Here is a 461373-nt window from a genome sequence, read left to right on the forward strand (position 1 = left end):
CGAGGATCGCCTCGCAGGCGTTCACATCCCGCAGCAGCGACGGCCGCCCGTCTCCCGGCCCGCCGTGTACGAGACCGTTGGCCTGCCCGAGATACTCGATCTCGCGCTCCACCTCGTAGGTGATGCCCTTGGTGGTCGCGCCGAGCTTGTCCAGCAGCGGCCCGAGCGAACTCATCTTGGCGAAAACCGCGGAATAATCCCGCTCCACCACCGTCAGGCGGGGCATGGTCACACCCGGAATCGGTTCGCATTCACCGGTTTTCCAATCCCGCACGATGCCGTGCGGATTGGCCATCTCATCGGGGGTGTCGTGCAGCAGCGGGGTGGCGACCAGATCCTTGCGCACCCCGAGATGCTTGCGCGCCAGCTTGCTGAACTCCTCACCGATGGTCATGAACGCGTCCCAGTCGGTGCGGGTCTGCCACGGCGGCGCGATGGCCGGGCTGAACGAGTGCACGAACGGATGCATATCGGTGGAGGACAGATCGTGCTTCTCGTACCAGGTGGCGGCGGGCAGCACCACATCGGAGAAGATGGTGGTGCTGGTCATCCGGAAGTCCAGCGTGACAAGCAGATCCAGCTTGCCCACCGGAGCTTCGTCATGCCAGACGACGTCCTTGGGCCGGGCCTCGGGCGGCGCTTCCTCCGCGCGCAGCGAATTGTCCGCGCCCAGTAGATGTTTGAGGAAGTACTCATTGCCCTTGGCCGAGGAACCCAGCAGATTCGAACGCCAGATGGTGAGCAGGCGCGGGAAGTTGCGCGGCTCGTCCGGATCCTCGCAGGCGAACCGCAGTTCCCCCGATTTGAGCTGTCCCACAATATGATCCGCCGGTGCCACCCCGGCGGCCTCGGCCTCGTCGACCAGATCCAGCGGATTGCGGTCGAAGGTCGGGAAGGACGGCATCCAGCCCATGCGCGCGGTCTGGGCGATCAGATCGGCGGTCGAGCGGCCGGTGAATCGGCCCGCGCCATTGGTCGTGGTGAGCGCGTCCGCGCTGAACGGGTCATAGCGGTACTGATCGGTGTGCAGATACCAGTACGCGGTCTGAATCATCTGCCGCGGCGGTCGCGTCCAGTCCAGCGCGTTGGCCACCTGCGCCCACCCGGTCACCGGCCGGCACTTCTCCTGGCCGACGTAATGCGCCCAGCCGCCGCCGTTCACGCCCTGACATCCGGTCAAGGTGGTCAGGGCCAGGAATGTGCGATAGATGGTGTCCGAGTGGAACCAGTGATTGGTGCCCGCGCCGAGCAGAATCATGGACCGCCCGCGCGATTCCTCGGCATTGGCGGCGAATTCGCGCCCGATCCGGGCCGCCACGGTCGCGGGAACGCCGGTGATGGTCTCCTGCCAGGCGGGCGTGCCCGGCTGGGTGGCGTCCTCGTATCCGGTGGGCCACTCCCCCGGCAATCCCGGGCGGTACACCCCGTATTGCGCGAGCATGAGGTCCAGCACCGTGGTCACCAGGTGCCCGCCGATGGTTCGCGCGGGCACGCCGCGCACGATCTCGGCGGCCGAACCGTCACCGGTGTCGAAGCGCGGCAGCGATACCCGCACCGCGCCCTGACCGTCCATGGTCAGCAGCGGTTCGACCTCGTCGAGTTGCAGATTCCATTTGCCCGCGCCCGCCTCGCCGTAGCGGAAGCCGAGGGAACCGTTGGGCACCAACGGCTTTCCCGCACCATCGAGCAATACCGTCTTGAACGCGGCATTGTCTTCGTCCGCGTATTCGGGCAGATCGGCGGCGGTGAGGAATTTGCCCGGCCGGAATCCGTCCTCGGTCTTGTCCAATCGCACCAGGAACGGCAGATCGGTATAGCGGCGCACGTACTGCTGGAAATACGGCACCTGACGGTCCACGAAGAACTCGCGCAGGATCACATGCCCCATGGCGAAACCGAGCGCGCCATCGGTGCCCGGATGCGGAGCCACCCACTCATCGGCGAACTTCACATTGTCGGCGTAATCCGGCGCGATCGAGATGACCTTCTGACCGCGATAGCGCGCCTCGGCCATCCAGTGCGCGTCCGGGGTGCGGGTCACCGGGACATTGGAACCCCACATGATGAGATAGCCCGCGTCCCACCAGTCCCCGGATTCGGGGACATCGGTCTGATCGCCGAAAACCTGCGGCGAGGCCACCGGCAGATCGGCGTAGAAATCGTAGAAGGACAGCATCGCGCCGCCGATGAGCGACATGAAGCGCGCGCCCGCGGCGAACGAGGCCATGGACATGGCCGGAATCGGCGAGAACCCGGCGATGCGGTCCGGACCGTAGGCCTTGATGGTGTGCACGTGCGCGGCGGCGATGAGTTCGACCGCCTCGTCCCAGGTGGTCCGCACCAGGCCACCGCGTCCGCGCACACTCTTGTAGCGCCGCGACAGCTCCGGATCCGAGATGATCGATTCCCAGGCCAGCACCGGATCTCCGGTGCGGCGCTTGGCTTCTCGATACAGCTCCAGCAGAACGCCGCGAATGTAGGGGTAGCGCACCCGCGTCGGCGAGTAGGTGTACCAGGAGAAGGCCGCGCCGCGCGGGCACCCGCGCGGTTCGTACTCGGGGCGGTCCGGACCGGTGGAGGGGTAATCGGTCGCCTGGGTCTCCCAGGTGATGATGCCGTCCTTGACGAACACCTTCCACGAACACGATCCGGTGCAGTTCACCCCGTGCGTCGAGCGCACCACCTTGTCATGGGACCAGCGGTCGCGATAGAAGTCGTCCGCCTCCCGTCCGCCGCGCAGATATTCGCTGCGCAAATCCGGGGACATCTCGGTGCGGGTGAAAAAGCGCCGGGAGCGGATGAGCGCCTCGGTCAATTCGCCGTCGAGGGTGTTTCCGCTGCTACGCGCCATCTATCCCGCCTCTCACCAGGACCGGCGGCGGGCTCCGTCGCGCGGTCGGATCCACGAGTTCACGAATAGCGGAAACCGTACCGGCAAACTTCAGGCAATTGGGGAATTTCGGCGGTGTCGGGACGTCAGGCGGTAACGCCGACCTCGCCCTGCTCAACCCGTGCGGCCGTCCAGATCTCGGTGGCCCCGAGCAGCGCGGTGCACAGACCGACCGCGATGGACAGCGAGACGACCGATTCGAACGGTCCGACCGCGACGACCATGCCCACGCCGGCGGTGACGAGTCCGATGATCTCCTGCCAGCCCGACCCCACGAACTCGTCGGACCAGGCCGCGGTGATCGCCAGCACCACCCCGCGAACCATCCAGCCCATGCCGATCCACAAGGCCAGCAACAGGACCCACTGACCGCTGTTGATGCACCACAGCGCCAGCAACAGCCCGGTCACACCGCCGAGGAATTGCAGCGCCTTCAACGGGGTGGCGATATTTGCACCGAATGCCGCGATCAACTGAAAGGCGGCCGTGGCCAGCAATACCAGCCCGCAGAGTATGCCCTCGACCGTCACCGACTTGTTCGGCCAGACCGCCAGCGTGATTCCGACGCCGACCGAACACATGCCGGTGACCAGCAGTGCCTGCCAAGCCCAGTCGGCAAACACCGCGGTACGCCCCTCGATCCGATTGGTGGGCATAGCCGAATTGTATGACCGATTAGTCCAAGTCGCTGGAGGACAGGCGGATTCGGCATGTCCGCACTCGGTGCGGCGCGGGCATCAGCGCAGCTTACGGAAGAAATCGCGCAGATCGGCGGTGAGCAGGTCGGGCGTTTCCATCGCGGCGAAGTGACCACCGCGATCGAACTCGGACCAGTGCACGACGGTGTGCTGCGACTCGGCCACGCCGCGCACGGTCTTGTTGCCGGGGAAGACCGCCACACCGGTCGGGACGCCGGAGTTCGGGACCTCGGCTCCCCACTGACCGGATTCCTTGTACAGCAGCATCGAGGAGCCGATGGTGTTGGTGAACCAGAGGGCCGCGATATTGGTCAGCAGCACATCGCGGTCGATCGCCGCATCGGGTGCAGATTTCGCGGGATCGCAGTAGGTGTTCACCACGTCCAGGATCCAGGCCAGCAGACCCGCGGGCGAATCGGCGATCGCCGGGGCCAGCGTCTGCGGGCGAGTGGAGTGCATGCCCGCGTACCCGGAGGTTTCCTGACTGCTCCAATCCTGCATGGCGGCCAGCTTCTCCTGATCGGCCGCACTGTAGGCGGAGCCGTCATCGCCCCACGCGGGGATGGTGATCGGATCGTTGAGATGGATGCCCGCCACGTGCTCGGTATCGATGCGTCCCAGGTGCGGTGCGACGAACGAACCCGCGTCACCGCCCTGCGCGCCGTAGCGGGTATAGCCCAGTGCGGCCATGAGTTTCGCGATCAACTCGGCACTGCGCTCGGTGGCGGCCTGACCGGGCTGCCGGGTGGGACCGGAGAACGCGAAGCCGGGCAGCGTCGGAATGACCAGGTGGAAGGCGTCTTCCGCACTGCCGCCGTGCGCGAGCGGATCGGTGAGCGGGCCGATCACCTCGGTGAAATCCTCGAACGGCCAGCCGTGCACCAGCACCAGCGGCAGCGCGTTCTCGAACCGCGAGCGAATGTGCAGGAAGTGCACATGTTGCCCGTCGATCTCGGTGATGAACTGCGGGAAGCGATTCCGGGCCGCCTCGTGGGTACGCCAGTCGTATTCGGTGCGCCAGTATTCGGCGAGCTCACGAACGTAGGCGGTGGGAATGCCGTAGGTCCAGCCGACTCCGGGCAGCTCATCCGGCCAGCGGGTGGCGGTCAGGCGGGCATTGAGATCGTCGATGTCGGCGGCCGGAATATCGATGCGGAAGGGCTCGAAAGTGGTCATGACTCAACGATAGAAATCGGTTAGGTCAGGTTCGGTCCTAAGCGCGTGCGAATCTGTAGGCATGCTCGAAACCTCGGCACGGCTGCTGCGCCTGCTGTCCCTGCTGCAAACCCACCGTGACTGGTCGGGCACGGAGCTCGCCGAACGGCTCGGCGTCAGCTCGCGCACCGTGCGCCGCGATGTCGATCGGCTGCGCGAGCTGGGGTATCCGGTCGATGCCATGCAGGGCACGGCCGGTTATCGGCTCGCCGCGGGCAGTCAGCTGCCACCGCTGCTGCTCGACGATGAGGAGGCCCTGGCCGTCGCGGTGGGACTGCGCACCACCACCGGCGGCACGGTCACCGGTATCGAGGAGGCGTCGCTGCGGGCGCTGAGCAAGCTCGAACAGGTGCTGCCGTCCCGGTTACGGCATCGTTTGCAGGGACTGCAACGTTCGGTGGTGCGGGTGGAACCCGGTGCGCCGCGGGTGGATCCGGAGACGCTCATCGCGCTGTCCGACGCCTGCCATCGCCATGAACGGCTGCGCTTCGATTACACCAATCACGCGGGCGGACAATCGATCAAGGAGGTCGAGCCGCACGCGGTGGTGAACTTCAACCGGCACTGGTATCTGGTGGCGTGGGATATCGCCAGCCGGAACTGGCGCACCTATCGGGTCGATCGGCTGCACCCGCGCATACCGACCGGGCCCCGCTTCGCACCCCGGGATCCGCCGGACGGTGATGTGGTCACCTTCCTGTCGCACCGATTGTCTTCGGGCAGTTGGCCGCATCGCGCCACCGTCACCCTGCATCGCTCGGCCGCGGAGCTCACGGATCGAATCTGGAGTGGCATGGGCGTTTTGGAGGCGGTGGACGAGTCGAGCTGTCTGCTGCACATCGGCGCGGATACGCCGTGGGCGCTGTCCTGGATGATCACCTCGATCGATACCGATTTCACCGTCACCGAGCCGCCGGAATTGGTCGAGCAGATCGAGATCTTGGCCCGGCGCTGCGCGAATGCGGTGGCCTCCGAGCCGAACCCGCATGCGTCACAGTGACGTTCGCGAAATAGGTACCGGCGCGTCGGGGTGCGAAGTCGCTTCCGCACTGCCGCCGGTTCGCGCGGCGCTCTAGGCTGTAATGACCGTCGCAGGCGGTCGCATCGGAGCGGCCCCGCGTGAAGGGGGAACATTGTGACCGCCACCTATCCACCGGGTCCCCGGTTGCCGAGGATCGTCCAGACGACGCTCTATGGGAAGTGGCGCGGTGCGCTATTGCGGTCGGCGGCACGCACATACGGGGATACCTTCACGCTGAAGCTGGTTCCGCCGTACTCCGAGCAGGTGGTGGTGTTCTCCCGGCCCGAACATATTCGGGAGATCTTCGCGGCCGATCCGGCGGATCTGCATGCGGGCGAGGGCAATCGGCTGCTGGTGCACATCATGGGCGAGCATTCGCTGCTGCTCACCGATGAGGCCGAGCATGCCCGCTCCCGGCGGCTGCTGATGCCCGCCTTCGCGGGATCCTCACTGCGCGGGTATCGCACCCTGGTGGAATCGATCGCCAAAACGCATATCGATCGGTGGTCGAACGGGACGACCGTGCCGACCCTGGACAGCATGAACGAGCTCACCCTCGATGTCATCATGCAGGTCGTCTTCGGCATGACCGATGAGCAGCGCCGGGGCGCGCTCGCACCGCGACTGCGCCGCATCGTGGATATCAACCCGATCATCTTCTTCGGCTGGAAATACCCGTGGCTGGACCGGCGCGGGCCGTGGAAGCGCTTCCGCGAGAATCAGAATGCGATCAACGAGCTGCTGTACAGCGAGATCGCCCAGCGCCGCGCACATCCCGATCTGGCACAGCGCGCCGATGTGCTGTCCCGGCTGCTCGCGGTCGGGTCCGGGGAAAACCCTTCGGATACACCGCTTTCCGATGCCGAACTGCGCGATCAGCTGATTACCCTGCTACTGGCCGGGCATGAGACCACCGCGTCGGCGCTGTCCTGGGCCTGTCATGAGCTCGCGATGCGTCCCGAGGTGCAGGAGGCCGCCCGGCGGGCCGCGCACGACGGCGATGACAAGTATCTGGAAGCCGTGCTCAAGGAAGCCATGCGCCTGCGCACCATTATCGCGGGCACCGGCCGCCGGCTCACCCGCGATATGACCATCGGCGGGCAGGACCTGCCCGAGGGCACGGTGGTATCCACCTCGATTCTGCTGGCGCACAGCCGCACCGAGAACTTCCCGGACGCCGCCGTCTTCCGGCCCGATCGGTTCCTGGACGGTTCGGTCGTCCCCAATACCTGGCTGCCGTTCGGCGGCGGGGTGCGGCGCTGTATCGGCGCGGGCTTCTCCCTCATGGAGGGCACGGCCGTACTGCGCGAGATCCTCACCCGCTACCGGCTATCGCTGCCTGACGGCGTCACCGGCGAGCGGTCCCGGATTCGGAATATCACCCACGTTCCGGCACACGGTGCACCGGTGCGGGTCACCCTGCTCTGAGCTGGCGCGGGAATTCCGAATCCGCCCTGGTGAATTCGGAGCAGTCGGGACATTCGGCGATGACCGGGTGACTGCATTCGGTCAGGTGCGTGAGAAAGCGTTCGGTGGCCTGAAGTAGCGCGACCTGCCGCTGGATATCGGCGCGCTTGCTGTTGATCAGGTCCAGTCTGTCATCACACGCACCCACACCGAGTTGCCGGATCTGGCTCAGCGACAGCCCGGTGCGCTGGAGCAGGCGGATGAGCCGGGCCACGTCCAGGGTATTGGGGTCATAGCTGCGGTGCCCGGAGGGACTGCGCGGTGGATACAGCAGACCCACCGACTCCCAGTGCCGCAGCACATGCGCCTCGATCCCGAGTGCGGCCGCGGCATCACCGATCCGCATGTCCTGCGCGGTAGTCACAATTCGCCTCTTTACTTCATGTCGACGTGAAGTTTTAGCCTGTCGGCACTCCCGGCGACCGACCAGGTTTCCGGGCACCGAACAGAGAGTGCAACCCATGTCGGATCCCGTGCCTTCCCCCAGTTTCGCCCAATGCTGCGCCGCGGCAACCGGTCTGCTGCGCGGTATGGTGCGCCCGCGCCCGGTCGACGAGCGTTTCCTGCGCTCGATCACCGATGCGGGTCTGCCCACCCCGAGCCGCACGGTCAAGGTCACCGCACTGGCCCAGGCGCCGCGCCCGGTGCCAACGGCCATGGTGGTGGAGGGTTTGTTCCGGCCGCGCCGGATCGCCAACTCGCTGACCACGTTCGTGGTTCAGCATCCGGACGCGACCTTCCTGGTCGATCCCAGCGTCTGTCTGGACGCCGAACACCGGGCCATCGCACAGCTGCCCGCGGCGCTGCGCGGTGTGGTGCGCCCGCCCGCCGAGACCTTGGCGACGGTGACCGCACTGGGTTTGGAACCCGAGCTGCCCGCACCGGATTTCGCATTGCCGACGCACGCGCATTGGGATCACGTGTGTGGTCTGCTGGATCTGCCCGGGCTGCCGGTCCAGCTGCATCGTCCCGAATACGAGTGGATCGGTGCGGGGCCGGTGGCTCCGGTGGGTGGTGTTCGCGATTCGCTGCTGGACCGTCCGGTCATCCAATTCGAGCTGGACGGTCCGCCGGTGCTCACCTTCACCCGCAGCCATGACTTCTTCGGTGACGGCAGCATCGTGCTGGTCGATCTACCCGGCCACACCCCCGGCAGCATCGGAATACTCGCCTTCACCGAGCGCGGCTGGATCCTGCTGGCGGGCGACGCGGCCTGGCATGAACTGCAAGTTCGGCACATCCGCCAAAAGTCGTCGTTCCCAGGCAATTTCGTCGATACAGACCGCGATCTGGCCTTCAAGACGCTGCATCGGCTACACCTGGCCCGCAAGTTCGCCACCGTGATCCCGACCCACGACCACGACGCCACCCGGACCCTGGCCACCGCGTCGGATTCGGCTACTGCGGGGCGGTGACCGGATGAATCTGTAGGTGACAGGTGTCGATCTGCGCGGCGACGGTCACCGTATCGGTGGTATTCGGTGCGGTGACCCGCAGATCGGTATAGGAGGCGCACCCCTTGCCGTCATTGTCGAATGCGACGCCCTCGACGACCGCCTGCGCACCGTGACCGGCATCGAGGAGCACGGTCGGCTCGCTGTCATCGCCGGCGGGGAGCCCGCCCATATATCCGCGCGGCGTGCGTTCGGCGTGCAGGAGCGGCCCGCCCGCACCGGTATCGACCCCGGGATATCCGGTCAGCGTGCACGCCCGACCATCCCGGGCCACCGAAAAGTTCAGGCGCACACCGCGATGCCCCATACCGGGTGACATGACGGTCGCGTCCACCACGACCTGTCCATTGCCGCACGGCGCGGGCGCGGCGGACGTCGTCGGAGCGGAGGTCGTCAGGGCGGAGGTCGGCGGCACCGATATCGCGGAGCCGGTACTCGGCGGAGTCGACACCCGCGCGGCGACGCCGGTATCACTCGGCGGCGGGGCGGACGACGTCCCCGAATCGGTCGAGTTGCTCGCGCATCCGGCCAGTCCGAGCACCGTGCAACAGACGGCCACGCTCGCGTATCGTGCTGTCCTCGTAGCCATTCCACTCCCCTGTCGTGTAGCGGTCGATAGTCATATTGTCGCGTGCCGTGCACCCGCTGTTGCGGGCGCGAATCGGACACCGCCAGTACGGTGAGGAAATGGAGATCACCGTGCGTCAGGCCCAGCGTTCGGATATTCCCGCTCTTGCCCGGGTACTCGGGATCGCGTTCGCCGATGATCCGATCTTCTCCTGGTTGATCCCCGATGCGGCGTCCCGGACCCGGCGCGCCGCCATTATGTTCGCCGCCCTGGCCCGATACGACCGCATCGACCACGGCGGTGTCGAGGTCGCGATCGACGATGCCGGAACCATGATCGGCGCCGCCATCTGGGAGCCGCCGGGCTACTCCGAGGGCCGCAACAGCCTGCGCGCCCTCCCCGGTTTCCTGCGGGCCTTCCGAACACGGCTCGGCGTCGCGGGGCGCATGGCCGAGAAGATGGCCGCGGTGCATCCGCACGATCCGCCGCACTGGTACCTCGCCGCCATCGGCACGCTGCCCACCGGGCGCGGTATGGGATATGGCAAGGCACTACTCGCATCGCGATTGGATCGCTGTGATGCCGAGGGACTTCCGGCGTATCTGGAATCGAGCAAGGCGTCGAACGTTCCCTACTACGAGCGCTTCGGCTTCGACGCGACCGGTGAGATCGATGCCACCGAGGGCGGTCCGCTGCTGTGGCCGATGTGGCGCGAGCCCCGGACCTGACACACCGTCCGCTCAACCGTTCGGCGATGAAACCGGGCGTTACGATCTGCGACATCGGCCGATCCGGCCACCACGAAGGAGTTGGTCATGAGTCTCATCGGCGGAGTGCTCGGCTGGTTGTTGACGGCATTCATCGTGCTGATGCTCGCGCGCATGGTGCTGGATTGGATCGCGGTCGCGGGCAGCCCGCCCGATTGGGCATACAAGGCACGCGCCTTCACCCATAAGTGGACCGAACCGGTGATCGCTCCCGTACGCAAGGTGCTGCCGCCGCTGCGCGCGGGCGGTCTGGCGATCGATCTCGCGTTCACGATCGTATTCATTCTCGCGCTGGTGCTGCGTTCGGTGGCGTTCAGCCTGTAGGTGCGCCCGGAAACGGTGCGCTTCCGGGCGCACCGTTTCAGCGAGCCGCCCGCCCGGCGCGCAACAGCGCCGCCGCGAAACACCCCAGTGCCGCCGTATTCACCAGTGCGCGAGCGATATTCCAGGACACCCACGGGCCCTCGAACTTCGCCCGCATCGCGGCCGGATCGGCGATGGTCGCGGGATCACCCGCCGCGGCCAGCTGATCATTGAGCGGCACATTCGCCCCCGCGGTGATCGCGAACATCACGACGTAGCAGGCGAAAGCGGCCAGCGTCCAATACCGCACGGCCGGATCGCCGGTGCGCCAATTGGTCACCACCGCGGCGAATCCCACCGCGAGCCCGCCCATGAACAGCGTCATGAACAGCGGATTCAGAATCGCCGCGTTGATGTTCTGCATGACCTCGATGAACGCCGCGTCGCCGCTGCGCTTCAGGCCCGGCATCACCGCGTAGGAGAACGCCGCGAACAGGCCCGCCATCAGACCGGTGACGATCGCGGACGTGACCAGGCTGATCGTGCGAATGGATCTCATCGCGGCGACTCGTCCCACACCCCGGTGGCCGAGGCGGCGCGGGCGAAATCACCGAAATCACGTGCGCCCCAACCGAGTGCCTGCCGCACGCCGTCGTCGATGCGGGCATTGCGGCCGTCCAGCACCGTGGTGAACAGGTAGAGCAGGAACTCGACCAGTTCCCCGGGCAGGCCGTCGGCGATCAGCGCGGCGCGGTACTCCTCCGGCGTGACTTCCAGGTATTCGATGGGACGTCCGGTCACGGCGGAGATCTCGGCCACCGCTTCGGCGAAGGTGAGCAGGCGCGGTCCCGTCACCTCGTAGATCTTCCCGCCGTGCCCGTCCTCGGTGAGCGCGGCGACCGCCACGTCGGCGATATCCTCGATATCGATGAACGGTTCGGGGACCGCGCCGACCGGCAGGATCAGCTGCCCGTCCCGAATCGCCTGTGCGAATTGACCTTCGGTGAAGTTCTGCGCGAAGAAGCTGGAGCGCACCACCGTCAATTCCGGACCGGTCTCGGCGAGCAGTTTCTCGGCCAGCTGCGCCTCCTCCTCACCTCGGCCGGAGAGCAGCACCAGCCGACGCACGCCGGCCGCGGCCGCCATCTCACCGAACGCCCGCACCGCCTGCGGGGCGCCGGGCACCGCGAGGTCGGGTTGGAAGCTCACGTACGCGGCTCCCACATCCAGCAGCGCGGGCGCCCAGCTCGCGGGATTCTCCCAGTCGAAAGTCGGTGTCGCGGTGCGCGATCCGATGCGGATCGGCACGCCGAGCGATTCCAGTCGCTGGGCCACCCGGCTGCCGGTCTTCCCGGTGCCGCCGAGCACCAGCACGGTCGACTTGTCATTCACGGCAATCCCTCTTCTCATTCGGTCAGCTGCCACTGTCGAGAATCGGCGCGATGATCGACGGGAACAACGACCCATCCGGGAACGGTTGTATTGCTCCACTCAACGATCGAATTGGAGGGTCCGTGGAACGGTATGAGATCGAGGCGTTCCTCGCGGTAGCCGAGGAATTGCACTTCGGGCGGGCGGCCGAGCGCCTGCGGGTCTCCACCGGCCGTATCAGTCAGACCGTCAAGGGCCTCGAACGCCGTTTCGGCGCAGTGCTTTTCGAACGCACCAGCCGTCGGGTGGCGCTCACTCCGATCGGCCGCACGCTCTACGACGACCTCAAACCCGGGTTGCGTCAGGTACAGCAGGCGCTGGACCGGGCGACCAACTCCGGCCGCGGCACCGACGGCATCATCGATGTCGGCTTCGTCGGCGCCGCCGCCGGACAGCTGATTCTGGAGACCACCAAGGTCTTTCGCGCCGAACACCCCGGGGCCGAGGTGCGCTTCCGCGAGGTTCAGATCACCGACGGACTGGAGAGCTGGCGCAGCGAGACCTACGACATGGTGCTGATCAGCAGACCCATCGACGAACCCGATCTGGTGACCGGACCCACCCTGATCAGCGAACAACGCATGCTCGCACTGCCGCGCACGCATCGCCTGGCCACCGGGACCGAACTCTCGCTGGAGGATCTGGCCGAGGTGACGCTGCTGCGCATGCCCGGCACCGTGCCCGACTCCGTTCTGGACGATCGCACCCCCGCTCGCACGCCCGGCGGGCGGCCGATCGCGCACGGGCCCGTGGTGCACACCTTCCAGGAAGTGCTGGCGCGAATCGGCGCGGGCGAAGGCGGATTCGTCGTCGGGGCGCAGGTGACCCGGTTCTATCTCCGGCCGGACGTCGTCTATCTGCCGCTGCGGGACGCACCACCCATCGAATGGGGCTTCGTCTGGCGCGCCTCGCGGGAAACCGCACGCGTACGCGCTTTCAACGATGCCGCCCTGCGGGTGAGCAAGGATCGCGAACGCTGACTGTTCGCTGCCGTGCCGGGAGAGCGGTCCGGCCCGGCGAACTCGCCGGGCCGGGTGCCGAAATGCTTTATGCCCGAATGCAATAGCCCGTCAGGGCTTGCGGGCCAGCCCGCAGACGACCATGTCTTCCCAATCGCTCAGCTGGTGCTCGCCCTTACCGGGTTCCGGACGCCACTGGGCGCACGGGACGATGCCCGGTTCGAGAATGTCGAGATCGCCGTAGAAGGCTCGGATCTCGTCATCTTTGCGCCAGCGGCCACGGCCGAAGGCCTCCAGGATCTTGCGTTCGGTGGCCTGGGCTTCGCGGGTACCACCGGTGCGGAAGTGCGAGATGTAGACCTGGCTGTGCGGTGGCACCTGATCGATCCAGAACTTCACGACACCCGACGGATCTTCCTCGTCCTCCAGGAAGCTCAGCGTCGCCGCGAAGATCACACCGACCGGCTGGCCGAAATCGATCAATCGCTCGACCGCAGGATGTTCGCGAATCCAGGCGGCCTTGCTCACATCACCCTCGACCACATCGATGCCCTCGTCGACGGCGAGCAGTGCGCGGCCATGGGCGACCACGAACGGATCGTTGTCCACGTAGACGACACGGGCATCGGGCTGCAGCCGACGCGCGACCTCATGGACATTCTCGGTCGAGGGCAAACCGCAACCCATATCGATGAATTGGCGAATGCCGTCGGTGGCCATGCTGTGTACAGCGCGGAGGACGGCCTCGCGGTTCGTGATCGCGAGTTGTTCGGAACCGGCGAGATCACTCATGAAGTAGTCGCCGACGCTCTTGTCCACGCCGTAGTTGTCTCGTCCACCGAGTACGTAGCTGTACACACGCGCCACACTCGGCCGGGATTGCCGTGCTCGCATGGCGTTGATATTCAAGTGACACCCCTTTACCTTCCGTGCCCCGGCGGTCTCCGACACACGGTAGTCCTGACGGCCAGAACCGTTGATTGAAGATCATTCCAGATAGGGTCCGCGCCCGAGCGCTCTTTTCCTCCCTGACGATACCGCCGCGACGCCCCTGAAATCACCGGCATTGCTGCACGTTCCGATGTCATTTCACTTGTCGCGAACGGCAGTGCGTGCATCGATCCGTGACGAACCGGTCGGTCAGTCGCCAACCGTGCTGTTCTCGGCCACTGGACGGCGAGTCGCGATCATTGCGTCCAATTGCTGTTCTGCGCGTTCGGCGCGGGCCAAGATCTGTTGGCGCGCATCATCGAGCGCGGCGATGCGCGCGGCCGACTCCTGGCGGGCACGGTCCAGTGTCGTCGCGGCCTCGGTGCGCAGATTCGATATATCGTCGGCGGCGCGCTGCCGGGTCGCGGCGGCCTCGGCACGGACGCGCTCCAGCTCCGCCCGCACCCGGGTCAGCTCATCGCGGGTTTCCGCGACAACCTGATTGCGTTCGGCCGCAGCCTGTTCCGCGCGTTCGATGGCGCGGTCGGCATCGGCGGCGCGCTGTACGGCCAGATCCCGTTCGGCGGCCGCCGCGGTGATCTTCTGTCCGCTGTCCCGCCGCACCTGCTCCACCTCGGCCGCGGACTTGGATCGGGCCAGCTCGATTTCCTCGCTCGCCTGCTGGCGCGCCCGCTCCACATCCTCGGCGGCCTCGCGGCGAACCGTACGGACCTCCTGCTCGGCTTCGGTGCGTGCGGCGAATACGTCATCGGCCGCCTGCTTGGTGATTCGCTCCACCTCGCGCAGCGCGTCATCGCGGGAACTCATCGCCTCGGCGATGCGGGCCTCGGCCTGCTCGGCGGACACCGCGGCATCCTCGGCCGCCGATTCCGCTGCCGCCCTGGACTCTTCGGCGTCCCGCCGTGCCTGCTCGGCGGCCGCGGCGGCCATCTCGGCTTCGGCGATCCGGCGTGCCGCATCCGCCTGCACGGCCTGGACCTGCGCTTCGGCTATGGAAGGGTCTGCCAGCGTGGACAATTCAGCGACCGCGCCGGACAGCGTATTGCCCAGTTGATCGGCCAACGCGCGGAACTGAATCAACAACTCGTCGGCCCGCATTCGAGCCACCGTCACCGGGCCCTGTTGTGTCACAGTGACGTTCGCGGCCGGTGCCTCGGCCTCCTCCTGTAACCGTCGCTGCCGTTCCCGCCAGGCCCGCCAGCGCGTGTGGTCCGGGTGCCCACAGTATTCCGATGGCCGCCCCGGCCCCCCGCCCTTGGTGATCGGCCGACTGCATCCCGGGTAGTTACACACGCTCGACATGGCAAAAGCGTAGCGTTGGTTCCGTCATTTCCAACGCAACAACACGAAACGAATCCTTTTGCGCCCCAATCAGAACCCAGCCGGCCTGACCACCGATAAGTGAACGTTATCGGGTGCCAGGCTCCGCGATTCCGTCAATCGACCTGCGAATTTAATTCGTTTAGTTTGGTCGCCGCAAACGCAACGTAACCCCAACAGAACCCATGAAAAACTGGGCACCCTTCGAACATTCGAATGCATCAGGCGGGCGAGACGAGCAGATCCACGCGATAGTCGGCGGAGGGGATCTGCCGGTTGGTGTGGCGGCCGGGCCGGACGGATTGGAGTTGGATGCGATAGCCGTTGGTGGTGGCGCTACTGGCTTGGGGGTTGGGGTGTAGGGAGTAGCTGGTTTCGGCGGAGTCGATCCTCGCCGTCACAGTGACGGTGATATCGCCGGCCCAGGCGCAGGTGACATCTTCGGGGCAGCGGCTGTCACCGGAGACATTGGTGAGGGTGACCGCGAGGCGACCGGTGTCGAGCTGGGCGGTGTCACCGATGGCCAGGGTGAAGGGGGTGCCGGACGTGGCGGTCACGGTGGTCGGCGGGGCGGTGCTCGGGTCGTCCGCACCGCAGCCCGCGACGGCGAACAGGGCGGTCGCCGCCAGTCCCCAGCGGGCAAAACGCAAGGCTCTCATGGCAATCCATCTTGGCAGCGCGTCAGGCCAGGCACCACGAGGTTATGAAGACGATGAACGCGGTGGCGACCAGGACCACGGCCAGGGCCTTGGCCAGCCAGGGCCGCCAGGTGTGCAGGGCTTCCACCGCGATATAGAGCCAGCCGACGACGATGATCGGGATGACGGCGGGGATGACCACCGCCACCAGGGGCCCGATAATCCAGCCCGCGATGCGGAATCTGCCCCAGGTGATGCCGAGTATCAAGGGAATGACGATGGCCCCGGAGAGGCCGCCGATCAGTTTGTGCAGCGGGCCGTCACCCATCCAGGGGAGGCCGACGCCGGGGATATCGAACAGGTCCAGGGTGCCGAGGATGCCGAGCAACAGGATCAGGATCAAGGTGCCCCACAGGGCGAAGAAGTAATGCCACCGCTGGAGCCGGGTCCAGTTGACCTGGCGGCCTTCGTGCATGGTGGCGAGGGTGACGGCGGACCACACCAGCCACCGGCGGATCAGGCCGGTGCCGGTCTTGGCCATGGCGTCGCGGAAGATGCGGTCGGCCTCGTCGCGGTGGATTTCCCGTTCGGCGATATAGCTGGCGGGTTCGTCCTTGGCCAGGACGAGACCGTCGTGCAGGATCGCGGCGGGCAGGTGCGCACCGGTTTTGGGCACCAACCAGGTCAGGAAGGGCGGGACCGACGTCAGATCGGTGGTCCAGTGCTCGAGGTCGGCGGGAACCTGGATGATGCCCACGCCGCCGGGGGCGTCATCGACGTAGCCGATGCGACGCAGGAGGCGGAATTCCTCACGGCCACTGGCACTGTCGTAGAGCCGCGCCAGTTCGATGGTGAGGTCGGGGGTGGGCGCTTCGGGAGCGGGAGGGGCGGAAGGTCCCGGCGGCGGCGGTGGCGGCGGGGCGGGTTCGGAGTTGATCACCACGGCATCGGGGGAAATCGCGTCGGCGGCGACTTCGGCCGGGGCTTTGCCCGCGTCGTAGAAGGATCCGCCGTTCTGCTCAACGCTGAGCTTCATACCCTCAGGATGACAGGAACATGCAGTACAGACGGTGTACAGCGGGGTGACGATTTGGCATATCAACCAAAAGACTTCGTACATATGCACATTGACTGTTAGTGACCGATCGGTTGCAATCATGGGGTGAGCTACGACACGATCATCAAGAGCGGCCGCTGGTTCGACGGCACCGGCGCGCCCTCCGCCATCCGCCATCTCGGACTTCGCGGTGATCGCGTCGTCGCGGTCTCGGCGCAACCGCTCGACGAATCCGGCTGCGACAACGTCATCGACGCCACCGGCAAATGGGTGACGCCCGGCATGGTCGACATCCACACGCACTACGACGTCGAAGTACTGAAGGCCCCGGCGCTCACCGAATCGGTGCGGCACGGGATCACGACCATCCTGCTGGGGTCGTGTTCGCTGTCCACCGTGCACGTCCAGCCCACCGATGCCGGTGACCTGTTCGGCCGGGTCGAGGCGATCCCGCGCCAGCACGTGATCGAGGCCGTCACCGGGCAGCGGTGGAGCTCGGCGCGCGAGTATGTCGAAGCGTTGGAAGCACTCCCCCTCGGGCCGAATATCGCGGCGATGCTGGGACATTCCGATGTGCGCACCGCCCTGCTGGGACTGGACCGGGCCACCCGCAAAGAGGTGCGACCCACCGCCGCGGAGCAATCGGCCATGGAACAGGCCCTGCACGAGGCCCTCGACGCGGGCTTCGTCGGGATGTCGGCGCAGCAATTGCTGTTCGACAAGCTCGACGGCGATGTCTGCCGCTCCCGCACCCTGCCCTCGACCTACGCCCGAGCCAAGGAACGACGTCGGCTCAATGCGATTCTGCGGCAACGTGATCGAATCCTGCAGGCGGGCCCGGACATCACCTCGCCGCGCAGTATCGCGGCCATGACCTTCAGCAGTGCGGGCCTGTTCCGCCGCAAGCTCAAGACCACCCTGCTCTCGGCGGCGGACCTCAAGGCCAACCCTTTCCTGGTGTACGTCATGGGACCGCTGGCGCGGCTGGTCAATGCCCTCGGCGGCGATTTCCGCTGGCAGCACCTGCCGGTTCCGTTCGAGGTGTACGCCGACGGCATCGATCTGGTCATCTTCGAGGAATTCGGATCCGGCGCCGCCGCACTGCATCTCGCCGATCAGGTGCAGCGCAATGCGCTGCTCCAGGACGAGACCTACCGTCGACGGTTCCGCAAAGAGTACGACGCGAAATTCGGCATGCGCGTCTGGCATCGCGATTTCTTCGACGCCGAAATCGTCGACTGCCCGGACGACACCGTCATCGGCAAGACCTTCGGTCAGGTCGGGATCAGCCGCGGCGGACTGCATCCGGTCGACGCGTTCCTGGATCTGGTGGTCGAACACGGCACCAAACTGCGCTGGCGCACCACCATCTCCAATCACCGACCCGAATTCCTGGACAAACTCAGCGCGAATCCCGGTGTGCAGCTCGGCTTCTCCGATGCGGGCGCGCATCTGCGCAATATGGCCTTCTACAATTTCGGCCTGCGCTTCCTGCGCCGGGTGCATCGCGCCGAACAGGCCGGACGTCCGTTCCTGACGCTGGAGCACGCGGTGCATCGCATGACCGGTGAACTCGCCGACTGGTACGGCATCGACGCCGGACGCCTGCGCGAGGGCGATCGCGCGGATCTGGTCATCATCGATCCGGCGCACCTGGATGAGTCCCTCGACACATACGCCGAACAGGTTGTGCCCGAGTATGACAACCTTTCTCGCATGGTGAATCGCAATGACGCCGCGGTATCGGCCGTCTTCATCGGCGGCGAATTCGTCTTCGGCGACGGTGTGTCCGCACCCGTGCTCGGCACCCGGCGCACCGGCCGCTTCCTGCGGGCGGGAGGCCGATGACGGCGGTCACCGGTCGCCGTACCCAGGCCGAACGCAGTGCCGCCACCCGGGCGGCACTGGTCGAGGCCACCATCGAGACGATCGCCGAAATCGGCTACCACGGTGCCTCGCTCGGTGAGATCAGCCGTCGCGCGGGCATTTCCAAGGGCGCGATCTTCCGGCATTTCGATTCCCGCACCGAACTCGTGGTGGCGGCCGCCGATGAGGTGAGCCACCGGCATATCCGCGCGGTGCAGGATCTGCGGCGTAGCGAGGCCGGTGATCAGCCGATCGATCTGGCCGACATGATGCTTCGGGTGCGCGGCCAGATTCGCGATAAGACCAATACGGTCTGGTTCGAACTGCTGGTCGCCGCCCGCACGGAAGCGGAGTTGCGCGAACGCCTCGAACCCGTCGCCCGCGCACTGCTCGACGCGGTGGAGGAACTGGCGGTGGCCGCCCTCACCCCGATGGTCTCCCCCGAGACCGCGAAACTGCTGGCGACCTCGCTGATCCACATGTTCGACGGCGAGGCGATCTTCCGATCCACCTATCCGCGTCCGGAATTGGAGGATTCGCGAATCGAGCGCCTGGTCGAGGTCTTCCCGCGGGTGCGCACCGATTCCGAACCGGGGTGAGCGGAACCCATACCCTGGATGCCATGCCGGACCAGCATCTGAGCCTCGACTACACGGGCTATCCGAGCATTGTCATCCCGCTCGACTCCGCGACCGGGCTGATGCCGCATTCCCATCCGCAGCATCAGCTCACTTGGGTGCCGGACGGCGTGCTCACCATGGAAACCCGGGATGCGCGCTGGGTGGTGCAGCGGGCGCGGGCGCTCTGGATTCCCGGCGGCACACCGCATTCGGTGATGCCGAGTTCCTCGTGCGAGATGCTGTCACTGTATTTCGAAGCCGAGGAGTGCCCGCTGGAGTGGGCGCAGCCGACGGTGGTCGACGCGACCGGATTGATCGGCCCGCTGCTGCGGTACCTGACGGATCTGCCGAACGAGCAGACCGATCGGCGGGCGCGCGGCAATGCGGTGCTGTGGGATCTGATGATCCCGATGGCGGTGACGATGATGCCGGTCGTACTGCCGACCGATCCGGGTGCGCGGCGGGTCGCCCTCGCGCTCAAGGAGAATCCGGCCGATACTCGCGGACTTGATGCCTGGGCCCGGGAGCTCGCGGTGTCCACCCGTACGCTCTCGCGACGCTTCCGGGCCGAGACCGGCACCAGTTTCGAACGCTGGCGGGCGCTCGAGCGATTGAACTCGGCGCTGCCGTTACTGGCTGCGGGACAGCCGATTTCGCGGGTGGCACGGACCGTCGGATACACCACCGCGAGCTCATTCATCACCGCGTTCCGCCGCGAGATCGGCACCACCCCGGCCGTATTCTTCGGCGGGAGCGGCACCGATCTCGGTCAGGTTAGCGGCGGGTAGCGCGCAGCTTTCCCGCGGCGAAGGCCGCCGCGGCCACGAGGGTCGCCGCCAGGCCGAACACCGTACCCAGCGTGAACAGCGCGTTCAATCCTTCGATCGATGCCGTATGCGCGGTCTCGGTCAATAGCGGTGTGACCGAGGCGAATTCCGGCGGTACCGCGCCCGCCAGGTCGGTGCCCGCCCCGGCGGCGACGCCGTCGAGGAATTGGGTGCGCAATTCCGGCGTCACAGTGACATTGTGCGCGGCAAGGAGATCCAGGCCCCGTCCCGCTTCCGCACGCGCGCTATGGCTGAAAATCGCGCCGAGTCCCGCCACGCCCACCGCCATCCCGACCTGCCGCAGCGTGCCGAAGGTCGCGCTGGCCATACCCGCGTTCGCATCCGAGGCGAAGGTCAGCGCGGCCGCCTGATTCACCGTGGTGATCGCGCCGAGCCCGATGCCGCCGATGATCATGCCCGGCACGAAATGCGTCCAGGCGTCGGTGCTTTCGACATTGCCGAGCAGCCACATGCCGAGTACGACCAGCCCCATGGTGAGCGGTAGCGATACCGCGGTCGGCACCCGTTTGGCCAGCACCGCGCCCAGTGGTGCGGCGACCAGCGCGGCAATGCTCACCGGCACCAGCCGCACACCCATCTGAAGCGGCGTGAATCCCATGGTGTTGATCAGGAAGATGGCCAGATAGTTGGAGGCCGCCATGAGCGTGGCCATATGCGCGACGGCGATGATCGCGATTCCGGCGAATCCCGGCTTGCGCAGCATCGACACGTCGAAAAGCGCATGGGGAGTGCGGAATTGCCATGCCATGAACAGCGTCAGCAGCAGCACCGAGGCGATACCGAGCGATACGATCGTTCCCGAGGTCCAGCCCAGTGCGTTACCGCGGGTCAGGCCGAGCACGCCGGCCAGCAGTCCACCCGAGAGCAGCACCGATCCGAGCCAATCTGTTCGGCGATCGAGATGCCTTGCGGTCTCGGGCATCCGCAGCAACGCCAGCACGAAGATCAGCACGCCGATTGGCACATTGATGGTGAAGATGGACCGCCACCCGAATGCGGTGACCAATGCGCCGCCGAGCACCGGACCGGCCACGGTCGCCCCCGCCATCACCGCGCCGTAGACGCCGATCGCCTTGGCCCGGGCATGCGCCTGCGGATACGCGACCGCGAGCAACGGCAGCGCCGTCGCGAAAAGCATTGCCGCGCCTACGCCTTGAACGGCACGCAGCACGTTGAGTTGCAGAATGGAGCCCGCGAGCACCAGCGCCAGCGAGGACACGGTGAAAACCGCCATGCCACCGAGAAATACGCGTTTGCGCCCGAACCTGTCTCCGGCCGAGCCGAGCGTGAGCAGCAGTCCGGCCAGGGGCAGCGCATAGGCGTCGATCACCCATTGCAACCCGTCGATGGAGGCGTCGAAATCGCCGCGAATATCCGCCAGCGCGGCGGACACCACGGTGGCGTCGAGCATCAGCATGAAGATGGCGGTGCACACCATGAACAGCACCAGCCCCGGACGGGTGGCAGGGCCGACCGTTCGTCTCGATGGCTCGAGCCCCGCACCGGCGGTCGTCGTAGTCATTTGCAAACCTCTGATCTGATCGGGCGCGCGGCGAATTCCGCTGCCGCGTCCCTGACGATTCGGTGGACGCACCCCGCCGGCCAGGGTGCGCCACCAACGCTAATCAGGCGCCGACCTGTCGGAAAGACAGAATCGAGACAGGCAATTGCGCGTATCGGACACGACGTGTGACCCGTGTCCGGGGAACCGCCTACGCCGCACCGACCTCGGGCGGGATAGATTGCCCTGGAGCTTGCGGTAAACCAGCAGTCACCCATCGACCCTTCAGGGACGGAGTCCGGACGTGTCCGACGCAGCACCGATCAGCTGGGACCACCTCAAATCGCGGCAGCCCACCGACGCCGACCGCGCCGCGCTGCAAACCGAACTCGTGGCGCGCGCCCGCACCGTGCGCGAGAACGGCTGGGCCGACCACCGCACCGAATGGTCGCCGAGCGAAATCGCCGGTGTCGCCTACCTACTCCAGGATGCCGAGGTCCTCGAGGAACTCGGTGAGCAGGAAGGTTCGGTGCTGACGGTGTTCGCGGGAAATCTGTACGGGTTCAACGGAGCTCGCAAGGATATCGAGGCTGGATTGGTCGGCACGCAGGCCTGGTTCGACGCCGCCCGTACCGCACTGGGTTCCTGAACCGCTCCCCTGCTGGGCGCGGCGCAGGATCCACTGCGCCATTGCGGCATTCGCCCGCAGCACCCGGAGCGGGGGCGGTGTTCAGGGGTGGTGCGGCACCGCTTCCGAGATCCGGGCGACCAACTGCCAGGGCCGGGAGGTGTCCGCGGTGGCCTTACCGCTGGTGAGGATTGCACCCGACAGCCCGCGAGCCGGGTCGGACCAGCCGTACTGGGTGGTCAAACCGCTTCGGCCGAAATGGGATTCGGTGTGGCGGCCGAATTTGGAGCGGCGTGCGCCCAGTTCGTATCCGGCCACCGATACTCGGCCCGCCGCACCCGGAATCCAGCGTGCGGGCTGGACGGCCTGATTCACGGTTTCGGGGCGCATGATCCGAACCCCGTCCAATTCGCCGCCGCGCGTAAGGATTTCGTAGAACCGGGAGAGCTCGTACGCGGTGGTGACCAGGTTGCCCGAGGGGAGTTCGGCGGTGAGGAAGGCTCGAGTATCGGCCTCGGGATTGGGGCCGGACAGGCCGCCGCCGAGGGCCCTGCCCGCCAGGTGCCGCCAGATGCGGGACGGGCCGGGGCCGACCTTGACGCTCGGGACGACCTCGTCCACATCGGCGGGGTCGACGCCGAAGTTGTTCCAGCGGAAGCCCAATGGGTCCAGCACCTGCTCGCGCAGATGGTCGCGCATAGGTTTGCCGGTGGCGCGGCGCACCAGCAGGCGCTGGATCAGGCCGCTGGTGAGGGCGTGGTAGACGCGGAATCGGCCGGGTCGCCAGCTGGGCACCAGATCGGCGAGACCCTGCACCGCCAGGTCCTCGTCCAGCACCATTGCGGTGCCGGAGTGCGGTGCGGTGATGAACGGGACGCCCGCCGAGTGCGAGAGCACGTCGGCGATGGTGATGCGCTCCTTGCCGTGCGCCGCGAACTCCGGAATGTATTGGCTGACCGGATCATTCAGCGCGAATGCCTGCTGCTCGATCAGCATGAACATGAGGGCGGCGGACACGCCCTTGGCGGTGGAGAACCCGCAGAACGGCATATCGGGGGTGATCAGTCGTTTGGGTGTCTCGGCGGTGTCGGCGGGTCCGTTGCCCCAGCCGTGGCCGATGGCCCGGTTCAACAGGATTCCGCCGTCGCGGCGCAGGCAGACCTGGATGGCGGGGGTGGTGCCCATGCGATACCAGTCCCGCACCGACTCCCAGATCGCCTCGACCGCGCGCGGGTCCACCCCGAGCGCGGCGGCATCGTCCTCCGGTCCGGTGGTGGTCACCGTTTCGAGTTCGGGGTCGATCGGCACCATCGCTATCGCACCTGTGCTCATTCGACCAGAATAGTGAGCACACTTCGGTAGTTGCTGAGACGCGTCTGGCCGGAGTGTGGCAGTGCTAGTCGGAACTGCTGCTCGAACTGCTGGAACCCGAATCGCTCGAACTGGAACCGGAATCGCTCGAACTGCTACTGCCACTGTCGTAGCTGGAACCGCCGCTGTCGTGGCTCGAGCCATGACCGCTGTGATCGTGGGACCAGCTGTGGCCGTGATGGCTCTGGTCCCCATGGTGGTGACCGTGCTGCTGGTGCCCGTAATTGTCCGAGCCTCCCCAGTCCGGACCACCGGGCTGCCACTGCTGATTGTTCGAACTGTCATCGAAGAACGCATGGGTCCAGTGCTGATCGGCGTTATGCCCCGGCCGCTGACCCGGCATCGGCAACCGCCGCCGCGAGCTGCGGGTGACGAGCACGATGACGATCACCACGGGCACGACGGTCACGCACAGCACCGTCGGGATCAGCACGAGCAGAATCTCCATGCCCGGATTATCGACGCTCGCGCCCGTTTTCGTATCCCGAGCGCGCTGCGGCTCAGAACGACCAGATCAGCGGCACGATACCGAGCGCGACCACGAGGTACAGCGCCAGCACCGGCAGCCCGAACCGCCAGTAGTCGCCGAAGCGATAACCGCCCGGACCCATGATCATCAAATTGGCGGGGGTCGCGATCGGCGTCAGCACCGCCGCGGCGGCCGCGATCGCCACGCACATGAGCACCGGGCGCAGGGAGATTCCGGCATCGGCGGCGGCGGACACCGCCACCGGAACGATGACCAGCGCGGTAGCGGTATTGCTGATGAATTGCCCGAGCAGTGCGGTGATCACGAACAATCCGAGCAGCAGCAGCGTGCCATTGCCGCCCGCCGCGGACACGACCGTATGCGCGACCTGATCGGCCGCACCGGACTCCTGCATGGCGATCGAGAGCGGGAACATACCGCCGATGAGAACGACCGTGGTCCAGGAGATGCTGCGGTACGCGCCACCGGGATCGAGCACCCGGAACACCACCATGGCGCACGCCGCGAGCAGCACCGCGACCGCCGCCGGAACCAGGCCGGTCGCCATCAGCACCACCATCACCGCGACGACGCCCAAGGCCCGCCAGGCGCGCGGACCCGGTGGCACCAGTTGGCTGCGCAGCGCCTCGGGCGAGTCGGCGGTGAGCACATCGGCGCGGCGACCGGCCTTGCGCGCCAGCGCATCCCACGAACCGTGCAGCAGCAGGGTGTCACCCGCCGCCATTCGAATACTGCCCGATTCACTCCCCCGCCCGTCCCGGCGCACGCCCAGTACGACGACATCGCCCACATCGGAGGACATGCCCGGAAACACTCGCTGACCCACCAGCCGCGAGCGCGGGCTCACCACTACTTCGAGCAGGCCGGTATCGGCATTGAGCAGCAGCGGGATCAGCTGATCATCGTCCGGTGCGGCGCGACGCTCCAGATGTTGTTGCCGGGCAAAGCTATTCACCGCATCCGGCGCGCCGCGTACCACGAGCAGGTCACCGCGCTCGACCGGTTCCTGGCCGCGCGACTGTTCATCGGCGGTCAGCACGGTCACCGGGAACACCCCGGACGGCTTGTGCTCGACCAGGGAATCGGCGGGCAGACCGACCAGCGGCGAATCCCCGCGGACCCGCAAAAGCGCTGCGCCGCCGGTGAGTTGGTAGTCGTACACCAGGGTCCGCGCGTGCTCGCTCAAATCGGCGGGCAGGGTTTCGGGACTGCGCTCGGGTAGCAGTCGTTCGAGCAGCAGCGCCAGTGCGATGGTTCCCGCGATGAGGGGAATACCGGCGACCGCGAAGTCGAAGAACCCGAACTTCGGCACGCCCGCGTGTTCGGCGGCCTCGTTCACGAGCACATTCACCGGTGTTCCGGTCAGCACCAGCAGGGTTCCGGCGTGCGCGGCATAGGCCAGCGGAATCAGGAATTTGGACGGTTGCGCACCGAGTTTGATGGCCAGCGATACCGTCACCGGCAGCAGCGCGGCCACCGCGCCGTTCTGGGTCAGCAGGGCGGCCAGCGCGGCGGAGACCAGCATGGCCAGCACGAGCGCGCGGCGCCGCCGGCCGCCGGAGAGCGCGACGATCCGCCGCCCCGCCCAGCCGGTGAGGCCGCTGGCCTCGAGCGCGCCGCTGACCACGAACATGGCGGCGATGAACAGCACCACCGGATCCCCGAATCCGGCGAACACCTGATCGGAATCGATGAGCCCGAGCGCGTAGACCAGCAGCGCCGAACCCAGGGCCACGATCTCCACCGGGAGCCGGTTCCACAGGAACAGGGCGATCACCACGCCCAGCACGATGAGGCACTGTGTCGCCTGGCTCACGGCGTCATCCCTTCCGTCGGCAGGGAATCTCTCTCGGTGTCAGGCGATTTCGCCGATATTGCCGATGACGCGGCGCAGGTTGATGCGGCCGTCCTCGAGCTGGTAGGTCACGCAGGCGATCGCGCATTCACCGGCGGCGACCCGCTCGGAGATGATGATCGAGCGCTGCATCAGTACCCGTGCGGTTTCCACCACGTGCCGGGCTTCGAGATCGTCGACCTCTTCGAGTCCCTCGCGACGGCCGATGAGGATGGAGGGTGTCACGCGTTCGACGACGCTGCGAATGAATCCGCCTGGTACATCGCCGTTGTCGAGTGCGTCGATGGTGGCGCGCACCGCACCGCAGCTGTCATGTCCGAGCACCACGATGAGCGGGACGTTCAGTACCTGCACGCCGTATTCGATGGATCCGAGCACCGAGGAGTCGATGACGTGCCCGGCGGTGCGCACCACGAACATATCGCCGAGGCCCTGATCGAAAATGATCTCGGCCGCCACCCGGGAGTCGCCACAGCCGAACAGGATCGCGTGCGGTTGCTGTCCGGCGACGAGTTTGGCGCGGGCGCTGGCGCCCTGACTGGGATGCTGCAGCGTGCCTTTCACAAAGCGCTCATTGCCCTCGCGCAGCGACTTCCAGGCACCGATCGGATTGGAATGCGGCATGCGCCCCAATCTTCCACAGTCGCCCCGGGCCGATGGCCGCAATTCAGTTACGGTCTAGCAAATCAGCGCATCGCGGGTGCGGTCGCGCGGCTCGTCGAGACCGGGGTGCGTCGGGTTCGGCGCACGTCACCTCCGAAACGATCGAACTGGGCGCTACACTCTTGGCGCTATGGAACATATGTTCGAGTCGAATGCGGATGCGCGCGCGGGAGTTCGTCCCGACCGGGCCGCGATTCTGCATGCCGACCTGGACTCCTTCTACGCATCGGTGGAACAGCGCGATGATCCGCGCCTGCGCGGGAAGCCGGTGCTCGTGGGATCGGGGGTGGTGCTGGCGGCGAGCTATGAGGCCAAGGCATTCGGGGTTCGGACACCGATGAATTCACGGCAGGCGCTGCGCCTGTGCCCGCACGCGATCGTGGTGCCGCCGCGCATGTCGGCGTACGCGCAGGCGAGCAAGCGGGTGTTCGAGATCTTCCGGGACACCACGCCCGAAGTGGAGGGCATCTCGATCGACGAGGCGTTCCTGGATGTGAGCGGGCTGTGGCGGATCGCCGGGACGCCGGTGGAGATCGCGCGAGGTTTGCGCGAGCGGGTGCGGCAGGAGGTGGGGCTGCCGATCTCGGTGGGGGTGGCGCGCACCAAGTTCCTGGCCAAGGTGGCCAGTGCGGTATCCAAACCCGATGGGCTGCTGGAGGTTCCGCCGGATGGGGAGCTGGAATTCCTGCATCCGCTGCCGGTGGAGCGGCTCTGGGGTGTGGGTGAGGTGACCGCGCGGGAATTGCGCGAGCGCGGCATCACCAGGGTCGGGCAATTGGCCGAGATGGGCGAGGGACCGCTGGCGGGTGTGCTCGGATCGGCGGCGGGACGGCATCTGCACGCGCTGTCGTGGGCGCGCGATCCGCGGCGGGTCGAGACCGGTCGCAGGCGGCGGTCGATCGGCGCGCAGCGCGCGTTGGGCCGCCGTACCCGCACCGATGACGAGATCGAGGCGTACCTGATCGGGCTGGCCGATCGGCTCGGGCACCGGCTGCGCAAGGCTCGCCGGGTATGCCGAACCGTGGTGTTGCGCTTGCGATTCGATGATTTCGGCCGCGCCACCCGCTCGCACACGCTGGCCGAGGCCACCGATAGCGGCGAGGTCATCCTGCATGCCGCACGCACCCTGCTGACCGCGGCGCTGCCCATGATCCATGAGCGCGGGCTCACCCTGGTCGGCCTGGCGCTGACCAATCTCGACGATGCCGACACCATGCAGTTGTCGCTGCCGCTGGAGCATCGCGCGGAATCGACCCTGGATTCGACCCTGGACGAGCTTCGGAATCGGTTCGGCGCGGGCACCGTCACGCGTGCCGCGCTGCTGGGTCGCGGTGAGGGGCTTTCGGTTCCGATTCTGCCGGATTGAGCAACCGATGGTTGCGCGTTCGGTGATCGAGGGCTAGTGTCATACGCAACCAAACGTTGCACATGGAGGCCGGTATGACGAGTCTGGAATTCGGGAGCATTGAACGGGAGATCCACGTCGATGCCCCGCCCGAGGTGGTGTTCGAAGTGGTCAGCAGCCCGGAGCATATTTCGGAGTGGTGGACCGACGACGCCTCCTACGAGGTGAAGCAGGGCGCGGTCGGCGAATTCGTCTGGGGCGATCGAATCGATGTGCTGGCAATGACGGTGGTCACCGTGGAACCGCCGCGGCTGTTCGCTTTCCGGTGGTGCTATCCGGACAACGAGGTCGACGACGCGGTCAATTCGATGCTGGTGACCTTCGAACTGACGCCCTCCGGGTCCGGCACCACGATCCGCATGGTCGAAACCGGGTTCCGCGAAATGGGCTGGGAGGTGGCCAAGTTGGAGGCGCAGTACAACGATCACGTCGCCGGTTGGGACACCTTCATCCCGCGCCTGGGCGAATACATCGGGAAGTTGGTGTCCGCGCTATGACCACCGTGGTCGACGACGACCTGTGGTCGGCCATCGGCGATCCGACTCGCCGACGCATGCTCGACCTATTACTGGCCGACGGGGACGGTACGGCCACCAGCCTGAGCGAGCGACTACCCGTCACCCGCCAGGCCATCGCCAAACATCTCGGCGTGCTCGACCGCGTCGGCCTGGTGCACGGCACCCCCGCCGGGCGCGAGCGCCGATACCGCGTGGATGAGGCCCAATTGGCTCGTGCCGTAGCGCAATTGGCGCAGGTGGGATCCGAATGGGATGCCCGATTGCGCCGGATCAAACGGCTCGCCGAAGCGATTCAGCGCGCCAAGGAAAAGCACGACGCACAGCAGTGAACAAGCACAGAAGGAAGATCGAAAATGGTAGATATCCTGCACCAGGTCGGCATCAAATCGCCCAAGGCCGAGGTCTATTCGGCGCTGACCAGCGTCGAGGGCCTATCGGGCTGGTGGGCGAGCAATACCTCCGGCAAGGGCAATGACGTCGGCGGCGTGCTCCAATTCCGTTTCGGCCCGGGTGGAATCGATATGAAGGTCGTCGACCTCGTCGCCGACAAGCGGGTGCTCTGGGAGGTCGTGGACGGTCCCGAGGAGTGGATCGGCACCCATGTCGAGTTCGAGCTCGACCAGGCCGACGAATACGCCAATGTGCTGTTCCGGCATCTGGGTTGGAAGGAGCCCGTACCCTTCATGCACCACTGCAGCACCAAATGGGCGGTATTCCTGGTCAGCCTGAAGCAGCTGATCGAAACGGGTACGGGCGCACCGGATCCGCGCGATATCAAGATCGACAGCTGGAACTGATTCGACCGCTCCCCCGCGGCTAATTCCCGGTGGTCAGCGATCGTTCGATACCCGGCCAGGCCTGATGCAGCGCGTCCTGCCAGTACGGCCACGAATGCTGACCGCCGGGGACGTAGGTGTAGGTGGCGGGGATATCCAGTTGGGTTGTGCGCTTTTCCAATTCGTGCGTACAGGTGTCGACGACCGATTCCAGCGCTCCGCCGCCCGCCGCCGTGTGCTGCCGCCCGGTAGGGTCCGCCGCCCCGCCGTCACCGGCGGAGATGTGCAGATCGACCCCGCGCAGCTTCTCCAGGTTCTCCAGGGTGGCGGGATCATTCGCGACCCAGCCCGGCGCACCGTCCACACCCCACATATTCCACGGATTGCCGCCGCCGGAGAGCACCACCGCTTGGACATACCGCCGTCCCGGATCGGTACTGGTTTCGGCGCATCCGCTGAACGAGCCGACACTGCGGTACAGCCCGGGCGCGGATTCGGCCAGTGCGAGCGCGGCGGTGCCCGACATCGACACTCCCACAATGGCGTTGCGGCCGGAACCGTTCAGTTCGGCATCGAGCAGCGGCGGCAGTTCCCGCGTCAGGAAGGTGGTCCATTTATTGCGGCCCAGGTTCGGATCGTCGGCGACCCAATCGGTGTAGTAGGTATACTTACCGTCCAGGACCGTCACGGTGTTGACGTTCTTATCCGACATGAAGTCGATCAGATCGGTATTGGTCTCCCAGGAGGACTCGACGCCACCGGCACCGAGACCGTCCTCCGCGCCATTGAGCAGATAGAGCGTCGGCTGCGGTCGACTCGTATCCCCGGCCCGCATGACACGCAGCCCGATCACGCGATTCATGGCGGCCGAGTACACGTAGACGGTTTCGCGCCGCTCATCGGTGCGCACCACGTGATCGATATGGGAGCCGTCCCCCGCGGCGGTCGGTGCGGCGGCCCCCGCGGGTGCCGCCACCGGTGCCGCCGCGGCGGCGCATACCGAGACCACTACGACCCATTTACCGATCTTGCGACGCTGCACACTCATCCGATCACCTGACGTCCACTGCCGAATCACTGGGCCAACGCCCAAGATCGCTCCCGCGTTCCCCACGCGAAAAATTGCCCCGCATAACCTGATTCACAGCGTTTTCCCAGCTAGAGGCCAGGCTCCTCACCGGGTCGGCGGCGAGACTCCCGCGGTGACCGTCACCACCGCCGAGTCCGCGCCACCCGTATCGACGCCGCCCGCCGAGACCGCAACGGCCCTGCTGCCACCCGTCCGGAGATGGGAGCGCGCGGGATTGGCCGCACTGCTGCTGGGCACCGCCGTGGCCTACCTCTGGAACATCACCGTCAATGGGATGGGCAATGGGTTCTATGCCGCCGCGGTGTGGTCCGGCTCGGACGATTGGAAGGCACTGCTGTTCGGGTCGCTGGACCCGGGCAATTTCATCACCGTCGACAAGCCGCCGGTCTCGCAATGGGTGATGGCGCTCTCGGGCCAGCTGTTCGGGTTCAGCAGTGCCAGCATGCTCGCCCCGCAGGCGCTCATGGCGGTGGCGGCGGTCGCGCTCATGTACGGCGCGGTCACCCGGGTGACGCTGAATCGCGGGGCCGGATTGCTGGCGGGCGCGGTGCTGGCGGTGACGCCGGTGGTGGCCCTGATGTTCCGGTTCAACAACCCCGACGCCGTCATGGTGCTGCTCATGACCGCTGCCGCGTACTGCACCATTCGGGCGCTCCCGAAGGCGAGCCTGCGCTGGCTGCTCTTGGCCGGAGTCGCACTGGGATTCGCGTTCCTGGCCAAGATGCTCGAGGGCTTGATGGTGCTGCCCGCGCTCGGGCTGGCCTATCTCGTGGTCGCACCGACCTCACTCCGCAATCGGTTCCTGCACCTGTTCGCGGCGGCGGGCGCGCTGCTGGTCTCGTCGGGTTGGTACGTGGTGCTGACCATCCTGTGGCCGGAATCCTCGCGGCCGTATCTGGCCGGTTCCAAGGACAACACGTTCATGGATCTCGTCCTTGGCTACAACGGATTCGCGCGCTACCTGGGCCACAACCATATGGGCGGACGTAATCCGTTCGAGCTGCCCGAGGGCTATCAGATCCCGCACAGCGTCCAACAGCATTTCGGCCCGGGCGGATTCGGGTCCGGGCGCAGCCGCATGTTCACCGGCGAGATCGGCTTCGAGATTTCCTGGCTGCTGCCCGCGGCGCTGCTGGCGTTCGTGCTAGTTCTCATCGCGCGCCGCAAGGAACCGCGCACGGACTTGATCCGCGGCGCCGCACTGGTTTTCGGGTTGTGGCTGATCATCGACGGTGTCGCGTTCTCGGGCATGCAGGGCGGTATGCACGCCTACTACACCCTCGCCGTGGCGCCCGCGATCGCCGGTGTGTTCGCGCTCGGCGTGCACGAGTTGTGGCAGCGGCGCACGAGTGCCTTCGGCCGAATCGGCGGGGCCGCACTGGTGCTGAGCATGGGGGTGTGGGCGTTCGTGCTGTTGCAGCGCAATCACCCCTGGCAGCCGTGGCTGCGCTGGACGATTCTCGCGGTCACCGTGCTGGTGGTGCTGGGATTGATCCTGGCCTCGCTGCCGCCCGCCGCGAAACGCGGCCCCGCTCGCGATCGCGCCACCGCGCTGCTGCTAATCGCGGGTGTGCTTGCCGGCCTGGCCGGTTCGGTCGCCTATACCGCCGCGACGCTGCCGCAGTCGCACACCGGCGGCGGACCCAGTGTGGGCCCACCTGCCCCGCCCCGAGATCTGGGTGCGCTCAGCGCTTTCCGCAGTCAGATGAGCATGATGATGGGAACCGGTGACGTCGATCCGCAATTGGCCGCGATGCTGAAGGCCACCGATACGACATGGTCCGCGGCCATTGACCGGTCCGGTCCGGCGGCGGCGCTCGAATTGGCCACTCGCACCTCGGTGATGGCGATCGGCGGCTTCACCTCGGAGGATCCGGTGCCCACGCTGCCGCGGTTCCAGCAGTATGTGCGCGATCGGCAGATCGGCTACTACATCGTTCCCGAGGTGAAGCTGCCCGACGCCTGGCGCACCGACAAGAAGCCCGGCGATAAGACCGCCGATGCCACACCGCCTGCCGCGCAACCGAACTCGGCGCAGCCGAACTCCGAACCCGGCGTATGGCGGCCCGCCGGGAACAAGCAGATCCTGGACTGGGTGATGGCGCACTACACCGAACAGCACATCGGCAACCTCGCGGTCTTCGACCTCACCGCACCGGCACACTGACGGACGTGTAGCTACTGCCCGGTCTGTGAGGCCGCGGCGGTCGGATCGAGGTCGGCGAGCGAGAGCGGATGGCGCGGTGCGGAATTCGCGATGATCTCGGATCGCACCCGCAACGCGCCGTCGACGTGCAGGAGTTCCCCGGGCGCGAGCGCACGCCAGCCCGGGTCGGGGTCCATGCGTTCGGTCGCGATCACCACGGCCGGGTGATCGGTGAGTTGTGCACTGGCCGCGTGGATTCCGGTGCGCCCGCCGTGCTCGAGATGGCGCGTGCCGTCCGGTCCGCCGGGATCGCGCTCCAGCACGAACAGTTCGTGCGTATCGGGGTAGCGCAGCGCCCACAGGTCGGTGGCCGTGGTCAGAATGAGGTTGAGCGCGTACACCGGCAGATTGTCCGCGATCCACCGCGCCGCATCGGCGATGCCAGCGCTCACATCTCCCCCGTGCCGATCCGTGCGCTGGGTGATGAGCGCGAAGAACCGTTCGGAATCGGTGTCACCGTGCACCAGCGCCCGGTAGTCACCCAGTTCCGCCTCCAATTCGGGCAGTCCCTGCACGACGCCGTTGTGCGCGAACAGGCGATCGTGCTGTTCGAACGGGTGCGTATTGTCCGGCCGCAAACCACCGGTGGAGGCGAACCGCACGTGCGCGACGAAAGTCGCCGACTCCCGTTCCCGCGCTTCCCTGGTGAAGTCCGCGTCCCGGTAGGCCGCGATCGGCTGCTTCTCCACCAGCGGCTTCCCCTCGGCGGTGAAGGTCCCCAGCCCGACCCCGTCCGGCTCCCGCCGACTCTGCTGTTCCAAACTGTCCGGCGCGTTCACCAACCAGAATGTGGCTTTGACCCGCTGCGGCGCGGCCGATAATCCGAACAGCCTGCACATGGCGTCCTCCTCGAAAGTCGACGGCCCTCCGAAATATTCTGCACCGCCGCTCGGATACCCGGGCACACGCGGGCGGCGGCGCGCGTCCGAATCCGCCGCTACCGTGGCGGTGTGAATATCACCGCAGGGGAAAGTGTGATCGATCGCCGCGCGTTGAGCGGCTGGAGCCGGACGGCTTCCACAGTGGCGCAGGTACTTTCGACCGACGATATCGATCGGGTGGCACGCGCGGTCCGGGAGGCGGGGCCGCGCGGGGTGATCGCCCGGGGGCTGGGGCGCAGCTATGGGGATCCGGCGCAGAACGGGGGCGGCCTGGTCGTCGATATGACGACGTTCGCCCGGATTCACACCGTCGACCCCGACAGCGGTGTGGTGGATGTGGATGCCGGGGTGAGCCTGGACGCGCTCATGCGCACGGTGCTGCCGCACGGGTTGTGGGTGCCGGTGCTGCCGGGCACGCGGCAGGTCACGGTCGGCGGGGCGATCGCCTCCGATATCCATGGCAAGAACCATCATTCGCACGGCAGCTTCGGCAATCATGTGCTGTCGATCGATTTGCTGACCGCCGACGGATCGGTCCGCACCCTCGAACCCGAAGGGCCGGAGTCGGAGCTGTTCTGGGCGACCGTCGGCGGTATGGGGTTGACCGGCATCGTGGTGCGGGCGCGCGTGCGGTGCAAGCACACCGAGACCGCGTATTTCCTCGTCGACAATGACCGCACCACGTCCCTCGACGAGACCATGGAATTGCTGACCGGCGGATCCGATGACGGGTACGACTATTCGATGTCGGTGCCGGACACCATCAATACCGGGGCCAAGCTGGGGCGGGCCGCGTTCAGCCGGGGATCGCTGGCCAAACTCGATGAGCTGCCGGTGAAGCTGCGCTCGAATCCATTGAAATTCGATGCGCCGCAGCTGTTCACCGTGCCCGATATCTTCCCGAACGGGATGGTGAACAGGGTGACCGCGCGGGTCTTGGCCGAGGTCGCGTATCGCGCGTTTCCGAAGCGGGCGCGCGGGCGGATTCAGAATTTGACGCAGTTCTATCACCCGCTGGATCTGCTCGGGGAATGGAATCGCGCCTATGGGCGGCGCGGGTTCCTGCAATACCAGCTGTCGATGCCATTCGGTGCGGAGGATCAGCTCGCCGATGCGGTGCGTGCCATCGCGCACTCCGGGCATCCGTCATTCCTGAATGTATTCAAGCGGATGGGACCGGGCAATCGTGCGCCACTGTCGTGGCCGCATCCGGGTTTCATGTTGAGCCTGGACTTTCCGATCGCGCCCGGACTGGATCGCCTGTGCGCGGAATTGGATGAACGGGTGCTGGCGGCGGGCGGGCGGCTGTACTTCGCGAAGGATTCGCGCACCACGCCGGAAATGGTGCGCGCCATGTATCCGAGGCTCGCGGAATGGCAGCGGGTGCGCGATGCGGCCGATCCGGAGCGGGTGTTCGTCTCCGATCTGGCTCGGCGCGTCCAGCTTGTCGGCGGCGAACCGGCGGGTGTGCGCGGTTAGTCTCGCCGCAGGCACGGCGGAATAGCGAGTCCGAGGGCAGAGCAGGTCGAGTGGATCGGCCGCAAACGCAGGGGAGAATTCATGCTGGAAGTCGCGCATCTGGTGCGCCGATTCGGCGAGAACACCGCCGTCGATGATGTGTCGTTCACCGTACAACCGGGTGCGCTGACCGGATTCGTCGGCGGAAACGGCGCGGGCAAGACAACCACCATGCGAATGATCATGGGCGTCTTGGCCACTCACGGTGGTGAGGTGCGCTGGCACGGGCATCCGGTGACGGCGGCGGATCGACGATCGTTCGGGTATATGCCCGAGGAGCGTGGACTGTATCCGAAACAGCCGGTGCTGGATCAGCTCGTGTATTTGGCGCGGCTGCGCGGTCTGACCGCGGTCGCCGCGAAACAGCAGGCGCAGGAATTGCTGGAACGGTTTCAGCTCGGTGATCGCGGTAAGGACAAACTCGAATCGCTGTCGCTGGGCAATCAGCAGCGAGTGCAGATCGCGGCCGCGGTGATCACCCATCCGACCGCGTTGATTCTCGACGAACCGTTCTCCGGTCTGGATCCGATCGCGATCGATTCCATGGCCGAACTGCTGGGTGAGTATGCCGCGCAGGGTGTTCCGGTGCTGTTCTCCTCGCATCAGCTGGATTTGGTGGAGCGCCTGTGCGATCACCTGGTGATTCTCGCCAAGGGCCATGTGGTGGCGCAGGGTGCGGCCGCCGAACTGCGGAATTCGGGTCCGGCGCGCTATCGGCTCGGATTCACCGGGGATACCGAGTGGCTCGGCACGCTGTCCGGGGTGCGGGTCGTGGAGAACAATGGCGCGGGCGTGCTGCTCGAATTGACCGGCGTGACCACCGATGAATTGCTCACCGCCGCACTGGCCAATGGGTCGGTGCGGGAATTGGCCGAGGTGCGGCCCTCGGTGTCGGAGATCTATCGAGAGGTGACCGCATGAGCCGCGAAAGCACTTCCACCGCAGCCGATTCCGCGCCGTCGGGAGTGTGGCGTATCGTCGCCGCCCGCGAGATCGCGGTCAAACTGCGGGACCGGAATTTCCTGGTATCCACCATTCTCACCGTCGTGGTGATCGTGGCGTCGCTGGCCATCAGCGCATTCGCGGGCAGCCGCGCCAGCACCGTCGACGTCGCCATCGTGGGTGCGGACGCCGCGCCGATCGTCACCACGGCGAACGCGCTGGCCGACGCCGCGAACAAGAAGATCACCTTCACCGCGCATCAGGTCGCCGACGCGGCCGTCGTCGATGCGCAGGTGCGGGATGAGACCGTCACCGTGGGCCTGCTCGCGGACGCGAACGGCTGGCGGTTGCTCGGCAAATCGGCGAAGAACGATGACGCCGCAACCTATTTGACCGCCGCCGTGCAGCAGGTCACGTTGCAGCGCAATGCGGTCGCGGCGGGTACCTCCATCGAGCAGCTGTCCAAGGGCAGCGCGGTCAGCTATGACGTGATCGACAAGGCGGCGGTCGATCCGGCCCTGGCCAAGGTGGTGACCATCGTCTTCGCCTTCCTGTTCTACCTCTCGTCCATCCTGTTCGGTATGGCCATCGCGCAGAGCGTGGTCGAGGAGAAGCAGAACCGCATCGTGGAGATCCTCGCCAGCGCTATCCCGCTGCGGCAGTTGCTGATCGGCAAGGTAGCGGGCAATACCGTGATGGCATTCGGGCAGTTGGTGCTGTTCGGCGGTGCGGGGTTGATCGGCTTGGCGGCTATCGGCAAGGGTGATCAGGTCACCCAGATCGCCGGTGCGGCAGGCTGGTTCATCGTCTTCTTCGTCGTCAGTTTCCTGGCCCTGGCCAGTCTGTGGGCCGTGGCGGGCGCGCTGTCGACGCGCAATGAGGATCTGCAATCCACGTCGACGCCGTTGTCGATGTGCATCATGCTGGTGTTGTTCGCGGGCATCTTCCTCACGGGCACCGGCCGGGTAATCGCCTCGTATGTCCCGATAGTCAGCGTTATCGCCATGCCCGGCCGCCTCGCCGACGGCACCGCGGCCTGGTGGGAACCCTTCATCGCGCTGGGCATCACCGCGGTGGCGACCTACGGCATCGTGCTGGCCGCCGAGAAGCTGTACCGCCGCTCGCTCATGCAGACCCAGGGTCGTCTCACCATCCGGCAGGCCTTGAAGGTGGAGGACTGAGCGCGGGTTCGGCTAGGTGGTCGGACGGCTGACGTCGTAATTGCCGGACTGATCGGTGATTTGGACGGAGACGTGCTTGGGTTCGCCGCCCACCTTGAGGGTGCAGGTGTAGACGGCGTTGACGCGCACGGGCATGGAATTGGGACAGCGGACGGTGCTGATGTCGTCGATGCCGTAGTCGCTTTGCAGGACCGAGACGATTTCCGAGGCAACTTCGGTGTGGTCGAGGGCGCTCGCCGACGCGGTGGTCGTCGGCACCGTCGTCACCGGGGCGGGTGGCGGCGGTGCGACCGGTACGACGGGGACCACCGGGGCGATGGCCGCCGGAGTCGGGGGCTTCGAGGTGGTTTTGGTGGCCGCTGCGGCATCTTTGCTCGGGCCTATCGTGCTCACGACCACCACCAGCATGAGACCGGATACGGCTATCGCGCAGACAGCCAGGGTGATCAGGAGGACATTCGATCTTGGACGCGGCTCGGTCATGACCGCGATCTTTCCCCGAAGTGCCGTGCTCCGGAAGTGATTCGGTGGTTCGTCCCGATTTCGGCAGGCGGAATGGCGGTCCGGGTGTTCCCCGTCGGCGAGTATCGGGTGCCCTAGACTCGGCGGCGTGACCAGTGCCGAACCCGCCGCCGCCATCGGTGGACGGCAGGCGCGCTGGCAACCGCACAATGATGAGCGGCGTGAGCGAATCATCGCCGCCGCCATCGAATTGCTCGATGAGAACGCGCCCGGGGCCGAGGCGTCGATGCAGCAGATCGCCGAGCGGGCCGGGCTCGCCAAATCGGTGGTGTATCGCCAATTCTCCGGGCGTGACGAATTGGATCGGCACGTGCGCACCGCGATCTGCGGCGAGTTCGCGGGCACCGTGGACGCGGCGCTCGATGTCGGGGCCGGATCGATTCGCGAGATTCTGCTGCGCGCGATCGGAGCGGTGGTCGACTGGATCGGCGAACATCCGCGCCGCGATGAGTTCGTCCGCCGGGGACCGGGTGTCGGAGATCCGGACACTATGTCGGCGATGGTGGGCCTGCAGGCCGAGATCGCGAGTCGCACGCGGCAATTGGTGTCCGGGCTGGCCGGGGTGATCGGTGTCGCCGATGAACCGGCCATCGACACCATGACCTTCGCCATCGTGACCATGACCGAGTCGACGGTGAGCCGTTGGACGCGTGATCCCGAACCCGCCCTGTCGCGCGCCAAACTCGTTGCGGCCGTAGCCGGTTACGCCTGGAGCGTGCTCGATGGGGTGGCCCGTGAGCACGGCCTCACCCTCGACCCGGAGCGCCCGCTGCTGACCGTATTGAACGAATTGGCGGCGAACACCCCGGAGTGAGTCAGGCGACCCGGCGTTCGGGTTCGCTGCGGTAGCGCGAGGCAGGGCCGTCGATCTTCATCAGCGTCCACAACTGGCGCGCCACCGGATTCATCAGTCCGAGATCCCGTGCCAGCGCACGCATATCACCGAAGTATCCGGACAGGATCTGTCGTGCGTGCGGACCCTGCCAGAATGCCTCGCGCATCACCTCGTCCGGGATGTCGAACCGGCGCGCGAACGATTTGGACGGAGCCATGATCTCGCTCGCGAGCCAGCGCATGGCCAGCGGGAACGCCACCGAGCACACCGCGCGTCCGGCGGTGCTCATCCGGGACAGGTGCGCGGCCAGGAATTCGCCTGCGAAGGAGATATGCCGGGCTTCCTCGGCGATGTGAATCTCCATGGTGCGCAACACCGCCGGGGGCACATTGCCGCCGTGCCGGATGAGCGCCTTCTGATAGTGGTCGATCGGCTCCTCGCCGCCGAGCACCCCGATCAGCAGAATCACGTGCGCGTAGCCGCCGGCCACCCCGATGAACGGGGACAGCATCCGGAACAGCGGCCGCATACCGGGCACATCCACCCCGATGCGATTCACCAGTTCCTGGAACATCTGGATGTGGTTGCACTCCTCGGTCATCTCGTGCAGGCAGTAGCGGAACTCCGGCGACCCATTGGGCAGCTTCATGATGTACTGCATCATCCCGCGAATCAGCACGCTCTCGAAGGCCGCGCCCACCTTGATGACGTTCGCGATCCGCCAGCGCCCGATCTCGATCTGCCGCTCCAACGGCAGCTCGCGATACCACTGCGTGGCACCCAGCGGATCGTATTCGGGGGCCAGCACCCAGCGCGGATCATTCGGATCCAACTGGAAATCCGGTGCGTCCCAATCGATATCGAGATAGGGGTCGAACTTGCGGTGCACCGAGCCCTCGGACAGGGTGGCCAGCGCCGCGCGGTAGTCGGCGTCGAAGAAGTCGGTGCGAACCGAATCTGACAGCGTCATCGATGTCTCCTCGTGCAGGCGGGCGATATGTGACCGCCCGCACTCTTCCGAGGATATATGGGACTCGCGGTCCCACACAATACTTCGCCCGATCAATTCACCGATCACGAAACGTGCGGCGCAGGTCGGCGACCCATTCGTCGGGGATTTCCCAGGGGATGAAGTGGCCGCCGTAGTCGTGGGCGGTGAGGTTGATGTGGTTGTACCAAGGGGCGCGGTCGGTGGTGAGGAAGTGGGGGACGCGGTCGGCGGTGGTGATGCCGGGGGGATTTTCGTGGGCTACGAAGGTGATTCCGGTGGGGGCTTCGATGACCGGTTCGCGATCGTGCGAGGGGGTCCAAGGGTAGCGGTTGTGGTTGGCGTAGAGGCGCATCGAGGAGCCGATGGAGTTGGTGACCCAGTAGATGGTGGCGTGGGTGAGCAATTCGTCTTTGGTGAAGACGGTTTCGATATCGCCGTGGTTATCGCTCCAGGAGGTCCAGCGCTCCAGAATCCAGGACAGCATGCCCGCGGGTGAGTCGGACAGGCCGTGGGCCAGGGTGCTCGGGGCGAGCATGTGGGCGGCGAGGTGGACGGCGAAACGGTGGTCCAGCTCCACGATTCGGGCGTGCACATCGGGCGGGAGGCCCTCGGGAATCGGGTGGCCGCCGCTGAGGTCCCAGGCGCGATCGCCATTGAACATATCGAGTTTCTGACCGGAGCCGATATGGATGCCGTACAGCTCATCGGCGTATTTGTGGCCGAGTTGACCGGTGACCAGTGCGCCGACATCGCAGCCGGCGGCGGCGTACTTCTCATGGCCGAGGACCTCGGTCATGAGGGTGTGCCAGATATCGGCGACCTTCCAGAAGTTCAGGTCGGGGCGGTCCGGGACGGGGGTGGAGAAACCGAACCCCGGGAAGGACGGCACGATCACATCGAACGCCTCGGCCGGATCGCCGCCGTGCGCGCCGGGATCGGCGAGCGGGTCGATGACCTTGGACCAGTGCCAGAACGTCCACGGCCAGCCGTGCGTGAGGATCAGCGGTTTCGGATTCGGGCCGACGCCGGGCTTGCGCATGAAATGCACCGGGACGCCGTCGATTTCGACTCGATAGTGTTCGTAGGCGTTGATCTCGGCTTCGGCGGCGCGCCAATCGAATCCGGTCTGCCAGTACTCGACCAGTTCCTGGAGGTAGGCGCGCGGGACGCCGTAGGAGCCGTCCGCATTGCCCGCGTCATCGGACCAGCGGGTCAGCGCCAGTCGCGCGCGCAAATCCTCGAGGGTTTCCTCCGGGACGTGAATCGGTGGCTGCCGCAACGGAAATGAACGATCCGGGCGGGTGGTTTCGATACTCACACTGGCCTCCTGCATCGGCACGAATACGCGCGCCCGACCTTACTGTCGTGCGTTCCGGCGCGGACGCGGACCGGTGCCGTAGGGTCCATTCATGGCCGGAGGGCGGGAAGCGCAGACCGAACAGCACGGTGGAGTGATCGCGGTGCCCGATGCGGTGCGCACCGAATTGCGGCGCGGGGTGCGCAGCGTGCTGGTGGATACCGCTGCGCTGCACCTGGTTCGGGAACGGTTCGACGATGAGCAGGCGGGCTCGCTGCGGCGCTATCTCGAGGCGTCGCAGTCGGCGAATACGCTGCGCGCGTACCGGACGGACTGGATCGCCTGGGCGGCCTGGTGCGTGGCGGAATCGCGGCAGGCGCTGCCCGCCGATGCCCTGGATGTGGCGGTGTATCTCGCGGCCGCGGCCGATGCGCGGCGGCCGAACGGTGAATGGGCCTTCAGCGCAGCCACACTCGAACGCAAATCCGCGGCGCTGGCCGCGGTGCACGCCGCGAACGGGCTACCGTCACCCACGCGCGCGGATGTCGTGCGCCTGACATTGCGCGGTATCCGGCGCACCCGGCGCACCCAGCCCAAACGCAAACGACCGGTCCTGCTGCACACCCTCGATCAGTTGCTCGCCGAGCTCCCGGATCCGGGCTGGCCGACCGAGCCCGCCCGCCGCCGCGACACCCTGCTATTGCTGGTGGGATTCGCGGGAGCGTTGCGCCGCAGTGAGATCGCCGGGCTGACCATCACCGACGTTCGCGTCGACACCGATCACGCCAGCGGCGAACCACTGCTGATCGTTCAGCTGCCCAGCACCAAGACCGACCCCACCGGCATCGCCGGGCAGCGAGTGGTGCTGCCGCGCGGGCAGCGGCCGCACACCTGCCCGGTCTGCGCCTTCGCCGACTGGATTCGCCTGCGCGAGACGCACTTCGCCGATCCCGCCGCGCTGCCCGGATGGCTCGCCGAGCATCACGCCGATTCACGCATCCATCGCTGCCACGGATTCACCGGCACCACGCTCACCGAACCGGATGTGCCGCTCTTCCCGGCGATCTCGCGGCACGGCGGTATCGGCGACTCCCCCATGTCCGGTCGCGCGGTGGCCGAACTGGTCAAGCGCTACGCCGCACGCGCGGGCCTGGACCCGGATCTGTTCTCCGGGCACTCCCTGCGCGCGGGTTTCGCGACCCAGGCCGCGCTGGGCGGAGCGAGCGACCGCGAGATCATGCGACAGGGCCGCTGGTCCAATCCGCGCACCGTGCACGGCTACATCCGAACCGCGAATCCCTTGGAGGACAACGCGGTAACCAAGCTCGGTCTGTGACTCGGACCGCTATTTCGTCCGCACGATTCGGCTGACGCCATTGTCGAACTCGACCACTATCCGCGAGATGTCGCCGGGGTGTTCGGGATCGAACCACACCACGACTTCGGTATCGATCGCGATCGGCTGGATCGGAACCTGGTAGGCGGTCGGGGTGAGCCAGCGCTCGGTGCCGTTGTCATCGGTGAATCGGACGGTCAAGTTGGCGATCTTCGGGTTGGGTGTGGCCGGAAAATCCTCCAGCCCAGTGGAAGTCACCACGCCGCGGGTGCGGGTGCCCCGCTCACGTACGTCTGCCGCGATGGTGCGGCGGCGCATCCGGTGCAGCCGGGCGAACACCGCCAATGCCAGCAACAGGACGGCGCAGGCCAGCAACCCGGTACCCAGCCGATGAGCTAGTCGCGTACCGCCCGGGTCGGACAGCACGAGGCCGGACACCGCCGATACGGCGAACAGGTACTCCACCGGGCCGACGGTGCGCGCGAAACCGGCCATCGCCGTACGGGTTCGCCACGCGCTCACCACGATCAGGCCGATCATCAGCACCCACAGGGCCGGGATCATCGCGGCGAGCCAGATCGGTTCGGGTCCGATGCGCGGGGCGGAGTAGGCCAGCAGGCCACCGGCGAGCATGCCCGCGGCCAGGAAGATCGCCTGCTTCGCGAGCGATGGGCCGGTGCGCGCGCCACGCCGCTCGGCGAGAGACCGGGGCGGGACTGTGCTCATCGATCGAGATTAGCCGACCGGCCGGTTCACCGGTTTCGCCATGACAGTCCCGCCCGTGGGGGCAGTGGTCAGCGGGTGAGGATCACCAACTGCCGGGTGGCCCTGGTCATCGCGACATAGCGGTCGACCGCGCCTTCGATGCCGCGGCCGAAGCGCTCCGGATCGATGAGTACGACCAGATCGAATTCCAGGCCCTTGGCCAGTTCCGGGGTGAGCGAACGGACCCTGGCGGTGCTCTCGAACGCCGGATCGCCTATGACACAGGCGATTCCCTCCTCGTGTTCGGTGAGCCAGGCGTGCAGGATCGCGTCCAGATCCGTGGTCACGCCGTGCACGACCGGCAGACCGCTGCTGCGAATCGAGGTGGGGACGTTCGCGTCGGGCAGTGCGGCGCGAATGACCGGGGCGGCCTCGGCCATCACCTCCTCCGGGGTGCGGTAGTTGATGCTCAAGGGCGACACGGTGATTCGGTCGAGGCCGACGCGCTCCAGGCGTTCCTGCCAGGTCTCGGTGAAGCCGTGGCGAGCCTGGGCGCGATCTCCGACGATGGTGAAACTGCGAGACGGGCAGCGCTGCAACAGCATCTGCCATTCGGCATCGGTCAACTCCTGCGCCTCGTCCACCACGATGTGGGCGAAGGGGCCCGCCAGCACATCCGGATCGGTGGTGGGCAGGGCGCTGCCGTCGACCAGATTGTCCTTGAGGTCCTGCTGGCGCAGCATGGTCATCAGGCCTTCGCCGTCATCGTGGACGGCGGAGGCGATCAGATCGCCGATGACATCGTCCATGCGCGCCCGCTCCGCCGCGACGGTCGCCGTGTACTGGCGTTTGCGGCGGGCCGCGTCCGGATCGCCGAGGCGCTGGCGGGCGGCATCGAGCAGCGGCAGGTCGGAGATGGTCCAGTGTTTGGCGTCCGCGCGCTGGAGCGTGCGCACCTCCTCGGCGGTGAGCCAGGGCGCGCATTTACGCAGGTACGCGGGCACGGACCAGAGGTCGCCGACCAGATCGGCGGCCTCGATGATGGTCCAGGAGTTATTGAGGGCGGTGCGCAGTTCGCGGTTGCGCCACAATGACTCTCGCAGTGCACTCGCCGGGATGTCATCGTCGTGTTTATCTTTCAGGATCGCGCACAGCACGTCCCAGATCTGTTCGTGCGCTTCATTGTGCGGGGTGCCGGGTTCGGGGGCCTCGAACGCTTCGGCCCAATCGTCGGCGCTGAGCCGGACATCGGCCCAGTCGGTCGAGACCGTCATGCCCTTGGCGGGCGGCTGCTCGTAGAACTTGACGGCGGCGTCGATGGCACGCACCAGATCCGCGGAAGACTTCAGGCGCGCGACCTCCGGATCCGATTCCACCGCAGCGGTTTCGCCCTCGGTGACAAGGTCACGCAGCGTGCAGGACTGCACGCCTTCCTCACCCAGGTTCGGCAGGATATCAGCGACATAGGACAGGTACGGCCGGGAAGGTCCGACGAACAGCACACCACCCCGGCGATGTTGCAGGCGCGGATCGGCATACAGCAGATAGGCCGAACGATGCAGGGCGACAACGGTTTTACCGGTGCCGGGGCCGCCGTCGACCACCAGTGCGCCGCGCGAGCCCGCGCGAATGATGGCGTCCTGATCGGCCTGGATGGTGCCCAGCACATCGCGCATGCGCGCCGAGCGGTTGCTGCCGAGGCTGGCGATGAACGCGGATTGATCGTCGAGGGTGGCGTTGTTCTCCAGGCCGTCGGCGGTGAAGACCTCATCCCAGTAGTCGCTGATGCGGCCCAGGGTCCAGCGGTAGCGGCGACGCCGGGTCAGGCCCATCGGGCGGCCGTGGGTGGCGGCGAAGAACGGTTCGGCGGCGGGGGAACGCCAGTCGACCAGCAGGCGCTCACCGGTGCTGTCGGTCAGGCTGAGTCGGCCGACGTAGACGGGTTCGGGATCGCCCTCGCGGACGAAATGGCCGAGGCACAGGTCCAGACCGAAACGGCTCAGGCCGCGCAGGCGGCCGGTGAGCTGGCGAACCTCCTGATCGCGTTCGACCGCCTCCTGGCCCAATGAGACGGGGGCCTTGCGGATGGTGTCGAGACGGTTGGTCAGGTCGGTGATCGATTGTTCGAGACTCTGGGCGATGGCGGCGAAATGCCGCCGGTCATCGGCGATCAATGCCGGGTCGGCCTTGGCGGCGAGACGCTCGGGCAGGTTGAACGCATCGACGGTCAGCGGATTCGTATCGGTCGCACCCATTCACAACTCCTCATATCCGCAGGTTCTGGCTTCGAGGAGCGATTCTGCGGCATCACCCGGGTCTTGCGGCAAGCCCCCGGGTGCGATATAAGTTGAGAGTGGGAAGGAGTTGTTCTCCTTCCTATTTCTATTTCCCCGCTGATTCAGACTTGCTTTCGGCGTGCTCTTTGAGGGCTCGCAGCGTCTCCGGGATGCCGTGCAGGGCGTGATTGTCCCGAGTTTGACCCAGGGGTCCGGACCAGCGCAAGAGTCGGTTGAACGCCGACGTGTAGGACCAATCGCGGTATTCGGTGACGAGTGTGCCGCCGGGATCGGGTGCGAGCCGGTAGCCCCAGCGCGGTCCGACGATATGCACCTGGAACTCGAAGTGCGTGCGCGGTTCGGCGACGGTGATCTCGCACGGGGTTGCCCACATCACCGGGCCGATGCGGTTCAGGCCGACGAACCATGAGCCGACCCGCGGACCCGAACCGCGTAGGTAACGACCCCGACGGTTCTCCGAACTCCATCGGCCCATGCCGGTGATATCGGTGACCAGGTCCCAAAGCTGTTGTGCCGGTGCGTCGATGACGATCGACATCGCATCGGTCATGCCGTGTTCGGTGCGGGTGCGCAGCACGCCTTCCGGCGGCCGTAGAAATCGCTGAACCGTTGCTAGTGTCTCGCCGGACATAGCCACCCCTTGCTGTCTGGGACAACTTTCAGGCTAGACCCGAATCCCATACGCGCGCAATGCCACTCATCATGACGTGCCATCCAACGTCCCCGCGCCCGCCGCTATGCTCTCCGCCATGGGGAGAAATTCCGCAATATGCACTGTTTTCGCCGCCACCATGATCGTCGCGGGTTGTGACAACGTCAGTGGTCTGGACACCGACCCGCCGAAACCGGCCGCTCCGGCAACGAGCACCGCGACCGCGGCGACGACTCCCCCGTCGACTCCCGCGCCCGCGGCGACCACGGTGGCCCCGGCCGGCGCGCTGCTGCCCTGCCCCGACAAGGATTCGGGCAAACCGCTGCCGGACTGCACCCTGCAATCCACCGACTCGGCCGATCTCGGGTTCGTCGTGCGGCGCACCGGAACAGGCGAGAACGGCACCCTGACCATCGCGATCACCACCGCCAATGGCACTGTCGCGCAGACGATCACCGAGAAGGGCGTGGACGCCGCCCGCTCCCGCCCCGAACTGATCGACACCGACGCCGACGGCCGCGAAGAACTCATCCTCCCCCTCGCCACCACCCCGTCCGGCACCCGCTACGCCGTCTACCACGCCACCGGCACCGCCACCGAGTTCACCCGCAGCGGCGAATTCACCGGCACCGCAATCGATTACTCCCCCGACGGCTTCACCGTCACCTCGGCGGACCTCCCCGCGAACAAGGGCCGCACCCACACCTTCTGGACCTACGAATCCGACAAACTCGTCCCCGCTGCCACCGTAGAAGTCCACACCACCCCCAAGGAATGCGTCCTGTCCACCCCCACCACCCTCTCCCTGACCCCCTACGCCACCAATTCCGCCGCCCGCACCCACTTCTGCGCCCAACCCGCCGCCGCCAACTGATCTGCCACCATGGCTGAGTGGCCGAACTCCTGGTACTGATCAACGGGCTGCCCGGCTCCGGTAAAACCACCCTGGGCGGCCCGCTCGCCACGGCCCTGCACGCTCACTTCCTCTCCAAAGACGCGGCCAAGGAAGCTTTTTCAGCCCACATGGCCGATCATTCGATCCTGGGCGGCACCGCCATGACCGCGGTCTGGGCTCTGGCTCGCGCCATCCCCGGCACCGTCGTCATCGACTCCTGGTGGTTCAAACCCCGAGACCTGGCCTTCGCCCGCGCGGGCATCGAGCAATCCGGGGCAACCCATGCGGTTGAAGTCTGGTGCGATATCCCACCCGACCTCGCGAGAAGGCGCTACGAAAACCGCTGCCGCCCAGCGTTCTATCAGGACGCCGAACGTCTCGCCCAGGACTGGGACGTCTGGGCCGCTCGGGCGACACCGCTGGGGCTGACCCCAACTCTGTTCGTAAACACGGCAATTCCCGTGAACCACACCTTCCTCGCCGAGCGAATCCGGGCCGCAGCTGCTCGGTGACCTGAACTGGCAGGATGGTGGTGTGCCTTACGATCTCGATAAACGGCTGGTCATCGGCGTGGCGTCCAGCGCTCTGTTCGATTTGCGGGAGGCCGATGCGGTCTTTCGAGAAAAAGGCGAGGCCGCCTATCGGAGATTTCAGGAAGCGCATCTCGAGGACCCGCTGCGGACGGGTGTGGCCTTTCCTTTCCTCAAGCGACTGCTACAGCTGAACAGCCTTTCGCCGGTGGGAGATCCACTGGTCGAGGTCGTCATCATGTCGCGCAATGATCCGGACACCGGGTTGCGGGTGATGCGGTCGATCGCCCATCACGGGCTGGATATCACGCGGGCCATCTTCCGGGCAGGTAGATCGCCCTACGAGTTCATACCGGCGCTGAATATCGCACTGTATCTGTCCGCGGATGACGCCGCGGTGCGGTCGGCCGTCGATGCCGGATATCCCGCGGGGCGAGTTCTGGAGTCGGCGTCCGAGGACGACGATCGCGACGAGTTGAGAATCGCCTTCGATTTCGATGGCGTCCTTACCGACGATGCCGCCGAGCAGGTGTTTCAGCAGTCGGGTGATATCAGCGCCTTTCACGCGAGCGAATCGCAGCAAATGACCGAGACCCACCCCGAAGGGCCGTTGCTCCCGCTACTGCGGGCACTGTCCCGGATCCAGCAGGCCGAGCGAGATCGTTGCGAGACGGATTCCGAATACCGCAGAAGGCTTTTCGTATCCATCGTGACGGCGCGGAACGCTCCGTCACACGAGCGAGTTGTCAATAGCCTCAAGGCTTGGCAGGTGAATGTCGATGATGCGTTCTTCCTCGGTGGGATCGAGAAGGGTCGAATCATGAAGGTGCTCAAGCCGCACATCTTCTTCGACGATCAGACCACCCATCTCTTGGGAACGTCTCGATACGCGCCGTCGGTGCATGTTCCTTTCGGAGCCTTGAACCGGGAGATCATCAAGCAGCCGTGACGCAGTTGCCCGCCGCGTCCGCGCTTCGCCGCGATCGCGTGCGACCGCCGCGAAGCGTTGGGCCGCGGCTATTTGGCGGGGGTGAAGGGGGTGTTGATGGTGGTGAAGTATTGGGCGGCGGCGAGGATGGCTACCGGGGCGGTGATGAAGAGTTGGCCTACCAGGGTGCCCAGGAAGCCGATTACCGACAGGCCCGCGATGCAGCCGACTATGGCGCCGGGGAGGGCGCCGAACATGGCGGAGAGAGCGCCGGTGAGGGCCGCGCCGGTGGCGCCGCCGATGAGGCAGCCGATGGCGGCACCGGCGATGCCGCCCACCGCGGTGCCGATGGTGGCGCCCGCGCTGATGGTGGAGGCGAGGCGGTTCCAGGCGGCCTGTTCGCGTTCGTATTCGGTCTTCCAGGGGGCCTGGTTCTCGTACGGGAGAGCCACGGGCTGATAGGTGGCGTGGTCGAGGTCGAAGCGAGGGGTGAGGGTGGCGCGGTGGTCGGCGATTTCGGCGGTGATCGGGAAGGTGAAATCGTCTACGCGGAAGGACAATTCGGTGCCACCCAGGACCGTGCCGTCGGTAGCCTTGATCTTGAAGACGCCGTTGTCGGCGGTCATGGTGCCCGCGTCGGTGCGGATGACGGTGGCGGTTTCGGTATTGGTGGCGGTGAAGTTGACGGGGGTGGCGGGGTCGGCCTGGGCGGTCGCGGACGCGTCCAGGACCGCCAGGGTGGTGGCCAGTACCGTCACGGTGGCGGCGAGGGTTCTCATCGGTGGCTTTCTGCTGCGGAATCTGAGGACCCGATTACCGTGGCCGAGACTCGGGGTCACCCGGCGGTGAGGTAGCAACTGCTTTCGGGCGATCGTCGTTCTCTATCGCCGGGGTCGGCGGTGCCGCGGCACATCGAGACTGAGCGCATGGCTCGAGTACAGATCGACGCGGTGTCGAAAGAATTCGGTGCGCACCAAGCGGTGCGGGAGGTGACCCTCGATATCGCGGACGGCGAATTCCTGGTGCTGCTGGGCCCCAGTGGATGCGGCAAGTCCACCCTGCTGCGATTGCTCGCCGGACTCGAATCCCCCACCGCCGGAAGGATTCTGCTCGACGAACGCGATATCACCGAGATGTCACCGCAGCGCCGCGATCTGGCCATGGTGTTCCAGAGCTACGCCCTGTACCCGCATCTGACGGCGGCCGGGAATATCGGCTTTCCGCTCAAATCCCGGCGCGAAACCAAGGCGCGGATCACCCAGCGCGTCGAGGAAGTGGCGGCGGTGCTCGAACTCGGCGCACTGCTCGATCGCCGCCCGGCCGCGCTCTCGGGCGGGCAACGCCAGCGAGTCGCGCTGGCCCGGGCCATGGTTCGCGATCCCGGCGCGTTCCTGATGGATGAGCCGCTCTCGAACCTCGATGCCGCGCTGCGCAGCGCCACCCGCGCGGAATTGATCGCCCTGCATCAGCGCTTGGGCGCGACGTTCGTCTATGTCACCCACGATCAGGTCGAGGCCATGACCATGGCCTCCCGTATCGCGCTGATGAACGCCGGGCGCATCGAACAGGTCGGCACCCCCGAAGAGCTCTACGACCGCCCGCGCTCCACCTTCGTCGCCGGTTTCCTCGGTTCACCTCCGATGAATCTGTTTCCCGCCGAGGCGATCTCGCGCGACGGCGAACTACACGTGCAGGCCGAGGGCATCACCGCCCCGCTGGGCCTGGCGGCCGACACCCACGCCGGTGTCACCGCCGTCACCGCGGGCATCCGTCCCGAACGCCTGCGCATCGATCCCACCGGCCGCATCCACGGCCGCGTCCGCATGGTCGAGAACCTCGGCAGCGAGGAACTCGTGCACCTCGACATCGGCGCGCACAGCCTGTGCGCCCGGCTCCCCCGCCCCGCCGGAGTACGCCGCGGCGATCAACTCACCCTGCGCGCCGATCCGGCCGATATCCATCTCTTCCACCCCGATTCCGGGCTGCGCCTGCGCTGGCAGTCCGACACCCACGCGTCACCGGCCGCCGTGCCGGTGTCCTGACATCGCTCAGCACATATCGAGGAGAACCATCGTGAAACGCACTCTGCCCCGGCTGGGCCTGATGTGCGCCGCCGCCGTCACGCTCAGCGCGTGCGGGCTGGGCGGCAGCACCTCCGGCGAATCGACCACCGCGCAGATCCCGGAATTGCGCTCCGATCAACAGGTTTCGATCGTCTTCGAGTCCTACAACTACGGGCTCGCCGGGCCGTGGACCGACACCTTCAACACCCTCATCACCGATTTCGGCCGTAGATTCCCGAATATCAAGGTGACCGCGCAGAAGCCGCAGGGCAACAGCCCCAACCCGGCCAGCGACACCATCTCCAGCATTCAGAATCAGCTGGTCGCCGGTTCACCGCCGGATGTGGCCCAATTGGGTTTCAGCGACCTGGATTTCACCGTGCACCAATTGCAGGCCAAGCCCCTGGACGTGCTGGTCGGCAAGGATGAGGTGAAGAACAACTTCGAGGGCACCCTGCCGTTCGCCCCGCGCGCCCGCACCCTCGACGATTGGGACGGGCACACCTACGGCGTCCCGTTCGTGTTCTCCACCCCGGTGCTCTACTACAACGCGAACCTGTTCGCCCAGGCCGGACTCGACGCGAGCAAGCCGCCGACCACCTGGGCCGAGGTCGGCGACGCGGCCCGCGCCATCGCCACCCGCACCGGTCAGGGCGGTGCGTACATCGACTGCCTGACCAAGAGCGCCAAGGACTGGTGCTTCCAATCCATGGTGCGCTCCAACGGCGGTCGCGTGGTCTCCGAGGACCGGCGCACGCTCGGTTTCGCCGATGACGCCGCGGTCCAGGTCACCAAGATGGCACAGGATCTGGTGAACACCGGCGCGATGCCCAAGCTGAACCAGAAGCAGGGGTACGAGGCGTTCGCGCGCGGCGAGGTCGGCATGATCCTGGAAACCAGCGCCATCCAGGGCACCTTCGTCGCCGGCGCCAAGGACAAGTGGGATCTGCGCTCGGCGGCCATGCCGCGCTTCGGCGATAAGCCTGTCGTCCCCACCAATTCCGGTGCGGGCCTGCATATTCTGTCCTCGGATCCGGCCAAGCAGCGCGCCGCGTGGGAACTGATCAAATTCCTCACCAGCGCCTCGGCCTACACCACCATCTCGCAGAACATCGGGTACCTGCCGCTGCGTACAGGCCTGCTGGACAAGAACAACGCCCTCTACGACTGGGCGCAGAAGAATCCGCTGCTGGCCCCGAATGTCGCGCAATTGGCGGCGATGGAACCGTGGGTGTCGCTGCCGGGCAATAACTATCTGCAGATCCGCGACGGCATGATGGATGCCGTCGAATCGATTGTCTTCCAGGGCAAGGATCCGCAGTCCACGCTCGCCGCCGCCCGCACCGAGGGCGCCAAACTGCTGCCCGCCTCATGAGCGATCTCACCGTAATCCAGATCTCCGACACCCATATTCGCGCCGCGGGCGACCCGATCCACAACGGGGTGGACAGTCACGCCAATCTCGTCCGCGTGCTGGATCGGCTGCGCGCGGCGGGCGGGCGCGTCGACGCGCTCGTACTGTCCGGTGATCTCACCGATATCGGGGACGCGGCGGCCTACCGCCGCCTGCGCGAGACGCTCGAACCGGCCGCGGCCGAACTGGGCGCGCAGATCGTCTATGTCATGGGCAATCACGATGAACGCGGGGCGTTCGGCACCGAACTGCTGGGCCTGACGCTCTCCCCGGACCGACCGCACGACTATGTGCGCGAGGTGGCGGGCCTGCGCGTCATCGCCCTGGACAGCACCATCCCGGGCCGCCACGACGGCCGCCTGGAACCCTCCCAATTGCAGTGGCTGGCAGACGAACTCAGGACTCCCGCCCCGCGCGGGACCCTGCTGGCCGTGCACCATCCGCCGCTGCGCTCGGCCCTGGCCGCCGCCCGCATTCTCAAACTGCACAACACCGATGACCTCGCCGATGTGGTCGCGGGCACCGATGTGCGGATGATCGTCAGCGGCCATCACCACCTGACCAGTGCGGGTTCGCTCGCGGGGATTCCGGTGTGGATCGGACCGGCGGTGGCCTATCGCATCGACGCCATGGCCGCCGCCGGACGCCAGCAGGCCACCGACGGTTTCGGGTTCACCCGCATCGATGTCATCGGCGCCGCCTTCGTGGCCACGGCGGTCGAAGTCACCGCGGCCACACAGCTTTACGATCGCGACGAGGCGGCCGAGCTGGCCCGCCTGGCCGTCCTGACCCCGGACCATCGGTGAGCTCGTGTTCGTAATCGATACCCGCGCCGAGACCGGTCCGGTCGACCCCTGCGGCACGGCGGGGAGCCTCGAATCCAGTGCAATGGAGCATGATTCGATGCCTGCCGGGTCGCCGGACCGCGGCGAGGGCGGTGGCGTCGGCGGGCGACCGTCGACGCCACCGGTGCGGCAGCGGCTGCGGCGGCGCATCGGTCGCACGATGGTGCCGTACCTCTACCTCGCCCCGGCGCTGATTCTGCTCGTGGTGTGGACCTATCGGCCGCTGGTGCAGGCGGTGCAGCTGTCCACGTACTCGTGGAACCTGCTGCCGACCGCGCCGATGAAGCCGGTGGGCACCGCGAATTACGAACGGCTGGTGGAGCTTCCGGCCTTCTGGGATTCGGTCGGGCGTACCGGGGTGATGATTCTGGGGCTGCTGCCGTTCACGGTCGTGCTGCCGGTGCTGCTGACCTTCGCGGGCAGGCGCATCGGCAGGCGATCGCGGGCGGTGTACCAGGCCATGGTGTTCGCGCCGTTCCTGGTCGCCCCCGTTGCCGCCGCGGCGGTATGGCGGTGGCTGCTGCATCCGGGCAGCGGATTCGTGGATCGCATGCTCGGATCGGACCGCAACTGGGTATATGACTCGGCGACAGCGCATCTGGTGATCATCGGCATCACCGGATGGCAGCTGCTCGGGTTCGCGCAATTGGTGGTCTCGGCGGGTGTGGCGGCGATCAGCGGCGATTACGAGGAAGCCGCGCGGGTCGACGGCGCGAGCAGCGGGCAGATCCGGCGCTGGATCACGCTGCCGCTGCTCTCGCCCACGCTGGTCTTCCTGGTGCTGACCACGGTGCTGCTGAGCCCCACGCTCACCTTCCCGCTGATCGATTCCATGACCCAGGGCGGGCCCGCGCAATCCACCACGAATATCTACTACCTGTTGTGGGAGTACGCCTTCCACAGCTTCGACGCCGGGCTCAGCGCCGCGGCGGGTGTGCTGCTGTTCGTCGGCTTCGCCGCCGTCGCCGGGTTACTGGTGTGGCTCTCGGAAAAGGTGACCTTCCATGATGATTGACCGAATCCAGCGGGTCGGCGGGCATCTGCTGCTGGGTACGACGGCGCTGGTGTGCGCGTTCCCGATCTACTGGTTGTTCGCCACCAGCCTGCGCCGCCCGCAGGATGTGTCCTCGCTGGCCCCGCTGCCGTGGCCGCTGTCCACGGCCAGCTACGCCGATGCCGTGGACAAGGTGGATCTGCCTCGGCTGCTGTGGAATACGTTCCTGATGGCGGCGGGTTCGGCGGCCGGGCAGTTGCTGATCGCGTTGCTGGCCTCGTACGCGTTCGCCATGTACACCTTCCCGTTCCAGCGGCTGCTGTACCTGGCGTTCGTGGGCACCTGGCTGGTGCCGTTCCAGGTGTCGATGCTGCCGAACTACCTGCTGCTCAGCAGGTTGGGGCTATTGGACACGCTGGTCGGGACGGTGCTGCCGACGCTGTGCTCGGCGCTGGCGATTCTGCTGCTGCGCCAGCATATGGCCGCGTTCCCGAAGGAATTGGTGGCCGCCGCGCGGGTGGACGGCCGCTCGTCCTGGTCCATTCTGTGGACCGTGGTGGTGCCCAATCTGCGGCCCGCGCTGGCGGCGCTGGGCATTCTGCTGTTCATCAATGCCTGGAACGAGTACTTCTGGCCCGCGATCGTACTGCGTCGCTCCAACTCCGTTGTGCAGCTGGGGCTTCGGAGCTTCATGGGCACCGAGGGCGAGCAGTGGGGTCCGCTCATGGCGGTGGCCGGTGCGGCGTGTCTGCCGGTGCTGCTGCTGTACCTGGTGCTCCAGCGTCAGATCGTGGATGGATTCGTGCGCTCGGGATTGAAGTGAGTCAGGCCGGAATCTGGGCGGGCTCGGGGGCTTCCAGACAATCCAGGAACAGTGAGACCGCCGGATTGTCCTCCTCGGCCCGCCACACCGCGTACAGATCCAGCGTCGGCACCGGGTCGACCAGTTTCACCGCCACCGAGCTACTGCCGGGCGTACCCATGCCCATGGAGATCGCGCGCGGCAGTGAGGCGAATCCGATCATCGGGCGCACCGACACCATATGCGCGGTCGCGCCGGGATCATCGGCGTAATGCCCGACGGTCAGGCTGATTCGGGTCTGCGCGGCCGCGCGAAAGATCACGTCGTACATGGCCGGACATTGTTCGCGCGCGAACAGCACGCATTCCTGCCCGGCCAATTCGGCGAACGGCACCCCGGCACGCTCGGCCCAGCGATGCCCGCGACCCACCACCGCCACCAGCGGAACCCGGTGCAGCATACGGCGATACCGGAATTCGGCGGTGCTGGGATGGCCGTATACCAGCGCGACATCGAGGGTGCCGTCGGAGAGCCCGTCCAATTGCGGTCCGGTGCGCTTCTCCCACAGCGAGACCGCGATATCGGGGTGCCGTTCGGTCATACGCACCAGCGCGTCGGGCAGTACGTGACGGCTCGCGGGGACGTTGTAGCCGACGTTCACCGTTCCGGTGCGTCCCTCGGCGGTGGCGCGCGCGGCACGGGCGGCGCGCTCGACCTGGGCCACGATCTGCCTCGCCTGGATCTCGAATTCGCGCCCGGCGGCGGTGAGGCGAACCTCGTGCGAATTGCGGGCTACCAGTTGCGCTCCCACCGATTTCTCCAGTTTGCGCAATTGTGCGCTGAGACTGGGTTGGGTGATGTGCAGGCGCAGCGCGGCCCGGCCGAAATGCAATTCCTCGGCCAGCGCGATGAACGACACCAGATGTCGCAGCTCCATGACGGCGACTCCTTCCCTCTCGGGGGTCACGCTAGCCCCGGCGGATAACCGCCGATGAATCCGATCCGCACATCGGTGGCCGATCCCATTGCGGGCGGGTGAACGCTGCGGTTCGGATGCGCGTGCGGCAACCGGAACGCCTGTCGCACGGCAAACTTCGGGCCGTTCCGTGATGTAAAGCTTTCCTTGACAAGGCGATTCGCGTAAAGGCAGCATTTACATATGAACGATCCGCAGCACCGGGACCCCGCCGACGAACGCGCGGTCCTGGCGAAACTCCTGTCCACCAATGCCGCCTTCCTGGCCGAGGTCCTGCACCCCGCCGAAGGTGCGCCCACCCCTTCGGTCATGGCCGCCCTGCGCGCGGCCCGCTCCCTCGACAGCGTCGTCGACGATGTGCTGCGCTCACTGGTGCAGCAGGCCCGCGACGAGGGCCGCACCTGGGCCGAGATCGGCGAGGTCTTCGGCACCTCGCGCCAGGCCGCCTTCCAGCGCTTCGGCACCGGCGGTATGCCCATACCTCCGATTCCGCCCGCACCGCCCTTCCCGAAGATGCCGGATATGCCGCCCATGCCTGAGATGCCGAAAGTGCCGCCCATGCCGCATATTCCGGGCTGGCCGCCCACCCCGCCGACGCATCAGCACCCCGGTCCCTGACCGCCCCGCGCCCCGGGTTTCCCATGATGAGCACCGCCGACCCGGTCCCGCGCCCGGCCACCCACCGCCGACTGCTGGCCGCCGCCCGCTGCCGATTCGCCGAGGACCGCTTGGCCGACGCCGTGACCGCGGGGATCGACCAGGTGATCCTGCTCGGCCCCGCACTGGACACCTTCGCCCGCCACAACCCCTATCCCGGACTCCGCGTATTCGAGGTGAGACCCGATCTCGCCACGGGGACAACCGCTTTCGTCCCGCCGGGCGCTCTCGTTCCACCGGATCTCGAGTTCGGTTTCCCGGCAGCGGATTTCGATCGACTGGCACCGGTCTTCATAGTCGGATTGGGAACTCGGTCGCGATCGGGCGAGTTCGCGCCCTGCGATATCGCGGCACTCGACCGGACCGTCGCCGGCCTGGGCAACGTCGCGACAGGGTCCGAGGTCATTCTCGACTACCTTCCCGGCGGCTATCGGGCTGTCTCCCGGCTGCTGTGCGACACGGGGTTCGAGGTGCTGGAGGATCTCGGCGCGGCGGCGCTAGCCTGCCGCTATCTCGATCGTCCGATCGAGCCGGGGCATTCGGGCGAACCTCGTGTGATTCGGGCACGGGTCCGCAATAATTCTGGACGCCCGCTCAGTTCGCTTGTCATCGCCTGAGGAGATCCATGCGCCAGCACACCCGCCGCCATGCGCTCGCCACCCTGGCAGCCGTCGCGACCGCACTGGTGGCGGCACCGGCGCGGGCGAACCCGGCGGGCGTTCCGGACATGGGTGACGGGTTCTACTGGGGTGTGGCCTCGGCCGGATTCCAGTGCGAAGGGCATGCGCCGGACAGCAATTGGCTGCGGTACGCCACCACGCACGCCGACTACGACCGGTACGGGGACAGCGTCGATTTCTATACGCGCTATGCCTCCGATATCGCGCTGGCCCGGGGCCTCGGGGTGAACGTGTACCGGATCAGCGTCGAATGGGCGCGGGTACAACCGCACCCCGGGGTGTGGGACGAGGCCGGATTCGCGTTCTACGACAGGGTGATCGCCGCGATTCGCGCGGCCGGGATGCGGCCGATGCTCACCCTCGATCACTGGGTGTATCCGGGCTGGGCGGCCGATCGCGGCGGCTGGGCCAATCCGGGCATGGTCGATGACTGGCTGACCAATATGCGCAAGGTGGTGGATCGGTACGCGAGCGCGGATCCGCTGTGGGTCACCATCAACGAGCCTGCCGCCTACATGATGAACGAGGTCCGCAATGGCGGACTGCCGGCCACCGACATCCCCGTCATGCAGGATCGACTCGCCCTGGCGCACAACAGCATCTACGACCACATCCACGCCGTGCGGCCGGGTGCGATGGTCACCAGCAATGTCGCCTACATTCCGGCGGTCGATCCGGCGGTGAACGGGGCGATGCTCGACAAGATCGGGGCCAAGCTCGATTTCGTCGGGATCGACTACTACTACGGCATGTCGCCGGAGGTGGCGGCGCAGTTCACCGCGTACGCGCAGTCGGCGCTGTGGAGCCTGCCGTTGCAGGCCGACGGCATTTACTACACGCTGCGCCACTTCGCGCGACTGTTCCCGGGCAAACCGCTCTACATCATCGAGAACGGCATGCCCACCGAGAACGGGTTGCCGCGATCGGACGGGTACACGCGCGCGGATGACCTGCGCGACACCATGTATTGGATACAGCGCGCCAAGGCCGACGGCATGAACATCATGGGCTACAACTACTGGAGCCTGACCGACAACTACGAATGGGGTTCCTACACACCCCGTTTCGGGCTCTACACCGTCGACGTGCTGACCGATCCCACCCTCACCCGACGTCCCACCGATGCGGTGGACGCCTACCGGCTGATCACCCGCGACGGCGGTGTCGGATCCAGCTATCGGCCGACGCGCGCGCCCGCGGCGTGCTCGCTGGTCGACGCGCTCGACAGCTGTACGGACCCGGTGACGCTGCCGCGCTGACCGGTATCCGGGTGCCGCCTCGCAGTAACACGAGTCACATCCGCATCATGCGACACGCAAGCCGTGAGCGAATTTTCAGCTATCCGCCGGTTAGGCTCCGAATCGGGACATTCCGACCAGGTGTCCCGGAGGAGGAGCTCCGATGCGCACACGGCTGCACCGTCTCGTCCTGGCGGGGGTCGCTACCGCCTCGACACTGTTGCCGGTGGCCGCGGTGGGATCCGCGACACCGCCCGCACCGACGGCCGCCGCGCACGGATCGCTCGGGGAGAACTTCATGTGGGGCGTGGCCGCATCCGGCTTCCAGTCCGAAGGCCATGCGCCGGACAGCAATTGGGAACGGTACATCCAGAACAACCCCGATTGGGACCGGTACCGCAACTCCATCGACTTCCGCTCCCGATACCCCAATGACATCGCCCTCGCGGCCGGTCTGGGTGTGAAGGTCTTCCGCATCGGCATCGAATGGGCGCGCCTGCAACCCACCCCGGACACCTGGGACGAGAACGGCTTCGCCTTCTACGACTCGGTCATCGACACCATTCTCGAGAACGGCATGCAACCCATGCTGACCCTGGATCACTGGGTGTACCCGGGGTGGGCGCTCGATCGCGGCGGCTGGAACAACCCGGGCATGGTGCAGGACTGGCTCACCAATATGCGCAAGGTGGTGGACCGGTACGCCTCCCGAAATCCGGTGTGGGTCACCGTCAATGAGCCCGTCGCGTACATCATGCACGAGGTGCGGCAGAACGACACCGTCGCCGATCACATGCTCGACGAGGTCGCCCAGGCGCATAACGAGATCTACGACTACATCCACCAGGTGCAGCGCGGGGCGCTGGTGACCAGCAATGTCGGCTATGTCGCGGGCGCGGAGAACAAGGTCAACGGCCCGCTCATGGAGCGCATCGGCGCCAAACTCGATTTCATCGGCGTCGACTACTACTTCGGCTACGAGCCGCCGTCCAACTCGGTGTCCCAGCCCGACGGTTCGGCCGCCGCACCCAAGGGCATGTGGGAACTACCGGTGCGGCCCGAGGGCATCTACTATGCGCTGCAACACTATTCGGAGAAGTTCCCCGGCAAGCCGCTGTGGGTGGTGGAGAACGGGATGCCCACCGAGGACGGTAAACCGCGCGCGGACGGGTACACCCGCTCCGATCACCTGCGCGACACCGTGTACTGGTTGCAGCGCGCCAAGGCCGACGGCATGAACGTGGTGGGCTACAACTATTGGAGCCTGACCGACAATTACGAATGGAGTTCGTACACACCGCGTTTCGGGCTCTTCACGGTGGACGCGAAATCCGATCCGAATCTGAAGCGCACACCCACCGACGCGGTGGACTCCTACCGCCGCATCGTCGCCTCGAACGGGGTGCCCTCCACCTACGTTCCGGTGCGGCTGCCCTCGGACTGCGGCCTGGTCGATCCCCCGGCCAGTTGCGATGATCCGGTCACGGTCCCGTAGGTCAGTCCTCGAGTTCGCGCACCGCGCGCTCGATCTCGGCCGCCAGGGTCGCCCCGCCCACCTCGCGTGCGGCGGCCCGATAGCGGTCCTGGAAGCGAATCAGGTCCGGGCGCACCCCTTCTCCGCCGTAGCTGGTGCCGACCGCGTCCCGGAACGCGCGCACCATCTCATCGGCCAGATCGGCGATGCGGGTGCGGATCAGCGTGCGCAGGGTGCCCGAGAGCGAGATATCGGTGCCTACGTCGTAGAGGACCAGCGCGCCGGTGAGCATGGCGGGCTCGGGAATTCGCCAGCGCTGCCCGTGCGGCTGCACATAGCCCGCGCTCACCAGCTCCTCGAGAATTTCCGGGCGGCGATCGCCGAGCACCTCGCTGAGTTGATCGTCATCGATGACCGATCCCGGCTCGGTATCGGGATTGCGGGGGTCGAACAGCTCGCGCCAGTCCCCGTCGGCGGGCACCTCGGCGTCGAGGACCTCGCGGATCGCATCGAGTCGGAGCCCGCGCGCCTGCATGGCCGCAATCGCCTGCAACCGTTCCAGATGATCATCGCCGTAGACCGCTTCCTTGCCCGCCCGGCCGGGTTTGGGCAGCACGCCGAGCGAGTGGTAGTAGCGGATGGTGCGTGCGGGCACCCCGCTGAGTTCGGCGAGCTGGGAGCGGCTGTATCGATCCACGCGATCAGCATAGAGTCCGCAACCCGCCTACGTTGACAGTGGAAACTGTCCGCGTTAGCGTAACCGCCGCCACACTGTCGACGACGACAAGGGAGTTTGCGATGAACCGACGCGAGACCGATTTCGATGTACTCATCGTCGGATCCGGATTCGGCGGCAGCGTCACCGCGCTGCGCCTGACCGAAAAGGGTTATCGCGTCGGGGTATTGGAAGCCGGTCAGCGTTATGCCGATGACGAGCTCCCCGATACCAGCTGGGATCTGCGCAAATTCCTGTGGGCGCCCAAGCTCGGCTGCTACGGCATCCAGCGCATTCATCCGCTGCGCGATGTGCTGATTCTCGCGGGCGCGGGCGTCGGCGGTGGGTCGCTGAACTACGCGAACACCCTGTATGTGCCGCCGACACCGTTCTTCGAGGACGCGCAGTGGCGCGATATCACCGACTGGCGCGCGGAACTGCTGCCGTACTACGAGCAGGCCAAGAAGATGCTCGGGGTGGTGCAGAACCCGCATATGACTCCGGCCGATGAGGTGTTCAAACAGGTCGCCGAGGATATGGGTGTGGGTCACACCTTCGTGCAGACCCCCGTCGGCGTGTTCTTCGGCGAAGCGGGCAAGAAGGTCGCCGATCCGTACTTCGGCGGTGCCGGGCCCGAGCGCACCGGCTGCATCGAATGCGGTGAGTGCATGACCGGGTGCCGCCACAACGCCAAGAACACCCTGGTGAAGAACTACCTATATCTCGCGGAAAAGGCCGGGGCACAGGTGGTTCCGATGACCACGGTGTCCGCGTTGCGCCCGCTGCCCGATGGCACCTGGGATGTGGACACCGTGCGCACCGGCAGCTGGTTCCGCAAACAACCCAAGACCTATACCGCCGCGCACGTGGTGCTGGCCGCCGGTACCCGGGGCACGCAGAAGCTGCTGTTCGCCATGCGCGACAAGGGCACCCTGCCGAACCTGTCCGATCGCCTGGGTGTGCTGACCCGCACCAATTCCGAGTCCATCGTCGGCGCGGCGACGCGCAAGGTGAATCCGGATCGCGATTTCACCCGCGGCGTTGCCATCACCTCCTCGATCCATCCCACGCCCGACACCCATATCGAACCGGTGCGCTACGGCAAGGGCTCCAATTCGATGGGTCTGCTGCAAACCCTCATGGTCGACGGCGGCGGGCGCATGCCGCGCTGGCTGCGGTTCCTGTGGACGGTGATTCTGCATCCGCTGACCCTGTTGCAGTTCATGTCGGTGAAGGACTGGAGTGAGCGCACCGTCATCTCCCTGGTGATGCAGAACCTCGACAACTCGATCACCACGTTCACCAAGCGTGGACTGTTCGGGCGCACGCTGAGCTCCAAACAGGGCCACGGCGAACCGAATCCGACCTGGATCCCGGCGGGCAACGAGGTCACCCGCGCGGTCGCGGACAAGATCGGCGGCGTCGCGGGCGGCTCCTGGGGTGAGGTGTTCAATATCCCGCTGACCGCGCACTTCCTGGGTGGCGCGGTGATCGGCGCGGATGCGAGCAGCGGTGTCATCGACCCGTACCACCGGGTGTACGGCTATCCGACACTGAGCGTGGTGGACGGTGCGGCGGTCTCGGCGAACCTGGGCGTGAACCCGTCGCTGACCATCACCGCGCAGGCCGAGCGCGCGGCCGCCATGTGGCCGAACAAGGGTGAGGTCGACACCCGGCCCGAGCCCGGCACCGGATATCAGCGCATCGCGCCGGTGACCCCGAAGCAGCCGGTGGTCCCGGCCTCGGCTCCGGCCGCGCTGGTGCTGCCGATCGTGGAGATCCGCTCCGGTTCCTCCGAATCGGCCTGATTTTCGCCCGCTTTTCGCGACGCCCCGATCCCATCTCGGTATCGGGGCTTCTATCTGCGGAGATGCTCCCTGTATTCTCGAAGTGTGGGTTACGAGTGGCTGCTCTCGGCAGCGATGAACCTCAGCGGCGGTCTCACCACCGATGAGGTGCTCCGGGCACTAGCCGACGCGAAACACCGCTGGGTGCAATCGGTCTTCACCAAAACCGGCGCGCCCGGCCTGTCCGTGTGGACTCGTACCGCCACCGGGAAGCCCATCCTGGTGGTGTTGCGCCCACTCGGCGGTTTCGATCACCAGATCGTCTTCGCCGCACCGATGACACCGCACCAGGTGACCGCTTTCGAGGAATGGGAGGCGAACCAATGAGCAAGCGCAACAATGAGTTCCGCGACCTGGCCGAAGCAGAGGATCTCGCCGCGGCCGCCGCTGCGGGCGAGTTGATCTACGGCGCGAGCGTGGACGCCGACGACGTACTCCCCCCGCCCGCCAAAGTCCCCGACAGCGCCGAGGACACCCTCGTGGTCACCACGGTCCGCCTCACCGTCCGTCAGCGCCGCCGCGCCGAGGAAATCGCCCGCAAACGCGGCACCGACCTCACCGCCCTCATCCGCGCCTGGGTCGACGAAGGCATAGCCGAGGACAGCGACGACTACAACGTCTCCGCCGCCGAGGTCAAACGCCTCCTCGCAGGCCTGCGCCGCATCGCCTGACAGCGCGGCCCCGCATCGACAGACAGCGCTGCCCCCGGATCGTCCGATAGTGCGGTGCCCGGATCGCCCGCGCACCGATCGCGATCTCACGCGGTGCGAAACGCGCTCGGCGCGGTTCCGGTCTCACGCTGGAACATGACCGAGAACGCGGCCGGAGTGTCATAGCCCAGCGCCATGGCCACCGAAGTGACCGTGGCCCCGCCCATCAGCGCGTGCATGGCATGCGCGACGCACACCCGCTGCCGCCACTGCTGAAAGGTCAGCCCGGTCTCGGCACGGAACCGCCGATTGAATGTCCTGGTGCTGACCCGCATTCGCCCCGCCCAGTCATCGGGCGCGGATCGAATGGTCGGGGCGTGCTGAAACCCGTCACACAATTCCCGCAGCTCAGCCGATACCGGCAGCGGAATCTCGAACGGCACCGGCGTCAGCGTCCGCAACTCATACAGAATCAGATCACTCAGCGTCCCGTCCCGACCGCGAATGGTGTACTCGGGCACCATATCCACCGCCGCGAAGATCAATTCGCGCAACATCGCCGACACCTCGACCACCTGACAGCGCGCCGGAAACCACGGCACCGCAGCGGGTTCCAGATACAGGCTGCGGGTGCTGACCCCCTCCATCAGGACCTGATGATCGATCCCGGGCGGAATCAGCACCGCACGCCCGGTCGGCACGGTCCACGCGCCGTGCGCGGTATCGACCCGCATGATGCCGGTCGCGGCGTACAGCACCTGGGCGCGCCGATGCCGATGAGCAGGCAGCAGATGCCGTGCGGGGTAGTCGGTGCCGATGGCCAGGATGGCGCGGGCGATCGAATCGACTTCGGCCACCGGCACATTCCGCACGCCCGCCACCCTAGCCGGTGTCGGATTCTCGAAAGATATTGGCGATCCTTCGAATGTGCGTCACCACGTCGCGGACATACGGTGCGAGGGTGTCGACAATCTTGATCTTGCTGCTGGCCGGGTGCGTGACCGGGGCGACCACCGTGCTGTTCGGATTCGGCGGCGGATTCGTCACCGTCCCGGTCGTTTACGCGGTATCGGCCGCCACCTCCACCGCGGCGGCCATGCACGTGGCGGTCGCGACCTCGACGGCGGTCATGATCGTGAACGCCGCGATCGCGACGCTGGCACACGCCCGCTCGGGACTGCTGCGCCGCGAATATCTCTGTCCGCTGGCCGGTTTCATCGCGGTCGGCGCGGTTCTGGGGGTGCTGGCCGCGGGCCTGGTGCCGGATCGGACGTTGCGGCTGCTGTTCGTGGCGTATCTGGTGGTCGCGATCGCCGATATCTCGCTGCGGCGCGGATTTCTCATCCGGGAGGCTCGAACCGATATCCACCCCGCGCCCTTCGGCAGGGCGGCATCGGTATTCGGCGGTATCGGAATCGGTGCGGTCGCGGCATTTCTCGGTGTGGGCGGCAGTGTTCTGACGGTTCCGCTGTTGCGGCGGCGCGGGCTGGCGATGGCCGAGGCCACCGCGCTGGCGAATCCGCTCAGTGTGCCGGTCGCGGTTGTCGGCACCGCGCTGTATTCCCTTGCCGCGCCCGGCGGATCGCGCGCCGGGTTGTTCGGGCAGGTCGATGTCGTGGCGGCGGTGACGTTGTTGGCGGGGTCACTGCCGGCCATTGCGGCTACCAAGCGGTCGCTCGTCAAGATTCCTGATCGTGCGCATGCGATCGGCTACCCGCTGTTGCTGACCGTCGTGCTGATCGCCATGAGTGCGACCGTCATCGGTTGATTCGGTCAGCGGGCGTGGATGTGGGCTATGCCCATCGGGGAGGTCGGGGGTGGGACGTCGCCCGCGGGGGCGCGGAATTCCTGGAGGGCGGGCAGCACGTCGATGTGCCGGGCCGCGTAGCAGCGGACCTGTGGGAGGGCGTAACCCACTTCGGTGCGTTCGAGCGGTTCGGCGTCGATGTAGCCGACCTGATCGAGATTCACGCCCAGGGTTTGGGCGATGCGGGTGATGGCGGCGGATTTCTTGCCCCAGCCGACCTCGATCGCGGCGAAGCGGTCGTGCAGGCCGTGTTTGCGTAGTTGCGCGACCGTCCAGGCGAGTTCGCCGCGGCTGGCGACGGCATGCATGACGCCGCGTTCGCGCAGGATGCGCAGGGCGCGCACCGCCTCGGCGCGCAGCGCGCCATCGGTGGAATCGCAGACCACACCGTCCCACAGGGAGTTGTCCACCTCCCACACAAGACATTTCACCGTCGGTGTGTTCATCGTGCCCCTACAGTCGTCCCAGCCTCAGCCACATCCGGTTCCCATGTGCAGGGCGGCCCCCACTTTCGAGAACCGCCCGGCCGTGACATCGTAGGGTCCGTCTGGGCCAATACACCAGCGCTGGCAAATCCGGGACGATGTCGCCGAGGCGCCGGTGCGGTCGGCGTGAACATCCGATGATGGGTGTTGACGTGGCCCGATGCGATCGCGAGTAAGGGAAAGGGGCGTGGCCGATGCGGCACCGCTGGAAGCTCACGGGTGGCCTGCTCGCGCTCGCGGTCTCGCTGAGTGGTTGCGGGGCGGCCGAGGAATCCTCGCCCGTGATCGTCGGATCGCTCAGCACCACCGTCCCGATCCCGGCCGCCGCACCGCCGCCGGCCGCCACCGGGCGTCCCATCGCGGACCCGACGGTGTCCCAACCCGCCGTGGACCTGTACGCCGAACAGAATCTGATCGACCGCACCGAATGGACCGATGCGGTCGACGGCCGCCGCCTGCTGGTGTATCCCACCGACGCCGGACGCAAGGACACCTTCCCGACCGCGGGCGAGCGCGCCTGGCAGGAAGTGCTGACCGACTCCCCCGATGCCGACACACCCGGTATGCGTGATCAATTCATCTGCCACTGGGAGTGGGCGCGCGTGGTCGCGCCGAATAAGCCGAGCTGGAATCTGGAGCCGTGGCGGCCCGCCGTCGGCTATCAGGCCACGGTGAACGCGATGTGCAATCCGGGCGGCCCCGAACGCTGACGCGTCCTTCGCGGCGGTAACGAGAATATTCGGCGAAACCGCTTGCCCGCGAGAACCTTCGAGCCATTGTGAAAAATTGCGTATCGTTGGTGGCGTCCAGCGCCAACTCCTCGGAGGGAGCGGCACGGTGCGGTCCTGTGCGCCTTCGTCCACCGCCGGGCCCCCCGCCCGGGAACCAGCGCTGTCCCGGCGCATGTTCCCCGCGCTGCGCGAAAGCCATGAGGTGTATCTGGATTCGGCGTCCACCACGCAGAAACCGGAGTCGGTGATCGCGGCGATCACCGACTATCACAGTGCGCGCACCGCCAATGCCGGGCGCGGCGCGTACGCGTGGTCGACCAGTCTGGCGCGCGAGATCGAAGGCGTGCGCGAGCGGATGGCCGGTTTCATCGGCGCGCACACCGACGAGGTGGTGTTCACCGGCGGATCGACCGCGGGATTACACGCGATCGCACTGTCCTGGGGGCTGGCCAACCTGGGCGAGGGCGACGAAATCCTGTACAGCCCACGCGATCACGCCTCGAACGTGTATCCGTGGGTGCAGCTGCGCCAACTCCTGGCCGGGTTCGGGCGCACCATCACACTGGTGCCGTACCGGGTGAACGCACTGGGCGAAGCCGACGTCGAGGACATCGCCGCGAAGGTGAGCCCGCGCACCCGGATGATCACCGTCGGGCATCTGCATCACGTGTTCGGCTCGCTCAGCACGCTGGAGGAACTGCGCGGGCGCATCGATCCGTCCATCGCACTGTGTTTCGACTGTAGTCAGAGCGGCGGGCATCTGCCGGTACGGGTCGAGGATCTGGACGCGGATTTCGCGGTGTTCGCCGGGCACAAGATGTTCGGTGCTCCCGGAACCGGGGTGCTCTATTGCCGCCGACGCCGCCATGGTGAGCTGAGCCCGTTCCTGCCGGGCGGCAATTCCGGTGTCACCCTGGATGATTCGGGCCTGCACGCGGGACCGATGCCACAGCGCATGGAGGGCGGCACCCCCAATATTCCGGGCATCCTGGCGCTCGGCGCGGCCCTGGACGTGCTGGACAATATCGGCTTGGACACCATCCACACCCATAACCGGGCGCTCACCCAGCGACTGCTCGCGGGCCTGCGCCCCGTCCCGGGCCTGGAATTCCTGCCTGGCCCCGCCTATGCCCCCTGCGAAACCGGTTACGGCATAGTGTCTTTCACGCTCGCCGGGATCAGCGCCAATGACCTCGGCTTCGTCCTGGGTGAACTCGGTTTCCTGGTGCGCTCGGGCGCACACTGCGTGCCCGCGAACAACGCACCGGGAGAAGAGGTTTCGGTGCGGGTGAGCACCCACATCTACAACACCCTCGACGAGATCGACCGCTTCACCCACAGTGTCGCCACGATTGCCGAGGAGGTCTCCTCATGACGACCAATGGTCACGAACCACGCTACGACCGGCGCGCGGCCTCGCGCGTACTGGCCGTGCTGGCCCGCCCGGGCCTGTGCACGGGGGTCACCGCCCCGGCGGGCGGGCGCATCGAATACACCTGCGCGCCACTGCGTCCGGAGCCCGGATCACATCTGACGCTGTCGCAGCGGCTGTATCTGGAGCGCTTCATGCGTCCGTGCCGGGCCGATCAGGTCACCAGCGCCACCCATCGCATCGCCTGGACCGATAGCGACGGCATCCCCAATACCGGGCATTTCCACTCCGGCGGGCTGGGACCGATCGTGCCGATCGCCATGCGCGAGACGGTACTGACGCTGTGGCACGCACTCGGAGCGGATACCGCTCTCGCGCACCGCATCTCGGAACTGACCGAGCGCGAGCGCGATGTGCTCGAGGGCACCACCACCGATCACGAACCCCTGGACATCTTCCGGGTGGGCATCGAGGCGTGCGGGCGCGCACTGGCCCAGCACGCACTGCTGGCCCGCTGGACCCCGTACCGCACACCGGTCGAATTCGCGCTCGGCATGCGCGATTCGGGCATCTACAGCGCGGTCGCGACCCGCTGGTTCTGGGAACTCCAGGCCTCGAGCTATCGGCGCGGCATGATCGCGGTCACCCTGAGCACCCAACCCGACGGCACGGTGCGCTATTCGGCCGAATCGGTGGCGACCCTGCGCGCGATGAAGGATATGACCATCGAGGACGCGCACCGGGTCATGCGGCGCGCCACCCACACCGAGGGTTTGAGCGTCGGCGAGGCCATCACCAAGTACCACGATGAGCTGGATCTGATCTCGCGCCAGTACGCGCTGCTGCCGCCGGGCACCCGCCCCGCCTGCCTGGCGGCGATGCCGCATCAGCTCGACGGCGCGCACTACAGCCTGCTGCCGCTGGTGGTGGACCGGTTCACCGAGGTGTTCACCGCGCTGGCCGACCGGCTGACCATCGCCGAGGTCTCCGTCGAAACCGCCTCGGACAGCGCCGAACTCGCCGCCGAGGAGCAGATCTTCTACGTCCCCGATATGACCTGCAAACACTGTGTGCGCACCATTACCGGGGTGCTGGAGTCGATGGATATCGGCGTGCACGATATCGACCTGATCTCCAAGCGGGTGAGCGCCGAATTCCGCAGCCCGCGCAATCGCCAGCGCGCCTTCGACGCGCTGCGCGACAGCGGCTACAACCCCTCCACCGCTCGTCCCGCGACCGCGGAACCCGTACCCGCCACCGAAACCGCGGTATGACCGCTGCGACTCCGCCGCGGCTGCCGGCGATGATCGATCCGCTGGTGCGCGCCTTCCTGGCTGCCCCCGGCGCGGCCGAGGCCGTGCTGGACACGTATTCCTCCCCCGCGCATCTGGTGTTCCCGCAGGTGTTCGCCGAGAATCTGGGTCGGCTGCGCACGGTGCTCGAGCGCGGGATGCCCTATCGGATCTGTTATGCGCACAAGGTGAATCACTCCCGGGCGTTCGCGCGCACCGCCGAGCACGCCGGGATCGCGATCGATGTGGCCTCCCCGGCCGAACTCGCCGGTGCGCTGGGGGTGGGCTTCGAATCGTCACGTATCGAAGTGACCGGTCCCAAGGGCGAGGGGTTCCTGCGCGATCTCATCGGCACCGGGGCGACCGTCAACGCCGACAATGTCTGGGAGCTGACCCGGATCGCCGAACTCGCGGACCCCGGTGCGCGCGTGCCGGTGCTGGTGCGACTCTCGGGTTTCGCGGGCACCCCGGTGAGCCGATTCGGTGTCCCGCTGCGGCAGGCCGAGCAGGTGTTCGAAGTGCTGACTGCCCGGCGCGACCGGATCGCCTTCCGCGGCTTCGCCTTCCACATCGACTCCGGTGAGCCGGGCGAGCGCCTGCGCGCGGTGGAGGCGTGCCTGGAACTGACCGAACGCGCCTACGCGCACGGCCTGACCCCCACGGTCATCAATATCGGCGGCGGTTTCCGGCAGGTCTTCACCGATGACGCCGACGCCTTCGACGCCTATGTGCTGGCGCTGCGCGAATCCCTGCTCGGGCGCGGTGAGCCGATGGCGTGGGGCGGCAATACCTTCGGCTTCCACCTCGACGGCGGCGCGGTGCACGGCACACCGGTGTTCCACAAATACGCCAATACCGTGCCCGCCGATCGCATGCTCGCCGATCTGCTCGATGCCGGATTGGATGCGCACGGCGGGCGCTCCTTCGCGCAGCTGGCCGCGGAGAACCTGCTCGAGGTGTGGCTCGAACCGGGCAAGGCGCTGGTCGATCATGCGGGAATCACGCTGGCGCGCGTCGAGTTCGTCAAGGAGACGGCCGACGGCAGCGTCCTGGTCAATCTCGATATCAGCCGCGACACCGTCACACCCGCCGATCAGGAGGTGATGGTGGATCCGCTGCTGCTGCCGAGGAATCCGCACGCGAATTCCGGTGCGCTGGGGGTGTTCCTGGCCGGGCGGTTATGCCTGGAACGCGATCTGGTCACCAATCACAAGGTGTGGTTCGCCCAGCGCCCGCAACCCGGCGATGTGATCGCCTTCCCCAATACCGCTGCCTACCATATGGATTTATCGGCAGCGCGTGCGTCGATGCACACCCTGCCACCCAAACTCGCCGTGGTGCATCGGCCCGGGGAATGCGCCGGTCCGGGCGGTTTCGAGGTCTGCCGCGATGAGGAATACGATCCGGATTCGGTTGCGGCGCAGCGGCCGCCGAGCCCGCAATGGCACGGGGTGCGGTAATGCGCTACGACCACATCACCGAACTCATCGGCAATACCCCGCTGCTGCGCCTGGATCCGGCCGTGCACGGACTCGACAATGTCGAGCTGTACGCGAAATTGGAGTTCTACAATCCCTTCGGCTCGGTGAAGGACCGTGTCGCCTGGGGCATGATCCGCGATGACCTCGATGCGATCATCGCGGGCGGACAGAGTCTGATCGAAGCGTCGAGCGGCAATACCGCCAAGGCACTGCGCATTCTGGGCGCGATGCACGGAATCGGGTTGCGCGCGGTCACCAATCGCATCCGGGTGAACGAAGTCCGTGATCTGCTCCAGCTTTTCGGCACCGATATCGAGGAACTCCCGGGGCTGTCCGAATGCCCGGACCCGACCGCACCCAATGACGTGTACTCGGTCATCGAATCAACGATGGCGAAAACGCCAGGGGCCTGGCATCACCCGTCGCAGTACACGAGTGAGAAGAATATCGAGGCCCACTACGAGGGCACCGGCCGCGAAATCCACGAGGACCTGTCACGTGACGAGATCACCCGGGTCGACTATCTCATCGGCGGACTGGGCACCACCGGCTCCACCCGCGGCGCGGCAACGTTTCTGCGCAAACACAATCCGGAGTTGAAGGCCATCGCGGTGGTCTCCGAGCGCAGCGATTTCATCCCCGGCATCCGCTCGGAAACCGAGATGTGGGATGTGGGACTGTTCCAGCCCGACTTCTACGATCGCATTATCGCGGTGGAGGCCGGAACGGCAGTCGATGCAACGGTCGAGCTCGCCACCCGGCATGGGGTCCTGGCGGGCCCGACCAGCGGGGCCACCTATGCGGCGGCGCTGGAACATTTGCGCGCACTGCCACTTTCGAACGATCAACCGCAGACGGCGGTGTTCATCGTCTGCGATCGCATCGAGCCGTACCTGTCCTACATTCGCAAACGCCGTCCGGAACTCTTCGGCCGCAGCAGTCGCCCGGCCGCACCCGATGCCACCGAATTGGCTGCCACACCAACCCTTTCACCCGAGGCGCTGGAAACTCTCGATCGCGAGGCACGTCCCACGATCGTCGACACCCGGGGCGCGATGGCCTACCGCATCGCCCACGTACCGGGGGCCATCAATATTCGCGATGACCAACTCGACGACATGCTCGTGCAGGGCATTCCCTTCCCGCGCTCGCGCCCGGTGGTCTTCGTCTGCCCGGTCGGTGAACTCTCGCTGCGGTTCGCGGCGCTGGCGCGGCGCGCGGGATATGAAGCCTTCAGCCTCGCAGGCGGAATCGCGGCCTGGCGGGACAGCGGCAAACCCATGGAGTCCGCACCGCGCGCCCGGACCTGACCCGCGACCGGGTCGCGGCCGCGCCCGCAAGTGCCTGGTCAATTGATCATCACGACCGGACACACCCCGCCGATGCGCGAATCGGACACCCACCCTGGCACGATAAGCCTCGTGGAGTTGGCGTTCGGGCTCGTCGTGCTGGTGGCGGTAGCGGTCGCGTTGGCGGCGCTGGCCCGCCGCATGGGAATGGGTGAGCCGTTCGTACTCACCATCGCCGGGGTGGCGGCCTCATATCTGCCCTTCGTGCCCGAGTTCGATATCGAACCCGAACTGGTGCTGCTGGGATTGCTGCCGCCGCTGCTCTATACGACCGCGATCCGGACCTCGCTGGTGGACTTCCGGCCCAAGAAGGTCTCGATCACCATGCTCTCGGTCGGACTGGTGCTGTTCACCGCGTTCGCGGTGGGCGGGGTGGTGTATTGGCTGCTGCCGGTGCCGTTCTCGGCCGCGATCGCCATCGGCGCGGTGGTGGCCCCACCCGATGCGGTGGCGGCGACCGCGGTCGCGCGCCGCGTCGGTATGCCGCGGCGGCTGGTGACCCTGCTAGAAGGCGAGTCGCTGTTCAACGACGCGACCGCGCTGGTGACCCTGCGCACGGCGATCGCGGCGATGGCGGGCGCGATCACCATCTGGGAGGCGGGCGCGGACTTCCTGGGCGCGGCGGGCGGCGGCGCGCTGTTCGGTGTGCTCGCCGCACTGGTGCTCTCATTCCTGCGCCGGCGCATCAACGATCCGGTGCTGGACACCAGCGTCTCGCTGCTCGCGCCGTGGATCGCGTACCTGCCCGCGGAATCGCTGCACGCCTCCGGGGTGATCGCGGTGGTCACCTGCGGGCTGATCCTGGGTCACGGTGCGCCGCACTGGCAGTCCGCGGCCTCGCGGATCGCCGAGCACACCAATTGGAGCACCATCCAGTTCCTGCTGGAGAGTTCGGTCTTCCTGATCATCGGTTTGCAGGTGCGCCATATCGTCGAGGCGGCGTGGAACAGCGATCTACCGCATTCCACCCTGTTGATCTCGTGTGTCGCGGTGCTCGCGACGGTGATTGTGGCGCGGCCGATCTGGATGTTCCCCGCCACCTATTTCTCGTGGTCGGTGGAGGGTCGACGGCAGGGCAAGGACAAACCGGCCTGGACCGGACCCGCGGTGCTGTCCTGGGCGGGTATGCGCGGTGTGGTCACCCTGGCCGCCGCCCTGCTGCTCCCGGCCGACACGCCGGAGCGCGCCACGCTGATTCTGCTCGCGGTCGTGGTGGTGGCCGGAACATTGCTGCTGCAAGGGCTCTCACTACCGCTGCTGGTGCGCCTGCTGCGCCTGCGCGGACCCAGCCACGCCGAGGATCTGCTGCAGGAGGCGAACCTGCTACAGCAGGCCACCGCCGCCGGGCTCGAGGCCCTGGAAGCCAATATCGGTGAGGAGACCCCGCCCGATATCGTCGACCAACTGCGGTCGCTGGCCGTGGCCCGGTCCCAATCGGCGTGGGAATTGCTGGGGCGCTCGGAATCCCAGCGCATCACACCCAGCGGCGAATACCGGCGCCTGCGCCTGGCCATGCTCGCGGCCGAACGCGAAACCGTACTGCGCGTGCGCGATGCGGGTCTGGTCGAACACGAGATCCTACAGGCGGTGATGGCCACCCTGGACCTGGAGGAATCCACCATCGAACGGGTCGCCGAGGCCGATGACGACGGCCGCGAATTGCTCATGATCGCACCGGCTTCCGGCGGTTGCGAACATCTGCGCCAGGCCCCGCACACCAAGGTCCCCGACACCCCGGACGCCTGCGCCGAATGCCTGGACGAGGGTCTGGTGTGGGTGCACCTGCGCATGTGCCTGACGTGCGGGCATGTGGCCTGCTGTGATTCCTCGCAGGGCAATCACGCCACCAAGCATTTCAACAACACCGGGCATCCGGTCATGCGCAGCGTGGAGCCGGGCGAATCGTGGCGCTGGTGCTATATCGACGAGCTGCTCGGATAGCGAACGATTCGCAGGAGATCGCGCGGATCGTTGGGCCGCAACGCAATTCAGAACGAGTAGTCCGATACGGGCGTGTCGCTGCCCCCGAATGCCGACACTTCATGTATGCGCCGGATCGTGGCGCACGCAGTAGTTCACCCTTCGCAGGGGGAGAAATCATCATGATCCGATCTCGAAAACCAGTTCTGGCCGCGGGAGCGGTCGCCGCCTCGGCCCTGGCATTGGTGCTGGCCGCACCCGATGCGTCGGCGTATGTCACCAGCGTCTCGATCTCGTCCGGCTCACTGGGCAATGGTTACGGCACCAACTGCTCGTACACCGTCACCGTGAACGGCAGTCCGAACGAGTACATCTGGCTCTACGACAGCAGCTCCTCGACGTTCAGTCCGCAGCAGGTGAGCCTGGGCAGCGGCGGCACCGCGACCTCGAGCTGGACCCCCACCTCCACGGGTACGCATTACGTGCAGGCCTGGAGCTACAACGGTTCGCAGTGGGCCACCGTGCAGGTCGGCACCGGTATCAATCTGGGTAGCGCCTGCCTGGTCAGCTGACCGGTGGCGGGCGTCCGCGCCGCGTACCGGGGCACTCCGGCGCCGGGTGCGCACACGTGCCCGGCGCCGGGCACTACCCTGGACCCGGTGCAGACAGGCCAACCACCCTCCGACGCCGAACCTCGTATCTGGGGCGGAACCACCCTCACCGAACGCCGTGAGGCCCGGCGCGCCACGCTGCTGGACGCCGCCCTGGATCTGATCGGCGACTCCGGGGCGGGCGCGGTCACCATGCGCGCGGTATGCCGCACGGCCAATCTCACCGACCGGTATTTCTACGAAAGCTTCACCAGCCGAGACGAATTGCTCGATGTGCTGTACCGGCAGATCGCGGACGAGTTCCTGGAGCCGATGACCGCGTTCGCCGTCGGCGATGATCCCGATCGCGATCGCGCGCTGTCCGAGGTGCTGGTCGACAAGGTGCTCGAGGATCCGCGCAAATCGCGGCTGTTCCTGGTGGAGCCGTATTCCTCGACCGGGCTGGGGCAGACGACCATCGCGGTCATGCCCGCGTTCACCCGGCTGATCCAGGATCATCTGTTCGCCCATATCGAGGATCCGGTGCGGCGGCGACTGGCGGCGGTGACCATGGCCAGCGGTAACGCGGGCATGTTCTCGGCATGGTTGAACGGGACATTGCGCGCCTCGCGGGATCAGATCGTGGATCACCTGGTGCAGACGATCGCCGCGTATCGCTCCATGTATCGCTGAATCGTCCCGATTCTCAAGGCATTTCCGCACGTCATGGTCATGGTACGGGCATACCACTTATGTGGTACGTTTCTACCATCAACGATGATAAGGGGAGGCCATGGCCAAGATCGGACGATTCAAGAACGATGCCGCGCGCGAGGATTTTCTGCGCGCCTACGCCGAGGCGGAAGCACTGTGGCCGCTCCCCGCGACCACCATGGATATCGCGACCTCCCTGGGCAGCACGCATATTCGCCGCTCCGGCGCGGGTGAGGGCACCCCGATCGTGCTGCTGCACAACTTCGGCGGCAACGGGCTGATGTGGCGCTCGGTGGTCGAGACCTTCGCCCGCGACCGCGTCGTCTACGCCCTCGATACCGTCGGCACCGCCGGGCGCAGCGTCCAAACCGCGCCGCTGACAAAGGAATCGGACTTCGCGACGTGGCTGTACGAGGTGCTCGAAGCCCTGGATCTGCAGCGGGTGCACCTGGTCGGTTATTCGCATGGCGCGTGGCATGCGGCTGCGATCGCCCTGCACGATTCGAGCCGAATCGCCAGCATCACCCTCATCGAACCCGGTGGGGTGTTCACCAAACCGGCGTGGAAGATCCTGTTCCAGATGATTCGATTCGGCCTGGGCGGCAAGAGCGATGAGAACCTGCGCAGGATGATGGAATGGCTCTCCCCCGGGGTCACCCTCGATCCCCTGGAATCGGCGCTGGCCAAACCCGCGATCGAATATCGCATGAAGATCGGCTGGGCGCGCGTGCTCACCGATGCCGAACTGCGCGGTCTCACTGTCCCGTCGCTGACCATCTTCGGGCAGGATTCGCTGGTCGCCAATCTCGAGGCGACGTCCGCGCGTATCGCCGAACACCTCCCGAACGGGGAACTCGCGACCTATCCGAATACCGCGCACGGCATCCTGTTCCAGATTCCGGATCGGCTATCGGCGCGCACCATGGAATTCATCGCCCGGCACGATCGCGCGCCCGCGTCGCGGTAGCTCAGACGGCGCGGCCGAACAGCTGCGCGGCCATCGCCAGGGAGCTGTCGATCGTCGCGAAACCCCGGGGAAGCATGACGGTTTCGTAGGCGGCGACGGCCTCGCGCAGCGAACGGCGACCGGCGGCGACCGAAAACAGTTCGACGGCAAGGGTTTCCGCATCGCGCAGTGCGGTGTTCGCGCCCACACCGCCGGTCGGGGGCATGGTGTGGATGGCATCGCCGAGCAGGGTCACCGGCCCCGGCTCCCAGGGCGGCACCGGTTCGCCCGCGCGCAGGGCGATCGGGAAGAACGATTCCGGGTCGGCGTGCGCGAACAGCGCGCGCAGGCCCGGATGCCAGTTCGCGGTGGCGGAATTGGTGAGTTTCCAGAGTTCGGGCGGAGCCAGGCGCTGGAGTTCGGCGTGCGGTACGCCGAGGTGTTCGGGGGTGGCGAGCAGGGTGATCATCAGGTAGTCGACGGCATCCGAGGGGAGGTTGCGGAAGCGCAGGGGTGCGAAGCCCGCGCCGCAGCCGATGCCGTCCGATACCCAGGTGAAGCCGTGTGCGAGTGCGGGCGGTAGCAGGGCTCGGGTGGTGTCGGTGAGGGTCATCCGGCCGTAGAGGCAGCGCACGCCGAGGTCCCGGACGATGGCGTGCGGCAGCAGTGTGCGCCGCACGGCCGAGCCGACGCCGTCCGCGCCGATCAGCAGATCCGCTTCGGCGACAGCGCCTTCGGCGAATCGCACGCGCACCCCGCCGGTGTCGGTGAGCTCGTAGCCGGTGAGGGTGTGCCCGAAGTGGACGATGCCGTCGAGGCCGGTCAACAGTGCGCGCCGGAAGGTGTTCCGGTCGACATTGGTGATCAGCTCCTCGGTGATTCCCGGAAACTGTTGCCGCAGTGTGCAATCGAGTTGCTCGGTGTACATCCCGAGTACGGCGTCATTGCTGCCGCTGCTGGCGCGGACCTGGTCGAACACCGCCGGCGGCAGGCAGGTGCGCAGTGCGGTGTTGCCGTCGGCGTCGATATGGATACGGAAGCCCTGATTGCGGATGCGGGGTGTGGGGTCCTGTTCGTAGACGGCCACTTCCAGGCCGCGGTGCCGCAGCGCCTGGGCCAGGGCGAGGCCGCCGATGCCCGCGCCCGCGATGAGAATTTTCGGTGTTCTCGACATGTGCGTGTCCTTGATCGGCCGGGTTCGGATCGCCCGGCGAGGTGACTCCAGCGTCCGATCCGAGCCCCGATTCTGTCAAGTGTTTGTTTGATTAATGCATATCTTCGTTTGATCCAGCCAGGTGAATGTATGATCCGAGGCGTGCCCGAGCCCAAGCCCCGCAGGTCACCCAAGCCGCAGGATCGTCAACGCGATCCCGAACGCACCCGCGCGCTGATCCTGGACGCGGCCGCCGCCGAGTTCGGCGCGCACGGATACGCCGGTGCCCGCATCGCCGCCATCTCGGCTCGCGCCGGGATGAACGTGCAGCTCATTTCGTACTATTTCGACGGCAAAGAAGGCCTCTACCAGGCGGTTTCAGAGCGGTGGCAGCAACGCCAGCAGGAATTGGTTCCGCCCGGCACTCCCCTGCCCGAGCAATTGCGCACGTACGCCCTCGAAGCCCTGCACAACCCCGAGGGTGCGCGGTTGCTGGCGTGGACCGGTCTGCAATACACCGCCCCCGCCGACGATCCCGATCATGAACCGCGCGCCCGCATGCTCACCGAGAGTGTCGAGGAGTTGCGGGTCATGCAGCAGGCGGGCCAGTTGCCCGCCGATCTGGATCCGGCGTATCTGCTGGTGATGCTGATGGGCGCGGCGATGGCCCCGACCACGCTGCCGCACATTATCGAGGGCGTATGCGGGCAGGATCCGCGCTCACCGGAGTTCCTGACCCGCTTCGCGGACCAGCTCGCGCTGCTCACCCGCCATCTCGGCGCACCGGGCACCTCGTAACACCGGGCCGCGCGGAACTCGTTGCCCAGCTGCGGAATTACGCCGGACCCGTTGCTTCAGCACTATCTTAAGATATATCTTCAGCGGGTGGATCCGAGACGTTTGGCCGACTTCGCCGGTATCGGACCCGGCAGTGGCCGGTTCTTCGGGACCGGCGAATTGCGTTTGGCGCTGCTGGCTTTGATCGCCGAACAGCCGGGTCACGGGTACGAGTTGATGTCCCGGCTGGAGAAGCGCTGCGGTGGCGCGTACCGGCCCAGTGCGGGCGCGGTGTATCCGACCCTGCAGCAACTCGACGACGAGGGTTTGGCCACGCTCGAGATCGACAGCGGCCGTAAGGTTTTCCATATCAGCCCGGCGGGGCGGACCGAGGTCGATCAGCATCGCGAGGCCATCGCCCGGATCTGGGCGCGCGCGGATGAGCGCGGCGAATGGGGTCTGTTCGGTGATCCCGATGCCGCCGAGATCATCAAACCCGTACTGCGCCTGTTCAAGGCGGCGGTATCGGTGGTGGTGCACGCGCACGGTGATCCCGCCGTGGTCGATCAGGTGCGCGCGATCCTCACCGACACCACGCGCGAACTACAGCATCTCAAGACCGACGTGAAACGTCGGCAGCATCGCCGGCGGCGCGGCCGGCACACCGAGTGACCCTTTCGAATCGAAGGTATTGCCATGGCGCACAGTGACAATCAGGCGCAAACACGCAGTGACGAACAAGCGTCGCCGATCGGCGACGATCCACGACCGCCGACTCCGCGCCGATCGCGCGACCTGGGCGATCGACTGCTGGACCGGTTCTTCGGCACCGGCCACATCCTGGAGACCGAACGCATCGCCGCCCGCATGATCCGGGTGCGGATCAGCGCACCGGCACTGCGGAACTCCCGATGCCTGCCCGGACAGCATGTGCGGGTCGCCATCGGCGATGCCGAGGGCGGGCTGCTGGCGCGGGTCGGCGATCTGCGCACGTACACGGTGTGGCAGTTCGACTCCGCGCGGGGCGAATTCGATCTGTGCGTGATGGACCACGGTGACGGGCCGGGCTCGCGCTGGGGTCGCGCCGCCGAACCGGGTGCGCAGGTGCTGTTCCGGGGTCCGGAGGGTTCGTTCATTCTCCATGACAGCGCGCCCTATCACCTGTTCGCGGGCGAGGAGACGGCCTCGGTCGCGTTCGGGGCGATGCTCGCCGCGGTCCCGGACCATATTCCGGTCTACGGCGCGGTCGAGACGGCCACGCCGCAGGATCGGCTGCCGCTGCCGCGCACCGCCGCGCTGGCCGCACCGCTGCGCGGGGAGGCCTCGGCCGCGCGCTCGCAGGTGCTGCTCGAGGCGGTGCGCGAGCTCGAATTGCCCGCCACCCCCGGTGTGGCCTATCTCGCCGGTGAGGCTCGCACCATTCAGATGATCAGCAAACATCTTGTGCACGAACGGAATTGGCCGCGTCGCGCGATTCGCACCAAACCGTTCTGGACGCCGGGCAAACGCGGCATGGACTGAGCTGCCCGTCCGGTTTGCTCGGCGCATACACGCCACTGCGATCCATGTCACAAACCTCTTGTATCCGCTGCTGTCCGCCTCGCACGCCGGGGCGGACACGGTTTGCTCGTGTTTGCTGCGCCCGCCCACGGGTAGACGCAGTGCGGGCGCATTCCGTGATCGTTCCGGGGATGTGTGCCGAATTCGCGACGAGAGAGGGCTGGTATGACGAGCCGCGATGCGCAATCCGCACAGCAGACCCGGTCGGTGGCTGCCGCGGCCATGGGCAATGCCACCGAATGGTTCGACTACGGCGTGTACGCCGCGGCCGCCACCTACATCACCGCCGCGTTCTTCCCCGGACACCTGGGATCGCTGGGCACCATGCTCGGTTTCGCGGTGTCGTTCCTGCTGCGCCCGCTCGGGGGCATGGTGTGGGGTCCGCTCGGGGACCGGATCGGACGCAAAGCGGTGCTCGCGACCACGATTCTGCTGATGGCGGGCGCGACGGGAGCGATAGGACTGCTGCCCAGCCATGCCACCGCCGGGGTGCTGGCCCCGATCCTGCTGATCACGCTGCGCGTGGTGCAGGGCTTCTCCACCGGCGGCGAATATGGCGGTGCGGCAACCTATCTCGCCGAAACCTGTAGTGATCGCAAGCGCGGGTTCCTGGGCAGTTTCCTGGAGTTCGGCACCCTCGGTGGTTTCGTGGGCGGTTCGGCGGTGGTGCTGGCGTGCCAGCTGCTGCTGGGTTCGGACGCCATGTACGAATGGGGCTGGCGCATTCCGTTCCTGCTGGCGGTGCCGCTGGGTTTGATCGGCTGGTATCTGCGTTCGCGCCTGGACGAGTCGCCGGTGTTCACCGAGATGCAGGATCAGGAACAGCCCACCGGCGGGTTGCGCGTACTGCTCACCGAGTATCGGCGTGAGCTGCTGACCCTGGCCGGTCTGGTGGTGGCGCTCAATATCGTCAATTACACGCTGCTGACCTATCAGCCCACGTATTTGCAGCACACGCTCGGCGTCGCCGAATCGACCACGACCGCGATGATGCTGATCGGCCAGTTGGTGATGATGCTGGCGTTGCCGTTCTTCGGCCGCCTGTCCGATCGGGTGGGCCGTCGCCCCATGTGGCGTTTCTCGCTACTGGCCCTGGCCGCGCTGGCGGTGCCCATGTACTGGCTGATGTCGCGTGGAATCGTCTGGGCGGTAGTGGCTTTCATCGTGCTGGGGCTGCTGTATCTGCCGCAGCTGTCCACCATCACCGCCACCTTCCCCGCGATCTTCCCCACCCATGTGCGCTACGCGGGTTTCGCGCTGGGCTACAACGTCTCGACCGCCCTGTTCGGCGGTACCGCACCGCTGGTGAACGAGGCGGTCATCGAATCCACCGGCTGGAGCTATTTCCCGGCCTTCTACATGGTCGGCGCGTGCGCTATCGGCATGGTGGCCTGGATGTTCCTGCGCGAAACCGTCGGTGCGTCCTTGCGCGGCACCGAGGTTCCCATTACCGACGAGCTCCCGGTGCTGGCGAAGTAGCTACACCAGTTCGACCTCGTCGAATCGGACGGTCAGGGAGTGGCGGCGCTCGCGCAGCACGCCACCTTCCCGTCAGAATTCTGTAAACCCCACGCCGACACAGTAATCCATGATCGCGGTCGGGGTCAGAGGCCGCCGATGCCTTTGCCGAGCACCACCGCGCCCATCACCAGCAGAACGATCGCCATGACCGCGTGATTGTTGTCCTGCAACCACTTTCGGGCGCTGTCGAGTCCGGGGCGGACGCGGTCGGCGGCGATCGCGTAGCCGAGCACCACCGCCGCCACGCTCGCCGAAGCCAGCACGGTGAACACGATCAGCGCGGTGATCTTGCCACCGGCGCTGATCGGGCTGGATCCGATCGCCACGCCCGCCGAGACGCACAGCAGCAGGTTCTTCGGATTCACCGCCGAGAGCAGTACGCCGAGTCCGGCGGCCCGGACCGCGGTGAGCCGATCGAGGGCGTTCATCCAGTCCGGCGGGGTGGTGTCGGTGCGCTCATGCCATTGGTTGGCGGCCAGTACCAGGAGGCCGAGCCCGAGCACGACCTTGATCCACGATCCGGTCGTCGAGGGCTCCCGGCCGTCGGTGATGCCCACCGAACCGGCGATCACACAGATGAGAGCGGTCGCCGCCACGACACCGAGCACCCAGCCCGCGAGAAAGCCGTTGCCCGCGCCGGAGGCGTTTCTGGACAGGATCATGAGGATGGCGGCCACGATCGGTATCGGCGATACCGCCACGCCGATACCGAGTGGCAACAGGTCTCCGATTACAGTGCCCACTCCTCAAAGCTATTTGCTGGCAATCGTATTTCGGGCAACGACACGGACAAGATGTGCCGACGAGATATCACCCGTGTCGTGTGAACCGCCGGGTGCGCGAGTGCGGGAGCATCGACGGGGAAGCAGACCGCCGATCGAAGGAGCCCGTATGGCGCTGGATTTCACCGACCGCACCGATTTCGACAATGCCGAGCGGGGTTTCATCGCCACGCTCGATCCGGTGACGATCCGATCGGCCGATGGGCGGGTGGTATTCGACCTGGCCGAGTACGGTTTCCTCGATGGCGAATGCCCCGAAACGATCAATCCGAGCCTGTTCCGGCAGAGTCAACTCTGCCGCACCAACGGCCTGTTCCAGGTGGTCGAGGGCATCTATCAGATTCGCGGTTTCGATATCTCGAATATGACTCTGGTCGAAGGTGATACCGGGGTCATCGTCATCGATCCGCTGATTTCCGCCGAATGCGCCGCAGCCGGGCTCGCGCTCTATCGAGAGCATCGTGGCAATCGACCGGTTACCGGAGTGATCTATACGCATTCGCACGGTGACCATTTCGGCGGTGTCATGGGTGTGCTGCCCGATGGCGCGGGCGATATCCCGATTCTGGCCCCGGCCGGATTCATGGCCGAGGCCGTCGCCGAGAACGTGTACGCCGGCACCGCGATGGGGCGGCGCGGCAACTACATGTACGGGGTGACCCTGCCGGTCGGACCGCAGGGGCAGGTCGGCACCGGTCTGGGTTTGCAGGCCTCGCAGGGCACCCTCGGACTGATTCCGCCGACGCTGGACATCACCCACACCGGTCAGCGCGAAACGATCGACGGTGTGCCGATCGTCTTCCAGATCACCCCGGGCACCGAGGCTCCGGCGGAGATGAACTTCCATTTCCCCAACCATCGCGCGCTGTGCGTGGCCGAGAACGCCACGCACAACCTGCACAATCTGCTCACCCTGCGCGGTGCGCTGGTGCGGGATCCGCGCATGTGGTCGCGCTATCTCGATGAGGCGATCGAACTGTTCGCCGCCGACTCCGATGTCGCGTTCGCCTCGCACCATTGGCCGACCTGGGGTGAGCAGAACCTGGTGCGGTTCCTGTCCGAACAGCGCGATCTCTACATCTACCTGCACGATCAAACCCTGCGCATGATGAACCAGGGCTTGACCGGTATCGAGATCGCCGAGGACTTCGTCCTGCCGCCGGGACTCGAAAACGCTTGGCACGCACGGGGTTACTACGGTTCGGTGAGCCATAACGTCAAGGCCGTCTACCAGCGGTACCTGGGGTGGTTCGACGGGCACCCCAGCTCGCTGTGGCAGCATCCCCCGACCGCGCTGGCCGAACGCTATGTCGCGGTGATCGGCGGTGTGGACGCGACGGTCGAACAGGGCCGCAAGTACGCCGCCGACGGTGATCTGCGCTTCGCCGCCGAACTGCTCAAACACGCTGTATTCGCGGCCCCGGACAACAAGTCCGCGCGCGAGGCGCTGGCCGAGGTGTACACCCGGCTCGGGTACGGCGCGGAGAACGCGACATGGCGCGGGTTCTATCTGACCGGTGCGAAGGAATTGCGCGAGGGCATCACCCCGCCCGCGCTGGATCTCGGTGGCGGTATGGCCGCGGCGCTGAGTGTCGAGCAGCTGTTCGACACCGTCGCGATTCGCATCAACGGCCCGCGCGCGGCCGCCGAATCGCTCGTAATCGATTGGCATTTCACGGATCTGAACAGCACACTGCGCACGGCGCTGTCCAATGGCGCGCTCATCCGCACCCCCGATCCGCGGTCGGCGGCGCAGGTGGATCTGACCGTATCGCTGACCAAACTCCAACTGCTCGGATTGCTCGCGGGCGGCGGGCTCGACGGCCTGACCGTGGACGGTGATCCGTCCGTGCTGCAACGCCTGCTGGGTTTGCTCGATGAGCAGGATCCCGCGTTCGCGATCGTCACCCCCTGATCGCCACCTCCTGATCGCGCCCGCCCCGGCCGCTGCCGACCGGGGCGGGCGCGGCGAAAATCGGCTCCGGACGGCATCTTTCGCCGTCCGGAGCCGCTGTATGCGGGGGCTGCTCGGGCCGCGATATCGGGTCCGGCCGGTGCGGGCCGGTGCGGGCGAGTCGCACAGTTGCGCTCGTCACATGAGTTGCCCGGACCCCGCGCCGGGGTGTTTACTCGCTGACGCAAGGTGCCGTCGTTAGCTGAGGCTCCTCTGCGGATATAGGCCGGCGACCCCGAACGTCGAGAGACGCCCCGGGTCAGGACAGGTCTCCCCGGATTAAGGGGTGATCCCGACCGGCTCCCACACCCGTTGTGGGTTACGCCGTGGAGTGCTGAAGGTCTTACGAGGAGTGGTTACCGTTTCCGGCCGTCCCGTGCCGGATCCACTCCCTGGTGGCGCGTTCGCGCGGTGGGTGTGGAGGTGATCGTCGTGCCCGACGGATCGGACAGAGTTCCGTTAGCCAATCGTTCACCAGGCGACACTTCATTTCTCCGCTGCGGGCTGGTTTCCTGCCTGTAGCGTGCCTTGACGAGTGCGCCGACCTCTTAGTTGGAGGGCGTCATGACCACGTGGGAAATGTTGCTGCGGCTCGGCGCGGGCGTCGGGCTCGGCGCGGTGATCGGGTTCGAGCGCCAGTACCGGGCACGTATGGCCGGACTGCGCACGAACGCGCTCGTCGCGGCCGGGGCGACACTGTTCGTGCTGTTGTCCGCACACGGGTTCAGCGGTAAGGACGCCGACCCGACTCGTGTTGCGGCACAAATTGTTTCGGGTATCGGCTTCTTGGGCGCGGGGGTGATCCTGCGCGACGGGTTCAATATCCGCGGGCTCAATACCGCCGCCACGCTGTGGTGCGCGGCCGCGGTCGGCGCACTGGCCGGTGCCGGGATGTACAGCACCGCCGCGGCGGGCACGGTCGCGGTGGTGGTGGTCAATACCGCGCTGCGCACCGCTGCGCGCGCGGTGGATCGCCCGGCCGAGGGCGTGGTGGAGGCGCTGTACGCGTTCACCGCCCGCACCGATGACGATCACGAGGCTGCTGTGCGTTCGCTGCTGGTGCAGTCGCTGGCCCGCACCGATTTCCGGCTGGTGTCGATCTCGAGCCACAATGTCGAGCCCAATCGGGTCGAGGTGCGTGCCGAGCTGACCGGGGATCGCCGCGATGATCGGCAGATGGAGTCCGCGGTGAGCCGGTTGAGCCTGGAGCCGTCGGTGACCAGCGTGGGCTGGCGCACGGTGCCCCAGACCGAGGTGGAGGCGTGAGCACCACCTACCCCAGTCGGGGTGTGCTGGATCGTCCGCGCTCGCGGTGGGCCGATATCGCGGTGTTCGCGGGCGCGGCGATCCTGATCTGGCTGGCGGTGCGGGTGTCGGCGGGCATGGATGTGCCGTTCGACGATGCCAGCGCACCGTCGAGCATTTCCACCGATCCGGCCGAGCTGCCGTACTACGCGGCGCGGTCGCTGCTGCGGATGTTCCTGGCGCTGGGTTTGTCGATCGCGTTCACCTTCGTATTCGCCACCGCGGCCGCACGTTTGCCGCGCGCGGAGAAGGTGCTGCTGCCGCTGCTCGATATCTTGCAGTCGGTGCCGATCCTGGGTTTCCTGTCGGTGACGGTGACCGGGTTCATCGCGCTGTTCCCGGGATCGTCGCTGGGGTTGGAGGCGGCCTCGATCTTCGCGATCTTCACCTCCCAGGCCTGGAATATGGCGTTCGCGTTCCACCACAGCCTGATCTCGCAGCCGCGCGAACTCGATGAGGCCGCCCGGAATCTGAGATTGTCACGCTGGCAACGGTTTTGGCGTCTGGATGTGCCCAGCGGCATGTTCCCGCTGGTGTGGAACGCGATGATGAGTTTCGGTGGCGGCTGGTTCTTCCTGACCGCGGCCGAGGCGATCAGCGTCAACAACCGCTCGTACGCGCTGCCCGGGATCGGGTCCTATGTGGCCTCGGCGACCGCCGAAAGCGATACGCCCAAAATCCTTTTGGCGATCGTGACGATGGTGATCATGGTGATCGGCCTCAATGTGCTGTTCTGGCGTCCGATCACGGTGTGGGCCGAACGTTTCCGCAATGAGGAGTCCGAGGCCGCGGACGCACCGCGCAGCCTGGTGCTCGATGTGCTGCGCCGCTCGCATATTCCGGAACTGCTGGGCCGGGTGTTCGGTCCGCTGGTGTATCCGATGGACCGGGTGATGCGGGTGTTCGGACTGGCCGAGCATCAACTGTATGTGCCCGAAAAGCGCCGCCGCGCAAACGATGTGCTGTTCACCGTCGTGGTCGCCGCCGCCCTGGCGGTGGGCTGCTACTACATGCTGCGCTATATCGACAGCACGGTCGGTTTCGGTGAGGTCGCGCACGCGGCGTACCTGGGCGCGATCACCCTGGGCCGGGTCATCGTGCTGCTGATCTTCGCGACCGCGATCTGGGTGCCGATCGGGGTGTGGATCGGGTTGAACCCCAAGGTGTCCCGGATCGCGCAGCCGATCGTGCAGGTGCTGGCGAGTTTCCCGGCGAACTTCCTGTTCCCGCTGGTGACCGCGGTACTGGTGGCCACGGGGGCGAGCCTGCAATGGGCCGGCATCCTGCTCATGGCCCTGGGCGCGCAGTGGTACATCCTGTTCAATGTGATCGCGGGCGCGGCCGCGGTCCCCAATGACCTGCGCGAGGCGTCGGCGAGTCTGCGGCTGCCGCGAAAACTGTGGTGGCGCAAGCTGATTCTGCCCGCCATCTTTCCCAGCTATGTCACCGGCGCGATCACCGCGGCGGGCGGGGCATGGAATGCCTCGATCGTGGCCGAGATCGTCCCGTACGGCGACACCACGCTGGTGGCCACAGGTTTGGGCGCATACATCGCCGAGGCCACCCGCGACGGTGACAGCCCTCGCATTCTGGTGGGCGTGCTGGTGATGAGCGCCTACGTGGTCGGGATCAACCGCCTGTTCTGGCGTCGCCTCTACGCCCTGGCCCAGCGCCGCTATTCACTCTGAACGAAAGGAACTCTCATGACGAACGCGACCACCGGAGAGGTCCTGATCGACATCGACGATGTCGGCATGTCCTTCACCGGCGCGGCCGGTGAGCGCCTCAATGTGCTCGAACACGTGAATATGCAGGTGCGCGACGGGGAGATCGTGGCGCTACTGGGCCGCTCGGGCTCGGGCAAATCGACGCTGCTGCGCACGGTGGCGGGTCTGCTGGCACCCACCAGCGGGCAGGTCCGCTATCGGGGTAAGCCGTTGACGGGCGCGAATCCCGGTGCGGCCCTGGTGTTCCAGTCATTCGCGCTGATGCCGTGGCTGACCGTGCAGGACAATGTGGAACTCGGTCTGGCCGCGCGCGGTATCGCCCCCGAACGCCGCCGCCAACTCGCTCTGGAGGCCATCGACCGGATCGGCCTCGATGGTTTCGAATCCGCCTATCCGAAAGAGCTGTCCGGAGGTATGCGCCAGCGCGTGGGTTTCGCGCGCGCCCTGGTGCTCGAGCCGGATCTGCTGCTCATGGATGAGCCGTTCTCGGCGCTGGATGTGCTGACCGCGGAGAATCTGCGCACCGAACTGGTGAACCTGTGGGCCACGGACGATTTCCCCACCCGCGCGGTGTGCATCGTCACCCACAATATCGAGGAGGCGGTGCAGCTGGCCGATCGCGTGGTGGTGCTGGGCGCCAACCCCGGTCACATCATCGCCGAGGTCACCGTGGAACTGCCGCGCCCGCGCAATCGCCGCGCGCCCGGTTTCATCGCCCTGGTCGATCAGATCTACGGTCTGCTCACCGGCCGCGATACCGAAATCGCTTCCGTCGCAACCGATAACGGCACCCCCTTCGTCACTCCCCTGCCCGACGCCTCGGTCGGCGGTATCGCGGGTCTGCTGGAATTGGTGTACGCCCAGGACGGCCGCGCGGACCTGCCGGTCATCGCCGACGACCTCAATTTCGAACTCGACGATCTGCTACCCCTGGTCGATGCCGCCGCGCTACTGGGTTTCCTGATCGCCGATTCCGGCGATGTCATCCTGACCAATGTCGGCGCGAACTTCACCACCGCCGACATCCACACCAGCAAACACGTATTCGCCACCCAGGCCCGCCGCCGCGCCCCCCTGGTCCGCACCATCTGCAGCGCCCTGATCGGCAGTTCCGACGGCACCGCCCGCGCCGACTTCTTCACCGACCTGCTGCGCCGCGGCTTCTCCGACGAGGACGCCCGCCGCCAACTCGAACTCGCCATCGACTGGGGCCGCTACGGCGAGTTGTACGACTACGACACCGATTCGGGCCGCATCACCGCCGACCCCACCGGGTTGTCCGCGACCTCCTGAGCGGTTCGCCCACCCCGAAACAGCAGTTCGCCCCCGCCGAAGAAATCGGCGGGGGCGAAGCGCTGGTGCGAAAACCTCAGTGTGCGACGACGACCGGGGTTTCGGCCAGTTCCGGGTTCTTCGGTTTGGTGCGGGGTAGGAAGAACGCCGGGATGAGGGTGACCGCGAGCAGGACCAGGGCGACCACGAAGGTGTGGGCGAAGGCGGTGGCCGCTTCGTCGAAACCGGTGGACAGCGCGCCCGGGGGCAAATTGTCGGCGATCGCCGGGTTGGAGCGCGAGCCGATGGCGGCCCCGGCCAGCGGGCGGTTGTTGAGCAGGTTCGTCAGGACCACCGAAATGGTTGCGGTGCCGATGGATCCGGCGGTCTGGTTGACGATGTTCATCAGGGTCGAGCCGCGCGCCACCTGAGCGTGGGTCAGGGTTTGGATGGCGGCGGTCATGGTCGGCATCATGGTGCAGCCCATACCCAGGCCCATCACGAACAGCGCGCCGCACAGTGCCACGTAGGAGGTGTCGGCGGTGACCTGGGTCAGGAAGGCCATGCCCAGCACCATGATCGAGATACCGGTGAGCACGATCTTGCCGGGACCGATCTTGTCGACCAGGCGGCCGGCGACCGGCATGGTGAGCATGGCGCCCAGGCCCTGCGGGGCGATGAGCAGACCGGCCATCAGGGTCGATTCACCGCGCACCTGCTGCAGATAGCTGGGCAGCAGCAGACCCGACCCGAAGAACGCCATGGCGAACAGGGTCATGGTGAGCACCGCGTAGCGCAGCGAGGGGTTCTTGAACAGGCGCAGATCGATGAGCGGATGTTCGGTGTGCAGCGCCCGATATACGAACGCCACCAACAGGATCGCGCCGATGATCGCCGGGATCAGCACCTTGGCCGAGGCGACGGTGCCCTCCCCGGGAATCGAGGAGACACCGAACAGGAACAGCGCCAAACCCGGTGAGGCCAGCAGCATTCCGATGAAGTCGAACGATTCCGAGGGTTCGGGCCGGTCCGCGGGGAACACGATGAACGCCAGCGCCAGCGCGATGATGCCGATGGGCAGGTTGATCAGGAAGATCCAGTGCCAGGAGAAGCTGTCGATGAGCCAGCCGCCCAGGATCGGGCCCATGATGGGGCCCAGCAGCATCGGCACGCCGAGCACGGCCATGACGCGGCCGATGCGCTGCGGTCCGGCCGCGTGGGTCATGATCGTCATGCCCAGTGGCATGAGCATGCCGCCGCCCAGGCCCTGGATGACGCGGAAGGCGATGAGCGACTCGATATTCCAGGCCGTGCTGCACAGGATCGAGCCGAGCACGAAGAAGATCAGTGCCGCCATGTAGAGGCGTTTGGTGCCGAATCGGTCCGCGGCCCAGCCGGTCAGCGGGATGACGGTGGCCAGCGCCAGGGTGTAGCCGGTCATGGTCCACGCCGCGATGGCGTAGGTGGTGTCGAAGGTCGTCTGGAAGGTAGGGATGGCGACGGTCACGACTGTCACGTCGAGGATCGACATGATGGCGCCGAGCACGACGACACCGGCGATCTTGAGGACGCCGGCGTCCAGTTTATCGTCGGCCGTATTCGTGGCCGGTATATCCGGAGGGGTGGTCACCGCTTAAGCCTGCCAGCTCGGGGGCCGGGGAACCAGCATTTTTTCACCTCGACGCGCAAGGGCATTTTCTCGGCACCTTTCACGAGTGCGGATGCGGCCAGCGTGAACTCGGGCCGCGCGGCGGCATCGGAAATAATACCGAGGGGTAGCAAAAATGCAGTTATCAATTTGGTCGCGAAATCCGACCGCGCGGTCCAACTATTGCCGAACAACGCAACTACCCTGGCAATTCACCGCGAATGCGAGGAGTTGCCCGAGATGTCCGACCCGGTGCTGGGACTGACCGGTACGCTGACCACGCCGATCCGGGGCGCACACCAACTCGGAGAGGTTCTGGTCGCCATCCGAGGGGGAACCGAGCTGTACATCGCGCGCGCCGACCAAGCACTCGACACCGGCACACCCGTGCTGATCATCGCGGTGCATCCGGGCCGGATCGTGGATGTGGTGCCGTGGATCCCGCTGCCCGGCGACCATCGTGGGGAAATCTGAGACATCAGAAGTCTGAGACATCAAGGGAGGCAACAGTGCTCGGATATCATGTGCCCGATCCGGATGAGGCCATGCTGGTCAGCGGCGGGGGCACCAAGGACAATGCGCCGTTCCGCGTGGTCATCGGCCACGGCGCCTGGGTGATGCCGTTCTTCCGCAAGGTCAGCTATCTGTCGCTGGCCATGTACGAGGCCGAGATCCAGGAACGCTGTGTCACCAAACAGGCCATCCAGCTCGATGTGCGCGCGGTCATCGCGTTCAAGGTCGCCAATGACACCGCCTCGATAGTCAATGCCGCACAACGGTTCCTGTCCGAACAGGAGCGTGAGATGTCGGTGCTGACCGGTCGCATCTTCTCCGGGCATCTGCGCTCGATCGTGGGCTCGATGACGGTCGAGGAGATCATTCGCGAGCGCCAGAAACTGGCCGATGAGGTTTTAGTCGCCTCCAAGGTCGAGATGAGCAATATCGGACTGTGGGTGGATTCGCTGCAGATCCAGTCCATCGATGACGGCAACCTCGGCTACATCACCGCCCTGGCCGCCCCGCACAATGCCGCCATCCAGCGCGACGCCCAGATCGCCCAGGCCAGCGCCGCCCAGCTCGCCGCGCAGGCCGAACAGGAATCCCAGCGCCGCCAGGCCGAATATCAGCGCGAGACCGCGCTGCTGCGCGCGCAGTACCAGCGCGATATCGACAAGGCCAATGCCGAAGCGGCACAGGCGGGTCCGCTCGCCCAGGCCACCGCGCTGCAGGAGGTGCTCACCGCGCAGGCCATCCAGGCCCGCAAACAGGCCGAGTTGCGCGAACAGCAGCTGCAGACCGAGGTGGTCAAACCCGCACTGGCCGAGGCCGAACGGGTGCGCATCCTGGCCGTGGCCGAGGCCGATCGCACCCGCATCCAGGCCGAGGCCGCGGCGTCCAATAACCGCATCGCGCTGGATCAGCTTCTGATCGAACAGCTTCCGGAGATCGTGAAGCAGGCCGCCGCGGGGCTGTCCAATGCCAATCTCACGGTGCTCAACGGTCCCGAGGGTGTGAGCGAGATCGTCAATGGCATGGTGGGACAGGGATTGACGGTGTTCAATTCGTTGCAAAAGGCACTTTCTTCCAACAATGATCGTGCCGCGGACTAGAGTTACCGCAGAGGGACGCGGCGTACGAGGAGCGGGTGTTTAGGTGTCCATCGGGAAATTGGTGTCGTTCGACAGCTCTCGGGGTTTCGGTTTCATCCGTCCGGAAGACGGTGGGCCGGACGTGTTCGTCCATGTCAATGACATCGGACTGGATGAAGACGAGCTGCGACAGGGGCGGGTGTTCGAATTCGATGTGACCGAGGGGGATCGCGGGCCCAAGGCCATCAATCTGGCCCTGGTCGCCGGTGCGCCGCCACCGGTGCGCACCCATAAGGTCAAGGATCGCGCGCCGGGCGGGCAGCTCAGCGCGGGCGAGCATCGCCGCCTGATCACCGAACTGCTGCTGGACGCGAGCCCGGCGCTCACGGCCGGGGAAATACTGACCATCCGGGACCGGCTCACCGCGTTCGCCGATCAGCATGGCTGGCTGGAAAACTGAGCGGTTCCGCAAAACCGACCAGTACGGCATTACGATCTTCTCTGGACGCGGACCGGTGAATTCTCACCGGTCACGTCGTCTACCTGGGTGAACCAACCCGAGGAGGTCGTGTGGAGCTGCCCGTCATGCCGCCCGTGAAACCGATGCTGGCCAAATCGGTCTCCGATCTGCCCCGCGAGCCGGGGCTGCGCTATGAACCCAAATGGGATGGGTTCCGGTGCATCGTGTTTCGCGATGGGGACGAGATCGAACTCGGATCCCGCAACGATCGCCCACTGACCCGGTACTTTCCCGAACTGGTCGAGCTGTTCGCCACGTCGCTGCCCGACAAATGCGTCATCGACGGGGAGATCGTGGTCGTCACCGAGAACGGCCTGGACTTCGACACCCTGCAGCAGCGCCTGCACCCGGCCGCCTCGCGGGTGAACAAGCTCGCGGTGGAGACACCGGCCAGTTTCGTGGGATTCGATCTGCTCGCCCTGGGCGATCAGGATCTGACCGGGGAACCGTTCGCCGAACGCCGCCGCCTGCTCGAGACGATTCTGGACAAGAACACCGGGGGCGCGTCCGACAGCGGCGTCACCCGCATTCACCTCACACCCTTGAGCGATGATCCCGACGTGGCGCAGGACTGGTTCACCCGGTTCGAGGGCGCGGGCTTCGACGGGGTGATGGTCAAGGCCGCGGATCTGCCGTATCTGCAGGACAAGCGGGTGATGTTCAAGGTCAAACATGAGCGCACCGCAGACTGTGTGATCGCCGGATTCCGCTGGCACAAAGACGGTGAAGGCGTCGGCTCGCTGCTGCTGGGCCTGTTCGACGCCGAGGGCAATCTGCATCACGTCGGGGTGGCGAGCAGTTTCACCGCCAAACGACGCAGGGAACTCGTCGAGGAGCTCGCGCCGCTGCGGGTGAACGCACTCGAGAATCATCCGTGGCGCGAATGGGCCGATGCCGCCGCCCAGGCCCGCGCGGACGGGAAAATGCCGGGCGGAGTGAGTCGTTGGACCGGCGGCAAGGATCTGTCGTGGGAGCCGTTGCGCACCGAACTGGTCGCCGAGGTCCGCTATGAGCATGTGATGGCGGGGCGGTTGCGCCACGGCGGCCGCCTGGTGCGCTTCCGCACCGACCGCACCCCCGAATCGTGCACCTACGCGCAGCTGGACGAGGTCGCGCCGGCCGAACTGTCGGCCATCTTCGATGAGGCGAAAGGGACCGCGCGGTGAGCGATTCGGTCGAACTCGAGGTCGACGGGCGCACCGTCACCCTCTCCAATCCGGACAAGATCTATTTCAACAAGCGCGGGGAAACCAAACTCGACCTGGCCAACTACTACCTGTCGGTGGCCGGGCCGATCATGAACACCATCGGCAACCGGCCGGTGCTGCTCGAACGCTATCCCGATGGGGCCTCGGGCAAATCCTGGTTCCAGAAACGCGTCCCCAAATCGGTGCCGGACTGGTTGCGGACCACCGTGGTCACCACCCCCAACGGCACCACCAGCGATGCCCTGGTCGCCGCCGATATGGCGCACATTCTGTGGGCGGTCAATCTGGGCTGCTTGGGTTTTCATGTCTGGCCCACGCACGCGGGCGCCGAACTCGAGGCCGCCACCCCGCAGGTCGAGGACGCCAACGGCGATCTGCTGCCCCCGACCGGTATCACCGACGAACTGCGTATCGATCTGGATCCCTCCCCCGGTATCGGATTCGATGATCTGCGCGAAGCCGCAAGGCGCACAAGGGATCTGTGCACCGAACTCGGTATCGATGTGCGCGTGAAGACCTCGGGCTCGCGCGGACTGCACCTGTACGCGCTGCTCGAGCCGAAGTGGGACGGCTATCAGGTGCGCGCCGCGGCGGTGGCATTGGCGCGTGAGCTCGAACGCCGCCACCCCGACACCATCACCGCGGCCTGGTGGAAAGAGGAACGCGGCTCGCGGGTCTTCGTCGACTTCAACCAGAACGCCCCGCACAAAACGGTTTTCGGCGCCTGGTGTGTGCGCCCCAAGGTCGGCGCGCAGGTCTCCACCCCCATCGACTGGGAGGTGCTGGACACGGTCACCAACGATGAGATGACCATCGCGACGGTCCCGGCGTGGGTGGCCGAACACGGCGACGCCTGGGCCGACCGCATCCCGCAATCGCTGGCTCCCCTGCTGGAGATGTCGGACAAGGATCTCGCCTCGGGATTGCTGGATGCCCCGTGGCCGCCGCAATACCCGAAAATGCCCAACGAACCACCGCGCGTGCAACCCTCGCGCGCACGTAAGGAGAACGATCCGGGCGAGGGTTGAGCACGACCCGGCATGATCGGTGCGCGCGGCCGCTCCCAGGGGTGATGATGGCAGGGTGGGAAGCGAACGGATCCAGGTGCGCTGCGTTTTGGTGTTCGGAGACGCCGATTCCGCGGTCGCCTACCTCGAAACACCCTGGCATCCGGCGCGATCGCCGATGTCGTGGGCGGCCAAGGAAATAGCGACCCAGGCCGGACTGCCAACCAACGAGCTGCCCGGCCGCGAATTCTGGGCCGACGCCGAACGACAACCCGACGGCACCACCAGACTGTCGGGGTTCCAGCTGGTCTTCGATCCGCGCCTCTAGCCGGGCGCGTGGCTCGTCCCCGTACCGCGAGGATTTGTTCCAGCTGCGGAATTGCCGATGGTCGGACCGGGTCGCTGTGATCGGGCGTCCGGAGCACCATCCGGGCTCTGGCAACGACATTTCGGCAATCGCGCACGGTGACCGGTCGATGCGTGACGACGCTGTCGGGGTCGCGTGCAAGTGGGGTGCCAGCGGGCGCAAGAGGACAGTAAGCACTGCGGCCCACGATGGGTTCGAGGTCGATTCGCGGTGAGCGATCGTTTGGCTGCCGCGCCGATCGGTCGCATCAAAGTCGCACTTACATTTCAGGAGCGCCCATGGCGAGCATTCGAGCCGAACTGTTGACCGTTGTCGTGCGCGCGCTGCGAGTGAGGCGCAAATACGATGGGGCGCAACGGATTCGGGCGACAATCGCGGCGGATCGGGCGAAGGGTCCGGCGGTGCCGTCGGCGAAGATTCGGGGGCGGGTCTCGGTGCGGGAGATGGATTTTCGCGGGCGCGGGGTCTTCGTGTTGAGTCCGCGCACGGCGGCTTCGGGGACGCCCGCGATATATCTGCACGGGGGTGGGTGGGTCGAGCCGATCGCGGATCCGCATTGGGAGTTGATCGAGGCGTTGGTGCAGCGGCTGGATCGTCCGGTCGCGGTGCCGATGTATCCGCTGGCCCCCGAATGCACCGCCGATGAGGTTTTCGCGTGGTTGCTGCCGTTCTACGCCGATATCGCCGGAGGGGACGCGCCGGTGCTGCTCGGTGATTCCGCGGGCGCGAATCTTGCGCTGTCACTGACAATTCAGGCTATTGCCGAGGGATTGACGGTGCCCTCGGCCCTGGTGCTGCTCTCACCGTGTCTGGATGCCACGCTCAGTGATCCGCGGCTGGCCGAGCTCGAACCCCGCGACCCGATTCTCCCGGTGCGCGGGGTGGCCGAGCTCGCGCGACTCTACGCCGGGGAGCGTGCGGTCTCCGATCCGCTGATCAGCCCGATGTTCGCGGATTTGACCGGGGTGCCGCCGATCGCGCTGTTCACCGGCACCCGCGATATCCTCAATGTCGACGCGCACCGATTCCGTTCCCGCGCAGCCGAATTCGGTATCGAACTGGCCTGGCACGAATATCCCGGCATGCTGCACGCGTGGCCTTTATTCCCGATCCCGGAGGCCGAGCGCGCGATCGGTGAGATGGTCGAGTTCCTCACCGGTGTACTCGTGCGCTGACCGCGTCAGCGCTCGCACGAACAGCGCGGCGCCGCACGGCATCTCACCGTGCGGCGCATCCCGGGGCGATCGTGGTCAGACGCGGGCGGTCAGTATCGGCGCCAAGGCGCGCAGGTCTCGCATGTAATCCTCACCCAGCACCTGCAGGGCCACGTGATCCGCGCCCGCGCGCAGATGTTCGGCGGCGGCATCGGCTACCTGCTCGGCGGTGCCGTGCAGCACCAGGGCGTCCACGAGGCGGTCGCTGCCGGGCGGGGTGAGGTCCGCGTCGTGGAAACCGGAGCGGCGCAGGTTATTCACGTAATTGCTCAGCGAGAGATAGAAGCTGGTGGAGTTGCGGCCGAGTTCGCGCGCCCGGTCGATGTCGGTGTCAAGCACGACCTTGTGTTCGGGCGCGATGAGGGTGTCCGGGCCCAGCAGCTTGCGCAGGGACGCGGTATGCGCGGGGGTGGACAGGTACGGCAACGCTCCGGCGGTGCGATCGCGCGCGAGTTCGGCGACCTTGGGGCCGAGCGCAGCCAGGGCGCGCCCCTCCTTGGGCACCCCCGCGGCGTCGAGTTCGTCGAGGTACTGCACAAGTGCGTCATAGGGTTTGGTGTATTCGCCGGTGTGTTCGCGATGTCCGGCTCCGATGCCGAGCAGGAATCGTCCCGGGAATCGGGCGTCGAGGCGGTGGAAGGTGTCCGCGGCCTGTGTCGCCGGGGAGGCCCACACGTTCACGATGCTGGTGCCGAGGACGATCGCGTCCGATCCGGCCAGCAACGCCTCGTATCCGTCCCAGTCCGCGGGCGGCGAACTGCCCAGCCAGACCGCACCGTACCCGAGTTCCTCCAGCTCACGCACCTGTTCGGGGGTCACCATCGAATATGGCCGCCACACACCGAACGTTCCGAGTTGATCATTCGCCATACCTGCGGGCAACAGCCCCGCGTCGGATCGCATTCCCCGCCCCGACTATTGCGGTCATGTTTCCGTTCGGAAGCATCTCTAGAGTGAGCCGAGATCGATATCAACGGTTCCACGAGTTCGGCAATCGAGAGGGTACGACATGTCCTTCAGTTCTTTGTCGCGTGTTCTGACCTGTGGTTTCGCTAGTGCCGCAGCACTTTTCGCGTTCACTCCGGCCGCGCAGGCCGATCCGCCCGAATGGGAGGTCGCCAAGAGTTGCTCGGGGGTTTTCCTGACCAGCGACGGCGCGGCCGAGGTGCAGTCCTGCGTCTACCAGTACCAGGGCGTACTCAAGGCGTACGGCAGCCTGACCGTCAAAACCGGCGGTTCGACGATCGACAATTGCACGATGGTCGTGAAGATCATCGACAAGGACGCCTACCGCACCGGCGCGAATGAGGAGGTCGCGATCAGCGACACCATGCCGTGCTTCAACGGCAGCTACCCCTCCCCGCCGCTGGCGACGAACACTGCCGCGGTGGTGGCGGGCCACCACTACGTCAGCTACGCCGAGATCACCCATAACGGCCAAGGAGTGGCGCGCATCTACAGTCCCGAACTGATCCCGTAGTCCGAGGGGGCGGCGGTTCGTCCGGGACGGCGTGAGTCCCGGACGGCCGCACGCATTTTCGACAGCGATACGATGTGCAGGGTCAGCATGATCGGGACGATGACCGTGGGGATCAGCACCAGCGGCAGCAGGCCGTTGGCGGCGGTCGTCGGGGTGACGGTGATGATGCGGGTGGGACCGGGGGCGGCCAGGAAACCCAGCGTCATCGCGGTGACCAGATCCAGCGTGCCCAGGATGTTGAACCACAGCAGCGCGCCGCGACCGACGCTGCCGCGCCGCAACATCCGCGACAGCACGATCGCCTCGAGGCCGATGCCCAGATCACCCAGTCCGGCCGGGAGCGCGAAGATCGCCGGGAGCGAGCCCAGGGCGAACGCGGTCAGGAAGACGGTGCCGCCGGTGACGCGCAGAATGTGCGGCGCGGTCAAGCGCCAGGGGGCGGCCGGATCGCTCAGGATGCGGGTGATCGCGGGAATTCCGGTGCAGCCCAGCGCGATCGCGGTACCGCCCAGGGCGGCGACGCCGATCAGCGGGTTGGCGGTGTGCGGGGTCAACCGGAACGCGCCCGCGTTCGCCAGTAGTGCGATCACTAGAGCCCATGCGGCCCAGCCGGTTCCGGCGGCGAGACCGAGGCGGAGATTGCCGGCGCGGCGCAATCCCGCGCCGAGAAGCAGCACGGTTCCGGAGACTCCGGCGAGCACGATCAGCCAGACGGCCACTGGGAAGGGGTACATGCCACCCTCGTTTCCTGCGAGATTTTTTCGAACAGAGAATCTGTTTCCGAACTATGTGTTCGATTATGCTGGGGTGGCTCCGGTGCAGGTCAACAACCAAATCCGGGGATATGTACGGTTCCGGACACCTCGCGCGAATTGTCCGGAAACAGTGAGGAGACGGTGATGGGCGATCAGGATCGGCGGGTGCGGCGCACCCGCGGCACACTGCACGAGGCATTCCTGTCGCTGGTACTCGAACAGGGCTATGAGCAGACCACCGTGCAGGACATCCTCGACCGCGCCGATATCGGCCGCTCCACCTTCTACGCGCACTACCGCGATAAGGAAGCGCTGCTGACAACGACTTTCGACGATATGCGCGCACAGCTCGAGACCGAATTCGATCGAATGCTCTCCGCGCGTCAGCCGATCGAGGTGGATCGGCCCGCCGCGTTGATCTTCGAGCACGCGCACCGCAATCAGCGCGTGTATCGGGCCATGTGCGGGCGTCCCGGCGGCGCGCTGGTACACCGGCATCTGCACCAGGTGATCGTGCAGCTGCTGCGAGATCGGCTGCCGCCGAACATCATCGGCGACGGCCCCGCCACCGAGGTCATCGCCCAGTTCTACGCCGCGGCCACCGTCGGGGTGCTGGCGTGGTGGATCGACGACGACTTCCGCGCCGATCCGGCGCGGTTGGCCGCGGATTTCCGGCTGCTGGCCACCCGGGGAACCGGTGCGCTGAGCTGATCGACAGCGCACCGGCCGAGATCAGATCTCGCCGTTGACCTTCGGGAACGACTGGGTGATCAACGTGGTGAGGGTGTCGGCCAGCAGATCGTGCACCTGCGGGCGGTCCAGGGTGCCGCGCACGATCCACTCCCGGCCCGCCGCCTTGACCAGGCCGCCGTAACAGCGCACCAGGGCACGCAATTCGGCGCTGTGCAGCGAATCGCTCAGGCCGACCATCTGTACGACGCGTTCGGCCGCGGCGTTATCGGCCTCGTCCAGAATGCGTTGTACATCCGGATCGTCGCCGATCCCTTCCAGGCCGGTGACCTTGACCCACGTGGTGCCGTGTTCGCCGATGGTGTCCAGCAACCACTCCACGCTCGCCTCCACTCGCTCCCGGATGGTCCCCTCGGGGGCGACCATGTAGTCCGGGCGCGGCAGGGTCACCATTCGGCGCACCACCGCCAGATATAGATCGCGCTTATTGCCGAAGTAGTGATTGATCAGCCCGCGCGCCACACCGGCGCGCTGGGCCAATTCCGCGGTGGAGACAGCCGCGTACGGACGCTCGCCGAACATGTCGATGGCGCAGGACAGGATCTGCGCGCGGCGCTCGTCGGGCTCGAGGCGGCGCCGCCGGGACGTGGTGTCCTCGGCGGGCGTCGGCCGCGAGTCGGTATTACCGCCGGTCGTCGACGGTGCTGGGGTACTAGAGTGAGCGGGCAATGAGGTCCTTCATCACCTCGTTGGCGCCCGCGAGGATCCGCAGAACCCGGGCGCCGGTGTACAACTGGGCAATCGGATATTCGGTCATGTAGCCATAGCCGCCGAAGAACTGCAGGCAGCGATCCACCACAGTACCGAGTTGGTCGGTCAACCAGTACTTCGACATGGCAGCGGTGGGAATGTCCAGTTCCCCGCGCAGGTGTTTGGCGATGCAATCATCGAGGAACACCCGGCCCACCTTGGCGATGGTGGCGCACTCGGCGAGCTCGAACCGGGTGTTCTGCATGGCGAACAGCGGTTTGCCGAAAGCCTCACGGCCCTTGGTGTATTCGACGGTCAACTCGACCGCCTTCTCCGTCATCGCCACCGCAAGAATCGCGGTGACCAGGCGTTCCTGGGCCAGCATCTGCATCATCTGATAGAAGCCCTGGCCCTCGGCCTGCCCCAGCAGATTCGAGGCGGGCACGCGCAGACCGTCGAAGAACAGCTCCGCGGTGTCCTGCCCCTTGCCGCCGATCTTGGACAGGATGCGACCGCGGGTGAAGCCCGGGGTGTCGTCCCCGACCTCGGCGAAGATCAGCGACACACCGGACGCGCCCTGGGTGGGATCGGTTTTCACCGCCAGGATGATGCCGTCGCACAGCCAGCCGTTGGAGATGAAGATCTTCGATCCGGTGATGACGTACTCATCACCCTCGCGCACCGCGCGGGTCTTGATGTTCTGCAGATCCGATCCGGTGCCGGGTTCGGTCATACCGATGGACAGCAGCATCTCACCGCTGGCGGCCTTGGGCAGCACGTGCCGCTTGAGCTCTTCGGAGCCGAACTGATGGATGTACGGGGCGATGATCGAGGAGTGCACCGACATGCCCAGCGCGCCGTCGCCCAGATGCGTCTGCGCCTCGATGATGGCGGCCTCGTGCGCGAATGTGCCGCCGCCACCACCGTATTCGGCCGGGATGGCCGCGCACAGCAGGCCGAGTTCACCGGCCCGGTTGTACAGGGCGCGATCGGGATGGCCCTGGTCGATGAACTTCTCCTCGTGCGGGATCACCTCCTTCTCGAAGAAGGTGCTCGCCAGTCCTCGTACCGCTTCGACCTCGTCGTCGCTCCATGCGGGGCGTGCCATCGTCGTTCCTTCGCTTGTCCTGCGCGCACTCACGCGCGCCTCGTGACCAAGGGTGCACGGCTATTGGCAAAGTGTCAACAATGCGTCAATCGGTGGCCGACCGCGCCTGATTGACCTCGGCGAACGTCGCGAAAATCGGCGTGTCCGGATCAGCCGCGATGCCCTGACGACGCAGGAAACCATCGATCAGACCCCACACCAATTCCGTCGCCTGATCGATGAACTCGGCCGTCTGCGCCGCGGACGGGCGATCCGAATCCGAAAGCCACAGATCGGTGATCGCCACCACCGCACCCACCAGCGCGCGCGAAAGATATTCCAGGCCCGAGGTTTCCAACGGCACCGCCTCGGCCACCGACCGCGCCATCTTGGTCAACTTGCCCGCGGCCTCACGACCCAGATCCAGTTGCAGCACACCCGCACCCGACTGCTGCGCCGGCGACTGACCCAGGAAACGAAAAACGTTGGGATGCTCCAGGATTCCATTCGCGTAATCGGTGAACACACGCTGTAGCGCCGCCCGCGGCGGCGCGAGCATCAGCGTCATATCCGACCCCGTGGCCGAAAACGCCCGCCGGGTCATACGATCGGCGATCTCGGTGAACAGATCACCCTTATCGGCGAACTGGCGGTACAGCCGCGGTTTGGTGATCCCGGCCTCGCGGGCGATGTCATCCATGCTGGGACGCGGACCGTCACGATCGATCACCCGCACCGCCGCATCCACGATGTCGTCACGGGTCACCTGCAGCGGGGCGGATCCGGCACTGATTCGAGCCACGCGGGCAGTGTACACGTACCAGCGGTACGAAGGCTCACGCCGCAATCCGCGCCGTTAACCGCGCTTGTTACCGGGTAGTCAAGTGATCGAAGCCACAACCCAGGTCAGCCCACCGGCATTGCATTCACCCAGAACGTACTGCCAGTATCGAATCCCGTACCGGCAGTACGATCGACCCGGAAAGACACCCGATGTCCCACGCAGCACGCCAACTCGCCGACACCCTGCGCGCACCCCTGCCCGCGGACTTCGACCGGCTCCCCGAGACCGACCTCACCGAACTCGACCGACTCCTGCGCGCCGCCCTCACGCGCCGCGGCGACAACCTCGACGCCGCCATCTCGAGCTCCCTCGACTTCGTCCCGCGCCTCATGCGCCCCGCCGTCAAGAAAGCACTGGGACTATGAGCGAACACCTCGTCGCCGTCGCCGAAACCACCAAACTCGCGCGCCTGCTCGGCATCACCGACCCCACCGAACTCGACTTCCTCGTCGACCTGCCACCCACCGCCATCCGCGAATTCCGCGAACGCGCCACCGACCTGCTCTTCGACCGCGACACCAAACGCCTCAAAGGCGTCGCCGCCGGAGCCAAACTCGTCCCCGTCACCATCAGCGCCAAAGTCGCCGAACGCGCCTTCGGACCCACCCTCTGCGCCGCCGTCGCCAGCGCCGTCGAACCCCACCGCGCCATCGACATCGCCAAATCCCTGCCCGCCCCCTTCCTCGCCGAATGCGCCGTCCAACTCGACCCGCGCCGCACCGCCGCCATCATCGCCGCCGTCCCCGCCAAACTCGTCGTCGACGTCGCCCGCGAACTCCTCACCCACGGCGACCACATCACCATGGGCCGCTTCGTCCACGTCGTCCCCGAACCCGCACTACGCGCCGCCGCACCCGTCATGAGCGACACCGACCTACTGCGCATCGGCTTCCTGCTCGAAGACAAAACCGCCATCGACAACGTCCTGCACATCGTCGCCGACCGCGTCCCCGGCGTAATCCGCGCCGCCGCAGCACAATCCATGTGGGCCGAAGGCATCGACCTGCTCGACTCCATCGCACCCCACAACCGCGCCTGGATCGGCAACATCACCGCCGGACTCGGCGACGACGTCCTGGACGCCCTCATCACCGCCGTCCACGAACTCGACGCCTGGGCCACCCTGCTGCCCATCACCAGCGCCATGAACCACGACAGCCTGCGACTATTCGCCGAACGCCCCGCCGTCCACGCCGAACACATCCTCGCCGCCATCATGGACACCGCACTCGACGGCGGCCAATGGCTGAACCTGCTCCCCCTCGCGGCCCATTTGCCCAGCGCCCAAATCGAATTCATCGCCGCCCGCGTCGCCGCCGAAACCGATACCCGCCTCGGCGAACTCGTCCGCGAAGCCGACACCGCCGGACTCTGGGACGCCCTCATCCCCATCGCCCTGGCCATGACCGACGACAACCGCCGCCGCATGGCAGCACTGCCCGTCATGTCCGAACCCGACGTCCTGCGCGCCGTCATCACCAGCACCGCCGAACACGACCTCTGGACACAGGCGCTACCCCTGGTCGACGCACTGCCCGACACCGTCACACCCATCCTCGCCACCTGCATCGGCGACCTCACCCGCGAACAACTCCTCGCCGCCGTCCTCACCGCCTCACGCGGGGACAACATCCACACCCTCGTCGACATCGCCCTCGCCCAAGACCAACAGGGCCGCGCCCGCGTCCTGGAAATCATCGACGGCATGGACGACCTCGAAGAATTCCTCGCCGCCCTCACCACCGAAACACCCCCGATCGTCTGGCACGCCCTCATCGAAGTCCGCGCCGAAATCCCCGCCGGACTCCTGACACAGCTCGCCGAACGCGCCCGCGAACTCGGCCGCGACAACGACGCCGCCGAACTCGAACCCCTCGGCGCCACAACCGAATAGCCACACCCCACCGGTGCCCCGCCGCCACCACGCGGCGGGGCACCGGCGTATCCCACTGTGCCCCGCGCCATATCCGCACGTGGCCGTGGCAAACCCACCCCGCCACCGATGCGACAATGGACGACGCCCACCCGCCCACCGCACGAAGGCAGCAGCTCCCACCGATGGCCACCAACACCGCACCAGCGCACGACACCGAGACCACGGCCATCGACGCCGCAGAACTCGCGATCTGCCTGCGGGTCCTCGAACAGGCAGCACAGCTGGACAAGGACCACCCCGACTCGGTCACCGTCCAGCACGCGGTCGGGCACATGTTCAAAAAACTCAAGCAGCGCCGGCGCATCGAAGCCCGCGACACCGTCTCCGAAGCCGATAAAGCCGTCATCGCGGCCACCGCCACCGGCTCACCCAACCGGATCGACGACGAAACCGCCGGCATCCCCATCAGCTCCAGCACCACCGGCGTCGCCACCGCGGGCACCCTGCTGCGCGCCCGCCCCTGCTACATCTGCAAGCAGAAGTACACGCGGGTCGACGCGTTCTACCACCAGCTCTGCCCCGAATGCGCCGCCCGCAGCCACGCCAAACGCGACGCCCGCACCGACCTCACCGGCAAACGCGCACTCCTCACCGGCGGCCGCGCCAAGATCGGCATGTACATCGCGCTGCGCCTGCTCCGCGACGGCGCGCACACCACGGTCACCACCCGATTCCCGAACGACGCCATCCGCCGCTTCGCCGCCCAGCCCGACAGCGCCGACTGGCTGCACCGGCTGCGCATCGTCGGCATCGACCTGCGCGATCCGGCCCAGGTGCTCGCACTCGCCGATGATGTTGCCGCACAAGGGCCCCTGGACATCCTCATCAACAACGCCGCGCAAACCGTGCGGCGCTCCCCCGGCTCGTACAGCGCGCTCATCGAGGCCGAATCCGGACCGCTGCCCGCGGGCGAGCTCCCCGACGTGGTCACCTTCGGCAAAACCATGCAGGCGCACCCGACCGCGCTCACCGCATCCCTGACCCCGAGCCTCACCGCCGCCGACATCACCGATCTCGCGCTAATCGCGGGTTCGGCTACGCCCGAACGCATTTCGCAAGGCGTGGCCATCGACGCGGGTGGTCTCGTGCCCGACCTCGCGCACACCAACAGCTGGGTGCAGACCGTCGGCGAAGTCGACGCCACCGAACTCCTCGAAGTGCAGCTGTGCAATTCGACCGCGCCGTTCATCCTCATCTCGCGCCTGCGCCCCGCGATGGCCGCTGCCGCCGCCCGCCGCAAGTACGTCGTGAACGTCTCCGCCATGGAAGGCGTCTTCGGCCGCGCGTACAAGGGCGCGGGCCACCCGCACACCAATATGGCCAAGGCCGCGCTGAACATGCTCACCCGCACCAGCGCCCGCGAAATGTTCGAAGCCGACGGCATTCTCATGACCGCCGTCGACACCGGCTGGATCACCGATGAACGCCCGCACTACACCAAGATCCGCCTCGCCGAAGAGGGCTTCCACGCTCCCCTCGACCTGGTCGACGGCGCGGCCCGCGTCTATGACCCCATCGTCCGCGGCGAAGCCGGCGACGACGTACACGGCGTTTTCCTCAAGGACTACGAGTCCTCCGCCTGGTAGCGGACACCAATTCGAAAGAGGGGCCGAACTGGTCGGCCCCTCTTTCATAGGCAGTTCTTTTTTCCTTTTGGCCTGTCGCCAACCGCCGGAAGACATGAGAATGTGAAACACATGCGTAGATGCGCATAGTGCCGTATAAATATGTTATAGATGTTGAACTCCTGACCTGCCCTAATGCAGATAGCAGATCTCTGAGCCGGCGGCGGCCCACCTTCTGGGCCTGAGAGGTCCTCCGCTACACCGCAGTTTGACGCACTAGACTCCCCCGGGAACACTTGCTTTGATGCGCATATCGACGTGTTGATATGCCGAAGACTTCCCCTCCCCCATCTCGAAACCGGCCCTATGCTGGGGACATGCTGTACCGGCTGCTGGCCGACGTCACCGCGGTCGTGCACTTTCTGTTCGTCGCCTACGTGGTGGTCGGCGGGTTAATCGCGTGGCGCTGGCCGCGCACCATCTGGCTGCATCTTGCCGCCGTGGCCTGGGGCTTCAGCACCATCCTGTTCGGATTCGACTGCCCGCTGACCAATCTGGAGAACTGGGCCAGACATAAGGCCGGCGATGCCGGACTACCCTCGACCGGCTTCATCGACCACTACATCACCGGCGTCCTCTACCCGCGCGACGCCCTCGACCTGGTGCGAATCCTGGTGGCGCTGTGCGTGATCGGCTCGTGGGCGGGCCTGGTATGGCTCTCGCGCCGCCGCGGCACCAGAACCGCTGCCGCGAGATGACATGCATCCCGTGGTCGGACGATCGGCTGATGGTGATGCGGGTGTGCGAATGGATTCCCTTACATGAACGACGCGCACATTTCGCCGATGAGGTGGCTCGGGGCGTTGGTGTTGCCGCCGGTGATGCTCGGCATGATCGAGGCGTCGGCGACCCGTAGGCCCTCGATTCCGCGGACCCGCAGCCGGGGGTCGACCACGGCACGTTCGTCGACTCCCATACGGCAGGTGCCGACCGGGTGATAGACCGAATGGATGCGGTGGGGCAGCTCGCGGCGCATCGCCGCGGGATCGGCGAAATCGGAGCCGGGGTGCAGTTCACCGAGGCAGTCGTGCTCGAAGTACCGGTGCCGCATGATTTCCCGGACCATGGCGATTCCCTCCAGCAGTACTTCGGTATCGGCGGGCTCCGACAGGTACGCGGGGTCGATGAGGGGACCTTCGAGAGGGTTTGTGGAGGCCAGTCGCACGGTGCCCCGACTGCGGGGATAGATCATGGTCGGCATGACGGTGAACGCGGGCCGGGGGTCGACCCGGTGCACGATGTCACGGTCCTGATTGGGCGCGACGTAGCTCCACGGCAGCGTGTGTAGCTGCAGATCCGGGATCGTGTCGGCTCGGGAAGTCCGCACGAATCCGACTCCTTCGAGGAAGGTGCGGCCGAACCAACCCGATCCCGGGCGCCGGATCTCGGCGGCGAGGCCGTTCACGAAGTGGCCGAGCGTGCCTCGATGCGGGGAGGTCTTCATGACGAAGGTCAGCGGCACGAACAGATGGTCATGCAGGTTGTCGCCGACCGGCAGATCGGCGATCACATCGATGCCGTGCTCACGCAGGTGCGCGGCCGGGCCGATTCCGGAGAGCATGAGCAGCTGCGCCGAACCGATCACACCGGCGGACAGCACCACCTCGGCATCGGCCCGGATGAGTCGAGTTCTCTTGCCGTCCAGCACTTCCACGCCGATCGCACGGCCCTTGTCGATCACGACGCGCGCGACGTGGGCTCCGGTCTCGATGTGCAGCCGCGGCAGCTGGGGCCGGTCGGTCAGGTAGCCGCGGGCCGCGCTGTAGCGCACGCCACCGCGGGTGCTCTGCTGGAACAGCGACAGCCCCTCCTGAGACTCGCCGTTGTAGTCGTCGATGATCGGCGTGCTCAGCGTGTCCGACGCGGCGGTGAGGAAATCTCGGGTGGCGGCACTGATTTCGGTGGCACGGGTGACCGCGATAGGACCGCGCGCACCGCGCAGCCGACTCGCTCCGCCCTCCCAGTCCTCCATGAGTTTGAAGGCGGGCAACACCTCCTCGAAGCTCCATCCCTCGCAGCCCTCGGCGGCCCAACCGTCATAGTTCGCACTGTTGCCGCGCACGAACACCATGCCGTTCACCGAGCTCGAACCGCCCAGCACCTTGCCGCGGGTCATCGGGATACGACGCCCAGCGGCCTGCCGTTGCGGCACCGAATACTGCTTCCAGCACAACCGGGCTTTGATCTGCGGCACCGTGTGCACCATGAAGGTCATTCCAGGGACTCGGACCAGCCGGGTGTCATCCTTGCGTCCGGCCTCGAGCAGGACGACGCTCGCGCCTCGTTGTGCAAGTCTGCTCGCGACGATCGCGCCGGCGCTGCCCGCGCCGACGACGACATAGTCGTAGCTGTCGACGTCACCCATTGCGCCGCACCTCTGGCCGCACGAGCAGATGCTCGCGCCCGTGGACCGCGAATTCGTCTGCCAGGCCGCGCTTGTCGGCCGCGGTCAGCGGCGTGTAACGGACCGGTGGACGGCCCGACCATCGATGGACCGGGTCGTCGGTGTCCCAGCGGTGCTGCCGCAGTAAGTGTTTCATGATCTTGTTCGATCCGGTCGTCGGCAATAGTGTCGATATCCGTAATAAGCGCGGAATTCCCTTGCCGCCGATATCGTCCTGCTTGCTCAAATAGCCTGCCAGGGCTTCGAGATCGAGGCACGCCGGGTCGCGCACCTCGATGGCGGCCATGAGCAGGTCCCCGGATCGTGGATCGGGCACCGCGTACGCGGCGGCGGCGAGAATCCCGGGGTAGCGCCGCAGCACCCGTTCGGTGACCAGGGTGGAGGCGTTCTCGATGTCGATGACGCGGTCGGGCGGCAGCCCGATATCGAGACGTTGCAGCCGGGCCGCACCGTGGGTATCGGCGACGATCAGTCGGCAGTCGGTTTGGCGGATTTCGGCGGCGACGGTGTCATCGTCTCGGGTGGGATTGATGCCCACGACCGTGGCGCCGGCGAGCGCCCCGCGGCGGTTCGATTCGGTGACCACCTCATCCCACGTCCACTCCCGTTCGCGGGTTCGCAGTCCCGGATGGCTGTCGCCGATCCGGTCCAGCAGCATCGCCGCGATGTCGGGTCTGCGTTCGGAGTCGCTCACTGCACCCTCCGGACCTGCTCTGCCGATGCGACGGTCCGGTCCATCAGCAGATCGACTGTCGCGATGATGTGCTTGCCCAACGCGCAGGTACCGGTCACCGCCACTGACACCTGTTGTCCGGAAACAGTTTTCACCTCGCCGGTGATGACGAGCGTGTCGTAGGCGTACCAGGGTGCACCCAGACGCAGCTTGATGGCGAGTATCTGCGCCCGCCGCCCGGCCCAGTCGGTGACGAAGCGCTGCACCAGGCCGGTATCGGTGATGATGTTGGCGAAGGTGTCCCGGGAGCCGCGGGCACGCGCGTAGTCGCGGTCGTGGTGGACGGGCTGGAAATCGCGGGTCGCCAGGGCCGCCGACACGATGAATGTCGGGGTCGCCTCGAGCACCAGATCCGGCAGTCGATCGCCGACCCGCGCCACGGGCGGCCTCGCGGGCACAGGCCGTGGCGGAGCACCGCCGTATCGAGCGTTCCCGGCGGTCGAAGACCTACGCGCAGAAGCGGTCTCGGCATCCGTGGCACGCGTCCGGGAATCGTCGATCCGCTGCGTCGGACGGAATTTGAGCATCCGGAAGTCCATCTCGGCGACGATCTCCTCCCCCACCGTCCAGATGCTGCGCACGGTGCAGAACCACCCTTCGCCGAGGGCGGTCTGCTTGGGCCCGTCGAACCCCGCCAGCGTGGCATGCAGCGAAACCTGGTCGCCCAGCGCCAGATAGCGGTGGTAGACGGTGTCGCAGTCGGTGGCCAGCAGCGAGGTGTATCCCGCCACGTCGAGCAGTTCGAAGAGCCGTACCGTCGGATGATCGTCGCTGCGTTCGGCGCCGAGCGCGGGCATGGTCCAGGCTTGCGCCATCGCGGGCGGGACTGTCACGGAGTCGAATCCGGCTTCCTTGGCAGCGATCTCGTCGACATAGATCGGATTCGCGTCCCCGAGGGCCTCGATCCAGGTGTTGATCATCGGCTGGTTGACGGGGTCGCGGCCGGCGCGTGGGGCGCCGGCGTCCGCGCCCATGAGACGCTCCCCCGCAGCGCGCAAATCCGATGACGACAGTGCCGGTTCACTCATGATTTTCCTCGAGCAGGAGAGAATGCGATACCGGGTAGGCGAATCCGGGCGGCGGCTGAATGGATTTCACCTCGAGGAACTCCTCGAGACCCCACCGCCCGAACTCCCGTCCGATACCCGATTGTTTGAATCCGCCGAACGGCGCGGACCGATTGCCGTTGAGCCCGTTGATGTGCACGCTGCCCGAACGAATCCGCCGGGCCACCGCTACCGCACGGGCCTGGTCCGCACCGAATACCGCGCCGCCCAAACCGTAGGATGTGTCGTTGGCCAACCGTACGGCGTCGTCGTCTCCGGAATGGGTCTGCACGACCAGCACCGGGCCGAAGATTTCCTCACGCACGATTCGCATGGATGGCGTAACCCGGCCGAACACAACAGGATTCAGGTAGTAGCCGTGTGCCGGACGAGGCGGAGCGGGCTCCCCGTGGATGACCTCCGCCCCCGCGTCCACGCCCTCGCGCAGGAACCCGGTCACCCGCTCCCAGTGCGTCGCCGAGACGAGCGGACCGAGATTCTCCCCCGGCACATAGGTCGCGGTGAGCTCACGCAGCAGCGCGGCCGCATCCGCGTATCGCGTTGCGGGAACGATGATTCGGGTCCAGGCCGCACAGGTTTGCCCGGCGTTCATCATGCAGAAGCGCAGGCTGGTGGTGACAGCGGCCGCGAAGGCGTCGTCGTCGAGGTCGTCGAGCAGCACGCTCGGCGACTTGCCGCCGAGCTCGAGGGCGACCCGCGCCAGCCGGGCCCCCGCCGTGGCGGCGATGGACCGCCCTACCTCGGTCGAGCCGGTGAACGACACCACCTCGATGTCCGGATGTTCCACCAGGGCTCGGCCGGTCACCTCGCCGCGGCCCGCGAGCACCGACAGCCACCCGGCAGGCACGCCCGCCTCGAGCGCCGCCTCCGCCAGCAGGTACGACGAAAGTGGTGTCAGCTCGGAGGGTTTGAGCACGACCGGACAACCGCACGCCAACGCGGCACCAACCTTGCCCAGCGCCTGATGCAGTGGGAAGTTCCACGGCGTGATCGCGGCGACCGGCCCCGCCGGCTCGGCGACCACCACCGAGTCGGCGACGGTCTCGGTGAACCGAAAGGTGGAGGCCGCCGCGACGATTCCGCGCAGGGTACTCACCGCGGTCCCGACCTGTCCCTGCCGCGCGAACGCGGGCGGGGCCCCCATCTCCTCGGAGATGATGTCCGCGAAGTCCTCGACACGACGCTCGATGATCTCCGCGAGGCGCGAGAGCGCACGAAGGCGATCGGGCAACGGCCACTGCGGCCCGTCGTCGAAGAGTCGCCGGGCCACCGAGACAGCGGCATCCACATCCACCGCATCGGCGCAACGCACTGCGGCACTGGGTTTTCCGTCGCGGGGATCGATCAAGGTGACGTACTCGGTACCGTGTGGCTCGGTCCACACGCCCCCGATCCATATGTGCTCGAGAGATTTCAGCATCGGCTCTCCGGGAATTCGGTATGACTGCAACCTGTCACGGCACACACGCCGTCGCATCGAATTCGGCTAGCCAAATGCCCCTACCGCCGAGCCGGATGGACGGTTAGTGTCGCGCCACGACGTGAGGCAACCTCGGTGAGGAGGGCGTGGCGCATGACAGGCCTCGTAGCGGGCGACTCGGTGCCCGTGCACATCCTTCGATTCTTCGACGCACTCACCTGTGAACGCGCGTCCGCCGCCCATATCGTGGCGGCCACCAGCCGCTGGCTGGGCCGCGCCGTCGCGGTGCGATACGCCGGGACGGTGCATGCCGCCGACGGCACCGGCAGCGCCGGACACAGCTGGCCCGAACACATTTCGGCGACGTCGTCGACCGCCGACGGTGTGGTCGTCGGATTGGGCGGAGCGGCCGATGACGAGGACTGGGCGGTGCTGCAACGGCTCGCCCTGTGCGTGACGCTGGCGCTGGACGAGGCCGCCCGGCACGGATCGCTGATGTCCGAGCAACGCACGGTCGATGTGCTGACCACCGACACCGAATCCCGGGCCGCCCGCCGCAGCGCGGCGGCCCACCTCGGACTGAGTGCCGAGCAGCCCGCGCGCGTGCTGCTCGCGCACGGACCGGCGTCCCGCATCACCAGACTCGCCGAAGCGCTGCGACGCGGCGGGGTGCGGGTGATGAGCGCGCCGCGGCATCAGCTCACCGTGATGATCACGATCGGGCCCCGGGTCGCCACGCTGTTGCAGCAGGGTGTGCCGACCGGCGTGCAACTCGGCATCAGCAGGGAGCTGCCGGTGATCGATGCGCCGACCGCAGTGGTCGAAGCCCTTGCGGCACTGCGGTTCAGCCAACCCAGTCCGCGCGATCGGGGACCGTATCTGATCGAAGAGGGCGTGGCCTTCGAGTACTGGCGATTGCGCGGATACGAGGCGCTCGCCGAGGGTATGACTCCCGAGCTCATCGACCGGATGCACGACGTGCGGGCGCTGGATCGGGTGCTGGCCGAGTCCGGGCCGGACATGCTGCGCACTCTCGACGTGGTGGTCGCCTCGACCTCGATCCGTCAGGCCGCACGCGCGCTGGACACCCACCACAACACCGTCGCGCACCGGGTCGCCGCCGCCGAGTCGGTGTTCGGGTTCTTCCTCACCGACTGCTACGGACGCGGCCGCCTCTACCTGGCGATCGTGTTGCGGCGGCTGCGAGAGTCGCACCGTCTCACCCACTGACCACCGCCTAGCCACCTGCCCGATCCATATGTCCGAATGGCCTGGCGACAACGGTCCGAATCCGTCGTGACTCTGCTGAAGTTGCCCTGTCAGCATGCAATTGCGACAGGAGGCGAGACAGCCGCATGGAACTGGATGCGCACACGACCGAATTCCTGCGACGACTCGAAGAGTCCGGGCGCACACCACTACACGAGTCCACGCCCGAACAGGCCCGCGCTCGCAATGCCGCACTCACCGCGCTGCTCGGCGAGGGGCCGCGCATGGCGACGGTACGCGACACCCACATCGATGTGCAGGGCGGTTCGATCGCGGTCCGCATCCTGCGACCGGTCACCGATCCGGCCGGAGTGATCGTCTACTACCACGGCGGCGGTTGGGTCATCGGCGATCTCGACGGCTTCGACACCCTGGCCCGGCAGGTCGCGGCACGCACCGGGTGCACGGTCGTACTGGTCGACTATCGACTCGCCCCCGAGTATCCGTATCCGATTCCGGTCGAGGACTCCTGGGCCGCGCTGCTGTGGGTGGAACGACACCGCGACGTCCTGGCCGTCGACCGGGCGCCGCTGATCGTCATGGGCGACAGCGCCGGCGGGAATCTCGCTGCGGTAATTACCCAGCGGGCCCGCGACCGCGGCGGTCCGCACATCAACCATCAGGTGCTGATCTATCCGATCACGGACGCCGATTTCGATCGAGCCAGCTACACCGCCGCCGCGAATCAGCTCATGGTCGATCGTGCCGCCATGGCGTGGTTCTTCGATCATTACACCGGCGACCGCCAGGTCCGCGTCGACCCGGCCGTGAGTCCGCTTCGAGCGCAAGACTTTTCCGGCCTTCCGTCGGCGACCGTCCTCCTCGCATCCCACGATCCGTTGCACGACGAGGGGCGCGCCTACGCCGCCGCGTTGGCCGCCGCCGGGGTCGCGGTGCGGATCAAGACCGCCGACGGTCAGATGCACGGCTTCTTCCACATGGTGGGGCTGCTGCCCGGGGCACAGCGCGGATTGGCGTTCGTAACCGAGCAGATCGCCGGTGTCGTCTCCGCGCGGAGCGCGGTCGATGCCGTCGTCATCGGCGCCGGATTCTCCGGGCTCTACATGCTCGAGCGGCTGCTGGATCTCGGTCTGCGCGTGCGGGTTGTCGAGTCGAACGATGACGTGGGCGGCACCTGGTATCGGAATCGATATCCCGGGGCCCGTTGCGACGTCGAAAGCGTCTACTACTCATACGGTTTCGACGCCGAGCTCGAACAGGAGTGGACCTGGACCGAACGGTACGCCTCCCAGCCGGAGATCCACGCCTACCTCCGCCACGTCGCCGATCGATTCGCGCTGCGCGGACACATCACCTTCGGCACGACCGTCACCGCGGCGACCTGGGATGAGCCATCCGGAGAGTGGATCGTCCACTGCGACAGCGGCGAAGTCATCCGGTGCACCCGGCTGATCTCGGCGGCGGGCTGCCTTTCCGCGGCACGGATACCGGACCTGCCGGGGCTCGACGATTTCGAGGGCGATGTCGTGCACACCGCCGCCTGGCCCGCCGAGGACTTGGCGTTGAGCGGACGCCGGGTCGGTGTGATCGGTACGGGGTCGACCGGCATCCAGATCATCCCGCAGCTGGCCGCACGCGCGGAACGGGTCACGGTCTTCCAGCGGACCCCGCACTTCTCGGCTCCGGCAGGCAATCGACCGCTCGCCGCGGACGAAATCGCCAGGGTCAAACGCGAATACCGGGCGATCCGCGCCAAGTGTCGCGTCAATCCGGCCGGTACCGAGCTCACCAAGTCCGACACCACCGCGGCGGCACTGTCACCCGCCGAACACGCGCGGCTGCTGGGTCAGAAGTGGGAGGCCGGGGGTCCCGGGATCATCGCCGTATTCGCCGATGTGCTGCTCGATCGCCGGGCCAATCATGTTGTGGCGTCGTACTTTCGGCAGCGGATCGCCGAGACCGTCACCGATACGGCCGTCGCGGCGCTGCTCACGCCCTCGGGTTATCCCATCGGCACCAAGCGGATCTGCGTGGACACCGGCTATTACGAGACCTACAACCGCGACAATGTCGAGCTGGTGAGCGTGCGCGACACCCCCATCGAACGTGTCACCGCCTCGGCGGTGGTTGTCGACGGCGTCGACTATCCCGTCGACGCATTGGTTTTCGCGACGGGCTTCGACGCCATCACCGGCCCGCTCAACCGGATCGATATCCGCGGGCGCGCTGGGTCCGCGCTGCGAGACGAGTGGGCCGGCGGACCCCGGGCCTACCTCGGCGTGGGCGTGGCGGGGTTTCCGAACTTCTTCATGATCACCGGGCCGGGCAGTCCCTCCGTGCTGGTCAATATGGTCACCGCGATCGAGCATCACGTCGAGTTCATCGCCGATATCGTGAAGTACCAGCGAGACAAGGGCTTTCGCACGATCGAACCCACCACCGGCGCACAGGACGCCTGGGTCGAGCGCGTCGACGCCGCCGCGAACCTGACGCTGTATCCGCAGGCCGCCTCCTGGTACATGGGCGCGAACATCCCCGGCAAACCCCGGACTTTCATGCCGTTCGTCGGCGGTATGGGTGTGTTTCGCGAAATCTGCGACGGTGTCGTCGCCGACGAATATCGCGGCTTCATCGCCGATTTCGAGCAGCCGGAAGAAGGCGAAACCACCGATGCCACAGCCTGATCCGACGCCGGTCCGCGCGGCCGTGCTGAGCACCGCTCCCGGCGCACTCGCCCTCGAAACCCTGCTCCTGGACGACATTCTCGAACCCGACGAGGTCCGACTCCGCGTCAGCGCGTGCGGACTGTGTCACAGCGACCTGCACATGCTCGATGGCGATCTACCGACGGCCCTGCCCACTGTTCCCGGCCACGAGATCTCCGGCATCGTCGAAGCGGTCGGTGCGAACGTCCACGATCTGGACGAGGGCTCCCCCGTGGTCGCGTGCCTGTCGATGTTCTGCGGCGAGTGCGCCTACTGCCGAGCGGGACGATCGTGGCTGTGCGACAAGCGATCCGACCTCGGCCGCGCGGGGCGACCCCGGCCCCGATCGACCCGGGTGAACGGCGAGCCGGTCGGTCAGGTCGCCGGTCTGGGTGGTCTGGCCGAGGCGATCATCGTGCACCGCAACGCGGTTGTCGAGGTTCCCGCCGCCATGCCCCTGGATCTCGCCGCGCTGCTGGGGTGCGCGGTCCTGACCGGTGTCGGTTCGGCGATACGCGGCGCCGGGGTGCGCTTCGGCGAGACGGTGGCCGTGATCGGCGTCGGGGGTGTCGGTCTCAACGTCATCCAGGGTGCGAAGCTGGCCGGTGCGCGCACGATCATCGCCGTTGACACCCACCCCGCCAAACTCGAACTCGCCGCGCGCTTCGGCGCCACCGACCTCGTGGACACCGCCACCGACCCCGTCGCCGCGGTCCTCGCGCTTACCGGCGGCGTGGACCACGCCTTCGACGTCGTCGGCCGCTCCTCGACCGCCACCCAGGCCGTGCAGATGCTGCGCCCCGGCCAGACCGCGTGGATCATCGGAATCCCGCCCGTCGGCGCACACCTCGAGGTGCCGGGCACGCACTTGGTGACCTCCGCCAAGGGAATTCGCGGCTTGCTCATGGGGAACAACCGCTTCACCGAGGACATCCCCCTCCTGGCCGAACTGTACCTACGAGGCCGCCTGGAACTCGATGCTCTGCTCTCGCAACGACTCACTCTCGACCACGTCAACGACGGATTCAGCCGAATGCGCACCGGAGCCACAGCGCGAACCGTGATCTGCCTCGACAACACCCGCACACTCCCGCCAACCGACTGAAACCCCGAACTCCGGCCGGTTCATGGTCGACCCGAGCGCACAGCGCCCTGGATCTGGTGCGTTGGACGGGCCTGGCGCTGCGCAATCGCCCGGCGGTGCGGGCATAATCGCGCCGACTGTTCACCTCGACACAGGAGAAGGTATGGGCGGCAAGGGGATCGGCGCGGGGGTTCGGGAGCGGGGCGGGCGGGCGTTGTCGATGGCGCGGATGGCGTTGGGGCTGCGGAGGTTCGGGCGGACCGGGCAGTTCGGGGATGGGCGGGAGGCGGCGGCGCGGGACTTCGTGCTGGCCAATGCCATTGCGGGGGATCCGGAGAGTGTGCTCACCACGGTCGACGAATTCGCCCGTAAGCGGGACATGCTGGTGAATGTCGGGGATGAGAAGGGGCTGCTGCTGGATGCGGCCGTGACCAAGGCCGCGCCGAAGCTGGCGCTGGAGTTGGGGACCTACTGCGGGTACAGCGCGGTGCGGATCGGGCGGCTGTTGCCCGCAGGTGGGCGGCTGGTGTCGGTGGAGTTCAGTGCGGCCAACGCCGAAGTGGCGCGGGCGATCATCGCGCACTCGGGATTGGCGGATCGGGTGAGTGTGGTCGTGGGGACCATCGGGGACGGCGGGGAGACCATGCACCGGCTCACGGGTGATCACGGATTCGATTCCGGCACGGTCGATTTGATCTTCCTCGATCACGCCAAGGAGGCGTATCTGGCGGATCTGCGGTCGATCATGGCGGCGGGGTGGATCCATCCCGGCACCATCGCGGTCGCTGACAATGTGAAAGTGCCCGGCGTTCCGGACTACCTCGCCTACATGCGCGCCGAACAAGGCAAAAGTTGGCGGACCGTCGAGCACGACACCCACGTGGAGTATCAGTCCATGTTGAAGGATCTCGTGCTCGAGTCCGAATACCTCGGCTGAGCCAGGGGATCTATTTCAGCCGCGTAGTCACCAAATCCGCCAGGGCGGACGTGTTTTCCGGGAGATCCAGGTAAAAATGCCCGCCCTGGAAGGTGTTTACCTCAAAGGAGCCTGAGGTGTGCGCGGACCACTCCCCCGCCTGCGCCACCGTGGTGGTGGGGTCCGCATCGCTGATGAGTGCGGTGATCGGGCCGCGCAACGGAGCGCTCGGCTCATACCGGTACGTCTCCACGGCCTGGTAGTCACTGCGGAGAGCGGGCAGCACCAATTCGGCCAGACTCGGTTCCTCACGCAGGATGCGCACCGAGGCCGGATCATTGGACAGCAGCTCCAGCTGACCGATGAGATCGTCGTCCGACCCCAGGTGCAGGCGGCCGGTCTCGGCCAGATCCGGTGCGGGACGCCCGGATACGAACAGCCGGGCGAGGGTGCGGCCCGCTGCCTCCCAGCGCCGGGCCGCTTCGAAGGCCACGGTCGCGCCCATGCTGTGCCCGAAGATGGCGACGGGCGTATCGGCGGGCCAGCTCGACATATCCCGTACGGCCTGTTCGGCGAGTACGCCGAGGTCAGGAATCGGCTTCTCGCCCAGCCGATCCTGGCGACCCGGATACTGCACCGCGTACACCGCGATCCCCGCGCCGAATCGCTGCGCCAGGCTCCGGTACGCGGTGACCGATCCCCCGCCGGGCGGGAAGCACACCAGGACGGCGCGCGGATCGGTATCGGCGCGCAGTACGCGCAACCAGTCGGTGCCGGTGAGATTTACCACCACGGTCGAGCTCCTTCGACGGCTAGTGTCGGACGGGTGAGTGGCTACACAGCGCTGGTCCATGAGTACGAGTCCGGGGCCGGTATCACCGGGTCGAGTATGCCCGCCGTCGATCCGGGGGCGAATCTGGCTGCGACGCTGCCGGTGTGGGCACTGGCGGGTGGGTCGGTGGCGAGCTTCGCCGCGGCGGCCGATCGGCGACGGCGGGACCACGGTCTGACGCCGTTGGACAGTGTGCTGGATCCGGCGCGCATCGCGGCGGCGTTCTCCAGTGAGCGGCTGTTCCGGCTCGACGGCGCACCGGCGGACGCCTTCGCAGAGCTGTCGGGCTTTTTCACGACCGCGGACGGCTGGGTGCGAACGCACGCCAACTATTCGCATCATCGCGTCCGGTTGCTGGCCGCGCTCGGACTGCCCGCCGACGCGGACCGGGCGGCGGCGGTGGCGCGCATCGGAGAGCTCACCGCGGCCGAAATCGAGGACCGCGCGGGCGAATCCGGCGCGATCGCGGTGCGGGTGCGCACCGAGCAGGAGTGGGCGCGGACCCCGCAGGGTAAGGCCGCGGCCGATGGACCGGTGGTGGCGATCGAGCGGCGCGCGGATCGCGGTGCCCTCGAATCATCCGCTGCCGCAACGCAGATGCTGCCGCTGCGGGGTATCCGGGTACTGGATATGACCCGTGTCATCGCCGGTCCGACGGCCACGCGCGCGCTGGCGCTGCTGGGCGCGGAGGTGCTGCGGGTGGATCCGCCGCAGCTGCCGGAGATCGGCTGGCAGTTTCTGGATACCTGTCAGGGCAAACACTCCACCCTGCTTGATTTGCGTACCGAACTTCCCGTATTCGTGGAGCTGCTGCGCACCGCGGATGTGCTCGTAACAGGTTACCGACCGGGCGCTTTGGAAAGAATCGGTGTACATCCGGCGGAAATTCGGCCAGGAATTGTGCACGGCCGGGTTTCGGCCTGGGGTGAGCGCGGTCCGTGGGGCGATCGGCGCGGTTTCGACAGTATTGTGCAGGCCGCATCCGGAATATCGCTCATCGAAGGCGCGCAGGGCAATTCGCAGGGTGCATCCCCAGTGGGCGCACTGCCGGCACAGGCGCTCGATCACGGCAGCGGGTATCTGCTGGCGGCCGGGGTGCTGGACGCGCTCACCGCCCGCGAACGCGATGGAATCGGCCGGGATGTGCGAGTTGCGCTGGCGCGCACCGCATCCTGGTTGCTCGCCGCGCCGGGCCGGACGCCCGAGCACGCACCGGCGAATATCCCGGGATCGGCCTACGCGGTCGAGCACGCGGGGGTCGTCACGGCCGCTCCGGCGCTCAGCGAATATCCCGATCATCCGTGGCCCGCTTCGCAGTACGGCACACACGCACCAAACTGGACACTCCGACCGGCCGGTATTTAGCCGTTTCGAGGCAACTCGGCCGACTGCACGCACACCCGCAAACACATCGGCGAATAGTGCGAATTCCCTTCGTACATATCGTTTTTGTGTCGTTAATAAGTGAGATGCTGGGACCGACATCGATATTGTCGGCAGTGTGCCGACGTGCGGATGGAGGACGTCATCGTGGACACACCAGGTCCCTTGCTGAGTACTGCGGCAGCAGCTCGTTACGGCAGAGTGGGCCGCCGGGAATGGGCGGGACTCGCGGTACTGGCACTGGCCTGTCTGGTGTACTCGATGGACCTGACCGTATTGCATTTGGCGGTGCCTCAGATCAGCATGGAGCTGCGACCTACCAGCTCCCAATTGCTCTGGATCATCGACGTTTACGGCTTCTTCGTGGCCGGGCTGTTGCTCACCATGGGGACCATCGGCGATCGAATCGGCCGGCGCCGACTACTCATGGCCGGGGCGGCGGCCTTCGCCGCGGTGTCGATCATCGCGGCGTTCGCCCCCTCGGCCCCGGTGCTCATCGGCTGCCGCGCGGTGCTCGGCATAGCCGGGGCGACGCTCGCGCCGTCCACGCTCTCGTTGATATTCACCATGTTTCCCGATCCCGGTCAGCGTTCGGTGGCCGTCGGGGTCTGGGTGGGGTCGTATTCGGTGGGCGGTTCCATCGGGCCGCTGGCGGGCGGGCTGATGCTGGAACACTTCTGGTGGGGGTCGGTGTTCCTGCTCGCGGTGCCGGTCATGGTGCTGCTGCTGATTCTCGCGCCCCGCGTACTGCCCGAGTTCCGGGATCCCAACGCGGGCAAGATCGATCTGCTCAGCGCGCTGATGTGCACCAGCGCGGTGCTGCTCGTGGTCTTCGGCATGAAGAAGATCGCCCAGGACGGTCCGGTGCCGATCGCGGTGGGGGCCTTGGCCGCCGGGCTCACCGTCGGCGCGATCTTCGTGCGCCGCCAGCTCACCGCCGCGGAGCCCATGCTGGATCTGCGACTGTTCCGCCTGGCCAGTTTTCGCACCGCGCTGACCATCAATATGGTCGCCATCTTCGCCGCGTTCGGGTATTTCCTGTTCGTGGGCCAGTATTTCCAGCTGGTGCTGGGCATGTCGCCGCTGCGCGCCGGAATCGCCACCATCCCGGCGGGTTTGGGGTTCATGATCGGTTCGCAGCTCGGCCCCCGGCTGAGCCGGGTGGTGCGCCCCGCCTACATGATCGGGGTGGGCATGACCATGGCGGCGGCGGGACTGTTCCTGCTGACGCGCATCACCGAACAGGGCGGGGTCGGGTTGACCATCGCCGCGTCATTGCTGGTGTCGTTCGGTTTGGCGCCGGTCTTCGGCATCACCACCGAACTGATCGTGGGCACCGCGCCGCCGGAACAGGCCGGGGCCGCTTCCGGATTGGCCGAGACGGGCGCGGAATTCGGTGGGGCGCTCGGCATCTCCATGCTCGGCAGTATGAGCATCGCCATCTATCGCGGTGAGCTCGCCAAGACGCTGCCGTACGGTCTGCGCGATGCCGATGTGCACAGTGCGCGTGACACGCTCGGCGCGGCCATGGAGGTGGCCGACGCGCTGCCCGGCAAACTCGGTGCGGCCGTGGCGGAAGCGGCGAAGCACGCCTTCCTGATCGGCATGCACCTGACCTCCGCCATCGCGGCCGGAGTGGCGTTACTGCTGGCCGTGATGGCCATGATCCGGTTGCGCCATATTCACACGAGCTGACACCCGCGCGGGTCAGCGTTCGCGCATGGCCGCGACCGCGGTCAGCAGATCGTCACCGTCGAGCAGATCCGCGCCGGGCGCGATCATCCATTGCATGGCCATGCCCTGGAACAGGACGAAGAGCACCTTCGCCACGGCATGCGCCTGCCCGTCGGTGAGGTCGGGGTGGGCCTCGTGCACCGCTTTGGCGATATCGGCGTGCGCGTGGCCGGTGGCATCGGCCATATAGGCCTGCATCTCCGGATCGCGGGCGATCTGGATACCGTTCTCCAGGCTCAGTTGCAGGTTGTCGCGGTTGCGCTGGATGACATCGACCAGCCCGTTCCAGGTCGGTCCGAGCGCGTCCCACAGCGCCCTCCCCTGTCCCGCGTCCTTGATGGCGGCATCGATCTCATCGCCGAGATCGGTGCCTACGCCCTCGGTCAGCGCCTCCATGACCAGGCGATCCTTGGAGCCGAAGTGATAGCCGATGGCCGCGAGGCTGACTCCGGCGGCGGTGGCGATATCGCGGGCGGTCACCTTGGCCATGCCCCGCTCGAGGATGGCCTTCCGCGCCCCCGTCAGTAGATCTTCTCGGTTTCCCATAACCCCACCGTACCAGCGTTTTAGACATTTGTTCTAGACATACGTCTCAGCGTCTGTTAGACATATGTCTTAGACGGACGTACTTCACCACACCGGGAGTCACAATGAGCACCAACACCAACCTCCGCATCCTCATCGCCGGCGGCGGCATCGCGGGCAATGCCGTTGCCCTGCAATTGCTTCGGGCCGGGATCGCCGTCACCGTGGTCGAGCGCGCCGGCTCCCCGCGGCCCGGAGGTCAGGCCGTGGACCTGCGCGGACCCTCCCGCGAGGTGGCCGAGCGCATGGGTCTGATGGAGGGCATCCGCAAGTACCTGCTGCACGAGAAGGGCATGCGGGTCGTCAACGCCGAGGGCGGCGACGTCTACCGCTGGTCCATGGAGATGTTCGACGGTAAGGGTCCGGTCGCCGATATCGAGATCAGCCGCGGCGATCTCAATGGCGTGCTGCTCACCGAACTCGCGGGTGTCGCAGGCGATCTCGACTACCGCTACGGCGAGTGGATCGAGACCATCGATCAGGATGCCGACGGTGTCACCGTCGGATTCCAGTCCGGTGTGAGCGAACGCTACGACCTGGTGATCGGTGCGGACGGCGTGCACTCGCGCACCCGCAAACTGGTCTTCGGCCCCGAGGAGCAGTTCACCACGTTCCTGGGCGGTTACATGTCCTTCTACACCGTCCCCACCCCCGCGCAGGCCGAACAGGACTGGATGTCCATGCACGTGGTGCCGCGCGCCTCGATCGGCATCCGGCCCGACTTCGATCCGGCCACCGCCAAGGCCATCATCACCCTGCGCACCGATCAGAACCCGGCCTTGCGCGGCGATGTCACGGCCCAGCGCAAGTTGATTCGCGACATGCTCGCCGAGGCGGGCTGGCTGGCGCCGGAGGTGCTGGCCGAGCTGGAGCAGGCCACCGATTTCTACTTCGACGAACTGGTTCGGGTGGATATGCCGACGCTGTCGGCGGGGCGGGTCACGCTGCTGGGCGATTCGGCGTTCTGCGGCTCTCCGATGACCGGGATGGGCACGGCCATGGCGATTGTCGGCGCGTATCTGCTCGCCGGTGAAATCGCCGCCACGCCAGCGGATCTCGCCGGTGCGCTGGCTCGCTACGAGGCGCAGGTGACGCCCTTCCTGGACAAGGCCAAGGAGCTGCCCGGCGGTGGTATCAAGATGATGCTGCCGACGTCCAAGTTCGGTCTCAAGGCGATGCAGCAGGTCGGCAAGCTCATGGCGACCAAGGCGTTCCGTCCGGTCATGATGAAGATGCTCGATCAGACCGAGGACTATGTGCTGCCGAGCTACTGAGCACGCGGGTCTAGGCTCGAACGGTGCGGCAGAAGATCATCATGGACAACGACACCGGCATCGATGATTCCCTGGGACTGCTCTACCTACTCTCCTCCCCCGAGGCGGAGATCATCGGAATCGCCTCCAGCGCGGGCAATGTGCCCGCGCCCCGGGTGGCGGCCAATAATCTCGCGCTGCTGGATCTGTGCCGGGCCCCCGAGCTCGAGGTGGCGCTCGGGGCGGCGGAACCGCTGGCGATTCCCCTGCGCACCACCGAGGACACGCACGGGCCGCAGGGTGTGGGGTACGCGGAGCTACCGGTGTCCGAGCGCAAGCTCTCGGATCGGACGGCGGCGCACATGTGGGTCGATCTGGTGCGGGAGCATCCGGGCGAGGTGGTCGGACTGTGCACCGGTCCGCTGACCAATCTCGCGCTGGCGCTGCGCATCGAACCCGAACTCCCCCGGTTGTTGCGACGGCTGGTGATCATGGGCGGGGCGTTCAACCATCCCGGCAACACCACACCCACCAATGAGTGGAATGTGCACGTGGATCCGGAGGCCGCCAAGGAGGTCTTCGACGCGTTCTCGGCCGCGCCCGCGGATCGGCGGCCGATCGTCTGCGCGCTGGATATCACCGAGACCATCGAGATGCGGCCCAAACATCTTGCGTTGCTTGCCGAACGGGCCGGGAGCACCCCGGTGGAGCTGGTGCGCGAGAGCGATCCGCCGGAGCGGCGGTCGGCGGCGAGCAATCCGCTGGTGCGATTCCTGACCGATGCGATCCGGTTCTACTTCGACTTCCACAAGCTGTACGACCAGGGCTATCTGGCGCATATGCACGATCCGTTCGCCGCGGCGGTCGCGCTGGACAACGCGCTCGCGGTCACCAAACCCGCGACCGTCGACGTGGAGCTGGCCGGGACCATCACCCGGGCCACCACCGTCGCGGACTGGGCGGGAATGTGGGAGCGGGAACCCAACGCGGACATCGTGATCGGGACCGATCCGGAGCAGTTCTTCGAACGACTGATCAGCCGGGTCGGGGATTACGCGCGCACCGTGTACCCGGAGGTTCCGGCGTGACCGACGAATTCGTGAGCGAATTCCGGGCCCGCCTCGGGCTGTCGTCGATCATCGATGTGCACACCCACTTCATGCCCGAACAGGTGCTGCGCAAGGTGTGGGGATATTTCGACACCGCGGGTCCATTGCTCGGACATCGCGAATGGCCGATCACCTATCGCGATGAGGAGCGGGTGCGGCTCGAGACGCTGCGCGGGTTCGGGGTGAGCGCGTTCACCTCACTCGTATATCCGCACCGCCCGGACATGGCGGCCTGGCTCAATGAGTGGTCCGCGGATTTCGCCGCGCGCACCCCGGATTGCCTGCACACCGCGACCTTCTTCCCCGAACACGGCGCGGACAGCTATGTCGAGGCGGCGCTGGAGTCCGGGGCGCGGATCTTCAAGGTGCACGTGCAGGTCGGTCATTTCCATCCCGGTGATCCGCTGCTCGATCAGGTGTGGGGCATGCTGGAGGATGCCGGGACGCCGATCGTCATCCATTGCGGATCCGGTCCCGCCGCCGGGGAATTCACCGGTCCGGAGCCGATTGCCGAACTGCTGCGGCGGTTTCCGCGACTGCGGCTGGTGATCGCGCATATGGGCGCACCCGAGTACGGCGAATTCCTGGATCTGGCACAGGCTTACGACGAGGTGCTGTTCGACACCACGATGAACTTCACCGATTTCTTCGAGGCGGCTGATCCGTTCCCGGTGCATGAGCGGCCGCGCCTGTTGGAGCTGGGTGATCGCATCCTGTTCGGCAGCGATTTCCCCAATATCCCGTATACCTACGGGCATGCGCTGCAGTCGCTCGAGCGGCTCGACCTCGGCGAAAAATGGCTGCGCGGGGTCTGTCACGACAACGCCGCCCGGGTGTTCGGGCTCGATTAGGCTCGCGAGGTATGAGCACAGCCGCCGACACCACCGCAGTGACGAATTTGATCGCCGAGTACGCGGAGTTGATCGACGCGGGAGATTTCGCGGGTGCGGGTGAGTTGTTCGCGGACGGTGTGTTCGTCAGCAGCGGAGCGTCGGTGCGGGGTAGCGCGGCGGTCGCGAAGATGTTCAGCGCGATGGTGATTCGCTACGAGGACGGCACCCCGCGCACGCACCATGCCACCGGCAATATCGCCATCGAATTCGACGATGCGACGGACACCGCGACCGCGCGCTCGTATTTCACCGTCTTCCAGGCTGTTTCGGACTTCCCGTTGCAGCCGGTGGCGGCGGGGAACTACCGCGATCGCTTCGAACGTCATGACGGGCGGTGGCGATTCGCCGAACGTCAGGTCCGCATCACGCTGACGGGCGACCTGAGCCGTCACCTGCGCATGCCGCCGCCCGCGTAATTCGGGCATTCCGGCTCGATTAAGGGACTTTGGGCCATCCCCCGGCGTGGTGCGCGACGCTATGTTGAGGGCAGGACCCCGAAGACGATGGGACGGGCCATGATCAACGTGTTTCTGGTCGACGATCACGAGATCGTGCGGCGCGGACTGATCGATCTGCTCGAGGGCGATCCCGAGCTGACCGTGGTCGGCGAGGCGGGTGATGTGGCGCAGGCGCTGGCCCGGATCCCCGCGCTACGACCCGATGTCGCGGTGCTGGATGTGCGACTACCCGATGGCAATGGCATCGAACTGTGCCGGGAGTTGCTGGACAAGCTCGATGATCTGCGCTGCCTGATCCTGACCTCGTTCACCGATGAGCAGGCCATGATGGACGCGATTCTGGCCGGGGCCAGCGGCTATGTGGTCAAGGACATCAAGGGTATGGAATTGGCCCGGGCCATAAAGGAAGTCGGGGCGGGCCGGTCGCTGCTGGACAATCGCGCGGCCGCGGCGCTGATGGAACGGTTGCGCCGCAGCACCCAACCGGACGGTCCGCTCGCGGGGCTCACCGACCAGGAACGACGGCTGCTCGATCTGCTCGGTGACGGGCTCACCAATCGGCAGATCGCCGAACGCATGTTCCTGGCGGAGAAAACCGTCAAGAACTACGTGTCCCGACTGCTCGCCAAACTCGGCATGGAGCGACGCACCCAGGCCGCGGTGCTGGCCTCGCGATTGCGATCGGGTGCGCCGCAATCGAAGTGAGGGTCAGAGCCAATCCCGTGCCGCGTTCAGGAATGCCGGGTAGTCGTCGTGGTGGATGACGTGGCCCGCGCCCGGCACGGTCTGCACGTGGAAACCTTTGGCGGTCAATTCGACTGCCTGATCGGGGGTCACGACATTGCTGGGGTCGGCGAGCAGCAGCAGGGTGCGGGCCGACGGCGGGGTCGGAGTGAATCCGGTCAGCGCCGGGATGATCTCCAGGGTCGTCTCATCCCACAACGCCAGTGATTCGAGCTTGTTCACATGCGCTTCGGGTGTGAATCGCGGTGCGGCGCTTCGGACATCGGCCAGCGTCCAGTGCTTCTGCGCACGGAATGCCTCGGCGATGGACGGATGTCCCGGACCCCAGGCGGGATCGATGTAGATGACGCGCTCCGGTTTGATCTCCTCGACGGCAGTGGCGAGCAACAGCCCGCCGAGCGAATGGCCGATCGCGAGTTCGGGCGGGTGCGGGACGCTGTCGGCGAGGGCGCGGGCCAGGGATTCGACCGAATAGCTCGCGGCACGTGCACTCTTGCCGTGACCGGGCAGGTCGGGGGCGATAACGTGGTATCCGCGCTCGGCGAGTTCGGGACCGAGCCGGAGCCACGTGGTCGAATCGGTGGTGATGCCGTGTACGAGCAGCGCGATGCGGTCGCCCGCGCCCCATTCACGCGTGTGCAGGTCGGTCATGCGGCCAGCCTAGGAGATTGTTCGATAGTTGGCCAACTATCGAATCATGCTGAGCGTAAGGGTGATTCAGCCCTCGTGCGCGGATTCCTGCGCCGCTTGACCTTCGGCGATATCGGCCGGGGTGAAACGCATGCCCAACACAACCAGCGCGGTGGCGGCCGCGATGCCCGCCGAGCAGAGGAAGGCGACGCCGTAACCCATGGCCAGGGCGTGCAATTGCGCAGTCGATGCCACGGCGGCCGGGTCGGTGGTGCCACCCTCGGCGTGCACCCGGGTGGCGACGGCCGCGCCGACCGCCACCAGACCCAGTGCGCCGCCGAGGCTCTGGGCCACCTGGGCCAGCGCGGTGAGTGGGCCGATATCGGCGGGGCGCACACCGGCGATCGAGGACAGGGTCAGCGGGATGACGGCGAAACCGAAGCCGAAGCCGATGATGATCGCCGCCAGCACGATGACCGGGAAGTACGGCGGATTCGCATCGACGATCGTCGAGGCATAGACGCAGCCGGTGAGGATGACCGCGCCCGCGATGATCACCAGCCAGCGCGGCTGCATGCGCAGCACCAGGCGGGAGGACAGCGTCGCGCCCACGGCCAGCGATACCGCGAAGGGCAGCACCGCCATTCCGCTCTGCAAGGGTGAATAGAGCAGCACGCCTTGCAGGAACATGGAGATGAACACCGACAGGCACATCATGATCGCGCCGGACAGTCCGATGGCGATGAGCGCGGCGACGCGATTCGGATTGTGGAACAGGCTGAATGGCAGCAGCGGATTGGGAGCGCGGCGTTCGACCATGACGAAGGCGGCCAACAGCGCGACCGCGACGATCGCCGGGAGGTACACCAGCGGCCGGGTCACGCCATTGCCCGCCTCGTTCAGTGCGAAGACCGCGAGGGTGACGCCGCCGGTGGCCAGGATCGCGCCGGGCACATCGAGTGCGGTGCGCGCACCGACCGATTCGCGCAGGCACACCAGCGCGCCCACGGTGACCAGCACACCGATCGGCACATTGATGAGAAAGATGAGCCGCCAGGAGATCTCGGTGAGCAGTCCGCCCGCGATGAGCCCGGCCACCGAACCGACGCCGGTGAGCGCGGCGAATACCGCGAAAGCTTGACCGCGCGCCTTGCCCGGGGCATAGGTGGTGGCGACCAGCGCCATCGACGTCGGGGCCGCGATCGCGGCCGCCATTCCCTGCAGGGCCCGCGCGGCGATCAGAACCGCTGGGTCCCAGGCGATTCCGCACAGCAGCGAGCTGAGCGTGAACATCGCGACGCCGAAGGTGAAGGTCCGTTTGCGACCGAAGGTGTCTCCCAGGCGGCCACACAGCAGCATGAGACCGCCGAGCGCCAGCACATACGCGGTGACGATCCAACTGCCGGCCGCCTCGGACAGACCGAGCGCCTGCCGAATATTGGGCAGGGCCAGCGCGACGACCGTACCGTCCAGCACAACCAGCAGTTGTAGCCCGCCGAGCACGAATATGGGTGCGCCCCATACCCGTTCCTGTCCGATGGTCGCGGGCCCGGCCGCGGAGACGATCATGGGAGCCGACCCTACCCAGCGCCGGTCGGCGGCGGCAGTGCCTGCGCGAGTTCGCCGGACAACCCGACAGGTCGTCGCACAGCCCGCCGGGGTCGTCGCACAGCCTGTGCGGTCCGCAACTCGACGGGCGGAGTGAACTCAGCTCACTCGGCGCGGATTCGGGTTTGCCACCATAGGCTGTCGCAGGCTCTGAGCAGATGTTCGCGGACCGTGCCCGCGGCGGTGGTGTGGGCATCGCGGGGGCCGGTCACCGTGGAGTCGTCGAGCAGGGCGCGCACGACGCCGTCGCGATTGTCGACGCCGAAGGGGCGCACGCCCAGGATCGCGAAGGGTACGGCGGGGATCAGGCCGATGCGTTCGAGGACGGGTGCTTTGGGTTCGGGGTCCGGATGACCGCCCACGCGCATGCCGTGCAAGAGCATCTGGAAGGCCTCATTCTCGGATTCCTGTGCGGCGACGAGTATTTCGCGCCAGCGGCCGCCTTCGAGGAGTTGCCCGGTCGAGAGCACCTCGCCGATGCCCCACGGCGAGGAGATCATGCCGTCGGTGATGGAGAGCAGTTCGCGATGCTCCGGGTGCAGTGCGCCGCTCGCCGCGCGGTCGAGTTCGTCCAGCATGGCGTCGGTGGCGCCGATTTCGAGCATGACCGGGTGCTCCGGGAACGCTTGGGAAGAGAGTTCGGCGATCTTGGCGACGATATCGGCCATCGAGGGCGGGGCGATGCGGATATCGCGACCCCAGGTATCGGAATGCGGTCCGAGTTCGGCGGAGTCGGCGAAGGCGCGCAACTGGGGCAGTTCATAGGACAGGTACGAGTACAGGTCGGGCCAGATGGTGTCCGAGCCGATGTCGAGGGGGAAGACGCCACCGGCGGGGCCGCCCTCGGTATCGCGCAGCAGCAGGTACAGGTGCGAGGCGTAGCCGTTGTCGTTATCGCCGATGGATTGACAGCATGCCGGATCGTCGGGGATGCCGAGGTCCGCGGCCAGTACGCCGGAACTGTTCTCCATGAAGATCTGCAAGGTCTCCTCGGCCGAGAACCAGCGATCGCCGGTGCCGAGGTCGTCCGTGCCGAGTAGTCCGGAACCCAGGAAGTATTCGTCCCAGCCATTGGCGACGCTCAGGAATTCGCGGTAGTGCGGATCGAGCCGGTGGCCGAGTCGTTCCTCCGCGGCGCGCAGTTCGGCTTCCGTCGCACCGGGTTTGGGCAGGGTCAATGGCTGGTAGAGGTCGTCGGCCGCGGCGAGCCGTCGTCGCTGCGTGACCAGATCGTCGATCAGTTCTCGCCATGCCTGCTGTCCCACGGGTGTCGCCATGACACTCCCTCCCGCCGACCCGAATCAGTGAGCTATTTCGTAGCTATCGTAATTGGCGATCGGGCGTGATGCTCGACGAGCGGGGATCGGGCGAAATGTCCGAGTCTGAGGGTTTGGACTGAATTTCGCCGAGGCCGCCCACCGATGAGTCCATCCGGTTGACCGATCGGTAAGGTCGGGAATCGCGCGATGTCGCCGGTCGCCCGGCTGACACTGTGCGCGACAGATGTTTTCGACGATGAAGGATGAGCAGTTGACGTTTTCGAAGAGTGGACGCATCGCGATCGGCGCACTTGCCCTGGTATCGGTGCTGGGACTGTCCGCGTGCGGCAGCGGCGACAAGCATGAGGGCAAGCACGCCGCCACCACCACGGCCGCGTCGAAGGCGACCACCGCCGCCGCTCAGACCAACTACCCGCCGGTTCCGACCGCCGATGACCTCAATGCCGCATTCCAGAAGGTCGTCGACCCGAGCACCCCCAACGAGGCCAAGCTCGAACTGATGCAGGGCGTCTCCTCGGACCCGTCCCTCCCGCAGCGCCTGAGCGACGTCTACACCCAGAACAACGTCTCAGTGAAGGTCACCAACGTGACCGACCTCGGCAACGGCACCCTCACCGCCGACGTGCAGTTGGCGCTCAATGGCGGCACCCCGCAGAACGCCGTCGTCCCGTTCATCGCCGAAGACGGCAAGTGGAAGGTCCAGAAGGAATGGATCTGCAACATGCTCTCACTCGGCAACCAGACCTCCCCCGCCTGCAGCTGAGTCGGGAGTGGTATCCGCCGGCCCGGGTGTCCGTTCGAGACGCCCGGTCGGCTGGAATTTGATAGCGGTCCGCCCGTCTGCCACCCGCGTCACCACGAGGGGAGTGAGTCCGCAGTCCGCGGCCAGTCGGGTCAGTTCGTCGACGGTGCGTTCGCGACCGGCGAAGCACATCAGCATGAAAAGGTTGATCGCGGTATTCGCGCCCTCGCCCCGAATCGGCTCCAGGACTACGACAACGCCATTCGGGTCTGCGGCTTGTGCGCATTCGGTGAGGATGGCGCGGGCGTGTGTGTCGTCCCAGTCGTGCAGGATGTCGGACAGGATGTAAGCGTCGGCCCCGGTCGGCAGCGGATCGAAGAAGTTGCCGGACATTGCGGTGGCGCGATCGGTAAGCCCAGCGGCCCTGAAGGTTTCGGTCGCCAACGCCGCAGTTGGCGCGAGGTCGAGCACCTGTCCTCGGACGCCGGGATGCGCGCGGAGAATAGCCGTGAGAAGCGTTCCGTCACCACCGCCCACGTCCACGATGTGGGTGAAGCGTCCCCAGTCGAACTGTTCGGCGATCTGCCCCGCCATCGCCTTGAATCGCCACTTCATCTGCGCATCGAAGGATTTCCGGAGCGCCGGATCGGCATCCAGATCCGCCCAGAATGAGCGGCCATATCGCCGCGGATACGCGGCGTCCCCGGTGGCGATCGTTCCCAGCAATTCGACGAACGCCAATTCGGCTCGGCCACCGGCACTGTCGATATCCAGCAGTCTTCTGAATCCCTCGGGGGCGTCCGTGCGCATCTGATCGCCGAGGCATGTGGTTCGGTATCTGCCCGACGCCCGATCGCATTCGAATACGCCGACGGTGACCAGATGGTCGAGCAGCAATTCGAGTGCGGGCGCGGAAGTCCCTGAGCGAGTAGCGAGTTCAACAGCTGTCCCACCCGCGTCGCCAGCCAGCTCGGCAAGCCCGAGCGTAGCGGCCGCCCGAATGGACATAGGCGTGGCGAGATCGGCCAATGCCAGTATCGAAGGCGATTCCCCCGGCGTATTCACCCCCGGACTCTAACCATCTGTAATGTTCGCCGCCCGCCCCACGATCAGCCCCGTAGCCACGTTGGGGAGAGTGATGGTCGCGAAAAGTTCGGCGCCACAGGGCCGCCGAAGACTGAACTGGTTCAAAATCATCCGCCACACCGCCGGCGTGATAGCCGCCCTCACCCTGATGGTCGCCGGCCTCTTGGCAATGAAGGCCACCCCCGTTCCATCCCCCACCACCAATCCCCCCGTAGTACAGCTACCCGCAATCTCGGAACCGCTGCTACCGAAGTGGCTGGAGCCCTCCCCCACCTGACCCAGCACCCATCACCCTCGCGCATTCCTCGAGCACACCGAAGTCGCTGGCCCTCAGCCCAATTCGGGGATCTACGCGATAGAGCAACGCCGAACCCCCATAATTCCCCGCCACCCACTCCACATCCCCCTGACCGATCTCATCATCAACCCAAATGAACGGTCTCCCCCGCGCCCACTCCACCAATGCCCTTGTCTTCCAATGCAACCCGAACCACGCGTCAACCCGATCATCGGCCGCCTCGGGCCACTCCACAACTCCCAGCGTCCCCAACCCCAATCGAGGCCCGATAACCTCATTGGCGTCATGCATCCAGGTCGTGGCCCACACCAGCTCACAGGGAAGCGCCGCAAGCAGCACCCCAACACTCGGATCCACCCGCGCCACAAGCGGATTCCCGAAATCGTCACTCTCCCCCACCGGCCCGTCGAACGGTATCAGCGGCCCATCGACATCCAGAAACAACAGTGGGCGGTACCGAGCCTCCGTCACATTCGAAGCGTAGCCCCTTCCGGTCCGATACCCGACGATTCAACCCGGCGGGAGGATCTGCGTGGCCAGTCACGCTCAATTGTGATGGAGTTTGAGAATGCAGGCAGAAGACATCCCCCATACTTTCGGACCCGCGCTTCAGTTCATGGTGAATGGACGTGAGGTTGCCGATGTGACCGAATTGAGCGAGCGGGACTACCTGCGGCTGTTCACAAAACGGCCCGGCATATACATCGGCTACGAGTCGGTGCGCGGTGTAGTGGGGTTTCTGAACGGGTATGACTTCGCGGTCCGGCATCGAGGTGATGCGGGCCTGCACGGCTTTCGAGAATGGCTGCTAGCCAACCACGTACACCACGCGAGCAGTCTCGCCTGGTGGGTTCTGATCGAACGTATCGCGCTACCGGACAGAGATTTCGACGCCGAGCGCACTCCCGAACAGGAAGCACGCCTGGTGGCGTCGATCTTCGAGCTACTTGATGCTTTCCTCGCCGACCGCGAAACGTCAGCCTAGGGCGAAGGGGAGCTCTACAAGCGACGACTCGTGTGCGAGGGCAAATCATCTGCTCAGAGCGCCTGCCACGTCCAGGGTCTCGGTACCAGTCCGCGTACGCACGCTATCCGGTGCGACGCTTCGGACGCAGCTGCCGAGCTCGCATCCGAACGGCTGGCTGCGAAAGCAACCCATCGGAGCTCTTGGATGTCGGCGAGTACCCGATAGCTTGCCCACCGGGTGACGTCATAGCCGCCGTACGCCGCCACGAAGCCCCGATACTCGTTGTCGGAGATCCGTTGGAAGTCGGTGTAGTCCACCGCTAGCTGAACGAGATCCCATTCGCGCCATCCCATAGATACGTTGTCGAGGTCCAGCACTATGGGATGTCCCGAGGGCGGCACCACAAGATTTCCTTGCCAGGCGTCGCCGTGTATGACGCACGGAGGCAACGGATCATCTATATCGTCGTAGCGCTGACGCAGCTGTACATACTGCGTCAGAAGCCAGGAACGGTCTGCTTCGTCGATCGCGGCGGCGGACTCGAGGCGTTCTCGCAATCCGTCGAATGGCGCATAACTCGGAAGCGGGAATTCAGTTGGAGGCGTCAGGGTGTGCAGCTTTCGAAGCATGCTGCCGAGCTCCCCGGGTGTGGACGGCCTGTGGTCCGGGATCAGGGTCCACCAGGTCACGGGTCGGTCGCCCACCACCGTGGGCTGCGATATGTCGTCCGCCGCGCGCACGGTTTCGATGCCATTTTGGTTGAGCCAGCGCGAGATACAGAGTTCCCGCTGCGCCACCTGGTAACTTCCCGATTCGCCGATTCGAGCCACAACCCCGTTAGGCAACTCGAAGATCACATGGGAGCCTTCGCGAATTCTTACTGCGCCCCGCGCGTCCACTCTTGCGAGGGCCGCGGCCCGGGCCAGCACATCAGCGGATGAAATCTGTTCTCCGGGTTGTGTCACGAGGGCACCGTGGGTTGTTCACGAGCCTCGGCGAGTACGCCGTAGAGCTCGTTCACCTCAGGTATGTCGAGGTGCTTGATGGACGCGCGAGTCAGCACCTGCAATTCATCGCGAACCCGTTGGGAATCAAGCCCTTTCGCTTGGTGTGCGGCTTGCATTCCGAGCCCCGCCGCTTCCTGCGGATCCCCAATGCGCATCGTGAGCGTCGCCAATCGGGTCAGCGAGAAGGTTCGTGATCGTGGATAGCTCTCATCCTGCCGCCGGATTGCCTGGGCGATTCGGGGTGCGGCCAGCTCCTTCTGGTTTCGCGCCAACGCAACCGGGATGAGGGCCTTGCCGGTGCTGCCCAGGTGCTCGGCTTCGTCGTAGTAGCACATCCAGGGCGCGTCCTCACCTGGCACGCTGTCGGCGAAATAGTCGTCGGCGCGCGCTACTTCATTCAGTGTCTCGTCGGTACGACCTAGTGCGGCGAAGAACTGCGCGCGTCGCGTGCTGAGCATTGCGCGCGTGGTGGCGGAAAGTCTGTCGGAACGCACCTGAGCGAGTTCGACGAGTGATAGTGCATTGTCAGCACCCCTGGTATAGGCCATCATCCGAGCCATATCGGCGAGCACACTTGCCCGCAGATCCCACGATCCGGCGGCGTCCGCGCACCAGAGGGCAAACCGCGAGTGCTGTTCCGCGGTAACGAAGTCCGCGATATCAAAGGCCGCAAACGCTGCCACGCCACCAAGGTTGCCGACAGCCTCGAACATCGCCCGACGGGATTCGGTTGCACCCTTTCCTCGCACGAGCGGTGCGAGCGCGTAAAGCTGCTGACTCGCAAAGGCATTGGCCGATCCGCCACCGCTCAGGTTCTCAGTGGCCGCGGCGCGGCGGGTGGCGTCCCGTACTCGTTCGACATCGGAAAACGCGACCCTTCCGGTTCTGCGGGGCTCAGGAACATATTGAGCGGGCACAGCATCCAAATCGAAAGGGCTGAACACGTTAGCGGTGAGCGTCTTACAGGGCACAGTCGGTGCACCGAGTGAGCCCGCATCCGTATGACGCCTGGCCTGTCGATCATCATCCGCCTGGGCGCGAAGGATAATGAGCGCTCCTGCTGCCCCCAGGGCACCGTCGATCGCGGCAACAATCTCATGCGAGGGAAGGCTGGAATTCTCCCACTCGGTCAGCGTGACGTACTGACGCGAATAGCCGATCTTGGATGCCAATACGCGTTGAGAAATGCCCGCTTCTATTCGGAGGCGTTTGATTTCGCGCGCCAGCTGGTCGGCGACCGATGGCTGACGCCGGTCAGGCTCGTTCGTCAAGTCACCCGCACCCCTGGCCATGGGTTTCATTCTGGTCTACCGCACCGGTGTGGCAAGCCCCGTTTCCGCACGACTTGCCATCTTTCTTGCCTCGCAAGCACTGCGGTTTGCTCGTCGTGAACGAGCGGCTCGCATTCGACCAGTGAGGGAGCACCGATGAACCGAGGTACCGGAGCCTTCAGATTCCCCGGCGGTGTTCTGGAACTTCGAGCCGGGGAGGCGTCTGAGGATTGCTCGGGGGTCTACCTGGAACTCTCCCAGTTCGTACAGGACGACCACCGCGAATCGACTAGAGGAACCACGGAAATGCATTACAGGCCAACGTGTTTGGGCTATCTGCGGACCGATGTGTCCGGAGCGGCGCAGGTTTGGGATCAGAGCCGGATCCGTAGGCTCGCGGAGCGGCTGGGCTATGACTTCGCCGATATGGTGATCTATGACCCGAAGTTCGGGCGGCCGCCATTCGCTCGGTTGAAGGCACAGGCGACTCGGTTGGATGCGGAGGCCGTGATCGTGCCGAGTGTCGAGCATTTCGGTGGGGAGGAGATGCCCGGGACCTTGGTGCGGGAACTCGACGTGATCACGGTGACGCCGTTCAGGCGAATTTTGCGAGAGCTTGCTCGGTGATCGGGGTGAAGAGGTTGATCAGGTTGCCGTCGGGGTCTCGGAGCAGGAGGGAGCGGTTGCCCCAGGGCATGGTGGTCGGCTCGTTGACGAAATCGGTGACCGTGGCGCGTAGGCGCGTGTAGGTGGCGTCGACATCGGGGACGTGGAATTCGATGATGGCGGTGTGGTTGTCGGCGGGGCGGGCGCTGCCGGGGGCGAAGAGGGGGACCGTGCGGGTGCTGCCGATCGCGAGGGTGGCGGAGGGGGTGGTGAGTTCGGCGAAGTCGGGGGTGCTCCAGGTCGGTTCGATGCCGGTCAGGTGTTCGTAGAAGGTGACCAGCTGGTGGATGTTGTCGGTGATCAGGCGGATCGAGACGAGGTTCATCGGGTACTCCCGTGGTCGGAATTCGCGCGGCGGGTGCGCCGTCGAAGGCCACGGTAGAAGGTATACCGGACAGATTCCGCCCGGTATCGATGAGAGAATTTCCCGATGACTCGGCCTACCGCCCGTGTGCTCGCACTGCTGGAGCTTTTGCAGACCGGCGGCACCCACACCGTCGGCGCGCTCGCCGGGCGGCTCGGGGTCGATGAGCGCACCGTCAGGCGATACGTCACCCATCTGACCGACCTGGATATCCCGATCCGATCAGTGCGCGGCCGCTACGGCGGCTATCGACTCGCTCCCGGGTATCGAATGCCACCCCTGATGCTGACCGATGACGAAGCGGTGGCCGTATTGCTCGGGCTGCTCACCAGCCGCAGCGGATCGACGGCCGCCCACGCCGTGGAGAGCGCCACCGCCAAACTCCGCAGGGTCCTGCCCGCACGCCTGACCACCCGCTTGGAAGCGCTGATCCACACCGTCGAATTCACGGCCGACGACCGTCCAGAAGTCGCGGTGGACACGACCGTGCTCCTTCGCCTCGCCGAGGCAACGCGCGAACACCGAACGCTCGCAATCACATACACCGATCGCAACGGACGACACAGCGAACGAACCGTGCACCCTTACGGGCTGGTCGCGCATGCCGACCGCTGGTACCTGGCCGGGAGGGACGGTCGCAGCGATGACATGCGCCAGTTCCGGCTCGATCGCATCGCCAACGCCACCGTGCTATCCAAAACCTTCACTCCCCCGGCCGAATTCGAGCCGAGCGCCCATCTACTCGCCGCCCTGGCGACAGCGCCGTACCGGCACGATGTATCGATTCTGATGCAAGGTGCGCCCGCTCAGATCCGCCCGCTCCTTCCCGAGACGATCGCGACCGTGCACGAAGCCGATTCGCCACGCGCAGATGCCGAACCGTGGGTCCGGGTGCGCATCCGAGCCGAGCGACTCGACTGGATTCCACCGCTCCTGGCGAGTCTGGACCGCCCATTCGTCATCGAACACCCGGCCGAACTCAACGACGCGGTGCGCGCCCTCGCCGTTCGGTTGACCGCGTCCGCCGACAGCGGACCCGAATCAGCCGACTAGCGAACCTGGTTCACGCCACGAGGTTCATCGGGAGTCCAGGTTCGCGAGAGCCCGTGCCACATAACGGTTGTCGGCATCCCGAAGGTCACTCACCGCTGACGGCCGCAGGCCCGCGCCGCGGCACGCACCCAGCAGCCGGGTGTGCACCGCCCACGTAAGCAGGGGCGGCTCGGAGAGTAAATACAGCAGCGATTCCACGTTATCCCCGAGGAGGGTTATCGCCTCGGCACGAATGCTCTCCCGAAGGTCGCTGCGAGCCAAGTCGATCAACCGGTCATCGAGTTCGCCGGGTGGAGTGTGTGCAGCGCAGGTGACCAATGCTTCTTGCCCTCGAGTACCGGCGACTTCACCAGAGGTGATCAAGTCCCATGTGAGCGTTGCGATCTCAGGCGACGATGGCATGTATCGCAGGGTGTAGATCGCAGATTGCCGAACATTTGGATCCGGGTCGTGAGCCAGTGCGAGCAGCACATCCACCGCGTCCCAATTCGACACCACCCAGCAGCACAGTGCACGCACCTGCGGGTCGGGATGACCTGATAGAAACGCGGCGAGTCCGGGACGGTCGGCCTCGGGCATGGCGTTCCAACTGGTGCCGAGCATATGCCTGCGCAGCACAGCGAGTTTCGGCTCCCACGGGCCGTCCGGATCAGAGAACAGGCCAAAGAGCTCCGCTGCCGAGGGCATGTGGGGCTTTGATCGTGGCGCACCGGATCGCGCAGGCGCGGTGTCGATTTCGGTTACGGTGCCGATCTCCGGCGAGGCGAGCAAGTCGGCGACCGGTGTGAGCCACTCGCCGATGCCTGCCCGGTCATCCTCGAAATCACTGAGCAGTCCGGCAGCGGCGGCACGCGCTTCCGTCGCTCGTTCGTCATCACCTCGGGCCAGTTCGTGCAACAGCCGCAGCGTGGCCCTGCTGGCGTAATACCGCAGCGAATCGATTGCGGCACAAGCAGCCTCGACCGAGCTGTCGTTCACCGCCACTCGATGTAGCGCCGATTCGGCAGCCACCGGCTCATCCCAGCCGAGGTGATAGGCGGCCGTCCGGCGCACCGCCGGGTCGGAGTGGTCCAGCGCGGCGATCTGGTATCGCTGCCAGCGCGGTTCTTCGAAAGTGACCCCGATTCCCACGAGTGCGTCCCGGTGCAGCGGGTGGGCGGGGTCGTTCAGGATCGGTTCGACCAGATCCGCCTCGCCGCGCGTAACCTGCCGCAGCACACAACCGCGCACCACATCGTCACCGGTATCCCACCAGTCGCGCAGGGTCTCGACGGGAAATATCTCCGAACCCTCCAGCGCCCACAGCGCTGCTTTGCGCACCTCGTCCGGCCGATCGCGGTCGCGCGCGATACCGGTCAGCGGTGTCACCGAGCGCGGGTCACTGAGCCGGGCGAGCGCATAGCCGATCCGCTCGCGCTCCGATTCTCCGACACCATGATCGGTCAGCGTCCGAATCAATTCGAACGTCGCCGACCGATCCTGTTCCTCGGTGATCCGATCCAACTCCGCCAGCACGCGCACGCACACATCCTTGCCGAGGCGCTGCCCGGCGGCCACCGAGATTCTCTCCGAGGGCTTCGATCCCGGATACCGGCGAGGTCCGGTGAAGTTATCCCTTCGAGCCGCCTGGCGCGCGCAGCAACCAGCGCCAGCGCGGAAGTTCAGCGAAGACCGTGGCACATGCCAATACGGTCACGACGACAGCGAGCCACGGATACCAGGCGAACCACACGCTGACGACCGCTGCGACGAGTTGCAGCACGACCAGGGCGATTGTCGCGATGCCCGGAACCGGGATGAGGGTTTGCTTCTTGTCGCCGGGCGTGGAGAACAGGGTTGGCAGGCCGATGAGCACGACCACGGAGAGGATGGCCAGGGCTATCGAGTGTTGGGCGAGGGCCCAGGGGGTTGCGATCCAGGCGATGAGTTCGGTGGTGAAGCGCAGGGCCGCGGGGATGCGGGCGTGGTCGGTGAGGTTTGGGGAGGTGGGTGCGGGGTCGAGCATGGCGGACAGCCTAGGCGGGGAGCCAGGTGTATTCGAGTTCGGTGAGGGTGAAGCCCTGGGGGAAGTGGGCGGGGCGGCGGTCGGTGCGTTTGCCGCCGTGGCGTTCGTAGAACGCTATGGCCGGGGTGTTGGCTTCGAGGACTTCGAGGTAGAGGGTGCGGCCGGGGTGTTCGGTGGTGACCCAGGTTTGGGCGTGGGTCAGGAGGCGGGTGCCGGTGCCCGAGCGTTTGAGGGTGGGGCGGACGTGGAGGTTGTCCAGGAGGATGCGGCCGTCGGATTGTGGTGTGAGGTAGACGAATCCGGTCAAGGTAGCCGCGTCCGTCAAGGTGGCCGCGTCCGTGGCGACGAATAGGGCCGCGCCGGGGGTGGGCGTGGTCAGGCGGTGCTGCCACAGGGCCAGGCGCTCTTCGTAGAGCGGGCCGTTGAGGTAGTCGGCGGGCATGATGTCCGCGTAGGCGGTGCGCCAGCTCTCGGTGTGGAGGGTGGCGACCGCTTCGGCGTCGGCGAGAGTGCCGGGGACGATGGTCATCGGCGCTCATTCGTGATGGTCATCGGTACTCCCTGAGGGTCATCAGTGCTCGTCGAAGGCGCGCAGGAGTTCTTCGGCGGCCAGGGCAGGGGTCAGTGAGCCCGCGCGGACCTGGGATTCCACCTGAGCGCGAACGGATTTCACGTTCGGGTTGTCCGACAGGCGGCGCAGCAGGCTGTCGTTGACCATGGTCCAGGTCCAGTCGATCTGCTGGCGCCGGCGCTTCTCGGCGAATTCGCCCGCCTCGGTGAGAACCTTGCGGTGGGTGAGGACGGTGTCCCAGAACTTGTCCAGGCCAACGCCGTTCAGGCCGCTCATGGTGATTACCGGTGGGTGCCACAGCGAATCGCGCGGGTGGATGAGGCGCATGGCCCCGGCCAGCTCGCGAGCGGCCGCCTTGGCTTCCAGCTCATGCTTGCCGTCGGCCTTGTTGACCGCGACCAGGTCGGCCAGCTCCAGCACGCCTTTCTTGATGCCCTGCAACTGATCTCCGGTACGAGCCAGGGTCAGGAAGCAGAAGACGTCGACCATATTGGCGACCGTGACCTCGGACTGACCCACGCCGACCGTCTCGACCAGGATCACGTCGTACCCCGCCGCTTCCAGCAGCACGATCGTCTCGCGAGTCGCCTTGGCGACACCGCCGAGCGTGCCCGCGGTGGGCGACGGGCGAATGAAAGCGTTGCGCTCCACCGCGAGTCGCGCCATCCGGGTCTTATCGCCCAGAATCGAACCACCGGTGCGGGTGGAGGACGGGTCCACCGCCAGCACCGCCACCCGATGCCCCTGTTCGATCAGCGACATACCCAGCGAGTCGATGAACGTCGACTTGCCCACACCCGGAACACCGGTGATCCCAACCCGATTGGACACCACCGCGTCCGTGCCGGGCGTCAGGCGCAGCAGCAGCTGCTGCGCCAGTTCACGATGATCGCTGCGGGTGGATTCGACCAGGGTGATGGCGCGCGCCAGCCCGGCTCGCTCCCCCGCCCGCACCTGCTCCGCCAGCTGATCGACATCGACGGCCCGCTTCACACCGCGAGCCGCGGCCTGGGGGCCGCCGACGCCACGGACCCCGGCGGTGGTGCCCAGCCGCGGGTGAGGGTCACCCGCGGCACGCACGGCGTCACTCATTCGGCCGCGCCGGTGCCGATCTCATGGCCCAGTGCATCGGCCAGTTTCTTGATCAGATCGATTGCGGCATCGGCGATCACGGTGCCGGGCGCGAAGATCGCGGCCGCACCGGCCTCGTACAGTTCGGCGAAGTCGCCGGGCGGGATGACGCCGCCGACCACGACCATGATGTCGGACCGGCCGACATCGGCCAGTGCCTGCCGCAGGGCGGGCACCAGCGTGAGATGGCCCGCCGCCAGCGAGGAGACGCCGACAATGTGCACGTCATTGTCGGCGGCCTGCTGGGCCACTTCTTCGGGGGTCTGGAACAGCGGGCCCACATCGACGTCCATGCCGAGGTCGGCGAACGCGGTCGCGATCACCTTCTGACCGCGGTCGTGCCCGTCCTGACCCATCTTGCAGACCAGGATGCGGGGACGACGGCCTTCGGCCTCGGCGAACTCGTCGACGAGCTCGATCGCCTTGCTGATATTGCTCACCTTGCCGGCCTCCTCGCGGTAAACACCGGAGAGCGTACGGATTTCGGCCTGATGGCGGCCGTACACCTTCTCCAGCGCGTCGGAGATCTCACCGACGGTGGCCTTGGCGCGCGCGGCCGCGATGGCCAGCGCCATCAGGTTGTTCTCCATACCGCCTTCGGAAGAGGCTGCGGCACGGGTCAATTCGGCCAGTGCCCGCTCGCATTCGGCGGTATCGCGCTCGGCGCGCAGACGCACCAGCTTCTCGTTCTGCTCGGCGCGCACACGCGAGTTCTCGACCTTGAGGACCTCGATCTCCTGGTCCTCTTCGGCCTGATACTTGTTCACGCCGATGACGGCCTGCTGGCCGGTATCGATGCGCGCCTGGGTACGGGCCGCGGCCTCTTCGATGCGCAGCTTCGGAATGCCTTCCGAAATCGCCTGCGCCATACCGCCGTGCGCCTCCACCTCGGCGATATGCGCACGTGCGCGCTCGGCGAGCTGATGGGTCAGCCACTCCACATAGTACGAGCCGCCCCACGGATCGATCGGCCGCGTGGTGTTGGACTCCTGCTGGATCAGCAGCTGGGTATTACGCGCGATTCGAGCGGAGAAGTCGGTCGGCAGCGCCAGCGCCTCGTCAAGTGCGTTGGTGTGCAGCGACTGGGTGTGCCCCTGGGTCGCGGCCATGGCCTCGACACAGGTGCGCGCCACATTGTTGAACACGTCCTGCGCGGTCAGCGACCAGCCCGAGGTCTGCGAATGGGTGCGCAGCGACAGCGATTTCGCGCTCTTGGGCTCGAACTTGGCGACCAGTTCACTCCAGAGCAGCCGTCCCGCACGGAGTTTGGCGACCTCCATGAAGAAGTTCATGCCGATGGCCCAGAAGAACGACAGTCGCGGCGCGAACTTGTCGACCTCCATGCCTGCTTCGATACCGGCCCGGATGTACTCCACACCGTCGGCGAGGGTGTACGCCAGCTCCAGATCGGCCGTGGCCCCCGCTTCCTGAATGTGGTAGCCGGAGATGGAGATCGAGTTGAACTTGGGCATCTTGGCCGAGGTGTAGGCGAAGATGTCGGAGATGATCCGCATCGACGGCTTCGGCGGATAGATGTAGGTGTTGCGGACCATGAACTCTTTCAGAATGTCGTTCTGAATGGTTCCGGCCAGCTGTTCGGGCTTGACACCTTGCTCTTCGGCGGCGACGACGTACAGCGCCAGAATCGGCAGCACCGCGCCGTTCATGGTCATCGACACCGAAACCTGGTCCAGCGGAATCTGATCGAACAGTTCGCGCATGTCCAGGATGGAGTCGATGGCCACACCGGCCATACCGACGTCACCGGTCACGCGCGGATGATCGGAGTCGTAACCGCGGTGCGTGGCCAGGTCGAACGCGACCGACAGACCCTTCTGACCCGAGGCCAGGTTGCGGCGGTAGAAGGCGTTCGAGTCAGCGGCGGTGGAGAAACCCGCGTACTGGCGAATCGTCCACGGCTGATTCACGTACATGGTCGGGTACGGACCCCGCAGGAACGGCTGAATTCCCGGCACCGTATCCAGCGGATATCCCTCGGCCACAATGGCATCGCGGTCCGCCCTGGTGAATACCGGTGGCACGTCGATGCCTTCGGGCGTCGCCCAGGTGAGCTGTTCGGGCGCATAGTGATTGGCGGACGCGGCCGCTGCCACGAACTCCTCGACCTGCGCGGCCTCGACGGGGGCGGTATCGGGCTCCCCCAGCGGAACCTCGGCGAAATTGCCGATCAGATGCTTGATATCGCTCATCTCTATGCTCCCAGCTTCTCCAGCAGGCCGGACAGCGCCGTCACCGCATCCATCCGCGCCGTCAGGAATCCGTCCGGACGCTGTGCGCCGGTCAGGTCCGCCACCGCTTTCTCGGCTCCGGCCAGCAGCACGGTGCTGACACCGGCCGCGCGCAGGGCGTCGACCGCGGCGGCGGCATCGGTGCCGTAGCGCGGGTCCGAACCACACAGCACCGCGATCGAGACACCGGATTCGGTTGCCGCCGCGCCGATTCCGTCCGCGCTCAGCACGCCCGGGTTGATCGGTTCGATTCCGCCCGAGGCCAGCACGTTCGCACTGAAGGTGACGCGCACATTGTTCTCCGACACCGGGCCCAGCGGCACCAGCAGCGCCTTGGGTCGTGCGCCATTGGCTGCCAGGTAGGCGTCGGAGCGATTGCGCAGCGCCTCGAACGCCGCGCCGTAGCGGGCGATCGGGCTGGCCGCGCGGGCCGCCTCGGACAGCGGCTCCTCGTTCAGATTCGGGAATTCGTTGACACCGGTGACGGCCGTCTTGCGGTGCGCCACATCGGAATCGCGCTTGGCACGGGTCGCCTCGATACGCTCGGCGAGCAGACCGGCCTGCAAAGCAGCGAGGTAGCCACCGGCCGCCTCGATCTCCTGCATGAACTCCCACGCCTTGGCGGCGAGTTCATCGGTGAGCGATTCGACGTACCAGGAGCCCGCACCCGGATCCTGCACGTGCCCGAGGTGCGATTCCTCGAGCAGCAGCAGCTGGGTATTGCGCGCCATGCGCTCGGTGAACGCCTGCGAGACACGGAGTTCCCCGGCGGGCAGCGCATCGTCGAAGGGCAGCACGGTGACGACATCCGCGCCACCGACGCCCGCGCCGAACGCGGCCAGGGTGGTGCGCAGCATGTTCACCCACGGATCACGCTGGGTCATCATGGCGGCGGAGGTGACCGCCTGCTGCGGGGCGTTGCCGTAGTCGGGTGCGCCCACGACCTGCGCCACGCGCGCCCAAAGACGGCGGGCCGCACGGAATTTGGCGATCGACTCGAACTGGTCGTCGGTCGCCGCGAAGCGGAAGCCGAGCTGATCCAGCGCATCGGCGATATCGGCGCCCGCATCGGTGAGCGCGCGCAGGTATTCGAGACCCGCGGCCACGGCCGCACCGAGCTCCTGCGCGGCGGAAGCACCCGCGTTGTGGAATGCGATGCCGCACACGGTGATCGCGCGAATATTCTCCGGCCGCGCCACCGCCTGCTGCGCCAGGGCGATGGCCCCGTCCAGATCGATGGCGGAGGAACCGGCGAACAGGCTGGTCAGCGGAGTCGCGCCGAGCGAGACCCGAATTCCGGTGCGGTCGGCCACGTCGTAGCCGTCGAGTACCGAGAACAGTTGCGCCGCAGCCTCGGCGGCGGCCGGACCGGCGTCCAGCGCGAGGGGGGCGAGCTCGAACAGCAGTCCGTTCAACGCGGCGGGAATCTCCGCCACCGGGACGCCGCGGTCCGCGACACCGAGCCATACCGCACTCACGCCATTTTCCAGCGCGTCCAGGATGCTCCGGTTTACAGTGGCCCCGTCGGATCCCCCGAACCGCTGGCTGACGAACCAGCCGCGGTGCACATCGCGCGTGGCGTCACCGCCGCGCACGAACGGGAAGGCGCCCGGCAGCGGCTGCTCGGGCAGCTCATCGCGACGGGTGTAGAGGGGGTTGACGGTAAGACCGTCATAGGTGGTGACCGCGAGCAGCTTCTCCGGCTCTTCCGGGAGTTCCGAGGCCTCGACCCTGCGGGCCTTGGCCAGCACTCCGGCAACACCCTTGCGCCAGGCGGCGTACCCGGGCACCGGATCGGCGTCCGGGTCTGAAGCAATCGGCATAGCTGCTGTTCCTTCTTCCACTCACTGACCAAACGACCGGTTTGTAATGCATCCGCACTGCTCAGAGGTCATTTCGGTTAACGAGCATTCCTCGTCTTTCCCCTGATGCTAGCGGGATGGCTGTGATTCCTGTCCACTGAGTCTCACTACCAGTGAGTAACCTGGCAAGTTGCCAATAACCCTTCCCGCCCGGGTCCGACCCGAATCCGAACTGTTCAGCATGGGTATCACCATCCTTGCCGAGCCAGCCACAGCCGCGCCGCGCGCGGTCGGTAAAGTCCGCATCCGACCCATGGTGCGCACGAGGAGGACGGCGGCATTCGCGAAGTAGTGAGCGGTATGGCCGGATTGCTCGGCCGACTGCGCCAGCCACGCGTGTTGGCGACGCTGATCGGTATCGCGCTGCTGTTCGGATTGGCCGCCTTCGCACCGCATCCCGCGCCCCAGCAGATTCGCGACTGGGCCGATTCGGTCGGGCCGCTGCTGCCGCTGGTGTTCTTCGTGGTGCACACGCTGGTCTGCGTGGCACCGTTCCCGCGCACCATCTTCACCTTGAGCGCGGGCATGCTGTTCGGACCGTGGGAGGGCCTGGCATTGGCGGTGTCCGCCACCACGCTCAGCGCGGTGCTGGCATTGCTGCTGGTGCGGGCGCTCGATCAGGATCGGGTGCGCGCGCGGCTGACCCATCCGGCGGTGCGGGCGGTGGACGCGCGCCTGGCACGGCGCGGGTGGCTGGCGATCGGATCATTGCGGCTCATCGCCTTCGCGCCTTTCTCGGTGGTGAACTACTGCGCGGGCCTGTCCTCGGTGCGGATGCAGCCGTATCTGGTCGCGACCGTGCTCGGAATTCTGCCCGGGACCGTCGGCACCGTGCTGCTCGGTGACGCGCTCACCAGCAAGACCTCACCGGGGCAATTGATACTCACCGCGGCCTGTTTGGCAATCGGTGTGCTCGGACTCGTCATCGACGCGCGCGTCGCGGTGCCCGAACCGGAGGTCATGCCGGAGCCGGTGTAGGACCGCCCGCGGCATCGGCCGAACCATCGGATTCCTCTGGACGCAGCGGCCAGCGATCGATATGCCGGAGCGGTCGCACCCCGCGGCGCATCGATCCGGGAGCGGCGCGCAGCGTGGCCGCCGCTCGATCCGAATAGGTCTGTGCGAAGCGCGCTTCCGGATACAGCTCGCGCGCGTGCGCCAGCCATCCGGTGGACTGGCGCAGCACCTCGGCGGTTTGGGCGTCGCCCGCCGAATCGAGCAGATGCGCTCCGAGATCCGGATCCAGCACCGCCACCGAGCCCAGGTGCTGGAGACAGCGCGCGATACCGAGACGATCGTCCAGGGCGCGCCATTCGCCCAGCGCCGACTGCCAGCAGCGCAGGGCGCGGCGCGGCGCACCGGCCGCCCAGTCGAGAATGCCGAGCACCTCGTGCACATGCGCCAGCCCGGCCGGATCCCGCCCGTCCTCCGCCAGGGTTTCGGCCAGTTCCAGGCGATCTCGGGCGGCGTCGAGGCGGCCCTGACGCAGATGCACCAGCGCCAGATTCAGCAGTGCGCAGACCTCACCGGCCGTGTCCTCGCGCGGCAGTCGCCACCACGCGGCCTCCAGCGCGGTGGCGACGCGGTCCAGTTCCGGTGCGGCGGAATCCAGTTCGGCCAGCGCCCAGCGGTGCCCGGCGCGGGCGCGCAGGTTGGTCAGCAGTGCGCGCGGGCGGATGCGGCGCGGCGGGGTGTACGCGGGGTCCGCGCGGATTCGGGCCAGCTCACCGATCGCCGGGAACCCGAACCGGGCCGCGTCGGCGGGTGGTGGCGTGCCCCCGCCGGGCGGGAGACTCCGGTGCGGTTCCGGTGTGATTCGGGTCATCGCCGTCGCGACGCCGGTGTCGTTCTCGCCCTTGCCGATTCGCGCGTACCAGGAATCGAGCGCATCGGCGATGACCGCGAGCTGCGGCACCGCCATGCGCAGCCGCGTCAGCTCGGGGGTGTCGGCGCATCGCTCCAGCAGGCGGCGCAATCGAGGCTCCTCGATCCGGAACCACTGCCGCGCCGTGGTCGACCGCTCCGGATCATCCAGTGCCGCGGCCCATCCCGTCGCGTGTTCGGCCCGGCGTCGAATGAGTTCGAAGCAGGCCGCGCGCCATTCCGGCAGCGATCGGACCGCGGCGGTATCCGGTTCGGCGGGTGCCCGGGCCACTCGGCAGCGGCCCGAGGTCAGCTGTTCGAGTACCCCGCGCCGCACCAATTCGGCCGAAATAGCTGTGGCGGTACCGGTTCGGGGTTCCGGCAGGGCGGATCCGGCGGGCAGCCGGGCGCGGGCGGTGCCGATGGCCGCCAGCACGTCCAGCAGGATGCCGATCTCGAAATCCCGTACGGGGAGATCCCGCAGCACCGCGGCCTCGCGATAGCCGTTCAGGGTGGCGTCCTCATCGGGATCGATCGGTTCCGGCCACGGCCCGCCCGGCTCGGGGAGCTCACCCGTTCGCACCCGATGTTCCGCGGCCATCGCCGTCGTGGCCCGGAAGACCAGGATCAGACCGGCAATGACCACCAGCGGCATCAGTACCCAGCCCAGAACGCCGGACAGCAGCGTCACCACGACGTTCTCTTTGAACGCGTCGGTGATGGAGATCCGGCCGAGCTCACCGATCAGACCGGTGCCGAGTACCATCATCGCGCCCAGCATGCGTTGCAACACACCAGATTTCGGCGTCGCGATGACATTGGTATCGGCGTCGCGGGAAGAGGTCATCGCACCGCTCCCCCGGTCAGCCCGGGCACCAGCCAACGTCGCCAGAACAGCAGCAGCAGTGTCACCGGCACCACCGCCGACACCAGCGCACCGGCCGCGAGCTGTGCCGCGTTCTGATCGAATTGGCGGGTATCGCCCCACAGCAGCAGCGCCCACGGGCTCGCGCCCGCACCGCTGATCAGCAGTCCGATGAAGAAGTCGTTCCAGACCTGGATGAACTCGAGCACGGCCACCGCGCCGAGCGCCGGACGGACCGCCCGCAGCACCCGGCCGGTGACGACCCGCGCGGGTGCGAGACCGTAGAGCGCGTCCGCCGCCGGGGTGTAGGCGGGCGCGAGCAGTGCGCCACGCAGGATCAGAATCGCGATGGGCAGTCCCGCCGCCGCATGGGTGAAGATCAATGGCACCCGGGTGCCCGCGAAACCCCAGGCGTTGATCACATCGTGCAGCGGTCCCAGGTACATCTGCGCGGGCAGCACCGTGAGAAACACCAGGCAGGGCACCACGATTCGCGCCCCGATGCCGGTACGCACCGCGGCCAGCCGATGCGCCACCTGCACCGAAACCAGCAGCACGATGAGCGTGACCAGCACCGCCACACTCGCGGTGATGCCGAGCGCACGCCACAGTCCCCCGTCATGCCCGATCGCACGCAACTGCGCGCGCACCGACCGCCCGGAGCTGCCGAGCGCCTCCCACGCCAAGATGCCGATCGGGAGCAACGAGACACACGTCAGCCCCAATACCGCCAGCCATTGCACGAAACCCGTTCGCTCCCGGCCGGTTTCCGGAATTCGGGTGCCCGCGGTCCAGCTCATTCGATGCCCGCGAATACCGGCCTGCGCCCACAATGCCGCCAGCCCGAGCGCCACGGCCAGCGGCAGCGCATAGGCGGCGGCCTCACCGCACCATGGCCCGCACGCCGCCGAGGTGCGCCACCAGTACACGGTCGCGCTGTCGATCTGATACTGCATGGAGCGCGGCACCGAGGCCAGGATGGCATCGAATACCCGGGCCGCCGCCACGCCCACCACCAGCATGGCGATCAGCCACACCGGTTGCACCAGCCGCAGCAGCCGAAACACCAAGTGCGGCCGGGTTTCCTGATAGAGCTCCCCGGCCCGCACCTCATCGGCGTCGATGGCCAGCAGCGCCGCCCGGAACAGGCCGGTGAGCAGGCCGAGCCAGGTCCAGGCGAAGGCCAGCACCAGCAGTACCCCGAAGGCGATGCGATAGGCGATGACACCGCCGAGTTCGCGGTCCTCGGTCAGATGATCGAAGAGCAGCCGGAACGCGATGCCCGCGGTGAACGCCGAAATGCCGAACGGCAGGATCAGCGGCCGCCACATCCAGCGGAGTCGACGGGTGAACCAGGCGATGGCCAGCGCCAGCAGCACCAGCAGCGCCGCGACGACCACCCATCCGACCGTGAACAGATACGCGCGCACACCGTCGGGAGTGAGACCGCGACCGATCAGCACGACCGCGGCGGCGGCCCCCACGACGGCCCAGCTGACCGCCACCGGCAGCACCGCCGGTAGCGACGGGAAGCGGCGCTTGATATCTCGCGCGATGGCCGCGGGGATGGCGGCGAGCACCAGCAACCCGCAGCCGAGCGTCAACCCGGGCCGCGCCCGCGCCGCGAGCCAGACGGTATAGAGCGACGGCGCCACGATGAAGACCGTGATCAGGCCGAGCGCGGGCAGCAGAATGACCGCGCCGATCCATTTGCGCGGATGCCTGCCGGGAATGAGCGGGCCGGACAGGCGGCGCGGAGCCAGCTCCAGGTCGAGGCCGTGCGAATGCAGTGCGTCCATGGTGTCAGTCGCGCCGCCGGCGTTCGAGTTCATCGATGGCGGCGACGGCATCGCGCACCGCCGTATCGATGCCCGCGGTATCGAGTGCGGTGAGGAAATCGGTCAGCACCCGCCACAGATCGAAACGACCACCGCTGGAACCGATTCGGTCACCGAGGTCGAAAGCGGTCCAGTCCCGGAAGCGAGCGGCGACCGGGGCGATCAGCGGTGAATACGCCTGCGGGGTGCGCTGATTGGCGGCGACGAAACCGCCGTAGCGGCTGATCCAGGGCAGCGCGGCGCGCGGTTGCGCGAGCAGGGATACCAGTTGCGCCGCGGTGTCTTTGGCGGAGCTGGTCACCACCATGACATCTCCGCCCGCGATCAGCGGCGCACCGCTCCTACCGACTGCCGCGGGGAATGGCGCGACACCGACGGTGCTCTCCAGTGCGGCGGCCGGGACGCAGGCCCGCACGATCGGCTCCGCGAAATCCGGCGCGACCACCATGACCGCCGAATGACGCTGGAACACATCGCGAATCGCGTCCGGGAACTGCCGGGTGAGGGTCTTGCCGATATCGCCGGGAAAGGCGTGCCGATGACCCCAGACCGCCGCCAGATCGCGCAGCGCGGAACCGATGGCGGCGGGCGGCTGCCCGCTCGCGTCCAGCCAGAGCGCCGGATTCGCCAGCCGGTCATAGACATCGGGATATTCGGCCCACAGCACGTTCTCGAAGAAATCGGTCAGCACCCAGCCGTCCGCCGCGCCGAGTGCGAGCAGGCTCATCCCCGCATCCGATACCGCATCCATATGATTCGGCCAACTGCGGAACGGCCAGGTGCCGGGATCCGGCAGGCCCAACTTCCGCAGCCGCTCCCGGTCGTACCAAATGAGTGATTTACAAGCCTGTTTGAACGGCAGCCCGTACAGCCGGTTACCGGCGGCGGGAATTCGCAGCAGCGATTGCCACCCCGGGGCGTACTCCGCAGCTCCCCCGGCGGTCCACAGCGCATCGTCGAGCGCCCGTAATCGCTTGTCCTCGGCGAGTTTGCGCACCTGTCCGGCCTGCGGGAGCATGACGATATCGGGGGCCGAACGCCCCGCGCCGAATACCGTGCCGATATCGTCCCCGAGCGGTACCACCTCGGTGGGATGCCCGAAATCCACTGCGGTAAGCACACTTTCGAAGGCATCGAGTTCGGAGCCACCCCAGGACACCGCGATCCGCACCGCATCGGAGCGCGCCCCGAATCCAGGTGCGCAGGCGGCCGTCACGGGCAGCAGTACACCTGCCCGCAGCACCGCTCTCCGAGTCGCCATACCCGCCCCGCCCGCCCCGGGCCGCGCTTCGGCCGTACCGGCGAGCATGTAAAACCATACTGCCCGAGCACGTTCCGAGCGGGGACTTACGGGAACCCGACGCGCTCTCGGTCAGCGCAGCGCGTCGAGTAGGCCTTCCTGCTGCGCTTTCTTCAGGCCGCGACGGGCCAGGAAACCATTCGCGAGCAGTAGCAGGGTCTTGTTCGGGGGCGCGGCGAAACCGGAGGCGGTGTGTGGGGCGTAGGTGCCCGTCTCGCCGTCGGCTTCGAGCCAGCCGGTGTGCTGACGTGATTCCAGGCCGATCAGTTTGGGCCGGTAGTCGTGCGCGAGCAGCCCCGCGCGGCGGCCGCCGCCGGGAGCACCGGCGGGGATGGCAAGGTGCAGGCCTTCGGGGCCGGACCCGGTGACATCGACGGGGACGATGGCCGGGAAACCGTCCGCCTGACGGTAGGACAGCAGGCGGAAGGGCAGACGATCGGCCTTGGCCGCGGCCTTGTCCACCTCGACCCGCGGCACGGTGCCGCCCGCGGGTGGCTTCTGCGAGGGCGCACTCCCGGTCGGCAGCGGTTCACCGAAAACCTCGGGCACACAGGTGGTTTCGAGATCCGGCCAGACGATGATGCGATGCACCGCGACGGTGACCACGACCCGGTCGGCGTAATAGGCGCTCAACCACCGGTCCCAGAATCGCCCCTGTTTGGGCGGGCCCACGAACGGCACGACCCGTTCGCCGATGTCCTCCATGGTGGCCCGGTCCGGCGTCACATCGAACGTCGCCGAACCCTGCACGAGCACGTACCGCTGGTTCGAGAAATCGCCCAGGCCGTGTTTGCGCGAGTGGAAGGCAAGCGCCACTTGCGGATTGCGCTTCATCCGCTCCAACTTGCGCCCGAATCCCAGCGAGGTGGTGAACCCCACCGTGCCCCGCTCCCGATCGCGCAGCCCGATCGGTGCGACCGCCGAGACCACGGCACCGCCCGCCGGAGTGAGGTAGGCCAGCGCGCAGGTCAGGTCACCGCCGAGGACCTCGTCCACCTCGTCCGGCCAGGTCACAACACTCATACACAGGAGCGTAGGCCGCCACATCCGACACCGGGCCGTGACGAGATAACGCTTGGATAATGGCTCCCGCGCACCGCGCGGCGGATCGCCCACCTTTCGCTTCGGCGTGCGCCCGGACGCACGCACTTCAAATCACGGTGATCGGGTATCTGGGCAGGACCGCGTGCGGGGGAAAGGATCGGGCCGGACGGTTATGGCCCCTCGACGGGAGGTGGCCGACCGCGACGGTATCGGAGGACGGGCGGCATGATCAGCCTCGGGGCGACCCGAACCGCCACGCGCACAGTGGAACTCGGTAGGGCGCAGACAATCGGCCTGGCCGGGCGGTTGCGCGGGATCGGGGTGCGGGTGCTGTCGCTGGCCGTGCTGCTGGTGCTGTGGTGGGCGATCAGCGCGGCGCGGATCGTCGATCAGCAGTTCCTGCCGACGCCCGGGGCGGTGTGGCGGGCATTCGTGCGCGCGAACAGCTGGCACGAGCTGGCACCGGGTGTGCCGCGCGAGGTGCGCGGGGAGCAGAACTACTTCCTCTGGGAGCATCTGCTGGCCAGTTTGCAGCGCATCGGCGCGGGCGCGGGCGCGGCCGTCATCCTGGGTCCACTGGTGGGTTTCGCGCTGGGCACCTCGCGCACGCTGGCCACCATCGTCGAGCCGTACCTGAATTTCCTGCGCGCGCTGCCGCCGCTGGGCTATATCGGCCTGCTCATCGTTTGGTTCGGCATCGGCGACACCTCGAAAATCTGGCTGCTGTTCCTGGCCGCGTTCCCGCCGCTGGTGATCGCGACAATGACCGGCGTGCACGGGGTTTCGGCCGATCGGATCAACGCGGCCCGATCCCTGGGCGCGAATCGTCGCCAGGTGATCACCCGGGTGCTGTTGCCCGCCACCCTCCCCGAGGTCATCGGCGGCATCCGCGTAGCCATCGGATTCGCCTGGACCACAGTGGTCGCCGCCGAACTCGACAACGGCATTCCCGGCATCGGCGGCCTCGCCTATCTGTCCGGTCAGCGCCTGGACACCGCGCTCACCATGGCCTGCATCATCGTTATCGGTCTCACCGCGCTCGGGTTGGACGCGGCGATCAAGCGGATCGGCGACCTCGCCGTCCCATGGAAAGGCAAAGCATGAAACGCAAACTTGTCGCATTGGCACTGGCCGGAGTCCTCGCCGCCGCCCTCTCGGGCTGCGTGGAGTCCGGACGGACCGATCAGTCACGCGCGGGCGGCGACAAGGTGGCGTGCCCGGTACCCGTCGACGAATCCTTCACCGGCACGGTGCGACTGGGGTATCAGGACATTCCCAATGGCGCGCTCGTGGTGAAGGACGCCGGGCTGTTGGAGACCTGCCTGCCGAACGCCAAGATCACCTGGAGCAAGTTCGCCTCGGGGGCGACGGTTATTCAGGCGTTCGGGTCCAATTCGCTGGATCTGGGACTGCTCGGGAGTGCGGCTGCGGCGCGGGCGATTTCGGCTCCGCTCAATATCGATATGAAGGTGGTGTGGATCCACGATGTGATCGGATCCGCGGAATCGCTGGTGGTGAAGGATCCGGCGATCACCTCGGTGGCGGGGCTGCGGGGGAAGAAGATCGCGGTGCCGTTCGCGAGCACCTCGCATTACAGTCTGCTCGGCGCACTCGCGGCGGCGGGGATCGAACGCGATGTGACGCTCGTAAACCTCACGCCCGACGCGATTCTCGGCGCATGGCGCGATAGCGGTATCGACGCCGCGTTCATCTGGGAGCCGACGCTGACCGAATTGCTGAAGAACGGGCATACCGTCACCACCGCCGCCGAGACCGCCAAGTCCGGGAAGCCGACCTTCGATCTCGAGGGTGCGCGCAGCGATTTCGTGAGCGCCAATCCGAAGTTCCTCACGGTGTGGACGGCCGCGCAGAACTGGGCGGTGCACCAGCTCGCCAATGATCCGCAGGCCGCGGCCACACACATCGCGGCGCAGCTCGGCATCTCGGTGGACGCGGTGCGCAAGCAGCTGCCGGGCTATGTCTTCCTCGATGCCGCGACGCAGGCGGGCGCGCCCTACCTGGGCAAGCAGCTCGGCTCCGATCTTCAGGGCGCGGCGCAATTCCTGTTGAGCCAGGGCGAGATTCAGGGTCTGGCCGCACCGGAGAAGTACGCCGGGGCGGTCTACGCCGATGCCGCGACGGCGGCGAGCGCCAAGTGAGTTCCGCTGTCGCACAGCGTGATCGGGTCGTGCTGAGCGAGGTGTCCAAGACCTACGACACCGCGACCGGATCGACGGTGGCGCTGTCCCCCACCGATCTGGTCATCGAACCCGGCGAGTTCGTGAGCGTGGTCGGGCCGTCCGGTTGCGGTAAGACCACTCTGCTGCAACTGCTCGGCGGGTTCCTCACCCCGACCACCGGCGCGCTGCTGGTGGGCGCGGACCCCATCGCGGGCCCGAGCCCCGAACGCGGTGTGGTGTTCCAGGCCCCGACGCTGTACCCGTGGCTGTCGGTGCGCGGGAACATCGAGTTCGGACCCAAGTGCCGGGGCGTGGACAAGCGGACCCGGCGCGCGGAGTCCGATCGCCTGCTGGACCTGGTCGGCCTGGGCGATGTGGGCGGTAAGCGGCCCTATGAGCTGTCCGGCGGTATGCAGCAGCGCGCGCAGATCGCCCGGGTGCTGATCAACGATCCGCGCATCATCCTCATGGACGAGCCGTTCGGGGCCCTGGACCAGCTCACCAGGGAGCGATTGCAGGTCGAACTGCTGCGACTGTGGCGGCAGGCGGGCAAGACCGTCGTCTTCGTGACCCACTCGGTGGAAGAGGCCGTGTTCCTGTCCACCCGTGTCCTGGTCATGAGCGCCCGCCCCGGCCGGGTCATCCTGGATCGCCGGATCGACCTGCCGGGCGATGACGCGGACGCCGTGCGCGAGCTGCGGGTCACCGCGACCCCGGAGTTCCAGGCGCTCAAATCCGAACTGGCACAGGCGATCTACGACGCCCATCGCTAGCGGTACCGACACGAAATGGCCCCGGATCGCCATTGATCCGGGGCCATCGTCATGCTTGGTGCGCCGGTCGAACCGGCAGCGCGCGGTACCTTACAGGTACGCGCCGCAGTGCGGCCACGCGCCCGCGCCCTGACCGGCGAGCACGTTCTCCGCGACGCGGATCTGCTCTTCGCGGCTGGCGTTCGCGGCATTGCCCGCGCCGCCGTAGGCGTTCCAGGTGCTCTGGGTGAACTGCAGGCCGCCGTAGAAGCCGTTACCGGTGTTGGCGCCCCAGTTGCCGCTGCTCTCGCACTGTGCGACGGCGTCCCAGTTGCCCGAGGCAGCCGAGGCGGTGCCGGTGGACATCGCGAACGGGACAGCGGCGAGAATGCCGGTGGCGGCGGTGGCGACGAGCATGCGGGTGCTGAACTTGCGAGTCATATGGGATTCCTGGCCTGCGCCCTGCCGGCCCGCGCTCTCGGCTGCGGGTCCCCGTCCCCAGGGATGTCGGTTTCGTTCGAACCGCGGGACGGGGTTGCCGGTGTTCGGCGGTTCGATTTCGGACTCGTTGATTCGAGCCGTGAACGACGGTAACGGAACAATCACAACTAATCACGGGGCGATCACGGGCGGTTGACAAATTGGCGTGCACCGCACTCGCGGAGTTTATGCAGACAGCACCGGACGAATGGTGAATTACATTGTTCGAATTCACCGCCGATAATGTGACGGAGGCCACTCGAAAATAGTGACCCGGGTCGCGTAATAGAAATAGATTTCGAGCGATGCGGACCCCTTCCCGAGACCCGATTCGACCGGCTTCTCGAGACCTGCGATCGGGGTGCGCACAACCATTGCCGCCGGTCAGAGCCATGACCATAGTTCCGGGGACCACTGTTTCGTCCCCGCAGGAGGACCTATGGCCACCGAGGAACCGCGCTCCGGCGCCCGTGCCGTCGACCGCGCGATCGGGGTGCTGAGCTGCTTCGAAGGCGATCCCGAGCTGTCGGTGAGCGAGCTGGCGCACCTGGCCGATCTACCGGTGAGCACCGTGCACCGGCTCGCCCAGGCGCTGGTGCGCGGGCGGCTGCTCGAACAGGACCCCGCGACGGACCGTTACCGCATCGGTCACGGCCTGGCATCGCTGGCGCGGCCCGCGCTCGGGCGGTTCGGCCTGGACTCGGCCGCACCCCACCTGTACGCGCTGGCGGCCGGAATCGGCATCACCGTGACCGTGAGCATGGCCGAGGACCGGGACGCGGTCACGGTGTTCCAGGCCAGGCCACCGGTGTATTTCTGCCCGAACCAGCTGCCCCGGGACCGGCGGCCGCTGCGGGCCAGCGCGGCCGGGCACGCACTGCTGGCCTTCTCCCCCTTCGACACCATCGCCGAGGAGCACGCCGCCCGGCGCGATACCCACCCGGCGCGGACCCCCGGCCTGCACACCGATCTCGACCGCGTCCGGCGCAGCGGTTTCGCCACCGAACTCATGCCGACCGACGATCCGATCCGCGCGGTCGCGGTGCCGATCGTCGGACCCGATAAACGGGTGCGCGGCGCGATCGCGGTACAGGCGCGTTCGGCGCGCCTCAATGCCGAACTGATCCGAAATATCGTGCCCGCCATGCGGATCACCGCCGGGCGTATCGCACCCCTGTTCCAAACCGTCGGCGGGGCAACGGATTCCGCCGTCGAATAAGAATCACGCTGATTTCCACATCGTGAAAAGACGATTGCCGCACCGTCCCGGCGACGACACCATCTGATCAACCGATCATTGGCGAATACGCGTTACCGCATACGCGTTCATCGAAAGAATCACTATGGCTTCCGTTTCCAGACCCGCACGAGCATTTCGACCTGCTCGAACGCTGCGCATACTCGCCGCCGCGTTCGCCATCACCAGCGCCGTGGGGGTGCTCACCGGCTGCGGTAAGTCCGAACCCGCCACCACCGCCGACGGGAAAACCGTTGTGCGCTACCAGGGTCAAACCGGACAGGTGACACCGTTCGAACTCGCCGCGGATCTGGGCTACTTCAATAAGATCAGCCTGCACTGGGAGGGCGACACCACCAGCGGCCCGGCCAATATCCAGGCCGCGGCGACCAAGCAGATCGAGTTCGGCAGCGCCTTCAACGGCGCGGTGATCAAGCTGGTCGCCGGTGGTGCACCGGTCACCGCCGTGCTGAGTTCCTATGGGGCGGACGATGAATCGTTCACCGGCTACTTCGTCAAGGACGATTCGGGCATCACCTCGGCGCGGGACCTGATCGGCAAGAAGGTCGGCGTCAACACCCTGGGCGCGCACCACGAGTTCGTCACCCGCGAGTGGCTGCATCAGCAGGGGCTCAGCGATGCCGAGATCAAGCAGGTGCAGCTGGTGGTGCTGCCGCCCGCCAATACCGAGGACGCATTGCGCAAGGGACAGATCGACGCGGCGGCCCTGGGCTCGGTATTCCGCGATAATGCCGTCGATCGCGGCGGCCTGCACCCGCTGTACACCGATAAGGATTTGTTCGGCAAATTCGATTACGGCACTTATGTTTTCCGCAACGACTACCTGAAGTCGCAGCCGGACGCGGTGGCCGACTTCGTGCAGGGCACCGCCCGCGCCACCCGCTGGTTGCAGGTGACACCGCGCGATCAGGTGGTGGCGCGCTTCGAATCCATCATCACCAAGCGCGGCCGCAATGAGAACACCGGACTGCTGAAGTACTACAAGAGCTCGGGCATCCCGGTGCCCGGTGCGGTGGTCGAGGATCGCGAGTTCCAGGTCTGGCTCGACTGGCTGGTGCGCAATGGTGAACTGCCCGCGGGCAAGTACCAGGCCAAGGATCTCTACACCAATAAGGACAACCCGTACAGCAACGGCAAGTACCCCGCCGGTGCGGGGCCCAGTGGTGAAGCGGCGGCGGCGAAATGAGCGGGGTCAAGCTCGCGCTGAGCGGGGTGCGCAAGGACTTCCCGGTGCGCGGGGAGAACGCCGCGTTCACCGCGCTCGAGGACATCACGGTCGAGGTGCGGGACGGGGAATTCCTGGTTCTGGTGGGGCCCAGCGGTTCCGGTAAGTCCACGCTGCTGGATCTGCTGGGCGGGCTGAGCAAGCCGACCACGGGGCAGATCCTTCTCGATGGCGCGCCGATCACCGGGCCGGGCCTCGATCGCGGGATCGTCTTCCAGCAGTACGCGCTGCTGCCGTGGCGCACGGCTCGCACGAATATCGAATTCGGTTTGGAGGCCAAGGGAATTCGACGGCGCGAACGGCGGCAGATCGCCGAACACTACCTCGAATTGGTCGGCCTGGCCGGATTCGGCGATCGGTATCCGCATGAGCTTTCCGGCGGGATGAAGCAGCGCGTCGCCATTGCCCGCAGCCTGGCGTTCGATCCCGAGGTGCTGCTCATGGACGAGCCGTTCGCGGCACTGGACGCGCAGACCCGGGAATCGTTGCAGGACGAGCTGCTGCGCATCTGGAAGGCCACCGGCAAGACGATCCTGTTCATCACGCACGGTATCGACGAGGCGGTCTACCTCGGGCAGCGCGTCGCGGTGCTCACCTCCCGGCCCGGGCGGGTCAAGGCGGTCGTCGATATCGAACTCGATCGTGACGGGGACGCCGATATCCGCTCCAGTGAGAGCTTTCGCGAAGTGCGGCACCACATCTGGTCGCTGCTGCGCGATGAAGTCGCCCGGGCGCAGGGCCAGGAGACCGCCGCGCTCGCCGCCACCGACAGGAGAGCCAGCCATGTCTAGCGCACTTCAGGTCACCGCAACGGCCGGTCTGAAAGAGTCCGACGTCGACCGCGATACGACCGCACCATCGGGCGCGGTCTCATCCTCGAACGGCGAGACGCTAACACCTACCGAACGCGCATCCACCCGAGCTGTTCCCGCCCCGGCGGTTTCCACAGCGCGCATCGGCAGGATCGCCGGACGGCTGGCGTGGCGAATCATCAAGCCCAGCTTGGCGATTGTGCTGTTCCTGATCATCTGGCAGCTCGCGCCGCGATTCGGGCTGGTGGATCCGGTCTTCCTGCCGCCGTTCTCGGATGTGTGGTCGGCGGGGCTGGAGCTGTTCCGGTCCGGTCAGCTCGGTGAACATGTGTCGGCGAGCCTGACGCGCTCGGGTATCGGCTTCTCGATCGCGGTGGCGTCCGCCATTCCGGTGGGCGTGGCCATTGCCTGGTATCGGCCGGTGGCGGAATTCATTTCCCCGATTCTCGAACTGTTCCGCAATACCGCCGCGCTGGCGCTGCTTCCGGTGTTCGTGCTCATTCTCGGCATCGGCGAGACCTCCAAGATCGCGCTGGTGGTGTACGCCAGCTTCTTCCCGATCCTGCTGAACACCATCAGCGGTGTGCGCAGTGTCGATCCGCTGCTCATCAAATCCGCTGTATCACTGGGTTTCTCACCCATTCCGCTGTTCGCCAAGGTGGTGCTGCCCGCGGCCGTGCCCGCCATCTTCACCGGTATCCGAATGGCCGCCTCGGCCTCCATCCTGGTGCTGATCGCGGCCGAAATGGTCGGGGCGCGCGCCGGTCTCGGCTATCTGATCACCGCGGCACAGCAGAACTTCCAGATTCCCGCCATGTACGCGGGCATCGTCACCATCTCGCTACTGGGACTGGCGTTCAACGGCCTGCTGGTCGCGCTCGAACGCCGACTGTCCCGCTGGCGCGTCCAGTCCGAACGCTGATTTCGAAGGAACACTTTCCATGTCACGCAAGACTTTTCACATCAATGCCTTCCTGATGGGCGTCGGGCACCACGAAGCCGCCTGGCGGCACCCGCGCACCCGGGAGCATCAGGTGCTGGAGGTGGGTCACTTCCAGGAGCTCGGGCGCATAGCCGAGCGCGGCAGGCTGGATTCGGTGTTCTTCGCCGACGGGCTCGCGGTCGGGCCGCGCATCAAGCGCAATACCCTCGCGGTCTTCGAACCGGTCACCCTGCTCGCGGCCATCGCGACCGCGACCGAACACGTCGGGCTCATCGCCACCGCGTCGACCACCTATAACGAACCCTTCAATCTGGCACGCAAATTCGCTTCCCTCGATCACATCAGCGGTGGCCGCGCGGGCTGGAATATCGTCACCTCCGGCAATGAGCAGGAGGCGTTCAATTTCGGCTACGACTCGATTCCCGAGCATGCGCGCCGCTATGAGCGGGCACAGGAATTCGTGGATGTGGCCGTGCAGCTGTGGGACAGCTGGGAGAGCGATGCCATCGTGCTCGATCCGCAGGAGGGCGTCTTCGCCGATCCGGACAAGGTACACACCATCGACTATCGGGGTGAGCGCTTCCAGGTGCAGGGCCCGCTGAACTCACCGCGCAGTCCGCAGGGCCGCCCGCTGCTGGTGCAGGCCGGATCCTCGGAAAGCGGAAAGGAATTCGCGGCCCGCTACGCCGAGGCCGTGTTCACCGCGCAGCGCACCCTCGAGGAAGGCCAGGAGTTCTACCGCGATCTCAAATCGCGCCTGGCCAAGTACGGCCGCTCCGCCGATGAGCTGAAGGTGCTGCCCGGCCTGGTGCCGTTCATCGCCGACACCGAAGAAGAGGCGCTGGCCCTGGAGCAGGAGTTCACCGATCTGATCTCCCCGGATTACGCACTGCGCCAGCTCTCCTCGCTGCTCGGTATCGATCTCACCGAACACGCCCTGGACGCGCCGCTGCCCCCGCTGCCGCCGGAAAGCGAGATCGAGGGTGGCAAGAGCCGCTTCACCCTGGTCAAGGAGCTGGCCGAGAAGGAACACCTGACCGTGCGCCAGCTGATCGGCAAGCTCGGCGGCGGGCGCGGACACCGCACCCTGGCGGGCACGCCCGAACAGATCGCCGATGACCTGCAGAGCTGGTTCGAGGGCGGCGCGGCCGACGGCTTCAACATCATGCCGCCGTACTTGCCCGGCGGACTCGAGGACTTCGTGGACAAGGTCGTCCCGATCCTGCAGGAACGCGGGCTCTTCCGCACCGAATACACCGCCACCACCCTGCGCGGTCACTACGGCCTGGAGCCGGTGGAGAGCCAGTTCGCGCCGACCGAAATCCAGGCCACCGCCTGAACTTTCCGTTATCCCGATTACGAAAGGCACGATCATGACCACTTTCGCCGATACCGGCACGCTGCGCATCACCCCGGTCGCCGGGCATATCGGGGCCGAGATCACCGATATCGATCTGCGTGCCGAACTCACCGATCAGCAGGTCACCGATCTCACCGCGGCGCTGCACGAATACAAGGTGCTGTTCTTCCGCGGTCAGGACATCGGGCATGCCGAGCACATCGCGTTCTCGCGGCGGTTCGGCGCGGTCACGCCCTCGCATCCGTATGACACGGACGCGCCCACCGAGTTCCCGGAGATCCTGGCCGTGGACAGCCGCCTGTACGAGAAGCGGTTCGGGCGGCGCAAGTTCAGCTACACCAATCATTGGCACACCGATGTCTCCCCGCTCATCAATCCCCCGGCGGCCTCGCTGCTGCGGGCCGAGATCGCACCCGAGCGCGGCGGCGACACCCAGTGGACCAATCTGGCGGCGGTGTACCAGGGTCTGCCCGATTCGCTGAAGTCGTTCCTGGACGGACTGCGCGCCGAACACCGGTTCGGCGGTAAGCAGCCCGCCTGGGACGCGGACAGCGATTACGCCAAGAAGGTAGCCAAGGCGCCGCTGGTCACCGAACACCCGGTGGTCCGGGTGCACCCGGTGACCGGGGAGCGGGTGCTGTTCGTGAATCCGGGCTTCACCACCCGCATCGTGGGGTTGAGCCCGCGCCAGAGCGACGCCGTGCTCGAACTGCTCTACGCGGAGCTGTCCGATAGCGCGTACACGGTCCGATTCCGTTGGGAGAAGGGCAGTCTCGCGTTCTGGGACAATCGCGCCACCGCGCACCTGGCGCCCAGCGATCTGGACCACCTCGATGTGACCCGGGTGCTGTACCGCACCACCCTGGAAGGGGACGTGCCGGTGGGCGTCGACGGTGCGCCCTCGCGCGCCATCTCCGGAGAACGCTTCGGAGCGGTTGCCGGCTGATACTGTCCGAAGCTATGCCGAGGGCCTTCGACCACACATCGTCGAGGGCCCTCGGCCTGTGCCGGGCGTGTATCGCACGGGTGCGCGGACGCTGCCGGGCCTGTGCGGTACGCATTGCCGGCGGCTGCCGTTCATGTTCCCGGCATCTGGGACACGCGCTCGCCCATCCGCGGCAACCTTGGCCCCTCGGACCTTCATACGGCGATCATCCGGCGATCACCGAATGTTCCTGTCCGGCTGCTGTACTTCGACGTATGGTCAACGTCTCTCGAAGGCGGCTGCTCGGCTCGGCGGCGACCATCGCGGCGGGCGCGGCGGCGGCATCATTACTTCCGTCTTCGCTGCACCGAGCCATGGCGGCACCGGTGCGGGCGGGCGGACTGGGCGCCATCGAACATGTCGTGCTGCTCATGCAGGAGAACCGGTCGTTCGACCACTATTACGGGTCGCTCGCCGGGGTTCGCGGCTTCGGGGATGAGACCCCGCTACGATTGCGCAACGGCGGCACCGCGTTCCGGCAACCGCGCGGATCCAGCGGTGAGGTACTGCCGTTCTCCGCGCGCGCCGCGGCCGCGCGCGCCGGGCGGCCGGACAGCGATATCCAATATCTGGACAGTCTCGATCACGAATGGAACGGCAGCACCAAGGCCTGGGGGCAGGGCTGGTGGGATCGGTGGATCGAGGCCAAGAGTCCGGCCACCATGGCCTATTACGAGCGTCATGATCTGCCGCTGCAGTACGAGCTGGCGGACACCTTCACCATCTGCGATGCCTACCACTGTTCGATGTTCGGCGGCACCAATCCCAATCGCAATTACTTCTTCACCGGCACAACGGGGTTCGAGCCCGGCGGGCGCAAGCGGGCGGTGGACAACGCGGCATACGACGCTCGGCATCGTGGCTACGACTGGACAACCTATCCCGAACGACTGGAAGCGGCCGGGGTGTCGTGGCAGGTCTATCAGGAGTGGGACAACTTCACCGATAACCCGATCGAATACTTCCTGCCGTTCAAGCGCATCGGCAGCAAGGTGCTCGACAGTGTGCGCGGGCAATATCTCACCACCGAGAAGTTCTACGAATCCCTGTCCGGGCGTTCGCTTTCCGATCAGCAGCGGCTACTGCGACAGTTGAAGGCCGGACGGGACAAGCTGACTCCCGCCGAACGCAGCCTGTTCGACCGGGGCATGTTCCGGGGTGAACCCGACAGCCTGCTGCAACGCTTCGCCGATGATATTGCCGCGGACCGGCTTCCGGCGGTGAGCTGGCTGGTGCCGCCCGCGCGCTACTCCGAACATCCCTCGGAGTCGACGCCGGTGGGCAGCGCGTCCTTCATTCACAAACTCCTCGATATCATCGGCTCCGATATCGACACCTGGTCCAAGACGGCGATCTTCCTGACCTTCGACGAGAACGACGGCTACTTCGACCACGTGCCGTCACCGGTGCCGCCGCGACCGGCCTCGGGCAATGGCGACGACTGGTACGACGGGAAGGCCATCGGGCTCGGGGTGCGGGTGCCGATGACGGTCATATCGCCCTGGACCATGGGCGGATTCGTCTCCTCCGAAGTCTTCGACCACACCTCGGTACTGCAATTCCTGGAACTGTGGACCGGGGTGCGCGAAACCAATATCAGTTCCTGGCGGCGCACCGTCTGCGGCGATATGACCTCGGTCTTCGATTTCACCGCCGCCGGGAAACGGCCGCGGCTGGGCACGCCCGGGACGGTGCCCGCCGCGACCTCCCGCTGGAAGGCGGAACCGCCCGGCGCGCAATCGATTCCGAGTCAGGAACCGGGAACGCGCAAGGCGCGGCCGCTCCCCTATCAGCCCGCGGTCTCCAGCGCGCTGGACGGGACGACGCTGTCGGTGACGCTCACCGATACCGGCCGGGCCTCCGCGCATTTCACCATCTATCCCTTCGCCGGGGTATCGGGCGACCCACGGCATTACGACATCGCGCGCACCACGACCGAGAAGTTCACCGTGACAGGGAAATACGACCTCATCGTGCAGGGGCCGAATCGGTTCTGGCACGAACTGCGCGGCAATAGCGCGGGAGCCGCGGCCGGGGTCCGGGTCGGGGCCGAACCCGGCACCCGCGGCACCCTCGCACTCGCGCTCGCCAATCATGGTGGGCGCGTTGTCGTTGTGACGGTTACCGCGCGGCGCGGTGGCGGTGATCCGCGCCGGATCGAACTGGCCCCGGGCGGCGACCAACGCCTGGAATGGCCCACCCACGACGGCTGGTACGACCTGGAGATCACCGCCGAGGGCGATACCGATTTCCGCCGCCGCGTCACCGGGCGCATCGAGGACGGCAATCCGGGTGTGAGCTCGGACTGACCGCGCGCCGACGAGAGTTCGCGTGCTGGCACGTACGACCGTGGGGGTACAACCGACTCCGGGGGATACCGGATAGCCAGGGGTGTGCGCCCTTCTCTAACGTCGAAATCGTCGTGTACGGCGCGACTTCGGTGTGTGGTGGAGAGGGGTAGCAGCGTGGGTGGCGGTATTTTCCGGCGGCGGGGCGGGTACGCGGTGCTCGCGGCCGCGGCCCTGCTCGCCACGGCGGGCTGCGATAGCGGTACGGCGGCCAGTCCGGCCGCATCGCCGTCGGCGCAGGTCACCGATGCGCTCAACGCGCTGGTTCGGTCCGGGATGCCCGGCGCGCAAGCGGTAGTGGACAGTGCCGAAGGGCAGCGGACATTCGCCGCGGGCGCGGGCGATCTGGGCACCGGAACGCCCTACGCCGAGGGCGCGCATTTCCGAATCGGCAGTGTCACCAAGACTTTCGTCGCCACCGTCGCGCTGCAATTGATCGCGAACCGCACCATCGAACTCGAAGCGCCGATCGAGCGATATCTGCCGGACGTGGTGCAGGGCAATGGGAATGACGGCAGACGGATCACCGTGCACCAGTTGCTCCAGCACACCAGCGGTCTGGCGGATTTCGCGCCCGAGGATCCCTCGCACAAGCTGCCGCAGCAGCTCGATCAGACCGGCGACGGGAAGGCGTATCGCGATCTCACCCCGCCGGATCTGGTCGCCATCGCGATGAGCATGCCGCCGCAGTTCGCACCGGGCGCGCGATTCGAATACACCAATACCAACTATGTGCTGCTGGATATGCTGATCGAGCGCATGACCGGCCGCTCGCTCGCCGAGGAAATCGACAGCCGCATTCTCGAACCGCTCGGTTTGCGCGACACCTACTTCCCCGCGGCCGGTGACACCTCGCTGCGTGAGCCGCACCCGCTCGGCTACCGCGGCGTCGACGGCAAATGGGTCGACGCCACCGATACCGAGGCGGCGTGGGCGGGCGCGGCGGGCGCGATGATCTCCACCGGATCCGATCTGAACCGCTTCTTCACCGCGCTGGTGACCGGAAAACTGCTGCCCGCACCACAACTCGCGCAGATGCAGCAGACCGTTCCCATGGGGCAATCCACGGCCATGGCCTATGGACTCGGCTTGATGCGGCTGCGACTGCCCTGCGGCAGCGAGGGCAGGGACGTGAAGCAGGTGTGGGGGCACGCGGGCGGAATCCCCAGCTTCAGCACGTTCGCGGTCGCCACGCCCCGCGGCACCGCGGCGGCGGTCAGCGTGAACACGCTACAAACCAATGAGCACTTCTCCACCACGCTGACCGCCGTCGCGTGCACGATCGCCTGAGCCGAGACGACGGTCGACTGCCTAGCGGCCCAGCGGGCGTCCCGGCGGCGGGGGCTGCTGCCAGCGCTGATCACCGGGCGGCTCCTGCCGATACTGCTGCTGTGTCGGCGGCTCCGGTTGCTGCGGTTCCGGCTGCTGCTGCGGACGCGCCTGCGGCAGTTGGGTTTCCGCGCGCGGACGGGCCTGCGGCAGGGCGGACGGATCGGCGGGGGCGCGGGCATCGGCCTCGGCCGCGCGCACCGCACGCTCGGCCGCTGGATCGGTGGCGGTATTGAACCAGTCGGCCACCTCGTCGGTGTCGTCCTCGGGGCGTTCGGCGGGCTCGGTATCGGTGGCGGGCTCGTAGCGGAAGGTGCCGTCCTTGCCCTCGGTGGCGAAATTGCGGGCGAAACCCTCCAGCGCCTTGCCGAAATCGCTGGGCACCAGCCACACCTTGTTGGCATCGCCCTTGGCGACCTGGGGCAGGGTCTGCATGTACTGGTAGGCCAGCAATTCGGGGGTCGGCTTACCGTTCTTGATGGCGGCGAAGACCTTCTCGATGGCCTTGGCCTGGCCCTGAGCTTGCAGGTAGGCGGCGGCGCGCTCGCCCTGCGCACGCAGGATGCGGGACTGCCGCTCACCCTCGGCGGACAGGATGGAGGCCTGCTTGGAGCCTTCCGCGGACAGGATCAGCGCCTGCTTCTGGCCCTCGGCGGTCTTGATCGCGGCCTCGCGCTGACCTTCGGCGGTGAGGATGATGGCGCGCTTCTCGCGGTCCGCCTTCATCTGCTTCTCCATCGACTCCTGAATCGAGGGCGGCGGATCGATCGCCTTGAGCTCCACGCGCGACACCCGCAGACCCCAGCGGCCGGTGGCCTCGTCCAGTACGCCGCGCAGCTGATGGTTGATCTGATCGCGGGAGGTCAGCGTCTCCTCCAGGGTCATGCCGCCGACCACGTTGCGCAGCGTGGTGATCGTCAATTGCTCAACGGCCGCAATGTAATTGCTGATCTCGTAGACCGCGGCCTGCGGACTGGTGACCTGGAAGTACACCACCGAATCGATCTGCACGGTCAGGTTGTCCTGGGTGATGACCGGCTGCGGCGGGAACGACACCACCCGCTCGCGCAGATCCACCTTGGCGCGCACCCGGTCCGCGAACGGCACCAGGAAGGTCAACTGACCGGATACGGTGCGCGAATAACGACCCAGTCGTTCGATCACGGCGGCCTCGGCCTGAGGCACCAGCGCCACCGACTTGAAGACGACCACCACCACCAATAGGACCAGTACTACGGCGACTATCAGTACAGCCATCTAAGGCCCCTTCCACACGACGACATGAGCGCCGTCGATCCTCATGATGTAGACGGTCGTCCCCTCGGGATAGTGCTCCTGCGGATCGAACGCGCGAGCGCTCCACACCTCACCGTCGAGTTTCACCCGGCCGCCATGCTCGTCGATCGTTTCCAGCACACGCGCCGTCTTACCCGGCAACGCGTCCACACCCGTGGGCGTGGGCGGCGGAGTCGCGTAGCGGCGCAACAGAAGTGGGCGAACCAGAAATATCAGTGCGATCGCGGCGATACCGAAGACCACCGCGTCCACCACCAGCGGTGCGCCGGTCAATCCCGCCACCCCCGCTGTGATCACCGCGGCACTGCCCAGCATGAGCAGCGTCAGATCACCCGTGAGCATCTCCGCCGCCGCGAGGAGTAACCCCGCGACCAGCCAAACGATTGCGGCCACGACACCACAGTAATCGTTCTCGCGCGGGGGTGCGCAAGATCGACCGCGCCGACCCCCGAATCGGTACCCGGGTCGAAAACGCGCGTCGGAGCGGGGAGTTTCCCGGCGCACCCGGTACCTTCGATGCGGTGAGCGGGCGTGACATCTACAGCGGCGACATCTTCTCCGGGCATGCGCGGACGCGAAAGCGCGAGATACCGAAGGTGATCGCCGAACGCGATCTCGTCGCCGAGGATGCCGCCAGCGGATTCTGCGGTGCGGTAATCGGATTCGAGCGCACGTACGACGGGGACTTCGTCAAACTCGATGACGGGCGCGGGCGGGTGCGGTTGTTCGCGCTGCGCGAGGCGGCATTCCTGATCGACGGGCAGCCCGTCACGCTGGTGCGGCCGACCGCGGCCGCGCCCAAGCAGTCCACCCGGTCGGCGTCCGGTTCCACTCGCGTCGAGGGCGCTCGCGCGCGGGTGGCCAGGGCCAGTCGGATCTGGGTGGAGGGTGTGCACGACGCGGCGCTGGTCGAACGCGTGTGGGGGCATGACCTGCGGGTCGAAGGTGTGGTGGTGGAACAGCTCGAGGGTTTGGATCATCTCGGTGCGCGGCTCGCCGAATTTCGACCCGGGCCGGGGAGCCGGGTCGGGGTGCTCGTCGATCATCTGGTGACCGGATCCAAGGAAACCGGGCTCACCCAGGGACTCGGGCCGCACGTCATGGTGACCGGGCACCCGTATATCGATGTGTGGCAGGCGGTTCGGCCGTCCGTCGTCGGGATCGACGCCTGGCCGGATGTTCCGCGTGGCGAGGATTGGAAGACCGGTATCTGCCGGCGGTTGCGCTGGGGCACCCCGCAGGAGGGGTGGCGGCGGGTGTACAACGCCGTCAATTCCTATCGCGATCTGGAGACGCCGCTCATCGGCGCGGTCGAGCGGCTCATCGACTTCGTCACCGAACCGGAATAGCGTCAGCGGCGAACCGGCTGCGCGGCAGTCGAATCCGGGTGCTCCAGCTTGATCGGCCCGCGCAGTTGGCGGGCCGCGGCCGGACCCCAGCCGAGATCGTATTCGCCGCCACCGCGATCGAACTTCTCGCGTAGTTCGTACCAGCGCAGGCCGGGATGGCGGTGGTGCACACCGTGCAGATTGAAGCTGAGGGCGAAGCGTTCCAGGGTGCGGGGCAGGCGCAGATTCAACGCCTCCAGCGGAGCGTCGAGGTCGGTGCCGTAGTGATAGGCGTTGTCCGACATCGACACGATCAACGCCCGCCCGCCCAACGCGGCCAGCAGCATCCACCCGTAGGGGCCGTAGGCGAGGAACGCGCCGGTGAACAGCACCGCTATCGCCGCCGCGTCGGTGCGGAACTGGCCGATCAGTCTCGCCTGCGCGATTCGCTCGAACAGCAACCCCGCCACCGAATCCGGGGCGTCCACCCGGCGCGCGAAGATCCGGATTCCGCGCGCGGGCAATACCGCCAACGGCACCGCCGCGAGCTCGAGCAGATACAGCCCGCCGAACAGTCGCAGGTAATACCCGGGCGCGAACCGCACCCAGCTGGACGTGGCCGGATCGTAAACCTCGGCGCGCTCGCGCGTCCGACTGAACCGATGATGCAGCAGATGCCCGGTCTTCAGCATCGCGAACGGCGACCCGTACAGCATCGCCAATCCCCGCCCGCACAGATCATTTCGCCCCCTGTCGGTGAGCAACGTGCCATGAATCGCCTCGTGAATCAGCGACCAGAACGGCGTCGTCGCCAGCACCCCCACCACCAGCGTCCACCCCCACCGCGCGTCCTGCGGCAGCAGCGCCAACGGCAACAGCAGCATCTGAAAGACCCCGAAAGCGAAAGCGCCCCCAACCAACCAGCCGTTGATCCCCCGCGCGGGCGACACCCGCGCCCGCCCAACCCGCTCACGGGTACGCACACCGGCCATTACCCCGCCTCGTTCCTTTCGAAACCACCTTCCACCTCATCGTGCCACCCCCGAAAAACATCCGCAGACCTCGAAATACGCTGTCGACCAACAGCACTCGCTCCCGTCACCGAATGGCGAACCCCCGTTCACCTGGGGGCGAGCAGGCGGCCGAAAACGGGCTAATCGACGTTGAAGTCGAGATTCACCGGGCGGTCGGGGAATTCGTCGTCGTTGAGGAGTTCGGTGGCGGTGGCGGCGATGTCGGGGCCTACGGGTTCGAGGTCCATATCGCTGAGGCGGGCTTCGCCGGAGCCTTCCAGCAGGAGGCCGAAGGCGATGTATTGGGCGGAGTCGGGGACGTCGGAGACCACGTGGTGTTGGGTCCAGCGGGTGGTACCGCGGATGCGGCGGTCCTCCATATTGTCGAAGAGCAGGATTTCGCCTTTGCGGCCGTTCACCCGAATCCACAGGGCCACGGCCGAACTCGCGGGGGCGGCGGTTTTGACGTAGGCGGACAGGCGAATGCGTTTGCCGCGGAACTGTTCGGCCTTGATCATCTGCATCAGGGTGCCGAAGCCGGTGGCGTCGCTGCGGGAGCGGACATATCCGGCGGGGCTGTGCCGACCGCGCACCGTGCGGTCGATGCCGATTTCGTATTTGCCCGGATCGCTCTCGCTCAGAACCCATCCCGTGAGCAGCTTGCCCTCAGAGGAGGCGAAACCGGGCAGCGCCTTGGCTTCCAGAAACGTCTTGGTGGTCTCGATGCGCACGCGTTGCGTCTCGGCCTCGAGCTTGCGGGTTTCGGCGGCGGTGCGCTCGCGCGTGGTCAGGTAGGTCGCCAGCGCCACGCACAATCCTCCGAAGAGGGAGGCGAGCAGGCCGAGCACTATGGAACCGTTCATCTCCCCGGCCTTCGATCGTCGAACATCGGCTCCCATTGTCCCGAAGCCGGGCCAATCGTGCCGTCGAACGGTTGATCGATTTCCTTCCTGAAGCATAGTTCCCGGCCAGTTATCCTCTAAGGATGAGTACCCCGAGCGCGACGCTGACGGTCTGGGCAGGCTCTTGGCTTGCCGGCCGCAGCGCCCCTGACGATGTGCTGGATGCACTGCGCGCCTGGGCGCCCCGCCAAACCGTTGCCGCCGGGGACCCCGTCACCGGTGGCCACACCGGATTACCGTGGGCCGCCGACGAATCCTCCGAGCCCGCGGGCGCGGGGATCATGGTGCTGCTCAAACTGATTCGCGAGGCATCGACCGGTCCGCAGGCCCAGGTGCGCCTGGTACTCCCGGTCGCCGGTGATGTCCGCGGCGTCCCGGTCGGCACCGAATTCGCCGCCGCCGCAACCGAAGCGGGCGAAGGCCTGTACGTCGGCGCCCCCGGCAGCGACGGCACCGGCCTGGTCCCGATCTGGACCGACGACGACACCCTGCAGTGGCGCGTCTACTCCACCCCCATCCCCTTCGCCATCGAGCCCGATATGCCGCTCGGCGAAGCCGAATACGCCATGCGCCAAGCGGTCCGCGACGCCGCCGACGCCCTCCAGCAACTGCACACCACCACCTTCGACTCGAACGGCCCCAGCCCCCGAGACCTCATCGAAGACGAACTCGCCGCCCTCTCCCAACACCAATACCCCGACTCCCTCCCCCTGCGCGCCCGCCGCATCCTCGACACCGCCGACCAGGTAGCCGCCATCCTCACCGTTGCCGAACGAGCCCCCGCCTCCGCCCCCACCTCAGCCACCGCCATAGCCGCCCAGGAAACCCTCCTCCGCCCCCTCTGGAACGCCATCCGCTCCGCCCGCCTAGCCGCAGTCCACGCCCGCGGCTGAACACGAACTCGGTCCCGTCGATAGTCCGGCCGCCAGGACATGCCGGTGTCCGATTTGTTCAAGACGTGGCGTGGTGGGCGGGCTTACCGTTCGGGTATGACTATTCGGATTGATGTTGTGGGGATTGTTGTCGCCGATATGGGGGCTGCTGTGGGGTTTTATCGGCGGCTCGGGGTGGAGTTTGAGGAGGGGGCGGAGAAGGAGCCGCATGTGGAGGCGGCGCTTGGGGGTGGGGTGCGGTTGGCGTTGGATACCGAGGGGACGATTCTTTCGTTTCATCCGGGGTGGAAGGGGGCGACCGGGCGGATGGGGTTGGCTTGTCGGTGCGAATCGGCTGCGGAGGTGGACGCCAAGTTCGAGGAAATGGTGGGGGCGGGGTATCGGGGGGAATTGAAGCCGTTTGATGCGTTTTGGGGGCAGCGGTATGCGACTGTGCTCGATCCCGATGGGAATGGGGTGGATTTGTATGCGGCGCTGGGTTAGTGGGTCAGTAATTCAGTGAGGGGCATTCCCGCGAAGTCACGGATTTCGCGGGAGAGGTGGGATTGGTCGGAATAGCCGGTGCGGAAAGCTGTTTCGGCGAGTGGGGTGCCCGCGCGGGCCAGGGCCAGGGCGCGTTGCATGCGCAGGATTCGGGTGAGGGTTTTGGGGCCGTAGCCGAAGGCCGCCAGGGAGAGGCGGTGCAGGCGGCGGGGGCCGATCTCGAGGTCGGCGGCGAGGGTCGCGATCGTGGATGTGCCCGACCGCAGTTCCGTCACGATACGGGGAACCATCGGATCCAGCGGGTCGGTTTCGGCGGCGCGCCATGCGGCTATCGCCTCCAAGCCTGCGACGGGTGAGGGCGCGGATTCGAAGAGTGCCGCGGCGCGGCGAGACAGCGCGGGGGTCCACAGCTCCGCGAGATCCGGTCGGCCGTCGCGGAGTTCATCGGCGGGCACACCCAGTAGTGCGGGCGCCGCACCGGGCGCGAAGCGAATACCCGCGATACGAGTGAGAGGTCCTACGGTCGGGTGGTACGCCCGGGTGTCCGGACCCGCTACCGTCAGGCGGCCGTTCATCCAGAGCAGATCCATGCAACCGTCCGGGAGAACCGGGGCAACTGCGTCCCCGGCGATATCGCGTTCCCATACGACCGCACCCGCGATCCGCGAGGGACGCTCCCGATAGCCAAGGGGCACACGATTATCCGGCTCGTCCGGCGAATCACCAGGTCGAGTCGTACGAAAACCGTTGAAACACGCCTCGTTCGGCAGTTCGTGCGTGAATGCAGTTCGCGCACAATTACACTCACTGCAATATTGCATGGTCTGCCGTCCCCGGATGGTGTTCATCAGTGCTTGCGGACAACTCGTTCCGGCTGACCGGGCTTCCACACGGTCACATCCATATGCCCGTCACCGACCTCCACCGAGGACGCGCCCGTCAGATCGGCGGCATAGAAGTGGTCGAAGTCGCGCCCGCGCAGGTCGAAGCCGGATTCGACATAGAGTGCCTCGGCCCACCGCTGATGCAGCGCGGGATCCTGCACATCACGCACCCGGCCGAACAGCTTCACATCACCGTCGGCGACATGGGTGTCGACGGTGGCGGTGTGCAGGCAGAAGCGCGGATCGCGTTCGAGATCCTTGAATTTCGTGGTGTCGGGCATGCCGACGAGCCATAGTTCGCCCTCGAAGAGCGCGGGTTCCAGCGGACTGATGCGGGGGAACCCATCCGAGCGCAGGGTGGCGAGCATGCACAACTTGCCGGTGGCGGCGTGACGACGGGTGAAGATCTCGGCGATCCGCGGCGCTGCCCCGGCGAACTCATTCCAAGACGTCATAGCGCCGACGATACTCAGCCGCACCGACAGCTCACAGCCTGCGCGGAGCCTGGATCGGTAAAGTGCGAGGGTGTCACTCCCCCGCCGTATCGCGGCCGCGACCGCGGTGTTCCTCGGCTGCACCGCTCCGCTGCCCGCGGGCGCGGTGATCGGCGGCGTAACGGCCGATACCGGCGCGTACCCGTGGCTGGTCGCGGTCGGCAGTCCGGTGTTCTTCGATCGGCCCTCCGGACAATTCTGCGGCGGCGCGCTCATCGCCCCGGATCAGGTGCTGACCGCCGCGCACTGTGTGCCATTGGCGGCATTGCTACCGGAAGCGCTGACGGTGACCTTCGACCGCGGCGACCTCAGCTCGGGTACCGGATTCACGGTGAGCGTCATAGCGGTGCGCGTGCACCCGGACTTCCGGCAGGACACCGTCGACGGGGTGGATGTCTACCACGATGACATCGCGATCCTCACGCTGAAGCATCCGCAGACCCGCCAGACCGTCCCGATCGCCGCACCGCAGGGCGCTTCGGCCACCGTCCTGGGCTGGGGCGCGACCTCGGACGGCGATACCTCGAACACCCGATTGCGCGCCGCCACCGTACCGATGGTCGGCGACGCGGACTGCGCTCGCGCCTATCCGGGCGCGTTCGATGCCCGGGAGATGGTGTGCGCCGGTTCAACCCGGGCCGACACCGGCGAATACGACAGCGGCGGGCCACTACTGGCCGACGGCAAACTGGTCGGCCTCACCTCATGGGGTCGCGGCGCGGCACAGCCCGGATATCCCGGCGTCTACACTCGCCTGCCCGCGCCGTTCTGAATCAGCATTTGATGACCGACTGGTCGAAGTCGAAAACGCCGTGCGGATCGTACTTCTGGGCGGTCCGTCGCAGCCGAGCCGCGTTCACGCCGTAGTAGGCGTCCGACCAGTTCGGCAGATCCTCATCGATGTAGTTGACGTAGGCGGTATTGCCGGTGAGATCGCCGAGCGCGTCCCGCACCTCACTCACGCCCGAGCGAGCGTCAGGGGTCGTCGCGCCGACATAGATCTGCGCGGTGGCCAAAGCGTCGCGATGCGGGAAGGCGGTATCCGCGACGCCGATTCGGCTCGCCGCCCCGGCCAGACTGTCGAGCAGGATGTCCATGCCGGTCCGGTCGGTCAGCAGTGCGGTCAGCTTGCCGGGGTCGGACAGCCGCCCGGTGAGCACCCGAGACGATGCCATGAATGATTCGCGCCCGAGTACCCCCGCGCCGTTCCAGGATGGATGGCATTGCTCGGCGGTGTAATTCGCGCAGCCGCCGAAATACATCATCGCCGACAGATAGTCCTTGGATAGCGAATACCGATTCGTGGGCTGACATCCGGTCGCTGCCACCAGTTTGTCCACGAGCGCGATCAAATCGTTCTCGGAGCCGACATAGCAGCCATTGATTCGACAGGTCGGCGGATTTCCGGCGGAAACTCCGAGGGTGGACCAGAATTCGTCGGGCGCGGAGTGCGTGAAGGATTGCCAGCCGCCCAATACGTCCGTGAACGCACCGGCCGGGAATCGCAGCTGGAATACCGATAGTCGCGGCGCCTCCACCGTCCGGAAGGTGAATTCGGTGACGACCCCGAGGTTTCCGCCGCCACCCCCGCGTAACGCCCAATACAAATCCGGTTCCGATGTCGCGGAGGCCGTGCGCAGCACCCCGTCGGGGGTGACCACCTGCGCCGAAAGCAGTGAATCACAGGTCAATCCGTACTTGCCGGTGAGCACCCCCAGTCCCCCGCCGAGCGTCAGTCCCGCGATGCCGACCGTCGGACAGGATCCGCCCGGCAGACAGCGCCCGGCTTGCGCCAGCCCCGAGTACACGTCCATCAGCCGAGCGCCCGCGCCGATCACCGCGGTGCCGTCGGCGGCGACCCGCACCGAATTCATCGGCCCCACATCGGCGATCAACCCGCCGTCGGGGGTGGAGTAGCCCGCATAGCTGTGCCCGCCACTGCGCGCCGCGATCCGCACGCTGGATTCCGCGGCGACCGCGACGCACCGCTGCACATCCGAGGCATTGGTACAGCGGGCGATGGCCGCCGGTTTCCGATCGTCGAAGCGCGGGTTGTAGGCCAGCTTCGCGGTCGCGTAGTCGGCATCGCCCGGCAATATCAGCGCACCCGCCAGCGCCTGCCGCAGGGCATTCCAATCCACCTGCCCGGCAGCCGATTCGGGCATACAACCGGATAGCGCTCCCAGATCCACAACCGAGCATGCCACACCCAGCGCGGCCGCACGCAGCACAGACCGACGATTCATCGCCATGGCGATGTCCTCCCCCGAGGCCGCGCCCGGCGGTGCGCCGAGCGCTGATTCAGAACGTCCCTATGACCGGTATATCGCGGCCGTCAAGCGTCCCGTTTCGACCTCAGGTCAGTAAATCGTCGGCAATCCGTGCCCAGTCGGCGAGAACCTGCTTGCGGCGCAAGCGATCTCGCCCCACCATCTCGTCGAGGGTGGCACCGCGCACCAGGTTGATGGTCAGCCAGAACGCCGATTCCAGTCGCGCCCTGGGGACTTCGATGCGTGCGCCGCAGGCGTCGAGCAGCTCGACGGTCAGCTCGTGCTGCACGCGAAGCATATTGCGCCGCAACTCTTTTTCATTGGCGATGCCGACATACAGCTCGACGGATGCCTTGCCGAGCTTGCCCGAGAAGGGCGCGGTCACCAATTCGACCAGGATCTGTCCCGGTGTCGCCCCCGGCGTTCGCGTCTTGCGCTGCAACGCTTCCCGCTGCCGCTGGGTCAGATGTTCAATGGTCTGGGCGAACAATTCCTGCCGGGTGTGGAAGTGATGCAGTTGCGCGCCCCGGGTCACGCCCGCCCGCGCGGTGATATCGGCGATCGAGGCGCTGGCGTACCCCACCTCGGCGAGGCTGTCGATGGCGGCGTCGAGCAGCAGCGCCCGCGTGCGCAGGCTCTTCTCCTGATGCTTGTTCGGGGGCAGGGCGGATACCACCGCGCCAGTCTAGCCAACCCCTCAAATTGCGTGCTGCCTTGCACGCAATTGGATGCTGGTCGTAATGTGCAGGCTGATGCCGGTGGCGTGCGCGCCGCCGTCCGGACCCCTCGGAGAATGGAAGCCATGCCCGTCGACCGCCTGCTCCCCACGCCCGAAGCCCGCGACCTCATCGAGCTGACCCGCGATATCGCGGACAAGGTGCTCGAGCCGATCTCCGCGCAGTACGAGAAGCAGGAGCGGTATCCGGACGAGGCGTTCCGCGCGCTCGGCCAGGCCGGATTGCTGAGCCTGCCGTACCCGGAGGAGTTCGGTGGCGGCGGTCAGCCGTACGAGGTGTATCTCCAGGTGCTCGAGGAATTGGGCGCGCGCTGGGCGGCCGTCGCGGTCGCGGTCAGCGTGCACAGCCTGTCCTGTCACCCGCTGTTCGTCTACGGCACCGATGCGCAGAAGCAGCGCTGGCTCCCGGAGATGCTGTCCGGCAACCTGATCGGCGCGTACAGCCTGTCCGAGGCACACGCGGGTTCCGATGCCGCGGCATTACGCTGCCGCGCCACCGAAACCGACGGCGGCTACCGCATCACCGGCAGCAAAGCCTGGATCACCAACGGCGGCAAGGCCGATTACTACACCCTGTTCGCCCGCACCGGCGAAGGCTCGCGCGGCATCTCCAGCTTCCTGGTCCCCGCCGACACCCCCGGCCTGACCTTCGGCAAGCCCGAGGAGAAAATGGGCCTGCGCGCCGTCCCCACCACGACCGCCGCGTACGACGACGCCTTCCTGCCCGCCGATCGCTTGATCGGCGACCCCGGCCAGGGCCTCTCGATAGCGTTCAGCGCCTTGGATTCCGGCCGCCTCGGCATCGCCACCGTAGCCACCGGCATCGCCCAGCGCGCCCTCGACGACGCCATCGCCTACGCCAAGGACCGAGAAGCCTTCGGCCGCCCCATCATCGACCACCAGGGCCTCGGCTTCGTCCTCGCCGATATGGCCGCCGCCGTAGACTCCGCCCGCGCCACCTACCTGGACGCCGCCCGCCGCCGCGACGCCGGACTCCCCTACTCCCGCCAAGCCAGCGTCGCCAAACTGATCGCCACCGACGCCGCCATGAAGGTCACCACCGACGCCGTCCAAGTCCTCGGCGGCTACGGCTACACCCAAGACTTCCCCGTAGAGCGCTATATGCGCGAAGCCAAAATCACCCAGATCTTCGAGGGCACCAACCAGATCCAACGCCTGGTCATCGCCCGCAGCCTGGCGAACGGCTGATTCGTCTGGATCGCAGTGACCGCGCACCGTTCCCGTTCGCGCCTCCAGGCCATCTGGAGGCCGCGAGCGAATCAAGGGCGGCGCGTCGCGACAGCCCCGCACCGCCCGAATCCTATTGCGGCACTTCACGCGACCAACTGGACAAGAAAAGCCAGGGGTGCAGCCCGGTCCGCTGTCTCCGCCGGTCCTCGACCGCACAGCAAAAAAGGTGCGATTGCGATTCGCGAGTTTGGCGGCGAAGGTCTCGTCGCGTACGACCAAGACGGCTTTATCCGGCACTGATTGCCGAGGGGATTCGCTTACGCGCCCGCGTTGATGAGCATCACGCCCTCTTGACTAGTTGTTGGGTGAAGAACCACGGCCGATTCAGCATCAGCTAACAGAGGCGAGGACGCGACGATCCGGCCGCGGAGTCGTCCCTGCTGCCTCAGCGGCCCGCTTGTCTCGCTCCACTCAGTCGTGTCAGGGAAAATCGGTTCGAGTCTGACTGGTGTACGCACCGCTTCGAAGCTCCGCGACCCGAGCACGGCCACGCGGTGCCGGCATCAACGACCGAGTATCTTCCATCCAATGTACGAGGTTCTGTGGGTGGCAGATGCCCTCTCTACCAGTAGCATCAGCGCCACCCCGATAAAAGTCCCGAACGCTACCAGGACGATCAACGACATGGTCTCGAAAGGCTGGGAGCTTCATTCGATCGTGCCGGGCACCAATGCGCAGACCTACTCAGGGCTATTCCTCACGTTCAAACGGGACTAGTTCTACAGCCTGCGAACGCTCTCGGCTGGTCACAGCCAGGCCGCCTGTAGCACCGCAGAACTGGGTAGAAGTCGCAGGAGACAGTTCCACCAATCAAAAGGTATTTGTCCAGGTCAGTTCGTTGAGCCGGTGCCAGTCGCCGGATATCCAGTCCCACAGAAGTTGGGTGACCGTGTCTGGATCGCGGAGTTCGGCGTACATCTGCTGATGATCGGAGGGCCCGGTACGAACGTCGAGGGTGTACTCGTTTCCGCTCAATAGCGTCTGGATGAAGACATTGTCGATACCGGGCCGGGACAGGACCAGGAACGGGTTGGAGAAGAAGTCCAGCTGCGTGACCCAGAAGAGCAGGTCGTCGCGGGTCAGCGAGGTGAATGTCATTTCGTGGTCACCGGATATGACGAGTTCCACGCCGGTACGCGGCGCCATATCGTCCGGCGCGGTGGTGTTTTCGTGATTCATCGAACGACCTATCGGCTATGGGCGGGTGAGCACGGTGGACCGAGGCAACCCGAGTTCGGCATCGAGGTAATCCAGCACATCCGCATTCGGCATGCTGCGAAATCCGCGGTGGGCAAGGGCTTCGGGTCCATCGATCGCGAATACCTCACGGAAGGTCCGCACGATTCGGCCGGACAGGTTTCCCGCGTCGGCGACCGTCGCCACGCCCTTCCACCAGTGGATCTCCCGGTGCGTCCAGCCCAGCCCGGCCATCTCGCGGTCGTGATCGGCGCTGGTGGAGCCGATCGCCGTCGCATCGAATACCGAGGCGTACAACACATCTCGGCTGCGCCAGATCTGCTGGTAGCGGCGTTGAGCGCCCGAAACTTCGAGATTCACCGCCCAGTCCTCGGGAAGTGTCTGGAGCACCCAGCCGAGGCGACGCTCGAAGTCGTCCCAGCCGGTGCAGTTCGCGGGTGCGCCGGAACGACTCGGACTGCAGGTGGTCAACTCCGGATCGCCGGGCATCGGAACAATCTCCGCCCACCCGACGACACTCGGGTACTCGACGCCGTATCCCGCACGCAGCACCGAGAACACCGATGCGATCACCGCGTCACGATCCGCGCGCACCGCCGCACCCTCGCCTACCTGCCAGCACGTCCACCAGGTGTCCTCGATATCCGGGTCCGTCTCGTACCGATGCCACATCTCCTCCGGCTGCTCGGCCACCACCGCCGCGATGCGAGCCGTATCCTCGGCCGTGGCTGGAACGGACAGGGACGCGTAGACATCGACGCCGTCGGTGCGCTCGATTTTGGCGAACCGTTTCCTATCGCCGAGCCACACCGCGCCACCGTAGTTACCGAAGTAACCGGAAACCCAACTGATCATCGCGGTCAGTCCTCATCCCGATAATCCCAGTACACCTGGACATCGGCCGTCGGCGCGAATTGTCGAACGCACTCCGCGAGCGCCTGCTCGAACTCGGGACACCACTGATAGGAACGGCTCACGCTCAAGGCGTAGTCGGACTCACACGACACCGAAAATCCGCCCTTCGCGCTGGGGCGGATCCTCCCGCTCATCGAATCGATGCGTTCGCTGTCGAGCAGTCGGCGAACCGCGGGCACAACAGCTTTCACCGCGGCCATATCCGCCAGGCCGCCGATCTCGAAGGTGAGATCGATATTCACAGACACGAGCCGAAGCTTAGATCACAAGTCCGACAAAGTTTCTCGCCTCATCTCATCTCGAACAGGGACGCGGCGCACAGCGAAACGAGGGCGACCGATAGCAGTCGCCCTCGTGCCGGAGAGGGGAATCGGAATCTCGCGGTACCGCTTTCAGGATGCGGCGGCGAAGCCGGCGCGGAGGTCGGCGAGGATGTCGTCGATGCCTTCGATGCCGACGGCCAGGCGGATCAAGCCGGGGGTTACGCCCGCTGCGAGTTGTTCTTCCGGGGTGAGTTGGGAGTGGGTGGTGGAGGCGGGGTGGATTACCAGGGAGCGGACGTCGCCGATGTTGGCTACGTGGCTGTGGAGGGTGAGGGCTTCTACGAAACGTTTGCCTGCGTCTACGCCGCCGGCGAGTTCGAAGCCGATGATGGCGCCTACGCCCTTGGGGGCCAATTGCTTTCCGCGGTCGTACCACGGGGAGGAGGGCAGGCCCGCGTAGGAGACGGTGGTGACTTCGGCTCGGGCGGTGAGGAATTCGGCTACCGCCTGGGCGTTGGCGACGTGGCGTTCCAGGCGCAGGCTGAGGGTTTCCAGGCCCTGGCTGATCAAGAAGGCGTTGAAGGGTGAGATGGAGGAGCCGAGGTCGCGCAGGAGTTGGACGCGGGCTTTGAGGGCGTAGGCGGGTGCGCCGAGGTCGGCGTAGACGACGCCGTGGTAGCTCGGGTCGGGTTCGGTGAAGCCGGGGAAACGGCCCGAGCGCCAGTCGAAGGTGCCGCCGTCGACGATGACGCCGCCGATGGCGGTGCCGTGGCCGCCCAGGTATTTGGTCGCCGAGTGCACGACGATGTCCGCGCCGTGCGCGAACGGCTGGATCAGATACGGGGTGGCGACGGTGTTGTCGACGATCAGTGGGATGCCCGAACCGTGCGCGACCTCGGAGATCCCGGTCAGGTCCAGAATGTGGTTCTGCGGGTTGGAGATGGTCTCACCGTAGAAAGCCTTGGTATTCGGGCGAATCGCCGCCCGCCACTGCTCGAGGTCATCGGGATCCTCGACGAAACTCACCTCGATGCCGAGCTTGGGCAGCGTGTACCGGAACAGATTGTAGGTACCGCCGTACAGCCGCGGACTCGACACGATGTGATCGCCCGCGCCCGCGATATTCAGAATCGCGAAGGTTTCCGCCGCCTGCCCCGAGGCCAGCAACAGCGCCGCCACACCGCCCTCGAGCGCGGCGACCCGCTGCTCCACCGCGTCCTGCGTCGGATTCATGATGCGGGTGTAAATGTTCCCCGGTTCGGCCAGCCCGAACAGCGCGGCCGCGTGCGCGGTATCGCGGAAGGCGTACGAGGTGGTCTGATAGATCGGCAGCGCCCGGGCGCCGGTCGCGCCATCGGGCGACTGCCCGATATGGATCTGCTTGGTTTCGAAACTCCAGTCGGCGGTGGGATCTTCAGGCAGCTCGGTCGTCATACCCGGTGAAGCTACGACCCCACCACCTGCGAAGACGACAGTTCCGCTCGCCGTGAATACAACACTGTGCGACCGCGCGCCCGAGCCGATGCGCACCCGATCCCGTCGCCCACCGATGAAATTCGCGCCCGCGGCCGGTCCAACCTTCGACACCGTGGACAGGAAGTGGGCGATGGAACTCTTCACCATCATGTGCGTGCGCGACCGAATCGAAGCCATCCGCTGGTACGAGATCTTCTTCGGCCGCCCGCCCGACCGGACCGTCGGCCTGGAAGCGCTCTGGCAGATCGGCGCGGACGCCTGGATCGTCGTCGACGATCGTGACATGCGCGCCCAGCGAGTCGGCGGCGCGATGGTCACCCTCGCCGTCACCGACCTCGACGACACCCTCGCCCGCTTGGCGGCGCACGATATCCCCTACGGCCCCCTCGACACGTACGGCAACGGCGTCCGCCACGTCGAAGTCCTCGATCCGGACGGCAACAGCCTCGCCCTCGCCGAACCACCGGCCGACCCGAACTATGCTCGGAAATAGCGCAACCCCGAACGGATAGTCACGCCCGCGGAAAGTCACTCGGAAGAGGAGGACCGCATGAAGGCCGTGCAGTACCGAACAGTCGGATCAGCGCCGGAGGTCGTGACCCTGCCCGATCCGGAACCGGGGCCGGGTCAGATCCTGCTGCGGATGACCGCCGCCGGGGTGTGTCACTCCGACATCGCGATCATGAGCCTGCCCGCCGAGGCCATCCAATTCCCGCTGCCGCTGACCCTCGGCCACGAGGGCGCGGGCACCGTCGCCGCGCTCGGTGCGGGCGTCAAGGGTGTCGAGATCGGTGCGGCAATGGCCGTCTACGGTCCCTGGGGTTGCGGTGCGTGCGCCAAATGCGCTGTCGGAAAAGAGAATTACTGTCTGCGAGCCCGGGAGCTGAAGATCTTCCCACCGGGCCTCGGCGCGCCCGGCGCGATCGCCGAGTACATGATCGTCGACGATATCCGGCATCTGGTGCCCCTGGGCGACCTCGATCCGGTCCGCAATGTGGCCCTGACCGATGCGGGCCTGACCCCGTATCACGCGATCAAACGTTCCCTGCCCAAACTGGTGCCCGGCAGCACCACCGTCGTGCTCGGCGCGGGCGGCCTGGGCCATGTGGCGATCCAGCTGCTGCGCGCGATGTCCGCGACCCGGGTGATCGCCCTCGACGTATCCGACGACAAGCTCGAGCTCGCCCGCCAGGTCGGCGCGCACGAAGCTCTCCTCTCGGATTCCACTGCGGTGGAACATATTCGAACGCTCACGGGCGGCCGGGGCGCGGAATTGGTGCTCGACTTCGTCGGTGCGCCCGCCACCGCCGATATCGCCGCCGGCGCCGCCGCGATCGAATCCGATATCACCCTGGTCGGATTGGGCGCGGGACGCGTCGCGGTCGGTTTCGGCGCCCTCCCCTACGAGACGACCGTGACCTCCCCGTACTGGGGCACCCGTGCCGAACTCATCGAGGTACTCGATATAGCCCACGCGGGCGATGTCGAGGTCCACGTCGAAACCTTCGCCATCGACGACGCCCCGCTGGCGTATGAGCGCCTGCACGCCGGGAAGATCAACGGCCGCGCCGTCATCCTGCCCAATGGCTGATCCGCCGCATCGGCGACGTCATTCGTTGGGTCGTTGCGCGGTCCGGGCGAATCGCCGGGTGATACTGCTGCGGTGACCAGCTCGCAGAACGACAGCGCCGATGACCAGGTACCCGCGTGGGCGCGGCGGACGGCGGGAGAATCGCGGTGGCTGGCCACCGCGGCGATGGTCGGATTCCTGGTGTTGCAGGCGGTCATGCCGGATTGGCTGCGGTTGGGGCAGTGGTGGACGGTGCCCGGCATCGGCTTCGCACTGCTGCTGATCCTGTTCGCGGCCAGTCCGTTTCGCATCGACCGCGAGGAGGTGTGGCTGCGGCGGGTCGGACTGGTGCTGATGGGTCTGCTCGCGTTCGCCATGATCTGGGCGGTCGTGAACCTGGTGCGGGGGTTGATCGACGGACAGGTCAGCAATAACGCCGCCGGACTGCTCGGATCGGGAGTGGCGGTATGGCTGTCGAATTTCCTGGTATTCGCGCTCTGGTATTGGGAATTGGATCGGGGCGGGCCCGCCGCGCGGGCGCACGCGCGCAAACCGTATCCGGATTTCCTGTTCGTACAGATGCAGAATCCGGACCTGGCGGATCCGGAATGGGAGCCGCAGTTCCTGGATTACCTGTATCTGTCGTTCACCAATGCGACCGCGTTCAGCCCCACCGATGTGATGCCGATGTCGCGATGGGCCAAACTCACCATGATGGTGCAGTCCGGGATTTCGCTGATCACCGTGAGCCTGGTGATCGCCCGCGCGGTGAACGTCCTGAAATAGCTAGCGGTTGATCCACATATCGAGCACGACCATGACCACGGCGATCACGACCAGCACCACCGCGAGCGACATGGACTGCCCGATGGTCATGCAGATACCGGCGGCCAGGAACAGGCTGAGCACCGGCGCCCAGACGAAGTAGTCGGGGGCGCCCAGCGCGCGTTTCTTGGTCGCCGTCCCACGGGAGTTACCGGCACCGACACCTCGGTCACGCTCTACGCGACCACCATTAGCCCTGTCCACCTGCGACACAATACATTTGACCGGGCCCGTGCGGGCGGTGAGGGTCTCAGCTCCGACGCAACAGGACACCGCGGACAAATGCGGCTTGACCGGAGTGCTGAATATCGTCATCGACGACGCTGATGAGCCGCACGCCCAAGGTGACCGGCGGATCCCACCGCGTATCGACAATGCGCGGCAGATCGGCGTCGACCAGCCCGGAGACATATCCGATGGTCTGCTCGTGCACGGCGTCGTAATAGCCGAGCAGCAGCTCCGCCGAGATACCGGACAACTTGGCTACATCGGCGGAATCATGGCCGTAACCCGTTGCGGTGTCATCGAAGTCGAGATCGAAGCGCTTGGCCCACCCCTGCGCGGTCCAGACCTGCTCCAGGTCCGCGACATCGGCGATATGGTCGTCCTGCACCCGGGTGAGATGCCAGATGAGCCAGGCGATGGAATTCGCACCGGCCTCCAGTTGCTCCGACAGCTGTGCATCGGTCAGACCAGCGACCGCGCCGTGCACATTCTCCTTGACCCGGCCGAACGCGTCGACCAGCAAATCAGCACTTGTCATGCCTGCATCCAAGCATCAGCCGCGCGGAGAAATTCCCCGATCGCCGCGGACGCGCCGCTACCGCTGCGGACGCGGGGGCAACTCGCAACAGCCCGGGACACAGGGCATTCCATTGCGGGTGCAGCCCAGGCTGGGCATATCACTCAGCTTGACCGGTTCGGCACCGGTGAGCCGCTCCTGCACCAGGTCGACCACCATCCGGGCGAAGCGCGAATCCGCACCGGCGGTTCCGGCGCGCGCGAAGGCCATATCCAGTTCGGCCGCACGCTGTTTCGCCTCATTGTCGAGATCCCAGATCACCTCGAGATGATCGGAGACGAACCCGATCGGGCACACCACGACCGCCCGCACCCCGCGCACCGCGAGCGCGTCCAGGTGATCGACGATATCGGGCTCCAGCCACGGCACCTGCGGCGGTCCCGACCGGGACTGCCAGACCACGTCGTACTCACCGAAACCCGTTGCGGTGGCGGCTAGTCGAGCGGCCTCGGCGATCTGGCGGCTGTACAGCCCCTGCTCCCCCGGCGGACCGGAGGCGATATCGGCCGAGACGGGAATCGAATGCGCGGTGAAGACCAGCCGGGCATCGGCACGCCGGTCGCCGGGCAGCGATTCCACCGCCGCGCGAATTCCGTCCGCCACCGATTCGATGAGCAGTGGATGATCGAAATACTGTCGCAGCTTCACCAATTCGGGCGCGTTCAGCACATCGGCGCGCGCCCGGGCGATGTCCTCGTGATATTGCAGGCAACCCGAATACCCACCCCATGCCGAGGTGGGAAACACCAGGGCGGAACGGATTCCGTCCACCCGCATACCCTCGACGGTGTCCTCCACCATCGGATGCCAATTGCGATTGCCGAAGTACACCGGCAAATCGATTCCGCGCGAAGCGAATTCGGCCTCGACCGCCTTGATGATGTCCAGATTCAAGGCGTTGATCGGCGAGACCCCGCCGAAGTGCAGATAGTGTTCGGCGACTTCGGCGAGGCGTTCGGGCGGTACGCCCCGGCCCCGAGTGACGTTCTCCAGGAACGGCATCACGTCTTCGGGGCGCTCGGGGCCGCCGAAGGACAGCAGCAGTAGTGCGTCCACTTCATCAGTAGCGGGTTCCGCGGCGTCGATGCCGGGATGCTGCACTACCACTGCCGGATCTCCTTCAGCTAGTTGTTGAAACCGTCGGCGGGGAACCAGGTGTTGTGGCTGGCTCCGCCGTCGACATAGATGATCGAACCGGTGGTGCCCGGCAGCCAATCGGACAGCAGGGTCACCACGGACTTGGCCACCACGGTCGGGTCGTCGACATCCCAGCCGATCGGGGAAGCGCCGTCCCAGTAGGTGTTCAGCATGTTCAGCTGCTTGGCGTCATCGGTGGCGGTGCCCGCGATGGCCTTGGCGGCGAGGGTCTTGATCGGACCCGCGGCGACCAGGTTGGAGCGAATCCGCTTGGCCTCGCCCACCTCTCGCGCCACATACCGGTTCACCGACTCCAGCGCGGCCTTGGCCACACCCATCCAGTTGTAGTACGGCATGGCGGTGCGCGGATCGAAGTCCATGCCCACGATGGAGCCGCCCTCGTTCATGGCGGGGAGCACGGCGCGCGCCAGCGAGGCGTAGCTCCAGGCCGAGATCTCGAACGCCTTGGCGGCATCCGGGCCGGGGCCCTCCAGGAACGGCTTGGCCTCGGGACCCATCAGGGTGCGCGGGGCGAAGGCGATGGAGTGCAGCACGCCGTCCACACCCTCGGGCGCGAGTTCGGCCAGCTTCCCGGCCAGTTCGCCCAGGTTCTCCTCATTGGTGACATCGAGGCCGATGGCGGGGGGAACCTCCTTCGGCAGGCGCTTGGCGATCCGGTCGATCAGCCGCAGCCGCTCCGGAATACCGGTGATGATCACCTTGGCGCCCTGCTCCTGCGCGACCGCGGCCGCGTGGAAAGCGATGGACGAATCGGTGATGATGCCCGTGATGAGAACGGTCTTGCCTGCAAGCAATCCACTCATGGGTTGTTTGGTTCTCCTCGTTGAAAAGTGGTTGAAAAGCTCAGTGGCCCATGCCCATACCGCCGTCGACGGGGATGATGGCCCCGGAGATGTAGGACGCGTCGTCGGAGGCGAGGAAGCTGATCGCCGCGGCGACGTCCTCGGCCTGGCCGATGCGACCGGCGGGAATGAATTCGAGTGCCTTCTCCCGCATTTCGGGAGTCATGTCCTCGCGGGTCATATCGGTATCGATGAGGCCGGGGGCGACCACGTTCGCGGTGATATTGCGCTTGCCGACCTCACGGGTGATGGCGCGCGCCATACCGACCAGACCGGCCTTGGCCGCGGCGTAGTTGACCTGGCCGGGCGCGCCGACCTGGCCGACGACCGAGCCGAGGAAGATGACCCGGCCCCAGCGGCCCTTGAGCATATTGCGGTTGGCGCGCTGGGCAACTCGCCACGCACCGGTGAGGTTGGCGTCGATGACCTTGGTGAACGAGTCCTCGCCCATCCGCATGAAAAGGGTGTTGTCCACGATGCCCGCATTGGCGACGATGACCTCGACCGGACCCTGGTGCGCCTCGACCTCGGCGAACGCGCGGTCCACCGACTCCGAATCGGTGACATCGCATTTCACGCCGAAGAGACCTTCGGGCACACCCGAACCGCGATGCGTGACGGCGACCTTGTGACCGTCGGCGAGCAGACGCTGTGCCACCGCGAGACCGATTCCGCGGTTGCCGCCGGTCACCAGTACCGACCGGGATGTGATGTTCGACATAGAGGGAAACCTATCTGTTCGTGTTCGGGACTCGGCGCGCGGTACCGATTTACGGCAGACGCTGACGATAGAGCAGTGCGGTCACCACACCGGCGGCGGTCACCAGCAGACCGAAGATCAGCCAGGGCCTGCTGGCGTCACCCATCGTCATCTCGTACCCGATTTGCTGTTCGAGAGTGTCGTAGACGGCGTTCAATTCTTCCAGGCTGGAGGCGGTGTAGAAGTCACCGCCGGACAACTTGGCGATCTCGCGCAGTGAATCGTCATCAACCGGAACCCGTACCCGCTGTGAGCCTTTGCCGTCCTGATCCGGAATCTCGACGGTGCCCCAGGTCGTACCGAACGAAATCGTCGATACCGGAACACCTTTCTCCTTCGCCAGTCGCGCGGCGGTGAAGCCGTGGCGCGGATTGTCGACGTCCTTGTCATCCGGGACGGTCTGCTTACCGTCGGACATCAGCACGATGCGGGCGGGCGGCGGGGTTTCCGCGCCACCGAGCACCGATGCGAGCGTGTCGATCGATTGCAGCGCGGTGAGAATGCCTTCACCGGTGGCGGTGCGCTCGGCCAGCTTCATATTGTCGATGGCGGCCTTGACCGCCTGCCGATTGGTGGTCGGCGACATCTGCACCGATGCGGTACCGGCGAAGGTGACCAAACCCAGATTGATGCCCGGGGTCAGACCGTCCGCGAATTCCTTGGCGGCCTTCTTGGCCACCTGAATTCGGCTCGGCGGCACATCGGTCGCCTCCATGGACAGCGATACGTCGATCACCAGGATCACCGTGGCGCGGTTGCGCGCCACCTTCTTGGCGGCGGTCGGACCGGCGGCGGCGAACGTCAGCAGGATCAGCCCGACCAGCATGAGCGCCACCGGTGCGTGCCGGAACCAGCCGGGCCGGCTCGGCGCGACCTTCTCCAGCATCTCCATATTCGAGAAGCGCAGCACATGCCGGCGTCTGCGCTGCTGCACCAGCACATAGATGAGCGCCATGAGCGCCACCACGGCCAGGAAGCCCAGCCACCAGGTGTGCGTGAAATTCGAAAGGCTCACTGTCGTGGCACCCGCCCGGCATTCGAGGCGCCGAAGGTATGGCGCCGGGTGGACACGAATCGGACCACATCGGTGATCCAATCCCGGTCGGTACGCAATTCCATCACCGGCGCACCGCAACTGCGCAATGCCAGCTCCACCTGTTCGCGGTGACGCTGGGCGGCATTCGCGTAATCGGCGCGCAGGGTGGGGGTCACACTGAATTCGCGAGTGCGCCCGGTTTCCGGATCGTGCAGCACCACATCGCCGAGATCGGGCAGCTCGATATCGCGCGGATCGAGCACCTCGACCGCGAGCAGATCGTGCCGGCCCGAAATCGCGCGCAGTGAACGCTGCCAATCGATATCGCCGAGGAAATCCGAGATGACCACGGCCAGACCGCGTTTGCGTTGCGGGCGGCGCAGCGATTCGATCGCACCCTGCAGATCGCCGCGCACACCGTCGCGGGCGTGCGGGGTGGTGGCGATCTTGCGCAGCATGGAGGTCGCGTGCACGCGACCGCTGCGGGCCGGAATGCGAATCAGCTGTTCGCCATTGGCGATGACCGCACCGATCCGATTGCCGCCGCCGCTGGTCAGATGGGTGACCGCGGCCGCGGCGGCCACCACCAGATCCCGTTTCTCGCACAGCGCGGTGCCGAAGTCGAGGCTGGCGGACAGGTCCACCACCAGCCAGGTCTCCAGCTCGCGATCCGCGATGGTCTGGCGCACATGCGCGTGCGTGGTGCGGGCGGTGACCGACCAATCCATCTGGCGCACATCGTCACCCGGCTGATACATGCGCGCATCACCGGCATCCGAGCCCGGGCCGGGGATGAGGCCGAGGTGATCACCGTGCAGCACGCCGTCCAGACGACGGCGCACGGTGAGTTCGAGGGTCTTCAACGCCGCCGCCAGACGCGGGTCTGTCAGCTCACCCTGCCGGAACGAGGGTGGGGCGTGTGAGGAACCACTGGGATTTGAGATCGTCACGGGCGCAACCGAATCCGGGCCTCGCCTCACTTGGGCTGGGGCTGGCCGGGAATCCCGGGCACCTGACCGTTAGGGGCCTGCGGAATCCCCTGCGGCGGCTGCGGAATACCCTGCGGCGGCTGCGGGATCCCGGGGGCACCCTGCGGTGCGCCCTGCGGACCCATGACCGGCGGCGCGGCGGGCATCGGCGCGGGCGCGCCACCCGGGGCGACGGCCTGCGGGGCGACCTGCGGCAGGCCAACGGTCTGCAGGACGCGCTTGATCACGTCATCGGGCGAAACCTCGTCGGCCAGTGCGTCGTACGAGAGCACCAGGCGGTGCCGCAGCACATCCGGGATCACCTCGACCACATCCTGCGGCACCACGTAATCGCGGCCGCGGATGAGCGCCACGGCGCGCGCGGCGGCGATGATGCCCAGGCTGGCACGCGGTGAGGCACCGTAGGAGATCCACCCGGCCACATCGTGCATACCGAAATCGGCGGGCTTACGGGTGGCGGCGATGACCCGGACCACGTAATCCACCAGGGCGTGGTGCACGAAGGTATTGGCGGCGACCTTCTGCAACCGGACCAGCTCGACCGGATCGAGCACCGGCTTGGCCGCGGGCGGGGTAACGCCCATCCGGTAGATGATCTCGCGCTCCTCCTCCACGGAGGGATAGTCCACGACCACCTTGAACAGGAAGCGGTCGCGCTGCGCCTCGGGCAGCGGGTACACGCCTTCGCTCTCGATGGGGTTCTGGGTCGCCATGACCAGGAACGGATCGGGCATCGGGTAGGTCTTGCCGCCGATGGACACGTGCCGCTCGGCCATGACCTCGAGCAGTGCCGACTGCACCTTCGCGGGCGCGCGGTTGATCTCGTCGGCGAGTACGAAGTTCGCGACGACCGGGCCGAGTTCGGTATCGAACTCCTCGCGGCCCTGCCGGTAGATGCGGGTACCGACGAGGTCGGTGGGCACCAGGTCCGGGGTGAACTGCACGCGGGAGAAGCTGCCGCCCACCACCTTTGCGAAGGTCTCCACGGCCAGGGTCTTGGCGATACCGGGCACGCCCTCGAGCAGCACGTGACCGCGCGCGAGCACACCTACCAGCAGCCGTTCGACCAGCCGATCCTGACCGACGATCACCCGTTTGACTTCGTAGATCGCCTTTTCCAGGGTCTGGACATCGCGCTCGAGGGTGTTCGGCGGCGGCGCGTCCTTCACCGTACTTACCCCGCTCACACCATCAGTCGAAGTCACCAACATCCCCGCTTTCGCTTTGGTCCAGTGCGTTGCCGCACCAACTATTCCAGGTATCCGGCGCGTTCGCCGCACCCGGTTGGGTCAAATGCCGATGTCGCGGCGTGGGCGGATCGGCGCATTCGTCCGATCATCGCTTACTCGCGCCGATGACCTGGCCATTCTCCCCCGAAACTGAGAATTTCCAGGGAACTTCGACGCACGGGGTATTCGCATCGCACCTCCCACACCGAACGGACAGTGCTGCGTACAGTCCGGCGCATGCGACTGAGTACACGAAATCAGCTCGATGGCACCGTCATTTCGATTACCCGCGGTGAGGCGATGGCGGTGGTGCGCATTCGACTCAATGGCGGCGACGAGATCACCTCATCGATCACCCGCGACGCCGTAGACGATCTGGGGCTCGCCGACGGCACCGCGGTGAAGGTACTGATCAAATCGACCGAGGTCACCCTCGGCATCGAATAGGGCTCACAGACCGGGCCGACCCTGGATCGGAAGATTGACGAAACTGGGGTCGGCCGGGTCCAGCCGGATGTGCTGGGGCCGGTATCCGCTGTCGCGAGCGGTCACCCCGATCGGCAGGGCGCGCGGAATGCTCGCGGCATAGATATCTATCCGCAGGCGATGGCCGGGCTGGATGATCGCGTCGGTGGCGAGCAGGCCGATGTCGAGAGCCGTTGGCACACCGGGGGTTTGCAGGTCACGGGCGGTGACGTCCAGTGGGTGGTATGCCTCTATATAGTCGCCGTTCGCACTGCGCGAGCTGCGCTGCGGATCCACCGCACGCAGTGCGGCGGTGAGTTGACCGCTGGAGATCACCGTCGAGGTGCCGTCGGGGGCGACATCGTTGACCGAGACGTCCCAGAAACCGTCGGTGGCGTCCAGGATCGTATTCAGGTGCAGATTCATCTGCCCGGACAGCGCCGTCGGGGCCGCGGCCGCCGGGGTGGTGAAGGTGAGCGCCTCGGCTTCGGCGAAACGCGAATCCCATTCGCACCCCGAACCCAGGATCAGGGTCAATCCCGCGGTGCCCTCGGAGGCCTGCCGTGAGCACAGCCCGCGCACCCCGGGCGCGACCGTGAGCTCCGCGGATGTGGCCGGGGGCGCACTGCTCAGACTGCCGTCGGCAATGGCATGCGGTGCGGTGCCGCTGGAATCGGCGGTGAGATAACGGCGTTCGTAGTTCACGCCGCCGCGCGGGAAGGTGTCCGCGGCGCTCCAGCCGCCGCCCTGCTGGAAGAGCGTGACGGGACCGTAGCCGTCGACGCCGTTGTCGATTCCCTTGAGCCACTTGTCGAACCAGGCACGTTGCAGGGCCGGAACCACCGGCGGTGCGGTGGGCTTGCCGAAATCGGCGGTGGCCGTGACGTGATAGCCGTTGCCCATGACGAGTTGCTTCTGCCCCGGCGGCAGTGGAATGGCGTCGTAGATGCGGGGTTCGCTGTAGGCGAAGATGTCGTGCCAGCCGCCGACCACGAAGGTGGGCACCGTGATCTGGGTCGGATCGGATTGCCGTTCCCGATACCACCGGCTGTAACCCGCGAGATCGACCGTGGCCGGGGGCAGACTGGACAGGTCCGAGACGGTCAGCGCGTCGAAGAGCTGCGGTAGCAGCGTCGCCGGATCGGCGAGTCGGTCCGAAAGCCATTTGGCGTCGAATCGCCCCTGTAGCAACGCCTGTAGATCGGGCAGCCATTTGGTGCCGTTGACGATGCTCAGCCACATGGGCATGAATCCGATGCCGATCGCGCCGCCGGTGCCGACGATATCGCGGAACAGATCCGAGCCCGGAATGATCGGCAGGATCGCTTTGAGCGCGGGCGGGCGATGCGCGGCCGCCTGCACCGCGGTGATGCCGAGATAGGACGCGCCGGACATGCCGATGCGCCCGTCCGAGAACGGCTGGCGTGCGGCCCAATCGATGACCTCGAGGGTGTCGGCCTGTTCGCGCGGGCCGAGTACGTCCCAGACGCCCTCGGAGAATCCGGTGCCGCGCACATCGGCGACCACCTCGACGTAACCGCTGCGCACCAGTTCGGGTGTGATGCCCATCTGGCCCGCCATCGCGCCCTTGGATTCGGCGCTCAGATCGCTCATCAATTTGGTGTACGGGGTCATGGTGACGATGGCGGGAAACGGGGTCTCGATCGCATGGCCCTGATCATCGGCGGGCCGATACACATTGGCCTTCAACACGATTCCATCGCTCATGGTAATCGGAACATCATGCTCGACGGTCATGCCGGGATAGGTGAGCTGCTGCCAATCCGCCGCCCAGCCCGGCGCGCTCACTCCCCCGGGATCATCGGCGTGCGTCGGTGGCGCGAATACCGCGACCGCCGCGACCGATAGAGCGCCGATCAGGATTCGCCAGTGTGGGAGAGCCACGTCGTACCACCAGTACTTCCAAAGTTGTTGTGCGTCACATCGATACCGCCGGTGTGACGCGGACAACCCTCGCATAGCTTTACTTCAAAGTAAAGCATTCTCACCAGGCGATACGCTGCTTCCGATGCCACCCACACAGCGCCGCCCCACCGATGACGAACTCCTCGACGCCGCCTGCGCGGTCTTCGCCGAACACGGCTATCGCGCCGCGAGCATGGATGCCATTGCGCGCCGGGCGAATTCGACCAAGCCGACGCTCTACGCGCATTTCGGCTCCAAACCCGAGCTGTTCCGGCGGCTCTTCCGGCGCGAGGCCGAGGTCATGCAGGCCACGCTGCTGCCGGTGTACGAAACCCTGCCCGGGCGTGAGCTTTCCGAGATGGTGCAGGCCGCACTCGGTGCGGGATTGCGCTACGGCGAGGAGCATCCGCACGGTGCGGCGGTGGTCGGCGCGGTCATGAACGGCGACGGGCCGGATCCCGAACTCGGGCACGGACTGCTGGACACCCTCATCGACGCCATCGCCACGGTCGTGGAGGACACCCTGCGGCGCAACAATCGCGATCCGGGGCCGCTCGGCCCGGTGCTGGCGGCGCTCATGTGGGGTTCGGCGATCGAGGCGAGCCGGGTCGCGCATCGGGTCGAGATCACCGGGCCCGAACTGGTGGACTGGATCACCACGTACACGATCGGGGGTTTGCAGGCGACGCTGGCGCGCAGTCTCGCGGGCGAAAAGGGATCCGCGCCAGGCTGATTCGGCGGTGCGATGCTTCGGAATGGGATGCGAGCGATTAACTGCCCGCTCTTTGCCCCTTCCAACATATATCCCATACGGGGGCTTGCCGCAAGACCCCGCCGATAGCGCAGAATCGCTGACCTGAGCCGAAATCTGCTGTGGAAATGGGAGTTACGAGTGACTGACACCGACGTGATCATCGTGGGCGCCGGACCGACGGGCCTGATGCTCGCTGCGGAATTGCGGCTGGCCGGAGCGCGGCCGCTGGTGCTCGAGCGCCAGCCCGCGCGCCGGGATACGCCCAAGGCCAGTGGACTCGGCGGGCAGATTCTGGAACTGCTGCGCTATCGCGGCATTCTCGATCGCTTCGAGGCGGCGGGCGGGGAGCTGCACATCGCGCCCCGGCTGCCCTGGGGCGGAGTGCATATCGATCTCGCGCAGCTCGCGGAGTCGCCGATGAGCGCGCTGCCCATCCCGCAGGCGCGGGTGGAGGATGTGCTCGCCGAACGCGCCATCGAACTCGGGGCCGAGATCCGGCGCGGGCACACCGTGGTCGCGGTCGATCAGGACGCGGAGACCGTCACCGCCGAGGTGCACGGCCCGGACGGAACCTACCGGGTGACCGGACGCTATCTGGTCGCCTGCGACGGCGGGCGCAGCCGGGTCCGCGATATGGCCGCGATCGTGTTCCCCGGCGTCACCTATCCCGAGGTCAACCGGTTCGCGACGGTGCTGCTGGACGATTCGGTGACCATCTTCGACAACGGTGATATCGATATCCCCGGACTCGGCCGCACCGCGTGGGGCTACACCCGAACCGATCGCGGCGTGTTCGCGTTCGGCCCGGCCGCGCCGGGCACCCCGATCAGCATCTTCACCACCGAGGACGATCTCACCGAATACGACGGCGATGAGCCGATGCCGCTGGCCGAGGTGCGGGACAGCGTGCGCCGGGTGCTCGGTGTGGAGCTGCCCTTCGGGAGTCCTACTCGACTGTCGCGCTTCACTTTCCAAGCTCGTCTGGCGGACAGTTATCGGGCGGGCCGGGTTCTGGTGGCGGGCGATGCCGCGCACCAGTTCCCCACGACCGGTATCGCGTTGAACGCGGGCATGCTCGATACGGTCAATCTGGCCTGGAAGTTGGCCGCCGCCATCGACGGCTGGGCGCCGGCTGGCCTGCTGGACAGCTATCACACCGAACGGCACCTCGCGGGCGAGCGGACCATGCTGCACAGCCGGGCCCAGGTGGCGCTGCGACGCGGACAGGACGCGGCCGCCGACGCCCTGCGCGCGGTACTCGAGGAGGTGTTCTCCGATGATCAGGCGCTGCGGCGCATGGGCGCGTTCATCTCCGGCGGCGATATTCGCTATCCGATGACGGTGCGGCATGCCCTGACCGGCTTGTTCGCACCCGATCTGACAGTGCACACCGATCAGGGCACGACCGGGGTCGCCGAACTCATGCGCACCGCCCGGCCCGTCCTGCTCGATCTCGCCGATCGTCCGGAACTCCGCGCGGTCGCCCGGGAATGGGCGGACCGCGTCGATATCCACTCCGGCAAAACCCATGACCGGCCCGCCGACGCCCTGCTCATCCGCCCGGACGCCTGCGTCGCCTGGGCGGCCACCATCGACGAATCCGCCGACAGCGCAGCACAATCGCTGCGCGCGGCCCTCACCGAATGGTTCGGGACGCCGTAAGGAACCGCTCCAGCCGATCGGTGAAACCCGGTGCCGCCGCGACGAAATGACCGGCACCGGGTGCGATCAGCCGTTCCGCCGACAGGGCCGCCGCGAGCGCGTCGCAGATTCGCTCCAGGCCGGCGGTATGCGCTCCCGAGGCGACGAGCGCCGGAATACCGTTGCGGCGCAGCACGTCCAGATCCAGTTGAATCTCTCCGGGTAGCCGGGCGTGCTGTGCACGCCGCACCGCCGCCCGTGCGGACTCCGGCAGACTGCCCGCGCCGATCCCCGGGGCTCCGGACAGGGTCAGGAACTCGCGCAGCGAATCAGGTTCCGCGTCCAGCCCATCGGTCAGCACGGTATCGCCGAGGTATTTCAGCCGAACCACCTCGGGATCGGTGGGCGCGAGAAAATACAGCGGCGGCTCGATCAGGGTCAGCGATCGCACGCTCGCGGGATCCCGCACGGCCGCGAGCAGTGTGCCCAGTACCCCGTAGGAATGCGCGACCACATGCGGGCGGCCCTGGAATACGGCGGCGAGATCCTGCGCGTCCACCTCGAAATCATGCCGTCCGCGCACCGGCGGACTCGGCTCGAATCCGCGCCGATACACCGAGAGCAGCGTCCAGCGCTCCGCGAGCGATTCCATTCCCGCCCAGGTGGCTCGGGGTCCCGCGCCCCCGTGCACGAGCACCACCTCCGGCCCACGCCCGACCCGGTGCACCACGAGATCATTCATCCTCCCAGTGTCGGCCTTGCGCGAGCCCGCGGCACCCGCCGGGTGGTGAACGACTCAGCGGTGCGGCGTCATTCGCGTGCGGGCGCCGGGCGTGTGGCCCAGCGCGTGGCGGTAGACATCGATGAAAGCGCTCGGGGATGACCAGCCGCAGCGGTGCGCCACGGCCGTTACCGAGGTGTCGGCGGCCAGGAGTTGGATGGCATGGTGCAGGCGCAGTCTGGTGCGCCACTGCGGATACGTGAGCGCGAATTCGGTGCGGAACAGGCGGGCCAGGGTGCGTTCGCTCGCACCTACTCGACGGCCCAGCGCGGGCAGCGACCAGGGGATCGCGAGATCGGATTCGACCAGGGCGCAGGCGGCGCGCAGCCGTTCGTCGACGGCGGCGGGGAGTTGTAATTCCTGATCCGGGCTGCGGCGGATGCGGTCGAGCAGCACCCGGCGCAGGCGGGCGAGTTCATCGGCGGGCAACTCCCCCGGATCCGAACAGGCGATGATCAGCTCGCGCAGCAGCGGCGGGACGGTGATCACCGCCGGGGTGGTGCGATCGGCCGCACCTGCGGGTGTGAAGCCGACGCAGTGGAATCGGGTGGGGCCGTGGAAGTGGTGTTCGTGCCAGCAGCCCGCCGGAATCCACACCGCGCGATCGGCGGGGGCGATCCAGCGGCCCAGTTCGGTATGCACCTCGGCCGCGCCCGAACTCGGATAGACGATCTGATGCTCGTGATGGCGATGCCGATCGATCCGCGCGCCACCGCGCAGGTGCTGCGCCGCGGTGGGCTCCGAATCGTAGTGACCGATTATCGACATACTTCGGCACATTATCGGAAGCCGGACAGCATCCGGAATTTCTACGCTGATCCTCGGATATCGAGGAAGGGGCAATCATGCCGAGTACGGAAATCGGCGTCGAGCAACGGGATTCGGTGCTGTCGGCGTGGAAACGCATGCGGCACTGGGTGATCGCGCACGCGGTGGACGACTTCTATCAGGGACTGGTGCCCGCGAGCATTCCGTTCTTCGTGCTGGAACGGGACTACAGCTACGTCGCCGCCTCCGGATTGGCGCTGGCCGCGACGCTGGGAAGTGCACTGCCGCAACCACTGCTGGGCTTGATCGCCGATCGCTGGCGACTGACCTGGATGGCCCCCACCGGACTCGCGCTCGCGGGACTCGGCGCGGGGCTCTCGGGGATCGCGCCGACCTATCCGATGGTGTGGCTGCTGCTACTGCTGTCCGGACTCGGGATCGCCGCGTTCCATCCCGCCGCCGGGCGGGACGCGCGCCGGGACGCGGGATCCAGCGCGACCGCGATGAGTCTGTTCGCGGCGGGCGGCAGCATCGGATTCTTCCTCGCCCCGGCGCTGGCGACGCCCGCGCTGGTGTCGCTCGGCGTCGGCGCGACCGCGCTGTTCATCCCGCCCGCCGCACTGATGGGGTTCGTGCTGTGGCGATATCAGCAACGGCAGCAACGCAAGCCCGTCGCGGCGACCACCATCGACGGCCGTGACCGCTGGGCCCCGTTCCTGCTGCTCACCGCCGTCGAGGTGGTCCGCTCGGTGATCTTCTTCGGCGTGAACACCTTCATCGCCCTGTACTGGATCAACCATCTGGGTTCGGGGCAGGCGCTGGGTGGCCTGGCGCTGACCGCATTCCTCATCGGCGGCGTCCTGGGCACCCTGACCGGCGGCCGCCTCGCCGACCGGGTCGGCATGCTCCGCACCATCCAATTCGGCAGCGCCGCGGCCATTCCCGCGTTCGTCCTGCTCCGGGTCACGCCCAGCCCCGAACTCGCGCTACTGCCCGCCGTACTGGTCGGGATCACCGTCAATATCCCGTTCGCGGTGCTGGTCAAACTCGGCCAGGACTATCTGCCCACCAAACCCGGCACCGCCTCGGGCGTGACGCTCGGCCTGGCCGTCAGCGCGGGTGGCCTGTTCGTCCCCATCCTGGGCGCGCTGGCCGACCGGCACGGCCCCCAAGCCGTCCTGACCGCCCTGTGCGTCATGCCCCTGCCCGCGGTCGTGCTGAGCCTGTTCCTGCCGTCGCCCACCCCGGCAACGGCTCACACCGCGAAAGCCACTGTGGCGGAGGAATATTCGGATCCGATCGGGCAGCCAGGATCCCGCCGATAATCGCGCAGGTGGTGTCGATATCACCGCCGGCACCCGCTGCCGTCCAACATGCCCGATCGAAGGCATCGCCGTGGCGGGCGACAACCCATAGGCAGAACGGGACGGTATCGAGCGCCGAGGTCTTGTGCCCGACACCCAATTCCATTGCCGCCGTATCGGTATCGCCCAGATCGCGCCCACGCAGAATGGCCTCGCGAACGGGTCCCGACGGTGTGCGGGCGGCGACCGCGGTAAGCAGGTCATCGCCTCGCACCCGCGGCTGAGCGGCCGCGAGGGCAGCCGCCACCGCCACCGCTATCGCACCGGCCACCGCATCCGGGTGGGTATGGGTGACCTCGGCGGAGGCGGCGGCCTCGGCCGCGACACGATCCGGATCGTCGGCGAAGTAGGCCCCCAGCGGTGCGACTCGCATGGCCGCGCCATTGCCCCAGGATCCACCACCGCCGCGCGCCCGCGCCGCGAGTTCCCGCCAGGGCTCACCCTTTTGGCGGATCAGTCGCAGGATGCGGCTGGTGCCCGGGCCATACCGCCGGTAGATGTCGTAGTGCTCGGCGAAAGACCGCGCCAGCGCGTCCTGATCGATCCGGCCGTGCGCGTCCAGAACGGCGAAGATCGAGCACGCCATCTCGGTGTCATCGGTCCAGAGCCACGGACCGGGCAGTAACGAGCGAGACCGCAACGCGGGGTGAGTGATCGGATCGTCGAAACACGCGCCGAAGGCGTCGCCCACGGCCAGTCCGCGCAGCGACGCCAGTGCCCGATCCCGGCGAGTGCTGTTCACCTGGACAGTGTCTCAGCACTCGCCGGATTCGCTATCGCCAGGCGGACGCGCTCGCGGGTGCCAGCGGGAGCACGACTTTCGAGGGGAAGCGGGCGGAGTGTTCGATATTCACGGTGGAGCCGAGTAGGCCGGGGATATCCAGGGGGTGGGGCATGGTGGCGGGAAAGTTACTGCTGGAGACGCGAATTCGGAGACTGTGGCCCGGGTCGAGTTGCTGCACCGTGGGGAAGATTCGGACCTGGAATTCGGTGACCTCGCCCGGAATCAACGGCTGGATCGAGGTGGAGGTGTTCTGGTGGACGACGGCGTACAGGGTGCCGTCGGCGGTGCGCCAGGAACGGTCCTCGTCGACGGCGCGGCGGGTGGCGGTGAGCGCGCCTTCGGTGAGCTGGCGGACGGTGCCGTCGGGGGTGACGTCCTCGAGCGCGATATCGAAGGCGGCGTCGGTGGCGGTCGAACTGGCGAACAGGTCCGCGGTGATCGGACCGGCCAGGGTCATGGCCTGATCGAATGGCGCTGTGGTGTAGGTCAATCCGTGCTGCGGGCCGATCTCGGTCTGCGCGCACGGGTCGTGCAGAGTGCCCAGGGACAGCAGATTGAGCACGAAGTCCAGGATGCCGCCGGTGGCTTTGCTGAACTCTCGACTGCACGGGTTGTTGATCAGCGAGTAGTCCCAGCGGTCCGGCGTTTGATCGCCCGGTGGCGGACTGGTCGAGAGTTGATTGCCGTCGAGGTAGTAGCTGGTCGGCGTGGTCTCGGCGAAGGGATAGGCGTTCGTGCTGAGTGCGTTGCCGTTGGCGTCGATCACGTTCAGCGGACGGCTGTTTCGATCGACGCCATTGTCGATGTCCTTGAGCCAGTGATCGAACCAGGCCGCGGTGTGCTCCTCGGTGCGGATGCGCCCCGTCGGCGCGAAACCGGTGGTGACATGCGGCCACGGTCCCTGCAGGATCTGATAGCGCGGATCGGGTTTCGCGTTCGCGGGCATCGGACCGTACGGGTCGCGCCCGGCGGCGGCGTTCTGCAATGCCGAATAGAGTTTGAACGTCGCGCCCTGGAAGATATCGGCATCACCGCCGACCGCGTACACCGCCACATCGTTGTGCACGATCTCGGCGATATCGTTCGACAGCAGCCGCGGCCCGATAATCGAATTGTCCGCGTTCAGCCCCGTGGTCAGCAGATTCGCCGCGATTCCCAGTACGCCCTGGCCATTGTCGCCGATCAGACCCCGCAGCCGATCGATGACAATGCCCAGGGCGCGCTGCGGTTCCACCAGCGCCGCCTCCCACAGATTCGCGTACTGCAACCACAGACCCGGCCAGATCACCACGAACAGCGAGATCAACGGCGCCCACTGCCCGTCCCCGAGCACATCCTGGAGCAGGTCGTAATCGGTGTTCATCGCGAAAATCGCCTTCAATGGCGAATTCTCACCGATCGTGGTTGCGGCGTGCATGGCCTCCACACCCGGGAACGAATAGCCGAACATGCCGACCTTGCCGCTGGCATTCGGCAGCCGCGAACTCCAATCCACCAATTCCTTGATGTCCTGGGCATTGCGATCGCTGATCGGCGACCACTGGCCATTCGACGCCCCGGTGCCGCGCACATCGGCGATCACATTGATGTAGCCGCGATTCACCAGATCGACCGGTGCGCTCACCTCCTGCGACACCGAGTTGATCACCCCGCCCAGATCGCCCGGCACCGGCAGGTTGTATTCCTCGAACACCCCGCCGATCGCGGATACCAGCAGCCCGTTGTACGCGCCGTACGGTGTCACCGAAAGTACAACGGGGAAGGGCCCTTTCGCGGGCTGTCCGGTCGCCGGATCCAGCGGATAGCGGATCGAGGCGTGCAAGTCGACGCCATCGCTCATACGCACGTTCTGCGCGATGTCGTACCCGGTCTGATAGGGACTCGGACTCGGCACGTATCCCTCGGGCAAACCGAATCCGGCGGGCGCGGGCAACGCGGGCCCGAGAATCGGAGCGCCCTGTGCGCGGCCGGACGGCAGCACCGCCAGCACCACGGCGATCACCAGGGTGATCGCCATCGGAATCCACCCGCCTCGGGCGGTGAACCGCCCGGTGCCCCCTCGTGCCGAGGAGACCGCGCGCCATTGCGTCGTCATATGCACAACGGTTCCACGCCGGGTATTTCCCTACTATTGGGAAATGCCTAGCGTTCCCGAGCCCGCGTTGTGCATCTGCAAGTCCGGCGTCTCATGATCGATATTCCGGAGGGATTCGCGCACAGCACGATCGCGCGGGAGGGGGATGCCGGGAAGGCGTGGATCGCGAGCCTGCCGGGCACGGTGGCGGAACTGATGCGGCGCTGGCGATGTGTCCTCGACGGGCCGGTACTGCACGGCATGGTCGGGGTGGTGGTCCCGGTGCGGCGGGGATCGACGGCCGCGGTGATGAAGGTGTCCTTCCCGCATCCGGGCAACGTTCACGAGCCGGACGCCTATGCCGCGTGGGACGGGCGGGGAGCGCTGCACCTGCTCGAACGCGATGACCGGCGGTTCGCGATGCTGTTGGAGCGCGCGGAGTTTCGTACCCTCGCCACGGTGCGCGATCCGGAGCGAGCCGTGGAAATCCAAGGGCGGCTCGCACATCGATTGGCGATCGAGCCGCCCTTCGCACTACCGCGACTCTCCGATCGAGTGGCCCGCTGGGAGCACGAGATGCTCTCCACCGCAGCCGAATTCGATGACCCCATACCGGGCGCGGTCCTGGACGCCGCCATCGCCACCCTGCGCGAACTCGGTCCGAGCCAGCCCAACCTGCTCGTCCACGGTGACCTGCACGACGGCAATATCCTGGCCTCGAACCGGGAGCCGTGGCTCGCCATCGACCCCAAGGGCCAGGTCGGCGATCCGGCACAGGACGCGCTCAATGTAATTCGCAGCCCCCGATTCGAGTCCCTGCTGCGCACAACGGATTTGCGGGCGGGCGTACTCCGGCTCCTGAATATCTATTGCGCGGCAGCCGAGATCGACACCGATCGAGCCCGCCGCTGGACCCAGGCCGGGGCGGTTCGCGAAGCGCTGTGGGGACGACGGCACGGTGATCCGAACTGGTTGATAGCGGCCACCGACAATTTGGCCGCGGCACTGACCGAATGACGTGGATTCGTGGAATGCGCTACTTCCGAATGACGTCGTGACCGATTTGCCCGATTAGGGTGGGGGGTGTGAACGTTGAAGTGACCCCGTTACCGGGCATCGGTGTGCGTAAGGAATTTCCACTCTCCGGCTCACGCCGCAGACTCGGTGTGATCGACCGTAAAGACGGCACCATCGACCTGCTCATCGGCAAGATCGGCAATCCCGATGCCGCCGACCAGATTCCGATGACCGGACCGGAGGCGGCCACCCTGGCGAATCTGCTCGGGGCGCCGCAATTGGTCGCGCAACTCGAGGACGAACACCGCGATCTGGAAGGACTGTCCACCCGGCAGTTCAGCGTGCGGGAGGGCTCGCCCTACGCGAACCGCGTGCTCGGGGATACCCAGATGCGCACGCGCACGACCTCCTCCATCGTCGCCGTCATGCGGGCCGGGCACGCGATCCCCTCCCCCGGCCCGGAATTCATCCTCACCTCGGGCGATGTCCTGGTCGTCGTCGGCACGCCCGAAGGGCTGGCCGCGGCCGGCCGAATTCTCACCGAGGGCTGAGACCGGTGGCCGTACCGGTGCGTTCCTGTCGGCGGCGTGAACTAGGCTTCGGGACACTGTGACAGTCGGTACCGGACGCTTTAAACTTTTCGGCGCACCCGCCCGTACTGCGGAGATGCGCCGAAAGTCCGGATCTGCTTGGGTTCCAGTGGTTTTCCAGCGGTAGCGTAGAAACTGTGCCGGTCGATGGAGTCCGGCGGTACGGGATGTGGGTGCGAAGTGTGGGATTTCGAGGTTTCTCCCCGGCAGTCGATCGGCGGATCGGTGCTGACCGAACTACAGGCGAAAGCCGAGACCGATGCGGTGGCTTTGCGCATCGGCGTCGTGCTGGAGAACAACGGCGCCGTGCTGTTGCTGGAGCGCGTTGAATACGTGGCGGGCCGCCGGCCGCTGAACCTACCCGGCACCACGGTACGCCCCGGCGAAGCGCTGGCGGCCGCCGTGGCGCGCGCGGTGCTCGAGGAGACCGGGCTCACGGTCACCGACATCACGGCGCACCTCGGCAGTTTCGACTATCTGGACAATGCCGGAAAGCCGGTCCGGCGCGAACATTTCGCGGTCGAGGTGGCCAATGTGGGTCCGATTCGGCTGACCAATTACGGCGGTTACCAATGGCTTCCGCTCGATGGCGAACTGCCGGTCACCTCATCGATCCAGCGCATCCTCGCCGCCTACGGCGAATTGCGCTGAGTCATCCGGAGCCACCCCGGCCACGATCTCGCGCAATGCGGCGATGTGGCCGAGGAAGGCCTCCCGCCCCGCGTCGGTGAGCCGGGCGCGCACCTTGCGGCGACTGCCGTCCAGGCGCCGCTCGGTCCCGACGTAGCCCGCCTCTTCCAGGGTCGCGAGCTGCTTGGACAGCGCCGAATCCGAGAGCCCGAGCCGGTCCTTGAGGAAGGCGAATTCCGCCCAATCCGCCGCCGCCAGGGTCGCCACCAGCGATAGCCGGGTGCTGGGATGAATCAGTTCGTCGAACCGCGCCTCGGTCATGCGCGCGCCCAGCGACGCAGCACGCGCAGCAGCTCCGGCCCGCCGAATCCGATGATCGCCGCGACCATCACCGCGGCCCAGATACCCGGATGCGCATCCCCGTCGGCGTCCAGCGAGAGTGCCAAACCTATTGTCACGCAGACGAATCCGATCAGCATGGCGATGACGACGAGCGGCGTGCGCCGCCCGGCCACCGCCGCCGACACCTGTACGCCGCCGGTGCGTCGCCGTCCGTCGAGCAGCCGCGAGGCCACGAACGAATGCCCCGCACCGAAGGCCAGCGTCGCGGCGATCACCAGCCACTGCGGGCCGAGATCGCCGATCACGCCCAGTACGACCCAGCCCGCGGCCATTCCCCACCAGTACGCGCGCGGCAATCCGACCTCGTCGGCCACCTGACGCCGTGCCCGCTCGGCCGCCTCGAGGGCGGCGCGAGCCTGATCCGGTGCAACGTTTTCCATGACTCCCTACTTTCCCATCAGGAAAGTAGAGTCCCACTTTCCCAATAGGAAAGTCAAGGGTCGGCGGGCACGCGTGTCGGCCGCGCCACCGGCCCTCACTCGGCGATGGGCCAATTCAGTTCCGTGCGAAGGTCATTCGGGTCCATATCCGGCGACGGCTCGGTGACGTACACCTCCCAGCGCACATCCGCGCCGGTGAGCCCCTGACTCTCGACCCAGGCCACCAACCGTCCCCAGGACGCACCGAGCCCGTCGAATCCACCCACGTGCACCAGCCGGGCGACCCGGCCGCCGGGCAGCGACCCGGCGAATACCGCGCCATCGGATTCGACCGCGCCGTCGACGGCGAATCCCACCTCGACATCGATCGGATCCCCGACCGCTCCGCGATACAGCCCGAACGCGGGACCGGCGATCCCCACCCGCTGTGCGGCGACCGTCTTCGCCAGCGCACCGAAGGAGGCGTCATAGAAATCGCGCAGACCGGCCATGGGCACGACCGCGCGCACGGCGGCCGTGACAGCGGGATCTAGGGTGACGAGTTCGGGAGCGGGTACAGCGGTCATGATTCTCCTCCGTGGTGAATGGACGTGCTCAACACTTGCGACGGAATCGAGGCGCGAAATTCATCGGTCACCGGGACCATGTTCGACATCGCGTGATCAGGCGGGCAACCCGATCAGATCGGCCATGAGGTTCATCTGATGATCGAAGTAGTCCGCGACGGCGTTGATCGTGCCACCGAGCCGCCCGAAAATCTCGAACGTGACCAGGCCGAAAAGCTGTGTCCAGCCGAGGAATACGCGATCGAGCACCTCCTCGGGCAGTCCCGAACCCTGTTCGTCGATGAGGACGCGGAGGTCACCGCGCACGGTATCGGGCAGTTGGGTCGCGAACACCGGCGGTGCCAACAGACCCTCGGCCTCCGCCGCGGCCGCGATCTCCGCGAGCAGCAGGACCACGGTGGCGGCGGGCACGATGGTGTCGCGCGGTGCGTCATAACCCGGGATGGGACTGCCGTAGAGCAGGCCGTATTCGGCGGGGTTGGCGCTCGCCCAGTCACGGACCGCCACGCATACGGCGAGCCAGCGCGCGCGATGATCGCCGGGCGGTAGGGCCGCGCACGCCGCCGTGGCCGCGGCTCCGAGCGATTCGTAGCTCTCCAGAATGAGCGCGGTCAACAGATCGTCGCGGCTGGGGAAATACCGATACAGGGCCGAGGCGACGATGCCCATATCTCGGGCGACACCGCGCAGCGAGAGCCCCGCACCGTCCGTGGCCAGCCGCTTACGGGCGGCGACCTTGATTTCCTCGATCATTTCGGTGCGCACACGCGCGCGCAGGGAAGCGGCGGACATCCCCGCAGTATAGAGAACGGTCGACGAGTTAGAGAACAGTAGATGGTTACAAGAACAGTGTTCTTGACTCGGAACACCGTGGCCGACTACCGTCGAAGCACATCGAGAACAGTGTTCTCGGAGCAGCCTCCCCAACCGGATCGAGCACCTCATGCCCCTGCACATCGTCATCGGAGCGGGTCCCGTCGGCACCGCCACCGCACTTCGACTCGCGACCGGCGGGGAACGGGTCCGCCTGCTCACCCGCCACGGTTCCGGACCCGACCACCCGGGCATCACCCGCATCGCGGCCGATGCCACCGACGCGGCGGCGCTGGCCGGCCACTGCGCGGGCGCGAGCGCGGTGTACCAGTGCGCACAACCGGCCTATCACCGCTGGCCGCAAGAGTTTCCGGCATTGCACCGCGCGGTGCTCACCGCCGCCGAAAGCTCCGATGCGGTGCTGGTCACCGTCGGAAACCTGTACGGCTACGGCGAATTCACCGGCCCGGTCGCCGAAGACCAGCCCATGCGACCGAATTCGGTGAAGGGCCGGGTGCGCGCCGATATGTGGGCCGAGCAGCTGGCCGCACACGAGGCGGGCCGCATCCGTACCGCCGAGGTACGCGGCTCCGACTACCTCGGCCCGCACGCGGTGTCGGCGGCCACCACCCTGCTGCTCCCGGCGATCCTGTCCGGCCGCCGCGCCCTGGTCCCCGCCGATCTGGACGCGCCGCACACCTGGACGGCCACCACCGATGTGGCCCGGCTGCTGATCGCGGTCGCCGCGGACGAAAACGCCTGGGGCAGAGCGTGGCACGTGCCGTCGGCTCCCCCGCTCTCGGTGCGCGCTCTCGCCGATCTGCTGGCGAAGGTCGCGGGCGCGTCACCCGCCAAGGTCATGCGCATGCCCGCGATTGCGCTCCGGGCCGCGGGCCTCTTCGTTCCGGCCGCCCGTGAGCTGCGGGAATTGCGGTATCAGTTCGATCGCCCGTTCATCATGGATTCAGGTTCCGCGACAAGGCATTTCGATCTGAACGCGACCCCGATCGAGGAGAGCCTGCGCGAGACCGTCGAGGCTTTCCGCGGCGAGGCCGCCGAGCAAGGATTGGAGCGGCGGCGATGACCACTTCGACATCTCCCGCGCGGACCGCGGTGCCGATCGTCGCGGCCGTGCTGAGCATGAACGCCGGGTTCATCGGCCTGGGCGCGGTATTCGACTATCCGAAGGTGCTGGCACGTCCGAGCGCGGAGGTCCTGGCACTGTTCCGGGCACAGGAAACCGCCGTCGTGTCCTGGTTCGCGCTCCTGGCGCTCGGCGCGGCACTGTTCATCCCCATCGCCATCCTGGTCGGCCGCCTGGACGATTCCCCGCGCATGCGCTGGGCGGTACGCATCGGCATAGCGGCGGGCGTCGTCCAGGCGATCGGTCTGCTGCGCTGGCCACTACTGGTGCCGACGCTGGCCGACCGCGCCACCCACGCGGCCGAGAACTCTTCGGCGACACGCCAATTCGAGATCGCCAACCTGGTACTCGGCTCAACGCTCGGCGAAACCTGCGGCTACGCGTTGACCGCCGCCTGGACCCTGCTCGTGGCAACAGTGCTGTCGCGCAACGGTTTTCCGCGCTGGTTCACCGTCTCGGGCATAGCCGCGGCGGTTCTCATCCTCACCGGCATCGCCGCACCCTGGCATATCCCGGGCGCACAGCAGCTCAATTTCCTCGGCTATGTGCTGTGGAGCCTCTGGATGCTGGCGCTGGTCGGATTCGCTCTGCGGGGCATCACTCCGCGTTCTCGCCCGCACCAATCGCCGCGCCGAGTCGCTGCAACCAGAATTCGATTGTCGCGGTGAGGATACTGCTGGATCGGCCGGGCGGGGTCAGCCCGGTCACGCTGCCGGCCGCCAGGCCGATACCGGCGGCGAGCACGCCGTGCACCCCGTCCTCCAGCAGCTCCCCGGCTTCGGCCGCGTGCTCGGGCAGATGATCCAGAATCAGCACCCGGCCCGAATCCACCAGGCGCTCACACGCTTCGACCGCGCGCGCCTGCTGCGCCGGATCGCGCAGCACGCTGATGCCGTATTCGGCGGCCAGAATCAGCGGCGCGTTATCGGTGATCAGCTGTTTGTCCCACCAGGTGGCGATGGCATCGAGGCGCTGTTCCAGCGAGCCGTCGGTGGCCGCGATCGTATTGGCCAGGCGCGACATTCGCGTGGTCGCCCAGCTGCGCAGCACCTCGAGGCAGAGCGCCTCCTTGCTGTCGAAATTGCTGTAGACCGCGCCGATGGTGCGACCGGCCTCGGCGGCGATCGCGGCCAGGGAGGTGGCGTGGTAACCATCGGCGTAGAACAGGCGTTCGGCGGCCTCGATCAGCTCTTCCCGCGTCTGCGCCTGGCTTTCGGCCCGGGTCAGCACCTTTCGAGCGGCCACACTTCCTCCGTTGTCAGTCCTGGGCGGGTGGGAATACCGCGCATTCCAGGTACCGACATTATCCGGATTTGTGCAATTGGCCAACGCCATGTGTCCCGCCGCGTTCACCGGTCCTTTCCGGCGCTCGCCCGCCGGGCCAGCGTGCGACCGATATCGGTGACCGGCTCATCGCCGTAGACCCACTCCCGGGCGATGCGATGCCAATTCCGGGTGGCGACCAGCTGCCCCAGAATTCCGAAGGTCAGAAAGTCGGCGCGCCGGGAGAACACATGCTCGGGCGGCAGCATCTGATGCCGCATCCCGCTGAACTCGGTCATTCTCGGATCCACCGCGGACAGCAGCGCCCCGGTGGCGAGATCGGGGGTGACGGTGAGCTCCTGATCGGCCAGATTCCATTCCGATGCGGCCCAGAGGTATTCCAGGCATTCCGCCGGATCCACCCCGGCCGCCGGATCGACGATGCCGCGCGCCACCAACAGGGCATACAGATCATCCGCGCGACGCTCGACCGCGGCCCGCGCGACGCGGCGCTCGAATTCGATATCGGCGGGGCTCATCCGGTTGTAGAGGCCGAAATCGATGAATCCGACGCGTCCGTCGGGCGCGAGCAGCACATTGCCCGGATGCGGATCACCGCAGAACTCGCCGCGTTCGAACAGCGAGCCGATGTAGAAGCGGTAGATCACCTCGCCGATGTGGTCTCGATCGGCATCGGGCAGAGATTGCATGTGCCCGAACGGTTTCGACGGCAGGAACTCGGTGACCAGAACCCGATCCGAGCAGTGCTCGAGCACGCTGTCCGGTACCACGATGTACGGATGCCCGCGATAGTGCGCGGCCACCAGTCGCTGCGTGCGCGCCTCGCGCCCGTAGTCGAGTTCGGCCTCCAGATTCCGGGTGATCTCGTCGATCAACGCGCTGCTCGAGAGCGCGGGCCACATGGACTGCCCCAGTTTCACGAACAGCGCGAGATTGCGCAGATCGGATCTGACCGCCTTCTCCACGCCCGGATACTGCACCTTGACCGCGACCTCGCGCCCGTCGCGAAGTACCGCCCGATACACCTGGCCGATGGATGCCGACGCGATCGGCTCCTCGTCGAAATCCCGGAATACCTTTGCGAGCGAACCGTATTCGCTCTCGAGCACACCGCGCATACCGGAGAACGGCACCACCGGGGCCTGATCGCGCAGCAGCGCCAACTTGGCGCGGAACCGCTCCCGATGCGATTCCGGCACCAGATCCAGGTCGATCACCGAGAGCATCTGGCCGAGTTTCATGGCCGCGCCCTTCATATTGCCCAGCACGTCGACCAGTTGTTCGGCGCTGTCCAGGGTGGAACGGCGGGACAGCACCTCGCGGGCGTGTTCCGAACGGCCGATCATGGACAGCCGGGCCGTCGCACCGCGTGCGGCCTGTCCGGCCGCCAGCATGCCGAGCTTGCGACCCCGGGCCACCCGGCCTTTCGGAACCCGCTTGACCATCGGCATCTCCTCGAATCCTGCTGTCGGTCTTTCCTGCCGCGATGCTCGGCGCATGCGGAGCGGCTGTCAATTGTGCAATGTGCCGGTATGCGGTTCGGGCGCGCACACGATCAGTCGCCGTACCGCCGCCGCACGGCGTTCGGTGGTGGCGGCCTGTTCCAGCATCCCGGTGTCCGGCAGGCCCGGTGCGGCCGCCAGCACCCGCACGGTCTCATCGGGCAGATATCCGATGACATCGAGCAGTTCCGCGGTGGCCCCGGCGGCGACGGCCAGCTCGCACAGTCGCGAAACGCCCTCGGCGTCTTGGGATTCGAAGAGCATCGCGGTCATCGGAGCGGCGAATTCGGCATCCACCCTGGCCAGCAGGGACAGTGCCGCCACCAGCACGTCCGGCTTCCCGGAGCCGCCCAGTGCCACCACGCGCGCCCGGCGCTCGGGTGACACCGTCCGCAGAATGCTGTTCAGGACTTCGGTGCGCGAGACCATCGCACCGGTGAGCACGATGGCCTCGTCATCCTGGACATGCCTCTCGAAGGCTCGGATCAAATCGTCGGTGGCATGTTCGACGAACCGTGCGGCGGTGATGTAGTCGCGACGGCGCAGCAATTCATCGGCGGCCGGAATCAGCAGTGCGAAAGGTAATTTCGGCGCGAAGAAGGGAATCACGCGCGGGTCCACATAGGGTGCGGCATCGGCCAGATAACCCGGCGGCATCCGGCTCATCAGCCCGGCGGCGCGGTGCTGATGGTCCATGCCGATCGCACCACCGCCGCGTCCGGCGACCTCGGCCGGAATCGCCTTGACCGCCACCGTGGCGGCGACCGCGTCCGGGACCAGTGGGGCCAGTTTGCTCACGCGAGCGAAAACCGCTGCCAGCGAATCGAACAGCGAGTCGGAGATGCGCGTGCGCAGCGCCTCGACCTGGTCCGCGCCCAGTCGTTCCAGACCGCTCACGGCCGCGGGCTCGACATCGAGTAGTTGCGCCAGCATCGTGATCTGGGCGCGAGTCACCAAGTCGGCCATCACTTCTCACTTTCCGAACAGAATCGAACGGGCCGGGATGCGCAGGAAGCGCGGCAGTACCTTCATGGCGTCGTCGATCGCCCGATCGAGACCGTGGCGCTGCGCGGTTCGGGCCCGTCGCAACAACTCCAGCAACTGTTCGGATTCGGCCGCGGTCAGTGCCGCCAGCACGTCATCGTCGGGTCCCCCCAGTGCGGCCCGCAGTGCGGCATGGGAATCCTGCACCGGCGCACCCCCTTTCCGCTCGATCAGCCTGGCGGCTGAAATAGCATCACTATTCACATAGCAGTATTATACCGATAGCGAGTGGCGTCAACCGGGAAGACGGTGGGATCGTGGGTGATCGAAAGGTGTTGACGCGGGCCGAAAGTCAGGCCCGAACCAGGGAGAATCTGCTCGACGCCGCCGAAGAGCTGTTCTTCACCCAGGGGTATCACGCCACCTCGATCGCGGCCATCGCCGCGGCGGCCGGGCGCACCATCGGCGCGCTGTACAGCAATTTCGACAATAAGGAAGCACTCTGCCTGGCGGTGATCCAGCGCGGGCTCACCCGGGAAGTCGGCAAGCTCATGCCCGCGCTCATCGCCGCGCCGGATGACGCGCATACCCGCATGGACGTGCTGACGCGGTGGTGGGCGCGATCGTCGGCGAACAATCCACTGCTGGCCCTGGGCGCGGAATATCTGATCAGCATCCTGCGGGACGCGCGGCAACGCGCGACCACCGCACAGGCCGTCGAACGGCTCGTCGCCGCCGGCCGCGTACTACTGGAAGACTTTCTGCCCGAAGATATTACGACCACCGGACCGGGATCGGAGGCGGCGGTCCGGGCCATCGTCGCCACCGGCGCGGGCCTGGCGATCGGCAGCGCCGCCGAGGTGATCACCGCCGAGGAATCCGCGCAATTGCTCGGCGATACCGTCGAGCTCTGGATTCGGCGATTGCGCGACACCCTTCAAGCGCGGGATTGAAGGGCGTCGCGCCCGAACGCAGTAACTCCTACTCCGCCGCCGCGCGGGCGGGTTCGGGCACCGTGCCACTGCCACCGTCGACGGAATCCGCTGCGGCGGTGCCGGATACGGACCGGAAGGTGTAATCCTGTTCCGGGTCGAAGCGCTCGCTGTGATCCCACAGCGAATCCCGGAAGCCCCGGGACGGGCGCAGAATCGGAGCCTCACCCCGGTCGTTGAAGAAGTAGCTCCGCACCTGATGCCGCTTGAACTGCCGTTCGACCAGGTACTCCTGCGCCACCTGCGTGAAGGGACTGCTCGTCATCATCTCGTGCCATCCATCGTGCGCCCGCTGGGTCACCTCGGCGACCTGCGCGCCCTGATCCCGGGCAGCGGCGATGACCCGGGCCGCATGCAGTGCGGAGCTTTCCATCATGCTCACCCACGTCACACCGTTCCACCCGTAGGGACCGTAGAGGAACCAGCGGTTCGGCAGTTTCGGAATCGTCACCCCGGCGTACGCCTGCATTCCGTTGGCGCGGTAGAACTCTCCCAAATCGAACCCGTCCCGGCCGCGGACCGCGCCGATCGGGAACGCCTCCGGATCCGAGGCGACATTGAATCCGGTGGCGAGCACGACCATGTCGTAGTCGCGATTCACGCCGTCGGTGGTGCGAATGCCGGTTTCGGTGAAGCGTTCGATGGGGGTGGTAACCAAGGTGCCGTTGTCCCGGCTGAAGGTTTGCAGGAACCCGCGGCCGAAGGTCGGCATATTGGCCATCAGACCGTGCCGGGGTACCAGGGCGCGGCGCGCATCGCGATCGGTCACCTGCACCTTCAGGTACAGCCCGTACGCCACCCGCAGCACACTCTCGAGGCCGGTGATCAGCGCCATCGCCGCCCGTTTGGGAAGGCGTTCGGCCCCGACGACGATGGCCTGGTACACATACCAATTCGCCATATAGGCCGCGGTGTGGAAGCGCGGTGAGCGCATCAGGCGCCGGCCGATGCGGCCGAAAGCGAAGTCCGGCTTGGGAAAACACCACGTCGCGGTGCGCTGATAGACATCGAGCTGTGCCACGTCCGGAACGATCGACGGCACGATCTGCATGGAGCTGGCGCCGGTGCCGATGACCGCGACGCGCTTACCGCGATAGTCGTAGGAGTGATCCCATCCGGCGGAGAGCATCACCTTGCCGGTGTAGCGATCCACATCGGGGATGCCGGAGTTCGACCGCGGTTCGAGGAAGAATCCGGTCGCGTTGAGCACGTAGCGGGCGGTCAAGGTTTCGCCGCCGGTCAAATGCAGTGTCCAGAAACCGTTTTCGTCATCCCACACCTCGCGTTCGACCGAGACGCCGAAGCGCGCGCGGTCGTACAGCCCGTGCTCGCGTGCGACGCGCTGGCAGTACTCGCGTACCTCGTCACCGGGCGCGAACACCCGTGACCAGCGGTTCGGCGCGAAGGTGAATTCGTACGAGGTGGAGGGCACATCGAGTGCGACGCCCGGATAGGTGTTCGCGATCCAGGTGCCGCTGAAATCGCTTCTGCGGTCCAGGATTACGAAGTCGTCGATACCCGCTCGCCGCAGCTGGCAGCCGGCGGCGATACCGCCCACGCCCGCCCCGATGACCGCGGCTTCGACATCGGGGACCGCTCCCGCTCTTTTTCTGGTGTTAGACGCCAATGTCCTGACTTCCTGATCGACCTTCGCCCATCGCCCGGTGGATCCCGAGGCGAGGAGCCTGCCGCACGGGCGCTCACACCGCCCGAATTTTTGAAATAGTACAACTATCCGAATAGTCAATCAATCCGTATCTCATCGCTATCCGCCATGCGCATAGCCTCGCCTGCGTGCAACACCCTTGTGATGTCATCACTATCCAGATAATCTCGATATCCAGTGACCCGGATGGCCGTCGAGAGCCTCGGGGTCCTCGGAGGAGAGATCTGCAATGTCGCAAACCTTTACCCGCCGATCGCCAGTCAGTCAGCACGCGACGGCCCCACCGGGAAACGCACGGCCACTGGACCGAATCGCACTGTCATTGACCGAACCCGCGACCATCAGAGGGTGGTACGGACTCGTCATCGCGATATGCCTCGGGATGATCGCGGTGACCCTGGTACTGCTCATCCGGGTCATGCCGGAGGGTTCGGATATCGCGGGCACCGTCGAGTTCTACGACAAATACAACGGGCTGCTGCGCGGGGTCGCGGCACTGCTGGCCGTGGTGTTCCTGGTCGGCGCGATCTGGTCCGGGGCGTTCATCGGCACGCTCTGGGCCGCGGACACCAGCCGCAATCGGGTCTACACCTGGTCCGCGATCTTCAGCGAGGTGCTGGTGCTCGGCCTGTTCTTCGCGGAGGCCGGGATCTTCGCGGGCACCGTACTGCTCTCCGGGCACGCACCCGATTCGATCGTGCACGCCCTGCATGTCGTGGTGCTCGTGTCCGCGGCGATGCTGGGACCGGTGTGGATTCCGTTCGCGCTGGCGGCACTGCTCATTTCACGCCGCACGGGACTGTTTCCGACCTGGCTGAACACGGTGTGCGTGGTGGTGATCGTGATCGACCTGTGCACTCTCACAGGCGTTTTCACCCTTTCCGGTCCACTCAATGGCGAGAACGGGCTGATCGGCGCGTTCGCGGGGGTCCTCAGTCCGGTCGTATGGGTCGGCGGCGTGGTGGCCTGGGAAGTCGTGGAGTGGGCGCGGTACCGGACCGATCTCAACAGTGGAGTTGACGCGAAATGACTACAGACAGAGAACATCCGCAGTACGAGGTCGCCGTCATCGGCGCGGGACCCGGCGGTATCGCGGCCGGGGCGAAACTGCGCATGAGCGGAATCGACGACATCGTCATCCTCGAGCGTGCCGATGATGTCGGCGGCAGCTGGCACGAGAATCAATATCCGGGTATCGCCGTGGACGTGCCGTCGACCACGTACCAGTATTCGTTCGCGCGAAATCCCAACTGGTCCAGGTTCTTCGCCCACGGGCCGGAGGTCAAGCGGTATCACGCCGAAATCGCGCGCCGGTACGGACTGTACGAGAAGACCCGCTTCAATTCCGATGTGGTGCGCGAGATTTGGGATGACGAGGGGAAGTTCTGGGCGCTGCATCTCCAGGACGGGTCGATCGTGACGGCGAGATTCCTGATCAGCGCGATCGGGGCGTTCGTCCGGCCCAAGGACGATGTCGGCATCGCGGGCGCGAGCTCGTTCCAGGGCAAGGTCCAGCGCCCGACGGACTGGGATTACGGCTACGACATGGCGGGCAAGGCCGTGGGCATTATCGGCACCGGGGCGAGCGCGGTGCAGATCGTGCCCGCCATCGCACCGGAAGTGGGGACGCTGACGGTCTTTCAGCGCACCCCGGTCTGGTCGGTGCCGAAACCGGATTTCGTGGTGCCCAAGGCGATGCAGGCCGCGCTCGCGGTGCCCGGTGTCTCCGCGACGATCAACGGTGTCGCCTTCGTCGTGGTGGATCTGTTGCTGCGCATGGTGTCCCGGTCGCCGATGCGGCTGTTCCGGCCCGTCGCGAACACATTCGACGCGTGGATGATCGCCGGGTATCGCTGGTACGTGCGGCAGGTGGTCGACGATCCCGATACCGCGGCGAAGCTGAGCCCCGGTTTCGGCGTGCTGGCCAAGCGCCCGACCATGTCCACCGGATATCTGCCCGCCTACAACCGGGATAACGTCACCCTGATCACCGACCCGATCGCCGAGATCACCCCCACCGGTGTGCTGACCGGAGACGGTGTCCTGCACCAGCTCGACGCCCTCATCCTCGCCACCGGTTACGAGGTCTTCTCCGACCCCGAAACCTATATCCCCGGCACCGTCATCGGTCGCAACGGCTTCGATCTGGCCAAGTTCTACCGCGAGGAAGGCCTCCAGGCCTACCAGAGCGTCTCGGTCCCAGGCCTCCCCAACCGCTGGACCCTGGTCGGCCCCTACTCCTGGAGCGGCACCAGCTGGCACGCCTTCGTCGAAACCACCGCCGACCACGCCATCCGCGCGATTCGCGAAACCCGTTCCCGCGGTGCGGAAGTCTGCGAGGTTCGAGAGGAAGCTGCCGCCGCCTACCACCGCGAGATCCACCGGCAAGCCGAAGGCGTCCGCTACTACCTCTGCGAACTCAACGCCCACGTCCCCACCTACTACCGGAACTCCCAGGGCGACAGCACCTATATCCGCCCGGAGAGCTTCTTCACCGCCCGCCGCCGAACCCGGCAGTTCCCCCTCGACGACTACCGTTACGAGACAGTCGATTCCGTATCGATCTGAGGCAGCGTGCCGAGAATCTGCGCGCGCATCCGAGCCGGAGTCTGCCCGTAGTGCTCGCGATAGGCTTCGCGGAATCTGCGCGTACTCGGAAAACCTTCCTCGAAAGCTATCCGGTCCATATCGATCGGTAGCGCGACCGACAGGCGCCGATGCGCACGCTCCACTCGGATCGTGCGCAAAAGCACACCGGGCGAAGGGTATCCGGAGCTTTTCAGCACCTTGTACAGCGTCCGTTCACCGATGCCCAGCATCGCGGCAATGGCTTCGGGCGTCACCCGGGGATCATGTGCGTGATCCTCGATCAGCCGTCGCGCGCGTTCGACGTCCAGCGCGCGCCGACCGGATCCGATACCCGGCGACGGATTCAACGCACCGTCGAGCAGGGTCAGCGCAGCGGTGCAGGCAACGCTGAAATCCGCTGCCGTCCAACCCTCTTCCTCGACCAGCATGCGCACCTGACTTCGCAGCGCCCGCACCAGTGGACGCGTATCGTCCAGTGCGAGCGGCCCGCCCTCGGCACGTGCCGAATCGACCGAACGCTCCGGCACGGTCAGGATCAGCGCGCTGATCGTCTCACTGTGCCTCATCCAGAGCGGCTGCCCCCAATGGAAGAAACACACCCGTCCCGGTTCGAAGATCTCCCGGGATTCCCCTTGTTCGAACGTGAATCGCCCCTGCAGCGGTATCAGCAGGCGATAGCTATTGTCGCCGTCGCACCGCACATCTCGCCGCGACCGCTGGTGATCGAGCGCACCCGAGGTGAACCGCACCACCTGGAATTGCCCGGCGTTCTGCGCGTAGGCCTGCGAATTGAACTCCCCCGCACCGAATCCCAGCCCCACCGAGCCCTGCCGCTGCCGCAGGTACTCACTCCACGATCCCGCCGGATCCGCTTCATCGGTCGAAAACCGCTCCGACAGATACTCCGTACCGTTCTCCCGCACGCGCGGGAGCATAGCGGGCAGAAAACGACCGCGAATGGGCAGGAAAACGGTAGAACCGCCGAGACGACGGAACCTAGTGTTCGAGAAGCGCTTTCGATACCGGACGACATCCGGGTGTCAGCGAGACGGCGCTCGGCCTCCAGGTAGGAGGGGAAGGCCGAGGGATGGCCGAACATGTGTGCCCGTCCGTGCCATTCGGACGGGCACACCTCTTTGGCGTGGGAAACCATAGCTCCCCGCCGGTCACCGGGAATTTGTCGGAGCTGTTCGAAAGTATCGTCGTATCCTCGGTTTGACCGGGAACGCGCGGTGACCGCGTGGCTTCGAATCGAATGGGGGTGGTGCGGTGTGACCCGCATGGGGATATCACGGATCACCGAGGCGGTGGAGCGCGGGAAGCAGGACCGCGAGACCGTGGCGTTCACCGTCGAGATGGTGCGGCGTTCGGCGAAGGTGGTGCCGGGCCTCGACCCGACGCTCGCGGGATTGCTGCGATTGCTGGCGAAGCGCCTGTCCGAACAGGGGCAGCATGAGCAAGCCCTGGCCGCCGTCGACGAGTCGGTGCGGATCGCCCGTCGCGAAAAGGCCACGTGGAGTGCGCGTTTCGATATTCAGCTGGTGTGGTCGCTGGCCGTGCGGGCCGATATCCTGGACAGCCTCGGCCGCGGGCGCGAAGCAGTGGCCGCGGGCCGAGAAGCGGTGGCATCGTGCCGATATGGGCTCTCCGACGAACCGCGCCTGTTCGGACCCGCCCTGGTGGTCGCGCTGGACACCGTGGCCAGATCTCTCGGCGATATCGGTGAACCACTCGAGGCATTGGAATTCGGCGAGGAACTCGTACAGATCCTGCGCCGCCTGACAACTCGACGACCGCAGTATGACCGCGCCCTCGGCGCCGCCCTGCACCAGAACGGCGTCTACTTCGCCGGAGCCGGACAACACGCGGACGCTCTACGCGCCACCGACGAGGCCATCCAGGTGTTCCAGCGTCTCCGGGATCAGGAACCGGGCTCGTACACAGCCCAATTGCGGGTGGCGACCGACAACCGCGACATATTCCTGAACCGCCTGGCCGGATCCGGCCACGTAATCCTGGGCCCCTACCCCCTCTGCCGGTACTGCGAACAAACCAACGGCGGCCTGATCGCAGTGCGCCACCGGCAAATTCACATCCGAGCCGCAGACCGCGAGTCCTGCGTCGACCACAAACTCACCGACATCATCACCACCCTCTGGAACCGCGGCTGCGACACCAGATCCTCCTGCCAGGACGAGAACGGCCGAGCAATGGTGACACCGGCGGCAGGCCACGCCGACCTGGCCGTGAACATCTTGGCGGACATGGGCATTCACACCGACGAAGTAGACGGACTCGTGTACTTCACCCTGCCCCCGGAGACGAAGTCCTGACATTCGACAGCCCGCCGGCTGTAGGTTCTCACCGAACTTGGCAATCGCCTCTCCTCCGACCTGCTTGTTCGACCCAATTTCTCACTGACTTGTCCGACGGGATTCTCACCGACATGTCAATTTCCTCGACGTTCTTCCCAGCTCACGCAACTCGGTGATCGCCAAGAGCACAGGGCAAGACGTCGGGTACAAACCAACCACTCCGCCCACGAACACCCATGAGCGGTACCGAAATACACTCTGGTGCCGCGTCATTCGATTTATCCAGGGTGGAGACGTGCGCACATTCCACGAAATCGGCACCGCGCCGGCGCACGGTCCGCGCACCGAGGTGAGCCATCGCGCACCCCCCGACTCGGTGATCGGACCACAGGAGCCGCATGAACCAGGCTCGCGCCTTGGGGGCGCAGGGGGCGGCCGACGGGCCGACCACGTCGCCGCACAATGCGTTGTGGCCACGGTGCTCTCGCATTTCGCGGTCTCGCCCTGCTGAGGACGTCAGGCGGTCAGCGTGACATCCGCGCGTCGGTGGGTCCGAGTGCGTCCCAGCCCACCGATCGCATTCGGTCGCCGCGATTATCAGGGTTCTTTCCGGTGAAAGACCGGTTCCCAGCCCGGTGGCATCTGTATCTTTTCCGGGTGGTTCACGGTGGTCCATTCCTCGACGATATTCAGGTCGTTGAAGCTCGCGATGGTTTCGCCACCGATGTCGTGTATCGAGTCGATGTCATCGGCCGATGGAACTCCGTCGATGATGAAATGTAGATGGAGGGTGCCTTCTTCGACTTTGAAGTAGATGGCACGAAATGATGGGGACACTTCTCCGAGGAGTGCGCGGTTTATGGCAAGAACCACACTACCGCGTTCTGGTTCGTTATTCATCGCAACCTTTCCGATATTCACGGAGCCGCAGGAACAATATGCTCACCGGTGCTGGAATAGATGATCATCCCCTTGGTCGTAGGAGAGTATTGTCCAGTTTTATCATTATAATACTGCCCGATCACCTTTTCGAAATCCACGCGTTCTTTAGAACCCGGTGTGGGTATGTCGAACCTCGGTGTGACCTGCTGCCCTGTGCCGCAGTACTTATCGAGCAGGCCTTGCGGGTCGGGATCGGTCCATATGCTCTTTCCGGGCTCATAGTTGTTGGTTCCGGGGATATGCTTGTCTTGTTTTCCCTGATGCAATCTGGGTGCGTACGGCGATACCGTGGTGTCGAAATCGCTTTGAACGCGATTCTCGCCACGACCGTCGGTCCATGTGGTGACGACAGTTTGTTTGATGCGCACGGTCGAGCCTGATCGCACTCCTTCAATTCGGGCGGGATAGAGACCGGGTCCCGATTGTATGGCGTCGACGTGTTGATATTGGCCATCAACCCAAACATCGTATCCGGTGGATCTCGATATCGAACCCGGAGGGCCAACCTCTTCGCGGTTGATTATTATCGCGCCCGTGTCCGAACCGGATTTCGAAGGCACGAAACGGACCACGCCGTCGGAGATGACGGGCGATGTCGAGGATTGTTTGGGGACCACGTCGGCGCGGGTGGATGGAAACAGAATCGTCGTGTTCGCCACCGACGGTTGTGGTGCGCCGTTCGGGGACGCCGGTGTCCGCTGGATGGGGACGGCGGGACCGCCGGCGACTGCGCCCCCGCTGCTTCTGGCGGGCGAGCGGGTCGCTCGTGAGGCGAACGCTGTCGCCCCGACCACGGTCAACGCGATCAGGCGCGGATCCACACTGCCCGAGCCCGACGGTGATGGCGGGGCAGCCGATTCGGGTGACGGTGCCGGTACAGCGGTGATGACCGCGGGTGGTGCGCCCGGCTCGGATGCTGATGGCACTGGGACGGTACCGGGACTCGGCGCCGCCGGCGGGTCGATCTCGATTCTCGGCAGCGGCGCGGGTGCGGGCGCGAGTTGTGCGGGGCGCTGATTGCCGGGCAGTACCGTTTCCTCGGCGCCGGGCACGGGGAGTGCGGTAGTGGGCAGTTGGCTACCCGGCAGGACGGGGGTCTCCGCCCCCCGGGACCGGCACGATAGGTATTCCGCACACGGCACAGCCTGTGCCGGCGCGGCGGTGAGCGCGCCGAATCCGACACCGAGCCCGGTCGCGGCAGTGGCGAGCACCAACGCGGACAACCGCGCGCGGCGGCCGGTCATCGTCGGCTCCAGCGATCCTTGGCCTGTTCTCGCAGGGTGTCGATGCCCCACCAGGTGAGCCGCCCGGCGATGGACATGTACAGGAAGAACGCCAGATACACCAGGATCGCGCCGTAGTCGTCGGCCCAGCCGGGCATCCGGTTCAACGTCGCGAACGCCGTAATTAGCAGAAGCAGTCCCAGTGCCAGAGCACCCGAGGCGACAGCTGCGGGATTCAACGGCTCCGGTGCTGATCCGGTGTGCCGGTGGGCGTTATCGGTGGTGGTATCGGTCATCGTCGATCTCCTCGAGAAGGCATAGAGCAACGGCTGACGAGCGGCCAGCGGGGCGAAGTACGCGGTCACAGCCAGATGGGGTCGCCGTACACGGTGACGGAGTTGTCCGCGGTCGGTGTCGAGATCCGGGCTGTCACATAGGAGCGCAAGGTGACCGGCCCATGCAGGCATCGATCTTCACTTCGACCTGATCGGTGGTGATCGACGCGCGAGGACCGGCGAGGGGTTTGCTGCCGAAGTCGATACTCGCGATCGACCCGGGTTTGAGGGTGGTGGAGATGTTGGGGTTGATCGAGGCCTGCCCACCGATATTGAGAGCAGGTGGGTAGGAGATCGTGAGCGAGGCGTTAGGGCCGATGGAGAAACCCATCCCCAACGTGAGGCCACTGGAGACGTCGACCTGGCACCCGATCTGATATCCGAGAGTCACCGTCCCTGCGGAGATCGGTTGTGTTCCGGTTCCGTTGACCTCAGCGACAGCCTTGAGCGCGACGAATCCTTCGCGGGTGAACATGGTGGCGGCCAGGTTCGGGTACCGGTCGAGGGTTTCGCTGGTCTTGGTGACCGAGAGCGCCCAGCCGTCGTCGGTGTCCACGACCCGGTTCTTGTCCGGCACGGTATCGGCACCGGCCGTGGCCGAGCACAGTGCCAGTGCCAGTGCCAGTACGACGGCAGTAGCCGAGGCGGTGAGCGCGGTGGTGAGTACGGTGCGCGTGGTGGCGGTGGTCATGGATTCACCCAGCTCCTTGATGGTTACGGCATCGATGCGGCAACCAGAGCTGTAAATCCTCTGTAAACGGAACCGGCATGCCTGTAGCACCTGGTTGTAAACCCTTGTCAAACCTGGGTTTACACAGTTCGGAGCCCTTAAAGAGGAGCGGAATCGCTCTCGTGATCTGCAGCACTGTGACAGCGCGACCTCTGGTAATCCGGCACCCAGGCATTCGGAAGCGCCGAACTATCGCGCACATTGAATGGCTCGGCAACTATGTAGTGAACCGGATCGATTCGGGGCCGGCACAACGGCCACGGCGGCGATCGGTTCGGTGTCCCGGTCACATCGTCGCTCTTACCGGCACTGCTGGCCGTTAACAGGGTGACGTGGCGCTTGCTCTCGCAGGGACCACGTCAGGCCGCGCCGTCAGGAGATTATGCGGACCGCGTAGGGCATGATGCCGTCTTCTCGGACGGCGGAGACGCGGACTACGTCGCCGGATTGGGGGGCTTCGATCATTTTGCCGTCGCCGATGTAGAGGGCTACGTGTTGGGAGCCGCCGGGGCCCCAGAAGAGCATGTCGCCGCGTTCGCGGTCGGAGACGGGGACGCGGGAGCCCATGGTGTATTGGTAGCCGCTGTAGTGCGGGAGGGAGACGCCTACGCCGGCGAAGGCGTAGATCATCAGGCCGGAGCAGTCGAAGCCGGTTTTGTTGTAGTCGCCGTAACGGTCGGCGGTGCCGCCGTCGCGGATGCCGAGGGTGGCGCCGTCCTCATCGCCGCCGCCCCAGGCGTATTCGACGCCGAGTTGGGCCATGGCACGGTCGACCACGGTTTCGACCAGGCTGGAGCGCGCGCCGCTGGGGCGGGTGAGGGTGTAGCGGGGTGGGGGCGGGGAGTTGCCCAGTTGGGTGTGCGGGCGGTGGCCCGACGCGGCAAGGGAGGCAAGGTCATTGGCGGAGCGGTCGGCGTTGACGCGGGCTCCGGCGGCGACCGCGGCGGCGCGGGCGGCGGCTTCGTCCCTGCGGCGCTGATCATCCCAGGCCAGGTAGGCGTCGCGCTGGCCCTGTAGGCCCGCGACCTGGGAGCGGGCCGCGTCCAGTCGCTGCTGGGCCGAATCACGCTGTCCCAGCAGGGTATTGCGTTGCGCGGCCTGCCGGTCGAATTCGGATTGCGCGGCGGCGACGGCGTTCTGGGCGTCGGTCTTCTTCGTCTCGGCGTCCGCGGCGGCGGCATCGGCGGCCTGCTGCGCCTGTTTGGCGGCGGAGGTCTTGTTCGCCTGATCGACCTGGGCGCGGCGCAGGCCCCCGACCACTTGCTGCTGGGTCTGCGAGGCGATGGTCAGCACCTGCGCGCGGGCGAGCGCGATCTCCGGGCTCGGCGCGGCCATGTAATTGATCAGCGAGGTGGAGCCGGGCCGCATGTAGACCTGGGCCACGTACTTGTCGAATTGCCGGTGCGCGTCCCCCACCTGCACCCCGGCATCGGTGAGCTCGCGCTGGCAGCCCGCGACCGCCTGGGCCGCGGTATCGGCGGCGGTGCGCGCGATCTGCAGGTCCACGAGCGCCTTGTTGACCGCTTCGCGGCGCGCGGCGACGGCATCGTCGAGCAGTTGCAGTTGCTGTTCGGCGGTGGCGACCTGATTGATCAGCGCACCCACCTCGCCGACGGTGGCGTCGACGTCCGCACCCGCCTGGGCGATCTCACTATCGCTGGGATTGGGCGGTGGCGGCGGGGTGGCATGGCCGGTGGTCACGCCGACCATCACCACGATCATCGCCGCCAGCAATTCCGTGGCGACTCGAACCGGGCGCACGTGTCGTTTCGCCGGTTTTCGCATCGCACCTCCCTGGTTCCCGATCTGGCCCCGGGGGAACACCTCACGAGTCTCATTGAGCATTCCCCTACCACTGGAAACTCGAGACTCGCCTGACACTTCTTCCCCAACAGCGTCGTTGCGAAACCGTACGACACTTCAGCCACAGGGTGAATCAGCCACGCGGGAATGACTTGGCGGCAATTCAGACGTTGCCAGCCATTAGCCGGTTTGGGCTGGGATTACCGCACGACCCGGCAGCCGACCGGCCGGAAAACCTTCCGGCCGTCAGCGACGCACCAGCGAATGAGACTGGGCCCTGGCTCGAGTCGGCCACGCGGCACGATCGAACACAGAGCCCAGATAAGAGGGAAAGGAATCAGGCGACAGGGGTGCGCGGACGCTCCGGCGCGGGCACCGGCGGCTTGCCGGCGGTAGCCCGCTTGACCTTCACCGCGTACAGCCCGCCGATCATCGCGACCAGCGCGATCACCGCGACCAGCGTGATCACGGTCCAGGACACCGTCTCGGGCTGCTCGAGCCGATCCACGAACGCCTGCGCGGCATCGGTGGTGTGGTCGGGCCCGCGATATTTGGACTTGTCCTCGGCCCATTCCAGCCGCGCCCGCGCGAAACTGTCGCTGAAGGTGCCGACCCAGTCGTCGCTGAACACCACCACGGTGCCGTGCTGACTCTGACCCACCTCGGTCGCCAGATCGCGCAGATTCGCCTCGATGCCCGGGTTGCCCTGCACCACAACGATGTTCAGATCGATGCCGTGCTCGCGCGCGTCAGCGGCGATGGCGGCGAGCGCATCCTGCTTGCGATCCTTGGGTGCGGCGACATGATTGTCGGCCAAATCGAGCAGGATCGACTTCAGGTCTGTATTGGGCGGTAGTTCCGCCTTCATAGGCGTGAAAACCGAGGCGCGCGGAACGGTCACGAACGCACAGTACTGGACTACATGTCTCATCACCGCACCGCGGCACGCCGTAAGCTGCGACTGTCCCGCTGAATGAACCTCGCACCACCGCGGCGCAGGACCCGGGTGAACAGCTCCGGGCCGCTCGGGGACCTCCCCGATGCGCTCACAGGACAAGCGTACTGTTAGGGTGAAGTACGGACGAGGCCTGCGCCTCGACGAGCCACCGGCACAGCCCCGCCGATGGCCCTCCCATTCACAGACGAGTGGAGCTGACAGTGACGAGTATTGATTCCTTCGGCGCCAAGGGCACCCTCGAGGTCGGAAGCAACTCCTACGAGATCTTCCGCCTCGCGGCCGTACCCGGCACCGAGAAGCTGCCCTACGCCCTCAAGGTTCTCGCCGAGAACCTTCTCCGCACCGAAGACGGCGCGAACATCACCGCGGACCACGTCCGCGCGCTCGCGAACTGGGACCCCAACGCCCAGCCCGACACCGAGATCCAGTTCACCCCGGCCCGCGTGATCATGCAGGACTTCACCGGTGTGCCCTGCATCGTCGACCTCGCCACCATGCGTGAGGCCGTCACCACCCTCGGCGGCGATCCGAGCAAGGTGAACCCGCTCTCCCCCGCCGATATGGTCATCGACCACTCGGTCATCCTCGACGTGTTCGGCACCGCCGACGCGCTCGAGCGCAACGTCGACCTGGAGTACCAGCGCAACGGCGAGCGCTACCAGTTCCTGCGCTGGGGTCAGGGCGCGTTCGACGACTTCAAGGTCGTCCCGCCGGGCGTCGGCATCGTGCACCAGGTGAACATCGAATACCTGGCCCCCACGGTCATGGTCCGCAACGGCCAGGCCTACCCCGACACCTGTGTCGGCACCGACTCGCACACCACCATGGTCAACGGCCTGGGCGTGCTGGGCTGGGGCGTCGGCGGTATCGAGGCCGAGGCCGCCATGCTGGGCCAGCCGGTCTCCATGCTGATCCCGCGCGTCGTCGGCTTCAAGCTGACCGGTGAGATCAAGCCGGGCGTCACCGCCACCGACGTGGTGCTCACCGTCACCGACATGCTGCGCAAGCACGGCGTGGTCGGCAAGTTCGTGGAGTTCTACGGCAAGGGCGTCGCCGAGGTTCCGCTGGCGAACCGCGCCACCCTGGGCAATATGAGCCCCGAATTCGGTTCCACCGCAGCGATCTTCCCGATCGATGAGGAGACCATCAACTACCTGCGCCTCACCGGCCGCAGCGATGAGCAGCTCGCGCTCGTCGAGGCGTACGCCAAGGAACAGGGCCTCTGGCACGACGCCGACAACGAGCCCGCGTACTCGGAGTACCTGGAGCTGGACCTGAGCACCGTGGTGCCGTCCATCGCCGGCCCGAAGCGCCCGCAGGACCGAATCCTGCTGTCGGACAGCAAGAACGCGTTCCGCAAGGACATCCGCACCTACACCAACGATCCGGTCCCGCACACCGCGCTGGACGAGGCGATCGAGGAGTCCTTCCCGGCCAGCGATCCGGTCGCCTCCGGTACCGCGTCCGATGACAACAGCGTCGAGTCCGCCGCCAATGGCAATGCGGGCCGTCCGTCCAAGCCGGTCAAGGTCTCCGATCCCGAGCGCGGTGACTTCGTGCTCGATCACGGTGCCGTCGTGGTCGCGGGCATCACCTCCTGCACCAACACCTCGAACCCGTCGGTCATGATCGGTGCGGCGCTGCTGGCCCGCAACGCGGTCGAGAAGGGCCTCGCGTCCAAGCCGTGGGTCAAGACCAATATGGCCCCGGGCTCGCAGGTCGTCTCGGATTACTACGAGAAGGCCGGCCTGTGGCCGTACCTGGAGAAGCTGGGCTTCTACGTCGGCGGTTACGGCTGCACCACCTGCATCGGTAACACCGGCCCGCTGCCCGAGCAGATCTCGGCCGCGATCAACGACAACGACCTCTCGGTCACCGCGGTGCTCTCGGGCAACCGTAACTTCGAGGGTCGTATCTCCCCCGACGTGAAGATGAACTACCTGGCCTCCCCGCCGCTGGTCATCGCGTACGCGCTCGCGGGCACCATGGACTTCGACTTCGAGGTCGACGCCCTGGGTCAGGACACCGACGGCAACGATGTCTTCCTGAAGGACATCTGGCCGTCCCCGCAGGAGATCGACGACACCATCAAGTCGGCGATCAGCCGGGACATGTTCACCAAGTCCTACGCCACCGTCTTCGACGGCGATCAGCGCTGGCAGGGTCTGAACACCCCCGAGGGCGACACCTTCGCGTGGGACGAGAAGTCGACCTACGTCCGCAAGGCGCCGTACTTCGACGGCATGTCGATGGACCCGAGCCCGGTCACCGATATCAAGGGCGCTCGCGTGCTCGCGCTGCTGGGCGATTCGGTCACCACCGACCACATCTCCCCCGCCGGTCCGATCAAGCCGGGCACCCCGGCCGCGCAGTACCTGGACTCGCACGGTGTGGAGCGCAAGGACTACAACTCGCTGGGTTCGCGTCGTGGCAACCACGAGGTGATGATTCGCGGCACCTTCGCGAACATCCGACTGCGCAACCAGCTGCTGGACGATGTCTCGGGCGGTTACACCCGTGACTTCACCCAGGACGGCGGCCCGCAGGCCTTCATCTACGACGCCTCGCAGAACTACCAGGCCGCGGGCATCCCGCTGGTCGTGCTGGGCGGCAAAGAATACGGGTCCGGCTCGTCTCGTGACTGGGCCGCCAAGGGCACCAGCCTGCTGGGCGTCAAGGCCGTCATCACCGAATCGTTCGAGCGCATCCACCGCTCCAACCTGATCGGCATGGGCGTTGTGCCGCTGCAGTTCCCGGTCGGCGAGTCCGCCGCGTCGCTGGGCCTGGACGGCACCGAAACCTTCGATATCGAGGGGATCACCAAGCTGAACGAGGGTGTGACTCCGAAGACCATGAAGGTGACCGCCACCAAGACCGACGGCACCAAGGTCGAGTTCGACGCTGTCGTGCGCATCGATACCCCCGGTGAGGCGGATTACTACCGCAACGGTGGCATCCTGCAGTTCGTGCTGCGGAACATGATCCGCGGCTAGTTCGGCTCCGCACGACTCGGCTGGGAAGGGCTGTTTCACGGCCGAGTCGTGGTGGCGGGCAACGGTTTTCCGTGATCCCGCCGCGCGGTCCGCAAGGGCCGCTTCGCTCGTCGCTAGTGCGGGATTTCCGCACCGGTCGTTCATGATCGGTGTGGAGATCCCGCACATCCCGTTTCGGAGGAGTCCATGCCCAAGGTCAGTGACGACCACCTCGCCGCCCGCCGCAGCCAGATTCTGGACGGAGCACGCAGCTGTTTCGCCGAATACGGTTACGAGGGCGCGACCGTGCGTCGCCTGGAAGAGGCGACCGGTCTGTCCCGGGGCGCGATCTTCCATCACTTCCGCGATAAGGACGCACTGTTCCTGGCGCTGGCCCAGGAGGACGCCGGTCGCATGGCCGAGGTGGCCGCGAACCAGGGTCTGATCCAGGTGATGCGCGATATGCTCGCCCGCCCCGAGGATTTCGACTGGCTCGGAACGCGTTTGGAGATCGCGCGCCGACTGCGCAACGATCCCGAATTCCGCGCAAACTGGGAGGAACGCTCGGTCGAGCTGACCGCCGCGACCGTCGCGCGCCTGGAACGCCGCAAGGCCGAGGGCGCGCTACGCGACGACGTCCCCACCACGGTCATCCTCGGCTATCTGGATCTGGTCCTGGACGGCCTGATCGCCCGCATCGCCTCCGGCCATGCCAACGACAATCTGTCCGCGGTCCTGGATCTCGTGGAAGCCTCTGTGCGCCGCAAGAATTAACGCTGTGCACCGCAAGAATTGACCTACGGCGAGACCGGCATGGCGCCGAACAGTGCGGCCGATCCCGCGATGGGTGCGCCGATGAGCCAGATCGGGGCGGTGAGGATCGCGAGCAGTCCGATGATCATGGTGTGTCCCTTCGGATTCGGTGGTTACTGACCGGCCTGGGCGGTTTGCACCCAGATCAGCGGCAGGTATTCGCTCACGCAATCGACGAGTACCTGCTGGCCGGGGTGGAATCGCAGTGTCGCGGGGCCCGTCGAGAACGGTTGCGGCACACCGGTTTCGTCCGTTCGCCCCCAGCTCGCGGACGGCACCGGATAGTTCACGATCGGCGGTGTGCCGATCCGATAGGGCGCGGTGTTGCTGTAGGCCACGCATTTCCACCATTCGCCCGGCGGTGCGCCGATGGTGAGGACGCCGCCGGGTTCCGGTGTGACGGTGGGCCGCGCGGCGGCGATGCCCGCCCCGCTCAGCAGGATGATCGCGGTTCCGGCGGTGAGGACACCGGCCCGCGCCACGGTTCTCGACAAAGGGATCGCCTCCGAGCTCGATAGATCGTTACCTCGAGCAAGGATATCTTATTGCAGTTGCACTGCAATTAATGCTTTTCTATGGATCCCAGCAACACCCTGGTGATCCGATCCAGATCCTTGCGATCCTTCGCCGACAGCACCGACAGGATGCGCGTCTCGTTCTCCACATGTTCGGTGATCACCAGATCGATCAGCTCCAGCCCCCGATCGGTCAGCGCCACCCGAACCGCGCGCCGATCCCCCGCGTCGGCGATGCGGCGCACCAGCCCCGCCTGTTCTAGGCGGTCCAGTCGGCCGGTCATTCCGGCCCGCGAGAGCATCAGCGTATCGGCGAGCACCGAGGGGTTGAGCTCATAGGGCTCCCCCGAACGGCGAAGTGCCGCAACCACATCGAACTCGCCACGCTGTAGGCCGTGCGCGGCGAAGACCTCTTCGATCTGCCGCCCGGCCACGATCGAGAGCCTGCCGAGGCGGCCGATGATGGCCATCGCCTCCAGGTTCAGATCGGGCCGTTCGCGATGCCACTGCGCGGTGATGGCATCCACCGCATCGGATTTCGTCTCACCCATGGACAACATTCTATTCGCTCCTATATAGTTCGGTAGCGAACTATAACCCATCGAATAATTCGGAGCTTGCCATGAACACCACTTCCCGCCCCGTCGCCATCCGCCAGCCGCACGAGGCCGAGACCCTGGGCACCGACAGCGTCACCATGCGACTGATGCTGGACGCCAATGAGACCGGCGGTTCGGTCAGCACGCTCGAGGTCACCATGAAGCAGGGTGCGGACGGCGCGGCCCCGCACTTCCACACCCTCTCCGATGAGCTGTTCTACGTCGCCGACGGCGAACTGCAATTGCTCGCCGGGGATCGCATCGTCACCGTCGCGGCGGGCGGCTCCATCGTGGTGCCCAAGCTCATGCCGCACGCCTTCGGCGCGACGCCGGACAGCTCGGCCCGCATCATGATCGCGCTGATGCCGGGCGTGCAGCGTTTCGAGTACTTCCGCACCCTGGATCGGATTGCCAAGGGCGAATCCGGTTTCGAGGAACTGGCGAAAGCGCAGGAGGAGTTCGACAACCATTTCGTCGATGCCCCGCAGTGGTGGGCCGAGCGCAATGCCAACCGCCGCTGAACGTTTTGCGGCCGCCCGTTGAACGCATACCGGCCGGCCCCTGCGCTCCCGCGTGATCAATTGCGTGGCAGCGCGCCAACCTGCGGCAATACACCCGCGGCGATATCGGTCGCGGGTAGCCCGGCAATCGCCGGATTGTGCCGCAGACCACTGAATTTCCGGAATGCGCGACCGAATGCCCGGGTTGTTCGGTTCATGGCATTCTCCGTACCGGTCACCGTTCGCGGCTACGAACTCGATATCAACGGCCACCTCAACCAGGCCGTGTACCTGCAGTACGCCGAGCACGCGCGCTGGGAGATGCTGCGGGCGGCGGGGACACCGGGTGAGAAGCTGGTGGCGGCGGGCATCGGACCGGTGGTGCTGGAGAACAACATCAAGTACTTCCGGGAACTGCATCTCGGTGATGAAGTGACCGTGAGCTGCGAATTCGAATGGCAGGGCGGCAAGGTTTTCACCATGCGCCAGCTGATCCGCAAGCTGGACGGCACCGTGTCCGCGGAGCTCACGGTGATTGCCGGGATTATGGATCTGAAGGCTCGCAAGCTCGTTTCCGATCCGGGTGCCGCACTGCGAGGACTCGCCGAATCGCCCGGGACACTTGGACTCTGATTCGCGCACGGGGTAGCGAAAAAGTCTCAGGCTGAGCGGTTTCCGACGCCTCGGTAGGGTTTGCCGGAGCGTTGGAAATATTTCGTTGCGAACCGATTCGGCGGCGTCGCGGGATATGATTCAGATCAAGCTCGGCCCCGCAGCAAATCCCGAGCAGATCGGAGTTAAGCATGACCGGCGCCCTCCATCACCTCGCGTCAGCGCATATCGACGCTACCGCGCCACCGCTATCTGGCTATCTCGTAGCATCCACCGAGCGGTACATCAGCGTGCGCGTCTCCGACGGCACCTGGACCTTCCGCAGGGCAGATGTCCTCGACCTCACTACAAGGGAAGTTGTGGCGGCGCAAGGAATCTGCGAGGGCAGCCCGGTGTATGTGCGGGTACGCAATGGCGCCACAGCGGATTTCACGCAGCGTCGTCGCGTCGAACTCACCGAACGGCCGCCCACGATTCCGGCCGATTACTCCCCCGCGCGCGGCGATGAGGAGCTCCAGGCGCTCACCGAGGCCTGGGCCCGCGGCCTGGAACTCACCGCTCACCCCGGCGTCGGCGGCGCCACCATGACCTGCTGCCAAACCCGATCGCTGCACGGCAGTGATGACGGCATAGCCGCCGACAGTCTCGACTGACGGAGCCCAGATGCCCGCCCGCACAACGGGTTCGGTACTCGTAGTCACCGAAGCCGACGACCTGCACGGCGATGCGCTCGCCGCCACCCTGCGGAAGCACCACGCGCTCAGTCCGATTCGACTCGATATGCGCGACTTCCCCCGGGAGAACGGAACTTTCCGGGTGAGCCGGGACGGCACCTCGCGCAGCCTCTCCCATGTGCTCGGACTCGACGCGGTGTCCGCGGTCTGGTGGCGACGCCCGCATCCGACCGCGGTGCCGGGCAGTCTGCGCAGCGAGGACGATGCCTATCGGCAGGCCGAATGCGATGGCTTCCTACAGGGCCTGCTGTGGTCCATGCCCGCGCTGTGGGTCAACGATCCCGGCGCCGATCGGACCGCGAATCGTAAACTGGTGCAACTGGAAACGGCCTACCGCGCCGGTTTCGCGGTGCCGGAGACGCTGATCACCAATGATGCCGACGAGGCGCGCTCGTTCATCGATTCGCGGCCCGGGCCGGTGGTGTTCAAGCGCACCGGCACCGGCCGCGGCGCGTTCACCGAGACCCGACTGGTCACCCCCGCGGATGTGGATCTGCTGCCCGGAATCCGCAACTCCCCCACCATTTTCCAGGACTACATCCACGCCGAATGCGATCTGCGCATCGTCTGGGTGGACGGTATCGAGTGGGTGGTGCGGATCGATTCGCAATCCGGTGTGGGACGGGTGGATTCGCGCCTGGACACCTCGGTGGCCTTCACCGCGGACCGGCTGCCCGCCTCGGTGAGCAAATCGCTGACCACGCTGATGGGCGCGCTCGGACTGGCTTTCGGCGTGCTGGACCTGCGGGTGGGCCGCGACGGCGAGTTCTGGTTCCTGGAGGTGAACCCGCAGGGCCAGTTCGCCTATCTCGAGATAAAGACCGGTCTGCCGATCTTCGAGAGCCTGGCCAATCTGCTGGTGTTCGGCGACGGAACCGTCACCGACTAGCGCGCACGCACGGCGCTGTCGCGCCCACGCCGAAGCCACCGATGTCCGCGATATCCGACGCGGCCGTACCACCTCGCCGGTGGCCGCGCGATATCGCAAGTGGTCGAACGGTTTTCACCGCCGACCCACTTCCGACCCGGTGTGATTACTTGCTGCCGGCCTTCGCCGCCGCCTTACGGCGGTTCGCACCGCCGCGGCTGCGGAGTTGCACATGCGACTCCACCAGCACATTGTGGATGAAGCCGTACGAGCGGCCGGTCTCCCGGGCCAGGGAGCGAATGCTGGCCCCCGCTTCGTACTGCTTCTTGAGCTGGGTTTGCAGGCGGTCTCGCGACTTTCCCGTCACGCGTGTGCCTTTACCCAATACGGCTTTACCCTGTGCGGGCCTGTCACTCATGACTTCCTCCGAGTCGCCGTGGGCGCCTCATTCCAGGTTAGAGACTCGGACGGCTGTGATCAATGAATCATTGTGATCGGAGTCACCTCAGGTCTCGGCGATGGGGTCGGGCAGCACCCACCGATCGGCCGCCCGGGGACGGAGATAGCCGAGGTAGTAGGCGAATCCGAGCAGTAGCGTGACCCCGGCGACGACCAGTTGCGAGGCCGAATCGCGACCCAAACTATAAGCGGCATAAACCATCACACCGATGACGAGCAGCGGCGGCAGCGGCCACAGCGGCATCCGGTAGGTGCCCGTTGCCCTTTCGCGCCGCACCCGCAGCGCCGCCAGCGCGACGAAGAAGTAGACCACGATCAGTCCGGCTCCGGTGGCGGTGATCAACCACTTCAAAGGCAGTGCGGCGGCGGCGATCGCGGCGATGGCTCCGGTCACGAGGGTGGCGGCCACGGGTGTCTGCCAGCGCGCGTGCACCCCGCCCAGCACACGATCGATGGGATCGGGCCAGCTGCGGTCGCGGGCGGAGGCGAATACCAGGCGTGAGATCTGCAGGATGATGGCGATCACCGCGTTCACGATGGCGATCGCGATGGCGACGCTCACCAGGGTGTTGATCGCCGAACCGCCGCGCGCGGTGAGGAAGTAGTTGAGCGGGGCCGCGCTGGTCAGCAATTCATCCATCGAGGGCGCGCCCAGCACGACGGCGGCCAGCGGCAGGATTTCGATCACGACCGTCGCGGCCAGGCACACCATGATCACGCGGCCGATGGTTCGTGCGGCGTCCTTGGTCTCCTCCGCGTAGTAGACCGCCGCCCCGTACCCATTGAAGGCGAACAGCGCCACCGGAATCAGCGGTGCCAGCGCGCCGGCTCCGACGTGGTCGAGCCCGGTCGTCCCGGCGGTGGTCGCCCGAACCCATTCGGAGGGACCACGTTCCACATTCGTGAAGCCCAGGAACACCAGCACGGTGATGGCCGCGACCTCGATCGCCAGGAACACCCCCGTAACCCAGGCATTGGTCTTGATATTGAGCACCGCGACGCCGGTCGTCACCACGATCACCCCGACGCCGACCCATTTGCCGCTCAGTTGTGAAAAGGCCACGCCCAGATAGTCTCCGGTGCCCAGCGCGATCACCGCGATGATCAGCACGCCGTTCACCAGCGTCAGCGCGAACAGCGCGAATCCCATGGGCCGTCCCAATAGCCGTGCCGCCCAGGTGTATTCGCCGCCGGTGATCGGATACCGCGCCGCCAGTTCGGCGTAGCACAGACCGACGAAGACCGAGACGATCGCCGCGATACCCAGGGTGAGCACCGACGCGCCGCCCACCGCGAGCAGGATCGCCGGAATGATGATGAACACGCTGGAGGCGGGCGTCACCGCGGACAGGGTGATGAGGATGTTCTCGCCCATACCCAATGCGCGCGAGAGTTGCTGACGGTAGCTGGAACCGGTGTCGTCGTCGGCATTGCGACCGGTGGGAACGGGAGTGGTCATGACCGGACCTTTCTTTGACTTACAATCAAAGAATGAGCTGGAGGCGCTGGCAATACCTGGTTTTCGACGTAACAATCACTTAACTGGCTGTCAATGAAAACTGTGGGAGGGCAGTAATGGCACGACGGAAGGATCAGGAGCGGGCGCGCCGCACCATCCTGGACGCCGCGCTGGCGACCGTGGTCGATCGGGGTGTCGGCAAGGTCAGGATCCGCGATGTCGCCGAATTCGCGGGGGTGTCCCCGGGCACGGTGCACTACTACTTCGAGGATCTGGAGAACCTGCTGCGCACGGTCCACCGCGAGGCCAGCGACCGGTTCTTCACCGCACGCCTGGAGATGGTCACCGAGATCACCGACGCGCGGCGCAAGATGGGCGCGCTCATCTGGGCCGGGCTGCCCGCCTCGGATGCCGACACACTGGTGGTCGCGCTGTATCGGCTGGAGGGGTACACCAATCTGGCGCCGCAGCACGGGGATCTGATCACCTCACTGTTCGACAAGCAGGTCGCGGTCTACCTGAACGCGCTGGAAGTCGGTGTGGCGCAGGGTCATTTCCTCATCGACGCGTCCGTGCTGGATGTGGCCGCCAATCTGGTGGCCCTGGAGGACGCGTACGGGCTGCACATCGTGAGCGGCAATCGCACCATGACCAAGGCCCGGGCCGCCCAGCTGATCTGCTCGTACGCCCGCACGGCGACCTGCTGCCCCGATATCGTCACGCCGCCGAAGGAGCTGTGAATGTCCGATACCCAAGCGTTTTCACCCGATGGACGGCCGCGGGCGCGGGCCCTGGGTATCGAGCCGCCGGGCCGGCCCGGGCCGTGGAACGCCATCACCGATGTGCCGGGCGTCGAAGTCGGCTATCGCACACTCATTTCCGGCGACGGGCCGCTGCATCGCGGTCAGGGGCCGGTGCGCACCGGGGTGACGGCGATTCTGCCGCGCGGCCGCACGGGCGTCGGCAGGCCGTGCGCGGCGGGCCGGTACGTGCTCAACGGCAATGGCGAAATGACCGGCACCGCATGGATAGACGAGGTGGGCGAGCTGACCATGCCCATCACCATCTCCAATACCCATGCGATCGGGCCGTGCCACAGCGGGGCGATCGAATGGATCAACCGCACGCATCCGGAGTGGGCGCGGCAGTGGCTGCTACCGGTGTGCGCGGAGACCTGGGACGGATATCTCAATGACATCAACGGCGGGCATGTGACGCCGGAGATCGTCATCGAGGCACTCGATGCAGCGGAATCCGGGCCGCTGCAAGAGGGTTCGGTCGGCGGCGGCACCGGAATGAACTGCTACGCGTTCAAGGGCGGCAGCGGGACCGCGTCGCGGCTGGTCGATTTCGGTGCGCAGACCTATACGGTCGGGGTCTTCCTCCAGGCGAATTTCGGTTCGCGCCATGAACTCACGATCGCGGGGCGGCGGATCGGCGATCGAATCGTGCTCGGCAACCCGCAGGAATCCACGGCGTGGGGCACCGCGCCGGACATTTCCCCGGCGGCTCCCGGCGGCGCGGGCTCGGTCATCGTGATCGTGGCAACCGACGCGCCTTTGCACGCACTGCAATGCACGGCAATGGCGCGTCGCGTGCCATTCGGCTTGGGGCGCACCGGAACCACCGGCAGTCTGTTCTCCGGCGACCTGTTCCTGGCCTTCTCCACCGCCGATGACCGGCCGTCGGAAACCGGCTTCCCCGTGGGGGATCCGAGCGCGGACGAGATGATCACGACGACTCGGCTGCCGTGGAATCGCATGGACCGCTTCTACGCGGCGGTTGTCGACGCCGTCGAGGAGGCGGTGCTGAACGCGCTCATCGTGAACGCGGATATGACGGGGCGCGACGGGCACTTCTCCCCCGCGCTCCCGCATGACCAGCTGAAAACGCTACTGGCCGAAGCACACTGATACCCGCCGTCCGGACGCCGCGTGGCGTCCGGACGGGGTCGTGCTCGGGCTTCGTTCTCGGAGTTCGGGTCTCAGGCGAGCTGGATGAGTTCCAGGTATTCCTGGGACCAGTGGTCCTCGGTGCCGTCGGGCAGCATGATGACGCGCTCCGGGTTGAGCGCCTCGGCTGCGCCCGGATCGTGGGTGACCAGCACGACCGCGCCCGCGTAGCTGCGCAGCGCGTCCAGGACCTGCTCGCGCGAGATCGGGTCGAGGTTATTGGTCGGCTCGTCGAGCAGCAGCACGTTCGCGGCCGAGGACACCAGCCCGGCCAGTGCCAGACGGGTCTTCTCACCGCCGGACAGGGTGCCCGCGGGCTGTTCCAGCTGCGGGCCGGAGAACATGAACGCGCCGAGCAGTCCGCGCAGATCCTGTTCGCCCGCGTCGGGGGCGGCGTGCCGGATGTTCTCCCACACGCTGGCATTGTCGTCGAGGGTGTCGTGCTCCTGCGCGAAGTACCCGACCTTGAGGCCGTGGCCCGGGACCAGATTGCCCGCGGTGGGCTGTTCGGCACCGGCGAGCAGGCGCAGCAGCGTGGTCTTACCGGCACCGTTGAGTCCGAGGATGACCACGCGACTGCCGCGGTCGATGGCCAGATCCACGCCCGCGAAGATTTCCAGCGAGCCGTACATCTTGGTCAGGTTTTCCGCCATGAGCGGGGTCTTACCGCAGGTCGCCGGGTTCGGGAACTTGATGCGGGCGACCCGGTCGGCCACGCGCAATTCGTCCACCTCGGAGAGCATGCGCTCGGCGCGCTTGATCATCTGGTGTGCGGCGGCGGCTTTGGTGGCCTTCGCGCCGAGCTTGGCGGCCTGCTGCTTGAGGGCGCTGGCCTTCTTCTCGGCATTGGCGCGTTCGCGGCGGCGGCGCTGTTCATCGGTGGCGCGGGCGTCGAGGTACTTCTTCCAGCCCATGTTGTAGATATCGGCCTCGCCGCGCACGGCGTCGAGGAACCAGACCTTGTTGACCACGTCGCCGAGCAGTTCGACATCGTGGGAGATGACGATGAGCCCGCCCTCGTGGTTCTGCAGGAATCCGCGCAGCCAGGTGATGGAGTCGGCGTCGAGGTGGTTGGTGGGCTCGTCCAGCAGCAGGGTGGTGTCGGATTTGCCGCCGCTGCCGTCGGAGGCCGCGAACAGGATGCGCGCCAACTCGATTCGACGACGCTGACCACCCGAGAGCGTGCGCAGCGGCTGCGCCAGCACCCGATCCGGCAACCCCAGGCTGCTACAGATGCGCGCGGCCTCGCTCTCGGCGACGTATCCGCCGAGCGCGGAGAACCGGTCCTCCAACTGCCCGTACTTGCGAACGGCCTTGTCGCGGGCGGCGTCATCGGCCACCTCGGCCATGATGGTCTGCTGCTTCTCCATATCGCGGATCAGCGTGTCCAGTCCCCGCGCCGACAGCACCCGATCGCGTCCGAGCACATCCAGATTGCCCTCGCGCGGATCCTGCGGCAGATACCCCAAATCGCCCGAACGAATCACCTTGCCCGCGTAAGGTTCTCCCTCACCGGCAAGAATGCGCAACGTGGTGGTCTTCCCGGCGCCGTTCCTGCCGACCAGCCCGATCCGGTCACCGGCCTGCACCCGCAGCGCCGGCCCGGGCGCCGTCAACAGGGTGCGGACTCCGGCCCGGACCTCCAGGTCGGTCGCGGTGATCACAGACGGTCTCCTCGTGCGATGGTGTGCTGACAGATAACTGATCGACTGTGCGCCCTCCGGACACACAAGAACCACCAATTTTAGCTGTCCGCCTCCGAACCCCACGGTCAGGGGCTCCCGGGGGCGGCCGACCGTTCGGATCACGGTGATGCCAACCGTGGCGGCGGCGGGCTGGTTCGATGAGCATCGAACGTATGGGCAGCGAGAGTGAAGTCCGGAAGAGCCTGTTCACGCTGGGGATCGAGCTCGACGGCGAGGGATATCACCCCGGGGCGTGGCGGCGGGCCGATCATGATCCCGAACAGTTACTGGCTGCGCGAACCCTGCGGGATCGGGTGGCGGCGGCGGAGAACGCGGGGTTCACCTTCGCGAGCTTCGACGATTCGATCACACCGCCCGCGCGAGGGGTCGGCGGGCGGATCGATGCGGTGACGCGTGCCGGGTTCGTGGCCGCCGGCACGAGCACGCTCGGGCTGGTGCCCGTCGTGGCGGCGACCTACGCCGAGCCGTTCCATATCTCCTCGCAGCTGGCGAGCCTGGATTACGCGTCGCGGGGACGGGCGGGATGGCTGGCGGCCGACGATCCGGGCTCGGCCCGCACCTGGGGTGCCGCGCCGCGGGTGGGCGAGGACGAAATCCGGCGTGAGCGCACCGATTCCATCGAGGTGGCGCGACGCCTCTGGGATTCGTGGGAGGACGACGCGGTCGTTCGCGACTATGCGGCGGGGCGGTTCCTGAATCGGGATCGGTTGCATCACATCGATTTCATCGGGGAGACGTTCTCGGTGAAGGGCCCGGCCATCGTGCCGCGTCCGCCGCAGGGGCAGGTGGTCGTATTCGGTTATGACACAGCGGGATCCGATATCGATGTGGCGTTGGTGAGCGGTGCGACGGTGCCGGAGACGGTGGCGACCGTGCGGCGTGCGAGAGCGGCCGGTACGCCGCGCGTGCTGGTCGATCTCGCGGTCGCCCTGGATATTCCCGGTGTGACCGCGATCGAGCGGCTCGCCGATCTCGACTCGGAGACGGTCGCGGATCACGCCGCGCGCCTGCGCTTTTCGGGTGGCTCCGCCGATCTCATCGCACTGCTGACCGAGCTCTCCGCGCACGCCGACGGCGTCCGCCTGCATCTCGCGGTGATCGATGAGGACCTGCCCGTCCTGGCCCGCTACGTGCTGCCCGCCCTGCTGCGTGCGGGCATCGCACATCGTCCCGTGCCCGGTTCGACGCTGCGCGCGAACCTGCGGCTCCCCCGCCCCGCCAACCGTTACGCGAAGGAAGTCATCCGATGAGCGAGGTCCGTTTCCCCGACGCCCGAGTGCATTTCGGAGTCTTCTTCCAGGGCGTCAACCACCACACCATCTGGTCCCATCCCAGTAGCGGTTCGCAGATCGACTTCGAGACCTTCCGTCGCGTCGCGACCACCGCCGAACGCGGACTCTTCGACGCGTTCTTCCTCGGCGAGGGACTGCGGTTGCGTGAACAGGACGGGCAACTGCTGGACACCGATATCGCGGGCCGCCCCGATGCCATCACCCAGCTCGCGGCGCTCGCGGGCATCACCGACCGCATCGGCCTGGTCGCCACCCAGAACACCACCTATAACGAGCCCGCCGACCTGGCACGGCGGCTGTCCGGACTCGATGTGATCTCCGGTGGCCGCGCCGGTTGGAACGTGGTCACCACGGACAACGCGTGGACGGGTGAAAACTTCAGGCGCGGTGGGTTTCTGGATCACGCCGATCGCTACGATCGCGCCGCGGAGTTCCTGAGCACCGCCCGAGAGATCTGGGATTCCTGGTCTGACAACGCGATTTCGTCGTCGCGCCGTGACTCTTCTTGGCTGACACCGGGTTCGGTGCGCACGGTCGAACGCGAGACCGAACATTTCAAGGTCGCCATCACCCCGACCCTGCCGCGCAGCCGACAGGGCCACCCGGTGATCTTCCAGGCCGGAGTGTCCCCACAGGGCAGGGACTTCGCGGCCGCGCACGCCGAAGTCATCTTCTCCCCCTTCGGAACCAACTTCGACCCCGCCCTCGATTTCGCCGACGATATTCGCGCACGCCTGGTCGCCGCGGGCCGCCCGGCCGATGACATCCGCATCCTGCCCGGCACCCAGATCGTGCTCGCCGAGCGGGAATCCGAGGTCGAGGAAAAGAAGCGCTGGGTCCTGGAACAGCAGATCACCGGCGCGACCGCCCTCTCCCTGGCAGGCCAGGTGTGGGGCCGCGACCTCTCGCACCTGGACCCCGATGGCCCCCTCCCCACCGAAGACGCCGAACAATCAGTCATTTCGGGCACCCGCGGCGCCCAACGCGACGGCCAGGACCGCACCGCACTGGTCGCCCAATGGCGAGCCCTCGCCGAATCCCGCAACCTCACCCTCCGCCAGGTAGCCATCGAAACCACCGCCCGCTTCGGCTTCTCCGGCACCCCCGGCCAGGTCGCCGACGAACTCACCCGCTGGGTCCGCCACGGCGCCAGCGACGGCTTCAACATCACCCCCTACCTCGTCCCCACCGGCCTGGACGACATCGTCAACCTCCTCATCCCCGAACTACAGACCCGCGGCTCCTACCCCACCACCTACGAAGGCACCACCCTCCGCGACCACCTCGCCCTCCGCCCACCCCTCACCCGCCGCTGACGAATCGGCCCCGCGAATCTTTCGCGGAGCAACAGCGGCAGCGGGTTTCGCACCGGTTGGCGGGCTACGGTCGAGGGATGGGAATCGAGCGTTCGAGCGTTGTGTCCGCACCGCTGGCCGAGGTGTTCGATTGGTATTCGCGGCCGGGGGCTTTCGGGCGGTTGTCGCCGCCGTGGCAGCCGCTGAGTTTGATCTCGGAGGCGGAGTCGCTCGCTGATGGGCGGGCGGTGCTGGGGTTGCCGGGTGGGCTGCGGTGGGTGGCGGCGCATGATCCGGGGGCCTATGACCCGCCGCATCGGTTCGTCGATCAGTTGGCGGTGGATGGGGTGGCGTCGATGCCGGCGGGAATTGCCATGCGGTGGCGGCATATTCATGAGTTCCAGGCCGTCGATGACGGGCATACCCGGGTGATCGATCGGATCGAGACGCCGATTCCGGCGGCCGCGTTGAACGCGACTTTCGATTACCGGTATCGGCAGCTCGCCGATGATCTCGCCGCGCATCGGCGGGCGGCGGGGCATGGGTTCAAGGCGTCGACGATTGCCATTACCGGGGCATCGGGTTTGGTGGGGTCGGCGCTGTCGGCGTTTCTGAGCACCGGCGGGCATACCGTGATTCGGCTGGTGCGGCATGCGCCGCGGAACTCCCTCGAACGCCGATGGGATCCGGCCGCGCCCGCTCCGGAGCTGTTCGACGGGGTCGACGCGGTGATTCATTTGGCGGGTGCGTCGATCGCGGGACGGTTCACCGAGGGACATCGGCGCGATATCGCCGACAGTCGGATCGAGCCGACCAGGAAGCTCGCGCAGGCCGCCGGGGAGGCGGGGGTGGGCACGTTCGTCAGTGCTTCGGCGATCGGGTACTACGGCTACGACCGCGGTGATGAATTACTGACCGAGGACAGTGCGCGGGGTGATGGGTTTCTCGCCGATGTGGTCGAGGCATGGGAGGACGCCACCGAGCCCGCCGCGGCGGCGGGCAGCCGGGTGGTCCGGGTGCGCACGGGCATCGTGCAGTCACCTCGGGGCGGCACGCTGCGTTTGATGCGCCCGCTGTTCGCGACCGGGCTGGGTGGGCGCATCGGCGATGGGCGGCAGTGGCTTTCGTGGATCGGGATCGATGACCTCATCGACGTGTATCACCGTGCGCTCTGGGATGACGCGCTCGCGGGTCCGGTCAACGCGGTGGCCCCGAACCCGGCGCGCAATCGCGAGTACACCGCCACGCTGGCCCACGTGCTGCACCGCCCCGCGCTGCTGCCGGTGCCGGGATTCGGTCCGGCGTTGCTGCTCGGCAAGCAGGGCGCGCAGGAGCTCGCCAATGCCAGCCAGCGGGTGACCCCGGCCCGGCTCGCCGCGGCCGAACATCGTTTCCGCGCACCCGATCTCGAGGCGACGCTGCGGCATCTGCTCGGTCGTGGCGAGGGCACCGGCGATCAGGAGAACGGGCGATAATTCTGCAACCTGTTTCAGATCGAGCGCCCCGATAGCGGGATCACTCTTCGATCCGAAGAAGTTTTCCCATACGACTTGTCACACAAGACAATTCATCTCCGCCGAGTTGTTCTTCCGCGCCGCGAACCTATGATCGGGTAGGCGAACGCCTACCCCCGCGGAGGAACAGCAAATGTGTGGAATCAGCGGAATCGTCGACTTCGCCGGTGCGGTCGATCCCCGGCCCATCGAATCGATGAACGCGATCATGCGGCATCGCGGTCCCGATCAGACCGCGGTGTGGTCGGATCGCAACGCCGCGTTCGGGTTCGCGCGCCTGTCCATTGTCGATGTGGCACACGGTCAGCAGCCGGTGCGCAGCGAGGACGGCACCGTGCTCGCGGTGTGCAACGGGGAGATCTACAACCACCGCGAACTCCGCCGGACGCTGGCGGCGCGCGGGCATCGCTTCCACAGCCGCAGCGATGCCGAGGTCATCCCGCACCTGTACGAGGAGTACGGCGAGCACTTCGTCGAGCACCTCGACGGCGATTTCGGAATCGCACTGTGGGACATGGGAAAACAGCGCGTGCTACTCACCCGGGACCGGGTCGGGGTGAAGCCGCTGTTCTATCACAGGCGTGGCGGCAGAGTCGTTTTCGCATCCGAGATCAAGGGCATCTTCGCATCCGGACTGTGCCCGATCGAGATCGATCCGCAGGGCATGGCCGATTGCCTGTTCTACGGCCACACCATCGCACCGCATACCTTCTGGCGGGAGGTGACCGACCTCCCGCCGGGCACGATCACCACCATCGATGCCACCGGAGCCCGATCACGGCGCTATTTCACGGTTTTCGAGCGCCCGGACCCCGACCGGCCGCTGTTGACCGGTCGCGCGGCGATAGACGCGTTCAACGATCGCTTCACCGCCGCGGTGGCCAAACGCATTCCGGACGAGGTGCGCGGTGGAGTCGCCTTGAGCGGCGGCCTGGATTCCTCCGCGATCGCCGCGGTGGCGGCGCGGCGCTGCGCTTCTCCGCTGCCCACCCTCAGCCTCGCGCTCCCGGGCGAGATTCACGATGAGACCTCGATGTCACGCCTGGTCGCGCAGTCTCTCGGCGTAAGCAATGACGAAGCCGCGATGACGGGCGCTCGCGCCTGCGAATTGCTGCCGAAGAGTATGTGGCACTTCGAATCCCCGTTCTGGTACGGCGGCGTCGCCACACCGTTCCTGGAGCTGACCGGGATGGCGCGCGAGCACGGCTGGACCGTCGCCATGAGCGGTGACGGCTCCGACGAGCTCCTGGCCGGATACGACTTCTACCGGCTGATGAAGGTCAGCGCGAAACTCGAATCGCTGAGACTCGGTGCGCTGCAACCGCTGCTGTGGCAGCAGGCCACCAAGTGGATCGGCGCGCCGAGCGGTATCGATCGCCATATCACCGGCGTGGCCGCACGTTTCGATGAGTACACGGACCATTTCGGACAGGTGCCGCCCTGGATCTACCTGTGGAGCGCCCTGGGTGAGGCCATCGCACCGGCGCTCACCGAACGACTCCCCCGGCCCTCGGCACTGCCCGCCCCGCCCGCGCACACCACCCTGCATCGCCAACTGCATTTCGAGTTCCACACCCGGCTGCCGCACTGGGTGCTCCCCATCTCGGATCGGCTCGGCATGGCCAATGGCATCGAGGTGCGGGTGCCGTTCCTGGATCGCGATGTCATCGATATCTGCGCCGAGATTCATCCGAATATGCTGGTGCACTTGGGCACCGAGAAATACGTGCTCAAACGCGCGGTCGCCGACATCCTGCCCAAGCCGATCGTGCGCCGCCGCAAGAAGCCGTTCATGACACCGATCAGCGCCTGGTATCTGAGCGGCCCCGGAGCCGATCTGGCCGGAGACCATCTCTCGCGTGCCGCGGTCCAGCGCTACGGACTCTTCGATCCCGTTGCCACCGAACGGATCTGGCGCACCGCGGTGGACAAGTCCGGGACCTGGGCGGGCGCAGCCGCCGAATGGGCGAGTATGGCGGTGCTGTGCACGCATCTGGTGCTGGATCAATTCACCACGACCGCAATCGAATCGGCCGCCGCGACAGCGTGGACCGGCAGCGGGGCCAAGGCATGATCCACACCGACACCCCCGTGCGGACCCGCCGCGCCGCCGAGTGGCATGAACTCGCATTGCACGCCTGCGCACAACCCGGTCTGGCCGTATTGCTCACGGCCGCACCGCTGGCTCGCCCGCTGCGCAAAGTGCCCGGTCTCGGCTGGGTCGTCACCGACCCGCGCCTGGCCCGTGAGATCCACTCCGACAGCGCGCGTTTCAGCATCGTGCACGACGGCGCTTCCGGTCACTGGTGGTCGCAGATGCTCGGCGATTTCGTGCTCGAGCATTTCGAGGGCGAGCAGCACACCGCGTTCCGCGCCCAGGTCAACGACCTGTTCACCCGGGCGCGCTCGGAGGCGATGGTGGAACGCGCGGTCGGCCCGATGCTGACGCGCCTGCGCGCCGATCTCGCCGCGGGCCGCACCGTCGATATCGCGGCCTTCTCCCGGGTGTTCACCGGGCGGATCATGACCGACCTGGTCGGCTTGCCCGTGCTGCCCGATGACGCGGCGTACGAAGAGCTGTTCCGAGCGGTCACCGCACTCGCCGATCTCGGCAAAGGGAACTGGGCGACAACCGTCGTCCCGGCCCGCAACGCACGCAAAGGTCAGGCCATAGCGGCCCGCATCGGCGCGGCGGTCGCCGCGGTCTACGACACCGCCGCACCGGATACGGTGATCGGCAGATGCCGCGCACTCGGTTTCGATATCGATGAAACCCGCGGCACCGCGGTACTTCTCGTGGTCGCGGGCACCGCCACCCTGGCCAGCACCATGGGCCGCCTGGTCGCCCTGCTGCACGACACCGGCGAACACGCCCGGCTGTGTACCGATCCCGAACGACTACCGGCGGCGATTCGCGAGGGCCTGCGGGTCACCAGTTCCATGCCGGTGGTCGGCCGCGGCGTGGTGGGCGAGGTGGAACTGTCCGGCCGCGTGCTGCGCCCGGGTGACCGCGTCAAGATCATGACCTGGACCATCGCCAACGCACCCGGCCGCTTCGATCCGAACCTGGGTCATATCAACGAAATCCGTCAGCTGTGGTTCGGCGGCGGCAAACATCTGTGCCCGGGCGCGGCCCTGAGTCTGGTTGAACTGACACACTTCCTGACGGCGCTGCTGGCCGCCGGTCGCCCCTGGTCGATCCGCAAGCGGCGCTACCGGATCAATACTTTCGTCCCGATGTACGAGCGCCTCGACATCGCGCTGGCGGCCGATGCCGCGGTGTGAGGTCAGGCCATGATCGCGGGTTGTATTCCGGGCGTGGCGATATCGCCCGGGCTGTCGAGCACGAACCGGCGGCAGCCGGAACAACGCGCCGCACCGGGTTCCGGTGTCGCGGTGTGATGCAGCACCGCCCGCGTCACCCGGATATCGAGCTCGTCCCCGGTCACGGTGGCGATGCCGTCGAGAATGAGCGCGTGACCATCGGGCGTGACCGGCGGCCAGAGCAGCGTAATCGCCGGGCTCGCAGCGATATTGCGCCGCGTGGTCGGCCCGGTGGCGGGCAGACGCACCCGGTCCGCGTCGAGAATCGTCTGCTGCGGGGTGGTGTGCGGGCCGTCGTGCGCGCCGATGGTGATCAGGAAGGCGAGCTGATATCGGCCGATGACTTCGACCAGTTCGGACGGAAGAGCCTGGGTGCTCATCGGCCCAGGCTAGTAGACAATCCGGACACGCAGGCTCGGATTCGGCCAACAATCCGCAGTTACGGCAGATCGATGGGCAATCGATACGTGCCTACGGTCGCATGGCAAGCAAATTCCCGCGTCCGAGGATCAACCGTCCAGCTTCGCCGCACCTCCTCGGCCCGGCTCACTCCTCCCGTGGAATGACCTGCCACCTGCTCGTTTCCTCATTCTCGGCGGTCATCGCCGCGTTTCTGCGCCGCGCCGCCGTGGTCAGCGCGGTACCGATGAGCAGGCAGATCACCGTGATCACCGCGGCCCCCAGACCTATCGCGTTCTCCCCGGCCAATCCGGCCAGCAGCGTCGCGCAGGCGGTCAGCACGCCCGCCCCTAGGAGCCCATAGCCGATCCGATTTCCGTTGTCCCGCAGCCCTTCCGCCGTTGCCACCGATGTCTCGCGGGAGATGTCCGGTGCGTTGTCCAGCGGCGGGAACTCCATCGCCTCTTCACTTGTCATGTCGAGTCCTCATATCAACCCGGCTGCCCGGGTGCCCTTTTCAGCAGGATGACCAGCCGGGGCCGGATCAAACGGGGCGAACGCGAGGCATCACGGTTTGATAACGCCGCAGGCGGGGTAGTCCATGGATATGACCTTGAAGCGGTAGATCGGCCGGTGACGAGCGCACCGATTCCGACCGGCGGAAGGAAAGCAATGGATTTCGACGAGATGGTGTTACCGGTGTCGGGGCTGTGCGTGGAGTGGCGGGCGGCCGATGAGCACTTCCGAATTCGCCCGTCCCACACCGATTCCGAGGGTGAGGCGGCCCCGCCGTGGCGAACGTGGCTGGGGCACAACGATATGGCGGTGGGCGCGGCGGGCCCCATCCCCGAGGAGCCCGAGGAGATGTGGTGGGCGGTGTGGGGCGAGTACACCGGAGCCGATGTCCAGGTCACCCTGGATGATCAGAGTCGGCCGCACGTGCTGGTGTTCGGCAATCTCTGGATCGCGGAATGGCGCGGTCCCGAGCAGGAGGCCACGGTGGTGACCGCCGATCGGCAGGCGGAAATCCATTTCGCGCATCCGATTTCACTCCAGGAGCGCACGCAGCGTATGCGGCACAACCGGTTACGCGGTCCGAGTCATATCGAGACCCCGGCCGGTTTTCACGAGATGTCCATTCGCCCGGACCGCCGGAACTCCCGGCTGCGTTCGCGCTGACCGGGACTCGAATCAGCGAAGTATCAGACAATTCCGGCGTGTTGGGCGCGGACGGAATGTCGGTGCGTGCGTCGCGCGGGTCCGGGGCGGCTTTGGCCTTACCCTGCCCAGGTGATGTCATCGAGCGTGTCCCGGTCGATCACTCTTGGCGATGGCACGGTGGGCTTCGCCGAATACGGCGATCCATCGGGCGTCCCGCTGCTGTACTGCCCCGGCGTCCCCGGATCACATGTGGAGGCCGAGGCTTTCGATCAGGCCGCGGCCGCGGCCGGAATCCGCGTGGTGGCGGTGGACAGACCCGGTATGGGCGGGTCCAGTCCGACCGCCGCTCAACCGGTGGTGGAATGGCCCGATACCGCTGTCCAACTCGCTGATCGCCTGGAATGGGAGCAGTTCGCGGTCATCGGCGTCTCGGGCGGCGGCCCCTACGCGCTGGCCTGCGCCTACCGCCTGCCCGACCGGGTGTCGGGCATCGCGGTGGTCTCGGCCCCCGCGCCCTTCGACAAACATCCGGACGGCGATCTGGACGCGGCGGCTCGTAAGCGCCGCCGGAGTCTGGCCATGCTGCAACGCTTTCCGTTCCTCACCGGCCCCGCGGCCGCCCAACTGGAGAAGGCCGTGCGCAAGCGCGGGGGTATCGACACCCTGATTTCGCAGATGGCTCGGGTGGATCAGGAACGGGTGGCCGCCGATCCCGAACTCGCGGCCAAGATGGCGGCCAATCTCGCCGAGGCGTTCCGGCAGGGGCCGCGCGGTTTCGCCACCGATCTGCGTTCCCTGTTCGGCAAACCCTGGGGCTTCGATCTCGCCGATATCGCGGCCCCCGTGCAGATTTGGCACGGGGACGCCGATTCGAACCTGCCCTGTTCGGAGAGCCGGCGGCTCGCGACCCTGCTCCCGCATACCGATCTGCATCTGGTCTCGGGTGCGGGCCATCTGCTCTTCATCGATTACGCGGCAGAGATCCTGGATTCGCTCTGTCTGCGCTGACTCAGGTCAGCGGCAGGGCGGTGGCGCGCAGGGTCCAGGCCGGGGCGCGGTGGTGCAACGTGGTGGCGGTGAGCGGCGGAATATCTATGCGCCAGAACGATTGTGCGGGAGCGGCCAATGCGCACAGGACGGCGGCGCGCACCAGGGCGGGATGGGTGATGGCGGTGATGTGCTCGCCGCGACCCGCGAGGGTGTCGAGCCACGCCCGGGTGCGCTCGATGAGATCGGTGATCGATTCACCGCCGTGCGCACGGTATTCGGGATCGGTGAGCCAGGGCATCAGCTGTTCGGGCGCGATGGCGTCCATGCTGCGACCGGACCAGTCACCGTGGTCCAGATCGCGCAGGGCGGGCTCCGGGGTTCCGGTCAGCCCGAGCGCGGATGCGGTTTGGCCGGTACGGATTTCGGGTGCGTGATAGGTCACGGTGCGGTCGGCGGCGGGTACCGCGCCGACCTTTCCGATCATGCGATCACCGAGGGCGTTGAGTGGTTCGTCCAGCGGAAAACTGGCGCTCTGCGTGGCATCGGTGATCGCGTGCGTGATCAGCGTGAGCCGGGTGACCGCGCTCATGCCGCCGCGGGCGTGCTGGTTTCGGTGGCGCGCTCGCCGAGCAGGCGCGGGGCCAGCCAGGCGAAGCCGACTCCGATGACCGCCCACATGATCAATTGTGCGGCAAAGGAATACAGCCGGAAGTGATACAGGTCGTCGGCCGGGAAGCCCGGATAGACGATCTTGCCGGTGGGATCGGTGAGCGGTTGCGGTGTCTCGGTGTCGAAGTCGCCGAAGGACTTGTTCGCCGACAGGTGCCCCAGTGGCGGCAGGATCAGCATGACCACGGCCATGACCACCACGAACGAGGCCCCGGCCGCGATGGTCGCGGTCCAATTGCCCAGTCGCGCGGCGAGTTTGCGACCGAGCCAGACCGCGGCCAGCAACGCCACCCCGGTGATCACGATCATCGCCACGTACAGCGCGGTGCGTTCCTTGATGGTGTCCGGATGCCCGATGGAGGGCGGGTTGGCCGGATACTTCAGGAACGGAACCGCGTACAGCGTCAGGAACATTCCGCCCGCGACGAGCAGTGCGAGATTGCGCGGGCCGATGTTCCCGGCCCGGCGCAGCGCCAGGTAGTAGACGACCGCGAACAGTGCGCCCAGCGCGAGACCGAAGACGACCATGCCGAATCCGATTCCGACATTGGCCTGTTCGGTGCGGGTGAACAATTCGGTATCGGCCATATCGGCCATGGGATGTCCGGCGGCCTTGTCCAGGGCCATCTGGGCGTCATCGCGCCCGGTCTCGTAGTCGATGGCGCGGCCGATAATGGGTTCGGCCAGGATGCGCGCGAACGCGAACGCCAGCAGTCCGCCGAGTCCGCCCAGCAGGACGCCTCGGCCGATGATTCGCTTTTCCATTGTGCTGTCTCGATTCCCGGGCTAGTGGCAGGGGAATCCGAGGAAATGACGGCCGTCGTGCACGAACTCGTGCACATGCATATCGCTGCCGAAGATCGATACCGCGCCCTGGTCGATCCCGATGAAGTAGATCGCCAGCAGGGCCAGGATGGCGGTGCCGGCCAGCCAGAGCGCGGTGGTGGGCAGGGCCAGGGATCCGGTGCCGAGACCGGAACGCGGGACGTATGAGGTTGCCACGATGACTCCTCGAGTTCGTGGGGATTGTGCGCGTCCCCGTCGGTGATTTGAACGCGATGCGAGGGTCTGACTCGCTCCCGGCGGGCGGGAGTTCACAGTGGCGCGACCGTTCCGGAGTTGCACCGGATTCCTCGAGGCATCGTTCCTCAACGATACGAAACCGCGTGCGCGCAGGTCAAACGTGGTCGCGCACGGTGAAATGGCTATCGGCAGGCTATCGATACCTGTGAATTTCCTGGTAGCGCTCAGGCGGATCCGAGTGCGTCGCCGAGGATCTTGTTCAGATCGACCGGTGTCCCCGGTTCGTAGACGGTCGCGCCTTTCTTGGTGATGACCACGATCTTGCCGTCCCGTATCCGGCAATCCATTTCCGTCAGTACCGTTTTGGCGCGTGCGTCGTAAACGGTGCGGCAGTGCGTCTTTTCGCGAATCCAGAAGCCGAGCCGGGCCAGTACGGACAGTTCGACCAGGGTCGCGGAGATGAGGTATTCCAGGGCTTGCAGATCGATCATGCCGCGTTCGCGGGTGACGCTGACCTCCTCGACCCCGGACTTCTCCAGCCACTGGCCGAGCTCTTCGGCTAAGTCGCGGTCACCCGCGCGCACTTCGACATTGAATACTTGTTCCGCTGTCATATCGGGCTCCGGGCGGTCGGCGATGATAGAGAATTATTCCGTGATCGAGGCCGGATCGGAAGCCGATTCGCCCGGCTGTCAGCCCGAATCGCTGCGTGCGCGGGCGGCCCGGCTGATCTCCGATCGCGGCTGGGCCTGGCCACCGGCGTCGCCGCTGTCCGATCGGGATTTGGCGCAGGAATGCGCACTGCTCGGAGTTCCGCTGCGGGTCGGCGAGCTGGCGAATCGCTCGCAATTCGGTTTACCGGAGGCGCTGGAACTGCTCGTGTCCGCATTTCTGGACGAAATCGAGCACGAACGCCCGGAGTTGGCGCGGACGCTGCGCGACTGCGTGGTGGTCGAGACCGGCCGCAGCGGCCGCGCGCACGGCACGAGCACCCCGTATCGGGGTGAGGGCGTGGTCGTCTTCCTTGACGGCGCGATGCTGCTCATGTTCGCCGATATGCTGCGGCACGCGATGACCCTCATCGGTGAAGCGCCGGGACGGGTCTTCGTGGACGCGCCCGGACCGGGCACGGTGCGCGCGGCAGCTCGATTGCTCTGGGCGTTCCGGCAACCAGCGCGCGGGTTCGAGCGCTCGGATCTGCCGGCGGCGGGGCACGGCAGGTACAACGGCGCACCGGCTTTCGGCAAACTGCTGTGGTTCGGCGAGCGATTTCTGATCGGGCACGAGTTGGCGCACGCGCTGTTCCGACTGGGGCGGCTGACGGCGACACCGGGGATTCGAGCGATGATCGATCGGATCTGGCCGGACCTGCCCGCGCAGGTGCGCGAGGATTGGGCCGAGGAATTGAGCGCGGATCGATTCGCCCGCACAATCGTCTGCGGTGGGGTCCCCGAACTCGTTCGCCCGGTGGCAGCCGCCGCGTGCGCGGTGGCGACGGCCTACCTGGGCGTGCTGGAGCGCTCGACGGCGATCCCGTCGACCGTCCCGCTGCCGATCGCACTCGAGGCGATCCGGGAACACGCGCACTGCTTCAGAACTCATCCCCCGGCCGAGTTGCGACTCGAACTGCTGGTCAAGAGCTCCGGGCCCGACACTCCGATGATGGAGCTGTATCTCGCTGCCATGCATACGCTGCGGGACGCGCTACACCAGGCATCGAATGGAAACTGCATAGCGCCAATCGATTTCGATGCCTGGTGTGCGAATCCGCGTGGCCCGGCCGGTTGGTTGTGCGATCCGCACGGCGACCGGGACCGCTATTGATTACTGGCTGGGCTGCGGCACGTCGACGTTGCAGTCGTCGATCTTGGGATTCACGCCCATGTAGTTGAGCGGTCCGGCGAGGATGGTGACCGCGATGGTGGAGGTGCCGGCACAGTTGGTCGGCGCGTCGTCGAAGTAGTGCCGCTGTCCGGCGGCGACGGCGCCGATGACCAGCCACACCAGCACCAGGAAGGTGCCGATTCCGGCCAGGCCGCTGCGGCCGCGGACCATCGGGCGATCGTTCGGATAGCTTCTCATTGTCCAACTCCAGGGTGAATCATGTAGTGCCGGTTCATCTTTCGAATCGGTCAATTCCTACGTGCTGCGCTAATCGCCGCAATACCCGCTCGCCGCGAACTCAATCCCCCGTATCGGCGCGGTTTTTCCACTGTTTGAGCGCGGACCGTCCGGCTATAGCCGGAGCATGACTTCACTGTGGTTGAAGAACGCCGACGCGCCCGCACGACTGCGGCTGACGCCCGGATCGCGTTTCGATACCGTCGTGATCGGCGCGGGCATCACCGGTTTGGCGACCGCGCTGCTGCTGGCGGAGAGCGGTGCGGAGGTGGCCGTGGTCGAGGCCCGCCGCATCGGCGATTCGACCAGCGGGTCCTCCACCGGAAAGGTCAGTTTGTTGCAGGGCACCCGCGCCCAGCGCATTCGCCGCCGCCACGGTGATCGCGCGCTGCTCGATTACCTCGAGGCCAATGGTGAAGCGCAGCAGTGGTTATTGCGATTCTGCGAGGAACACGCACTACCGGTGCAGCGGGAGGACGCGGTCACCTACGCGCAGACGTTCGCCGAAAAGAAGGCGGTGCGAAAGGAATTGGAGGCGCTGCGGCTCGCGGGGCTGCCGGTGACCTCCGGCGCGCTGGAGGTGCCGTTTCCGGTGCACGACGCGGTATCCCTGCCCGATCAGGCCCAGCTGGATCCGGCCGCGTTGCTGGCGGCGCTGGCCCTGGCGATCGAGGCGCACACCACCCCGATCTTCGAATCGACGCTGGTGCACGATGTGCGCGAGGGCGACGGCGATGATCTGATCGTGGAGACCGAGCACGGCGAGCTCACCGCCCGGACCGTGGTGATCGCCACCGGCACACCGATTCTCGACCGCGGCGGTTTCTTCGCCCGGCTGGTCGCGCAACGCTCCTATCTCACCGCGTTCCGCCTGTCCGAGCCGCTACCCAAGCAGATGATCATCAGCGCGGGCAGCCCGACCCGTTCGCTGCGGTACGCGCCCACACCGGATGGCGATGTGCTGCTGGTCGGCGGCCACGGTCACACCGTCGGCCGGGCTCGCTCACCTCGGCACCACGCGACGGAATTGATCGAATGGACCCGGCGCTGGTTCCCGGACGCTGAACCGCTGCACAGTTGGTCCGCGCAGGACTATCTGCCCATCGATGAACTCCCCTATGTCGGCCCGCTGCTGCCGGGCCGCGATCGCATTCTGGTCGCCACCGGATATGCCAAGTGGGGCTTGACCAATGGCGTCGCGGCGGCACTCGCGCTGACGGGCCGCATCACCGGCAAACCACCGGCCTGGGCGGGCACACTGGCGAGCTGGCGCACCTCGGAATTGCGGTCACTGCCGACCGCGGTCGCGGCCAATGCCACTGTGGCGCAACGGCTTCTCTCGGGTTGGCGGCATGCGCTGGGTTCGGGCCGGGACGCGATTCCCGCCGAGGGTCAGGGCCGGGTGGAACGGCACGGCGTCGCCCCCACCGCGATCTCGACCGTGGACGGCGTCACCACCGAGATCTCGGCGGTGTGCCCGCACCTGGGTGGCATCCTGTGCTGGAACGATGCCGCGCTGTCCTGGGACTGCCCGCTGCACGGGTCGCGATTCGCGCCCGATGGGACCCTGCTGGACGGACCCGCCACGCACCCGTTGCGCCCGCTGGCTCCGCCGCTGGACGCCGCGAACCGGTTGCCCGGCCCGCGGCTGTAACCGGCTACTTCTTCGGCACCAGAATCCCGGTCAGATCGGCGTTCCGGATCGGGGTGTCCGGATTTGCCTGCGCCTTGCACATGAGCCCGATGGCGGTGATGGCGCCGTCGATCGAGTCCGGGCTGGGCGTCGAGCTGATCTCGGTGTCCTTCTCCAGGTATTTGCGCACCGTGACGTGCTGCTTATCCGAATCCTGGGCGACGAATTCGCTGCACGGGGTGTCGCCGCCCTTGTTCACCGCTTCTTTCGCCTGGTCACAGCCGGTGATCAGCAGGCCGGTCAGCAGTAGCGCCGCGACGGGCGCGCCCGCGGCCGCAGCGCGCATCGGTCGGAATCGCATGGGTCCTCCATCGTGAGTTCGGTGGCGTTCATGCTGAAAATTCAGCGGCATTGCTACCGGGGCAATATCCGCTGGACCGGCGTGTAAACGGGGTACCGAGGTTCGCGCAGGTCCGGGTGGCGCGGGTGGGGCGTCAGCACCGTAGACCAGGCGTTCCGGCGAGTCGGGGCGGCGCGCCGACGACCGACCGGGTGTGCCAACTCGCAGACCCGCAGTGCCAGCGGCTTTCCCCGGTTCGACGTGGGCGAATATGTCGGTGAGACTCAGTGTGACCGGCGGTGATTCGTACTTCCGGTCTGCTCCGGGCATGGCGCGGCGCACCGAAGCGCGCACTGTGCAGGGAAGGCACTTCGCGTCGCCGTGGCCCACGCAGACGGCTCCGGCGATGTGGATGCCTGTCCGGCGGTGCCCACCGGGACGTCGGCTCCAAGGTGCTGGTGTCCGGAGCAAGAGACGGCCCGGAAGCCCCCTCGGCTTCCGGGCCGTTGTCCACTGCGCGGGATCGGTGCCCGGCATCGGCGCAGGTGCTCGAAACGCGATACGCGAAAGATCTTGGCGGTGGCAGACTTACGCGGTATGACCGCTGCTTCGCCGGAAATCGCCACCATCATCTGCGGAGATCGGGTGCGTACCCAGCCCGATGCCCTGGCACGGGCCGGACGGCTCGGAGCGGCGCTGGTGGCCGCCGGGATCGGGCGCGGTGACAAATGTGTGGTGATGGCACGCAATGACATCGAGTTCCTGGAGGTCTCCGTCGGTATCGCGGCGACCGGCGGGAATCCGCTACCGATCAATACCCGGTGGACCGCGGGTGAGGTCGCCCATGTGCTTACCGACGCCAAGGTCCGGTTGATCTTCGCCCATACCGAATTCGTTCCGGTGGCGGAGGCGGCGCGCGAACTGACGGGCACCGCGGCGCGCATCGTGGAAATCGCGATGCCCGCCGAACTGCTGGCCGCCGGTGGCTGGGATGCGGGGCTCGCGCGGCCGACCGGACGCCATGAACTGCTGGAGGATTGGATCGCCGGGCAGCCCGAGCCGGTCGGCCATATCGAGGGCGCGATCTCGGATTCGATGGGCGTCATCTACACTTCCGGCACCACCGGTAAGCCCAAAGGTGTTGCACGGGAGTCGATGACGCCGCATCAGCTGCTGAGTATCGCCGGTGCGACCGCAAAGCGCATGGGCCTGGCCCCGGGTGTCCCGATGCTGGTCGCCGGGCCGCTCTATCACACCTCACCCAATGCCATTGCCGTGCTTGGCCTTCGAATGGGCGCGAAGATCGTACTCATGCCGCGGTGGGACGCACGCGACTTCCTGCGGCTGGTCGATCACCATCGCATTCGGCAGGTCAAGATCGTGCCGACCATGGTGTCGCGCATTCTGAGCGTGCCCCCCGAGGAGCGCGCACACCACGATCTGTCGAGCCTGACCCATGTGATTCATTCCGCCGCACCGTGTCCGCCCGCGCTCAAGCGCGCGGCGATCGAGCTGTTCGGGGATGCGCTGTGGGAGTTCTACGGGTGCAGTGAGGCGGGCACGATCACCTGGATCGATGCGGCGCAATGGCTGGCGCATCCCGGCAGTGTCGGCCGGGCCGTGGACGGGTCCGCCGTCCTGATCGGTGATGAGCGCGGAAATCCGCTGCCCGCCAAGGAGATCGGCCGGGTGTGGGTGCGCGGCGCGGACTATTGGCCCCGCTTCGAGTACCTCAATCAGGGCGCACCGCAGTCCCCGGTGGCGGACATGCTGTGGGTCGGCGATCTCGGCTACCTCGATGAGGACGGCTATCTGTACCTGACCGGGCGCGATGCCGAGGTGGTGATCCGCGGCGGGGTGAACATCTACCCCGCCGAGATCGAGAGCGCCATCACCGCGCTGGACGGCGTCGAGGATGTGGCGGTCTTCGGCGTGCCCGATCCCGGTGATCTCGGCGAGCAGGTGGCGGCGCACATCCTGCCGCGCCCCGGTGCGGCGCTCACCGAAGACCTTGTGCGCGCAGCCCTTTCCGGGCAGCTCGCCAGGTACAAACTGCCCGCGTACATCGAGATCGTGGACTCGCTGCCCCGGGACGACAGCGGCAAGGTCTACAAGCGCCTGCTCCGGGACGGCTGGGTGTCAGCGAATGGTGCCCGCGCCGGGGATCAGCGGCAGGTCCAGGGCGGTCACCCAGCCGGGCGGTAGCGCGTTCACCGCCGGGACCGCGTTCAGCGCGCGCATGCCGGTGGACAGGCATCCGGCGACCGCCGGGGCACGACCGGAACCGTCGGTGAAGCGGAACGAGGTCTCCTGCGAAATCGACGGCGAGCCGAGGATATCCACGCGGTAGACGTCATCGCGGGTGCCCGCGGGCCATTCCGGCGCGGCGTCCAGGCCGATGCGATTGACATGCTCGAGGGTGATCACCTCGCGGCCCTGGTAGACGCCGTTGATGGTGAATCGGATCGCCGCGACGGTGCCCGCTTTGATGGTGCCCTTGGCGCACGGGCGATCCTCGGGGGTGACCCACTTCTCCCAGGTGGTGGTGATGTCGTCGAGTTCGATCCCGGCCGCCGTGGCGATCATGGGAACGGTCGGGCCCCACGCCATGATCAGCAGATCCGGATGTTCGAGCAGCGCGCTGAATTCCGGCGGATGGCCGATGCCCATCTCGAATTCGTAGTCGCCCTCGTAGTCGGTGTAGTCCAGCAGTTCCGAGGCGCGCACCGATTCGACCTCACCGCACAGGCCCATGAGCGTGAGCGGGAACAGATCATTGGCGAAGCCGGGATCGATGCCGGTGGTGAAGCAGGACGCCCGGCCCGCCGCACACGCCTCGGTGATGGGATCGCGCCAGACATCGGGCAGCTGTTTGATATTCGGGTACACCCACGGGGTCATGGCGGTGGAGCAGACGTCGATGCCCGCGCGCAGGAACGCGGTGATGACCCGGATGTTCTCATCGGCGAATTGCGCGGTGGGGCCGTAGTGCACCAGCGCGTCCGGGCGCAGCGCGATGAGCTCCTCGACCGAATTCGTCGCCAGCACACCGGTTTCGGGCTGTCCGCAGAGTTCCCCGGCGTCCTTGCCGACCTTGTCCGGGTTGCTCACGCCGACGCCGACCAGTTCGAACAGGGGATGGCGCAGGATCTCGGTGAGCACCATGGAGCCGACGACTCCGGTGCCCCACAGCACGATTCGCTTGGTCACGTTCTCTCCTGTGCTCATCGGTGGAATTCACCGCAGTCGACGGTCAGCATTTGGCCGGTCACCGCGCTGGCGAGATCGCTGGCCAGGAAGAGCGCCGCGCGGGCGACCTCCTCGGGACCGGCGAGCCGCTTGAGATCGGTGGGTTCGGCCTTCTGCCGGTAGATCTCCTCGTGCGTGGTGTTCGCCTGGCTGGCCAGCCAGTCGAAGTACGCCTTGTTGATGTCCTCGTAGACATACGAGGGCGCGACGCTGTTCACGCGGATGCCACGCGGGCCGAGTTCGGTGGCCAGTGACGAAGCCAGGTGCGCCAGTGCGCCTTTGGAGAGTTTGTAGCCGGAGAACTCGGGCTGCGAACTGTAGGACACGCACGAGTTGAGCATGATGACCGAGCCCCGGGATGCCGCGAGCGCATCGGCGAACAAGGTCGAAAGTCGCAGCGGGGCGAAGACATTGGTCTCGTTGGCGACCCGCAGTGCTTCGAGTTCGATCTCGGTGATCGGGTTCATCGGCGGAATGGCGAACGCGTTGTTGATCAGGCAGTCGACCCGGCCGAATTCGGCGAGCGCGCGGTCCACCAGGGAGCGGCGCTGGTCCTCATCGGTGATATCGGTCGGTGCGACCAGGGCGGTGCCGCCGAGGGCGCGCACTTCCTCGGCCAGCTTCTCCAGACGCTTCTCGGTGCGGCTGACCAGCACCAGATTCGCGCCCATCCGGGCCGCCTCGATGGTCAGCGAATGGCCGAGCCCGGGACCGATTCCCGAGATGACGATGACTTTGTCCTGCAGGAGCGGTACCGCCCGATAGGTATCGGCGATTTCCGGGGCAGCAGACACGATAACTCCTCGAGCCGCAGCAGTTACAGAGTGTAACGACTTTGTTGTGACAGACTGTAACGACTCCCGACCGCACTGACAAGGACGGATTTCGTGACCGAACGCCACCGCCTGGGCCCGCACCGCGATCCCGCGGTGGATGCCGCCGTCCTGGACGCGGCGCGTGCGCTGCTCGTCGAACGCGGTTATGCCGCAACGTCAATCGATGCCATCGCGGCGCGCGCGGGCGTGAGCCGCCCCTCGATCTATCGCCGCTGGCCGACGAAGGCCCACCTCATCGCCAAGGCCGTCTTTCCCGATGTGGGCTCGGACCAGGTCGCCCCCGACCTCATTTCGGAAATCCGCAAGATCATCCGAGGCACCATCCAGCTCTTCGGCTCCGCCGAAACCCGAGCAGCCATGCCCGGCCTGATGTCGGAAATGCGCCAGGACCCCGGCCTCTACGAAAACCTCGCCACCCGCCTGGACACCCCCACCCGAGCCGAGTTGGCCGACTACCTCCCCACCGACCCCGACTCCCCCCGCCCGGGCCTGGACCCCGACACCGTCCTGGACACCATCGCGGGCGCGGCACTGTTCGCCATGTGCATCCGCGACATAGCCGATCTCGACACCTTCGCCGACTCCCTGGAGGATCTGCTCCTCTACGGCATCATGGGAGCCCGCCCCACCGAATAGCGCAGCGGCAGAGGCGAACTCCCATTTCAGCGATACCTAGGGCCGGTCGAACCTACCGCCCCGCACGGCATCGTTGAACGCGTCCCATTCGGCCGGGCCGAATACCAGCACCGGCCCGCTCTCCCCCAACTTCGAATCCCGCACCCCGACCGAGCCCCCGCTCAGGTGCGCGGCTTCCACGCAGTCCTGATTCGGGCCGCTCCGGCTGCTCTTGAACCAATCCGCGTTGGGCAAATCGGCGCTCACTCGTACTCCTCTGCAATGCTCAGAACCAGTTGTCTGGTCTCCTGCTCGCTCAGCGCCGTAGCGCGAAGAGTTTTGCAAGCGGCCCGGTACTGGTCCATCTCTTCTGGCTTGTCCAGGTACAGCGCACCCGTGAAGCCCTCCACATAGACCAAGGCAGGCTCGGTCAGTCGAGTGCCCGTGTACACGGGGAACTCCATCAGTGTGAACGTACCAACGATCAGCGGCAACGGCGTTGCGATACCCATGGGCACCAACCGAATTGACGCCGTCGGGAGCTTGGACACGGTCGCGATGTGGCGCAGCTGCTCCGCCATCACCGCCGGGCCACCAACCGCCCAGCGGAGTGCCGACTCACAGATGTACATCGTTACGCTGAAATCAGCCGGATCTTCGGCCAGTCGTTGTTGCCGCTTCGCCGAAATCTCAATGCGCTGTTCAACTTCCACCGTCGGCATGCCGGGGATCGCAGCCCAGATCACCGCGCGACGATAGCTCGGCGTCTGGAGCAGCCCGGGAAGCAGATTCGGATGTAGCGTGGTGAGCTTGCACGCCGCTTCCTCCATCCCAAGGTAGAGATCGAAGTAGTTCGGTACCGCCGATCCGTAGTTATGCCACCACCCCGGACTTTTCGTCTCGGCCACCAGACCGAGTAACGCGGCGCGCGTATCCTCGTCGGCACCGTAGAGCTGGCACAGCGCCCCGACATCCAGTTCTCGAATCTTCGGACCGGGCTGTCCGGTCTCGATGCGCCAAAGGGTCTGTGCCGAAACATCGATGAGCTTGTACGCCTGAACCGCCGGAACCCCGGACTGCTCGCGCAGTTGCTTCAAGGTACGGCCGATCAGGCGGCGCGGAACCGTGGAACCGGCTGCCATCTCTTAGCCTCTCTATCGGTCTTATGCAATTTTGGAATGATTCTCTCAGCAGCTTTGGAAGGCGGAGATCTTTTCGTCGATTTTCCATCCTGGATCATTCCAAGCATGGGCGTGGCGGCGTAGACCTGTAGTCACCCCGGCGGACAGGAGATCCCAAGTCCCCGACCCGATTCCCCGCTACAGGAGGTAAAGGTCATGTACATCAGTCACGAACCGCCCGACTACCCGATCATGAATCTGGCTGTCGCACAGCGCGGCCAGCTCGCGCACCAGGCCTGCGACACCGAAACCTGTGCCGCCAAGGCGTATTTCGACAAGGTAGCCCTTCGCCTCAGCCGAGAACTCCGTACGGTCCGCAGTTCGCACGGTACCGGCGATATCCGAGGTTCCTGGAATATCTGGACGAGCCGCTCCTTCTGACTCCCGGTGCCTTTGTCGTGGCCGAACCGGTGTCCTCCGCGGACGCATGAGCCGCCTCGGGCGCAGTTGACCTCCGGGGCATCACGTACGGTCCAGACGTGGGCGATTTCTACCAGTACTACTACGCGCTCGGGGAATCCGATGACACAGCTGTCGAGCGGGTGCGAGAGACGGTGCGGCTCTTCATGAGTTGCCGCGAGATCCGGAATCCCGACCCGGTCGGATTGGTTGTCGCCGCCGGAGCACCGGTGGTCGATGCCGAGCTGGATGCCCTGATGGACTGGGGAATCGCCCATATGGAGACATCGCACGATGAGCAGGACCACCGGGACTCCCCTCGAGCATCGGGAATCATGCCGATGCTCGGCTTCGATTGGGGCCATTCGGGCTCTCACGCAAGTCTGCCGCGCTGTCTGGAATGCGAGATCGATGTCGACATCGACAGTGACCAGTGTGAGAGCTGGTTGGATCACGGCATCGAACCGTTCATCACCTGCGACGGCTGTGGCCGAACCGCACTCGCCGGAGACTTCTCCCTGCGCACCACCATGGTGTTCAGAACGAATTGTGGTGTGGTGCTAGAGAACTGGCCGAGCATCGAGCATTTCGGACCGGACGTTCACCGACAAGCCCTCGGCCTGATCGGACACCGCCCGTCCTACACGATCCGCAAATCCTGATCGGTCGCGCCGCGACACAGCCGCTCAGGGGCGGGTGGGTGTCATCGCGGTGACATGCCGTGGGTGCGAGAACAACGACCGCTACCAGTATTGGTGGCGCGTGCCGTCGGTGTCGGCGACGAAGATGATCGCGTCCGCGCCGTCCAGGTCGGCCGGGCGGAGCGGGATATGGCCGGGGACAATGGGTTCGGCCGTCTCCAAGGTCGGCGGCAGGGTGTCGCGGAGTTCGGGGGCGCGGAAGAGGGCACGGCGGGTGGTCGCCCGGGCCAGCTCGTATTGCAGGGTGCCGGGGTCCGCCTCCGGGTTTGCGTCGGTTGCCACGAAGAGGTAGCGGTCCCCCAGGGTCAGGGCGATCAGTGCGCCCGCGCTTCCCCAGCTCGGATCGTCGGCACCGAGTTGGATATGGGATTGGGTGCGTTGCAGATGGGAGTTGTGGGCGAAGAGCAGGCTCGGTCCGCGCAGGCGTTCCCGTTCGAGGATCGCGAGGAGGTTGTCGGCCATCATCTCGGCGCGGACGCTGAGTAGGTCGGCGATGCGATCGGTGGTGAGGCTTGCCATTGCGGCGTGATAGCGCAATAGGCCCAGGGCCGTGCGGGCTCGGGCTACAGCATGGTCGTACGCGGCGGGCGCGGCGGGGCGCAGCACCGGTCCGACGCGATGCAGGGCGCTGACGAGGTCGTCCGCGATGACACGCAGGGCATGTGCCCGCGCCGAGCCGCCGACGGAGGCCGCCGGGTCATACATCGCGTCGCGATTGGTCCACTCGGAGTCCTCGCCCGAGAGGGCGTCGATATCGCGGGCCGATTCGGGCCGGAGTGCGGGCGGCATGTAGTCGGCCGCGATGGTCAGGCAGTCCCGGGGGCTCGGTGCGGCGGCATACTCCACCGGAGCCTCGAAGCCGTAGAAGTGCACCCGATCCGCGGGTGCGCGGCCGGCATTGTGGACGCGGAGCCATTGCAGGAGTTCGCGATTACCCGGTACGGCACCGAATCCATGGCTGAAGCCGGTGCTCAGCACCGTGTCGAGAGCGGTGTCCGCACCATTGACGTAGTCGTCCGCCACACTCGCCGCGAAGTAGTCGCTCTCCAGAATGATTGAGCGATAACCGCGTTCGACCAGATGCTCCAGAATGTCGTTGCGCAGCAGGGGAAATGCCTTGATCCCGTGTGTCGGCTCGCCCAGGGCGAGCAAAGCCGGTGGTTCGGCTCGCCCGGCGAGTAGTTCATCGAGCGCATGGCCCAGGCTTGCCCGGTCATCGAGTTGTCGGCCGATGGCACGCAGTGCGGTGGACATGGTGCACCCCTTTCCGAAGGAACTACCTTCGAAGATATCGTTGAAGAATCCTTTGAAACTTGTCCGCACCATCCACACGTGAACTGCCCGAAAGTCTCAATCGGAGGTCAATCTGCGCCCCATCGACCTCGCCCGGGAACACGGACTGTCGGCCCAGGCGATCCGCAATTACGACGACGCCGGTGTGCTCCCGCCGACCGAACGCACCGAAACCGGCTATCGCCGCTACACCCCGCTGCACGCGCAGGCCCTGCGCACCTTCCTGGCGCTGCGCTCGAGCCACGGGCATCAGCGCGCCATGGCGATCATGCGCGCGATCAACCGCGGTGACAGCGATTCCGCCTACCGCCTGATCGACACCACGCATCTCGAGCTGCGCACGGAACGCGGCACCCGCACCGAAGTGGCGAAAACCCTTGGCGGCCTGTCGGTCACAACCCCGAACCCGATTCCAGGCCCGCCGTTGACGGTGGGTGAACTCGCGCACCGCATCGACGTGCATCCGGCCACACTGCGCACCTGGGAGGCACAGGGAATGCTGAGACCCGAGCGCGACCGCGCCACGGGTTATCGCCTATACGGACCGGAATCGGTGCGGGACGCCGAAATCGCGCGGCAACTACGCCGCGGCGACTATCCCCTCGGCCAGGTCGCGACCTTCCTGGATGCCCTGCGCGAGGCGGGCGGCGCGGACGCGCTGCGCACTTTCCTGGACTCGTGGCAGGACCGGCTGACCGCACGCAGTCGCGGCCTGCTCTGCGCCGCCGCCCAGCTCGATGCCTACCTCACCATGCTCGACCAGCCGTAGCGCCCGTCAGTGCGGATCGGCGATCAAATGCAGATACGCGGTATCCAAGGGAATATCGACCGCGTACCAGGCCGCGGGTCTCTCGTCATCGCGTGGGCACCACGCGGTGGCGATGCACAGCCGGGCCACCTCCAGCCCGCCCAGCCCGGGCAGATGCCAGGCGATGTGTGCCGGATCCTCGTATCGCACACCGTATTCGGTGAGACTGTCATCCCCGTCCGCGGGCAGCAGATCCACCCAGTCCGAGGGCATCAATCGCCCATCCGCCGCCTGCATACCGAGCAGTTCGGTATCCGGTCCGCCGATCGACACCATGAAGTGCTCGTTCTCGACGGTCACCGCCGCAAGGCATTCGCCCGAATCCCGGCCGCCGTACGCCCCGGCGGGCAGATCGCTCAATTCCGCCGACACGACGAGACCCGACACGCCGGACGGCGCCTGCACCTGCCAGATCGCGGCCCAGATCGGCACCGCCGCGCCACCGTCCCACGGCTGCACGTCGATGCTCCCGATCAACAGATCCACGGTCGCCCCACGATGCTGCCAGCGATGCAGATGCGACCCATTGGCCAAGCGCCACAGCGCATCCGGTGCGGCGGGTAGCACATCCATACCGAGCCGCACGCCGAACCTGACGGCGCCGAGAGGTGTATCGATCACGGCTGGGTGCCGGTCCGCCTGGTCCAGGTGCTCGGTGGGAAGCATGCGCCCATCATCCAGGTCGGCCATCTCGGCGAGGCAGCCGGGCACACCACGGGCGGTGATACCGGTTGATGGCATAGTCCCGGTCATGCTCACGATGGCAATGAACGATCGAGCCCGCGAACTGTTCGATATCCGCACCGGATTCGCGGCACTGGACTCGTCCGGCGGTTTGGCCGCCGGATTACGCGACTGGGCGGACCGCGGCCTGGAAATCCGCGGCGAGATACTGGCTTGGAAACCGGTACCGTTCAGCGCCGCCGACGCCCCCGCGGATTTCGGCGATCTCACCGGATGGGAGAGCGCACACACCGCTCTGCACCTCGATGACTTTGTCCCCGTGACGATTTCGGACAGCGACGGGCAGCCCCGCATCGGTCCGGACGATCAGCGCGAACTGCTCCGCCAGGGCATAGCGCTGGCCTTCGAAATCGGCCGCCTGGCCGCCGAACTGCCCGTCCCGCAATCGATCCGATGCGTCGTCTCGGCCAACGACACCAATGGAACATTCCGCTTCCACCGCATCCGGGCCGGGGAGTCCTGGCACGACGCCGACCTGGACAGTTACGAATCCGACCACGTGGTGGTCCTGGACTTCCAGGTCTGAATCGGCGGCCTCGCAACCCCGCCGATGCGATACGCGTGCCTGCCCAGAATTCGATCTTGATTCCGCTAGCGTCTGCTGGGTTGTGCGCTGTGTTCCACCAACGAGGGCGGAGACCACCCACGATGACCCTTTCCACCGGCCGAGCCGATGATCAACCTGCCGGGATGAGCGTGCCCATCGACGCCGTGCTGTTCGATCTGGATGGCACCCTGGTCGCGACCATGGAGCCGTGGGATCGGTGCTGGTTCGATTTCGCGGCCGGGCACGGGCACGCCTGGACCGATGCGGATCGGCGGCGCACGCACGGCCACGGCGACTGGGCGGACCATCTCGCCGAGGTCTGCGGTATCGATTCCGCGGCACGGGTCATCGAAGAATGCACCGGGGTGATGATCGAACAGGTGCGGGCCGGTCGTATCGAATTGCTGCCCGGTGTAAAAGAATTGGTGCGAACAGCGACGAATGCGGGTGCGATGGGCGTGGTGTCGGCGTCACCGGGCAGGTTCGTGCACGCCACCCTCGAACACTTCGGCCTGCACCGTCATTGGGATCTCACACTCACCCGTGAGGACCTGATCGAGACCAAGCCCGACCCCGCCCCGTATCTGCACGCCGCGGCACGTCTCGGCGTGTTCCCGGAACACTGTGTGGCGGTCGAGGATTCGGCGGCGGGAATCCGGTCCGCGGCCACGGCGGGCATGCGCGTTCTGGCCATTCCCAGCTGGGCGGATCATCCGCATCCCGCCGAGGCGGTCCTGGCCGAATACCTCGCCCCCGACGCGGCCCGAGCCGACCTCTGGCTGCGCACCGCCCTCGAACCGACCATCGCCGAACTCCGTGCGCTCAGCATCGCCAACAATTCATGATTTTCTGAATACAGATTTCAATGTACTGTTGGGGCGTGGATACCTCGCTGCACCGCGACGCGCTGGCCCGCTTCGGGCACGCCCTATCGGACCCGACCCGCACGCAGATCCTGATGAGCCTGCGGCACGCCCCGGGTTATCCCTCCGATCTGGCCGAAGAGATCGGCGTCTCGCGCCAGATCCTGTCGAATCACCTTGCCTGCCTGCGCGGCTGCGGGCTGGTGGTCGCGGTGCCGGAGGGCCGTCGCTCCCGGTACGAACTCGCCGACCCGAGAATCGGCCGCGCTCTGGACGATCTCACCGGGCTGGTGCTGGCCGTCGACCCCGCCTGCTGCCCCGACTCCGGCACGCAGGGCTGCTGCTGATGTCGCGGTCTCTCGATCTGCCCGCGCTCCCATCGGGTCCGTCCGCCCGGCGACGGGCAGTGCTGGCCACCCGAATCCGCTGGTTCGTCGCCGCCACCATCACCTACAACATCATCGAAGCGATCATCGCCCTCACCGAAGGCACCCGGGCCTCCTCGAGCGCATTGATCGGCTTCGGCCTCGACTCGGTCATAGAGGTCTCGTCCGCGGCCGCCATCGCCTGGCAGTTCGCCATTGCCGATCACGAACGCCGCGAAAAGACGGCTCTGCGCCTGATCGCCTTCTCGTTCTTCGCCCTGGCCGCCTACGTCACCGTCGATTCGATCCGCGCTCTCTTCGGCCTCGGCGAGGCCTCCCACTCCCCCATCGGAATCGCCCTTGCCGCAGCGAGTTTGGCCATCATGCCGATCCTGTCCTGGGCCCAGCGCCGCACCGCCCGCGAACTGGGCTCCGCCTCCGCGGTAGCCGACTCCAAACAAACCCTGCTGTGCACCTACCTCTCCGCCATCCTGCTGATCGGCCTGCTCCTGAACACCCTGCTGGGCTGGTCCTGGGCCGATCCCCTCGCCGCCCTGGTTATCGCCGCCATAGCCCTCAAAGAGGGCATCAACGCCTGGCACGGCGAAACCTGTTGCCCACCAATGGTTACCGCCAGCGCGGACGGCTCAGCCGCCGACGGCGAGTGCTCCTGCTGCTGACTTGCGATCCACCGCTCGGGTGGTGGGTGAAGCGCGCCGGGCAGGGACACGATCCCCCCTTCGGACCGAGTCCCTGCCCAGCGCGTACGCAAATGATACGAAAGAAAGTACGAAAATCAAATATGGGCCGATCCGCGTTCGGTGTGACGCTCGCGGCGAAAGAGGCGTGGTGTCAGTGGTTTTCGCTGGTGATCGCGGGGTGTGAGGATCGGTTTGGCAGATTCGGCATGCCGTATGTGGCAGTTGTTTCCTCTATGCTTTCGTCTATGTGCGTAAGTTTCGGTGTCGCTCATGGATAGGGACACCGCGCGGCAACTGGGGCGGACCGTCGTGCAGCGGCGGGAGAAGTTGAATCGCAGTCGGCGACAGGTGGCCCTGATGGGCGGTCCGACCGAGCCGACGATGTTGAAGATCGAGCGCGGCGCGGCGGGGCGCATCAGTGCCAATACGATGCACAAGCTCGATGTGGGGCTGGCCTGGGAGCCGGGGTCGGCGCAGCAGGTGATCGCGGGCGGCGCGCCTAATCCATTGCAGCGCAACGCGAGTATGGAAGTCGCGCCGTCGTACGTCATCGTCCCGGCGGAGACGATCGCGCGGCTGGTGGCGGTCGCGCGCGAGATCTCCGAATTGGCCACGCCGGGATCAACGCTGAGCGCGCCCTCGCAGCGATTGGACGCGTGCATTCAGCCGCTGTATTCGCGATACGTCACCCAATTGCTGGAAACCAATCGGCGGCACGGCGGAGCGCTGGGACCGCTGGTCGCATTACTCGGTCCCTTCCTGGAACGCCCGGCCGATCCCGCCGACCCCGACTTCGAGGATGCGCGCTATCGGCGCTGGCTCGCGGGTATCCAGCTCGAACTCGACGAGCCGACCCGCACCCGGTTCGAGGCCCGGCTGGCGGCCGTCGAATGACCGGATCCCTTTCTCTCGCAGCGCGAATCGATATGCTCTTCACCGCATTGCACAGCAGCGCCGATCCCGAACCCGCCACCGTGGCGGTCGCGGAGGCACTGCGCGAATACGACGTCGAGGTGTCCCCGGCGACACTCGCGGCACTGCGCAGCGGGATATCGGATTACGCCGCGCCGCAACTGCTCACCGCCCTCGCGACCTACTTCAGCCAGCCCGAGTGGTATCTGACCGGCCCGCCCGATGATGAGCAGGTGCGGGGTGTGCACGTACAACTCGGGCTGCTGCGCGCGCTGCGCGATTCCGGCGTGCACCGCGTCCGCCTGCGCGGTCGCCCCACCAGCGCGGACCGCGCGGCGCTGATCGAGAGCCTGCGGGCACGACGCGCTAGCGGCGAGACAGCTTGAGCCGCAACCCCTCCGGCTTCAACGTAATGGTCTCCCGCACCCGCAGCGCATAGTCCGGATCCGCGGTCAGGTCGAATTCCCGCAGCACCGTCGCCAGCACCAGCACGATCTCGTGATACGCGAACTGCCGTCCGATACAGGCCCGCATCCCGACTCCGAAGGGCCGGTACAACTCCGGATGCCGCGCCCGCACCCGTTCGGGCAGGAACCGGTCCGGGTCGAAACTCTCCGGATCCCCACCCCACAGCGGGTCGCGATGCAACTGCAACAGCACGATGAACACCCATTCGTTCCGCTCGAACGGATACCGCCCGCCGAGCAGTGTGTCCGCCTTCGCCTTACGGAAATATCCCGGGGCGGTCGGCCACAGCCGCAGCGACTCGTCCACGATGCGCCGCACATACCGCAGCTTGGCGACCTGTTCGAAGTCGAGTTCGTCCCCCGTCCACACCTCGGCGATCTCGCTCCGCGCCCGCGCGGCGATGTCCGGATGCACCGCCAGATAGTGCAGCGCGAACGCCATCACCCCCGCCGAGGTCTCGTGCCCGGCGGCCAGAAAGGTCAGTATCTGATTGCGAATGTTCTTCTCGTCCAGCGTTTCCCCGGTCTCGGGATCCGCCACGGTGAGCATTCGATCCAGCAGATCACCGTACCCGCCCGCCCCGGCGGCGCGCCGAGCCGCGATCACCTCGTCGATGGTGCCGTTCACCAGCGCCACATCGGCCAGATGCTGGGCCCGCTGCCGCCGGAACGCGGTGCGCTCCACCAGCGGATGCGAATACGCGGACCGATTGATATAGGTCAGTGCCCGCAGCATCGCCGACACCACCGGATGCGCCTCGGTGCGCGTGAACGATTCGAAGTCGAATCCGAATCCGGTGCGCCCGATCACTTCCAGCGCCACCTTGTTGGTATCACCGGGCACATCGACCCATTCCCCGGCCCGCGCGGTCCAATGCTCGACCAGCTCACCGACGCAGCGCCGCATGGTCGCGTGATACCCGCGCATGGCGGGCGCGGTGAACGACGGCGCCAGGATCGCGTGCGCCCGGGCCCAATTCGGCTCGGAGTTGTGCGCGGTGAACAACCCGTCCCCCGCCACGCTGCGCAGATCCCGGATCGGCACCCCGAGGAATTTCGACCACAGCGCGTCATCGTTGATCTCGCGCAACAACTCCGGATCCGAGACGTAGGTGATCCGCGCCCCGAGAATCTCGCGCTCGTAGATCCCGCCGTACCGCTGCGCGCCGCGCATGCCCCACTGACTGGAGTCGGTGACGTGCAGATCCCACACGTCACCCAGGACCGGTAGCCGGTACGGCGGATGCGGCAGCACCCGATCCCGGGCCCGGATCGGGCGCGGCGCGGTGGTGGTCATCGTGCTCCATTCAGTTGTGCGGCGTGATCGCGGTACGCGGCGGCCGCATCCCAGTGCGCGGCGATGCTGCGCAGCGTACGGCGTTCGTCCACGATGTCACGTCCGGGCGCGGAGGCGTGCAGGCGCACATAGCCGCCGGGCGCTGCCCCGGATCGCTTGCGGTGCAACGCCTCCGCGATCTGCACCGCCTCGGCCAGCGCCGCGGGCAGCTGCTGCGGCGGCGGTTCGGAGTAGCGGCCCAGCACCAGCAGGCAGTCGCGGATCTCCACCGTCATACGATGCAGCCGCCGTTCCGGGCTCGGCGCCGAATCCTGTTGCGCCGGACGCGGTATCTCACCCGCGCACGCCCGCACCAGGTCGGACCACAGCGGTGTCAGCACCCGCACCGCCCGCGAGGCTGAATCCACCCGCAATCGGCGCGCCAGGTCCATCATCACCTGCGCCGAGGCCGGAATCGCGCCCAGCAGTAGCAGATAGATGAAATTGCTCTGGTTGGCGGCGAAGCGGAAGTCGACGAACCACTGTCCGGTCCCGGTCGCCGCGCAGACCGCGCTCACCAGGATCGAGAACGCCTCCTCGGTGGCCCATACCCCGACGATGAGTATCAGCGCGTGCGTCACCCGGTGGCTGGGCCGCAGCTCACCGGCGCGCAGATCGCGAATACTGGTGCAGGTCACCACGATTCCGGTGGCCCCGCACCAGGCGGAGAAGATCGCGAAGTACAGCACCGTCTCCCAGCCCCGCGTCCGGTCGATGTACTGCCCCAGCGCCCGCGCGTGCGTCCCCGCGACCAGCATGACCGCGACCGAGACGTACACCGCCGTCCAGAGCGCCCGGCTGGTGCGCGCCGCACGCTCGGGCCACGAGTCGGTCCAGGACAGTGCCAGCAGCACCAGCGGCGCGAAGGTGAGCACGATGAACGCCGTACCCACCTGCCGGGTCGTCCCGACCTCGAGAATCCCGGCATCGGACAGCGCCTGCTGCACCGCGCCCTCGCGCAGCAAACCCGCGCCCGCGCCGAACCACAGTCCGTAGGTGACCAGCCGTTCCTCGGGCAGACCCGGTTCGTCCGCCCAGACCAGTCGCAGAATCACCACGAGCAGACTGAATCCGATGGTCAGCCACGCGACCGCCGCCGGAGCCGACGAGGTCACCGGGTACCCCAGAACGACCGCATCGGCCGCGAGGTCCGCCACCGGGATACCTCGGACAGCAGCAGATCCGCGAACAACTCCGCCTCATCCTCCTGATGATCGGAGAATTCAGACCGGCCGAGCACCCGCCGAATCAGTGCCGGATCCAGATCGGGCAGTAAATGCTCGATCCCATCCAATCCGGCCGAGCCGTCCGCATGGTCGAGCAGCATATGCCCGGTCTCGTGCACGATGATCTGGTCGATATGGAAATCGGTTGTGCCCGAATCGAAGGCGATCAAATCCACCGCATCGCATTCGAGCCAGAGCCCGCACGGCACCCGGCCCGATTCCGCCCCGCGCGGCACCGGTGTGGACGTCACCGGCATGAGTTGAATCGGCCGCCCGCGCCACTGTCCCAGCCGCGTGAGGAACGTTTCCCGATTCCAGGGTGAGGGCACCAGCGGTAATACCGATTCTCGCGCTGCCAGCACTCGCCGCGTCGAGGTATCCACCTCTGCACCCCTGTCTCACCTGTGTCTCAGCCACGCGCGCCCGCGTACACCGGCGGGAGCCTCACTATTCAAGACCATTCGTGCACCGCCGGCGCACACCGGAAACCGGCGCGTCGAATCGGATTCGAGTTCGTGATCAGGGGTTTCGAGGTGACACGGCCCCGGAGAAGAACAACCGCGCGGTGTCAGATTGGCACGGAATGTCGCAATCAGCGGCGCCTGAGGGTAATCAGCGCATTGCGCGAGGGGCTCAGGCCGGTGTGGTAGCGCCGCGCGGGTTCGATCGGACCCGGAATCGGATCGATGCGCCGCTTCTCGATAATGGCGCGGAACAGGATTCGCGCCTCCACGGTCGCGAATTGCGCGCCCAGGCAACGATGCGGCCCGGCGCCGAAAGTCAGCCAGGTGTGACCGTCCGGCTTCTTATCGAGAAAACGCTCGGGGCGGAAGGACAGCGGGTCCGGATAGATGTGCTCGGACTCGTGAATCAGCAGAATGGGAATGATGACAATGGTGCCCTCGGGCACCGCGACGCCATTGACCACGGTATCGCGCAACGCGATCCGCCCGGTGAACGGCGAAACCGGCCGCAGCCGCATGGTTTCCGCGACGACCGCGTCCAGATAGGCGTCCAGTCGCGCCTCGTCACCGGAGTCGACGGCGGCGTCGAGTTCGGCCATGGCCGCGGGATGCGCGGCCAGCATGGTGGCGATCCAGCCCAGGGTGATGGCGGTGGTCTCGTACGCGCCCAACAGGATTCCGCGCAGGTTGCGGGACAGCGCGACATCGTCGTGCTGATCGAGCTCGGTGCCGACGTAGCGAGCCAGCACATCGCGGCGATCCGCACCGGCGTCATTGCTCGCCCGGCGCGCGGTGATCTCCTCGATGATCACCTCGTCGACCTTGGCCTGGGCGCGCATGAGCGGCCGATACGGCGGGGTGTAGCCACCGAGCAGCGGCGTCACCAGCGTGACCGCCAGGAACCCGCGGCTCTCGATCTCGCCGAACCAGGCACTCACCGCGTCCTTGAGCCTGCCGCTGCGCTCGGGTGCGACATCACCGAACACGACACTGAGCAGCACGCCGATAGCCAGATCGTAACCAGCCTTGAGGAATTCGATCGGTTCGTCGACCGGCCACTTGGGCAGCTCGCGCTCGACGACCTCGATCATCAATTCCTCATAGGATTTGAGCGCCTTGTGCTGAAACGGCGGCGAGAACAGTTTGCGCTCGCGGCGATGATCCTCGCCCTCCAGGAAGATCAGCGTCTCCTTGCCGAACACCAGATCGTGGCTCGACAGCCGGGCCATCAACTGACCGACGGAGAAATCCTCGTGATTGGTGAATACCTCACGGACATCGGCCATGTCATGGGTGATGAACATGGTCGGGAATCCCGGCGGCGAGGCGACGAAACGCTTCCCGAATTCCAATAGCGGTGAGCTATGAGCACCGGGGCGAATCAACCCGCCCAACTGCCCGAGACGGCGGTTGCGTAGGCGGGGTAGTTGGCGCAGCGTTATCGGGGTCTGTGACACGCAGCCATCTTCACCGCTGATCCGGCGTCTGGCAATCATGAAATCCGTGCCGTACCAACGAGTGTCGCGCGTGCCCTGCCCCTACTTTTCGGGGGTCGGATTGATCTCGCGGTGGCCCCGTGCGGAGGTGTAAAGATGGCTAGGGTTAGCGCACACGGGTCGCAACACGCACCGCCGCGCCATTTTCGCGCGCTCATGCACAAAGTACGGCCGAATAATGAGATTTACCAGGTAGAGAAGGTATTTCGTGCTCAACACTTTTACTGAAACACTGTTCGCTCAGATTGCGAGCCGACCCGGCGAACTGGTCTACCGGTTCCTGGACAGTGGTGAAGTCGAAGGTGCTGTCCGCGAAATGACCTACGCGGACCTGGGCATACGCGCGCGAGCAATAGCCGCGGCCCTCCAGGATTCGAGACCCGGGCGCGCATTGCTGCTCTACCCCGCCGGACCGGAATTCGCCGAGGCGTTCTTCGGCTGCCTGGCCGCGGGCGTCGCCGCCGTACCCGCGCCACTGCCCGAATGGGACAACCGCTCGCTGCGCCGACTGCGGCGCATGGTCGCGCACGCCGAAGTCGACGTGGTGCTGGCCCCGGCCCGGGTGGTCACCGACGCGGCCGCGCTGTGCGCGGAGATTCCGGAACTCGCTGGGCTGCGCTGGCTGGCCACCGACGAGATCGCGGACGACCGCGCGAACGATTGGCGCGAACCCGATCTCGGCCCCGATTCGGTCGCGTTCATCCAGTACACCTCCGGTTCGACCAGCGCCCCGCGCGGTGTGCTGATCACCCATGAGAACCTGCTGCACAATCAGGGCGCGATCGCCGACGGCCTAGGGCACGATCCCGATTTCGCGCGCTCGTGGGACGGCGCGCTGTTCGCGAGCTGGCTGCCCATGTACCACGACATGGGCCTGATCGCGCCGCTGCTGCACACGGTCTACCTGGGCGCGAACTCGGTGCTCATGTCCCCCATGCACTTTCTGCAACGCCCCGAGCGCTGGTTGCGCGCGGTCTCGGACTATCGCGCGCACACCAGCGGCGGACCGAACTTCGCCTACGAGCTGTGCGTGCGCCGCATCGGGGCCGAACAGATCGACGGGCTCGACCTGAGCAATTGGCGGGTGGCGTTCAACGGTTCGGAACCGGTGCGCGCGAGCACCATCCGGCGCTTCGCCGATACCTTCGCCCGCGCGGGTTTCCGGGCCGGGACACAGCATCCGGTCTACGGTCTGGCCGAGGCCACGCTGATCGTGACCGGGCCGTCCATCGGCGTGCCGCCGACCTTCCACGAGGTGAAGGACGCGCTGGGCGATCGCGCCCGCGGTGCGGAACTGGTCGGGGTCGGGCGCGCGGTCGGCGGTATGTCGATCGCGATCGTCGATCCCGAGACCGGCGCCGAGCGCGCCGAGCAGACCGAGGGCGAGATCTGGGTCGCCGGAAAGAGCGTGGCGGCGGGCTATTTCCGCGATGAGCAGGCCACCGCCGAGGTCTTCGGCGCGCGACTGCCCGGCGACGAGCGCCGCTACCTGCGCACCGGTGACCTCGGTTTCGTCTCCGGCGGCGAACTTTTCGTGACCGGCCGCCGTAAAGATCTCTTGATCATCGACGGCCGCAATCACTATCCCCAGGACATCGAGTCGACCGTGGAGGCCGCGCACGGCGGTGTGCGCGCGGGCTGTGTCGCCGCCTTCTCGGTCGAACTCGGTTCCGGTGGTGAACAACCCGTCGTGGTGGCCGAGGTGCGCACCGAGGAGCCCCCCGAACTGGCCGCCATCGAGGCCGCCGTCCGCGGTGCGGTATCGACCGAACACGGACTCACCCTGGCCACGCTCATGCTGATTCGGCCGGGCACCATCTTCAAGACCAGCAGCGGCAAGATCCAGCGCCAGGCGTGCCGCGCCGCGTACAGCTCGGGTGAACTGCTCGAATTGACCGCCGGGCCACTGCGTTCGCCCGAGGATGAGCTCTTCGATTTCGAGGAACCGGCCGCGCCGGTCGTCGCGGACGCCGCCGGACCCTCCACCGAGGCGGTGCGCGCGTGGCTGGTCAAGACCATCGCCCAGCAGGCCGCGCTCGATCCCGAGCGCATCGACATCCATCAGCCGATCGTCGAATTCGGTTTGGGCTCCGCCGATCTGGTCGAGCTGGTGATCGACCTCTCGGACTTCTACGGCGAATTCCTCGATACCAATCTGTTCTTCGACAATCCCACCATCGACGGTGTGGCCCGGGCGCTCGCACCCGCCGCGGAGACGGTTCCGGACGCGGTCGAACCCGAGATCGCCGCCCCCGACACCGCCGAGGCGGACGGCGAGGAGATCGACGAAGACGCCATCGCCATTATCTCCATGTCCTGCCATTTCCCGGGGGCCGCCGATTCACCGGAAGCGCTGTGGCGCTTGCTGGACGGTAACGGGGACGCGCTCGGTGAGGTGCCCGAGGGCCGCTGGGATATCGAGGATCTCTACGATCCGGACACCACCGCCAGCGGTAAGGCGTACACCTTCCGCGGCGGTTACGTCGACGGCCTGGATCGCTTCGATGCCGCGTTCTTCGGCATCGGCCCGCGTGAGGCCGCGGTCATGGATCCGCAGCAGCGCGTGATGCTGCAATTGGCGTGGGAGGCGATCGAACGATCGGGTCGCGATCCGCGCACCCTGCACGGCAGCGCCACCGGTGTATACCTCGGCGTCTACGCGACCGGATATCTGGCCGATCCCGCGCCCGAGCAGCTCAATGGTCAAGTGGGGACCGGACTTTCGCCCAGTGTCGCCTCCGGGCGCATCTCGTACACGCTCGGATTGCACGGTCCGGCGGTCACCCTCGACACCGCCTGCTCCTCCTCGATCGTGGCCATGCACTCGGCCATGGCGGCGCTGCGCGCGGGCGAATGTGATCTCGCGCTGGCGGGTGGCACCACGCTGCTCATGTCGCCGATCGCGCATATCGAGCTGTGCAAGCTGGGGGTGCTGTCCCCCACCGGCAAATGCGCGCCGTTCTCCGCCGAGGCCGATGGCACGGTGTGGGCCGAGGGCGCGGGCCTGGTGCTGTTGAAACGCCTCGAGGACGCCCGGCGCGACGGTGATCGGGTATTGGCCGTCATCCGTGGTTCGGCGGTGAATCAGGACGGGCGCAGCCAGGGGCTCAGCGCCCCGAATGGCGCCGCGCAGGAACAGGTGCTGCGTTCCGCGCTGCGGGTGTCCGGGCTGAGCCCGCACGATATCGACTACGTCGAGGCGCACGGCACCGGCACCGCACTGGGCGATCCGATCGAGGCCCGGGCATTGGCCCGGGTATTCGGCCCGGGTCGCGATCCGCAGCGGCCCCTCGGTATCGGATCGCTCAAATCCAATGTGGGACACACCCAGGCGGCGGCCGGTGTGGCGAGTGTCATCAAACTCGTTCTCGCCCTGGAGCATGGGCGGATTCCCGCCACCTTGAACGCGAAAACGTCGTCACCGCATGTGGATTGGGAACGCAGCGGGGTGGCGGTAGCCGGTGCGGCGATGCCGTGGCAGCGCGGTGAGCGCGTCCGGCGCGCCGGGGTCAGCGCCTTCGGGCTCAGCGGCACCAACGCGCACCTCATTCTCGAAGAGGCTCCGGCCGTACCGGTTCCGGCTCCCGAGGCCGCGAGTGCCGATCGGCGCGTGGCGCTGCTGCCGATCTCCGCGCGCAGCGAGGCATCCCTGCACGGTCAGGCTCAGCGCCTGCTGGATCTGGTGAGTGCCGATCCGGCCCTGGAACCGGGTCCGGTCGCTCGCTCACTCGCGGTGCGGCGCACCAGGTTCGAACGGCGCTCGGTGGTGGTCGCCGCCGATCGCGAGCAGATGATCGACGCACTGCGCGCACTGGTCGAGGGCAGCGAGTCACCCGATGCGGTGATCGGTAACGGCCCGGTGCTCACCAATGCCAAGACCGCGTTCATCTTCCCCGGTCAGGGCACACAGTGGGTCGGGATGGCCCGCGATATGCTCATTGCCTCCGAGGAGTTCCGCACCGAATTCGAGCGCTGCGACAAGGCTTTCAGCGCACTGCTCGGCTGGTCGCCGCAGGAGCGGCTGGCCACCATGACGGTCGAGGATCTCTGGGATCATCCGCTCATCCAGCCGCTGCTGTTCATGATCATGGCCGGGCTCGCCGCCACCTGGCGGGCGGCGGGCGTGGTTCCGGACGCGGTGATCGGACACAGTCAGGGCGAGGTCGCGGCCGCCTACTGCGCGGGCGTCCTCGAATTGGGGGACGCGGCGAAGATCGTCGTCACCCGCAGCCGCCTGATCGGGGATATCGCCGAGCCGGGCGCGATGGCCGTGGTCGGCCTGCCCGAGGCCGAGGTCATCCCGCGGCTGGCGAAATTCAGCGATCGGGTGTCGATCGCGGCGGTCAATGTGCGGCGGTCCACCTTCGTCACCGGACAGCAGGCCGCGGTCGAGGAATTCCTCGCCGAACTGACCGAGGCCGGGATCTACAACAGGCTGCGTGCCGCCGGGCCGAGTTTGGGCGGGCACAGCCCGATGTACGAGCCGTTGCGTGAGCCGCTGGCCGCCGCGCTGGCCGGAATGACGGCGGAACCTCCTGTCACACAGTGGTATTCGACGGTGACGAGCGAGCCGATCACCGAGCCCGTCGAGCCCGGCTACTGGTTCCGCAATGCCCGTCAGACGGTGCGATTCGCCGACACCGTGGAACGCATGATCGCCGATGGCTTCCGCTACTTCGTCGAACTCGGCGCGCATCCGATGCTCACCGCGGCGGTGAAATCGCTCTCCGATGAGCTGTCTCGCGAGGTCATCGCCGTGGGCTCACTGCTGCGCGAGCAGGACGGGCCGACCGCCCTGGCGCGCGCCCAGGCCGAATTGCATGTCGCCGGACATGAACTCGACTGGACCGGCCTGTTGCCGGACGCCGCACGGGTGGACCTGCCCACCTATGCCTTCGACGAACGCAGCTTCTGGACCGAACGGCTCAACCGCGATTCCACCGCGCTCGGGCTCGGCGATATCGAACACCCGATCCTGGGTGCGGTTGTGCCGCAACCGGATTCCGGCGGCATCATCCTGACCGGCCGGGTATCGCGCCGCCTGCAACCGTGGGTCACCGACCACGCGGGGCCGAACGCGGTGCTCATGCCCGGCGCTGCCCTGGTCGAACTCGCCATCCGCGCCGGTGACGAGGTGGACAGCCCGGTCCTGCGCGAATTGCTGCTGCGCGCACCGCTGCTCGTCCCCGAACGCGGTGCGCTGCGACTCCAGGCGGTGGTCGGCGGACTCGATGCGCACGATTGCCGCACAATTCGGGTCTACGCCCGCGACGAACATGATCCCGACGCACAGTGGACACTGCACGCCGACGGCCTGCTGGCGGAGGAATCGGCTTTCGCACCGGCTCACTCGGATTCACCGACCCGCGCACCCGGCTACGCCGACGCGTGGGTGCCGGCCGATCCCACCGTGCCGGCGCTGCCGGGACAGGCGACACCGTCCGGTACCGCGACGTGGCCGCCGCAGGGCGCGGAACGCGTCGATACGGCGGAGTTGTACGCCGCGCTGCACGCTCGCGGCCATCATTACGGCCCGCGGTTCCAGGGCATGCGCGCCGCGTGGCGACGCGGCGACGAGATCTTCGCCGAGATCGAACTCCCCGAATCCGCGCACGCCGACGCCACCCGATTCGGCATCCACCCGGCCCTGCTCGACGCGGCCCTGCACGGCACCGCGCTCTACGCCACCGACGGCACGCACGCCCTGCTGCCGTTCGCCTGGTCCGATGTCACGCTCTGGGCTTCCGGCGCAACCGCATTGCGGGTACGGCTCACCCGCTCGGGCGCGGAGACCGTCTCGATGTCCGCCACCGACCGCACCGGCAACCCGGTCGTCTCGGTCGGCTCCCTACTACTGCGCCCGGTGGCGACCACCCGGTGGGATGCCGCCTCCCTCGCCCCCGCGTACCGCCGCCTGTTCCAGTTGAACTGGACCGCACGCACGCTCGGCACCGCGAACCGCGCACTCACGGTGTGCGAGTGGCAGTCTCCCGAAACGGCGGCCGAGCAAGCGGACGTCATCGTTGTTCCCGTGCCCGAGGGCACGTCACCCGAGCAGGTGCATGCTGTCGCACAGGGTCTGCTCGCGACGCTGCAAACCATCATCGGCGACCGCCGCTTCGAGCGGTCGACCGTGGTCGTCCGTACACGCGGTGCGGTTGCCCCGAGCGAGCCGATCGCCAACGGCGACAACGCGAGTCCGGATCCAGCGAGTGCGGTGGCGTGGGGTCTGGTGCGATCGGCGCAGTCGGAGAATCCGGGACGGATCGTGCTGATCGATTCCGCCGACGCGGAACTCGATTACGCCGCGCTGCTCGCGATCGAGGAACCGCAGCTGGCCGTGCGAGAGGGCGTGGCCTTCATACCGCGCCTGGCCCGCCTGCCGGAGCACCCGGCTCGAATTCAGGAGGGTCGAGTCGACCTCGGCGCAGGCGCGGTGCTGGTTACCGGCGCTCCGGGCGGGCTCGGGTCGGCGCTGGCACGGCATTTGGCCGAGGCCTACGGGGTGCGGGATCTGGTGCTGGTCAGTCGGCGCGGGATCGACGGGCCGGGTGGCCATCAGTTGCGCGCCGATCTCGAAAACCTCGGTGTGCGAGTTCGATTCACGCAATGCGATATCACCGATCGGGATGCGCTCGCGACCGTGCTCGACGGGCTGCCTTTGGCCGGTGTGGTGCACGCGGCGACGGTGCTCGACGACAGCACACTGGGTTCGCTCACCCCGGCGCAGCTCGAAACCGTGCTGCGGCCGAAAGTCGACGCGGCGCACCATCTGCACGAACTGACCGTCGATCGGCAACTGTCGATCTTCGTGCTGTTCTCCGCCGCGGGCGGTCTGTTCGGCACGCCCGGACAGGCCAATTACGCCGCCGCGAACGCCTATCTCGATGCGCTGGCGCTGTATCGGCGGTCCATCGGGCTGCCCGCGCAGTCGCTGGCCTGGGGCGCGTGGGAGGTCAATCAGACCGAGTACATGGCGCGCGCCGATCTGCAACGCTTCGAACGGGCCGGGGTGCGGGCGTTTGCGACCGCCGACGGTATGGCGTGCTTCGACGCGGCGCTGCGGTCCGGGGAGCCGATGCTGGTGCCGCTGCTGCTCGATACCGAGGTGCTGCGCAGGCAGCCGGGCGTCCCGCGCCTGCTGCACGGACTGGTGCGGCGCACCGCGCGCCGAGCCGTCGCCGATCGCTCGGTCGTCGATGTGGTGGCGGAATCGCAGTTCGCCGAACGACTTCGGACGGTACCGCGCACGGAGGCCGTCGCCCTGGCGATCGCCGCCATCTCCGAATGGACCGGGCAGGTGCTCGGTCACGCCGGTGCGGGGCAGGTGTCGGCGGAGGCGAATTTCCAGAGCCTGGGCCTGGATTCGCTGATGGCGATCGAATTGCGCAATAAGGTGCGCGAGCACACCGGCGTCTCGGTGCCGCTGGGCACCATTCTGGCCGAGCAGAACCTCACCGAGCTCGCCGGATTCCTGGTGGATGAGCTACTGCGACAGGCGGTTTCGAACGCCGATGCCGTGGTTGCCGATGTCCCCGATATCGAAGTGCTGCCCGTCAGCCGCGACATGATGCGCCTGCTGCGCACCGAACAGCTCGGCATTCCCAGCGCCGCGCAGACCGGCGGTGTCGCGGTCCGCATCCCCGTTCCGATCACGCGGGAGCGGCTGGAGCAGGCGATCACGCGGCTGGCGCATCGACATGCCGCGCTGCGCACCACCATTCGGCGCAGCGAGGAACACGGCCGCCAACTCGAAATCCATCGCGAGCCCGGCGCGCTCACCAGCTGGCTCGATCTCGATCACCTCGACGACGCCGTCGTGCGAGACCGCTTCCGGGAACTGATGGCTCGCCCGTTCGATCTGGAAACCGGCCCGCTCTGGCGGTTCGAACTCCTTAATAGCGAAACCGATTCCCCCGTACTGCTTTTCGGCGCGCACCACAGCATGAGCGATGTGCAGTCGATGCTGCTGGTGGCGGGTGAGATCGCCGCCGAACTCTCCGGTGAGCCGCTCGCGGACACCGTCACCAATCGCGATATGCATCAGCTGCTCACCGCGCAGCCGGGTAAGCGCGAGGGTGATGAGACCGCGGCGGCGCGCTGGCGCGAACATTTCCGCGGTGTTCGCCGCCTGGAATTGACGCTGGCACAACCGCGTCCGGATCAGCGCAGCTACGGGGCGGGAGCACTCGCCCTGGACATGCCCGCCGGACTGCACGATCGGGTCGCGGATCGCGCCCGCGATCTGGGCGTCACCCCGGCCGCGGTCTTCCTCGGCGCACTCAGCGTGCTGCTGGCGCGACGACAGCAGGCCGACCGCTTCGCACTCGCGGTGCCGGTGGATACCCGCATGCATGCCGACGCGACCGACGCCGTCGGGTATTTCGGTCTGCCCGTGCCGTTCCCGGCCGCCGTCGGAGCGACGGACACCGTCGGCACTGTCCTCGAGCGCACCGGTGAACGCCTGCGCAGCCTGCTCGCCCCGGGTGCGGGCTTCGCCGATGTGCTCGCCGCGCTCGCGGGCGAGGGCCTGCACCGCGATAACGCGCCGATGGTCGAGGTGTACTTCAACTATCTGCGCGCCAACTCCGCCGTCGCGGCGGCCGAGGTGGTTCCGGTGAGCACCGGATACTCCGACCTGGATCTGATGGTCGCGGTGCTGCCCGATACCGGACAGGTGTGGTTCACCTACAACAGCGACATCATCGACGCCGCGAGCTGCACCGAGTTCGGCACGGAGTATCTGGCCACCGTGGCGGCGGCCATCGCCGATCCGGGTGCACCCGCCCGGCCCGAACTCGCTGACGCCCGCGGCGTTTCCGGGGTTCGCGCGGCGTTCGGCGCGACCTTCGCGCTCGGCAGGCTGCCCGAACTGCTGACCGCGGCCTCGGCCGACAGCTCCGCGATCACGGTCGCCGAAGCCCCGTACCACCATGTGCTGTCGAGCCTGCGCGATCCGTCGGGCGTATTCGCGCAGTCGTCCATGGGATTGAGCATCGTGCTGCTGCGGGCGGCGGATCTGGAACGGTTCGGTGCACTGACCGATGAGCTGCTGACCGAACTCGCCACCGAATACCCGGCGGCCATCAAGGAATTGGCCGAGCGGAACCGCAAACCGGTGATCGTCGGCATCCTGCCGTCGGCGGAAACGGAGGAACGGCTGCTGACCTGGGAGCGGCTCGTCACCGCCAGCCTGCGGGATGTGCCGGGTGTCGCGGTGCTCGAACCGGGTGACTGGACTCGAAACCATCAGGTCGACAACCCCTTCGACGATCGCACCGAGATCCTGGCGCACCTGCCCTTCACCCCGGAGTTCCAGGCCGCGGTCGCACTCACCCTGGTGGCGACCGTGGGAGCGATCCTCGAGCCAGCGCCGAAGGTGATCGCCGTCGACGGTGATGACACCCTGTGGAGCGGAACCGCGGGCGAAATCGGCTCCGCCGCCGTCGGTTTCGACGTGCCGCGACTCGCGTTGGCGCGCAGGCTGGCCCAGTGGCGCGCGGCGGGGACGCTGCTGGTGCTGGTCACCAACAATGACGCCGATATCGTCGACGCCATTCTCGATCGGCCCGAAAGCCCGTTGCGACGTGAAGATTTCGCGGATATCTCCGCTGGCTGGGAAGCGAAGCCGGAGCGACTGGAACAGGTCGCGCGTACGCTCGGCTTGAGCCTGGACACCTTCTGCTACCTCGACGACAACCCGGTCGAGGTGGCGCGCATGCGCACCGAACTCCCCGAAGTGCTGTCGGTGACCTGCCCGCCCGCCGCCGAGCTGGACTCCTTCCTCACCCGGCTGTGGCCGATGACCCCGATCGCCGCGACGGCGGAAGACCGAATGCGTGCCGACTTCTACCGCCAGGACACCGAACGCGATCGTGCCCGCGCCACAGCCGAATTCGCGGACTTCCTGGAACAGCTCGAACTCGAGGTCGACGTCGAACCCTTGACCGACGCCACCCTCGAACGCGCACGGCAGCTGGTTCGCCGCACCACCCAGTTCACCCTCGCCACAGTCACCCCGGCCGATCTCGACCGCTGGCGCGCCGAAGGCGAGGTCTGGACCGCCACCGCCCGGGACCGCTTCGGCGACTACGGCCTCATCTCCCTGCTGGCCCTGCGCACCGACGGTGACGCGCTGGTCATCACCGGCTGGCAACTCAGCTGCCGAGCGCTCGGCCGCGGTGTGGAGGAACGCCTGCTCACCTGGGCTGCCGACCGAGCCGAGGCTCTGGGCCACAACACCATCCGCATATCGTTCGAACACACCGCCCGCAATGAACCCGCCCGCCGCCTCGCCGCCCGCCTGCTCGGCGTCCCCGACGACGGCCAGGGCTACGACGTCTCGGTGACCCCGGATCGCCTGCGCCACTTCCGATCCTGGGACGCACACCCGACCACCGAGGAGCTGACCAGTGACCGCACCTGACGAACGCCCCCCGGTCCGCAACGAAGCCGTCGACCGCCGCACCCGCGCCGAAACCCTCGAACGCGGCACCGGCGCAATGGATATCGCCGCCCTACTGGCCCGAACCGGAGCCAACGGACACGCGAGCAAGCCCGAAGAACCCAAGTCCGAAACCCCATCAGCGCCGATCGGACCCGCCGCGACCAACTCCGGGCCACCGGTGTGGAGCGCCGACTCTCTGGCCGATGCGATCACCGAGTTGGCGAACCGCTTCACCACCGATCCCATTGACGCGGATACCGATTTCTTCGACGCGGGCGGTACCTCCCTCGCAGCGGTCGAACTGGTCGCCGCCCTCGCACGCGAACTCGACATCCACCCGGATCTCGACACGATCTTCTTCGATGCCCGCCCACGCAGGCTGGCGCAGCGCTGGCTCACCGACCATCCCGAAGCCGCTCAACCACTGACCGATCCGGATATACCCGCCGACACCGATGATTTGGCGCTGCTGTTCGCGGATCTCACGGGGGCGGATCGGCTGCCGATCGTGGCGGAGGTGGAGCGGGTCGCGCCGCGGAGGATTCTGTTGACCGGGGCCACCGGGTTTCTCGGGAGTCATGTGCTGCTGGATTTGTTGCGGCACAGTCAGGCGCACGTGGTGTGTGTGGTGCGGGCCGATGATGATCAGGCGGCGGCGCGGCGGCTCGAGGATGCGGTGCGGCGGTATGCGCTGCCGTGGTCGCGGGAGGTGTTGCGCCGGGTGACGCCGGTGGCGGCGGATCTGCGGCTGCCTCGGCTCGGGTTGACCGATGAGCGGTGGGAGGCACTTGCCGCCGAGGTTGATTCGGTCGTCAATGTGGGTGCGGCGGTGGACTTCCTGCGCGGGTATCCGTCGTTGCGGCGGAGCAATGTGCTCGGGCCACTGACGCTTGCGGAGTTGGCCTGTACCGGGAAGCCGAAGCCCCTGCATCACATTTCGTCGATGGCGGTGTTCAACGGGTCCGAGGCCGAGACGCTCAGCGAGGACGCGGCGACCGCCAATGTCGCCAAGCTGCCGATCGGGTACGACCGGTCGAAGTGGGCCGCCGAAGCGCTGCTGCGGCGCGCGAGTGAGCACGGGTTGGTGGTGACCATCATGCGGCCGGGTGGGATCGGGAGCCATCCTGAGACCGGGGCGCACAATCCGCGCGATCTCAATGCGGGAATCACCGCCGCGCTCATGCGCTTTCGCACCGTGCCCGGCTTCCGCTACCTCAATTCGGCCCCGGTGGATTGGGTCAGCAGGGTGACCGCCGAGATCGTCGGCACACCGAGTGCGTGGGGGCACACCTATCACCTGACCGGCGCACCCACCTCACTGGAGAAGATCGTCGCCGAAACCACGCTCGGCGGCTTGGGGATTCGCGTCCAACACTGGGAGCAGTGGTGCGAAGACGTGGTGCGCGAGATCCGCGACGGCCCGGTGCCCGAACTGGAGTCACTGGCCCAGGTCCTACAGAGCCCTGCCGCCAGAAGGCAATTGGCAGCCATGGTGACCGCACCGCCCGCCACGGCCGCGCGCACCGACGCGTTCGTAGCCGCACAGGGCCTGCCCGCACCGATCGTCTCCGGCCCGGCACAGCGCGGCAAGATGCTCGCCACCATGGCCGGTATGGGACCGCGCCCGGACGACGCACCCTACCTGCGCTTCCACGAGACACTCACCGGCACAATCCAACCCACCGGCTCTACCGCGGACATCCCCTGCGATCTGCGGTTGGCCCTGTCCGTCGCGAGCAGCGCCCAGGTGTTCTCCGCCCGCACCCTCGATGTCAGCGGCGAACTGATGTGCGCGGCGCTGCATGACGAGCCGCTCGCGGTCGAGGGCACCGCGATCGTCCGCCCGCACGACGGCACCCCACTGCCGGGCGAGACCCGGCATCCGATCATGCATTACCAACTCACCCTGCGAGATTCGTCCGGCGGCACCTGGTGGCTCCAGGGGTACAAATTCGCCGCCGCCCGCCGCAGGCTGGTGCGTCAGCTAGGCACCCAGCTGATCGAGATAGGCCGCACCGGCGAACCGGCGTCGTTCAAAGGCGAGGTGGCCGTCCCCATGCACACCTACCTGCCCGATCAGATCGACGGCATCCAAATCGATCCCCGTCTGCCCGAACGCCAGCAGCGCCTGGCGAAAATGCTGTGGCTCAGCTGGTTCGGCGGTCAACTCGGCAAGAGCCTGCTCGAACCGGTGCTGCGCGTGGGCACCGATCTGCTGGACCTGCGCCGCGCCATGCGGAAGGAGCACCGCCGGTGACCGATTCACGAGCCGAACTCACTGCCGCCGAAGTGATCTCATTCCGCACCGATGACGGCATCGACCTGCGCCTGCGCCGGGTCGGCCCGGCCGACGGTCCGGCGGTGCTGCTGGTACACGGGCACGGCGTCTCCTCGGAGATGTTCGCGCTGCCCGAGATTCGCAATATCACCGATGTGCTCGCCGACGCGGGCTATCAGTCCTGGCTGCTGGATTGGCGGGGCAGCTGCCGCCTGCCCTACAACGAATCCGGCCGCCCGTACACCTTCGACGACGTCGCGCTCTACGACCTGCCCGCGGCGGTCGCTCAGGTCCGCGCGCGGATCGGGGACCGGCCGCTGTTCGTGGTCGCGCACTGCATCGGCGCGCTGGCGCTATCGCTGAGCCTCACCGGCGGCCTGCTGCCCGGCCTGGCGGGCGTGGTCGCGCAGGGCGTCTTCCTGACCCCGAAGGTCAGCACCTCCGCCCGCATGCGCGTCCTGCTGGCCAGCGAACTGCTCGGCTCGCGCGTCACCCACCTGGACTCGGACTTCCGCAAGGTCGGCCTGTGGTCCAAGCGCACGCTGCTGTACGCCGCGCTGTCCCGCAAGGGCGACTGCCCGGACCCCACCTGCCGCATGGTGCAGTACGGCTGGGGTATGGGCGCGAAACTCTTCGAACACGATCACCTCGACGCCCGCACGCACGACCGCCTCGCCGAATTGTTCGGCGCGGTACCGCTTTCGGTGCTGCCGCATCTGCGCCAAATGGAATTGGCGCACGCCGTCGTGCGCTGGAATGTCGACGACGAGCGCTATCACGCGCTCCCGGAGAACGCCCTGGACCAGGCCGGTCGCATCGACTGCCCGGTCCTGCTGCTGTCCGGCAGCCGCAACGAGGCCTGGGTCGATTCGAACCGGCTGTGCCACGAGGTGCTTTCGACCCGCAACCCCGGAATCGACGTGCGCTACACCGAGATTCCGTCCTACGGCCATCTGGACACCTTCATCGGCCGCGGCGCGGCCCTGGACGTGTTCGGCCATATCGTCGATTTCCTCGATGAGACCACCGCCCAATTCACGAACGAAAGTCGAGAGTATGCGCATCGCATTGTTGACGGCGGGAACCCGGGGCGACCATCAGCCATATCTGGCACTGGCCGATGAATTGCGTTCGCGCGGCCATCATGTCGAGATAACCGCGACCGAGAACTACGCCGACGTGGTGCGGCGCTCAGGCTTCGAACCGCATGTCATCCCGTTCAACTCGGCGGAGCTGCTGGAATCCCCCGCGGCCAAACGCGGACTGTCCTCGGGCAATCCGCTGCCGTTCCTGCAGATCATGCTCGACACCGTCAAGATCATGGCTGGCGAACGCGGCGCGCAGATGCATGAGGTGCTCAGTGACGCGGTGGAATCCGCCGATGTGATCGTCTCCTGCGCCTCGACGCTGCCGTGGGCGATGGAACGGCGGGAGAAGACCGGGCAGACCGTGGTCGGCGGCCTGCCGTACCCGCTCGAGCGCACCGCGGAGTTCCCGTCCTCGTTCACGGTCAAGAAGATGATCTCGTCCCGGCGGCTGCGGCTGGCCAGCTATTCGGCGTTCGAACTCGCCTACGGTGTGGCCTACCGCAAGATGGACCGGCGGGTGCGGCAGTTGATGGGCCTGGAAGGCAAACCGCAGAACCCCTTCCGCCGCATGCGCGCCGAGGGAATTCCACTGGTGCACATGGTGAGTCCGGTACTACTGCCGAAACCCGCGGACTGGCCCGATCGCTCGACGGTCGTCGGCGCGCCGATCCTGCCCGCGCACATGCGCGACGCCTGGGGCGAGGCGGTGGTCTCCCCCGAACTCGCCGACTGGCTCGACGAGGGCGAGCCGCCGATCTACTTCTGCCTCACCGGAATGCCCATCCTGGACCCGGCTGGCTCCTGCGATCTCATCGCCGACGTATGCCGCAGGCTGGGCGCGCGCGCCCTGATCACCGTCAAGGGCGAGGGCTATCCGCGCGGTATCGGCTACGACCGGAACCTGTTCGTACTGGCCTCCTTCGACTACGACCGGGTGCTGCCGCGCTGCCGCGCGGTGGTGCATCACGGCGGCAGCGGCAATACCCACGATGTGCTGCGCGCCGGACTGCCCGCGGTGGTGATCGGCGTGCACAGCGACCAGTTCTTCTACGGCTGGCGGATTTCCGCGCTCGGCATCGGGGCCGACTTCCCGTACCCGTCGCTCACCGCCGATCGCCTGCACGATGCCCTGGTGCGCACGCTCACGCCCGAGGCGCGCGATCGGGCCGCCGAACTCGGCCGCCGCGTCTCCGCCGAGAACGGCATCGCCGCGACCGCCGACGCGGTGGAGAAGCTCGCCGCCAACGCCCCGGCCTGAAACATGGCCGGCACCATGCATATCGCGATCTTCACCGACTTCCACCCCGCCACCCTGGGCGGGGTGCAGACGGCGATGCAAGCACTGTGCGACGGGCTGCGGGAACGGGGCCACCGGGTGACCGTGTTCTGCGCTCCCGCACCGGAACCCGTAACCGTCGACGCCGATACCGTTGTGCTGTCGTCGATTCCGGCGAAGATGGCCACCGGCCTGCCCGTGGTACTGCCCACCCGCACCAACCGGCGGCTGATCGATGCCGAGTTCACCGCGCGCGGCCCGGTCGATGTGGTGCACACCCTCACCGCCTACGGCTGCGCCATCGCCGGCATCCGCGCCGCGCGCAGGCACGGCGTACCGGTGGTGCAGACCATTCAGAGCCGCGATGACACGATGATCGAAAAGTATTCGCCGTCACCGTATTTCGCGGCCCTGACGATGCGGTTGCTGCACGGCTGGTTCGTGCCGCTGCGCCACCAGCCCGCGCACGCGGGCGATACCCGCACCACTCGCCTGGCCTGGCGGCCGATGATCGCCCAGGCACAGGCCGCCGATCGGGTGACCGTGCCGACCGAGCATTTCGCCCGCCGCCTCGCCGCACGCGGCGTCGATCGGCCGATTCACGTGGTGTCCAATGGGATCGATGACGCGTTGCTCGATCGGGTACGCGCCGAAGCTGTCGAGACCGCTGCTGCCGGAGCACCGCTGCGCGCGCTGTGGTGCGGGCGGTTCTCACCGGAGAAGCGGCCACTGGAAGCCATCGAGGTGATCCGCGCGGTCCCCGGTTGCACCTTGGACGTCTACGGCGGTGGCCCGCTCGCCGAGCGCGTACGCCTCGCGGTGGACGAGGGCAATCTGGCTGATCGCGTACACCTGCACGGCGAGGTCGATCAGGCCACCTGCCTGGCTGCCATGCGCACCCACGATCTGCTGCTGCTGACCTCCGACTGCGATACCCAGGGCATGGTGCTGCTCGAAGCGGTCGCCATGGGCCTGCCGATCGTCTACTGCGATCCCGAGCTCTCCGAGACGATTCCGGACGGCGGCGGCATCCGCACCACCGACGGCACCGTCGACGCGTTCGCGGACGCCGTGCGGGCCGTCGCCGCGGATCGCGGTCGGCTCACGCGGCTGCGCGCGGCCCTCGCACCGCACGCCGACGAGCCCAGGCAGTCCCGGCATATCACCGACATCCTGTCGGTGTATCGCGCCGCGCGGACGGAATCGGCCCTGCCAGCACCCTCGGGCGGGCCGTCCTGAACGCCAATCGCACTGGCCTACTGCGCCTTCCGGCAACGCTGACCGTATGCTGCGTCTCGGAGCGGTCGAGAGCACCGATGCGCTCGCGGATTTTGTGATAGGGGAACGTCGATGCCACCGGATTACCATCGGCCGGATGACCTGTGGAATCAGGCCACCGAGGTACTGCCGATCGTAGACGGCTACGAGCCGCCCGAACCCGCCGCGGCGGCCAGCGCGGGCAAGCGATCGCAGGCGAGCCGATACACGATCATCGGGCTGTCCGCGGTGCTGGCGGGCCTGCTGCTCATCACGGCGGGACTGTTCGCCGCCAAACACTTCCGGCCCAACACCGAGACCGCGACCGCGCAGACCACCCAGCGCACCACACCCGCACCGACCACATCGGCGGCGGGTCCGGCGAGCCCGCCCGCGGCGGGAGCGCCACTGGCATCGGTGATCGCGTGGGTGCAGGCGGGCAAGACGGTCGACGTCACGAACTATCACACCGCGACCACCACCGACGGCACCATCAACAATCTGGGTTCGGCCGTCGCGTTCGTCAGCCCGACCAAGAAGATCCAGTGCATGACCCAGAAGCAGGCCACCACGGTCGACCAGGGCGGCCTGTCCTGCATGGTGGCGCTGGACAATCCGCCGTCGCGGCCGACCTCCCGCAATTTCGGCAACTGGGTCGGCGGCTGGGTCGACTATCCGGGTGAGCGCGTGGGCATCGGGGCGGTCAAGGGCGATCCGGGCCAATTCCTGCTCGGTGACGGTCCCGCGCTGGCGTACGGCAGCCGCATCACCTTCGACGACTTCGACTGCCGGATGGATCAAACCGGACTGTTCTGCGTGAACAAATCCGCCGAATCCGCTCTCCAGTTGAGTTCGTCGGGTGCGGTGCCATTCGGGTGCCTCGGTGCGGCCACGGCGCAGAACTACGGCATCGAATACTCCTGCGGCGGTGCGGCTCCGACCACTACCACCACCAGCAAGAGCAATGGTCCCGTCGCTCTCGGCGAGACGTGCGATACGGCCGGGCAGCAGGCCAAGGCCGCCAGCGGTGCGACGCTCACCTGCGACGCGGCCGGTGACAGCGGTTTGCGATGGCTCAACGAATCCAAGCCGGTCTCCGGATCCTCGTGCTCGGCGGGCGAAGCCGGGACGTTCGGATACACCGCCAACGGCAAACTGCTCATGTGCTCCAGCGTCACCTCGGGGCGGGTCTACGCGTGGGGCGACCCCGGAACGCTGGTGAGCGGGCAGCATCAGTCCGGGGAGAGCTGCGACGGTTCACAGGAGGGGAAGGTCGCCAAATCGGCCACCGGAACCGGCCTGTTCTGCATGCCGGTCAGCGGTTCGCCGGGTAAGTGGGCTTGGCGCGCACCGTCATAGGGATGCGCGGGCCGCGAACGCGCGGCACAATCACCGGTTCCGGGGATCTGTCGGCACCCACCGCTAATCTGCGGGGATGGTCAAACCCGAATCGGCCCTGCGCCGCCTGATGCGTGACACCGGAAAGCTGCTGCAGCCGTATGGATTCGACGGCGCGGAGCCCCTCTGGACGCGCGTCGGGGATGCGGGTGTGGCCACGGTCGGGCGCACCCGAACCTTCCGGACCTTCACCGGCGGCGATCAAGTCCTCCGCTTCGGCCTGACCATGAGCGCCACCCCCGCGGCCTGGTGGGAATTCTGCAACTGGCGCAATACCCGACTAAGCCGCCCGTCGATCCCCTTCGAAGCCGCCACCGGTCCCGGCCTGATCCCCGACGGCCTGCCCGCCCATCTCACCGAGATGTGGTCCATGAACCTGCCCGCCGAGGCGCAGGGACATATCGACCCGGCCGATATCGACACCATCCGCACCGAACTCCCCCGGCGCGTCCACGCCTACGCCCGGCGCGCACTGCGCCTACTCGAACCCGACGCATACCTCAACGAGCTACTGGCCCAACCGGATCCGCAGCTCGGCGCCTGGGAAGCCATCGCGGTCCTGCTCGCCGACAACGGCTCCGGACCCGAGCTCGACAACGCGCTCGAGCAGCTCCGGCTGTGCTGCCACGACCAGGAGGCGGCAGACTACGCGGCGAATGTCATCGCCTACGTTCAGTCCCGGGTGGCGCTGGTGTGAGAAGCCCCTCGGATCGGCGATTCGATCGGCGAGACTGAATACGCTTGTCCCGGAAGGGGACGCATATGCGCGAGACGGCACCGAAGGCACTGTTGTTCGACATTCAGGGAACGGTGACGGACTTCTTCACCACCATCCTGACCGAGCTGCGCGACCTCTGTGCGGTGCGCGGGGTCGAGATCGATGGATCGCGATTCGTAAACGACTGGCGCAGGGCCTATTCCGAACGAGTCGCAGGGAGGGATCCGTCCGGCGGGTGGCAGCCGGTACACGAGGTCTACCGCACGGCTTTGGACGAGCTGCTCATCACCTACGACGCGACCCTGTTCGACGATTCCGAACGCGAACAACTCACCTCGGCCTGGCAACGCCTCATCCCCTGGCCGGACACGGTCCCGGGTTTATCGGCCCTACGTGAGCACTACACCATCGCCGCCCTGTCCAACGCCGATGTCGCCGCGGTCGTGCGAATCTCCAAGCGCGCCAACCTCCCCTGGGACGCCATCTTCACCGCCGAAATGTCAGGCGCGTTCAAACCCGCACCCCGCACCTACCTGATGGCAGCCCACTACCTCGGCCTCGACCCCGCCGACATCATGATGGTGGCCAGCCACAAATACGACATCCGAGCCGCCGCCGAACTCGGCTTCCACACCGCCTTCATCGCCCGCCCCCTCGAATTCGGCCCGGATGAACACCCGGACATCGCCTACGACGACGCCTTCGACATCAACGCCGCCAGCATCCTGGAGCTGGCCGCCATCCTCGAGCGATCAATGAGTCGATGACCAAGAAATGGAAGTTATTGCGGGCTGCGTGCGAGTCGGGCGGGAAACCGATCTGAAGATAGGAATATTCTGAATATTCTTGTATCACAATAGAATTAAGCTTTCGGGGGCTGTTTTGCGGAGTAGAATAGGGGTATGAATTCAGGGGAGAACATCGCAATCGCGGAGAGTGCATCAGCGCTTTCCGCGGCGATCGACACCCTGATCTCTCAGCCGCTTATTCCGGTGTCGGACAATGGCATTGTTGAATTGATGCAGCAGATCGAAACCGCCACCCGCAAACTCGACGCGATGAAACTCGATCTGGTCGTGCAGACCTGCTCGCGGTCGCTGCCCAAGCGCGCGGGCGCAGGTTCGGTGGCACTGTTCCTGCAACAGACACTGCGTATCTCACACGGGGACGCGTTGAACCGGTGGCACTGCGCCGAACAAGCAGCCATCTGGCCGCGCGTCGGCGACAACGCCGAGCTGTCCATCCCAGCACCGGCATTGCCCAATACCGCACTGGCGCAGGAAGAAGGCGCGATCGGGCTCGACCATGTGCGTGTCATCCGCCAGGTCATGGACCGACTCCCTAACAAGGTCACCGCAGAGGATCGCGCCTTGGCCGAAGAGCACCTGGCCCGGCACGCACGCGCGTTGAACCCGAACCAGCTGCCCAAGATCGGCGATCGGATCCTGGGTCATCTCGACCCGGATGGCACGCTGACCGATGATGCAGACCGTGCACGTATGCGCAGCATGCGGTTGAGCCCACAAGGGTTCGATCTGATGTCCACCATGACCGTGGTGTTGACCCCCGAAGCCCGGGCCGCGATGGATGCGGTGCTGGCCAAGCTCGCCAAGCCGGGTCTGTGCAACCCCGCCGATCCCGAAAGCCCGTTCGTAGTCGATGAGAACCTCGACCCCGAGGTGGTGAAGGCCGCCGCCAAGCGCGATATGCGCACCACCGTGCAACGCCAGCATGATGCACTGTTCGCGCTGCTGCACCCCGACTTCCACCCCAACCACCTCGGCGTGCACCGAGGACTGCCGGTCACCACCATCGTGACCATGAGCATCCACGATGTGGAACGCGCCGCTGGTGTGGCCACCACCGCGACGGGTGGGACTGTGCCGGTCGCGGTGGCGTTGGAAATGGCTGCGCGCAAGAGCAAGACGTTCTCGGTCATCACCGACGGTGAGGACATGCCTTTGCATATCGGTCGGGCACGCCTGGCGAACCCGGCCCAACGGATGGCGCTCATCGCCACCGAACGCGGCTGCACCCGCCCCGGCTGCACCGCACCCGCCAGCATGGCCGCTGTCCATCATGTGACCGAGTTCGTCAAAGGCGGCCTGACCGATATCGAAAACCTCACCCTGGCATGCGATCACTGCCACGCGTTGGTGAACGACACCCCGACCGGGTGGACCACCATCAAGCTCGGTAAGGGTGCGAAGTTCGCCGGGCGTACCGCATGGATCGCGCCCGCTCATATCGATCCGACTCGGACACCGCAGGTCAATCACATGCACCACCCGGACGAGTTGATGGCCACCGCCCCGGCAGCGCCACCACTGCCCGCCGCCCGTGCTCGGGCCTGTGCGCCGAACAGGATGCGCCAGCGACCCTGGGTATTGCCTCGCCCGGCTTGCCCAGCCCGGCAATAGGTTCCACCCCACCTGTATCCACCGTCAGGAGCCTTCCTGCCGGTGCTACAGGCATGTCCGCACCTCATGCGGTTCCAGCCCTCCCGCAGTCCGGACAAAGAAGCAGTGCTGGGCACGCCGCCTGCCGTACCCGACTTGCTCTCCCGCAACCCAGACCCAACCCTCATCCGCCTGACGGGGTGACTGGCTGTGGTCACCTTCCGAGCCAAAAGACCAAGCCGCCCTAGTGTTTTGGTTCTTGTTGTTGGTCTTTGTTCTTGTTCTTGTTCTTTTCTTGTCCGGGCGTCTTTGTCTTTTGTTCTTTTAGTCTTTTGGTCTTTAGTCTTTTGTCCTTCCCAGCAGCTCCCCGATAAGTGCGGTGCCAGGCGCAGCCCGGCCCCCTGCCCCGGGCAGGTAATCGACAGTGTCTGTCGTCAACCGCTCACCACACTGTTCGCACGCCACAACCGCATTGGTGACATGGTCACAATCCTGATGATGCACACGCAAAGGCGCACCATCGGACCCAGCTTCCCACCGATCCCCCCACGCCATCAAAGCAAGCAACGCCGGAACCAGATCCCGCCCCTTCTCCGTGAGCCGATACTCGAACCGATCCGGATTCCGCTCGTACAGCTGCCGTTCCAGCACTTCTGCATTCACCAGCCGCTGGAGACGCTCGCTCAGCACGTTGGTCGCAACCCCCAAATCCCTTTGGATCTCATCGAACCGGTGCAACCCCACCGCGATATCCCGCACCACCAGCAACGCCCACGGATCACCCACGATCGCGGCCGAGCGCGCGATCGAGCAGGCGATCCGACTGAAGTCCGTCCGAGCCATGACAGTCCCTTGTTATAAGCAAGTCAGCAGGTTAGCTTTAGTATATGTACCACGCTATCGTGCGAACCCTGGTCCGGAGAACATGGCGTCGAGCAGGCGCGGGCGACTACGACGCGGCAGTGGCGATGGCCGCACCCGACGTTCGATTCCGCTTCCTCGGCGATACGGCACTCGGCGCGGACCTGCGCGGCCGCGACGCCTTCCGCAACTGGTTCGACACCTTCGAACAACATCTGCCCGGCATCCGCCTCGAACTCGTCGACGTCATCGCCAACGGCTGGCCCTGGAAAACCACCGTCGCCGCGCAACTGAACGTCACCGGCACCCTCGCCGACGGAACCCCCTACCGCAACACCGCAATCCAATGGCTCACCCTGCGCTGGGGCCGCCTCACCGACGATCTCGTCCTCGAGGACACCCTCGCGCTCGACGCCGCACTCCGCCGCCAGCACGCGTTTCCGGCATGATTCCCTCGGATGGTCCCGGAACCTTCCCGGCAACAACGACGTTGACGGGGTGCGGAGCGGATCTCCGAGGAATAATCCGGTAGGGCCGGTGGCCGGCCGCCGTAGAGATCGTTAGGAGAAGTCGGTATGGGTGTCAGTCTGACCAAGGGTGGCAATGTTTCGCTTACGAAGGCGGCTCCGAACCTGACGGCCGTCGCCGTCGGTCTGGGCTGGGACCTGCGAACCACCACGGGAACCGATTTCGACCTGGACGCCAGCGCCATCGCCCTGGGCCCGGAAAAGAAGGTTGTCTCCAACGGCCACTTCGTCTTCTTCAACAACCTGAAGTCGCCGGAAGGCACCATCGAGCACACCGGCGACAACAAGACCGGTGAGGGCGAAGGCGACGACGAGGTCATCAACGTCGACCTCGCCAACACCCCGGCCACCATCGACAGCATCGTCTTCCCGGTGTCGATCTACGAAGCCGACACCCGCTCACAGAGTTTCGGCCAGGTCCGCAACGCCTACATCCGCGTCGTCGACCGCTCCAACGGCACCGAGCTCGCCCGCTACGACCTGTCCGAGGACGCCTCCACCGAGACCGCCATGGTCTTCGGCGAGCTGTACCGCAATGGCGCCGAGTGGAAGTTCCGCGCCACCGGCCAGGGCTACACCTCCGGCCTGTCCGGCATCGCGCAGGACTTCGGCGTCACCATCTGATTTCGGTAGCGGTAGGCCTGACAGCCCCGAACTGCTAGGCCGGGGCGGGCGCGGAAGCGCCCGCCCACACCGCCGCGGCCAGTCGCCGATGCGACTCGAGCCGCGCGGTGCGGTCGAAAGTGCTGGTGTGCACCAGGATTTCGTCCGCTCCGGTATACGCGATGAGCCGATCCAGCTCCGGAATCACCACCGATTCGGGACCGTGGATATGCCCGCGCAGCGAATCCTCGAAGATGCCGCGCTGGCGATCGGTCATGGGTTCGCGCTCGATACGCTCCGGTGAACTCAGCGGCGGGAACTCACCGCGCGTACGGGAGTAGGCCGCGGACCACGCCTCGGGCAGCAGCAAACGGTGCGCCTGTTCGACGGTATCCGCGATGACCACCGAGGTGGACACGATCACGTAGGGGGCACTCCCCCATTCGGTGACGCGAAACTCCTTGCGGTAGTTGTCAATTGCCTCGACCATGGCATCCTCGCCCGCCACCGCCGCGATGACCAGCGGCAACCCGAACCGCGCCGCGCGTTGCGCGCCCGATCCGGTCGCCAGCAGATACGCCGGAACCCGCAATCCTTCGGCGGGCCACGCGTGCACGCCATTTCGGCCGCGCGCCGAATACTCCAGCACCTCGGTCAATTGCGCGTCGAAGTCCTCGGCATCATCCTTGCCGTGCCCGAGCGCACGCCGCACACCATCGGTGAAACCCACGGACCGCCCGAGCCCCATATCGATTCGCCCCGGAAACAGCGACTCCAGCGTCCCGAATTGCTCGGCGACGATCAATGGCTGATGATTGGGCAGCATCACCCCGCCGGTTCCCACTCGAATTCGATCGGTCACCGCGGCGATCGCGGCGGCCAGAACCGTCGGCGCGGAACCCGCCACCCCGGGCACGCTGTGATGCTCCGATACCCAGAATCGGTGATACCCCCACTGCTCGGCGAGCCGACCGAATTCGACGGTCTCGCGCAACGCCTCGGGATGCGTTTGCCCGTCCCGCACCCGGGAGCGGTCCAGAATCGAGAAGCGGGTGGTCTGTGCGGCGCTCATAGCCATGGCAACGCCTGCGGCCCGGGTTGATTCCTCCCCGGTAATCCGGCTCACTCGTGCACATGCACAAATTCGGCGATGCATGATCGGCATGACGCCGATTGCGCGCACGGGGGCGGTGGTGTGAGCTGGATCGCATGCACCGGAGTGTCTGAGCCGGTGGTGTGGAAACAATGAAGTTTTGGAGGCTCGGGTGAACAGGGCTCGAATGCGGCGGCTGCTGGTGTTGGCGACGTCGGCTTGTTTGGTGACGGCGGGGGCGGGCGCGGCGGGCGCCGAACCGAATTTCCCGCCGACCTTCCCACCGAATCAGAATCAACTGCCGCAATTGCCCACGGAGCCACAGATTTACGATCTGTTGCCGATCCCGTCCCCGGATCAGGACCCCTGGTACAACGACCCGGAGAACATCGCCGATTACCAGCCCGGCGAGATCGTGCGCTCCCGTGAGGTGCAGACCAGGCTGCTCGGCCTGCCGGTCCCGGTGTTCACCAAACAGCTGCTGTTCCGCTCGGAGGATGTGCACGGCAATCCGATCGTCACCGCGTCCACCGTCATCGTCCCGGGCATTCCGTGGCAGGGCAGCGCGCGACCGGTGGTGTCCTTCCAGGAGGCCATCGACTCCACCGATTCGGCGTGCAATCCCTCGCACACCCTGCAGACCGGCACCATGAAGGAATCCACCCTCGTGGTGTATTGGCTGGCACAGGGATTCGCGATCAACGTCCCGGACTTCGACGGCAAGTTCAATACCTTCAACACCTATGCCGAAGGCAAGATGGTGCTGGACAGCTTGCGCGCCATGAAGAATGACACGTCCCTGGGTCTCACCGATTCCGGGATCGCGCTCTACGGATACTCCGGCGGCGGTTCGGGTTCCATTCGCGCGGCCGAATTGCGCGCCAGCTACGCACCGGATGTGCGACTGCTCGGCACCTCGATCGGCGGCACGCCGGGCAACCTGGTCGGCGAAGCGGATTACGCGACCCGCAATCAGCCGGGTCTGACCGGCACCAGCAATTTCACCATGTGGCTCGGTTTCGCCTCGCTCTCGCGGGAGTACCCGGACGTGTTCAAGCCCGAGGAATTCCTGACGCCCGAAGGGCAGGGGCTGCTCGCCGATATGCAGCATCGCTGCTACGCGACGATCGCACTGCAGGGCGTGTACCGCCCGATCAGCGACTACTTCCAGCCGGGTAAATCGCTCAATACCTCGCCCGAGGTATTGCAGGTGCTCAGCGATAACAGCCTCGGCAAGCACATTCCGGACACCCCGATTCTGTGGTGGCACGGCATGTGGGATGAGCTGATTCCGCCGTCGGTGGTCATCCCGACCGTGCAGTCCTATTGGGATCAGGGCGCGGACGTGCGGTTCTACACCGTCCCGGTGCCCGAGCACATCACCAACGCGGTCACCGGCTGGCTGCCCGCGGTCGCCTGGACCAGCGCGGTGCTGCGCGGTTTGTCACCCGGACCGAAGTTCATGGCCGCTTTCCAGCCGCTCCCGCCGGGGTTCCCGGGCAGCTGACCCAGTCGGGTCTATCTGTAACATCCCGTATCGCATACAGTGTCCGAGACACTGTATGCGCTCGGGCACAAGGAGGTGGCATGGGCGACACATTGGAGCTGCTGCGGGACCGCGCTACCGCGCTGGCGACCGCGATCAGCGGTGATTCGCAGCCGTATGACGAGCTTCCGACCACGTTCCGCGACGCGGATTTCGTCCCCGGCGCGGCACTGAACCTCGAACTGTTCTTCCGCTATCTGATCGAAGGCATCGAACCCTCGGTCGCCGACACCCAACCCCTCATCGATCGCGCGCTCACGCTCGTGCACGATGGCATGTCCCTCGACGAGGTGCTGGCGAACTATCGCATCGGCGCGGCCTTCTACTGGGCACAACTCATGCCGCTGCTCGATGCCCAGGAGTACGGCATCGTCCCGAAGGTCGGACTGCGCCTCACCGAATATCTGGGCTTGATCATGAGCCGCATCGCCGGTGCGCTGGTCGAGGACGCGCGGCAGCCGCGCTGGGATCTCCTCGAACGGCAACGGGAGATCGCCGACGCGCTGCTGACCGGACGCGAACCGGCCGGATGGGCCGTCGATCCCGAATCACCGCCCGCCCCGGCATTTCTCGTGGCCGTGATCCGGCTCGGTGAACCCGCTCCCGGTACGCTCACCCGGCTGCGCAGCCGACTCGCGCTGGTACCCGGCACCCTGCTGCATCGGGACAGTGGCGGGTGGACGGCGCTGGTGCCCATGCGCGAGGGTGACAAGGATCCCGCGCGCGGGCTCACTCATACTCTCGCACTGCGTGATTCCGATCCGCATCCGCAGTTCTGGATCGGCGTCGCACCGGCCGCATCGCACGCGGCGATTCCGGCGGCCTACGCCGAAGCGACCGCCGTGGCCGAGGTCGCGGGCAGTCTGCAATTGCCCGAGGTGGTCTGTCGGCGCGAGCATATGATGTTCGAATACGCCATCGCCACAACGGGTTCCACCCGGCACGCACTGGCGGCACTGCTCGATCCGCTCGACGATCAGCCCATGCTGGGGCAGACCCTCGATGCCTTCATCGACAATCAGTTCAATCACAACGCGGTGGCGCGCGCACTGTTCATCCACCGCAATACGGTCACCTATCGGCTCAGCCGCATCGCCGATCTCACCGGATACGATCCGCTGCATCCGACCGGGATCTCGACCCTGATGGCGGCGCGGACGGCGCGGCGGCTGGAATCGAAGTCGTTCCGGCTCTGAGACGACTATCGTTCGGCGAATTGACGGACCGGGCAAGCTATTTCAGCGAGCGCGTCACGTAGTGCGCGGGCCGGATCCTCGGGTGCGGTGACCGCGCGCCAGCCGATATAGCCATCCGGGCGAATCAAGGAAGCACCGAGCTCCGCGACCCCGTACGCGTTCTGGAACGTCTCGGGCACAACCGGTTCCACGTCCACGCCGATATGCACGAACGTGATGTCGATACCGACCTCCGTGGCCATCGCGGCAGCCGCCGACGCCCAGCGCGCATCCGCGCCGAGCAGCACCCAGCCCCGCTGGAACAGCTCGAGGATGGAGAACTCGGAACCGTTGGCGCGCACCGGGATATGCGGGGCACGCGTACCCGGCTGTCCGGCCCACTGCTCCGGCCGCAGGGCGCGCGGCAATTCCGGACCCGCACCGAGTACCGCCGCCGAACGGTACAGCTGCCCCAGCTCCATCGCGTCATCGTCGATGATCTCGGCCTCGGCGGCTCCGGTCTCCAAATGCGCCTTGTAATCCGCGCGCGCGAAGATCTGCTCGTGCCGCAGCCACGCGATCGGGCGGCGCTCGGCGTCGTAGGTGTCCAGTAGCTCCGGCCCCGACTCCCCCGCCAGCACCGCCGCGAGCTTCCACGCGAGATTGTGCACGTCCTCGATACCGGTGTTCGCGCCGTAACCCCCACGGTTGGGCGGCAATTGGTGCGCGGCGTCGCCGGCCAGGAATACCCGGCCGTCGGCGAATCGGTCGGCGATGAGCGCGGCCAGTTCCCAGCGACCGGTGGTGATCAGCTCGATTTCGATATCGTCGCGCCCGATGGCCTTGCGAATCAGCTCGCGCTGCGCATGCTCGTCCCGTTCGATGTCGTCGGCGATCATGAACACCCAGCGACCGTCGTTGTAGGTGGTCAGGAAGCCGGTGAGATCCGGCTGTTCGATCTCGAACTGATTCACCCCGTGCACCAGGTACTCGTCCAGCGGGGCGCGGAACAGGATGCTGCGTTGCTCCGAGAGCAGGCCGCGGCCCGTGCGCTCGATGCCCAGCGCCTTGCGCACCGGGCTGCGCACACCGTCGGCCGCCACCACATACTTTGCGCGGAGCCGATATTCGTGCCCGTCGGTGCGGCGCCGCAGCAGAGCGGTCACGCCATCGTCGTCCCGGGTGAACTCGACGAGTTCGGTGCTCATGCGGATATCGGCACCGAGTTCGACGGCCCGGTCCCGCAGGATCGGCTCGAGCGCGTCCTGCGCCAGGGCGGTGGCACGCATCGGCGAGTAGTCGATCTCGGGCCGTGCGGCGGCACCGGCGGGCGACCACGGGTACTCCTCGAACCATTCCCCGGCCAGGCTGTGCACTCGCGCCCGGCGTGGCTTACCGCCGTGCACGGGCGGCAAGCGCACCCCCGCCGCGTCGAACAGTTCCATCGTGCGGGTCGTGTATCCGATCGCCCGCGGATGCGCTGAGCTGCCCGGATGCTTTTCGACCAGCACGGTCGGCACGCCGCGGCGGCGCAGGAAAACGGCGGCGGACAGCCCGACCAGGCCGCCTCCCACGATCAGTACGGGCGTTGTTTCCAGCTTCTCTTCGCTCATGTCTCCAGAAAAACACAACTCAGTTAAAACAGCAACTGAGTTAATTAATTATGTGAGTTAACAGACCTGATACGATGGGCCGATGACCACGCCGACCATGGGACGCCGCGAGCGCAAGAACGCCCAGACCCGCCGGGCCCTGGCCGATGCGGCGCTGCGACTGTTCCTCGAACGCGGGTACGACGCGGTGAGCGTCAAGGAGATCGCCGACGCCGTGGACATCTCGGTGCCGACCGTCTTCAAGCACGTCCCCGACGGCAAGGAGGCGCTCATGTTCGACGATGGCGTCGAACGCCGCGAACATCTGCTGGCCGCCGTACACGACCGCCCCGCCGGACAGTCGGTGATGGCGGCACTGCGCGAATTCATCTCCGGCCGAGGACCTTTCGCCGCCGACCAGAGCCCGGAGTTCCAGCGCCGCACCGAGCTGATCATGAACACCCCCGCCCTGCGCGACTACTCCCGCAAGCTCTGGATCCGCTGCGAGGAGCCCCTGGCCCAGGCCATCGCCGCCGAAATCGGCCGCCCCGCAGGCGATATCACCGCCCGCGCCGCCGCCCGCTACGTGCTGGAGATCCCGCAATTCGTCGGCGGCGAGCCGGAGGCCGTCACTGCCATGCACGCGGTCTTCGACCTGCTGGAATTCGGCTTGCCGACGGCCACCGGTCCACGACCCGCGAATGAGCTCGAACTGGGCGATCTGCTCCCCAGCCAGGACACCCGCGCCGACACGTAACGATCAACCCGCCAATCGCGAAATTCGGGAAGATCCGCCCCACTCCGGAGGGTTTCACCTTGGGTAGGAAGGTCTCGAAATGGCGGGAATTTCCCTCTCGGACATGACAATCCGTGCCGGGGGCGTCAAGATGGTCGATGGCCCAGGCCAGAAACGACAAAGTTGTCAGACAGTTCCAGCGCTTCGGCTTCGCGGCGCGGACAGGAGAGCCCCGTGGCAATGACGCCGCAGACCTCGGAATCCGTCACGTCCGTGATCGTCGAATCGACCCGGCCCGCCCGGATCGGCACCCGCATCGCACACCCGGTATTGCGCACGACGCTGCAACAGTTCCTGCGTGCCGGAGCGTGGGTCGCCGATTTCGGGCCGGGGCCCGCCGAACTGGTTTTTCGTGCCACCCGCCTGTCCGAGGCGCCCGCCCGCATTCTCGGCGCGCCGCGCGGGACGCAACGGCATCCGGTGTTCTTCGAGCGGTTCGAGGCCGAATGGCTGTGGACCGCACCGGTTTCCGATCCGCGCGTGGAGCGGGACGCGGCCATCCTGTACTTCCACGGGGGCGCGTTCATCGCGGGTGGACTGAACAGCTACCGCAGGCATACCGCGCGGCTGGGCAGCGAGAGCGCGCTGCCGGTGTTCACCGTGGACTATCGCCAGCTCCCGGACGCGCATCCCAATGACAGCCTCGATGACGCGCTGACCGCGTATCAGCATCTGCTCGACGAGGGATTCGCGCCGGAGAAGATCATCGTGGCGGGCGATTCCGCCGGCGGCGGGCTGGCGCTGCGCATGGTGCTGACCGCCCGCGATCTGGGGATGCCGCTGCCCGCGGGTATCTCGGTCACCTCGCCGTGGGCCGATTTCGATTCCACCGCCCGGATGGCGCATCCCAATGCCCATGCCGACGCGGTACTGCCCGCGGCCGGTCCGGCCATGGTCGTGCGGCGCGGTATCGCCATCGACGGGGTGCTCGATCCCAGCTGGTCGGTGGTCAATCACGATTTCACCGGGCTGCCGCCCATCCTGGTGCAGGTCGGATCGCGGGAGATGCTGCTCGCCGACGCACTCGAGGTGGGCCGTCGCTGCGAGGAGGCGCAGGTGCCGATGACGCTGCAAATCCGGGCCAGCGCCCCGCACACCCTGATTCACCTGGGCGCGGGACTGCTCGCGGACGGCCGCGATGCCGCCCGGGACGCGGCCGCGTTCCACCGTGCGATGATCGAACAGGCGAGCACGGGACGCAGCGCGGCCTGAGTTCTCGCCACCCTCGACCGCTATCGCCAGGGAGGCCCGAATGTCCCAGCCCGCCAATGCTTCCCAGGCAGCTCGGCCCGCCGTCCTGATCACCGGGGCGGCGGCCGGCATCGGCCGCGCCATCGCGGCCAAATTCGCGGGACAGGGCTGGACCGTCGGCATGTACGACATCGATGCCGAGGCGGTGGCGCGCACCGCCAAGGAGATCGGCGGAACCACCGTCACCGGGGGCTTCGATGTCACCGATCCGGCCGGATGGGAGCGGGCGCTCGCCGATTTCACCGCCGTGACCGGCCGTTTGGATCTGCTGGTCAACAATGCGGGCATCCTGTACTCCGGCCCGTTCGCGGATATCTCGCTGGAGCGTCAGCACCGCCTGGTCGATGTGAATATCAAGGGCGTGCTGAACGGCTGCCACACCGCGCTGCCGTATCTGCGTAAGACGCCCGGCAGTCAGGTCATCAATCTGGCCTCGGCCTCGGCGCTGTACGGACAGCCCGGCCTGGCCACCTACGGGGCGACCAAGGCCGCGGTCCGCAGCCTCACCGAGGCCCTGGATCTGGAATGGCGGCACTACGGTATCGCGGTGCGCGATCTGCTGCCGCTGTTCGTGGCCACCGACATGATGACCGAGGTGACCCGGGGCTCGAAGTCCTCGGCCACCCTGGGCGTGCGCCTGAGCGCCGCTGATGTGGCGAACAGCGTGTGGCACACCGCGACTCACCGCCGGGCGGTGCGCGGTTCGCACGTGCTGGTCGGTTTGCAGACCAAAATCACCGCCGCCGCCACACAACTCTCACCCGCCTGGCTCAACCGCACGGTGGTCGGCTGGATCAGCAAGGCCGATTCGCTGTAGCTACGCGGGATGCCGCTGCTTGCGCGGCAACGGAATTCGCACCGATCGCAGCACCCCGGCGGCACGCCGCAGCACCCGCGACACCGGCACGGTGAAGATCCCCGCCAACCGGGTATACGGCCAGATCGCGATGAGCGTGATGACGATCAGCCCGCGCGCCTGATAGATCACCGGCGCGTGCTGCATGACCTCGGGATTGGGGTGCAGCGTCACCAGCGAGCGGCACCAGGTGAACAGCGTCTCCGCCGAGCGATAGCGGTCGTCGGTGGAATACGGATCGAAGGTGACCAGCACCGAGGACAACAGCGCGGCCACCAGCACCGGCAGCGTCATGCGATCGATCGGGGTGACGTGCGGGCGGGATTCGGCGGTGATCAGCGGCGGGATCAGGATCAGGCCCGCGCCGATCACCGCCAGCGGGATCGCAATGCATTGCGCCAGCGTCAGAATCGCGTCGATGGTGCCGTGCGAGCGCGAATGCGGTCCGGAGACAACGACTTCGGCGATCCGCACCACGAAAAGCACCGGTACACCGGTCCGGAAGGCGAGGCTGCCGAAGCGTTGCGGCCGATCGATGTGCGGGCCGTAGAGGTAGCTCAGGAAGCGATCGCGGCGGAACCGCCAGATGTGTCCCCCGACACAGCAGAGCACGGCGGCGATCGGCAGGAAGACCCACAACACATACATCATGGTTCGACTTCCTCGTCCGATCGATCGTGCTGTTGCGCACCACTGTTGCACGTGCATCCGCGCTGCGAAAGAGGCGAATTCTGCGAATTCCCGGCGCAATTCCGCGACGCTACGCGCCGACGGCGTGGCGCGCAGCTGTTTGACACTTCGGCGATCCGCGGGCAACATGGTCGAGTCAGCACCTCGCTAGGCGAGGCTCCTGTTCGAACACAGGCCACTGATCCGACGACGTCGAGAGACGCCCAGGGTTAGGACAGATCGCTCCGGATTAAGGGGCTATCCAAAGTGGCTTCCCCGTCCGGGGATACGTCGTTCAGTGCCGAAGCTCTGACGAGAGGGGTGCCCGCCATACCGGTCGGATTGGCGGATTCTCCCTTCGTGTCGCGTGGTTCGCACCGCGCGGTCTGACGCGATCGACGCCCGCGCGCGTCCCGACGGCAAGGAGGTGAGGAGTGAATTGAGTTCCGGCGATAGTCCGTATCCGAGTACGGATACCAGATTCGATATTCTCCCCGCCCGCCGCGGTTATTCAGTCATGCCCTGAATCAGGTTGCGGCAGCGGGCTTTTCCTCCGAGGAGGCTGTCATGACCTTTATCGCTTTCCAGCGTCCGCTGTCCGTGCTTTCGGTACTGGGCGAATCCGCCCAGCGCATCAAGGCGCGCCACACGCTCACCCCGCAGGAGCGGCACAATCTGTCGCTGTCGCGGGACCGGGTGGCGGTGCACACCGCATCGCTCGGCGGGCACCCGTTCCACCACTGACCTGCCGATAACGCCCTAGGAAACGACGAATTCCATTGAGGTGCCGGTGAATCCGGTGGTCTGCCCGGCGGCGTCCCTACTGTCGCCGAAATACCTGATCCGATATTTCCCGATCTTGGTCCCGGCCGGGATCGTCCAGCGGATCTGGATCAGCGAGGCCGCCGGATTGTCATCGGGTCGCCGCCAATGCAGTTCGGTACACCAGTCGTTATCGTCGAATACCCGCGCCCAGCCGTCCCCGGTCGAGCGTTGCACCTCGAAATAGGTTCCGCCCAAACGGAAATCATTGTTCGGGTGCGCGCCCGCGAATTCCACCGACACCAGATCCCCGGCGGTGTTGTTCGCGGGCGGCTGGGTCAGCACATCACCGAAGGCCCGACCGGCGACCGGGACGTCGGCCGGGACCGGGGCCAGCAGATTCGGTTGCAGGCCGAAATTCCAATCCAGCGGCGCGGGACCGCGGCCGATATCGGTGCGCGCGGCCACCGCGCGGGCGAGCTGATCGAATTCCTGCATATAGGCCGACAAAGTCCAACGGCCGTACAGGGTTTCACCGCCCTCGTACTGCTGCGAGACGTACTCCTCGGGCGTGGTCACATAGCCGCAGTAGCCATTGGCGTAGCCCTGCATGAGCACATTCTCCAGCGGCACGCCCAGGGCGCGCGCGACCACCCGCCGCACGCGCAGACCCGAGACAATGGTGAATTCCGCCGGGCCCGAAGCCAATACCAGATCGCCGATGCGCATGATCTGAATCGCCACCACCTGCGGCACCCACGGGCGCGGCGGCAGGATGCCGAGCGGCACGATGGCCAGCTTGGGCGCCTGTACATCGCGCATCCACTCTTCGATGGGCGCGTCGACACCGCCGAGCGCGGCCACCATCGGATTGGTATCGCCCTCGTGCAGGAATGGGATCTGGGTGTTGTAGTTGTCCTCGGAGCTGGTGGCGACCGCGGCCGCGCCCATCATGGCGGGTGCGGTGCGGGCGGCCTTGCCGTCCGGGGTGTACGAGCCGTCGATGAAGGTGTCGGCCATGTTCACATAGCGGATCACCGAATCTACGCCACCGGTCGACATGGCCCGCGCGGCCGCGAAAGCCGTTCGCCCGGCCTGATATTGGCGCTCGCCGATCATGGCGCAATTGGCGCGATTGTCCTCGGTCGGCCCGGCCGGATGCCACGGGCGGGTCCACAGGTTCGGGGTCATATCGCCCGGATTCGTCTGCGGGAACGCCGCGATGAAACCCGGCTGCCCGTCCAGATAGCGCGCGCCCATCTCGTCGTGCTCCCAGCGGTAGCTGGCGTAGCCCTTGTTGTCGACGGAGATGAGCGTGTTGTGATCGGTGAGCGAGGTGCCGTGGGTGGCGAACCAGGTGATCGCGCCGACATCCCTACCGCCCTGCCGCAAACGCAGCACGGTGACCGCCGGATCGATGGCGTCCGGGAACTCGGCCTTGTCATCGGCCGGATTGAGATCGAAGGCCACCCGCGAGCGATTGGCGCTGGCATCGTGCAGTTCGCCGTGCCCGATCATGATGGTGCCCGGGGCCAGCCGCTCGTGCGCGTTCGCGATGGCGGCGACGATGCCGTTCACCTCGGCGTCATAGGAGTTCTGCTGGAACCCTTGCGCGGCAAGAGAATACGCGTACTCACGGGCGGTGCCACCGCAGGAATTGTGATTGTGCGTGGCATTGAGGTTCACATTGCGCTCGGTGTACAGATCACCGAATCGCTTGGCCAGCTCCACCATCACGGCCAGGTGCACCGACTGGAACAGACAGGCGTTGTCGGTGTTCACGAACGCCACTCGATCACCGGTCACCTGGTCGACGATGATGTACGCGCGCGCCCAGCAACGCATCAGCAGACCGGTGGTGACCTGATCCAGTTCGGAGTAGCCCATCATGCCCTGACCGGCGGGCGCACCGGTCATATCGGCCATGCCGCAACCGACGAGATAGTCCGCGCCGCCGCCCGGTGCGGCCGCGGCCGTACCCGCGCCGAGGAATCCGGTCGCGCCCAGGGCGGCGGCGGAAGCGGCCGCGCCTGCCAGCGCGGATCGCCGGGACACTCTCATCGAATACTCCTTACGTATGTCGGTCACGGACCGGTCCACTGACTCGCGTACGCGCGTAGCGCGATCTTGGCCTCGCGCAGCAGATCCGGATCACCGTCCGGATCGGAGCGGAAGGCCTCCTGCATCACCGCATCGCCCATCAGGTGTGCGGTGCGGCAGGCGGTATCCAGATCGGCGGCGTCCGCGGCGACGCCCTGCGCGATCATGATCTCGCGGAGCGTAACCGCCATTCGGCGTTTATGCTCGCGGTCCGCCGCGCGCGCCGCCTCGGTGAGGTGTCTGCCGAACCACAGCGCCCGGAATCCGGGCTCGCTGCGGTACAGGTGCGCGAAGGCGTCGATGAGCACATCGATGGGGTCCGGCCAGGGTGCGGCACGGGCGAGTTCGAGCAGCGCGGCCATGCGGGATTCGATCATGGCGAGGTAGGACCCGGCGAGCGCCTCGATGATGGCGTCACGATCGGGAAGGTACTGGTACAGCGAACCGACCGAAATGCGCGCCTCGGCAGCCACTCTGATCATGGTCAGCGATTCGACGCCTTCGGTCCCGAGTAGTCGATCCGATACCTCGAGCACCCGGGCCAGCCGTTCCCGGCTGCGCGCCTGGCGCGGCACGCGGCGCAGCAGGGCGTCGGGCAGCTCCAGCGAGGCGGACATTTCGGCTCCGAAGTTAATGTGAATCGAATTCAGGTTTGGGTAGGGTAGCCGCCATGAGCAGTCCCGCGCCAACCGAAAGCGCCCGTGTCGCAGCCGCTTCCCGGCGCTTGGCCGAGGAGGGGCTGCTGATCGGCACCGCCGGAAATGTGAGTATGCGCCATGGGGATCTGGTGTCGGTCACCCCCACCGGTGCGGTGCTCGGCGAGATCGATGCCGCCGATATCACCATGGTCGATCTCGACGGCACCGTCGTCGCGGGGAAATATGCTCCGACCTCGGAACTCGGTCTGCACCTGGATATCTACCGCACCTATCCCGCGCACGCGATCGTGCATACGCACGCGCCGAAATCGACGGCCGTCGGCTGTGTGCTCGATGAGCTGCCGGTGCTGCACTATCAGCAACTGGTGCTCGGCGGCGCGACGCCGGTCGTAGCCTTCCATCCCTTCGGCACGCCGGAGCTCGCGACCGCCGTGCGAGAAGGCTTGCGGGGCAAGCAGTGCGCGCTGCTGGCCAATCACGGTGCGGTGGCGCTCGGCGCGGATCTCGATCAGGCCGTCGAATACGCGCTGCTGCTGGAATGGGCGTGCGCGCTGTACCTCGACGCCCGGACGATCGGCACACCGCGACCGCTGACCATCGAACAGCAGTCCGCCGTCATCGAAGTCGCCTGGCGCACCGGATACGGCACCCGCAAACCACTCGACGGGGATAACAGATGAAGGTCATCACGGTGGGCGCGCACCTACTGGACATTCTGGTCCGGCCGGTGGACGGGATTCCGGACGGTCAGCAGACCGCGCTGGTGCAGGACATTCGCATCACCGCCGCGGGCACCGCCGCCGGCACCGCGCTGACCCTGGCCAAACTCGGGGCGCGGGTCCGCACCGCCGGGGCCGTCGGCACCGACTCGACCGGCGATTTCCTTGTCTCGCTACTGAATACGGCGGGGATCGACACCACGCTCATCGTCCGCAAGCCGGATCAGCCCACCTCGGCCTCGGTACTGCCCATCCGCCCCAACGGCGAACGCCCCAGCCTGCACCTGCTCGGCGCGAACCCCTTCTACACCCTCGACGATGTCGACTGGGATGCCATCGCCGCCACCGACCACCTGCACCTGGGCGGTCCGGAACTACTCGGCGCATCCAATGCCGCGCGAATCCTGCGGCACGCCAAGGACAATGGCGTCACCACCTCCGCCGATCTCATCGCCCCCGGAGCACTGGGCAGCCTCGACGCCATAGCGGCCACGCTCCCCCACATCGACTACTTCCTGCCCAATGACGAACAGGCGCTCGGCTTCACCGGCGCGACAACACTTTCCGCCGCCTGCGAGATCCTGCACGACGCGGGGGCGCACACCTTGGCGATCACCCAGGGCGCGGCCGGAGCTCTGCTCTCCACCCCCGCGGGCACGCGAACCATCTCGGCCTTCGCCGTGGACGTGGTCGACACCACCGGCTGCGGCGACGCCTTCTCGGCGGGCTTCCTGCGCGGGCTGGCCCTGGGCCGCGAGCCGGCCACCGCGGCGATCCTCGGCAACGCGGTCGCGGCGCTGGTCGCCCAGGGGCTGGGCAGCGATCATGGCGAATTCACACTGGCCACCGCAGACGCTTTCGCCGCGCAAACCCCGACCGTCACAACCCGATAGCCGGACCGGAATCCATTTCGGTCTGTCCCTGTTCCGCACGTGTGGATCCCGGCCGAAAGCATGCCGGGATGACGAGGGCTGGTACACGGGGAAGGCGGGGTCGCGCGGTTCGGACATGACTAATAGGCTGGCGCGGTGATTTCCGGGCGGACAGTGGTCGACGGGCGCTTCGAATTGCTCGAACCGCTCGGCAGTGGCGGTATGGGGACGGTGTGGCGGGCCTATGATCTGGCGCTGCATCGGGAGGTGGCGCTCAAGGAGGTGCGGGCGGCTGATCCGGACAAGGCCAGTTCGCCGGGGGTGCAGCGGGAGCGGGTGCTGCGCGAGGCGCGGGCGCTGGCGCGGATCGGGCATCCGAATGTGGTTGCCATCCACCATATTGTCGATACACCGGGCGAAGAGCATCCGTGGATCGTGATGGAACTCGTGCGCGGGCGCAGTCTGGCCGATCAACTCGATCTGGGGCCGATGCCGCCCGACCGGGCCGCGCAGATCGGGCGCGGGATTCTCGCGGCGCTGCGGGCCGCGCACGCGGTGGGCGTACTGCACCGCGATATCAAGCCCGCGAATGTGCTCATGCGCGAGGACGGTTCGCCGGTCCTCACCGATTTCGGCATCGCGGCGATCAACGGCCTGGAGGGGCTGACCTCCACCGGCAGCGTGGTCGGATCACTGGATTACGTCGCGCCGGAACGCCTGGGCGGACAGGAGGGGCATCCGGCCTCGGATCTGTGGTCGCTCGGACTGCTGCTGTACGTCTGCGTCGAGGGGTATCACCCGATGCGACGCGAGACCTCGGTCGCGACACTGGCGGCCGTCATGCGCGGGGAGGTGCCGCCGCCGCGCCGCGCGGGCGCGCTCACCCCCGCACTCCAGGCGGTGCTGGTACCGCAGCCCGATCAGCGGCCCACCACCGAACAGGTGGATTGGCTACTGTCCCAAGCGATTACGGCACCGAACACCCCGATGCCGATGCCGGGTCCGCAGCAGACCTCGATGCCGCAGCACCCGTCGGTACCGCACCACATGCCCGGGGTGTCCGGCCCGCATCAGCCACTGGCCACCGGCTCCGGCCACACCACCTATTCCGGTCCGGTGCAGCCGATGGCCTACGGCGGCCATCCGAGCCGGCCCAGTCAGCCGGGGTACTCCGCCACACCGATGTACGCATCGCCGACCTCCACGTCACCGGGTGCCCCCACGGGTACGGCACCGCGATCACAGCGGAACTGGATCATCGCCGGAGCGGCGGGCGCGGTGGTGATCGCGCTGATCATCGTTGCGGCGGTGGCACTTCGGCCGAGCGGATCGAGCAGTGACCCGAATCCGCAGGCGCTACCGAGCGTGCCGGGTGGCACCAGCATCGTGCGAGGCACCGCGACCCCGCCGACCACCCAGACCAAGGCGAGCACCGGCACCGTCGATCTGCTCACCCCCGTTGCGGTTCGGCAGGCCATCGCCACCCTCGAACAGGCAACGGGCGGACAGCTTTTCACCGAAACCACGATCTATCCGGAGTTCATCAATACCGGGGCTCCGGTCAAGGATCGGCCGACGGTCTACGACGAGTACACCTATCGCAATGGCACGGCCACCAGATCCGGTCCGGGCGGACAGCTCTCCGGTCATCCGACCGTGGCACTGGGCGGTATCAACTGGGATATTCTCCCGGCGCTGTTGAGCACCGCCCAGGACAAGCTGGCCGTCCCGAACCCCAAGAACCACTACATCATCATCGATCCGGCCTGGACGTTCAACGACAACAAGCCGACCCTGCTGGTGTACTACTCCGACGAATACAACGGCGGCGGCTATGTCGCGGCCAACGTCGACGGCACCATCGTGAGCGTCTACAACAGCAAGTAGCTCGGTTACGGCATCACACCGCGCGGCACCACGCGGATGAACGTGATCGAACTGTCCGGCGCGACAGCGGATTCGGGATCCGTGCAGCCGACGGTCACTTCGTCACCGGCCGGTGCGGAGAAGGTGCGCTGTGTCACCCAGGAGGTTTCGCGCACCTGCTCGCGGTACACCCCGTCGGGCTTGCGCAATTCGAGCACGGTCCCATTGCGATCGGTGGCGGTGCAGCGCAGCGCGGTCGCGGTGGCGGGGTTCCAGCTCTCGGGCACCTTGATATCCATGACCGCGTCGGCGGGGATCGGCACCTTCTTGGTCTGCCCGATCAGTACGCGCACCCCGCCGCCGCGTTCGGCGTCATCGTCGGCGAGTGGATCGGCGGTGACAGTACTGGTGACGGGCGCGGTCGAGGTACTCGTGCCGCTCGCCGAGGTCTTGGAATCGCTGCTCGAACAGCCTGCGACGGCGGCGGTGGCGATCAGCAGTGGCACTGCGGTCCAGACAAGCTTCATGGTCGTCATCCTCTCGTTCGCGGGTCCCCGACAATTTGTGTAACTGAAAGTATCAGTTAGCTGAATGATTGCCAGTGACCTGCACCATAACGTGAGGACTACCGCAGCAGGTTGACAATCTGCCGGTACGCCGTCCGGGTCGGCGGTGCGAGCTTGGACCAGCTCACCGCGCCACCGGTAGCCAGGTGGGCGTCATACGGGATCTCGGTGACCGCGCGGACATACTTTCCGAGGTACTGGCGAATGTGTTTGGCATAGCCGGGGCCATCGCCCGGATTCTGCCTGGTCACCACGATGACCGCCTCTGCCAGATGGTATTCGCTGTAATTGTCGTCCAGCCAGATCAGGGCCGGGCGCAATCGGTTCACCGCGTCCGAGCGCGCGGCCAGGGTGATCACCAGCGCGATGCGCGAATCCGCGAGCAGCGGTGCGACCATGCGATTGGTGACCGGTGACCCACCGTCGTAGACGGGCAGGCAGCCCGCGTCGCACAGGCTGCGGTGGACCGAGGAGTAACTCTCGCGCCGGGGCAGGGCTTCGGGCCCGCGCGGCAGAATGCCCACGCTGGAGGTGTTCTCACCGCAGCTGTCCAGCACCGCCGAGGCCAGCCCGCGGTGGCTCATATTCAGCCAGGACTGCACGGTTCCGGCGGCATCGATTGCGTCGCAACCTCTTCGAGCCAGATCGCCGCCGGTGGCGGTGGCGTCCACCACGATCGGCGAATGTTCGCGGTAGTTATAGGAGGCGGCGGTGGCCACGCCCAGCGCGGTGGTGGTCGTGCCCGCGCCACCGGAGCTGCCCAGTACGAGCACGGGCGGCAGATCGGCCCAGAGCAGGAAACCGTTGGAACTGCGCAGGCGCACCACATCGGTGGGCGCACCGGGCGGGGCGGGACGTAAGAGCACGGAGAGATCGGTGGGGGTGTTGGAGAGCGCGGCGGGGTGATCGGGAAAGCTCAGGGACACTCGAGATTCCTTTGTTCGAGCGGCATCTGTTCGAGCGGTATCGATGAAGTTCGTCGGTTACTGCGCGCATACCCCCTTGCCGCTGCCCAAAAGAGTTGCAGAACAACTCCTTTCAGGGTGGAACGATAGTACACCGATCGAGGTGCCGGGACGATTCGGGCAGGATCTCCGCACCGGCTACCGCGCGGCGCGCACACCATCGGTAGCAGACCACTCCGGCCGTTATATGCGGGCTACTGCCGCGCAAAAAGGCTGTGGGAGAACGCGAAAAGCCCGCGCCGTGTCGAATGGCACGGCGTTGTTCAACCTTTCGTGGGGTGTATTGCGTAATACCTTCGAATTAAGTTGTAACCCATTGGATTCGAACTGGACAACCGTATCCTTGTCGCGGGGACGGCTACGGAAGGAAAACACCATGTCGCTGATACCCGGCGCCAGTGCCATCGGGCGCGGTTTCAACATCCTCGGCACATACAGCACCCGATCGCTGATGCCACAGCAAATCGTCAATCTCGGCCCGGATGCCAGGAACTGGGAATACCCGCCGAGTGGCATCACCTATCAGGTCCCGGAGAACGCCACTCCGATCGAGTACACCAATACGATGGGCTCGTCCTACGTATACAACACGGTCTCGCAGTTCCAGTCGCACTTCTCCCAAAAAGCCGAAGTCCAGGCATCGTACGGTGCGTTCAGCGCCCAGTTCAATGCCGCGTACAGCAAGACCGTAAATACCGACCAGTCATATTATTACGGCATTTACGAAGCCGACTTCACCGCCTGGGAACTCAATCTCAACCATACGTCGACCCAATGGCTGAGTGCCGACTTCCGCGATGATCCGGACATCAAGAACCTGCCGAGCACCTTCACCACCGCCAATCAAGAACAATTCTTCGCCGTATTCCGCAAGTGGGGAACGCATTTCGTGGGACAGGTGGTGGTCGGCGGCAGCCTCGACTACTACGAGGCCGTGCAGACCATGTACTCCTCGAACCAGTCGCAGGTCAGCGCCAACATCGAGCTCGAGTACAAGGCCGTGTTCACCTCCAGCAAGGCCGAATCCCATACGCAGTGGGAAGAACTCACCAAGACCTGGTCGGACAGCCGGCTGGTCACCGTGAATGCCACCGGCGGCGACGCCTCCGCGCTCAATGCGCTCACTCCCGGCTATGGCGATTCGAAGGTCGGAGTGTTCGACGCGTGGTCCGCCGCGCTGATGAAGAATCCGTCGGTCATCGATTTCAATCTGCGTCCGCTGAGCATGCTGTTCTCCGGCGCTCAGGCGACCGCGGTGTCCCAGGCGCTGGAGGCCTATACCAATGGCGCGATCCTGACCTATGCCACCACCGATTACACCCCGCATCGCGCACCCGGCGGCGGCAATGTCAGCACCACCTGGGGCATCATCACCAATGGCCGAGTCGCGACTCCGGTACCCGAAGTCGATCCGCCCGCACCGACCGTCATTGCCCCCGGAGAGGTCGCGCCGGTCGGCGGTTATCAACTGGCACTATATGACTCGACATCTTTCGAACCGCTCATGGTGCATCTGTATTACCAGACGTACCAGCCCAATTCGCTCACCCCGGATCCGGCCATCTACAAGGCCATGATGAAGGATCTGAATGCGGTGAAGAGCACCGGCTATGTGGCCGCGGTAACCGGCTTCGGCATCGATCTGCTCAACTATCCCTCACAGGATTTCCAGCATTGGCTGTTGAGCATCGGCGCGACCATGCAGGGGTGGAAGAAATTCATCGGCTATCCGGATAAGGGCGGCTCGGCCTGCTACACGGTGGTCGGCAGGCAGGGTTCGGCACCGGGTTTGGCACTGGAAATCCTACAGGCCGTCTACTCACCGAACACGTGGTTGGCAGAGCCGTACTACTTCAATATGAATGCCTCGGTGGTCGGCCTGACCTATGGGCGCTCGGCTACCGCCACAACCAAGAACCATGCGATCGGTTCGGTGGCGAAGTCACTCGAGCCCGAACAGCCCCATAAGCCACAGCAGCCCACAAAGCCGCACAAGCCCGAGGATCACGGTTCGCATCACCATGGCTAGGTAAACGGCGCACCAATTCTCGATGCCCTCCCGCGTACCAACACGGGAGGGCATCATTCACGACTCAGAGAATGGCGATCGGCGCGACGGGCGCACCGGTGCCGCCGACGAACGGCTCCGGGGTGGCCGAGAGCAGGAATTCATAGCGCTGCTCCTCGGCACAGACCCGGGACAGCTCCTCCAGATTCCAGTTCTGGCCCTGCAGCATGCCCATCTCGACCAGATGCAGCGCGTGCACGGGCAGCCACAGATTCTCGATCTCGGGCGGGAAGATCTCGAAGGTCAGCGTGTCATTGGCCACCGCCGCGACATCGCGGGCATGAAACCATTCCGGGCAGCGCACCGACAGGCCCGGCGACGGAACACCGTAACCGTGCCGGTCACCGGCTAGGAAAAGCCGGATCTGACCGGTGCGAACGAGCACCAGATCACCCGCGCGCACCCGCACCCGGCCGTATTCCTCGGCGAGTTCGAGGTCCTCGGGGGTGACCGCGTGGTCCGCGGGCAGGCGCTCGAGGCCCAGCGCACCCGCCACATCCAGCAGCACCCCGCGCGAGACGATATGGCGGACCTTGTCGATGGCGCTGTACGTCGCGCCGCCGTGCGCGGTGATGCTGTCGGCGGGGCGGTTGTTGTAGATGCGCCCGTTGTAGGACACGTGTGGCAGTGCGTCCCAATGGGTCCCGGCCTGCAATGCCATGGTGACGACGTCATCGCTGGTGGCCACGGTGTCCGGGCCGAACATCTCCCAGTTGATCGCGATCATGCTGTGCAGCGGATTGACCCGGCCCCGGATCATGCCGGTCTGAATGCCCTGCTGGCTCAGCGGTACCGCCAGCGCGACGCGCCGCCCGCTGCGCACCGTGGCCGCGGCGGCGCGCACCACATTGTCGGTGATGAGGTTGAGCGTGCCGATCTGATCGTCGGAACCCCAACGGCCCCAATTGTTCACGCGTTTCGCGAGGGCGAGGAATTCGGATGGGAAAGCCATACCGGGGTAACTTACCCACCGCACCCGGGCGATCCGCACACACCAGACAATCCGCTCGCCTAGTACCGTGGACCATTGGTCACCGTGGAGTTCGCCCGCTGGTAACCCTCGTGTGAAACAACAGACGCAGAAGCGCTGAACAGTTCTATGAGAGGTGGGCACGACGCCATGCAGCAGTCCCCGGTCGATACGGCGATGGGCGCCAGCCCGTTGCTGCGGGCCACATTGGCGCCACCTGCCCGGACGCTGGTCGAGCTGCTGGCCGCCACCGCGGCCGAGTTCCCCGAGGCCCCCGCCATCGACGATGGCGAGGCGGTGCTCAGCTATTCGGAGTTGCTGACCGAGATCGATCTCGAGGTCGGCCGCCTGGCCGCGGCGGGTGTGCGCGCCGGAGACCGCGTCGGCGTGCGCATGCCGTCCGGCACCCGGGCGCTCTACATCACCATCCTCGCCGTGCTGCACGCCGGCGCCGCGTATGTCCCCGTGGACGCCGATGATCCGGACGAGCGGGCGCGCCTGGTCTTCGGCGAGGCGAAGGTGAGCGCCATCGTCACCGGCGACGGCATCGAAAGCACCGGCGCGACAACGGAATCGGCGGACGGAGCGGTGGCGGCGGGTACGACCGCACATCCCACCCCGGCCGATGACGCCTGGATCATCTTCACCTCCGGTTCCACCGGAACACCCAAAGGCGTTGCGGTGACCCATCTCAACGCCGCCGCCTTCGTCGACGCCGAGGCGCGGCTGTTCCTGCAATCCGAACCCATCGCCCCCGGCGACCGGGTGCTGGCCGGGCTCTCGGTCGCCTTCGACGCCTCCTGCGAGGAGATGTGGCTGGCGTGGCGGCACGGGGCCTGCCTGGTGCCCGCACCGCGCGCGCTGGTGCGCACCGGCGCGGATCTGGGTCCGTGGCTGGTGCGCCGCGAGATCAGCATCGTCTCCACCGTGCCGACGCTGGCCGCCACCTGGCCCGCCGAGGCGCTGGATTCGGTGCGGCTGCTCATCTTCGGCGGTGAGGCGGTACCGCCGGAACTGGCGGAGCGACTGGCGGGCACGGCGGACCGTGAGGTCTGGAACACCTACGGCCCCACCGAAGCCACCGTGGTGGCGTGCGCGGCGCTGCTCAACGGCGACTGGCCGGTGCGCATCGGCCTGCCGCTGGACGGCTGGGATCTGACCGTCATCGACGCCGCCGGAAATCCGGTGGCCGAGGGCGAATCCGGGGAGCTGGTCATCGGCGGCGTCGGCCTGGCCCGCTATCTGGACCCGGCCAAGGACGCGGAGAAGTACGCGCCACTGGAATCGGTCGGCTGGGAACGCGCCTACCGCAGTGGCGATCTGGTGCGCAATGACAGCGCCGGACTGGTGTTCCTGGGTCGCGCCGACGATCAGATCAAACTCGGCGGGCGGCGCGTCGAACTCGGTGAGATCGATAACGCGCTCCAGCACCTGCCCGGCGTGACCGGTGGTGCGGCGGCGATTCGAACCACCAAGGCGGGCAATAAGATTCTGGTCGGCTATCTGACCGGACCGGGCGCGGACTACGACATCAAGGCCGCGCGCGCCATTCTCGCCGAACAGCTGCCCGCCCCGCTGGTGCCCCGGCTCGCGGTGGTCGCGGATATGCCGACCCGCACCTCGGGCAAGGTCGATCGCGACGCCCTGCCGTGGCCGCTGCCCAAGGTGACCGAGGTCGATCCGGGACTCACCCCGACCGAACAGTGGGTCGCGGGGCTGTGGGATTCGATTCTCGGCGCGGAGGTCACCGATCCCAATGCCGACTTCTTCGATCTCGGCGGTGGTTCGCTCGCGGCCGCACAGCTGGTGACCGGACTGCGCGAACGGCATCCGCAAATCACCGTCGCCGATCTCTACGATCAGCCCCGGCTCGGCGCGCTCGCCGCGATGCTGGACGCCCGGGCTCCGGTCGCGGCCGTTCAGGAACGCGTGGTGCGGCCGGTGCCGTTGCCCGCGCAGCTGTTCCAGGTGCTGGCCACCATTCCGCTCACCACGCTGACCGGTCTGCAATGGCTCACCTGGCTGGCCATCGTCGGCAATATCGCGGCCTGGAACGGATCGCTGCCGTGGCTGCCGCACCTGTCGTGGTGGTGGGCGCTGATCGCCTTCCTGCTGTTCATCTCGCCGCCGGGCCGAATGGCGCTGTGCGTGGCCGGTTCCCGGGTGCTGCTGAGCAATGTGCAGCCGGGCGACTATCCACGCGGCGGGCTCGTTCACCTGCGGCTGTGGACGGCCGTGCGGCTGTCCGAGGCCAGCGGGGCCGAGAATCTATCCGGCGCACCGTGGATGGTGCCGTTCGCGCGCGCCCTGGGCTCGCGCATCGGCAAGGGCGTCGATCTGCACACCCTGCCACCGGTGACCGGCATGCTCGAACTCGGGGACGGATGCAGTGTGGAACCCGAGGTCGATCTCTCGGGCTACTGGATCGACGGCGATACCGTGCACATCGGCCCGATCAGCATCGGCCCGGGCGCGGTGGTCGGCGCGCGCTCGATTCTGCTGCCCGGCACCAGGATCGGGCGCAATGCCGAGATCGCGCCGGGCTCGGCGGTCTCCGGACGGGTCAAGGCCGAACAGGCATGGGCCGGGTCCCCCGCGGTGAAAGTCGGTAAGGCACAGCACGGCTGGCCCGACAACACGCCCGCGCGGGCGGCGCACTGGGTCGCCGTCTTCGGCATCACCTCGATGGCGCTGGCGGCGGTGCCGATTCTGGCGCTCGGCTCCGGCGGTGCGTTCATCGCCTGGTGGATTCGCGATACCGCAACGCTCACAGCGGGTCTCGGGCGCGCGTTCGCCATCCTGCCGGTCGCGGCACTGCTGTGCCTGGGCGTGTACGCCGCGGTGACGATCATCGCGGTGCGGCTGTTCAGCATCGGGCTCACCGCCGGATATCACCCGGTGCGCAGCCGGGTGGGCTGGCAGGCGTGGTCCACCGAACGACTGCTCGATTCGGCGCGCACCTTCCTTTTCCCGCTCTACGCAAGCCTTTTGACCCCGGTGTGGCTGCGCCTGCTCGGCGCGAAGGTCGGCAAGCACGTGGAGGCGTCCACGGTGCTGTTGCTGCCCAAGTTCACCACGGTTGCCGACGGCGCGTTCCTGGCCGATGACACCATGATCGCCAGTTACGAACTCGGCGGCGGCTGGCTGCATATCGGTGAGGCCAAGGTCGGCAAGCGCGCGTTCCTCGGCAATTCCGGTATGACCGCGCCCGGCCGCCGGGTGCCCAAGAACGGGCTGGTCGCGGTGCTCTCGGCCGCGCCGTCCAAGGCCAAGGCGGGTTCGTCCTGGCTGGGCAGTCCGCCGGTGCGCCTGCGCCGTACGGCCGGAACCTCCGATACCGCACGCACTTTCGATCCGTCCTGGCGGCTGCGGGTGGCGCGCGGCATCGTCGAGACCTGCCGCCTGATTCCGGTGCTGGTGACCTTCGCCATCGGGCTGGGCGTGCTGTTCACCCTGGCCTGGCTTGCCCAGGAGATCGGGCACCTAGGCACGGCGCTGCTGAGCGGGCTGGTACTGCTGGCCGCCGGTGCGGTCGCGGGCGTGACCTCGGTCATCGCCAAATGGTTGCTGGTCGGGCGAATCGGCACCGAGGAGCATCCGCTGTGGAGCTCGTTCGTATGGCGCAATGAAGTCGCGGACACATTCGTGGAACATGTTGCCGCACCATGGTTCGCGCGCGCCGCAACGGGTACGCCGGTACTGAATCTGTGGCTGCGCGGACTCGGCGCGAAGATCGGGCGCGGGGTATGGTGCGAGTCCTATTGGCTTCCGGAGGCTGACCTGGTGACTCTCGGTGACGGCGCGACCGTCGAGCGCGGCTGCGTGGTGCAGACCCATCTGTTCCACGATCGAATCATGGCCATGGACACCGTAACCCTCGGCGCGGGAGCCACTTTGGGCCCGCACTGCGTGGCACTGCCCGCCTCCGGAATCGGTGCGGGCGCGACGGTCGGACCCGCGTCGCTGGTGATGCGCGGGGATACCGTGCCGCCGTCCACGAGATGGTGGGGCAACCCCATCGCGCCGTGGCCGAACACCGGAGCGGCCGAGTGATGCCGAACAAGTTCGCCGATGAGCCCATCGATGATTACCTGCCGCAGAACGGTAATCGCGGCTACCGGGTGTCCAGGTATGAGCTGGAGCTGATCTACAAGGTAGCCAGCAACCGGCTCAGCGGGCGCGCGGAGATCACCGCGGTCACCACCGAGGTACGGGAACGGTTCGCACTGGACCTGTCCCAGGCGCTGGCCGTGTCCAAGGTGTTCGTCAATGGCACCCGGGCCGCGAAATACGCGCACCAGCAAGGCAAATTGGTGATCACGCCCGCACAGCGGATTCCCGCCGGGGGCGTGCTGGCGCTGGTCATCCAGTACACCGGCGTGCCCAAGCCGGTGCGCGGGCCGTGGGGTGAGGTCGGCTGGGAGGAACTCACCGAGGGTGCGCTGGTGGCCAGTCAGCCCAATGGCGCGGCGTCCTGGTACCCGTGTGACGACCATCCGAGTTCCAAAGCGTCCTACCGGATTTCGATCACCACCGACACCCCGTACTACGCGCTGGCCAATGGCACCCTGATGCGCAAGCAGACCAAGGCCAGCCAGACCACCTGGGTGTACGAACAGACCGAGCCGATGGCCACCTATCTGGCCACCATCCAGATCGGGCCCTATCGCAAACACCGCCTGGAGGCCCCGCGCGGTGCGGTCCCCATGCAGGCGGTGCTCCCGGTCCGGCTGCGCGCCGCCTTCGATCATGATTTCGCGCGGCAGCCGCACATGATGGAGGTCTTCACCGATCGGTTCGGGCCGTACCCGTTCGACGGCTACACCGTCGTCATCACCGATGACGAGTTGGAGATCCCGATCGAGGCGCAGGGCATATCGGTGTTCGGCGCGAACCACTGCGACGGCCATCGCGGCTCGGAACGCCTTGTCGCGCACGAACTCGCGCACCAGTGGTTCGGCAACAGCCTCACCCTGCGGCAGTGGCGCGATATCTGGCTGCACGAGGGTTTCGCCTGCTACGCCGAATGGATCTGGTCCGAGGCCTCGGGCGGGCAGAGCGCGGATCAGCTGGCCCGCTCGGCCCATCACATGCTCTCGCGGCATCCGCAGGACATCCTGATCGGCGATCCGGGGCCCACCCGCATGTTCGACGATCGCGTCTACAAGCGTGGCGCGCTGGCCCTGCACGCGCTGCGCCTGCACCTGGGCGATCCGAAGTTCTTCAACCTGCTGCGCGAGTGGACCACCCGCTATCGGCATTCATCGGTGACCACCGATGAATTCACCGATCTGGCAGGCCATTACAGCTCGACCCCGCTGCGACCGCTGTGGGACGGCTGGCTCTACAGCCTGCCGCTCCCCCACCTGCCGCCGCCCCGGGTGCTGAGCGCGTAACCCGCGTACACGCTCAAGCCGTCCGCGTTGCGGAAAGCGCCGCCGCTCAGTCTTTTTCGGTGGGGTCGATGCGGCGGCGGGCCAGCTGGGTGATGCCGTTGTAGCCGTAGCTCTCACCGTCGAGTTCGTAGAGCGCCACGTAGGCCGCGCCGGGCAGTGCGCCCAGCCGGGTGTTCAACGCGTCGTAGGCGTGGTCGATGAAGGCGGCCTTCTCCTGGGATGTGTTGGTACCGGCGGTGATACTGACCTCGAGGTGTGCGCCGGTGACCCCGGTGGGCCGGGTCGCGCCGACGAACCAGCGATCGGCCGGAACCAGGTTCAGGTGTACGACGGTCACCTCGGGCTCCTTGAGGAGATCTTTCTCCAGCAGGGCGGTGATATCGGCGGCCAGGCCGGCCTGGGTGTCCGGTGCCAGATCCGGATCGGCAATGGTGATGCGCACGAACGGCATTGGTACGACTCCTGCTCCAAGGGGTGGGCCTTCGAATCTAGAACGATTCGACGGCCTCCCCCGGGCGCAGAACACGCCAGTATGCGGCCCCGATACGCCAACCGGGCCGAACGCTCAGCGACCCCGATAGGCCAGGCTCTGCGCCGCCACCAGATCCACCAGATCCTGTTGCGCGAGATTGGTATCGAGCAGATGGGTGCCCCAGGTCTGATCCGGGAGCGCGGGCAGCAGCGCCGCGCCGGGGCCCTCGACCAGCAGGACGTGCGCGCCGTCGCCGGTGGTGCAGCGGGCGTGCAGGGTATCGATCTCACGGCCCGCGACCACCGCGTGGATCGGGGCATCGGCGTTGTCCCGCAACGACGCCGGATTCGTGCAGAGCACGTCGTAGCCGGGGCCGTAGGGCAGCGTGCCGCGCACCTCGGAGACGTCCGGGGTCGCGGGCGAGCGGCCGAAGCGGGTGTTCGACGGGGGCGTGCGGGTGTAGGACGAGTAGGCGATGACACAGCCGGTCTGCGCCACCTCGGTGCACGCCGGGACGGTCGGGAAATCGCCGCCGACCTTCGCGCCCTTCGGGACCAGCACGTCGCCGCCGAGCAGCAGGGCCGAAACCAATTGGGACTGTGCCGGTTTGCCGTCGATCTCATTGCGGATGAGCGAGCGCAGCATGCGGGTGCCCTGGGAATGGCTGATGAGCACCACACCGCGGCCGCCATTGTGGTTGGCCAGGTAGTCGTTCCACGCGTTCACCACATCCTGGTACGCGAGATCCCGTGCGGCGGCGACGCCTTCGGCGGTCGGGTTGAACAGCGCTTTGAGCGTCACCTGGCGGTACACCGGGGCCCACACATCGCAGTCGGCGTCGAAGGGCCTCGCCTGCATGCCCGCGACCGCCCGCAGTTCCGCCGAGGTCGCGAAGTCCGCGTTCGTCGACTGTTCGAGCGAGGCGGTCGGGTAGACGTAGAAACAGTCGATCGGCGCACCCGAGCGACCACCGCACGGGTCCGCGGCCTGGCCGGGACGGCACAGCCAGGTGGTGCCGGAATCGGCCGCGGCGGGCGGGGCGGCGAATGCCGAGGCGAGGGTGAGAATCGCCGCGCCGAGGACCGAGGATACGGCGGGGAATCGCATCGTCATCACCAAACTCCTTGTCGCCGTGGCGGGAACGCACGCCGGGATCGCGGCTGAGCCTACCCGGCCCGGCTCCGATTCCGGATCACCCGGACCGGTTGGCAAGAACGATCAACTGATACATAATCACCGTTATGCCAAAACAGGTCGACGCGGTGCGGCAGCGCCGGACCATCGCCGCCGCGGCGGTCTCGGTGATCGGGGCCGCCGGAATCGACGGGACGCGATTGCGCGATGTCGCCGCCGCCGCGAATGTCACCACGGGCGCGGTCACGCACTATTTCGACGGGAAGGACGCGGTACTCGAGGCCGCGCTCGAAGAGGTGGTGCGGCGGGTGCTCGAACGGCCCGATACCGACTCCCCCGCCGATGTCCGGGCCTGTATCGATATCTCCGCGAGCTATCTGCCCCTGAACGCCGAAAGCCTCGGCGAATGGCGGGTGTGGCTGGCCTTCTGGGCACGGGCCATGACCGATGACCGATTGCGCGCGGTGCATCGGCGGTACTACTCCGCGATCGTCGAGCGCATCGCCGACCGGGTGTCGACGCTGCGGACGACGCCGCCGACTCGCGCGGAGGCGATCGCCTGCGCGGACGCGGTGCTCGCGGCCGTCGACGGCGTCGGGTGCCGGACCGTGTTGGAACCCGAGGCCTGGCCCGCCGAGCGGCAACGACAAGCGCTTTCGATGCTGCTTCTACCCATGCTCACCGCGTTCGCGGCGGGAAATCAGGAGTTCTGAGATGACCCAGCAGGATATGTCCGCCGATGATGCGCTGGCGGACTTCACCATTCGTGAGATCACCCTCGAAAACGTCAGTAAGCGGGTCTATCTCGCGGGCACCGGCCCGGCGGTGATCGTGATGACCGAGATGCCGGGCATCAGCCCGCACGTGGCGCGCTTCGCACGCTGGGTCCGCGATGCCGGATTCACCGTGTATATGCCGTCGCTGTTCGGCCGGGACGGTGTGGTCGCGAGTGCGGACGAGGGCATGCGGGTCTTCCGCAAGGCGTGCGTGAGTGCGGAATTCCGCGCGTTCGCCGCCGGCGAATCCAGTCCGGTCACCGGCTGGTTGCGCGCGCTGGCGCGGTTGGCGCACGCCGAATCCGGCGGTCCGGGCGTCGGCGCGATCGGCATGTGCTTCACCGGGAATTTCGCGCTCACCATGATGCTGGAGCCGTCCGTGCTCGCGCCGGTGCTGTCGCAACCCACGCTGCCGCTGAATGATCCGGCCGGATTGGAGATCGCGCCCGAGGAGCTCGCGGCGGTGCGGGATCGGCTCGACCGCGATGACCTCACCGTGCTGGCGTATCGCTTCGCGGGCGATAAGTTCTGCCGCGCACAGCGTTTCGCGGCGTATCAGGACGCGCTGGGCGACCGGTTCATCGGCACCGTGCTACCCGACGCGGCCGCCAATACCGATACGGCCCCGTTCTTCTCGGTGCACGTGGATACCCCGCACAGCGTCGTCACCGCCCATCTCATCGACGAGGCGGGACAGCCGACCGTCGCCGCCCGCGATGAGATTCTCGCCTTCTTCGGGCAGCGCCTCACCGCGGCGACACGACCCTGAGGTCCTACTTGGCGACCGGTTCGCGCGCTGCCATGGTCTGCCCGGTGAGCTCCACCGAGCGCACCCGGTCTTCGATCTTGGTGGCGTGGTGGGCCAGGATGAGTTCGTCCGCGCCGATCCCGGCGGCGAAATCCTCCAGTCCGGCAACGACTTCGGCGGGTGTGCCCGCGAAGGTGTAGGTGGTCATCTTCGCCAGGTGCGAGCCATTGGGCGTGCTGAGGAACAGATCGATCTCCTCATCGGAGAACTCCTGCGCGGCCGCACCGCGCTGGAGCATGCCGCGCGCCCGCGCCCGGTAGGCGATCTGCTTCTGCTCCTGGGCCTGCGCGTGATCATCGGCGGCGAAGACGTTCGCGGCCGCCATCACATACGGTTCGGCGAGCTGCTCGGAGGGTTTGAAGCCGTCCCGGTACGCCTCGACGGCCTGGTACAACGCGTCCGGCGCGAAATGCGAGGCGAAGGCATAGGGCAGACCCAGATGCGCGGCCAACTGCGCGCCGAACAGCGAGGAGCCCAGAATGTACAGCGGCACAATGCCTTCCGCGCGCGGTACGGCATTGATACCCGGAATGCGCGAATTGCCGGAGAGATACCCCTGCAACTCCAGCACATCCTGCGGGAAGGTGTCCGCCGAGGACGGATTGCGGCGCAACGCCCGCATGGTGGCCTGATCACTGCCGGGCGCACGCCCGAGACCGAGATCGATGCGGCCCGGGAACAGCGCCTCCAGCGTCCCGAACTGTTCGGCGATCACCAGCGGCGAATGATTCGGCAGCATGATCCCGCCCGCGCCGAGCCGAATGCTCTCGGTCTGGGTGGCCACGTGCCCGATCAGCACGCTGGTCGCGCTCGAGGCGATGGACTTCATATTGTGGTGCTCCGCGTACCAGACCCGCCGATGTCCACTGCGTTCCGCGGCCTGGGCCAGCAGCACGCTGTTGCCGAAACTGTCACGCGCGGTCTGACCGGGCGCGATAACCGCCAGGTCCAGGAGGGACAGTGCGACGGGCATCGGGGCCGCCTTTCTGATTCGGAAATATCGGCAGCGCGGGAAACTCCGCGCGCATACCTTCCCTTCAAGGCATCTCTACCCGAAGTTATGCCCGCGCGCCGGTGCCGGTCCGCTCACACCGCCCGGCGCAGGTGCCCGACACGCGCAGTCCCGCCGGTTACGGCCCACCGGTTCGCCCAGGTGAGACCCTTGCCGCTGTGACCGACTCGCTGATGATGGCCGCGATAGAGAGCTTCTCCCAGACGGTGAATTCGCACGCCGCCGAAGCGGCCGGGCGGCCCCTACCCCGGGTGCGATGGATGTGGGATTGCTGCGCCCACTTCACCGACACCGATCCGGAATTCTGCGGCACCATCGACCCCGATATCCCGGCGATCGAGGCCAGCGCGCAACTCCAGCAGTGGGCCATCGCGTTGAACATGGTCGAGTCGACCACCGACCGCGAAGCCGCCGAAGGCCGCCGCTCGTTCTCCGGCCACCTGGCCAATGTGCGCCTGCGCCTCACCGCGGCCGTCGAATCCCTCACCCCCACAACCGAAACCCAGCCGCTGCTGATCATGTCCTGATCGAGGAAGAGCTAGGCGAGCATGGCCAGTGTCAGGGCCGCGAGCAGCGAGATGCCGAACGCGGCCGCGACGGCGCAAACCAGGGAGAAGATCAGGCGGGGGCGCAGTGCCTGGGCGATGAAGTAGCCCGCCAGGCCGCCGAGCGCGGCCAGCACGAACCCCTCGCCCATCACCAGGTAGTAGACCGAGGCCGCGGCCGCGTTCAGCGCGTCGGCGAGTCCGGTGGCCTTGTCGCCGAACGGAATCGGGAAGCGGTAGGCGATGCCGATGATGGCCGCCGAGAACGGGGCCGTGAGGATTGCGGCGATCAGGCCCCAGGCGGCGACGGTCCAGGGCACCAGTGCGCTGGTCCCATCCGTTTCGATGCGCATATGTCCGCCTCCCGATTCCACGTAGCTGAATCGTAGAGTCACCGCGATCGATGTTCGCCCAGGACCGTCGCCGCGAGCGCCGCCGGGCGGGTCGTGCACGACGATCCGCCCCGCTCAGCGCCGATATGCTCGAATCAGGGAGCGGGCCAGTCGTTCTCGGTGTCCGCGACCTTGTTGACGTAGTTGGTCAGGGTTTGCAGCGCCACCAGGGCGATGATCTCCAGGATCTGTTCCTCGGTCCAGCCCGCCGCCAGCGCGGCTCTCGGATCGGCTTGCCCCCGGCTTCGGGTGAGATCGCGGGCGAAGGCCACGGCGGCGGCCTCTTTGGCATCGGCGGAGGTGCCCGCCTTGGCGGCTTCGATTTCGGCGGCGGTGAGCTTGGCGACGCGGGTACCCGTGAAGGTGTGCGCGGCAACGCAATACCCGCAGTCATTGGCCGCGCCGACCGCGAGGGCGATGCGTTCGGAGGTCGGGGCGGGCAGTGCGCCGTGCTTGAGCGCTCCGGCCAGACCCAGATAGCCCTCGAGTACGGCGGGCGAATTCGCCATCACCTTGGTCATATTGGGCACCCGGCCCATGCGCTTGCGCACTTCGTCCAGGAGCGGGGCTTGTTCGACGGGCTTGATCATGTCACCGAATCTAGGAGCGGTGCGGGCGGGCACCGGGGTACATCCGACGCCACGGTGCGGACAGTCGACGCCAGCGCGTCCACCCGGAAGCAAACGGACGGCGGCCGCACCCGTACCGGGTATGGCCGCCGCGTTATTCGGCTATTTGGATTGCTGGACAGTTACTATCGATCAATACCGACCGTTCAAAGGCGCTGCCGAGCGGTCGTCCGGACTCGGATAGGAGAACATCCCATGCTAGGTCTCGGAATTCTGGGTTGGATCATTATCGGTGGTCTGGCCGGGTGGATTGCCAGTAAATTGATGAAGACCGATGCTCAGCAGGGCATCATGCTCAATATCGTGGTCGGCGTTATCGGTGGTTTGCTGGGCGGATTCCTGCTGAAGATACTCGGGGTGGATGTGCACGGCGGCGGATTGTGGTTCAGCTTCTTCACCTGCCTGGGCGGCGCGGTTATTCTGCTATTCCTCGTGAGCCGTTTCGCAGGACGCTGATCGAATTGCCCACGCGCGCGCGGTGATGTTCGATGCGCACCACCGCCGCGCCCGTGGCCAGGCACAACGCGCTGGTGAGCACACCGGTCAGGGACCAGCCGTCGAAGCCGGAGTCGGCGGCGCTCAGCGTTGATCCGAGGATGAGAATTCCGAAAAGCAGCAGGGCCAGGCCCGGACCGTTGACGGTATCGAGGATGGATTCTCCGGTGCGCGCTCCGGTGGTGTTCGAATAGCTCGCTTGGTGACTCATCGAGGGGTTCTCCTTCGGCTGGTCGATTCCCCAACCTCCCAGGAATGCCCGACCGCGCTCGCGCCAAACGAGGCAATGTGACCCGGTCAGCGCGTCGTCAGCGTGTCGGCGTCGTGTCGCCGCGCAGGAGCCAGGCGAGAAGATCGGATTCGACTTCCTCGCGATTGATCTCATTGAGGATTTCGTGCCGCGCGCCCGGATATATCCGATAGGTGAGATCGGTCAGCCCGGCCGCGCGATACCGTTCCACGAGCAGATCGCTGAGCCGCAGACCGGCATTGAGCGGATCGCGGTCGCCGACCATGACATACACCGGCAGATCGGTCGGTACGGTTTTCGGGTCCGAAAGCCGTTGCGCCGCAACCTCGGCCAGCGCTCCCATATTGGCGGGATCGATCTCGAACCCGCACCAGGGATGCGCGATATAGGCGTCCACCTGCGCCTCGTCGCGGCTGAGCCAATCCGCGGCGGTTCGCACGGGCTGGAACTCCGCGTTGAACAGCTCCAGCAGCTCACCGCCCGCCGCGGCGATGACCTCGAAGAGTCCGTCGACCGCTGTGCTGCCGCACAACACCACATCGTCGACCAGCGCGGAATGGTCCAGAATGTACTGCTGCACCGCGAAGGAACCGAGACTGTGCCCGAACAGCACGAGCGGCACCCCGGTATGCCGCTCCCGCAGCAGCCCGGTGAGCGTGACCAGGTCGTTCACCAGCAGATTCCAGCCGTCCGCACCGAGGTCGCCCGGTGCGCCCGCCATGCTGTGCCCGTGTCCGCGATGATCGTTGGCGTACACCGCGTACCCGTGCGCGGTGAGCCGTTCGGCCAGGTGTCCGTAGCGCGCGGCGTACTCCCCCATACCGTGCGCGATCTGCACGATGCCGACCGGCGTTCCGGTCGGCAACCATTCGCGCACATGGATTTTCACGCCGTCGCCGCTGGTGAAGGTGAACACGGGCCGCTCCTCGCAATCGTCAGGTCGCGGACGATCCTCGCAGTGTGCGACCGCCGAGCCCATGGGTGCGCGAACAACATCGCCGTCGGGCATTTGTTCCGACCGACAATCACACCGGCGGTAAGCTGGGACGATGCCGCGCGCAGTACCTTCCGAGACAATCAGAACAGTACCGTCCGAGACGATCAGAGCAGTGCCGCCCGAGACAAACGGAACAGTGCCGCCCGCGGCGATTATCGAAGTGGCCGACGCACTCCTGGAACGCATCGACGATCTCGGGTTGGCGCTGGCACAGCGGTTCCAGCGAGAGCTCGAGTCCTATCGCAATGCCGCGCAGGTGCCGTTCGATTCCATTCGCATCTCCTGCACCCGCAATCTGACGCTGATGATCCGGCACTTCACCTCCACCATCCCGGTGGATCCGGAGCCGCCGAAGGAGACCGGACGACTGCGCGCCCAGCAGGGCGTCCCGCTGGCGGAAACCCTGCACGCCTTCCGCATCGGCTTCGAATTCCTCTGGTCCGAACTGGTTTCCGAGGCGCACCGGCACCCGGGCGTCACCGATGCCATGCTGGTGGCCGTTGCCGCCGAGGTCTGGGCGCTGTCCGGTGAGTACGCGGTGGCGGTGGCGACCGCCTATCGCGAAATGTCCTCGGAGCTACTGCTACAACGCGAGCATGAGCGCTCGGTACTGGTCGAGGCCCTGTTCACCGGCGTGATCGCGGATCCGGCCACCCTCGGCGAGACGACCCGCATTCTCGGACTCCCCGCCACCGGGAGCTATCTTGTCGCCGCCGCCGATGTCCCCGCCCCCGGCCGGGAAGCCTTGCCCGGCATCGAATCCGCACTCCGGACACTCGGGGTCACCTCGGCCTGGCGACTGCTCCCGGATCAGCAGATCGGCGTGCTGGCGGTACCCGCCGACCGAGAGAGCGCCGCGCTCAAAGCACTGCGCAAACATCACGCCCGGGTGGGCATCAGCCCGCCGTACGAATCACTGCCGGAGACCCCGCAGGCACTGCATTTCGCCCGGCTGGCGCTGACCGGTCTGCGCGGACGCGCGTCCGGCGTAGCGCGTTTCGACGATAATCCCCTGGCCATGCTGATCGCCGCGGCCCCCGTCGAGGCCGCCCGCATGGTCCGGGTGGAACTGGGCTCGATCCTGGCGCTGCCGTACGAGGAGCGGCACCGCCTGCTCGAAACCCTCGAAACCTGGTATGCCGCACACGGATCCGCCGCCGACACCGGCAGTCGCCTCTTCCTGCACGCCAATTCGGTCCGGTACCGGCTGCGCCGCATCGAGGAACTCACCGAACGCTCGCTCACCGATCCGGCCGATGCGACCGCCCTCGGCATCGCACTACAGGCGTACGCCCTGCTCCCCGAACCGACAGCGGGCGGTTGACCTCGGACTATTCCGGAGCCTCCAGCAGTCGTTTGGGGTGCATGCCGTCGACCTGGCCGATGAAGGGCGGATGGATGCTGTAGCCGAGCATGCGGCGGATGTCCTCGTTCACCGTGCGCGCGATGTGGTGCGGGGTGGACAGGGTGAAGGCTTCCTGTGGCCGGAGCCAAGGTTCGCAGTACTGGGCGGTGACCGCCATGCGCGGGCCGGTGGACCGGTTCGGGCCGCCGCCGTGCCAGAGCGTGCCGAGGAAGAAGACGCAGGATCCCGGGGACATGACCACCGGGCGGCGTTCCGAATCCGATTGCGGTAGTTCAGCTCCCCACTCCTGGCTGCCGGGCACGATCTCGGTCGCGCCATTGCTGTCGGTGAATTCGTCGATGGCCCAGATGGTGGCGGCGCTGAGGGCTTTGCGGGGCCGCGGCAGCGGGTAGAAGCCGTCATCGGTGTGCAGCATCTGAGCGGATTCACCGGGCAGGATATTGATGACCTGGAGCATGGACAGCAGATAGTTCGGCATCAGCAGGCGATCGAGCAGGGCGAGCACCCGGGGATGGGCGGCCAGGCGGTCGCAGCTGCGGGTCTTGTTCAGCACACTGTAGATGCGCTGGGTGGCATGGCCTTCGAAGTTGTTGCGGCCCTTGAGGTTCAGCAGCGAGTCGACGTCATCGTGGATGGCCGCCAACTCATCGGCGCTGAGCAGATCCGGCAGGATCACGTACCCGTCGCGCAGGACGGCGGCCAGGTCGGCGTCCACCACGGCCGGGTCGACGGTGCCGCCGCTGCTTTCCGTCCGGCGGTACTTTCCGGCCAGGTCACCGGCCAGATCGGTGACGGATGAGACTTCGGCGCTCACTGCGTACCTCCGTTTAACATAACTGAGTTCTGTTATGCTTCGGAGCATGGCACGGGCTCCCCTGGGACGTCAACAACTTCTCGATGCCGCCCGCGCGGAGCTGGTGGCCGCCAATGGCGTGGTGGATCTGAACGCGCTCAAACGGCGATCCGGTTTGAGCACCGGGGCGCTCTATCACCACTTCGGCTCCAAAGCCGGTCTGCTGGTGGCGATCTACGAGGAATTCCACGCCGGACTGGTGGCCGCCATCGCCGATGACACCATCGCCGATGAGCTCGGCTGGGGTGCGCGCGAACGCGCCCGCACCCGCAATTTCGTGGCCTATCACTTCGCCGATCCACTGTCCGAGCTGCTGCTGGGCCGGATCAGCACCGAACCCGAGGTCGCCGAGGTGGAGGCCGCCACGCTGGCGCGCATCATCGAATCGGCGGGCCGCAATATCCGTTCGGGTCAGGAATCGGGCGAACTGGACCCGAGCATCGATCCGGAACTGGCCGGGGCCTGCGTGATGGGCGCGCTGCGGCACGGTATCGCCGAACAGCTGCGCCGCCACCCCAGACCCGCGGTCGAGGACGCGACCGAGGGGCTGTGGCGGTTCATCGCCGCCGCGGTGGGCGTCACGCCGGTCGCGCCCGGGGTCGGTCCAGCGTCCACACCAGCGCCATAGTGAATGGATGACCGCGCAGTTCGGTCCATTTGGGTTTGCGCGTCAGCCAGGCGTCGTCCACCACCGCCTCGGCGACCTCGGTCAACCGCCATCCGGCCGCCACGCCCGCGGCGACATGCTCACCGAACATGTGCAGATGCGTGCTGATGGCAACGGGCGCACCGGATTCGGGCGTGTAGTGGGTGGGCATACCGGTCACCATCATGAATTGCGGGTGATAGGCGACCAGCACGAACCTCGCGCCGGGAGCCGCGAGCCGGCGCGCCTCGGCGTAGAAGGGCGTCAACTCGGGCAGGTGCTCATCGATCAGCGAGGAGACGACCAGATCGTAAGCGCCGCCGGGTAATCCGGTCTCGCGCACATCGCCCTGCGTGAGCGTGGTGTGCGCGCCGCGCTCACGCGCGCGGGCGAGCATGCCCGCACTCAGGTCGACACCGTCGATATGGGTGATGCCGTGCGCGCGCAGCCAGCCCCCGGTGCGCCCGGTTCCGCAGCCCAGATCCACGGCCCGCCCGCTCCAGTGCACCCGCACCCGATCCAGCAGCGCCAGATCCATCTCGTCCATGACGGTGCGGTCGTAGGTCGGCGCCCAACCGTCATATCCGGTGGCCACCCCGACGGTCGGGTAGTTGCGGCGGTCGAAATCGGCGAAGGTCGGCATGGCGGCAGTATCGCGTGTCGAATGGGTCTCGGGCCAAGTAATTTTCGGCCAGCCGCGCCGAAACCCGGTGAACCGCAGCGATAGCGCCTAACCTGGGGTTTGTTTCAACTCGACCAAAACGGGAATGGCTGCTTTGCCCAACTGTCCTCGGCAGTCATAACGCGCAGAACGCAGGAGCAACCCAGCGTGAGCAGGAAAGCGAACACCCCGCAACTCGATCTCGACGATACGACCCAGAAGACCCGCAGCGGCGCGGACGCCTGTTGGCCCGAACCCAGTCCACTGGCGTCCTGGTGGGAAGAAGTGATGTTCGACGGCGCGGACGCCGGCAGCCGCCGGCGCGATATCGCCTGAACCGAAACGCTCGAAACGAATTCGATCGCGGCCCGCCCCGGATCAACGGCGGACCGCGGGCTCGCACGGCCGAACGAGAATGCGGCACAACCGAACTTGTCGGTGGGCGGGCCTACGCTCGATGGGCAGATTCGCATTTGCCCAGCAGCGTAAAGAGTTGATCTTCATGACTGTATTTGCCGTTTATGGGGCCACCGGCCATACCGGTCGCCTGGTTTCCGCCGAACTACTCGCCCGGGGCGCCGATGTCATTGTCTCCGGGCGGGATTCGGGCGCACTGGCCACGCTCGAAGCGACCCGCGCCATGCCCGCCGCGGTGGACGACCCCGCCGCCCTGCGCGCCCTGGCCGAGGCCGCCGACGTGCTCATTCACTGCGCCGGACCATTCACCAGCACCGGACTCCCACTCGCCACGGCCGCGGTCGAGGGTGGTTGTCACTATGTCGATCACGCGGTCGAGGTGCATCACGTCAAGCGCTTGTTCGACGATTTTCCCGACCGCGCGCAGCGGGCCGGGGTCACCCTGCTGCCCAGCGTGAGTTTCTATGGCGGACTGGGTGATCTGCTCGCGGGCGCGGTGGCGCGGGATATCCCGGATATCGACCGCATCACCGTGGCGTACGCGGTGAGCAATTGGATGATGACGCACGGTGCGGTGGAAACCGCGCGCCTGCTTTTCGCGGATACCGACCGGATCGGATTTTTCGACGGACAGCAGCAATACGGATTCGTGGAGCCGCGCAGCGCGATATTCGCCTTCCCGCCGCCGGTGGGGCCGCGACCGATGATCGCGCCGGTGCCCTTCCCCGAAACCGTCACCGTCCCCCGGCACACCCGCACCCGCGCGGTGGAGGCACAGCTCACCGCCGCCACCTTCGCCGAGGACCAGGCCTTCGCCAGCGAACACGTGGCGGCCGAGGCCCGCGCCGACAGCGAATTCACCATCACCGCACAGGTATTGGCCGGGCCGGGATCGGCCGCCGGAAATCTCCGGGGCCGCGATCTGTGGCGAGCCGCGGCACTGGCGTCGGTGGAGGCGGCGGTCCGGCTCGCCGGAGGCGCGGCCAAGGCCGGAGTGGCCAGTCCCGCCGAGGCTTTCGACGCCACCGAATTCCTCACCACGCTCGCGAACAGCGGCGCGTTCACCCTCGACCTGCCCGCGAAGGCGTGAGAACCATGGCGAACGAACCGATTCTCGTCACCGGCGCGGCCGGCGGCAGCCAGGGCGGCACCGGCCGCCGGGTCACCGAATCCCTGCTGCACGCGGGAGTGCCGGTGCGCGCCTTCGTACGTCACGATGACGCCCGTGCCGCCGAATTGAAAGATCTCGGGGCCGAGATCGCCCTCGGCGACCTGCGCGAGATCAGCACCGTGCTACCCGCCGTCGAGGGGGTGCGGCGCGCGTATTTCACCTATCCGGTGACCGCCGGAATGCTGGACGCCACGGCGGTTTTCGCGGCGGCGGCCCGTGAGGCCGGGCTGGAGCGCGCGGTCGCGGTCTCCCAGCTCGGCTCCGCGCATAACGCGGGCACCCCGCATATGCGCAGGCACTGGGTCGCCGAACAGGTCCTCGATCGCGCCGAAATCGGTGCGGTGCACCTGCGGGCGGCGGTGTTCTTCGAGAATCTGCGCGTCGCCATCGGCGACAGCGGAGTACTCGCGCTACCCCTGGGCTCCCCGGACACCGTGCTGCCGCTGATCGCGGCCGCGGATGTCGCGGGGGTGGGCAGCGGCGTACTGCGCACCGCCGAGCCCGTGGACAGCGTGCTGTGGCTGGCGGGTGAGGTCATGACCGTCGGCGCGGCCGCCGACATTCTCGGTGTCCCCTATGTGCACGTCGATGCCGACGAATGGTCCAGAACCGCGCTGACGCGCTACCGCGATCCGGTCGCGGTGGAGCATCTCACCCACCTCTGGACCATGTTCGCCGCGATCGGTTCCGGTCACGAACTCTTCCGCGTCACCGAAACCATCGAGCGGTACACCGGCAGCGCACCAATCACCCTGCGCGAGTTCCTATCCCGCGAATAGCACGCGGTCAGGCCGCCTGCTGATCATTGTTCGCCCCGGCGCCGGGATCGTCGTACATCGCGCGGTGCATGGCGCACCGGTGCGCCGGTCCCGGGCGACAGAACGCCGGGTCCAACCGCTGTACGAAGGTGAGGTTGTCACGCCGCCAGCAATCAACGCATACCGGCTCGTTCATGGCGTCCTCCTAGGTCTCGTGCGCGAGAGGCCCCATTGCCTCGTCACGAAAGGCCACAGTGCAGTAGTTCCCCGGCACGTACGCACTCACGCGTGACGTGTCCATCCGCTCACCGCGAAGCGGCCGAATCGTTATCCCGCAACCTGATTCAGGTCATGTCAACCTGTTCACTGATTGTGCGGGACCGGAGCCGAAACCGCTTCTCCAACAGCGAATCAGCCGACGGCGGCCCGTTGGATCAGCTCCGCCGCACCCGGTCCGGTGAGCGCGTGCACGCGCGCGGTTCTGCCGGTGGCGAGCAGTAGCAGATCGGCGGTGGTGCCCTCGACAAGCGCACCGCTGCCCGCGGACCAGCCGGAATCGGTGGCAAGAAGATGGAAACCGGACAGTCGTTGTTCGGAGCGGAAGAGCCAGCCGGTGGACCACACCCGTTCGATCGCGAGTCGCGCTGCGGCCGTTGGCATTTCCACCGTGCGGTCGAGCGGGATGGCGATGTCCTGGATGTGTACGAGCACATCCATCAGACGATCCGCCGGGGTGGTTCCGGGTGCGGTGGTGCGCATGGGGATCGCGGCGCGCAGCTGCGCCAGCAATTCCGGTGCGCTGACACGGTCGGCGTGCCGGATGCCGGTATCGCGGGCCAGCCGGGTGATGCTGCCGCGCGCGCGAATCAGATTGATCAGCAGCACCCAGAATTCCGGATTGCTGGAGAGCACCACGTGCGCGACCACATCGCGCACACGCCAGTCCGCGCACAGCGAGGGATGATCCCAATCCGGTGCGGAGAGTGATTCGAGCAGTTCCACCAGGATGACGCGCTGGGCGGCGACGGCCCGCCAGATTTCGTCGTCGGTCATGGACATCGTTGAGTTCCTTTCGGTTCGGCGTCGGTACCGTAGGAACTCCACCCGGGTGGAGGTTCAAGACATCGTGACCCAAGACACACAGCGCGGCCTGGTGAGCATCGGTGAGCTGGCGGAGCTGACCGGGGTTCCGGTGCGCACCATTCGCTTCTACTGCGATAACGAGGTGCTCGACTTCGTGCGCAGTTCGGGCGGTCATCGCATGTTCGACAGGGCGCGCGCCGCCGATCGACTGCTGCTGGTGCGCCGACTGCGCGCCCTGGGTATGGGATTGATCGCGATTCGCGCGGTGCTGACCGGTGAGCGCTCCCTGGCCGAGGCGGTCGCGGCCGAGCGCGCGGCGGTCGATATCGAACTCGACGCGCTGAGCTGGCGGCGAGCGAGTCTGCGCGCCATCGAGAACGCGACCCCGGCGCAGCGCGCGGCGCGACTCGAACTGCTGACGGCGGTGCAGGACGGGGCCGCCGCGCACGACACGCTGGTGGCGTTCTGGCGGCGGGTGCTCGGCCCGGTACCCACGGAACTGTTCGAGGGCTTCCTGGAGATGAATGTGCCCGAACGGCTGCGGGATCCGACACCGGAGCAAGTGCTGGGCTATGCCGAGCTGGTCACGCTGGCCACCGATCAGCAGTTCAGGACCGTTGTCGCACAGCAGCTCTGGCGCTCGGATCGGTATGCGCTACGCGATCGCGCGGGATTGATCGCCGGGTCCGGGGAGGCCTGCGGAATGGCCGAGACCCTCATCGGCGCGGGGGTCGAACCCGCCGCCGGGGCGGCTCTGGACCGATACGTGAGCGCGCACGCCGCCGCGCGAAATATCCGGGACACACCGGATTTCCGGATCCGGCTCAGCCACGGCCGCTATGACACCGATCCGCGCGCGCAGCGCTATTGGCAACGCACCGCGGAGATCATGGGCACCACGACCACGGCCGGTGCGGGTCAACGCTGGCTGTTCCAGGCGCTGGACCGCACCGTCGGCCCGACGGCGAACGATCGCGCATCGCTCGCCTAGACCGCTACCGCTCCATCCCGAACGGGCTCGGGGTCTGCGCGAATCGTTCAGGCCGCCGCCGCGATTCGCAGCTGTGCCACCACCACGTCGGGGTCGGCCACATCGACCACCAACCGGGTGAAGTCAGCGCCCGACAGTTCGATGCGCACACCCTGCCCGGTGAAATGCGTATCCCAGAACTCCTTGCGCCCCTTACCCCGGAAGGTGCCCGCCGCGATCACGCCCGGGAAGAAGGTGCCCGGGGCCCGGACCCACGGCGGCCGCAGATCCACCTCGGCCTTGCGCACATCGGTGACCTGCGATAGATCGAACGTCAGATGCTCGCGCAGGGCCAGCACCCGATGCGCTCCGGTCACGTGCACCGTCACGGTCGTCCCCGTGATCTCCAGCTCGACCATCCCGCACCTCCACGCTCGTCGTTCACTGTCCTGCCCTCCACAGTGCCGCGCGGTTCTGGTCATAGCCTGAGCTTCTGCTACGAGTTCTCTCAGGTTCGGTCACACGCGCGGGTCCGCTGTGAAACGGACAACCCCCGTTAACGTGGCAGGGTGATGACAGGAGGCAGACTTCGGTGGGCGGCGCTGTTCGGCTCGATCGCACTTGCCACGGGGTGTGCGCACGGGTTGGCCGACGGTGCTGACCCACAGCGGGCCACCGATATCCGGAGCACCACCGCGCAGGTGCGGGTGTGGGCGCGGACCATCACACTGACCACGGCCGACGGCGGCGGCTGGGCGAGTATCGCGGGCGGACAACCCGGGGACGCGGTCTGGCTCGATCGCGGTAGAGGCGATGAGCCGACCAACGAGAATCTGGGCGGTACAACGGTTTCCGCACCCGATACGGCCGCCATCACGCAGTTCTACCGGTACGACCGAAATCGGCTGCGCGCCTGCGGAAAAGCCGGTGACCGGCCGGAAGTGCGCTGTACGCGCTGGATCGCCGCCGGGGACGCGCCACCCGATGAGCGCATGCGCGCGGTGGAGCGACTACTCGATCGCTACCAACACGACACCGGACTGTGGGAGCGCGACGGCAGCATCTGGCAGAGCGCCAACGCGCTCACCACGCTCATCGGGTATATGCGCCGCACCGGGGATCGTCAGTACCTCGGCTATCTCGATGAGACCTATCGGCACGGCGAGATCGCGCGCACCGGGCTGCCCAGGACGACCGGATACAACGATGACGAACTGTGGTGGGCGCTGGCGTGGATCGACGCCTACGACCTGACGGGCGAATACCGCTACCTCACCGCCGCGCGGACCATCGTGGACGGTCTCGAGGATCAGCGGTCGTCCTTCTGCGACGGTGGATTGGCGTGGGCTCGTACCGGAGTGGATCCGCAGACGCGGCCGTGGGAGCAGGTCAACTCGATCACCAACGCGCTGTACCTCACCGCGAGCGCGAGACTGGCGATCCGGGTCGGCAAGCCCGATCTCGCGCGGTATCGCGACCGCGCCACCGATACCTGGGACTGGTTCACCTCCCGGGCGGGCCGTGCGCTGCTCGATCCCTCGGGCGCGGTCAACGATCATCTGGATCGCTACGGCGATACCTGCGTACTGGTCGACGAGCACACCCGCTGGACCTACGGGCAGGGTCAGCTGATCGCCGGACTGGTTGCACTGTATCGGATTTCGGGAAATACGCAGCTACTCGCCCCGGCCGATGCGATCGCGGCGGCGGCCACCCGTGCGGACTCGGTATTCCTGCGCGACGGCGTGCTGATCGAGCCGAATGCCGCCAACTGCCCCGGACCCGAATGCTCCGACGCGGAAACCTATAAGGGCGTATTCGTGCGCGGCTACCGAGAACTGCTGGATACCGGCCTATCCCGGGTCGCGACGGCGGATTTCCTGACCCGCCAGGCCGATTCGCTGCGCGCGACCGACGATGAGTACGGCTTCCGGTGGCAGGGTGAGCCGCAGCCCGACGACCGCCCCGATTTCGCGACCCAGGCGGCGGCCCTGGACGCACTCGACGCGTCCGCGGGCAAACCTCCGGCATAGCCCGATTCGCCGCGCCCACTCCCCTAACGCAGTGAACATATTGGCGCGCAGCGGCTTTCGATCATTCGTCGGCGTCGACACGGCACCCTCGGGCACGGGAGACTGCTAGGCGATGCCCAGGCATCACCGGACAGTCGAGGAGAGCACGATGGACGCACAGCCAATTGTCCTGGACCCCATGGGATCCGATATTCAGGGCGAATCCGCCCGCATTCGCGAACGCGGCCCGATCACACTGGTCGAACTGCCCGGCGGCGTTCGCGCCTGGTCGATCACCGATGCCACGGTGCTCAGGGAACTGCTCACCGATCCGCGAGTATCGAAGGACGCGCGTCAGCACTGGACCGCGTATATGAACGGTGAGATCACCGCCGAATGGCCACTGCTGCCGTGGGTTTCGGTCGACAATATGTTCACCGCGTACGGGGTGGATCATCGCCGGCTGCGCAAGCTGGTCGCGCCCGCCTTCACCCATCGCCGCACCACCGCGCTGCGGCCGCGCATCGAGGCGATCGCCGCCGACCTGCTGGACAAGCTCGCGCAGACCCCGTCCGGCGCGACCGTCGATCTGCGCGAGGGCTACTGCTATCCGGTGCCGATCCAGGTGATCAGCGAGCTGATGGGCGTACCGGAGGACCGCAATCCGGCACTGCGCAAATGCGTGGACGGCTTCTTCGACGGCTCGCTCGGTCCGGAGGAGGGGCTGGCGAACTACCTCGAGATGTACGGCCTGATGACCGAGATCGTGGCATTGCGCCGCCGCTCCCCCGGCGAGGACATCACCAGCGCGCTCATTGCCGCCCGCGATGAGGACGACGGCTCCGAACTCTCGGAGAAGGAGCTGGTGGACACCCTGCTGCTGATCATCAACGCGGGTCACGAGACCACCGTGAACCTGCTGGACCAGGCCATTGTCGCGCTGCTGACCCGGCCGCAGGTGCGCGCCGACCTCGCGGCGGAGCGCATCACCTGGGCCGATCTGGTGGAGGAGACACTGCGCTATGAGGCGCCGGTGGCCCATCTCCCGCTGCGCTACGCGGTGGAGGACATCGAGATCGGCGAGCACCACATCCCCAAGGGCGAGGCCATTCTCGCCTCCTACGCCGGTGCGAACCGGGACCCGAAGGTGCACGGCCCCAACGCATCCGAGTTCGATCCCGAACGCGGCAGCAAGGATCAGCACCTCGCCTTCGGCTACGGCGTGCACCACTGCCTGGGCGCACCGCTGGCCCGCCTGGAGGCGACCGTCGCACTGCCCGCGCTGTTCGCCCGCTTCCCGGATCTGACGCTGGCCGCGGATCCGTCCACCCTGCCCCGAGTGGGCAGCTTCATCTCGAACGGACATGCCGAACTCCCCGTGCGCCTGACCCTCTGACAAGATCGAATAGCAGACCGGACCACGACACCCCGGGTGTCGGTGATCACGCGGTGCGTGATTTCCGGCATCCGACCGGCGGTCCACCCGCGCACCGGTATCGAACGTAGAACGATTTCGATGCATCACGAGATGTCTTTGTTACATATGTGTCCTAGCTTCGAGGTGACCACGAATCAGCTGGAAGGGCAGAGATGCTGCACACAGATATCCCCACCCGCCATGAAATCGAAGCACTGATCAACGCGTCCGCTCCCTGGTCGGTGTCGATCTACACTCCCACCGAGGCCGATACCCCGACGCCGGAGGAGAACCGGATCGCGTTCGCCAACCAGACCCGCGACGCGCTGGACCGCATCGACGACCGCAAGGCCCGGACCGCGCTGGAGCAGGAACTGGACGATCTCATCGACGATGAGGATTTCTGGCGCTTCCAATCCCGCACCCTGGTCGTGCACGCCACCCCGGAGCGAATGCGCACCTTCCGGGTGCCCAATCGCCTCGACGCGGGCGTGACGGTCGGCGACCGGTTCTTCGTCAAACCGCTGCTGCGCGCGGTCACCTTCCCGCAGTCCGCGTTCGTGCTCGCGCTCGCCGAGGGGTCGGTGCGCCTGGTGCAGATCACCCCCGATCGGCCCGCCGCCGATGTGCGCGTCACCGATATGCCCACCAGCGCAGCGGATTACGCCCGCAAGGCGTCGCTGAGCGGGCGTGCGCCCAAGGGCCGCATCCAGGGCACCGAGGGTCGCAAGGTCCGGGTGCGCCAGTACGCGCGCGCGGTGGATACCGAACTGCGGCCCATTCTTTCGGGCAGTGATCTGCCGCTGATCCTGGCCGCCGCCGAACCGATCGAGGGCTTGTTCCGCTCGGTCAACAGCTATGACGGGCTGCTGGACGAGACCATCACCGGCAATCCCGAAAGTCTCACCGACGAACAGCTCGCCGCCAAGGCGCGCGAAATCCTGGACCGGCACTACGAACACGAATTGGCTGATCTGCGTGCGCTTTTCGAGCAGCGCAGGGCCGAGGGCCGCGGTGCGTCCGACCTCGCCGAGATCGCCCGCGCGGCCACCTTCGGCACCGTCGACACCCTGCTGGTCGATATCGACGCGACCGTGCACGGATCCATCGCGGAGGATGACGGAACACTAACCCTCGCAACGGCTTCCGATATCGCAGCGCCCGGCGTGCTGGATGAGATCGCGCGGCGCGTGCTGGCGTCCGGTGGGCGTGTACTGGCCGTGCGCGCCGCCGACCTGCCGGAATCGACACCGGCGGCGGCGATCCTGCGCTACGCCCCGTAACGCCGCCCGCGCTTCGACCCGAGCCAGACAGCTACGGAAGGACGCACCATGTCCGACAATGTCGCCGATGCCATGTGGAAGCTGCTCGAATCCGCCGGAGTACGACGGTGTTACGGGATCGTGGGCGATGCCCTCAACCCGGTGATCGATGCCATGCGCCGCAATGGGCAGATCGATTTCGTCCATGTCCGGCACGAGGAATACGGGGTGTTCGCCGCCGTCGCCGAGGCGCGCCTGACCGGGCGGCCGGTGGCGGTGTGCGGTACCGCCGGACCGGGCGTGACGCATCTGATCAACGGACTGCTGGACGCGCGCAAGGAAGCGGCGCCGGTCATCGCCATCGCGGGCGATACCGAAACCGCCATGTGGGACAGCAATACGGTCGAGGAGTTGAATCCGTACAAGTTCTTCGAGACCGCGTCGCGCTATACCGGGCGGATCGCCGATCCGGCGCAATTGCCGCATGTGGTGGGCAGTGCGGTCACCATCGCACTGGCCGAGCGCGGGCCGACGGTCATCTCGCTCCCGGGTGATGTGGCGGTGCGCAAGGCCCCGAAGATCACGCTGCCGCTGGCGCTTCCGGCGACGACACCGGGACCGGCCGCGAGTCAGGATCTTTCGGCGATGGCCGAGCTGATCGATTCGGGGGGCACCGTGGCGATCTTCGGCGGTGACGGCTGCGAGTTCGCCACCGCCGAGGTGCGGGCGCTGGCCGAAAAGCTCAGCGCGCCAGTGGGATACACGCTCAAGGGCAAACAGTGGCTGGAATACGACAACCCCAACGCGGTCGGCATGACCGGGCTGCTCGGCTACGGCGGCTGCTGGGAAGCGGTCAATAACTGCGATGTGCTGCTCATGCTGGGCACGGACTTCCCGTACCCGAATTTCCTGCCGCACGAGAAGGTCAAGGTGATCCAGGTCGATCGCGACGCCCGGCATCTGGGGCGGCGAATTCCCTTGGAACTGGCGGTGATCGGCGATGTCAAGGCGACCGTGGCGGCCTTGCTGCCGATGGTGGCCGAGAAGTCCGAGGATCGCTTCCTGAAGAAATGTGTGAAGGAGACCGTGAGCTCCCGGGAGCGGCTGCGGCACTACGTCACCAAAGGTCCCGAACTGACCCCGATCCGACCGGAGTACCTGGCGTCGATCCTGGATGAGGAAGCCGCGGATGACGCGCTGTTCTTCGCCGATACCGGCACCGCGGTCATGTGGGCCGCGCGGCACATCAGCTATGGACCGCGCCGACGGCTGTTCGGATCGTTCTCCTGGGCGTCCATGGCCAATGCCTCGCCCAATGCCTTCGGCGCGCAACTCGCGTATCCGGGCCGCCAGACCATCGCGCTGTGCGGGGACGGCGGATTCACCATGCTGGGGCTGGGCGATCTGCTCACCGAGGTGCAGCGGCAGACGCCCGTCGTGCACGTAATCCTGAACAACAGCATGCTCGATTTCGTCAATATCGAACAGCAGGAAGCCGGATTGATCCCCTACGGCACCGATTTCCAGAACCCGGACTTCAGCAGGGTCGCCGAGGCCATGGGGGCCAACGGTATTCGGGTGCAGGATCCGGGCGAGCTGCGCACCGCGGTGCGAAACGCACTGCGCCACACCGGCGGACCGACCGTACTCGACGTGGTCGTGGACAAATACGCCCTCGCCCTGCCCGAGCACGTGCCCATGGACGCCGCCACCGGTTTCACGCTCAGTATGGCGAAACAGGCGCTCAGCGGCGATTTCGAGAGTGTGCGCCGCACCGCGACGCACAATATCCGACTGCTGTGAGCCTCAGCGGGTGATCACCGAGCGTGCTGTCCGACCGCGTCCAGATGCTTCAGGGCCTGGGCGTAGGAATCGAGCAGGGAGGTCTCGGCGTACGGAAGTCCGCGCTCGGCACAGAAATCCATCACGATGGGCCGGGCGTGGCGCAGGCTCGGCCGCGGCATGGACGGGAACAGATGATGCTCGATCTGATAGTTCAACCCGCCCATGGCCGTATCGGTGAGCGCGCTGGGCCGCACATTGCGCGAGGACAGCACCTGACGGCGCAGGAAGTCCGGATCCTCGCCCTCCTCGAAGACCTCCATGCCCTTATGGTTCGGCGCGAAGGTGCAGCCCATGTAGAAACCGAACAGGCCCTGCTGCACCGCGATGAACACCAGCGCCTTCACCGGTGAGAGCACCAGGAATACGGTCGCGAGATATCCGGCCGCGTGCGCCGCGAGCAGCGCGCCCTCCCAGAAGCGGTGCCGCAGCGGCCATTTCACCACCGCGCGCACACTGGAGAAGTGCAGGCTGCCGCCCTCGAGCAGCAGCAGTGGGAAGAACAGCCACGCCTGATAGCGGAAGATGAACCGCCGCCAGCCTTTTCCGGTCGCGGCACGCTCCCCCGAATGCGCGAGAATGCCCGACACATCGGGATCCGCGCCTTCGGTATTGGGGTGCGCGTGATGCCGATTGTGGTTGCTGGTCCACCAGCCGATGCTCAATCCGATCGCGAGATTGCCCGCGATCACCCCGTACACGTAGTTGGCGCGGCGAGTACCGAAGATCTGCCGGTGCCCGGCATCGTGCCCGAGAAACGCGATCTGGGAGAACACCGCGGCCAGCACCAGCGCCGGGGCCAGCGCCCACCACGAATCGCCGATGGCGATCAATGCCGCCCAGCCGCCGAAATACACCGCCGCGGTGATCGCGGTGCGCACCCCGTACGCGCGCAGCCGCCGATCCAGCAGACCCGCCTGCCGCACCCGGCGCAGTAGTACCGCGTACTCACTGCCGCGAATGGGCGCGGTATCGCGCACCATCGGCAGCCGCGCCTGAACCATCGACGCAGACCTGGGCTGCGTCATCTCAATCACCACGGGCTCTGCACATCCTGCTGTCGCTGTTGATCGGCGCACACCCCGCTGGTGTTCGCCGCCGCACCGGATTTCGAAATCGGCACATGGCCGCTCGCCTGCCTAGCCAACAGCATGCCGCGCCGCGACCACCATCGGATGAACATACGTGCCGAGCGGTGACACATCTGCATGACGATTCGCCCTGCCATCGTCCGGACATAATGCACCACGCGGCGTGCCCGCGAAAATCGCGAGGCTGCCGGACAATGAGTCGGTTCGGTGACCACTTTCCCGGTTGGATCGGAGCTGCCGTTATGCACGATGATCGTCGGTTGATCGAGGGACGCCTGGGACGGGTGCTCGGCGAGCGAATCGTTCCGGCCATCTATCCGGAATCGGTGCCGCTGCGGGCCTCGATCTGGGTGGCCCCGGACGAACCCGTGGAAGTGGCCCGGGGGCTGGCGGAGCCGCGCACACCCATCGAATCGGGCGCGCGGTGGGGAGCGCCGTGGGGGACGAGTTGGTTGACCGTCGAGGGAACGGTGCCGCCGGAGTGGGCGGGCCGGACCGTCGAGGCGATCATCGATCTGGGCTTCGATCAGAACATGACCGGATTCCAGTGCGAGGGACTGGTTTACCGGGCGGACGGGACGCCGGTGAAGGGGTTGCATCCGCGAAATCAATGGGTGCGCATCGGATCCCCCGCGACGGGCGGGGAGCAGGTGCTGCTGCATGTGGAGGCGGCGTCCAATCCCATCATTCCGTTCTTCGGGCCGACCGCGCTCGGGGACCGGCTGACCGCCGGCGGCGATCCGCAATATCGGCTGGGCCGAATGGATCTCGTGGTCTTCGACGACGAGGTCTGGCAGCTGGTGCAGGATCTCGAGGTGCTCGGCGAGCTCATGCACGAGATGCCGGAGGATCCGGCGCGGCGCTACGACATCGTGCGGGCCATCGAACGGGCGCTCGACGCGGTGGATCTGCGCGATGTGAACGGCACCGCGACCGCCGCGCGGGCCTGCCTGGCCGAGGTGCTGGCGCAACCCGCCATCGGTTCCGCGCATACGATTTCGGCGGTCGGGCACGCGCATATCGATACCGCGTGGTTGTGGCCGCTGCGTGAGACGGTGCGCAAGGTCGCGCGCACCACCGCGAATATGACGGCGCTGCTGGCGGATTCGCCGGAGTTCATCTTCACCATGTCGCAGGCCGCGCAGTACGACTTCATCAAACAGCATCGACCCGAGGTGTACGCGCGGGTCAAACAGGCGGTGGCCGAGGGCAGATTCGTTCCGGCGGGCGGGATGTGGGTGGAGTCCGATACCAATATGCCCGGCTCGGAGGCGATGGCGCGGCAGTTCGTGTACGGCAAACGGTTCTTCATCGACGAGTTCGGAATCGACAATCAGGAGGCGTGGCTGCCCGACACCTTCGGGTTCGCCGCCGGGCTGCCGCAGATCATCAAGGCGGCCGGATCCAAATGGCTGCTGACACAGAAGATCTCCTGGAGTCAGATCAATCAGTTCCCGCACCATACGTTCCTGTGGGAGGGGATCGACGGCAGCCGGATCTTCACCCATTTCCCGCCGGTGGACACCTACAACTGCTCCATGCAGGGGCGCGAGATCGCGCACGCGGCACGGAATTTCAAGGAGAAGGGGCGCGCGTCCATGTCGCTCGCGCCGACGGGCTGGGGTGACGGCGGCGGCGGAACCACCCGCGAGATGGTGGCCAAGGCGGCGCGCATGCGGGATCTCGAAGGGTCGCCGAAGGTGCGGTGGGATACCCCCGCCGGCTTCTTCGCCAGGGCCGAAGCCGAATACGCGAATCCGCCGGTATGGGTGGGCGAGCTGTATCTGGAATTGCATCGCGCCACGCTGACCAGTCAGGCCCGCACCAAACAGGGCAATCGACGCAGTGAACATCTGCTGCGTGAGGCGGAACTGTGGACGGCCACCGCGGCCGTGCGCGCGGGGTTCGACTACCCGCGCGCGGACCTGGACCGGATCTGGAAGACGGTGCTGCTGCACCAGTTTCACGACATCCTGCCGGGTTCGGCGATCGCCTGGGTGTTCCGGGAGGCGGCGCAGACCTATGCGGCGGTGGCCGAGGAGCTGGTGTCCATCATCGATCGGGCGCAGCGGGCGCTCGGCGGTGATGCGCTGGGGCCCAATGTCTTCAACTCCACCCCGCATACCTGGCGATCGATTCCGGCCGGTGCGGCGGGCCCGGCAGCGCCCACTCCCCCGTGTTCGGTGACCGAACGCACCGAGGGTGGCTTCGTGCTCGAAAACGGGCTGCTGCGAGTGGAAGTGGACGCGCGCGGGCTGGTGGTTTCGGTGATCGATATGGAGCGGCGACGCGAGGCGCTGCCGCCCGGGACGACCGCGAACCTGCTGCAATTGCATCCGGATCTGCCGAACTCGTGGGACGCCTGGGATGTCGATCTGTTCTACCGGAACCGGGTCACCGATCTGGTCGACGCGGATTCGGTGACGGCGGAACCCGATTCGACATCGGGTGCCGCGGTGCGGGTGATCCGCTCGTTCGGAACCTCCACCGTCGAACAGACCCTGACCCTGCGCGCGGGTGAGCGCGCCCTCGATATCGACACCGGCGTCGATTGGCACGAGACCGAGAAATTCCTGAAACTCGCCTTCCCCCTGGACATTCACGCCGATCGCTATGCCTCGGAAACCCAGTTCGGGCATATGTTCCGCCCGACGCACACCAATACCAGCTGGGAGTACGCGAAATTCGAGGCGTGTAACCATCGCTTCGTCCATATCGCCGAACCGGGCTGGGGCGTGGCGGTGGTCAATGATTCGACCTACGGGCACGATGTCACCCGCACGGTTCGCGAGGACGGCGGAACGACCACGACACTGCGGGTTTCGCTGCTGCGCGCACCGCGGTTCCCCGATCCCGAGACCGATCACGGGGCGCACCGGTTCCGGCACGCGCTGATCGTCGGCGCGTCGATCGGGGACGCGGTCCGCGAGGGATATCGGATCAACCTCACCGCGCCGCGCACCGGATTCGCCTCGGCGGTCGAACCGCTGTTCCGCATCGACAATGCCGCCGTGGTGACCAGCGCCGTCAAGCTCGCCGATGACGGGAGCGGCGATGTGATCCTGCGGGTGTACGAGGCGCACGGCGGCCGCGCGCAAGCGCTGGTGGTGCCAGGTTTCGACTACACGGGGGTACAGGCCTGCGATCTGCTGGAGCGGCCGGTGCCCGAGGAATCCTCAGAGACCTCTCAAGGCGACGGAATTCGCTTGCGGCTGCGGCCATTTCAACTCCGCACCCTGCGCTTCACCCGTGCGGGCGCATCCCCTACGCCCAAATGACCCGAAATGCGGGGTTACGATCCGAGCCGCTGCACAGCTTCGACGAAAGGCCCGACCCGGTGACTCAGCTCCGCCGCGCGGTACCCGGTGCGATCATCGCCGTGATCGCCGCATCCCTCTGCGCGGGCCCGCACGCGTCCGCCGATCAACCGGTGGCCGATCAGGGCTGTGCCTGGCAGGCGGAACTGTCCCCGCGCACGGTCGGGCAGGTGAACTTCGCGTATCCCGATACCGGCGCGTGGTATTGGATCCTGCCTTACCAGGTGCGGCCGGGTATGACGATCACCGCGACCGGGCAGTATCCCGACTCCCGGTACATCTCGTTCAATACCTATGACGCGAGGTTCAGCAGTTTCAGCAATGGCGGGGTGTCCTCGGCGCTGCCCGACTATCTGATCGCGCCCGATGCCGGATCGGTCAATCCCTGGCAGCGGCCGGGCGGCGGCGACTACACGGTGACGATCGGCTCGGATCGCAGCGCGCCGAACGCGTTGCCGCTCGCGCCCGAGGGTGAGTCCGCGGGTGTGGGGTTCCTGATCTACCGCGAATACCTGCCCGCGGACGGGGCGTCGTCGGTGCGGCTGCCGCAGATTCGGATCACCGATGACACGGGCACCCGCACGCTCGGAGGTTGTGTCGGCGGTGGCTCGCCGCTGCTGGCATCGGCGCTGTCCGCGCTCGGCGCTACCGCGGCGAATCTACCTGCCGCTGCCCCCGACAATCTCCAATTCCGCCGGGTCAGCGGTGCGGGCGCGTTCCCGAACGCGGACAACGCCTATCTGGTGGCCACTCTGACCCCGCCCGGTGACGACCAGGTGGTCGTGGTGCGCGGCAAAGCGCCGGTGGCTCCGGCCGGTACCGGGCCGACGGTCTGGCCGCCCGGTGCCGGCGCCGATGTCCGCTATTTCTCGCTGTGCGCGAACCTGAGCACGCTGCCGGGGCCGGTGGTGCTAAATACCGCCGCCGACGGTTCGGTCGACAGTGGCTGCCGGTCCGATCGGGAGACGCTGCTCGACGCCGACCGGAACTACACCTATGTGCTGGGCACCGAGGCGCAGCGCGCCCGGATCGAGGCGATCCCGGGTGCGACCTTCGTACCGCTGTCATCGGCGCACCCCGGCACCCAGGAAGCCATTCTGCTGCGGAATATGCTGCCCGCCACCGATTTCCGGCAGGGGGTGCAGAGCGTACCGGTCAATGGCACCCCGGCGCAGGCCGCTGAGATCATGGGCCCCTACTACCCGCGCGGCGCGGTCTGCGCGCTCGCGGCCGTGCGCGATCGCACCTGCTGAGACTCCTTCCGCGTCGCTGCCCACCACACCCCCGAACAAATGCTAGGTTTCGGCGGTTGTCCTGTAGCGGATGGAGTTTCGGGTGGGGCTGGGTAGCTTTTGGCGGCGCGAACCGCAGCAGCGGACGGCGGGGAACGAGATCACCCCGCAGATCGCCGACGAGCTGTGGGATTCCTATGCCGAATCGCTGACGTGGCGGCTGTTCACCCTGCCGCTCGGGGGACGAATCCTGCTGTCGCCCGGGCACGGTCGCAATGCTCGATTCACCCGCGACGGCGGCGGACTGGAATGGGCGCTGTTCGCGCCGGGGCAGGACAATCTGCCCAGCAGGCGACTACCGTGGCCCGCGCTCTTCGAGGACTATCGATCCTTCACCGCCATGGCGACGCTGGCCTTCCGCGATGTCTTCGGCGCGGAACTGCCCTTCGAACTCACCGCACAGGCGTGGCTCGAGGAGTCCGGCGAGCAACTCGATACGCGCGGAATCGGATTCGGGGAGTTCGCCGATGAGCTGCCCGGGATGGACGCCGACGGCGCGCTCGATCTCATCGACTGGGTGCGACAGCTCGCCGAGGCGGACCGGGAGGTCCGCGCCCACGATCACGCCGTCGCCATGAGCTGCGGCGTGGACGTGCTGCGACAGCGGGGGGTGGAGCTGCTCGTCGGCGGGCAGGAGAACTGGCCGGTGCGCGAACATACGGTGGACTTCATCGGGCTGGCGGCCGATCGACTGGTCGTCATCGATGTATTCGTGAATTTCGAAGGCCTCGAAGCGATTCCGGCCGCGAGCATCGAGGTGGACGGGCGCATGGTGGACCGGGGCAGCCCGGCATACGTGCATGCCATGATCAACGCGGACCCGGATTTCCGGCGCGTGCTGGCGCGCCGGCCGGAGCTGGCGCGGACATTGACTCAGGACCGACTCAACATCGAATACTCGATCCTGGAGATCGACCCGGACCAGCGGATTCGGCTGCACGGTTTCGACGGCGCGGCGGATTCGATTGTCCCCGTGCCGATCGCACACGAGCTGTCCCCCGCCGACGATGCGAACGGTCCGGCCACCGATCCCATCGAGACGCCACTGCCGTTCGATCCGTTCCCGCTGCTGCAACCGGCCGATTGGCCGCATCGGCAGCAGATTCCGCACTGGCCCAGCGCATCCGGGAACGCGCCGATCATCGTGCTCGCCGCCGACACCGCCGAGGGTTACACCATGCGGAGCTATGACCGGCACGCACCCGAGAATCAATTCCTCTTTCCCGCCGCCCTCGCCCGGCTCGCCGGTATGGAGCGCTACGAATGGGCGGTCGACGAACTCTACGGACTGCCCACCGCCACCTGCTCCGGCCGCGACTTCGCCGCGGAGAAGGTACTCGATCCGCGCGCGATGTTGGAGGCGCACAACGCGCTTCGCACCCCGCGACTGTGGGTCGCCACGCCGCGCCGAACCTGTATCACCGCCGTTCCGTATGACCTGGACGATCGCCAGCGCCTGGTCTTCCAGCATCTGGTCCGATTGACCTGGGATGACGACTCGTTCGGCAACGCACCCATCACCCGGGGCGCGTTCCTGCTCGAGCACGGGCGCATCGCCGGGTTCGTCGACGATGTGGATCTCATCGGGCGCGGCTGAAACGCCGCGGCTGAAAAACGCTGTCGGACTGTGGATCCGACCTGGTTCGTTAGTTCTTCGTTAGTGCGTGATTGGTGTGCCCGGACACAGTCGTTCCGAGCCGTCCGAAGGCTGGACACCGATTCACTCGAGGGGAACCATCATGACGATCACCCACCGGACCACCGTCATTCGCCGCATCGTCCCGCTCGCCGCCGCCGTACTGACCCTCGGCGCGGGCGCGGCCGTCGTCGCCGGACCGGCATCGGCCAACTACGACTGTCCCGGCGGCATGTTCTGCGGCTACGACAACCCCAATGGCACCGGCATGATCGTGCAGGTCGATTCCGGCTGCTTCCTGCACGATATCGGCAATGGCGGGGTCGGCGACCGCTTGAGCTCCTACTGGAATCGCACCGGGCAAAAGGCGACCGTCTACAACTGGACCGGACGGGAATGGCAAGTGCTGGTGACCATTCCGGACAACACCCGGGGCACCATGCCCAAGAACGTCGACAATATCGCCGATGCGGTGAAGATCTGCGACTGAGCCCCACTACTCGGTCGCGATGAGGCCCCCGGGATCAACTCCCGGGGGCCTTGTCGATGTCGTGCCTCAGTCGTCCAGGTGCGCACGGCGCACACGCTGCATGAAATCCTCCAGCGGAGCCTCGTTCGGATGCCGAGGCAGTACCGATGTCGCTTCGTCGAACTTCCGCTCGTATTCGGCGATGAGCGCCTTGGCGATCTCGGCACCGTCCGCGGTCATCATCTGCCTGCCGAATTCGAAATACGGTTCCGGATCGGGCAGCCGAATGGGCAGCACACCGGTCGTGTACAGCTCATAACCCTGCCAGAGCAGTCGCCGAGTATGCCTGGCATGTTTGGCGAGGCGGGCATCACCCAGTCCCTGAGTTTCCTGGCGATGCAGCATGCGCCGGAACTGCGCCATGGCATAACCGAAGTAGGAATGCCGAACCCGTTGCGCGGAAAGAAAACACGACCGCAGGTCGATCAGCTCGGCGCCGAATTCGGTGGCCACCGTGTAATCCTCGAGCCAAAGGATCTCCGAGGCAGTCGGATTGCAGGACAGAATCAACCCGATCGCCTTCCCCACCTCGTGGTACGTGGCATCGGCTCCGTCCCGGCCCTGCCGGGTGCCTCGATCCCGCGTCGGCGGATGCAGTCCCAGAAACGTCCGGGTCGGCTCCACATAGACGCCCAGATAGTCGATATCGCTCGCGGGTGTGTTCAAGCCGTATGCGAACGACCCCACCACGCCTTCCAACAACAGATCGCTTCGATCGCTCATCACACTTCCCTCCCCGGTCTCGGAAAGCACCGAGTATTCCCGGCCGGGAAGGGAAGCGACACCGAATATTTCAGGTAGGGGGTTCGCTACGATCGCGGGCGTGAGCATACCGATGGAGGATGAGTACGTATTCGATGTCGATGCGGGGCGGATCGATGTGGATCTGGTGCACGAGTGGCTGTCGACCGATGCGTATTGGGCGCTGGGGCGGGAGCGGGAGGTGGTGGAGCGGAGTGTGCGGGGGTCGTTGAATTTCGGGGCGTATGACCGTGCGGGGAATCAGGTCGCCTATGCGCGGGTGGTGACGGACTTGGCGACGTTCGCGTGGTTGTGCGATGTGTATGTTGATCGGGATCACCGGGGGGCCGGGCTCGGGGTGCGGCTTGCCACGACCGTTGTCGACTATCTGGCGCCGTACCAACTCAGGCGGGTGATGCTCGCGACGTTCGATGCGCACGGGCTGTACGCCAAGCTCGGATTCGTCGCGCTGCCGGACCCGGAGAAGTGGATGGTTCTGCTCGGTAGCCAAACCGCCTGATCAACTCCACCCGCCGGTCTGGCCTAAGCTGCACGAATGGCCGAGGGTGCGGGTGCTGCCGGAACATTCGGGAAAGCTCCTTGGGGGTCCCGGTTACTGGGGCCCGTCGAGGAAGGCGCGATGTCCCGGCGCGTTCGCGTGCAGGTATTGCTGACCGTGCCATTGACGGTGGCGAATCTGATCGGCATCGCGGTGGCGATGGTATTGATCGGTGTGGTGCTGCCCGGTCCCTCGGTATTCACCCGGAAACTGGTGCTGCTCAATTTCGTGGCGGTACCGCTGTACGCGGCGCTGGCACTGGTGCTCGGGTTCACCTGGGGCACCGTGTGGGGATTGCGGACGCTGCGCTGGTCCACCGATCCGGATCGGATTCCCGATCAGCGCGAACGCCATGCCGCCGCGCGGGTGCCACGCCGACTGGTATTGCAGCAGGCACTGCTGTGGCTCGGTGGGATGGCGGTGCTGACACCGCTGTACGGGATCGCCGATCCGGCGTTCGTGCCGAAGTTCGTGCTGGGCATCGGATTCAGCGCGATCGTGGTGTGCGCCAACAGCTATCTGGCCGCCGAGTTCGCGCTGCGGGTGATCACCGCGCGGGTATTGGACGCCGCGCCGTCGCGGCAGGCGCGCGGGGTCGGGGTGTTCGGGCGGTCGATGCTGGTGTGGATGCTCGGGTCCGGCACGCCGGTCACGCTGCTCATGGTGCTGGCGATACTGGCGCTCTCGGGCGTGGACATCAGCACCGAAAGGCTTGCGGTGTGCGTACTCTCGCTCGGCGGGGCGACGCTGGTCTTCGGCGGTGTCCTCATGACACAGACACTGGGAGCGGCGGTCGCACCGATTCGCGGTGTGCGCAATGCGCTGCGGCGGGTCGAGGACGGTGATCTGGAGGCCGCGGTCACCGTGTACGACGGCACCGAATTAGGCGAACTGCAAGCCGGATTCAACCGCATGGTGCAGGGATTGCGGGAGCGAGAACAGATTCGGGACCTGTTCGGCCGCCACGTCGGCCACGATGTCGCCGCCGCCGCGCTGGAACGCAACCCCGAACTCGGTGGCGAGGAACTGTACGCCGCAGCACTTTTCGTCGATATCATCGGCTCGACCACAATGGCCGCGAGCCGTCCCGCGCGGGAGATCGTCACCATCCTCAATGAGTTCTTCGCCATCGTGGTGGACGAGGTGGAGCGACACGGCGGCCTGGTCAACAAGTTCGAGGGCGATGCCGCCCTCGCCGTCTTCGGCACCCCCGCGCCCCTGCCCGACGCCGCGGGCGCGGCACTGGCCGCATCCCGCGCCATCCGCGCCCGGTTGTCCAGTGAGACAACCGAATTCGATGCCGCCATCGGCGTCGCGGCGGGCCGCGTGGTGGCGGGCAATGTCGGCGCGCACCGCCGCTACGAATTCACCGTGATCGGCGATGCGGTCAATGAGGCCGCGCGCCTGTGCGAACTCGCCAAATCCGAGGACAATCGGGTGCTGGGCTCCGGGGCCACCGTGGATTCGGCCGACGCCGCCGAACAGAAGCACTGGGTCGTAGGCGAATCGGTCACCCTGCGCGGCCGCATCGCCCCCACCCATCTGGCCCGACCACAGAATTGACCCGCATGCGACACCCGAGGCGCACCAGGCTTTTCCGGGCACTGTCCATCCTGCTGGCGACAGGCACGGCAGCGAACCTGATCGCCGCGTGCTCCGATGATCCACCCGGCACGGCCCAGGGCCCCACGGCGGTGGCCACCTCGACCGCGCCGAGCCGACCCGGCGGCACGATAGATCTCGGCGCACCGGAGGAACTGGTCCACGGCATCGACACCCCCTGGGGTCTGACCTTCCTCCCCGGCGGCAGCGCATTGATCGCCGAGCGCGACACCGGGGTGATACTCCGGATCACCCCGGGAGTCCCCGCCGAGCAGGTCTACCGGGTACCCGGCGTCGCGGCCTCCGGCGAGGGCGGTCTCCTGGGTCTGGCCGCATCCCCCGCGTACGCCGACAACGGCTACATCTACGCCTATTTCACCTCCGACACCGATAACCGCATCGTGCGCTTCCGGCTCGACGGTCAGCCCGAGGTGCTGTTCACCGGAATCGCCAAGGCGTCCAACCACAATGGCGGCCGCATAGCCTTCGGCCCCGACGGCATGCTCTACGCGGGCACCGGCGACGCCGGAACCGGTGCCGCGGCACAGAACCCATCCAGCCCCAACGGCAAGATCCTGCGCCTGACCCCCGAAGGCCAACCCGCACCGGGCAATCCGACCCCCGGCTCCCCCATCTACAGCCTCGGCCACCGCAATGTCCAAGGGCTCGCCTGGGATTCGGCAGGCCGCCTCTACGCCACCGAATTCGGCCAGAACCGCTTCGACGAAATCAACCGCATAGAACCGGGGCACAACTACGGCTGGCCCGATGTCGAAGGCAGTGCGAACAACCCGCGCTTCACCGACCCGCTGCTCACCTGGTCCCCTTCCGAGGCGTCACCCTCCGGCCTCGCCATCGCCGGAAGCATCATGTACGCGGCCGCCCTTCGCGGCGAACGACTCTGGACCCTCCCCCTGCACGACGGCGTACCCGGTCAACCCACCGCCCCATTGACCGACCGCCTGGGCAGGCTGCGCACCGTCGCGATCGCCCCCGACGGCGCACTCTGGCTCACCACCTCCAACACCGACGGCCGCGGCGACATCCGCACCGGCGACGACCGCATCCTCCGATTCCCCGCCCGCTGAAACTGATTCATCGCCGACTCCTCCGGCGGAATCGAATCGGTCGAAACGGGCAATATCGTTCGGCGGCGCGATATGCGGCCGAAACCGGGGCGGAGCGTCGGATTTGGGGTGTTTCGCGGCGCGGTTCGCACGGGAACTGCCGCTAGCATTCGCTCGATTGAATACCCATTTCGCTGCCGAGTAGATATCGCGGCGGGCCCTTTGCTGCCCTCGGCTGGATCGACGAGTTCGGATCTTTCGCAGAGGAGATGACGGTGACGGCTGCCCCACAGCGGACTTCGACGCGGACGCTCGCGCCCGATCGTTCGCCCCGGCCCGGGGAGCCAGCCGAAGAACACGCTGTCGCCGTACGGCCGGTGGTGAGCGATCGAATGATGACCGCGGCCGCGGTCGCCGCAGTGGCGGTGCTGGTGTGGCATGTGTTCGCGATGCCGATCGGCAACCCGTATTACGGACTGTTCAGCAACGCACTCGATCTCCAGGTCTATCGGGCCGGCGGGCTCTCGCTGGTGGAGCGGACGCCGCTGTACAGCGGTCCGGTGGTGTTCGAGATGGAATTCACCTACACCCCGTTCGCGGCGCTGACGTTCGTACCGCTCGCATTGTTCGGGGTGAGCGTGGCCAAGGTGCTGTGGTGGGTGGCGATCATGGCGGCGCTGATCGGGCTGGTGGGGCGCTGCCTGCTGGTGCTGAGATATGAGAACACCGCTCGCACCTGGGTTTTCGCCGCCGTGCTTGCGGTGGTGTGCACCGCGCTGGAGCCGGTGCGCACGACACTGTGGCTGGGGCAGGTCAATGTATTCCTGGTACTGCTCATCGTCTGGGATCTCACCCGGCCGCCGACCGCGCGGCTGCGTGGGATCGGCGTCGGGATCGCGGCGGGAATCAAACTGACACCGGCGTTCTTCCTGCTGTATCTGGCGTGCACGCGGCAGTGGCGCACCCTGGGCATCGCGGCCGGAACATTCGCCGCGACCATCGCGGTCGGATTCCTGATCCGGCCCACCGATTCCTGGAAGTACTGGAGCGCGCAGGTCACCGCGTCCGGGCGGATCGGGGCGGTGGACTCGCCGGGCAACCAATCGGTCAATGGCATTGTGGCGCAACTGCTTCGGTTCGCCGACGCGCGACGATTCATCTCACACACCTACGGCACGGTGTACACCCCGCCGACGTGGATGTGGCTGGCCGCCGTCATCCCGGTCATCGCGCTCGGCCTGGCGGCCGCGACCCTGGCCTATCGCACCGGCCGGAACCTGCTGGCCATCACCATCGCGGGCATGACCTCCGCGTGCGCGTCACCGTTCTCCTGGGGCCATCACTGGGTGTGGTTCGTGCCGCTGTTCATCCTCGCGGTCCACCACGTGTGCACCACCACCGATCGAACGCGGTGGGTAGCGCTGACGGTGGTGCTGTCGATCAGCTTCTGCTGGTGGTGGAACTATCCGGACCGCCCGCCGCTGGCGGAATCCCCGCATCCGATCGGGATCGGGCTGTTCATGTTGCCGCGCGACGACATTCCGGACTGGTGGTCGTATCTGGCGGTGCCGTTCTACGCGAGTTGCTATCCGCTGCTGCTCATCGTGACGGCGGCCTACGTGATCGCCCGACGCCATGATCGGAGTAGTCGATGACGCTGTCCCTGTCCCCCGATGCGGTCGCGGACCCGAAGCTGCCCGCCACCGCGCAATTGCCGATGGTGCGCACCGATGCCCCGCCCGAGGACTCCGCGACCGGAGCCCCGCGGCTGCCGCGCATAGTCTTCGCCGGTGGAATTCTGTTGGTCGCAACGCTTTTCGCGGCTGGAGCCTGGCAGCGCCGCTGGATCGCCGATGACGGACTGATCGTGCTGCGCACCGTCCGGAATCTGCTGGCGGGCAATGGCCCGGTCTTCAATATGGGCGAACGCGTCGAAACCAATACGAGCACGGCGTGGACGTACGTCGTGTGGTTCTTCAGCTGGCTGACCCAGGGGCGGCTCGAATACGTCGTACTCGCGATCGCGCTGACGCTGTCCGTGCTGGCCGTGGTCATCGCCATGCTGGGGTCGGCACGACTGTGGGGCGGAACGCGATCCAGTCTGCTGGTCCCGGCCGGGGCGCTGGTCTACATCGCCCTGCCGCCCGCCCGCGACTACGCCACTTCAGGATTGGAGAACTGCCTGGTCATCTTTTGGCTGGCGGTGCTGTGGTGGTGGCTGATGCGCTGGGCCCAGGCCGAAACGGTGCGTCCCGCGGGATTTCTCGGAGTGGTCTTCTGGGCCGGACTCGCACCGCTGATCCGCCCGGAGTTGACCGTGGCCGGCGGGCTCGCGGTGCTCCTGCTGATCTGCGCACCCGTACCCCGAACCCGGCTGCGGCCGTGGATGTTTCGCATTCTGATCGGCATCGTGGCCGGGCTGACGCCGATCGCCTATCAAATCTGGCGAATGGGGTACTACGCGCTGCCCTTCCCGAATACCGCGGTGGCCAAGGACGCCGGTGGCGCGAAATGGCATCAGGGCTTCATCTATCTACAGGATCTGGCCGGACCGTATCTGCTGTGGCTGCCACTGCTGATCCTGGGTGTCTGGGCCGGAGCCGCGCTGTGGCAGCGCGGAATGCACTGGGGTGCAAAGCGATTGCGCGCGCCCGCCACCATCGCCGCACTCATGGTCGGCAGCGGCGTCCTGCTCACGATCTACGAACTCCGGGTCGGCGGCGATTTCATGCACGGCCGCATGCTGCTGCCCCAGCTGTTCTGCCTGCTGACCCCGGTCATGGTGCTGCCCATCCGGCTCGACCGCGATCGCACCGCCGTGATCGCACTGGTGACCATGGCCGGCACGGCGGGCTGGGCACTGTTCGCCGCCAATATCACCGCCATCACCTCAGGTACCGAGATCAGGTCCAGCGGCATCGTGGACGAGCGAATCTACTACGTGCTCAACGGCGGTCACGACCATCCCATCCTGGCCGAGGACTACCTGGACTACCCCCGGATGCGCCCGCTGCTGCGCGATATCGGCGACACCCCCAACGGCGGACTCGTGGTCAACCTGCCCGATCAAACCTATTGGTACGTCATCCCGCCGCCGCAGCCCGTCCCCGAAGGCGGTGCGGGCCATACCGTGCTGTTCCTGAACCTCGGCATGACGAGCATGAACCTGCCGCTGCACGTGCGCGTCATCGACCCCATGGGCCTGGCGTATCCCATTGCGGCGCATACCGATCGGGTGACCGACGGTCGCATCGGGCACGACAAGAACCTGAACGGCAGCTGGGTCGTCGCCGATACCGGCGTGGTCGACAGGCATCCGTGGATGGCAGCGCATATCGAGGAATCCGCGGTGGCCCGCTCCCGCGCCGCCCTGTCCTGTCCCACCACCCAGGACCTGCTCGCCTCGGTCCGCGCCCCACTCACCTTCACCCGCTTCCGGCACAACCTCATGCAGGCGTTCACCTTCGCCGATACCCGTATAGACCGCATCCCGCGCTACGAGTTGCAGCGCTGCGATCTCACCGACCCGATCCCGAAATAACTCCCCGACCACACGGGGCGCGCCGCCCTGGATTTCGACCGATACGCCAGGCCCTGACTCGCCAGGAGATTTCGGCGCGCGCGGCATAGCATCTAGAAGTGCCCGCTATGCCGCCGCTGCCCTCGTTCCGCGGACCGAGGCGACGGTCGGCCGTACCGTTGCCGCGCATTCGCATTCCCACCGCCCGCGCCATTGTCGATTGCGCGGTATATGTGGACGGGGAGCGATTGCGCGGGCATTTCTCGCATACCTCGGCATTGGCGGAGGTGCGCAAGCGCGGAAACGGATTCGTCTGGGTCGGCCTGTACGAACCCGATGACATCCAGATGACCGATATAGCACAGACTTTCGGATTGCACGCGCTGGCGGTGGAGGATGTGCTGGAGGGCTCGCATCGCCCCAAGGCCGAACGCTACGACGACACTCTCATGCTGATCATGCGCACCGTCGCCTACGTCGAACACGAAATGCATACGGTCAGCGAGATCGTGCAGACCGGCGAGGTCGTGGTGTTCGCCGCACCCGAATTCGTGGTCGCGGTGCGGCAGGGCGAGCATTCCGGGCTGGCGGGTGTGCGGCACGAATTGGAGTCGGATCCGAAACGGCTGGCGCTGGGGTCCGGCGCGGTGCTGCACGCCATCGCCGACTATGTCGTCGACGCCTATGTCGAGGTGACGCGGAAACTGGAGGCCGAGGTCGACATGGTCGAAGAGGTGGTCTTCTCACCGAACAGCCACGTCTCGATCGAGTCGATCTATCAACTCAAACGCGAGATCGTCGAATTGCGCCGGGCGGTGAGCCCGCTGGCGACGCCGCTGCAATTGCTGGGACGTCCGGAAACACCGCTGCCCAAGGAGGTTCGGCGCTATCTGCGCGATGTCGCCGATCACCACACCTCGGTCACCGAGCGCATTCGCGATTTCGACGAAACGCTCAGCGCCCTGGTCAATGCCGCGGTCGCAAAGACCGCGGTACAGCAGAATACCGATATGCGGAAGATCTCGGCGGGCGTCGCCATCGCCGCTGTTCCGACCATGATCGCCGGAATCTACGGGATGAATTTCGAGCATATGCCCGAATTACACGAGGTATGGGGCTATCCCGCGGTGCTGACGCTGATGTTCACCCTCTGCACCGCACTGGTGGTGCTGTTCCGCCGCATCAAATGGTTGTAGCTCAATCGTTTTCGGGATCGTGCCAATTGTCATCGACCGGCCAGCCCGATGCCAGCAGATGCGCGCGCACCCGCGCGATATCGGCTTCGGAAGGCATTCCGTCGGTGACCTTGGTGATCCCGACCCCGGCGTCGATCTTGTCCGCCGGAAGCGCGCCCTGCTGGACGAGTGCGTCCGCGACCTGACGCACATCGTCCTCGGGCAAGCGCTGCGCGAGCAGCGACAGCAGCGGAATGTAATCGTTCTCGGGCACGCCCTGTGGGTATCCCGCCCGCAACCAGGCCAGGACTCGGGCGAGCACACCAGATAGCGCCATTGGTCTCCGGTTCCGCGAAGTGTCAGGCCTCGGACGGGTGCGCCAACGGCCACCCGGCTGCGGCGAGCCGCGCGGCCACTCGGTTGATATCGTCGTCCCCCGGCGTTTCATGCGCAAGCCGCCGGATGGCCTGTTCGATCTCGGCGCGCTCGATGATGCCGTCGGTGTCCTCGGCGGTCAATTGGTCCACGAGCAGGCCGATCTCGGTTTCGGTGAGCCGGCGGTGCAGCACCGCCAGCAGCGCGAGATAGTCCTCGGACGGCACGCCCTGCGGGTATCCGGCGCGCAGCCAGCGCAGTACCGAACCCAGGATCGAGGTATTCGATGTCATGGCTTCATTTCTTGGGAGGTTTGGCGCCGAAGAGCTGGATATCGAACGAATGGCTGATGAAATCCTTGGCGATGTACAGGATTCCGAGCCCGACCGCGATGACCACGATCGCGAAGCAGAGGTAGGCCACCGCCTGAACGGCCGGATTGCGCACGGCGGGAGCGCCATTGGCGGTGGCGGGCGCGTCGGTGGCCCAGAAGCGGATGCCGACCGAGAAGATCAGCGGCAGTCCGACACCGAGCAGCAGCGCGATCAGGGTGACTTCCCCGAGGGATTTCGCGATGGCGGTAACTGTATGCATGGATCCGTGGCTCCTCAGACCGTCGCGCCGGTCTTGATCTCCGAAGACGGTGCGAGCCCGCCCTCCCATTCGTCATTGACATTGTCGGTGCCGACCGGATTGCGCCGGGACCGCAGGTAGATGTAGCCGGACACCGCGATCAGCAGGGCGAAATCGACCAGCACGCCGCCGAGTCCGCCGAACAGATCGGCGATGAACCAGCACAGCGCGCCCACCAGACCCGCCAGCGGCAGGGTGAACAACCAGGCCAGCGCCATGCGTCCCATGACACCCCAGCGCACCTCCGCGCCCGGCTTACCGAGCCCGGTGCCCAGAATCGAGCCGGTGGCGGTCTGCGTGGTCGACAGCGGCAGGCCGAATTGCGCCGAGGTGAGAATGATTGCCGCCGAAGAGGATTCGGCCGCGAAACCCTGCGGGGAATCGATTTCCACCAGCCCCTTGCCGAGCGTGCGGATAATCCGCCAGCCGCCCAGATAGGTGCCCGCGGCAATGGCCAGCGCGCAGCAGACCTTGACCCACAGCGGAATATCGTCGCCATTGGTGAAGGTGCCGTGCGCGACCAGGGCCATGAAGATCACGCCCATGGTCTTCTGCGCGTCATTGGTGCCGTGCGCGAGCGAAACCAAACCGGCAGAACCGATCTGGCCCCAGCGGAAGCCGTCGGAGACCTTCTTCTTGTTCGCATTGCGGGTGAGCCGGTAGATCAGGAAGGTGCCCAGCGCGGCGACCAATGCCGCCACGAACGGGGCCAGCGCGGCCGGAACGATGATCTTGCTGATCAGCCCGGTCTTCTCATTGCCGGTCCAGATCACACCGCTCGCGCCCAGCGCGGCCACGGCCGCACCGATCAGGCCGCCGAACAGCGCGTGCGAGGAGCTGGACGGAATACCGAACAGCCAGGTGAACAGATTCCACAGAATTCCGCCGACCAGACCGGCGAAGACTATGTGCAGCAATTCCATATGGTGGACGGTGCTGATATTGAGCAGCCCGCCCGAGACGGTCTTGGCCACTTCGACCGACAGAAACGCGCCGATCAGATTGAGTACCGCCGACATGGCCACGGCCACGCGCGGTTTGAGCGCCCCGGTGGCGATCGAGGTCGCCATCGCATTGGCGGTGTCATGGAAACCGTTGGTGAAATCGAAAGCCAACGCGGTGATGATCACGATCAGAAGCACGATCAGTTCTGCACTCACCCACGTATTTTCAGTCGCCTTCCGGCCGTCGGCTACGGCTCCGCGCAGCTGTTCACTCGAAGTTCAGAACGCGACCACCCAGTGTGTCCGAGCTGTGCCATACTCCAAAACATGTATAGCCAAGTTTCGAGCGGGTGCGGGGTCGAGGCGGCTGTGATCGGCGGCGATGTGCGGCTCACAACCGGTGACAGCACCATCGACATACCCGCAATCTGGTTGCGGGACAACGCACCCGACGCGGACAGCCGGGACGTGCTCAGCGGGCAGCGGCTGTTCGACATCGTCGATCTGCCCGCCGATATCCGGGTCGCCGAGGCGACCGTCGCCGACGGCCGCCTGCGGGTGCGGTTCTCCCCCGATGACCATCAGACTTCGTTCCCGCTGCACGCGCTGCTCGGCGACGCGGACCGGATGGCGATCCTCGACCTGCGCAGCGAACGCGCCAAACGACTGTGGATCGACGCCCGGGACGCGGCGGCGCTCGAGCCGATCGCCTGGGAGAGCTATCTGCGTGCTCCCGCGCCCGCGCTGCGCCAGGTGGTGGAGTGGGGATTCGCACTGCTGCACGGCGTTCCGGCCGCGGCCGGACAGGTCACCGCGGTCGCCGATACCTTCGGATACGTGCGCGAGACCAATTACGGACGCGTATTCGATGTGCGAGTCGAGCCGAATCCGGTGAATCTGGCCTTCACGGGATTGGCCATCACACCGCATACCGATAATCCGTATCGCGAGCCGGTCCCCACCCTGCAACTGCTGCTCTGCCTGCACAACGCGGCCGAGGGCGGTGATTCCGGACTGGTGGACGGATTCGCCGCCGCCGCCGCGCTGCGCCGCACCTATCGCGCCGCCTTCGATGTCCTCACCTCGACCCCGGTCGCCTACCGCTACGAGGGTGACGGCACCCGGCTCGGGGCGATGGTGCCGCTCATCGGGCTCGACGCCGAACAGCGAATTCGCGAGATCAGGTTCAACAATCGGTCCATGGCGGTTCCACTCGCCGATCCGGACCGGGTGCGCGCGTTCTACACCGCCTATCGCGCCTTCGCCGAACTGCTCTACGCACCCGCGGCGCGGCTGAACTTCCGGCTCGACGCCGGTGACTGCCTGATCTTCGACAACACCCGCGCACTGCACGCCCGCACCGCGTTCGCCGCCGCCGGTGGCCGCCACCTCCAGGGCGCGTACGCCGATCTCGACGGGCTCACCAGCACGCTGCGCCGACTCGAGGAGCACGCGCGATGACCTCCGCGTATCACGTATTGAGCGAACTCTTCGACAGCGAGGGCGCGGCGGACTATCTCGGCGAACAGGTGTCGATGGCCACCCATATGCTGCAAACCGCGCGGGTGGCCCGCGAATCCGGCGCACCGGCGGCCTTGATCGTGGCGGCGCTGGTGCACGATGTCGGGCACTTCGCCGGCGCGATGAGCGGGCGCGAACTCATGCGCGGCACCGACAATCGCCATGATCTCATTGCCGCGCAGTGGCTTTCGCAGTGGTTCGACACCGACGTCACCGAACCGGTGCGATTGCACGTCGCGGCCAAACGGTATCTGTGCGGGACCGACCCGGAGTACCACGACCGGCTCTCGGAGGCCTCGAAATACACCATGTCGGTCCAGGGCGGACAGATGAGCGCCGCCGAACTCGCGGCCTTTGCCGCCGAACCGTACTGCGAATCCGCCACCGCGCTGCGCAGATTCGACGATGCCGGAAAGGATCCGGACGCGCCGATACCCGCCCTCGCCGACTTCCGCGCCGAAATCGACGCCCTGGATCGCACGCTCAGGTCGCCAGCAGCGACCTGACCCGGCTCACCGCGCCCGCGGCCACCGAATTGCGCACCACGAACGCGACCGCCGAACCGACATAGGTGTCGAACGAACACTCGAGCACCTCGCCCGCCGGATCGGTGGTGCGCCGGATGGTGCGCAACAGCGGTGTGCCGGTACGGATTCCGAGCAGTCCGGCGGTCCGGGCCGGTGCGGCGACGGCATCGATGGAATGTTCGGCGTCGGCGAAGACGATGCCGTAGTTCTCCAGGTGATCGGTGATGGATTCGGCATCCAGATCCATGGCCAGGATCGGTTCGGCGAGCCGTTCGGGATAGTAGGTGTTCTCCAGCATGGTCGGGGTGCCGCTCAGCAGGCGCACCCGCTCGACATGAAAAGCGTGCTGCCCCTTGGCCAATCCCAGCTTCTCACGGACCTCCTCGGTCGGGAGCACACTCGCGGTCCCGACCGTACTGCTGCTCGGGGTCTCACCGATGCTGCGCGCCCACCGCGCGAAGCTCACCAGTTCGGTCATCGGCTGCGCGCGCGGCCCGCGCAGCACCTGACGGCGCGCACCCTGCCGGGAGGAGACCACGCCCGAGGCGCGCAGGAACGCGAACGCCTGCCGAATGGTGCCGCGTGAGACGCCGTAGCGCTCGCTCAGGCGATGCTCGGACGGTAGGGCGGATCCGTCGGCGAACTCACCGTTCTCGATCGCCGCGCGCAATTGCTCGGCGATTTCCCGGTAGCGGGGAACCTTCGGATGCTCAGTGGTCACACGGCAACTGTATTCAACGCGAATCCGCCGCCAGCAGCACCGGGCGGTCCAGCAGCGAAACCTCGACCCGGGTGCCGGGGGTCAGCTCGGCGGCACGGTGGCTGGCCACATCGGCGAGCAGTTCCAGACCGTCGGGCCGGGTCAGGCGCAGCCGGGTGGTCGCGCCGAAGAACGTTCCGGACTTCACAGTCGTTGTGCCGTCCGGGGTTTCGTGCACCAGCACCGCTTCCGGACGGGCCAGCACGGTCACCGCGCCCGACGGTGTGGACTCACCGTCGCACACCAGCACCTGTTCACCGACCCGCACATGAGTCGCGTCAACGGCGGTCGCCGGAATGCGATTCATGGTGCCGACGAATTCGGCGACGAACGGGGTCGCGGGCCGCTGATACACCTGATCGGGACTCGCGCACTGTTCCATGCGGCCGTTGCGCATGACCGCGACCCGATCGGCGATGGCCAGCGCCTCCTCCTGGTCGTGGGTGACGAAGACGGTGGTCACGCCGAGTTCGCGTTGAATGCGGCGGATCTCCTCGCGCAATTGCTGGCGCACCTTGGCATCCAGGGCCGAGAGCGGCTCATCGAGCAGCAGTACCCGGGGTGCGATGGCGAGTGCTCGGGCCAGCGCGACGCGCTGCTGCTGACCGCCGGAGAGTTGATGCGGATACTTCGTCACATGTTCGGCGAGACCGACCATATCCAGGAGTTCACGCGCGCGTTCGCGTCGCCGCTTGGCGGGCCGACCGCGCAGGCCGAGCCCGAACGCCACATTGTCCTGCGCCGACATGGTCGGAAAGAGGCTGTAGGACTGGAAGACCATGCCCATATCGCGCTTGTTCGCCGGGATCGACGCGGCATCGCGGCCGCCGACCAGGATCTGCCCCGAGGTCGGGTGATCGAATCCGGCGAGAATGCGCAGCGCGGTGGTCTTACCGCAGCCCGAGGGGCCGAGCAGGGCGATGAACTCACCTGGTTCGATATCGAGGGTGAGCCCGTCCAGCGCCCGCACCGGCCCGTAGTGCCGGTGCACATCGGTGAAACTCACCGCGGTGCTGCTGATTTCGGGGACGGTCTGGGCGGTCATCGGGATTCCTTCCGGGATCGACCGGCGATCGAGACGACGATGAGCAGGACGAGCCAGGTCAGCACCAAGCTCAGAATGGACAGGGCGACCTGCAACTGACCGTCGGTATTGGCCGACTGCGCCAGCCACACCGGGAAGGTCCGGAAGATCAGGATCTTCGCGATCGTGTACTCCCCCATGACAAGTGCGAAGGTCAGGAAGGCCGCGTTCAGGATGGAGGTGCGCAGCGCGGGCAGCACCACCCGCCACAGCACCGTGAACCAGCCCGCGCCCAGATTCTGCGCGGCCTCGACCAGCACATCGATCCGGGAGCCGCGGATACCGGCATCGAGGGCGCGGAAGGTGAACGGCAGCGCGATCACCACGTAGACCAGCGCGAGAATCAGCGAAAGCGGTTGCCGCTGTATCGCGGTGAAGACCTGGGTCACTTCCACGTAATCGCTGTTGTTGCCCCAGGACAGCACACTGCGCACGCCCACCACCAGGGCGACCGGCGGAATCACCAGGGGCAGTAGCGATAACAGCTCGACCAGCGGGCGCGCGGCGGGCAATCGCAGGTGCACCAGCAGCATGGTCGGCACCATGAGCACCAGGGTGATCACCACCGCGATCAGGCCCAGCGCCAATGAGGTGCCCAGGGCGTCGGTGAGTCCACCGGCGGACAGGATATGCCCGTACGCACGGAAACTCACCCCGTTCTTGTCGTGGATGGTGAACCAGAACGCCACCGCGAACGGGCCGATGAAATAGAGTCCGGCCAGGCCGAGCACGATCCACCGCCAGTACGCCGTCGGGCGCGAGATTCCGCGCCGGCGTCCCGAATTCGGTTGTCCCGCAGCGCCGCCCAGCACCACGGCGGGATCGGTCACTGTAGCCATCGGGAGGTCCTGTTCTGCATGTACTGGTAGAGCAGGGTGAGCGGAACCACCACCACGATCATGTTCAAAGCCATCGCCGCGCCCAGATTCTCCTGTCCGACAAGGACATTGCCGGACACCGCGCTCTCGATCTGGAGGGGCGTGATCGCCAGGGTGCCGTTGGTGAGCGCGTCGGCCGTCGCGAAGGAGGAGAACGAGGTGCAGAACAGCAGCGCCACACTGCCCAGGAAATGCGGCAGCAAAGCCGGACCCGCGACATAGCGCCAGTACTGCCAGCCGCGCGCGCCCAGGCTCTCGGCCGCCTCGCGCCATTCCGGGCGCAGCCCCTCCAGGGCCGGGGTGATCACCAGAACCATCAGCGGGACAAGGAAATACAGGTAGACGAACTGCACGCCCAGCTGGGAGTAGAGATCGAAGTGCAGATCATCGCGGAGTGAGACGCCCAGGTGATCCTGTACCAGTTTCGTCAGCACGCCCGCATTGCCGATCGCCGCGACGAACAGGAACGCCAGTGGCAGCCCGCCGAAATTCGCCAGCACGGCGGCCGAAGTGGATACCGCGCGTTGCAGCAGCTGTCCGCGCCCGCTCGAAATCGCGTGTGCCAGCACGATACCCAGCACCGCCGCGATGACGGCGACGACCAGCGAGAGCACCACGCTGTTCTTCAGTCCGGTGAGGTACGCGCCCTTCAGCGCCGCCGCCACATTCGCGGTACCGAAGCCGGTATTTCCGCTATCGCCCACCTGGAACGCGGAATACGCGATCACACCGGTGGGCAATAGGAAGAACACGCCGATATAGGCGAGGAACGGAACGAGCCCGAGCCAGCGCAGGGCTCGGGCCGAACGGGCCGGGGAACTCATTTGACGGTATTCGCCCAGTTCTGGGTCATGACATCCTTGGCCTTGGCGGACTGATCGTCGGTCGGGTAGACCGCCTTGTCACTGGGCGCGGGCAGCACCTTGGCCAGCGCCGGATCGACCTTGCCGCTCTTCTGCATCGCGGGCAGCCGCACCGGGCGGGCGAAACCCTTGAGCAGCCCGTTCTGACCCTCATCGCTGTACAGGTACTCCTGCCACAGGCGCGCGGCGGCCGGATGCGGTGCGGTCTTGCTGATGGCCTGCGCGTAGTAGCCGCCGATGGTGGCATCGGTGGAGACCGCGACCGTCCACTTCACCCCGGTGTTGGCGGTGGTCTGCGCGATGCCCGCGTTCAGGTAGTCCCAGTCGATGATGATCGGGGTCTCACCGGACTGCACGGTCGCCGCGGTCGCCTTGACCGGAACGAAATTGCCTGCCGCCTTGAGCTTTCCGAAGTAGTCGATACCGGGCTGGATATTGTCCGGCGAACCGCCGTTGGCCAGCGCGGCCGTCCATACCGCCATGAGCGCGGAATTGCTCTTGAGCGGATCACCGCTGAGCGCGACCTGACCCTTGTACTGCGGCTTGATCAGATCGGCGATGGTGGTCGGGCACACCTGCACCTTGGCCGAATCGCAGCCGATCGACATGTAGCCGCCGTAATCGGCGAACCACGTTCCGTCCGAAGCCTTCTGGGAATCCGGGATATCGGCCCAGCCGGTCACCTTGTAGGGCGCGTACAGCCCCTCCTTGGCCCCGCTGATGGCGAACGAGGTGCCCACGTCGACCGCATCGGGCGCGCGATCCTGCCCCTTCAGCGATTTGATGGCATTGATCTCATCGGCGCTGCTCGCGCCCGGATTGTCATCGTTGACCTTGATCCCGTACTTGGCGGCGAAATTGTCCATGAGTTCGCCGTAACCCGCCCAATCCCGTGGCAGCGCCATGAGATTGAGCGTCCCCTCCTTCTTGGCCGCGGCGATCAACGCGTCCATCCCGCCCAGGTCCGCCGCCGAGGTGGCGGTGGCGGCACTGCTCGCCGCCGTCTCGGACTTCTTGGTGCAGGCTCCCATGCTCAGGACCAAAGCCCCTGCGACGAGACAGATTCCAATATTGCGAGCAGATGCGATGCGCACGAGCGACTCCCGGTCCAGCGTTCGATCAAATACCGGGAATCGATCACGATCCCGGCAACACGTACATACATTCGGCCCGAAAGTTGTATAGCCAAGATATCCGAAACATACGGAAGGTGAACAGAAAATGTGATGTCCGGTCCACTTTCTGTTCACCCCATCTTGCGCTTGAATCGCTAAGCGCCGCAGCCGAATGCCCCGCCCCTACGCGGTGGCCCGCCCAGACGTACGTTGCCGAACGTTCGCGCGGGTGCGTATCACCCCTGTGTCAGGGCTTCGAAACCCGTGTAGTCGTGCAGGGTTATGGCGTCGGCCTTGTGCAGGGACTTCGACATGAGGCCGCGCAGGGGCTTGGAGGTCATGACCCGGACCGAGAGATTGCGCATGCGGATGGCGGCCCGGCTACCGGGCAGGAAACCGTTCACGCCGCCCGGCGGCAGCTGCTGGCATTCGGTCACGTACGGGCGCAGCTCCCGCTGATAGCGATCGAAGGCCGCGTGGTGGTCATCGCGGGAGCGGGCCAGTTCACCGGCCAGAACGTACGCGCCGACCATGGCCATGGCGGTGCCGTTGCCCGAGAGCGGGGAGCCGCAGTAGCCCGCGTCGCCGATCAGGGCGACGCGGCCGCGGGACCAGCTCTCCATCCGGGTCTGGCTGATGGTGTCGAAGAAGAAGTCCGGGGCCTGATCCATGACCTCGAGCAAACGCGGTACGTGCCAGCCCAATTCGCCGAACCTCTCGACGAGAATGCGCTGCTGCCCGGCCCGATCGTGCCGGTCGTACACCAGATCCGTTGCCGTGAAACCGAACATGGCCTTGGCGCTGGTCGCCCCCTCGGGCCGGATGGCCGCGAGCAAGCCACCGGGCGCGTTGTACATCAGGAACCAATCCTCGAGGTCCAGGCCGTCCACCGGGACGGTGAAATAGGACAGGTACGCGCCCAGATGCCGCACGAACTCGGATTCGGGACCGAAGGCCAGGCGGCGCACCGTGGAGTGCAGGCCATCCGCGCCGACGACGAGGTCGAACACACGCGAGGCATTGCGGCCGAAGTCGACCACCACGCCATCCGCGGTCTCACGCAGTTCGGTAACCGTATCGTCGAACAGGTACTCGACATCGGATCGCGCTGCGGCATAGAGGATGTCGGTGAGATCGCCTCGCAGGATCTCGATCTCGGCGACCGCGCCCTCTCCGTCGAAGAGGTCGGCGGACATGCTCGCCGACCACGCACCGGCGGCATCGACATAGGCCAGACCGCGCTCGTGCACCCGGGCCCGCTCGATCTCGGGCAGGATGCCCATGCGCTCGGCGACCTCCTTGGCGACACCGCGCAGATCCACGGCCTGTCCGCCGGGGCGCGGGGCGGGGGCGCGTTCGACCACGGTCACCTCGAATCCGTAGCGGCGCAACCAGTACGCCAGGGTCAGCCCGGCAATGCTGCCGCCGGAGATCAGCACGGTGCGAACGGGGGTATTCATCGAAAGCTCCTAGAGAGTGGGAATGGTCAACTGGCGCAGGATGGGTGGCCAGCCCTGCTCACGTGCGAGCCTGCGCACGGCGGTGGCGAGGGCGCCGCCCGCACCTCGACCGCCGATGAGCAGGCGGTCCGGATCCGCGGACACCTCGGCCGCGTGTGCCGCGGCCCATTCGAGGGTGCGCAGGGCATCGCGCTCCATGGCCGGGCGCTGCTCGGGCCGTAGCTCGTAACGCACCGCGAGGACGACGAAATCGCCTGCGGTGGAGAAGGTTCGGCACAAGACGTCGAGATCGAGCGAACGACTCGGAACATCGATCTCGAACAGCGTCAACAGTGCGCGCGGCGGGCCAGTGGGGGCGGGCCAGTAGATGTGGGAGCTGCGGGCGACGATCGCGGACCGCAATCGCAGCTCGGCGACCCGGTGACGGGCTGGGATGGAAGGCACCCCGGAACATTCGCATCGGCCCCGCCACGGACGGAAGGTCCGAATACGCATGACAGTCTTGCGTCCACGGCATGACCGTTCGCACCGGATCTGGGCAATACTGACGATCATGAATGCCCAGACCGGCGAGCACACGGCCGGAAGCCCGACCCCACTTGCCAAGGCGCCCGACGCGATCGAGCTGCGCCACCTGCGGGCCTTCATCACCGTCGCCGAGGAACTCAACTTCGGCCGGGCCGCCACCCGCCTGTATGTCTCACAACCCGCACTGAGCAGGCAGATTCGCGCGCTGGAACGGCTGGTCGGCTGTGATCTGCTGCGGCGCACCACCCATCGGGTGGAGCTGACACTGGCCGGGGAGGCACTGTTCGATCGCGCGGGCCGGATTCTCGACGCTGTGGACGAGGCGGTGTCCGCCACCCGGGCCGTCGGCGGGGAACTGCTGGCGCGAATCGCGCAGTACTGGGAGCCCTTCGGCGATCCCGACCCCGAATTGGGCGTGCTGCGAGCGGCTTACGAGGATCTGCACGCGCAATTCCCGCCGCCGCCGGAGGTCACGGTGCGCCCGGCCAATGCGGGCGGGGTGCCGAGTCTGCTGGTGCGGACCGCGAATCCGGACGACAGCACCGTGCTCTATCTGCACGGCGGCGGATATATCGCGGGCTCCGCGTTCGGCTACCGCTCGCTCGCCGGGGCGCTCACGGTCGCCGCGAACAGCAACACGCTCATCCCGGATTATCGTCTCGCGCCGGAACATCCATTCCCGGCGGCCGTCGACGACGCGCTCAGCGCCTACCGCTGGTTGCTCGACACCGGCGTCGAGGCCGAGACCATCACCGTCGCAGGCGATTCGGTCGGCGCGCACCTGACGCTGTCGATGCTGCTGCGGTTGCGGGAGCAGCGACTGCCCCAACCCGCGAGCGTCGTATTGCTCTGTCCCGGAATCGATCTGCACTGCGGAGCGACCGATGCCGAGCTACCGGACGCGCAACCGGGCCAGGTGTCGGGAGCGCATTTCCACCGCCGCATCGTGCCCGATTATCTGGCCGGGCATCCGGACGATGATCCGATCGTCGCCCCCTTGCTGGCGGATCTGACCGGCCTGCCGCCGCTGCTCATCCAGGCGAGCACGGGTGACTCGCATCTCACCGACGCACATCGACTCATCGACCGCGCACAGGCGTGCGGGGTGCCGGTTCAGCTCGAGCTCTATCCGGTGGAAACCCATAATTTCCACCTCTTCCGGTCGTTCCTGCCCGAGGCGGCGGACGCTCTCGAGCACGCCGGGAAGTTCATCCGGGACCGGGCCGGACGGGCGCGGGTTCGGTCCAGCGCGTAGCCCTTCTACCTCCACAATCACCCCTCGCCCGTTTTGCCCGATTAGGGTTAGGGCGTGAATATTGCAGCAACACAGATATTGCGCTCGTACGTAGCACGGTTCGAGTTGAAGATGATCACCTCCGGCCCAGCCGGCCGCAATCTCACGGACGGCTGAGCTGAATGGTCGCGCATGAAACCGCACTGTCACTGGTTCAACTGGGCGCGGTGCTCTTCGGATTGGGATTGCTCGGACGACTGGCGGCACGGATCGGTATGTCACCGATCCCGCTCTACCTGATCGGCGGGCTGGTGTTCGGCACCGGCGGGCTGATCGAACTGCAGCATGTGGACCAGTTCATCGAACTGGCCAGCGAGATCGGCGTGGTACTGCTGCTCCTGCTGCTCGGATTGGAATACACCGCAAGCGAATTGGTGACCGGGCTGCGCAGCTCCTGGGCCGCGGGCGTGGTGGACCTGATACTCAACGCGGTGCCCGGCGTGGCGGTGGCATTGATCCTGGGCTGGGGAGTCACCGGGGCGGTCGCCATGGCGGGGGTCACCTACATCTCCTCCTCCGGCATCGTCGCCAAGGTGCTCAATGATCTGGGACGACTGGGCAATCGGGAGACGCCGACGATTCTGTCGATCCTGGTGTTCGAGGATCTGGTGATGGCCAGCTATCTGCCGGTGCTCACCGCCATCCTGGCCGGGGCCGGATTCGCGGCGGGTATGAAGACGGTCGCCATCGCGCTCACCGCGGTCACCGTGGTACTGGTGGTCGCGCTGCGCTACGGCAAATGCGTCTCCAAGATCGTCGACAGCGAGGACCGGGAGATCTTCCTGCTCAAGCTGCTCGGCTCCGCCCTGCTGATCGCGGGAGTCGCGTCCGCACTTCAGGTTTCGGCGGCGGTCGGGGCGTTCCTGCTCGGCATCGCCATCTCCGATTCCACCGCGCACAATGCCACCAAACTGCTGGAACCGCTGCGCGATCTGTTCGCGGCGCTGTTCTTCGTACTGTTCGGGCTCAGCACGGATCCGGCGAGTATTCCGCCGGTGCTCGGCTGGGCGATCGTGCTGGCGGTGCTCACCGCCGGAACCAAGATCGCCACCGGATGGTGGGCGGCCGGGCGGGCCGGGGCTTCCCGCTACGGACGCGCCCGCGCCGGATCGGCATTGGTCGCGCGTGGTGAATTCTCCATCGTCATCGCGGGTCTCGCGGTCGCGTACGGGGCGGTGCCGCCCGAGTTCGCGGCGCTCGCGACCACGTACGTGCTGATCATGGCGGTACTGGGACCGGTCGCGGCGCGCCTGATCGAACCCGCGCTGCGCTGGGCGGATCAACTGCGCGTGCGCACCGCCTGAGCCCGATCGTCCCGTGGCCGCTCGTTCCGGGCGGCCACCGGGGCGATCAATCCCGTTCCGGGCCCAGGGAAATGCCGCGGCTGGCCAGCCAGGGCAGCGGATCGACCTTGTCCGCGCCGTTCAGCCACACCTCGAAATGACAGTGCGGGCCGGTGGAGAAACCTCGATTGCCGACCGTGGCGATCTGATCACCGGCCAGCACCCTCTGGCCCACATCGACGGTCGCGGTATCGACATGCCCGTAGACGGTGATGGTGCCGTCATCGTGCTGAAGTCGCACCCACATACCGAAACCCGAGGCCGGGCCCGCGCTGATCACCTTGCCGTCCTCGACGGCGTAGATCGGCGTGCCGATCGGGGCGGCGATATCCACGCCCAAATGTTCGGCGCCCCAGCGCGAACCGAAACCCGAGGTGAAGGTGCCGTCGGCGAATTTCACGAACAGCGGGCGCAGTTTCGAGGCGGCGCGGGCGGCGATTTCGGCTTCGAATTGCTCGCCATTGCGCAGAATGTCTTGGAAGTCTTCGGGATTCTCCACCTGGGCGGCATCGAGAATCTCCGGGAAATGCGCATCGGTGCCATCCAGGGTGGCAGGCTGCAAAGCCGCCAACTCCCCCGTGGCCGCGGTGTCCATCGGCTGTTCATGCGTTTCCTGCATACCGGCCTGGGTCGCGGCCACCGCCGCGCCCGCGGCCACCGCGGCTATCACCGCGCGACCGCGCAATATCTTGATCGCGGGCTGGCGCCGGTGCGCACCCCGGCCATTCGGAATCCCGGAAGTATTGCCGTGCAATAGAACTGCGCCTCCAACCTCGTTCTGCCCTGAGTCGGCCGCGAGACCGTAACAGACGAAGCTGTGAGTCGTTCCCAGGAAACCGTGCCGGCCGGAGTGCCCGCGCCGTGCGTCATGAGTGGCCGGATTACGCGGTGCGCGCGAATTCCTCCGGGCCGAGTGCCTGTTCACGCAGGTCGGACAGTGTGCGCGTGAGCAATCGCGAAACCTGCATTTGCGAGACGCCCAATCGTTTGCCGATCTCGGACTGGGTGCGATTCTCGAAGAAGCGCCAGTGCAGAATTTGCCGTTCGCGCGCGGGCAATTTCGCCAGCAGCGGGCCGACCGCCATCGCGTTCTCCAAGAGCCGATAGGACGGCTCCTCCGCGCCGAGCGTGGCGACCAGCGGGGACTCACCGGATTCGCTATCGCGCGTAGCGTCGAGCGAACTGGCCTGGTACGCGTTGCGCGCCACCAAAGCCTTGGTGACATCGGCCAATTCGACCTCGAGCTCGGCGGCGATCTCACGCGCGGTGGGCATGCGCTCCAGCCGCTGCGCCAGCACCTCCACCGTGGGGGCGATGCGCTGCTGCAATTCCTTGGCGCTGCGCGGAACTCGCACCGACCAGGTGTTATCACGGAAATGCCTGCGCACCTCACCCATTACCGTTGGCACCGCGAAGGACAGAAACGAACTTCCGCGCGTCACGTCGAAGCGGTCCACGGCCGCCACCAGTCCCATCGAGGCCACCTGGTGCAGATCGTCGAACTCCTCACCGCGACCCTTGTATCGGCGCGCGATGTGCTCCGCCAACGGCAGGCACAGTTCTATGATGCGTTCGCGCAGCGCCTCCCAGCGCGGGTCGGCACGATCGAGCTGCGCCCATTCGGTGAATCGCACCTCGATATCGTCGTAGCTGTCCTTGGTGGCTATCGCCTCGTTCATGAAGTTCCTCACTTCTCTACGAATCCGACAGGTACCGAGTACCCACTCACCCGTTATCAAAACGTAATCAACCCGAATTGATCTCTACCTGCGGGTATCCGACGCCGAAAACGCCGCGTTCCCGGCTCGGATCAACTCGTGGCAGGCGGGCCCGGCGGCACCTCGCGCGGCAATCGGACCGTGAAGGTCGCGCCCGCGCCCGGCGCGGTGTCCACCGTCACCCGGCCACCGTGCGCGACCACCAGGGCCTGCACGATGGACAGCCCCAGACCGGTGCCGCCGCTGGCGCGAGTGCGTGAGGAATCGGTGCGATAGAAGCGCTCGAAGACCCGCGTGGCGGCATCGGGGGCCAGCCCCGGACCCTTGTCCTCGACATCGATCCGGACCTCATCGGACGAGGGCGTGAGCCGCACCGTGATCGGGGCCGGGGCGGGCGTATGGGTCAGGGCGTTGCCGACCAGATTCGCCAGCACCTGCCGCAGCCGGGCCTCATCGCCGACGACCTGGAGGGTGCCCTCGCCCGGGCACACCTCGAGTTTGATCGGGCGGGCGGGCGCGTCCGCAGTGGCCTGCTGGCGGGCGGCGATGGCCTGGGCATTGTGCACCGCGTCCGATCCGAGCGTGAGCAGGTCCACCGGTTTGCGCTCGAACGGGCGGTTGGCGTCGACCCGGGCCAGCATGAGGAGATCCTCGACCAGCAGACCCATCCGGGCCGCCTCGGCCTCGATCCTGGTGAGGATTCCGGCGGCGTCGGCGCTCGCGCCCTGCCGGTACAGCTCGGCGAAACCCCGAATGGTGGTCAGTGGGGTGCGCAGTTCATGACTGGCGTCGGCGATGAAACGACGCATCTTGGCCTCCGACCGCCGCGCGGCCTCCTCCTGCGCCTCGGTCGCGGCCACCCCGTGCTGGATCTGGGCCAGCATCTCGTTCAGGGACCGGGCCAGATGATCGACCTCGGTATCGACATTGCGAACCGGCACCCGGCGATGCAGATCACCGCCCGCGATGGCGGCGGCGGTCTCCTCCACCTGGCGCAGCGGGCGCAGACTGCGGCGCACCACCAGATAGCCGCCGGTGCCCAGCACCAGCAAAGCCGTTATGCCGGTGGCCAATTCGAAGTAGATCAGACCGGATATGGTCTCGCTGTTCTCGGCGAGCGAGATGCCGATGGTGGTCGAACCGTACTCGTTGGCGATGGTGAGCACCCGCCAGCGTGGCATGGACTCATCGGTGGAGCGCACCGTGGCGGGGCCGTCGCCGTGCAGATCCGACAGCGCGGGGGTCGAATCATCGCCTCCCGCCAGGAATTCCGAGTACACGGTGCCATCGGGACCCTTGCGCAGTTCATAGAAGCGGCGCGGCTGTTCGCCGGTGCTCTTCACCGGTTGCGGCGGGCGCGGCGCATCGGTGGGCACCCATACCGCGCGGCCGTCCTCGGTGGTGATCTGTTTCATCGCGCGCGGCTGCGCCCACCCGCGGGCCGCGTCGAAGAGCTGCTCATCGGTCCGCGAGGTGAGCGATCGCGATAGCGCGGAGGTCAGCGCCACCCCCGAGGCGAACAGCACCAGCGCCGCGAGCGCCACCATCGCCACCACCAAGCCGATCCGGAGCGGCACCGAGGATGCCCGCCGCGCCAGCGTCTTTCGCAGGTTCACGTCCCGCTCAGCCCCGGTTCCGAATCGTTGTGCCACACCGTCATGGCTAGATGGTGGCGGTGGCAACCTCGGTGACGCTGTATGTGCGCTGGGTGTTTCCTGTGAGTTCGAGAACACAATGGCCACAAGACTTTTAGCGGGCTGACGGGGATGTCGATCAGGGCCCCCGGGCACCGGTGGGTCCTGATCGATCCGAGGGAAACGAATTCTGCGCCGCATAGGTATAGCGTTCGGGGTAATCAACTGCCCGCCCGACGAGGACATCCGGGCCGTCGCGGTACTCGCGACGCGCCCGCTGGGACAGGAGAACGATCATGCGGATACCGACAACCCTGCGCACCGGTGTGCTGAGCGCGGCGGCCGTGCTGGGCCTCACCGGGGTCACCGCGCACGCGGAGCCCGCGCTGCCGACGGTGGTCCTGGTGCACGGCGCGTTCGCGGACGCCACCAGCTGGGACGGCGTCGCCGCGAAACTGCGCGCCGACGGATACCGGGTCGTGGTGCCCGACAACCCATTACGCGGACCCGCCAATGACGCGGCCGCCATCGAACGCACGCTGAACGGCATCAGCGGGCCGATCGTGCTGGTCGGGCACTCCTACGGTGGCACGGTCATCACCAATGTGGCCGACCCGAAGGTCACCGCGCTGGTCTACATCGCCGGGTTCGCCCCGACCCCGGGCGAACCCGCGCTGCTGGAGATCAATCCGATCCAGTTCCCGGGCAGTCGGCTGCTGCCACCCGCACTGTCGGTCAAGGTTGCCGACGGTGGTCTGGACGCCTACGTCGATCCCGCGTACTTCCACGAGGTCTTCGCCCAGGACGTCTCCGATGCCACGGCCGCGGACATGATCACGCATCAGCGCTCGCTGGCGCTGACCGCCAACCTGGAACCGTCGGGTCCCGCCGCCTGGTCCGGCACCCCCAGCTGGTATCTGGTCTCCACCCAGGACCAGGTCATCCCGCCCGCGTCCCAGCGCTATATGGCCCAGCGCATGCACGCGCACACCAGCGAGATCACCGCCTCGCACGCCTCGCTGGTCTCCCAGCCCCTCGCGGTCGCCGATGTGATCGAGCAGGCCGCCCGCGGCTGAATCGGGTAGGTCCGGCGCGCACGGCCCGCCCGGGGCATAGCGCGCCGGGTTATCGGAGGGTGTCGATACCGGCCAGGATGAGGTCGATGCCGGTGCGGAATTGCGCGCGATCGTCGTGTTCGGCGAGTTGCGCGGCGACCCTGTGCACGAACGGGTATCGCTCCGGATCGTGCCGGGTCCAGGTATCGGCGACGGTCGCCAGGAAGGCCGCGCGGTCGGTGTCGCGGGCGATCCGCGCACCGGCGGCGTACTGGCCCGCGAGACCGAGGATGTAGTTCACCAGTGCCGAGGCGGCGTCGAACTGCGCCGCCGCGGGCACGCCGAGCGCCTCGAGTTGTCCGCCGACGCCCTCCAGAATTCGCATATTCGCGGAATGCCATGGCTCACTGGAGAGTTGAGCGCCCACCCAGGGATGCGCGTCGATCGCGTCGAAGACGCCCAGGGCGACCGCGCGGATGGACTCGCGCGGATCCGCACCCCCGGACACCTCGGCCATGACCCGGGCGATGATGTCGTCCGTGGCCGCCGCGAGCAGGTCGTTCTTATTCGCGACGTGCCAGTAGATCGCGCCGCTGCCGGTGGCCAGGCGGGCCGAGAGCGCGCGGAAGGTGAGGGCGTTCTCACCCTCGGTATCGAGGATCGCGATCGCGGTCTCGACGATGCGCTCCTTGGACAGCGCGTCCGCGCGGCGTTCGGGCCGCTGCTTCTTGGTCGTCACGATTCCCATCTTGACATGTCTGGAACGTTGTTCCAAACTGAATTCATGGAACGCCGTTCCAGAAGACTTGAAGGGAGCTCATCATGACGACATCGATCACCATCATCGGAGCGGGACTCGGCGGACTGACACTGGCTCGCGTCCTGCACGTACACGGCATCGCGGCCACGATCTACGAGGCCGAACCCTCGGCGGCGGCCCGCACCCAGGGCGGTCAGCTGGACATTCATCAGAACGACGGGCAATTCGCGCTGGACGCGGCCGGGCTCACCGACGAATTCCGCGCGATCATCCACGCCGGGGCCGAGGCGCAGCGCGTCTTCGACCGCGACGGCACCCTGCTGCTCGATGTCGCCGACGACGGGCAGGCGACCCGGCCCGAGGTACTGCGCGGGGATCTGCGGCAGATCCTGCTCGATTCGCTGCCCGAGCACACGATTCGATGGGGGCACAAGGTCACCGGCGTGCGACCGCTGGGCGACGGCCGCCACGAACTCACCTTCGCGAACGGTTCGACCGTGCGCAGCGATCTGCTGGTCGGCGCGGACGGCGCCTGGTCCAAGATCCGGCCGCTGCTCTCGGCCGCCACACCCGAGTACATCGGCACGACATTCATCGAGACCTATCTGTACGACGCCGATCACCGGCACCCCGCCACCGCCGCCCTGGTCGGCGACGGCGCGATGTACGCGGCCACACCGGGCAAAGGCATTACGGCGCACCGGGAATCGGGCGGCACGCTGCACACCTACGTACAGTTGAACCGCTCGGCCGCCTGGATCGCCGCCATCGATTTCACCGATGCCGCCGCCGCGACCGCGCGGATCGCGGCCGAATTCGACGGCTGGGCACCGGAACTCACCGCGCTCATCACCGACGGCGACTCCGCCCCCGTGCCGCGCATGATCCACACGCTCCCGGACGGCCACCACTGGAACCGGGTGCCCGGGGTGACCCTGATCGGCGATGCCGCGCACCTGATGCCGCCCTCCGGCGACGGCGCGAACCTGGCCATGCTCGATGGCGCGGAACTCGCCCTCGCCCTCGCCGCCCATCCGGGTGATATCGAAGCCGCCCTCAGCGCATACGAGGCAACCATGTTCCCGCGCAGCACCGCGTTCTACGCCGACGCCCACGAGATCCTCGACCTGTGCCTTGGCGAACGCGCGCCCTACGGCCTCGTCGACCTGTTCAACGGCGTCCCCCAGCCCGAATTCGAAGCGGCCACTCGGTCCTGACCAGCCCCGGCCGCGTCGCCGACACTCCGGTCCACCCGGAAGTTGGCACGAATGGTCAGCAACTGGCCATTCACGCGCTCGTGTCCGCGCCACTACAGTGATCGACGGTCCACAAGCTGTGCGGTTATTGCTCGGTAGCTCTTCCGATCAGAGGTGGCGAAAACAACAGTGGCAGTGACGAATACACATCAGTTGCTGAGCGAGGTGCTCTCCAGATACGGGAGCGTCGAGGAATTCTGCTCGCGCCTTCGCGGCGATGCGGAAACCACCACCGAATTACCGCGCATCACGACCGAACCGGATACCGGGGGGCGGCACCGTCGTCACGATACGGCCTGACAGGAGTGCGAATCGATGGACTTCGGCAGCATTCTGTGGGGCCATGCCGAAGCTCCCGGTCCGGAGACGGCCCAGGATACGACGCTCACGGATCTGAACCTGGATCAGGTCTTCGCGGCCACCGGCGGCGCGGAACACCGGGCGGCACAGTATCGCCCGCTCCGCGATATCGCACTGGTCGGTTTCCGGCAGCAGGTGTTCGGTGATCTCGAGGATGACGCGGTCCGTTCGATATTCGACGCCTTCGTCGACGGAATGCGTGCGGTCCGGGCGCATCTGGAGCGCGCGGGACGGCTGACCCATCCGCAGCAGCGCAATCGCTGGCAGATCGACGCGGAGGCGGTGTACTGCCGGACCGTGCGCGGCATGAGCATCGCGCTGCAAGGGCTCGCGCCGCAATCCGCCGGACTACGGGAATGGGCCGCCTGGTTGTCCGGCTATGTCGATCTCGACTCGTTCCGCGCGTTCGCCGCGGACGGGGCGGGGGTGCGCGCGGAATTGGACGCCGTGCGCTATTCGGTGCAGGTGACCGGCCGACAACTGGTCATCGACCGGTACGGCGGACAGCCCGATTTCAGCGAGACCATCGCGGCGGCCTTCGCCCGGTTCCGGCCCGAGGGTGATCCGCCGCGGCCGCCCGCGGTGGATCCGTGGCCGGATATGAACGAGGTCGAAGAGCAGGTCATCGCGGCGGTCATCGAACAGCATCCGGCCGTCTTCGAACGACTCGGTCGCCATGCCGAGCGATATCGGGACTTCATCGATCCGGTCATCGCGCGATTCGATGCCGAGGTGCGCTTCTATCTCGACTATCTCCGCCTGGTGCGGGGGCTGCGCGCCCGCGGCATGCCGTTCTGCTATCCGGAGGTCACGGCCGACTTCGACGGGATCGAGGTGCTGGACGGTTTCGACGCCGCCCTCGGTTTCGCCCTGGCCAAGCGGCAGGAAACCGTCGTGCGCAATAGTTTCCGGCTCGCGGGAGCGGAACGCGTGCTCGCCGTCACCGGCCCCAATCAGGGCGGTAAGAGCACGTTCGCCCGCATGGTCGGGCAGTCGCTGTATCTGGCCGCCCTGGGCTGCCCGATTCCCGGCACGCGCGCGCGAACCATGCTGCCGGACAGCGTATTCACACATTTCGTGCGCGCGGACGATATCGACGATCCGCACGGCGCGCTCGCGCAGGAGCTCACCCGCATGCGCGAGATCCTCGACCGGCTCACCGCACGCAGCGTGGTGGTGCTGAACGAAAGCTTCAGCACCACCACCGCTTCCGATGCCGTGACCATCGGCGCGGAGGTGGTCGGGCGAATCGTCGACCGCGGTGCGGTGGCGGTGTACGTGACATTCCTGGACGAGCTCGCGGCCGTCCGCCCGGAGGTGGTCAGCATGGTCGCGGGCGTCGAATCCGGCGATGATCCGGTGCGCACCTATCGAATCGAACGCCGGCTGCCCGACGGGCTGGCCTACGCGGCCGCGCTCGCGCAGCGACACGGGCTGACCTACCGCGAGATTCGGGCGAGGATTCGATGATCCCGATCGGCCTGCTGCATCCGCCCGGCGCGAGCGTACACGGGGCGCGCAATGGCGAGGCGCTCACCGACGACCTCGGCCTGGACGAGCTCTACGCCGCCATGGCCGCCGGTGACGAATTCATCGCCCAGGTCGTGAAAACCATTGTGCCCGTAGGACTCACGGATTGCGCGATCATCCGGCACCGGCAGGGCGTGCTCGCGGACTGCTGTGCCGATCCCGATCTGCCGCGCGCGCTGTACGCGGTGACCGCGGCGGCGACCACGGTGCGGCGCTGGACCACAGGGCGCACCCGCGAACCGCGCGGCAAGCTCGGATTGGCCCTGCAACCGCTGGAGGCGCTGATCGGACATCTGCGGCAACTGCGCCAGACGCTCGAGAAGTACGCCGCCTCCTGCACCTCGGACGGACTGCGGCGACTGCACCGGGTGCTGACGGCACAATTGGACGAGAACTATCTCGGGGTGCTCGAACAGCACGTGGCCGCACTGTATTTCGAGCACGGCATCCATTTCAGCGCGGCGCTGGGCACCGGGAACAAAGCCGATCGGATCATGCTGCACGAGCCCCCGCCCGCCGCCAAACGGCTGCGCCTGGGCCGCCGCTCCGGCACCGTATTCGAGGCCTTCGACAATTTCGAATTCCATGACGGCGATCCGCTGCGGGCGGTCATCGAACCGCCGCTGGACAGCGTCGCCGAGGTGATCTCCCGGGTCACCGACAATGTGCAGGACTTCTTCCGGCAGTTGCGCACCGAACTGGCCTTCTACCTCGGCGGCGTGAACCTGCACGAGCGGCTGACCCGATCCGGCGCGCCCGTCTGCTTCCCGGAACCGGTCGCCTCGGACGAGAACCTCATGCGCGCAACGGATTTGCGCGATACGGTGCTGTGCCTGACCGCGTCCGAGGTGATCGGCAGTGATATCGCGGCCGATGGCGCGACCCTGCTGGTCGTCACCGGCGCCAACAGCGGCGGCAAATCGACCTTCCTGCGCGGCACGGGAACCGCGCAACTGCTCATGCAGGCCGGAATGTTCGTGACCGCCAAGACTTTCCGCGCCGATGTGCGCGCGGGCATCTTCTCGCATTTCGTGCGCGCCGAGGATCCGACCATGACGCACGGCCGCCTCGACGAGGAACTGTCCCGCATGGCCGAGATCGTGGACGCCCTCACCCCGGGCGCACTGCTGCTGTGCAATGAGCCCTTCGCCTCCACCAATGAGCGCGATGCGGCCGCCATCGCCGAGCCGATCATCTCCGCGCTGCTCGACTCCGGGGTCAAGATCGTTCTGGTCACCCACCTCTACGAATTCGCGCATCGCCGCCATGGCGCCGGGCACCGCACCGATCTGTTCCTGCGCGCCCGCCGCGACGCCGAGGGCAGGCGCACCTATCGACTGACCGCCGGGCCGCCCGAACCGACCAGCCATGGCGCGGACATTTTCCAGGGCGTCTTCGGCCCGGCGGACCTCGAGAACAACTAAACACCGTTAACCAATGACTTTTCCCGGCATCCCAAACCGGTTACATTCGCGGTCGACAGTGCGGGCGATACGAGGAGAGTCATGAACACGAGCGAGCTGGCGACGGCGATCGAACTGGGCATCGACACCCGGATCACCCTGGCCGCCGCCGGGCTGCTGTTCCTGCTGGCACTGCTGCTCGGGGTCTGGAAGTACGAGCAGATCCGCACCTCACCGGACGCGACAGCGCATATCTACGTCGATATCGCACATCGGGCGACCCTGCTCTACTCCTTCGCCACCCTGCTGCTCGCGGTGTTCACCGAACTCAGCAGCTGGCCGACCGCAGTGAATCTGACCGCCGATATCGTGGTGCTGATCTTCTTCGTGGCCGCGATCGCCGCCTATATCGTGCACGGGTTGCTGAAGGACACGACGAACCAATTCCACGGTCAGACAGGCAAAATCGGCACCAATGTCTCGATGATCGCGCTCATCATCGGTGAGGTGGGCGGGTTCGCGGTGCTGTTCGCCGGATTCATCGCCGGTCAATTCTGATATTCGGCCAGAGTGCAGGCCAGATCCAGATTGTCGACCGTGGCGAGATAGGCGGGCGGTCTGACCGGCGAGCCGAGTTCGCCGAGTTCGTTCAGCAGGGCGATATGCGCTGACCAGGTGATGCCCGGCTGCTCGTGCAGAACGGGTGCGAGGGCGCGAATGGGATCGGCCGCGTCGAGATCACCCAGACTGTGAATGGCCGTATGGCGGATCACTTCCCGGGGGTCGGTGCGGGCCAGTTCGACCAGACGATCGATCGCCTCCGCAGCGGGTGCGTGCGCGACGTAGGTGCGCAGCGCCTCATAGGCCGTCGTTCCGGTCGCGGTTGCGAGGTATTGCCATGCGGCAGTGGCGATTCCGGGGTCGACCGGCAGCAGGATCAGCGAGTACATGGCGGCCTTGCGGACGGACAGGCTGGGATCCGCGGTGAGCACCAGCAGGGTGTCGGCGTCGGACCAGCCGACCAGAACCGCGGCCGCGCATTCGCGCACCAGCGGATCGGGGTGCGTCGCCAGCCGCCCGGTCAGGCGCGTCCGCGCACCGGAATCGTAAGCACTCCAGTCGATTCGGCGTAGCGTGCCGGTCAGCTCCAGCCAGTCCTGATCCGGGTTGTCGAGAATCGCGATGACGGCATGCTCCGACAGCACGTCCGGGGGACGCGGCGGTGTGGACGGATGGGGCGGGTGGTCCGGACGCGGCGGACGGAGCAGATCGGCGACCGGGCGCACCCATTCGCGCACCGCGGCAGCCTCTTTCGCGCCCGCGGTGTGGACCGACGACTCGAACTGCGCGCGCAGATCCTCGAACGTCTCGAGGGCGGCGGCACGAAGCTCCCGTTCATTCGAATCCCGGAGTTCCGCGACGGCGCGCAGCACCCGGCGAGTCGGGTAGTAGCGCAGCGTGTTCACGGCCACCGCCGCGAGTTCGGCCGATCGATCCCGGGCCGCCGCGAGCAGCCCCTCCTCGGCCGCGACCGGCTCCTCCCACAGCAGCGTTTCCGCTGCCACCGCACGGATGTCGCGGTCGCGGTGATCGAGGGCTCGAATCAGCACGGGCATGAATTCGGGCTCACCGAAGCCGAAACCCATACCGGCCAGCGCATCCGCTTGCAGGGGATGCGCGTCATCGGCCGCGACCGGGATCAGCAGATCCGCCTCGGCGCGGCCCATCAGGCCTAGGGCGTGCCGCATGACGATCGGATCGCCACTCCCCCACCAGGTTCGGAGCGCTTCGGCTGCGACGGCGTCCTGGTAGGCGACGACCACATCCGAGGCCTGTGTCCGAATCGGTTCGGGCAGTTCGGCGTCGAGCATCATCGCGGTGAGGGGTTCGACGGCGCGATAGTCCTCGAGGGCGGCCAGCGCCTCCAAGGCGGCAGTCCGGTCCGGGGCCGGGGTGTCGGCTCCCCCGGCGCGGGCGAGCAGTTCGAATGTTCGCGTCCGATCGTGTTCGGCGGCCATCCGCTCAGAATGACACGTCGGCTACCGATCCATGCCGGCGAATTGCGGGCGGAACGAATCCGGATCGGCCGCCACCCAATCCAGCACCCAGCTCGCGGGCGGCTCCTCCAGCAGCTGGTTCGGGGTGAGCCATTCGTACAGCTCGGCGTAGGAGCGCTGCTCTGTCGGTGATATGCGCTTGCGCAGCAGATGCGGGGTGAGTTGCGCGATCTCCGAAACACCCAGCGAGGCCATCAGTTGCGCGGCCTGCATCGTGGTGGCCTGCTGATAGCGGAATACCCGCTCACTCTTGTCCGCGACATCCAGGGCGTGGGCGCGGCGCGGATCCTGGGTGGCCACACCCACCGGACATTCATTGGTGTGGCAGCGCTGAGCCTGGATACAGCCGACCGCCATCATCATGGCGCGCGCGGCCATGGTGAAGTCCGCACCCTGGATGAGCCGTTTGACGATGTCATTGCCCAGCGCGATCTTGCCGCTGGCGCCGAGTTTGATCCGATCGCGCAGCCCCGCGCCGACCAGCGCGTTGTGCATGATCATCAGGCCATCGGTGAGCGGCAGCCCGACATGGTCCTCGTACTCCAAAGGCGCTGCGGCCGTTCCGCCTTCGGCGCCGTCGATGATGATGAAATCGGGGGTGCTGCGCTCGGCCAGCATGGCCTTGCACAGCGCGAGCACTTCGACCCGCGAGCCGACGCACAGTTTGAAGCCGATCGGCTTACCGCCGGAGAGATCACGCAATCCGGCGATGAACCGGATCAACTCGCGCGGCGTCGAGAAGGCCGAATGCGCCGCGGGACTGACGCATTTCTCGTGCACGGGTACGCCGCGGAATTCCGCGATCTCCGGGGTCACCTTCGCGGCGGGCAGCACACCGCCCAGACCCGGCTTCGCGCCCTGGCTGAGTTTGACCGATACGGCCTTGATGTGGTCGTGCGCGACCCGGTCCTTGAACCGCGCGGGATCGAAATGTCCGTCGCCGGTACGGGTTCCGAAGTAGCCGGAGCCGATCTCCCACACCAGATCGCCGCCGCCGTCCAGGTGATAGGGCGTGAGTCCGCCCTCACCGGTGTCATGCGCGAAACCACCCAGTGCCGCACCGCGATTCAGCGCGCGCAGCGCATTGGCCGACAGCGCGCCGAAACTCATGGCCGAAACATTCAGCAGCGCCATGGAATACGGCCGCGTGCAGTCCGGGCCGCCGATCAGCACCCGCGGCGGCTTCGCCAGCTGGGGCACCGGGGCGATGGAGTGCACCAGGTATTCGTAGCCGACCGCCTCCACATCGCGTTCGGTGCCGAAGGACAGCTCACCGTTGATGCCCTTGGCGCGCTCGTAGATCATGGTCCGCACATCACGGTCATACGGGCGGCCGTCGTAGTTGCGCTCGATGAAGTACTGCTGCAATTCCGGCCGCAGGCTCTCCAGCAGATAGCGCATATGCCCGAGCACCGGATAGTTCCGCAGTATCGAATGCCGGGTCTGGATGATGTCGTAGACGCCGAGCACGAGCAGCGCCACCAGGATCACCAGCAGGACGAACCAGGCCCAGGACCCGATGGCGGCGGCCACGCCGACCGCGAGGACGGCCGTGGCGAGAAACCCGATCAGGAAAAACCGGAGCATGAGCCGTCCTCGGATCGCTGGGCTGGCGTACCCGCGCAGCCTAGCGAGCGTTGCTGTGAGCGGGCCGCCGAAATCGCCGGGCGAGTGCGGGTCAGGCCTTGCGATCCACCGCGGCCCAGGCGGTGAGCGCCACCGCGCTCGATACCACCGCCACCGACGGCCAGGCGCCGATCTTCTTGGCCAGCGGATGCGAGGCGCCCATCGCCCCGATCGACAATCCGGTCAGCGCGGCGGCGCCGCCGACGCCGATCGTCTTGCGCCACTGCGGAATAGCGGCCGCCGTGCCCGCGGCGAAGACCACACCGCCGAGCTGCCGCTTCTTGGTGGCCTGCGCGAGTGCGAATCCGCCCACCAGACTGCCCGCCGCGAGCAACGACGTTGGTACCGCGGGAATTCCAGCCATCTGACTACCTCCATCTCCGAGCTGTCCATTCGAACACCTCGACGATAACCGGAGGAATGGCCGCCGGTTCATCGGGGCGGGCGACCGCGATCAGCGCGCGCAGATCTCATCGGTGGCATTGAGCAGGGCGGCGGCGATGCGACGGGCCTCCGGCGCGGTGACCTCGGTGGGTTCGTCATCCTGAATTATGAGCGCGATCACAATCCGCCTGCCCAGCCGGGTATCGCTGGCACACAGGCGGATTCGAATCTCGGCGTTCCAGCGATGCGGGCCGTCGACCGGGATCGCCGCCGACCGGCCGTGATGCCACAACTCCACCAGCGGATCCTGCTCGATCGCGCCCTCATGCTGAACGCACCAGGGCGGGCACACATCGGCCAGCAGCAGCGTATCGGGCAGTACCCGGTAATCCCACAGGTCCGCCACCGCGATGAGGGTATCGGCGACCCGAACCGCCTGATCCTCGGTCAGTTCGGCGTGCGCGCGGGTGGGCGCGACCAGATCTATCCAGCTGTGCCGCAACCCGTCACAGTCGTGCGCGTTCAACTGTACGAAGACAGCGGGCAACACCGGTCGCGGCTGCGGGCCGACCAGTACCGACATCTCCTGCCCGCCGTGCCGCCCGCCGTCGAAGGGGTCGAATGGATCGGGATCCTCGTGCTCGACGCACCACGCTGGACACGGTAGAACAACGGTCATCTTCTCAGCCCCCGGATCAGCCGCAGCATCGCCCGTTCGCGAGGACTGCGCCCCCTTCGCGCAGCCCTCGCGCCGGAACTCCCGCACGGCGCCGGGCGGGCGAACTGTGAGGTGCGGCACAGCCGAGGCACATGCGAAATGTGCTGTACTGCAGTGCAATTGCCCATCACTTCGGCCTCGACCAGCGATCGTGACCGCAGGCAATCCCATCACGCGAATTCGCGGGGGTAAAGGTGTATGAGACACGCTGATTAGAGGTACCTCTGACCAGAGGCTGGTGCCGGGTGGGCCGGAAACCCGCACCGAGCGGCGAACGAGATTCGAACTTTCGGGGCGAACTTCGTGAACCGGAACAGATGGTCGCTCGGTCGAGGGGCCGCTCAGCGGGTAGTGTCCTGATCGTGAATGCTGGCCACTCCGCGCCGGGGGGATTCATAGCCGACCAGCTGCTGGCCCCCAATCTTGCCGACTTCGTCCGAACCCACCGCACCTTTCCGCGACCGCCCGAGCATCCGCGCGGACTGAGCCGCCCCGCCTTGGCCGCCCGCTGCGATGTCAGCGCCAGCTATATCGCCCAGATCGAGCAGCGCGAGAAGGTGTCACCCAGCCCCGAGGTCGTGGACGCGATCGCCCGCGCACTGGAGCTCACCCCCGCCGAACGACAGCACATGCACAATCTCGCGGCCCCCAAGACCCCAGGTCCGCGCACGCACGACCCGATGCCCGTGGCCACCATGCTGAGCCTGATCACCGACGATCTGCGCGCCGCCGCGGACGATCTGATGCCGCACCTGTCCGGTTATATCGACGAGCGCTGGAATGTGCTGTGGGTCAACGACACCTACGATCGCGCATATCCCCGGCTGCTGGATGTGGTCAATATCCTGGTGTGGTTCTTCCTGGTACCCGAATCACGCCAGGTGATGCTCGAATGGGAGGACGAGGCGCGCCTGACGGTGAACTGGTTCCGCTGGCATATGGGCCGGTACCAGGATCCCGAATGGGCGATGGAACTACTCGCCCAGCTCAGCGCGTGCGAGGAGTTCCGGGCCATGTACCTGGCCGAGCGGGTGGATTTCGAACGGCATCAGCCGCTCATGCATCTGCGCGATCCGGACACGCTCGAGCCGTACAGCGTGCGGGTCCGGATCACCGATGTGCCGGGTGTCGACGCACCGTTCCAGTGGTTCATCGGCATCCGGCAGCCGTTCAGTGGACCGGCGAACTTGTCAGTCGAGTGAGGAACTCCCCCAGCGCGTCGTTGACCAGATCGGGCGAGGTCCAGTTGGCGGCGTGCCCGGCGCCGGGGATGGTCACCACCGGACCCGAGGCGGGCAGTCCTTCGGCGAGTGCCGCGGACTTCTCCGCGGTACTGGAACCATCGTGCTCACCGCGTAGAACCAGTGCGGGACAGGTGATCTCGGACAGTCGATCGAGCAGTGACTCGCGTTCGATCAGGGTCTGCGCGGCGGCGCGGATCGCGGTGCGGTCGCTGGCGGCCCACTTGTAGCGCCACGGCGACTGATCGACCACGGTACCGCCGATGAGCTGGGCGGCCAGCCCCTCGGACAGCTGGCCGATCGGCACCTCCGGATTGGTCCACGCGGCGAACAGGCCGCGGTACTCCTGCCGCTGTTCCTCCGGGGAGTCGCCGGCCTCGGTGTCGAACAGCAGCAGCGCGTCGGCGCGTTCGGGGGCCAGCAGTGCGCCGTGCAGCACCGCGTAACCGCCCTGCGACATACCGCCGAGAATGGCGTGCTCGACGCCCGCGGCGTCCATGACGGCGAACATATCGCGCGCCGAGTCCCAGTAGGTGAAGGACTGCTCGGGGTCCGAGACGGTCGCGCCGTGGCCGCGCGCGTCCCAGCACAGCACCCGGAATCCGCGCGCCTCCAGGTACTCGGCCTGCGGCGCGAACATCGACAGATCCATGAAGAACCCGTGGCCCAGCACCACGGCCGGCCGGTCCTGACCACCGGAATCGGTGTAGAAGATACGGGCACCATCGGTACTTACGTACGGCATGGCCGTAGCGTAGCCGGGCGCCGCGCGGTTGTCGCGGCCCGGGCACACTCTGTACAGAGGTGGATCGCGAACCCGGCGGAATGCGAAAGCCGCAGTGGCCCAAGTCGAATCACGCGACTCATTCGATTATCCAGTGCGGATGCAGGGCGGCGATATGCGCGTCGACGGCGGCGCCGACCCGATCGCGCCAGCCCGGATTCGCCTGCGTGGTGTTCTCGTCATGGAACCAGGGACAACCCGGCACCGGACAGACGAAGCGGTATGTGCCGAAATCATCGACGCGCCCGCCCGGGCTGAAACGCCAACTACCCGTTTCGGTTCCGTCCAGGGGCCCGGCGGAGGGTGTGATCTCGTCTCCCACTCGCACACTCGATCACAGAACGGTGCGCACGTACCACTTGCGTACCGCGCGGTACGTGATGCGCCAGAACGCCGTGCCCGTTTCGCCCGATCGCGACGTGCGCTGCGTCACAGAACATTAGGCAAATTTTTAGCAACGTTTCCGTCGCGGGTGCCGATAGGTGTTCGAGCGAGCGTGGTGACGGAAACTGCCTCCGGAGCCGCGCTCGCTCCGCGCCCGGTGCGGGGACCGGATCCGAATGGCCCTGCGGTCGATATGACCGCTCGAGCGAGAGGACCCGATCGATGAGATCGATTCGCGGTAGGACGAATTCGAGACAGGGGCCCGGCGGCCCGATGCGGCGTACGGTGCTGTTCTTGGCATTGGCGCTGCTCATACCCTTGGGGACAACCGTTTTGGGCAGTGGCGCAAAGGCGTCGGCGGCGTTCAATCCCGCGGCTTTCGACTTCTGGGTGGACTCCCCATCCATGGGGCCCATCAAGACTCGCGTACTGCGCGCCGCGGACGGCAACACCAATCGCGTGGTCTACGCCCTCGACGGAATGCGCGCGGGCGAAGGTCTGAACGGCTGGGAAATCGAGACCAACGTCGCGGAGACGCTGGCGTCCTGGAACATCAACGTGGTCATGCCCGTAGGTGGTCAATCCAGTTTTTACACCGATTGGAACGCACCCAGCGAATTCCTGGGCATCCCCGCGGGCACCGGATCGGCCAATACCGGCTCCGGCGCGACCGATGCCCTGTCCGGCGGTCCGGGCAAGAGTTACCGCTATACCTGGGAGACCTTCCTGACCAACGATCTGCGCTGGGCGCTGCGCGATCGACTGGGTTTCAACCCCAATCGCAATGGCGTCTTCGGCCTGTCCATGGGCGGCAGTGCGGCGCTGACCCTGGCCGCCTACCATCCGGATCAGTTCAGCTTCGCCGGTTCGTATTCCGGCTACCTCAATATCTCCGCGCCCGGTATGCGCGAGGCCATTCGACTGGCCATGATCGATGCCGGTGGCTACAACGTCGATTCGATGGCTCCGCCGTGGGGACCGCAGTGGTTGCGGATGGACCCCTTCGTCTTCGCACCGCAGCTGGTCGCCAACAACACCCGGGTCTACGTGGCCGCGGCGAGCGGGCGGCCGACCGCCATGGACGGTCCGAATATGGGCACCGTCAACGGTATGGCGCTGGAGGCGCTGGCACTGGCCAACACGCGCGCCTTCCAGGTCCGGATGGCCTCGCTCGGCGCGGGCAATGTCGCATACTCGTTCCCCGCGTTCGGTATTCACGCCTGGAACAACTGGCAGGACGAGGCGTACCGGATGATCCCGGACCTGTCCGCCAGCATCGGCTAGTACGGCCGATCAGGACCCGGCGAGGCGGTTTCCGACCTCGCCCAGGCCGTCCGCGATGGCCTGCTGCTGTGCGGGGGTGAGCACGTCGATCAGCGCCCGGCGCACCGTGTCGACATGACCGGGCGCGATCTCGGCCAGTCTGGACCGGCCCGCGCCGGTCAGCACGGCGAGCACCCCGCGCACATCGGTCGGACAGTTCTCGCGTCGCACCAATCCCGCCTTCTCCAAGAGCGTGACCTGGTAATTCAGGCCGCTCTTGGAGGTGTAGAGGGCATCGGCGAGTTCGGTCATGCGCACCGCGCCGCCGGGGGCCTCGGACAGCCGGACCAGCACCTCGTACTGGGTGTGCGAGAAACCTTCCTGTTTGAGGTGTCGTTCCACCTCACGCCCGACCAGCGCCCCGGCCGCGAGGAAACTCTGCCAGGTCCGCATCTCGCGGTCATTCAGCCACTGTGGATCGTGCACAACCGCCAGCATAGCCCCGGTTGTTCAAATTTGAACAGCCTGCTAGCGTGCTAGTTGTTCAAATTTGAACATCACCGGCGGAGGAGAACGCGATGACAGGCGAGGATCGGGCCATGCCCGTGCTGTACCTCTCGCACGGAGCGCCGCCGCTGGCGGACCACGCGCACTGGCCGGGCGAATTGGCGGCGTGGGCGGGTGCGCTGCCGCGACCGCGCGCGATCCTGGTGGTGTCCGCGCACTGGGAGACGGCGCCGATCGCCCTCGGGGCCACCACCGTGACCCCGCTGGTGTACGACTTCGGCGGCTTCGACAAGCGGTACTACGACGTCACTTACGCCGCACCGGGTGCGCCGGAGCTGGCCGCCGAGGTACGCGCGCTGCTCGCCGGTCCCGGTACGACCGTGCAGGATTTCCCGGATCGCGGCCTGGATCACGGGGCCTATGTGCCGCTCAAGGAGATGTATCCGGACGCCGATGTGCCGATCCTGCAACTCTCGATTCCGACCCTGGATCCGCGGGCACTGCTCGAGGTGGGCCGCAAGCTCGCACCGCTGCGCGCCCAGGGCGTGCTGATCGTGGGCAGCGGATTCTTCACCCACAATCTGCGCGCCATGACCGGCGATGACGAACACGCCTACTCGTTCACCGTCGAATTCGACCAGTGGGGCCGGGAAGCGCTGGCGGCCAACGATATCGACGCACTCCTGAACTTCCGGCACACCGCGCCGGGAGCCGAACTCGCGCATCCGCGCACCGAACACTTCGCGCCCCTGTTCGTCGCGCTCGGGGCGGGCGAGTCCGATCTGGACACCGTCCGCACCGTCATCGACGGCTACTGGTTCGGCATGGCGCGTCGCTCCATCCAGCTCGGCTGACCCGACCCTCCTCGAAAGGCGTTCTCATGTCCACGATTTCCGCGCTGACCAAACCCGCCGAGATCGGCGTCGATTCCACCCGCACCGCGCCCTACGACCTCGGACTGCTGGCGCTGCGCCTGGTGGTCGGATTGACCATGGCCGCGCACGGCACCCAGAAACTCTTCGGCTGGTTCAGCGGCGGCGGTATCGACGGCACCGCGGCGTTCTTCGATTCCAGCGGCTACCCCGCCGCCCGCACCATGGCCGTAATCGCCGGTCTCACCGAGACTTTCGGCGGTCTGGGCCTGGCGCTGGGGCTGCTCACCCCGCTCGCGGGCGCGGCCGTGGTCGGCACCCTGCTCAATGCGCTCGCGGTCAAATGGGGCGGCGGGTTCTTCGCGCCCAAGGGTGTGGAATACGAATTGCTGCTGACCGTGGCGGCCGCCGCGCTGACCGTCACCGGTCCGGGCGCCTACGCGTTGGATCGGTTCGTGCCCGCGCTGCGCACACCGCGCCTGGCCTACGGCCTCGGGGCCCTGGCGCTCGCGCTGGTCTCGGCGGGCCTGGTACTGGTCATCCGCACCTAGGATCTCGCGCCGCCCACGGTGCGAAAACCGCAGTGCCCGGACACCTTTCGGTCCGGGCACCACGGATTCCGGGGCGGGCCCGGGAGGTCAGTGCTTGAAAGCGTCCTTGACCTTCTCGCCCGCGTCCTTGAAGTCGGACTTGACCTGGTCGGCCTTGCCCTCGTTCTCGGTATCCCGATCGCCGGTCGCCTGACCGAGCTTCTCCTTGGCCTTACCGGCGATTTCCTCTGCCTTGTTCTTGGCCTTATCGGTCGCACTCATGTGTCATTCCTTCCATCGAGCGAACTCGGTGAGCCGGGAATCGACCCGAAACGGACCTACCCGGCTATCCGGTGACGAAACGGGCGCGGCCCCGCGTGTCAGATCACCCGCTGTGGGTGAACCGCCTGACCTGGCGCGATGTCACGCTCGCAGTCGTGAAGAAACTGATGATGATCTCCGGCTTGGCCGCCACCGTGCTGCTGGCGGTGACCGCGTGCGGCGGTTCCGGGAAATCGCAGGACAGCGCCGCGACATCGTCGAGTCCGGACGCCGCGGCGACGACCGCGCCGAAGTATCCGCTCGGCGAGCCGCTGGCGGTGACACCGGAGAATTTCGTGCGCGCCGAAACCGATATGGAGTTCGCGCGCAGTGTCCAAGCGGGCGGATTCGGGCGGTTCCACCACAATCGCGAGTTGATGCCGATCGACCATCAGACGGTGGTGCGCCCCAACCGGGACACGCTCTACTCGTCCGCGGTGTTCGATCTCGACGCCGGTCCGGTGACGGTCACGCTGCCCGATTCCGGGAAGCGATATATGTCAATGCAGGTCATCGACGAGGACGAATACACCCACGAGGTGGTGTACAAAGCCGGCAGCTACACCTTCGACCGGGACAAGATCGGAACCCGCTATCTCATGCTCGGCGTGCGCACCTTCGTCGACCCGAACAATCCCGCGGATCTGGACACCGTGCACGGTTTGCAGGATGCGATCAAGGTCGAACAGCCCGGCGGCCCCGGCACATTCGAGATTCCGCAGTGGGATCCGGCCAGCCAGAAGATCGTCCGCGACGCACTGCTGACCCTGGCGGGCACGCTGCCGAACACCAACGGCGCGTTCGGCCCCAGGGATGAGGTCAACCCGATCCAGCACCTCATCGGCGCGGCCTCCGCCTGGGGCGGCAATCCGCTCCAGGACGCGGTCTACCTCACCGTGACCCCGGCCGAGAACACCGGCACGACCGATTACACCCTGCACGTGAAAGACGTTCCGGTGAACGGCTTCTGGTCGATCAGCCTGTACAACCCGCAAGGCTACTTCCAGGCGAATCCGCTGAACGCCTACTCGATCAACAATGTCACCGCCGCTACCAATCCGGACGGTTCGTTCGACATTCGCTTCGGTGGCTGCGACGCGCGCACCGGCAATTGCCTCCCGATCATGCCGGGGTGGAACTATATGGTCCGGCTCTATGAGCCGCAGCCTTCGATCCTCAACGGGCAGTGGACATTCCCGCAGCCGACACCCATTCGGTAAGTCACCGGATCGATAGGGCGGCGGGCCGCTACAATCGGCTAATTCTTGGACACACCCGTTCAAGAATAGCTGTCGGGGGTGCCGATAGGCTCGCACCGAGCGCCCGACCCGTATCGATCTTCTCGAGAAGGGAGCAGTCCTCTCCGATGCCGCAGCACACCGGTTCCGCAGCGCGCCTGTACGGACGCGAACACGAACGCCAGGAACTGGATCGGGTGCTATCGCTGGCCCGGGACGGGAAGGGTTCGGCATTGCTCCTGGTGGGCGAGCCCGGAATCGGTAAGACCGCGCTGCTGCGGTACGCCACCGCGCATGCCACCAACTTCCGGGTGCTGACCTGCCGCGGGGTGCCGAGCGAGACCGAACTGGCCTTCGCCGGACTGCATCAGCTGCTGTGGCCGGTCCTCGATCGAATCGATGAGTTGCCGGACGCGCAGGCGGCGGTGCTGCGGGGCGCGCTGGGATTGGGCGGGCACAGCGGCGACCGGTTGCTGCTGGGCGTCGCGGTGCTGACCCTGCTGTCCGAGCTGGCCGGGGAGCGGCCGGTACTGGTGATCATCGACGATCTCCAACTGCTCGATCAGCCGAGCCGGAACTGCCTGCGATTCGTCTCGCGCCGTATCGCGGAGGAGCCGATCGCCATGCTCGTCGCGGCGCATCCGGGCACCTACAGCGAGACCGGTGAGCCGACCCCGGTGCTGCCGATCCGGGGCCTGGACAGCGCGAGCGCGGAACGGCTTGTCGCCGAACACAACCCGAGGCTGAGCCGGGCGCGTACCAGCACGCTGGTGCGGCTCACCGCTGGAAACCCGCTCGCGCTGGTGGAACTGAGCCGCGGCGCGGGGACGACGCTGAGCCCGGCGGCCGGTTCCCATATCGCGCTCGGTCCGCGCCTGCGCGCATCGTTCGACGCCCGGCTGCGCGAGCTGCCCGCGAGCGAGCGGACCATCGCGCTCATCGCGGCCGCCGATGACGGCGCGGACGCCCGCACCATCGCGCGCGCGGCCGAATTGCTCGGGGTCACCGCCGAAGACTTCTCCGCCGCACTGAATTCCGAGCTGCTGCGGCCCGTCGACGGCCGAATCACGGTGGACCATCCGCTGATTCGCGCCGCGGTGTACGACAGCGCGGATCCGGAACTGCGGCGCATCGTGCATGCCGCGCTGGCCCGGGTCTACGCGGACAGTGACCGCGAGCGGCATGACTGGCATGTGGCCGCGACCGCCACCGAACCGGATCAGGAGATCGCCGAGATGCTCGACGCCGCCGCCGAGCGGGCCTGGGCCCGCGGTGGCGCGCTGGCGGCGGCCCGGATCTATCGGCGGGCCGCCGCGCTCTCCCCCGATACCGCCGCGGCCGCGCACCGGCTGGCCCGGGCCGCGCGCGCCGCCTGGGACGGTGGTGACGCCGAAACCGCGCGGGAACTGTTGCAGGCGGCCGAGGATCGCGCGGGGGCCGATGCGGTCGGGGCGGCGGGCGGCGGCCTGGCCGGATTGTTCGAACTCGGACAGGGCGATACCGCGCGGGCGCGCCGATTGCTGTTGCGCGACGCCGCATCCGCCGAACCGCGCTTCGCCGATGAACTCCGGCATCTGGCGCTGCGCGCCAGCTGGGCCCTGAGCGATCCGCTGACCGCGGCGCAACTCGGCGCGATCGCCGCACGCACGGTGGACAGCGGCACCGAGCTGCCGCCGTCGCGGCTGCCGATCGCCGAGGTCGCGATCGCCGTCGGAGGTGAAGCCCACGCGCTGCGCCTGTATCGGGAGAGCATCGAACGGATGCGCACCGAGGGACCGGTCACCTGGCTCGGCTACTCACTCGGCCAGCAGGCCATGCTCGATATCGCGGTGGGCCGCTGGGACGACGCCATTACCGAGGCCACCGAGGGGCTGCGGCTCTCGGATGATTTCGGCGGGCGGCAGACCCCCGCATACTGTTATGCCGCACTGGGTTTCGTCGCGGCGCTGCGCGGTGACGAGGCGACCGCGATCGAACTGACCGAGCGGGCGCTGACCTTCGCGCGGCCGATCCGATTCCATCCGCTCGCCGCGGACGCGTACTGGTGCCGCGCGCTCGCCGCACTGGGCGCCGGACGACCCGACGATGCCTTCGAACTGCTCCGAACCATCCGTGCCCCGGACCATTTCGCGCATCAATCCACCATCGTCGCGTTGAGCGCGGCCGATGCCGCCGAGGCCGCCGTCCGCCTGGGCCTGTTCGAGCCCGCCCGCGAATACCTCGGAATTCTCACCGCGGACGCCGAACTCACCACTGCCGCATGGGCATCGGCGGACGCGGCCCGGGTGCGCGCGCTGCTGGCGGCCGATACCGAGGCCGAGGCGCTGTTCCTGGAGGCGCTGCGCACCGCACCGATCGAGCGGCCGTTCACCTACGCGCGCATCCAATTGCAGTTCGGGGAATGGCTGCGCCGGATGCGGCGGCGCAAAGTGGCCCTGGAGCAATTGCATTCGGCGCACGACACCTTCGAGCGGCTGGGCGCGCGCCCGTGGGCCGAGCGCGCCGAGCGTGAGATCGTCATGGCCGGTGATCGCACCACCGTCGGTGTCGCGCGCTCGGACTCCGATCCCGCCACCGTGCTCACCGCCCAGGAATTGCAGGTGGCCCGGCTGGCGGCCACCGGACTCACCAACCGGGAGATCGCCGCGCGCCTGCTGATCAGCCCGCGCACCGTGGGAAACCATCTCTCGCATATCTTCTCGAAGCTGGGATTGGCCGGGCGCGGGGATCTGGTGAACGTCGACTTCGACAATGGCTTCCGCCTCATACCCTGACCGGTTCGCGCTCGGGAATACGCTCCGCCGGGGCGCTCGGCCCCCGCGGAGCCGACGGACCACCGGGTGGGGATGGCTCGATCTGCCGGGAACGGTTGTGCCGCAACGCCAGTGCCATCACCCCGCACGCGATGGTGACCAGTACCGCGATCCAGCCGGGTACCCAGGACTCGTTCGGCGGACTGTGGATCCACACCTTCGACAGGCCCGCGTGGTCGTATCGCCTGCTGGTCACCACCGCCACCAGAGACGGCGCGATCAATGTCACCAGAGCCAACGCCATGCTCGAAAGCTCCTGCGGCACCACGACTCCGAAACAGTAGCCGCCGACCGCCGCGACGGCGATGGCACCGGCCACCGGTAACGCCGTCGCTCCACCGGGTACGACGGTCAGCGCCTCGAACACCGCCAGTGCGATGGTGGCCAGCACCGCCACCAGCGGGCGCGGCCAGCGCACCCCCGCCGCCAGGCCCACCGCCACCGCGACCACCAGCAGCGGAACCATCCACCCCGGCCGCAATCCCAGACCGACCGCGCCGCCCGCGGCGGTGAACGCCACCGCGAGCGCGATCAGCACGCCGTCGCGGCCCGGTAGCAGCAGCGCCGCCACCAGGGTCGCGATCACGATGAGCACACTGCCCCCGACTATCCGCGCCGCCCAATCATCCTGGGCCGCCAGCCATTCCGAGCGCACCAGCGAGGCGGTGACCAAGACCAGCACCGCCGCCACCGCACGCAGCGGAATCTCCACCACCGGAACGACATCCGCGTCCCGGTTCAGCCAGGCGCAGCCGCCGAGCGATACCACCGCGATCAGGATCAGCAGGAATGGCGGCGGATCGACCAGCGCCCAGCGCAGCACGTCGTTCGATTGCCCGCCGCTGCCCGGCACGGTGATCCGATTCCCGGTCACGATGCCCGAGAGCGCACCCAGCAGCGTGCCCGCCAGCGCCAGCCGACGGCCCCCGGTGAGCACGATCAGCGCGCCCAGCAGCGCACCGCTCACGATCGCGTCCACGAAACCGAAGGTCGCCAATCCGACGGTCAGCCGGTGTGCCACCAGGTGGGTGAGCAGCAGCAGCGCACCGCTGAACCAGGCCAGCAGCCAGACCGAACGAACGGTGGCCGCGGTACACAGCGCCGCCACCCCGACCGCCGCCAGGGCCGCGGTGGCCGTCGCGCGCGGGGTGCTGAACACCAGCATTTGCAGGTCCAGCGCCGATCCGCGGGCCAGCCAGCGGAAATCGATCGGCACGGTGACGGCCAGTCCGGCGACCCCGGCGGCGAGGCACAGCGTCAGGACCTCCAGCCGATATCTCCCACCAGCGGTCATGACGACCTTTCTCGAACGCCTCGACCACGGTGATCGAGCCTGCTCGCACGCTACGAACCGCGCGCATACCCGCGCATCACGCATTTCGGGTGAACAGGGCGCACAAATTCCGCACGACAGCGGTCGGAACCCGTCGGCAGCGCGCGTGAGCTTCACCCCGGACGGGTGGCGTGCCGTCGCGCATCACGCTTCTAGGCTGAGATCAGTCGATCGGACACCGCTCGGATACGACGGGTGCTCGCGCAGGACCGATCGCGAATCGGAACAGGAGGATTCCATGCGAATCGATGTGCACGCGCATTATTGGACCGATGACTATCTAGACCTGCTGGTGGAGCTGGGCAAGACCGATACCGATACCCAGCGCGGTATGGGAGCGGGAGGCGGCGCGGAACTCGATGCCCGGCTGCGGCTGATGGACCGCGCCGGTGTCGATATGCAGGTGCTGTCCACCGCACCGCAGAATCCCTATGGACCGGACCGCGAAAAAGCCGTCGCCGCAGCACGATTCGTCAATGATCAGTACGCGGGGGTGGTGGCCGCGCATCCGGATAGATTCCTGGCCTTCGCCTCGGTGCCCATGCCGCATATCCCCGAGTCCATTGCCGAGATGGGCCGGGCGCTGGACGATTTGGGCATGGTCGGCGTGGCCATGAACACCACGGTGCTCGATAGGGCGCTGGTGGATCCCGAATTCGCGCCGATCTTCGCCGAACTCGATCGGCGCGGCACCGTGCTGTATCTGCATCCGGCCGGGAACAGCGCGTGCTCACCGCTGATACGCGACTACCACCTCACCTGGATGGCGGGCGCGCCCATCGAGGACACGATCAGCGTGATGCAGTTGATCACCGCAGGTTTTCCGCTGCGCTATCCGAACATCAAGATCATCAACTCACACCTGGGCGGCGCACTGCCGATGCTGTTGCAGCGGGCCGACAATCAGTACATGTGGGAGGCGCCGCAGACGCCCGAAGCACCCAGCGTGCAGGCCCGCCGCATGTGGTACGACACGGTCGGGCACGGTCATCTGCCCGCGCTGCAGGCCGCCATCGATTCCTTCGGCGCGGACCGGTTGCTGCTGGGCACCGATTTCCCGTACGAGAACGACAAGGTCTTCGTGCGCGCGATCGATTACATCTCCGATCCGGGTATCGCGCCCGCGGATTCCCAGGCGATTCTGGAGGGGAATGCCGAGCGGATATTCGGCCGAATTCCCGCCCCGAGCGGCACCGCGTGAGCGCTGCGACCCGGATGAACCCGGGCGCATCGGACCGATGCGCCCGGGTGTGAAGTACCTCATTGGACGATTGATCAACAGAGGTTTGCGGTAACGTCGCCAGTGGCGGTTGTGATGTCTCAGCACTCGAGCCGGAGGATTCGGTGACGACTTCACAACGAACATCTGTTTGTCCGCAATCAGTACTCGAACGCTCCGCGCCCTACCGTCCACCCACGCTCACCTGCGATCCGATCGCCCGGTCCGAACTCTTCGACCGCCTCGACACCGGGCCGCCGCAGCCGGGAGCCCGCGTGGTGGTGCTCAACGCACCCGCTGGAGCCGGAAAAACTGTTTTGTTGCTGGACTGGATCGAACAGCGCGTACGCGCACGTGCCCCCGAGACCGCGGTGGCGTGGCTGACCATCACCGCGGCCTTCGACCGCGATCGCAGCCGCTGGCCCGTCGTGACCCGGGCACTGTGCGAGGCCCTCGGCACCCCACCGCCGCCGCCGGGCGTCACCTTCGCCGCACACCTGATCGAAGCGCTCGGCGAACGCGACACCCCGGCCGTGCTGGTGGTGGACGACGCGCATCTGATCACCGATTCCTTCGTGCTGGTCGCGGTCGAATACCTGATCCGGCACGCACCACGCACGCTGACCATCGTGCTGTCCGGACGGTTCGAGCCGCCGCTGCGCTGGCACACCCTGCATGTGGAAGGCCGGCTCACCCGCATCCGCAGATGGCATCTCGCATTGACCAGATCCCAAGCGGGACAACTGTTCACCCGACAGGGCTGCACCCTGACCGAATCCGAGTTGGATACGGTCATGGCGCTCACCGAGGGATGGACGGCGCTGGTGCGAATCGCGGCGCTGGCGGTGGCGGGCGGGGCCCGCGATCGCGCCGCGTCGCTGGCATTGCTGGCGCGGCCCGCACCGGCGGTGGCGGACTTCGTGGTCGGTGAGGTGCTGGGCGCGCTGCCCGAGCCCACGCTCGAATTCCTGATCAGCACCGGGGTTCCCGAGCGGTTCACCGAACAGCTCGCCGACGAGCTACACGGCGTGCGTACCCACGAGATGCTGGATGAGTTGCAGCGCACAGGTTTTCCGCTCACACGTCATTCCGAGGGCGGTGCGCTGTGGTTCGTCCATCACCCCGTGGTGCGCGCCTATCTGCTGACGCGGGCGCGCGGGCGCGGCGACGCCGCGCTGTCGGAATTGCGGCTGCGCACCGCGCGAGCGCTCATCGACGCGGGGCGGCCCGCCGACGCGCTGCCGCAACTGCTGGCCCTGACCGATCCCGAGCCGCTGCGGGAGTTCTTGCGCGACAACGGTATCGGGCTGATCTTCGACGGTTCCGGACCGCGGCTGTTCGAGGAACTCGATCGATCCGGCTCCCCCATCGCCGATGATCCGTTCGTCTGGCGGCTGCGGGCCATCGACGCGGTGACGAGCGGCCAGGATCGCGCGGCGCTGGCGTACCTCGAACTGATTCGCGCCCAGCCGATGACCAAACCGTCACTGGCGCCGATACATTGGCTGGACGCGCTCGGATCCGCGGTGACCATCGACGCCGTACTGAGTTCCGGCGCGCTGGTCGACGAACTGGAGGCGGGCATCGAGTTGCCCGCGACCGGCAACCTCGATATCGACTGCTATCTGGCGGTGCAGGCGGCGAGCGCCATGCTGTTGCACGGCCGGATCGACCGGGGCGAGGCGCTGCTGCGTTCGGGTATCACCCTGGCCGAGCGCACCGGCCGGCATCGGCTGGTGCTGCGGTCACTGGCGCGACTGGCGGTCGCGTCGGTGTACATCGGCGCGATCGGCGCCGCGCGCGCCCGTTCCGAAGTCGCGATCGGCTATGCGCTCGAACATGATCTGCGGGATTTCCCCGATACCCATCGCATGGTGATCGTGGCCGGGCTGACAGGGTATATCCAGGGCGAATCCTTCGATTCCGAGCGGATAGCCGAGATTCTGGAGCAGTGGTCCGAACCCGAACGCTCGGGTATGCCCGCGACGGGTCTGCCCACGGTCGTCGCCTGCCAGTTCCTGCTCAGCCGCACCGCCGAGGACAAATACCTCGCCGTGCATCGGGTCCGGACCGGCCTGCTGCGATTGCTGGCATCGGATCCGTTGCCCGCGGGCAATCAGGGCGTGCAATTGCCTGCGGTGGTGCGATCGCTGCTGCAATTGCGCGAGGTGCGCTCCGCGCAGGAGTTGGCCGATCGCGCGCAGGCCGTACTCGGCGACAGCGCCGAGGTGATCCTGATCCAGGCGATGCTCGCCGATGCGGCGCATAAACCCCGTTCGGCCCGCGCACTGCTGGAACCGCTGCTGCACGGCACCGAGCAGCTGTACTCGGTGACGGAATTGGCGGCGTGGCTGCGCTACGCGGCCGTGGTGCACAAGCTCGATATGCCCGCCAAGGCGGCGGAGGCGCTGGAGTCGGCGCTGCGGATATCGGAACCCGATGCGCTGGTCTCCCCCTGGCTCGATGTGCCCGAGGCGATCGAACTGCTGGATATCTACGCGGGCCGATTCGGTCGGCTGGACGATTTCGCCGAACGGCTGCGCCATCATCCGGCGGCCGTGCGCGGTGCGACGCTGCCCCCGCTCACCGCATCGGAAACGACTGTGCTGAAACATCTTCCGTCGGGACGCACCACCGGACAGATAGCCGCCGATCTCGGGGTATCCATCAATACGGTCAAAACGCATCTGCGCGGGATCTACAGCAAGCTCGATGCGAATACCCGGGGCAATGCCGTGGAGCGGGCACGCCTGGTGGGCCTGCTCTGATCATCCGAGGCCGTGACGCAAGAGACGGACCGCCTCCGGCGGCGGTTGTGCTGGGGGTGGAGAACGGTCCCTCTCTCACGTTGGCGCCGGTCGGACTGCAGGGAACCGACCAACACTGCCATGGTGCCCGCGGCCTGCGGCCACCACCAGGTCATGACCTATACGGCGACCTATACGAGAGAGTGTGAAGTGCACGGGTCCGCCGCTCAGGTCGTTATGCGCTGCATATCGCTGATGAGCCAGCGGCCGTCGGGTTGCTCCTCCGCGGTGACGACCGCGACGGTGAGCGCCACTTCCGGATTGGGAGCGGTCTCGCTGGTGGTGGATTGTTTGATATAGCCCACGGCCGTGGCGACATTGTCGGTGATCGCGCGCAGGCCGCAATTGAAGTCGACCACTTCGCTGGTGCTGTTGTTCGCGAGCAGATATGCGCGAGTGGCGGTATTGGTTTCCTGGAGTTGCTTGCGATAGGGCCCGGTGGACGCCGCGATGGCTCCGGCGAAATAGGCGTCGAGAGATCTGGCGTCGTAGGTGGCGATATTCTTGAGATGCACATGAATTGCGTGCAGGGCGGCAATATGTCTGCTGCCGATTTTCGCGATCTCGGGCGCGACACCCGGGTTCGGCTGGGACCTGGTGGTGATCGCTCCGGCGTTGTTGACCGGTAGGCCGCTGGCGCGCTTGGGTGCCGCGGAATTGCCATCATCGGAATTTCCGATGAAATACGCCGAGCCGACGGCGACCGCGCTCAATGGCAACACTCCGGCGAGTGCGGCGAGCTTCCGGCGCGACATCGGCGTCTTGGCGGGCGGTGGCGGGGCCTCCGGAAAGGGTGGCGGCTCGACCGGAGGGAAGGACAGCGATTCGTTCTCGGTTTGAGTCACGCGGTTTCCTCACTGTTGTACGGCCAATCGCAGATGTTAACCGGCGGTGGGTATTTCAGCATGGAAACCATGAATGTCGATACATTCGCCTTTAATGCCTGAATTGCACGAAATTGCCATTTCTATGACGGGGTGAGTACCCGATCGATGAGATATACCGTCGCGGTGGGGGTATGGAAACCACCGCAGACCAGACCCGCCGCACCGATTCGAATGACCGAGCCGGAACGGGTGATGGTCAAGCTGTGCCCCTCCAGGGTGGGATGGGTGCCGGGTAGCGCTTCCGGGGCCAGTTCGAACGGAATCGTCTGGTAGGCGATGAGTTTGAGCACCGCGGCCGGATCGGTGCGAAAGGTCGCCGCCGCGTCCGGAGCCAGGGCGGCCAGCGCGTGGGCGGTGGGGATGAACATGGTGATGCGCCGGGGCGCGCCGCCCGCCCGCGCCGGCCGGGCGGCCGGTGTCGCGGGCGGATACAGCAGCGCGTCCAACAGCGCGGTGTGCGGGGTGAATGCCGCCGGATCCGCCGATGCCGTTGCCGCGGAGCGATATTCATCGCAACCGGGTCCGATCAGCTCGGGCGGCTCGGACCGCGCCACGCCGGTCCCGGCGGCGAGCGGCGGGACCGGGATCTCACCCGCGGATTGCTCGGGCAGCGCGCCGAACGGGCCGGAGGCCGCGACGGCGAGCGCCATCGCGGCCACGGCCGGATACCGCATCACCCTTCCGTCGCGGCGATCAGGCTGTTCGGGCGCATATCGGTCCAGTGCATCTCGACATAGGCCAGACAGCCCACCCGATCACCCTCGTAGACCGCTTGCCAGCCATCGGGCACCGCGGCGAAGTCCGGCCAGAGCGAATGCTGGCCTTCGGCATTCACCAGGACGGCGAAGCGGCCCTCCGGGTTGTCGAACGGATTGGTGGCACTCATCGATGATCCCTTTCTGCTCCGGTGTGAATGGAAACCTCCGACCGCTCGCCGATATCGCGCAGGTGATCGCACAGCATCGGGCCGATCTCGCCGAGCGCCCGGGGTGCGCCCATATCGACGTGCGAGCAGGCGATGAAACGTTCGTCGATCTCGCCGCCGACCATGCGCCGCCAGGGTCCGGCGCCGGGAATCGGTTCGGCCGGGCGATTGGCGATCGTCGGCGAATCCTGTTCGGTGGCGGTGAAATACAGCAGATCACCGTCGTAGCGCCCGGGCCGGAAGCTGTAGCCCATGCTGGTTCCGGCCAGGTAGGCCGCGTACAGCCGTTCCACGTGCGCGGCATCGAGGGAGCCGAACGGTCCCTGATGTTCGTGCAGCAGTTCGGCGGCCCGCTCCGAGGAGATGTGCTGCGCGGCCAGGCTGGAATCGCCCAGCAGCGCCGCGAGCAGTTCCCCGGCGCTGGGGTCGGCGATCTCGGGCTCGTCGGCCAGTACCCGGCTGTCCAGCATGGCCAGCAGGTCCACCCGCTCCCCCGCCGCCCGCAGCCGGATGGCGATCTCGTACGCGATCAGACCGCCCAGCGACCAGCCGAGCAGGTGGTACGGACCGTGCGGCTGCACCGTCCGCATTTCGCGGATATAGCGTTGCGCCACTTGCTCGATGGTGTCCAGCCCGCGCGCGTCCTCGGTGAGGTGCGGCAGTTGCAGCCCGTACAGCGGGCGCTCGGCTTCCAGATGCGGGAGCAGCCCGGTGTAGCTCCAGGCCACGCCGCTCACCGAGTGCACGCAGAACAGCGGCGGGAGGTCGCCTTCGGCGCGAATGGGCAGCAGGGGCAGCAGCGCGGTCTCGATGGGATCGCGGCCGGTGCTGCCCGGATTGCTCATGCGGGCGGCGATCCCGGCCGGGGTCGGGTCGAGGAACAACGCCTGCATGGGTACTTCGATGCCGCCGCGCTCGCGGATGGCTGCCACCAATTGTGTTGCCAGCAACGAGTTTCCGCCGAGCTCGAAGAAGCTGTCATCGGCCCCGACGGTATCCAGGCCCAATGCCGCGGCGAAGCATTCGCAGACCAGCGCCTCGGCCGCGTTGGCCGGAGCCCGGTAACCGGACGCGGACAGCAGCACCGGTTCGGGCAGGGCGGCGCGATCGAGTTTGCCCGACGGGGTGAGCGGCAGCGTATCGAGCACCGTGATCGCCTGCGGCACCATATATCCCGGCACGCTCAACGCGACGTGCCGCCGCAGCTCGGCCGGATTCAGGGACGCGTCACCGCTGATGTACGCCGCCAGAATCATGGCGCCGCTGCCCATTTCGTAGCCGATGGTGGTGGCGGCCCGCACGCCCGGATATCCGGCGAAGGCGGCGTCGATCTCGCCGAATTCGATGCGGAAACCGCGGATCTTCACCTGATCGTCCCCGCGCCCGAGGTATTCGAGTTCGAGCCCCGCCGGCCGCGGCACCCAGCGCACCAGATCGCCGGTGCGGTACATGCGCTCACCCGGCCCGCCGAACGGATGCGCGACGAACCGCTCGCAGGTCAGTCCCGGCCGGGCGTGATAGCCACGCGCCAAAGCGGTTCCGGCCAGGTACAACTCACCGGGCACGCCGAGCGGCACCGGGCGCAGCCGGTCGTCCAGCACGGTGAGCCCGAACCCACGCAACGGTGCGCCGATGGTGACCGGCACACCCGGCCGCAGCGGTGCGCTGATGGTCGCCGCCACGGTGGCCTCGGACGGTCCGTAGGCATTGAGCATGGTGCGCTGCGGCGCACCGGCGGTCCAGCGTTCGACCAGTTCGGGTCCGGTCCGATCACCACCCACCATGATCATCTCGAGTTCCTCGAGCTGTTCCGGTTCGACGGTCGCCAGCGCCGCCGGGGTGATGAAGGCGTGCGTAATCCGTTCGGCGCGCAGCAGTTCGCCCAGTTCGGTGCCGCCGAAGACGGTGGCATCGGCCAGCACCAGGGTCGCGGCGGAGCCAAGCGCGAGCAGGATCTCCAGGATCGCGGCGTCGAAACTCGGTGAGGCGAAATGCAATACCCGCGATTCCCCGGTGACGCCGCCGCGTTCGGCCAGCTCCGCGGTGAAGTCGGCGATGCCCGCGTGCGTGACGCTCACGCCCTTGGGCACGCCGGTGGAGCCGGAGGTGTAGATCAGGTACGCCGGATGCGCCGGATGCGGGCGGCCGTGCAGTTCGGTATCCGACAGCGCCGCATCGGAGTACGCGCGGATCTCGGTGGCGAAGGACGGATCGTCCAGCACCAGCCATTGCGCACCGTCCGGCAGTTCCGCCCGGCACCGCGATACGGTCAGGCCGATGCCCGCGCGGGAATCGGCGAGCATGTGCTCCTTGCGCCGGACCGGGTACGCCGGATCGACGGGCAGGAACGCCGCACCGGTCTTGAGCACCGCGAGCATGGCGCGCACCGACTCCACCGAGCGCGGAATACCCACCGCGACATAGTGTTCCGGACCGATACCGCGCGCCAGCAGGGCACGCGCGAGCCGGTTGGTGGACAGATCCAGCTGCTGGTAGCTCATCTGGATCTCGCGATCGCGCACCGCGACGGTGCGAGGCGCGGCGGTGACCGCGTTGCCGAACAGCGCGGGGAAGGCGACCGGTCCCCGGGTGGCGGGCCCGTGCGCGGGGACCAGGCGGTGGGTCTCGTCCGGATCGAGCAGCTCGAGATTGCCGATCGGAGCGCTCGGATCGGCCAGCGCCGCCGCGAGCACCCGCACGAACCGCCCGCACAGCTGATCGGCGCTGTACGCGTCGAACAGGTCGGCGGCATAGCTCAGGCTCAGTTCGATACCGTCCGGAACCCCGTGCGCGGCTTGCGTTTCGGTCAACGTGAATTGCAGATCGAACTTGGCGGCCTCGAAACCCGGATCCTCGGCGAGCACATCGAGCGCACCCAGCTTCGGCAGCCCCGGCACCGCGTTGTGCACCGAGAGCATGACCTGGAACAGCGGGTGATGCGCCGCGGAGCGCACCGGGTCGAGCGCCTCGACCAGCCGCTCGAACGGAATATCGGCGTGCGCGAAGGCATCCAGATCGGTTTCGCGCACGGTGTCGAGCAGTTCGGTGAACGAGCTCGCGCCCGCCACCCGGGTGCGCAGTACCAGGGTGCCGACGAACATGCCGACCAGGCTGTCCAGTCGCGGATCGACGCGACCCCCGATCGGGGTGCCGATCACCACGTCCGAGGTGCCGCCGAGCCTGCCGAGCACGACCGCGAGGACCGCGTGCAGCAGCATGAAGACGCTGACCCCGTGGCGGCGCGCCAGTTCGGTCAGTTCCTCGTGCAGTTCGGCGTCGATGCGGGTGTGCACGGTCGCCCCGCGCTGGGACGGCACCGGCGGGCGCGGCCGGTCGGTGGGCAGGGTGAGGCAGTCCGGCAGTCCGGCGAGTTTGCCGGTCCAGTAGGCGAGCTGACGCGCGGCCGGGCTCTCCGGATCCGCCTCACCGCCGAGCACTTCGTGCTGCCACAGACTGAAATCGGCGTACTGCACCGGAAGCGGAGCCCATTCGGGCGCGCGGCGTGCCTCCCGGGCCGTGTACGCCAGTGCCAGATCCGCGGCCAGCGGCGCGGCGGACGCGCCGTCGGCGGCGATGTGGTGCACGACCAGCACCAGCACATGTTCCTCGGCGGTGATGCGCAGCAGCCGCGCCCGAATCGGAAGCTGCTGTGTCACATCGAATCCCGTGGCCCCGAAGGACCGGATGAACTCCGGCACCCCGGCGGCGGCGACCTCGGTCACCGGCACCGCCAGCGCCGGATCGGCGATGGGCAGCACGATCTGATGCGGACCGTCAGCGTCGGCCGGGTACACGGTGCGCAGCACCTCGTGCCTGCGCACCACATCGGCGACCGCCGCGCGCAGCGCGTCGGCGTCCAGCGCGCCGCGCAGGCGCAACACCAGCGGGATGTTGTACGCGCCCGATGCCGCGTCGAACCGGTTCAGCAGCCACAGTCGCTGCTGGGCCGGGGACAGCGGCACCCGGGCGGGCCGGGGCCGGGCCTGCAGCGCCGGACGGTGCGAACCGCCCGCCGACAGCGCCTGATCCAGCACCACCGCAAGCGCTTCCGGTGTCGGATGTTCGAACACCGCCCGCACTTCCAGACGGCAGCCCGAACCGGCGGCGATGCGCGCCACCAACTGGGTGGCCGAGAGCGAATTGCCGCCGAGGTCGAAGAAGCTGTGATCGGCGCAGACGCGTTCGCGGCCGACCACTTCGGCCATGGCCGCGGCGATGGTGATCTCGCTCGGTGTGACCGGTGCGCGCCCGGTGTCGGCGACCGTCAGGGTCGGCTCCGGCAGTGCCCGGCGATCGAGTTTGCCGTTGGGCGACAGCGGAATCGACGCCAGCGGCACGAGGGCCGAGGGCACCATATGCCCCGGAAGTCGTTGCGCGAGCTGCTCGCGCAGTTCCCTCGGGGTCACGGCCGGATCCGTCGAGGTGGCGAACCAGCACACGATATGCGCGCGGCCGCCCTCGTCATCGCGAACCTCGGTGTGCGCGAATCGAACTCCCGCGCACGCCGCGACGGCCGCGGTGATCTCGCCCAGCTCCACGCGGAAGCCGCGCACCTTGACCTGATCGTCGGCGCGGCCGACGAACACCAGATCACCGTCGGCGTTCCAGCGCACCAGGTCACCGGTGCGATACATGCGAGAGCCCGCTTCGCCGAACGGATTCGCCACGAAGCGCGCACCGCTGAGCGCCGGGCGGCGATGATAGCCGCGCGCCAGGCCGATACCGCCGATATAGAGCTCGCCCACCACGCCCGGCGGGACCGGGCGCAGGCGCGCGTCCAGCACCACCGTGGTGACACCGCGCATCGGACGGCCGAGCACGATCGGCCGGTCCGGGCGCATGGGCTCGGAGAAGGTGGCGGCGATGGTGGCCTCGGACGGACCGTAGCCGTTGATCATGTCGCGGCCGGGTCCCCACTGCTGCACCAGATCCCGGTCGAACGCCTCACCGCCGACGATCATGGTGCGCAGGCTCGGCAGCGACCAGCGCGCGGAATCGATGCTGGCCAGCGCGGCCGGGGTGATGACCGCGTGGGTCACCGCATTGGCCTCGATCAGTTCGGCCAGCGGATCGCCGCCGTAGACATCGGTCGGGACGATCACCATGGTCGCGCCCGCACACCAGGCGAGCAGCAATTCCAGCACCGCCACGTCGAAGCTCGGCGAGGCCAGGTGCATGGTGCGCGAGGCGGGTTCGACACCGAACCGGACCCGTTGCACCTCCGCGCAATTGAGCAGACCGCGATGGGTGACCGCGACGCCCTTGGGCAGACCGGTGGAGCCCGAGGTGTAGATCAGGTACGCGATGTCGTCCAGCCGCGGCGGATGCCGCAGCTCGGCATCGGCCAGCGGCGCGCCCGACAGCTCGGCGGCCGCGTCGACCGGCATCCACTCCACGCCGGAATCGGCCGGGAGCGCACCGTGATCGGCCGGGCGGGTGAGCCCGAAGCGCACCGCGGAGTCGGTGAGCATATGCCGGATGCGGTCGGCGGGGTGCCGCACGTCCACCGGCAGGAACGCCGCGCCGGTCTTGGCGATGGCCAGCGAGGCCGCCACCGATTCCACCGAGCGGGACAGACCAAGCGCCACCACGGTGCCGGGGCCGACACCGCATCCGATCAGCTTGCGCGCCAATCGGTTCGTCCACGCGTCGAGTTCACCGTAGGTGAGCGTCCGGTCCCCCGCGACCAGTGCGGGATGATCGGCCCGGACCGCCCGGGCGAACATCTCGGACAGCGTGATCGACGCGGCCGCGGCCGCACCGCGCGCGGGCATGAGGGTCGAACGCTCCCACGCCGAGAGCACCTCCGCATCACCGACGGCGGTGTGCGGGGCCGCGAGCAACGCCGCCAGCAGCCGGACGTACCGGCCGCCCATATGCTCGGCGCTCGCGGCATCGAACAGGTCGGTGGCGTAGGTCAGCGACATCTCGATGCCGTCCGGAGCACCCTGCGCGGTCACGCTTTCGGTGAAGGTGAACTGGAGATCGCATTTGGCCAGTCCGGGATCGACCGGGAATCCGGCCACCGCGACCTCGGGCAGGCGTATGGTCGGCGACCCCATATTGGTCAGCGACAGGCTCACCTGGAACAGCGGGTGATGCGCGGTCGAGCGCACCGGATTGAGCACCTCGACCAGCCGCTCGAACGGCAGATCGGCGTGGGCGAAGGCATCGAGATCACCGTCGCGCACCGCGGCCAGCACCTCGGCGAACGCGGCCGCGCCGTCGATCTCGGTGCGCAGCACCAGGGTTCCGACGAACATGCCGATCAGCCCGTCCAGCGCCGCGTCACCGCGCCCGGCGACCGCGGTGCCGATGGCGATGTCCCCGGTCCCGCTGGTGCGGGCGATCAGCACCGCCAGCACCGCGTGCAACAGCATGAAGACGCTGACATCGTGACGCCGGGCCGAATCCAGCACGCGGGCATGGAGTTCGGCGTCGATGCCGGTGACGATGCTCGCACCGCGATGCGAGGCCACCAGCGGGCGCGGCCGGTCCGCGGGCAGTTCCAGGCATTCCGGCAGGCCCGCGAGGCGTTCGGTCCAGTAGTGCAGTTGCTGCGCGGCCAGGCTGTCCGGATCGTCCTCGCTGCCGAGCAGATCACGCTGCCAGACACTGAAATCCGCGTACTGCACCGGCAGCGGCTCCCATTCGGGGGCCGATCCGGCGCCGCGCGCCCGATAGGCGGTGACCAGATCGCCCGCCAGCGGGGTGAGCGACCAGCCGTCGGCGGCGATGTGGTGAATCACCAGGATCAGCACGTGTTCGTCCAGGCCGACGCGCAGCAGCGCCGCGCGAATCGGGATCTGGGCGGCCAGATCGAATCCGGGCTCGGCGGGTTCGAGCGCGTCGGCGGCCACGGTGTGCGGGCTGGACACGATGCGGGTGAACGGCACCGTCACCTCGGCCGCGTCCAGTACCAGCTGACGCGGTCCGTCGCCGTCCTCGGGGAAGATCGTGCGCAGCACCTCATGCCGCTCGACGACATCGGTGACCGCCCGTTGCAGCGCGGTCGCGTCCAGGCGTCCGGTCAGGCGCAGACCCACCGGAACGTTGTAGGCCGCGGAGACCGTGTCGAACCGGTTCAGGAACCACAGCCGCTGCTGCGCCAGCGACAGCGGGATGCGCTCGGGCCGCGCACCGGCGGTCAGCGCCGGCCGAGCCGTGACGCCGATCGAATCATCGAGCAGCAGTGCCAATTCCGCCGGTGTCGGATGTTCGAACACCGCGCGGACCGCGAGCTGCTGTCCGGAGGCCGCCGCCAATCGTGCGACCAACTGGGTCGCCGAGAGCGAATTGCCGCCGAGTTCGAAGAAGCCGTGATCGGCACTGACCTGATCGTGGCCGAGCACATCGGCCATCACCCGCGCCACCAGTCTCTCCCCCGGGGTGCGGGGAGCGCGTCCCTGCGCGCCCGCGGCCCAGGTGGGCTCGGGCAGGGCCCGGCGATCGAGTTTTCCGTTGGGCGACAACGGAATCGACGCCAGCGGGACGAACAGCGCGGGCACCATGTGGATGGGCAGACGTTCGGCCACGAACTCGCGCAGGTACGCCGGGTCCGGTGCGGTCACCGCGACGGTGCCGGGCTCGGCGGTCGCGGGGACGACGAAGCACACGATGGCCGGACGGCCCGCCCCGTCGGGACGGATCTCGGTGTGCGCGAAGGCGATTCCCTCCGCGTCGGTGACCACGGCGGTGATCTCGCCCAGCTCGACGCGGAAACCGCGAATCTTCACCTGGTCATCGCTGCGGCCCACGAAGATCAGCTCACCGGTGTCGGTCCAGCTGACCACGTCACCGGTGCGGTACATCCGCTCACCCGGCACCGTCGCGAACGGATTCGCCACGAACCGGTGCGAGGTGAGCCCGGGACGCCGAATGTAGCCGCGCGCCAGGCCGTCTCCGCTGATGTACAGATCTCCGGCCACACCCGGCGGCACCGGGCAGAGCCGTTCGTCCAGCACCACCACCGCGGTGCCGCGGATCGGGCGGCCCAGCACCACGGCGGCCGCGTCCACGCTCAGCGGTTCCGAGATCACGCTCATGATGGTGGTTTCGGTGGGACCGTACCCGTTGTACATCGATCGCCCGACGGCCCAGCGCGCCACCAGCTCCGCGCCGACCGCCTCACCGCCGACCACCAGCGCTCGCAGCGCGGGCAGCCGCCAGCGGCTCGCGTCGATGCTGGCCAGCGCAGCCGGGGTGATGAAGGCATGGGTCACCCCGGTGCGCTCGAGCAGTTCGCCCAGTTCGTCACCGCCGTACACCTCGGGTGCGGCGAGCACCAGGGTCGCGCCCGTGCACCAGGCGAGCAGCAATTCCAGCACCGCCGCGTCGAAGCTCGGTGACGCGAAATGCAGTGCCCGGCAGTCGGATTCGACGCCGTAGCGGGTGCGCTGTTCGACCGCGAAGCCGCCGAGGCCGCGATGGGTGACCGCAACGCCCTTGGGCACACCGGTCGAACCGGAGGTGTAGACGATATAGGCGACATCGTCGATACCCAGGCCGCGCACGCGATCGTTCTCCCCGATCGGCGCGGCGCCGCCGGTGCGTTCGAGTTCCGCCAGCGTGAGCCAGTTCGGCCCCGGCGGCAATGCCGCGACATCGGCGGTGGTGGTAACGCCCACTCGCGCACCGGAATCGGTGAGCATATGGGTGATCCGCTCGGCGGGGTAGCGCATATCGATCGGTGCGAAGGCCGCGCCGGTCTTGGTGACCGCGACCGTGGCCAGCACCGAATCCGGGGACCGGGACAGGCCCAGCGCCACGATATCGCCGGGGCCGACGCCGTGCGCGATGAGCGCCCGCGCCACCCGGTTGGAGCGCTGATCCAGTTCGCCGTACGTCATGGTGCCCGCATCCGCCACCACCGCGAGCGCGTCGCGCGATGCCGCCGCGGCGGTGAAGAGTTCGGGCAGGGTCGCCGCGACCGGTCCGTTCACCCCGCGCGCGGGTACCAGTTCGGCGCGCTCGGGCACCGACAGCAGGTCGATATCGCCCACCGCCGTATGCGGGCGGCCGCTCACTCCGGCGAGCAGTCGAATGAAGCGCGCCCCGAGCCGTTCGGCGGTCGCCCGGTCGAACAGATCGGTGGCGTAGGTCAGCCGGATATCGATGCCGTCCGGATCACCCTGTGCGGTACGGGATTCGGTGAAGGTGAACTGGAGATCGAATTTCGCGATCTCCAATTCGATCTCGGCCACGGTGACCTCGAGCTCGTCCAGACGCGGCAGTCCCGGCATGGCGTCGTGCACCGACAGCATGACCTGGAACAGCGGATGATGCGCCGTGGAGCGCACCGGATCGATGGCCTCCACCAGGCGTTCGAACGGAATATCGGCGTGCGCGAAGGCATTGAGGTCATGATCGCGCACCGCGGTCAGCAGTTCGGTGAACGATGCGGCGCGATCGACCTCGGTGCGCAATACCAGCGTGCCCGCGAACATGCCGATCAGCGGATGCAGCCGGGCATCGGACCGGCCGGAGATCGGCGTGCCCACCGTGACGTCGCCGACCCCGGCCAGCCGGGCCAGCAGCACCGCGAGCACGGTGTGCAGCACCATGAACAGCGTCGCGTCATGGTCGCGAGCCAGCCGGGCCAGCGCGGCGTGCGAGGAGCCCTCCAGTCGAGCGGTGACCGAAGCGCCACGCTGCGACGGCTGAGCCGGGCGGGCCCGGTCGGCGGGCAGCTCCAGGCATTCGGGCAGTCCGCTCAGACGGTCGGTCCAGTACCCGAGCTGCCGGGTGGCGATACTGCCGGGATCGGCCTCATCGCCCAGCAGTTCGTGCTGCCAAATGCTGAAATCGGCGTACTGCACCGGCAATTCGGCCCAGTCGGGTGCGGTGCCCCGCAGCCGGGCGGCGTAGGCCGTAGCCAGATCCCCGGCCAGCGGTGCGGTGGAACCACCGTCGGCGGCGATATGGTGCACGACCACCGCGAGCACATGCTCGTGCTCGCCGACGCACAGCAGTTCCGCACGCAGCGGCAGCTCGGTGGTCAGGTCGAAGCCGCGCACGGCCAGCGCGCACAGCCATTCCTGTACCGCCCCGGCGGCCGAATCACGCACGGGCAGCGCGAATTCCGCGGCGTCGACCGGCAGCACCACCTGGTGCGGACCGTCCGCGTCCTGGGGGAAGAGTGTGCGCAGCGCCTCGTGCCGGCGCACCACATCGCCCAGTGCCGCGGTCAGCGCGTCCCGGTCCAGCGCTCCGCGCAGGCGCAGTGCCACCGGAATGTTGTACGCCCCCGACTCGGTGTCGAACCGGTTCAGGAACCACAGTCGCGCCTGCGCCGGGGACAGCGGGATCCGGGCCGGGCGGGTGGCCCGGCCCAGTGCCGGCAGGGCCGGATCATCCTGTGCCAGCAGCTCATCCAGGAAGCGGGCCAGCTCCTGCGGCGTCGGATGTTCGAAGACCGCGCGCACGCCGAGGCGGCGACCGGTCACGGTCGCGATGCGCGCCACCAACTGGGTTGCCGAGAGCGAGGTGCCGCCGAGTTCGAAGAAGTCATGATCGGCGCACACACTGTCCAGGCCGATGACCTCGGCCATCGCCGTTGCCACCAGGATCTCGGCGGGGGTCTCCGCCGCACGGCCCGTTGCCACTTCGTATTCCGGATCCGGCAGCGCCCGGCGATCGAGCTTGCCGCTGGGCGCGAGTGGAATGCGTTCGAGCACCGTGACCGCCGCGGGCACCATATAGCCGGGCAGCCGGGTCGCGGCGTGGGCGCGCACCGCGTCCCGATCGGGGCGCTCCGCACCGGACGGCACCACGTATCCGACGATGCGCGGGGTGCCGGTGTCATCGGCGCGGATCTCGGTGTGCGCGAAGCCGATTCCGGGGTATCCGGCCAGCACCGCGCTGATCTCGCCGAGTTCGATGCGGAAGCCGCGGATCTTCACCTGATCATCGCTGCGGCCGACGAACACCAGCTCGCCGGTACCGTTCCAGCGCACCACGTCACCGGTGCGGTACATGCGCTCACCGGGGGCCGCGGCATATGGATTGGCAACGAACCGATCCGAGGTGAGCGCGGCCCGGCCGACATAGCCCCGGGCCAGGCCCATACCGGACACGTACAGCTCCCCCGCCACGCCGACCGGCACCGGGCGCAGCCGGGTGTCCAGCACGGCCAGAGCCGCACCCCGGATGGGACGGCCGAGCACCACCGGGCGATCGGGGGCCAGCGCCTCCGAAATCGCCGGGGCCACGGTCGCTTCCGACGGACCGTAGGCATTGAACATGGCGCGATCACCGGCCCAGTGCGCCACCAGATCCGGACTGACCGCCTCACCGCCGACCACCAGGCAGCGCAGCGCGCGCAACGGCCGCGCCACCGGATCGATGGTCGCGAGCGCGGCGGGCGTGATGAAGGCGTGGGTGACCCCGTTGTCCTGCAACAGCGCCGCCAGTTCGTCACCGCCGTAGATATCGGCGGCCGCGACCACCATGGTCGCGCCCACCGACCAGGCCAGCAGCAACTCGAGCACCGAGGCGTCGAAGCTCGGTGACGCGAAATGCAGAGTGCGGCTGTGTGATTCCAAGCCGTACCGATCGCGCTGCTCGAATGCGAAGGCGGCCAGGCCGCGATGCGGTACCGCGACGCCCTTGGGCAGGCCGGTCGATCCGGAGGTGTAGATGATGTAGGCCAGATCATCGGCCAGCAGCGGCCGCGATCGCTCCGAATCGGTCACCGGGGCAACCGATCCGGTGGCGTCCAGCTCATCGAGCAGCAGCCAGGACACACCCGGCTCGGCGGGCAGCCGCTCCCGATCCGAGGCGATGGTCAGACCCAGTCGCACCCCGGAATCGGTGAGCATATGCCGGATCCGGTCCTCGGGATGGCGCACATCGACCGGCAGATACGCCGCTCCGGTCTTGGTGACCGCCACCGTGGCCAGTACCGATTCCAGCGAGCGCGCCAACCCCAGCGCGATCACCTGACCGGGTCCGGCACCCTGCGCGATCAGGGTGCGCGCCAGGCGATTCGACCATTCGTCGAGTTCCCGATAGGTCAGCGTGCGGGTCCGCGAGATCAGCGCGATCCGATCGGGATCGCCCGCGGCGGCGGCGAACAGCTCGGGCAGGGTGCGCACGCTGCCGGTGGCGGCACCGCGCACCGGGGCCAGCGACCGCGCTTCCAGCGGGGTGAGCAGTGCCAGATCGCCCACGGCGGCACCGGGTTCGGCGACGGCGGCATCCAGCAGTCGCAGATAGCGCCGGCTCATTTCCACCGCGGTGTTCCGATCGAACAGATCGGTGGCATAGGTCAGGCACAGTTCCAGCCCGCCCGCCTGTCCGGCGCTGTCCGGCGCCTCGGTGAAGGCGAATTGCAGATCGAATTTCGCTGCCGCCGGGTCGATTCGGGTGATGCCGACCTCGAGGTCGGGCAGTCGCAACGCCGGTGCGGCGAAATTGTCCAGCGACAGGCTGACCTGGAACAGCGGATGGTGCGCGGTGGAGCGGTCCGGGTTGATCGCCTTCACCAGTCGTTCGAACGGCAGGTCCGCGTGCGCGAACGCCTCCAGATCGGCCTCGCGCACGGTGCGCAGCAGCTCGGTGAAGGACGCACCGCCCGCGACGCTGGTGCGCAACACCAGGGTGCCGACGAAAGCGCCGATGAGCCGGTCGAGTTCGGGTTCGGCGCGGCCCGCGATGGCGGTGCCGATCGCGATATCGGTGCTGCCGCCGAGCCGGGCCAGCAGGACCGCGAGCACCGCGTGCAGCACCATGAACTCGCTGACCTCGTGCGTGCGAGCCAATTCGGTCACCCGCGCGGCCAGATCCGCGTCCACGCGGGCGCGCACCGAACCACCGGAATGGGTTGCGACCGTGGGCCGGGGGCGATCGGTGGGCAGATCGTGGCAGTCCGGGATACCGGCCAAACGGGTGCGCCAGTAGTCCAGCTGCCGGGCGGCGACGCTCTGCGGATCGTCCTCGTCACCGAGCAGCTCGGCATGCCAGACCGAGTAATCCGCGTATTGCACCGCCAGCGGCGACCATTCGGGCGCGCGCCCGGTACGGCGCGCCGCGTAGGCGGTCATCAGATCGGTGGCCAGCGGTGCGAGCGACCAGCCGTCCATGGCGATGTGATGCACCACCAGCGCGAGTGCGTATTCGTCATTTCCGGTGCGCAGCAGCTCCACTCGCAGCGGCAGTTCGGCGGTCAGGTCGAAGCCCTGCTCCGCGGCGAGCTCGACATGCTGTTCGAGTTCGAGCGGGGAGGTCTCCAGTACCGACAGCGGCAGCGGCGCCTCGTGCACCGGCATGACCACCTGGTGCACGCCCTCGTCGTCGAGCGGGTAGAGCGTGCGCAGGATCTCGTGCCGGGCGATGACATCGGTGAGGGCGGCGCGCAGCGCGGGCTCATCCATCGCACCGCGCAGGCGCAGCGCCACCGGAATGTTGTACGCGCCGGAGGTGGGATCGAACTGGTTCAGGTACCACAGGCGCATCTGCACCGAGGACAGCGGCACCCGGGCGGGCCGGGTGAGTTCGCCCAGTCGCGGCCGGTCCGAGAACGTCTGTCCGGCAGCCTGATCCAGGATGCGCGCCAGGCCCTCGGGGGTGGGATATTCGAAGACGTCGCGGACCGCCGGGCGGTATCCGCACGCGGCCGCGATCCTGGACACCAGACCGGTCGCCGAGAGCGAATTGCCGCCGAGGTCGAAGAAGCTGTGATCCGCGCTGATGTGCTCGCGTCCCAGCAGGGCGGCCATCTCGGCGGCGACCAGCATCTCGGTGGGGGTCGAGGGCGCGCGGCCCGCCGACATTCCCGCGTTCCACTCCGGATCGGGCAGTGCGCGGCGATCGAGTTTTCCGCTGGGAGACAACGGGATCGAGGACAGCGCGGTGACCGAGGACGGCACCATATGCGCGGGCAGCCGGGTACCGGCGTGCGCGCGCACCGCCTGGGGGTCCAGGCTGTGCGGCGGATCGGCGAGCACATAGCTGACGATGTGCGCGCGTCCGGCCGCATCGTGCCGAACCTCGGTGTGCGCGAAGCGAATTCCGGGCACGGTGGCGACCACCGCGGTGATCTCGCCCAATTCGATGCGGAAGCCGCGCACCTTGACCTGGTCATCGCCGCGACCGGCGAAGACCAGCTCACCGCCGCTCGTCCAGCGCACCAGATCGCCGGTCCGGTACATGCGCGCACCGGGCGCGCCGAACGGATCCGCGATGAAACGGGCAGAGCTCTGCCCCGGCCGCGCGAGATACCCGCGCGCCAGACCCGCGCCACTGATGTACAGCTCGCCGACCACGCCGACCGGGACGGGACGCAGATGGCGATCCAATACGGCCAGACCGGTGCCCTGAATCGGGCCGCCGAGCACGATCTGCCGCTGCGGCGCCAGGGCATTGGAGATCGCCACGGCGACCGTCGCCTCGGAGGGCCCGTAGGCGTTGAACAGTCTGCGGCCGACCGCCCAGCGCTCGACGAGCTCCGCGCCCACGGCCTCACCGCCGACGATCAGCGAGCGCAGCGCCGGCAGCGGGTGCTCGTCCGCGTCGAGCCCGGCCAGCACGACCGGGGTGAGGAACGCGTGCGTGACCTGTTCGCGCTCCAGCAGTTCCGCGAGTTCCGCGCCACCGTAGAGCTGTGCCGGCGCCACCACCAGGGTTGCGCCCGCGCCCCAGGCCAGCAGCAGTTCGAGCACCGCGGCATCGAAGCTCGGGGAGGCGAAATGCAGTGTCCGGGAGCCGGATTCGACGCCGAAACGATCGGACATGGTGCGGGTGAAATTGGTGAGGCCGGTATGCGTGACGGCCACACCCTTGGGCGTGCCGGTCGATCCGGAGGTGTAGATGAGGTACGCGATATCCGACATCCGTTGCGGTGCGGTGCGATCCGCATCGGTGACCGGTCCGTCCGGCAGCGCCGCCAGGCGGGCGGTGAGCGCGGGATCATCGAGTACCAGCCAGGTGACGCCGTCATCCGGCAGCGCAGCACGCTGCGCGGTCCCGGTCACACCGATCCGAGTGCCCGAGTCGGTGAGCATATGCGCGATGCGTCGCTGCGGGTAGGCCGGATCGACGGGCAGGAATCCCGCACCCGATTTGGCCACCGCGACGGTCGCGCACACCGAATCGATGGAGCGCGGAATGCCGAGTGCCACTATGGTTTCCGGTCCCACGCCGTGCGCGATGAGCAGGCGGGCGAGCCGGTTCGAGCGGCGATCCAGTTCGGCATAGGTCAGCTGTTCGCCGCCGAACCGCACCGCGACGGCCGCGGGATCGATGGCGGCCGCGGCCGCGAAGATATCGGCGAGCGTCCGCGCCGGTGTCCCGGCCGGACCCGATACCGTTGTGAGCGCGGCGGTTTCGGCCGAATCGAGCAGTGGCAGCGCACCGACCGAACGCTCCGGATCGGCCACCGCGGCGGTGAGCATCCGGGTGAACCGTTCGGCGATCCGCTGGGCGGATTCGGACTCGAACAGGTCGGTGGCGTAGGTCAGGGCGAGGTCGACCCCGGCCGGATCGCCCTGTGCGGTATGCCTTTCGACGAGCGTGAACTCCAGATCCCAGCGCGCCCCGCCGGTGGCGAGGGCGCTCGCGGCGGCCTCCAGTCCGGGCAGGCGCATCGGGGCGGGGGTGGAGCTGTGCAGCGAGAGCATGACCTGGAACAGCGGATGATGCGCCGCGGAGCGGGTCGGGGCCAACGTGTCCACGAGCTGTTCGAAAGGCAGTTCGGCGTGCGCGAAGGCATCCAGATCGGCCGCGCGCACGGTGCCGAGCAGGTCCGCGAACGATGCGCCGGTATCGACGGCGGTGCGCAGCACCACCGTGCCGACGAACATGCCGATCAGATCGTCCAGGCGCGGATCGACTCGGCCCGCGACCGGGGTGCCGATGGCGATGTCCTCGGTCGCCGCCAGCCGCGCCAGCAGCGCCGCCAGCGCGGCGTGCAGCACCATGAATACGCTGACGCCGTAGCGCTGGGACACCGTGTTCAGCGCGGTGTGCAGTTCCGCGCCCAGCGATGCGGCGATACTCGCGCCGCGCTGGGAGGCCACCGCGGGGCGCGGCCGATCCGCGGGCAATTCCAGGCATTCGGGCAGATCCGCCAGGCGCTCGCGCCAGTAACCCAGTTGCGCGGCGGCCGGGCTGGCCGAATCCTCGGGGCTGCCGAGCATATCGTGTTGCCACACACTGAAATCCGCGTACTGGACGGGCAACGCGGACCACTGCGGCGCAGCCCCGGCCAGCCGGGCCGCATAGGCGGTCGCCACATCGGTGGCCAGCGGGGTCAGCGACCAGCCGTCGGCGGCGATGTGGTGAATGACCACCACCAGCAGATGATCGGTCGCGCTCAGGCGCAGCAGTCCGGTGCGGATCGGCAGTTCCGCCGTGAGATCGAAACCGGCGGAAGCGAATTCGAGCGCATCGGCATCGGCGGTCTCGACGGCCGAGGCGATGCCCACCAGGGGCAGCTCCGCCGGGGTCGCCCGCACCACCTGGTGCGGACCCGTGGCATCCTCCGGGAAGACGGTGCGCAGCACCTCGTGCCTGCCCACCACATCGGTGAGAGCCTGTTGCAGGGCAACGGGTTCCAGACTTCCGGACAGCCGCAGGCCGATCGCGATGTTGTACGCGCCGGACGCGCTGTCGAACCGATTGAGGAACCACAGTCGCTGCTGCGCCGGGGACAGCGGCACCCGCGCGGGGCGCTCCCCCGCTTCCAGCGCCGGCCGCTCGACGGCGGGCGCGGAGCGGTCCAGCAGCTCGGCGAGCGCGCCGACGGTCGGCGCGTCGAACAGTGCCCGAACCTCCACCCGGGTCCGCAGCGCCGGCCCGAGCCTGCCCGCGACCTTGGTCGCCAGCAGCGAATTGCCGCCGAGGGCGAAGAAGTCGTCGTCCAGACCGACCTTCTCGATGCCGAGCACCTCCGCGAGGGTCGCGGCCACCGCGCGCTCGGTGCGGGTGCCGGGTGCGCGGTAGCGGGCCACGGCGAACACCGGCTCGGGCAGGGCGCGCCGGTCCACCTTGCCGGTCGCGGTCACCGGCAGTTCGGGCAGCACCATGAGCGCGGCCGGAACCATGTACGCGGGCAGCAGGGCGCCGAGCCGGGTGCGCAGCGCGTCCGGCTCGATATCGCGACCCGGTGCGGGCGCGAGGTACGCGACCAACTGCTCACCGCGACGCGCGTCGGTATGTGCCAGCACGACGGTGGCGTCGACCTCGTCCTGCGCCAGCAGCGCGGCCTCGATATCGCCGAGTTCGATGCGGAACCCGCGCACCTTGACCTGGAAGTCGGTGCGCCCGTGATATTCCAGTTCCCCCGCCGTGCTCCAGGAGGCGAGATCGCCGGTGCGATACATGCGTTCGCCCGCGCTCGCCGCGAACGGATCGGGTACGAAGCGCTCCGCCGTCAGCGCGCCCAGGCCGATATAGCCGTGCGCCAACTGGATTCCCGCCAGGTACAGATCGCCGACGACGCCGGCGGGCACCGGGCGCAGGCGGGCGTCGAGCACGTACACCCGGGTATTCCATTCCGGGCGGCCGATCGGCACATCATCGAGGTCGGCATCGTCGACCAGGTGTGCGGTCACCGAGACCGCGGCCTCGGTGGGGCCGTACAGATTCCACAGCCGCACAGCGGGATTGGCGCGACGGAAGCGCTGCGCGAGCGCGGCGGGCAGCGCCTCGCCGATGGCGAGCACCGCGCGCACCGATTCCGATAGCTCCCGCGCTCCGGCGGTGAGCGCGGTCAGCAGTGACGGCACCAGGTGCAGCACCGTGACCCGCTGCTCCCGGATCAGCGCCGTCAGCCGGGCCGGATCACGCTGGGCGTCCGGCGCGGCGATCACGGTGCGGCCACCGGTGAGCAGACCCGAATAGAACTCCCAGACCGAAAGGTCGAAGGTGGCGGCGGTCTTCAGCAGTACCGTGTCATCCCCGGTGATGCCGAAAGTGGCTTGTTTCCAGAGCAATTGGTTCACCACCGCGCGATGCGGCACCGCCACACCCTTGGGGCGGCCGGTGGAACCGGAGGTGAAGATGACGTAGGCGGTGTTCAGCGCGCGCAGCGAGGTGATCCGGTCGTGGTCGAGCACCGGGTACGGCGGCAGCGCGGACAGATCGAGCGTGTCGATCTCGAGCACCGGAATGCCGTTGTGCGGCAAGCCGGCCGCATCCGCGCGCACCGTGAGCACGCAGTTCGGCGCGGCGGTGGCCAGGATGGCCGCCAGGCGTTCGGCGGGCTGATCCGGATCGAGCGGGACGTACGCGCCGCCCGCGGCGGCCACCGCGTACATGCCGATGATCAGTTCCGCCGAGCGTCGCATCGCCAGCGCGACCCGCACCTCCGGGCCGACTCCGAGCGAGATCAAATGGCGGGCAAGGCGATTGACCCGTTCGGAGAATTCCCGATAGGTCACCGCCACCGGCGCGGCCGAGCCGGTGGCATCCACCAGTGCCACCGCGCCGGGGGTGCGCGCGGCCTGGGCGGCGAACAGCGACACCAGGGTCTGGCGCGGGTCGACCGGATGACCGGTGGCGTTCCAGTGCTGCAGAATGCGCCGGCGCTCGGCCCGATCCAGCAGTTCCAGCTCGCCGATCACCTGATCGGGGCATACGGCCACATCGGCGAGTAGCCGCTCCAGCCGACCGGCGATACCGGCGACCGTGCTCTCGTCGAAAAGGTCCGTGGCATAGACGAAATGGCCGGTGATACCGGCCGGTGCGCCCGCGTCGTCGTAGTGGTCGGTGAGCACCAATTGCAGATCGAATTGCGCGACGCCGGTCTCGATCTCACTGCCGGACACCGAGACCCCGGGCAGTTCGATATCTATGCGGCCCAGGTTCTGGAAGGAGAAACCGATCTGCACCAGCGGATGCCGGGCGGTGGAGCGCACCGGATTCAGCTCTTCCACCAGGCGTTCGAACGGCAGCTGCGCATGCGCGAATGCCGCCAGATCCAGCGCGCGCTGCCGGATCAGCAGGGTGCGGAAGGATTCGGCGGGATCGGGCTGCGCCCGGAACACCACGGTATTGACGAACATGCCGATCAGCTCGTCCAGCTGCGCCTCACCGCGCCCGGCGACCGGGGTGCCGACCGCGATGTCGAGACCGCCGGAGAGCCGGGACAGCAGTACCGCGAAGGCCGCGTGCACGGCCATGAACAGCGTCGCGTCGGTATCGCGCGCGAGCCGCAGCAGATCCGCGTGCGCGGCGGCGGGCACCGATACGCCCGCCTTCGCACCCCGGAAGGACTGCACCGCCGGGCGCGGACGGTCGTAGGGCAGCGACAGCTCATCGGGCAGCTCGGCCAGCCGGTGACGCCAGTAATCCAGTTGTGCCGCGGCAAGACTCGACGCATCGGCGGCATCGCCGAGGGTTTCGGCCTGCCACCGGCTGTAGTCGGCGTACTGCACCGCGAGCGGGATCCAGCCGGGGGCGTGTCCCGCGGCGCGCGCGGTATAGGCGCGCGAGAGATCCGCGAAGAACGGTGCGAGCGACCAGCCGTCGGCGGCGATGTGGTGAATCACCACCGCCAGCACGTGATCCCGTGGTCCGGTGCGCAGCAATTCCATTCGCAGCGCGGTCTCGGTGGTCAGCTCGAATCCGCGAGAGGCGAAGGCGTGCAGGCGATCATCGAGTTCGGCGGCGCTCACCTCGACGATCTCGAGCGCCGGTACGGCACGGTCTGCGGCCACGATCTGCTGATGCGGCCCCTCGGCGCTGTCCGGGAATACCGTGCGCAGCGGTTCGTGCCGGGCGATCAGATCCGCGACCGCCGCGCGCAGCGCCGCGGTATCGAGGTCACCGCTCATGCGAACCGCGAAGGGAATGTTGTAGGTACGGGCACTCGGATCGAAGCGGTTGATGAACCAGACGCGCAGCTGCGCCGGGGAAAGCGGAATGTGCGCCGGACGCGGGCGCGCGACCAGCTCGGTACCCGTGGCCGAAGGCAGCAGCGTGGCCACCCGGGCGGCCAATCCCGCGACCGTGGTCTCCTCCAGCACCAGTCGAACCGGTACGGCCACACCGAGTTCCGCGCCGGTGCGCGCGGCGACCCGGGTCGCGCTCAGCGAATTGCCGCCGAGTGCGAAGAAGCCGTCGTCCAGGCCGATGCGCTCGATGTCGAGCACCTCGGCCAGGACCGCGGCGACCACGCGCTCGGCCGGGGTGACCGGTGCGCGATAGCTGACGGTCGCCGCGACGGGCGCGGGCAGTGCGCGGCGATCGAGTTTGCCGTTGGCGGTCAGCGGAATCGCGTCCAGCACCACGCAGGCGGCGGGCACCATATAGTCCGGCAGGCGTTCGGCCAGCGCCGCCCGCAGCTCCGTGATATCCAGTGCGGCAGCGGATTCGGTGACGACGTAGGCGACGATGGCGGGTTCGCCGGAATCGTCGTCGCGCACGATCACCGCGGCCTGGCCGATTCGATGCTGCGCCAGCAGCGCCGCCTCGATCTCACCGAGTTCGATGCGGAAGCCGCGCACCTTCACCTGATCGTCCGCGCGCCCGAGGTATTCGAGTTCCCCGGCGGGCGTCCAGCGGCCCAGATCGCCGGAACGGTACAGCCGGGTGCCCGGTGCGCCGAACGGATCGGCCACGAAACGGGTCGCGGTCAGCGCGGCCTGCCCCAGGTAGCCGCGCGCGAGTTGGGAACCGCTGACATAGATTTCACCGGCGACGCCGATGGGCACCGGCCGCAGTCGATGATCGAGCAGGAAGATGCCCAGGCCCGCGATGGCCCGCCCGATACCGCCGCCACCGGCCGCCGCGGCCGCGCGATCGAGCGCGCGGTAGGTGACGTGCACGGTGGTCTCGGTGATGCCGTACATGTTGATCAGGCGCGGCGCGGTCTCCTCGTGCCGCTGATACCAATCCGCCAGGCGACGCGGTTCCAGCGCCTCACCGCCGAAGATGATGTAGCGCAACGCCAGTGGCGGTGCGCTCGGATCGAGATCGGCGGCCGCCCGGTCGGCGGCGACCAGCTGGGAGAACGCCGACGGGGTCTGGTTCAGCACCGTCACCTGTTCGCGGCGCAGCAGTTCCAGGAACAGCTCGGGCGAGCGCGAGGTCTCGTAGTCCACCACCGCGAGCGCGCCGCCGTGCAGCAGCGGCCCCCACAGCTCCCACACCGAGAAGTCGAAGGCGTAGGAGTGGAACAGGGTCCACACATCGTGGTGGTCGAACGCGTACTCGGCATCGGTATTCGCGAACAGTGTCACCACGTTCGCGTGCGGGATCTGCACGCCCTTGGGGCGGCCGGTGGATCCCGAGGTGTAGATGACGTAGGCGATATTGCCGGGATTGAGCACCCCGTGCCGGTCGGCCGGGGTCACGGGTGAACCGTCGGCGGCCGGATCGATCGCCTCGATCATGATCGCCGGGAGCTCGCCCGGGAGTGCCGTGGGCAGTGCGGCGGTGGTGATCACGCAGGCGGGACGAGCGTCGGAGAGCATGTACTGGATGCGATCGGCCGGATAGTCCGGGTCGACGGGCAGATAGCCGCCGCCGGATTTGACCACCGCGAGCAATGCGACCACCAGGTCGATCGAGCGCGGCAGCGCGACCGCCACCAGCGTTTCGGGGCCGACGCCGTGCCGGATCAGCTCGCGGGCCAGACGATTGGCGCGGGCATCGAGTTCGGCGTAGGTCAGGGTGGCGTCACCGTGCAGCACCGCGGTGGCGCCCGCGTGCGCGGCGACCGCGGCGTCGAACAGTTCGGTCAGGGTGGTGGTGGCGGGCAGTGACCGGGCCGGGGTGAGCGCCCACTCCCGCAGTACCAGTTCGCGTTCGGCCGGACTCAGCGCCGACAGCTCGTTGAGACCGGATTCCGGTGCCGTGACGAGGAATTCATTGAGGTAGTCCAGGAAGCGCCGATGGTGCGCGCGCAGCTCGGCGGCGCTGTAGCGGGCCGGATTGCCGATGAAGTCGACGTGCAGTTCACCCGGGCCGGAACCGTTGTAGATATTGATGGACAGGTCTTCGACCGCGCCGGTGGACAGCAGATGCATGGTCGCCGGGGCATCACCGAAACGAATGCCGTTGTGGAACAGCATGATATTGAGGACCGGGCCGAAGAAGCTGCGGTGTTCGCCCGCGCCGCCACGATCGCGCTGCATATCCTCGTGCCGGTAGCGCTGATGGCGCAGCGCGTCGCGGATATTCGGGCCGACGGTCGCGGCCAGGTCCGCGATGCTGCGGGCGGCGGCGATATCGATGTGCAGCGGAATCACATTCGATACGTAGCCCGCGGACATGCGCAGCTCATGGGTGGTGCGCGCGGTGACCGGCAGGCTCAGGGTGACCCGTGCGCGCCCGGTGACCGCGGCCAGGTACGCGGCCACACCGGCGGTGAGCAGCGTCGCGCGCGATTCGCCCAATCGTTCGCGCGCCGAATCGAGTCCGGCCAGGCTCGCCGGTGTCAGCATGCCGCCTTCGATCCAGCGATCGGCTTCGGCGGGACCGTAGCGGTCGCTGAGGGTGAACGCGGAGTCGATGGCATCGAGGCGCCCGCGCCAGAAACTCCGGTCCTGGTCGAAGGCCGCCGATTCCCGGTAGGCGTTCTCGTGTTCGTACAGCGCGCGCAGATCCGGCGCGGCGGCCGGGCTGGGCGCGCTGCCGTCGGTGAGCGCGTTGTAGTGCTCGGCGATGCGCGCCACCAGCAGCATGGCGCCGTAACCGTCGATGGCGATGTGGTGCATCTTGGCGTACCAGAGGTATTCGGCCGCGCCGATGCGCAGTACGGCCGTGGTGTAGAGCTTGTTGTCCAGCAGTGCGATGGGCTCGGCGCAGTCACCGCGCATCCAGGCCAGCGCGGCCGCGCGCGGATCGTCACAGGAGCGGAAGTCGTGCCTGTCGATTTCGATCGAATCGTCCGCTAATACCAGTTGCCTTGGGGTGCCCGCAACTTCGACGATCCGCAGCCGAAAACTCTGCAAATCATCAGCACATAGACGTATGGCGTTCCCGAGTCGGGAAACGTCGAAATCGCCGTGGATCTCGACGTACTGCGCCACCGTCAACGGGACACCGGGCGCGATGTGCTGGGCGTTCCAGATACCGGTCTGCGCCTCTGACAAGGGGAAAGAGCTAACGGTGTCCGATGCGTCACGACCTGCGGGCTCCGAGGCCAAGGCGGTCATCAAAACACTCCAATCGCCGATAGAGGAATCAGGACTTTCTCCGAGCGTTCTCGAGGCAGCCAGCAACACTTCCGCAAAGCTCCGAGTAGGGAGTCGTCCAGACCAGGCGGCCGGATTGGTTTTCGTCCGAAATCTCTTGATAAGCCGGTCAATTCCGGCAAAGGGCGCGATTCCTTCACTGGCGCAGCAAGAATCGGCCGACGCTGGAAGCGACCGGCCGAGCGCGATTGCGATACTTAGACGGCGGACCTCATCGCACCGTCACCACCCGGCTGTGCCAGCCGGTGGAACCACTGGGAAACGGCGGCGTGCGCCGATCGGTCTGCTGCTCCCCCGAACGATCGGTGGCGCGCACCCGCAGGGTGTGATTGCCCGGCGTGGCATCCCAGCGCCAGGTCCATTGCCGCCAGGTGTCGAGCGAATACTCGCTCGCGAGCGTGGCGTCCTCCCAGGGCTGATCGTCCACCTGCACCTGGACGCCGTCGATACCGCGCCGCTGTGCCCAGGCCACCCCGGCCACCATCACCGTCCCCGCCGGGACGGTCGCGAAGGCGGCGGGCACATCGATTCGCGAGGCGGTCTTGATCGGGGCACGATCGGCCCAGCCGCGCTCGGTCCAGTAGGCGCGCACCCGATCGAATCGGGTCAATTCCAGATCCACCACCCATTTGGTGGCAGAGACGTAGCCGTAGAGGCCGGGCACCACCAGCCGCGCGGGATAGCCGTGCGCGATCGGCAGCGGTGCGCCGTTCATACCTACCGCGAGCAGGGCATCGCGCCCGTCCAGCACCGCCGCCAGCGGGGTGCCGATGGTGAAACCGTCGATGCTGCGCGAGAGCAGCATATCGGCGTCGGGGTGAATTCCGGCCTCCGCCAGCAGATCCGCGATCGGATAGCCGAGCCAGCGCGCGGTCCCGGCGAGATTGCCGCCGACCTCGTTGGATACGCAGGTGAGCGTGATGACCCGCTCCACCGGCGTACGCATGCGCAGGCGGTCCATATCGAATTCGACGGTGCGATCGGTCATTCCGTGAATCCGCAGCCGCCAGTCACCGCTGGTCAGCGCGGGCAACTGCAACGCGGTGTCGACCCGGTAGAAATCGGCGGCATCGGTGACGAACGGCGTGACGCCCGCGACCTGGGCCTGCACCTCCGGAAACACCGTGGGCGCGGGCTGTTTCGGGCGGGGCAGCAGGAAACGAGCACGATCGGCGACCACATCGTGCAATCGCGCGCCCAGCTGCCGACCGGCCGCCGCCGCGACGAGCGCGAGCGCGCCCACCCCCGCCGCCGTCGCCAGGAACCGGCGGCGCGATACGGCCGCCGGTTCGAGCGAGCGCAGCGCCGGTGTGCCGCCGACGAGCAGGCGCAGTGCGATGATCCCGGCGGCAATGCCGACAACTGTCGGCAGCACGAACCACATATCGGCCGTTGGCCTTTGCAGTGCGGCACCCGCGGTGACGGCGCCCAGCAACAGCAGCAGTACACTTCCTACCGGACGCCGCCGCTCCAGCATGCCCGCCACCGCGGCGCCGACCGCCATCACCGCACCCATCGAAATGAACAGCGCCAGTTTGTCATTGCTGCCGAAGCGCCGAATCGCGGCGTCCTTCAACGCATGTGGCGTGTGATCGACCATGGTCGAACCCAGCACGAAGAACGGCGAGGACGCCGGATCGATGAATACCGCCACCAGATGACCCACACCCAGCACGGTCGCCGCCGCGAGCAGTCCGGCCACCGCGCCCCGGACCAGATGACCGCGCACTACCGGTGAATTCGGCTGGGGCGCTGTGAGAGTGCTGCTGGGGGCGGACATGGCGACTACTTCCGGTAGGCCGGCTTACCGGCTCAGGTGATGAGGTTGAGACTGGCTATCGGCGTGGTGGTCGGCTGTGCGGACCCACCGGCCGGTTCGACGGTGACCGCCAGGGTGTCCACCGATCGGAACGGTGTCACCAGCGGTGCGCCGGTGGACCCGGACAGCACCGCGGCCGAGCGCGGCGTGCCGCCGAGCGGAACCAGCCACACCTGATAGGCGTGCGCGCCGGGCGGGGGCTGTACATCGCGAAACCGCACCGAGGCGGCGGAAAGCGCTGCCGAGACATGTATTTCGAGCTGCCCGCCGGTGCTGACCGGGACGATTCTGATCGTCATATCGGGTTGCTGATCGATCATCGCCGCCGAGAGCACATCGCCGGTCGGATGGGTGCCGGTCCGGAACACCATGAAGCCCACGCCCATTCCGAGCGCCACCACCATGACCACGGCCGCAGCCAGCCAATCCAGCCGGGAGAACGGTCCCATACCCCAGATCCGGCGCCGATCATCGCGATCCAGCGCGGCCACCAGCACCCGGTCCAGGGCGCGCATCAGCCGATCTTCCAAATCGGCGGGGGCCGGACAACTGTCGACAATGCTGAGTTCGGCCATCGTCTCGCGGATCGAGGACACGGTGGCGTCGAATTCGGCGACCGTGAGCCGATCGGCAAGATCCCGCCGCAGTTCGATGTCGCCCCGTTCGGAATCGGTGACGGCGTCCATCGCGTACGGGTAGGCGAGCTCGAGCAGATCCATGTCCGGCCGCTCGATGGTGCTCATCAGAGGTCACCTCCTGTCAGGCAGGCCGCTAGGCGCTTGAGACCATCGCGGATACGGGTTTTCACGGTGGGCACCGGGGTGCCCAGCTCCTCGGCGACCTCGGCATAGGTGCGGCCGCCGTAATACGCCAGCGCGATGGTCTCGCGCTGGATCGGGGTCAGCGTCTCCAGGCAGCCCTGTACCGCTCGCTCCTCGAAACGCTGTTCCACCGCCTCCAGCACGACATCGTGATCGCGGCCCAATTGCAGTTGGCCGTAGGCGATATCGCGTCCGGCGGCCGAATGCTCGACCCGGATGCGATCGACCGAGCGCCGATGCGCGAGCATCATCAGCCAGCCCATCGGACTGGACATGCGCTCGTCGTACCGGGCGGCCAGGGACCACGCCTGGAGATAGACCTCCTGGGTGACCTCCTCGGCGGTCGCGCGATTGCGCGACATGCGCAGCGCGAGGCCGAAAACCCGGTGGCTGGTGAGCCGATACAGCTCGGTGAACGCGTCCCGGTCACCACTGCCCACCGCCGCGACCAATTCGGTCAGGCGGCGGGTCAGCTCCTCATCGCGTTCGGGTGTGCCCACCGGACACGACGGCCCGGCGGGGATATCACCGCCCAGGTCGCGGAGCAGCGGCACGACCTGCGAATTCTCGTCCTCCATCACGCTGGCACCTGCGGTATTCCTCCAGTTCTCGCTGGGCTGAACGGGATTCGCGGCGTCGACATCTGTCTCTCGCCTCCTGATGGCGGGGTGGACGTACGTGATCATGAGCTGTCGGCCAGGGCTCAGGCGGGCGGCATCAGGACGGTGTCGATCAGGTAGACCGTGGCGTTCGCGGTCCGCACACCACCGCAGATCACCGACGCGTCACCGACTTTGAGGGTGTCGCCGCTACCGGTGACCGTCACGTCCGCGCCTTCGACCGTCTTATGCGCACCGGCGATCTTGTCGGGCGCGATCTGTCCGGGCACCACGTGATAGGTGAGGATCTTGGTGAGCGTGGCCGAATCGGTCTTGAGCCCGTCGACGGTGGCGGCCGGAATCTTCGCGAATGCCGTGTCCACCGGAGCGAATACGGTGAACTGACCACCGTCGAGGGTGTCGACGAGATTCACCTGCGGGTTGAGCTGACCCGATACCGCGGCGGTGAGGGTCTTGAGCAGGGGATTGTTCGAGGCCGCGACGGCGACCGGGTCCTGGGCCATACCGCTGACCGAACCGGCGCCGGTCGGGACCTGCTCGGCGTACGCCTTGCAGCCCGGGCCGACCAGGTTGGCGGCCGCTGCGGCGGAGGTGGAAGCGCTCATCGAGGTGGTCGTCGAGGTGCTCGACGAGTCCGACTTGTCGCTGGAACAACCGGTGATGCCGGCGGTGGCGGCGGCCAGAACCGCGGTCAGCGCGAGCGTGCGATGCATGAGTTTCATGTCGATTTCCTTCGGACATAGGGAGGGAGGGTTTCGCGGACTCCCCCGAGTCCGCCACTGGTCACCGGCCGATTGGTCGGGGTGCGAATTGGTCGGCCGGTGACCGGTGCGGGGCGGCTCGCGCCCCGTCGCTCATCCGTATCCGATGAACGCGGAAAGGGTTTCGCCCAGCACCCTCCTCCGGTTTGGTCTGATTCCAAAATCTTTCGCGAGGGGGGTCACGGCGAATCCTGCAAAAAAGTCCCGACCGCGTCCAAACCGCGCCGCGAGGCATGTCGAAATCGGGGTATGAGTTCAGCCCACGACACTTCGGGATCGGCGCCGCACCGCCGTCGTTCCGGCCGGAATATCGCCGTGATCGGCAGCGGAGTCGCCGGGCTCACCGCCGCGTACGTGCTCGCCAAACATGATCGGGTGACGCTGTACGAACGCGATTCACGACTCGGCGGGCACGCGCACACCCATGAGATCGAGTTCGAGCCCGGTAAACGGGTATGGGTCGACTCGGCGTTCCTGGTCCACAATGACCGCACCTATCCGACGCTGTCGCGCCTGTTCGCCGAACTCGGCGTGCAAACACACGACACCGATATGTCCATGTCGGTGCGTGCGGACGCGCGTGGTTTGGAGTACGCGGGCGCGCGCGGATTATCCGGGCTATTCCCAGCCCCTCGAATGCTGGCAAAACCCCGCTATCTGCGGTTACTGACCGAAGTGCCGCGATTCCACCGCGCGGCGCGCGAGCTGTTACACCACGGTGATAGCGAACTCACGCTCGCGGAATTCTTGGCACGGCATCGATTCGGCGGGTACTTCACCGAATACTTCATGACACCGCTGGTGGCCGCGGTGTGGTCCTGCGATCCGGAAGTGGCGCTGCACTATCCGGCGCGATACCTGTTCCGATTCCTCGATCACCACGGCATGCTCACGGTGTTCGGCTCCCCCACCTGGCGCACCGTGGTGGGCGGATCGGCGCGCTATGTGGAGAAGGTCGCCGCCACCATCGACGAAATTCGCACGGGCACAGCCGTAACCGGCCTGCACGAGGATTCCGACGGGGTGCTGGTCACCGATCGTGGCGGGGTGCGCCGATTCGACGCGGCGGTCGTGGCCACCCATCCGCGCCAGGCGCTGAGCCTGCTCACCGAGCCCTCCGAACTCGCCGAGGCGGTGCTGGGTGCCATGCCGTACTCGATGAATCGCGCACAACTGCACACCGACGAAGCACTGCTGCCGACGCTGCCGCGCGCCCGCGCCTCCTGGAACTACCTGGTCCGGGAGCCGGGCAGCGCCGAGGACGTCATCGTCACCTACGACCTGACCCGGCTGATGGGGCTCGACCATATCCGCGATCGGCGGTTCCTGGTCACCCTCAATGGCGCGGGCCTGGTCGATCCCGATCGGGTGCTCGCCGAAATGACCTATGAGCACCCGATATACACGCCCGAATCGGTCGCGGCGCAGGCCCGGTTACCCGAAATCAACAGTGACCGAATGGCATTCGCCGGGGCATACCACGGCTGGGGCTTCCACGAGGACGGCGCGCTGTCCGGCCTGCGCGCGGCCGAGCGACTGGGCGGCTGGTGGCCGATCATGCTGCCGGGACGCACGGCGGATTCGGTGGGTGCGCGGTGAAGTCTCCGCGTGCGAGGCGAATTCGCCGGGTTCGCGATGAACCCGGCAGGCGCGCCGAGATACCGGCGGGTGCGTCGTGAATGAGGTCCGCGAGCCCGCGCTCTACCTGACCCGGATCCGGCACGCACGCGTCGAACCGGTGCGGCACGGGTTCGAATATCGCGGGTACAGCTGGTTTTTCGATATCGAGCGGCCGCCGGTGCTGCCGATGGCGCTGCGCCCGTTCAGCTATTTCCGCGCCGCGGATCACCTGGCTCCGCCCCGGTCGAATATCGTTGCGGCGCAGGGCTCCCCGGACCCGGGGCACGATGACCTGCGCGCGCGGGTCGATGCGTTCCTGAGCGAACACGACATCGACTGCGCGGGCGGGCGCGTCACCGCGCTGATGAACGCGCGGGCACTGGGTTATGTCTTCGATCCGCTCACCGTCTTCTGGTGCCACGCGCCCGACGGTGCGCTGCGCTGCGTCATCGCCGAGGTGCACAACACCTATGGCGAGCGGCACGCCTATCTACTGCGTCCCGATGAGCTCGGCCGCGCTGACACCGACAAGCGGTTCTACGTCTCACCTTTCAACGAGGTCGACGGCCGCTATCAGCTGCGCCTGCCCGAACCCGAGGACGCGCTCGCGCTGCGCATCGCACTGCTGCGCGAAGGACGGCCGCCGTTCACCGCATCGGTGTCGGGACACCGCGTTCCGGTGACCGCGCGCACGGTGCTGCGCGCGCATCTGCGCGCTCCCCTGTCGCCCCTGCTCATCTCGGCCCGCATCCGCAAGCACGGCGTCGCGCTGTGGGCCCGTGGACTTCCGATCGCACCGCGGCCGCTCGCCGAATCATCCCGAAGGACTGCACTGTGACCTCCTGCCTGCACACCACCACCGAAGACCATCGGAACCCCTTGCCGCCCAGCGGCACTCGCGCCCGCATTGCCGCCGGAGTGGTCGCGGTGCTCTTCCGGCGCGCGGTCGCGGGACTGCCGCTGCGGGTGGAATTCCCCGACGGCACGGTACTCGGCGCGGGCTCGGCGGATCCGCTGCCGCGCATGATCATTCGCGATCCGTCGGCGTTCTTCGCACGCCTGGGCCGGCACGGGCTGATCGGTTTCGGCGAGTCCTATACCGCCGGAGACTGGACCGCGCCGGATCCGGCGGCCGTGCTCACCGTGCTCGCCACCGATATGACCCGGCTGATTCCGCCCGCGCTGCAACGCTTCCGGGCACTCCTGCCCACACCGCCCGCGGGCGAGATCGGCACCGCCGATAACGCGCGCGACAATATCGAGCACCATTACGACCTGTCGAACGAGCTGTTCCACGCCTTTCTCGACGAGACGATGACCTATTCGTCGGCGCTGTTCGATCCGGCCGAAATCGCTGCCGGGCCGGTGCGCTGGGACCGATTGGCGCGGGCGCAGCGGCACAAGATCGATGTGCTGCTGGACGCGGCCGGGGTGCGCGCGGGCAGCCGGGTGCTCGAAATCGGTACCGGCTGGGGCGAATTGTGCGTACGCGCGGCGGCACGCGGAGCGACGGTGCATTCGGTAACCCTGTCCGCGCGGCAGCAGGAATTGGCGCGACTGCGGGTGGCGGCGGCGGGTTACGCGGATTCGGTGAGCATCGACCTGCGGGACTATCGCGATATCGAGGGCAGCTACGACGCCATCGTCTCGGTGGAGATGATCGAGGCCGTCGGATACCGGCACTGGGAAACCTATTTCCGGAGCCTGGATAGCCACCTCGCACCGGGCGGGCGAATCGCGTTGCAGGCCATCACCATGCCGCATCGGCGCATGCTCGCCACCCGCAATACCTACACCTGGATTCAGAAGTACATCTTCCCCGGCGGTTTCCTGCCCTCCTGCGAGGCGATCGCCGATACCGCCGCCCGGCACACCCGGCTGCGGGTGCGCTCGGAATTCGGCTTCGGCGCGCATTACGCGGAAACCCTGCGGCTGTGGCGCGAGCGCTTCGACGGTCGCGCCGCCGATATCGAATCGCTCGGATTCGACGGCCGTTTCCGGCGCATCTGGCAGTTCTATCTCGCCTACTCCGAGGCCGGATTCCGGTCCGGCTATCTCGATGTCCGGCATATCGTGCTCGATCGTCCGGAGGAACAGTCATGAGCGTCTGGGATCGTGGACTACCGCTGATCGCGCTACTCGCGCTGATCGGGCTGGCGGTGCTGCAATTGGCCACCTTCGCGATCGCGCGCCGCATAGGCAGGTACAACGTCGTCGATGTGGTGTGGGGATTGGGCTTCGTCCTGGTCGCGGTGATCGCGGCGATTGTCGGCGAGGGTCCCGCGAATCGGCGTGTGCTGCTGCTCATCCTGGTCACCGTGTGGGGAATCCGGTTGAGCTGGCACATGTTCCAGCGCACCTCGGGCGGTGAGGATCCGCGCTACACCGAAATGCTGGCGCGGTACGGCAGCGGGCCCGGAGTGGCATTGCGCCGCGTCTTCCTCATGCAGGGTGCCTCGCAGTGGGTGATCTCGCTGCCCATCGCGGTATCGGCGGCGGCCGGTCCCACCCGCGGCGCGGGCTGGATCCTGGTCGTCGCCGGCGTGCTGGTGTGGCTGACCGGATTCGCCTTCGAATCCATCGGCGATATGCAGCTGAAGCGTTTTCGCGCGAACCCGGACAATCGGGGCACGATCATGGATCGCGGCCTGTGGGCCTGGACCCGGCATCCGAACTATTTCGGTGACAGCTGCGTCTGGTGGGGTATCTGGCTGATCGTGGCCAGTGCCTGGCCGGGCGTGCTCACCGTGTTCGCACCGGCGCTGATGACCTACGTGCTGATTCGCGGCACCGGTGCCCGGCTGCTGGAGCGAACCATGGCCGACCGGCCCGGATACCGGGAATACCAGCGGCGCACCGCCTACTTCTTCCCGAGGCCGCCGCGATGAACTCAGCCGATATGGTTTCCATGCGTCACGATGTGGAACTACTCTTCCGGAGAGCGTCCGGACCGTACGAACCATCGTCGAGTTGCCGAACCCCACGGAGAATCCACCACATGGCGGACGAACACCGCTTGTATATCGTTCATACCGATAGCGCCGGGCCCGCCCAGGATCCGTCGTGCCCCACGCCTCGGCCCGCACCGGATCCCGAGGCGACGAACCGTCTCGTCACATTGCTCGCCGCGATCGCCGCCGGGGACCGCGAAGCCTTCACCCGCTTCTATCACTCCACGCACGACCGGGTGTTCGGGCTGGCATTGCGCGTACTGCGCCGGGAGAACGTGGCCGAGGAGATCACCCAGGAGGTGTATCTGTACGTCTGGAACGCCGCCGCACAGTACGACCAGCGGCTCGCCAGCCCGATCGGCTGGCTGATGATGCTCACCCATCGGCGCGCGGTGGACCGGGTACGCGTCGAATCGCGCTCGTACACGCGCGATATCGCGTACGGGCATCGCGAATTGGGTCGCGACCACGACATCGTGGCCGAGACGGTCGGCCAGCGCTCGGAAGAGCGCGCGGTCGTGGACTGCCTGCGCACGCTGACCGACACCCAGCGCGAGACCCTCGCCCTGGCCTATTACGGCGGGCGCACCTACGCGGAGGTCGCGACACATCTGGGCATTCCGCTCTCCACCGTCAAGACACGCATACGCGACGGTCTCAAACGCTTGCAGAACTGTTTGACAGGATCAACGCACGATGTCTGAGCACCCACACACCGAATTGCTCGACCTGGCGTACCCCTACGCCCTCGACGCCCTGTCCGATGCCGACAGGAGCGCCGTCGAGCAGCTGCTGAGCACCGCCGACGCGACGGTCGCGGCCGCCTTCCGGGCCACCGTGCGCGATATCCACGAAACCATGGCCAGCATGACCGAGGTGGACGCGCGCCCCGCGCCACCGGCGGTGGAAGCCGCGCTGAACCGCGCCCTCGACGCGCAGCAGGCCGAATCCGCTTCCGGGACAGGCGGACCTGGATCGCCACCCACCCGGAGATCATGGCGGGTCGGGTGGCTGGCGGCCGCCGCGGCGCTCATCGCCGTCATCGCCCTCGGGGTGACGGTGGCGGTGTACCGCTCCGATTCCCCCGATTCCGGCGCGGTCACCGCCGAGAAGGTGCAGACCCACTCCGACACCCGCACGGCCACCGTGGATGTCGGAGGGGGCGGGACCATTACGGTCAGCGCCTCACGGGAGTTGAATACCGCGGCGGTATCGTTCGCCGCGGTGCCGCCGCCCGCGAGCGGGCGCACGTATCAGCTATGGCTGATCCCCGCTGGGGCGCAGCCGCATTCACTCGCGGTGCTGGCCACCCTGCCCACCGCGCGCGATCCGATGCTCATGCCGCTGACCGATGCCGACAAACTCGCGCTCTCCGTCGAACCCGCGGGCGGTTCCCCGCAACCCACCACCGATCCGCTGGTGGCGGTGCAGTTGCGCTAGTGCCGCGCGCCGGACCGCGCCGTATGTGGTCGAAGTCATAAGGCTGGTGATCACGCGGCGCGGACCGATGTTTCGGCGTGCCCGCAGCGGTGACTCATGCCCGCACCGCGGTCGCGGTTGCCAGTCTGTAACCCTTGGTTGGCTCAATGTTCGCCACAGCAGTCACTGTACTTCCATTCGGTACCAATGTCTGGAAAACCACGCGCTGGCAATGATATTCGTCTGCGGTAATGCGAAATATAGCTGTTTGCTACCGTTGCCGGTCCGGTTGCCGGAGTCGTAATCTACGCGCTGCCGATGCGCGCCATCCGCCCTAGGGTCAGCCTTCTCCACACGACGAGAGGCCCGCGGGTTCTCGATGGAAAGGCGCTCACCATGTCGGCAGCACGAACCACCATCCTCGCCCTGGCCTGCTCGATGGCCGCGATCAGCGCCGCGACGGCCGCGCAGGCGGTACCGGCGACCACCGATCCGCTCCGGCTCGAACCGGTCGCGGCTCCGGTCGCGCTCGCCGGAACCGGCAGCGCGGCAGCGGGAATCGGCCTGGCCGGACTGCTCACCACCGGTAGTGCGGCGCTGGGCACCGGCAGTGTCGCGGCCGCGCCGTGGGCGGCGGGCGCGGGCACCGGGAGCGCGGCACTGGGCGCGGGCAGCGCGGCGGCGGCGCCCGTCGGCGATCTATTGGGCGCGGCGGCACTGGCTTTGGGCACCGGCAGCGCGGCCGCCGGAGCTTCCGGAAGCGCGGCGTCCGGCGGGCTGGGCACACCGCTGGCCATACTGGGCACCGGCAGCGCGGCACTCGGCACCGGCAGCGCCGGGCTCGCGGCGGCGGGGACCGCGATCGCGCCGTTCGCGGCGCTGGCGGGCACCGGCAGCGCGGGACTGGGCGCCGGCAGCGCGGCGGCGGCGCCGGTCGTCGCGGGCGCGGGCACCGGACTGGCGGCTCTCATCGCCACCGGCAGCACGGCGCTCGGCGCGGGTAGCGCGGCATCGCCGGTAGCGGCCGAAACAGCGCCCGCCGCTACGCAATACGAGCCGCTGGCCCTGGGTCCGGCGAGCTGACCGCCACCCACCCGGGCGGCGGTCCGGTGCCGTAACGTGCCGGTACAGCTGTCACGCGGAACACGGATGGGCGGATACCGGCGCATGTCGAACCACTTGATCGAGGATCTCGTCGAATCGTCCATCTGTGTTCTGCACGAGGCCGCGGGCGAACGCCGCCTGCGCGACCATTTCGCCGCGCTGTATCGATTCCAGGAGGGTCAGGACTGCTCCTTCACCCGATTCCGGGTGCAGGACATCCTGCTCGAACACGGCTTCAGCTTTCGCTTCGAACTGCCCGCGCATCCCGAATACGACGGTCGCCGAGCGTTTTTCGACGGGGTGCGCGAGTTCACCGCCCTGGCCGAGCCCGCCGAGGAGGATCGCGACGACGATGCCTGGCTCGACCAGGGTTATATCGATCCGCCGTACCTGTACTGCGAAACCGGAACCGCCCTGTGGCGCACGATGATCGAACGCGGCGCTATCTCGGGCTCGGACGCCGCCCCACCGCGCCGACTGCGCCTGGTCGAGGTGGTCCGCGAAATCGTCGACGCCGCAGCGATTTCCGGCGATATCGAATTGATCGCACTATGGCACGCCCAGGGCTGCACCGCCCTGCTCGACGACGAGGTCTGGATGGAGCCCGCCCCCGAGATCCCCGCCCTCGCGGCAATTCGCGATGTCGCCCTCCGTACCGGAGCGGTCTCCCACCCGCTCCCCGAGGGCTACCGCCCACCTCAGTGGTTCATCGAAGACGATGACATCGAATCCTGGTGGGCCGGTGCGGACGAGTCCGCCGCGATCGACTGATCCGCCTCAATGTCCCTGTCGCGCTTCGGGATCGACGGTCGGCCGATTCCGCAACCGCCGCCATTCGGCATAGATGACCGTGCCGCCCGCGATCGCCAGTACGACGCAGATAATGCCCGCCACCAGCGCCCACCCCGCGAACCCATATCCGGCCGCGACCAACGCCGAGCCCAATGCCACCACGGCCAGGCCGAGCAAGATGAGGCCGAGGACGTTGTAACCGTCCTCGATCCCCTCCCCGGCGTGTTTGCGCGGAGTACCCCATCGCCGCGGCTCGGACGGGGTGGATTGCGGGTGCGTCATTTTTCGTTCGGCCATTGCGCTCATCCTCTCGTGGTCTATTTATCGCGCGCGGGAAAGAGTTCCTGCGCTTTGGTTTTCGCGCCCTGCGCGATGAGATGCCAGCCGCCCGGATCGCCGCGCAGCACGGCTTCGGCGGTGGCCTTGAGCTGCTCCCAGGTGGCGTGCGGCGGGATCGGCGGCACCTCGGGATCGGTCCGGATGTCCAGCAGCACCGGCCGATCGGCCGCCAGCGCGGCATCCCAGGCCGGGCCGACCTCCTCGGCGCTGTCGACCGTGATGGCGGTGAATCCGGCCGCGCGCGCCACCTCGGCGTAGGAGATATCCGGAAGGGTTTGCGAATCTTCGAATTTCGGCGCTCCGCCCATGGCGCGCAGTTCCCAGGTGACCTGATTCAGGTCGTTGTTGTGGAAGACGCACACGATCAGGCGCGGGTCGGTCCACCGGTCCCGGTAGCGGGTCGCGGTGAGCAGTTCGGCCAGACCGTTCATCTGCATGGCCCCGTCACCGACCAGTGCGATCGCCGGACGGTCCGGGTGCGCGAATTTCGCGCCGATCGCGTACGGGACGCCCGGCCCCATACTCGCCAGCGTGCCCGAGAGTGAGCCGCGCATCCGCCCGTGCAGGCGCAGGCAGCGCGCGTACCAATTCGTCGATGAGCCCGAATCCGCTGTGACCATGCAGTTTTCGGGCATGCGCGCGGACAGCTCCCACACCACCCGCATGGGGTTGACCGGTTTCGCGTCCAGCATCGATTGCCGTTCGACGGTCTGCCACCAGCGCACCACATTCTGCTCGATCTCGAGCCGCCAGGCCCGATCCGGCTTCACGTGCACCATCGGAATCATTTCCGCCAGTGTGGCTTTGGCGTCACCGACCAGATTGACCTCGGTCGGATAGCGCAGGCCGATGAGGGCGCCGTCGATATCGATCTGCACCGCTCGGGCCTGCCCGAAATCCGGCATGAACTGTGAATACGGGAAGTTCGAGCCGATGATGAGCAGGGTGTCGCAATCGCGCATCAGTTCATAGCTGGGACGAGTGCCGAGCAGGCCGATCGAACCGGTGACGTAGGGCAGCTCATCGGAGAGAACATCCTTGCCCAGTAGGGCTTTCGCCACGCCGGCACCGGTGAGCTCGGCAATGCGCTGCACCTCCTCGACCGCGCCGCGGGCGCCCTGCCCGATCAGAATCGCGACCCGGTCACCCACGTTGAGCAGTTCGGCGGCGCGCTCGATATCCTGCCGGCGCGCGGTCACCGTCGATGCGGCGAACGCCTCCGGCGGGCTCGACGGCACCTGTCTGAACTCATGCCCCGGCGCCGCATAGGCCAACTCCTGGACATCGGCGGGGACGATCACGGCCGTCGGCGCGCGGCGCGCCGATGCGATTCGGAACGCCCGGTCCAGCGCGTTGGGTAGCTGTTCGGGCACATTCACCTCGACCAGGAATTCCGACGCGACATCCTTGAACAGATTCCGCAGGTCGACTTCCTGCTGATAGCTGCCGCCCACGGCGCTGCGCGCGGTCTGGCCGATTATCGCCACCACCGGGACGTGATCGAGTTTGGCGTCGTAGAGCCCATTCAGCAGGTGGATCGCGCCCGGGCCGGAGGTGGCGACGCACACACCCACCCGCGCACTGAATTTCGCGTAACCGACGGCTTCGAAGGCGGCCATCTCCTCGTGCCGGGCCTGGATGAAGGCGGGTTCGCCCTCCGCGCGGCCGAAGGCGGCGACCAGGCCGTTGATGCCGTCCCCCGGGTAGCCGAAGACCTGTCGCACACCCCATTCCCGAAGTCGCCCCACGATGTAATCACCGACCTGCTGCGCCATAGCCTCTCCTGCCCCGAGTTCCGGTATCCGACAGCGGCCGGGTACCCGGCTCGGTCGAGTCGAACCAGGGCGGGGCGGTTGCACTACTTCGCGGGGGCATCTCCCCCGGTCAGCGCACCGACTACGAGGTTGGCCGCGCGGCGGTAGCTCTCGATATCGAGATCGGGTTCCCAGGCTTGCTGGAGGATGAGGCCCTGGATGATGGCCAGGATGAGGCGGGTGATGCCGTCGGCGTCGGCAGCACCGGTGATGATGCCTTCGGACTGGGCGGCGCGGATCGCGTCGAGCGCGAGGGCGCGCTGGCCGATGCCCTCGTCGACCGAGGGGCGAAAGCGTTCATTGACAAGCGATTCCGCCCAGACCTGCACGCCTACGCGGCGGCGCTGCTGTTCTTGCGGGTCGGCGAGCCATTCGAAGTAGGTGTCCAGAAACGCGCGCAGGCCGGTGCTCGGATCAGCCGATCCGAGAGCGGATTCCAGTAGATTCCGCTCGCGTTCATGGCGTTCCCGGGCGACGGCCTCGACGATCTCCTCTTTGCCGGCGTACCAGCAGTAGACCGCGCCCGGGCTCAATTTCGCGGTGCGGCAGATATCGGCCATGGTGGTGGCGTGCAGGCCGCGGGTGGCGAAGCATTCGACGGCCGCGTCGAGGATGCGCCGGCGGCGTTCCTCGGCCGTGCGTTCGGTCAGCCGGGGCATACGACTCGGGCCGCCGCCACCCGGTACAGCTCGGAGGCGCGGTCGGCGCGTCCGGTCGGGGCGAAGTATCGGCGGCCCGCCGCTGCCGTCGATTCCTCCCACAGCAATTCGAAACCGCGATCGTCCAGGTAGCCGCGCAGGTCGGCGGGGTTCAGGCCGAAGGTCCAGGGTTCGCCGACTTTGGCGACGCTGCGCACCCAGCGATCGGCTTCCGGGAATTTCACGGTGCCGTCGAGCACGCCCGAATGTACGAAGGTGAATACCAGCGTGCTGCCCGGGGCGCTGAGGCGGCGCACGATCTCGAGGGTGTGGTCGACGGCCTCGGCGGTCAGGTAGTTGGTGACGCCCTCCCAGAGGAACAGGGCGGGTTTCGCGGTGTCCAATTCCGCTGCGCGCAAGGCGCTTTCGAGGTCGTCGTGCTCGAAATCAACCGGTACGAAGCGCACCGAATCGACGGGTGCGTGAACCCTTCGCAGGGCTTCCACCTTCATCGCCTGGGTTTCATCCCTATCGATCTCGATAACCCGCGCCCGGCGCAAAGTGTCCAAACGCCATGCGCGACTGTCGAATCCGGCACCGAGGATCACCATCTGATCGATGCCGTCCCCCACCGCCGCCTCGATGGCGTCGTCGATCAAGCGGGTGCGCACCACCGCGGATGGGCGCGGACCCGGCCAAATCAGGTCGTACAGGCGCGGCGCGACGCGGCCCAGCAGCGGTGCCCGAACCAGCGCCGCCGCACCACGCAGCGGGCCGGAGAGAAAGGCCGTCGCCAATGGGTCACTGAAGAGCCGGGATCGTTCGGGGCGCGCCGTTTCCATGGCTCGTTGCAATGCCATGGTCTGCGCGGTGAAGCTGGGCCGCATAAACAGAAGATAGATTCTGTTTACGAGCGGGTCAAGGGTATCCACGATCCACGTGAACCACCTAAACTGATCTCATGCCGCAACCAGTTGCCAATCACAAGCTCCCGGTGCCCGCCGGAAAATCCGGCTGCCCGATCAATATGACGGTCGAACTGCTCGGCGACCGCTGGAGCCTGATCATCTTGCGCGACATCATGTTCGGCAATATCACGCACTTCCGCGAACTGCTCTCCCGCTCCATGGAAGGCATAGCCTCCAATATCCTCGCCGCCCGCCTCGCCAAACTCGTGGACGCGGGCCTGCTCACCCGAGACGACGACCCCAGCCACCGCCAAAAAGTCGAATACCACCTGACAGAGCCCGCCATCCAACTCGTCCCCGTCATGGCCCAACTCGGCGCCTGGGGCGCCCGCTGGCTCGACACCGCCCCCGAACTAACCATCCGAGCCACCCTCCTCGCAGACGGCGGCCCCCCACTCTGGGACGAATTCATGACCGAACTCCGCACCATCCACCTCGACCGCACCCCCGCCCCGACCACCGGCGTCCTGGCCCAACTATCCGCCGCCTACGAAGCCGCCCTCCCCCAATGAGCGATTCCGTAACCGGCCCGACCGCCGCACTGTTCATCGGCGGCCGCTCCGGTGTCGGGAAAAGCACTGTGGCACTGGAGGTACACGCCCAACTGAGCGCGTCCGAAGTCCGCCACTGCGTGATAGACGGCGATGCCCTCGATATGGCCTACCCGCCCCCGTGGGAGCACGGCCTCGCCGAACAGAACCTCGCCGCGATGTGGTCGAACTACACGGCCCTGGGCTACACCCGCATGATCTACACCAATACCGTCAGCGTCCTGGATCGGATAATCCCAACCCTCACCGATGCCATGGGCACCGCCCCCGACCTGACGGCAATCCTGTTGTGCTGCACCGACGAAACGGCAGCGGCCCGCCTGTCCCGCCGCGAGATCGGCACCGAACTCCAGATCCACCTGGATCGAAGCCGCACCATGGCTCGGGTCCTCGCCGACTACGCCCCCGCCCGGGTGCACCGAATCTGGACCGACAACCGCCGAATCCCCGATATAGCCGCCGAGATCATCGACCTCACAGGCTGGCAGCACCAACCCTGAACCGCCTACCCTCCCAACGACTTACGAACCAACGCCACCCGACGCCGCCGCCGCTTCCGCACCACCCCCGGCACCGGCGCGGACGGCCGCCGCCGCCCATACCGCAACAACACCATCAACAAATCCTCCGCCGCCCGAAACCGCGAAAGATCCACCCAAAGCCGCCACACCACCTCCGGATCCCCCCGCTCCAACACCGTCGCCCGCACCGGCATCACATACCCCGCGATCCCCGCATCGGTCAGCGCGAAAAGCACCCGATAAACCTGCCCCTCCTCCAAATCCGCCAGAATCCCCCACTGCCGAGCTCGCAACCCATTGGCCAACCCCCGAGCCGGAACCCAATGCTCAACCCCCCGCTCATCCGACCACGGATCGGGAATCTCACGCGAAGACGTCACCACACCCACCTGCTCGCAGAATCGCCATCACCCGGTCAGCCTTTCCTCACCACTTCGCAGATCTCCACGATAGTCGGGTGATACGGCGACGACGCGGGTCAACCCGATCGCAACCGCACCATGATTCGACGGACCGAATCGGGACTGAGCGAGACGCCGGGACCACGGGCCGGGGATGCCGTTGCCGCCGCAACGCTCTCGATCGCCGATTCCCCGGCGGTAACGCTCAGGGCAGCGAGTACCGCGTAGTCGGTCATACTCAACGGCGTTACGCGGGCCATCCCCGCCTCCCACCGAAATAGTGCGCGAAAGTCTCACGGGGACTTGCCGTCTCGACGTCGCACAGATGCGTCAGTCGGTCGAGAGTTTGGGGGTCCACGTGGCATGCGGAGGGCATGATGACGGCGTCCACGTCGAATTCGCGCACCTGATCGATCAGTCCGAGTACGCACTCGGCAGGCGTCCATATCAGTCGGTAGCCGAGGCGCCAGGCCAGTCGGCGGCATTGGGCCGAATCCCACTCCGCCGCAACCGATACGTCATCGTTCACGAATCCGAGCGCGGTAGGTTCCCGCCTCATGGCCTGGACCTGCCCGCCAGACCCTCGGCAGCGAGACGGTCCCGGATATCGACAAATCTCACCTTCCCGTTCATCCGATGCTTGGCAAGGTGTCCCGGCTGACTGGAAACGAAGGCCGCGCAGGCCACAGCTGCGATGATGATTGCGAGAGCGAGGATGTAGTCCACGTCGAGTCCTCACGATAGCCGGGATGGAAAGCAGCCGGTGAAAGCCAACACCGGCGCCTACGTTCGAGCGTGCGGGATTCGATGCGAGTAGTTCGAGTACATAAACGAGTAAGAACGAGTAATTTCCGGCTCACATCGACTGTGGACGTGGGAGCGCTATGGTGGAGGTCGAGTGGACCGCGCGCGAAATTCGCGCGCTACGAACGGTTTTGAAACTCAGCGTGCCGGAATTCGCACGCCATGTCGGCGTGTCCGCGCGGACGCTCATACTGTGGGAATCCGGCGCGACCGATCAGCCGCGAGCGGCCAGTCGACGACTACTCGACTCCGTTCTCCTCGGCATAGAGCCCGGTCAGCTGGAGCGATTCCGCGCGGCGCTGACCATATCGCCGCTACCCGGGATCAGTCGCCGGGACGATGCTCCGCGCACCGAGTCGGTCGCCACCGATCGACTGTTTGATGAATATGGTCTGTACACATGGGAAGTCGATGAAGACGTGAGGCGACGCGATTTCGGGCGAGCGGTGACAACCGGTACGGCCATGCTGCTCATGGGTGAACCGACCCGCATCGGGGCTGGCGATGTACGACGCCTGCTCGGCGAAGTCGATGCTCTCGAAAGGGAGGACCAGCGCCAAGGTGGCGCAGCGCTGGTCGGCTTTGGCATCAAACAACTGTCGCGCCACAAGCAAAAACTCGAGACTGGCACTTACAGCACCGTGACGGGAAGCGCCTACGCCAGTGCAACAGGGGAACTCGCGGTCTTGACCGGGTGGCTCGCATACGACGCGGACCAGCATCACCTGGCGCGCCGGTGTTATGCCGACGCGATGGCGCTGGGCTCGGAGTCCGGTGACAGCGACCTGATCGCGCACACCTGTCTCTACGCGGCGAATCAATCGATAGCTCTCAGTGCACACGGGAAGGGCAGCCCGACCCGCGCTCTCCTGCACATCGACCGAGCCCGACAGTTGATGCGAGGAAAGCCACCCGGCCGAATCCACGTTCTGATCGCGATTCGCGAAGCACAGGCACGCGGCATTCTCGGCGACCGCGCAGGTTTCGGGCGGGCGATCTCCACGGCGTGGCGTGAACTCGGCGATGCCGACGAGTTCGAACCGCTCCCGGATTGCCCCTCGTGGCTCAGGTCAGTCAATCAAGCGGAAGTGCGCGGGCACGAGGCTCGCGGCTGGACCCGAGTCGGCGAACCCGCAAAAGCCGTAGACCTTTTCGAATTGGCCGTACGAGAGGACGAGCGAATTCGCAACGCGCTCAACAATCGCGCATGTCTGGCGAGTGCCAGAGCCGAACTCGGTGATCTCTCCGGGGCATTGCGCGATGCCGATCCGATCCTCAACGACCTCGAACACACTGTGACCTCCATCCGAACGTTGAAAGCCCTTACGCCACTACGCAAAGCAGTCACCGGGATACCCGAGGGCGCGGCATTCAGTCGGCGCTTCGACACCCTTACAGCGAAGGCGCATACCCAATGAGCCCGGAGACCCTGAACTTTCAACGCTGTTCCGCACTCGAAGCACGCCGTATCCGCGGGACGGTCGAACAGACCTATCGCGGTTCGTACGTCGAGGCCATCGCTGCGGACGAGCCATTCTCCGCGCCCGATGAGTTCATGCACCGATTCATCGCCTACACGGCTCCCAGCAGCGGTTTCGAGATGGTCGTCGCACGCGTCGGCGATCAACCGGTGGGCCAGGCATGGGGATGGCCGTTGGGTACCGAGACCCGGTGGTGGGCCAATCTCGAACTCGACGAGGGAAACTACGACGGTTTCACCGTGGAGGACGGCACCCGGACATTCGCGCTCAGCGAGATCATGGTTCGCACCGAATTCACGGGGCGGGGCATCGCACACGCGCTTCACGACGAGCTGCTCTCCACCCGGCCCGAGCAGCGCGCCACTCTGCTCGTCGAGCCGGACAACATCCGTGCATACACCGCCTATCGCAAATGGGGATGGGAACGGGTCGGTGTCCTGCGCCCGAGCTGGCCGAACGCCCCTCAGTTCGATGCACTGATCCGGACGCTGCGCATCCCCTGACCTACCCCTGCGTGTTGTCACACCGTGGTTCTAGGGTGGTCGGCAAGCCCGCACCCGCGCGGGCATTCTCGTGATGAATGAGGGGTTGGTCGTGTCGGACAGCTTTCTGGTTGCTGCTCGAATTCCTATGAGCCGAGGGGATTTCGAGCGCTGGCTCGACACGCCCGCACCGGACCCGAGCGCAATCGCCAATCCCGCCGAGATGTTCACCGGCTGGTACTGGGACGGCAAAGCCGCGGACTGGCATCAAGCCGAAATCGGTGACACACCAAGGGAATACTTCGCCGACTGCTTCGCCCAGGAAGGCGACGGGCTCACCTACATCCTCACCTACCGCGACGGCGCACTCGAGGCATATCTCATGCACTTCGGGTTCTGCGAATCGAACGTCTACACCGCCCTGCTGATGCTCACCGCCGCCGGAAAACTCACCTCCGACTCCGCAGGTAGCACCGTGCTCTTCTGGGCCGAAACCAGCTGCGCCCTACGCGAATCCGACTGGAACGGCTGGCTCGCAACTCTCGAAGTCAGCCCATCGGGCGCCCGCTTCGTCTCGAACACCGATCTCTCCCACACCATCTCGTCCCTCAAACCAGCCGAGGACAAGTTCTTCGACCTGGTGACCAGGCTGGCCGGCGCATACGACTCCACGGCGAAGGTCGGCGAATCAGGTCACGTCGACATCATTCGCGACCCCCGCTACGCCGACCCGGCAATATTCGCCTAACGCAAGCCCCACCATCTGCGTGACACAGGCAATGGTGGGGCGGACTCGGGGAACAGGGTCATCGGCACCTGCGGGAGATCGAGTTCCGTACGTGCGGCACCGATGAAATTCTCGAACGCCTGCCTTGCCGGACGACGCGCCTCATTCCATTCCTCAACCGTGAACAATCGCCCCGTCGCCTCATGGAAGAGCCCAAGGATCTCGCGATCGACCAGTGTCGCTCCGCTCACGACATCACACGATCCATGTAGCCAGACCGCAGACAGCGCACTATCCCACGGAATGAAATTTCCGGTGCGCGCATCCTGCACCACGGAAGGCAGAGAACCGGAACCGACATCGGTCAGGGCGATGATCCGAATCGCTTCGTACATCGCCTCGAACTGCGCTGCGAACCGCTGATAACTCGCGGTCTTCTGATCGCGCCGCCACCGAGCGGACTCAGACCGAGAGTCCCAGAGTCTTCCGACCACGATGCCGAAAACTCCTGCGGCAGCGGCCAATAGCGCAGCGGTCACCATGTCCCCTACTAGTTCGCCTGCTAGCCATCACTACAGTCGAACATGTTGCTTTGCACCGCGTCGATGAACGCATCCCATGCCAGAACTCTCACAATCAGCGCGGGCCCGTATTGGTTCGTGGAGTCACGCACGCCGACCCGGGCGGACCCCAGCCATGCGACCTCAATTCGGCGAACCGTCGACTTACGATAGCGGCGTCCATGTTTCGAGCACGGAGAAGTCGGGTGAGGGCTCGGTCGCACGCTGCGCGGCCAGGGCAACAGCGTGTTGCCTCGCGACCCGCCTAGCCCACCAACCGAAGAATCGGGTGTCGGCGCGCATCGCGCGGATACACACGTCGAGCTCGGGTTTGATGTCGTATGTGAAGGGCAGCGTGATCGCCATTTGGGCATCGGCGGAGACGAGCGGCTGCTTCCACGCCCACTTTCGATAGACCTTCCCGAAGGTTCGGGATCGCTCCCATAATGCCTCGTAAGCGGCTGCGGTATCGGAGGATTCGAGCCTGAGCCAGCCGAGGTGGAAGCCGATACCGCTCATGATCTCGCCGTGTAGATTGTCGAGTTTCGTCCGGGTGTCAGCGCTCGAATCGAGCCGTCGCGCCACCCGATACGGCACCTCTTGGTATTGGCGGATCGTGCGCAATGCCTCGGCGTACGCCTTAGCGCGACGCTCCCGGCGAGCAGCTGCCTGATTCACGACATAGCCGACCAGCGCAACAGACGCGGCGATGCTCGCAGTGAGAATTCCTACGATCGCGGTGACGTTCATACTGTCCTAGCCAACTCCGTCGAGGTCACCTACACCAGCACCATCCGGAAGCTTGGCGCGGCGAGCCACGCTGAGGCCGCTTTCAGCGGAACTCCCGTTCGTGGTCGGCGGCCCAGTCCGCAAAGGTGTGCGGTGGTCGGCCGGTGAGATCGCGCACCGCAGGAAGGACTGGGGAATCGTCGAATTCGCCGTTGGCGAAGAAACGGAAGAAGGCGTCGACGTAGTCGGCGGGGGTGGTTCGGGTCATCTCGGCCCGGGCTTCGGTGTCGGATTGCGCCACCAGGCGCAGTGGGCGAGAGAGGATTTCGGCCAGGGTGGCCAGACGGTCGGCGGGCAGCAGGGCGGCGGGGCCGCTGAGGGCGTGGGCGAGGCCGTAGTGCTCCTTCCGGTTCAGTACCGCCGCGGCGACATTCGCGATATCGCGGGGATCGATGGCGGCGATCGGCACACTGGCGAAGGGCGCTCGGACCACATCACCCGCCCTGAGCTGTGTACGCCACTCGAGGGTGTTGGACATGAAACCGCTGGGCCGCAACAGGGTCCAGTCGATCCCCGATGCTCGAACCGACGCCTCACAGTCCAGGTGCATTCGGACGACGGCATTGTCGGGGTGACCACCGATCACCGAACGCGAGGACAGCAGCACCACGTGCGCGACTCCCGCCGCCCGCGCCTGCGCCAGCACCCCGGGCATATCGCGGAAGCCACCGAGCAGGAACACTCCCTCGACATCGTCGAACACGTCACCGAGGCTCTCCGGCCGATTCAAATCCCCGGGAACGAACTGAACATCTTGCAGCGGTGCGACTTTCGCGACATCCCGCACCAACGCCCGCACCGGCCGCCCCTGCGCGGTCAATTCCCGAACCAGCGCGCCGCCGACATTGCCCGAGGCACCCGTCACCAAAATCATTGCTTTCCTTTCGATCCGGCTCGGCCCGATCACGCCTGTTGCGTCGGCAGCACGACAACCTGGCGCAGGTTGACATGCGCGGGCCTGCTGACCGTGTACGCGATCAGATCGGCGACATCATCCGCGCTCAATGCCGCTATGGCGGTAAACATTTCGCCAAGCTGATCGGTGAGCTCGGGATTGTCGATATGACTGCCCAACTCGGTATCGGTGAGACCCGGCTCGATATTGGTGACGCGAACTCGCCGCGGCCCCAACTCGGTACGCAACATCGCGGACAATTGGGTGATCGCCGCCTTCGTCGCGCCGTAGACCGCGTAATCGGGGAAGGCGACGTGCGCCGCGATCGAGGAGACGTTCACCAGATCCGCCGCATCCCCGGCATCCGCCGCGGCGACGAGATCCGGCGCGAAGGCCCGAATCACCCGCAGCACACCGCTGATATTGGTGTCGACCATGCGCGCCCACTCATCATCGCGCCCGGCCAGAATCGGATTGGGCAGCATGAGCCCGGCGACATTCACGACCAGACTCGCCGGACCGAATACCTCATGCACCCGATCCGCCGCGGCCGCTACCGCGTTCGCGGCGGTGACGTCCGTGGTGACCACGGTCGCGACGCCACCATCCGCGGCGATCTTCGCCGCCAACTCGGCCAACCGATCGGCCCGCCGCGCCAGCAGTGCGACCCGCACGCCCGATCGCGCCAATACGCGAGCGGTGGCTTCGCCCATCCCGCTCGCCGCTCCGGTGACGACGGCGATCCGCCCGGTGAGATTGTCGTAGCTCATGACCGGCAGTGTTCATCCCCGCGCTGGCGAACCGCTGTCATCGCCTGTCAGCTCGCTGTGAGACCTCGACTGCGACGACAGCCCGCAGCTGGTACAACAGTGGAATGCCGGCCGTGGACAGGAAGAATTCATGCGTGTAGCCCTTCTCGGGCCGCTCGCTATCGTCTCCGCGGATGAGGTAACGGTGCCCGTCGGTGGTCCGCGCGTGCGCGCGTTGCTCGCGATGCTGGCACTCGAACCCGGCCGGGTGGTCTCCACCGGCAGGCTCATCGACGGCATCTGGGGCGAACACCCACCGGCCGGATCGGTGAACGCGCTGCAGTCGCTCGTCAAACGATTGCGCGCGGTGATCGCGCCGATGCACGCCATCGAGACTCGCACCGCCGGATACATCCTGACGCTCCCCGCCGATGCCGTCGACGCCGCGCTGTTCACCCGCCTGGCGGCCGAGGGAACCTGGCAGCTCGAGCACGACCGCGCCGAACACGCTGCCGCACTGCTCGATTCGGCGCTGGGACTGTGGCGTGGAACGGCGCTGTCCGATCTTTCGGCCTTCACGGTTTTCGAATCCGCCACCGCGGCGCTGATCGAACAGCGACTCACGGCGATCGAGACCCGGGCACAGGCGTATCTGAGTCTGGGCCGTGCCGGGGAGTTGATTCAGCAATTGACCCAGGAGACCGCCGCGCATCCCTACCGAGAAACGCTGGCCGCCTGTCTCGTTCGCGCACTGGCGGCGGCCGGGCGTCCGGCCGAGGCAATGCGCGCCTATGAGCGCACCCGACATCTGCTGGACAGTGAACTGGCCGCGGACCCCGGGCGGGCACTGACCGACGTACTGCGCGAAATCCATTCCGCGCCTGTCCAACCGGCCGCCGCGCAGGGCTCCGCGCAGCTCCGGATCCGCCGCACCAGCTTCGTCGGCCGCGATGACGATATCGCCCGGCTCGACCGCATGCTGACCTCGAACGCACTGATCACCCTGGTCGGTCCCGGCGGGGCGGGAAAGACCAGGCTCGCAGAGGAAATCGCGACCCGGGTCGCGGCCCGCTTCTCGCACGGGGCGCAGCTGATCGAACTCGCCGGGGTGCACAATCCGAGCCTGGTGGGCAACGCGGTACTGGCAGCCCTCGCCGTTCCGGCGAATCGCGATGCGGCCGAACCCGATCCGATCGCCCAGCTCTGCTCGGTGCTGATCGGCAAACGCCTGCTGCTGATCATCGACAATTGCGAGCACCTCACCGCCGCGACGGCACAACTCGTCGATGCCGTGCTACGCCGTTGCCCCACGCTGACGATCCTGGCGACCAGCCGTGAGCCGCTCGGCATCGCGGGCGAGCAGCTCTACCCGGTGACATCGCTGGCACTACCCACGGGACAGCACGCGGCGGCACCGGCTGCGGTACAACTGTTCATCGACCGCGCACGGGCGGTGCAGCCGAAATTCGCTCTCACCGAGGAGAATCGCGAAGCAGTCGGCGGTATCGTGCGCAGGCTCGACGGTTTGCCGCTGGCCATCGAACTCGCCGCGGCGCGCATCCGCACCCTATCCCCCGGTGCGATCCTCGAACGCCTCGACGACCGATTCCTGTTGCTCACCAATGGATATCGCACCGAAGCGGACCGCCATCGGACGCTGCACGCCGTCGTGGACTGGAGCTGGCGACTACTCGACGACACCGAGCGTGAATTGGCCTGCAGATTCTCGGTTTTCGCGGGCGGCGCCACCCTCGACGCGATCGAGCGGGTGTGCGGGGCCGATCTCGGCACACTCGCCGCACTGGTGGACAAATCGCTCATCGAATTCGACGGTGCCCGCTACCGCATGCTGGAAACGATCCGCGCCTATACCGCGGCAGAACTCACGGCCACCGGCGAACGCGCCGCCCTCGAACGAGCACACGCACACTACGTACTCGCACTGGTCGAAGGGGCCGAACCCGCACTGCGCACCACCCGCCAGTGCGAATGGGTCAACCGGCTGACCATCGAACACGACAATTGCGTTGCCGCCCTGGGGTGGGCGGTACGCACCGCCGATATCGACCTGTCACTGCGACTGTGCGGCAGCCTGGTCTGGTACTGGTCCCTGCGCGGCTTTCGCGCGGAATCGGCGCACTGGCGCGCGCAGGTGCTCGCCCTGACCGGACCACCCCCGCCCGGATCAGCGGCCGACTATCTGGCGTGCGCTTACGCGGACCTGCTACCGGCGCACTACGACATCCTGTGGTGGGGCCCGACCGATGACCACGGCGACCTCGATCGGCTCGTGCGGACCGCGACAACCGAACAGCGCCAACCCAATCCGGCCTTCGTGCTGATGCTCGCGGTGCGCCGCGGCCGGGACGGCGACCTCGCCCCGCTGAACGACGCCGTTCGATCCACGGATCCCTGGCTCGCCGCCAACGCACGTCTCCGGCGCGGCCTCGAAACACTCGCGGGCACCCAATCCGACACGGCCGTAAGCGATCTGGAGCGCGCACTGGCCGAGCTGCGCACGATCGGCGAACCGCGGGGACTGGTCCGCGCACTGCTGATCCTCGCCAAATATCGCACCGGCACCCTCGGGCTACCGGCCGCGGTGCCCCTGCTGACCGAGGCGGCCGAGTTGACCCGCACCTGGCTCGGCACCGATGAGGTGGTCGGAGTGCGCGCCTGGCTCGGCCAGCTACGGGTCTGGCACGGCGATGTCACCGCTGCCGCGGCCGAGACCGCCGCCGCGCGCGTCCGGCTCGACGCCACCGTATCCGCGTTCACGCGAACCTGGCTCGGCGTGGTGGAGGCCGAAATTGCCTGCCGCCGCGGTGAACTCGGCGCGGCCGTCGAACTCTTCCGCGATGCGCTGGACCCGCTGACGCGGTATCACCCGCTGTCCAATCGCCCGGTCGAGGGCATCGCGATCTCCGTCGAGATCTGGGGTCGCGTCGCGTACGCCCTGGCCCTGGTCGACAACGGTGACCGGCACCGCGCCCGCACCGAATTGACGACCGCTTTCGAACTGGAGCGGCAGATGATCGGCGGCAATCCGCCACTGCTGTTCGGGATCGCCGTCGGATACGCATCGGTCGCACTGGCCGATGGCGATCTCGAGCTCGCGGTGACGATCATCGCCGCCCACGATCGGCTGCATCCCGGCCCGCATCGCAGACCGGGGCCACGGCGAATCATCGAAACCGCACGTGCGCAACTCGACACCGCCGCCTTCAACCGGGCGCTGAGCACCGGCCACGCGCTCTCGTTCGACGAGCTGCGCGCACTGCTCATCGGCTGCCGGGCGGACGGAAGTCAGAACATGGCGCCGTTGGCGCGAATCGTCTGACCCGACACCCACGCCGCGCCGTCACCCACCAGCCAGCCGACGACCGGGGCGATATCCGCCGGGATGCCGAGCCGTCCGCGCGGACTGTGATGCGTTGCCGCCTCGATGGATTCGGGTGTTTCCGCGCCCCGGTAGAAGTCGTCGTCGATGGGTCCGGGCGCGACCGCGTTGACGGTGATACCGCGCTCCCCCAATTCCTTCGACGCGGCCAGCACCATGCGCTCGACCGCCGCCTTGGAACCGGAATACAGCCCGTAGGCACCGGTCATGATCGCGGTCAACGTCGTCGAAAGCACCACGTAGCGGCCATTATCCGCGAGATGACGCGCCGACGCGCGCAAGGTGTTGAAGGCGCTGCGGGTATTGCGGTTGATCAGATGATCGAAATCCGCGTCGGTGAAATCCACCAGCGCCTTCTTGATCACCGCGCCCGGGGTGTGGATCACGATATCCAACTTCCCGTGCTCGGCGACAACCTTCTCGAACAGCGCGTCGACATCCGCCGACACGGTGGCATCCGAGCGCACCGCCTCCGCGCTCACCCCGAACTCCGCCAGCCGCTTCACCGTTCGCTCCGCCGCATGCTCGTCGCCGAGATAGGTGATCACGGTCGTGGCCCCGCGTGCGGCGACATTCTCGGCGAAGGCCGCACCCTGATTCCGGGTCCCACCCACCACCAGAGCGACCTTACCCACCAGATCGCGACTCACATCGGACATCGAACTCTCCCTGCACCATTCGGATCGGTGACCCATCGCCACCGCATCCCACGCTGGCGCACGCCACTGTCAATCCGCTGACATCCGATGACAGCGAGGCTGATTCGCGGTGACTACACCTCGACCTGCGCCCCCATGATCACCGTCCGCTGACCGGGCAGACCGAAATAGGCGGCGGCGTCGGTGGTGATGTAGGACGTGGCGATGAACAGGGTTTTGCGCCAGCGGGCCATCGTGTGCGCCTTCCCCTTCTTCAGTTCGATCTTCGACAGGAAATAGGACGCGCCGTCGATGTCGAGGTGACCTTCGGTGCGGGCGGGATCGAGCAGGCGCAACGCGTGTGGGACGTTGGGGCGCTCCATGTATCCGTAATGCGCGAGCACGTGGATGATTCCGTCGTCGGCGTAGCCGAGGGCGTCGATTTCGGTGCGGTGTTCGTCCGGCACCCGGGGTACGGGCAGCGTATCGATCGACAGCACGACCACGTGCTGATGCAGCACCTGGTTGTGTTCGACATTGGCGCGCATGGCGAGCGGCGTGGTCTCACTGCCGCGATTGAGGAATACCGCGGTGCCGGGCACCCGCACCAGCGGCGGGCGGCGCTGCTGCAATTCGTCGACGAATTCCCGCAGCGGACCCTCGACCTTTTCCCTTGCGGCGGTGACGATTACGCGCCCGCGCGCCCAGGTGATCATCACGGTGAACGCGGTGAGACCGATCAGCAGCGGCAGCCACGCCCCGTGCACCAGTTTGGTGAGATTCGCGGCCACGAACAACGCGTCGATCCCCAAGAGCGGAATCGCGCCGAGCAGCACCAGCCACAGCGGCGTATGCCATTTGACCCGGGCGACATAGAAGAACAGCAGCGTGGTGATCGAAATCGTCGCTGTCACAGCCATACCGAACGCGAACGCCAGCGCGGCCGAACTCTGGAAGGTGAACACCAGCGTGAGCACCGCGACCATCAGAATCCGATTGATCAGCGGAACGTAGATCTGCCCGATGGTCGACTCGGAGGTGTGCTCCACCCGCAAGCGCGGCAGATAACCCAATTGCGCGGCCTGCGAAGCCACCGAGAACGCCCCGGTGATCACCGCCTGCGAGGCGATCACCGTCGCAGCGGTCGCCAGCAGCACCAGCGGGAGCCGAGCCCACCCCGGAGCGAGCAGGAAGAATGGGCTGCCCACGGCACTCTCGTCACCGAGAATCAGCGCACCCTGTCCGAGATAACTCAACGCGCACGCGGGCAGCACCAGCCCCAGCCAGCCGCGCGTAATCGCCTTGCGACCGAAATGGCCCATATCGGCGTACAGCGCCTCGGCCCCGGTCACCGCCAGCACGATCGCCGCCAGCGCGAAGAACGCGATCCCGAAGTGCCCGAACATGAAACCCAGCGCATAGGTCGGCGACAGCGCCTTCAGAATCTCCGGATGCCGCGCGATACCGCTGACCCCCAGCACCCCGATCGTCGTGAACCAGGCGATCATCACCGGCCCGAACAGCCGCCCCACCGCCGCCGTGCCCCGATGCTGCACCGAGAACAATCCGACGATGATCACCACCGTGATCGGAATGATCAAATCGTCGAACCCCGGCGACACGATTTTCAAACCCTCGACCGCGGACAGCACCGAGATCGCCGGGGTGATCATCCCATCACCGAAGAACAGTGCCGCACCGAAGATCCCGACTCCGGCCAACACCCCCGCGGCCCGCAAATCCCGTTTCCCCGCCAGCCTGCGCAATAGCGTGATCAGGGCCATGATCCCGCCCTCACCATCATTGTCGGTCCGCATAACCAGCGTGATATAGGTCAGCGTCACAATGATCATCACCGACCAAAAGATCAGCGACACAACGCCATACACATTATCGGTACTGATAGGCACGGGATGCGGATCACTCGGGTTGAACACCGTCTGAATGGTGTAGATCGGGCTGGTACCGATATCCCCGAACACCACCCCGAGCGCACCAACCACCACCGCGGCCCGGACCGGCCCCGCGGCATGGCTTCCCACATGAATAGGCGGACTGACTTCGGGCACTGCGGACATTCACGGTCTCCTCGCGTACGGATGCGACCCCTATCGTGCCGTGTGGCCGGAGAGGGGATGAACCCTGGACGTCCACACACACCGAATGCCGTGTGCACTTCCATGCGATGGTCCCACCCGTGGACGTCATGGAGATTCGCTGAATCGCGTTGCGCGGCGCGGGCACCGCTTGTCGGCCTTGGCCAGTGCGGTCGCGACACCCGGTTGATCCGAGCGCTCCAGCAGCGCTCGGTACGCCTCGTCCGAAGGGAGCTGGGCGAGGATTCCGGCGACGAACTGTCTGTCCTTGACGGTTCGGCAGGAATCGAGCAATGCGGCGACTGCGGGAGCCGACGTCGGGCCAACCTGGCACACCATGTTGTACAGATGTGCCTTGCCGAACAGAATTGAATCGAGCGGGGCCCCGCCCGTCAGCTGGGCGATGCGGTCCAACTGTGCTGCCGTCGTAGCGGCCGGGACGAGCAACCTGGTCAGTTCACGCGACAGGCCCACGGTCATCGGATCCGCCAGATCGGCTTCCACCCAGTCCTGCCTCTGCGGAAGCAGATAGGACGAAATCAGCCGAGCGCGAATGGATCCCGTTGCGCGCATCGTCGCCACCTGGTCCGCGGCCGCGACATACTCCGAATCCGAGGCGGCAGCCAGATGTGCCCGCAACCGGGCCAGGTCTCCACCGTGGTACATCCACCAGGCGAAATCGTCCGCGTGAAACTCCACGGTTTCGTACCAGTCGATCCGCCCGTATGGATTCCAGGGCGTCCATCCGACCGCTCCGCCGGGCGGACGGGAGGTCTCGACAGCGAGTCTGCCCATCTGCGCGAAAGTCTCAATCGCTAATGAAAGCCCATGCCTTACAACCCATCCGTCGATGAGCATGGGTGCGAGCTCTGCACGGTAGTGGCCGTAATGCCCCGAGCTGCAGCAGACGCTGGGACCATGTTCGATGATTATGGCGATAGCGGCCGCGCCCAAAGGCGATCCAGACCCTGTCTCCAGATAGGCGAGTCCTGCTGTTCCTATCTCCTCTCGACCTCGCTCACGGGTATTGGTCAGAATTCCCTGGAGTTCGTGTCGGAATCGACCGAGTAGTTCATCGAGTTGTCCCGGCGCATCCTCGGCAATCGGAACTGGTCGGTGCGGCGTGATCCCTTGAAACGGTTCGGCTTTCGTCAGCCAGCGGGTCGGTGGGCTCCACGTGTACTCGGAGGTCATGGTCGTACGGTAACTGCGGCCGGTGACACCGCCTCGTAGGGTGATCTTGCCGGCTCTTATGAGGGGATGATCTGTGGCCACAGCGGTGACCGGGCTGACACACGAGGACTGCGACACAATCGGGTTCGTCATCAGCTGCTTGTTCGATCAATCCATCGATACAGCCGAGCTGCGGGCATGGTGTGAGCACGTCATCGTCAGCAATGAGATGGACGATATCCCGCAGTACATGTTCGAGCTGGTCAGCTTCGATGGAGATCTCTCCGAGCTGTTCGACATTCTGGGGTTCACTCCGTCGTTTGAGCCTTCGCAGCAGGAGGATGCCGCGCTGTACGGTATAGCCTTCCAACGTGGGGTCGAGGTCTACGATCCACCTGTCAGCGGGGTGTCGGCTCTCGAAGCTCTACGACTCAGACCTGATGTTCTGCAACGGTTTCGGGCTACATTCCCGTTCATCGAGCTCGCCGATTAGCTGTCGGAACGTACTAATCTGCCGCTGATCGCTCGTCGAAAAGGCTGGCTCGGTACCTCGGTTGATCAATAAGTAAGGCGGCCGACGTCCCGGAACGTACGCGGCCCGGGGACGCCATATGGTTCGAACAGGACACCAGCCGAGCGATCTTTGCCGCCGTTTCTGACACCGGTTCCAGTTTGAGAAGGTACCGTGACTGCCATCTTGGGGGCCTAGGGAGTCGCCCCCTCCGGGGAGGGAAGTCAAGTGGTAGACACTGCCGTATCCAGCTGTGGCGCAACGAGTTCGGCGATCAAGCGCAGCCAGCTGCGCTCGGCCCTGATCGCGGCTTCGGCCGTGTTGTACTTGGCCGGAACACCGACGGCGGTCGGCAGTGCCGATCCGGTGCTGACTCCGCAGAGCGACCCGTTCTACACCCCGCCCGCCGGGTGGGACTCGCAGGCTCCGGGCACCATTCTGAATTCGCGACCTGTCGAGGTGGCCTCGATGGGACCGCAGGCGCAGGACGCCGACGCCTGGCAGCTGCTGTATCGAACGACCGATGTCGACGGGAACCCCATGGCGACCGTGACGACGGTGCTGCGCCCGCGAAACGGGCAGGTCAAAGGTCTGATCTCCTATCAGGCCGCCGAAGACGCCTCGGCTCCACAGTGCGCTCCCTCGTTCGTGCTGCGGCAGGGAGCGCCGGTGGACAACAAGTACGACTCCAGCCTGGATCTCATACCGATCGAGCAGATGCTATCGACGGGTCATGCGATTTCCATCCCCGACTGGGAGGGGCCGAAGGGGACGCTGATCGCCGCGAGACAGCCGGGCTACCTCACACTCGACGGAGTGCGCGCAGCCGAGCGTTTCGAGCCACTCGGCCTGCCCGGCACCGATACTCCGGTCGCCGCGCTGGGCTACTCCGGCGGATCGCTCGGCACCAGTTCGGCCGCGCAGATGCAACCGATCTACGCGCCCGAACTACGCCTGGTCGGGGCCGTCCTCGGTGGTTGGCGAACGGACTTCGGCAGCTATCTGAAGGAGCTGGATTCCGGTCCGTTCTCCGGTTTCATGCCGGCGATCCTACCCGGCATGATGCGCGCCGATCCGCGTCTGGCGGCCGTTTTCGACAAGTATCTGACGCCCGCCGGGCAGGCCCTGATGGCCGCGGGTGACAGCAAATGCGCGACGCCGAACGTGGGCCAGCATCCGTTCCTGCGCATGGACGACTACCTGACGATCCCCTTCTCGCAACTGCTCGACGAGGTACAGCCCTTATTCGCCGATCTCGACTTCGGCCCGGTAGTACCGACCACGCCGATGCTCCACTATCACGCCGTGCACGACGAAATCGTCGACATCGCGGTGAGCGATCAGGCGGTGGCACAGTGGTGTGCGGCGGGGGCCCAAATCACCTATGTACGAGACCAATTGAGCGACCACGTCAGCCTCGCGATCACCGGGACGCCCGCAGCCCTGCGCTGGATCGACGACCGCATGGCGGGCCAGCCCGCACCGGCCGGCTGCTCGACGAGTACGGTGCCGTCCATGTAGGTCGATGGTGTTGCGACAACCCATCACTGTGTCTTGCGTCAAGATCTTGGCAGGCTCGAGGGGGTGGGGTTGCCGGCCGGCTCGATCGATCCAGCCCTGCCCACATCCGCTCATGCCGATTACAGCGCAGCAAATGTTGCGTTTTACAGCGCACGGATTGCTTGGATACGAGCCGACGAAGGAGATCAGGATCCGCGCGGATCTGGATCGATGTCGAATCTCCATGGATGCTCGAAACCCATTTCGGCATAACATTCCGCGTCATCGCGATACCCGTCGATGTCGGGTGCGGTCGCGGCGAACCAACCCGATACCCGATCCCAAAACCGATGGGCATGTTCGTGCTCGACTACCTCCCACACCGGCGGATCATCGAGATGCAGGTCTGCGCCATCGATTACGACGTACTCGTAACTCTGGTGTGAGCTCAACACAAGCAGCCCCTCCGGGCACCTCAACTCGTGCTCCACGGTATCGAGAGTGTCTATCGCGTACTGCTTATGCTCCCCGAAAATATACTTCACTCCGAAATGCGTACCCGCCCACCACAATCCGGACTCAGACCCGATCAGTCGGAGAACCGCACGTACCGCTACCGGAACATCGGTGACACCCTGCTCCGCGGCAAAACCATCGATCTCAGCATCGGTAGCGCCAGAGACCGCGGTACGCCGCAGCCCAGCACCAATCACCCCTTCGAAGGTAGCCTCGATCGTCCCGACGATGGCCGACTGCTGCTCGTTCACAACTCACCTCATACGCCAAGAGCAAACATATCTCAATATCAGACATCCGCTCATGCCGCGACCCGCGCAAGCCGAAGCTGTCGGTGCGGGTCCGCGGAAGATCAACGGGCGATTATCTCGGTATCAGCGATGCCATATGCCGATGAGCGTTCAGGTCGCCGATCGGCATACGCTCCGGGCTCGACAGGTCATGGCGCCTACATGGCGGTCGAACGCAACGCCGCGGCCGACGCGGCGCGATGACGGGTTGATCGTTGCCGCGTGGTCTCACCCGAGATCGGCGGGAATGCGATGCGCGACAGACGGATTCGCTGGCCCATCGGCAGCCGCGCTGTGTTCCACCGTTCCGCGGCTGTCGGCCGAATCCCTCGGCGAGGCCACGCATTTGAGCTGGAGAGATGGCTGAAATGCAGTCCGATCGTGGAGATCCAATGATTAAATGTCAATGTTTCAGAATATTGGTAGGCAGGTTCGCCACTGCCGTTCATGGACACGATGGGTTGTTATATGCGACGTCCTTTCAGCGCTGCTCTCTTCGCCACCGCCATCATGGGGGTGATCGCAGTCCCCGCCGCCGCAGCGGCTCCACTCGAGCTCTCCCAGGCCCCCGCGACCACAGTCGCCAACGGCAGCACTTCATCCGGTAGCGCGGTACTCAACGAACTCTTCGGATGCGTCAGGGACCCGAATTGGCCTAGTCAGGCGATTTGCATTCCGGGTATGAAGCTCTTCCAGGATCTGGGCTGGAACTTCCCCACATCCTGAATAGTGCCGGGTATGTGACCAGCCGCGAACCTGCGATGCTGGATCATCCAGCTGTGGACACCCAATCGTCGATCATCCTCACATGCCGCGTGGCGCGCTCTTCGAACCGGCCACGCGGCGCAGCCGAAGATCAACGGGCTCAGATTATCTCAGTCCCAGCAACGCAGCGGATGCGGGTACCAGGACATCAGACTCTGACAAAAGAACCTCTGGAGAACACGGATTGTGCTGTGCTGCTGCAGTATAGGAGCCAGCTACGACATCACTCACGGTCGCGCGATAGTCTCCTAGCGCTCAGCCCGACAGTAGGCTCGCCGTGCCGATACGCCAATCGTCCTGTAATGCCGCAACCCGCGCGTTGGTCGACCACCCAAACCGGTTGGCCGACAGCAGCTTCCCGACGCGCGCTCTTGCCGTGTTGCGGACCTGGGCTCAGGGGCAACTCAACGACTTGCCGTACCAGACCTCGGCATAGTCGCTGGTGTTGTACGCCGGGATCTCCACATAGCCGTTGCGGCGGTACAGGGCTCGGGCCTCGACCAAATCCAGTCGGGTATCGAGCACAACCCTTGTCGCACCGAGGGCGGTGGCGGCGGTTTCCGCAGCGGTCAGCAGGTGTCGTCCACCACCGATTCCACGCCATCGCCGTCGAACAAACACCCGGGTCAATTCGATGACATCGTGGCCAAGTGCGCGCAGACCCACGCATGCGACCGGATCGCCGTTGAATCGGCCGAGAATGAACAGGCCGCGGGGTGGGACCAAGTCGTCAGCAGGGTCGGCAGTGAGCTCTCGGTCCAGTTCGGCCACTGTCGATCGGCGTCCCAGATGTAGCAGGCGATAGCGATCGGCGACCTCGACGTAGTAGTCCCGCAGCAGAGCAGCAGCTTCGGGGTGTCGCACCGAGGTCGGAGCCACGACCCAGCCTGAATGTCGGTCCGGCGTCGGAGTCATACGGTCATTGTTGTCAGCTGACGAATTTTCTTGCAGCTCATCGCATCCGCGAATGCCGCGTGGAGCTATGCAGCGGGGCGCTCACACTTCGTCGAAGATCGTTCTGCGGCTGAGCACTGCTGTCGGCTGAGCTATATCGTCACCTGTATGCGGGGGTGCGTGATCTGCGACAAACACAACGGGGCCGGGCCATTGGTGAGCCCGGTGGTACACGCGGATGAGCTCGTGGTGGTGACTCATCGTCCAGCGCGGGAAGACTGGGTCCGGCCGGGGTATCTGTTCGTCGAGCCTCGACGCCACGTCGCGACACTCGATCAACTGGACGACACGGAGACCTTTGCCTTCGCCCGCACTGTCCGCTCATCGATCAGCGCCCTACGGCAGGTTCTCGAACCCGCCCACGTCTTCACCTTCGTCGCGGGATTGAGCGTTGCGGGGGTCCACCTCCACCAGCACATCTTCACCCGGCCCGTCGCAACGGCACGAGAGGTGGCATGGCACAACGCCGATTCACCGAATGCGCCCCGGATCCGTTCCTCCGAACTCGCGGGCCTGTGCGCCGAACTGGCCGCAGCGATGACCAACTGAGCTACTGCACGTCAAGGTCGCGCCGAACATCCTCTACTGCCGCGAGTCGCGCGGTTCGGACCGGCGGACGCAACGTACGCGCTGCTTGTGTATGGGCAGTGGAGGAACCCCTCGAACGACAAGCGCTCGGGGGATCCTGTTGAATACCAGAGGTATTCAATGAACTGTATCGACTGGGAGCCGTATGTTCAGAGCCCAGGCCAGCTATGCCGTTACGCTCAACCCCACAGCCTCTCCTTCGGACGTCGAGGCACGAATCCTGGCGTTGAACCTTCCTGGTGTCACATGGTCGCCGCGCTTCGAGCGAACGACTGGACCCTACAATCACTCGCTTCTGACACTGACCGCGATCATCGAGCCCACCGGCAATCCCGATCTGGCTCTCATGGCGATCTTCACCCTCGGTCTTTCGACCGCACAGGCGACCGAAGCTTGGGAACAGTTCGTAGATGGCACTCTGACCCACCTCGATGCTCGCGACGACCGCCCGGTCCACGGTGTGTACATCGAGGAATACCGAAGGCTCTGAGACAGGTCGTATCTCGCCAAGAATGCTCCGGTCACACTCACGACGTCCCGACATGCCGCGTGTCGCGCCGACCGGACCGGCCCGCGCTGGCGGGGCGAAGGTCAACGGGCCGAGCCGATCTGGCGCCGGCCGAACGCACCATATTGCTGATGAACGAGCTTGAATGGTGATCGTCGAGTGCGGGTGTCGGTGACCGGCGCTAACGTCCCTTCGATGACGAGCAATGTGGACATGCAGTTCGACGTTCGCGGCCTTACGGGAGACGACCAAGCTCAATCGGTGTTCGACGCGGTCCTGGAAGTACTCACCAGTGGACATATGGATCGAGACGTCATGCTGAACACCGTAGAGCAGAAACAACATTGGTCAGTCGAAGGCAAGAGCGAGGGTTCGTTGTACATCAGCAGCTGGGGTCGGTGGCACGAGGGTTTCGAGGAATCGTTGCGCCGTTGCGTTG

Annotated in this window: 421 protein-coding genes, 3 pseudogenes and 3 riboswitches (2 of these 427 running past the window's edge); of the genes and pseudogenes, 228 read left to right on the forward strand and 196 right to left on the reverse strand. The window is 66.8% G+C overall.

All coding sequences use genetic code 11. From position 1 onward, the window contains the following. From ACFVUS_RS04985 to ACFVUS_RS04995, 3 genes are all read right to left on the reverse strand, one after another. Positions 1-2851: the 5' portion of a nitrate reductase subunit alpha gene (locus ACFVUS_RS04985; RefSeq protein WP_387761845.1), read on the reverse strand. It extends 836 nt beyond the left edge of the window; 2851 of the gene's 3687 nt are visible here — the first part of the coding sequence; the start codon lies at positions 2849-2851; its stop codon lies off the left edge, out of view. A 125-nt stretch (positions 2852-2976) separates the two neighbouring features. Continuing rightward, entirely contained in the window at positions 2977-3546 is a 570-nt protein-coding gene (locus ACFVUS_RS04990) for a DUF308 domain-containing protein (protein WP_387761846.1), read from the reverse strand. Between the two features lie 81 nt (positions 3547-3627). Further along, complete coding sequence (locus tag ACFVUS_RS04995; RefSeq protein ID WP_387761847.1) at positions 3628-4764, reverse strand: epoxide hydrolase family protein; 1137 nt, start codon at positions 4762-4764, stop codon at positions 3628-3630. 61 nt (positions 4765-4825) lie between these two features. Here ACFVUS_RS04995 and ACFVUS_RS05000 point away from each other — a divergent pair, with 61 nt between their 5' ends. Continuing rightward, positions 4826-5803 carry a helix-turn-helix transcriptional regulator gene (locus ACFVUS_RS05000; RefSeq protein WP_387761848.1) on the forward strand — a complete coding sequence of 326 codons (978 nt, stop codon included), beginning with the start codon at positions 4826-4828 and terminating at the stop codon, positions 5801-5803. A gap of 135 nt (positions 5804-5938) precedes the next feature. Then, entirely contained in the window at positions 5939-7252 is a 1314-nt protein-coding gene (locus ACFVUS_RS05005) for a cytochrome P450 (protein ID WP_387761849.1), read from the forward strand. On the opposite strand, the gene ACFVUS_RS05010 is transcribed toward ACFVUS_RS05005, so the two are convergent. After that, the gene (locus tag ACFVUS_RS05010) at positions 7239-7655 is read right to left on the reverse strand and encodes a MerR family transcriptional regulator (RefSeq protein WP_387761850.1); all 417 of its coding nucleotides are present in this window, start codon (positions 7653-7655) and stop codon (positions 7239-7241) included. The genes ACFVUS_RS05005 and ACFVUS_RS05010 overlap by 14 nt on opposite strands. A gap of 97 nt (positions 7656-7752) precedes the next feature. Between ACFVUS_RS05010 and ACFVUS_RS05015 the strand changes: the two genes are divergently transcribed. Beyond that, entirely contained in the window at positions 7753-8706 is a 954-nt protein-coding gene (locus ACFVUS_RS05015) for an MBL fold metallo-hydrolase (RefSeq protein WP_387761851.1), read from the forward strand. On the opposite strand, the gene ACFVUS_RS05020 is transcribed toward ACFVUS_RS05015, so the two are convergent. Continuing rightward, complete coding sequence (locus ACFVUS_RS05020; protein ID WP_387761852.1) at positions 8690-9334, reverse strand: DUF4232 domain-containing protein; 645 nt, start codon at positions 9332-9334, stop codon at positions 8690-8692. The genes ACFVUS_RS05015 and ACFVUS_RS05020 overlap by 17 nt on opposite strands. Positions 9335-9432: 98 nt before the next feature. On the opposite strand from ACFVUS_RS05020, the gene ACFVUS_RS05025 reads away from it, so the two are divergent. Then, positions 9433-10041, forward strand: coding sequence for a GNAT family N-acetyltransferase (locus ACFVUS_RS05025; protein ID WP_387761853.1), 609 nt, complete (start codon positions 9433-9435; stop codon positions 10039-10041). An 87-nt stretch (positions 10042-10128) separates the two neighbouring features. After that, the gene (locus ACFVUS_RS05030) at positions 10129-10404 is read left to right on the forward strand and encodes a YggT family protein (protein WP_387761854.1); all 276 of its coding nucleotides are present in this window, start codon (positions 10129-10131) and stop codon (positions 10402-10404) included. Positions 10405-10441: 37 nt separating this feature from the next. Here ACFVUS_RS05030 and ACFVUS_RS05035 read toward each other — a convergent pair whose 3' ends face one another. Both ACFVUS_RS05035 and ACFVUS_RS05040 read right to left on the reverse strand, forming a co-directional pair. Then, positions 10442-10942, reverse strand: coding sequence for a DUF1772 domain-containing protein (locus tag ACFVUS_RS05035; RefSeq protein ID WP_387761855.1), 501 nt, complete (start codon positions 10940-10942; stop codon positions 10442-10444). Beyond that, on the reverse strand, positions 10939-11793 hold the full coding sequence (locus ACFVUS_RS05040; protein ID WP_387761856.1) for an NmrA family transcriptional regulator: 855 nt from the start codon (positions 11791-11793) through the stop codon (positions 10939-10941). Before ACFVUS_RS05040 ends, ACFVUS_RS05035 begins: the two co-directional genes overlap by 4 nt. Positions 11794-11897: 104 nt before the next feature. On the opposite strand from ACFVUS_RS05040, the gene ACFVUS_RS05045 reads away from it, so the two are divergent. Further along, positions 11898-12794 (forward strand): LysR family transcriptional regulator, encoded by an 897-nt coding sequence (locus ACFVUS_RS05045; RefSeq protein ID WP_387761857.1) that lies wholly within the window; start codon positions 11898-11900, stop codon positions 12792-12794. Between the two features lie 90 nt (positions 12795-12884). On the opposite strand, the gene ACFVUS_RS05050 is transcribed toward ACFVUS_RS05045, so the two are convergent. The 4 genes from ACFVUS_RS05050 to ACFVUS_RS05065 all read right to left on the reverse strand — a co-directional run bounded on the left by ACFVUS_RS05050 (position 12885) and on the right by ACFVUS_RS05065 (position 16718). After that, positions 12885-13667 carry an SAM-dependent methyltransferase gene (locus tag ACFVUS_RS05050; RefSeq protein WP_387761859.1) on the reverse strand — a complete coding sequence of 261 codons (783 nt, stop codon included), beginning with the start codon at positions 13665-13667 and terminating at the stop codon, positions 12885-12887. Positions 13668-13913: 246 nt separating this feature from the next. After that, complete coding sequence (locus tag ACFVUS_RS05055) at positions 13914-14822, reverse strand: hypothetical protein (RefSeq protein WP_387761860.1); 909 nt, start codon at positions 14820-14822, stop codon at positions 13914-13916. 443 nt (positions 14823-15265) lie between these two features. Then, entirely contained in the window at positions 15266-15703 is a 438-nt protein-coding gene (locus tag ACFVUS_RS05060; RefSeq protein ID WP_387761862.1) for a hypothetical protein, read from the reverse strand. Positions 15704-15725: 22 nt separating this feature from the next. Further along, positions 15726-16718 (reverse strand): DUF1353 domain-containing protein, encoded by a 993-nt coding sequence (locus tag ACFVUS_RS05065; protein WP_387761864.1) that lies wholly within the window; start codon positions 16716-16718, stop codon positions 15726-15728. A 126-nt stretch (positions 16719-16844) separates the two neighbouring features. On the opposite strand from ACFVUS_RS05065, the gene ACFVUS_RS05070 reads away from it, so the two are divergent. Genes ACFVUS_RS05070 through ACFVUS_RS05080 form a run of 3 tightly spaced genes read left to right on the forward strand, consistent with a single transcriptional unit; the run spans position 16845 to position 20013 of the window. Next, on the forward strand, positions 16845-18587 hold the full coding sequence (locus ACFVUS_RS05070) for an amidohydrolase family protein (protein WP_387761865.1): 1743 nt from the start codon (positions 16845-16847) through the stop codon (positions 18585-18587). Further along, a complete protein-coding gene (locus ACFVUS_RS05075) occupies positions 18584-19204 on the forward strand; it encodes a TetR/AcrR family transcriptional regulator (RefSeq protein WP_387761866.1) in 621 nt (206 codons plus the stop codon). The genes ACFVUS_RS05070 and ACFVUS_RS05075 overlap by 4 nt, the downstream gene beginning before the upstream one ends. Positions 19205-19227: 23 nt before the next feature. Further along, positions 19228-20013: a helix-turn-helix domain-containing protein gene (locus tag ACFVUS_RS05080; RefSeq protein WP_387761868.1), complete on the forward strand. Its 786-nt coding sequence runs from the start codon at positions 19228-19230 to the stop codon at positions 20011-20013. Here ACFVUS_RS05080 and ACFVUS_RS05085 read toward each other — a convergent pair. After that, positions 20000-21595, reverse strand: a complete 1596-nt coding sequence (locus ACFVUS_RS05085; RefSeq protein WP_387761869.1) for an MFS transporter — start codon at positions 21593-21595, stop codon at positions 20000-20002. The two genes, ACFVUS_RS05080 and ACFVUS_RS05085, sit on opposite strands and share 14 nt — an antisense overlap. Positions 21596-21878: 283 nt before the next feature. Here ACFVUS_RS05085 and ACFVUS_RS05090 point away from each other — a divergent pair, with 283 nt between their 5' ends. Beyond that, positions 21879-22223, forward strand: coding sequence for a hypothetical protein (locus ACFVUS_RS05090; RefSeq protein WP_387761870.1), 345 nt, complete (start codon positions 21879-21881; stop codon positions 22221-22223). 81 nt (positions 22224-22304) lie between these two features. On the opposite strand, the gene ACFVUS_RS05095 is transcribed toward ACFVUS_RS05090, so the two are convergent. The 4 genes from ACFVUS_RS05095 to ACFVUS_RS05110 all read right to left on the reverse strand — a co-directional run bounded on the left by ACFVUS_RS05095 (position 22305) and on the right by ACFVUS_RS05110 (position 26542). Then, positions 22305-23534, reverse strand: a complete 1230-nt coding sequence (locus ACFVUS_RS05095; protein WP_387761871.1) for a serine hydrolase — start codon at positions 23532-23534, stop codon at positions 22305-22307. Positions 23535-23598: 64 nt separating this feature from the next. Further along, the gene (locus ACFVUS_RS05100; protein ID WP_387761872.1) at positions 23599-24021 is read right to left on the reverse strand and encodes a hypothetical protein; all 423 of its coding nucleotides are present in this window, start codon (positions 24019-24021) and stop codon (positions 23599-23601) included. A gap of 52 nt (positions 24022-24073) precedes the next feature. Then, complete coding sequence (locus ACFVUS_RS05105; protein ID WP_387761873.1) at positions 24074-25879, reverse strand: SLC13 family permease; 1806 nt, start codon at positions 25877-25879, stop codon at positions 24074-24076. A 39-nt stretch (positions 25880-25918) separates the two neighbouring features. Next, the gene (locus tag ACFVUS_RS05110; protein ID WP_387761874.1) at positions 25919-26542 is read right to left on the reverse strand and encodes a carbonic anhydrase; all 624 of its coding nucleotides are present in this window, start codon (positions 26540-26542) and stop codon (positions 25919-25921) included. A 178-nt stretch (positions 26543-26720) separates the two neighbouring features. On the opposite strand from ACFVUS_RS05110, the gene dinB reads away from it, so the two are divergent. From dinB to ACFVUS_RS05130, 4 genes are all read left to right on the forward strand, one after another. Beyond that, entirely contained in the window at positions 26721-27947 is a 1227-nt protein-coding gene (gene dinB, locus ACFVUS_RS05115) for a DNA polymerase IV (RefSeq protein WP_387765406.1), read from the forward strand. A gap of 74 nt (positions 27948-28021) precedes the next feature. Beyond that, positions 28022-28483 (forward strand): SRPBCC family protein, encoded by a 462-nt coding sequence (locus ACFVUS_RS05120; protein WP_387761875.1) that lies wholly within the window; start codon positions 28022-28024, stop codon positions 28481-28483. Next, positions 28480-28833 carry an ArsR/SmtB family transcription factor gene (locus tag ACFVUS_RS05125; protein WP_375952189.1) on the forward strand — a complete coding sequence of 118 codons (354 nt, stop codon included), beginning with the start codon at positions 28480-28482 and terminating at the stop codon, positions 28831-28833. The genes ACFVUS_RS05120 and ACFVUS_RS05125 overlap by 4 nt, the downstream gene beginning before the upstream one ends. Positions 28834-28857: 24 nt before the next feature. Then, positions 28858-29301: an SRPBCC domain-containing protein gene (locus tag ACFVUS_RS05130; protein WP_387761876.1), complete on the forward strand. Its 444-nt coding sequence runs from the start codon at positions 28858-28860 to the stop codon at positions 29299-29301. A gap of 19 nt (positions 29302-29320) precedes the next feature. Here ACFVUS_RS05130 and ACFVUS_RS05135 read toward each other — a convergent pair whose 3' ends face one another. Next, a complete protein-coding gene (locus ACFVUS_RS05135) occupies positions 29321-30328 on the reverse strand; it encodes an alpha/beta hydrolase (protein WP_387761877.1) in 1008 nt (335 codons plus the stop codon). A 154-nt stretch (positions 30329-30482) separates the two neighbouring features. On the opposite strand from ACFVUS_RS05135, the gene ACFVUS_RS05140 reads away from it, so the two are divergent. Continuing rightward, positions 30483-32537, forward strand: a complete 2055-nt coding sequence (locus ACFVUS_RS05140; protein ID WP_387761878.1) for an ArnT family glycosyltransferase — start codon at positions 30483-30485, stop codon at positions 32535-32537. An 11-nt stretch (positions 32538-32548) separates the two neighbouring features. Here ACFVUS_RS05140 and ACFVUS_RS05145 read toward each other — a convergent pair whose 3' ends face one another. After that, a complete protein-coding gene (locus tag ACFVUS_RS05145) occupies positions 32549-33415 on the reverse strand; it encodes a class II glutamine amidotransferase (RefSeq protein WP_387761879.1) in 867 nt (288 codons plus the stop codon). A 117-nt stretch (positions 33416-33532) separates the two neighbouring features. Between ACFVUS_RS05145 and ACFVUS_RS05150 the strand changes: the two genes are divergently transcribed. The 3 genes from ACFVUS_RS05150 (at position 33533) to ACFVUS_RS05160 (ending at position 37098) form a co-directional block, all read left to right on the forward strand. Then, positions 33533-34936, forward strand: a complete 1404-nt coding sequence (locus ACFVUS_RS05150) for an FAD-binding protein (RefSeq protein ID WP_387765408.1) — start codon at positions 33533-33535, stop codon at positions 34934-34936. Positions 34937-35017: 81 nt separating this feature from the next. Continuing rightward, on the forward strand, positions 35018-35896 hold the full coding sequence (locus ACFVUS_RS05155; RefSeq protein WP_387761880.1) for an ABC transporter ATP-binding protein: 879 nt from the start codon (positions 35018-35020) through the stop codon (positions 35894-35896). Then, a complete protein-coding gene (locus ACFVUS_RS05160; RefSeq protein WP_387761881.1) occupies positions 35893-37098 on the forward strand; it encodes an ABC transporter permease in 1206 nt (401 codons plus the stop codon). Before ACFVUS_RS05155 ends, ACFVUS_RS05160 begins: the two co-directional genes overlap by 4 nt. 12 nt (positions 37099-37110) lie before the next feature. Here ACFVUS_RS05160 and ACFVUS_RS05165 read toward each other — a convergent pair whose 3' ends face one another. Then, positions 37111-37581: a DUF4333 domain-containing protein gene (locus ACFVUS_RS05165; protein ID WP_387761882.1), complete on the reverse strand. Its 471-nt coding sequence runs from the start codon at positions 37579-37581 to the stop codon at positions 37111-37113. A 127-nt stretch (positions 37582-37708) separates the two neighbouring features. Here ACFVUS_RS05165 and ACFVUS_RS05170 point away from each other — a divergent pair, with 127 nt between their 5' ends. Continuing rightward, positions 37709-38434 carry a TetR/AcrR family transcriptional regulator gene (locus ACFVUS_RS05170; RefSeq protein ID WP_387761883.1) on the forward strand — a complete coding sequence of 242 codons (726 nt, stop codon included), beginning with the start codon at positions 37709-37711 and terminating at the stop codon, positions 38432-38434. A gap of 1 nt (position 38435) precedes the next feature. Here the strand turns inward: ACFVUS_RS05170 and ACFVUS_RS05175 are convergent, their stop codons facing one another. Both ACFVUS_RS05175 and ACFVUS_RS05180 read right to left on the reverse strand, forming a co-directional pair. Further along, positions 38436-39425 carry a diiron oxygenase gene (locus ACFVUS_RS05175; protein ID WP_387761885.1) on the reverse strand — a complete coding sequence of 330 codons (990 nt, stop codon included), beginning with the start codon at positions 39423-39425 and terminating at the stop codon, positions 38436-38438. Positions 39426-39522: 97 nt separating this feature from the next. Then, complete coding sequence (locus ACFVUS_RS05180) at positions 39523-40764, reverse strand: epoxide hydrolase family protein (RefSeq protein WP_387761886.1); 1242 nt, start codon at positions 40762-40764, stop codon at positions 39523-39525. A gap of 91 nt (positions 40765-40855) precedes the next feature. Here ACFVUS_RS05180 and ACFVUS_RS05185 point away from each other — a divergent pair, with 91 nt between their 5' ends. Beyond that, positions 40856-42079, forward strand: coding sequence for a site-specific integrase (locus tag ACFVUS_RS05185; RefSeq protein WP_387761887.1), 1224 nt, complete (start codon positions 40856-40858; stop codon positions 42077-42079). 9 nt (positions 42080-42088) lie between these two features. Here ACFVUS_RS05185 and ACFVUS_RS05190 read toward each other — a convergent pair whose 3' ends face one another. From ACFVUS_RS05190 to ACFVUS_RS05200, 3 genes are all read right to left on the reverse strand, one after another. After that, positions 42089-42805: a hypothetical protein gene (locus ACFVUS_RS05190; protein WP_387761888.1), complete on the reverse strand. Its 717-nt coding sequence runs from the start codon at positions 42803-42805 to the stop codon at positions 42089-42091. A 68-nt stretch (positions 42806-42873) separates the two neighbouring features. Further along, on the reverse strand, positions 42874-45039 hold the full coding sequence (gene helR, locus ACFVUS_RS05195; RefSeq protein WP_387761889.1) for an RNA polymerase recycling motor ATPase HelR: 2166 nt from the start codon (positions 45037-45039) through the stop codon (positions 42874-42876). Positions 45040-45166: 127 nt separating this feature from the next. Beyond that, the gene (locus tag ACFVUS_RS05200) at positions 45167-45712 is read right to left on the reverse strand and encodes an SRPBCC family protein (protein WP_387761890.1); all 546 of its coding nucleotides are present in this window, start codon (positions 45710-45712) and stop codon (positions 45167-45169) included. A 118-nt stretch (positions 45713-45830) separates the two neighbouring features. Here ACFVUS_RS05200 and ACFVUS_RS05205 point away from each other — a divergent pair, with 118 nt between their 5' ends. From ACFVUS_RS05205 to ACFVUS_RS05215, 3 genes are read left to right on the forward strand one after another with little or no spacing between them, the layout of a single operon-like run. After that, entirely contained in the window at positions 45831-46607 is a 777-nt protein-coding gene (locus ACFVUS_RS05205) for a hypothetical protein (RefSeq protein ID WP_387761891.1), read from the forward strand. A 17-nt stretch (positions 46608-46624) separates the two neighbouring features. Then, positions 46625-47140: an AAA family ATPase gene (locus ACFVUS_RS05210; protein WP_387761892.1), complete on the forward strand. Its 516-nt coding sequence runs from the start codon at positions 46625-46627 to the stop codon at positions 47138-47140. 22 nt (positions 47141-47162) lie between these two features. Then, positions 47163-48107 carry a 5'-nucleotidase gene (locus ACFVUS_RS05215; RefSeq protein WP_387761893.1) on the forward strand — a complete coding sequence of 315 codons (945 nt, stop codon included), beginning with the start codon at positions 47163-47165 and terminating at the stop codon, positions 48105-48107. Positions 48108-48175: 68 nt separating this feature from the next. Here the strand turns inward: ACFVUS_RS05215 and ACFVUS_RS05220 are convergent, their stop codons facing one another. Continuing rightward, positions 48176-48865, reverse strand: a complete 690-nt coding sequence (locus tag ACFVUS_RS05220; protein ID WP_387761894.1) for a hypothetical protein — start codon at positions 48863-48865, stop codon at positions 48176-48178. Positions 48866-49012: 147 nt separating this feature from the next. Between ACFVUS_RS05220 and ACFVUS_RS05225 the strand changes: the two genes are divergently transcribed. From ACFVUS_RS05225 to ACFVUS_RS05245, 5 genes are all read left to right on the forward strand, one after another. Then, on the forward strand, positions 49013-50128 hold the full coding sequence (locus ACFVUS_RS05225; protein WP_387761895.1) for an ABC transporter ATP-binding protein: 1116 nt from the start codon (positions 49013-49015) through the stop codon (positions 50126-50128). Positions 50129-50159: 31 nt separating this feature from the next. Continuing rightward, positions 50160-51524, forward strand: coding sequence for an ABC transporter substrate-binding protein (locus tag ACFVUS_RS05230; protein WP_387761896.1), 1365 nt, complete (start codon positions 50160-50162; stop codon positions 51522-51524). Next, on the forward strand, positions 51521-52369 hold the full coding sequence (locus tag ACFVUS_RS05235; RefSeq protein WP_387761897.1) for a metallophosphoesterase: 849 nt from the start codon (positions 51521-51523) through the stop codon (positions 52367-52369). Before ACFVUS_RS05230 ends, ACFVUS_RS05235 begins: the two co-directional genes overlap by 4 nt. Positions 52370-52466: 97 nt before the next feature. Further along, positions 52467-53423 carry a carbohydrate ABC transporter permease gene (locus tag ACFVUS_RS05240; RefSeq protein ID WP_387761898.1) on the forward strand — a complete coding sequence of 319 codons (957 nt, stop codon included), beginning with the start codon at positions 52467-52469 and terminating at the stop codon, positions 53421-53423. Further along, entirely contained in the window at positions 53413-54225 is an 813-nt protein-coding gene (locus ACFVUS_RS05245) for a carbohydrate ABC transporter permease (protein WP_387761899.1), read from the forward strand. Before ACFVUS_RS05240 ends, ACFVUS_RS05245 begins: the two co-directional genes overlap by 11 nt. Position 54226: 1 nt before the next feature. On the opposite strand, the gene ACFVUS_RS05250 is transcribed toward ACFVUS_RS05245, so the two are convergent. After that, positions 54227-55141 carry a LysR family transcriptional regulator gene (locus ACFVUS_RS05250; protein ID WP_387761900.1) on the reverse strand — a complete coding sequence of 305 codons (915 nt, stop codon included), beginning with the start codon at positions 55139-55141 and terminating at the stop codon, positions 54227-54229. 222 nt (positions 55142-55363) lie between these two features. Between ACFVUS_RS05250 and ACFVUS_RS05255 the strand changes: the two genes are divergently transcribed. The 4 genes from ACFVUS_RS05255 to ACFVUS_RS05270 all read left to right on the forward strand — a co-directional run bounded on the left by ACFVUS_RS05255 (position 55364) and on the right by ACFVUS_RS05270 (position 59250). After that, positions 55364-55798 carry a hypothetical protein gene (locus ACFVUS_RS05255; protein ID WP_387761901.1) on the forward strand — a complete coding sequence of 145 codons (435 nt, stop codon included), beginning with the start codon at positions 55364-55366 and terminating at the stop codon, positions 55796-55798. A 26-nt stretch (positions 55799-55824) separates the two neighbouring features. Beyond that, positions 55825-56454 (forward strand): class I SAM-dependent methyltransferase, encoded by a 630-nt coding sequence (locus tag ACFVUS_RS05260; RefSeq protein ID WP_387761903.1) that lies wholly within the window; start codon positions 55825-55827, stop codon positions 56452-56454. Between the two features lie 8 nt (positions 56455-56462). Continuing rightward, the gene (locus ACFVUS_RS05265; protein WP_387761904.1) at positions 56463-57776 is read left to right on the forward strand and encodes a family 1 glycosylhydrolase; all 1314 of its coding nucleotides are present in this window, start codon (positions 56463-56465) and stop codon (positions 57774-57776) included. A 142-nt stretch (positions 57777-57918) separates the two neighbouring features. Further along, positions 57919-59250 (forward strand): family 1 glycosylhydrolase, encoded by a 1332-nt coding sequence (locus ACFVUS_RS05270; RefSeq protein WP_387761905.1) that lies wholly within the window; start codon positions 57919-57921, stop codon positions 59248-59250. A 1-nt stretch (position 59251) separates the two neighbouring features. Here ACFVUS_RS05270 and ACFVUS_RS05275 read toward each other — a convergent pair whose 3' ends face one another. Next, positions 59252-59926, reverse strand: a complete 675-nt coding sequence (locus ACFVUS_RS05275) for a MerR family transcriptional regulator (RefSeq protein WP_387761906.1) — start codon at positions 59924-59926, stop codon at positions 59252-59254. Positions 59927-60027: 101 nt separating this feature from the next. Here ACFVUS_RS05275 and ACFVUS_RS05280 point away from each other — a divergent pair, with 101 nt between their 5' ends. The 3 genes from ACFVUS_RS05280 (at position 60028) to ACFVUS_RS05290 (ending at position 62462) form a co-directional block, all read left to right on the forward strand. Then, positions 60028-61752, forward strand: a complete 1725-nt coding sequence (locus ACFVUS_RS05280; protein WP_387761907.1) for a GMC oxidoreductase — start codon at positions 60028-60030, stop codon at positions 61750-61752. 84 nt (positions 61753-61836) lie between these two features. Then, the gene (locus tag ACFVUS_RS05285) at positions 61837-62118 is read left to right on the forward strand and encodes a hypothetical protein (RefSeq protein ID WP_387761908.1); all 282 of its coding nucleotides are present in this window, start codon (positions 61837-61839) and stop codon (positions 62116-62118) included. Then, a complete protein-coding gene (locus tag ACFVUS_RS05290) occupies positions 62115-62462 on the forward strand; it encodes a regulator (protein ID WP_375952269.1) in 348 nt (115 codons plus the stop codon). The genes ACFVUS_RS05285 and ACFVUS_RS05290 overlap by 4 nt, the downstream gene beginning before the upstream one ends. 86 nt (positions 62463-62548) lie before the next feature. Here the strand turns inward: ACFVUS_RS05290 and ACFVUS_RS05295 are convergent, their stop codons facing one another. Beyond that, a complete protein-coding gene (locus ACFVUS_RS05295; protein ID WP_387761909.1) occupies positions 62549-63313 on the reverse strand; it encodes an AraC family transcriptional regulator in 765 nt (254 codons plus the stop codon). A gap of 89 nt (positions 63314-63402) precedes the next feature. Here ACFVUS_RS05295 and ACFVUS_RS05300 point away from each other — a divergent pair, with 89 nt between their 5' ends. Beyond that, complete coding sequence (locus tag ACFVUS_RS05300) at positions 63403-64209, forward strand: sulfite exporter TauE/SafE family protein (RefSeq protein ID WP_387761910.1); 807 nt, start codon at positions 63403-63405, stop codon at positions 64207-64209. 5 nt (positions 64210-64214) lie between these two features. Here the strand turns inward: ACFVUS_RS05300 and ACFVUS_RS05305 are convergent, their stop codons facing one another. Continuing rightward, positions 64215-64658 carry a hypothetical protein gene (locus tag ACFVUS_RS05305; RefSeq protein WP_387761912.1) on the reverse strand — a complete coding sequence of 148 codons (444 nt, stop codon included), beginning with the start codon at positions 64656-64658 and terminating at the stop codon, positions 64215-64217. 269 nt (positions 64659-64927) lie between these two features. On the opposite strand from ACFVUS_RS05305, the gene ACFVUS_RS05310 reads away from it, so the two are divergent. The 9 genes from ACFVUS_RS05310 to ACFVUS_RS05350 all read left to right on the forward strand — a co-directional run bounded on the left by ACFVUS_RS05310 (position 64928) and on the right by ACFVUS_RS05350 (position 75149). Next, positions 64928-65443, forward strand: a complete 516-nt coding sequence (locus ACFVUS_RS05310; protein WP_387761913.1) for a DUF2599 domain-containing protein — start codon at positions 64928-64930, stop codon at positions 65441-65443. A gap of 76 nt (positions 65444-65519) precedes the next feature. Further along, entirely contained in the window at positions 65520-66839 is a 1320-nt protein-coding gene (locus ACFVUS_RS05315; protein WP_387761914.1) for an aminotransferase class V-fold PLP-dependent enzyme, read from the forward strand. Next, positions 66836-68110 (forward strand): heavy-metal-associated domain-containing protein, encoded by a 1275-nt coding sequence (locus ACFVUS_RS05320; protein WP_387761915.1) that lies wholly within the window; start codon positions 66836-66838, stop codon positions 68108-68110. The genes ACFVUS_RS05315 and ACFVUS_RS05320 overlap by 4 nt, the downstream gene beginning before the upstream one ends. Next, positions 68107-69588, forward strand: a complete 1482-nt coding sequence (locus ACFVUS_RS05325; RefSeq protein ID WP_387761916.1) for a decarboxylase — start codon at positions 68107-68109, stop codon at positions 69586-69588. Before ACFVUS_RS05320 ends, ACFVUS_RS05325 begins: the two co-directional genes overlap by 4 nt. Next, the gene (locus ACFVUS_RS05330; protein ID WP_387761917.1) at positions 69588-70919 is read left to right on the forward strand and encodes a pyridoxal-phosphate dependent enzyme; all 1332 of its coding nucleotides are present in this window, start codon (positions 69588-69590) and stop codon (positions 70917-70919) included. Before ACFVUS_RS05325 ends, ACFVUS_RS05330 begins: the two co-directional genes overlap by 1 nt. Positions 70920-71030: 111 nt before the next feature. Beyond that, a complete protein-coding gene (locus ACFVUS_RS05335; RefSeq protein ID WP_387761918.1) occupies positions 71031-72899 on the forward strand; it encodes a Na+/H+ antiporter in 1869 nt (622 codons plus the stop codon). 161 nt (positions 72900-73060) lie between these two features. After that, on the forward strand, positions 73061-73450 hold the full coding sequence (locus ACFVUS_RS05340) for a hypothetical protein (RefSeq protein WP_387761919.1): 390 nt from the start codon (positions 73061-73063) through the stop codon (positions 73448-73450). A gap of 87 nt (positions 73451-73537) precedes the next feature. After that, positions 73538-74161, forward strand: a complete 624-nt coding sequence (locus ACFVUS_RS05345) for a TetR/AcrR family transcriptional regulator (RefSeq protein ID WP_387761920.1) — start codon at positions 73538-73540, stop codon at positions 74159-74161. Between the two features lie 100 nt (positions 74162-74261). Next, positions 74262-75149 carry an alpha/beta fold hydrolase gene (locus ACFVUS_RS05350; RefSeq protein ID WP_387761921.1) on the forward strand — a complete coding sequence of 296 codons (888 nt, stop codon included), beginning with the start codon at positions 74262-74264 and terminating at the stop codon, positions 75147-75149. Between the two features lies 1 nt (position 75150). On the opposite strand, the gene ACFVUS_RS05355 is transcribed toward ACFVUS_RS05350, so the two are convergent. Beyond that, positions 75151-76302 carry an FAD-dependent oxidoreductase gene (locus tag ACFVUS_RS05355; RefSeq protein WP_387761922.1) on the reverse strand — a complete coding sequence of 384 codons (1152 nt, stop codon included), beginning with the start codon at positions 76300-76302 and terminating at the stop codon, positions 75151-75153. 141 nt (positions 76303-76443) lie between these two features. Between ACFVUS_RS05355 and ACFVUS_RS05360 the strand changes: the two genes are divergently transcribed. From ACFVUS_RS05360 to ACFVUS_RS05375, 4 genes are all read left to right on the forward strand, one after another. Beyond that, on the forward strand, positions 76444-77079 hold the full coding sequence (locus tag ACFVUS_RS05360) for a TetR/AcrR family transcriptional regulator (protein ID WP_387761923.1): 636 nt from the start codon (positions 76444-76446) through the stop codon (positions 77077-77079). An 87-nt stretch (positions 77080-77166) separates the two neighbouring features. Then, positions 77167-77730: a PadR family transcriptional regulator gene (locus ACFVUS_RS05365; RefSeq protein WP_387761924.1), complete on the forward strand. Its 564-nt coding sequence runs from the start codon at positions 77167-77169 to the stop codon at positions 77728-77730. 24 nt (positions 77731-77754) lie between these two features. Continuing rightward, positions 77755-78579 carry a siderophore-interacting protein gene (locus tag ACFVUS_RS05370; protein WP_387761925.1) on the forward strand — a complete coding sequence of 275 codons (825 nt, stop codon included), beginning with the start codon at positions 77755-77757 and terminating at the stop codon, positions 78577-78579. Positions 78580-78783: 204 nt separating this feature from the next. Then, a complete protein-coding gene (locus tag ACFVUS_RS05375; protein WP_387761926.1) occupies positions 78784-80097 on the forward strand; it encodes an MFS transporter in 1314 nt (437 codons plus the stop codon). Positions 80098-80222: 125 nt separating this feature from the next. Here ACFVUS_RS05375 and ACFVUS_RS05380 read toward each other — a convergent pair whose 3' ends face one another. Continuing rightward, positions 80223-80882: a GAP family protein gene (locus ACFVUS_RS05380; RefSeq protein ID WP_387761927.1), complete on the reverse strand. Its 660-nt coding sequence runs from the start codon at positions 80880-80882 to the stop codon at positions 80223-80225. Between the two features lie 148 nt (positions 80883-81030). On the opposite strand from ACFVUS_RS05380, the gene ACFVUS_RS05385 reads away from it, so the two are divergent. The 4 genes from ACFVUS_RS05385 to ACFVUS_RS05400 all read left to right on the forward strand — a co-directional run bounded on the left by ACFVUS_RS05385 (position 81031) and on the right by ACFVUS_RS05400 (position 87200). Then, positions 81031-82836, forward strand: coding sequence for an alkyl/aryl-sulfatase (locus ACFVUS_RS05385; RefSeq protein WP_387761928.1), 1806 nt, complete (start codon positions 81031-81033; stop codon positions 82834-82836). Between the two features lie 226 nt (positions 82837-83062). Next, a riboswitch (M-box (ykoK) riboswitch) is annotated at positions 83063-83236 on the forward strand. A gap of 203 nt (positions 83237-83439) precedes the next feature. Beyond that, the gene (locus tag ACFVUS_RS05390) at positions 83440-84141 is read left to right on the forward strand and encodes an MgtC/SapB family protein (protein ID WP_387761929.1); all 702 of its coding nucleotides are present in this window, start codon (positions 83440-83442) and stop codon (positions 84139-84141) included. Beyond that, positions 84138-85868, forward strand: coding sequence for an ABC transporter permease (locus ACFVUS_RS05395; protein ID WP_387761931.1), 1731 nt, complete (start codon positions 84138-84140; stop codon positions 85866-85868). The genes ACFVUS_RS05390 and ACFVUS_RS05395 overlap by 4 nt, the downstream gene beginning before the upstream one ends. Positions 85869-85883: 15 nt before the next feature. Next, a complete protein-coding gene (locus tag ACFVUS_RS05400; RefSeq protein ID WP_387761932.1) occupies positions 85884-87200 on the forward strand; it encodes a nitrate/sulfonate/bicarbonate ABC transporter ATP-binding protein in 1317 nt (438 codons plus the stop codon). 76 nt (positions 87201-87276) lie between these two features. Here the strand turns inward: ACFVUS_RS05400 and ACFVUS_RS05405 are convergent, their stop codons facing one another. Further along, positions 87277-88809: a DHA2 family efflux MFS transporter permease subunit gene (locus ACFVUS_RS05405; RefSeq protein ID WP_387761934.1), complete on the reverse strand. Its 1533-nt coding sequence runs from the start codon at positions 88807-88809 to the stop codon at positions 87277-87279. 258 nt (positions 88810-89067) lie between these two features. Between ACFVUS_RS05405 and ACFVUS_RS05410 the strand changes: the two genes are divergently transcribed. The 7 genes from ACFVUS_RS05410 to ACFVUS_RS05440 all read left to right on the forward strand — a co-directional run bounded on the left by ACFVUS_RS05410 (position 89068) and on the right by ACFVUS_RS05440 (position 94693). Continuing rightward, positions 89068-89301 carry a hypothetical protein gene (locus ACFVUS_RS05410; RefSeq protein ID WP_387761935.1) on the forward strand — a complete coding sequence of 78 codons (234 nt, stop codon included), beginning with the start codon at positions 89068-89070 and terminating at the stop codon, positions 89299-89301. 35 nt (positions 89302-89336) lie between these two features. Beyond that, complete coding sequence (locus ACFVUS_RS05415) at positions 89337-90437, forward strand: SPFH domain-containing protein (RefSeq protein WP_364634857.1); 1101 nt, start codon at positions 89337-89339, stop codon at positions 90435-90437. Between the two features lie 43 nt (positions 90438-90480). Further along, positions 90481-90876, forward strand: coding sequence for a cold-shock protein (locus ACFVUS_RS05420; protein ID WP_387761936.1), 396 nt, complete (start codon positions 90481-90483; stop codon positions 90874-90876). Positions 90877-90986: 110 nt separating this feature from the next. Beyond that, a complete protein-coding gene (locus ACFVUS_RS05425; protein ID WP_387761937.1) occupies positions 90987-92102 on the forward strand; it encodes an ATP-dependent DNA ligase in 1116 nt (371 codons plus the stop codon). Next, a complete protein-coding gene (locus ACFVUS_RS05430) occupies positions 92099-93172 on the forward strand; it encodes a DNA polymerase domain-containing protein (RefSeq protein ID WP_387761938.1) in 1074 nt (357 codons plus the stop codon). Before ACFVUS_RS05425 ends, ACFVUS_RS05430 begins: the two co-directional genes overlap by 4 nt. A gap of 55 nt (positions 93173-93227) precedes the next feature. Further along, positions 93228-93479: a hypothetical protein gene (locus ACFVUS_RS05435; RefSeq protein WP_387761939.1), complete on the forward strand. Its 252-nt coding sequence runs from the start codon at positions 93228-93230 to the stop codon at positions 93477-93479. Between the two features lie 317 nt (positions 93480-93796). Next, on the forward strand, positions 93797-94693 hold the full coding sequence (locus ACFVUS_RS05440; RefSeq protein WP_387761940.1) for an alpha/beta hydrolase fold domain-containing protein: 897 nt from the start codon (positions 93797-93799) through the stop codon (positions 94691-94693). A gap of 75 nt (positions 94694-94768) precedes the next feature. On the opposite strand, the gene ACFVUS_RS05445 is transcribed toward ACFVUS_RS05440, so the two are convergent. Then, a complete protein-coding gene (locus ACFVUS_RS05445) occupies positions 94769-95602 on the reverse strand; it encodes an LLM class F420-dependent oxidoreductase (RefSeq protein WP_387765410.1) in 834 nt (277 codons plus the stop codon). A gap of 139 nt (positions 95603-95741) precedes the next feature. Between ACFVUS_RS05445 and ACFVUS_RS05450 the strand changes: the two genes are divergently transcribed. Then, on the forward strand, positions 95742-96212 hold the full coding sequence (locus tag ACFVUS_RS05450; protein ID WP_387761941.1) for a hypothetical protein: 471 nt from the start codon (positions 95742-95744) through the stop codon (positions 96210-96212). Here the strand turns inward: ACFVUS_RS05450 and ACFVUS_RS05455 are convergent. Beyond that, on the reverse strand, positions 96188-96946 hold the full coding sequence (locus ACFVUS_RS05455; RefSeq protein ID WP_387761942.1) for a hypothetical protein: 759 nt from the start codon (positions 96944-96946) through the stop codon (positions 96188-96190). The two genes, ACFVUS_RS05450 and ACFVUS_RS05455, sit on opposite strands and share 25 nt — an antisense overlap. A gap of 165 nt (positions 96947-97111) precedes the next feature. Here ACFVUS_RS05455 and ACFVUS_RS05460 point away from each other — a divergent pair, with 165 nt between their 5' ends. Then, positions 97112-97678, forward strand: a complete 567-nt coding sequence (locus ACFVUS_RS05460; protein WP_387761943.1) for a TetR/AcrR family transcriptional regulator — start codon at positions 97112-97114, stop codon at positions 97676-97678. Between the two features lie 21 nt (positions 97679-97699). On the opposite strand, the gene ACFVUS_RS05465 is transcribed toward ACFVUS_RS05460, so the two are convergent. The 3 genes from ACFVUS_RS05465 to ACFVUS_RS05475 form a co-directional block, all read right to left on the reverse strand. After that, positions 97700-98386, reverse strand: coding sequence for a TetR/AcrR family transcriptional regulator (locus tag ACFVUS_RS05465; RefSeq protein ID WP_387761944.1), 687 nt, complete (start codon positions 98384-98386; stop codon positions 97700-97702). Continuing rightward, positions 98370-99515, reverse strand: a complete 1146-nt coding sequence (locus tag ACFVUS_RS05470; RefSeq protein WP_387761945.1) for an acyl-CoA dehydrogenase family protein — start codon at positions 99513-99515, stop codon at positions 98370-98372. The genes ACFVUS_RS05465 and ACFVUS_RS05470 overlap by 17 nt, the downstream gene beginning before the upstream one ends. 85 nt (positions 99516-99600) lie before the next feature. Then, positions 99601-100296 carry a TetR/AcrR family transcriptional regulator gene (locus tag ACFVUS_RS05475; RefSeq protein WP_387761946.1) on the reverse strand — a complete coding sequence of 232 codons (696 nt, stop codon included), beginning with the start codon at positions 100294-100296 and terminating at the stop codon, positions 99601-99603. A 191-nt stretch (positions 100297-100487) separates the two neighbouring features. Between ACFVUS_RS05475 and ACFVUS_RS05480 the strand changes: the two genes are divergently transcribed. The 4 genes from ACFVUS_RS05480 to ACFVUS_RS05495 all read left to right on the forward strand — a co-directional run bounded on the left by ACFVUS_RS05480 (position 100488) and on the right by ACFVUS_RS05495 (position 104597). Beyond that, a complete protein-coding gene (locus tag ACFVUS_RS05480; RefSeq protein ID WP_387761947.1) occupies positions 100488-100703 on the forward strand; it encodes a hypothetical protein in 216 nt (71 codons plus the stop codon). Continuing rightward, positions 100700-102232: a hypothetical protein gene (locus ACFVUS_RS05485; protein ID WP_387761949.1), complete on the forward strand. Its 1533-nt coding sequence runs from the start codon at positions 100700-100702 to the stop codon at positions 102230-102232. Before ACFVUS_RS05480 ends, ACFVUS_RS05485 begins: the two co-directional genes overlap by 4 nt. 164 nt (positions 102233-102396) lie before the next feature. Next, on the forward strand, positions 102397-103860 hold the full coding sequence (locus ACFVUS_RS05490) for an SDR family NAD(P)-dependent oxidoreductase (protein ID WP_387765412.1): 1464 nt from the start codon (positions 102397-102399) through the stop codon (positions 103858-103860). 356 nt (positions 103861-104216) lie between these two features. Further along, on the forward strand, positions 104217-104597 hold the full coding sequence (locus ACFVUS_RS05495) for a DUF2784 domain-containing protein (protein WP_387761950.1): 381 nt from the start codon (positions 104217-104219) through the stop codon (positions 104595-104597). A 59-nt stretch (positions 104598-104656) separates the two neighbouring features. Here the strand turns inward: ACFVUS_RS05495 and ACFVUS_RS05500 are convergent, their stop codons facing one another. From ACFVUS_RS05500 to ACFVUS_RS05515, 4 genes are read right to left on the reverse strand one after another with little or no spacing between them, the layout of a single operon-like run. Then, positions 104657-106264: a GMC family oxidoreductase gene (locus ACFVUS_RS05500; protein ID WP_387761952.1), complete on the reverse strand. Its 1608-nt coding sequence runs from the start codon at positions 106262-106264 to the stop codon at positions 104657-104659. Next, positions 106257-106961, reverse strand: coding sequence for a hypothetical protein (locus ACFVUS_RS05505; protein WP_387765414.1), 705 nt, complete (start codon positions 106959-106961; stop codon positions 106257-106259). The genes ACFVUS_RS05500 and ACFVUS_RS05505 overlap by 8 nt, the downstream gene beginning before the upstream one ends. Positions 106962-106993: 32 nt before the next feature. Next, positions 106994-108064, reverse strand: coding sequence for a MaoC family dehydratase N-terminal domain-containing protein (locus ACFVUS_RS05510; protein ID WP_387761953.1), 1071 nt, complete (start codon positions 108062-108064; stop codon positions 106994-106996). Next, a complete protein-coding gene (locus ACFVUS_RS05515) occupies positions 108057-109487 on the reverse strand; it encodes an aldehyde dehydrogenase family protein (RefSeq protein WP_387761954.1) in 1431 nt (476 codons plus the stop codon). The genes ACFVUS_RS05510 and ACFVUS_RS05515 overlap by 8 nt, the downstream gene beginning before the upstream one ends. A 189-nt stretch (positions 109488-109676) precedes the next feature. On the opposite strand from ACFVUS_RS05515, the gene ACFVUS_RS05520 reads away from it, so the two are divergent. The 4 genes from ACFVUS_RS05520 (at position 109677) to ACFVUS_RS05535 (ending at position 115479) form a co-directional block, all read left to right on the forward strand. Further along, the gene (locus ACFVUS_RS05520) at positions 109677-110753 is read left to right on the forward strand and encodes a helix-turn-helix domain-containing protein (protein WP_387761955.1); all 1077 of its coding nucleotides are present in this window, start codon (positions 109677-109679) and stop codon (positions 110751-110753) included. Between the two features lie 125 nt (positions 110754-110878). After that, positions 110879-113437 carry an alpha/beta hydrolase fold domain-containing protein gene (locus tag ACFVUS_RS05525; RefSeq protein ID WP_387761957.1) on the forward strand — a complete coding sequence of 853 codons (2559 nt, stop codon included), beginning with the start codon at positions 110879-110881 and terminating at the stop codon, positions 113435-113437. After that, positions 113424-114563, forward strand: coding sequence for a zinc-binding dehydrogenase (locus ACFVUS_RS05530; protein ID WP_387761958.1), 1140 nt, complete (start codon positions 113424-113426; stop codon positions 114561-114563). The genes ACFVUS_RS05525 and ACFVUS_RS05530 overlap by 14 nt, the downstream gene beginning before the upstream one ends. Positions 114564-114705: 142 nt before the next feature. Beyond that, on the forward strand, positions 114706-115479 hold the full coding sequence (locus ACFVUS_RS05535) for an O-methyltransferase (protein WP_387761959.1): 774 nt from the start codon (positions 114706-114708) through the stop codon (positions 115477-115479). Between the two features lie 10 nt (positions 115480-115489). Here ACFVUS_RS05535 and ACFVUS_RS05540 read toward each other — a convergent pair whose 3' ends face one another. Next, positions 115490-116251 carry a thioesterase II family protein gene (locus ACFVUS_RS05540; protein WP_387761960.1) on the reverse strand — a complete coding sequence of 254 codons (762 nt, stop codon included), beginning with the start codon at positions 116249-116251 and terminating at the stop codon, positions 115490-115492. 33 nt (positions 116252-116284) lie between these two features. Between ACFVUS_RS05540 and ACFVUS_RS05545 the strand changes: the two genes are divergently transcribed. Further along, positions 116285-117655: a CoA transferase gene (locus ACFVUS_RS05545; protein WP_387761961.1), complete on the forward strand. Its 1371-nt coding sequence runs from the start codon at positions 116285-116287 to the stop codon at positions 117653-117655. A 150-nt stretch (positions 117656-117805) separates the two neighbouring features. Next, a complete protein-coding gene (locus ACFVUS_RS05550) occupies positions 117806-119368 on the forward strand; it encodes an MFS transporter (RefSeq protein ID WP_387765416.1) in 1563 nt (520 codons plus the stop codon). Positions 119369-119380: 12 nt separating this feature from the next. Here ACFVUS_RS05550 and ACFVUS_RS05555 read toward each other — a convergent pair whose 3' ends face one another. Then, positions 119381-119953, reverse strand: coding sequence for a TetR/AcrR family transcriptional regulator (locus ACFVUS_RS05555; protein ID WP_387761962.1), 573 nt, complete (start codon positions 119951-119953; stop codon positions 119381-119383). Between the two features lie 104 nt (positions 119954-120057). Here ACFVUS_RS05555 and ACFVUS_RS05560 point away from each other — a divergent pair, with 104 nt between their 5' ends. The 5 genes from ACFVUS_RS05560 (at position 120058) to ACFVUS_RS05580 (ending at position 124410) form a co-directional block, all read left to right on the forward strand. Continuing rightward, complete coding sequence (locus ACFVUS_RS05560) at positions 120058-121266, forward strand: FAD-dependent monooxygenase (protein WP_387761963.1); 1209 nt, start codon at positions 120058-120060, stop codon at positions 121264-121266. A gap of 41 nt (positions 121267-121307) precedes the next feature. Next, positions 121308-122333, forward strand: a complete 1026-nt coding sequence (locus tag ACFVUS_RS05565; protein ID WP_387765418.1) for a nucleoside hydrolase — start codon at positions 121308-121310, stop codon at positions 122331-122333. Beyond that, on the forward strand, positions 122330-123205 hold the full coding sequence (locus ACFVUS_RS05570) for an amidohydrolase family protein (protein ID WP_387761964.1): 876 nt from the start codon (positions 122330-122332) through the stop codon (positions 123203-123205). Before ACFVUS_RS05565 ends, ACFVUS_RS05570 begins: the two co-directional genes overlap by 4 nt. Before the next feature lie 11 nt (positions 123206-123216). Then, the gene (locus ACFVUS_RS05575; protein ID WP_387761965.1) at positions 123217-123663 is read left to right on the forward strand and encodes a nuclear transport factor 2 family protein; all 447 of its coding nucleotides are present in this window, start codon (positions 123217-123219) and stop codon (positions 123661-123663) included. Between the two features lie 99 nt (positions 123664-123762). Beyond that, complete coding sequence (locus ACFVUS_RS05580; protein WP_387761966.1) at positions 123763-124410, forward strand: response regulator; 648 nt, start codon at positions 123763-123765, stop codon at positions 124408-124410. A gap of 3 nt (positions 124411-124413) precedes the next feature. On the opposite strand, the gene ACFVUS_RS05585 is transcribed toward ACFVUS_RS05580, so the two are convergent. From ACFVUS_RS05585 to ACFVUS_RS05595, 3 genes are all read right to left on the reverse strand, one after another. Further along, positions 124414-125100, reverse strand: a complete 687-nt coding sequence (locus ACFVUS_RS05585; protein ID WP_387761967.1) for an alpha/beta fold hydrolase — start codon at positions 125098-125100, stop codon at positions 124414-124416. Positions 125101-125166: 66 nt separating this feature from the next. Continuing rightward, complete coding sequence (locus ACFVUS_RS05590; RefSeq protein WP_387761968.1) at positions 125167-126648, reverse strand: MFS transporter; 1482 nt, start codon at positions 126646-126648, stop codon at positions 125167-125169. 143 nt (positions 126649-126791) lie between these two features. Next, a complete protein-coding gene (locus ACFVUS_RS05595) occupies positions 126792-127964 on the reverse strand; it encodes an SMI1/KNR4 family protein (protein WP_387761969.1) in 1173 nt (390 codons plus the stop codon). Between the two features lie 253 nt (positions 127965-128217). Here ACFVUS_RS05595 and ACFVUS_RS05600 point away from each other — a divergent pair, with 253 nt between their 5' ends. Next, complete coding sequence (locus ACFVUS_RS05600; protein ID WP_364634950.1) at positions 128218-128730, forward strand: hypothetical protein; 513 nt, start codon at positions 128218-128220, stop codon at positions 128728-128730. Here ACFVUS_RS05600 and ACFVUS_RS05605 read toward each other — a convergent pair. Next, complete coding sequence (locus ACFVUS_RS05605; RefSeq protein WP_387761970.1) at positions 128695-129450, reverse strand: methyltransferase; 756 nt, start codon at positions 129448-129450, stop codon at positions 128695-128697. The genes ACFVUS_RS05600 and ACFVUS_RS05605 overlap by 36 nt on opposite strands. A gap of 1211 nt (positions 129451-130661) precedes the next feature. Here ACFVUS_RS05605 and ACFVUS_RS05610 point away from each other — a divergent pair. Further along, on the forward strand, positions 130662-131078 hold the full coding sequence (locus tag ACFVUS_RS05610; RefSeq protein ID WP_387761971.1) for a hypothetical protein: 417 nt from the start codon (positions 130662-130664) through the stop codon (positions 131076-131078). 53 nt (positions 131079-131131) lie between these two features. Here the strand turns inward: ACFVUS_RS05610 and ACFVUS_RS05615 are convergent, their stop codons facing one another. Together ACFVUS_RS05615 and ACFVUS_RS05620 are read right to left on the reverse strand one after the other, a co-directional pair. Next, a complete protein-coding gene (locus ACFVUS_RS05615; RefSeq protein WP_387761972.1) occupies positions 131132-132025 on the reverse strand; it encodes a phosphotransferase family protein in 894 nt (297 codons plus the stop codon). After that, positions 132022-133359, reverse strand: coding sequence for a helix-turn-helix transcriptional regulator (locus ACFVUS_RS05620; RefSeq protein WP_387761973.1), 1338 nt, complete (start codon positions 133357-133359; stop codon positions 132022-132024). Before ACFVUS_RS05620 ends, ACFVUS_RS05615 begins: the two co-directional genes overlap by 4 nt. A gap of 135 nt (positions 133360-133494) precedes the next feature. Between ACFVUS_RS05620 and ACFVUS_RS05625 the strand changes: the two genes are divergently transcribed. Beyond that, positions 133495-133965: a hypothetical protein gene (locus ACFVUS_RS05625; RefSeq protein WP_387761974.1), complete on the forward strand. Its 471-nt coding sequence runs from the start codon at positions 133495-133497 to the stop codon at positions 133963-133965. Here the strand turns inward: ACFVUS_RS05625 and ACFVUS_RS05630 are convergent. Next, positions 133934-134329 carry a VOC family protein gene (locus tag ACFVUS_RS05630; RefSeq protein ID WP_387761975.1) on the reverse strand — a complete coding sequence of 132 codons (396 nt, stop codon included), beginning with the start codon at positions 134327-134329 and terminating at the stop codon, positions 133934-133936. The genes ACFVUS_RS05625 and ACFVUS_RS05630 overlap by 32 nt on opposite strands. 105 nt (positions 134330-134434) lie before the next feature. Here ACFVUS_RS05630 and ACFVUS_RS05635 point away from each other — a divergent pair, with 105 nt between their 5' ends. After that, positions 134435-135421 carry a helix-turn-helix transcriptional regulator gene (locus ACFVUS_RS05635; protein WP_387761976.1) on the forward strand — a complete coding sequence of 329 codons (987 nt, stop codon included), beginning with the start codon at positions 134435-134437 and terminating at the stop codon, positions 135419-135421. Positions 135422-135445: 24 nt separating this feature from the next. Here the strand turns inward: ACFVUS_RS05635 and ACFVUS_RS05640 are convergent, their stop codons facing one another. The 6 genes from ACFVUS_RS05640 to ACFVUS_RS05665 are packed head-to-tail and all read right to left on the reverse strand — an operon-like array spanning position 135446 to position 143200. Continuing rightward, positions 135446-136978 carry a HEAT repeat domain-containing protein gene (locus ACFVUS_RS05640; protein WP_387761977.1) on the reverse strand — a complete coding sequence of 511 codons (1533 nt, stop codon included), beginning with the start codon at positions 136976-136978 and terminating at the stop codon, positions 135446-135448. Between the two features lie 52 nt (positions 136979-137030). Beyond that, the gene (locus ACFVUS_RS05645) at positions 137031-137426 is read right to left on the reverse strand and encodes a hypothetical protein (protein WP_387761978.1); all 396 of its coding nucleotides are present in this window, start codon (positions 137424-137426) and stop codon (positions 137031-137033) included. 10 nt (positions 137427-137436) lie between these two features. Then, complete coding sequence (locus ACFVUS_RS05650) at positions 137437-137955, reverse strand: GNAT family N-acetyltransferase (RefSeq protein WP_387761979.1); 519 nt, start codon at positions 137953-137955, stop codon at positions 137437-137439. A gap of 42 nt (positions 137956-137997) precedes the next feature. Then, a complete protein-coding gene (gene meaB / locus ACFVUS_RS05655; RefSeq protein WP_387761980.1) occupies positions 137998-139089 on the reverse strand; it encodes a methylmalonyl Co-A mutase-associated GTPase MeaB in 1092 nt (363 codons plus the stop codon). Continuing rightward, positions 139086-141338, reverse strand: a complete 2253-nt coding sequence (gene scpA / locus ACFVUS_RS05660) for a methylmalonyl-CoA mutase (RefSeq protein WP_387761981.1) — start codon at positions 141336-141338, stop codon at positions 139086-139088. Before scpA ends, meaB begins: the two co-directional genes overlap by 4 nt. A 2-nt stretch (positions 141339-141340) precedes the next feature. Then, positions 141341-143200 carry a methylmalonyl-CoA mutase family protein gene (locus ACFVUS_RS05665; protein ID WP_387761982.1) on the reverse strand — a complete coding sequence of 620 codons (1860 nt, stop codon included), beginning with the start codon at positions 143198-143200 and terminating at the stop codon, positions 141341-141343. Positions 143201-143539: 339 nt separating this feature from the next. Between ACFVUS_RS05665 and ACFVUS_RS05670 the strand changes: the two genes are divergently transcribed. Then, positions 143540-144217 (forward strand): TVP38/TMEM64 family protein, encoded by a 678-nt coding sequence (locus ACFVUS_RS05670; protein WP_387761983.1) that lies wholly within the window; start codon positions 143540-143542, stop codon positions 144215-144217. On the opposite strand, the gene ACFVUS_RS05675 is transcribed toward ACFVUS_RS05670, so the two are convergent. The 4 genes from ACFVUS_RS05675 to ACFVUS_RS05690 form a co-directional block, all read right to left on the reverse strand. Beyond that, complete coding sequence (locus ACFVUS_RS05675) at positions 144198-145949, reverse strand: hypothetical protein (protein ID WP_387761984.1); 1752 nt, start codon at positions 145947-145949, stop codon at positions 144198-144200. The genes ACFVUS_RS05670 and ACFVUS_RS05675 overlap by 20 nt on opposite strands. Next, positions 145946-147799 (reverse strand): hypothetical protein, encoded by a 1854-nt coding sequence (locus tag ACFVUS_RS05680; protein ID WP_387761985.1) that lies wholly within the window; start codon positions 147797-147799, stop codon positions 145946-145948. Before ACFVUS_RS05680 ends, ACFVUS_RS05675 begins: the two co-directional genes overlap by 4 nt. After that, positions 147771-149114, reverse strand: coding sequence for an ABC transporter substrate-binding protein (locus tag ACFVUS_RS05685; protein ID WP_387761986.1), 1344 nt, complete (start codon positions 149112-149114; stop codon positions 147771-147773). Before ACFVUS_RS05685 ends, ACFVUS_RS05680 begins: the two co-directional genes overlap by 29 nt. 63 nt (positions 149115-149177) lie before the next feature. Next, positions 149178-150128 (reverse strand): pyridoxamine 5'-phosphate oxidase family protein, encoded by a 951-nt coding sequence (locus tag ACFVUS_RS05690; protein WP_387761987.1) that lies wholly within the window; start codon positions 150126-150128, stop codon positions 149178-149180. A gap of 246 nt (positions 150129-150374) precedes the next feature. Between ACFVUS_RS05690 and ACFVUS_RS05695 the strand changes: the two genes are divergently transcribed. Genes ACFVUS_RS05695 through ACFVUS_RS05705 form a run of 3 tightly spaced genes read left to right on the forward strand, consistent with a single transcriptional unit; the run spans position 150375 to position 153102 of the window. Further along, a complete protein-coding gene (locus tag ACFVUS_RS05695; protein WP_387761988.1) occupies positions 150375-151253 on the forward strand; it encodes an ABC transporter permease in 879 nt (292 codons plus the stop codon). Next, on the forward strand, positions 151250-152308 hold the full coding sequence (locus ACFVUS_RS05700; protein ID WP_387761989.1) for an ABC transporter substrate-binding protein: 1059 nt from the start codon (positions 151250-151252) through the stop codon (positions 152306-152308). Before ACFVUS_RS05695 ends, ACFVUS_RS05700 begins: the two co-directional genes overlap by 4 nt. Beyond that, complete coding sequence (locus ACFVUS_RS05705; protein WP_387761990.1) at positions 152305-153102, forward strand: ABC transporter ATP-binding protein; 798 nt, start codon at positions 152305-152307, stop codon at positions 153100-153102. The genes ACFVUS_RS05700 and ACFVUS_RS05705 overlap by 4 nt, the downstream gene beginning before the upstream one ends. A 90-nt stretch (positions 153103-153192) precedes the next feature. Here ACFVUS_RS05705 and ACFVUS_RS05710 read toward each other — a convergent pair whose 3' ends face one another. Continuing rightward, complete coding sequence (locus ACFVUS_RS05710; protein WP_387761991.1) at positions 153193-153522, reverse strand: transglycosylase family protein; 330 nt, start codon at positions 153520-153522, stop codon at positions 153193-153195. Positions 153523-154000: 478 nt separating this feature from the next. On the opposite strand from ACFVUS_RS05710, the gene ACFVUS_RS05715 reads away from it, so the two are divergent. The 8 genes from ACFVUS_RS05715 (at position 154001) to ACFVUS_RS05750 (ending at position 163782) form a co-directional block, all read left to right on the forward strand. Next, positions 154001-154780, forward strand: coding sequence for an IclR family transcriptional regulator (locus tag ACFVUS_RS05715; protein WP_387761993.1), 780 nt, complete (start codon positions 154001-154003; stop codon positions 154778-154780). A gap of 124 nt (positions 154781-154904) precedes the next feature. Then, a complete protein-coding gene (locus tag ACFVUS_RS05720) occupies positions 154905-156005 on the forward strand; it encodes an ABC transporter substrate-binding protein (RefSeq protein WP_387761994.1) in 1101 nt (366 codons plus the stop codon). Continuing rightward, a complete protein-coding gene (locus tag ACFVUS_RS05725) occupies positions 156002-156835 on the forward strand; it encodes an ABC transporter ATP-binding protein (protein WP_387761995.1) in 834 nt (277 codons plus the stop codon). The genes ACFVUS_RS05720 and ACFVUS_RS05725 overlap by 4 nt, the downstream gene beginning before the upstream one ends. Further along, positions 156828-157778, forward strand: coding sequence for an ABC transporter permease (locus ACFVUS_RS05730; RefSeq protein ID WP_387761996.1), 951 nt, complete (start codon positions 156828-156830; stop codon positions 157776-157778). Before ACFVUS_RS05725 ends, ACFVUS_RS05730 begins: the two co-directional genes overlap by 8 nt. Before the next feature lie 19 nt (positions 157779-157797). Continuing rightward, the gene (locus tag ACFVUS_RS05735; RefSeq protein WP_387761997.1) at positions 157798-159138 is read left to right on the forward strand and encodes an LLM class flavin-dependent oxidoreductase; all 1341 of its coding nucleotides are present in this window, start codon (positions 157798-157800) and stop codon (positions 159136-159138) included. Between the two features lie 34 nt (positions 159139-159172). Further along, positions 159173-160105 (forward strand): TauD/TfdA dioxygenase family protein, encoded by a 933-nt coding sequence (locus ACFVUS_RS05740; protein ID WP_387761998.1) that lies wholly within the window; start codon positions 159173-159175, stop codon positions 160103-160105. Between the two features lie 254 nt (positions 160106-160359). Next, entirely contained in the window at positions 160360-162453 is a 2094-nt protein-coding gene (locus ACFVUS_RS05745; RefSeq protein ID WP_387761999.1) for a phosphocholine-specific phospholipase C, read from the forward strand. A gap of 156 nt (positions 162454-162609) precedes the next feature. Further along, complete coding sequence (locus tag ACFVUS_RS05750) at positions 162610-163782, forward strand: serine hydrolase domain-containing protein (RefSeq protein WP_387762000.1); 1173 nt, start codon at positions 162610-162612, stop codon at positions 163780-163782. Between the two features lie 21 nt (positions 163783-163803). On the opposite strand, the gene ACFVUS_RS05755 is transcribed toward ACFVUS_RS05750, so the two are convergent. Together ACFVUS_RS05755 and ACFVUS_RS05760 are read right to left on the reverse strand one after the other, a co-directional pair. Continuing rightward, positions 163804-165078, reverse strand: a complete 1275-nt coding sequence (locus ACFVUS_RS05755; RefSeq protein WP_387762001.1) for an SPFH domain-containing protein — start codon at positions 165076-165078, stop codon at positions 163804-163806. Further along, positions 165079-165510, reverse strand: a complete 432-nt coding sequence (locus tag ACFVUS_RS05760; protein WP_387762002.1) for an NfeD family protein — start codon at positions 165508-165510, stop codon at positions 165079-165081. Between the two features lie 128 nt (positions 165511-165638). Between ACFVUS_RS05760 and ACFVUS_RS05765 the strand changes: the two genes are divergently transcribed. Next, positions 165639-166466, forward strand: a complete 828-nt coding sequence (locus tag ACFVUS_RS05765) for a DUF3097 domain-containing protein (RefSeq protein ID WP_387762003.1) — start codon at positions 165639-165641, stop codon at positions 166464-166466. A gap of 2 nt (positions 166467-166468) precedes the next feature. On the opposite strand, the gene ACFVUS_RS05770 is transcribed toward ACFVUS_RS05765, so the two are convergent. Further along, entirely contained in the window at positions 166469-167437 is a 969-nt protein-coding gene (locus tag ACFVUS_RS05770; protein WP_387762004.1) for a fatty acid desaturase family protein, read from the reverse strand. A 161-nt stretch (positions 167438-167598) separates the two neighbouring features. Next, the gene (locus ACFVUS_RS05775; protein WP_387762005.1) at positions 167599-168321 is read right to left on the reverse strand and encodes a hypothetical protein; all 723 of its coding nucleotides are present in this window, start codon (positions 168319-168321) and stop codon (positions 167599-167601) included. A gap of 122 nt (positions 168322-168443) precedes the next feature. Between ACFVUS_RS05775 and ACFVUS_RS05780 the strand changes: the two genes are divergently transcribed. Together ACFVUS_RS05780 and ACFVUS_RS05785 are read left to right on the forward strand one after the other, a co-directional pair. Continuing rightward, positions 168444-169253, forward strand: a complete 810-nt coding sequence (locus ACFVUS_RS05780; RefSeq protein WP_387762006.1) for a hypothetical protein — start codon at positions 168444-168446, stop codon at positions 169251-169253. A gap of 96 nt (positions 169254-169349) precedes the next feature. Further along, a complete protein-coding gene (locus ACFVUS_RS05785; protein WP_387762007.1) occupies positions 169350-169736 on the forward strand; it encodes a VOC family protein in 387 nt (128 codons plus the stop codon). Here ACFVUS_RS05785 and ACFVUS_RS05790 read toward each other — a convergent pair. Both ACFVUS_RS05790 and ACFVUS_RS05795 read right to left on the reverse strand, forming a co-directional pair. Continuing rightward, positions 169733-170431: a helix-turn-helix domain-containing protein gene (locus ACFVUS_RS05790; RefSeq protein WP_387762008.1), complete on the reverse strand. Its 699-nt coding sequence runs from the start codon at positions 170429-170431 to the stop codon at positions 169733-169735. The genes ACFVUS_RS05785 and ACFVUS_RS05790 overlap by 4 nt on opposite strands. Positions 170432-170583: 152 nt before the next feature. Further along, positions 170584-171075: a pyridoxamine 5'-phosphate oxidase family protein gene (locus ACFVUS_RS05795; RefSeq protein ID WP_387762009.1), complete on the reverse strand. Its 492-nt coding sequence runs from the start codon at positions 171073-171075 to the stop codon at positions 170584-170586. A 70-nt stretch (positions 171076-171145) separates the two neighbouring features. Here ACFVUS_RS05795 and ACFVUS_RS05800 point away from each other — a divergent pair, with 70 nt between their 5' ends. Beyond that, positions 171146-171886 carry a S1 family peptidase gene (locus ACFVUS_RS05800; protein WP_387762010.1) on the forward strand — a complete coding sequence of 247 codons (741 nt, stop codon included), beginning with the start codon at positions 171146-171148 and terminating at the stop codon, positions 171884-171886. A 1-nt stretch (position 171887) separates the two neighbouring features. Here the strand turns inward: ACFVUS_RS05800 and ACFVUS_RS05805 are convergent, their stop codons facing one another. Together ACFVUS_RS05805 and ACFVUS_RS05810 are read right to left on the reverse strand one after the other, a co-directional pair. Beyond that, positions 171888-173366 (reverse strand): FAD-binding oxidoreductase, encoded by a 1479-nt coding sequence (locus tag ACFVUS_RS05805; protein WP_387762011.1) that lies wholly within the window; start codon positions 173364-173366, stop codon positions 171888-171890. A 103-nt stretch (positions 173367-173469) separates the two neighbouring features. Beyond that, complete coding sequence (locus tag ACFVUS_RS05810; RefSeq protein ID WP_387762012.1) at positions 173470-174060, reverse strand: TetR family transcriptional regulator; 591 nt, start codon at positions 174058-174060, stop codon at positions 173470-173472. Between the two features lie 126 nt (positions 174061-174186). Here ACFVUS_RS05810 and ACFVUS_RS05815 point away from each other — a divergent pair, with 126 nt between their 5' ends. Both ACFVUS_RS05815 and ACFVUS_RS05820 read left to right on the forward strand, forming a co-directional pair. Further along, positions 174187-175329 carry an acyl-CoA dehydrogenase family protein gene (locus ACFVUS_RS05815; RefSeq protein WP_387762014.1) on the forward strand — a complete coding sequence of 381 codons (1143 nt, stop codon included), beginning with the start codon at positions 174187-174189 and terminating at the stop codon, positions 175327-175329. 570 nt (positions 175330-175899) lie between these two features. Further along, the gene (locus ACFVUS_RS05820) at positions 175900-176088 is read left to right on the forward strand and encodes a hypothetical protein (protein ID WP_387762015.1); all 189 of its coding nucleotides are present in this window, start codon (positions 175900-175902) and stop codon (positions 176086-176088) included. Between the two features lie 93 nt (positions 176089-176181). On the opposite strand, the gene ACFVUS_RS05825 is transcribed toward ACFVUS_RS05820, so the two are convergent. The 4 genes from ACFVUS_RS05825 to ACFVUS_RS05840 form a co-directional block, all read right to left on the reverse strand. Continuing rightward, on the reverse strand, positions 176182-176550 hold the full coding sequence (locus ACFVUS_RS05825) for a hypothetical protein (protein ID WP_387762016.1): 369 nt from the start codon (positions 176548-176550) through the stop codon (positions 176182-176184). A 15-nt stretch (positions 176551-176565) separates the two neighbouring features. Continuing rightward, a complete protein-coding gene (locus tag ACFVUS_RS05830) occupies positions 176566-177423 on the reverse strand; it encodes a hypothetical protein (protein WP_387762017.1) in 858 nt (285 codons plus the stop codon). A 5-nt stretch (positions 177424-177428) separates the two neighbouring features. Next, positions 177429-177731 (reverse strand): hypothetical protein, encoded by a 303-nt coding sequence (locus tag ACFVUS_RS05835; RefSeq protein ID WP_387762018.1) that lies wholly within the window; start codon positions 177729-177731, stop codon positions 177429-177431. 144 nt (positions 177732-177875) lie between these two features. After that, positions 177876-179180 (reverse strand): bifunctional o-acetylhomoserine/o-acetylserine sulfhydrylase, encoded by a 1305-nt coding sequence (locus tag ACFVUS_RS05840; protein ID WP_387762019.1) that lies wholly within the window; start codon positions 179178-179180, stop codon positions 177876-177878. 172 nt (positions 179181-179352) lie between these two features. Here ACFVUS_RS05840 and ACFVUS_RS05845 point away from each other — a divergent pair, with 172 nt between their 5' ends. The 3 genes from ACFVUS_RS05845 to ACFVUS_RS05855 all read left to right on the forward strand — a co-directional run bounded on the left by ACFVUS_RS05845 (position 179353) and on the right by ACFVUS_RS05855 (position 181578). Continuing rightward, positions 179353-179715, forward strand: coding sequence for a VOC family protein (locus tag ACFVUS_RS05845; RefSeq protein ID WP_387762020.1), 363 nt, complete (start codon positions 179353-179355; stop codon positions 179713-179715). A 57-nt stretch (positions 179716-179772) separates the two neighbouring features. Beyond that, on the forward strand, positions 179773-180813 hold the full coding sequence (locus ACFVUS_RS05850) for an NAD(P)-dependent alcohol dehydrogenase (protein ID WP_387762021.1): 1041 nt from the start codon (positions 179773-179775) through the stop codon (positions 180811-180813). 72 nt (positions 180814-180885) lie between these two features. Further along, the gene (locus ACFVUS_RS05855; protein ID WP_387762022.1) at positions 180886-181578 is read left to right on the forward strand and encodes a hypothetical protein; all 693 of its coding nucleotides are present in this window, start codon (positions 180886-180888) and stop codon (positions 181576-181578) included. Here ACFVUS_RS05855 and ACFVUS_RS05860 read toward each other — a convergent pair whose 3' ends face one another. From ACFVUS_RS05860 to ACFVUS_RS05895, 8 genes are read right to left on the reverse strand one after another with little or no spacing between them, the layout of a single operon-like run. After that, positions 181579-181821: a hypothetical protein gene (locus ACFVUS_RS05860; protein WP_387762023.1), complete on the reverse strand. Its 243-nt coding sequence runs from the start codon at positions 181819-181821 to the stop codon at positions 181579-181581. It abuts the gene before it with no gap. 46 nt (positions 181822-181867) lie between these two features. After that, entirely contained in the window at positions 181868-182380 is a 513-nt protein-coding gene (locus tag ACFVUS_RS05865; protein WP_387762024.1) for a DUF664 domain-containing protein, read from the reverse strand. A gap of 57 nt (positions 182381-182437) precedes the next feature. Continuing rightward, positions 182438-183520: a ferrochelatase gene (locus ACFVUS_RS05870; RefSeq protein WP_387765420.1), complete on the reverse strand. Its 1083-nt coding sequence runs from the start codon at positions 183518-183520 to the stop codon at positions 182438-182440. A 23-nt stretch (positions 183521-183543) separates the two neighbouring features. Beyond that, complete coding sequence (inhA, locus tag ACFVUS_RS05875) at positions 183544-184380, reverse strand: NADH-dependent enoyl-ACP reductase InhA (protein WP_387762025.1); 837 nt, start codon at positions 184378-184380, stop codon at positions 183544-183546. Positions 184381-184420: 40 nt separating this feature from the next. Further along, positions 184421-185140 (reverse strand): 3-oxoacyl-ACP reductase FabG1, encoded by a 720-nt coding sequence (gene fabG1, locus ACFVUS_RS05880; protein WP_387762026.1) that lies wholly within the window; start codon positions 185138-185140, stop codon positions 184421-184423. Between the two features lie 49 nt (positions 185141-185189). After that, entirely contained in the window at positions 185190-186194 is a 1005-nt protein-coding gene (locus ACFVUS_RS05885) for a VWA domain-containing protein (RefSeq protein WP_387762027.1), read from the reverse strand. Further along, complete coding sequence (locus ACFVUS_RS05890; RefSeq protein WP_387765422.1) at positions 186191-187159, reverse strand: DUF58 domain-containing protein; 969 nt, start codon at positions 187157-187159, stop codon at positions 186191-186193. Before ACFVUS_RS05890 ends, ACFVUS_RS05885 begins: the two co-directional genes overlap by 4 nt. Positions 187160-187191: 32 nt before the next feature. Continuing rightward, on the reverse strand, positions 187192-188415 hold the full coding sequence (locus ACFVUS_RS05895) for an AAA family ATPase (RefSeq protein ID WP_387762028.1): 1224 nt from the start codon (positions 188413-188415) through the stop codon (positions 187192-187194). Positions 188416-188670: 255 nt separating this feature from the next. Here ACFVUS_RS05895 and ACFVUS_RS05900 point away from each other — a divergent pair, with 255 nt between their 5' ends. Next, positions 188671-188880 (forward strand): molybdopterin-binding protein, encoded by a 210-nt coding sequence (locus tag ACFVUS_RS05900; RefSeq protein ID WP_375952566.1) that lies wholly within the window; start codon positions 188671-188673, stop codon positions 188878-188880. Between the two features lie 3 nt (positions 188881-188883). On the opposite strand, the gene ACFVUS_RS05905 is transcribed toward ACFVUS_RS05900, so the two are convergent. Then, positions 188884-190803 carry a CocE/NonD family hydrolase gene (locus tag ACFVUS_RS05905; protein ID WP_387762029.1) on the reverse strand — a complete coding sequence of 640 codons (1920 nt, stop codon included), beginning with the start codon at positions 190801-190803 and terminating at the stop codon, positions 188884-188886. Between the two features lie 124 nt (positions 190804-190927). Between ACFVUS_RS05905 and ACFVUS_RS05910 the strand changes: the two genes are divergently transcribed. Both ACFVUS_RS05910 and ACFVUS_RS05915 read left to right on the forward strand, forming a co-directional pair. Continuing rightward, the gene (locus ACFVUS_RS05910; protein ID WP_387762030.1) at positions 190928-191557 is read left to right on the forward strand and encodes a TetR/AcrR family transcriptional regulator; all 630 of its coding nucleotides are present in this window, start codon (positions 190928-190930) and stop codon (positions 191555-191557) included. 159 nt (positions 191558-191716) lie between these two features. Beyond that, the gene (locus tag ACFVUS_RS05915; protein ID WP_387762031.1) at positions 191717-193240 is read left to right on the forward strand and encodes an FAD-dependent monooxygenase; all 1524 of its coding nucleotides are present in this window, start codon (positions 191717-191719) and stop codon (positions 193238-193240) included. Here ACFVUS_RS05915 and ACFVUS_RS05920 read toward each other — a convergent pair. Next, on the reverse strand, positions 193215-193961 hold the full coding sequence (locus ACFVUS_RS05920) for an alpha/beta fold hydrolase (protein WP_387762032.1): 747 nt from the start codon (positions 193959-193961) through the stop codon (positions 193215-193217). The genes ACFVUS_RS05915 and ACFVUS_RS05920 overlap by 26 nt on opposite strands. A 54-nt stretch (positions 193962-194015) precedes the next feature. Then, on the reverse strand, positions 194016-194768 hold the full coding sequence (locus tag ACFVUS_RS05925; protein WP_387762033.1) for an AraC family transcriptional regulator: 753 nt from the start codon (positions 194766-194768) through the stop codon (positions 194016-194018). A 77-nt stretch (positions 194769-194845) separates the two neighbouring features. Here ACFVUS_RS05925 and ACFVUS_RS05930 point away from each other — a divergent pair, with 77 nt between their 5' ends. Continuing rightward, positions 194846-196093 carry an MFS transporter gene (locus tag ACFVUS_RS05930; protein ID WP_387762034.1) on the forward strand — a complete coding sequence of 416 codons (1248 nt, stop codon included), beginning with the start codon at positions 194846-194848 and terminating at the stop codon, positions 196091-196093. A 34-nt stretch (positions 196094-196127) separates the two neighbouring features. Here the strand turns inward: ACFVUS_RS05930 and ACFVUS_RS05935 are convergent. Together ACFVUS_RS05935 and ACFVUS_RS05940 are read right to left on the reverse strand one after the other, a co-directional pair. Beyond that, a pseudogene (locus ACFVUS_RS05935) lies at positions 196128-196874 on the reverse strand (ADP-ribosylglycohydrolase family protein); the annotation flags it as partial. Between the two features lie 31 nt (positions 196875-196905). Continuing rightward, entirely contained in the window at positions 196906-199011 is a 2106-nt protein-coding gene (locus ACFVUS_RS05940; RefSeq protein WP_387762036.1) for a CocE/NonD family hydrolase, read from the reverse strand. A gap of 93 nt (positions 199012-199104) precedes the next feature. Here ACFVUS_RS05940 and ACFVUS_RS05945 point away from each other — a divergent pair, with 93 nt between their 5' ends. From ACFVUS_RS05945 to ACFVUS_RS05955, 3 genes are all read left to right on the forward strand, one after another. Continuing rightward, positions 199105-200007: an aminoglycoside phosphotransferase family protein gene (locus ACFVUS_RS05945; protein ID WP_387762037.1), complete on the forward strand. Its 903-nt coding sequence runs from the start codon at positions 199105-199107 to the stop codon at positions 200005-200007. 68 nt (positions 200008-200075) lie between these two features. After that, a complete protein-coding gene (locus tag ACFVUS_RS05950; RefSeq protein WP_387762038.1) occupies positions 200076-200558 on the forward strand; it encodes a cation:proton antiporter regulatory subunit in 483 nt (160 codons plus the stop codon). 219 nt (positions 200559-200777) lie between these two features. Next, complete coding sequence (locus tag ACFVUS_RS05955; RefSeq protein WP_387762039.1) at positions 200778-201248, forward strand: NUDIX hydrolase; 471 nt, start codon at positions 200778-200780, stop codon at positions 201246-201248. Here ACFVUS_RS05955 and ACFVUS_RS05960 read toward each other — a convergent pair. The 4 genes from ACFVUS_RS05960 to ACFVUS_RS05975 form a co-directional block, all read right to left on the reverse strand. Next, a complete protein-coding gene (locus ACFVUS_RS05960; protein WP_387762040.1) occupies positions 201204-201548 on the reverse strand; it encodes a transcriptional regulator in 345 nt (114 codons plus the stop codon). The genes ACFVUS_RS05955 and ACFVUS_RS05960 overlap by 45 nt on opposite strands. Further along, positions 201545-202009 carry a hypothetical protein gene (locus ACFVUS_RS05965; protein ID WP_387762042.1) on the reverse strand — a complete coding sequence of 155 codons (465 nt, stop codon included), beginning with the start codon at positions 202007-202009 and terminating at the stop codon, positions 201545-201547. Before ACFVUS_RS05965 ends, ACFVUS_RS05960 begins: the two co-directional genes overlap by 4 nt. Positions 202010-202104: 95 nt before the next feature. Continuing rightward, positions 202105-202575: a GyrI-like domain-containing protein gene (locus ACFVUS_RS05970; RefSeq protein ID WP_387762043.1), complete on the reverse strand. Its 471-nt coding sequence runs from the start codon at positions 202573-202575 to the stop codon at positions 202105-202107. Positions 202576-202671: 96 nt separating this feature from the next. Next, complete coding sequence (locus ACFVUS_RS05975) at positions 202672-203367, reverse strand: TetR/AcrR family transcriptional regulator (protein WP_387762044.1); 696 nt, start codon at positions 203365-203367, stop codon at positions 202672-202674. Between the two features lie 151 nt (positions 203368-203518). On the opposite strand from ACFVUS_RS05975, the gene ACFVUS_RS05980 reads away from it, so the two are divergent. Together ACFVUS_RS05980 and ACFVUS_RS05985 are read left to right on the forward strand one after the other, a co-directional pair. Next, positions 203519-204472 (forward strand): NAD-dependent epimerase/dehydratase family protein, encoded by a 954-nt coding sequence (locus tag ACFVUS_RS05980; protein ID WP_387762045.1) that lies wholly within the window; start codon positions 203519-203521, stop codon positions 204470-204472. Continuing rightward, the gene (locus ACFVUS_RS05985; RefSeq protein WP_387762046.1) at positions 204469-205200 is read left to right on the forward strand and encodes a DUF4386 domain-containing protein; all 732 of its coding nucleotides are present in this window, start codon (positions 204469-204471) and stop codon (positions 205198-205200) included. Before ACFVUS_RS05980 ends, ACFVUS_RS05985 begins: the two co-directional genes overlap by 4 nt. On the opposite strand, the gene ACFVUS_RS05990 is transcribed toward ACFVUS_RS05985, so the two are convergent. From ACFVUS_RS05990 to ACFVUS_RS06005, 4 genes are all read right to left on the reverse strand, one after another. Beyond that, positions 205130-205777: a TetR/AcrR family transcriptional regulator gene (locus ACFVUS_RS05990; protein ID WP_387762047.1), complete on the reverse strand. Its 648-nt coding sequence runs from the start codon at positions 205775-205777 to the stop codon at positions 205130-205132. The two genes, ACFVUS_RS05985 and ACFVUS_RS05990, sit on opposite strands and share 71 nt — an antisense overlap. A gap of 104 nt (positions 205778-205881) precedes the next feature. Next, positions 205882-207261: an ABC1 kinase family protein gene (locus ACFVUS_RS05995; protein WP_387762048.1), complete on the reverse strand. Its 1380-nt coding sequence runs from the start codon at positions 207259-207261 to the stop codon at positions 205882-205884. A gap of 66 nt (positions 207262-207327) precedes the next feature. Next, positions 207328-208284 (reverse strand): hypothetical protein, encoded by a 957-nt coding sequence (locus ACFVUS_RS06000; protein ID WP_387762049.1) that lies wholly within the window; start codon positions 208282-208284, stop codon positions 207328-207330. Between the two features lie 6 nt (positions 208285-208290). Continuing rightward, on the reverse strand, positions 208291-208509 hold the full coding sequence (locus ACFVUS_RS06005; protein WP_387762050.1) for a hypothetical protein: 219 nt from the start codon (positions 208507-208509) through the stop codon (positions 208291-208293). A gap of 110 nt (positions 208510-208619) precedes the next feature. Between ACFVUS_RS06005 and ACFVUS_RS06010 the strand changes: the two genes are divergently transcribed. Continuing rightward, positions 208620-209255, forward strand: a complete 636-nt coding sequence (locus ACFVUS_RS06010; protein ID WP_387762051.1) for a TetR/AcrR family transcriptional regulator — start codon at positions 208620-208622, stop codon at positions 209253-209255. Positions 209256-209283: 28 nt separating this feature from the next. Here ACFVUS_RS06010 and ACFVUS_RS06015 read toward each other — a convergent pair whose 3' ends face one another. Further along, a complete protein-coding gene (locus ACFVUS_RS06015; protein WP_387762052.1) occupies positions 209284-210921 on the reverse strand; it encodes a flavin-containing monooxygenase in 1638 nt (545 codons plus the stop codon). A 361-nt stretch (positions 210922-211282) separates the two neighbouring features. On the opposite strand from ACFVUS_RS06015, the gene ACFVUS_RS06020 reads away from it, so the two are divergent. Beyond that, positions 211283-211990 (forward strand): hypothetical protein, encoded by a 708-nt coding sequence (locus tag ACFVUS_RS06020; protein ID WP_387762053.1) that lies wholly within the window; start codon positions 211283-211285, stop codon positions 211988-211990. After that, a complete protein-coding gene (locus ACFVUS_RS06025; RefSeq protein ID WP_387762054.1) occupies positions 211987-213528 on the forward strand; it encodes a flavin-containing monooxygenase in 1542 nt (513 codons plus the stop codon). The genes ACFVUS_RS06020 and ACFVUS_RS06025 overlap by 4 nt, the downstream gene beginning before the upstream one ends. Here the strand turns inward: ACFVUS_RS06025 and ACFVUS_RS06030 are convergent. Beyond that, complete coding sequence (locus tag ACFVUS_RS06030) at positions 213498-214472, reverse strand: helix-turn-helix domain-containing protein (RefSeq protein WP_387762055.1); 975 nt, start codon at positions 214470-214472, stop codon at positions 213498-213500. The genes ACFVUS_RS06025 and ACFVUS_RS06030 overlap by 31 nt on opposite strands. A gap of 357 nt (positions 214473-214829) precedes the next feature. Here ACFVUS_RS06030 and ACFVUS_RS06035 point away from each other — a divergent pair, with 357 nt between their 5' ends. Beyond that, entirely contained in the window at positions 214830-215882 is a 1053-nt protein-coding gene (locus ACFVUS_RS06035; protein WP_387762056.1) for a hypothetical protein, read from the forward strand. Positions 215883-216461: 579 nt separating this feature from the next. On the opposite strand, the gene ACFVUS_RS06040 is transcribed toward ACFVUS_RS06035, so the two are convergent. Next, on the reverse strand, positions 216462-216764 hold the full coding sequence (locus ACFVUS_RS06040) for a hypothetical protein (protein WP_387762057.1): 303 nt from the start codon (positions 216762-216764) through the stop codon (positions 216462-216464). A gap of 17 nt (positions 216765-216781) precedes the next feature. Next, positions 216782-217174 (reverse strand): polymorphic toxin type 50 domain-containing protein, encoded by a 393-nt coding sequence (locus ACFVUS_RS06045; RefSeq protein ID WP_387762058.1) that lies wholly within the window; start codon positions 217172-217174, stop codon positions 216782-216784. 106 nt (positions 217175-217280) lie between these two features. Between ACFVUS_RS06045 and ACFVUS_RS06050 the strand changes: the two genes are divergently transcribed. Then, the gene (locus tag ACFVUS_RS06050; protein ID WP_387762059.1) at positions 217281-217823 is read left to right on the forward strand and encodes a hypothetical protein; all 543 of its coding nucleotides are present in this window, start codon (positions 217281-217283) and stop codon (positions 217821-217823) included. A gap of 223 nt (positions 217824-218046) precedes the next feature. On the opposite strand, the gene ACFVUS_RS06055 is transcribed toward ACFVUS_RS06050, so the two are convergent. The 4 genes and pseudogenes from ACFVUS_RS06055 to ACFVUS_RS06070 all read right to left on the reverse strand — a co-directional run bounded on the left by ACFVUS_RS06055 (position 218047) and on the right by ACFVUS_RS06070 (position 221798). Next, positions 218047-218325: a hypothetical protein gene (locus tag ACFVUS_RS06055; protein ID WP_387762060.1), complete on the reverse strand. Its 279-nt coding sequence runs from the start codon at positions 218323-218325 to the stop codon at positions 218047-218049. Between the two features lie 65 nt (positions 218326-218390). After that, a pseudogene (locus ACFVUS_RS06060) lies at positions 218391-219055 on the reverse strand (MspA family porin). A 411-nt stretch (positions 219056-219466) separates the two neighbouring features. After that, the gene (locus tag ACFVUS_RS06065) at positions 219467-220879 is read right to left on the reverse strand and encodes an NlpC/P60 family protein (protein ID WP_387762061.1); all 1413 of its coding nucleotides are present in this window, start codon (positions 220877-220879) and stop codon (positions 219467-219469) included. Positions 220880-221234: 355 nt separating this feature from the next. Further along, positions 221235-221798, reverse strand: coding sequence for a DUF6676 family protein (locus ACFVUS_RS06070; RefSeq protein ID WP_387762062.1), 564 nt, complete (start codon positions 221796-221798; stop codon positions 221235-221237). A gap of 257 nt (positions 221799-222055) precedes the next feature. On the opposite strand from ACFVUS_RS06070, the gene ACFVUS_RS06075 reads away from it, so the two are divergent. Together ACFVUS_RS06075 and ACFVUS_RS06080 are read left to right on the forward strand one after the other, a co-directional pair. Then, positions 222056-224848 (forward strand): aconitate hydratase, encoded by a 2793-nt coding sequence (locus tag ACFVUS_RS06075; protein WP_387762063.1) that lies wholly within the window; start codon positions 222056-222058, stop codon positions 224846-224848. A 186-nt stretch (positions 224849-225034) separates the two neighbouring features. Further along, the gene (locus ACFVUS_RS06080; protein WP_387762064.1) at positions 225035-225601 is read left to right on the forward strand and encodes a TetR/AcrR family transcriptional regulator; all 567 of its coding nucleotides are present in this window, start codon (positions 225035-225037) and stop codon (positions 225599-225601) included. 152 nt (positions 225602-225753) lie between these two features. Here ACFVUS_RS06080 and ACFVUS_RS06085 read toward each other — a convergent pair whose 3' ends face one another. Then, a complete protein-coding gene (locus ACFVUS_RS06085; RefSeq protein ID WP_387762065.1) occupies positions 225754-226134 on the reverse strand; it encodes a hypothetical protein in 381 nt (126 codons plus the stop codon). A gap of 68 nt (positions 226135-226202) precedes the next feature. Continuing rightward, positions 226203-226706: a MarR family winged helix-turn-helix transcriptional regulator gene (locus ACFVUS_RS06090; RefSeq protein WP_387762066.1), complete on the reverse strand. Its 504-nt coding sequence runs from the start codon at positions 226704-226706 to the stop codon at positions 226203-226205. Between the two features lie 71 nt (positions 226707-226777). Here ACFVUS_RS06090 and ACFVUS_RS06095 point away from each other — a divergent pair, with 71 nt between their 5' ends. Then, a complete protein-coding gene (locus ACFVUS_RS06095; protein ID WP_387762067.1) occupies positions 226778-227275 on the forward strand; it encodes a cupin domain-containing protein in 498 nt (165 codons plus the stop codon). A 56-nt stretch (positions 227276-227331) separates the two neighbouring features. Here ACFVUS_RS06095 and ACFVUS_RS06100 read toward each other — a convergent pair whose 3' ends face one another. Continuing rightward, the gene (locus ACFVUS_RS06100; RefSeq protein ID WP_387762068.1) at positions 227332-227472 is read right to left on the reverse strand and encodes a hypothetical protein; all 141 of its coding nucleotides are present in this window, start codon (positions 227470-227472) and stop codon (positions 227332-227334) included. On the opposite strand from ACFVUS_RS06100, the gene ACFVUS_RS06105 reads away from it, so the two are divergent. The 3 genes from ACFVUS_RS06105 to ACFVUS_RS06115 all read left to right on the forward strand — a co-directional run bounded on the left by ACFVUS_RS06105 (position 227471) and on the right by ACFVUS_RS06115 (position 229489). After that, a complete protein-coding gene (locus tag ACFVUS_RS06105; RefSeq protein WP_387762069.1) occupies positions 227471-227887 on the forward strand; it encodes an acyl-CoA thioesterase in 417 nt (138 codons plus the stop codon). The genes ACFVUS_RS06100 and ACFVUS_RS06105 overlap by 2 nt on opposite strands. Positions 227888-228057: 170 nt before the next feature. Continuing rightward, positions 228058-228519 carry a hypothetical protein gene (locus ACFVUS_RS06110; RefSeq protein ID WP_387762070.1) on the forward strand — a complete coding sequence of 154 codons (462 nt, stop codon included), beginning with the start codon at positions 228058-228060 and terminating at the stop codon, positions 228517-228519. Between the two features lie 10 nt (positions 228520-228529). Further along, positions 228530-229489 (forward strand): hypothetical protein, encoded by a 960-nt coding sequence (locus ACFVUS_RS06115; RefSeq protein ID WP_387762071.1) that lies wholly within the window; start codon positions 228530-228532, stop codon positions 229487-229489. Positions 229490-229634: 145 nt separating this feature from the next. Here the strand turns inward: ACFVUS_RS06115 and ACFVUS_RS06120 are convergent, their stop codons facing one another. Together ACFVUS_RS06120 and ACFVUS_RS06125 are read right to left on the reverse strand one after the other, a co-directional pair. Continuing rightward, positions 229635-229886 carry a helix-turn-helix domain-containing protein gene (locus ACFVUS_RS06120; protein ID WP_364635196.1) on the reverse strand — a complete coding sequence of 84 codons (252 nt, stop codon included), beginning with the start codon at positions 229884-229886 and terminating at the stop codon, positions 229635-229637. Between the two features lie 87 nt (positions 229887-229973). Continuing rightward, on the reverse strand, positions 229974-231386 hold the full coding sequence (locus ACFVUS_RS06125; protein ID WP_387762072.1) for an APC family permease: 1413 nt from the start codon (positions 231384-231386) through the stop codon (positions 229974-229976). Positions 231387-231502: 116 nt separating this feature from the next. Between ACFVUS_RS06125 and ACFVUS_RS06130 the strand changes: the two genes are divergently transcribed. Together ACFVUS_RS06130 and ACFVUS_RS06135 are read left to right on the forward strand one after the other, a co-directional pair. Next, positions 231503-232126, forward strand: coding sequence for a TetR/AcrR family transcriptional regulator (locus ACFVUS_RS06130; protein ID WP_387762073.1), 624 nt, complete (start codon positions 231503-231505; stop codon positions 232124-232126). After that, positions 232127-233299: a P1 family peptidase gene (locus ACFVUS_RS06135; RefSeq protein WP_387762074.1), complete on the forward strand. Its 1173-nt coding sequence runs from the start codon at positions 232127-232129 to the stop codon at positions 233297-233299. Between the two features lie 71 nt (positions 233300-233370). On the opposite strand, the gene ACFVUS_RS06140 is transcribed toward ACFVUS_RS06135, so the two are convergent. Then, positions 233371-235002: an ABC-F family ATP-binding cassette domain-containing protein gene (locus ACFVUS_RS06140; RefSeq protein ID WP_387762075.1), complete on the reverse strand. Its 1632-nt coding sequence runs from the start codon at positions 235000-235002 to the stop codon at positions 233371-233373. Positions 235003-235181: 179 nt separating this feature from the next. Here ACFVUS_RS06140 and ACFVUS_RS06145 point away from each other — a divergent pair, with 179 nt between their 5' ends. The 5 genes from ACFVUS_RS06145 to ACFVUS_RS06165 all read left to right on the forward strand — a co-directional run bounded on the left by ACFVUS_RS06145 (position 235182) and on the right by ACFVUS_RS06165 (position 242430). Further along, the gene (locus tag ACFVUS_RS06145) at positions 235182-236294 is read left to right on the forward strand and encodes an LLM class flavin-dependent oxidoreductase (RefSeq protein WP_387762076.1); all 1113 of its coding nucleotides are present in this window, start codon (positions 235182-235184) and stop codon (positions 236292-236294) included. Then, on the forward strand, positions 236291-237652 hold the full coding sequence (locus tag ACFVUS_RS06150; RefSeq protein ID WP_387762077.1) for an NtaA/DmoA family FMN-dependent monooxygenase: 1362 nt from the start codon (positions 236291-236293) through the stop codon (positions 237650-237652). The genes ACFVUS_RS06145 and ACFVUS_RS06150 overlap by 4 nt, the downstream gene beginning before the upstream one ends. 77 nt (positions 237653-237729) lie before the next feature. Beyond that, a complete protein-coding gene (locus ACFVUS_RS06155; RefSeq protein WP_387762078.1) occupies positions 237730-239106 on the forward strand; it encodes a TIGR01777 family oxidoreductase in 1377 nt (458 codons plus the stop codon). A gap of 172 nt (positions 239107-239278) precedes the next feature. After that, positions 239279-241219, forward strand: a complete 1941-nt coding sequence (asnB, locus tag ACFVUS_RS06160; RefSeq protein ID WP_387762079.1) for an asparagine synthase (glutamine-hydrolyzing) — start codon at positions 239279-239281, stop codon at positions 241217-241219. Further along, on the forward strand, positions 241216-242430 hold the full coding sequence (locus tag ACFVUS_RS06165) for a cytochrome P450 (RefSeq protein ID WP_387762080.1): 1215 nt from the start codon (positions 241216-241218) through the stop codon (positions 242428-242430). The genes asnB and ACFVUS_RS06165 overlap by 4 nt, the downstream gene beginning before the upstream one ends. A 2-nt stretch (positions 242431-242432) precedes the next feature. On the opposite strand, the gene ACFVUS_RS06170 is transcribed toward ACFVUS_RS06165, so the two are convergent. Both ACFVUS_RS06170 and ACFVUS_RS06175 read right to left on the reverse strand, forming a co-directional pair. After that, positions 242433-242849, reverse strand: coding sequence for a pyridoxamine 5'-phosphate oxidase family protein (locus ACFVUS_RS06170; RefSeq protein ID WP_387762081.1), 417 nt, complete (start codon positions 242847-242849; stop codon positions 242433-242435). Between the two features lie 166 nt (positions 242850-243015). Then, positions 243016-243345, reverse strand: a complete 330-nt coding sequence (locus ACFVUS_RS06175; RefSeq protein ID WP_387762082.1) for a hypothetical protein — start codon at positions 243343-243345, stop codon at positions 243016-243018. Positions 243346-243540: 195 nt separating this feature from the next. On the opposite strand from ACFVUS_RS06175, the gene ACFVUS_RS06180 reads away from it, so the two are divergent. Next, positions 243541-244047: a hypothetical protein gene (locus ACFVUS_RS06180; protein WP_387762084.1), complete on the forward strand. Its 507-nt coding sequence runs from the start codon at positions 243541-243543 to the stop codon at positions 244045-244047. 114 nt (positions 244048-244161) lie between these two features. Beyond that, a complete protein-coding gene (locus ACFVUS_RS06185) occupies positions 244162-245037 on the forward strand; it encodes an alpha/beta fold hydrolase (RefSeq protein ID WP_387765424.1) in 876 nt (291 codons plus the stop codon). A gap of 1 nt (position 245038) precedes the next feature. Here ACFVUS_RS06185 and ACFVUS_RS06190 read toward each other — a convergent pair whose 3' ends face one another. From ACFVUS_RS06190 to ACFVUS_RS06205, 4 genes are all read right to left on the reverse strand, one after another. After that, complete coding sequence (locus tag ACFVUS_RS06190) at positions 245039-245608, reverse strand: histidine phosphatase family protein (RefSeq protein ID WP_387762085.1); 570 nt, start codon at positions 245606-245608, stop codon at positions 245039-245041. Next, on the reverse strand, positions 245605-246453 hold the full coding sequence (locus tag ACFVUS_RS06195; protein WP_387762086.1) for a CbtA family protein: 849 nt from the start codon (positions 246451-246453) through the stop codon (positions 245605-245607). Before ACFVUS_RS06195 ends, ACFVUS_RS06190 begins: the two co-directional genes overlap by 4 nt. Before the next feature lie 21 nt (positions 246454-246474). Further along, positions 246475-246690 carry a CbtB domain-containing protein gene (locus tag ACFVUS_RS06200; RefSeq protein WP_387762088.1) on the reverse strand — a complete coding sequence of 72 codons (216 nt, stop codon included), beginning with the start codon at positions 246688-246690 and terminating at the stop codon, positions 246475-246477. A 39-nt stretch (positions 246691-246729) separates the two neighbouring features. Beyond that, positions 246730-246870, reverse strand: a riboswitch (cobalamin riboswitch). A gap of 65 nt (positions 246871-246935) precedes the next feature. After that, positions 246936-247325: a hypothetical protein gene (locus ACFVUS_RS06205; protein WP_387762090.1), complete on the reverse strand. Its 390-nt coding sequence runs from the start codon at positions 247323-247325 to the stop codon at positions 246936-246938. A gap of 40 nt (positions 247326-247365) precedes the next feature. Here ACFVUS_RS06205 and ACFVUS_RS06210 point away from each other — a divergent pair, with 40 nt between their 5' ends. Beyond that, positions 247366-248535, forward strand: coding sequence for a hypothetical protein (locus ACFVUS_RS06210; protein ID WP_387762091.1), 1170 nt, complete (start codon positions 247366-247368; stop codon positions 248533-248535). Here the strand turns inward: ACFVUS_RS06210 and ACFVUS_RS06215 are convergent, their stop codons facing one another. Then, entirely contained in the window at positions 248536-248766 is a 231-nt protein-coding gene (locus tag ACFVUS_RS06215; RefSeq protein WP_387765426.1) for a hypothetical protein, read from the reverse strand. 193 nt (positions 248767-248959) lie between these two features. Between ACFVUS_RS06215 and ACFVUS_RS06220 the strand changes: the two genes are divergently transcribed. Next, positions 248960-250486, forward strand: a complete 1527-nt coding sequence (locus ACFVUS_RS06220) for an FAD-dependent oxidoreductase (RefSeq protein ID WP_387762092.1) — start codon at positions 248960-248962, stop codon at positions 250484-250486. A gap of 4 nt (positions 250487-250490) precedes the next feature. Here ACFVUS_RS06220 and ACFVUS_RS06225 read toward each other — a convergent pair whose 3' ends face one another. Beyond that, positions 250491-250826: a hypothetical protein gene (locus ACFVUS_RS06225; RefSeq protein ID WP_387762093.1), complete on the reverse strand. Its 336-nt coding sequence runs from the start codon at positions 250824-250826 to the stop codon at positions 250491-250493. A 576-nt stretch (positions 250827-251402) separates the two neighbouring features. Between ACFVUS_RS06225 and ACFVUS_RS06230 the strand changes: the two genes are divergently transcribed. Next, complete coding sequence (locus ACFVUS_RS06230; protein WP_387762094.1) at positions 251403-253010, forward strand: AMP-binding protein; 1608 nt, start codon at positions 251403-251405, stop codon at positions 253008-253010. On the opposite strand, the gene ACFVUS_RS06235 is transcribed toward ACFVUS_RS06230, so the two are convergent. Then, positions 252945-254033 (reverse strand): dihydrodipicolinate reductase, encoded by a 1089-nt coding sequence (locus ACFVUS_RS06235; protein ID WP_387762095.1) that lies wholly within the window; start codon positions 254031-254033, stop codon positions 252945-252947. The genes ACFVUS_RS06230 and ACFVUS_RS06235 overlap by 66 nt on opposite strands. Continuing rightward, positions 254030-254848, reverse strand: coding sequence for an SDR family oxidoreductase (locus tag ACFVUS_RS06240; protein WP_387762097.1), 819 nt, complete (start codon positions 254846-254848; stop codon positions 254030-254032). Before ACFVUS_RS06240 ends, ACFVUS_RS06235 begins: the two co-directional genes overlap by 4 nt. Before the next feature lie 93 nt (positions 254849-254941). Between ACFVUS_RS06240 and ACFVUS_RS06245 the strand changes: the two genes are divergently transcribed. Continuing rightward, positions 254942-255526, forward strand: coding sequence for a TetR/AcrR family transcriptional regulator (locus ACFVUS_RS06245; RefSeq protein ID WP_387762098.1), 585 nt, complete (start codon positions 254942-254944; stop codon positions 255524-255526). A 36-nt stretch (positions 255527-255562) separates the two neighbouring features. Here ACFVUS_RS06245 and ACFVUS_RS06250 read toward each other — a convergent pair whose 3' ends face one another. Beyond that, positions 255563-255772: a DUF397 domain-containing protein gene (locus tag ACFVUS_RS06250; RefSeq protein WP_387762100.1), complete on the reverse strand. Its 210-nt coding sequence runs from the start codon at positions 255770-255772 to the stop codon at positions 255563-255565. Continuing rightward, the gene (locus tag ACFVUS_RS06255) at positions 255769-256647 is read right to left on the reverse strand and encodes a helix-turn-helix domain-containing protein (protein WP_387762101.1); all 879 of its coding nucleotides are present in this window, start codon (positions 256645-256647) and stop codon (positions 255769-255771) included. Before ACFVUS_RS06255 ends, ACFVUS_RS06250 begins: the two co-directional genes overlap by 4 nt. 195 nt (positions 256648-256842) lie before the next feature. Here ACFVUS_RS06255 and ACFVUS_RS06260 point away from each other — a divergent pair, with 195 nt between their 5' ends. Both ACFVUS_RS06260 and ACFVUS_RS06265 read left to right on the forward strand, forming a co-directional pair. After that, the gene (locus ACFVUS_RS06260) at positions 256843-257067 is read left to right on the forward strand and encodes a hypothetical protein (protein ID WP_387762102.1); all 225 of its coding nucleotides are present in this window, start codon (positions 256843-256845) and stop codon (positions 257065-257067) included. A gap of 98 nt (positions 257068-257165) precedes the next feature. After that, positions 257166-257747 carry a hypothetical protein gene (locus ACFVUS_RS06265; RefSeq protein WP_387762103.1) on the forward strand — a complete coding sequence of 194 codons (582 nt, stop codon included), beginning with the start codon at positions 257166-257168 and terminating at the stop codon, positions 257745-257747. Between the two features lie 81 nt (positions 257748-257828). Here ACFVUS_RS06265 and ACFVUS_RS06270 read toward each other — a convergent pair whose 3' ends face one another. After that, positions 257829-259040 (reverse strand): erythromycin esterase family protein, encoded by a 1212-nt coding sequence (locus ACFVUS_RS06270; protein WP_387762104.1) that lies wholly within the window; start codon positions 259038-259040, stop codon positions 257829-257831. A gap of 112 nt (positions 259041-259152) precedes the next feature. Here ACFVUS_RS06270 and ACFVUS_RS06275 point away from each other — a divergent pair, with 112 nt between their 5' ends. Beyond that, positions 259153-259848 carry a TioE family transcriptional regulator gene (locus ACFVUS_RS06275; protein ID WP_387765428.1) on the forward strand — a complete coding sequence of 232 codons (696 nt, stop codon included), beginning with the start codon at positions 259153-259155 and terminating at the stop codon, positions 259846-259848. Between the two features lie 6 nt (positions 259849-259854). Here ACFVUS_RS06275 and ACFVUS_RS06280 read toward each other — a convergent pair whose 3' ends face one another. Beyond that, complete coding sequence (locus tag ACFVUS_RS06280; protein ID WP_387762105.1) at positions 259855-260640, reverse strand: hypothetical protein; 786 nt, start codon at positions 260638-260640, stop codon at positions 259855-259857. On the opposite strand from ACFVUS_RS06280, the gene ACFVUS_RS06285 reads away from it, so the two are divergent. The 6 genes from ACFVUS_RS06285 (at position 260639) to ACFVUS_RS06310 (ending at position 264405) form a co-directional block, all read left to right on the forward strand. Then, positions 260639-261157, forward strand: a complete 519-nt coding sequence (locus tag ACFVUS_RS06285) for a hypothetical protein (RefSeq protein WP_387762106.1) — start codon at positions 260639-260641, stop codon at positions 261155-261157. The two genes, ACFVUS_RS06280 and ACFVUS_RS06285, sit on opposite strands and share 2 nt — an antisense overlap. A gap of 122 nt (positions 261158-261279) precedes the next feature. Beyond that, positions 261280-262023 carry an HAD family hydrolase gene (locus ACFVUS_RS06290; protein WP_387762107.1) on the forward strand — a complete coding sequence of 248 codons (744 nt, stop codon included), beginning with the start codon at positions 261280-261282 and terminating at the stop codon, positions 262021-262023. Positions 262024-262058: 35 nt separating this feature from the next. Further along, on the forward strand, positions 262059-262388 hold the full coding sequence (locus tag ACFVUS_RS06295) for an ArsR/SmtB family transcription factor (protein WP_387762108.1): 330 nt from the start codon (positions 262059-262061) through the stop codon (positions 262386-262388). Then, the gene (locus ACFVUS_RS06300) at positions 262388-263086 is read left to right on the forward strand and encodes a cation transporter (protein ID WP_387762109.1); all 699 of its coding nucleotides are present in this window, start codon (positions 262388-262390) and stop codon (positions 263084-263086) included. The genes ACFVUS_RS06295 and ACFVUS_RS06300 overlap by 1 nt, the downstream gene beginning before the upstream one ends. A gap of 291 nt (positions 263087-263377) precedes the next feature. Continuing rightward, complete coding sequence (locus ACFVUS_RS06305) at positions 263378-264001, forward strand: hypothetical protein (protein WP_387762111.1); 624 nt, start codon at positions 263378-263380, stop codon at positions 263999-264001. Then, complete coding sequence (locus tag ACFVUS_RS06310; protein WP_387762112.1) at positions 263998-264405, forward strand: hypothetical protein; 408 nt, start codon at positions 263998-264000, stop codon at positions 264403-264405. Before ACFVUS_RS06305 ends, ACFVUS_RS06310 begins: the two co-directional genes overlap by 4 nt. On the opposite strand, the gene ACFVUS_RS06315 is transcribed toward ACFVUS_RS06310, so the two are convergent. From ACFVUS_RS06315 to ACFVUS_RS06330, 4 genes are all read right to left on the reverse strand, one after another. Next, positions 264386-265783 carry a cytochrome P450 gene (locus ACFVUS_RS06315; RefSeq protein ID WP_387762113.1) on the reverse strand — a complete coding sequence of 466 codons (1398 nt, stop codon included), beginning with the start codon at positions 265781-265783 and terminating at the stop codon, positions 264386-264388. The genes ACFVUS_RS06310 and ACFVUS_RS06315 overlap by 20 nt on opposite strands. Further along, positions 265780-266979 carry an MAB_1171c family putative transporter gene (locus ACFVUS_RS06320; protein ID WP_387762114.1) on the reverse strand — a complete coding sequence of 400 codons (1200 nt, stop codon included), beginning with the start codon at positions 266977-266979 and terminating at the stop codon, positions 265780-265782. The genes ACFVUS_RS06315 and ACFVUS_RS06320 overlap by 4 nt, the downstream gene beginning before the upstream one ends. Then, the gene (locus ACFVUS_RS06325) at positions 266934-267431 is read right to left on the reverse strand and encodes a hypothetical protein (RefSeq protein WP_387762115.1); all 498 of its coding nucleotides are present in this window, start codon (positions 267429-267431) and stop codon (positions 266934-266936) included. Before ACFVUS_RS06325 ends, ACFVUS_RS06320 begins: the two co-directional genes overlap by 46 nt. A 209-nt stretch (positions 267432-267640) precedes the next feature. Then, complete coding sequence (locus ACFVUS_RS06330) at positions 267641-268969, reverse strand: cytochrome P450 (RefSeq protein WP_387762116.1); 1329 nt, start codon at positions 268967-268969, stop codon at positions 267641-267643. A 247-nt stretch (positions 268970-269216) separates the two neighbouring features. Between ACFVUS_RS06330 and ACFVUS_RS06335 the strand changes: the two genes are divergently transcribed. The 9 genes from ACFVUS_RS06335 to ACFVUS_RS06375 all read left to right on the forward strand — a co-directional run bounded on the left by ACFVUS_RS06335 (position 269217) and on the right by ACFVUS_RS06375 (position 289890). Continuing rightward, entirely contained in the window at positions 269217-279434 is a 10218-nt protein-coding gene (locus tag ACFVUS_RS06335) for an HAD-IIIC family phosphatase (protein WP_387762117.1), read from the forward strand. After that, positions 279421-281712, forward strand: coding sequence for a thioester reductase domain-containing protein (locus ACFVUS_RS06340; protein ID WP_387762118.1), 2292 nt, complete (start codon positions 279421-279423; stop codon positions 281710-281712). The genes ACFVUS_RS06335 and ACFVUS_RS06340 overlap by 14 nt, the downstream gene beginning before the upstream one ends. Beyond that, positions 281709-282857: an alpha/beta hydrolase gene (locus ACFVUS_RS06345; RefSeq protein ID WP_387762119.1), complete on the forward strand. Its 1149-nt coding sequence runs from the start codon at positions 281709-281711 to the stop codon at positions 282855-282857. Before ACFVUS_RS06340 ends, ACFVUS_RS06345 begins: the two co-directional genes overlap by 4 nt. Beyond that, positions 282790-284079, forward strand: a complete 1290-nt coding sequence (locus ACFVUS_RS06350) for a glycosyltransferase (RefSeq protein WP_387762120.1) — start codon at positions 282790-282792, stop codon at positions 284077-284079. The genes ACFVUS_RS06345 and ACFVUS_RS06350 overlap by 68 nt, the downstream gene beginning before the upstream one ends. 3 nt (positions 284080-284082) lie before the next feature. Next, positions 284083-285336, forward strand: coding sequence for a glycosyltransferase (locus ACFVUS_RS06355; protein WP_387762121.1), 1254 nt, complete (start codon positions 284083-284085; stop codon positions 285334-285336). 111 nt (positions 285337-285447) lie between these two features. Then, positions 285448-286713, forward strand: coding sequence for a hypothetical protein (locus ACFVUS_RS06360; RefSeq protein WP_387762122.1), 1266 nt, complete (start codon positions 285448-285450; stop codon positions 286711-286713). 76 nt (positions 286714-286789) lie between these two features. After that, the gene (locus tag ACFVUS_RS06365; protein WP_387762123.1) at positions 286790-287449 is read left to right on the forward strand and encodes a hypothetical protein; all 660 of its coding nucleotides are present in this window, start codon (positions 286790-286792) and stop codon (positions 287447-287449) included. 65 nt (positions 287450-287514) lie between these two features. Next, positions 287515-288237, forward strand: coding sequence for a haloacid dehalogenase type II (locus ACFVUS_RS06370; protein ID WP_387762124.1), 723 nt, complete (start codon positions 287515-287517; stop codon positions 288235-288237). A gap of 252 nt (positions 288238-288489) precedes the next feature. Continuing rightward, positions 288490-289890: a DUF222 domain-containing protein gene (locus ACFVUS_RS06375; RefSeq protein ID WP_387762125.1), complete on the forward strand. Its 1401-nt coding sequence runs from the start codon at positions 288490-288492 to the stop codon at positions 289888-289890. Positions 289891-290208: 318 nt separating this feature from the next. Here ACFVUS_RS06375 and ACFVUS_RS06380 read toward each other — a convergent pair whose 3' ends face one another. Continuing rightward, entirely contained in the window at positions 290209-290712 is a 504-nt protein-coding gene (locus tag ACFVUS_RS06380; protein ID WP_387762126.1) for a winged helix-turn-helix transcriptional regulator, read from the reverse strand. Positions 290713-290756: 44 nt separating this feature from the next. On the opposite strand from ACFVUS_RS06380, the gene ACFVUS_RS06385 reads away from it, so the two are divergent. Both ACFVUS_RS06385 and ACFVUS_RS06390 read left to right on the forward strand, forming a co-directional pair. Next, positions 290757-291179 (forward strand): nuclear transport factor 2 family protein, encoded by a 423-nt coding sequence (locus tag ACFVUS_RS06385; protein ID WP_387762127.1) that lies wholly within the window; start codon positions 290757-290759, stop codon positions 291177-291179. 126 nt (positions 291180-291305) lie between these two features. Next, positions 291306-291881, forward strand: coding sequence for a TerD family protein (locus ACFVUS_RS06390; RefSeq protein ID WP_387762128.1), 576 nt, complete (start codon positions 291306-291308; stop codon positions 291879-291881). A 34-nt stretch (positions 291882-291915) separates the two neighbouring features. Here the strand turns inward: ACFVUS_RS06390 and ACFVUS_RS06395 are convergent, their stop codons facing one another. Next, complete coding sequence (locus ACFVUS_RS06395; RefSeq protein WP_387762129.1) at positions 291916-292932, reverse strand: LLM class flavin-dependent oxidoreductase; 1017 nt, start codon at positions 292930-292932, stop codon at positions 291916-291918. A 208-nt stretch (positions 292933-293140) separates the two neighbouring features. On the opposite strand from ACFVUS_RS06395, the gene ACFVUS_RS06400 reads away from it, so the two are divergent. After that, complete coding sequence (locus ACFVUS_RS06400; RefSeq protein WP_387765430.1) at positions 293141-294460, forward strand: lipase family protein; 1320 nt, start codon at positions 293141-293143, stop codon at positions 294458-294460. A gap of 80 nt (positions 294461-294540) precedes the next feature. Continuing rightward, complete coding sequence (locus tag ACFVUS_RS06405; protein WP_387762130.1) at positions 294541-295695, forward strand: PucR family transcriptional regulator; 1155 nt, start codon at positions 294541-294543, stop codon at positions 295693-295695. 5 nt (positions 295696-295700) lie between these two features. Here ACFVUS_RS06405 and ACFVUS_RS06410 read toward each other — a convergent pair whose 3' ends face one another. Continuing rightward, positions 295701-297287 (reverse strand): FAD-dependent oxidoreductase, encoded by a 1587-nt coding sequence (locus ACFVUS_RS06410; RefSeq protein ID WP_387762131.1) that lies wholly within the window; start codon positions 297285-297287, stop codon positions 295701-295703. Positions 297288-297369: 82 nt separating this feature from the next. Between ACFVUS_RS06410 and ACFVUS_RS06415 the strand changes: the two genes are divergently transcribed. From ACFVUS_RS06415 to ACFVUS_RS06425, 3 genes are all read left to right on the forward strand, one after another. Continuing rightward, complete coding sequence (locus ACFVUS_RS06415) at positions 297370-298023, forward strand: TetR/AcrR family transcriptional regulator (RefSeq protein ID WP_387762132.1); 654 nt, start codon at positions 297370-297372, stop codon at positions 298021-298023. Between the two features lie 219 nt (positions 298024-298242). Continuing rightward, a complete protein-coding gene (locus ACFVUS_RS06420; RefSeq protein WP_387765432.1) occupies positions 298243-299274 on the forward strand; it encodes an alpha/beta hydrolase in 1032 nt (343 codons plus the stop codon). Between the two features lie 40 nt (positions 299275-299314). Continuing rightward, the gene (locus ACFVUS_RS06425; protein WP_387762133.1) at positions 299315-300130 is read left to right on the forward strand and encodes an SDR family oxidoreductase; all 816 of its coding nucleotides are present in this window, start codon (positions 299315-299317) and stop codon (positions 300128-300130) included. On the opposite strand, the gene ACFVUS_RS06430 is transcribed toward ACFVUS_RS06425, so the two are convergent. Beyond that, the gene (locus tag ACFVUS_RS06430; RefSeq protein WP_387762134.1) at positions 300131-300820 is read right to left on the reverse strand and encodes a respiratory nitrate reductase subunit gamma; all 690 of its coding nucleotides are present in this window, start codon (positions 300818-300820) and stop codon (positions 300131-300133) included. It lies immediately after the preceding gene. A 175-nt stretch (positions 300821-300995) separates the two neighbouring features. Then, positions 300996-301166: riboswitch (M-box (ykoK) riboswitch) on the forward strand. 239 nt (positions 301167-301405) lie between these two features. Here ACFVUS_RS06430 and ACFVUS_RS06435 point away from each other — a divergent pair. Further along, complete coding sequence (locus ACFVUS_RS06435; protein ID WP_387762135.1) at positions 301406-301582, forward strand: hypothetical protein; 177 nt, start codon at positions 301406-301408, stop codon at positions 301580-301582. Positions 301583-301597: 15 nt separating this feature from the next. Here ACFVUS_RS06435 and ACFVUS_RS06440 read toward each other — a convergent pair whose 3' ends face one another. Continuing rightward, positions 301598-303661 (reverse strand): neutral/alkaline ceramidase, encoded by a 2064-nt coding sequence (locus ACFVUS_RS06440; RefSeq protein WP_387762136.1) that lies wholly within the window; start codon positions 303659-303661, stop codon positions 301598-301600. Positions 303662-303684: 23 nt separating this feature from the next. Beyond that, positions 303685-304317: a TetR/AcrR family transcriptional regulator gene (locus tag ACFVUS_RS06445; protein WP_387762138.1), complete on the reverse strand. Its 633-nt coding sequence runs from the start codon at positions 304315-304317 to the stop codon at positions 303685-303687. Between the two features lie 53 nt (positions 304318-304370). Here ACFVUS_RS06445 and ACFVUS_RS06450 point away from each other — a divergent pair, with 53 nt between their 5' ends. The 3 genes from ACFVUS_RS06450 to ACFVUS_RS06460 all read left to right on the forward strand — a co-directional run bounded on the left by ACFVUS_RS06450 (position 304371) and on the right by ACFVUS_RS06460 (position 307837). After that, a complete protein-coding gene (locus tag ACFVUS_RS06450; RefSeq protein ID WP_387762139.1) occupies positions 304371-305039 on the forward strand; it encodes a class II aldolase/adducin family protein in 669 nt (222 codons plus the stop codon). Further along, a complete protein-coding gene (locus tag ACFVUS_RS06455; protein ID WP_387762140.1) occupies positions 305036-305971 on the forward strand; it encodes a carbohydrate kinase family protein in 936 nt (311 codons plus the stop codon). The genes ACFVUS_RS06450 and ACFVUS_RS06455 overlap by 4 nt, the downstream gene beginning before the upstream one ends. A 135-nt stretch (positions 305972-306106) precedes the next feature. Next, positions 306107-307837, forward strand: coding sequence for a protein kinase (locus ACFVUS_RS06460; RefSeq protein WP_387762142.1), 1731 nt, complete (start codon positions 306107-306109; stop codon positions 307835-307837). A gap of 5 nt (positions 307838-307842) precedes the next feature. Here the strand turns inward: ACFVUS_RS06460 and ACFVUS_RS06465 are convergent, their stop codons facing one another. Together ACFVUS_RS06465 and ACFVUS_RS06470 are read right to left on the reverse strand one after the other, a co-directional pair. Then, complete coding sequence (locus tag ACFVUS_RS06465; protein WP_387762143.1) at positions 307843-308343, reverse strand: hypothetical protein; 501 nt, start codon at positions 308341-308343, stop codon at positions 307843-307845. A gap of 98 nt (positions 308344-308441) precedes the next feature. Beyond that, entirely contained in the window at positions 308442-309308 is an 867-nt protein-coding gene (locus tag ACFVUS_RS06470) for a MinD/ParA family protein (RefSeq protein ID WP_387762144.1), read from the reverse strand. 43 nt (positions 309309-309351) lie between these two features. Here ACFVUS_RS06470 and ACFVUS_RS06475 point away from each other — a divergent pair, with 43 nt between their 5' ends. Then, a complete protein-coding gene (locus tag ACFVUS_RS06475; protein ID WP_387762145.1) occupies positions 309352-311376 on the forward strand; it encodes an MAC/perforin domain-containing protein in 2025 nt (674 codons plus the stop codon). A 64-nt stretch (positions 311377-311440) separates the two neighbouring features. On the opposite strand, the gene ACFVUS_RS06480 is transcribed toward ACFVUS_RS06475, so the two are convergent. After that, positions 311441-312367, reverse strand: coding sequence for a cyclase family protein (locus ACFVUS_RS06480; protein WP_387762146.1), 927 nt, complete (start codon positions 312365-312367; stop codon positions 311441-311443). Between the two features lie 168 nt (positions 312368-312535). On the opposite strand from ACFVUS_RS06480, the gene ACFVUS_RS06485 reads away from it, so the two are divergent. Then, a complete protein-coding gene (locus tag ACFVUS_RS06485) occupies positions 312536-316438 on the forward strand; it encodes a Pls/PosA family non-ribosomal peptide synthetase (protein ID WP_387762147.1) in 3903 nt (1300 codons plus the stop codon). After that, entirely contained in the window at positions 316438-317781 is a 1344-nt protein-coding gene (locus tag ACFVUS_RS06490; protein ID WP_387762148.1) for a M1 family metallopeptidase, read from the forward strand. Before ACFVUS_RS06485 ends, ACFVUS_RS06490 begins: the two co-directional genes overlap by 1 nt. A 46-nt stretch (positions 317782-317827) precedes the next feature. Here the strand turns inward: ACFVUS_RS06490 and ACFVUS_RS06495 are convergent, their stop codons facing one another. Further along, complete coding sequence (locus ACFVUS_RS06495; protein WP_387762149.1) at positions 317828-318232, reverse strand: 4-oxalocrotonate tautomerase family protein; 405 nt, start codon at positions 318230-318232, stop codon at positions 317828-317830. Positions 318233-318346: 114 nt separating this feature from the next. Next, complete coding sequence (locus ACFVUS_RS06500; protein ID WP_387762150.1) at positions 318347-319366, reverse strand: DUF3089 domain-containing protein; 1020 nt, start codon at positions 319364-319366, stop codon at positions 318347-318349. Between the two features lie 128 nt (positions 319367-319494). Between ACFVUS_RS06500 and ACFVUS_RS06505 the strand changes: the two genes are divergently transcribed. Both ACFVUS_RS06505 and ACFVUS_RS06510 read left to right on the forward strand, forming a co-directional pair. Then, positions 319495-320100 carry a TetR/AcrR family transcriptional regulator gene (locus ACFVUS_RS06505; RefSeq protein ID WP_387762151.1) on the forward strand — a complete coding sequence of 202 codons (606 nt, stop codon included), beginning with the start codon at positions 319495-319497 and terminating at the stop codon, positions 320098-320100. Position 320101: 1 nt separating this feature from the next. Further along, positions 320102-320932 (forward strand): dienelactone hydrolase family protein, encoded by an 831-nt coding sequence (locus ACFVUS_RS06510; protein ID WP_387762152.1) that lies wholly within the window; start codon positions 320102-320104, stop codon positions 320930-320932. Positions 320933-320936: 4 nt separating this feature from the next. Here the strand turns inward: ACFVUS_RS06510 and ACFVUS_RS06515 are convergent, their stop codons facing one another. Continuing rightward, positions 320937-321944, reverse strand: coding sequence for an LLM class flavin-dependent oxidoreductase (locus ACFVUS_RS06515; RefSeq protein WP_387762153.1), 1008 nt, complete (start codon positions 321942-321944; stop codon positions 320937-320939). 197 nt (positions 321945-322141) lie between these two features. Between ACFVUS_RS06515 and ACFVUS_RS06520 the strand changes: the two genes are divergently transcribed. After that, a complete protein-coding gene (locus ACFVUS_RS06520) occupies positions 322142-322510 on the forward strand; it encodes a hypothetical protein (protein ID WP_364635420.1) in 369 nt (122 codons plus the stop codon). A gap of 11 nt (positions 322511-322521) precedes the next feature. Here the strand turns inward: ACFVUS_RS06520 and ACFVUS_RS06525 are convergent, their stop codons facing one another. Further along, the gene (locus ACFVUS_RS06525; RefSeq protein WP_387762155.1) at positions 322522-322881 is read right to left on the reverse strand and encodes a hypothetical protein; all 360 of its coding nucleotides are present in this window, start codon (positions 322879-322881) and stop codon (positions 322522-322524) included. 134 nt (positions 322882-323015) lie between these two features. Beyond that, entirely contained in the window at positions 323016-323510 is a 495-nt protein-coding gene (locus tag ACFVUS_RS06530) for a carboxymuconolactone decarboxylase family protein (RefSeq protein ID WP_387762156.1), read from the reverse strand. Positions 323511-323744: 234 nt separating this feature from the next. Between ACFVUS_RS06530 and ACFVUS_RS06535 the strand changes: the two genes are divergently transcribed. Beyond that, the gene (locus ACFVUS_RS06535; protein ID WP_387762157.1) at positions 323745-324005 is read left to right on the forward strand and encodes a GlsB/YeaQ/YmgE family stress response membrane protein; all 261 of its coding nucleotides are present in this window, start codon (positions 323745-323747) and stop codon (positions 324003-324005) included. Here the strand turns inward: ACFVUS_RS06535 and ACFVUS_RS06540 are convergent. Together ACFVUS_RS06540 and ACFVUS_RS06545 are read right to left on the reverse strand one after the other, a co-directional pair. Then, positions 323965-324255, reverse strand: a complete 291-nt coding sequence (locus ACFVUS_RS06540; RefSeq protein ID WP_387762158.1) for a hypothetical protein — start codon at positions 324253-324255, stop codon at positions 323965-323967. The two genes, ACFVUS_RS06535 and ACFVUS_RS06540, sit on opposite strands and share 41 nt — an antisense overlap. A 97-nt stretch (positions 324256-324352) precedes the next feature. Continuing rightward, positions 324353-325210: an alpha/beta fold hydrolase gene (locus ACFVUS_RS06545; RefSeq protein ID WP_387762159.1), complete on the reverse strand. Its 858-nt coding sequence runs from the start codon at positions 325208-325210 to the stop codon at positions 324353-324355. A 193-nt stretch (positions 325211-325403) separates the two neighbouring features. Here ACFVUS_RS06545 and ACFVUS_RS06550 point away from each other — a divergent pair, with 193 nt between their 5' ends. Beyond that, positions 325404-326615 carry a PucR family transcriptional regulator gene (locus tag ACFVUS_RS06550; protein WP_387762160.1) on the forward strand — a complete coding sequence of 404 codons (1212 nt, stop codon included), beginning with the start codon at positions 325404-325406 and terminating at the stop codon, positions 326613-326615. 7 nt (positions 326616-326622) lie between these two features. Here the strand turns inward: ACFVUS_RS06550 and ACFVUS_RS06555 are convergent, their stop codons facing one another. Then, a complete protein-coding gene (locus ACFVUS_RS06555) occupies positions 326623-327471 on the reverse strand; it encodes a phytanoyl-CoA dioxygenase family protein (protein ID WP_387762161.1) in 849 nt (282 codons plus the stop codon). Positions 327472-327517: 46 nt separating this feature from the next. Here ACFVUS_RS06555 and ACFVUS_RS06560 point away from each other — a divergent pair, with 46 nt between their 5' ends. Further along, positions 327518-328138, forward strand: coding sequence for a TetR/AcrR family transcriptional regulator (locus tag ACFVUS_RS06560; protein WP_387762162.1), 621 nt, complete (start codon positions 327518-327520; stop codon positions 328136-328138). On the opposite strand, the gene ACFVUS_RS06565 is transcribed toward ACFVUS_RS06560, so the two are convergent. Then, entirely contained in the window at positions 328089-328799 is a 711-nt protein-coding gene (locus tag ACFVUS_RS06565) for a class I SAM-dependent DNA methyltransferase (RefSeq protein ID WP_387762163.1), read from the reverse strand. The genes ACFVUS_RS06560 and ACFVUS_RS06565 overlap by 50 nt on opposite strands. Before the next feature lie 186 nt (positions 328800-328985). On the opposite strand from ACFVUS_RS06565, the gene ACFVUS_RS06570 reads away from it, so the two are divergent. The 3 genes from ACFVUS_RS06570 (at position 328986) to ACFVUS_RS06580 (ending at position 331184) form a co-directional block, all read left to right on the forward strand. Next, entirely contained in the window at positions 328986-329153 is a 168-nt protein-coding gene (locus ACFVUS_RS06570; RefSeq protein ID WP_387762164.1) for a hypothetical protein, read from the forward strand. Positions 329154-329319: 166 nt separating this feature from the next. After that, the gene (locus tag ACFVUS_RS06575) at positions 329320-330324 is read left to right on the forward strand and encodes a saccharopine dehydrogenase NADP-binding domain-containing protein (protein ID WP_387762165.1); all 1005 of its coding nucleotides are present in this window, start codon (positions 329320-329322) and stop codon (positions 330322-330324) included. A gap of 5 nt (positions 330325-330329) precedes the next feature. Further along, a complete protein-coding gene (locus tag ACFVUS_RS06580) occupies positions 330330-331184 on the forward strand; it encodes an NAD(P)H-binding protein (RefSeq protein WP_387762166.1) in 855 nt (284 codons plus the stop codon). 7 nt (positions 331185-331191) lie between these two features. Here ACFVUS_RS06580 and ACFVUS_RS06585 read toward each other — a convergent pair whose 3' ends face one another. Beyond that, positions 331192-331359, reverse strand: coding sequence for a hypothetical protein (locus ACFVUS_RS06585; protein ID WP_387762167.1), 168 nt, complete (start codon positions 331357-331359; stop codon positions 331192-331194). Between the two features lie 215 nt (positions 331360-331574). Continuing rightward, a complete protein-coding gene (locus ACFVUS_RS06590) occupies positions 331575-332222 on the reverse strand; it encodes a maleylpyruvate isomerase family mycothiol-dependent enzyme (RefSeq protein ID WP_387762168.1) in 648 nt (215 codons plus the stop codon). 67 nt (positions 332223-332289) lie between these two features. On the opposite strand from ACFVUS_RS06590, the gene ACFVUS_RS06595 reads away from it, so the two are divergent. Next, positions 332290-333237, forward strand: a complete 948-nt coding sequence (locus tag ACFVUS_RS06595) for a MerR family transcriptional regulator (protein WP_387762169.1) — start codon at positions 332290-332292, stop codon at positions 333235-333237. A gap of 47 nt (positions 333238-333284) precedes the next feature. Here the strand turns inward: ACFVUS_RS06595 and ACFVUS_RS06600 are convergent, their stop codons facing one another. After that, complete coding sequence (locus ACFVUS_RS06600; protein WP_387762170.1) at positions 333285-333635, reverse strand: hypothetical protein; 351 nt, start codon at positions 333633-333635, stop codon at positions 333285-333287. Positions 333636-333788: 153 nt separating this feature from the next. Here ACFVUS_RS06600 and ACFVUS_RS06605 point away from each other — a divergent pair, with 153 nt between their 5' ends. From ACFVUS_RS06605 to ACFVUS_RS06620, 4 genes are all read left to right on the forward strand, one after another. Next, a complete protein-coding gene (locus ACFVUS_RS06605; protein ID WP_387762171.1) occupies positions 333789-335249 on the forward strand; it encodes a glycoside hydrolase family 76 protein in 1461 nt (486 codons plus the stop codon). 148 nt (positions 335250-335397) lie between these two features. Then, positions 335398-336624, forward strand: a complete 1227-nt coding sequence (locus ACFVUS_RS06610; protein ID WP_387762172.1) for a cytochrome P450 — start codon at positions 335398-335400, stop codon at positions 336622-336624. Between the two features lie 194 nt (positions 336625-336818). Next, positions 336819-337928 carry a hypothetical protein gene (locus ACFVUS_RS06615; RefSeq protein WP_387762173.1) on the forward strand — a complete coding sequence of 370 codons (1110 nt, stop codon included), beginning with the start codon at positions 336819-336821 and terminating at the stop codon, positions 337926-337928. A gap of 48 nt (positions 337929-337976) precedes the next feature. Continuing rightward, positions 337977-339710 carry a thiamine pyrophosphate-dependent enzyme gene (locus tag ACFVUS_RS06620; protein WP_387762174.1) on the forward strand — a complete coding sequence of 578 codons (1734 nt, stop codon included), beginning with the start codon at positions 337977-337979 and terminating at the stop codon, positions 339708-339710. A 14-nt stretch (positions 339711-339724) separates the two neighbouring features. On the opposite strand, the gene ACFVUS_RS06625 is transcribed toward ACFVUS_RS06620, so the two are convergent. After that, complete coding sequence (locus ACFVUS_RS06625) at positions 339725-340753, reverse strand: fatty acid desaturase family protein (RefSeq protein WP_387762175.1); 1029 nt, start codon at positions 340751-340753, stop codon at positions 339725-339727. A 329-nt stretch (positions 340754-341082) separates the two neighbouring features. Between ACFVUS_RS06625 and ACFVUS_RS06630 the strand changes: the two genes are divergently transcribed. From ACFVUS_RS06630 to ACFVUS_RS06645, 4 genes are all read left to right on the forward strand, one after another. Next, complete coding sequence (locus ACFVUS_RS06630; RefSeq protein WP_387762176.1) at positions 341083-344118, forward strand: alpha-mannosidase; 3036 nt, start codon at positions 341083-341085, stop codon at positions 344116-344118. A gap of 59 nt (positions 344119-344177) precedes the next feature. Then, the gene (locus ACFVUS_RS06635) at positions 344178-345410 is read left to right on the forward strand and encodes a hypothetical protein (RefSeq protein ID WP_387762178.1); all 1233 of its coding nucleotides are present in this window, start codon (positions 344178-344180) and stop codon (positions 345408-345410) included. Positions 345411-345480: 70 nt separating this feature from the next. Then, positions 345481-347046: a hypothetical protein gene (locus ACFVUS_RS06640; RefSeq protein ID WP_387762179.1), complete on the forward strand. Its 1566-nt coding sequence runs from the start codon at positions 345481-345483 to the stop codon at positions 347044-347046. A gap of 142 nt (positions 347047-347188) precedes the next feature. Further along, on the forward strand, positions 347189-347575 hold the full coding sequence (locus ACFVUS_RS06645) for a peptidase inhibitor family I36 protein (RefSeq protein ID WP_387762180.1): 387 nt from the start codon (positions 347189-347191) through the stop codon (positions 347573-347575). Positions 347576-347641: 66 nt separating this feature from the next. Here the strand turns inward: ACFVUS_RS06645 and ACFVUS_RS06650 are convergent, their stop codons facing one another. After that, entirely contained in the window at positions 347642-348337 is a 696-nt protein-coding gene (locus ACFVUS_RS06650) for a DNA polymerase beta superfamily protein (protein ID WP_387762181.1), read from the reverse strand. 100 nt (positions 348338-348437) lie between these two features. Here ACFVUS_RS06650 and ACFVUS_RS06655 point away from each other — a divergent pair, with 100 nt between their 5' ends. The 6 genes from ACFVUS_RS06655 to ACFVUS_RS06680 all read left to right on the forward strand — a co-directional run bounded on the left by ACFVUS_RS06655 (position 348438) and on the right by ACFVUS_RS06680 (position 356299). Further along, entirely contained in the window at positions 348438-348875 is a 438-nt protein-coding gene (locus ACFVUS_RS06655; protein ID WP_387762182.1) for a GNAT family N-acetyltransferase, read from the forward strand. A gap of 120 nt (positions 348876-348995) precedes the next feature. Beyond that, positions 348996-350477: an adenylate/guanylate cyclase domain-containing protein gene (locus tag ACFVUS_RS06660; RefSeq protein WP_387762183.1), complete on the forward strand. Its 1482-nt coding sequence runs from the start codon at positions 348996-348998 to the stop codon at positions 350475-350477. A gap of 5 nt (positions 350478-350482) precedes the next feature. Further along, positions 350483-351604: a PQQ-dependent sugar dehydrogenase gene (locus tag ACFVUS_RS06665; RefSeq protein ID WP_387762184.1), complete on the forward strand. Its 1122-nt coding sequence runs from the start codon at positions 350483-350485 to the stop codon at positions 351602-351604. 254 nt (positions 351605-351858) lie between these two features. Next, complete coding sequence (locus ACFVUS_RS06670) at positions 351859-353238, forward strand: glycosyltransferase 87 family protein (RefSeq protein ID WP_387762185.1); 1380 nt, start codon at positions 351859-351861, stop codon at positions 353236-353238. Between the two features lie 62 nt (positions 353239-353300). Beyond that, positions 353301-355124 (forward strand): flagellar motor control protein ZomB, encoded by a 1824-nt coding sequence (gene zomB / locus ACFVUS_RS06675; protein ID WP_387765434.1) that lies wholly within the window; start codon positions 353301-353303, stop codon positions 355122-355124. Positions 355125-355222: 98 nt separating this feature from the next. Continuing rightward, the gene (locus ACFVUS_RS06680; RefSeq protein WP_387762186.1) at positions 355223-356299 is read left to right on the forward strand and encodes a magnesium and cobalt transport protein CorA; all 1077 of its coding nucleotides are present in this window, start codon (positions 355223-355225) and stop codon (positions 356297-356299) included. Between the two features lies 1 nt (position 356300). Here ACFVUS_RS06680 and ACFVUS_RS06685 read toward each other — a convergent pair whose 3' ends face one another. The 4 genes from ACFVUS_RS06685 to ACFVUS_RS06700 are packed head-to-tail and all read right to left on the reverse strand — an operon-like array spanning position 356301 to position 358446. Continuing rightward, positions 356301-356615 (reverse strand): DUF3349 domain-containing protein, encoded by a 315-nt coding sequence (locus tag ACFVUS_RS06685; protein WP_387762187.1) that lies wholly within the window; start codon positions 356613-356615, stop codon positions 356301-356303. A 22-nt stretch (positions 356616-356637) separates the two neighbouring features. Beyond that, the gene (locus ACFVUS_RS06690; RefSeq protein WP_387762188.1) at positions 356638-356946 is read right to left on the reverse strand and encodes a DUF3349 domain-containing protein; all 309 of its coding nucleotides are present in this window, start codon (positions 356944-356946) and stop codon (positions 356638-356640) included. Between the two features lie 4 nt (positions 356947-356950). Further along, positions 356951-357247, reverse strand: coding sequence for a hypothetical protein (locus ACFVUS_RS06695; protein ID WP_387762189.1), 297 nt, complete (start codon positions 357245-357247; stop codon positions 356951-356953). A 14-nt stretch (positions 357248-357261) separates the two neighbouring features. Continuing rightward, complete coding sequence (locus ACFVUS_RS06700; RefSeq protein ID WP_387762191.1) at positions 357262-358446, reverse strand: anion permease; 1185 nt, start codon at positions 358444-358446, stop codon at positions 357262-357264. Positions 358447-358557: 111 nt separating this feature from the next. Here ACFVUS_RS06700 and ACFVUS_RS06705 point away from each other — a divergent pair, with 111 nt between their 5' ends. Next, complete coding sequence (locus ACFVUS_RS06705; protein WP_387762192.1) at positions 358558-359691, forward strand: TauD/TfdA family dioxygenase; 1134 nt, start codon at positions 358558-358560, stop codon at positions 359689-359691. Further along, entirely contained in the window at positions 359688-360257 is a 570-nt protein-coding gene (locus tag ACFVUS_RS06710) for an HD domain-containing protein (protein ID WP_387762193.1), read from the forward strand. The genes ACFVUS_RS06705 and ACFVUS_RS06710 overlap by 4 nt, the downstream gene beginning before the upstream one ends. Here the strand turns inward: ACFVUS_RS06710 and ACFVUS_RS06715 are convergent. The 7 genes from ACFVUS_RS06715 to ACFVUS_RS06745 form a co-directional block, all read right to left on the reverse strand. Beyond that, positions 360235-360999, reverse strand: a complete 765-nt coding sequence (locus ACFVUS_RS06715) for a GntR family transcriptional regulator (protein WP_387762194.1) — start codon at positions 360997-360999, stop codon at positions 360235-360237. The two genes, ACFVUS_RS06710 and ACFVUS_RS06715, sit on opposite strands and share 23 nt — an antisense overlap. Before the next feature lie 13 nt (positions 361000-361012). Beyond that, positions 361013-362083: an ABC transporter ATP-binding protein gene (locus tag ACFVUS_RS06720; RefSeq protein WP_387762195.1), complete on the reverse strand. Its 1071-nt coding sequence runs from the start codon at positions 362081-362083 to the stop codon at positions 361013-361015. Continuing rightward, positions 362080-362961 (reverse strand): ABC transporter permease, encoded by an 882-nt coding sequence (locus tag ACFVUS_RS06725; protein ID WP_387762196.1) that lies wholly within the window; start codon positions 362959-362961, stop codon positions 362080-362082. The genes ACFVUS_RS06720 and ACFVUS_RS06725 overlap by 4 nt, the downstream gene beginning before the upstream one ends. Next, positions 362949-363824, reverse strand: a complete 876-nt coding sequence (locus tag ACFVUS_RS06730) for an ABC transporter permease (protein WP_387762197.1) — start codon at positions 363822-363824, stop codon at positions 362949-362951. Before ACFVUS_RS06730 ends, ACFVUS_RS06725 begins: the two co-directional genes overlap by 13 nt. Continuing rightward, positions 363821-364894, reverse strand: a complete 1074-nt coding sequence (locus tag ACFVUS_RS06735) for an ABC transporter substrate-binding protein (protein ID WP_387762198.1) — start codon at positions 364892-364894, stop codon at positions 363821-363823. The genes ACFVUS_RS06730 and ACFVUS_RS06735 overlap by 4 nt, the downstream gene beginning before the upstream one ends. A 320-nt stretch (positions 364895-365214) precedes the next feature. Then, positions 365215-366438 (reverse strand): FAD-dependent monooxygenase, encoded by a 1224-nt coding sequence (locus tag ACFVUS_RS06740; protein ID WP_387762199.1) that lies wholly within the window; start codon positions 366436-366438, stop codon positions 365215-365217. 9 nt (positions 366439-366447) lie between these two features. After that, a complete protein-coding gene (locus ACFVUS_RS06745; RefSeq protein WP_387762201.1) occupies positions 366448-366882 on the reverse strand; it encodes an alpha/beta hydrolase fold domain-containing protein in 435 nt (144 codons plus the stop codon). A 109-nt stretch (positions 366883-366991) separates the two neighbouring features. Here ACFVUS_RS06745 and ACFVUS_RS06750 point away from each other — a divergent pair, with 109 nt between their 5' ends. Together ACFVUS_RS06750 and ACFVUS_RS06755 are read left to right on the forward strand one after the other, a co-directional pair. After that, on the forward strand, positions 366992-368221 hold the full coding sequence (locus tag ACFVUS_RS06750) for an alpha/beta hydrolase fold domain-containing protein (protein WP_387762202.1): 1230 nt from the start codon (positions 366992-366994) through the stop codon (positions 368219-368221). A 161-nt stretch (positions 368222-368382) separates the two neighbouring features. Beyond that, positions 368383-369564 carry a cation:proton antiporter gene (locus ACFVUS_RS06755; protein WP_387762203.1) on the forward strand — a complete coding sequence of 394 codons (1182 nt, stop codon included), beginning with the start codon at positions 368383-368385 and terminating at the stop codon, positions 369562-369564. Positions 369565-369610: 46 nt separating this feature from the next. On the opposite strand, the pseudogene ACFVUS_RS06760 reads toward ACFVUS_RS06755, so the two are convergent. From ACFVUS_RS06760 to ACFVUS_RS06770, 3 genes and pseudogenes are all read right to left on the reverse strand, one after another. Then, positions 369611-370048, reverse strand: a pseudogene (locus ACFVUS_RS06760) (M23 family metallopeptidase); the annotation flags it as partial. Between the two features lie 436 nt (positions 370049-370484). Further along, positions 370485-371282, reverse strand: a complete 798-nt coding sequence (locus tag ACFVUS_RS06765; RefSeq protein WP_387762204.1) for an RNA polymerase sigma factor SigF — start codon at positions 371280-371282, stop codon at positions 370485-370487. A 131-nt stretch (positions 371283-371413) separates the two neighbouring features. After that, positions 371414-372937 (reverse strand): sensor histidine kinase, encoded by a 1524-nt coding sequence (locus ACFVUS_RS06770; protein WP_387762205.1) that lies wholly within the window; start codon positions 372935-372937, stop codon positions 371414-371416. Positions 372938-373251: 314 nt separating this feature from the next. Here ACFVUS_RS06770 and ACFVUS_RS06775 point away from each other — a divergent pair, with 314 nt between their 5' ends. Beyond that, entirely contained in the window at positions 373252-374031 is a 780-nt protein-coding gene (locus ACFVUS_RS06775; protein ID WP_387762206.1) for an alpha/beta fold hydrolase, read from the forward strand. A 49-nt stretch (positions 374032-374080) separates the two neighbouring features. Here the strand turns inward: ACFVUS_RS06775 and ACFVUS_RS06780 are convergent, their stop codons facing one another. Continuing rightward, complete coding sequence (locus ACFVUS_RS06780) at positions 374081-374758, reverse strand: TetR/AcrR family transcriptional regulator (protein WP_387762207.1); 678 nt, start codon at positions 374756-374758, stop codon at positions 374081-374083. Between the two features lie 74 nt (positions 374759-374832). Between ACFVUS_RS06780 and ACFVUS_RS06785 the strand changes: the two genes are divergently transcribed. The 4 genes from ACFVUS_RS06785 (at position 374833) to ACFVUS_RS06800 (ending at position 379877) form a co-directional block, all read left to right on the forward strand. After that, complete coding sequence (locus ACFVUS_RS06785) at positions 374833-375987, forward strand: FAD-dependent oxidoreductase (RefSeq protein WP_387762208.1); 1155 nt, start codon at positions 374833-374835, stop codon at positions 375985-375987. Positions 375988-376341: 354 nt separating this feature from the next. Beyond that, complete coding sequence (locus ACFVUS_RS06790; RefSeq protein WP_387762210.1) at positions 376342-377856, forward strand: DNA mismatch repair protein MutS; 1515 nt, start codon at positions 376342-376344, stop codon at positions 377854-377856. Beyond that, positions 377853-379340: a DNA mismatch repair protein gene (locus ACFVUS_RS06795; RefSeq protein WP_387762211.1), complete on the forward strand. Its 1488-nt coding sequence runs from the start codon at positions 377853-377855 to the stop codon at positions 379338-379340. The genes ACFVUS_RS06790 and ACFVUS_RS06795 overlap by 4 nt, the downstream gene beginning before the upstream one ends. 81 nt (positions 379341-379421) lie before the next feature. Next, entirely contained in the window at positions 379422-379877 is a 456-nt protein-coding gene (locus tag ACFVUS_RS06800; RefSeq protein ID WP_387762212.1) for a hypothetical protein, read from the forward strand. Here the strand turns inward: ACFVUS_RS06800 and ACFVUS_RS06805 are convergent. The 4 genes from ACFVUS_RS06805 to ACFVUS_RS06820 form a co-directional block, all read right to left on the reverse strand. Beyond that, positions 379868-381337, reverse strand: coding sequence for a hypothetical protein (locus ACFVUS_RS06805; protein WP_387762213.1), 1470 nt, complete (start codon positions 381335-381337; stop codon positions 379868-379870). The genes ACFVUS_RS06800 and ACFVUS_RS06805 overlap by 10 nt on opposite strands. Before the next feature lie 21 nt (positions 381338-381358). Then, entirely contained in the window at positions 381359-382963 is a 1605-nt protein-coding gene (locus tag ACFVUS_RS06810; protein WP_387762214.1) for an FMN-binding glutamate synthase family protein, read from the reverse strand. A gap of 91 nt (positions 382964-383054) precedes the next feature. Then, a complete protein-coding gene (locus ACFVUS_RS06815; protein ID WP_387762215.1) occupies positions 383055-383366 on the reverse strand; it encodes a hypothetical protein in 312 nt (103 codons plus the stop codon). Positions 383367-383456: 90 nt separating this feature from the next. Further along, entirely contained in the window at positions 383457-384065 is a 609-nt protein-coding gene (locus ACFVUS_RS06820; RefSeq protein WP_387762216.1) for a DUF6907 domain-containing protein, read from the reverse strand. A 401-nt stretch (positions 384066-384466) separates the two neighbouring features. Here ACFVUS_RS06820 and ACFVUS_RS06825 point away from each other — a divergent pair, with 401 nt between their 5' ends. Beyond that, positions 384467-385306 (forward strand): helix-turn-helix domain-containing protein, encoded by an 840-nt coding sequence (locus tag ACFVUS_RS06825; protein ID WP_387762217.1) that lies wholly within the window; start codon positions 384467-384469, stop codon positions 385304-385306. Here the strand turns inward: ACFVUS_RS06825 and ACFVUS_RS06830 are convergent. Both ACFVUS_RS06830 and ACFVUS_RS06835 read right to left on the reverse strand, forming a co-directional pair. Further along, positions 385275-386090 (reverse strand): alpha/beta fold hydrolase, encoded by an 816-nt coding sequence (locus tag ACFVUS_RS06830; protein WP_387762218.1) that lies wholly within the window; start codon positions 386088-386090, stop codon positions 385275-385277. The two genes, ACFVUS_RS06825 and ACFVUS_RS06830, sit on opposite strands and share 32 nt — an antisense overlap. Positions 386091-386208: 118 nt before the next feature. Beyond that, a complete protein-coding gene (locus ACFVUS_RS06835; RefSeq protein ID WP_387762219.1) occupies positions 386209-386451 on the reverse strand; it encodes a hypothetical protein in 243 nt (80 codons plus the stop codon). Between the two features lie 284 nt (positions 386452-386735). On the opposite strand from ACFVUS_RS06835, the gene ACFVUS_RS06840 reads away from it, so the two are divergent. Further along, positions 386736-387797, forward strand: coding sequence for an alpha/beta hydrolase (locus ACFVUS_RS06840; RefSeq protein ID WP_387762220.1), 1062 nt, complete (start codon positions 386736-386738; stop codon positions 387795-387797). 9 nt (positions 387798-387806) lie between these two features. On the opposite strand, the gene ACFVUS_RS06845 is transcribed toward ACFVUS_RS06840, so the two are convergent. Further along, positions 387807-388262 (reverse strand): MarR family winged helix-turn-helix transcriptional regulator, encoded by a 456-nt coding sequence (locus tag ACFVUS_RS06845; protein WP_387762221.1) that lies wholly within the window; start codon positions 388260-388262, stop codon positions 387807-387809. 92 nt (positions 388263-388354) lie between these two features. Here ACFVUS_RS06845 and ACFVUS_RS06850 point away from each other — a divergent pair, with 92 nt between their 5' ends. Together ACFVUS_RS06850 and ACFVUS_RS06855 are read left to right on the forward strand one after the other, a co-directional pair. Further along, complete coding sequence (locus tag ACFVUS_RS06850; protein ID WP_387762222.1) at positions 388355-389137, forward strand: dioxygenase; 783 nt, start codon at positions 388355-388357, stop codon at positions 389135-389137. A 26-nt stretch (positions 389138-389163) separates the two neighbouring features. Beyond that, positions 389164-389706: a DoxX family protein gene (locus ACFVUS_RS06855; RefSeq protein ID WP_387762223.1), complete on the forward strand. Its 543-nt coding sequence runs from the start codon at positions 389164-389166 to the stop codon at positions 389704-389706. Between the two features lie 87 nt (positions 389707-389793). On the opposite strand, the gene ACFVUS_RS06860 is transcribed toward ACFVUS_RS06855, so the two are convergent. Then, on the reverse strand, positions 389794-389967 hold the full coding sequence (locus ACFVUS_RS06860) for a CsbD family protein (protein WP_387762224.1): 174 nt from the start codon (positions 389965-389967) through the stop codon (positions 389794-389796). Between the two features lie 317 nt (positions 389968-390284). Here ACFVUS_RS06860 and ACFVUS_RS06865 point away from each other — a divergent pair, with 317 nt between their 5' ends. Together ACFVUS_RS06865 and ACFVUS_RS06870 are read left to right on the forward strand one after the other, a co-directional pair. Further along, positions 390285-391226: a DUF1254 domain-containing protein gene (locus ACFVUS_RS06865; RefSeq protein ID WP_387765436.1), complete on the forward strand. Its 942-nt coding sequence runs from the start codon at positions 390285-390287 to the stop codon at positions 391224-391226. A gap of 146 nt (positions 391227-391372) precedes the next feature. After that, positions 391373-394018: an AAA family ATPase gene (locus tag ACFVUS_RS06870; protein WP_387762225.1), complete on the forward strand. Its 2646-nt coding sequence runs from the start codon at positions 391373-391375 to the stop codon at positions 394016-394018. Here the strand turns inward: ACFVUS_RS06870 and ACFVUS_RS06875 are convergent. After that, positions 394008-395351, reverse strand: a complete 1344-nt coding sequence (locus tag ACFVUS_RS06875) for a hypothetical protein (protein ID WP_387762226.1) — start codon at positions 395349-395351, stop codon at positions 394008-394010. The two genes, ACFVUS_RS06870 and ACFVUS_RS06875, sit on opposite strands and share 11 nt — an antisense overlap. Before the next feature lie 277 nt (positions 395352-395628). On the opposite strand from ACFVUS_RS06875, the gene ACFVUS_RS06880 reads away from it, so the two are divergent. Together ACFVUS_RS06880 and ACFVUS_RS06885 are read left to right on the forward strand one after the other, a co-directional pair. Then, a complete protein-coding gene (locus ACFVUS_RS06880; RefSeq protein WP_387762227.1) occupies positions 395629-396591 on the forward strand; it encodes an amidohydrolase family protein in 963 nt (320 codons plus the stop codon). A gap of 143 nt (positions 396592-396734) precedes the next feature. Further along, on the forward strand, positions 396735-399377 hold the full coding sequence (locus tag ACFVUS_RS06885) for a LuxR C-terminal-related transcriptional regulator (protein WP_387762228.1): 2643 nt from the start codon (positions 396735-396737) through the stop codon (positions 399375-399377). A gap of 206 nt (positions 399378-399583) precedes the next feature. Here ACFVUS_RS06885 and ACFVUS_RS06890 read toward each other — a convergent pair whose 3' ends face one another. From ACFVUS_RS06890 to ACFVUS_RS06925, 8 genes are all read right to left on the reverse strand, one after another. Further along, complete coding sequence (locus ACFVUS_RS06890) at positions 399584-400261, reverse strand: hypothetical protein (protein ID WP_387762229.1); 678 nt, start codon at positions 400259-400261, stop codon at positions 399584-399586. 122 nt (positions 400262-400383) lie between these two features. Continuing rightward, the gene (locus ACFVUS_RS06895) at positions 400384-400977 is read right to left on the reverse strand and encodes a fasciclin domain-containing protein (RefSeq protein WP_387762230.1); all 594 of its coding nucleotides are present in this window, start codon (positions 400975-400977) and stop codon (positions 400384-400386) included. Further along, positions 400977-401189 carry an MbtH family protein gene (locus tag ACFVUS_RS06900; RefSeq protein ID WP_387762231.1) on the reverse strand — a complete coding sequence of 71 codons (213 nt, stop codon included), beginning with the start codon at positions 401187-401189 and terminating at the stop codon, positions 400977-400979. The genes ACFVUS_RS06895 and ACFVUS_RS06900 overlap by 1 nt, the downstream gene beginning before the upstream one ends. After that, on the reverse strand, positions 401186-424267 hold the full coding sequence (locus ACFVUS_RS06905; protein WP_387762232.1) for a non-ribosomal peptide synthase/polyketide synthase: 23082 nt from the start codon (positions 424265-424267) through the stop codon (positions 401186-401188). The genes ACFVUS_RS06900 and ACFVUS_RS06905 overlap by 4 nt, the downstream gene beginning before the upstream one ends. Before the next feature lie 313 nt (positions 424268-424580). Continuing rightward, entirely contained in the window at positions 424581-426149 is a 1569-nt protein-coding gene (locus ACFVUS_RS06910; RefSeq protein WP_387762233.1) for a molybdopterin-dependent oxidoreductase, read from the reverse strand. 32 nt (positions 426150-426181) lie between these two features. After that, positions 426182-426931, reverse strand: coding sequence for an anti-sigma factor domain-containing protein (locus ACFVUS_RS06915; RefSeq protein WP_387762234.1), 750 nt, complete (start codon positions 426929-426931; stop codon positions 426182-426184). Then, on the reverse strand, positions 426931-427587 hold the full coding sequence (gene sigK / locus ACFVUS_RS06920; protein WP_387765438.1) for an ECF RNA polymerase sigma factor SigK: 657 nt from the start codon (positions 427585-427587) through the stop codon (positions 426931-426933). The genes ACFVUS_RS06915 and sigK (ACFVUS_RS06920) overlap by 1 nt, the downstream gene beginning before the upstream one ends. Positions 427588-427712: 125 nt before the next feature. Next, positions 427713-428351, reverse strand: a complete 639-nt coding sequence (locus ACFVUS_RS06925) for a fasciclin domain-containing protein (RefSeq protein ID WP_387762235.1) — start codon at positions 428349-428351, stop codon at positions 427713-427715. Between the two features lie 288 nt (positions 428352-428639). On the opposite strand from ACFVUS_RS06925, the gene ACFVUS_RS06930 reads away from it, so the two are divergent. The 8 genes from ACFVUS_RS06930 to ACFVUS_RS06965 all read left to right on the forward strand — a co-directional run bounded on the left by ACFVUS_RS06930 (position 428640) and on the right by ACFVUS_RS06965 (position 436255). Then, positions 428640-429989, forward strand: coding sequence for an NAD(P)/FAD-dependent oxidoreductase (locus ACFVUS_RS06930; RefSeq protein WP_387762236.1), 1350 nt, complete (start codon positions 428640-428642; stop codon positions 429987-429989). 76 nt (positions 429990-430065) lie between these two features. Then, entirely contained in the window at positions 430066-430848 is a 783-nt protein-coding gene (locus tag ACFVUS_RS06935) for a DUF1365 domain-containing protein (protein ID WP_387762237.1), read from the forward strand. After that, complete coding sequence (locus ACFVUS_RS06940) at positions 430845-432113, forward strand: class I SAM-dependent methyltransferase (protein WP_387762238.1); 1269 nt, start codon at positions 430845-430847, stop codon at positions 432111-432113. The genes ACFVUS_RS06935 and ACFVUS_RS06940 overlap by 4 nt, the downstream gene beginning before the upstream one ends. Then, entirely contained in the window at positions 432110-432898 is a 789-nt protein-coding gene (locus ACFVUS_RS06945; protein ID WP_387762239.1) for a DUF1295 domain-containing protein, read from the forward strand. The genes ACFVUS_RS06940 and ACFVUS_RS06945 overlap by 4 nt, the downstream gene beginning before the upstream one ends. 110 nt (positions 432899-433008) lie before the next feature. Next, complete coding sequence (sigK, locus tag ACFVUS_RS06950; protein WP_387762240.1) at positions 433009-433665, forward strand: ECF RNA polymerase sigma factor SigK; 657 nt, start codon at positions 433009-433011, stop codon at positions 433663-433665. Then, the gene (locus ACFVUS_RS06955) at positions 433658-434401 is read left to right on the forward strand and encodes an anti-sigma factor domain-containing protein (protein WP_387762241.1); all 744 of its coding nucleotides are present in this window, start codon (positions 433658-433660) and stop codon (positions 434399-434401) included. The genes sigK (ACFVUS_RS06950) and ACFVUS_RS06955 overlap by 8 nt, the downstream gene beginning before the upstream one ends. A 375-nt stretch (positions 434402-434776) precedes the next feature. Continuing rightward, a complete protein-coding gene (locus ACFVUS_RS06960) occupies positions 434777-435463 on the forward strand; it encodes a hypothetical protein (RefSeq protein ID WP_387762242.1) in 687 nt (228 codons plus the stop codon). Between the two features lie 84 nt (positions 435464-435547). Next, entirely contained in the window at positions 435548-436255 is a 708-nt protein-coding gene (locus tag ACFVUS_RS06965; RefSeq protein ID WP_387762243.1) for a hypothetical protein, read from the forward strand. A 6-nt stretch (positions 436256-436261) separates the two neighbouring features. Here ACFVUS_RS06965 and ACFVUS_RS06970 read toward each other — a convergent pair whose 3' ends face one another. From ACFVUS_RS06970 to ACFVUS_RS06985, 4 genes are all read right to left on the reverse strand, one after another. Further along, positions 436262-436573, reverse strand: a complete 312-nt coding sequence (locus ACFVUS_RS06970; RefSeq protein WP_387762244.1) for a hypothetical protein — start codon at positions 436571-436573, stop codon at positions 436262-436264. A gap of 20 nt (positions 436574-436593) precedes the next feature. After that, positions 436594-438390, reverse strand: a complete 1797-nt coding sequence (locus tag ACFVUS_RS06975; protein ID WP_387762245.1) for a thiamine pyrophosphate-requiring protein — start codon at positions 438388-438390, stop codon at positions 436594-436596. A gap of 83 nt (positions 438391-438473) precedes the next feature. Beyond that, complete coding sequence (locus ACFVUS_RS06980; RefSeq protein WP_387762246.1) at positions 438474-439088, reverse strand: TetR/AcrR family transcriptional regulator; 615 nt, start codon at positions 439086-439088, stop codon at positions 438474-438476. Then, a complete protein-coding gene (locus tag ACFVUS_RS06985; protein WP_387762247.1) occupies positions 439076-439954 on the reverse strand; it encodes a class I SAM-dependent methyltransferase in 879 nt (292 codons plus the stop codon). Before ACFVUS_RS06985 ends, ACFVUS_RS06980 begins: the two co-directional genes overlap by 13 nt. A 74-nt stretch (positions 439955-440028) precedes the next feature. On the opposite strand from ACFVUS_RS06985, the gene ACFVUS_RS06990 reads away from it, so the two are divergent. Together ACFVUS_RS06990 and ACFVUS_RS06995 are read left to right on the forward strand one after the other, a co-directional pair. Beyond that, positions 440029-440547, forward strand: a complete 519-nt coding sequence (locus ACFVUS_RS06990; protein WP_387762248.1) for a winged helix-turn-helix transcriptional regulator — start codon at positions 440029-440031, stop codon at positions 440545-440547. Continuing rightward, complete coding sequence (locus ACFVUS_RS06995; protein WP_387762249.1) at positions 440544-441086, forward strand: adenylyl-sulfate kinase; 543 nt, start codon at positions 440544-440546, stop codon at positions 441084-441086. Before ACFVUS_RS06990 ends, ACFVUS_RS06995 begins: the two co-directional genes overlap by 4 nt. Before the next feature lie 499 nt (positions 441087-441585). Here the strand turns inward: ACFVUS_RS06995 and ACFVUS_RS07000 are convergent, their stop codons facing one another. Then, on the reverse strand, positions 441586-441768 hold the full coding sequence (locus ACFVUS_RS07000; protein WP_387762250.1) for a hypothetical protein: 183 nt from the start codon (positions 441766-441768) through the stop codon (positions 441586-441588). 624 nt (positions 441769-442392) lie between these two features. Between ACFVUS_RS07000 and ACFVUS_RS07005 the strand changes: the two genes are divergently transcribed. The 3 genes from ACFVUS_RS07005 to ACFVUS_RS07015 all read left to right on the forward strand — a co-directional run bounded on the left by ACFVUS_RS07005 (position 442393) and on the right by ACFVUS_RS07015 (position 445023). Beyond that, positions 442393-443730: a helix-turn-helix domain-containing protein gene (locus ACFVUS_RS07005; protein ID WP_387762251.1), complete on the forward strand. Its 1338-nt coding sequence runs from the start codon at positions 442393-442395 to the stop codon at positions 443728-443730. Beyond that, positions 443727-444296, forward strand: coding sequence for a GNAT family N-acetyltransferase (locus tag ACFVUS_RS07010; RefSeq protein ID WP_387762252.1), 570 nt, complete (start codon positions 443727-443729; stop codon positions 444294-444296). The genes ACFVUS_RS07005 and ACFVUS_RS07010 overlap by 4 nt, the downstream gene beginning before the upstream one ends. A 127-nt stretch (positions 444297-444423) precedes the next feature. Next, a complete protein-coding gene (locus ACFVUS_RS07015; protein ID WP_387762253.1) occupies positions 444424-445023 on the forward strand; it encodes a hypothetical protein in 600 nt (199 codons plus the stop codon). Here ACFVUS_RS07015 and ACFVUS_RS07020 read toward each other — a convergent pair. From ACFVUS_RS07020 to ACFVUS_RS07040, 5 genes are all read right to left on the reverse strand, one after another. Next, the gene (locus ACFVUS_RS07020) at positions 445020-445541 is read right to left on the reverse strand and encodes a hypothetical protein (RefSeq protein ID WP_387762254.1); all 522 of its coding nucleotides are present in this window, start codon (positions 445539-445541) and stop codon (positions 445020-445022) included. The two genes, ACFVUS_RS07015 and ACFVUS_RS07020, sit on opposite strands and share 4 nt — an antisense overlap. Before the next feature lie 23 nt (positions 445542-445564). After that, positions 445565-445786, reverse strand: coding sequence for a DUF397 domain-containing protein (locus ACFVUS_RS07025; RefSeq protein WP_387762255.1), 222 nt, complete (start codon positions 445784-445786; stop codon positions 445565-445567). Next, positions 445728-446312, reverse strand: a complete 585-nt coding sequence (locus ACFVUS_RS07030; RefSeq protein WP_387762256.1) for a hypothetical protein — start codon at positions 446310-446312, stop codon at positions 445728-445730. The genes ACFVUS_RS07025 and ACFVUS_RS07030 overlap by 59 nt, the downstream gene beginning before the upstream one ends. 82 nt (positions 446313-446394) lie before the next feature. Next, a complete protein-coding gene (locus tag ACFVUS_RS07035; RefSeq protein ID WP_387762257.1) occupies positions 446395-447225 on the reverse strand; it encodes an NAD(P)H-binding protein in 831 nt (276 codons plus the stop codon). A gap of 29 nt (positions 447226-447254) precedes the next feature. Beyond that, complete coding sequence (locus ACFVUS_RS07040; RefSeq protein ID WP_387762258.1) at positions 447255-448016, reverse strand: SDR family oxidoreductase; 762 nt, start codon at positions 448014-448016, stop codon at positions 447255-447257. A 130-nt stretch (positions 448017-448146) separates the two neighbouring features. Here ACFVUS_RS07040 and ACFVUS_RS07045 point away from each other — a divergent pair, with 130 nt between their 5' ends. Then, positions 448147-451335, forward strand: a complete 3189-nt coding sequence (locus ACFVUS_RS07045; RefSeq protein ID WP_387762259.1) for a BTAD domain-containing putative transcriptional regulator — start codon at positions 448147-448149, stop codon at positions 451333-451335. Here ACFVUS_RS07045 and ACFVUS_RS07050 read toward each other — a convergent pair. The 3 genes from ACFVUS_RS07050 to ACFVUS_RS07060 form a co-directional block, all read right to left on the reverse strand. Then, the gene (locus ACFVUS_RS07050; RefSeq protein WP_387762260.1) at positions 451302-452054 is read right to left on the reverse strand and encodes an SDR family oxidoreductase; all 753 of its coding nucleotides are present in this window, start codon (positions 452052-452054) and stop codon (positions 451302-451304) included. The genes ACFVUS_RS07045 and ACFVUS_RS07050 overlap by 34 nt on opposite strands. A 113-nt stretch (positions 452055-452167) precedes the next feature. Then, the gene (locus tag ACFVUS_RS07055; protein WP_387762261.1) at positions 452168-454111 is read right to left on the reverse strand and encodes a potassium transporter Kup; all 1944 of its coding nucleotides are present in this window, start codon (positions 454109-454111) and stop codon (positions 452168-452170) included. 126 nt (positions 454112-454237) lie between these two features. Next, positions 454238-454924, reverse strand: coding sequence for a hypothetical protein (locus ACFVUS_RS07060; RefSeq protein ID WP_387762263.1), 687 nt, complete (start codon positions 454922-454924; stop codon positions 454238-454240). A gap of 472 nt (positions 454925-455396) precedes the next feature. On the opposite strand from ACFVUS_RS07060, the gene ACFVUS_RS07065 reads away from it, so the two are divergent. After that, entirely contained in the window at positions 455397-455795 is a 399-nt protein-coding gene (locus tag ACFVUS_RS07065; protein ID WP_387762264.1) for a hypothetical protein, read from the forward strand. Positions 455796-456041: 246 nt separating this feature from the next. After that, complete coding sequence (locus ACFVUS_RS07070) at positions 456042-457334, forward strand: lipase family protein (RefSeq protein WP_387762266.1); 1293 nt, start codon at positions 456042-456044, stop codon at positions 457332-457334. A gap of 185 nt (positions 457335-457519) precedes the next feature. Here the strand turns inward: ACFVUS_RS07070 and ACFVUS_RS07075 are convergent, their stop codons facing one another. Further along, positions 457520-458080: a hypothetical protein gene (locus ACFVUS_RS07075; protein WP_387762267.1), complete on the reverse strand. Its 561-nt coding sequence runs from the start codon at positions 458078-458080 to the stop codon at positions 457520-457522. Positions 458081-458587: 507 nt separating this feature from the next. Here ACFVUS_RS07075 and ACFVUS_RS07080 point away from each other — a divergent pair. After that, positions 458588-458845 (forward strand): hypothetical protein, encoded by a 258-nt coding sequence (locus ACFVUS_RS07080; protein ID WP_387762268.1) that lies wholly within the window; start codon positions 458588-458590, stop codon positions 458843-458845. A gap of 432 nt (positions 458846-459277) precedes the next feature. Here ACFVUS_RS07080 and ACFVUS_RS07085 read toward each other — a convergent pair whose 3' ends face one another. Further along, positions 459278-459799, reverse strand: coding sequence for a GNAT family N-acetyltransferase (locus tag ACFVUS_RS07085; RefSeq protein WP_387762270.1), 522 nt, complete (start codon positions 459797-459799; stop codon positions 459278-459280). A 30-nt stretch (positions 459800-459829) separates the two neighbouring features. On the opposite strand from ACFVUS_RS07085, the gene ACFVUS_RS07090 reads away from it, so the two are divergent. From ACFVUS_RS07090 to ACFVUS_RS07100, 3 genes are all read left to right on the forward strand, one after another. After that, positions 459830-460387, forward strand: coding sequence for an HIT family protein (locus ACFVUS_RS07090; RefSeq protein ID WP_387762271.1), 558 nt, complete (start codon positions 459830-459832; stop codon positions 460385-460387). Positions 460388-460571: 184 nt separating this feature from the next. Then, a complete protein-coding gene (locus ACFVUS_RS07095; RefSeq protein WP_387762272.1) occupies positions 460572-460916 on the forward strand; it encodes a hypothetical protein in 345 nt (114 codons plus the stop codon). Positions 460917-461129: 213 nt separating this feature from the next. Continuing rightward, positions 461130-461373 carry the 5' portion of a hypothetical protein gene (locus tag ACFVUS_RS07100; protein WP_387762273.1) on the forward strand. 194 nt of this gene lie beyond the right edge of the window, so only the first 244 of its 438 coding nucleotides appear in the window; it begins with the start codon at positions 461130-461132; its stop codon lies off the right edge, out of view.

It is taken from the genome of Nocardia sp. NPDC058058, assembly GCF_042885355.1.
GTDB lineage: Bacteria > Actinomycetota > Actinomycetes > Mycobacteriales > Mycobacteriaceae > Nocardia.

Bases quoted from the DNA above. Each gene is read 5' to 3' on its own strand.
- ACFVUS_RS06965 (WP_387762243.1), top strand. From the start codon at position 435,548: ATGTCGAACCACTTGATCGAGGATCTCGTCGAATCGTCCATCTGTGTT.
- ACFVUS_RS06110 (WP_387762070.1), top strand. From the start codon at position 228,058: ATGACCGGCGCCCTCCATCACCTCGCGTCAGCGCATATCGACGCTACC.
- ACFVUS_RS05840 (WP_387762019.1), bottom strand. From the start codon at position 179,180: ATGACGACCGAGCTGCCTGAAGATCCCACCGCCGACTGGAGTTTCGAA.
- ACFVUS_RS05945 (WP_387762037.1), top strand. From the start codon at position 199,105: ATGATCGATATTCCGGAGGGATTCGCGCACAGCACGATCGCGCGGGAG.
- ACFVUS_RS06415 (WP_387762132.1), top strand. From the start codon at position 297,370: ATGACCACGCCGACCATGGGACGCCGCGAGCGCAAGAACGCCCAGACC.
- ACFVUS_RS05490 (WP_387765412.1), top strand. From the start codon at position 102,397: ATGGCCACCAACACCGCACCAGCGCACGACACCGAGACCACGGCCATC.
- ACFVUS_RS05995 (WP_387762048.1), bottom strand. From the start codon at position 207,261: ATGGTCAAGCGGGTTCCGAAAGGCCGGGTGGCCCGGGGTCGCAAGCTC.
- ACFVUS_RS05095 (WP_387761871.1), bottom strand. From the start codon at position 23,534: ATGAGCACAGGTGCGATAGCGATGGTGCCGATCGACCCCGAACTCGAA.
- ACFVUS_RS05495 (WP_387761950.1), top strand. From the start codon at position 104,217: ATGCTGTACCGGCTGCTGGCCGACGTCACCGCGGTCGTGCACTTTCTG.
- ACFVUS_RS05015 (WP_387761851.1), top strand. From the start codon at position 7,753: ATGTCGGATCCCGTGCCTTCCCCCAGTTTCGCCCAATGCTGCGCCGCG.
- ACFVUS_RS05390 (WP_387761929.1), top strand. From the start codon at position 83,440: ATGACCACGTGGGAAATGTTGCTGCGGCTCGGCGCGGGCGTCGGGCTC.
- ACFVUS_RS06255 (WP_387762101.1), bottom strand. From the start codon at position 256,647: ATGGCAGCCGGTTCCACGGTTCCGCGCCGCCTGATCGGCCGTACCTTG.
- ACFVUS_RS06525 (WP_387762155.1), bottom strand. From the start codon at position 322,881: ATGCGCATCGAAACGGATGGGACCAGCGCACTGGTGCCCTGGACCGTC.
- ACFVUS_RS06230 (WP_387762094.1), top strand. From the start codon at position 251,403: ATGACCGCTGCTTCGCCGGAAATCGCCACCATCATCTGCGGAGATCGG.
- ACFVUS_RS06435 (WP_387762135.1), top strand. From the start codon at position 301,406: ATGACCTTTATCGCTTTCCAGCGTCCGCTGTCCGTGCTTTCGGTACTG.
- ACFVUS_RS05770 (WP_387762004.1), bottom strand. From the start codon at position 167,437: ATGGCCGGTGTGCGTACCCGTGAGCGGGTTGGGCGGGCGCGGGTGTCG.
- ACFVUS_RS06205 (WP_387762090.1), bottom strand. From the start codon at position 247,325: ATGACAGCGGAACAAGTATTCAATGTCGAAGTGCGCGCGGGTGACCGC.
- ACFVUS_RS05910 (WP_387762030.1), top strand. From the start codon at position 190,928: ATGCCACCCACACAGCGCCGCCCCACCGATGACGAACTCCTCGACGCC.
- ACFVUS_RS06765 (WP_387762204.1), bottom strand. From the start codon at position 371,282: ATGAACGAGGCGATAGCCACCAAGGACAGCTACGACGATATCGAGGTG.
- ACFVUS_RS05225 (WP_387761895.1), top strand. From the start codon at position 49,013: ATGGCTCGAGTACAGATCGACGCGGTGTCGAAAGAATTCGGTGCGCAC.
- ACFVUS_RS05400 (WP_387761932.1), top strand. From the start codon at position 85,884: ATGACGAACGCGACCACCGGAGAGGTCCTGATCGACATCGACGATGTC.
- ACFVUS_RS06785 (WP_387762208.1), top strand. From the start codon at position 374,833: ATGACGACATCGATCACCATCATCGGAGCGGGACTCGGCGGACTGACA.
- ACFVUS_RS06105 (WP_387762069.1), top strand. From the start codon at position 227,471: ATGGCATTCTCCGTACCGGTCACCGTTCGCGGCTACGAACTCGATATC.
- ACFVUS_RS05190 (WP_387761888.1), bottom strand. From the start codon at position 42,805: ATGAGCACAGTCCCGCCCCGGTCTCTCGCCGAGCGGCGTGGCGCGCGC.
- ACFVUS_RS06280 (WP_387762105.1), bottom strand. From the start codon at position 260,640: ATGACCGGGACTATGCCATCAACCGGTATCACCGCCCGTGGTGTGCCC.
- ACFVUS_RS05670 (WP_387761983.1), top strand. From the start codon at position 143,540: ATGGCCGGATTGCTCGGCCGACTGCGCCAGCCACGCGTGTTGGCGACG.
- ACFVUS_RS05690 (WP_387761987.1), bottom strand. From the start codon at position 150,128: ATGAGTGTTGTGACCTGGCCGGACGAGGTGGACGAGGTCCTCGGCGGT.
- ACFVUS_RS06315 (WP_387762113.1), bottom strand. From the start codon at position 265,783: ATGACCACCACCGCGCCGCGCCCGATCCGGGCCCGGGATCGGGTGCTG.
- ACFVUS_RS06870 (WP_387762225.1), top strand. From the start codon at position 391,373: ATGCCGCAGCACACCGGTTCCGCAGCGCGCCTGTACGGACGCGAACAC.
- ACFVUS_RS05030 (WP_387761854.1), top strand. From the start codon at position 10,129: ATGAGTCTCATCGGCGGAGTGCTCGGCTGGTTGTTGACGGCATTCATC.
- ACFVUS_RS06465 (WP_387762143.1), bottom strand. From the start codon at position 308,343: ATGAAGCTTGTCTGGACCGCAGTGCCACTGCTGATCGCCACCGCCGCC.
- ACFVUS_RS06475 (WP_387762145.1), top strand. From the start codon at position 309,352: ATGAAGTTCGTCGGTTACTGCGCGCATACCCCCTTGCCGCTGCCCAAA.
- ACFVUS_RS06795 (WP_387762211.1), top strand. From the start codon at position 377,853: ATGATCCCGATCGGCCTGCTGCATCCGCCCGGCGCGAGCGTACACGGG.
- ACFVUS_RS05520 (WP_387761955.1), top strand. From the start codon at position 109,677: ATGACAGGCCTCGTAGCGGGCGACTCGGTGCCCGTGCACATCCTTCGA.
- ACFVUS_RS05250 (WP_387761900.1), bottom strand. From the start codon at position 55,141: ATGGAGCTGCGACATCTGGTGTCGTTCATCGCGCTGGCCGAGGAATTG.
- ACFVUS_RS05320 (WP_387761915.1), top strand. From the start codon at position 66,836: ATGACGACCAATGGTCACGAACCACGCTACGACCGGCGCGCGGCCTCG.
- ACFVUS_RS05780 (WP_387762006.1), top strand. From the start codon at position 168,444: ATGAGTACCCCGAGCGCGACGCTGACGGTCTGGGCAGGCTCTTGGCTT.
- ACFVUS_RS06300 (WP_387762109.1), top strand. From the start codon at position 262,388: ATGTCGCGGTCTCTCGATCTGCCCGCGCTCCCATCGGGTCCGTCCGCC.
- ACFVUS_RS06970 (WP_387762244.1), bottom strand. From the start codon at position 436,573: ATGGCCGAACGAAAAATGACGCACCCGCAATCCACCCCGTCCGAGCCG.
- ACFVUS_RS05385 (WP_387761928.1), top strand. From the start codon at position 81,031: ATGGCGCTGGATTTCACCGACCGCACCGATTTCGACAATGCCGAGCGG.
- ACFVUS_RS05205 (WP_387761891.1), top strand. From the start codon at position 45,831: ATGGGGAGAAATTCCGCAATATGCACTGTTTTCGCCGCCACCATGATC.
- ACFVUS_RS05245 (WP_387761899.1), top strand. From the start codon at position 53,413: ATGATGATTGACCGAATCCAGCGGGTCGGCGGGCATCTGCTGCTGGGT.
- ACFVUS_RS05895 (WP_387762028.1), bottom strand. From the start codon at position 188,415: ATGTTGGTGACTTCGACTGATGGTGTGAGCGGGGTAAGTACGGTGAAG.
- ACFVUS_RS06600 (WP_387762170.1), bottom strand. From the start codon at position 333,635: ATGGTCGAGCTGGAGATCACGGGGACGACCGTGACGGTGCACGTGACC.
- ACFVUS_RS05240 (WP_387761898.1), top strand. From the start codon at position 52,467: ATGCCTGCCGGGTCGCCGGACCGCGGCGAGGGCGGTGGCGTCGGCGGG.
- ACFVUS_RS05830 (WP_387762017.1), bottom strand. From the start codon at position 177,423: ATGATCAGTTGGGTTTCCGGTTACTTCGGTAACTACGGTGGCGCGGTG.
- ACFVUS_RS06830 (WP_387762218.1), bottom strand. From the start codon at position 386,090: ATGCCGTACGTAAGTACCGATGGTGCCCGTATCTTCTACACCGATTCC.
- ACFVUS_RS06130 (WP_387762073.1), top strand. From the start codon at position 231,503: ATGGCACGACGGAAGGATCAGGAGCGGGCGCGCCGCACCATCCTGGAC.
- ACFVUS_RS06650 (WP_387762181.1), bottom strand. From the start codon at position 348,337: ATGAGCGATCGAAGCGATCTGTTGTTGGAAGGCGTGGTGGGGTCGTTC.
- ACFVUS_RS06190 (WP_387762085.1), bottom strand. From the start codon at position 245,608: ATGAGCGCGGTCACCCGGCTCACGCTGATCACGCACGCGATCACCGAT.
- ACFVUS_RS05535 (WP_387761959.1), top strand. From the start codon at position 114,706: ATGGGCGGCAAGGGGATCGGCGCGGGGGTTCGGGAGCGGGGCGGGCGG.
- ACFVUS_RS05550 (WP_387765416.1), top strand. From the start codon at position 117,806: ATGGAGGACGTCATCGTGGACACACCAGGTCCCTTGCTGAGTACTGCG.
- ACFVUS_RS06725 (WP_387762196.1), bottom strand. From the start codon at position 362,961: ATGGCTACAGTGACCGATCCCGCCGTGGTGCTGGGCGGCGCTGCGGGA.
- ACFVUS_RS06365 (WP_387762123.1), top strand. From the start codon at position 286,790: ATGGTCAAACCCGAATCGGCCCTGCGCCGCCTGATGCGTGACACCGGA.
- ACFVUS_RS05625 (WP_387761974.1), top strand. From the start codon at position 133,495: ATGAACCGAGGTACCGGAGCCTTCAGATTCCCCGGCGGTGTTCTGGAA.
- ACFVUS_RS07005 (WP_387762251.1), top strand. From the start codon at position 442,393: ATGGTGGAGGTCGAGTGGACCGCGCGCGAAATTCGCGCGCTACGAACG.
- ACFVUS_RS05925 (WP_387762033.1), bottom strand. From the start codon at position 194,768: ATGTCGATAATCGGTCACTACGATTCGGAGCCCACCGCGGCGCAGCAC.
- ACFVUS_RS06780 (WP_387762207.1), bottom strand. From the start codon at position 374,758: ATGGGAATCGTGACGACCAAGAAGCAGCGGCCCGAACGCCGCGCGGAC.
- ACFVUS_RS07050 (WP_387762260.1), bottom strand. From the start codon at position 452,054: ATGTCCGATGTGAGTCGCGATCTGGTGGGTAAGGTCGCTCTGGTGGTG.
- ACFVUS_RS06225 (WP_387762093.1), bottom strand. From the start codon at position 250,826: ATGCGATTCCGACCGATGCGCGCTGCGGCCGCGGGCGCGCCCGTCGCG.
- ACFVUS_RS06290 (WP_387762107.1), top strand. From the start codon at position 261,280: ATGACCCTTTCCACCGGCCGAGCCGATGATCAACCTGCCGGGATGAGC.
- ACFVUS_RS06420 (WP_387765432.1), top strand. From the start codon at position 298,243: ATGACGCCGCAGACCTCGGAATCCGTCACGTCCGTGATCGTCGAATCG.
- ACFVUS_RS06740 (WP_387762199.1), bottom strand. From the start codon at position 366,438: ATGAATACCCCCGTTCGCACCGTGCTGATCTCCGGCGGCAGCATTGCC.
- ACFVUS_RS06355 (WP_387762121.1), top strand. From the start codon at position 284,083: ATGGCCGGCACCATGCATATCGCGATCTTCACCGACTTCCACCCCGCC.
- ACFVUS_RS05725 (WP_387761995.1), top strand. From the start codon at position 156,002: ATGAGCGGGGTCAAGCTCGCGCTGAGCGGGGTGCGCAAGGACTTCCCG.
- ACFVUS_RS05975 (WP_387762044.1), bottom strand. From the start codon at position 203,367: ATGTCCGCCGCTTCCCTGCGCGCGCGTGTGCGCACCGAAATGATCGAG.
- ACFVUS_RS06115 (WP_387762071.1), top strand. From the start codon at position 228,530: ATGCCCGCCCGCACAACGGGTTCGGTACTCGTAGTCACCGAAGCCGAC.
- ACFVUS_RS06170 (WP_387762081.1), bottom strand. From the start codon at position 242,849: ATGAGCACCCAGGCTCTTCCGTCCGAACTGGTCGAAGTCATCGGCCGA.
- ACFVUS_RS06195 (WP_387762086.1), bottom strand. From the start codon at position 246,453: ATGGAAAAGCGAATCATCGGCCGAGGCGTCCTGCTGGGCGGACTCGGC.
- ACFVUS_RS06380 (WP_387762126.1), bottom strand. From the start codon at position 290,712: ATGGCTCGGACGGACTTCAGTCGGATCGCCTGCTCGATCGCGCGCTCG.
- ACFVUS_RS06560 (WP_387762162.1), top strand. From the start codon at position 327,518: ATGGCACGGGCTCCCCTGGGACGTCAACAACTTCTCGATGCCGCCCGC.
- ACFVUS_RS06145 (WP_387762076.1), top strand. From the start codon at position 235,182: ATGAGCATCGAACGTATGGGCAGCGAGAGTGAAGTCCGGAAGAGCCTG.
- ACFVUS_RS05695 (WP_387761988.1), top strand. From the start codon at position 150,375: ATGATCAGCCTCGGGGCGACCCGAACCGCCACGCGCACAGTGGAACTC.
- ACFVUS_RS05065 (WP_387761864.1), bottom strand. From the start codon at position 16,718: ATGAAGCTCAGCGTTGAGCAGAACGGCGGATCCTTCTACGACGCGGGC.
- ACFVUS_RS06165 (WP_387762080.1), top strand. From the start codon at position 241,216: ATGATCCACACCGACACCCCCGTGCGGACCCGCCGCGCCGCCGAGTGG.
- ACFVUS_RS05920 (WP_387762032.1), bottom strand. From the start codon at position 193,961: ATGAATGATCTCGTGGTGCACCGGGTCGGGCGTGGGCCGGAGGTGGTG.
- ACFVUS_RS06350 (WP_387762120.1), top strand. From the start codon at position 282,790: ATGCGCATCGCATTGTTGACGGCGGGAACCCGGGGCGACCATCAGCCA.
- ACFVUS_RS05930 (WP_387762034.1), top strand. From the start codon at position 194,846: ATGCCGAGTACGGAAATCGGCGTCGAGCAACGGGATTCGGTGCTGTCG.
- ACFVUS_RS06480 (WP_387762146.1), bottom strand. From the start codon at position 312,367: ATGGCTTTCCCATCCGAATTCCTCGCCCTCGCGAAACGCGTGAACAAT.
- ACFVUS_RS07000 (WP_387762250.1), bottom strand. From the start codon at position 441,768: ATGGCCCGCGTAACGCCGTTGAGTATGACCGACTACGCGGTACTCGCT.
- ACFVUS_RS06065 (WP_387762061.1), bottom strand. From the start codon at position 220,879: ATGCGAAAACCGGCGAAACGACACGTGCGCCCGGTTCGAGTCGCCACG.
- ACFVUS_RS06260 (WP_387762102.1), top strand. From the start codon at position 256,843: ATGTACATCAGTCACGAACCGCCCGACTACCCGATCATGAATCTGGCT.
- ACFVUS_RS06910 (WP_387762233.1), bottom strand. From the start codon at position 426,149: ATGTCCGCCCCCAGCAGCACTCTCACAGCGCCCCAGCCGAATTCACCG.
- ACFVUS_RS06395 (WP_387762129.1), bottom strand. From the start codon at position 292,932: ATGAGCGCCGCACAGACCACCCGCTTCTCGATTCTGGACCGCTCCCGG.
- ACFVUS_RS06360 (WP_387762122.1), top strand. From the start codon at position 285,448: ATGCCACCGGATTACCATCGGCCGGATGACCTGTGGAATCAGGCCACC.
- ACFVUS_RS06610 (WP_387762172.1), top strand. From the start codon at position 335,398: ATGGACGCACAGCCAATTGTCCTGGACCCCATGGGATCCGATATTCAG.
- ACFVUS_RS06945 (WP_387762239.1), top strand. From the start codon at position 432,110: ATGAGCGTCTGGGATCGTGGACTACCGCTGATCGCGCTACTCGCGCTG.
- meaB (WP_387761980.1), bottom strand. From the start codon at position 139,089: ATGAGTGACGCCGTGCGTGCCGCGGGTGACCCTCACCCGCGGCTGGGC.
- ACFVUS_RS05470 (WP_387761945.1), bottom strand. From the start codon at position 99,515: ATGGCACGCCCCGCATGGAGCGACGACGAGGTCGAAGCGGTACGAGGA.
- ACFVUS_RS05555 (WP_387761962.1), bottom strand. From the start codon at position 119,953: ATGGGAAACCGAGAAGATCTACTGACGGGGGCGCGGAAGGCCATCCTC.
- ACFVUS_RS07030 (WP_387762256.1), bottom strand. From the start codon at position 446,312: ATGAACGTCACCGCGATCGTAGGAATTCTCACTGCGAGCATCGCCGCG.
- ACFVUS_RS05355 (WP_387761922.1), bottom strand. From the start codon at position 76,302: ATGTCGAGAACACCGAAAATTCTCATCGCGGGCGCGGGCATCGGCGGC.
- ACFVUS_RS05590 (WP_387761968.1), bottom strand. From the start codon at position 126,648: ATGATCGTCTCCGCGGCCGGGCCCGCGACCATCGGACAGGAACGGGTA.
- ACFVUS_RS06440 (WP_387762136.1), bottom strand. From the start codon at position 303,661: ATGAGAGTGTCCCGGCGATCCGCGCTGGCAGGCGCGGCCGCTTCCGCC.
- asnB (WP_387762079.1), top strand. From the start codon at position 239,279: ATGTGTGGAATCAGCGGAATCGTCGACTTCGCCGGTGCGGTCGATCCC.
- ACFVUS_RS06530 (WP_387762156.1), bottom strand. From the start codon at position 323,510: ATGATCAAGCCCGTCGAACAAGCCCCGCTCCTGGACGAAGTGCGCAAG.
- ACFVUS_RS06850 (WP_387762222.1), top strand. From the start codon at position 388,355: ATGACAGGCGAGGATCGGGCCATGCCCGTGCTGTACCTCTCGCACGGA.
- ACFVUS_RS05610 (WP_387761971.1), top strand. From the start codon at position 130,662: ATGCAGGCAGAAGACATCCCCCATACTTTCGGACCCGCGCTTCAGTTC.
- ACFVUS_RS05665 (WP_387761982.1), bottom strand. From the start codon at position 143,200: ATGCCGATTGCTTCAGACCCGGACGCCGATCCGGTGCCCGGGTACGCC.
- ACFVUS_RS06090 (WP_387762066.1), bottom strand. From the start codon at position 226,706: ATGGGTGAGACGAAATCCGATGCGGTGGATGCCATCACCGCGCAGTGG.
- ACFVUS_RS07010 (WP_387762252.1), top strand. From the start codon at position 443,727: ATGAGCCCGGAGACCCTGAACTTTCAACGCTGTTCCGCACTCGAAGCA.
- ACFVUS_RS05125 (WP_375952189.1), top strand. From the start codon at position 28,480: ATGACCACCGTGGTCGACGACGACCTGTGGTCGGCCATCGGCGATCCG.
- ACFVUS_RS07015 (WP_387762253.1), top strand. From the start codon at position 444,424: ATGAGCCGAGGGGATTTCGAGCGCTGGCTCGACACGCCCGCACCGGAC.
- ACFVUS_RS05685 (WP_387761986.1), bottom strand. From the start codon at position 149,114: ATGCTCGCCGGTACGGCCGAAGCGCGGCCCGGGGCGGGCGGGGCGGGT.
- ACFVUS_RS05960 (WP_387762040.1), bottom strand. From the start codon at position 201,548: ATGACCGAGGCGCGGTTCGACGAACTGATTCATCCCAGCACCCGGCTA.
- ACFVUS_RS06995 (WP_387762249.1), top strand. From the start codon at position 440,544: ATGAGCGATTCCGTAACCGGCCCGACCGCCGCACTGTTCATCGGCGGC.
- ACFVUS_RS05575 (WP_387761965.1), top strand. From the start codon at position 123,217: ATGAGCACAGCCGCCGACACCACCGCAGTGACGAATTTGATCGCCGAG.
- ACFVUS_RS06505 (WP_387762151.1), top strand. From the start codon at position 319,495: ATGCCAAAACAGGTCGACGCGGTGCGGCAGCGCCGGACCATCGCCGCC.
- ACFVUS_RS05130 (WP_387761876.1), top strand. From the start codon at position 28,858: ATGGTAGATATCCTGCACCAGGTCGGCATCAAATCGCCCAAGGCCGAG.
- ACFVUS_RS06180 (WP_387762084.1), top strand. From the start codon at position 243,541: ATGGATTTCGACGAGATGGTGTTACCGGTGTCGGGGCTGTGCGTGGAG.
- ACFVUS_RS06775 (WP_387762206.1), top strand. From the start codon at position 373,252: ATGCGGATACCGACAACCCTGCGCACCGGTGTGCTGAGCGCGGCGGCC.
- ACFVUS_RS06235 (WP_387762095.1), bottom strand. From the start codon at position 254,033: ATGAGCACAGGAGAGAACGTGACCAAGCGAATCGTGCTGTGGGGCACC.
- ACFVUS_RS05815 (WP_387762014.1), top strand. From the start codon at position 174,187: ATGCCCGTCGACCGCCTGCTCCCCACGCCCGAAGCCCGCGACCTCATC.
- ACFVUS_RS07080 (WP_387762268.1), top strand. From the start codon at position 458,588: ATGCGACGTCCTTTCAGCGCTGCTCTCTTCGCCACCGCCATCATGGGG.
- ACFVUS_RS05710 (WP_387761991.1), bottom strand. From the start codon at position 153,522: ATGACTCGCAAGTTCAGCACCCGCATGCTCGTCGCCACCGCCGCCACC.
- ACFVUS_RS05635 (WP_387761976.1), top strand. From the start codon at position 134,435: ATGACTCGGCCTACCGCCCGTGTGCTCGCACTGCTGGAGCTTTTGCAG.
- ACFVUS_RS06575 (WP_387762165.1), top strand. From the start codon at position 329,320: ATGACTGTATTTGCCGTTTATGGGGCCACCGGCCATACCGGTCGCCTG.
- ACFVUS_RS05940 (WP_387762036.1), bottom strand. From the start codon at position 199,011: ATGACGACGCAATGGCGCGCGGTCTCCTCGGCACGAGGGGGCACCGGG.
- ACFVUS_RS06385 (WP_387762127.1), top strand. From the start codon at position 290,757: ATGTACCACGCTATCGTGCGAACCCTGGTCCGGAGAACATGGCGTCGA.
- ACFVUS_RS05235 (WP_387761897.1), top strand. From the start codon at position 51,521: ATGAGCGATCTCACCGTAATCCAGATCTCCGACACCCATATTCGCGCC.
- ACFVUS_RS06605 (WP_387762171.1), top strand. From the start codon at position 333,789: ATGACAGGAGGCAGACTTCGGTGGGCGGCGCTGTTCGGCTCGATCGCA.
- ACFVUS_RS06185 (WP_387765424.1), top strand. From the start codon at position 244,162: ATGTCATCGAGCGTGTCCCGGTCGATCACTCTTGGCGATGGCACGGTG.
- ACFVUS_RS06285 (WP_387762106.1), top strand. From the start codon at position 260,639: ATGCTCACGATGGCAATGAACGATCGAGCCCGCGAACTGTTCGATATC.
- ACFVUS_RS06150 (WP_387762077.1), top strand. From the start codon at position 236,291: ATGAGCGAGGTCCGTTTCCCCGACGCCCGAGTGCATTTCGGAGTCTTC.
- ACFVUS_RS06000 (WP_387762049.1), bottom strand. From the start codon at position 208,284: ATGGCCGACTTGGTGACTCGCGCCCAGATCACGATGCTGGCGCAACTA.
- ACFVUS_RS06305 (WP_387762111.1), top strand. From the start codon at position 263,378: ATGGATAGGGACACCGCGCGGCAACTGGGGCGGACCGTCGTGCAGCGG.
- ACFVUS_RS06220 (WP_387762092.1), top strand. From the start codon at position 248,960: ATGACTTCACTGTGGTTGAAGAACGCCGACGCGCCCGCACGACTGCGG.
- ACFVUS_RS05720 (WP_387761994.1), top strand. From the start codon at position 154,905: ATGGCTTCCGTTTCCAGACCCGCACGAGCATTTCGACCTGCTCGAACG.
- ACFVUS_RS05680 (WP_387761985.1), bottom strand. From the start codon at position 147,799: ATGAACTCGAACGCCGGCGGCGCGACTGACACCATGGACGCACTGCAT.
- ACFVUS_RS07040 (WP_387762258.1), bottom strand. From the start codon at position 448,016: ATGAGCTACGACAATCTCACCGGGCGGATCGCCGTCGTCACCGGAGCG.
- ACFVUS_RS06735 (WP_387762198.1), bottom strand. From the start codon at position 364,894: ATGGGAGCCTGCACCAAGAAGTCCGAGACGGCGGCGAGCAGTGCCGCC.
- ACFVUS_RS05715 (WP_387761993.1), top strand. From the start codon at position 154,001: ATGGCCACCGAGGAACCGCGCTCCGGCGCCCGTGCCGTCGACCGCGCG.
- ACFVUS_RS05845 (WP_387762020.1), top strand. From the start codon at position 179,353: ATGGAACTCTTCACCATCATGTGCGTGCGCGACCGAATCGAAGCCATC.
- ACFVUS_RS06880 (WP_387762227.1), top strand. From the start codon at position 395,629: ATGCGAATCGATGTGCACGCGCATTATTGGACCGATGACTATCTAGAC.
- ACFVUS_RS05850 (WP_387762021.1), top strand. From the start codon at position 179,773: ATGAAGGCCGTGCAGTACCGAACAGTCGGATCAGCGCCGGAGGTCGTG.
- ACFVUS_RS05745 (WP_387761999.1), top strand. From the start codon at position 160,360: ATGGTCAACGTCTCTCGAAGGCGGCTGCTCGGCTCGGCGGCGACCATC.
- ACFVUS_RS06755 (WP_387762203.1), top strand. From the start codon at position 368,383: ATGGTCGCGCATGAAACCGCACTGTCACTGGTTCAACTGGGCGCGGTG.
- ACFVUS_RS05630 (WP_387761975.1), bottom strand. From the start codon at position 134,329: ATGAACCTCGTCTCGATCCGCCTGATCACCGACAACATCCACCAGCTG.
- ACFVUS_RS05055 (WP_387761860.1), bottom strand. From the start codon at position 14,822: ATGCGGGCCGACGAGTTGTTGATTCAGTTCCGCGCGTTGGCCGATCAA.
- fabG1 (WP_387762026.1), bottom strand. From the start codon at position 185,140: ATGTCGAACATCACATCCCGGTCGGTACTGGTGACCGGCGGCAACCGC.
- ACFVUS_RS06490 (WP_387762148.1), top strand. From the start codon at position 316,438: ATGCCGAACAAGTTCGCCGATGAGCCCATCGATGATTACCTGCCGCAG.
- ACFVUS_RS05480 (WP_387761947.1), top strand. From the start codon at position 100,488: ATGTCCCACGCAGCACGCCAACTCGCCGACACCCTGCGCGCACCCCTG.
- ACFVUS_RS06810 (WP_387762214.1), bottom strand. From the start codon at position 382,963: ATGCTCCGGTTTTTCCTGATCGGGTTTCTCGCCACGGCCGTCCTCGCG.
- ACFVUS_RS06535 (WP_387762157.1), top strand. From the start codon at position 323,745: ATGCTAGGTCTCGGAATTCTGGGTTGGATCATTATCGGTGGTCTGGCC.
- ACFVUS_RS05440 (WP_387761940.1), top strand. From the start codon at position 93,797: ATGGCGAGCATTCGAGCCGAACTGTTGACCGTTGTCGTGCGCGCGCTG.
- ACFVUS_RS06840 (WP_387762220.1), top strand. From the start codon at position 386,736: ATGAGATCGATTCGCGGTAGGACGAATTCGAGACAGGGGCCCGGCGGC.
- ACFVUS_RS06820 (WP_387762216.1), bottom strand. From the start codon at position 384,065: ATGACCGTTGTTCTACCGTGTCCAGCGTGGTGCGTCGAGCACGAGGAT.
- ACFVUS_RS05310 (WP_387761913.1), top strand. From the start codon at position 64,928: ATGCGGCACCGCTGGAAGCTCACGGGTGGCCTGCTCGCGCTCGCGGTC.
- ACFVUS_RS05110 (WP_387761874.1), bottom strand. From the start codon at position 26,542: ATGCCGCATTCCAATCCGATCGGTGCCTGGAAGTCGCTGCGCGAGGGC.
- ACFVUS_RS06665 (WP_387762184.1), top strand. From the start codon at position 350,483: ATGCGACACCCGAGGCGCACCAGGCTTTTCCGGGCACTGTCCATCCTG.
- ACFVUS_RS06405 (WP_387762130.1), top strand. From the start codon at position 294,541: ATGGGCGACACATTGGAGCTGCTGCGGGACCGCGCTACCGCGCTGGCG.
- ACFVUS_RS05730 (WP_387761996.1), top strand. From the start codon at position 156,828: ATGTCTAGCGCACTTCAGGTCACCGCAACGGCCGGTCTGAAAGAGTCC.
- ACFVUS_RS07035 (WP_387762257.1), bottom strand. From the start codon at position 447,225: ATGATTTTGGTGACGGGTGCCTCGGGCAATGTCGGCGGCGCGCTGGTT.
- ACFVUS_RS06800 (WP_387762212.1), top strand. From the start codon at position 379,422: ATGAACACGAGCGAGCTGGCGACGGCGATCGAACTGGGCATCGACACC.
- ACFVUS_RS06135 (WP_387762074.1), top strand. From the start codon at position 232,127: ATGTCCGATACCCAAGCGTTTTCACCCGATGGACGGCCGCGGGCGCGG.
- ACFVUS_RS05970 (WP_387762043.1), bottom strand. From the start codon at position 202,575: ATGACCGCTGTACCCGCTCCCGAACTCGTCACCCTAGATCCCGCTGTC.
- ACFVUS_RS07060 (WP_387762263.1), bottom strand. From the start codon at position 454,924: ATGGGCAGACTCGCTGTCGAGACCTCCCGTCCGCCCGGCGGAGCGGTC.
- ACFVUS_RS06750 (WP_387762202.1), top strand. From the start codon at position 366,992: ATGAATGCCCAGACCGGCGAGCACACGGCCGGAAGCCCGACCCCACTT.
- ACFVUS_RS06125 (WP_387762072.1), bottom strand. From the start codon at position 231,386: ATGACCACTCCCGTTCCCACCGGTCGCAATGCCGACGACGACACCGGT.
- ACFVUS_RS07045 (WP_387762259.1), top strand. From the start codon at position 448,147: ATGCGTGTAGCCCTTCTCGGGCCGCTCGCTATCGTCTCCGCGGATGAG.
- ACFVUS_RS05000 (WP_387761848.1), top strand. From the start codon at position 4,826: ATGCTCGAAACCTCGGCACGGCTGCTGCGCCTGCTGTCCCTGCTGCAA.
- ACFVUS_RS06120 (WP_364635196.1), bottom strand. From the start codon at position 229,886: ATGAGTGACAGGCCCGCACAGGGTAAAGCCGTATTGGGTAAAGGCACA.
- ACFVUS_RS06035 (WP_387762056.1), top strand. From the start codon at position 214,830: ATGGGGATATCACGGATCACCGAGGCGGTGGAGCGCGGGAAGCAGGAC.
- ACFVUS_RS06990 (WP_387762248.1), top strand. From the start codon at position 440,029: ATGCCGCAACCAGTTGCCAATCACAAGCTCCCGGTGCCCGCCGGAAAA.
- ACFVUS_RS06055 (WP_387762060.1), bottom strand. From the start codon at position 218,325: ATGACCGATACCACCACCGATAACGCCCACCGGCACACCGGATCAGCA.
- ACFVUS_RS05595 (WP_387761969.1), bottom strand. From the start codon at position 127,964: ATGGCGACACCCGTGGGACAGCAGGCATGGCGAGAACTGATCGACGAT.
- ACFVUS_RS06730 (WP_387762197.1), bottom strand. From the start codon at position 363,824: ATGAGTTCCCCGGCCCGTTCGGCCCGAGCCCTGCGCTGGCTCGGGCTC.
- zomB (WP_387765434.1), top strand. From the start codon at position 353,301: ATGGTGCGCACCGATGCCCCGCCCGAGGACTCCGCGACCGGAGCCCCG.
- ACFVUS_RS05585 (WP_387761967.1), bottom strand. From the start codon at position 125,100: ATGACCGACCTGCACACGCGTGAATGGGGCGCGGGCGACCGCATCGCG.
- ACFVUS_RS07055 (WP_387762261.1), bottom strand. From the start codon at position 454,111: ATGTCCGCAGTGCCCGAAGTCAGTCCGCCTATTCATGTGGGAAGCCAT.
- ACFVUS_RS05370 (WP_387761925.1), top strand. From the start codon at position 77,755: ATGGCGCACAGTGACAATCAGGCGCAAACACGCAGTGACGAACAAGCG.
- ACFVUS_RS05265 (WP_387761904.1), top strand. From the start codon at position 56,463: ATGCGCCAGCACACCCGCCGCCATGCGCTCGCCACCCTGGCAGCCGTC.
- ACFVUS_RS06900 (WP_387762231.1), bottom strand. From the start codon at position 401,189: ATGAGTGCCACCAATCCGTTCGACAACCCGGAGGGCCGCTTCGCCGTC.
- ACFVUS_RS06370 (WP_387762124.1), top strand. From the start codon at position 287,515: ATGCGCGAGACGGCACCGAAGGCACTGTTGTTCGACATTCAGGGAACG.
- ACFVUS_RS05825 (WP_387762016.1), bottom strand. From the start codon at position 176,550: ATGAATCACGAAAACACCACCGCGCCGGACGATATGGCGCCGCGTACC.
- ACFVUS_RS05525 (WP_387761957.1), top strand. From the start codon at position 110,879: ATGGAACTGGATGCGCACACGACCGAATTCCTGCGACGACTCGAAGAG.
- ACFVUS_RS06215 (WP_387765426.1), bottom strand. From the start codon at position 248,766: ATGGTCCGCGGCCGCAGCGGCCTGGCCGGAATCGGCACCTTCCTGGTG.
- ACFVUS_RS05900 (WP_375952566.1), top strand. From the start codon at position 188,671: ATGCGACTGAGTACACGAAATCAGCTCGATGGCACCGTCATTTCGATT.
- ACFVUS_RS06510 (WP_387762152.1), top strand. From the start codon at position 320,102: ATGACCCAGCAGGATATGTCCGCCGATGATGCGCTGGCGGACTTCACC.
- ACFVUS_RS06630 (WP_387762176.1), top strand. From the start codon at position 341,083: ATGCACGATGATCGTCGGTTGATCGAGGGACGCCTGGGACGGGTGCTC.
- ACFVUS_RS06410 (WP_387762131.1), bottom strand. From the start codon at position 297,287: ATGAGCGAAGAGAAGCTGGAAACAACGCCCGTACTGATCGTGGGAGGC.
- ACFVUS_RS05455 (WP_387761942.1), bottom strand. From the start codon at position 96,946: ATGTACCCCTTCCCAGTGGCCGTCTGGCTGATCGTGCTCGCCGGAGTC.
- ACFVUS_RS06580 (WP_387762166.1), top strand. From the start codon at position 330,330: ATGGCGAACGAACCGATTCTCGTCACCGGCGCGGCCGGCGGCAGCCAG.
- ACFVUS_RS04990 (WP_387761846.1), bottom strand. From the start codon at position 3,546: ATGCCCACCAATCGGATCGAGGGGCGTACCGCGGTGTTTGCCGACTGG.
- ACFVUS_RS05175 (WP_387761885.1), bottom strand. From the start codon at position 39,425: ATGACGCTGTCAGATTCGGTTCGCACCGACTTCTTCGACGCCGACTAC.
- ACFVUS_RS06515 (WP_387762153.1), bottom strand. From the start codon at position 321,944: ATGCCCGTCGCACTGTCCCTCCTGGACCTGGCGGTTATCGCGCCCGGT.
- ACFVUS_RS06615 (WP_387762173.1), top strand. From the start codon at position 336,819: ATGCTGCACACAGATATCCCCACCCGCCATGAAATCGAAGCACTGATC.
- ACFVUS_RS04995 (WP_387761847.1), bottom strand. From the start codon at position 4,764: ATGACCACTTTCGAGCCCTTCCGCATCGATATTCCGGCCGCCGACATC.
- ACFVUS_RS05280 (WP_387761907.1), top strand. From the start codon at position 60,028: ATGAACCGACGCGAGACCGATTTCGATGTACTCATCGTCGGATCCGGA.
- ACFVUS_RS06040 (WP_387762057.1), bottom strand. From the start codon at position 216,764: ATGAATAACGAACCAGAACGCGGTAGTGTGGTTCTTGCCATAAACCGC.
- ACFVUS_RS06720 (WP_387762195.1), bottom strand. From the start codon at position 362,083: ATGACCGCCCAGACCGTCCCCGAAATCAGCAGCACCGCGGTGAGTTTC.
- ACFVUS_RS05080 (WP_387761868.1), top strand. From the start codon at position 19,228: ATGCCGGACCAGCATCTGAGCCTCGACTACACGGGCTATCCGAGCATT.
- ACFVUS_RS05980 (WP_387762045.1), top strand. From the start codon at position 203,519: ATGCCCCTGCACATCGTCATCGGAGCGGGTCCCGTCGGCACCGCCACC.
- ACFVUS_RS05795 (WP_387762009.1), bottom strand. From the start codon at position 171,075: ATGACGTCTTGGAATGAGTTCGCCGGGGCAGCGCCGCGGATCGCCGAG.
- ACFVUS_RS06270 (WP_387762104.1), bottom strand. From the start codon at position 259,040: ATGTCCACCGCACTGCGTGCCATCGGCCGACAACTCGATGACCGGGCA.
- ACFVUS_RS05100 (WP_387761872.1), bottom strand. From the start codon at position 24,021: ATGGAGATTCTGCTCGTGCTGATCCCGACGGTGCTGTGCGTGACCGTC.
- ACFVUS_RS05160 (WP_387761881.1), top strand. From the start codon at position 35,893: ATGAGCCGCGAAAGCACTTCCACCGCAGCCGATTCCGCGCCGTCGGGA.
- ACFVUS_RS06155 (WP_387762078.1), top strand. From the start codon at position 237,730: ATGGGAATCGAGCGTTCGAGCGTTGTGTCCGCACCGCTGGCCGAGGTG.
- ACFVUS_RS05740 (WP_387761998.1), top strand. From the start codon at position 159,173: ATGACCACTTTCGCCGATACCGGCACGCTGCGCATCACCCCGGTCGCC.
- ACFVUS_RS06640 (WP_387762179.1), top strand. From the start codon at position 345,481: ATGGAGTTTCGGGTGGGGCTGGGTAGCTTTTGGCGGCGCGAACCGCAG.
- ACFVUS_RS05255 (WP_387761901.1), top strand. From the start codon at position 55,364: ATGAACGATCCGCAGCACCGGGACCCCGCCGACGAACGCGCGGTCCTG.
- ACFVUS_RS05040 (WP_387761856.1), bottom strand. From the start codon at position 11,793: ATGAGAAGAGGGATTGCCGTGAATGACAAGTCGACCGTGCTGGTGCTC.
- ACFVUS_RS05865 (WP_387762024.1), bottom strand. From the start codon at position 182,380: ATGACAAGTGCTGATTTGCTGGTCGACGCGTTCGGCCGGGTCAAGGAG.
- ACFVUS_RS05645 (WP_387761978.1), bottom strand. From the start codon at position 137,426: ATGCTCGACCCCGCACCCACCTCCCCAAACCTCACCGACCACGCCCGC.
- ACFVUS_RS05375 (WP_387761926.1), top strand. From the start codon at position 78,784: ATGACGAGCCGCGATGCGCAATCCGCACAGCAGACCCGGTCGGTGGCT.
- ACFVUS_RS05460 (WP_387761943.1), top strand. From the start codon at position 97,112: ATGGGCGATCAGGATCGGCGGGTGCGGCGCACCCGCGGCACACTGCAC.
- ACFVUS_RS05580 (WP_387761966.1), top strand. From the start codon at position 123,763: ATGATCAACGTGTTTCTGGTCGACGATCACGAGATCGTGCGGCGCGGA.
- ACFVUS_RS05500 (WP_387761952.1), bottom strand. From the start codon at position 106,264: ATGGGTGACGTCGACAGCTACGACTATGTCGTCGTCGGCGCGGGCAGC.
- ACFVUS_RS06455 (WP_387762140.1), top strand. From the start codon at position 305,036: ATGAAGGTCATCACGGTGGGCGCGCACCTACTGGACATTCTGGTCCGG.
- ACFVUS_RS05085 (WP_387761869.1), bottom strand. From the start codon at position 21,595: ATGACTACGACGACCGCCGGTGCGGGGCTCGAGCCATCGAGACGAACG.
- ACFVUS_RS05075 (WP_387761866.1), top strand. From the start codon at position 18,584: ATGACGGCGGTCACCGGTCGCCGTACCCAGGCCGAACGCAGTGCCGCC.
- ACFVUS_RS05330 (WP_387761917.1), top strand. From the start codon at position 69,588: ATGCGCTACGACCACATCACCGAACTCATCGGCAATACCCCGCTGCTG.
- ACFVUS_RS06985 (WP_387762247.1), bottom strand. From the start codon at position 439,954: ATGCGGCCCAGCTTCACCGCGCAGACCATGGCATTGCAACGAGCCATG.
- ACFVUS_RS06975 (WP_387762245.1), bottom strand. From the start codon at position 438,390: ATGGCGCAGCAGGTCGGTGATTACATCGTGGGGCGACTTCGGGAATGG.
- sigK (WP_387765438.1), bottom strand. From the start codon at position 427,587: ATGGAGGACGAGAATTCGCAGGTCGTGCCGCTGCTCCGCGACCTGGGC.
- ACFVUS_RS06660 (WP_387762183.1), top strand. From the start codon at position 348,996: ATGTCCCGGCGCGTTCGCGTGCAGGTATTGCTGACCGTGCCATTGACG.
- ACFVUS_RS07085 (WP_387762270.1), bottom strand. From the start codon at position 459,799: ATGACTCCGACGCCGGACCGACATTCAGGCTGGGTCGTGGCTCCGACC.
- ACFVUS_RS06080 (WP_387762064.1), top strand. From the start codon at position 225,035: ATGCCCAAGGTCAGTGACGACCACCTCGCCGCCCGCCGCAGCCAGATT.
- ACFVUS_RS05060 (WP_387761862.1), bottom strand. From the start codon at position 15,703: ATGAGAGCCTTGCGTTTTGCCCGCTGGGGACTGGCGGCGACCGCCCTG.
- ACFVUS_RS06425 (WP_387762133.1), top strand. From the start codon at position 299,315: ATGTCCCAGCCCGCCAATGCTTCCCAGGCAGCTCGGCCCGCCGTCCTG.
- ACFVUS_RS05700 (WP_387761989.1), top strand. From the start codon at position 151,250: ATGAAACGCAAACTTGTCGCATTGGCACTGGCCGGAGTCCTCGCCGCC.
- ACFVUS_RS06585 (WP_387762167.1), bottom strand. From the start codon at position 331,359: ATGAACGAGCCGGTATGCGTTGATTGCTGGCGGCGTGACAACCTCACC.
- ACFVUS_RS07095 (WP_387762272.1), top strand. From the start codon at position 460,572: ATGTTCAGAGCCCAGGCCAGCTATGCCGTTACGCTCAACCCCACAGCC.
- ACFVUS_RS05805 (WP_387762011.1), bottom strand. From the start codon at position 173,366: ATGGCGATGAATCGTCGGTCTGTGCTGCGTGCGGCCGCGCTGGGTGTG.
- ACFVUS_RS05785 (WP_387762007.1), top strand. From the start codon at position 169,350: ATGACTATTCGGATTGATGTTGTGGGGATTGTTGTCGCCGATATGGGG.
- ACFVUS_RS06895 (WP_387762230.1), bottom strand. From the start codon at position 400,977: ATGCGGTATCCGGCCGTGGCCGCGATGGCGCTCGCCGTCGCGGCCTCC.
- ACFVUS_RS06620 (WP_387762174.1), top strand. From the start codon at position 337,977: ATGTCCGACAATGTCGCCGATGCCATGTGGAAGCTGCTCGAATCCGCC.
- ACFVUS_RS06815 (WP_387762215.1), bottom strand. From the start codon at position 383,366: ATGGCTGGAATTCCCGCGGTACCAACGTCGTTGCTCGCGGCGGGCAGT.
- ACFVUS_RS05340 (WP_387761919.1), top strand. From the start codon at position 73,061: ATGATCCGATCTCGAAAACCAGTTCTGGCCGCGGGAGCGGTCGCCGCC.
- scpA (WP_387761981.1), bottom strand. From the start codon at position 141,338: ATGAGCGATATCAAGCATCTGATCGGCAATTTCGCCGAGGTTCCGCTG.
- ACFVUS_RS06430 (WP_387762134.1), bottom strand. From the start codon at position 300,820: ATGATGTATGTGTTGTGGGTCTTCCTGCCGATCGCCGCCGTGCTCTGC.
- ACFVUS_RS06695 (WP_387762189.1), bottom strand. From the start codon at position 357,247: ATGCATACAGTTACCGCCATCGCGAAATCCCTCGGGGAAGTCACCCTG.
- ACFVUS_RS05025 (WP_387761853.1), top strand. From the start codon at position 9,433: ATGGAGATCACCGTGCGTCAGGCCCAGCGTTCGGATATTCCCGCTCTT.
- ACFVUS_RS05620 (WP_387761973.1), bottom strand. From the start codon at position 133,359: ATGGCCAGGGGTGCGGGTGACTTGACGAACGAGCCTGACCGGCGTCAG.
- ACFVUS_RS06790 (WP_387762210.1), top strand. From the start codon at position 376,342: ATGGACTTCGGCAGCATTCTGTGGGGCCATGCCGAAGCTCCCGGTCCG.
- ACFVUS_RS06100 (WP_387762068.1), bottom strand. From the start codon at position 227,472: ATGAACCGAACAACCCGGGCATTCGGTCGCGCATTCCGGAAATTCAGT.
- ACFVUS_RS06565 (WP_387762163.1), bottom strand. From the start codon at position 328,799: ATGCCGACCTTCGCCGATTTCGACCGCCGCAACTACCCGACCGTCGGG.
- ACFVUS_RS05185 (WP_387761887.1), top strand. From the start codon at position 40,856: ATGGCCGGAGGGCGGGAAGCGCAGACCGAACAGCACGGTGGAGTGATC.
- ACFVUS_RS05735 (WP_387761997.1), top strand. From the start codon at position 157,798: ATGTCACGCAAGACTTTTCACATCAATGCCTTCCTGATGGGCGTCGGG.
- ACFVUS_RS06390 (WP_387762128.1), top strand. From the start codon at position 291,306: ATGGGTGTCAGTCTGACCAAGGGTGGCAATGTTTCGCTTACGAAGGCG.
- ACFVUS_RS06915 (WP_387762234.1), bottom strand. From the start codon at position 426,931: ATGAGCACCATCGAGCGGCCGGACATGGATCTGCTCGAGCTCGCCTAC.
- ACFVUS_RS05050 (WP_387761859.1), bottom strand. From the start codon at position 13,667: ATGCGAGCACGGCAATCCCGGCCGAGTGTGGCGCGTGTGTACAGCTAC.
- helR (WP_387761889.1), bottom strand. From the start codon at position 45,039: ATGGGTGCGACCGATACGAATCCGCTGACCGTCGATGCGTTCAACCTG.
- ACFVUS_RS05020 (WP_387761852.1), bottom strand. From the start codon at position 9,334: ATGGCTACGAGGACAGCACGATACGCGAGCGTGGCCGTCTGTTGCACG.
- ACFVUS_RS06930 (WP_387762236.1), top strand. From the start codon at position 428,640: ATGAGTTCAGCCCACGACACTTCGGGATCGGCGCCGCACCGCCGTCGT.
- dinB (WP_387765406.1), top strand. From the start codon at position 26,721: ATGTTCGAGTCGAATGCGGATGCGCGCGCGGGAGTTCGTCCCGACCGG.
- ACFVUS_RS05485 (WP_387761949.1), top strand. From the start codon at position 100,700: ATGAGCGAACACCTCGTCGCCGTCGCCGAAACCACCAAACTCGCGCGC.
- ACFVUS_RS05220 (WP_387761894.1), bottom strand. From the start codon at position 48,865: ATGAGAACCCTCGCCGCCACCGTGACGGTACTGGCCACCACCCTGGCG.
- ACFVUS_RS06710 (WP_387762193.1), top strand. From the start codon at position 359,688: ATGACCTCCGCGTATCACGTATTGAGCGAACTCTTCGACAGCGAGGGC.
- ACFVUS_RS06445 (WP_387762138.1), bottom strand. From the start codon at position 304,317: ATGTCCGCCTCGCTGGAGCTGCCCGACGCCCTGCTGCGCCGCGTGCCG.
- ACFVUS_RS05035 (WP_387761855.1), bottom strand. From the start codon at position 10,942: ATGAGATCCATTCGCACGATCAGCCTGGTCACGTCCGCGATCGTCACC.
- ACFVUS_RS05650 (WP_387761979.1), bottom strand. From the start codon at position 137,955: ATGACCATCGTCCCCGGCACTCTCGCCGACGCCGAAGCGGTCGCCACC.
- ACFVUS_RS05325 (WP_387761916.1), top strand. From the start codon at position 68,107: ATGACCGCTGCGACTCCGCCGCGGCTGCCGGCGATGATCGATCCGCTG.
- ACFVUS_RS06645 (WP_387762180.1), top strand. From the start codon at position 347,189: ATGACGATCACCCACCGGACCACCGTCATTCGCCGCATCGTCCCGCTC.
- ACFVUS_RS05530 (WP_387761958.1), top strand. From the start codon at position 113,424: ATGCCACAGCCTGATCCGACGCCGGTCCGCGCGGCCGTGCTGAGCACC.
- ACFVUS_RS06495 (WP_387762149.1), bottom strand. From the start codon at position 318,232: ATGCCGTTCGTGCGCATCACCATTGCCGATCCGGATCTGGCACCGGAC.
- ACFVUS_RS06960 (WP_387762242.1), top strand. From the start codon at position 434,777: ATGTCGGCAGCACGAACCACCATCCTCGCCCTGGCCTGCTCGATGGCC.
- ACFVUS_RS06450 (WP_387762139.1), top strand. From the start codon at position 304,371: ATGAGCAGTCCCGCGCCAACCGAAAGCGCCCGTGTCGCAGCCGCTTCC.
- ACFVUS_RS06310 (WP_387762112.1), top strand. From the start codon at position 263,998: ATGACCGGATCCCTTTCTCTCGCAGCGCGAATCGATATGCTCTTCACC.
- ACFVUS_RS05510 (WP_387761953.1), bottom strand. From the start codon at position 108,064: ATGAGTGAACCGGCACTGTCGTCATCGGATTTGCGCGCTGCGGGGGAG.
- ACFVUS_RS05165 (WP_387761882.1), bottom strand. From the start codon at position 37,581: ATGACCGAGCCGCGTCCAAGATCGAATGTCCTCCTGATCACCCTGGCT.
- ACFVUS_RS05260 (WP_387761903.1), top strand. From the start codon at position 55,825: ATGAGCACCGCCGACCCGGTCCCGCGCCCGGCCACCCACCGCCGACTG.
- ACFVUS_RS06805 (WP_387762213.1), bottom strand. From the start codon at position 381,337: ATGGCCGCCGAACACGATCGGACGCGAACATTCGAACTGCTCGCCCGC.
- ACFVUS_RS05135 (WP_387761877.1), bottom strand. From the start codon at position 30,328: ATGAGTGTGCAGCGTCGCAAGATCGGTAAATGGGTCGTAGTGGTCTCG.
- ACFVUS_RS06860 (WP_387762224.1), bottom strand. From the start codon at position 389,967: ATGAGTGCGACCGATAAGGCCAAGAACAAGGCAGAGGAAATCGCCGGT.
- ACFVUS_RS05290 (WP_375952269.1), top strand. From the start codon at position 62,115: ATGAGCAAGCGCAACAATGAGTTCCGCGACCTGGCCGAAGCAGAGGAT.
- ACFVUS_RS05450 (WP_387761941.1), top strand. From the start codon at position 95,742: ATGTCCTTCAGTTCTTTGTCGCGTGTTCTGACCTGTGGTTTCGCTAGT.
- ACFVUS_RS05270 (WP_387761905.1), top strand. From the start codon at position 57,919: ATGCGCACACGGCTGCACCGTCTCGTCCTGGCGGGGGTCGCTACCGCC.
- ACFVUS_RS06705 (WP_387762192.1), top strand. From the start codon at position 358,558: ATGTATAGCCAAGTTTCGAGCGGGTGCGGGGTCGAGGCGGCTGTGATC.
- ACFVUS_RS06540 (WP_387762158.1), bottom strand. From the start codon at position 324,255: ATGAGTCACCAAGCGAGCTATTCGAACACCACCGGAGCGCGCACCGGA.
- ACFVUS_RS06690 (WP_387762188.1), bottom strand. From the start codon at position 356,946: ATGACATCGAATACCTCGATCCTGGGTTCGGTACTGCGCTGGCTGCGC.
- ACFVUS_RS05675 (WP_387761984.1), bottom strand. From the start codon at position 145,949: ATGACCTCTTCCCGCGACGCCGATACCAATGTCATCGCGACGCCGAAA.
- ACFVUS_RS06925 (WP_387762235.1), bottom strand. From the start codon at position 428,351: ATGAAACTCATGCATCGCACGCTCGCGCTGACCGCGGTTCTGGCCGCC.
- ACFVUS_RS06955 (WP_387762241.1), top strand. From the start codon at position 433,658: ATGTCTGAGCACCCACACACCGAATTGCTCGACCTGGCGTACCCCTAC.
- ACFVUS_RS06400 (WP_387765430.1), top strand. From the start codon at position 293,141: ATGCGGCGGCTGCTGGTGTTGGCGACGTCGGCTTGTTTGGTGACGGCG.
- ACFVUS_RS05755 (WP_387762001.1), bottom strand. From the start codon at position 165,078: ATGGCTGTACTGATAGTCGCCGTAGTACTGGTCCTATTGGTGGTGGTG.
- ACFVUS_RS05965 (WP_387762042.1), bottom strand. From the start codon at position 202,009: ATGGAAAACGTTGCACCGGATCAGGCTCGCGCCGCCCTCGAGGCGGCC.
- ACFVUS_RS05560 (WP_387761963.1), top strand. From the start codon at position 120,058: ATGAGCACCAACACCAACCTCCGCATCCTCATCGCCGGCGGCGGCATC.
- ACFVUS_RS05155 (WP_387761880.1), top strand. From the start codon at position 35,018: ATGCTGGAAGTCGCGCATCTGGTGCGCCGATTCGGCGAGAACACCGCC.
- ACFVUS_RS05350 (WP_387761921.1), top strand. From the start codon at position 74,262: ATGGCCAAGATCGGACGATTCAAGAACGATGCCGCGCGCGAGGATTTT.
- ACFVUS_RS06685 (WP_387762187.1), bottom strand. From the start codon at position 356,615: ATGGCGCTATCTGGTGTGCTCGCCCGAGTCCTGGCCTGGTTGCGGGCG.
- inhA (WP_387762025.1), bottom strand. From the start codon at position 184,380: ATGAGTGGATTGCTTGCAGGCAAGACCGTTCTCATCACGGGCATCATC.
- ACFVUS_RS06855 (WP_387762223.1), top strand. From the start codon at position 389,164: ATGTCCACGATTTCCGCGCTGACCAAACCCGCCGAGATCGGCGTCGAT.
- ACFVUS_RS06980 (WP_387762246.1), bottom strand. From the start codon at position 439,088: ATGCCCCGGCTGACCGAACGCACGGCCGAGGAACGCCGCCGGCGCATC.
- ACFVUS_RS05200 (WP_387761890.1), bottom strand. From the start codon at position 45,712: ATGTCCGGCGAGACACTAGCAACGGTTCAGCGATTTCTACGGCCGCCG.
- ACFVUS_RS06095 (WP_387762067.1), top strand. From the start codon at position 226,778: ATGAACACCACTTCCCGCCCCGTCGCCATCCGCCAGCCGCACGAGGCC.
- ACFVUS_RS06025 (WP_387762054.1), top strand. From the start codon at position 211,987: ATGACTACAGACAGAGAACATCCGCAGTACGAGGTCGCCGTCATCGGC.
- ACFVUS_RS06500 (WP_387762150.1), bottom strand. From the start codon at position 319,366: ATGACGATGCGATTCCCCGCCGTATCCTCGGTCCTCGGCGCGGCGATT.
- ACFVUS_RS05775 (WP_387762005.1), bottom strand. From the start codon at position 168,321: ATGAACGGTTCCATAGTGCTCGGCCTGCTCGCCTCCCTCTTCGGAGGA.
- ACFVUS_RS05985 (WP_387762046.1), top strand. From the start codon at position 204,469: ATGACCACTTCGACATCTCCCGCGCGGACCGCGGTGCCGATCGTCGCG.
- sigK (WP_387762240.1), top strand. From the start codon at position 433,009: ATGGCGGACGAACACCGCTTGTATATCGTTCATACCGATAGCGCCGGG.
- ACFVUS_RS06375 (WP_387762125.1), top strand. From the start codon at position 288,490: ATGCAGCAGATCGAAACCGCCACCCGCAAACTCGACGCGATGAAACTC.
- ACFVUS_RS05505 (WP_387765414.1), bottom strand. From the start codon at position 106,961: ATGCTGCTGGACCGGATCGGCGACAGCCATCCGGGACTGCGAACCCGC.
- ACFVUS_RS05565 (WP_387765418.1), top strand. From the start codon at position 121,308: ATGGACAACGACACCGGCATCGATGATTCCCTGGGACTGCTCTACCTA.
- ACFVUS_RS06175 (WP_387762082.1), bottom strand. From the start codon at position 243,345: ATGACAAGTGAAGAGGCGATGGAGTTCCCGCCGCTGGACAACGCACCG.
- ACFVUS_RS06485 (WP_387762147.1), top strand. From the start codon at position 312,536: ATGCAGCAGTCCCCGGTCGATACGGCGATGGGCGCCAGCCCGTTGCTG.
- ACFVUS_RS05120 (WP_387761875.1), top strand. From the start codon at position 28,022: ATGACGAGTCTGGAATTCGGGAGCATTGAACGGGAGATCCACGTCGAT.
- ACFVUS_RS06590 (WP_387762168.1), bottom strand. From the start codon at position 332,222: ATGTCCATGACCGACGACGAAATCTGGCGGGCCGTCGCCGCCCAGCGC.
- ACFVUS_RS05820 (WP_387762015.1), top strand. From the start codon at position 175,900: ATGTACGAGGTTCTGTGGGTGGCAGATGCCCTCTCTACCAGTAGCATC.
- ACFVUS_RS05410 (WP_387761935.1), top strand. From the start codon at position 89,068: ATGTCCGACCCGGTGCTGGGACTGACCGGTACGCTGACCACGCCGATC.
- ACFVUS_RS06875 (WP_387762226.1), bottom strand. From the start codon at position 395,351: ATGACCGCTGGTGGGAGATATCGGCTGGAGGTCCTGACGCTGTGCCTC.
- ACFVUS_RS05445 (WP_387765410.1), bottom strand. From the start codon at position 95,602: ATGGCGAATGATCAACTCGGAACGTTCGGTGTGTGGCGGCCATATTCG.
- ACFVUS_RS05145 (WP_387761879.1), bottom strand. From the start codon at position 33,415: ATGTGCAGGCTGTTCGGATTATCGGCCGCGCCGCAGCGGGTCAAAGCC.
- ACFVUS_RS06625 (WP_387762175.1), bottom strand. From the start codon at position 340,753: ATGGTTCAGGCGCGGCTGCCGATGGTGCGCGATACCGCGCCCATTCGC.